The sequence below is a fragment of the Acetobacteraceae bacterium genome (assembly GCA_004843165.1).
Lineage (GTDB): Bacteria > Pseudomonadota > Alphaproteobacteria > Acetobacterales > Acetobacteraceae.
In genome coordinates this window covers 668,187-1,129,559 of the sequence record CP039459.1, presented here as the reverse complement: position 1 = coordinate 1,129,559, position 461,373 = coordinate 668,187, and the positions used below count along the sequence as shown (strand labels likewise).

Annotated in this window: 446 protein-coding genes, 4 tRNA genes, 6 pseudogenes, 2 CRISPR repeat arrays and 2 riboswitches (1 of these 460 cut by a window edge); of the genes and pseudogenes, 186 read left to right on the top strand and 270 right to left on the bottom strand. The window is 43.4% G+C overall.

Annotation, left to right across the window (positions count from 1 at the left end):
* From FAI41_05560 to cydD, 3 genes are all read right to left on the bottom strand, one after another.
* Window positions 1-463 carry the 5' portion of a cytochrome bd-I ubiquinol oxidase subunit CydA gene (locus tag FAI41_05560; GenBank protein ID QCE33102.1) on the bottom strand. The gene continues 1,130 nt to the left of window position 1, outside the view, so only the first 463 of its 1,593 coding nucleotides appear in the window; its start codon is at window positions 461-463; its stop codon lies beyond the left edge, outside the window.
* Between the two features lie 70 nt (window positions 464-533).
* The gene (gene cydC, locus FAI41_05555) at window positions 534-2,261 is read right to left on the bottom strand and encodes a thiol reductant ABC exporter subunit CydC (GenBank protein ID QCE33101.1); all 1,728 of its coding nucleotides are present in this window, start codon (window positions 2,259-2,261) and stop codon (window positions 534-536) included.
* Entirely contained in the window at window positions 2,261-4,048 is a 1,788-nt protein-coding gene (cydD, locus tag FAI41_05550) for a thiol reductant ABC exporter subunit CydD (protein ID QCE33100.1), read from the bottom strand. Before cydD ends, cydC begins: the two co-directional genes overlap by 1 nt.
* A 236-nt stretch (window positions 4,049-4,284) precedes the next feature.
* On the opposite strand from cydD, the gene FAI41_05545 reads away from it, so the two are divergent.
* The 9 genes from FAI41_05545 to nikR all read left to right on the top strand — a co-directional run bounded on the left by FAI41_05545 (window position 4,285) and on the right by nikR (window position 14,716).
* Entirely contained in the window at window positions 4,285-6,231 is a 1,947-nt protein-coding gene (locus FAI41_05545) for a hypothetical protein (GenBank protein ID QCE33099.1), read from the top strand.
* Window positions 6,232-6,526: 295 nt separating this feature from the next.
* The gene (locus FAI41_05540; protein ID QCE33098.1) at window positions 6,527-8,248 is read left to right on the top strand and encodes a phage tail tape measure protein; all 1,722 of its coding nucleotides are present in this window, start codon (window positions 6,527-6,529) and stop codon (window positions 8,246-8,248) included.
* Window positions 8,249-8,422: 174 nt separating this feature from the next.
* The gene (locus FAI41_05535) at window positions 8,423-9,136 is read left to right on the top strand and encodes an HAD family phosphatase (protein QCE33097.1); all 714 of its coding nucleotides are present in this window, start codon (window positions 8,423-8,425) and stop codon (window positions 9,134-9,136) included.
* A 200-nt stretch (window positions 9,137-9,336) separates the two neighbouring features.
* Window positions 9,337-10,908, top strand: a complete 1,572-nt coding sequence (gene nikA, locus FAI41_05530) for a nickel ABC transporter, nickel/metallophore periplasmic binding protein (protein ID QCE33096.1) — start codon at window positions 9,337-9,339, stop codon at window positions 10,906-10,908.
* The gene (nikB, locus tag FAI41_05525) at window positions 10,909-11,853 is read left to right on the top strand and encodes a nickel ABC transporter permease subunit NikB (protein ID QCE33095.1); all 945 of its coding nucleotides are present in this window, start codon (window positions 10,909-10,911) and stop codon (window positions 11,851-11,853) included.
* Complete coding sequence (nikC, locus tag FAI41_05520; GenBank protein ID QCE33094.1) at window positions 11,850-12,701, top strand: nickel ABC transporter permease subunit NikC; 852 nt, start codon at window positions 11,850-11,852, stop codon at window positions 12,699-12,701. The genes nikB and nikC overlap by 4 nt, the downstream gene beginning before the upstream one ends.
* Window positions 12,698-13,489, top strand: a complete 792-nt coding sequence (locus tag FAI41_05515; GenBank protein QCE33093.1) for an ATP-binding cassette domain-containing protein — start codon at window positions 12,698-12,700, stop codon at window positions 13,487-13,489. The genes nikC and FAI41_05515 overlap by 4 nt, the downstream gene beginning before the upstream one ends.
* The gene (gene nikE / locus FAI41_05510) at window positions 13,486-14,268 is read left to right on the top strand and encodes a nickel import ATP-binding protein NikE (GenBank protein QCE33092.1); all 783 of its coding nucleotides are present in this window, start codon (window positions 13,486-13,488) and stop codon (window positions 14,266-14,268) included. Before FAI41_05515 ends, nikE begins: the two co-directional genes overlap by 4 nt.
* Window positions 14,269-14,314: 46 nt before the next feature.
* Window positions 14,315-14,716, top strand: coding sequence for a nickel-responsive transcriptional regulator NikR (nikR, locus tag FAI41_05505; protein ID QCE33091.1), 402 nt, complete (start codon window positions 14,315-14,317; stop codon window positions 14,714-14,716).
* Here the strand turns inward: nikR and FAI41_05500 are convergent.
* The 11 genes and pseudogenes from FAI41_05500 to FAI41_05450 form a co-directional block, all read right to left on the bottom strand.
* Window positions 14,713-15,372, bottom strand: a complete 660-nt coding sequence (locus FAI41_05500; protein ID QCE33090.1) for a TetR/AcrR family transcriptional regulator — start codon at window positions 15,370-15,372, stop codon at window positions 14,713-14,715. The two genes, nikR and FAI41_05500, sit on opposite strands and share 4 nt — an antisense overlap.
* Window positions 15,373-15,433: 61 nt before the next feature.
* The gene (locus tag FAI41_05495) at window positions 15,434-15,916 is read right to left on the bottom strand and encodes a hypothetical protein (protein QCE33089.1); all 483 of its coding nucleotides are present in this window, start codon (window positions 15,914-15,916) and stop codon (window positions 15,434-15,436) included.
* Window positions 15,917-16,080: 164 nt separating this feature from the next.
* Complete coding sequence (locus tag FAI41_05490; GenBank protein QCE33088.1) at window positions 16,081-22,875, bottom strand: hypothetical protein; 6,795 nt, start codon at window positions 22,873-22,875, stop codon at window positions 16,081-16,083.
* 387 nt (window positions 22,876-23,262) lie between these two features.
* A complete protein-coding gene (locus tag FAI41_05485; protein QCE33087.1) occupies window positions 23,263-25,593 on the bottom strand; it encodes a TonB-dependent siderophore receptor in 2,331 nt (776 codons plus the stop codon).
* Window positions 25,594-25,709: 116 nt separating this feature from the next.
* The gene (locus FAI41_05480) at window positions 25,710-27,662 is read right to left on the bottom strand and encodes a carbohydrate porin (protein ID QCE33086.1); all 1,953 of its coding nucleotides are present in this window, start codon (window positions 27,660-27,662) and stop codon (window positions 25,710-25,712) included.
* 163 nt (window positions 27,663-27,825) lie between these two features.
* Window positions 27,826-29,249, bottom strand: a pseudogene (gene radA / locus FAI41_05475) (DNA repair protein RadA).
* 5 nt (window positions 29,250-29,254) lie between these two features.
* On the bottom strand, window positions 29,255-30,112 hold the full coding sequence (locus tag FAI41_05470) for an ATP-binding cassette domain-containing protein (GenBank protein QCE33798.1): 858 nt from the start codon (window positions 30,110-30,112) through the stop codon (window positions 29,255-29,257).
* Window positions 30,113-30,142: 30 nt separating this feature from the next.
* The gene (locus FAI41_05465; protein QCE33797.1) at window positions 30,143-30,877 is read right to left on the bottom strand and encodes an ABC transporter permease; all 735 of its coding nucleotides are present in this window, start codon (window positions 30,875-30,877) and stop codon (window positions 30,143-30,145) included.
* A gap of 81 nt (window positions 30,878-30,958) precedes the next feature.
* Complete coding sequence (locus tag FAI41_05460; protein QCE33085.1) at window positions 30,959-32,173, bottom strand: hypothetical protein; 1,215 nt, start codon at window positions 32,171-32,173, stop codon at window positions 30,959-30,961.
* Window positions 32,173-33,570, bottom strand: coding sequence for a UDP-glucose/GDP-mannose dehydrogenase family protein (locus FAI41_05455; GenBank protein ID QCE33084.1), 1,398 nt, complete (start codon window positions 33,568-33,570; stop codon window positions 32,173-32,175). The genes FAI41_05460 and FAI41_05455 overlap by 1 nt, the downstream gene beginning before the upstream one ends.
* A 189-nt stretch (window positions 33,571-33,759) precedes the next feature.
* Window positions 33,760-35,373 carry a catalase gene (locus FAI41_05450; protein QCE33796.1) on the bottom strand — a complete coding sequence of 538 codons (1,614 nt, stop codon included), beginning with the start codon at window positions 35,371-35,373 and terminating at the stop codon, window positions 33,760-33,762.
* Between the two features lie 473 nt (window positions 35,374-35,846).
* Between FAI41_05450 and FAI41_05445 the strand changes: the two genes are divergently transcribed.
* From FAI41_05445 to FAI41_05430, 4 genes are all read left to right on the top strand, one after another.
* Window positions 35,847-35,923, top strand: a tRNA-Asp gene (locus tag FAI41_05445).
* 59 nt (window positions 35,924-35,982) lie between these two features.
* On the top strand, window positions 35,983-36,633 hold the full coding sequence (gene queE / locus FAI41_05440; GenBank protein ID QCE33083.1) for a 7-carboxy-7-deazaguanine synthase: 651 nt from the start codon (window positions 35,983-35,985) through the stop codon (window positions 36,631-36,633).
* A 36-nt stretch (window positions 36,634-36,669) separates the two neighbouring features.
* On the top strand, window positions 36,670-37,392 hold the full coding sequence (queC, locus tag FAI41_05435; protein ID QCE33082.1) for a 7-cyano-7-deazaguanine synthase QueC: 723 nt from the start codon (window positions 36,670-36,672) through the stop codon (window positions 37,390-37,392).
* Window positions 37,389-37,946 carry a 6-carboxytetrahydropterin synthase gene (locus FAI41_05430; GenBank protein ID QCE33081.1) on the top strand — a complete coding sequence of 186 codons (558 nt, stop codon included), beginning with the start codon at window positions 37,389-37,391 and terminating at the stop codon, window positions 37,944-37,946. The genes queC and FAI41_05430 overlap by 4 nt, the downstream gene beginning before the upstream one ends.
* On the opposite strand, the gene FAI41_05425 is transcribed toward FAI41_05430, so the two are convergent.
* From FAI41_05425 to FAI41_05415, 3 genes are all read right to left on the bottom strand, one after another.
* Window positions 37,943-38,722 (bottom strand): hypothetical protein, encoded by a 780-nt coding sequence (locus FAI41_05425; GenBank protein QCE33080.1) that lies wholly within the window; start codon window positions 38,720-38,722, stop codon window positions 37,943-37,945. The two genes, FAI41_05430 and FAI41_05425, sit on opposite strands and share 4 nt — an antisense overlap.
* The gene (ssb, locus tag FAI41_05420) at window positions 38,610-39,098 is read right to left on the bottom strand and encodes a single-stranded DNA-binding protein (GenBank protein ID QCE33079.1); all 489 of its coding nucleotides are present in this window, start codon (window positions 39,096-39,098) and stop codon (window positions 38,610-38,612) included. Before ssb ends, FAI41_05425 begins: the two co-directional genes overlap by 113 nt.
* 102 nt (window positions 39,099-39,200) lie before the next feature.
* Entirely contained in the window at window positions 39,201-41,450 is a 2,250-nt protein-coding gene (locus FAI41_05415) for a primosomal protein N' (GenBank protein ID QCE33078.1), read from the bottom strand.
* Here FAI41_05415 and FAI41_05410 point away from each other — a divergent pair.
* The gene (locus tag FAI41_05410) at window positions 41,449-42,432 is read left to right on the top strand and encodes a tyrosine recombinase XerC (protein QCE33077.1); all 984 of its coding nucleotides are present in this window, start codon (window positions 41,449-41,451) and stop codon (window positions 42,430-42,432) included. The genes FAI41_05415 and FAI41_05410 overlap by 2 nt on opposite strands.
* Window positions 42,405-43,352 carry an XdhC family protein gene (locus tag FAI41_05405; GenBank protein QCE33076.1) on the top strand — a complete coding sequence of 316 codons (948 nt, stop codon included), beginning with the start codon at window positions 42,405-42,407 and terminating at the stop codon, window positions 43,350-43,352. Before FAI41_05410 ends, FAI41_05405 begins: the two co-directional genes overlap by 28 nt.
* Here the strand turns inward: FAI41_05405 and FAI41_05400 are convergent.
* On the bottom strand, window positions 43,337-44,932 hold the full coding sequence (locus FAI41_05400) for a hypothetical protein (protein QCE33075.1): 1,596 nt from the start codon (window positions 44,930-44,932) through the stop codon (window positions 43,337-43,339). The genes FAI41_05405 and FAI41_05400 overlap by 16 nt on opposite strands.
* Before the next feature lie 107 nt (window positions 44,933-45,039).
* Here FAI41_05400 and FAI41_05395 point away from each other — a divergent pair, with 107 nt between their 5' ends.
* Complete coding sequence (locus tag FAI41_05395) at window positions 45,040-45,618, top strand: hypothetical protein (GenBank protein ID QCE33074.1); 579 nt, start codon at window positions 45,040-45,042, stop codon at window positions 45,616-45,618.
* A gap of 165 nt (window positions 45,619-45,783) precedes the next feature.
* Here the strand turns inward: FAI41_05395 and FAI41_05390 are convergent, their stop codons facing one another.
* Window positions 45,784-46,911 carry a glycerol dehydrogenase gene (locus tag FAI41_05390; GenBank protein QCE33073.1) on the bottom strand — a complete coding sequence of 376 codons (1,128 nt, stop codon included), beginning with the start codon at window positions 46,909-46,911 and terminating at the stop codon, window positions 45,784-45,786.
* Between the two features lie 378 nt (window positions 46,912-47,289).
* On the opposite strand from FAI41_05390, the gene FAI41_05385 reads away from it, so the two are divergent.
* From FAI41_05385 to FAI41_05370, 4 genes are all read left to right on the top strand, one after another.
* Entirely contained in the window at window positions 47,290-47,754 is a 465-nt protein-coding gene (locus tag FAI41_05385) for a (2Fe-2S)-binding protein (protein QCE33072.1), read from the top strand.
* A gap of 11 nt (window positions 47,755-47,765) precedes the next feature.
* Window positions 47,766-49,997 (top strand): xanthine dehydrogenase family protein molybdopterin-binding subunit, encoded by a 2,232-nt coding sequence (locus FAI41_05380; GenBank protein ID QCE33071.1) that lies wholly within the window; start codon window positions 47,766-47,768, stop codon window positions 49,995-49,997.
* 11 nt (window positions 49,998-50,008) lie between these two features.
* Window positions 50,009-51,373, top strand: coding sequence for a c-type cytochrome (locus FAI41_05375; protein QCE33070.1), 1,365 nt, complete (start codon window positions 50,009-50,011; stop codon window positions 51,371-51,373).
* Window positions 51,374-51,473: 100 nt separating this feature from the next.
* Window positions 51,474-51,989, top strand: a complete 516-nt coding sequence (locus FAI41_05370) for a dUTP diphosphatase (protein QCE33069.1) — start codon at window positions 51,474-51,476, stop codon at window positions 51,987-51,989.
* 48 nt (window positions 51,990-52,037) lie between these two features.
* On the opposite strand, the gene FAI41_05365 is transcribed toward FAI41_05370, so the two are convergent.
* Window positions 52,038-52,700 carry an HAD family hydrolase gene (locus FAI41_05365; GenBank protein ID QCE33068.1) on the bottom strand — a complete coding sequence of 221 codons (663 nt, stop codon included), beginning with the start codon at window positions 52,698-52,700 and terminating at the stop codon, window positions 52,038-52,040.
* A 123-nt stretch (window positions 52,701-52,823) separates the two neighbouring features.
* Between FAI41_05365 and FAI41_05360 the strand changes: the two genes are divergently transcribed.
* Both FAI41_05360 and FAI41_05355 read left to right on the top strand, forming a co-directional pair.
* Window positions 52,824-53,483, top strand: coding sequence for a hypothetical protein (locus tag FAI41_05360; protein ID QCE33067.1), 660 nt, complete (start codon window positions 52,824-52,826; stop codon window positions 53,481-53,483).
* Window positions 53,484-53,565: 82 nt separating this feature from the next.
* Complete coding sequence (locus tag FAI41_05355) at window positions 53,566-54,492, top strand: SDR family NAD(P)-dependent oxidoreductase (protein QCE33066.1); 927 nt, start codon at window positions 53,566-53,568, stop codon at window positions 54,490-54,492.
* Window positions 54,493-54,496: 4 nt separating this feature from the next.
* Here FAI41_05355 and FAI41_05350 read toward each other — a convergent pair whose 3' ends face one another.
* Complete coding sequence (locus FAI41_05350) at window positions 54,497-56,848, bottom strand: cytochrome C biogenesis protein (GenBank protein QCE33065.1); 2,352 nt, start codon at window positions 56,846-56,848, stop codon at window positions 54,497-54,499.
* 142 nt (window positions 56,849-56,990) lie between these two features.
* Here FAI41_05350 and FAI41_05345 point away from each other — a divergent pair.
* Window positions 56,991-57,488, top strand: a pseudogene (locus FAI41_05345) (DUF2721 domain-containing protein).
* 10 nt (window positions 57,489-57,498) lie between these two features.
* Here FAI41_05345 and pstS read toward each other — a convergent pair.
* The 5 genes from pstS to FAI41_05320 all read right to left on the bottom strand — a co-directional run bounded on the left by pstS (window position 57,499) and on the right by FAI41_05320 (window position 63,464).
* The gene (gene pstS, locus FAI41_05340; protein ID QCE33064.1) at window positions 57,499-58,578 is read right to left on the bottom strand and encodes a phosphate ABC transporter substrate-binding protein PstS; all 1,080 of its coding nucleotides are present in this window, start codon (window positions 58,576-58,578) and stop codon (window positions 57,499-57,501) included.
* A gap of 33 nt (window positions 58,579-58,611) precedes the next feature.
* Entirely contained in the window at window positions 58,612-60,069 is a 1,458-nt protein-coding gene (locus tag FAI41_05335) for a mannose-1-phosphate guanylyltransferase/mannose-6-phosphate isomerase (GenBank protein QCE33063.1), read from the bottom strand.
* Window positions 60,070-60,233: 164 nt separating this feature from the next.
* A complete protein-coding gene (locus tag FAI41_05330) occupies window positions 60,234-60,647 on the bottom strand; it encodes a hypothetical protein (GenBank protein QCE33062.1) in 414 nt (137 codons plus the stop codon).
* The gene (locus FAI41_05325; GenBank protein QCE33061.1) at window positions 60,592-60,963 is read right to left on the bottom strand and encodes a hypothetical protein; all 372 of its coding nucleotides are present in this window, start codon (window positions 60,961-60,963) and stop codon (window positions 60,592-60,594) included. The genes FAI41_05330 and FAI41_05325 overlap by 56 nt, the downstream gene beginning before the upstream one ends.
* Window positions 60,964-61,154: 191 nt before the next feature.
* On the bottom strand, window positions 61,155-63,464 hold the full coding sequence (locus tag FAI41_05320; protein QCE33060.1) for a TonB-dependent siderophore receptor: 2,310 nt from the start codon (window positions 63,462-63,464) through the stop codon (window positions 61,155-61,157).
* Window positions 63,465-63,934: 470 nt separating this feature from the next.
* On the opposite strand from FAI41_05320, the gene FAI41_05315 reads away from it, so the two are divergent.
* On the top strand, window positions 63,935-64,225 hold the full coding sequence (locus FAI41_05315) for a hypothetical protein (GenBank protein ID QCE33795.1): 291 nt from the start codon (window positions 63,935-63,937) through the stop codon (window positions 64,223-64,225).
* 147 nt (window positions 64,226-64,372) lie between these two features.
* On the opposite strand, the gene bfr is transcribed toward FAI41_05315, so the two are convergent.
* The 9 genes from bfr to dgt all read right to left on the bottom strand — a co-directional run bounded on the left by bfr (window position 64,373) and on the right by dgt (window position 74,233).
* A complete protein-coding gene (gene bfr, locus FAI41_05310; GenBank protein ID QCE33059.1) occupies window positions 64,373-64,855 on the bottom strand; it encodes a bacterioferritin in 483 nt (160 codons plus the stop codon).
* Window positions 64,856-65,154: 299 nt separating this feature from the next.
* Window positions 65,155-67,620: a hypothetical protein gene (locus FAI41_05305; protein QCE33058.1), complete on the bottom strand. Its 2,466-nt coding sequence runs from the start codon at window positions 67,618-67,620 to the stop codon at window positions 65,155-65,157.
* A 359-nt stretch (window positions 67,621-67,979) separates the two neighbouring features.
* Window positions 67,980-68,492 carry a hypothetical protein gene (locus FAI41_05300; protein ID QCE33057.1) on the bottom strand — a complete coding sequence of 171 codons (513 nt, stop codon included), beginning with the start codon at window positions 68,490-68,492 and terminating at the stop codon, window positions 67,980-67,982.
* Window positions 68,493-68,525: 33 nt separating this feature from the next.
* Window positions 68,526-69,098, bottom strand: a complete 573-nt coding sequence (locus FAI41_05295; protein QCE33056.1) for a hypothetical protein — start codon at window positions 69,096-69,098, stop codon at window positions 68,526-68,528.
* A 161-nt stretch (window positions 69,099-69,259) separates the two neighbouring features.
* Window positions 69,260-71,854, bottom strand: coding sequence for a hypothetical protein (locus FAI41_05290; GenBank protein QCE33055.1), 2,595 nt, complete (start codon window positions 71,852-71,854; stop codon window positions 69,260-69,262).
* Between the two features lie 190 nt (window positions 71,855-72,044).
* Window positions 72,045-72,329, bottom strand: a complete 285-nt coding sequence (locus tag FAI41_05285; protein ID QCE33054.1) for a Plug domain-containing protein — start codon at window positions 72,327-72,329, stop codon at window positions 72,045-72,047.
* Complete coding sequence (locus tag FAI41_05280) at window positions 72,329-72,871, bottom strand: hypothetical protein (protein QCE33053.1); 543 nt, start codon at window positions 72,869-72,871, stop codon at window positions 72,329-72,331. The genes FAI41_05285 and FAI41_05280 overlap by 1 nt, the downstream gene beginning before the upstream one ends.
* Window positions 72,807-73,250 carry a hypothetical protein gene (locus FAI41_05275; GenBank protein ID QCE33052.1) on the bottom strand — a complete coding sequence of 148 codons (444 nt, stop codon included), beginning with the start codon at window positions 73,248-73,250 and terminating at the stop codon, window positions 72,807-72,809. The genes FAI41_05280 and FAI41_05275 overlap by 65 nt, the downstream gene beginning before the upstream one ends.
* Window positions 73,151-74,233, bottom strand: coding sequence for a dNTP triphosphohydrolase (dgt, locus tag FAI41_05270; protein ID QCE33051.1), 1,083 nt, complete (start codon window positions 74,231-74,233; stop codon window positions 73,151-73,153). Before dgt ends, FAI41_05275 begins: the two co-directional genes overlap by 100 nt.
* A gap of 374 nt (window positions 74,234-74,607) precedes the next feature.
* Between dgt and FAI41_05265 the strand changes: the two genes are divergently transcribed.
* The 15 genes from FAI41_05265 (at window position 74,608) to FAI41_05195 (ending at window position 90,916) form a co-directional block, all read left to right on the top strand.
* Window positions 74,608-75,039: an NADH-quinone oxidoreductase subunit A gene (locus FAI41_05265; GenBank protein QCE33050.1), complete on the top strand. Its 432-nt coding sequence runs from the start codon at window positions 74,608-74,610 to the stop codon at window positions 75,037-75,039.
* A 1-nt stretch (window position 75,040) separates the two neighbouring features.
* Window positions 75,041-75,715, top strand: a complete 675-nt coding sequence (locus FAI41_05260) for an NADH-quinone oxidoreductase subunit B (protein ID QCE33049.1) — start codon at window positions 75,041-75,043, stop codon at window positions 75,713-75,715.
* 120 nt (window positions 75,716-75,835) lie between these two features.
* A complete protein-coding gene (gene nuoC / locus FAI41_05255; protein ID QCE33048.1) occupies window positions 75,836-77,629 on the top strand; it encodes an NADH-quinone oxidoreductase subunit C/D in 1,794 nt (597 codons plus the stop codon).
* A 2-nt stretch (window positions 77,630-77,631) separates the two neighbouring features.
* The gene (gene nuoE, locus FAI41_05250; GenBank protein ID QCE33047.1) at window positions 77,632-78,132 is read left to right on the top strand and encodes an NADH-quinone oxidoreductase subunit NuoE; all 501 of its coding nucleotides are present in this window, start codon (window positions 77,632-77,634) and stop codon (window positions 78,130-78,132) included.
* Window positions 78,129-79,469, top strand: coding sequence for an NADH-quinone oxidoreductase subunit NuoF (gene nuoF, locus FAI41_05245; GenBank protein ID QCE33046.1), 1,341 nt, complete (start codon window positions 78,129-78,131; stop codon window positions 79,467-79,469). The genes nuoE and nuoF overlap by 4 nt, the downstream gene beginning before the upstream one ends.
* Window positions 79,470-79,500: 31 nt before the next feature.
* Window positions 79,501-82,275, top strand: coding sequence for an NADH-quinone oxidoreductase subunit NuoG (gene nuoG, locus FAI41_05240; protein ID QCE33045.1), 2,775 nt, complete (start codon window positions 79,501-79,503; stop codon window positions 82,273-82,275).
* A complete protein-coding gene (gene nuoH, locus FAI41_05235; GenBank protein ID QCE33044.1) occupies window positions 82,272-83,249 on the top strand; it encodes an NADH-quinone oxidoreductase subunit NuoH in 978 nt (325 codons plus the stop codon). The genes nuoG and nuoH overlap by 4 nt, the downstream gene beginning before the upstream one ends.
* A gap of 15 nt (window positions 83,250-83,264) precedes the next feature.
* Window positions 83,265-83,807 (top strand): NADH-quinone oxidoreductase subunit NuoI, encoded by a 543-nt coding sequence (gene nuoI / locus FAI41_05230; GenBank protein QCE33043.1) that lies wholly within the window; start codon window positions 83,265-83,267, stop codon window positions 83,805-83,807.
* A gap of 10 nt (window positions 83,808-83,817) precedes the next feature.
* Window positions 83,818-84,369 carry an NADH-quinone oxidoreductase subunit J gene (gene nuoJ / locus FAI41_05225; GenBank protein ID QCE33042.1) on the top strand — a complete coding sequence of 184 codons (552 nt, stop codon included), beginning with the start codon at window positions 83,818-83,820 and terminating at the stop codon, window positions 84,367-84,369.
* Entirely contained in the window at window positions 84,366-84,668 is a 303-nt protein-coding gene (nuoK, locus tag FAI41_05220) for an NADH-quinone oxidoreductase subunit NuoK (GenBank protein QCE33041.1), read from the top strand. The genes nuoJ and nuoK overlap by 4 nt, the downstream gene beginning before the upstream one ends.
* Entirely contained in the window at window positions 84,665-86,506 is a 1,842-nt protein-coding gene (nuoL, locus tag FAI41_05215) for an NADH-quinone oxidoreductase subunit L (GenBank protein ID QCE33040.1), read from the top strand. The genes nuoK and nuoL overlap by 4 nt, the downstream gene beginning before the upstream one ends.
* Window positions 86,507-86,546: 40 nt before the next feature.
* Window positions 86,547-88,076: an NADH-quinone oxidoreductase subunit M gene (nuoM, locus tag FAI41_05210; GenBank protein ID QCE33039.1), complete on the top strand. Its 1,530-nt coding sequence runs from the start codon at window positions 86,547-86,549 to the stop codon at window positions 88,074-88,076.
* Between the two features lie 6 nt (window positions 88,077-88,082).
* Window positions 88,083-89,549 (top strand): NADH-quinone oxidoreductase subunit NuoN, encoded by a 1,467-nt coding sequence (gene nuoN, locus FAI41_05205; GenBank protein ID QCE33038.1) that lies wholly within the window; start codon window positions 88,083-88,085, stop codon window positions 89,547-89,549.
* A 59-nt stretch (window positions 89,550-89,608) separates the two neighbouring features.
* Complete coding sequence (locus FAI41_05200; protein QCE33037.1) at window positions 89,609-89,956, top strand: YnfA family protein; 348 nt, start codon at window positions 89,609-89,611, stop codon at window positions 89,954-89,956.
* A gap of 78 nt (window positions 89,957-90,034) precedes the next feature.
* On the top strand, window positions 90,035-90,916 hold the full coding sequence (locus FAI41_05195) for a DUF421 domain-containing protein (protein ID QCE33036.1): 882 nt from the start codon (window positions 90,035-90,037) through the stop codon (window positions 90,914-90,916).
* 26 nt (window positions 90,917-90,942) lie between these two features.
* Here FAI41_05195 and cas6f read toward each other — a convergent pair whose 3' ends face one another.
* The 6 genes from cas6f to cas1f all read right to left on the bottom strand — a co-directional run bounded on the left by cas6f (window position 90,943) and on the right by cas1f (window position 99,921).
* Window positions 90,943-91,551 carry a type I-F CRISPR-associated endoribonuclease Cas6/Csy4 gene (cas6f, locus tag FAI41_05190; protein ID QCE33035.1) on the bottom strand — a complete coding sequence of 203 codons (609 nt, stop codon included), beginning with the start codon at window positions 91,549-91,551 and terminating at the stop codon, window positions 90,943-90,945.
* Window positions 91,552-91,563: 12 nt separating this feature from the next.
* Entirely contained in the window at window positions 91,564-92,622 is a 1,059-nt protein-coding gene (gene csy3, locus FAI41_05185; GenBank protein QCE33034.1) for a type I-F CRISPR-associated protein Csy3, read from the bottom strand.
* Between the two features lie 62 nt (window positions 92,623-92,684).
* The gene (csy2, locus tag FAI41_05180) at window positions 92,685-93,719 is read right to left on the bottom strand and encodes a type I-F CRISPR-associated protein Csy2 (GenBank protein ID QCE33033.1); all 1,035 of its coding nucleotides are present in this window, start codon (window positions 93,717-93,719) and stop codon (window positions 92,685-92,687) included.
* Window positions 93,716-95,134 carry a type I-F CRISPR-associated protein Csy1 gene (gene csy1, locus FAI41_05175; protein QCE33032.1) on the bottom strand — a complete coding sequence of 473 codons (1,419 nt, stop codon included), beginning with the start codon at window positions 95,132-95,134 and terminating at the stop codon, window positions 93,716-93,718. Before csy1 ends, csy2 begins: the two co-directional genes overlap by 4 nt.
* A 255-nt stretch (window positions 95,135-95,389) precedes the next feature.
* Window positions 95,390-98,869, bottom strand: a complete 3,480-nt coding sequence (gene cas3f / locus FAI41_05170; GenBank protein QCE33031.1) for a type I-F CRISPR-associated helicase Cas3 — start codon at window positions 98,867-98,869, stop codon at window positions 95,390-95,392.
* Window positions 98,869-99,921, bottom strand: coding sequence for a type I-F CRISPR-associated endonuclease Cas1 (gene cas1f, locus FAI41_05165; protein ID QCE33030.1), 1,053 nt, complete (start codon window positions 99,919-99,921; stop codon window positions 98,869-98,871). The genes cas3f and cas1f overlap by 1 nt, the downstream gene beginning before the upstream one ends.
* A gap of 249 nt (window positions 99,922-100,170) precedes the next feature.
* A CRISPR array of direct repeats spans window positions 100,171-101,277; the repeat unit is 28 nt; unit sequence GTTCACTGCCGCACAGGCAGCTTAGAAA.
* 123 nt (window positions 101,278-101,400) lie between these two features.
* Here cas1f and FAI41_05160 point away from each other — a divergent pair.
* Entirely contained in the window at window positions 101,401-102,120 is a 720-nt protein-coding gene (locus FAI41_05160; protein ID QCE33029.1) for a DUF421 domain-containing protein, read from the top strand.
* The gene (locus FAI41_05155) at window positions 102,060-102,644 is read left to right on the top strand and encodes a hypothetical protein (GenBank protein ID QCE33028.1); all 585 of its coding nucleotides are present in this window, start codon (window positions 102,060-102,062) and stop codon (window positions 102,642-102,644) included. The genes FAI41_05160 and FAI41_05155 overlap by 61 nt, the downstream gene beginning before the upstream one ends.
* Window positions 102,645-102,663: 19 nt before the next feature.
* Here the strand turns inward: FAI41_05155 and FAI41_05150 are convergent.
* A tRNA-Ala gene (locus FAI41_05150) sits at window positions 102,664-102,739 on the bottom strand.
* Between the two features lie 82 nt (window positions 102,740-102,821).
* A complete protein-coding gene (locus FAI41_05145) occupies window positions 102,822-103,472 on the bottom strand; it encodes a hypothetical protein (protein QCE33027.1) in 651 nt (216 codons plus the stop codon).
* A 465-nt stretch (window positions 103,473-103,937) separates the two neighbouring features.
* On the opposite strand from FAI41_05145, the gene FAI41_05140 reads away from it, so the two are divergent.
* The 3 genes from FAI41_05140 to hemJ are packed head-to-tail and all read left to right on the top strand — an operon-like array spanning window position 103,938 to window position 106,176.
* Entirely contained in the window at window positions 103,938-104,999 is a 1,062-nt protein-coding gene (locus FAI41_05140; GenBank protein QCE33026.1) for a uroporphyrinogen decarboxylase, read from the top strand.
* A 15-nt stretch (window positions 105,000-105,014) separates the two neighbouring features.
* Window positions 105,015-105,734 carry an HAD family phosphatase gene (locus FAI41_05135; protein ID QCE33025.1) on the top strand — a complete coding sequence of 240 codons (720 nt, stop codon included), beginning with the start codon at window positions 105,015-105,017 and terminating at the stop codon, window positions 105,732-105,734.
* A gap of 4 nt (window positions 105,735-105,738) precedes the next feature.
* Complete coding sequence (gene hemJ, locus FAI41_05130) at window positions 105,739-106,176, top strand: protoporphyrinogen oxidase HemJ (GenBank protein QCE33024.1); 438 nt, start codon at window positions 105,739-105,741, stop codon at window positions 106,174-106,176.
* On the opposite strand, the gene FAI41_05125 is transcribed toward hemJ, so the two are convergent.
* Entirely contained in the window at window positions 106,173-106,877 is a 705-nt protein-coding gene (locus FAI41_05125) for a DedA family protein (protein QCE33023.1), read from the bottom strand. The two genes, hemJ and FAI41_05125, sit on opposite strands and share 4 nt — an antisense overlap.
* Window positions 106,878-106,979: 102 nt before the next feature.
* On the opposite strand from FAI41_05125, the gene FAI41_05120 reads away from it, so the two are divergent.
* Window positions 106,980-108,965 (top strand): S9 family peptidase, encoded by a 1,986-nt coding sequence (locus FAI41_05120; GenBank protein QCE33022.1) that lies wholly within the window; start codon window positions 106,980-106,982, stop codon window positions 108,963-108,965.
* On the opposite strand, the gene FAI41_05115 is transcribed toward FAI41_05120, so the two are convergent.
* Window positions 108,922-110,241 carry a multidrug transporter gene (locus tag FAI41_05115; protein QCE33794.1) on the bottom strand — a complete coding sequence of 440 codons (1,320 nt, stop codon included), beginning with the start codon at window positions 110,239-110,241 and terminating at the stop codon, window positions 108,922-108,924. The genes FAI41_05120 and FAI41_05115 overlap by 44 nt on opposite strands.
* A gap of 442 nt (window positions 110,242-110,683) precedes the next feature.
* Here FAI41_05115 and FAI41_05110 point away from each other — a divergent pair, with 442 nt between their 5' ends.
* Window positions 110,684-111,112, top strand: coding sequence for a MerR family transcriptional regulator (locus tag FAI41_05110; protein ID QCE33021.1), 429 nt, complete (start codon window positions 110,684-110,686; stop codon window positions 111,110-111,112).
* 279 nt (window positions 111,113-111,391) lie between these two features.
* Here FAI41_05110 and FAI41_05105 read toward each other — a convergent pair whose 3' ends face one another.
* Window positions 111,392-112,477 (bottom strand): ferritin-like domain-containing protein, encoded by a 1,086-nt coding sequence (locus FAI41_05105; GenBank protein ID QCE33020.1) that lies wholly within the window; start codon window positions 112,475-112,477, stop codon window positions 111,392-111,394.
* A gap of 143 nt (window positions 112,478-112,620) precedes the next feature.
* Window positions 112,621-113,298 carry an ATP-dependent Clp protease proteolytic subunit gene (locus FAI41_05100; protein ID QCE33793.1) on the bottom strand — a complete coding sequence of 226 codons (678 nt, stop codon included), beginning with the start codon at window positions 113,296-113,298 and terminating at the stop codon, window positions 112,621-112,623.
* Between the two features lie 229 nt (window positions 113,299-113,527).
* On the opposite strand from FAI41_05100, the gene FAI41_05095 reads away from it, so the two are divergent.
* Complete coding sequence (locus FAI41_05095) at window positions 113,528-114,535, top strand: hypothetical protein (GenBank protein ID QCE33019.1); 1,008 nt, start codon at window positions 113,528-113,530, stop codon at window positions 114,533-114,535.
* A gap of 1,513 nt (window positions 114,536-116,048) precedes the next feature.
* Here the strand turns inward: FAI41_05095 and FAI41_05090 are convergent.
* The 5 genes and pseudogenes from FAI41_05090 to FAI41_05070 form a co-directional block, all read right to left on the bottom strand.
* Complete coding sequence (locus FAI41_05090) at window positions 116,049-116,519, bottom strand: 6,7-dimethyl-8-ribityllumazine synthase (GenBank protein QCE33018.1); 471 nt, start codon at window positions 116,517-116,519, stop codon at window positions 116,049-116,051.
* A gap of 13 nt (window positions 116,520-116,532) precedes the next feature.
* A complete protein-coding gene (ribB, locus tag FAI41_05085) occupies window positions 116,533-117,876 on the bottom strand; it encodes a 3,4-dihydroxy-2-butanone-4-phosphate synthase (protein ID QCE33792.1) in 1,344 nt (447 codons plus the stop codon).
* Between the two features lie 13 nt (window positions 117,877-117,889).
* Window positions 117,890-118,522, bottom strand: a pseudogene (locus tag FAI41_05080) (riboflavin synthase).
* A 212-nt stretch (window positions 118,523-118,734) separates the two neighbouring features.
* Window positions 118,735-119,049, bottom strand: coding sequence for a hypothetical protein (locus FAI41_05075; GenBank protein ID QCE33017.1), 315 nt, complete (start codon window positions 119,047-119,049; stop codon window positions 118,735-118,737).
* Window positions 119,022-119,705: a hypothetical protein gene (locus FAI41_05070; protein ID QCE33016.1), complete on the bottom strand. Its 684-nt coding sequence runs from the start codon at window positions 119,703-119,705 to the stop codon at window positions 119,022-119,024. The genes FAI41_05075 and FAI41_05070 overlap by 28 nt, the downstream gene beginning before the upstream one ends.
* Before the next feature lie 121 nt (window positions 119,706-119,826).
* Window positions 119,827-119,993: riboswitch (FMN riboswitch) on the bottom strand.
* A gap of 493 nt (window positions 119,994-120,486) precedes the next feature.
* On the opposite strand from FAI41_05070, the gene FAI41_05065 reads away from it, so the two are divergent.
* Both FAI41_05065 and FAI41_05060 read left to right on the top strand, forming a co-directional pair.
* The gene (locus FAI41_05065) at window positions 120,487-121,074 is read left to right on the top strand and encodes a hypothetical protein (GenBank protein QCE33015.1); all 588 of its coding nucleotides are present in this window, start codon (window positions 120,487-120,489) and stop codon (window positions 121,072-121,074) included.
* A 26-nt stretch (window positions 121,075-121,100) separates the two neighbouring features.
* Complete coding sequence (locus FAI41_05060; GenBank protein ID QCE33014.1) at window positions 121,101-122,471, top strand: S9 family peptidase; 1,371 nt, start codon at window positions 121,101-121,103, stop codon at window positions 122,469-122,471.
* Here FAI41_05060 and FAI41_05055 read toward each other — a convergent pair.
* Window positions 122,428-123,747 carry a multidrug transporter gene (locus tag FAI41_05055; protein ID QCE33791.1) on the bottom strand — a complete coding sequence of 440 codons (1,320 nt, stop codon included), beginning with the start codon at window positions 123,745-123,747 and terminating at the stop codon, window positions 122,428-122,430. The two genes, FAI41_05060 and FAI41_05055, sit on opposite strands and share 44 nt — an antisense overlap.
* Before the next feature lie 442 nt (window positions 123,748-124,189).
* Here FAI41_05055 and FAI41_05050 point away from each other — a divergent pair, with 442 nt between their 5' ends.
* Window positions 124,190-124,618 carry a MerR family transcriptional regulator gene (locus FAI41_05050; protein ID QCE33013.1) on the top strand — a complete coding sequence of 143 codons (429 nt, stop codon included), beginning with the start codon at window positions 124,190-124,192 and terminating at the stop codon, window positions 124,616-124,618.
* A 279-nt stretch (window positions 124,619-124,897) separates the two neighbouring features.
* Here the strand turns inward: FAI41_05050 and FAI41_05045 are convergent, their stop codons facing one another.
* Window positions 124,898-125,983: a ferritin-like domain-containing protein gene (locus FAI41_05045; GenBank protein ID QCE33012.1), complete on the bottom strand. Its 1,086-nt coding sequence runs from the start codon at window positions 125,981-125,983 to the stop codon at window positions 124,898-124,900.
* A gap of 143 nt (window positions 125,984-126,126) precedes the next feature.
* A complete protein-coding gene (locus tag FAI41_05040) occupies window positions 126,127-126,804 on the bottom strand; it encodes an ATP-dependent Clp protease proteolytic subunit (protein ID QCE33790.1) in 678 nt (225 codons plus the stop codon).
* A 229-nt stretch (window positions 126,805-127,033) separates the two neighbouring features.
* Here FAI41_05040 and FAI41_05035 point away from each other — a divergent pair, with 229 nt between their 5' ends.
* Complete coding sequence (locus FAI41_05035; GenBank protein ID QCE33011.1) at window positions 127,034-128,041, top strand: hypothetical protein; 1,008 nt, start codon at window positions 127,034-127,036, stop codon at window positions 128,039-128,041.
* Window positions 128,042-129,554: 1,513 nt separating this feature from the next.
* Here the strand turns inward: FAI41_05035 and FAI41_05030 are convergent.
* The 13 genes from FAI41_05030 to FAI41_04970 all read right to left on the bottom strand — a co-directional run bounded on the left by FAI41_05030 (window position 129,555) and on the right by FAI41_04970 (window position 141,704).
* On the bottom strand, window positions 129,555-130,025 hold the full coding sequence (locus FAI41_05030) for a 6,7-dimethyl-8-ribityllumazine synthase (protein QCE33010.1): 471 nt from the start codon (window positions 130,023-130,025) through the stop codon (window positions 129,555-129,557).
* A gap of 13 nt (window positions 130,026-130,038) precedes the next feature.
* Entirely contained in the window at window positions 130,039-131,382 is a 1,344-nt protein-coding gene (ribB, locus tag FAI41_05025) for a 3,4-dihydroxy-2-butanone-4-phosphate synthase (protein QCE33789.1), read from the bottom strand.
* A gap of 13 nt (window positions 131,383-131,395) precedes the next feature.
* Window positions 131,396-132,028 (bottom strand): riboflavin synthase, encoded by a 633-nt coding sequence (locus FAI41_05020; protein QCE33009.1) that lies wholly within the window; start codon window positions 132,026-132,028, stop codon window positions 131,396-131,398.
* 1 nt (window position 132,029) lies between these two features.
* A complete protein-coding gene (gene ribD / locus FAI41_05015) occupies window positions 132,030-133,217 on the bottom strand; it encodes a bifunctional diaminohydroxyphosphoribosylaminopyrimidine deaminase/5-amino-6-(5-phosphoribosylamino)uracil reductase RibD (protein QCE33008.1) in 1,188 nt (395 codons plus the stop codon).
* A gap of 123 nt (window positions 133,218-133,340) precedes the next feature.
* A riboswitch (FMN riboswitch) is annotated at window positions 133,341-133,508 on the bottom strand.
* A gap of 85 nt (window positions 133,509-133,593) precedes the next feature.
* Window positions 133,594-134,787, bottom strand: coding sequence for a glycosyltransferase family 4 protein (locus FAI41_05010; protein QCE33007.1), 1,194 nt, complete (start codon window positions 134,785-134,787; stop codon window positions 133,594-133,596).
* 166 nt (window positions 134,788-134,953) lie between these two features.
* Window positions 134,954-135,029 (bottom strand) — tRNA-Lys (locus FAI41_05005).
* A gap of 369 nt (window positions 135,030-135,398) precedes the next feature.
* Complete coding sequence (locus FAI41_05000) at window positions 135,399-135,995, bottom strand: DUF4186 domain-containing protein (protein QCE33006.1); 597 nt, start codon at window positions 135,993-135,995, stop codon at window positions 135,399-135,401.
* 203 nt (window positions 135,996-136,198) lie between these two features.
* Window positions 136,199-137,140, bottom strand: coding sequence for a ParB/RepB/Spo0J family partition protein (locus tag FAI41_04995; GenBank protein ID QCE33788.1), 942 nt, complete (start codon window positions 137,138-137,140; stop codon window positions 136,199-136,201).
* A 65-nt stretch (window positions 137,141-137,205) separates the two neighbouring features.
* The gene (locus FAI41_04990) at window positions 137,206-138,006 is read right to left on the bottom strand and encodes a ParA family protein (protein ID QCE33005.1); all 801 of its coding nucleotides are present in this window, start codon (window positions 138,004-138,006) and stop codon (window positions 137,206-137,208) included.
* Window positions 138,007-138,077: 71 nt separating this feature from the next.
* Window positions 138,078-138,722: a 16S rRNA (guanine(527)-N(7))-methyltransferase RsmG gene (rsmG, locus tag FAI41_04985; protein QCE33004.1), complete on the bottom strand. Its 645-nt coding sequence runs from the start codon at window positions 138,720-138,722 to the stop codon at window positions 138,078-138,080.
* 9 nt (window positions 138,723-138,731) lie between these two features.
* Window positions 138,732-140,642 (bottom strand): tRNA uridine-5-carboxymethylaminomethyl(34) synthesis enzyme MnmG, encoded by a 1,911-nt coding sequence (gene mnmG, locus FAI41_04980; GenBank protein QCE33003.1) that lies wholly within the window; start codon window positions 140,640-140,642, stop codon window positions 138,732-138,734.
* A gap of 28 nt (window positions 140,643-140,670) precedes the next feature.
* The gene (locus FAI41_04975) at window positions 140,671-141,063 is read right to left on the bottom strand and encodes a hypothetical protein (protein ID QCE33002.1); all 393 of its coding nucleotides are present in this window, start codon (window positions 141,061-141,063) and stop codon (window positions 140,671-140,673) included.
* Window positions 141,064-141,164: 101 nt separating this feature from the next.
* Window positions 141,165-141,704: a thioredoxin family protein gene (locus FAI41_04970; GenBank protein QCE33001.1), complete on the bottom strand. Its 540-nt coding sequence runs from the start codon at window positions 141,702-141,704 to the stop codon at window positions 141,165-141,167.
* 538 nt (window positions 141,705-142,242) lie between these two features.
* Between FAI41_04970 and FAI41_04965 the strand changes: the two genes are divergently transcribed.
* On the top strand, window positions 142,243-142,497 hold the full coding sequence (locus tag FAI41_04965) for a hypothetical protein (GenBank protein ID QCE33000.1): 255 nt from the start codon (window positions 142,243-142,245) through the stop codon (window positions 142,495-142,497).
* Between the two features lie 10 nt (window positions 142,498-142,507).
* Window positions 142,508-143,764, top strand: coding sequence for an MFS transporter (locus tag FAI41_04960; protein ID QCE32999.1), 1,257 nt, complete (start codon window positions 142,508-142,510; stop codon window positions 143,762-143,764).
* A 37-nt stretch (window positions 143,765-143,801) separates the two neighbouring features.
* On the opposite strand, the gene mnmE is transcribed toward FAI41_04960, so the two are convergent.
* Window positions 143,802-145,163 (bottom strand): tRNA uridine-5-carboxymethylaminomethyl(34) synthesis GTPase MnmE, encoded by a 1,362-nt coding sequence (gene mnmE / locus FAI41_04955; GenBank protein QCE32998.1) that lies wholly within the window; start codon window positions 145,161-145,163, stop codon window positions 143,802-143,804.
* 60 nt (window positions 145,164-145,223) lie between these two features.
* Here mnmE and FAI41_04950 point away from each other — a divergent pair, with 60 nt between their 5' ends.
* Window positions 145,224-145,694, top strand: coding sequence for a methylated-DNA--[protein]-cysteine S-methyltransferase (locus FAI41_04950; GenBank protein QCE32997.1), 471 nt, complete (start codon window positions 145,224-145,226; stop codon window positions 145,692-145,694).
* A gap of 265 nt (window positions 145,695-145,959) precedes the next feature.
* On the opposite strand, the gene FAI41_04945 is transcribed toward FAI41_04950, so the two are convergent.
* The 3 genes from FAI41_04945 to FAI41_04935 form a co-directional block, all read right to left on the bottom strand.
* Window positions 145,960-147,168: an NAD-dependent formate dehydrogenase gene (locus tag FAI41_04945; GenBank protein ID QCE32996.1), complete on the bottom strand. Its 1,209-nt coding sequence runs from the start codon at window positions 147,166-147,168 to the stop codon at window positions 145,960-145,962.
* Between the two features lie 152 nt (window positions 147,169-147,320).
* A complete protein-coding gene (rho, locus tag FAI41_04940) occupies window positions 147,321-148,631 on the bottom strand; it encodes a transcription termination factor Rho (GenBank protein QCE32995.1) in 1,311 nt (436 codons plus the stop codon).
* 344 nt (window positions 148,632-148,975) lie between these two features.
* A complete protein-coding gene (locus tag FAI41_04935; protein ID QCE32994.1) occupies window positions 148,976-149,647 on the bottom strand; it encodes a hypothetical protein in 672 nt (223 codons plus the stop codon).
* Between the two features lie 136 nt (window positions 149,648-149,783).
* On the opposite strand from FAI41_04935, the gene FAI41_04930 reads away from it, so the two are divergent.
* The 6 genes from FAI41_04930 (at window position 149,784) to recJ (ending at window position 156,279) form a co-directional block, all read left to right on the top strand.
* Window positions 149,784-150,128, top strand: a complete 345-nt coding sequence (locus FAI41_04930) for a hypothetical protein (protein QCE32993.1) — start codon at window positions 149,784-149,786, stop codon at window positions 150,126-150,128.
* A gap of 72 nt (window positions 150,129-150,200) precedes the next feature.
* Window positions 150,201-151,295 carry a dihydrolipoyllysine succinyltransferase gene (locus FAI41_04925; protein QCE32992.1) on the top strand — a complete coding sequence of 365 codons (1,095 nt, stop codon included), beginning with the start codon at window positions 150,201-150,203 and terminating at the stop codon, window positions 151,293-151,295.
* 20 nt (window positions 151,296-151,315) lie between these two features.
* Complete coding sequence (locus FAI41_04920) at window positions 151,316-151,654, top strand: hypothetical protein (protein ID QCE32991.1); 339 nt, start codon at window positions 151,316-151,318, stop codon at window positions 151,652-151,654.
* A 1-nt stretch (window position 151,655) separates the two neighbouring features.
* Window positions 151,656-153,155, top strand: a complete 1,500-nt coding sequence (locus tag FAI41_04915) for a gamma-glutamyltranspeptidase (GenBank protein ID QCE32990.1) — start codon at window positions 151,656-151,658, stop codon at window positions 153,153-153,155.
* Between the two features lie 127 nt (window positions 153,156-153,282).
* Entirely contained in the window at window positions 153,283-154,419 is a 1,137-nt protein-coding gene (gene recA, locus FAI41_04910) for a recombinase RecA (GenBank protein QCE32989.1), read from the top strand.
* Window positions 154,420-154,440: 21 nt separating this feature from the next.
* Complete coding sequence (gene recJ / locus FAI41_04905) at window positions 154,441-156,279, top strand: single-stranded-DNA-specific exonuclease RecJ (GenBank protein ID QCE33787.1); 1,839 nt, start codon at window positions 154,441-154,443, stop codon at window positions 156,277-156,279.
* Window positions 156,280-156,317: 38 nt separating this feature from the next.
* Here recJ and FAI41_04900 read toward each other — a convergent pair whose 3' ends face one another.
* Both FAI41_04900 and FAI41_04895 read right to left on the bottom strand, forming a co-directional pair.
* Entirely contained in the window at window positions 156,318-156,830 is a 513-nt protein-coding gene (locus FAI41_04900; GenBank protein QCE32988.1) for a hypothetical protein, read from the bottom strand.
* Between the two features lie 194 nt (window positions 156,831-157,024).
* Window positions 157,025-158,359 (bottom strand): voltage-gated chloride channel protein, encoded by a 1,335-nt coding sequence (locus FAI41_04895; protein ID QCE32987.1) that lies wholly within the window; start codon window positions 158,357-158,359, stop codon window positions 157,025-157,027.
* 151 nt (window positions 158,360-158,510) lie between these two features.
* Here FAI41_04895 and FAI41_04890 point away from each other — a divergent pair.
* The 5 genes from FAI41_04890 to FAI41_04870 all read left to right on the top strand — a co-directional run bounded on the left by FAI41_04890 (window position 158,511) and on the right by FAI41_04870 (window position 163,895).
* Window positions 158,511-158,586, top strand: a tRNA-Glu gene (locus tag FAI41_04890).
* Window positions 158,587-158,633: 47 nt separating this feature from the next.
* Window positions 158,634-158,900 carry a hypothetical protein gene (locus FAI41_04885; GenBank protein ID QCE32986.1) on the top strand — a complete coding sequence of 89 codons (267 nt, stop codon included), beginning with the start codon at window positions 158,634-158,636 and terminating at the stop codon, window positions 158,898-158,900.
* A gap of 173 nt (window positions 158,901-159,073) precedes the next feature.
* Complete coding sequence (gene mdtN, locus FAI41_04880; protein QCE33786.1) at window positions 159,074-160,198, top strand: multidrug transporter subunit MdtN; 1,125 nt, start codon at window positions 159,074-159,076, stop codon at window positions 160,196-160,198.
* Complete coding sequence (locus FAI41_04875) at window positions 160,195-162,063, top strand: hypothetical protein (protein QCE32985.1); 1,869 nt, start codon at window positions 160,195-160,197, stop codon at window positions 162,061-162,063. The genes mdtN and FAI41_04875 overlap by 4 nt, the downstream gene beginning before the upstream one ends.
* A complete protein-coding gene (locus FAI41_04870; GenBank protein ID QCE32984.1) occupies window positions 162,060-163,895 on the top strand; it encodes a TolC family protein in 1,836 nt (611 codons plus the stop codon). The genes FAI41_04875 and FAI41_04870 overlap by 4 nt, the downstream gene beginning before the upstream one ends.
* 3 nt (window positions 163,896-163,898) lie before the next feature.
* Here FAI41_04870 and FAI41_04865 read toward each other — a convergent pair whose 3' ends face one another.
* The gene (locus tag FAI41_04865) at window positions 163,899-164,489 is read right to left on the bottom strand and encodes a hypothetical protein (protein QCE32983.1); all 591 of its coding nucleotides are present in this window, start codon (window positions 164,487-164,489) and stop codon (window positions 163,899-163,901) included.
* Window positions 164,490-164,818: 329 nt separating this feature from the next.
* Here FAI41_04865 and FAI41_04860 point away from each other — a divergent pair, with 329 nt between their 5' ends.
* On the top strand, window positions 164,819-165,976 hold the full coding sequence (locus FAI41_04860) for an iron-containing alcohol dehydrogenase (protein ID QCE32982.1): 1,158 nt from the start codon (window positions 164,819-164,821) through the stop codon (window positions 165,974-165,976).
* A 40-nt stretch (window positions 165,977-166,016) separates the two neighbouring features.
* On the opposite strand, the gene FAI41_04855 is transcribed toward FAI41_04860, so the two are convergent.
* Window positions 166,017-166,610: a hypothetical protein gene (locus FAI41_04855; GenBank protein ID QCE32981.1), complete on the bottom strand. Its 594-nt coding sequence runs from the start codon at window positions 166,608-166,610 to the stop codon at window positions 166,017-166,019.
* 326 nt (window positions 166,611-166,936) lie between these two features.
* Here FAI41_04855 and FAI41_04850 point away from each other — a divergent pair, with 326 nt between their 5' ends.
* The 5 genes from FAI41_04850 to FAI41_04830 all read left to right on the top strand — a co-directional run bounded on the left by FAI41_04850 (window position 166,937) and on the right by FAI41_04830 (window position 170,108).
* Entirely contained in the window at window positions 166,937-167,197 is a 261-nt protein-coding gene (locus FAI41_04850; GenBank protein ID QCE32980.1) for a hypothetical protein, read from the top strand.
* Window positions 167,198-167,218: 21 nt separating this feature from the next.
* Window positions 167,219-167,854, top strand: coding sequence for a zeta toxin family protein (locus FAI41_04845; protein QCE32979.1), 636 nt, complete (start codon window positions 167,219-167,221; stop codon window positions 167,852-167,854).
* A gap of 104 nt (window positions 167,855-167,958) precedes the next feature.
* A complete protein-coding gene (locus tag FAI41_04840) occupies window positions 167,959-168,534 on the top strand; it encodes a DUF2076 family protein (protein QCE32978.1) in 576 nt (191 codons plus the stop codon).
* Window positions 168,535-168,602: 68 nt separating this feature from the next.
* Window positions 168,603-168,863 carry a hypothetical protein gene (locus FAI41_04835; GenBank protein ID QCE32977.1) on the top strand — a complete coding sequence of 87 codons (261 nt, stop codon included), beginning with the start codon at window positions 168,603-168,605 and terminating at the stop codon, window positions 168,861-168,863.
* A gap of 207 nt (window positions 168,864-169,070) precedes the next feature.
* The gene (locus tag FAI41_04830) at window positions 169,071-170,108 is read left to right on the top strand and encodes a hypothetical protein (protein ID QCE32976.1); all 1,038 of its coding nucleotides are present in this window, start codon (window positions 169,071-169,073) and stop codon (window positions 170,106-170,108) included.
* A 33-nt stretch (window positions 170,109-170,141) separates the two neighbouring features.
* Here FAI41_04830 and FAI41_04825 read toward each other — a convergent pair whose 3' ends face one another.
* From FAI41_04825 to FAI41_04815, 3 genes are read right to left on the bottom strand one after another with little or no spacing between them, the layout of a single operon-like run.
* A complete protein-coding gene (locus tag FAI41_04825) occupies window positions 170,142-170,783 on the bottom strand; it encodes a hypothetical protein (GenBank protein QCE32975.1) in 642 nt (213 codons plus the stop codon).
* 12 nt (window positions 170,784-170,795) lie between these two features.
* Window positions 170,796-171,530: a hypothetical protein gene (locus tag FAI41_04820; GenBank protein ID QCE32974.1), complete on the bottom strand. Its 735-nt coding sequence runs from the start codon at window positions 171,528-171,530 to the stop codon at window positions 170,796-170,798.
* 47 nt (window positions 171,531-171,577) lie between these two features.
* Window positions 171,578-172,384: a hypothetical protein gene (locus FAI41_04815; GenBank protein QCE32973.1), complete on the bottom strand. Its 807-nt coding sequence runs from the start codon at window positions 172,382-172,384 to the stop codon at window positions 171,578-171,580.
* Window positions 172,385-172,623: 239 nt separating this feature from the next.
* Here FAI41_04815 and FAI41_04810 point away from each other — a divergent pair, with 239 nt between their 5' ends.
* From FAI41_04810 to FAI41_04800, 3 genes are all read left to right on the top strand, one after another.
* A complete protein-coding gene (locus FAI41_04810; protein QCE32972.1) occupies window positions 172,624-173,424 on the top strand; it encodes a hypothetical protein in 801 nt (266 codons plus the stop codon).
* A 139-nt stretch (window positions 173,425-173,563) separates the two neighbouring features.
* Window positions 173,564-173,860 carry a GIY-YIG nuclease family protein gene (locus FAI41_04805; GenBank protein QCE32971.1) on the top strand — a complete coding sequence of 99 codons (297 nt, stop codon included), beginning with the start codon at window positions 173,564-173,566 and terminating at the stop codon, window positions 173,858-173,860.
* A 49-nt stretch (window positions 173,861-173,909) separates the two neighbouring features.
* Complete coding sequence (locus FAI41_04800) at window positions 173,910-174,788, top strand: DNA/RNA non-specific endonuclease (protein ID QCE32970.1); 879 nt, start codon at window positions 173,910-173,912, stop codon at window positions 174,786-174,788.
* Between the two features lie 7 nt (window positions 174,789-174,795).
* On the opposite strand, the gene FAI41_04795 is transcribed toward FAI41_04800, so the two are convergent.
* The 18 genes from FAI41_04795 to FAI41_04710 all read right to left on the bottom strand — a co-directional run bounded on the left by FAI41_04795 (window position 174,796) and on the right by FAI41_04710 (window position 188,741).
* Window positions 174,796-175,029, bottom strand: a complete 234-nt coding sequence (locus tag FAI41_04795) for a hypothetical protein (protein ID QCE32969.1) — start codon at window positions 175,027-175,029, stop codon at window positions 174,796-174,798.
* Window positions 175,029-175,265 (bottom strand): hypothetical protein, encoded by a 237-nt coding sequence (locus FAI41_04790; protein QCE32968.1) that lies wholly within the window; start codon window positions 175,263-175,265, stop codon window positions 175,029-175,031. The genes FAI41_04795 and FAI41_04790 overlap by 1 nt, the downstream gene beginning before the upstream one ends.
* Before the next feature lie 78 nt (window positions 175,266-175,343).
* Complete coding sequence (locus tag FAI41_04785; protein ID QCE32967.1) at window positions 175,344-175,679, bottom strand: hypothetical protein; 336 nt, start codon at window positions 175,677-175,679, stop codon at window positions 175,344-175,346.
* Window positions 175,680-175,792: 113 nt separating this feature from the next.
* Window positions 175,793-176,044, bottom strand: coding sequence for a hypothetical protein (locus tag FAI41_04780; GenBank protein QCE32966.1), 252 nt, complete (start codon window positions 176,042-176,044; stop codon window positions 175,793-175,795).
* Window positions 176,037-176,510: a hypothetical protein gene (locus tag FAI41_04775; GenBank protein QCE32965.1), complete on the bottom strand. Its 474-nt coding sequence runs from the start codon at window positions 176,508-176,510 to the stop codon at window positions 176,037-176,039. The genes FAI41_04780 and FAI41_04775 overlap by 8 nt, the downstream gene beginning before the upstream one ends.
* A 216-nt stretch (window positions 176,511-176,726) precedes the next feature.
* A complete protein-coding gene (locus FAI41_04770; GenBank protein ID QCE32964.1) occupies window positions 176,727-176,972 on the bottom strand; it encodes a hypothetical protein in 246 nt (81 codons plus the stop codon).
* 140 nt (window positions 176,973-177,112) lie between these two features.
* Complete coding sequence (locus FAI41_04765) at window positions 177,113-177,658, bottom strand: hypothetical protein (protein QCE32963.1); 546 nt, start codon at window positions 177,656-177,658, stop codon at window positions 177,113-177,115.
* A gap of 25 nt (window positions 177,659-177,683) precedes the next feature.
* Entirely contained in the window at window positions 177,684-178,397 is a 714-nt protein-coding gene (locus tag FAI41_04760) for a tail fiber protein (GenBank protein QCE32962.1), read from the bottom strand.
* Between the two features lie 18 nt (window positions 178,398-178,415).
* On the bottom strand, window positions 178,416-179,036 hold the full coding sequence (locus FAI41_04755) for a hypothetical protein (GenBank protein QCE32961.1): 621 nt from the start codon (window positions 179,034-179,036) through the stop codon (window positions 178,416-178,418).
* 119 nt (window positions 179,037-179,155) lie between these two features.
* Window positions 179,156-179,755, bottom strand: a complete 600-nt coding sequence (locus FAI41_04750) for a tail fiber protein (protein QCE32960.1) — start codon at window positions 179,753-179,755, stop codon at window positions 179,156-179,158.
* 118 nt (window positions 179,756-179,873) lie between these two features.
* On the bottom strand, window positions 179,874-181,688 hold the full coding sequence (locus tag FAI41_04745) for a hypothetical protein (protein ID QCE32959.1): 1,815 nt from the start codon (window positions 181,686-181,688) through the stop codon (window positions 179,874-179,876).
* A gap of 91 nt (window positions 181,689-181,779) precedes the next feature.
* The gene (locus FAI41_04740) at window positions 181,780-182,895 is read right to left on the bottom strand and encodes a hypothetical protein (protein QCE32958.1); all 1,116 of its coding nucleotides are present in this window, start codon (window positions 182,893-182,895) and stop codon (window positions 181,780-181,782) included.
* Window positions 182,888-183,493, bottom strand: coding sequence for a hypothetical protein (locus FAI41_04735; protein ID QCE32957.1), 606 nt, complete (start codon window positions 183,491-183,493; stop codon window positions 182,888-182,890). The genes FAI41_04740 and FAI41_04735 overlap by 8 nt, the downstream gene beginning before the upstream one ends.
* A 1-nt stretch (window position 183,494) precedes the next feature.
* On the bottom strand, window positions 183,495-184,523 hold the full coding sequence (locus FAI41_04730) for a tail fiber protein (protein ID QCE32956.1): 1,029 nt from the start codon (window positions 184,521-184,523) through the stop codon (window positions 183,495-183,497).
* 278 nt (window positions 184,524-184,801) lie between these two features.
* The gene (locus tag FAI41_04725; GenBank protein QCE32955.1) at window positions 184,802-185,578 is read right to left on the bottom strand and encodes a hypothetical protein; all 777 of its coding nucleotides are present in this window, start codon (window positions 185,576-185,578) and stop codon (window positions 184,802-184,804) included.
* Window positions 185,571-186,812, bottom strand: coding sequence for a hypothetical protein (locus FAI41_04720; GenBank protein ID QCE32954.1), 1,242 nt, complete (start codon window positions 186,810-186,812; stop codon window positions 185,571-185,573). The genes FAI41_04725 and FAI41_04720 overlap by 8 nt, the downstream gene beginning before the upstream one ends.
* 94 nt (window positions 186,813-186,906) lie before the next feature.
* The gene (locus FAI41_04715; GenBank protein QCE32953.1) at window positions 186,907-187,653 is read right to left on the bottom strand and encodes a hypothetical protein; all 747 of its coding nucleotides are present in this window, start codon (window positions 187,651-187,653) and stop codon (window positions 186,907-186,909) included.
* 41 nt (window positions 187,654-187,694) lie between these two features.
* Window positions 187,695-188,741: a hypothetical protein gene (locus FAI41_04710; protein QCE32952.1), complete on the bottom strand. Its 1,047-nt coding sequence runs from the start codon at window positions 188,739-188,741 to the stop codon at window positions 187,695-187,697.
* Between the two features lie 391 nt (window positions 188,742-189,132).
* Between FAI41_04710 and FAI41_04705 the strand changes: the two genes are divergently transcribed.
* On the top strand, window positions 189,133-190,296 hold the full coding sequence (locus FAI41_04705) for a hypothetical protein (GenBank protein QCE32951.1): 1,164 nt from the start codon (window positions 189,133-189,135) through the stop codon (window positions 190,294-190,296).
* Window positions 190,297-190,339: 43 nt separating this feature from the next.
* Here FAI41_04705 and FAI41_04700 read toward each other — a convergent pair whose 3' ends face one another.
* On the bottom strand, window positions 190,340-190,873 hold the full coding sequence (locus FAI41_04700; protein QCE32950.1) for a hypothetical protein: 534 nt from the start codon (window positions 190,871-190,873) through the stop codon (window positions 190,340-190,342).
* Between the two features lie 164 nt (window positions 190,874-191,037).
* Between FAI41_04700 and FAI41_04695 the strand changes: the two genes are divergently transcribed.
* A complete protein-coding gene (locus tag FAI41_04695; GenBank protein ID QCE32949.1) occupies window positions 191,038-192,294 on the top strand; it encodes a hypothetical protein in 1,257 nt (418 codons plus the stop codon).
* Window positions 192,295-192,303: 9 nt separating this feature from the next.
* Here FAI41_04695 and FAI41_04690 read toward each other — a convergent pair whose 3' ends face one another.
* The 8 genes from FAI41_04690 to FAI41_04655 all read right to left on the bottom strand — a co-directional run bounded on the left by FAI41_04690 (window position 192,304) and on the right by FAI41_04655 (window position 198,204).
* Window positions 192,304-193,062: a hypothetical protein gene (locus FAI41_04690; protein ID QCE32948.1), complete on the bottom strand. Its 759-nt coding sequence runs from the start codon at window positions 193,060-193,062 to the stop codon at window positions 192,304-192,306.
* Between the two features lie 61 nt (window positions 193,063-193,123).
* Window positions 193,124-193,489 (bottom strand): hypothetical protein, encoded by a 366-nt coding sequence (locus FAI41_04685; GenBank protein ID QCE32947.1) that lies wholly within the window; start codon window positions 193,487-193,489, stop codon window positions 193,124-193,126.
* Window positions 193,490-193,524: 35 nt separating this feature from the next.
* On the bottom strand, window positions 193,525-193,869 hold the full coding sequence (locus tag FAI41_04680) for a hypothetical protein (protein ID QCE32946.1): 345 nt from the start codon (window positions 193,867-193,869) through the stop codon (window positions 193,525-193,527).
* A gap of 20 nt (window positions 193,870-193,889) precedes the next feature.
* Window positions 193,890-194,813: a hypothetical protein gene (locus FAI41_04675; GenBank protein ID QCE32945.1), complete on the bottom strand. Its 924-nt coding sequence runs from the start codon at window positions 194,811-194,813 to the stop codon at window positions 193,890-193,892.
* A gap of 142 nt (window positions 194,814-194,955) precedes the next feature.
* Window positions 194,956-195,498: a hypothetical protein gene (locus FAI41_04670; GenBank protein QCE32944.1), complete on the bottom strand. Its 543-nt coding sequence runs from the start codon at window positions 195,496-195,498 to the stop codon at window positions 194,956-194,958.
* A 104-nt stretch (window positions 195,499-195,602) separates the two neighbouring features.
* Window positions 195,603-196,061: a hypothetical protein gene (locus tag FAI41_04665; GenBank protein QCE32943.1), complete on the bottom strand. Its 459-nt coding sequence runs from the start codon at window positions 196,059-196,061 to the stop codon at window positions 195,603-195,605.
* A 90-nt stretch (window positions 196,062-196,151) separates the two neighbouring features.
* A complete protein-coding gene (locus FAI41_04660) occupies window positions 196,152-197,624 on the bottom strand; it encodes a hypothetical protein (GenBank protein ID QCE32942.1) in 1,473 nt (490 codons plus the stop codon).
* A gap of 10 nt (window positions 197,625-197,634) precedes the next feature.
* Complete coding sequence (locus FAI41_04655) at window positions 197,635-198,204, bottom strand: hypothetical protein (protein QCE32941.1); 570 nt, start codon at window positions 198,202-198,204, stop codon at window positions 197,635-197,637.
* Window positions 198,205-198,355: 151 nt separating this feature from the next.
* Between FAI41_04655 and FAI41_04650 the strand changes: the two genes are divergently transcribed.
* The 3 genes from FAI41_04650 (at window position 198,356) to FAI41_04640 (ending at window position 199,975) form a co-directional block, all read left to right on the top strand.
* Window positions 198,356-198,811 carry a hypothetical protein gene (locus FAI41_04650; protein ID QCE32940.1) on the top strand — a complete coding sequence of 152 codons (456 nt, stop codon included), beginning with the start codon at window positions 198,356-198,358 and terminating at the stop codon, window positions 198,809-198,811.
* A 124-nt stretch (window positions 198,812-198,935) separates the two neighbouring features.
* Window positions 198,936-199,376, top strand: a complete 441-nt coding sequence (locus tag FAI41_04645) for a hypothetical protein (protein QCE32939.1) — start codon at window positions 198,936-198,938, stop codon at window positions 199,374-199,376.
* Window positions 199,377-199,402: 26 nt separating this feature from the next.
* Window positions 199,403-199,975 (top strand): hypothetical protein, encoded by a 573-nt coding sequence (locus FAI41_04640; GenBank protein ID QCE32938.1) that lies wholly within the window; start codon window positions 199,403-199,405, stop codon window positions 199,973-199,975.
* Between the two features lie 84 nt (window positions 199,976-200,059).
* On the opposite strand, the gene FAI41_04635 is transcribed toward FAI41_04640, so the two are convergent.
* The 4 genes from FAI41_04635 to FAI41_04620 form a co-directional block, all read right to left on the bottom strand.
* Window positions 200,060-200,965 carry a tail fiber protein gene (locus FAI41_04635; GenBank protein QCE32937.1) on the bottom strand — a complete coding sequence of 302 codons (906 nt, stop codon included), beginning with the start codon at window positions 200,963-200,965 and terminating at the stop codon, window positions 200,060-200,062.
* A gap of 104 nt (window positions 200,966-201,069) precedes the next feature.
* The gene (locus FAI41_04630; protein ID QCE32936.1) at window positions 201,070-201,699 is read right to left on the bottom strand and encodes a tail fiber protein; all 630 of its coding nucleotides are present in this window, start codon (window positions 201,697-201,699) and stop codon (window positions 201,070-201,072) included.
* Window positions 201,696-202,481 (bottom strand): DUF2612 domain-containing protein, encoded by a 786-nt coding sequence (locus FAI41_04625; protein ID QCE32935.1) that lies wholly within the window; start codon window positions 202,479-202,481, stop codon window positions 201,696-201,698. The genes FAI41_04630 and FAI41_04625 overlap by 4 nt, the downstream gene beginning before the upstream one ends.
* Before the next feature lie 24 nt (window positions 202,482-202,505).
* Window positions 202,506-203,915, bottom strand: a complete 1,410-nt coding sequence (locus FAI41_04620; GenBank protein ID QCE32934.1) for a hypothetical protein — start codon at window positions 203,913-203,915, stop codon at window positions 202,506-202,508.
* A gap of 31 nt (window positions 203,916-203,946) precedes the next feature.
* Between FAI41_04620 and FAI41_04615 the strand changes: the two genes are divergently transcribed.
* From FAI41_04615 to FAI41_04600, 4 genes are read left to right on the top strand one after another with little or no spacing between them, the layout of a single operon-like run.
* Entirely contained in the window at window positions 203,947-204,699 is a 753-nt protein-coding gene (locus tag FAI41_04615; GenBank protein ID QCE32933.1) for a hypothetical protein, read from the top strand.
* A gap of 2 nt (window positions 204,700-204,701) precedes the next feature.
* A complete protein-coding gene (locus FAI41_04610) occupies window positions 204,702-205,454 on the top strand; it encodes a hypothetical protein (GenBank protein ID QCE32932.1) in 753 nt (250 codons plus the stop codon).
* A 2-nt stretch (window positions 205,455-205,456) separates the two neighbouring features.
* The gene (locus FAI41_04605) at window positions 205,457-205,873 is read left to right on the top strand and encodes a hypothetical protein (GenBank protein QCE32931.1); all 417 of its coding nucleotides are present in this window, start codon (window positions 205,457-205,459) and stop codon (window positions 205,871-205,873) included.
* Window positions 205,821-206,219 carry a hypothetical protein gene (locus FAI41_04600; GenBank protein QCE32930.1) on the top strand — a complete coding sequence of 133 codons (399 nt, stop codon included), beginning with the start codon at window positions 205,821-205,823 and terminating at the stop codon, window positions 206,217-206,219. The genes FAI41_04605 and FAI41_04600 overlap by 53 nt, the downstream gene beginning before the upstream one ends.
* Window positions 206,220-206,422: 203 nt before the next feature.
* Here FAI41_04600 and FAI41_04595 read toward each other — a convergent pair whose 3' ends face one another.
* The 7 genes from FAI41_04595 to FAI41_04565 all read right to left on the bottom strand — a co-directional run bounded on the left by FAI41_04595 (window position 206,423) and on the right by FAI41_04565 (window position 211,316).
* Window positions 206,423-206,884, bottom strand: a complete 462-nt coding sequence (locus FAI41_04595) for a hypothetical protein (GenBank protein QCE32929.1) — start codon at window positions 206,882-206,884, stop codon at window positions 206,423-206,425.
* 166 nt (window positions 206,885-207,050) lie between these two features.
* Window positions 207,051-208,283, bottom strand: coding sequence for a hypothetical protein (locus tag FAI41_04590; protein QCE32928.1), 1,233 nt, complete (start codon window positions 208,281-208,283; stop codon window positions 207,051-207,053).
* A 10-nt stretch (window positions 208,284-208,293) separates the two neighbouring features.
* Window positions 208,294-208,593, bottom strand: coding sequence for a hypothetical protein (locus FAI41_04585; GenBank protein ID QCE32927.1), 300 nt, complete (start codon window positions 208,591-208,593; stop codon window positions 208,294-208,296).
* Window positions 208,590-209,255, bottom strand: a complete 666-nt coding sequence (locus tag FAI41_04580) for a hypothetical protein (GenBank protein QCE32926.1) — start codon at window positions 209,253-209,255, stop codon at window positions 208,590-208,592. Before FAI41_04580 ends, FAI41_04585 begins: the two co-directional genes overlap by 4 nt.
* Window positions 209,256-209,298: 43 nt before the next feature.
* Window positions 209,299-209,652, bottom strand: coding sequence for a hypothetical protein (locus FAI41_04575; GenBank protein ID QCE32925.1), 354 nt, complete (start codon window positions 209,650-209,652; stop codon window positions 209,299-209,301).
* Window positions 209,649-210,350 (bottom strand): hypothetical protein, encoded by a 702-nt coding sequence (locus FAI41_04570; GenBank protein ID QCE32924.1) that lies wholly within the window; start codon window positions 210,348-210,350, stop codon window positions 209,649-209,651. Before FAI41_04570 ends, FAI41_04575 begins: the two co-directional genes overlap by 4 nt.
* A 21-nt stretch (window positions 210,351-210,371) precedes the next feature.
* The gene (locus FAI41_04565; GenBank protein ID QCE32923.1) at window positions 210,372-211,316 is read right to left on the bottom strand and encodes a hypothetical protein; all 945 of its coding nucleotides are present in this window, start codon (window positions 211,314-211,316) and stop codon (window positions 210,372-210,374) included.
* A gap of 84 nt (window positions 211,317-211,400) precedes the next feature.
* Between FAI41_04565 and FAI41_04560 the strand changes: the two genes are divergently transcribed.
* The 4 genes from FAI41_04560 (at window position 211,401) to FAI41_04545 (ending at window position 214,888) form a co-directional block, all read left to right on the top strand.
* Window positions 211,401-212,087 carry a hypothetical protein gene (locus tag FAI41_04560; GenBank protein ID QCE32922.1) on the top strand — a complete coding sequence of 229 codons (687 nt, stop codon included), beginning with the start codon at window positions 211,401-211,403 and terminating at the stop codon, window positions 212,085-212,087.
* 81 nt (window positions 212,088-212,168) lie between these two features.
* Window positions 212,169-212,639: a hypothetical protein gene (locus FAI41_04555; GenBank protein ID QCE32921.1), complete on the top strand. Its 471-nt coding sequence runs from the start codon at window positions 212,169-212,171 to the stop codon at window positions 212,637-212,639.
* Between the two features lie 15 nt (window positions 212,640-212,654).
* Window positions 212,655-213,854: a hypothetical protein gene (locus FAI41_04550; protein QCE32920.1), complete on the top strand. Its 1,200-nt coding sequence runs from the start codon at window positions 212,655-212,657 to the stop codon at window positions 213,852-213,854.
* A 2-nt stretch (window positions 213,855-213,856) separates the two neighbouring features.
* The gene (locus FAI41_04545) at window positions 213,857-214,888 is read left to right on the top strand and encodes a hypothetical protein (GenBank protein QCE32919.1); all 1,032 of its coding nucleotides are present in this window, start codon (window positions 213,857-213,859) and stop codon (window positions 214,886-214,888) included.
* Between the two features lie 13 nt (window positions 214,889-214,901).
* Here FAI41_04545 and FAI41_04540 read toward each other — a convergent pair whose 3' ends face one another.
* The gene (locus FAI41_04540) at window positions 214,902-216,548 is read right to left on the bottom strand and encodes a hypothetical protein (GenBank protein ID QCE32918.1); all 1,647 of its coding nucleotides are present in this window, start codon (window positions 216,546-216,548) and stop codon (window positions 214,902-214,904) included.
* A 704-nt stretch (window positions 216,549-217,252) separates the two neighbouring features.
* Here FAI41_04540 and FAI41_04535 point away from each other — a divergent pair.
* Window positions 217,253-218,680 carry a carbohydrate porin gene (locus FAI41_04535; protein QCE33785.1) on the top strand — a complete coding sequence of 476 codons (1,428 nt, stop codon included), beginning with the start codon at window positions 217,253-217,255 and terminating at the stop codon, window positions 218,678-218,680.
* Here the strand turns inward: FAI41_04535 and FAI41_04530 are convergent.
* From FAI41_04530 to FAI41_04490, 9 genes are all read right to left on the bottom strand, one after another.
* Window positions 218,677-219,174, bottom strand: coding sequence for a hypothetical protein (locus FAI41_04530; protein ID QCE32917.1), 498 nt, complete (start codon window positions 219,172-219,174; stop codon window positions 218,677-218,679). The two genes, FAI41_04535 and FAI41_04530, sit on opposite strands and share 4 nt — an antisense overlap.
* 82 nt (window positions 219,175-219,256) lie before the next feature.
* Window positions 219,257-219,580, bottom strand: coding sequence for a hypothetical protein (locus FAI41_04525; protein QCE32916.1), 324 nt, complete (start codon window positions 219,578-219,580; stop codon window positions 219,257-219,259).
* A gap of 117 nt (window positions 219,581-219,697) precedes the next feature.
* Window positions 219,698-220,021: a hypothetical protein gene (locus tag FAI41_04520; GenBank protein ID QCE32915.1), complete on the bottom strand. Its 324-nt coding sequence runs from the start codon at window positions 220,019-220,021 to the stop codon at window positions 219,698-219,700.
* 117 nt (window positions 220,022-220,138) lie between these two features.
* On the bottom strand, window positions 220,139-220,462 hold the full coding sequence (locus tag FAI41_04515) for a hypothetical protein (protein QCE32914.1): 324 nt from the start codon (window positions 220,460-220,462) through the stop codon (window positions 220,139-220,141).
* Window positions 220,463-220,479: 17 nt separating this feature from the next.
* Window positions 220,480-221,880, bottom strand: a complete 1,401-nt coding sequence (locus FAI41_04510; GenBank protein ID QCE32913.1) for a DUF2213 domain-containing protein — start codon at window positions 221,878-221,880, stop codon at window positions 220,480-220,482.
* A gap of 46 nt (window positions 221,881-221,926) precedes the next feature.
* Window positions 221,927-222,370, bottom strand: coding sequence for a hypothetical protein (locus tag FAI41_04505; GenBank protein QCE32912.1), 444 nt, complete (start codon window positions 222,368-222,370; stop codon window positions 221,927-221,929).
* Between the two features lie 35 nt (window positions 222,371-222,405).
* Window positions 222,406-223,581, bottom strand: a complete 1,176-nt coding sequence (locus FAI41_04500) for a DUF3383 domain-containing protein (GenBank protein ID QCE32911.1) — start codon at window positions 223,579-223,581, stop codon at window positions 222,406-222,408.
* A 56-nt stretch (window positions 223,582-223,637) separates the two neighbouring features.
* The gene (locus tag FAI41_04495) at window positions 223,638-224,168 is read right to left on the bottom strand and encodes a hypothetical protein (GenBank protein ID QCE32910.1); all 531 of its coding nucleotides are present in this window, start codon (window positions 224,166-224,168) and stop codon (window positions 223,638-223,640) included.
* 170 nt (window positions 224,169-224,338) lie between these two features.
* Window positions 224,339-225,580: a hypothetical protein gene (locus FAI41_04490; protein QCE32909.1), complete on the bottom strand. Its 1,242-nt coding sequence runs from the start codon at window positions 225,578-225,580 to the stop codon at window positions 224,339-224,341.
* 40 nt (window positions 225,581-225,620) lie between these two features.
* Here FAI41_04490 and FAI41_04485 point away from each other — a divergent pair, with 40 nt between their 5' ends.
* Complete coding sequence (locus FAI41_04485; protein ID QCE32908.1) at window positions 225,621-226,469, top strand: hypothetical protein; 849 nt, start codon at window positions 225,621-225,623, stop codon at window positions 226,467-226,469.
* Window positions 226,466-227,299: a hypothetical protein gene (locus tag FAI41_04480; GenBank protein QCE32907.1), complete on the top strand. Its 834-nt coding sequence runs from the start codon at window positions 226,466-226,468 to the stop codon at window positions 227,297-227,299. Before FAI41_04485 ends, FAI41_04480 begins: the two co-directional genes overlap by 4 nt.
* A 77-nt stretch (window positions 227,300-227,376) precedes the next feature.
* On the opposite strand, the gene FAI41_04475 is transcribed toward FAI41_04480, so the two are convergent.
* Complete coding sequence (locus tag FAI41_04475; GenBank protein QCE32906.1) at window positions 227,377-227,826, bottom strand: hypothetical protein; 450 nt, start codon at window positions 227,824-227,826, stop codon at window positions 227,377-227,379.
* 175 nt (window positions 227,827-228,001) lie between these two features.
* Complete coding sequence (locus tag FAI41_04470; GenBank protein QCE32905.1) at window positions 228,002-228,466, bottom strand: hypothetical protein; 465 nt, start codon at window positions 228,464-228,466, stop codon at window positions 228,002-228,004.
* A gap of 362 nt (window positions 228,467-228,828) precedes the next feature.
* On the opposite strand from FAI41_04470, the gene FAI41_04465 reads away from it, so the two are divergent.
* The 3 genes from FAI41_04465 to FAI41_04455 are packed head-to-tail and all read left to right on the top strand — an operon-like array spanning window position 228,829 to window position 230,668.
* Window positions 228,829-229,467, top strand: coding sequence for a hypothetical protein (locus tag FAI41_04465; protein ID QCE32904.1), 639 nt, complete (start codon window positions 228,829-228,831; stop codon window positions 229,465-229,467).
* 29 nt (window positions 229,468-229,496) lie between these two features.
* Window positions 229,497-230,222: a hypothetical protein gene (locus FAI41_04460; GenBank protein ID QCE32903.1), complete on the top strand. Its 726-nt coding sequence runs from the start codon at window positions 229,497-229,499 to the stop codon at window positions 230,220-230,222.
* A gap of 14 nt (window positions 230,223-230,236) precedes the next feature.
* On the top strand, window positions 230,237-230,668 hold the full coding sequence (locus tag FAI41_04455; protein ID QCE32902.1) for a hypothetical protein: 432 nt from the start codon (window positions 230,237-230,239) through the stop codon (window positions 230,666-230,668).
* A 6-nt stretch (window positions 230,669-230,674) separates the two neighbouring features.
* Here the strand turns inward: FAI41_04455 and FAI41_04450 are convergent, their stop codons facing one another.
* Both FAI41_04450 and FAI41_04445 read right to left on the bottom strand, forming a co-directional pair.
* A complete protein-coding gene (locus FAI41_04450; GenBank protein ID QCE32901.1) occupies window positions 230,675-231,064 on the bottom strand; it encodes a hypothetical protein in 390 nt (129 codons plus the stop codon).
* Window positions 231,065-231,089: 25 nt separating this feature from the next.
* Complete coding sequence (locus tag FAI41_04445) at window positions 231,090-231,536, bottom strand: DUF4054 domain-containing protein (protein ID QCE32900.1); 447 nt, start codon at window positions 231,534-231,536, stop codon at window positions 231,090-231,092.
* Window positions 231,537-231,644: 108 nt separating this feature from the next.
* Here FAI41_04445 and FAI41_04440 point away from each other — a divergent pair, with 108 nt between their 5' ends.
* On the top strand, window positions 231,645-232,619 hold the full coding sequence (locus tag FAI41_04440; protein ID QCE32899.1) for a DMT family transporter: 975 nt from the start codon (window positions 231,645-231,647) through the stop codon (window positions 232,617-232,619).
* A gap of 94 nt (window positions 232,620-232,713) precedes the next feature.
* On the opposite strand, the gene FAI41_04435 is transcribed toward FAI41_04440, so the two are convergent.
* The 13 genes from FAI41_04435 to FAI41_04375 form a co-directional block, all read right to left on the bottom strand.
* Window positions 232,714-233,079, bottom strand: a complete 366-nt coding sequence (locus FAI41_04435) for a hypothetical protein (GenBank protein QCE32898.1) — start codon at window positions 233,077-233,079, stop codon at window positions 232,714-232,716.
* A 103-nt stretch (window positions 233,080-233,182) separates the two neighbouring features.
* Window positions 233,183-233,656: a hypothetical protein gene (locus FAI41_04430; GenBank protein QCE32897.1), complete on the bottom strand. Its 474-nt coding sequence runs from the start codon at window positions 233,654-233,656 to the stop codon at window positions 233,183-233,185.
* A complete protein-coding gene (locus FAI41_04425; protein ID QCE32896.1) occupies window positions 233,653-234,123 on the bottom strand; it encodes a hypothetical protein in 471 nt (156 codons plus the stop codon). The genes FAI41_04430 and FAI41_04425 overlap by 4 nt, the downstream gene beginning before the upstream one ends.
* Complete coding sequence (locus FAI41_04420; GenBank protein ID QCE32895.1) at window positions 234,120-234,590, bottom strand: hypothetical protein; 471 nt, start codon at window positions 234,588-234,590, stop codon at window positions 234,120-234,122. The genes FAI41_04425 and FAI41_04420 overlap by 4 nt, the downstream gene beginning before the upstream one ends.
* A gap of 43 nt (window positions 234,591-234,633) precedes the next feature.
* Window positions 234,634-235,575, bottom strand: a complete 942-nt coding sequence (locus FAI41_04415) for a hypothetical protein (protein ID QCE32894.1) — start codon at window positions 235,573-235,575, stop codon at window positions 234,634-234,636.
* Between the two features lie 90 nt (window positions 235,576-235,665).
* Window positions 235,666-236,064, bottom strand: coding sequence for a hypothetical protein (locus FAI41_04410; protein ID QCE32893.1), 399 nt, complete (start codon window positions 236,062-236,064; stop codon window positions 235,666-235,668).
* Between the two features lie 3 nt (window positions 236,065-236,067).
* A complete protein-coding gene (locus FAI41_04405) occupies window positions 236,068-237,138 on the bottom strand; it encodes a hypothetical protein (protein ID QCE32892.1) in 1,071 nt (356 codons plus the stop codon).
* A 29-nt stretch (window positions 237,139-237,167) separates the two neighbouring features.
* Window positions 237,168-237,689 (bottom strand): hypothetical protein, encoded by a 522-nt coding sequence (locus FAI41_04400; GenBank protein ID QCE32891.1) that lies wholly within the window; start codon window positions 237,687-237,689, stop codon window positions 237,168-237,170.
* A gap of 45 nt (window positions 237,690-237,734) precedes the next feature.
* On the bottom strand, window positions 237,735-238,331 hold the full coding sequence (locus FAI41_04395) for a hypothetical protein (GenBank protein QCE32890.1): 597 nt from the start codon (window positions 238,329-238,331) through the stop codon (window positions 237,735-237,737).
* 115 nt (window positions 238,332-238,446) lie between these two features.
* A complete protein-coding gene (locus FAI41_04390; GenBank protein QCE32889.1) occupies window positions 238,447-238,833 on the bottom strand; it encodes a hypothetical protein in 387 nt (128 codons plus the stop codon).
* A gap of 22 nt (window positions 238,834-238,855) precedes the next feature.
* A complete protein-coding gene (locus tag FAI41_04385; protein QCE32888.1) occupies window positions 238,856-239,233 on the bottom strand; it encodes a hypothetical protein in 378 nt (125 codons plus the stop codon).
* A 22-nt stretch (window positions 239,234-239,255) separates the two neighbouring features.
* Entirely contained in the window at window positions 239,256-239,633 is a 378-nt protein-coding gene (locus FAI41_04380; GenBank protein ID QCE32887.1) for a hypothetical protein, read from the bottom strand.
* Between the two features lie 25 nt (window positions 239,634-239,658).
* Window positions 239,659-241,278 (bottom strand): DUF2213 domain-containing protein, encoded by a 1,620-nt coding sequence (locus FAI41_04375; GenBank protein ID QCE32886.1) that lies wholly within the window; start codon window positions 241,276-241,278, stop codon window positions 239,659-239,661.
* Between the two features lie 213 nt (window positions 241,279-241,491).
* Here FAI41_04375 and FAI41_04370 point away from each other — a divergent pair, with 213 nt between their 5' ends.
* Together FAI41_04370 and FAI41_04365 are read left to right on the top strand one after the other, a co-directional pair.
* Window positions 241,492-241,830 (top strand): hypothetical protein, encoded by a 339-nt coding sequence (locus FAI41_04370; protein QCE32885.1) that lies wholly within the window; start codon window positions 241,492-241,494, stop codon window positions 241,828-241,830.
* Between the two features lie 141 nt (window positions 241,831-241,971).
* Entirely contained in the window at window positions 241,972-243,642 is a 1,671-nt protein-coding gene (locus tag FAI41_04365; GenBank protein ID QCE32884.1) for a hypothetical protein, read from the top strand.
* Between the two features lie 10 nt (window positions 243,643-243,652).
* On the opposite strand, the gene FAI41_04360 is transcribed toward FAI41_04365, so the two are convergent.
* From FAI41_04360 to FAI41_04325, 8 genes are all read right to left on the bottom strand, one after another.
* On the bottom strand, window positions 243,653-244,351 hold the full coding sequence (locus FAI41_04360; GenBank protein ID QCE32883.1) for an HAD family hydrolase: 699 nt from the start codon (window positions 244,349-244,351) through the stop codon (window positions 243,653-243,655).
* Window positions 244,352-244,428: 77 nt separating this feature from the next.
* Window positions 244,429-245,007: a DUF2335 domain-containing protein gene (locus FAI41_04355; GenBank protein QCE32882.1), complete on the bottom strand. Its 579-nt coding sequence runs from the start codon at window positions 245,005-245,007 to the stop codon at window positions 244,429-244,431.
* 349 nt (window positions 245,008-245,356) lie between these two features.
* Window positions 245,357-246,589: a PBSX family phage terminase large subunit gene (locus FAI41_04350; GenBank protein QCE32881.1), complete on the bottom strand. Its 1,233-nt coding sequence runs from the start codon at window positions 246,587-246,589 to the stop codon at window positions 245,357-245,359.
* Between the two features lie 392 nt (window positions 246,590-246,981).
* The gene (locus FAI41_04345; GenBank protein QCE32880.1) at window positions 246,982-248,604 is read right to left on the bottom strand and encodes a hypothetical protein; all 1,623 of its coding nucleotides are present in this window, start codon (window positions 248,602-248,604) and stop codon (window positions 246,982-246,984) included.
* 118 nt (window positions 248,605-248,722) lie between these two features.
* A complete protein-coding gene (locus FAI41_04340; GenBank protein ID QCE32879.1) occupies window positions 248,723-249,109 on the bottom strand; it encodes a hypothetical protein in 387 nt (128 codons plus the stop codon).
* A gap of 33 nt (window positions 249,110-249,142) precedes the next feature.
* Window positions 249,143-249,373, bottom strand: a complete 231-nt coding sequence (locus tag FAI41_04335) for a hypothetical protein (GenBank protein ID QCE32878.1) — start codon at window positions 249,371-249,373, stop codon at window positions 249,143-249,145.
* On the bottom strand, window positions 249,373-249,582 hold the full coding sequence (locus tag FAI41_04330) for a hypothetical protein (GenBank protein QCE32877.1): 210 nt from the start codon (window positions 249,580-249,582) through the stop codon (window positions 249,373-249,375). The genes FAI41_04335 and FAI41_04330 overlap by 1 nt, the downstream gene beginning before the upstream one ends.
* An 18-nt stretch (window positions 249,583-249,600) precedes the next feature.
* Complete coding sequence (locus tag FAI41_04325; protein QCE32876.1) at window positions 249,601-249,996, bottom strand: hypothetical protein; 396 nt, start codon at window positions 249,994-249,996, stop codon at window positions 249,601-249,603.
* Here FAI41_04325 and FAI41_04320 point away from each other — a divergent pair.
* Complete coding sequence (locus tag FAI41_04320; protein ID QCE32875.1) at window positions 249,978-250,214, top strand: hypothetical protein; 237 nt, start codon at window positions 249,978-249,980, stop codon at window positions 250,212-250,214. The two genes, FAI41_04325 and FAI41_04320, sit on opposite strands and share 19 nt — an antisense overlap.
* Here FAI41_04320 and FAI41_04315 read toward each other — a convergent pair.
* Window positions 250,204-250,572 carry a hypothetical protein gene (locus tag FAI41_04315; GenBank protein QCE32874.1) on the bottom strand — a complete coding sequence of 123 codons (369 nt, stop codon included), beginning with the start codon at window positions 250,570-250,572 and terminating at the stop codon, window positions 250,204-250,206. The genes FAI41_04320 and FAI41_04315 overlap by 11 nt on opposite strands.
* 11 nt (window positions 250,573-250,583) lie before the next feature.
* Complete coding sequence (locus FAI41_04310) at window positions 250,584-251,342, bottom strand: hypothetical protein (protein QCE32873.1); 759 nt, start codon at window positions 251,340-251,342, stop codon at window positions 250,584-250,586.
* Between FAI41_04310 and FAI41_04305 the strand changes: the two genes are divergently transcribed.
* Window positions 251,324-251,521 carry a hypothetical protein gene (locus FAI41_04305; GenBank protein ID QCE32872.1) on the top strand — a complete coding sequence of 66 codons (198 nt, stop codon included), beginning with the start codon at window positions 251,324-251,326 and terminating at the stop codon, window positions 251,519-251,521. The two genes, FAI41_04310 and FAI41_04305, sit on opposite strands and share 19 nt — an antisense overlap.
* A gap of 111 nt (window positions 251,522-251,632) precedes the next feature.
* Here FAI41_04305 and FAI41_04300 read toward each other — a convergent pair whose 3' ends face one another.
* The 3 genes from FAI41_04300 to FAI41_04290 all read right to left on the bottom strand — a co-directional run bounded on the left by FAI41_04300 (window position 251,633) and on the right by FAI41_04290 (window position 256,123).
* Entirely contained in the window at window positions 251,633-252,001 is a 369-nt protein-coding gene (locus tag FAI41_04300; protein ID QCE32871.1) for a hypothetical protein, read from the bottom strand.
* A gap of 74 nt (window positions 252,002-252,075) precedes the next feature.
* Window positions 252,076-252,438 carry a hypothetical protein gene (locus FAI41_04295; GenBank protein QCE32870.1) on the bottom strand — a complete coding sequence of 121 codons (363 nt, stop codon included), beginning with the start codon at window positions 252,436-252,438 and terminating at the stop codon, window positions 252,076-252,078.
* Window positions 252,419-256,123, bottom strand: coding sequence for a DUF1073 domain-containing protein (locus FAI41_04290; GenBank protein ID QCE32869.1), 3,705 nt, complete (start codon window positions 256,121-256,123; stop codon window positions 252,419-252,421). The genes FAI41_04295 and FAI41_04290 overlap by 20 nt, the downstream gene beginning before the upstream one ends.
* 504 nt (window positions 256,124-256,627) lie before the next feature.
* Here FAI41_04290 and FAI41_04285 point away from each other — a divergent pair.
* The 5 genes from FAI41_04285 (at window position 256,628) to FAI41_04265 (ending at window position 260,308) form a co-directional block, all read left to right on the top strand.
* Window positions 256,628-257,440, top strand: coding sequence for a hypothetical protein (locus FAI41_04285; GenBank protein ID QCE32868.1), 813 nt, complete (start codon window positions 256,628-256,630; stop codon window positions 257,438-257,440).
* Between the two features lie 171 nt (window positions 257,441-257,611).
* Window positions 257,612-258,061 carry a hypothetical protein gene (locus FAI41_04280; protein QCE32867.1) on the top strand — a complete coding sequence of 150 codons (450 nt, stop codon included), beginning with the start codon at window positions 257,612-257,614 and terminating at the stop codon, window positions 258,059-258,061.
* 115 nt (window positions 258,062-258,176) lie between these two features.
* Complete coding sequence (locus FAI41_04275; GenBank protein QCE32866.1) at window positions 258,177-258,893, top strand: hypothetical protein; 717 nt, start codon at window positions 258,177-258,179, stop codon at window positions 258,891-258,893.
* Window positions 258,894-258,905: 12 nt separating this feature from the next.
* Entirely contained in the window at window positions 258,906-259,727 is an 822-nt protein-coding gene (locus FAI41_04270; protein QCE32865.1) for a hypothetical protein, read from the top strand.
* Window positions 259,728-259,807: 80 nt separating this feature from the next.
* Complete coding sequence (locus tag FAI41_04265; protein QCE32864.1) at window positions 259,808-260,308, top strand: hypothetical protein; 501 nt, start codon at window positions 259,808-259,810, stop codon at window positions 260,306-260,308.
* A 377-nt stretch (window positions 260,309-260,685) separates the two neighbouring features.
* Here the strand turns inward: FAI41_04265 and FAI41_04260 are convergent, their stop codons facing one another.
* The gene (locus FAI41_04260) at window positions 260,686-260,943 is read right to left on the bottom strand and encodes a hypothetical protein (protein ID QCE32863.1); all 258 of its coding nucleotides are present in this window, start codon (window positions 260,941-260,943) and stop codon (window positions 260,686-260,688) included.
* 69 nt (window positions 260,944-261,012) lie between these two features.
* On the opposite strand from FAI41_04260, the gene FAI41_04255 reads away from it, so the two are divergent.
* Window positions 261,013-262,041, top strand: a complete 1,029-nt coding sequence (locus tag FAI41_04255; GenBank protein QCE32862.1) for an aldo/keto reductase — start codon at window positions 261,013-261,015, stop codon at window positions 262,039-262,041.
* 97 nt (window positions 262,042-262,138) lie between these two features.
* Here FAI41_04255 and FAI41_04250 read toward each other — a convergent pair whose 3' ends face one another.
* The 8 genes from FAI41_04250 to FAI41_04215 form a co-directional block, all read right to left on the bottom strand.
* A complete protein-coding gene (locus tag FAI41_04250) occupies window positions 262,139-262,594 on the bottom strand; it encodes a hypothetical protein (GenBank protein ID QCE32861.1) in 456 nt (151 codons plus the stop codon).
* Window positions 262,595-262,680: 86 nt separating this feature from the next.
* The gene (locus FAI41_04245; GenBank protein ID QCE32860.1) at window positions 262,681-263,181 is read right to left on the bottom strand and encodes a hypothetical protein; all 501 of its coding nucleotides are present in this window, start codon (window positions 263,179-263,181) and stop codon (window positions 262,681-262,683) included.
* Window positions 263,178-263,648, bottom strand: coding sequence for a hypothetical protein (locus tag FAI41_04240; GenBank protein QCE32859.1), 471 nt, complete (start codon window positions 263,646-263,648; stop codon window positions 263,178-263,180). Before FAI41_04240 ends, FAI41_04245 begins: the two co-directional genes overlap by 4 nt.
* On the bottom strand, window positions 263,645-264,499 hold the full coding sequence (locus tag FAI41_04235) for a hypothetical protein (protein ID QCE32858.1): 855 nt from the start codon (window positions 264,497-264,499) through the stop codon (window positions 263,645-263,647). The genes FAI41_04240 and FAI41_04235 overlap by 4 nt, the downstream gene beginning before the upstream one ends.
* A 75-nt stretch (window positions 264,500-264,574) precedes the next feature.
* The gene (locus FAI41_04230) at window positions 264,575-265,048 is read right to left on the bottom strand and encodes a hypothetical protein (GenBank protein ID QCE32857.1); all 474 of its coding nucleotides are present in this window, start codon (window positions 265,046-265,048) and stop codon (window positions 264,575-264,577) included.
* Window positions 265,049-265,053: 5 nt separating this feature from the next.
* Window positions 265,054-265,398 (bottom strand): DUF4325 domain-containing protein, encoded by a 345-nt coding sequence (locus tag FAI41_04225; protein ID QCE32856.1) that lies wholly within the window; start codon window positions 265,396-265,398, stop codon window positions 265,054-265,056.
* A gap of 45 nt (window positions 265,399-265,443) precedes the next feature.
* On the bottom strand, window positions 265,444-266,424 hold the full coding sequence (locus FAI41_04220) for a hypothetical protein (protein ID QCE32855.1): 981 nt from the start codon (window positions 266,422-266,424) through the stop codon (window positions 265,444-265,446).
* Window positions 266,425-266,428: 4 nt separating this feature from the next.
* Entirely contained in the window at window positions 266,429-267,037 is a 609-nt protein-coding gene (locus FAI41_04215) for a hypothetical protein (GenBank protein ID QCE32854.1), read from the bottom strand.
* Window positions 267,038-267,188: 151 nt separating this feature from the next.
* Between FAI41_04215 and FAI41_04210 the strand changes: the two genes are divergently transcribed.
* A complete protein-coding gene (locus tag FAI41_04210) occupies window positions 267,189-267,590 on the top strand; it encodes a hypothetical protein (GenBank protein QCE32853.1) in 402 nt (133 codons plus the stop codon).
* Window positions 267,591-267,593: 3 nt separating this feature from the next.
* Here FAI41_04210 and FAI41_04205 read toward each other — a convergent pair whose 3' ends face one another.
* The 3 genes from FAI41_04205 to FAI41_04195 form a co-directional block, all read right to left on the bottom strand.
* A complete protein-coding gene (locus FAI41_04205; protein ID QCE32852.1) occupies window positions 267,594-268,571 on the bottom strand; it encodes a hypothetical protein in 978 nt (325 codons plus the stop codon).
* A gap of 108 nt (window positions 268,572-268,679) precedes the next feature.
* Window positions 268,680-269,483: a hypothetical protein gene (locus FAI41_04200; GenBank protein ID QCE32851.1), complete on the bottom strand. Its 804-nt coding sequence runs from the start codon at window positions 269,481-269,483 to the stop codon at window positions 268,680-268,682.
* 15 nt (window positions 269,484-269,498) lie between these two features.
* Complete coding sequence (locus tag FAI41_04195; protein ID QCE32850.1) at window positions 269,499-270,254, bottom strand: hypothetical protein; 756 nt, start codon at window positions 270,252-270,254, stop codon at window positions 269,499-269,501.
* Between the two features lie 132 nt (window positions 270,255-270,386).
* Between FAI41_04195 and FAI41_04190 the strand changes: the two genes are divergently transcribed.
* Window positions 270,387-271,376: a hypothetical protein gene (locus FAI41_04190; GenBank protein ID QCE32849.1), complete on the top strand. Its 990-nt coding sequence runs from the start codon at window positions 270,387-270,389 to the stop codon at window positions 271,374-271,376.
* A 2-nt stretch (window positions 271,377-271,378) separates the two neighbouring features.
* Here the strand turns inward: FAI41_04190 and FAI41_04185 are convergent, their stop codons facing one another.
* Window positions 271,379-271,621: a hypothetical protein gene (locus FAI41_04185; protein ID QCE32848.1), complete on the bottom strand. Its 243-nt coding sequence runs from the start codon at window positions 271,619-271,621 to the stop codon at window positions 271,379-271,381.
* A 189-nt stretch (window positions 271,622-271,810) separates the two neighbouring features.
* On the opposite strand from FAI41_04185, the gene FAI41_04180 reads away from it, so the two are divergent.
* The gene (locus FAI41_04180; GenBank protein QCE32847.1) at window positions 271,811-272,884 is read left to right on the top strand and encodes an SDR family oxidoreductase; all 1,074 of its coding nucleotides are present in this window, start codon (window positions 271,811-271,813) and stop codon (window positions 272,882-272,884) included.
* Window positions 272,885-272,951: 67 nt separating this feature from the next.
* A CRISPR array of direct repeats spans window positions 272,952-273,383; the repeat unit is 36 nt; unit sequence GCCGTGGTTTCCCTGCTGATTTCCATCTGCTAAACT.
* A 57-nt stretch (window positions 273,384-273,440) separates the two neighbouring features.
* Here FAI41_04180 and cas2 read toward each other — a convergent pair.
* The 4 genes from cas2 to FAI41_04160 all read right to left on the bottom strand — a co-directional run bounded on the left by cas2 (window position 273,441) and on the right by FAI41_04160 (window position 278,194).
* Window positions 273,441-273,746, bottom strand: coding sequence for a CRISPR-associated endonuclease Cas2 (cas2, locus tag FAI41_04175; GenBank protein ID QCE33784.1), 306 nt, complete (start codon window positions 273,744-273,746; stop codon window positions 273,441-273,443).
* Between the two features lie 17 nt (window positions 273,747-273,763).
* Window positions 273,764-274,726, bottom strand: a complete 963-nt coding sequence (cas1, locus tag FAI41_04170) for a type II CRISPR-associated endonuclease Cas1 (protein QCE32846.1) — start codon at window positions 274,724-274,726, stop codon at window positions 273,764-273,766.
* A gap of 128 nt (window positions 274,727-274,854) precedes the next feature.
* Complete coding sequence (gene cas9, locus FAI41_04165; protein QCE32845.1) at window positions 274,855-277,401, bottom strand: type II CRISPR RNA-guided endonuclease Cas9; 2,547 nt, start codon at window positions 277,399-277,401, stop codon at window positions 274,855-274,857.
* Complete coding sequence (locus FAI41_04160; protein ID QCE32844.1) at window positions 277,361-278,194, bottom strand: hypothetical protein; 834 nt, start codon at window positions 278,192-278,194, stop codon at window positions 277,361-277,363. Before FAI41_04160 ends, cas9 begins: the two co-directional genes overlap by 41 nt.
* 676 nt (window positions 278,195-278,870) lie before the next feature.
* On the opposite strand from FAI41_04160, the gene FAI41_04155 reads away from it, so the two are divergent.
* Together FAI41_04155 and FAI41_04150 are read left to right on the top strand one after the other, a co-directional pair.
* Window positions 278,871-280,940 carry a sel1 repeat family protein gene (locus FAI41_04155; GenBank protein ID QCE32843.1) on the top strand — a complete coding sequence of 690 codons (2,070 nt, stop codon included), beginning with the start codon at window positions 278,871-278,873 and terminating at the stop codon, window positions 280,938-280,940.
* Window positions 280,941-281,172: 232 nt separating this feature from the next.
* On the top strand, window positions 281,173-281,391 hold the full coding sequence (locus FAI41_04150) for a hypothetical protein (protein QCE33783.1): 219 nt from the start codon (window positions 281,173-281,175) through the stop codon (window positions 281,389-281,391).
* On the opposite strand, the gene FAI41_04145 is transcribed toward FAI41_04150, so the two are convergent.
* Together FAI41_04145 and FAI41_04140 are read right to left on the bottom strand one after the other, a co-directional pair.
* A complete protein-coding gene (locus tag FAI41_04145) occupies window positions 281,369-281,947 on the bottom strand; it encodes a hypothetical protein (GenBank protein QCE32842.1) in 579 nt (192 codons plus the stop codon). The two genes, FAI41_04150 and FAI41_04145, sit on opposite strands and share 23 nt — an antisense overlap.
* Window positions 281,948-281,953: 6 nt before the next feature.
* Window positions 281,954-283,279 carry an ATP-binding protein gene (locus FAI41_04140; GenBank protein QCE32841.1) on the bottom strand — a complete coding sequence of 442 codons (1,326 nt, stop codon included), beginning with the start codon at window positions 283,277-283,279 and terminating at the stop codon, window positions 281,954-281,956.
* 168 nt (window positions 283,280-283,447) lie between these two features.
* Between FAI41_04140 and FAI41_04135 the strand changes: the two genes are divergently transcribed.
* A complete protein-coding gene (locus tag FAI41_04135) occupies window positions 283,448-283,642 on the top strand; it encodes a hypothetical protein (protein ID QCE32840.1) in 195 nt (64 codons plus the stop codon).
* Between the two features lie 67 nt (window positions 283,643-283,709).
* Here the strand turns inward: FAI41_04135 and FAI41_04130 are convergent, their stop codons facing one another.
* A complete protein-coding gene (locus FAI41_04130) occupies window positions 283,710-284,369 on the bottom strand; it encodes a hypothetical protein (protein QCE32839.1) in 660 nt (219 codons plus the stop codon).
* A gap of 73 nt (window positions 284,370-284,442) precedes the next feature.
* Complete coding sequence (locus tag FAI41_04125; protein QCE32838.1) at window positions 284,443-285,483, bottom strand: hypothetical protein; 1,041 nt, start codon at window positions 285,481-285,483, stop codon at window positions 284,443-284,445.
* Window positions 285,484-285,692: 209 nt separating this feature from the next.
* Here FAI41_04125 and FAI41_04120 point away from each other — a divergent pair, with 209 nt between their 5' ends.
* Both FAI41_04120 and FAI41_04115 read left to right on the top strand, forming a co-directional pair.
* Window positions 285,693-286,691, top strand: a complete 999-nt coding sequence (locus tag FAI41_04120) for an Abi family protein (GenBank protein ID QCE32837.1) — start codon at window positions 285,693-285,695, stop codon at window positions 286,689-286,691.
* Complete coding sequence (locus FAI41_04115) at window positions 286,688-287,392, top strand: hypothetical protein (GenBank protein ID QCE32836.1); 705 nt, start codon at window positions 286,688-286,690, stop codon at window positions 287,390-287,392. The genes FAI41_04120 and FAI41_04115 overlap by 4 nt, the downstream gene beginning before the upstream one ends.
* A gap of 2 nt (window positions 287,393-287,394) precedes the next feature.
* Here FAI41_04115 and FAI41_04110 read toward each other — a convergent pair whose 3' ends face one another.
* Window positions 287,395-288,129, bottom strand: coding sequence for a hypothetical protein (locus FAI41_04110; protein QCE32835.1), 735 nt, complete (start codon window positions 288,127-288,129; stop codon window positions 287,395-287,397).
* A 168-nt stretch (window positions 288,130-288,297) separates the two neighbouring features.
* Here FAI41_04110 and FAI41_04105 point away from each other — a divergent pair, with 168 nt between their 5' ends.
* The 3 genes from FAI41_04105 to FAI41_04095 all read left to right on the top strand — a co-directional run bounded on the left by FAI41_04105 (window position 288,298) and on the right by FAI41_04095 (window position 290,528).
* On the top strand, window positions 288,298-289,017 hold the full coding sequence (locus FAI41_04105) for a DUF421 domain-containing protein (GenBank protein ID QCE32834.1): 720 nt from the start codon (window positions 288,298-288,300) through the stop codon (window positions 289,015-289,017).
* Window positions 289,018-289,134: 117 nt separating this feature from the next.
* Window positions 289,135-289,890 (top strand): hypothetical protein, encoded by a 756-nt coding sequence (locus FAI41_04100; GenBank protein QCE32833.1) that lies wholly within the window; start codon window positions 289,135-289,137, stop codon window positions 289,888-289,890.
* Window positions 289,887-290,528, top strand: a complete 642-nt coding sequence (locus tag FAI41_04095) for a hypothetical protein (GenBank protein ID QCE32832.1) — start codon at window positions 289,887-289,889, stop codon at window positions 290,526-290,528. Before FAI41_04100 ends, FAI41_04095 begins: the two co-directional genes overlap by 4 nt.
* 244 nt (window positions 290,529-290,772) lie before the next feature.
* Here FAI41_04095 and FAI41_04090 read toward each other — a convergent pair whose 3' ends face one another.
* On the bottom strand, window positions 290,773-291,183 hold the full coding sequence (locus FAI41_04090) for a hypothetical protein (protein ID QCE32831.1): 411 nt from the start codon (window positions 291,181-291,183) through the stop codon (window positions 290,773-290,775).
* 100 nt (window positions 291,184-291,283) lie between these two features.
* Between FAI41_04090 and FAI41_04085 the strand changes: the two genes are divergently transcribed.
* Window positions 291,284-292,072 (top strand): sel1 repeat family protein, encoded by a 789-nt coding sequence (locus FAI41_04085; GenBank protein ID QCE32830.1) that lies wholly within the window; start codon window positions 291,284-291,286, stop codon window positions 292,070-292,072.
* Window positions 292,073-292,110: 38 nt separating this feature from the next.
* Here FAI41_04085 and FAI41_04080 read toward each other — a convergent pair whose 3' ends face one another.
* The 5 genes from FAI41_04080 to FAI41_04060 all read right to left on the bottom strand — a co-directional run bounded on the left by FAI41_04080 (window position 292,111) and on the right by FAI41_04060 (window position 294,942).
* The gene (locus FAI41_04080) at window positions 292,111-292,452 is read right to left on the bottom strand and encodes a hypothetical protein (GenBank protein QCE32829.1); all 342 of its coding nucleotides are present in this window, start codon (window positions 292,450-292,452) and stop codon (window positions 292,111-292,113) included.
* Between the two features lie 71 nt (window positions 292,453-292,523).
* Window positions 292,524-293,108: a hypothetical protein gene (locus FAI41_04075; GenBank protein ID QCE32828.1), complete on the bottom strand. Its 585-nt coding sequence runs from the start codon at window positions 293,106-293,108 to the stop codon at window positions 292,524-292,526.
* Window positions 293,109-293,182: 74 nt separating this feature from the next.
* Window positions 293,183-293,737, bottom strand: a complete 555-nt coding sequence (locus tag FAI41_04070) for a hypothetical protein (GenBank protein QCE32827.1) — start codon at window positions 293,735-293,737, stop codon at window positions 293,183-293,185.
* Between the two features lie 121 nt (window positions 293,738-293,858).
* Entirely contained in the window at window positions 293,859-294,314 is a 456-nt protein-coding gene (locus tag FAI41_04065; protein ID QCE32826.1) for a hypothetical protein, read from the bottom strand.
* Between the two features lie 10 nt (window positions 294,315-294,324).
* On the bottom strand, window positions 294,325-294,942 hold the full coding sequence (locus FAI41_04060) for a hypothetical protein (GenBank protein QCE32825.1): 618 nt from the start codon (window positions 294,940-294,942) through the stop codon (window positions 294,325-294,327).
* Between the two features lie 247 nt (window positions 294,943-295,189).
* On the opposite strand from FAI41_04060, the gene FAI41_04055 reads away from it, so the two are divergent.
* The 5 genes from FAI41_04055 (at window position 295,190) to FAI41_04035 (ending at window position 299,482) form a co-directional block, all read left to right on the top strand.
* Entirely contained in the window at window positions 295,190-296,047 is an 858-nt protein-coding gene (locus tag FAI41_04055; GenBank protein QCE32824.1) for a hypothetical protein, read from the top strand.
* Between the two features lie 23 nt (window positions 296,048-296,070).
* The gene (locus FAI41_04050) at window positions 296,071-296,841 is read left to right on the top strand and encodes a hypothetical protein (protein QCE32823.1); all 771 of its coding nucleotides are present in this window, start codon (window positions 296,071-296,073) and stop codon (window positions 296,839-296,841) included.
* A gap of 89 nt (window positions 296,842-296,930) precedes the next feature.
* Window positions 296,931-297,908, top strand: a complete 978-nt coding sequence (locus FAI41_04045; GenBank protein QCE33782.1) for a hypothetical protein — start codon at window positions 296,931-296,933, stop codon at window positions 297,906-297,908.
* Entirely contained in the window at window positions 297,909-298,166 is a 258-nt protein-coding gene (locus tag FAI41_04040; GenBank protein ID QCE32822.1) for a hypothetical protein, read from the top strand. It begins immediately after the preceding gene.
* 230 nt (window positions 298,167-298,396) lie between these two features.
* Complete coding sequence (locus FAI41_04035; GenBank protein ID QCE32821.1) at window positions 298,397-299,482, top strand: polymer-forming cytoskeletal protein; 1,086 nt, start codon at window positions 298,397-298,399, stop codon at window positions 299,480-299,482.
* A 68-nt stretch (window positions 299,483-299,550) separates the two neighbouring features.
* On the opposite strand, the pseudogene higA reads toward FAI41_04035, so the two are convergent.
* The 5 genes and pseudogenes from higA to FAI41_04010 form a co-directional block, all read right to left on the bottom strand.
* Window positions 299,551-299,855 (bottom strand): annotated as a pseudogene (higA, locus tag FAI41_04030) (addiction module antidote protein, HigA family).
* 26 nt (window positions 299,856-299,881) lie between these two features.
* A pseudogene (locus FAI41_04025) lies at window positions 299,882-299,968 on the bottom strand (plasmid maintenance system killer).
* Between the two features lie 58 nt (window positions 299,969-300,026).
* Window positions 300,027-300,662 (bottom strand): hypothetical protein, encoded by a 636-nt coding sequence (locus FAI41_04020; GenBank protein ID QCE32820.1) that lies wholly within the window; start codon window positions 300,660-300,662, stop codon window positions 300,027-300,029.
* Window positions 300,662-301,270, bottom strand: a complete 609-nt coding sequence (locus FAI41_04015; GenBank protein QCE32819.1) for a helix-turn-helix domain-containing protein — start codon at window positions 301,268-301,270, stop codon at window positions 300,662-300,664. The genes FAI41_04020 and FAI41_04015 overlap by 1 nt, the downstream gene beginning before the upstream one ends.
* Window positions 301,267-301,824: a hypothetical protein gene (locus tag FAI41_04010; protein QCE32818.1), complete on the bottom strand. Its 558-nt coding sequence runs from the start codon at window positions 301,822-301,824 to the stop codon at window positions 301,267-301,269. Before FAI41_04010 ends, FAI41_04015 begins: the two co-directional genes overlap by 4 nt.
* Window positions 301,825-301,990: 166 nt before the next feature.
* Here FAI41_04010 and FAI41_04005 point away from each other — a divergent pair, with 166 nt between their 5' ends.
* From FAI41_04005 to FAI41_03990, 4 genes are read left to right on the top strand one after another with little or no spacing between them, the layout of a single operon-like run.
* Window positions 301,991-302,539, top strand: coding sequence for a hypothetical protein (locus FAI41_04005; GenBank protein ID QCE32817.1), 549 nt, complete (start codon window positions 301,991-301,993; stop codon window positions 302,537-302,539).
* A gap of 12 nt (window positions 302,540-302,551) precedes the next feature.
* Complete coding sequence (locus FAI41_04000) at window positions 302,552-303,079, top strand: hypothetical protein (GenBank protein QCE32816.1); 528 nt, start codon at window positions 302,552-302,554, stop codon at window positions 303,077-303,079.
* 53 nt (window positions 303,080-303,132) lie between these two features.
* A complete protein-coding gene (locus tag FAI41_03995; GenBank protein QCE32815.1) occupies window positions 303,133-303,813 on the top strand; it encodes a GNAT family N-acetyltransferase in 681 nt (226 codons plus the stop codon).
* 59 nt (window positions 303,814-303,872) lie between these two features.
* On the top strand, window positions 303,873-304,544 hold the full coding sequence (locus FAI41_03990; GenBank protein ID QCE32814.1) for an HAD family hydrolase: 672 nt from the start codon (window positions 303,873-303,875) through the stop codon (window positions 304,542-304,544).
* Here FAI41_03990 and FAI41_03985 read toward each other — a convergent pair.
* Both FAI41_03985 and FAI41_03980 read right to left on the bottom strand, forming a co-directional pair.
* Entirely contained in the window at window positions 304,539-305,018 is a 480-nt protein-coding gene (locus FAI41_03985) for a hypothetical protein (GenBank protein ID QCE32813.1), read from the bottom strand. The genes FAI41_03990 and FAI41_03985 overlap by 6 nt on opposite strands.
* A gap of 8 nt (window positions 305,019-305,026) precedes the next feature.
* A complete protein-coding gene (locus tag FAI41_03980; GenBank protein ID QCE32812.1) occupies window positions 305,027-305,485 on the bottom strand; it encodes a hypothetical protein in 459 nt (152 codons plus the stop codon).
* A 379-nt stretch (window positions 305,486-305,864) separates the two neighbouring features.
* On the opposite strand from FAI41_03980, the gene FAI41_03975 reads away from it, so the two are divergent.
* Window positions 305,865-306,071, top strand: a complete 207-nt coding sequence (locus FAI41_03975; GenBank protein QCE32811.1) for a hypothetical protein — start codon at window positions 305,865-305,867, stop codon at window positions 306,069-306,071.
* Between the two features lie 95 nt (window positions 306,072-306,166).
* On the top strand, window positions 306,167-306,613 hold the full coding sequence (locus FAI41_03970) for a hypothetical protein (GenBank protein ID QCE32810.1): 447 nt from the start codon (window positions 306,167-306,169) through the stop codon (window positions 306,611-306,613).
* Window positions 306,614-306,672: 59 nt separating this feature from the next.
* On the opposite strand, the gene FAI41_03965 is transcribed toward FAI41_03970, so the two are convergent.
* The 4 genes from FAI41_03965 to FAI41_03950 all read right to left on the bottom strand — a co-directional run bounded on the left by FAI41_03965 (window position 306,673) and on the right by FAI41_03950 (window position 316,040).
* The gene (locus tag FAI41_03965; protein ID QCE32809.1) at window positions 306,673-308,322 is read right to left on the bottom strand and encodes an FRG domain-containing protein; all 1,650 of its coding nucleotides are present in this window, start codon (window positions 308,320-308,322) and stop codon (window positions 306,673-306,675) included.
* A 105-nt stretch (window positions 308,323-308,427) separates the two neighbouring features.
* Window positions 308,428-312,996, bottom strand: coding sequence for a glutamate synthase large subunit (gene gltB, locus FAI41_03960; GenBank protein ID QCE32808.1), 4,569 nt, complete (start codon window positions 312,994-312,996; stop codon window positions 308,428-308,430).
* Window positions 312,997-313,010: 14 nt separating this feature from the next.
* Window positions 313,011-314,459, bottom strand: coding sequence for an NAD(P)-dependent oxidoreductase (locus tag FAI41_03955; GenBank protein ID QCE32807.1), 1,449 nt, complete (start codon window positions 314,457-314,459; stop codon window positions 313,011-313,013).
* Between the two features lie 192 nt (window positions 314,460-314,651).
* Entirely contained in the window at window positions 314,652-316,040 is a 1,389-nt protein-coding gene (locus tag FAI41_03950) for a voltage-gated chloride channel protein (protein QCE32806.1), read from the bottom strand.
* 154 nt (window positions 316,041-316,194) lie between these two features.
* Here FAI41_03950 and FAI41_03945 point away from each other — a divergent pair, with 154 nt between their 5' ends.
* The 4 genes from FAI41_03945 to FAI41_03930 all read left to right on the top strand — a co-directional run bounded on the left by FAI41_03945 (window position 316,195) and on the right by FAI41_03930 (window position 320,901).
* On the top strand, window positions 316,195-317,193 hold the full coding sequence (locus tag FAI41_03945; protein ID QCE32805.1) for an SMP-30/gluconolactonase/LRE family protein: 999 nt from the start codon (window positions 316,195-316,197) through the stop codon (window positions 317,191-317,193).
* Window positions 317,194-317,208: 15 nt separating this feature from the next.
* Window positions 317,209-317,946 carry a sel1 repeat family protein gene (locus tag FAI41_03940; GenBank protein QCE32804.1) on the top strand — a complete coding sequence of 246 codons (738 nt, stop codon included), beginning with the start codon at window positions 317,209-317,211 and terminating at the stop codon, window positions 317,944-317,946.
* A 256-nt stretch (window positions 317,947-318,202) separates the two neighbouring features.
* Window positions 318,203-320,254 carry a sel1 repeat family protein gene (locus FAI41_03935; protein QCE32803.1) on the top strand — a complete coding sequence of 684 codons (2,052 nt, stop codon included), beginning with the start codon at window positions 318,203-318,205 and terminating at the stop codon, window positions 320,252-320,254.
* Between the two features lie 74 nt (window positions 320,255-320,328).
* Entirely contained in the window at window positions 320,329-320,901 is a 573-nt protein-coding gene (locus FAI41_03930) for a hypothetical protein (GenBank protein ID QCE32802.1), read from the top strand.
* 19 nt (window positions 320,902-320,920) lie between these two features.
* Here FAI41_03930 and FAI41_03925 read toward each other — a convergent pair whose 3' ends face one another.
* On the bottom strand, window positions 320,921-322,123 hold the full coding sequence (locus FAI41_03925) for a Na+/H+ antiporter NhaA (GenBank protein ID QCE32801.1): 1,203 nt from the start codon (window positions 322,121-322,123) through the stop codon (window positions 320,921-320,923).
* Between the two features lie 76 nt (window positions 322,124-322,199).
* Complete coding sequence (locus FAI41_03920; GenBank protein QCE32800.1) at window positions 322,200-322,697, bottom strand: hypothetical protein; 498 nt, start codon at window positions 322,695-322,697, stop codon at window positions 322,200-322,202.
* A gap of 272 nt (window positions 322,698-322,969) precedes the next feature.
* Between FAI41_03920 and FAI41_03915 the strand changes: the two genes are divergently transcribed.
* Complete coding sequence (locus FAI41_03915) at window positions 322,970-325,138, top strand: hypothetical protein (GenBank protein QCE32799.1); 2,169 nt, start codon at window positions 322,970-322,972, stop codon at window positions 325,136-325,138.
* 24 nt (window positions 325,139-325,162) lie between these two features.
* Window positions 325,163-325,666: a hypothetical protein gene (locus tag FAI41_03910; protein ID QCE32798.1), complete on the top strand. Its 504-nt coding sequence runs from the start codon at window positions 325,163-325,165 to the stop codon at window positions 325,664-325,666.
* An 88-nt stretch (window positions 325,667-325,754) separates the two neighbouring features.
* Here the strand turns inward: FAI41_03910 and FAI41_03905 are convergent, their stop codons facing one another.
* A complete protein-coding gene (locus FAI41_03905) occupies window positions 325,755-326,063 on the bottom strand; it encodes a hypothetical protein (GenBank protein ID QCE32797.1) in 309 nt (102 codons plus the stop codon).
* A gap of 156 nt (window positions 326,064-326,219) precedes the next feature.
* On the opposite strand from FAI41_03905, the gene FAI41_03900 reads away from it, so the two are divergent.
* Window positions 326,220-326,939 carry a hypothetical protein gene (locus FAI41_03900; GenBank protein QCE32796.1) on the top strand — a complete coding sequence of 240 codons (720 nt, stop codon included), beginning with the start codon at window positions 326,220-326,222 and terminating at the stop codon, window positions 326,937-326,939.
* Window positions 326,940-326,962: 23 nt separating this feature from the next.
* On the opposite strand, the gene FAI41_03895 is transcribed toward FAI41_03900, so the two are convergent.
* From FAI41_03895 to FAI41_03885, 3 genes are all read right to left on the bottom strand, one after another.
* The gene (locus FAI41_03895; GenBank protein ID QCE32795.1) at window positions 326,963-328,573 is read right to left on the bottom strand and encodes a cell filamentation protein Fic; all 1,611 of its coding nucleotides are present in this window, start codon (window positions 328,571-328,573) and stop codon (window positions 326,963-326,965) included.
* A gap of 213 nt (window positions 328,574-328,786) precedes the next feature.
* Window positions 328,787-331,105: a DEAD/DEAH box helicase gene (locus tag FAI41_03890; protein QCE32794.1), complete on the bottom strand. Its 2,319-nt coding sequence runs from the start codon at window positions 331,103-331,105 to the stop codon at window positions 328,787-328,789.
* Between the two features lie 12 nt (window positions 331,106-331,117).
* Window positions 331,118-332,449, bottom strand: coding sequence for an ATP-binding protein (locus FAI41_03885; protein QCE32793.1), 1,332 nt, complete (start codon window positions 332,447-332,449; stop codon window positions 331,118-331,120).
* 230 nt (window positions 332,450-332,679) lie between these two features.
* Between FAI41_03885 and FAI41_03880 the strand changes: the two genes are divergently transcribed.
* The 5 genes from FAI41_03880 to FAI41_03860 all read left to right on the top strand — a co-directional run bounded on the left by FAI41_03880 (window position 332,680) and on the right by FAI41_03860 (window position 339,127).
* On the top strand, window positions 332,680-333,342 hold the full coding sequence (locus FAI41_03880; protein ID QCE32792.1) for a hypothetical protein: 663 nt from the start codon (window positions 332,680-332,682) through the stop codon (window positions 333,340-333,342).
* A gap of 307 nt (window positions 333,343-333,649) precedes the next feature.
* Window positions 333,650-335,911 (top strand): hypothetical protein, encoded by a 2,262-nt coding sequence (locus tag FAI41_03875; protein ID QCE32791.1) that lies wholly within the window; start codon window positions 333,650-333,652, stop codon window positions 335,909-335,911.
* Between the two features lie 77 nt (window positions 335,912-335,988).
* Window positions 335,989-337,137, top strand: coding sequence for a hypothetical protein (locus FAI41_03870; protein QCE32790.1), 1,149 nt, complete (start codon window positions 335,989-335,991; stop codon window positions 337,135-337,137).
* Window positions 337,134-338,132: a hypothetical protein gene (locus FAI41_03865; GenBank protein QCE32789.1), complete on the top strand. Its 999-nt coding sequence runs from the start codon at window positions 337,134-337,136 to the stop codon at window positions 338,130-338,132. Before FAI41_03870 ends, FAI41_03865 begins: the two co-directional genes overlap by 4 nt.
* 200 nt (window positions 338,133-338,332) lie before the next feature.
* Window positions 338,333-339,127: a hypothetical protein gene (locus tag FAI41_03860; GenBank protein QCE32788.1), complete on the top strand. Its 795-nt coding sequence runs from the start codon at window positions 338,333-338,335 to the stop codon at window positions 339,125-339,127.
* Between the two features lie 15 nt (window positions 339,128-339,142).
* Here FAI41_03860 and FAI41_03855 read toward each other — a convergent pair whose 3' ends face one another.
* From FAI41_03855 to FAI41_03835, 5 genes are all read right to left on the bottom strand, one after another.
* Complete coding sequence (locus FAI41_03855) at window positions 339,143-339,544, bottom strand: hypothetical protein (protein ID QCE32787.1); 402 nt, start codon at window positions 339,542-339,544, stop codon at window positions 339,143-339,145.
* 11 nt (window positions 339,545-339,555) lie between these two features.
* Window positions 339,556-339,957 carry a hypothetical protein gene (locus tag FAI41_03850; GenBank protein ID QCE32786.1) on the bottom strand — a complete coding sequence of 134 codons (402 nt, stop codon included), beginning with the start codon at window positions 339,955-339,957 and terminating at the stop codon, window positions 339,556-339,558.
* Window positions 339,958-339,974: 17 nt separating this feature from the next.
* Window positions 339,975-340,286: a hypothetical protein gene (locus tag FAI41_03845; protein QCE32785.1), complete on the bottom strand. Its 312-nt coding sequence runs from the start codon at window positions 340,284-340,286 to the stop codon at window positions 339,975-339,977.
* Between the two features lie 146 nt (window positions 340,287-340,432).
* The gene (locus FAI41_03840; protein ID QCE32784.1) at window positions 340,433-340,993 is read right to left on the bottom strand and encodes a hypothetical protein; all 561 of its coding nucleotides are present in this window, start codon (window positions 340,991-340,993) and stop codon (window positions 340,433-340,435) included.
* A 131-nt stretch (window positions 340,994-341,124) separates the two neighbouring features.
* Entirely contained in the window at window positions 341,125-341,529 is a 405-nt protein-coding gene (locus FAI41_03835; protein QCE32783.1) for a hypothetical protein, read from the bottom strand.
* Window positions 341,530-341,756: 227 nt separating this feature from the next.
* On the opposite strand from FAI41_03835, the gene FAI41_03830 reads away from it, so the two are divergent.
* Both FAI41_03830 and FAI41_03825 read left to right on the top strand, forming a co-directional pair.
* The gene (locus tag FAI41_03830; protein ID QCE32782.1) at window positions 341,757-342,500 is read left to right on the top strand and encodes a LemA family protein; all 744 of its coding nucleotides are present in this window, start codon (window positions 341,757-341,759) and stop codon (window positions 342,498-342,500) included.
* Window positions 342,497-344,215 carry a hypothetical protein gene (locus FAI41_03825; protein QCE32781.1) on the top strand — a complete coding sequence of 573 codons (1,719 nt, stop codon included), beginning with the start codon at window positions 342,497-342,499 and terminating at the stop codon, window positions 344,213-344,215. The genes FAI41_03830 and FAI41_03825 overlap by 4 nt, the downstream gene beginning before the upstream one ends.
* 55 nt (window positions 344,216-344,270) lie before the next feature.
* Here FAI41_03825 and FAI41_03820 read toward each other — a convergent pair whose 3' ends face one another.
* A complete protein-coding gene (locus tag FAI41_03820; protein ID QCE32780.1) occupies window positions 344,271-346,484 on the bottom strand; it encodes a hypothetical protein in 2,214 nt (737 codons plus the stop codon).
* 269 nt (window positions 346,485-346,753) lie between these two features.
* Here FAI41_03820 and FAI41_03815 point away from each other — a divergent pair, with 269 nt between their 5' ends.
* Complete coding sequence (locus FAI41_03815; GenBank protein ID QCE32779.1) at window positions 346,754-347,395, top strand: hypothetical protein; 642 nt, start codon at window positions 346,754-346,756, stop codon at window positions 347,393-347,395.
* A 17-nt stretch (window positions 347,396-347,412) separates the two neighbouring features.
* Window positions 347,413-347,880 (top strand): dUTP diphosphatase, encoded by a 468-nt coding sequence (locus FAI41_03810; GenBank protein QCE32778.1) that lies wholly within the window; start codon window positions 347,413-347,415, stop codon window positions 347,878-347,880.
* Between the two features lie 232 nt (window positions 347,881-348,112).
* On the opposite strand, the gene FAI41_03805 is transcribed toward FAI41_03810, so the two are convergent.
* The 6 genes from FAI41_03805 to FAI41_03780 form a co-directional block, all read right to left on the bottom strand.
* Window positions 348,113-348,331: a helix-turn-helix transcriptional regulator gene (locus tag FAI41_03805; protein ID QCE32777.1), complete on the bottom strand. Its 219-nt coding sequence runs from the start codon at window positions 348,329-348,331 to the stop codon at window positions 348,113-348,115.
* Between the two features lie 116 nt (window positions 348,332-348,447).
* A complete protein-coding gene (locus FAI41_03800) occupies window positions 348,448-349,539 on the bottom strand; it encodes a low specificity L-threonine aldolase (protein QCE32776.1) in 1,092 nt (363 codons plus the stop codon).
* A 79-nt stretch (window positions 349,540-349,618) separates the two neighbouring features.
* On the bottom strand, window positions 349,619-350,824 hold the full coding sequence (locus FAI41_03795; GenBank protein QCE32775.1) for an NnrS family protein: 1,206 nt from the start codon (window positions 350,822-350,824) through the stop codon (window positions 349,619-349,621).
* Window positions 350,825-351,180: 356 nt separating this feature from the next.
* Window positions 351,181-351,999, bottom strand: coding sequence for a hypothetical protein (locus tag FAI41_03790; GenBank protein ID QCE32774.1), 819 nt, complete (start codon window positions 351,997-351,999; stop codon window positions 351,181-351,183).
* 243 nt (window positions 352,000-352,242) lie between these two features.
* Window positions 352,243-352,725: a hypothetical protein gene (locus FAI41_03785; protein QCE32773.1), complete on the bottom strand. Its 483-nt coding sequence runs from the start codon at window positions 352,723-352,725 to the stop codon at window positions 352,243-352,245.
* Between the two features lie 79 nt (window positions 352,726-352,804).
* Entirely contained in the window at window positions 352,805-355,003 is a 2,199-nt protein-coding gene (locus tag FAI41_03780) for a hypothetical protein (protein QCE32772.1), read from the bottom strand.
* 658 nt (window positions 355,004-355,661) lie between these two features.
* On the opposite strand from FAI41_03780, the gene FAI41_03775 reads away from it, so the two are divergent.
* The 3 genes from FAI41_03775 to FAI41_03765 all read left to right on the top strand — a co-directional run bounded on the left by FAI41_03775 (window position 355,662) and on the right by FAI41_03765 (window position 357,717).
* Window positions 355,662-356,555, top strand: a complete 894-nt coding sequence (locus tag FAI41_03775) for a TetR/AcrR family transcriptional regulator (protein QCE32771.1) — start codon at window positions 355,662-355,664, stop codon at window positions 356,553-356,555.
* Window positions 356,556-356,876: 321 nt separating this feature from the next.
* Window positions 356,877-357,278, top strand: coding sequence for a hypothetical protein (locus FAI41_03770; GenBank protein ID QCE32770.1), 402 nt, complete (start codon window positions 356,877-356,879; stop codon window positions 357,276-357,278).
* Between the two features lie 94 nt (window positions 357,279-357,372).
* Window positions 357,373-357,717, top strand: a complete 345-nt coding sequence (locus tag FAI41_03765) for a hypothetical protein (protein ID QCE32769.1) — start codon at window positions 357,373-357,375, stop codon at window positions 357,715-357,717.
* Window positions 357,718-357,781: 64 nt separating this feature from the next.
* Here FAI41_03765 and FAI41_03760 read toward each other — a convergent pair whose 3' ends face one another.
* Window positions 357,782-358,834 (bottom strand): HoxN/HupN/NixA family nickel/cobalt transporter, encoded by a 1,053-nt coding sequence (locus FAI41_03760; protein QCE32768.1) that lies wholly within the window; start codon window positions 358,832-358,834, stop codon window positions 357,782-357,784.
* Window positions 358,835-359,000: 166 nt separating this feature from the next.
* Between FAI41_03760 and FAI41_03755 the strand changes: the two genes are divergently transcribed.
* Window positions 359,001-359,291, top strand: coding sequence for a hypothetical protein (locus FAI41_03755; GenBank protein ID QCE32767.1), 291 nt, complete (start codon window positions 359,001-359,003; stop codon window positions 359,289-359,291).
* A gap of 1 nt (window position 359,292) precedes the next feature.
* On the opposite strand, the gene FAI41_03750 is transcribed toward FAI41_03755, so the two are convergent.
* The 16 genes from FAI41_03750 to FAI41_03675 all read right to left on the bottom strand — a co-directional run bounded on the left by FAI41_03750 (window position 359,293) and on the right by FAI41_03675 (window position 380,773).
* Entirely contained in the window at window positions 359,293-360,864 is a 1,572-nt protein-coding gene (locus tag FAI41_03750; GenBank protein QCE32766.1) for a hypothetical protein, read from the bottom strand.
* Between the two features lie 65 nt (window positions 360,865-360,929).
* Complete coding sequence (locus tag FAI41_03745) at window positions 360,930-362,354, bottom strand: hypothetical protein (protein ID QCE32765.1); 1,425 nt, start codon at window positions 362,352-362,354, stop codon at window positions 360,930-360,932.
* 79 nt (window positions 362,355-362,433) lie between these two features.
* Window positions 362,434-364,134 (bottom strand): hypothetical protein, encoded by a 1,701-nt coding sequence (locus tag FAI41_03740; GenBank protein ID QCE32764.1) that lies wholly within the window; start codon window positions 364,132-364,134, stop codon window positions 362,434-362,436.
* Window positions 364,131-366,416: a carbamoyltransferase HypF gene (gene hypF / locus FAI41_03735; GenBank protein QCE32763.1), complete on the bottom strand. Its 2,286-nt coding sequence runs from the start codon at window positions 366,414-366,416 to the stop codon at window positions 364,131-364,133. Before hypF ends, FAI41_03740 begins: the two co-directional genes overlap by 4 nt.
* 6 nt (window positions 366,417-366,422) lie before the next feature.
* The gene (locus FAI41_03730; GenBank protein QCE32762.1) at window positions 366,423-368,951 is read right to left on the bottom strand and encodes a S8 family peptidase; all 2,529 of its coding nucleotides are present in this window, start codon (window positions 368,949-368,951) and stop codon (window positions 366,423-366,425) included.
* Complete coding sequence (locus FAI41_03725; protein QCE32761.1) at window positions 368,935-369,945, bottom strand: ATP-binding protein; 1,011 nt, start codon at window positions 369,943-369,945, stop codon at window positions 368,935-368,937. The genes FAI41_03730 and FAI41_03725 overlap by 17 nt, the downstream gene beginning before the upstream one ends.
* A 187-nt stretch (window positions 369,946-370,132) precedes the next feature.
* Complete coding sequence (locus FAI41_03720) at window positions 370,133-372,355, bottom strand: formate dehydrogenase subunit alpha (GenBank protein ID QCE32760.1); 2,223 nt, start codon at window positions 372,353-372,355, stop codon at window positions 370,133-370,135.
* 18 nt (window positions 372,356-372,373) lie between these two features.
* Complete coding sequence (locus FAI41_03715) at window positions 372,374-372,901, bottom strand: 4Fe-4S dicluster domain-containing protein (GenBank protein ID QCE32759.1); 528 nt, start codon at window positions 372,899-372,901, stop codon at window positions 372,374-372,376.
* Window positions 372,902-373,153: 252 nt separating this feature from the next.
* Complete coding sequence (hycI, locus tag FAI41_03710; protein QCE32758.1) at window positions 373,154-373,624, bottom strand: hydrogenase maturation peptidase HycI; 471 nt, start codon at window positions 373,622-373,624, stop codon at window positions 373,154-373,156.
* Window positions 373,617-374,033 carry a formate hydrogenlyase maturation protein HycH gene (gene hycH / locus FAI41_03705; GenBank protein QCE32757.1) on the bottom strand — a complete coding sequence of 139 codons (417 nt, stop codon included), beginning with the start codon at window positions 374,031-374,033 and terminating at the stop codon, window positions 373,617-373,619. Before hycH ends, hycI begins: the two co-directional genes overlap by 8 nt.
* Window positions 374,030-374,854, bottom strand: coding sequence for an NADH-quinone oxidoreductase subunit NuoB (gene nuoB / locus FAI41_03700; protein ID QCE32756.1), 825 nt, complete (start codon window positions 374,852-374,854; stop codon window positions 374,030-374,032). Before nuoB ends, hycH begins: the two co-directional genes overlap by 4 nt.
* Window positions 374,854-375,399 carry a 4Fe-4S dicluster domain-containing protein gene (locus tag FAI41_03695; GenBank protein ID QCE32755.1) on the bottom strand — a complete coding sequence of 182 codons (546 nt, stop codon included), beginning with the start codon at window positions 375,397-375,399 and terminating at the stop codon, window positions 374,854-374,856. The genes nuoB and FAI41_03695 overlap by 1 nt, the downstream gene beginning before the upstream one ends.
* A 12-nt stretch (window positions 375,400-375,411) precedes the next feature.
* Window positions 375,412-377,112 (bottom strand): hydrogenase large subunit, encoded by a 1,701-nt coding sequence (locus tag FAI41_03690; GenBank protein ID QCE33781.1) that lies wholly within the window; start codon window positions 377,110-377,112, stop codon window positions 375,412-375,414.
* Between the two features lie 22 nt (window positions 377,113-377,134).
* Window positions 377,135-378,109 (bottom strand): hydrogenase 3 membrane subunit, encoded by a 975-nt coding sequence (locus tag FAI41_03685; protein ID QCE33780.1) that lies wholly within the window; start codon window positions 378,107-378,109, stop codon window positions 377,135-377,137.
* 178 nt (window positions 378,110-378,287) lie between these two features.
* Entirely contained in the window at window positions 378,288-380,159 is a 1,872-nt protein-coding gene (locus FAI41_03680) for a proton-conducting membrane transporter (protein QCE32754.1), read from the bottom strand.
* Window positions 380,156-380,773: a 4Fe-4S dicluster domain-containing protein gene (locus tag FAI41_03675; GenBank protein QCE32753.1), complete on the bottom strand. Its 618-nt coding sequence runs from the start codon at window positions 380,771-380,773 to the stop codon at window positions 380,156-380,158. Before FAI41_03675 ends, FAI41_03680 begins: the two co-directional genes overlap by 4 nt.
* A gap of 528 nt (window positions 380,774-381,301) precedes the next feature.
* Between FAI41_03675 and hypA the strand changes: the two genes are divergently transcribed.
* The 6 genes from hypA to hypE all read left to right on the top strand — a co-directional run bounded on the left by hypA (window position 381,302) and on the right by hypE (window position 385,319).
* Window positions 381,302-381,646 carry a hydrogenase maturation nickel metallochaperone HypA gene (hypA, locus tag FAI41_03670; protein ID QCE32752.1) on the top strand — a complete coding sequence of 115 codons (345 nt, stop codon included), beginning with the start codon at window positions 381,302-381,304 and terminating at the stop codon, window positions 381,644-381,646.
* Between the two features lie 28 nt (window positions 381,647-381,674).
* Window positions 381,675-381,968 carry a hypothetical protein gene (locus tag FAI41_03665; GenBank protein QCE32751.1) on the top strand — a complete coding sequence of 98 codons (294 nt, stop codon included), beginning with the start codon at window positions 381,675-381,677 and terminating at the stop codon, window positions 381,966-381,968.
* Window positions 381,969-381,983: 15 nt separating this feature from the next.
* Entirely contained in the window at window positions 381,984-382,730 is a 747-nt protein-coding gene (gene hypB / locus FAI41_03660) for a hydrogenase nickel incorporation protein HypB (GenBank protein ID QCE32750.1), read from the top strand.
* Window positions 382,721-382,999 (top strand): HypC/HybG/HupF family hydrogenase formation chaperone, encoded by a 279-nt coding sequence (gene hypC, locus FAI41_03655; protein ID QCE33779.1) that lies wholly within the window; start codon window positions 382,721-382,723, stop codon window positions 382,997-382,999. The genes hypB and hypC overlap by 10 nt, the downstream gene beginning before the upstream one ends.
* A 15-nt stretch (window positions 383,000-383,014) precedes the next feature.
* Complete coding sequence (hypD, locus tag FAI41_03650; protein QCE33778.1) at window positions 383,015-384,142, top strand: hydrogenase formation protein HypD; 1,128 nt, start codon at window positions 383,015-383,017, stop codon at window positions 384,140-384,142.
* 154 nt (window positions 384,143-384,296) lie between these two features.
* Complete coding sequence (gene hypE / locus FAI41_03645) at window positions 384,297-385,319, top strand: hydrogenase expression/formation protein HypE (GenBank protein QCE32749.1); 1,023 nt, start codon at window positions 384,297-384,299, stop codon at window positions 385,317-385,319.
* Window positions 385,320-385,690: 371 nt separating this feature from the next.
* On the opposite strand, the gene FAI41_03640 is transcribed toward hypE, so the two are convergent.
* From FAI41_03640 to FAI41_03625, 4 genes are all read right to left on the bottom strand, one after another.
* Window positions 385,691-386,194 (bottom strand): RloB domain-containing protein, encoded by a 504-nt coding sequence (locus FAI41_03640; protein QCE32748.1) that lies wholly within the window; start codon window positions 386,192-386,194, stop codon window positions 385,691-385,693.
* Window positions 386,195-386,196: 2 nt separating this feature from the next.
* Window positions 386,197-387,342 carry an ATP-binding protein gene (locus FAI41_03635; protein QCE32747.1) on the bottom strand — a complete coding sequence of 382 codons (1,146 nt, stop codon included), beginning with the start codon at window positions 387,340-387,342 and terminating at the stop codon, window positions 386,197-386,199.
* Between the two features lie 97 nt (window positions 387,343-387,439).
* Window positions 387,440-387,742, bottom strand: a complete 303-nt coding sequence (locus FAI41_03630; GenBank protein QCE32746.1) for a hypothetical protein — start codon at window positions 387,740-387,742, stop codon at window positions 387,440-387,442.
* 33 nt (window positions 387,743-387,775) lie between these two features.
* A complete protein-coding gene (locus tag FAI41_03625) occupies window positions 387,776-388,642 on the bottom strand; it encodes a hypothetical protein (protein QCE32745.1) in 867 nt (288 codons plus the stop codon).
* 254 nt (window positions 388,643-388,896) lie between these two features.
* Here FAI41_03625 and FAI41_03620 point away from each other — a divergent pair, with 254 nt between their 5' ends.
* The 4 genes from FAI41_03620 to FAI41_03605 all read left to right on the top strand — a co-directional run bounded on the left by FAI41_03620 (window position 388,897) and on the right by FAI41_03605 (window position 391,436).
* A complete protein-coding gene (locus FAI41_03620; protein ID QCE32744.1) occupies window positions 388,897-389,163 on the top strand; it encodes a hypothetical protein in 267 nt (88 codons plus the stop codon).
* 144 nt (window positions 389,164-389,307) lie between these two features.
* Window positions 389,308-390,072: an EcsC family protein gene (locus tag FAI41_03615; protein ID QCE32743.1), complete on the top strand. Its 765-nt coding sequence runs from the start codon at window positions 389,308-389,310 to the stop codon at window positions 390,070-390,072.
* A 280-nt stretch (window positions 390,073-390,352) separates the two neighbouring features.
* Window positions 390,353-390,544, top strand: a complete 192-nt coding sequence (locus FAI41_03610; protein ID QCE32742.1) for a hypothetical protein — start codon at window positions 390,353-390,355, stop codon at window positions 390,542-390,544.
* Window positions 390,545-390,755: 211 nt separating this feature from the next.
* Window positions 390,756-391,436, top strand: a complete 681-nt coding sequence (locus FAI41_03605; protein ID QCE32741.1) for a class I SAM-dependent methyltransferase — start codon at window positions 390,756-390,758, stop codon at window positions 391,434-391,436.
* Between the two features lie 45 nt (window positions 391,437-391,481).
* Here FAI41_03605 and FAI41_03600 read toward each other — a convergent pair whose 3' ends face one another.
* Entirely contained in the window at window positions 391,482-392,396 is a 915-nt protein-coding gene (locus FAI41_03600; GenBank protein ID QCE32740.1) for a hypothetical protein, read from the bottom strand.
* 245 nt (window positions 392,397-392,641) lie between these two features.
* Between FAI41_03600 and FAI41_03595 the strand changes: the two genes are divergently transcribed.
* The 3 genes from FAI41_03595 to FAI41_03585 all read left to right on the top strand — a co-directional run bounded on the left by FAI41_03595 (window position 392,642) and on the right by FAI41_03585 (window position 395,038).
* Window positions 392,642-392,998: a hypothetical protein gene (locus FAI41_03595; protein QCE32739.1), complete on the top strand. Its 357-nt coding sequence runs from the start codon at window positions 392,642-392,644 to the stop codon at window positions 392,996-392,998.
* Between the two features lie 139 nt (window positions 392,999-393,137).
* Complete coding sequence (locus FAI41_03590) at window positions 393,138-393,734, top strand: hypothetical protein (GenBank protein ID QCE32738.1); 597 nt, start codon at window positions 393,138-393,140, stop codon at window positions 393,732-393,734.
* Between the two features lie 161 nt (window positions 393,735-393,895).
* Window positions 393,896-395,038: a SulP family inorganic anion transporter gene (locus FAI41_03585; protein QCE32737.1), complete on the top strand. Its 1,143-nt coding sequence runs from the start codon at window positions 393,896-393,898 to the stop codon at window positions 395,036-395,038.
* Here the strand turns inward: FAI41_03585 and FAI41_03580 are convergent.
* Together FAI41_03580 and FAI41_03575 are read right to left on the bottom strand one after the other, a co-directional pair.
* Window positions 395,019-396,113: a DMT family transporter gene (locus FAI41_03580; GenBank protein ID QCE32736.1), complete on the bottom strand. Its 1,095-nt coding sequence runs from the start codon at window positions 396,111-396,113 to the stop codon at window positions 395,019-395,021. The two genes, FAI41_03585 and FAI41_03580, sit on opposite strands and share 20 nt — an antisense overlap.
* An 81-nt stretch (window positions 396,114-396,194) precedes the next feature.
* On the bottom strand, window positions 396,195-397,082 hold the full coding sequence (locus tag FAI41_03575) for a hypothetical protein (GenBank protein ID QCE32735.1): 888 nt from the start codon (window positions 397,080-397,082) through the stop codon (window positions 396,195-396,197).
* Between the two features lie 438 nt (window positions 397,083-397,520).
* Here FAI41_03575 and FAI41_03570 point away from each other — a divergent pair, with 438 nt between their 5' ends.
* From FAI41_03570 to FAI41_03555, 4 genes are all read left to right on the top strand, one after another.
* Window positions 397,521-397,877, top strand: coding sequence for a hypothetical protein (locus FAI41_03570; protein ID QCE32734.1), 357 nt, complete (start codon window positions 397,521-397,523; stop codon window positions 397,875-397,877).
* Between the two features lie 145 nt (window positions 397,878-398,022).
* Complete coding sequence (locus FAI41_03565; protein QCE32733.1) at window positions 398,023-399,147, top strand: hypothetical protein; 1,125 nt, start codon at window positions 398,023-398,025, stop codon at window positions 399,145-399,147.
* A 126-nt stretch (window positions 399,148-399,273) separates the two neighbouring features.
* Complete coding sequence (locus FAI41_03560; GenBank protein ID QCE32732.1) at window positions 399,274-401,193, top strand: hypothetical protein; 1,920 nt, start codon at window positions 399,274-399,276, stop codon at window positions 401,191-401,193.
* Between the two features lie 26 nt (window positions 401,194-401,219).
* Window positions 401,220-402,305, top strand: coding sequence for a hypothetical protein (locus FAI41_03555; protein ID QCE32731.1), 1,086 nt, complete (start codon window positions 401,220-401,222; stop codon window positions 402,303-402,305).
* A gap of 162 nt (window positions 402,306-402,467) precedes the next feature.
* Here the strand turns inward: FAI41_03555 and FAI41_03550 are convergent, their stop codons facing one another.
* Window positions 402,468-403,688, bottom strand: coding sequence for a hypothetical protein (locus FAI41_03550; protein QCE32730.1), 1,221 nt, complete (start codon window positions 403,686-403,688; stop codon window positions 402,468-402,470).
* Window positions 403,689-403,933: 245 nt separating this feature from the next.
* Here FAI41_03550 and FAI41_03545 point away from each other — a divergent pair, with 245 nt between their 5' ends.
* From FAI41_03545 to FAI41_03530, 4 genes are all read left to right on the top strand, one after another.
* Window positions 403,934-404,653 carry a hypothetical protein gene (locus FAI41_03545; protein QCE32729.1) on the top strand — a complete coding sequence of 240 codons (720 nt, stop codon included), beginning with the start codon at window positions 403,934-403,936 and terminating at the stop codon, window positions 404,651-404,653.
* Between the two features lie 21 nt (window positions 404,654-404,674).
* Window positions 404,675-405,526: a hypothetical protein gene (locus FAI41_03540; protein QCE32728.1), complete on the top strand. Its 852-nt coding sequence runs from the start codon at window positions 404,675-404,677 to the stop codon at window positions 405,524-405,526.
* Window positions 405,501-406,022 carry a hypothetical protein gene (locus FAI41_03535; protein QCE32727.1) on the top strand — a complete coding sequence of 174 codons (522 nt, stop codon included), beginning with the start codon at window positions 405,501-405,503 and terminating at the stop codon, window positions 406,020-406,022. Before FAI41_03540 ends, FAI41_03535 begins: the two co-directional genes overlap by 26 nt.
* A 258-nt stretch (window positions 406,023-406,280) precedes the next feature.
* Window positions 406,281-406,562: a hypothetical protein gene (locus FAI41_03530; protein QCE32726.1), complete on the top strand. Its 282-nt coding sequence runs from the start codon at window positions 406,281-406,283 to the stop codon at window positions 406,560-406,562.
* Window positions 406,563-406,802: 240 nt separating this feature from the next.
* Here the strand turns inward: FAI41_03530 and gloA are convergent, their stop codons facing one another.
* Together gloA and FAI41_03520 are read right to left on the bottom strand one after the other, a co-directional pair.
* The gene (gene gloA / locus FAI41_03525; protein QCE33777.1) at window positions 406,803-407,177 is read right to left on the bottom strand and encodes a lactoylglutathione lyase; all 375 of its coding nucleotides are present in this window, start codon (window positions 407,175-407,177) and stop codon (window positions 406,803-406,805) included.
* Between the two features lie 265 nt (window positions 407,178-407,442).
* Complete coding sequence (locus FAI41_03520) at window positions 407,443-409,332, bottom strand: hypothetical protein (GenBank protein ID QCE32725.1); 1,890 nt, start codon at window positions 409,330-409,332, stop codon at window positions 407,443-407,445.
* 249 nt (window positions 409,333-409,581) lie between these two features.
* Here FAI41_03520 and FAI41_03515 point away from each other — a divergent pair, with 249 nt between their 5' ends.
* The 3 genes from FAI41_03515 to FAI41_03505 all read left to right on the top strand — a co-directional run bounded on the left by FAI41_03515 (window position 409,582) and on the right by FAI41_03505 (window position 411,882).
* On the top strand, window positions 409,582-410,064 hold the full coding sequence (locus tag FAI41_03515; protein ID QCE32724.1) for a hypothetical protein: 483 nt from the start codon (window positions 409,582-409,584) through the stop codon (window positions 410,062-410,064).
* 9 nt (window positions 410,065-410,073) lie between these two features.
* Window positions 410,074-411,342 (top strand): hypothetical protein, encoded by a 1,269-nt coding sequence (locus tag FAI41_03510; GenBank protein QCE32723.1) that lies wholly within the window; start codon window positions 410,074-410,076, stop codon window positions 411,340-411,342.
* Window positions 411,343-411,531: 189 nt separating this feature from the next.
* Entirely contained in the window at window positions 411,532-411,882 is a 351-nt protein-coding gene (locus FAI41_03505; GenBank protein ID QCE32722.1) for a hypothetical protein, read from the top strand.
* 63 nt (window positions 411,883-411,945) lie between these two features.
* Here FAI41_03505 and FAI41_03500 read toward each other — a convergent pair whose 3' ends face one another.
* Window positions 411,946-412,713, bottom strand: coding sequence for a hypothetical protein (locus FAI41_03500; GenBank protein ID QCE32721.1), 768 nt, complete (start codon window positions 412,711-412,713; stop codon window positions 411,946-411,948).
* A 319-nt stretch (window positions 412,714-413,032) separates the two neighbouring features.
* Window positions 413,033-413,563, bottom strand: coding sequence for a hypothetical protein (locus tag FAI41_03495; protein QCE32720.1), 531 nt, complete (start codon window positions 413,561-413,563; stop codon window positions 413,033-413,035).
* Window positions 413,564-413,743: 180 nt separating this feature from the next.
* On the opposite strand from FAI41_03495, the gene FAI41_03490 reads away from it, so the two are divergent.
* Both FAI41_03490 and FAI41_03485 read left to right on the top strand, forming a co-directional pair.
* The gene (locus FAI41_03490; protein QCE32719.1) at window positions 413,744-414,163 is read left to right on the top strand and encodes a hypothetical protein; all 420 of its coding nucleotides are present in this window, start codon (window positions 413,744-413,746) and stop codon (window positions 414,161-414,163) included.
* Between the two features lie 89 nt (window positions 414,164-414,252).
* Entirely contained in the window at window positions 414,253-414,618 is a 366-nt protein-coding gene (locus FAI41_03485) for a hypothetical protein (protein ID QCE32718.1), read from the top strand.
* On the opposite strand, the gene crcB is transcribed toward FAI41_03485, so the two are convergent.
* Entirely contained in the window at window positions 414,615-415,019 is a 405-nt protein-coding gene (gene crcB, locus FAI41_03480) for a fluoride efflux transporter CrcB (GenBank protein QCE32717.1), read from the bottom strand. The two genes, FAI41_03485 and crcB, sit on opposite strands and share 4 nt — an antisense overlap.
* A 124-nt stretch (window positions 415,020-415,143) precedes the next feature.
* Window positions 415,144-416,535, bottom strand: coding sequence for an NAD-dependent succinate-semialdehyde dehydrogenase (locus tag FAI41_03475; GenBank protein QCE32716.1), 1,392 nt, complete (start codon window positions 416,533-416,535; stop codon window positions 415,144-415,146).
* A gap of 220 nt (window positions 416,536-416,755) precedes the next feature.
* On the opposite strand from FAI41_03475, the gene FAI41_03470 reads away from it, so the two are divergent.
* Both FAI41_03470 and FAI41_03465 read left to right on the top strand, forming a co-directional pair.
* The gene (locus FAI41_03470; protein ID QCE32715.1) at window positions 416,756-418,102 is read left to right on the top strand and encodes a hypothetical protein; all 1,347 of its coding nucleotides are present in this window, start codon (window positions 416,756-416,758) and stop codon (window positions 418,100-418,102) included.
* 191 nt (window positions 418,103-418,293) lie between these two features.
* The gene (locus tag FAI41_03465; protein ID QCE32714.1) at window positions 418,294-419,703 is read left to right on the top strand and encodes a sel1 repeat family protein; all 1,410 of its coding nucleotides are present in this window, start codon (window positions 418,294-418,296) and stop codon (window positions 419,701-419,703) included.
* Window positions 419,704-419,727: 24 nt separating this feature from the next.
* Here FAI41_03465 and FAI41_03460 read toward each other — a convergent pair whose 3' ends face one another.
* The 3 genes from FAI41_03460 to FAI41_03450 all read right to left on the bottom strand — a co-directional run bounded on the left by FAI41_03460 (window position 419,728) and on the right by FAI41_03450 (window position 424,097).
* Window positions 419,728-421,245: a hypothetical protein gene (locus FAI41_03460; GenBank protein ID QCE32713.1), complete on the bottom strand. Its 1,518-nt coding sequence runs from the start codon at window positions 421,243-421,245 to the stop codon at window positions 419,728-419,730.
* Between the two features lie 51 nt (window positions 421,246-421,296).
* Window positions 421,297-422,808 (bottom strand): hypothetical protein, encoded by a 1,512-nt coding sequence (locus FAI41_03455; protein QCE32712.1) that lies wholly within the window; start codon window positions 422,806-422,808, stop codon window positions 421,297-421,299.
* Window positions 422,809-422,918: 110 nt separating this feature from the next.
* Window positions 422,919-424,097 carry a glycosyltransferase family 8 protein gene (locus FAI41_03450; GenBank protein QCE32711.1) on the bottom strand — a complete coding sequence of 393 codons (1,179 nt, stop codon included), beginning with the start codon at window positions 424,095-424,097 and terminating at the stop codon, window positions 422,919-422,921.
* Between the two features lie 123 nt (window positions 424,098-424,220).
* Here FAI41_03450 and FAI41_03445 point away from each other — a divergent pair, with 123 nt between their 5' ends.
* Window positions 424,221-425,579 carry a hypothetical protein gene (locus tag FAI41_03445; GenBank protein ID QCE32710.1) on the top strand — a complete coding sequence of 453 codons (1,359 nt, stop codon included), beginning with the start codon at window positions 424,221-424,223 and terminating at the stop codon, window positions 425,577-425,579.
* 12 nt (window positions 425,580-425,591) lie between these two features.
* Here the strand turns inward: FAI41_03445 and FAI41_03440 are convergent, their stop codons facing one another.
* Window positions 425,592-426,431 carry a glycosyltransferase family 2 protein gene (locus tag FAI41_03440; protein QCE32709.1) on the bottom strand — a complete coding sequence of 280 codons (840 nt, stop codon included), beginning with the start codon at window positions 426,429-426,431 and terminating at the stop codon, window positions 425,592-425,594.
* A gap of 6 nt (window positions 426,432-426,437) precedes the next feature.
* A complete protein-coding gene (locus FAI41_03435; GenBank protein QCE32708.1) occupies window positions 426,438-427,358 on the bottom strand; it encodes a hypothetical protein in 921 nt (306 codons plus the stop codon).
* 173 nt (window positions 427,359-427,531) lie between these two features.
* Here FAI41_03435 and FAI41_03430 point away from each other — a divergent pair, with 173 nt between their 5' ends.
* Window positions 427,532-428,638: a glycosyltransferase family 4 protein gene (locus tag FAI41_03430; protein QCE32707.1), complete on the top strand. Its 1,107-nt coding sequence runs from the start codon at window positions 427,532-427,534 to the stop codon at window positions 428,636-428,638.
* A 69-nt stretch (window positions 428,639-428,707) separates the two neighbouring features.
* Window positions 428,708-430,297, top strand: coding sequence for a hypothetical protein (locus FAI41_03425; GenBank protein ID QCE32706.1), 1,590 nt, complete (start codon window positions 428,708-428,710; stop codon window positions 430,295-430,297).
* An 80-nt stretch (window positions 430,298-430,377) separates the two neighbouring features.
* Here the strand turns inward: FAI41_03425 and FAI41_03420 are convergent, their stop codons facing one another.
* The 4 genes from FAI41_03420 to FAI41_03405 form a co-directional block, all read right to left on the bottom strand.
* Window positions 430,378-431,256 carry a hypothetical protein gene (locus FAI41_03420; protein ID QCE32705.1) on the bottom strand — a complete coding sequence of 293 codons (879 nt, stop codon included), beginning with the start codon at window positions 431,254-431,256 and terminating at the stop codon, window positions 430,378-430,380.
* A gap of 50 nt (window positions 431,257-431,306) precedes the next feature.
* Window positions 431,307-432,440, bottom strand: coding sequence for a hypothetical protein (locus tag FAI41_03415; protein ID QCE32704.1), 1,134 nt, complete (start codon window positions 432,438-432,440; stop codon window positions 431,307-431,309).
* 119 nt (window positions 432,441-432,559) lie between these two features.
* Window positions 432,560-434,323 carry an HAD-IIIC family phosphatase gene (locus tag FAI41_03410; protein ID QCE32703.1) on the bottom strand — a complete coding sequence of 588 codons (1,764 nt, stop codon included), beginning with the start codon at window positions 434,321-434,323 and terminating at the stop codon, window positions 432,560-432,562.
* A gap of 42 nt (window positions 434,324-434,365) precedes the next feature.
* Complete coding sequence (locus FAI41_03405; GenBank protein ID QCE32702.1) at window positions 434,366-435,259, bottom strand: hypothetical protein; 894 nt, start codon at window positions 435,257-435,259, stop codon at window positions 434,366-434,368.
* 182 nt (window positions 435,260-435,441) lie between these two features.
* Between FAI41_03405 and FAI41_03400 the strand changes: the two genes are divergently transcribed.
* Window positions 435,442-436,890 carry a glycosyltransferase family 2 protein gene (locus FAI41_03400; GenBank protein QCE32701.1) on the top strand — a complete coding sequence of 483 codons (1,449 nt, stop codon included), beginning with the start codon at window positions 435,442-435,444 and terminating at the stop codon, window positions 436,888-436,890.
* A 91-nt stretch (window positions 436,891-436,981) separates the two neighbouring features.
* Here FAI41_03400 and FAI41_03395 read toward each other — a convergent pair whose 3' ends face one another.
* The 6 genes from FAI41_03395 to FAI41_03370 form a co-directional block, all read right to left on the bottom strand.
* Entirely contained in the window at window positions 436,982-438,553 is a 1,572-nt protein-coding gene (locus tag FAI41_03395; protein ID QCE32700.1) for a glycosyltransferase family 2 protein, read from the bottom strand.
* Window positions 438,554-438,571: 18 nt separating this feature from the next.
* On the bottom strand, window positions 438,572-439,216 hold the full coding sequence (locus FAI41_03390; GenBank protein QCE32699.1) for a hypothetical protein: 645 nt from the start codon (window positions 439,214-439,216) through the stop codon (window positions 438,572-438,574).
* A 107-nt stretch (window positions 439,217-439,323) separates the two neighbouring features.
* Window positions 439,324-440,166 carry a hypothetical protein gene (locus FAI41_03385; protein QCE32698.1) on the bottom strand — a complete coding sequence of 281 codons (843 nt, stop codon included), beginning with the start codon at window positions 440,164-440,166 and terminating at the stop codon, window positions 439,324-439,326.
* 61 nt (window positions 440,167-440,227) lie between these two features.
* Window positions 440,228-440,881 (bottom strand): hypothetical protein, encoded by a 654-nt coding sequence (locus FAI41_03380; GenBank protein QCE32697.1) that lies wholly within the window; start codon window positions 440,879-440,881, stop codon window positions 440,228-440,230.
* 101 nt (window positions 440,882-440,982) lie between these two features.
* Entirely contained in the window at window positions 440,983-442,488 is a 1,506-nt protein-coding gene (locus tag FAI41_03375) for a glycosyltransferase (GenBank protein QCE32696.1), read from the bottom strand.
* Window positions 442,485-443,432 carry a glycosyltransferase family 2 protein gene (locus tag FAI41_03370; protein ID QCE32695.1) on the bottom strand — a complete coding sequence of 316 codons (948 nt, stop codon included), beginning with the start codon at window positions 443,430-443,432 and terminating at the stop codon, window positions 442,485-442,487. Before FAI41_03370 ends, FAI41_03375 begins: the two co-directional genes overlap by 4 nt.
* 178 nt (window positions 443,433-443,610) lie before the next feature.
* Between FAI41_03370 and FAI41_03365 the strand changes: the two genes are divergently transcribed.
* Both FAI41_03365 and FAI41_03360 read left to right on the top strand, forming a co-directional pair.
* A complete protein-coding gene (locus tag FAI41_03365) occupies window positions 443,611-445,104 on the top strand; it encodes a hypothetical protein (GenBank protein QCE32694.1) in 1,494 nt (497 codons plus the stop codon).
* Window positions 445,105-445,232: 128 nt separating this feature from the next.
* Entirely contained in the window at window positions 445,233-445,583 is a 351-nt protein-coding gene (locus FAI41_03360; protein QCE32693.1) for a hypothetical protein, read from the top strand.
* 136 nt (window positions 445,584-445,719) lie between these two features.
* Here the strand turns inward: FAI41_03360 and FAI41_03355 are convergent, their stop codons facing one another.
* From FAI41_03355 to FAI41_03345, 3 genes are all read right to left on the bottom strand, one after another.
* Window positions 445,720-447,312, bottom strand: coding sequence for a hypothetical protein (locus FAI41_03355; GenBank protein QCE32692.1), 1,593 nt, complete (start codon window positions 447,310-447,312; stop codon window positions 445,720-445,722).
* A 235-nt stretch (window positions 447,313-447,547) separates the two neighbouring features.
* Window positions 447,548-448,714: a glycosyltransferase family 2 protein gene (locus FAI41_03350; GenBank protein QCE33776.1), complete on the bottom strand. Its 1,167-nt coding sequence runs from the start codon at window positions 448,712-448,714 to the stop codon at window positions 447,548-447,550.
* A 36-nt stretch (window positions 448,715-448,750) separates the two neighbouring features.
* Window positions 448,751-450,388 carry a hypothetical protein gene (locus FAI41_03345; GenBank protein ID QCE32691.1) on the bottom strand — a complete coding sequence of 546 codons (1,638 nt, stop codon included), beginning with the start codon at window positions 450,386-450,388 and terminating at the stop codon, window positions 448,751-448,753.
* Between the two features lie 275 nt (window positions 450,389-450,663).
* Between FAI41_03345 and FAI41_03340 the strand changes: the two genes are divergently transcribed.
* Together FAI41_03340 and FAI41_03335 are read left to right on the top strand one after the other, a co-directional pair.
* Window positions 450,664-451,764, top strand: a complete 1,101-nt coding sequence (locus tag FAI41_03340; GenBank protein QCE32690.1) for an SMP-30/gluconolactonase/LRE family protein — start codon at window positions 450,664-450,666, stop codon at window positions 451,762-451,764.
* A 48-nt stretch (window positions 451,765-451,812) separates the two neighbouring features.
* Window positions 451,813-452,196, top strand: a complete 384-nt coding sequence (locus tag FAI41_03335; GenBank protein ID QCE32689.1) for a hypothetical protein — start codon at window positions 451,813-451,815, stop codon at window positions 452,194-452,196.
* A gap of 59 nt (window positions 452,197-452,255) precedes the next feature.
* Here FAI41_03335 and FAI41_03330 read toward each other — a convergent pair whose 3' ends face one another.
* The 3 genes from FAI41_03330 to queF all read right to left on the bottom strand — a co-directional run bounded on the left by FAI41_03330 (window position 452,256) and on the right by queF (window position 455,436).
* Complete coding sequence (locus tag FAI41_03330; protein ID QCE32688.1) at window positions 452,256-453,365, bottom strand: hypothetical protein; 1,110 nt, start codon at window positions 453,363-453,365, stop codon at window positions 452,256-452,258.
* A gap of 93 nt (window positions 453,366-453,458) precedes the next feature.
* Complete coding sequence (locus tag FAI41_03325) at window positions 453,459-454,604, bottom strand: hypothetical protein (protein ID QCE32687.1); 1,146 nt, start codon at window positions 454,602-454,604, stop codon at window positions 453,459-453,461.
* Window positions 454,605-454,971: 367 nt separating this feature from the next.
* Complete coding sequence (queF, locus tag FAI41_03320) at window positions 454,972-455,436, bottom strand: NADPH-dependent 7-cyano-7-deazaguanine reductase QueF (GenBank protein ID QCE32686.1); 465 nt, start codon at window positions 455,434-455,436, stop codon at window positions 454,972-454,974.
* A 252-nt stretch (window positions 455,437-455,688) separates the two neighbouring features.
* Here queF and typA point away from each other — a divergent pair, with 252 nt between their 5' ends.
* Window positions 455,689-457,509 carry a translational GTPase TypA gene (gene typA / locus FAI41_03315; GenBank protein ID QCE32685.1) on the top strand — a complete coding sequence of 607 codons (1,821 nt, stop codon included), beginning with the start codon at window positions 455,689-455,691 and terminating at the stop codon, window positions 457,507-457,509.
* A 605-nt stretch (window positions 457,510-458,114) separates the two neighbouring features.
* Here typA and FAI41_03310 read toward each other — a convergent pair.
* Both FAI41_03310 and FAI41_03305 read right to left on the bottom strand, forming a co-directional pair.
* Window positions 458,115-458,385, bottom strand: a pseudogene (locus FAI41_03310) (type II toxin-antitoxin system RelE/ParE family toxin).
* The gene (locus FAI41_03305) at window positions 458,369-458,497 is read right to left on the bottom strand and encodes a CopG family transcriptional regulator (GenBank protein QCE33775.1); all 129 of its coding nucleotides are present in this window, start codon (window positions 458,495-458,497) and stop codon (window positions 458,369-458,371) included. The pseudogene FAI41_03310 and the gene FAI41_03305 overlap by 17 nt, the downstream one beginning before the upstream one ends.
* A 265-nt stretch (window positions 458,498-458,762) precedes the next feature.
* On the opposite strand from FAI41_03305, the gene FAI41_03300 reads away from it, so the two are divergent.
* Together FAI41_03300 and FAI41_03295 are read left to right on the top strand one after the other, a co-directional pair.
* Window positions 458,763-458,951, top strand: a complete 189-nt coding sequence (locus FAI41_03300) for a hypothetical protein (GenBank protein QCE32684.1) — start codon at window positions 458,763-458,765, stop codon at window positions 458,949-458,951.
* Between the two features lie 181 nt (window positions 458,952-459,132).
* Window positions 459,133-459,372, top strand: a complete 240-nt coding sequence (locus tag FAI41_03295; protein QCE32683.1) for a hypothetical protein — start codon at window positions 459,133-459,135, stop codon at window positions 459,370-459,372.
* 546 nt (window positions 459,373-459,918) lie between these two features.
* On the opposite strand, the gene FAI41_03290 is transcribed toward FAI41_03295, so the two are convergent.
* Together FAI41_03290 and FAI41_03285 are read right to left on the bottom strand one after the other, a co-directional pair.
* The gene (locus tag FAI41_03290) at window positions 459,919-460,302 is read right to left on the bottom strand and encodes a hypothetical protein (GenBank protein ID QCE32682.1); all 384 of its coding nucleotides are present in this window, start codon (window positions 460,300-460,302) and stop codon (window positions 459,919-459,921) included.
* An 18-nt stretch (window positions 460,303-460,320) separates the two neighbouring features.
* Window positions 460,321-461,229, bottom strand: coding sequence for a hypothetical protein (locus FAI41_03285; GenBank protein ID QCE32681.1), 909 nt, complete (start codon window positions 461,227-461,229; stop codon window positions 460,321-460,323).
* Between the last annotated feature and the right edge of the window lie 144 nt (window positions 461,230-461,373).

Genomic DNA, 461,373 nt, shown 5'->3' with positions numbered 1-461,373 from the left:
TGTTTCCGTTGGCAATCAAGATCCACAAAGCTGAAAGGTTGGAGCCAAGGGCAACAATCCATGTCACAGCCAAATGAACGGGACGACTTAGACGGTCCCAGCCAAAGAACATGATCCCAACGAATGTTCCTTCCATAAAGAACGCCACCAAGCCTTCAACGGCGAGAGGCGTTCCAAAGATATCACCGAAGAAATGCGAGTACATGGACCAGTTGGTTCCGAACTCGAATTCCATCGTCATACCGGTAGAAACACCGAGAGCAAAGTTAATGCCAAAGAGGAGTCCCCAGAATCTGGTAATCTCTTTGTAAAGTTCACGACCTGTGATGACATAAGCTGTCTCACATGCCGCTAAAAAGAATGTCAGCCCCAAAGTCAATGGGACAAACATAAAATGGTAAAGAGCGGTCAACGCGAACTGAAATCGCGATAGATCCACTACAACCGGGTTAATTAAATCCACTATAAATCTCCTGAATTCAGGAAAAAGAAAATATGCCTGTTATCGAACGGCTCCCACAAGGAAACCGGGCTTAAGAAACTTCTTCCGGACAAAACCTTCCATCCTGTAACCGCAAGACACGATCCATAAATGCCAGTGGCTCCTGCCGGTGCGTAATGCAAACAACAGCAGCCTCAGGCAAAGCATTAAGAATCGACGATATGAGAGTCGTGCCAACTTCTGAAGGTAAGCTTTCCGTCGGTTCGTCAAGGATGAGCAACTCAGGTTTACGGAGCAGTATCTGAGCCGCAGCAAGCCGACGCCCCTGCCCACCTGAGATACGAATCCCCTGCTCCCCAACTTGCGTATCCAAGCCATTCTCCATCTGCTTGACCTCATCCGCCAGCCCTGCCAAAGCAAGTGCCTCCCACATTTCCTCCTTGCTCGCTCCGGGACAAGCAAGAAGTAGGTTATCACGCACGCTTCCAGCAAAAAGATGAAAATCCTGCGCCATAACCCCAACAGACTGAAAAGCCCCGCCTTCCTCAGCCTCTCCCAAGGGAGAACCTTTTACGGAAATACGTCCCGAACTTGGGAGCATAAGTCCACCTAAAAGACGGACTAAACTGGTCTTTCCAGCCCCCGAAGGGCCTATTATTGCCACGCGCTCTCCCTTACCTAAGGTAAGAGAAAGCCTATCAAGAACAGGAAATTTCTGTCCCGGATAGAATAACGTAACCTCATTGATTACTAGGATATGCGCATTATCACGATTTAGGGCAATGTCTGAACTAATATGTGTTGCAAGTGTGACAGATTTACCATCCTTTAAATAAGCGGTTTCAGACTTCTTTTCTGGAAGACCACACAAAGCCATAACCCGTTCATTTGCCCGTTTAAAACGATGCCAAGCAAGCCGTGCATCGACCAGAGGCGCCACAAACTCAAACGCCGCAAGCGCCCCAAGTGCCAGCATGGCAATCTGCGGCGCTGAAATTTTATTTATGAGATAGTCCCGATCCGCCAAAATAACTGTCAAAACCAAGGTAACGGTTGCAAATACCGGAACCAAATGACGTAAAATATTGACTCGAAAAACTTCTTTTAAAGCCGAATGATTTACCTGAGCTTGAATGTTCTCCACCTGTTTCAGACGCATGTCCGCCGTCCCGCAAAAGAGAATATCAGGCATTCCCTGCATATCCTCCACAAGCTCTCCCTGAAGTTTTTCCATATTTTTGACATTATCTAAAACATGTTCTGCTGCAAAAAAACCGGCAAGCCACGGCAGAAAAAGCCCCACACTCAATAACGCTGAGAAAAGTAATAGCCCACAGGAAAGTGAAAAACATGCCACTAAAATAGCGGCAAGAATCGAGGAAATAAAAGCTGTTCCAACGACCAGCCAAACATCCAAATAGACCTGCCCCATCTTTTCCGTATCTGTTACAAACCGACCTAGGAAATCCCCCCCACGCGTCATTTGTGAAAGACGAACGGAATTTGGAATGAGTTGCTGAAAACACCAAGCGCGCAAGCGTCCTGTCGCCCTTAAAGCGGCATCGTGGTTAAGCAAACGATCCCCATAACGGGCGACAATTCTTGAAATAGCAAAAAATCGAACCCCTGTTGCCGGCAGGGCAATATTAAACATATTACGCACAACCAATCCGCCCATCCCCGCAGCGGCGGCAGCGGCCAGCAGCCAGCCTGAAAGAAACATCAGACAGAAATTTGCCATTGAGGCCAAGCAGGAAAGAAGCAGTCCCCCCAGTAAAAGCCAACGATAGGGCCCCATAATATAGCGCATAATCTTCATTATTTGCGCTCCTCAAGCTTTTTTTCAGAAACCAAACGGCCCTTTTCCAAGCGCAGACTCTGCGCCGCCAAAGCACCAATATCCTCACGGTGTGAAATTGCCACGACAATCCGTCCTTTTGCAGAACGCTCTATCGCCTCGGCCAATAGCTGGGCATTTTCTTGATCCAGATCCGCCGTGGGCTCATCCAGCACCAGCAAACTTGCTCCACTTAACAAAGCCCGTGTTAAGGCAAGACGACGTATCTGCCCCCCGGAAAGTGGCGCACCACGATCACCAAGCTTAAATTCAAAACCCTGTGGCAGTTTTTCAATGAATTCCAAAGCACCCGCCTCTTGCGCAGCGCACCGCATTTGCACCAAATCAGCATCCTGTGCTGAAAGTCTTAAATTTTCAAAAATTGTCCCTGCAAAAAAATAAGGGCTTTGGGGCACCCAGCCTACTTTCAAATGCGAACGGGAAGCATATTTTCCACCGGCCATTTGCAGAAAAACCTCCCCTGATCGGGAAGGAAGCATTCCCAGCAGAAGCCTAAAAATCGTTGTTTTTCCAGCGCCACTAGGACCGGAAATAACCGTCAGCTGGTTTGACTTAAAATGTGCAGAAAAATCTTCGACAACATTTTTGCCTTCATTATATCCGACTGCAACATTTTTCAACACAAGCGCTTCAACCGCACATGGGTCAAAAACATCAACACTTGGTTCAGGGCAATATTGCCCTTGTTTTCTAGCCTCCTCTGCCAACTCAGGCAAAGTCAGCAATTTTGCCAAAGGATCAAAAGCACTCTGGGCATTTTGACGTGCATGGTAAGAGGTAGAGAAAACCCGCAAAGGTAAAAAATATTCAGGAGCAAGTAACAGAATAAAAAAAGCTGTTTCGAAAGAAAAAGTTCCCGCCAGCAAACGCCCTCCGAGAACAACGGCGACAATCGCAATGGAAATAGAAGCAAAAAACTCTAAAACGCCGGAGCTTAAAAAGGCAATCCGCATCACTTTAAAAGTTTCCTTACGGTGTCCCTCTGCCATATCCCCCACCCAAACAGCACCTTTTTTTGCTCTGCCAAATAAGCGCAACGTCGTCATCCCCTGAAGAAAATCAAGAAATGAGCCGCTTAAACGCAAAAGCTCGTTCCACTGCCGATCCATCACCGCCTGTGCCGCATAGCCCACAAGCGCCATAAAGACAGGAATAAGCGGGCCTGTGATGATTAAAACCATAAAGCTGATCTTATCGAGCGAGAAAACAACCCCTAAAAGAATCAAAGGCAAAATGACCATTGCCGAAAGGCGTGGAATATAACGTGCAATATAGGGTGACAAAGCCTCGATGCCGTTTGAAAGCGCCGTTGCCGTCTTCCCTGTGGCTTCGAGATCCAAAGCGACAGGCCCAGCGCGAAAAAGATGTGCCATCACCTCAATTCTTAAAGAAGAAATAGCCTTGATCGCCGCCTTGTCTCCGAACGTATCCGCCTGTGACTGTAAAATGGAACGGACGATCACGGAGAATCCAAGAAGAAGAAGGACATTTTTTTCGTCAAAAATATTTTTTTGATTAAAGGCCAAATCAGTTACCAAACGGGCAATTGCGCCCATTTGAAATACGAGAAAAATACCCGCAATCCCACCGAGAACAACAGCAAAGATCAAATCTTTTTTAACAGGTTTTGTTACATCTTCCAGCGCAGGTAAGGCGGCTTTTTCCTCTACAATGAGAGGAGGCGCCTCTGCTGATTGCATTTCCCTTGCAAGGGATTCAACAAGTTTATCTTGATTTTGTCTATTCATTCTGCCTCTAATCTTAATTCATTCTTATTTTTTAACTTTATTCCCCTTCATGGAGAAAACAGAATTAAGCTGTCAAACTCATAGCAGAGAGCGTGAAGAAAAGGAAAATTCTTGCAAAAAGAAGGTAAGTTATATACTCCCAAAGACAAGAAGTAATATCACTTTAGGATAAGGAATATTCAGTATTACTTTATGTTATACTTGGCTTGCTGTGAAAGATATCGGGTTACGCCACCATGTACCTCCCCTTTCTCGTGCCTGACCGCCTCCCTAAAAAAAGATTTTGGTTAAGATTCTATCTCAACCTAAAGCATAAAGAAGAAAAAACTGAAAAAACTTCTGTTTCTTCTAAACGCCTCTGTGCGTCCCCCCCCCGTTTTATTATCTTAAGTGCGATGATTTATTGTGGATTTTTACACCCACACCGTGTGCGTTCCGCCGAAATTGGTGAAGCTTCCGACCTCAACTCTCTCCAAAAACTTGAAGCGAAAATGTCACGTTTAAAAAGAGACCTGACGCTCCTTCAGGAAAAACAACAGCGGGAAAATGAACAGCTTCGGGTGGAGCTTACCAAAGAAAGAGAAGAAACCGAGAGCGATCCTTATCAAGGGGCTGATATTGATCCGCCTCAAAAAATTACGGAACTTGCCGCGCCCCCGACATTTACACAAATTGAAGAACATCGGGCGCATACAACAAATGCCGCTTGGAAAAGTACAGCCCCTTTAGATGATCTTAAAACAAATCTTCTTGCAAAACCCGATACAGCGCACACTTTCTTTGGAGAGCTCACCGATACGCCGGCGGCACATACAGATTTAAAAAGCCCGCTACGTCGTGGACAACTCCAAATGGGCGGTCTCCGAATCACGCTTGGCGGCTTTGTTGATTTTGATATGTTCTGGCGTTCTCGCAAAATGTCTGCCGATCAAAATTCGGATTGGCGCAATATCCCATGGGGGGATTCCAGTGACCATGATACATCTGAATTTCAGTTAACCGCACGACACTCCCGTATCTCTGCCCTCGTTGAAGGGCAAGTCAGCCAACACACAACCATAGACGGCTATGGCGAAATGGATTTTGAATCCTCTGGCTCCATGTCTAATAGCCGTGGCAGCAATCCCTATACACCCCGCATGCGTGTCGCCTATGCAGAGCTTAAAAACACCCATTCCGGCTGGTTTCTTTTGGGCGGACAAAACTGGTCTCTTATGACAATGAATGCCAAAGGCATGCTGGCACGTGATGAAGCCGTACCTTTAACCGTTGATGCAAATTATGTCCCTGGCTTTACCTATACCAGAGCGCCACAAATCCGTGTTGTGAAAGCCTTTGGCATTCATGGCAACCGGGAGCGCTTTTCCATTGGGGCCTCTTTAGAAGACCCTTCCGCGACAGCGCCTTCAACCACCCCAAATATACCCGGTGTCGGAACCATCACCGATCGCCACACAGGAACAGGCACAAATAATACCCAGACTTATTATGCCGGTGAATATGCCCCTGATTTCATTATGAAGGCAACCGCAGATCCCGCTTGGGGACATTTTGAGGCCGAAGGCGTCATGCGCTATTTCCATGACACAACGACGCAATATGATGCGGCAAATCAGACCGGCTCTAACCGAGGGCATACCGCAATCGGCGGCGGCGGCGGCGGTGGATTCATTTTACCCTTTTTGCATAATAAACTCAGCTTTATGGCCTCAGGCATTGTTGGCGCCGGTATTGGCCGCTACGGCTCTGCCCAAATGCCGGATTATACCTATAACCCCGATGGTTCTATCCGTCCTCTCCCAGAAGCCAATGTTCTTACAGGCGTTGTTTTCAACCCACTCAAATGGGCACAGCTCTACGGCTATTGGGGAATGGAAAAAGTACTCCATCGGGAATCTTTTCAGGCTGGCGGCCAACCTTTTGGCTACGGCAATCCCAATTATAATATGAGTGGCTGTTACCAAGAGGGAAGCGGAAATTGCCCGGCAGAAGGCAATTTAAATTACATTTCCCAAGCAACAGGTGGTATCTGGTTCACCCCGATTCAGGGCGATTACGGCACCATCAAAACAGGTGTTCAATATTCCTACACATGGGAGCAAGCCTATGGCGGTATCGGTGGAAAACCCCGAAATGACGAAAACACGGTCTTTTTTGATATTCGCTATATGCCTTTTGGATAATTCTATGATTTTTTGCTTTTGCAGGTTAAACGGTTTTTGATTTCTTTTTGAGCTTTTATTATTCTCAGTGACTGAGTTTTAGAGAGGATTATTTATTCTGACGTTTCTTTCTTCCTTTGTTTCAAACAGACGCTCTCGCCCCTTAAAAGGATCGGGTGTTAGTGCCTGCGCCAAACAAAAATCAAGAATAATTCGTCTGACATATGCTCTGCCATTTTTCCTAACTCCTTTTTTACCCTATGGCACCGCTTTGGCGAGTGAGACGGCCTCCCAAATTTTGCTGATGGAAAAGCAAATGCAAAAAATGGAAAATGAAATCGGCCTTTTAAAAAAGAAACAAGCAATCGAAACCCAAAAAATAAAGGCAGATCTTGAACGGCAGCGTGCCATGATGGAAAGCGATCCGTATGCTGGTGCCAACACCGAAACCGATCCTTTTAGCGTTAGCAATAGAGCAGGCGGCCCTTCCTTTCTCAAAAATCATCCCCATAAAATTTTGGCCGGCGACCAGACAGATTCCCTTGGCCTTGAAATTGCCGAACTTGCAAAACCACAAGCCCCAAGCACGGCTTTTGCGGAAGTCAGTGCGACACCCAATGCGCACCCTGACCTCTACGGCCCTCTCCGGCGTGGGCAGTTGCAAATTGGCGGTATCCGTTTAACGCTCGGCGGCTTCTTAGCCGAAGAGGGCATTTGGCGCTCCAAAGACACAGGATCTGCCAACGTGACGGCCTTTAGCGCAATCCCTTGGGGCAACTCCCCCTATGCGGATACAAGCAGTTATCAGCAAACCGCAAGAGCCTCTCGTATTGCGGTCTTGGCCGAGGGGATGGTTGCCAAAAACATCGAAGTTGACGGCTATTTGGAAATGGATTTTGGTGGCGCAGGATCTTCTGCAAACTCCCGCCAGAGCAACTCTTACAGTCCACGTGTTCGTAACGTCTATGCTGAATTTAAAGACATGGCGAATGGCTGGTATGTCTTAGCCGGACAAAACTGGTCACTTGCTACGATGTCTGCCAAAGGCATGTGGGCCAGAGATGAGCAAATTCCTTTAGCCATTGATCTGAACTTGGTGCCAGGCTTTACATGGACAAGAAATGCCCAGCTTCGTATTGTCAAAATGTTTGCTAAAAATAAATTCGGGGTTGGTATTTCTGCCGAAAGCCCCTCAGCGGTTGTCCCCGGCAGCTATTGCCAAAACGGCGAAAGCAGCAATGGCAGTTGCACGTCTCAAACCCCTTGGGGAAGCGCAACAGTCAGCCATACAGGAACTGGCACCAATAACCCTGATACCTACTATGCCACAGATATTGCACCCGATGTGATTGCGAAAATCACGGCAGATCCCGGCTGGGGACATTTTGAATTTGACGGCATGATGCGCTTTTTCCACGATCGCACCAGCCAATATGATGCCTCAACCCAAGCAGGACAAGGACAAAACCATACCGCTATCGGCGGCGGTGTCGGCGGAGCATTCCTTCTTCCGCTTATTCCCCGCCGGCTCTTTTTCCAAGCCAATGGCATGTGGGGCTATGGTATTGGACGTTATGGCTCAACCCAGTTACCTGACTACACCTTTAACCGCCAAGGCGGCCCCAATCCGCTGGAAGAAGCCAATCTTATGATTGGTATGTATGGAAACGTTACGCCGAAACTGCGTCTCTATGGGTATGCCGGGATGGACAGCGTCCTCCATAACAGTTCCTTTAACAGTGGCGGTAATTATTATGGCTATGGCAATCCAAATTATAATATGAGCGGTTGCAGTACCCCCGGTGCCCCTGCCTCAACCTGTCAGGCCAGCAGCAATATTCATATGCTGGGCGAAGTCACAGGCGGTTTCTGGTACACCGCTATGAGTGGCGATTACGGCTCTGTTCTGGTCGGTGCACAATACGCCTTTGATTATGTTTCAGCCTTTTCCGGCATGAGTTTGAGCGGCGGTTCCACTACGCCGCATACAACAGAAAACATGGTTTTCTTTACCGTTCGTTACCAGCCGTTTAGCTAACACTACTTTGCTTTATTTCTCTTTTACGCCTAAAATACCCTCTATCACATTTGTTTTTAGAAGCAGAAAGAAGTATGATTATTCTATAGAAATAACATATATTTTCTATCTCCATTCTACGCTAATGTCCCGACTCATTTAGGCGCCTGTACTATTAAGGAAAGAGCACACATTATGTCTTCTACTGAAAATAATCTCTCAAAATTTCTCGCCTTACCAAAACCCAAACTTATTATCTTTGACTGCGATGGCGTTTTAGTGGACGGGGAGGCCCTCGCCATGAAAGCCATTATCAGCTTTGCAAAACAACATGGTTTTGAAATGACCGAAGAAATGGCGCAAGAGCATGTTTTAGGCCATGCGCTTCCACAAGTTGTTAAAAGTCTTGAACGCCTTTCCGGTAAAAAATTCCCAGATGATTCCGTTGCCCAACTGAAACAAATGTTCATCAAGCTTGCGGAAGAGCATGCTGAACCCGTAACCGGTGCCGGTGCCCTTCTTAAAAAACTTAATGAAGCAAATATTCCTTTTAGAATTGGTTCAAACTCCTCCACCAAAGAAATGCAGGTAAAGTTTAAAGCCACAGGCCTAGAAGACCATATTGAAGATGAGAATATCCACTCTGCTGCCGATATCGGCTCGCCTAAACCACAGCCGGATGTTTACCTGCTTGCCGCAGAAGAGGAAGGCGTTCGTCCAGAAGAATGTATCGTGATTGAAGACAGTGATCCCGGAACGCTTGCCGCCGTTCGGGCCGGTATGCGCTGCATTGTGCTCCGTGCCGCTGAGGATAAAGCACCAGCCGCTTTTGAAGATGGAAACTGCCTCATTGCCCATACAATAAAAGAAGTTGGGGAATTCATTTTCGCTGCGATTAAAAAAGACTAATCGATAAATTACAGCTTTCTCTAACAGCACTAAAACCTTGCTATAGCCTTTTATGTTTTCGCTACGAAACGGTTTACATGCCTGTTAGAGAAGGGCTTTAAAAATCCCAAACCTCTCTTCCTTTCATGGGATGATGTTTCTGCTCTCTTATAAAAACGATACAATTTATCTCTTAATATTCTTATAGAAACCTTACCTAAATGCCCGCTTTTCCCCTCAAGCCTCTCCTCGTTGCGGCAGGCCTATTTTTTTTGCCAACCGCCGGGATCAGTCAAGTTTTAAACTTCTCTTGGCCTGTCAATGTCGGCCCTCTAAACCCGCATCTTTACACGCCTAATCAGATGTTTGCGCAGGATATGGTTTATGAACCTTTAGTCCGCTTTGAAAAAGATGGGAAAATTCACCCCTTTCTGGCACAATCTTGGGAGATTTCGGCAGATGGTAAAACCTATCTTTTTAACCTGCGCAAAGATGTTAAATTTTCCAATGGAGAGATTTTTGATGCGAAAGCGGTTAAAGCAAATTTTGATGCCATTTTAGCCAATCGCTCACGCCATAATTGGCTGGAATCCATTAATCAAATCACTGCTGTGAAAGTCATAGCGCCCTACGCAATCCAAATTACCCTCAAAGAAAACTATTATCCTTTTTTAGAAGACCTTTCTTTTCCTCGCCCTTTCAAATTTATTGCCCCTTCCCAATTTAAAAATTCTGGTACCAAAGACGGTATCCTTTCTCCTATTGGGACAGGCCCTTGGAAACTCGCAAAAACAAAATTGGGGGAAGAGGATATTTTTACCCGCAATGAATTTTACTGGGGAGAAAAGCCCGATTTTGAACAAATTAATGTCAAAATCATCCCCGATCCCAATAGTCGGGCTATGGCCTTGGAAACAGGACAGATTGATTTAATCCAAGGGGCTAATGGAGCGATCTCGCTCGATATGTTTGAACAATTTAAAAAATCCAAAAAATATCAAACAGATCTTTCAGCACCTTTGGGAACCTTAATGGTCGTTCTCAATACGCAAAAGGGTCCTTTAAAAGAATTGGCTGTCCGAGAGGCCATTCATCATGCTGTCGATAAAAAAAGCATCCTTTCCAGCGTGCTGTACAATACCCAGCAAAAGGCAGAGACACTTTTTGCTAAAAATATTCCTTATGCCGATATTGATTTAAAAACATATGAATATGACCCAGCCTTATCCGCCAGCCTCTTGGAAAAATCAGGTTGGATTGCCCCTAAAAAAAACGGCATTCGTGAAAAAAATGGTGAAAAACTTACCCTAGCTCTCGCCTTTGTCGGCAGTGACACCATTATGAAATCCATCTCGGAAATTATTCAAGCCAACCTTCGCCAAATTGGTATTGATACCCAACTCATCGGTGAAGAAGAAAGCAGTATCTTTGCTCGCCAAAGAGAGGGGAATTTTGCAATGATCTTTGAAGAGGTCTGGGGCGCACCTTTTGCCCCTGCAGCTCTGCTCAGCTCTATGCGAGCGCCCTCCCATGCTGATTATCAAGCACAGCTTGGCTTGCCGGATAAAAAAGAAATTGATTTAGAAATTCAAAAAGTCCTCACCTCTCACAATGAGCAGACCCGCAAAGCGCTTTATAAAGATATTCTCACCCGCCTTCATCAAGAGGCGGTCTATCTTCCTCTGACTTATGTCACCGCAATCGGCGTTGCAAATGACAAAATCAAAAACATAAATTTTGGGGCAACCATTATGGAAATTCCCTTTCACCAAATGAAAAGGGGCAAAGCATAAATGCTTCGCCTAACCCTACGCCGTCTTTCACTTCTGCCTTTGATGCTGTTCGGTGCCTCTCTTTTTATCTTTTGCCTTATTCATTTGGGCCCCAGTGATCCTGCAATGGATTATCTGCGTCTTTCCAACATTCCGCCAACGGCAGAAGCGCTCGAAAATACCCGTCAAATGCTGGGGCTAAACCGTCCGCTTTATCTGCAATATACACACTGGATCTTGCAAGCGCTTCGGGGCGATTTCGGTACTTCCTTTGCGAGTGGACGACCTGTTCTGCCGGATTTACTTTATTTTTTACCCGCCACACTGGAGCTTGCCGGCACGGCTTTGCTCCTAACACTCCTTCTTTCCATTCCCCTTGGAATCTGGGCGGCACGACATCCCAATAAATGGCAGGATCAGCTTGTCCGTTTCATTGCCTTGCTCGGCGTATCCATGCCAAATTTTTGGCTCGGTATTTTACTCATTTGGCTCTTCTCTCTGACTTTGGGGTGGTTGCCGCCCCTCGGAAAAGAGGGCTTCACCAGCCTTCTCATGCCGGCAATTGCCATCGCCTTTATGTCCCTCGCCATCAATGCAAGATTACTCCGTGGCAGTATGTTGGAAATTTCAGGCCAAAGACACGTCCTTTACGCAAAGCTCAGAGGCCTAAGGAAAACCCAAGTTGAACGTCACCATATTTTCTTAAATGCCTCCCTGCCCCTCATTAACGCTTTAGGCATGTATATTGCAGAACTCATTGCAGGAACGCTTGTTATCGAAAGTATTTTTGCATGGCCGGGGCTAGGACGCTTTGCCGTCTCCGCCATTTTAAACCGTGATTATCCCGTCATCCAATGTTTTACACTCTTTATGGCAATGATCTTTATCCTCTGTAATCTAAGCGTTGATCTTTTTTGCGCTTGGATTGACCCGCGTATTCGGCTTTCTTTGGACAAGAAAAGATGAAAGCCGCCAGCCTTTTTTACATTTGCAAAAGATATTTTCTGCCTTATTTTGCAACTATCACGCTCTTTCTCTTTTTTCTTTCTGCGCTGCTTGGCCCTTGGCTTTCTCCCTATTCACCGACAGAAATTGATCTCCTACACCGCCTCGCACCGCCAAACATACACCATTGGCTAGGAACCGACCTCCTCGGACGGGATATTTTATCCCGCCTTATCGCTGCCGCACGTCTTTCTTTAAGTGCTGTTCTAGCCGCCTTGCTGCTTATTCTTACATTAGGTTTTTTAATCGGTGGTAGCGCAGGCTTTATCGGTGGAAAGATTGATCAAATCTTTATGCGCCTAACCGATATTTGCATGATCTTTCCCACCTTTATTTTAGCCTTATTTTTAATTGGCGCTTTAGGTACAGGACTTAGCAATGTCATCTTAGCGATTGCTCTCTCTCACTGGCCTTGGTACGCACGCATCATAAGAGGATTTGTTCTCTCGACCCGGCATAAGGAATTTCTTCTCTCCGCTAAAATGAGCGGAGCCAGTCCTTATCAGGTTTTTAAAACCCATCTTTTGCCGATGATCTTTTCACAATTAATCGTCCTTGCCTCTCTGGATGTCGGACATATCCTGCTCCATGTGGCCGCACTTTCCTTTCTGGGCTTAGGCGTTCAGCCGCCTACTCCTGAATGGGGCGTGATGATTAGCGAAGCGCTTCCCTATATTCGGACGGCACCGTTCCTTATTTTTTGGCCGGGTCTCGCTCTTTTTCTTAATATTATGGGATTTAATATTCTTGGAGATACCTTGCGCGATCACCTTGATCCCCATCTACCAAAAAGCGGAGAGATTCCTTGAACTTACAAAGACTTTCTCTCAAAAACCTCACCATTACGACCCAATCTAAAGACAAAAAAAGAGAGATTATCTCAAACCTCTCTTTAGAACTGCAACAGGGAAAAATTCTTGCCCTCCTTGGTGCGAGTGGCTCCGGCAAAACAATGGCCTGTGCCGGGATCTTAGACACTCTGCCGACAGGGATCAGGGCAACCTATGATTCTCTTCTTTTGAATGGTACCCGCATCCAACCTGCTCAGCTTCGAGGGGAAAAAATTGCCAGTATTATGCAAAATCCGAGAAGTGCCTTTAATCCGCTTAAAAATATGTATGCACATGCCAAAGAGACCTTAAAAGCTCTTGGAAAGAACACACAAAATGATCGACAAAAAATCCTCAAGGCCATGCAGGATTCCGGACTTGAAAATATAGAGGAACTCCTCTCGCTTTATGCATTTGAAATGAGCGGCGGACAGCTTCAACGCATGATGATTTCTCTTGCCCTTCTCAGTGAAGCCCCCTTCCTGATTGCAGATGAACCCACCAGCGATTTAGACTTAATCGTACAGCATCAAGTTCTCACGCTCATTGAAAAACTCGTAAAAGAACGCAATCTTGGTGTTTTACTGATTACACATGATCTTTCTGTCGTTGCAAAACTTGCCAATGAAGTTGCCGTGATGGATCAAGGCCGCATTATCGAGCAAGCAAGCGTGCAGAATATTTTCAGCAAACCGCAACATCCCGTAACGCAAAATCTACTCCAAGCCCATTTTTCTCTCTATGAAGGGATGGCAGAGCTCCCATGATCCTCCTTCAAGCCTGTGCCCTTTCAAAAGATTATAAAATCAAAACAGGGCTTAAACCTATTTTAAAAGAGATTTCTTTTGCCATTAAAGAAGGAGAATCTCTTGCGCTTCTTGGACGCAGCGGATGTGGCAAAAGTACCCTAATGCGCCTTCTTATGGGACTTGAATCCCCCGATAAAGGAGAGATCTTTTTTAAAGAGAAAAAATTCTCCGAAATGAAAAAGGCGGATAAGAGAGAATTTTATCAAAATGTACAACTCATTTTTCAAGATTCCCTTTCTGCCGTTAATCCCCGCTTTTCTGTTGAAAAGATCATTGCAGAACCGTTGAACTATCTTTCCTCGCTAAACGCAGCAGAAAAAATATCTCGAATCAAAACGCTTCTCCAGATGGTGGATCTGCCGGAAGATTTCCAAACACGCTTGCCCTTTCAACTCAGCGGCGGACAACTCCAACGTGTTTGCATTGCCAGAGCCCTTGCCCTTGAGCCAAAACTGCTTTTACTTGATGAGGCCGTCTCAAATCTGGATATCCATCTACAAGTAGAAACCCTTAACCTGCTCAAAAAACTCCAGAAAGAACAGGGCATTAGCTATCTCTTTGTGACGCATGATTTTCGCTTAGTGAAAAAATTTTCTGATCAAATTCTCGTCATGGATCAAGGAGAAATTGTTGAAAAGATCGATGCGCGCAAGATAGCGTTACACCACCCCGCCTCATTTCAGCTTTGGGAAGCTATCCTGCCCCCTTTTCCTAAAACATATTCAAGGCTATCCTGACAACGTTTAGGCTGACTGAAACTTATTTTAAAAAGAAAGATCTCATATGCAACGCATTACGATTACGATTGACGATGATCTTATGGCAGAACTTGATGAAATGATCCAACGCAGAGGTTACCAAAACCGTTCTGAAGCGTTGCGTGACCTTGCACGTTCAGGCCTCCAGCAAGCCGCTCTGAAGGACGGGGATGTTCTGGAGGAATGTGTCGGCGTTTTGAGCTATACCTATAATCACGAGGCACGGGAAATCTCTAAGAAACTGACCGAGAGCCACCATGAAAATCACGATATTTCCATAGCGTCTCTCCATGTCCATCTCAATCATAATCGTTGTTTAGAAGTCAGTATCTTAAAGGGCAAAACCAAAGAAGTCTGCCATCTGGCAGACCATGTCAAAGCCGAACGTCACGTGACGCACGGCAATTTAACAATTTTACCTAATTAACCCTCAAGCGAACGCTCTTTTGGATTTACAGAAGCATTGGGCAAAAGCCCGGAGACAAAAATCAAAAACCCCATTTCCCGAAGATAACGCCTTGCATATGGCTCAGGCATTCTTAAAATCGTTTCTAAAGTTGTATTCACTGCGGCCATAAAAAGACCGCTTACAAATTTAAAATACCAGGATGGCAAAATATTCTCTTTGTCGGGTTCCTCTTGAAAAAAGAGCGCTTCGGAACGGGAAAAAAGACATAATTGCTCTTCTAAAAAGGCAACAAGAATGTCCTTCCCTTTATCCAAAAACTGAAGCGCCTTAAATTGCAGCGCATGTTCTATCCCCCAATCCAGATAAACATCCCATAAAATTCGCAGCCTCTGCCGTATGGGAATATTAAGCACAATGCAATCCATTCCTTTATCAGTATTATAAAGGCCGCATTTTTTACAATGAAGCTGAAAATCCTCCATAAGATAATGCAAAAGGGCTTTTAACAGCATCTCTTTTGTCTTGAAATAATGAAAAACCGTCGCCTCGGAAATCCCTGCTTGCGCACCGACTTTCTTTGTCGGCAGCATCCCTTTTTCATGCACGATTACTTTCAATGCAGCTTCTAAAATAAGCTGTTTTTTCTCATTAATATCGAGCATATTCTTTACCATGCTACTAAGATTCTTTCAAAAAAAATTACGCTCCAAACGCATCGTTATATCTCTATATCTCTTATTTCTTTGGATACTCATCGGATAAGATGATCCCGAGATGGGTAAGTTTCCACGGCTCTGCGGCATGAACCCGCTCACAGCCGGTCACAAGATCATTGTGCAGGAAACAATAATAACGGCTATTCTCTTGCCATTTATTATCGGGTAATTTTTCATCAATTCGGATAAACACTGTATAGCCGGCCTCTTTGACAGGGCGGCTGAAAAATCTGTCTGAATTGATAATGTAGCGATGCGGCGAGCCAAAATCATATCTGACATCCTGCGGGTAAGGTTTGATTTTCCCGCTTGGCGCTTCCATCTTATCGCCATAGGGCATTGGAAGCTGTTCTAAAAGCGCAGCCTTTACCTTCTCTTGCCAAATCCCGTCTGTCGGTCTATTGCCGCAAACATTTGTATTCACAGGATGCATCTGACAGGCGGCAAGCAGTGCGACGCCGCTGAGCCCCATTACCGCCATAGATTTCTTCATATGTCGCATTTTCTCTCTTCATCTCCTCAATAGATGTTGTTTTTGCAGAATTGGAAAAAATGAGAAATCTGTTTTTATTCGATGCACAAAGTGAGGGCATTCCCCCTTAAAGGGTCATGCGCTAAGCCTCATAATCGAAAAGGACAGATTTCTCTGTTTAACAATCCAAAAAATTAGAAGGCGATTTTCGCTGACAATTGCCCACCCGACATCGTCTGGGAGTGACCGCCGTAAAGCCCGACATAATTTGCCCCAAAAGAAAGATACTCGGTTGGATGCACATCAAAGCCCAATTCTGTGAGCGCCTGATCCTGTACCACCGGTACACCAACAATAGAGAGTCCATCGGTGCCGCCACCGAGGGCTTCAAATCCTGTATGGGTATAAGATTGGTTGGCCCCGAAAGAGCGGCGATAACCGAATTTGCCATGCGGTGTAATGACAACATTACCAATATTAAAGTTGGTTGCGATTTTTGCCCCCATAAAGCCATAGCCTAAATTGGTATTGGTGGCTGCGCCGTGCAGTGCGAGATTGCCGCCTGTTTCATGGTAGGAACCCTGCTCATAGTTCAAATAGGTGATGGAGCCGGTTGGCGCGAGTTCAAGGGGAGTGCCCCAGAGATTAAAGACATGCTTATAAGCGATCTCGGCATTGATATGCGCTGTACCGCCAAGCTCATTGGCATGGAGGCTCTGATTATATTGTGCGGCGGCTCCTTGGAGATCAACAGAACGGTGCCAGCTCATAATATTCCATGTATAGCCAAACTGGCCGTGGAAGGTGAAGAAGTTCTGGTTATCAAAACGAACTTGCTTACCGAAATACATACCGATATTGGCGTTGTTACTTTCACCGGAGGAGGAGACGCCGCTGGCTGATTCCATGACGGATCCATAGCCCATCATCATCCCGACATGCCATCTATCCTCGGCATAGCCTTCAGATCCGATTTCGCCATCGACACCCCAGATGAAGCCGGCTTCGTTATCTCTGGTCTTTGCGGCGTAATCCCAGCCGGAATGGCCGTTTTGTCCGCCAAGTCCGCCATACATATTGCCCCAGACATTGACCTTTTTACCGGTAACGCCGCAGACATTGGAATTTGTGGCTTTGCCGTCGCCGATCTGGCGGAACGTGTCTTCGAGGCAGTCGAGGCGGTTATTAACGGAATCTCTGACCCAGAAATTGTTATTGATATTGCCGGTCCGCATATCGGAGGCGATTTCACCATCCATCTGCGTTAAATTATAAAGGCGCTGTTCGTTGTCAGAGCCGGCGAGGATGCTGGCAATGCCATGAAGCGGACTGTTCGGATTATCAACAGAAGGGGAAAGTCTCTGAGCCGTGCCTGTCTGGTTACGGTCACCACCCCAGCCTAGGCCTTTACTGCTGTCAAAGAGCCATTTGATCTGAACGTCTTTCTCTGTGTAATAAGGCCCCAGCGTATAGAGCGTGCCGTAATCATAAGCCCCGGAACCGCCGATCGTGCCGTTTTGATTATAATTGCTGAACTTGCCGTTCACCCCGCCATCGGCATGGACAATCTCGTAATCTTGATTGACGGCGAGCTCGGAGCCGGGTGCGGCATGGATATCGAGTGTTGTGTTATTGCGCCCGATGGTAAAGATGCCCTTGTCGTAAATTTGACCCGACTGGAGGTTGTTGCCGCTGCCGCCAACATAAGAGGTCAGGGTCGATCCGTCTTGCATTATTGTGTTGCCATTGACCTGCATTTTTCCATATTGGACAGATGGATCAGAAGACATACCAGCTCTTAAAGTCGTCCCGCTTGCCATGTTAAGGTCACCGCCGATCGTCCCAACACCCTGTAAAATCCCTTGCTGGATGTTGGTTGCGCCTGTGTAGCTGTTGTTTTTATTATCAATCTGCAAAATACCGGAACCGGTTTTATCAAACCCGCCGTCACCGGAAAGTTTACTGTCTAAATCAATATTATTGCTGTTGGTATTGATCGTATTCTGACCGCTCAGGCTTGTATCGACATCATCTCTCAAGTCACCTGTGGCGTTTAAAGAAGCATTGGTAAAAGACATGTTCGCTGTGCCGTCACCATGCACAATTTGTCCCGAGGCATTTAGAATCGTACCCTCATACATATTGATTGTCCCCGAGGAACCCGCATTTTGAGCAAGAATAGTATTATTGCCCAGCGTCAAAGAAGAGCTATCAGCAGCACTCATAACAAACGCTTTACCCTCTTTATTCCCACCTAGAGGATTTAAGTTCGTTCCAACATTAATCGTCCCTGTACCGTCCATCCCGACAATTGTTTGACCGGCTATTTTCAAACGGCTGTTATCCGAAAGATTCAATGTGCCGGTGCCGCTATTTGAACCCAAAACAAGATTGCCGGCAGAGAGGGAAGATCCGCCTTTTACATTCATTTTGGCATCATTGCTTTTGCCGGAACCGACAATAGCAGTGCCGCCGGCTGTAATCTTTGAGCCTTTATCCGCTGTCAAAGAGCCATTATTGAGTGCCATTGAATTACTGACATCGAGGGAAGTTCCGGAAAGATTAGCTGTTACCGTGGTGTTTTTGCCGCTTTGCGTGAGGTCACCGCCCATCACGAGATTTTTAGCACTCGAAATTGAGGCATTCTCTGCATTCAAAACAGCATTCCCCAGCGCAATATTTCCCCCGGCTTTGAGGCTTGATCCGTCATTTAAAGTAACAGTGGCATTCTTTCCGCCATTTACGGCAACATCTAAATCACTGCCGATATCAAGGGAAGATCCATTATTGGCTTTGTTCAGCGTTGCGCTATCGCCAGAGCCGACAGTAACATTATCCGCCACTGTTAAGCCTGCGGCCACAAGATGATTGCTTGTCTGTGAGCCATCTTTGAGCGTTGCCGTGTCCGCTAAAGTAATGGATTTCGCCGAGGCGCCGTCCTCAGCCGTTAAAGTGGCACTTTTCTGAACAACATCCCCATCGGCAACACCGCCGGCATCCACCAATACGGCGGAATGAGACATATTGCCGCCGTTGAAATCCAGCGTCCCATTATTAACCTGTGTTTGCCCTGTAAAACCGTCATTATTACCTGTCATAGCGATATTTCCCGTACCGAATTTGTTCAGCACCCCGCCTCCGGAAAGCGTATTTCCTAAAGTGCCGCTCTCATTCCAAACAGATTTTGCGTTATTCTGCGTACCGCCGATATCCAAGCGCCCTTCATCGGTAATGGTCGCCTGATCCGAAAGGGATTGCAGGGCAATATCTGCCTGACCGCCACCATAAATCCGAAGGTTGGAAGTGCCCAAAGACCCTGCGCCGTTGGTATTGAGCAGATCGCCATCCCCGACAAGAGAAATTCCGCCAAACTGATTATCCTTGCCATTCAGATTCATTGTGCCGCCTTCGACATCAATGCCGGTTGTCGCAACATTTCCATCCGAATTGAGATTCAAAGTTCCGGAATCTGTTTTTGTGATCGCATGGGTTAAGAGCTGGTTATCAATATTGGCCGTATATTTAGCGCCATCAGACTGTCCGTCACCAACCCTGATAGTCATGCCATTACCATTATCGGAGAGCGCATCGCCTTTCAGCGTGTAACCGTCAGCACCAAAATCCAAACCTGCCGCTTTCACCTGACTTTTCTGTTCCGTTTGCTGACCGTTATCGTTATTTTGATACGTCGTATCGCTGATCGTGACGGTACCGCCTTGACCTTGAAAAATTGCTGTGTAGCCGTCTGTATTCCCAGCAGGATTGGCGCCTGCCCAAGAATCGTGAAATGTTTTTGAACCGTCTTTTTCAACGCCAGCCCAACTCACAGAGGAAGGCGCGCTCGGAGAACCTAAGAGATCGGAATTGGACCATGTGCCGCTGCCGCCAACGACAGAGGTGCCATCCGCGGATGTTGCGGCGCCGCCGTTCCAGATATTGCCATATCCTTTTGTCGTGGCATCCGTAATCAGCAGATTGACTTCTTTATCCACACCGGTTTCAATGACGGCAACCTGATCCGCCCCAACAGAAACCGTGCCGAGTTTTGCCATATCACTCGTCAATGAGCCGCCATAATTAATCAAACGATAGGCACCGGGGCCTAAATCCGCACTATTTGCCAAGGCCGATTTAACATTAATGACGGCATCGCCATTTTTATCGCCAAGAGCGACATTGCCTGTGACGTTAATTAAATCATTTCCGGCAGTGGCGGAAGCAAGGCCGGCATTGTTAACATCTGTTGCCGTGCTTTCCGCCCACGTTGTTTTTGAACCGCCGGCGAGGAAAAGATTTCCATCAACAGTGAGCGTCCCTGTCTGTTTTGCATCGCCTGAGCCAACAATAAGCTGGCCGTTATTATTGAGATCGCCCTTAATGGTCGCCGTGCCATTTGAACCGAGACCGGAAAGGATCCCGCCTGTCGCAATGTCAAAACCGCCGCCGTAAGAAGTGGCAGAGGAAAGGGTCGCACCCCCCTCATTCACCAATGTCTTCCCTGTATGCTGGCTTTCATCGCCGGAAAGCGAAATTGTTCCGCCTTTAGCATTGATAAGCAGGTCGCCAGCGCCTGAAAGGGTATTTTTAAAGTCACCGTCTTTATTTTGGGCAATTTGAAGCGTTGAGCCGCTTTGTTCTGCAATATTCCCCGTGCTGAAACTGCCTGAGCCGTCTTGATTGACATGGCCTGTCAGTGTTCCTGAATCAATTTCCGTGCCATCGGCATAGCTATTGTCATTTCCAAGGATCAATTCCCCCAGACCTGTTTTTCTCAGCAATCCTTCTGCCCCGGAAACCACACCGGAAAGCAGGGTTGAGGCGCTTTTTTGCGTGACGCCGATAATGGACTGATCCGCCAGAGAAACATCCAGCGCCTCCTTTTGACTGCCGGCGCCCGTGAAATTCATCACGCCATTATCCAACGCAATCGAAGATTTTCCCCCTGAAGCAAGCATGACATTCCCGCCGATATTGAGCGTTGAGTTTCCTTTATCAGCGGCGTTTCCAACATTGATCTTGGAGCTTCCTGCCCCTGCTGTAATATCACCATCCTCTGTCAAAATAGCATTATCTGTCAGATTGACAGTAGCGGAACTGCCGGAATCCTCAGCCAAAATCAGATTTCCCCCTTTGGAGATGGTGGCGGTGCTGTTATCGAGATTAAGGCTGCCATGCGCAACAAAAACATTTGTTGAAAGGATATTTGCCGTAGCCTTATTTGACAGATTCAGACTGCCATCCGAGTCCTTTGAACCTATCGTGACAGACCCAAGCTGGTTATTATTCTCAATGTTTAAGGTTGAATCATCCAGATCCATCGCACTGCCGGCGGAACCTGTATTTGCGGCAATGACCAAAGATTTTGTATTGGTAAAATTCACAATTGCGCCATTTTCGGCGCTCAGCAGACCCTTTGCAGAATTGCCGATATTGCTTTCTGCATCGCCGGAAACGGTTAAAGTCGCCTTGTTAACATCAACTTTACTTCCATCAGAGCCCGCAGCATTCGCAACGGAGAGTCCGCCATTCAGCGTCGTTGCTGAACCATTTTCAATTGTTAAAAGTCCCTGCCCTTGATTTCCGATAACGGTATCACCGGTAACATTCAGCTTTGAATTGTTAATATCGGCAGAACTGCCGCTCGCCGCCTTCGTGTCGGCAATCGTTAACCCGCTACCAAAGGTCGCTGTTGCTTTATTTTCTGCTGTCAGGCTGCCCATCGCACCTTGACCGACAACAGTCCTGCCAGAACCGGAAACCGTCAAAGCGGCATCATCCAGATGAACCGTACTGCCTTCGGAACCTGCATTTGCGGCAATGACCAAAGATTTTGTATTTGTAAAATTCACAATTGCGCCATTTTCGGCGCTTAGCAGACCCTTTGCAGAATTGCCAATCTTGTTTTCTGCATCACCGGAAACGGTTAAAGTCGCCTTGTTAACATCAACTTTACTTCCGTCAGAGCCGGCAGCATTCGCAACGGAGAGTCCGCCATTCAGCGTCGTTGATGAACCATTTTCAATTGTTAAAAGTCCCTGCCCTTGATTTCCGATAACGGTATCACCGGTAACATTCAGCTTTGAATTGTTAATATCGGCAGAACTGCCGCTCGCCGCCTTCGTGTCGGCAATTATCAACCCGCTGTCAAAAATCGCTGTTGCCTTATTGTGTGCTGTCAGGCTGCCCATTCCACCATTGCCAATCGTAGCCCCAGCAGTAACCTTCAAAGCGGCATCATCAATTTTGACAGCGCTCCCCTGAGCGCTCTTATTTTCCGCAACAGTCATGCCATTAAGAATCGCAGAGCCGCCGTTTGTAATATTCAGCGTACCCTTGTCATAATAGCCAATTTTACCTTGGCCGGAGATGTCCAGAAGGGAATCTTTTCCATCCACATTAACAATGCCCTGCCCATTACCCGGATCAGCCGCATTTGCATTTGCACCACCCCAATAGTTAAACCCAAGACCAAGGTACAAATTATCGTTTGCACCGGTTACCTCACCGCCATTTGTGATATTCAACGTCCCGTTTCCCAAAACGCCAACATCAATTCGCGAATTTGCGGACATCGAACTGCCTGGCCCGGTCACATTGATGGTGCCGTTCGACCCCTCACGGGCACCAGCCCAAATCTGACCAGCCTGACCACCATTGAGCACTCCTGTTGCGATGGCGCTTCCGCCATTTTCGATATTCAGCACGCCTGTGCCGTCCACCCCAACGCCGATCGTATATGCCGGACTCGGAGTGTTTATTGGCGATAGCGTCGCTGTGAGAGACGCCCCCTTCCCAGTGATCGTGAGACTCCCTGTCGAGGACGGGCCGGCATCGGCGATACGGACACCGTCAGGGGCTGAATGCGCATCCCCCGGCCCAATGGTCTCATTTGAGTTAATGCTCCATACCTGTTGGGCTCTAGCCCTCTCAAAAGGGAATAGACTGGCAAAAGACATCACAGAGATGGCAAAAATGTGACGACGGCACATTCTTCCTGCTTTCAGTAAATAATAATCTTTCAACGAACAGGAAAACCCAAAGTATTGTCCAAAAAAGCGAAATAAAGAAAAATCGAATACTTATTTCATCTATATTTTTTACAAAAAGCAATAGATTTAAAATGCGCATCTTTAATCTCATTTTAAAATCGGATTTTAAAAACAACCTCCTTTTGCAAAAAAAACCTTCCCCTCTCTGTGCTTTTCAGAAAATTCTTTCAAAGAAACACAGACATAAAAAAAATGCTCCCAAAAGCATTTTTAATGTTTTTAATCAGAGCGAATCGTCAAAAATATTTGTAAATTTTGCGAATAATTGTTAGAATGACTATTCTGTTTTTGTCTCTAAAACGTCTCACCACCACAGGGCGAAAATTTCTAAAAATAAACAGAGGCTGTAATGCGCCATGTTCTCGGTGTGCCCAGAACAGCACTATAGCTTGCACCCTTTGCGGCACCATCCGTTGCATCGGCAAAGGCGGAATCCCAATAGTTTTGCCCCGTTACATTATCAACATTGCCTCGCACGACAAATTTATGCCCTGCGAGCTGTGTTGCATAACGCACACCCAAGTTGAGTGTGACATATTCGGGCGCCGCTGTCGTATTATAGACATTGGCCTGTCGTGTGCCGACATAATGAATATTGGCATTAAAAGCCACACCACGCAGTACCTGCGGATGAAAATCCAAGAGAAAATCCGTACTCCATTCCGGTACGCCTGTTACTTTTTTATTGGACGTTAAAGGGTTGCCTGTATTGGTCAGTCTTGCATGATCCCATGTAAAACCGCCATAAATCGAAATATCTTTCCCCACAGCGCCCGACATTTGATATTCAATCCCGTAATCATTCTGTGCGCCGTAATAACCATAAACCGGCAAACCATCCTCGGTCACATTCGGGTTTGCAAACGCATAAGGGCGGGACATGGAAAATCCATCCAAATTGATCTGCAATCTTTTCCAGGCCGTCCATTTCACGCCGCCTTCATATTGCCATGAACGGACAGGAGCGAGGCTCTGCCCGACATTTGCAACATTTCCCGAAGCAGTCGGCCCCGGCTGAATGGAATTTCCCCAGTTAAAATAGAAATTCAGATTATTGCTTGGATGATAGGTAAAGCCGACAGAAGGCGAAAATACCCCATTGGCCTCACTGTTGCCTGTTTGCGCATAAGGCGCTTTTTTGGCAAAATTTTTCGTGAAAATCCAGCTTTCCGAAAACTGTCCCATCACGGTGAATTGCTTGCCAATATCCATACTGTCCCCAAAAATAAAGGCCTGCTGCTGTGTGACACTCCCCACATGATTGCCGCCATATTGTTTCGGCACATAGCCCAAAGGCACAACCACCGGATTATAGATGCCTGCTGTATCCAAATTCTCTGATTTTTGTGTAAAATTTGGCTGGGTCAGCGTGGAATTATACCCATTTGTTCCCAAATTGATATGATGCGTTATCGGGCCGGTATGGAAATCCCCATTTAAATAAGCGTAATTGCTCCACACGCCGTCATAATTATTTGATCCTGAAGCTGCCAGCGTCTGCGTATAACAAGAGGCGCCAGAAACGCCTGCACTGACACAATCATTACTGCCGGCATTGTAAAGATTATTCGTAATCGTATGAATATGTCTTGTACTACTGTCATAGGCACCCCCAAGCTTCAATTTCCAATGGGTACTGATATCAAAAAATAATTTTTCCATCCCAAAAGTGCTGGAGGCCGTATATCCCCCCTGATTTTGACCATAACCTGCCACAGCAGAATCAGGCGCATCCGGTAAAGAAGTTGTCCCTGAATAAGCAAAAGCTCCCGGCAGCCCATAATAGCCGACATTATATTGTCCAGCATCCAATTCGAGCTTTAAACGTTTCGTAAGCTGAATATCCATGTCACCACTATAGAGATTACGCCAAATATCGGAGGTGCTGACATAAGATTGTCCTGTTTGGTTTAAATAGTTAAACCGCACTTTTACAGGGCCACGTCCTAAAGAACTGTCAAAGGATTCAAGCGGGGCGCCATTTGAATCATATCCAAAATTAAAATTAAAAAAAGGCTTATTTGTCGGACGCTTCAGCGTCATATCAACAACACCGGAAGGGCTTTCCGGCCCATAAAGTGCGCCTGCTGCCCCATTCAATACGGTCATGGATTGAAATTGCTCTGTCGTATAGGGCGAGCCTAAACGCACATTAAATCCATCAATTCTGGAATTGGCAACAATATCCGCCTGATAGCCCCTATTCACCATCTGTGGACTTGGGGTTGCATATTTTTGCAACTGAACAGAGGGCATATACTCAAAAGCCTCATCCATTGTCCGCAGCTGTTCATTTTCAATGACATCATGCCCTGTCTGCATGACAGAAAAAGGCGCTTTTTCCAATTTTACTTTTCCCAAAGGGCCTAAATTAGCCTCTTTATTCAAATAATCCGCCTTAACACCGCTGATTTGATTGGCAACAGGAGTCGGCGTTCCTTTCACACGGACACGCTCCGTCTCTACTGTTTTTGGGCGCTTCTCCTCCCCAGCGGAATCTGCCCTTGCTTCCCCGGCCATATAAACAAGGCTGAAGCCAAGCACGACCCCCCTGAGAATAATCACGGCATCTGGCGCAAAAGAAAGACCGCCTTTATGCGCATGGCGCACATGGCAAGAGCAGGATTTTCCAAACTTCTTTTGATAAGCGGACTTCATGGAAAAATATCTTATAAGAAAAAGGAGACATAAGGCGCATTTATATATGATGTTTTTAAAATAAAATCATACTATAGGCTAGCCCATTAGAAAAATTCTCTTTTAAGCCTCAAGCCCTAAAATTTTATATCCGCATGCAAGCCTAAAATAGCCTCATCACCAACCCTTTGAAGCGTATTATAAGCATAATCCTGTGCTCCCCCACCCGGACGGAAAACATATTGAAAATCCGGCTGAAGGTTAAGCCACGGTGTTATCATAGCCTGATATGTCAGCTCCATATCATTTTCTGTTGTTTGCATAATAGCACCGGATTCCCAGTCAAAATGCCGCTCGCCGGAGCTGACCACCCCAATATCCCACGCCAAACCCAATGTATCATTAGGGCGGTTGTGAAAAGGTGCCTTAAAATTGATCCCGGCATTGGCCGCAAAACTAATCAGATTACGATCCCCCTGCGTCCCCATCCCTTCGAAAAAAACACCGACAGACTGGTTGGCATTTGTACTAGAATGCCAAAGCATCTGATCCGTAATCCCGTAAACAGCCCAATTCCCTTTTTTCCATGCCGGTATATTGGGATTACCCAAATCATTGGGATTGCCTAAAGGCTCTCCTTGCTGATTTTGATAATAACTCGGATAAGCGCCGGTATCGTAATAGCCGCCAAGTTTCCAAACACCGGGCAAGTCATGATGCTTACCAAAACTCATCCCGACTTGAAGCTCTGAAATCAGGAGCGCCCCCGTCCCTAAATTAAATTTTGTACCAGAGGCAGAGCGTCCAGCATCTTGATTTGTCGGATCTGCAGAATCACCCCCATCTTGAATCGCAAAAGAATTATCCTGATTCCCCGGCGGATTGTCATCCGAAGCCGCAAACATAAAATTCACTTTGGAAGAGGGACGATAGCGAAAACGAACCCCCGGAGAAGCCAGCGGCCAAGAAGCTCCACCAGAATAAAGATCCGCAGATGGCAGGAGCGGCCAGCCAAAATTCCCGTTAAGATATAATCCCCCATAACCGCTTAGCCAAAATTCCGTATCTAAATCCATTTGCCCGACACGAATATCCATCCGATTATGAAATAAAGGCTGCTGATACCACATTTCAAAAAGACGGAAAGAACGATCCGCCTCCTGCCCCGAAACAGGATTAAAAACGGCAAGATGATCTTGAGAAAGCTCCTGCCCTCTAATTTGCATACCGCTAATATTAAAAAGTCCTAATTTCGGGCCAAGAATCTTCGTTAAATCTGCCTGTAAATTTAACATCGTTACCCCAATATAAGCCGCAGATTGACTTGAACCGTGACCATTTCCACCCCAGACAGGGGAACCATCTGCCTGCGAAGGGGTGCCCCCTGTTGGGTTTCCCCAAACTTCTTCAATATCCAAAACGCTAAAAGTTACCCCAAAATGCCCCAGTAAATTCCGAATACCGAACAGACTGCCCAGCATTTCATCCCGATGTAAAATATCGCCTGAATCTAAATTTTGGGAATCTCCCATAGATTCACTGGCCACCACGGCCCCGACATTATTCACAGCAGGAAAAGATCCCTGCATCATAGAGTTCTGCCAGAACTCCTCTGAAGTCATCGCATGATTGCCAAAAAGAGGGAGGGAATTCTGTGTCAGAAAATCTGACCCTTTATCACTCTCTTCTTCTTTTTCCTCTCTTTCCAAAGAGGGGGGCGCGTCTTCGAGAACGAAATGCGCATGCAACTTTCTCTCAAACTGATGATTCCGATGGGCTGAACAATAATGTTTCTTTGAGTGAGACGGATGCAACATTCCCATCTCTGTTGTCATCTCCTGTTTGAGTAAGGCTTTAATCTCAATATCCTGAGACTCTGTGCCTAATTTTCTTTCATAAGCAGGGGATGGCGATAAAGTTGTTTGTGCCCTTGCCGTTGCTGCCCGTCCCGAACAAATAAGGCAGGCGCATAAAACAGCGCCTTTTAAAACAACAACGGCATCAGCGGCAAAGGAAACATCCTCTGTATGATGATGATTTGCCGTGCAGGAGCAGGCTTTCCCAAATCTCTTCTTATATTCGGATTTCATCACTAAAATATCTTACAGTATAAATTAAAAATATTATGTAAGATAATATGATTTTTTTATTAAATTGTCATACGATTCGTTTAAGAAAGATCGTTTTTCACAAATCTTATTTATTCTGTGCGCTCAGCTGATTTCATAAAAACAGCGCATCATTCAAAATATCTTACGCCTCTATTTCATTAAATTTTTTCACCAAATCACTCAAATGGCCGAACGGAAAGAGTTTGATATTTTCCTCTGGTTTATCTTTTTTACCTGCCCCATGCTGTTTGGGCATAAAAGCTTGGTGAAAGCCCATTTTTGCGCTTTCCTTCAATCTCAGAGAGGTTTGCGGTGCTTGACGCAATTCCCCTGACAAACCAACCTCTCCGAAAAAGACAGCATCCGGTGGCGCAGGCTGTCCGGTAGCGGCAGAAAGAAGTGCTGCGGCAACGGCCAAATCAGCGCCGGCTTCCTTAACCTGCAATCCCCCTGCCACATTTAAATAAATATCTTTGCCAGCCATTGAAAAACCGCACCGCGCCTCTAAGACAGCTAAAAGCATATTTAAACGGGCACTTTCCCACCCCAGAACCGCACGGCGGGGTGCACCATCTCCGGCTTTTGGGGATAATAATGCCTGTATTTCCAATAAGACAGGACGTGTGCCTTCCAACCCGGCGAAAACGGCTGATCCTGCAATATTTCCCCGACGTTCTGCTAAGAATAAGGCTGACGGGTTAGGTACTTCTATCAGCCCCTGCTCCTCCATAGAGAAGACGCCAATTTCATCCGTTGCGCCAAAACGGTTCTTGGCCGCCCTTAGAATACGAAATTGGTGTCCACGCTCCCCTTCAAAATAAAGGACCGCATCAACCATATGCTCCAAGACCCTTGGCCCGGCTAAAGCCCCTTCCTTGGTCACATGGCCAATCAAAATCAACGCAAAGCCACGTTCTTTGGCCAGACGGATAAGCTCAAAAGCACACTCCCGCACCTGACTGACCGATCCCGGCACACCGCTGGCATTTTCTGACCACATGGTTTGAATGGAATCAATAATTACCGCTTTCGGGGCTTCTTTTTCCTGCGCCTTTTCAATTGCAGTCAAAACCGAGGCCACCTGAATAGAAGAGGCCAAGTCCAAAAGATCCAGAGCTTTCTTTTGCTGATCCAACCCCAAGCGCCTCGCCCTTAAGCGAATTTGATCTGGCGCCTCCTCCCCTGAGACGTAAAGAACTTTTTCGCCTCCAACGGCCAAAGCATGTGCTGCCTGCAGCATCAAAGTTGACTTTCCGATCCCCGGATCCCCCCGACAAGCAAAGCAGAACCGGGGACAAAGCCGCCGCCCAAAACCCGATTAAACTCTGCCATCCCTGAGTTAATCCGAGGCGGCGGATGTGTTGCCCCGTCTAAACGGCAAATTTCCAATTTTGGCGCTGTTCCACGTGAAACATTCGGCAGAATACTTGCAGCCTGATGTTTTTGCTCCTCTAAGCTATTCCATGCGCCGCATTTGTCACATTTCCCATTCCATTTAGAATGTGTCTCGCCGCACTCACGGCAGATAAATTGAGGATTTTTTGAGGATTTAGGCGTTCTGGCCATTGATTTTATAGGCCTTCCTTATGTTCTGAAACAAAATCTGTATTGATCGGGCCATTTAAAAGACCATGCGTAAATTGCTCCACAACAGGATTTCCTGACGAAAGCAAGCGATCAATTTTTCCATTCCAAATAATTTTTCCCTCATAAAGCATCGCGGCCCGATCCCCGACACGGCGGGCAGAAATCATATCATGCGTAATCATGAGGGTTGTCGTTCCCATATGACCGCCAGCTTCATGGATCAAGGCATCAATCACGGCCACCATCACAGGATCAAGCCCGGCTGTCGGCTCATCCAAAAGCAAAATCCCCGGTTTTAAAGCCATCGTTCTCGCAATCCCGATCCTTCTTTGCATTCCACCAGAAGCAGATGAAGGATAAAGATCCCGAACGACATCCATTTTTAAGCCGACACGCTGTAATAAAATAGAGGCCTCTTCACGCAAAGCAGCACGTGAGGGCGCAGGGATAAATTTAGGCTTTTCACCGTCATGCAAGGCATATCTTGCCTTTTGGCGTAAATATTGAATTCTTGGCAAAGCATTCAAAGCAAAAATAATATTCTCGACAATGGAAATAGAATCAAAAAGCGCCGCATTTTGAAAGAGCATTCCCATTTCTGCCCTTAAAGCCTCTGCTAAAGCAGGGCGACAAGAAAGGACATCTACGCCGTCAATTTCAATAGAGCCGGCGTCCGGCTTTTCCAAGCCCAGCAAACAACGCAATAAGACAGATTTTCCTGTCCCCGAACCGCCAATAATAACCGTCGAAGTCCCAGAGGGCACATCCAGATCAACCCCCCTTAAAATTTCTCGATTGCCAAAGGATTTCTTTAAGCCTCGAATACGTAAAGAGGGCGCCATTTTTGAACGATGCACCAAGACCTCCCTGCCCTAAGCGGCGAAAAGAAAATCCGTTAGGAAATAATCTGTTACCAAAATCATAATGGAAGAGGCAACAACCGTTGCTGTCGCTGCACGTGCAACCCCCTCTGCGCCACCCTTGCATTTATAACCATAATAACAGGCAAAAAGGGTTACCATAAACCCAAACACTGCTGCTTTGACTAATCCGATAAAGATATCATTATATTTCAATGCCTCAGCCGTTGCGTGAATATAGGGAACGGCGCTAAAGCCAAGCTTACCAACACAAACAGAAAACCCACCCAAAACACCTAAAATATCTGATAACGCCACCAGAATAGGCAAGCCGACAATACCGGCCAATATTCGTGGCGTTACCTGCATCCGCATCGGATCAATGGCTAACGAGCGCAATGCGCTAATCTGATCCGTCACCTGCATGGCCCCAATATTGGCAGCCAGCGCTGCGCCGACCCGACCTGCAATCATTAAACCCGTAAGAACAGGCCCTAGCTCTCTTGTCACAGCAACCATTACCGTTCCCGGCAAGGCGGCCTCTGCATGATATTGGTGAAAGCCAATCCAGCTTTGCAAGGCAATCACACCGCCGGCAAAAACAGAGGTTAAAGCGATAACCGGCAATGACAAAAAACTAATTTCTAGCAATGTTGAAAAGAATATCCGCCCATAAAAAGGAAGATGTAAAATCCGAATAGCGGCTTGAGAAGCAAAAAAGGTAAGATGCCCCACCCTTTGACACATAGCTAAAAAAGAAGCACCGAGAAAATGAACGGGTTCCAATAAAAGCAAAAATATATTTTTCTTTTGCTCCTCTCTCACAATTTAGGAAACCATGAGACTAGAGGACGTATTTGCCGAGGCTGTCGCCAATTCATTCATTCTTTTTTCATCTTTTTTCGCCGCTTTTAAATCTGCCTTCTCTTTTTTGATTTCCTCTTTTATCGCCTTCTGATCTGTGACCGGCACATTCTCAGAGGCTGACGCAGTGGGAACCGGTGCTGAAATAGGCGCAACCGGCGTTGACGCAATCGGCTGCGTTGCGGTAACAGCGACACCCGGTGCCGGCTGTGTTGCCGCATCGCCCTGAGATAGCGCCGCATCCCCTGTCAGAGCGGGCTGAACAGCGCTCCCTTTGGCATTATCGGATACCGTTTTTGAGAAAGCCGATGGCATTTCTGTTGAATCTAACGCTAAAATATCCGCCGGCGGTGGCGATACGACGACATCCGGTTGAGAAATCACAATACTGCCTGCTGGAACTGTCTCCTTGCGGATAATACTGCCATCTGTAATCTCTGGTGCTTGCGCTACAGCGCCGAGACGAACAAACCCCTTATCTTTTGTACGAACATCTGCATGCCCCACAGAAGCAAAGACTTGCGCCTGCGACTCATCCGCCATTGTAAAATGCGCCGTTGCAATATGGCCTGAATGTAGCAAAACATCCGAATGTGCACTCCCAAAAAGGGAGAAAACAGAAAGATCAGAATCCATAGACGTAAAAGAGGCACCATCTGCAACAATAAGCTGTGCTGCTCTATGGAGTTTCTCAACAGAAACTTTGGAAATGCCCGTCATTTTTAGATCTAAGGAATCCACCTGCCCTAAGGATACCTCTCCACCGTCCGTGACATTCCCCTCAAACGAAGCAACTGCCCCGGAAATTTTCAAAGAAGCCTTGGGGGAATCATGATAGATCACACTAAAATTGGTAGGAATTTGTAAAGATAGCCCAGCACCCGGCACACATTCATTGGCTCGGATCAGAATACGATTTTGCGCCTCATCCTTAGCCACATTAAGGGTCATATTTTTAGGCAAAATACCCTTCTGATTAATCCCCTTTGTTAAGGTTGGATCAACCTCTATATTTATAATACTGCAAGGTGCCTGAAGATCTATCTCTTCTCCTTTGTAGAAAGTCTTTGGGGATGGTGACGCAGCCTTAACCGACCCCCCTAATGAAAAAATTCCTGTAAATCCCGTAAACAGAAAGAGAGAGAGATAAACCCCTGAATTAAACTTTTTCTTGGACATTATCTTTGTTGTTCCCTTAGTAAATTTCCTCGCCCAAGACCTTCAATTTCTAGTCCTGCCCTTTGAAAAGCTAACACGTCTAAAAAATTTCGGTAATCCAATATTTTCTTTCCACGCATTCTTTTGGATAAAGCAACAGGAGAAAGCGATTTAAAATCCTCCCACTCTGTTAAGAGAAGCACGAGATCTGCCCCTTCAGCAACGTCTTCAGCCGTTTTAGTCCATTTTAAGGCCTGCTCTCCCCCTTTAAGTACACCTGTCCGCTCGAAAACAGCCTGTGCATTTTCCATGCCGCAAGGATCATAGACTTGGAGAACAACCCCCGCTTTTAAAAAGTAAGGTAACATGGAGAGCGCCGGTGCATCCCGGACATCATCCGTTCCCGCCTTAAAGGAGACACCTAAAACACCAATTTTTTTCCCTTTAACATCTCCACCAAGACGTTCCAGCACCCGTTTCGCTAACTGAAGCTTACGGCGCTCATTGCTTTCAATCGCCGCCTGAACCAATTCCGTTGTTAAATCATGTAAGCGCGCTGTCGCCGCAAGGGCACGAGAATCTTTTGGAAAGCAAGAACCGCCGACCCCCGGGCCTGGAGATAAAAAACGTGCGCCAATCCGCTCATCCAGCCCCATCGCCTGAGCAACCTCAAGCACATCTGCACCTGTCGCCTCACAAAGATCGGCCATTTCATTGATAAAACCAACTTTCATCGCCAGAAAAGCATTCGAAGCACATTTAGAAAGTTCTGCACTCTCTAAGGAAACAAAGAAAAGTCTTTCTTTATCCTGTATAAGACCAGCGTAAAGTTTTTTGAAAAGCGCTTTAATCCGATCAGATTCTGCCGCTTTATCCGCATAAAGCCCGATGAGAATACGATCAGGATTCATAAAATCGTCCAGCGCCGTTCCTTCTCTTAGAAACTCAGGATTAGAGGCCAATGTAAAATCAACATCTGGGCGTTCTTTTTTTAGAAATTTCACCAGCTCACGCCCTGTCCCCACCGGCACGGTTGATTTGGTTACCACCAGCAGCCTATCAGACTGACAATGTTTTGCAATCGAAGCAGCGGCATCAAACACTTGAGAAAGGTCTGCCTTATCTTCCTTTTGAGAGGAGGAAATATTGGCAATTGTGGGCGTTCCCACTGCGATGAAGACCGCATCCGCCGCTCTCAAAGCCTCTTGATAAGAATCTGTAAAAGATAATCTACCGGCTTGAATTTCCGTGGTTAAAGCTTCGGAAAGGCCCGGCTCATAAATCGGTGACTCCCCTCTTTTTAAAGCAGCTAGGCGTTCTTGATTTTTTTCCAGAACGATGACCTCAGCTTCTAGCTTTGCAAAGCAAACCGCCGAAACTAACCCAACATAGCCCCCACCAATCACAACCAATTTCATATTTATGACGCTTTCCTAGTCCTACTTTCTAAATGGCCTCGATATTTTCCATTTTTTAAGACCATCACAATTTGGGTTAATATACGCTTCAATAACATATAAGAAAACGTGAGTAACAAAAAAAAGGGCGCTAGATAGACATCTAATCGCCCTTTATTTTCACGCAGATTTAAAAATGAAAAGCTTCTTTTAACCTAAATTGGCAGAAAGACTTTTTGCAACGGCTTTAACATCTTTAATCGGAAGCCCCATAGCATCTGCCAAACGCGTTCCGTAATCTGTGTCTGCCTTATAGAAATAAGCACAGTCACGAATCAACGTAATACGTGGATTTTGACGATATGGCGTTCCCTTCATATCTGCGACAAGATTGGAAATCAGGGCCTGTTTTTCCTGCTCGGAGAAGGAGCGGTACAAGATACCTGCCTGCGCAAAATCATCCATCGGTGCAATCGTCCGCTGCTCAGCCTTACCGGAAACAGTATAAACAGCACTTGCATACGGACTATCTTTCGGCGCCGCAGCAGAAATATGACCATTCCCCGGATTTGTCTGATCGACAGTTGCCCATTGGTCTTCCCAGAAGCTCGTTGGCTGGTAATTTGCATGACCCTTTTGCGGTTTCGCACTCATTGTGCCATCCTGCTGATCATTATGCACGGCAACCAACGGCGCATTAACAGGCAGATCCTGATAATTCACACCTAAACGGTAACGCTGTGTATCTGGATAAGAGAAGATACGACCCTGCAACATTTTGTCCGGAGAAGCATAAATACCAGGAATCATGTTGCTTGGGCTATAAGCCGCCTCTTCCGTCCACTGGAAGAAATTATCTGGGATCTTATTCAAGACCATAGACCCTAAACGAATTTCCTTAACACCGATCCAGTCTTTCGTATCGTCAAAGGCATCATAGGGCAAAGCTTTCGCCTGTTCCGGCGTCAAGACCTGAGCATAAAGATCCCATTGTGGGAAATTGCCCTTTTGAATATTGCCATAAAGGTCTTTTGTCGCATAGTTCCAGTCGGTATGTGAAATCTGCTCAGCCGTTAATCCCTCAACGCCCTGCTGGGATTTAAAGTGAAACTTCACGAAGAACTGCTTGCCATCTTTATTGATCGTGCGGAACGCATGTACACCGTACCCATCAAGATGACGATAATCTTTTGGCACGCCATATCTCTGAGAATAAAGCCATGTCAGAGCATGGGTATTTTCTGGAGAGTTTGCAAAGAAATCAAAACGTCCCACAAGATCCTGAACTTCTGTTACAGGATCTGGACGGTTGGAATGGATAAGATCTGGGAACTTGATCGCATCACGAATAAAGAAGACTGGAAAATCAATCCCAACCACATCCCAATTCCCGGTATCGGTTTTGAATTTCACGGCGAAACCACGAGGATCACGAATCCACTCAGGGGAACCTGGTCGGTTCAAAACCGTAGAGAATCGCATCACGATAGGAGTCTTTTTGCCCTTTTGGAAAAGAGAGGCCTGGGAATATTCACTGAAATCAACATCAGAAATAAAAACACCCTGTGCCCCCGTACCACGGGCATGCACAACACGCTCCGGAATACGCTCACGGTCAAAATGTGCCAATTTCTCGAAGAAATGCGCATCCTCTATCAAGCCTGGACCATCTTGACCTGCTGTTTTGATATTCTGATTATCTGCAATAATATGCGCAGAACTATCTGTTATCAATGCAGGTACTTTGTCGGTGCCATCATAGGATTTATCTGCTGTAACGCCAGCACGATCTGTACTGGTGCCTGCAAATGCAGTGCCCGCCATCAAACTGGCCGCTAAACCCAAGCATGTCGCAATTTTTTTTGTCATAGAAACTCTCCGGGAAATTGATAAAATCTTCTGACGCTCTTCATCTTTAGCGCCCGTGAGTGGTTCCCTGCCACCCAGCCTTTAGATAGAAAAAATCCTATCATATGCCTTTTGGTGTGTCATCTCTTTCTTCGCTTTTAAAAAAGTCCCAGAAAACAAGATTTTATAAGAGAAATACTACCGTAGTTTGTCTAATTTTTTTTCCAAAAGTAAAGCCAAAATCGACACGATAAAAATAAAAGAAAAACCATTCTTCAAAAGCAGAAAAATCCGGGATATTTTTAAAAAATTCACAGAAAAATTAAGTTGAAACTCGAAAATATTTAAAAAATCTCATTTTTCGACTTGTCTTTCATTTCCAGCACTGCTAAACCCTGATGCATCACAGCTTGCTTTTCTTTACGAAGATAAATTTCAAGCATGAAGAAGCGGGTGTAGCTCAGCTGGTTAGAGCGCCGGCCTGTCACGCCGGAGGTCGCGGGTTCGAGTCCCGTCACTCGCGCCATTCTAAAATATTTTTAGAATGGTGCGAGAACTCCCATTTTATCTATCAAAGTTTTTTCTGTGACATACTCCATAAAAGAAATTTTTTTGTCCCTTCAAGGTGAAGGCATACAAAGCGGTAAAATCAGTCTCTTCTGTCGTTTTTCAGGATGTAATCTCTGGAACGGCCTCGAAAAAGACAGAGAGAAATCCATTTGTAAATTCTGCGATACAGATTTTATCGGGACGAATGGTGCCTATGGCGGTAAATATGCCTCTCCGGAAAATCTAGCCGAAACCATTGCGGACATCTGGGAAAAAGAGACAAAATCCTCTGCTGAAAAACACGTTATTTTTACAGGTGGTGAGCCCTTACTCCAGCTTGACGCTCCCCTTCTCAGCGCTCTAAAAGATCATGGCTTTAAAATTTCTCTTGAGACAAATGGCTCTCTCATGCCCTCCAAAGACGTTCTTACCTTACTGGATTGGATTTGCGTCAGCCCTAAAGAAGAGAAACTTGCGCTTACAGCAGGAGATGAGCTGAAATTCATCTACCCACAAACGCACTTAACCCCAGAATCTTTCCAGCATTTAAAGTTTAAACATTTCATTCTCCAACCAATGGATAATGAAAATAAAAAAGAAAATACCAAACAAGCCCTAAATTACTGTCTTACCCATCCGAATTGGCGACTTGGCTTACAACTTCATAAAATCCTTGATATTGAATGAAGAATACCCCCTTTCCATTTTATACCTTTAGAAAATATGTCGACATCTCTTTCCTCCTCTCATAAATCTGTCTTGGTTCTTTTCTCTGGCGGCCAAGATTCAGCCATTTGCTTAGCCGATGCCCTCTCTCGTTTTGATCGTGTCGAAACAGTTGGATTTTACTATGGGCAACGCCATGAGATTGAACTGGAGTGCCGCCAAAATATTCGCAAAAAACTTCCCCTCATCAAACCCGAATGGGCAGAGAAACTTGGCGAAGATCACCTTTTAGACCTCTCCGCCTTGGGAGAAATTTCTGAAACTTCCCTAACACGTGAGACAGAAATTAAGCTGAATCAGCAGGGACTTCCAAGCTCCTTTGTCCCCGGACGTAATATTATTTTTCTTACCTTTTCTGCCGCCTTGGCTACGAGACGAAATATTTCCAATATTATTGCCGGTATCTGTCAAACAGATTATTCGGGCTATCCTGACTGCCGTGACGATTTCTTTAAATCTATGCAGGTGACGCTTAATTTAGGTATGGCAGAACAATTTCACCTTCATGCGCCCCTCATGTGGATTGATAAAGCGCAAAGCTGGGAACTCGCAGAGAAAACAGGCGGTAAAGAACTTGTTGATTTTATCAATGAAGAAAGCCATAGCTGTTATCTTGGCGAACGTGGTGAACGCCAAGAATGGGGTTATGGCTGCGGCACCTGCCCAGCCTGTGAACTCCGTGCCCAAGGGTGGCAAGAATATAGAGCAAAAAAATCATGATACATTCTCACTTCACGCTTGAATTTACACGCCGCTTTGCAATGGCTCACCGTCTCATTACGGGGACAAGTGAGGCTTGTGCCATTCCGCATGGCCATAATGAATATGTTACGCTTTTTCTCACAAAAGGCCCCAATCACCAAGGGGAGCGCTTAGATGGAAAAGAAAATATGCTCATGCCTTTTGCACAGGCAAAAAAACGCTGGCATCATTTTATTGATAACCATGTCGATCATGTCTTTCAGCTTTCCGATAAAGATCCCTTACTGGACTTCTTTAAAGAAAAAGAGCCGGAACGCCTCCAACGTATTATGGTCACCCCCGGTGACCCGACAACAGAAATGCTTGCGGCCCTGCTTCTTTCAAAAGCCAACCAATTTTTAAAAGAAGACGGTGGACTGCTTGCAGCCAAAGCCATTTTAATTGAGGAAACGCCGACCAATAGTGTCAGGTTTGAGGGCAATCCCGCAGACATCCTGCCAAACCTTCCTACAAAAGAAAACGGCTATTGGTGGGAACGTGCCGACAACAGCATTTCTAATTTCACATCTTAACCGGCTAAATGGGATAAAAGCGCCTCAAAAATCCAGCGGATAAAGCTGCGATTTTTGAGCTGCGGGCCACAAATCCGATATTGCTCCTGATATTGTTCCGCTCTTTGCTGTACAAGGGAAGCGGCCTTTTGAATATCCGGCCTCAGCTCATAGGTTTTGCGCCGATAACCTGAAATTCCCTCATGGTAAGCAAGATATTGATGATATGCATCCTGTTTCTCTAAAGAGAGTTTCTCCGACGCTTTGGCAATATACCAATCCACAAAATCAAAAGAATCTGAAAAAGATTTTCGTTTACGGGTCTTGTTCTGTGTTTTGAGATATTCTGCCCAACTGGCATTCACAGCCTGTGCATAACCGTAGGCAGAGGTAATATGTGTCGTTGGGATAAAACCGAAAAGCCGATTTCTTCTTGTGCCAACCTGGCCCCGAAAGCCAGATTCTTGATACATAATCGACATCGTCACCGAAACGGGTATCTGCCATTTTTCGGCCTCCTTTACCGCTGTACGGTACCAGGCCCGCCTTTCGGTAAAGATCTCGCAAATATTTTCAGGATGACGTGGGGGCGGTGGCGTACAGCCTGCCAATAAAAGCGCTTCCCCCAACACATAGAGAGAAAGCCGGAATTTTCTTATTCCGACTTTTCCAAAAAAGGGCATCCTAGAACGGAATATCATCATCCAAATGATTGTCCGAAGGGACATCCCAAGAGGATTCCTGTTTGCGAGAAGGTGCCGCCGCTTGACGTGGAGAAGATGCAAAATCACCGCCATAAGAAGAGGAGCGACCTTCACCGCCACCATTACCGCCGACAAGGACAAGCTCTCCTCTAAAAGCATCTAGGACGATTTCCGTCGTGTATTTTTCCTGTCCAGTCTGATCTGTCCAAGAACGGGTACGAAGCTCTCCCTCTACATACACAGAGCGCCCTTTCTGAAGATATTTCTCAGCAATCTCTCCAAGACGTTCATTAAAAATAACAATGCGATGCCATTCCGTACGCTCTTTACGCTCACCGCTGGCACGGTCTGTCCAGCTTTGAGAGGTTGCGATCCGAAGATTTACAACTTTTTTGCCATTCTGCATCATACGAGATTCAGGATCTACGCCTAAATTACCGAGGATGCATGCTTTATTTAATCCTGCCATTGTACCCTTCTCTTTAGTCAAATAAGTGGAAAGGATTTTCAAAGTAAATCCTCCCCAAATATGCTTTACTTACTCTCTTTCTAACATTTCTTTTGTGAATTTCTACAAAAAAGAAACAGGATCAATGTCTATATCCACACGAAGATGCTTTGGCATCTTCTCTCTTGAAAGCCACTCCCGCAAAACTGGCTGCAAGGCAATCCCCCGCTTCACCCGCAATAAAAGACGATAACGATGCTGACCACGCAAAAAACTCAGCGGCGCAGGTGCAGGCCCCAACACAACAACCCCCTCTCCTTGCGGCGCACAAGCCCCAAGTTTCCAAGCATAATCTTCCGCCTGTTTTAAATTTTCAGAAATAATCACAATAGCGGCCAAGCGTCCATAAGGCGGCCAAAATCCCGGACGGCGTGCAGCCTCCTCTAGCTGCATGAAGCTTTCAAAATCACCCTTTTGCAAAGATTGCATGACAGGATGTTCTGGCAGATATGTCTGTAAATAGACTTTTCCGGGCTTTTCAGCACGGCCAGCACGACCTGCCACCTGACTTAAAAGCTGCATGGTACGCTCTCCTGCCCGTAAATCCCCCCCGCCCAAACCAAGATCAGCATCAACCGCCCCAACCAAAGTCAATTTTGGAAAATGCCATCCTTTGGCAACCAGCTGCGTCCCGATTAAAAGATTAATCTCTCCCGACTCAATTTTTCCTACCATTTCCTGCATTTGCATTTGGGAAGTGGTTAAATCCGACGTCATACAGAGCTGATGCGCCTCCGGAAAATGCCGAAACGCCTCTTCTGCAATCCGTTCCACCCCCGGACCGATTGTTGCAAGATCCTCTTCCGAACCGCATTCCGGACAAGAAACAGGCACAGCTGTCACATGATCGCAATGATGGCATTGCATCCGGCGTCGCTGCTGATGCTGCACAAGCCAAGCCGAACAGCAATCACACCGGAACCGAAAACCGCATTTCCGGCAAAGCGTCAACGGGGCATATCCCCGGCGATTAAGAAAAAGTAACGCCTGCTCCCCCCGTCCCAAAGTCGCCTTAACCTCTTCGATAAGTTTCGGAGAAAGAAAATCTCCCTTTTCCGGCGAAGCCTCTTTCAGATCAATCATTTCAATCGAAGGCGGCACCGCCGCCCCATAACGTTCCGTAATTTTTTGCCAATGGTAACGCCCAGCCTGCGCATTCATAAGCGTTTCGAGCGAAGGAGTTGCAGAGGCTAAAATAACAGGGCATTTTTCAAGATTTGCCCGTAAAATTCCCATATCACGCCCATGATAAATCACCCCTTCCTCTTGCTTAAATGTCGCCTCATGCTCCTCATCAATCACAATTAAACCAAGATGGGTAAAAGGCAGAAAAAGAGCCGATCTCGCCCCGACAATCAAACAGGGCCTTTCGGAAAGCGCCTCTTCAAAAACTTTGGAACGTGCCCTTGGTGTGAGTTCTGAATGCCAAACCAAAGGGGCGCTTCCAAAGCGTGCTTTAAAGCGTTTTTTCCATTGGGCTGTGAGCGCAATTTCAGGCAGTAAAACCAAAACCTGCTTTTTCTCTTCTAAAGCTTGCGCAATCGCCTCAAAATAAATCTCCGTCTTTCCTGAGCCTGTAATCCCCTGCAATAAATCGGTTTGAAATTCAGATTTTTTAACCATTTCTCGCAAAAAATGGCCAGCAGCAGCCTGCTCTGGCGAAAGATTCGGCTTTTTAAAAAAGGGGTCAAGCTCGACCTCTCCGAGAGACGGCAAAGCAACTTTTTCTAAGAGAGCGGCGTCCTCCAATTTCTTTAAAACAGAAACACCTACACCTGATTTTGCCAAAAGTGTTTCTGTCGAGAAAATTTCTCCCCCAGCAACAACATCCAAAACGGCCTGACGTTGTTTTGTCACTTTAAAATCTTGCGGTATAATTTTTTGCGTCTGCCGCCAGCCCCTTTTTTCTGCCCCTTTGCCATTGAGAATTAGAAACTCAACCATGCGAATCACAGGGCCAAGCATCATCCCCGGTGGCATCAGATAATAAGCGGATGCCCAATTCACAAAACGCCGTAAAGAGAGCGGAAGAGCTGGAAAGTCCAGCACTGCCGAAATGGGACGAAGTTTTTTCATAGGCCATGATTTCGGCGCAATCGGCGCAAGCTCCTTGGGCACATCTGAACCCTGGTCCCAAACACAGCCGATCACCTCGCTGCGCCCAAGCGGCACACGGACAAAACGCCCCGGCGGTAAAGGAACCACATAGCGATACTCTAACGCTGTTTCAAAAGGGCGTCGGAGCAAAACATGAATACGATGGCCAAGATCATCTTCTTTTTCTTTTAAAGATAGGGCAATATCCTTTTTCATGAATATAAATGCTTCCCCTCTTCCACTACTGACGCCAGATTTACGCCATTTATGGCAAAAATGGGGCGCTTGGCTTGCCCTTGAGAAAAAACTCTCCCCCCTTACTTTAGAAGCTTATCAGCAAGATGTTGAGCGGGCGATGCGTTTTTTTCTTGGAAATCTTCCCGGTACCATAGATGCCAAAAGGCTTTCAACCCTTGAAAAACCCATTCTCAACCGTTGGCTAGCTTGGGAAATGAACCAAACTTTTGCCAAGAATCCACAAAATAGCAAAGAAGGCGTTAAGCGGAGCCAAGCCAGACGACTTTCCTCCCTTCGCTCTTTTTTCAGATGGTTAGAACAGGAGAAAAACCTCGAAAACAGCGCTGTTTTTCGCCTAAGAGGGCCAAGATTAAGTAAAAGCCTGCCACGTCCGCTCAATGTCAAAGAGGCACTGGCCGCACCGGAAGAAATTGCCAGCGGACAAAAAAAACCTGAACTTATTTTGCGTGATATTGCCCTTTTCTCCCTTCTTTATGGCGCTGGATTGCGTATTGGCGAGGCACTGAAGCTTAATATTGGACAGATCCGCAATTTCAAAGGCACTTCTTTAAGAATTATCGGCAAAGGCAATAAGGAAAGGCTTGTTCCCCTCATTCCTGAAGTCATTAAACCGCTCCGCAAATATTTAGAAGTTAGAGATCCGCTTCAAGGACTCGATGCCGATGAGCCCTTTTTTATCGGTGCCAAAGGCGGACGCCTCCAAGCCGGTATCGCACAAAAATCTATGCGGGAATGGCGGCGGCAATCAGGACTACCAGAAAGCGCCACCCCCCATGCGTTGCGCCATTCTTTTGCCACCCATCTCCTCTCAAATGGTGCCGATTTGAGAGTCATCCAAGAATTACTCGGTCATGCAAGTCTTGCCTCAACGCAAATTTATACCCTCGTGGATGAAAAAAGCCTGCTGGAAACATGGAAAAAATGTCACCCCAAAGCCTAAAAAAAATCCATCCCAAGGCTGCGCTTCTAACAGATCGTCCGACAGAGATCTTTACCTTCATTCTTGAGGCGTTTGAGGCGCAGCAAAAATGCACCCTCATTAGCTTAGTCGATATTATTCAAGGCTCCTCAAGAGCACTTGGGGCACATATGGCAGTCCGTGAAGATGGACTTTATTGCGGTTTTGTTTCAGGGGGCTGTGTCGAGAATGCCGTCGCTCAAGAGGCGCTTACAGCAATCTCAGAAAACAAAGACCGTTTCTGCCATTTCGGCAAAGGATCACCCCATTTTGATATTGTCCTCCCCTGTGGCGGAGGTATTAAACTTGCCATTCATCTTTTAAAAGACGCAAAACCGATCACGGAAATTCTTTCCTTCTTGAGACAAAGAAAATCCTGTTTTTTAACCTACCATCCACAAGAGAAAAGCCTTACCGCCACTTACGGCAAGGAAAAAAGCGGCTGGACAGGCAATCATTTTTACATCGCCTACCGCCCTGCAACCCGCTTGTTTCTGTCAGGCGGTGCCTATGAGACAGAAATTTTAGCCGAAATTGCGGACAGCGCAGGATTTGAGGTCAGCCACCCCGCAACAAACACACCAAACGAAATTCTCAGACATTTAGAGGATTGGACAGATGAGAATACGGCCATTGCACTTCTCCATCATGATCCGGAACGAGAACTGCCAATCCTTGAAAAAGCGCTCAAAACAAAAGCCTTTTATATTGGCTGCCTCGGCAGTGTACAGACCCATGAAAGACGTAAAAAACATTTGATGAACAAAGGATTCTCTTCGCAAAAAATAGCTAAAATCCATGCCCCAATCGGCCTCTTCGGCCCAGCACGCAACGCCCGTCCCCTCGCTGTCTCCATCGTGGCGGAAATTATGAAGAGTGCCGATAACTATTCTTTGCCATAATCAGGATTTACCTTGTACTTATCTTCAAGACTTTCAATAGAAAATGTTGGAACCAGCATTCCGTCAGCCTTACTCTCTTTTTTTCTTTCTTCTTCCCACGCCACTGCTTCAACAAGATAATAAATAGCTGACTGCGTCAGTCTTAAAAGATACCGAGTCTTTTCCTGCATCTCAGAGCTTGAAATCGAAAAACAAAATTCATTACTTGGTAAACTTTCTTTTATCATATCAAATGCCCACCCCTCATGGAGCTGAAAATGCTTATGTTCTAAGGCATTCCTAATATCCTCAATTTTTTCTGCTTGTGATGAGGTCGCTGTAGAGAAATCTGGATTTCTAATTTCTTTAGAAAGCCAAAAGAGCGAAAGTAACAATGGATTTTTAGATTCTGAGTAAACTGGGAGGACATTTTCGGGTACCGCTTGTCCACGCTCTTTGTACCAAACATTTCTAAAAGAAGTATTTTTTCTTGATCGAAAAACCCCCCAATACTCATTGATAAAATAGCCAATTTTATCAAGTAACGAATACGCTTTCTGAAAACTTGTCTTCAACATCTCTGTATAAAGTGAGAAGCATGGAAAACTTAGCGTATTCGCTATCTCGACATAACGATCTGAGAAATGTGGCTTATGACCTTTCTGAGCTTCGTAAAGAAACCACCGAGCGGTGATGTATTCTTGCTTTATCTGATTAAAAAGTCCAAAAATTGGAGGAGGAGCCCCATTGATATTTCTAATACCTAAAGGTAGCTCTTCAAGGGAGGAGGTCATAACCGCTGGCAAACGAAGATCATCCAGTGCATCCCCTCCATCCATACCTAAAATGCCATACTGGTTTAAAAACAATCCTTTTTTCAAAGACCATTCACGATAATATAACTCTATTTTTGTTCTAGAAAGTTCCTGAGGTGAAAAATCCCTTACAGAATCGGGTACACTAAGAAAACAACTTTTCAATTTCTCAAAATGCCACTCAAAATAAGGAACAGCATGAGGCTCCAAAGTTTTTTTTCCTTCAGAAGAGAAGGTTTGCTCTAAAATATCAAGTACAGTTGGATAAATAACGCTCGCTAAATATTGAATATCTACACAACTAAAACTCTCTAACTGAAGCAATCTACCAACGATCATACTTCCTTTAGCCCCTAAAGCCATTGCAAATCTGGGATTAACCTTTAAAGCTTCCTCCCAGTTCTGAAAACCTTCTCGATACCTCCCTAACTGCGAAAGAGTATTGCCTCTATTGGTAAAAATATTGCATTTACGGTGTAATGGAAGTTGCTTAAAATCTGGATGAAAAACTGCACGGGAAAGACTTAAAAGTTGGCGCTCTTTGTTTGTATTGCGCACTTTCCATAAAGAAATATCCTGATTTTCAAGATTTGCCAGCGCTCCATAGGCATTAGAGCGAAAATACTCAGAAAGAGGTGTACTACCATATTTGGTATAAAATTCTTGAAGGAATTTTAAAGCATTTAACAGGCCTTCTTTATCCCTTTTCTTACATGACAAATCAATTAAGTTTCCTACATTTAAAAGGAGTTTTTCCTCTTTATAAAAATCTATCTTTTCTGACATCTGGCACTTTAAAATTTAGTTCAAATCACTAACGGCTAAACTAATTCATTAGCCACAATAGAAGAGCTCTGTCACTGCACAAAAAACATATTATCTTCGATCTCTTTATGACAAAATTCAATAACTCAAACATTATCACACTTCACATTGCCCTTGCGGTTTTAGGGGCAGGGTATGGGCGGCGATTTAGTGAAAGCAAAGATAAGCTTGGCGCTTTACTGGACGGGAAGCCTGTTGCCCATCATGTTTTAGATATTGTTAAAGATTTTTCATGGGCACAAAAAATCCTTGTCTGTCGGAGAAGTTCCTTATGGGCAGGACGCTATCAGCAGGAAAATTTTGAGATTTGTTACAACGATAATCCGGTAGGCGGCATGTTAAGCTCTCTGAGAAAAGCCGTCTTATCTGCCCATCCTGAGATAACGCATCTTTTCATCTGTCTTGCTGACATGCCTTTTATTTCTCAAGCGCATCTCAAAAAAATACTAAAGGCTTTTGACGGAAAAAAAACCATTGCCACCCAATCGGAAAATTACAAAGGGCCGCCTGCCATTTTTGCGCTGAAAGACCTTCAAAAACTCCCAGAAACAGGCGAAGGGGGGGCACGTTCTTTGCGGGACAATGCTTTTTTCGTTCAGTGTTCCCCAGAATTAATCCGTGATATTGATCGAAAAGAAGATTTATAAAAACCGCAACATATGACATTTCAGCCTGCTGTCGACACTTCCCGAACGCTACGCAAAATTTTTTCTCATAACCGCATGGCTTTCAAAAAATTCTCCCTTCCCTTTAAAGAAAAGGAAGGGAGAATTCTTAAAAATCAATCTCCTTAACACAACAAAATAAAAACATTACACTGATAAGCGTCTGCCAAGTTTATCCGCCGCTAAAATAGCCGCATAAACTTCTTCGGCGTTCGGTTTTGTTGGCATGTTTTTCATTGTATCGGCATCATCACAGGAAATTTTTGCAACTTCTCTCCAAATTTCCGGATCGAATTTTTTAACACCAAGTGCCTCAAGCGTTAGCGGTAAATGTGCATATTTAGCAATTCTTGCGACCTCCTCAATTTCTTCCTTTGGGGCATTTTCAAGTACAAGCTGCACCAGAAGACCAAAAATCACTTTTTCCCCGTGCTGACAATGATGAAGTTCCGGCACAATGCACATGCCATTATGCACGGCATGCGCCGCCGCAAGCCCTGCTGATTCTGCACCGATACCACTTAAATAAATCGTTGCCTCCACAACCTGCTGAAAAGCAGGGGTTGGAACATGGCATTCCGCACTCTCCATCGCCAATTCAATATTTTCAGATAAAATCTCAAAACAAAGTTTTGCAATGCCCAATGCCGTCCTCGTGCAATGATGATGCAGCAAATTCAATCCATGGGAACGCCAAACGGCACGTGCCTCAAACCAAGTTGAGAGCGCATCCCCAACCCCTGCGGAAAAAAACCTAGCAGGTGCCGCTGCAACGATGTTTGTGTCCACCAAAACAGCATTAGGATTTTGTGGAATATAAAGATAATGGGAGAAACTACCATCCTCACCATACACAACAGCGAGCGCTGTACAGGGCGCATCCGTCGAGGCAATCGTCGGATATAAAATCACTGGATTTTTGGTATAAAAAGCAACCGCTTTGGCTGTATCCAGCGTCTTTCCACCGCCGATACCAACGATCACATTCGCCTTTTTTTCCTTTGCGAGAGAGCAGTTACGCTTAATTTCTGCCTCGCTACATTCACACTGAAATTCCTCTACATGCACCTGAAGCTTGCTTTTCTTCAAATGTGGAAGAGATTCTTTCTCTATTTTGGGTAAAATAAACGCATCTGAAATAATAAAAAGATTATCTCCGAAATCTTTTACTGTATTTTCCAGCCTTGAAAGCAAACCTGCACCGATACAAAACTTACTCGGAGAGGCCAACAGATAAGGAACTGAAGAAGAATATACCGTCTGTTGTTCTGCCATGATTAAAATCCCTCTTTTTTTATCATGGAGCCACAGCGTAGATCCCGATCACCGGTCTTATATCGCCGTAACCCTATCTTAACGCTAGGCCTCTCTCTTAAAAATTTCAATCTGGAAACTCTCCTGCAAAAATCCGCTGATTTTCAAGAGAAAATCCACATTTTTCTGAACGACTCCATCAAAGAATAATGAACAAAAATACAAAAAATAATTGAAAAACACACAGACGAAACCCCTTCCGTCCAAACGATCAAAAAAACCTTTCTGTCTTCGTAAAATCTCTGGAAATTAAAGATTTGGAAAGCATGAATTAAGTTCTTCATTTACAGTGCGCTCTCCGTTAAAGTCACATTCGTAAAATAAATTTAGGAGTATACTATGAAATTGATTGTCAATGGCGTGAAGCATCAGCTTGATGTTACCCCCGATACCCCTTTACTCTGGGTTTTACGTGACAATCTTGCTTTAACAGGCACAAAATACGGCTGTGGTCTTGCGCAATGCGGTGCCTGCACTGTTTTTATCGATGGAAAATCCATGCGATCTTGCGTTACCCCTGTTGGAACCTTAGAAGGCAAAAGCATCACGACAATTGAAACGATCGAAGCAGATGCGTTCGGTAAAAAACTTGTCGAGGCTTGGGTCAAGTATCAAGTGCCACAATGCGGCTATTGCCAATCTGGACAAGTCATGGCTGCCGCTGCTCTTCTCAAAAACAATCCTCGCCCAACAGAAAAAGAAATTGAATCCGCTATGACCAATCTTTGCCGTTGCGGAACTTATAATGCCATCAAGGCTGCCATTCGTGATGTCGCCGGCATTTCAGAAGAAGCAAAGAAATAAGCGTGCGTATTATGAGCAAAACCCCCTCTCTTTCTTCTTCGCAAAATAACGCAAAACTTTTAAATCTCTCACGCCGGGGATTTCTCGGCTCCTCTGTTGGTGCCTTTGTCATGGGGATTTCCTTTCCCAAGGCGAATGCCGCCACAAAAACAAAAGAAGCCGGCACGGATGTGCAGGCCTTTCTTGAAATTCGACCGGACAATACCATCCTTTTCCGCTCTCCTTTTAACGAAGGCGGACAAGGTATTTTTACAAGTATGGCACAACTTGTCGGTGAAGAGCTTGACCTTGCGCCTGAAAAATTTGTTGTTGAAAATGCCCCGCCCGGCGATACATTTCGCGTTATCCCAAAAGAGCTTTGTCCGCCCGGACGCTGGACTGGCGGCAGTATGTCGGTGCGTACCAGCCACCTTACAATGCGCAGGCTTGGCGCTCTCACACGGAAAATGCTCTTAGAAGCGGCGGCTCAAAAGCTCCACGTGCCACTTTCTAACCTGAAAACGGATGATGGAAAAGTCATTTGCGAAAAGCTTGGAAAAAGCTTTTCTTATGGGACGCTCGCACCGCTTGCGCTTAAGCTTCCTGTTCCCAATATTGAAACCATCACGCTCAAAGACGAAAGTCAATTCCGTTGGATTGGCAAGGCGCTCAAGCGCCTTGATGTTAAAGACAAGGCCACCGGCAAGGCAGTGTATTCCATTGATATCACTGTCAATGGGATGATGCATGCAGCCATCCAACATGCGCCAAGACTGGGAATGACCGCTGGACAATTTTACAATGAGGCGCAAGTCAAAGAAATGCGCGGTGTCCATTCTATTCATCGCTTGGAGGGAGCTGTTGCCGTTGTTGCTCCCCATTGGTGGGAAGCCAAATTAGCTGTCGAAGCCCTTCAGGTCGATTGGCAGGAGCCTGCACATGATTCCAATGTCCGCTATATGCCGGCGGATTTCTCCACAGAGAAATTTCGTGAATTTATGGCAAAACAAAAACATAGCGGTGAAACGAGTGAAGAGGCTGGCGATATTAAAACAGCTTTTTCAAAGGCTGCTACCCTTGTCCAAGCAACAGGCTCAAGTCAATATTTACGTCATGCACAGCTAGAACCTCCCTCTGCTTTGGCTCGTTTTAACAAAGATGGCTCTCTTGAACTCTGGATGCCTAATCAGCAGCCAGAAGTTTTTCAAGAAGATGCCGCCAAGCGAGCAGGCCTTCCAATCGAAAAAGTCATTCTCCATAGCCCGCTTTTAGGCGGTTTCTTTGGCCGACATTTTTTAGTGCATACGACAACCGTCTATCCACAGGCAATCGCCCTTGCCAAAGCGACTGGAAAACCAATTAAAGTCATTTGGAGCCGTGAGGAAGAATTCTTAAGAGATTCTGCTCGCCCTATGTCTGTTGTGCATTTTAAAGGTGCGCTAGATTCAAAAGGCATCCCCACTGCCATCGAAGCGATTGCCGTTACCGAGGGACCAACCGAAGGTATTGCCAATAAAAAGGCTTCTCCTCCAGACCCGACGGCAGTCGAGGGACTAACAGAAAAATCCTACGATATTCCGCATCGCCGCATTGCCCAGCTTTATGTTAAAACCCCGGTAATGCTGAGCTATTGGCGATCTGTCGGCCATTCAATGAATGATTTCTTTTATGAAACCTTTCTCGATGAATTGGCTGAAAAAGGACGACAAGATCCCTACCAACTCCGCTTACATCTCCTTGCCAATAATCCACGTTTAACAAATCTGCTCAAAGGCGTCGCAGAACTTTCCGGCGGCTGGAAAAGCGGTGTCTTTACAGCCGCAGACGGATCACGCCGTGCAAGAGGGATTGGCATGGCCTCTTCCTTTGGTTCCGAAGCCGCCGCTATCGCAGAAGTCTCTATTGAAAATGGGGAAGTCCGTGTTCATCATGTTTGGCAGGCTATTGACCCCGGAAAAGTAATTAACCCTGCCATTATTGAGGCGCAGGTCAATAGCGGAACCGCCCTCGCACTCTCACAGGTTCTTATGGAAGAATTGGCGTATCAAGACGGAATGCCTATAGCGAGAAACTATGATCTTTATCCAATCCTCCCTCCCCATCGCATGGCAAAAGTCCATGTTAAAATCATCGAAAGCGGTGAAAAAATCGGCGGGATTGGTGAGCCGCCGCTTCCTCCGGTGCCGCCGGCTGTCGCAAATGCTGTCTCGACCTTAACAGGTAAACGCATTCGCTCTATGCCACTTTCTCAATATAAATTTTAAAGGAGGCGAAAATGAAAAAAATATTTGAAATTCTCTTTTCAAGAAAAGCCCTCCCCTATCTTTTGGCCTTTTTCACCACGGCGTTGACCTGCCTTATCGGTGTTGTCTGGTTTGTTTGTCGCCTGCCAGCCTCACCGCTGGATGAAATCAATGTTTCCTCTTCTGAGAGTAAACTTACCACACGGGGCGAATATCTTGCCCGTCTCGGCGATTGCGGTGCCTGTCACTCTATCGGCGGCAAACAGCCTTATGCCGGCGGTTTAAAAATGGTAACGCCGCTTGGGGCGATCTACAGCACCAATATCACACCAGACCCTGAGCTTGGGATCGGTATGTATAGTTTAGGCGATTTTGACCGTGCCGTGCGTCAAGGCGTGGGACATGACGGACACCGCCTCTATCCTGCGATGCCCTATCCTTCCTACGCCAAAATGAGCGATGAAGATATTAAAGCGCTTTACGCCTTTTTCCGAGATGATGTTAAACCGGCACATGTCACAAATAAAGAAAATGAAATTCCATTTCTCCTCAATATTCGCTGGCCTTTAGCCTTTTGGAATCTGCTTTTTGTACCGCATCATCCTTACACAGAAAAAAAAGAGCATGATGTGCAATGGAATCGTGGCGCCTATTTGATTGAAGGGGCCGGCCATTGCGGTGCCTGCCATACCCCAAGAAGTGCGCTTGCCATGAATGAAAAAGGACTTGATGATTCCCATAAAAGCTTTTTAAGCGGGGCACTCATTGATAACTGGTATGCCCCAAGCCTTCGCAACGAATCTGATACAGGATTGGGAAGATGGTCTGAAAATGATATTTTTCAGTTTCTCAAAGAAGGTCGCAATACCTACGGCGTTGTTTTTGGCTCCATGGCAGAAGTCTATAATAACTCCACGCAATTCATGACCGATGAAGACCTGCATGCAATGGCACATTACCTAAAGTCCCTTCCTGCGAATGAAAAAACAGGAGAGAAAAAATGGGAGTATCAAGCGGAGACCACCTCACCGCATTCCAAAGGAGAAAAGCTCTATGCGCAAAAATGCGGAACATGCCACGGACAAGACGGTAAAGGCCGTACACCTTGGATTGCACCGCTTGCAGGCTCTGCCTCTTCTTTAATCCCGGAGAAGGCTTCTGCCATCAATATTACACTTAACGGCTCTCCCCGTGTGATTACCAATGCCGTACCGGATGCCTACCGAATGCCTTCTTTCCGCAAGCAGCTGACAGATGAGGAAATCGCAAACATTCTCTCTTATATCCGTTCAAGCTGGGGAAATGAGGCCTCAGAAGTTAAAACTTCGGAAGTAGCCAAACTCAGGCAGGAAACACATTCAGCAAGTCCAAGCGTAACAATCCTGCAAATTAAATAAAATTGATCCTTTTCAAAAACCTCTGCTTTCTCATTAAGAAATGCAGGGGTTTTTGTTGCTTTATGAATCATAATTCGCCAAAATTTTAGAGATCCTGAAAATGCGCTTTAACATAAAAGGAAATACATTTATGTCTAAACAAGAAACACATCCAATCCATGCTGGCCCCGTTAAAATCATTTTTATCAAAGCAGAGGGGAAACCTTACTCTGACAAGATTCAATTCCCAACAAAGGCAACCAAATACAGCACAGGCTATGATATTCATTCCGCTGTTGATATTACCATCCCTGCTGGCAAACATGCGATTGTCCCAACAGGTCTAAAATTTGATATCCCTGATAAAGCCCCTATTGATTTTCAAGTTCGGAGCCGTTCAGGTCTCTCTGTTAAAAGACGGGTAGACGTCACGAACTCTCCCGGCACGATTGACCGTGACTATACAGGCGAGCTGGATGTTCCACTTACCAATTACAGCGATGAAGATTTTGAGATCAAAGCCGGCGACCGTATTGCCCAGATTGTTTTCAATCAACTCGCCGATGTTTATCTGCCACAAGCCACCACTTTAGACAAAGAACGTGGCACCAATGATTTTGGAGATTCTGGCGTTTAAATCAGCCTCTCTCAAAGGGAGGGGGATTCCCCCTCCCTTTCAAAAAGTTCAATGCGCCGCTTTAAAAGTCTGAACAATTTTGAGAAGCTCTTGCGGCGTTTTTGCGAGATAAGTTGCACCAGCCTTTTTTAAAACGTCAAAAGATTTTGAACCCCACGTTACCCCCACAGAAGGTAGGCCATCTGCCTTAGCCATTTGTATGTCGGCTGAACTATCGCCAATCACAAGACCTTTTTCAAACGCCTCAACGCCTAATAAGTTTCTTGCCACTTTAAGAGGATCTGGTGCTGGCTTTGGCATTTCAACCATATCAGAACCAACAATGACATTAAAATATTCTGAAAGCCCAATATTTTGGACATCCTGAGCCGCTGCGGTACTGGCCTTATTGGTCACAATCGCCATCCCATCCGAAATGGCAGCGCATTCTTTGACCACACCGCCCATACCTTCAAACAATGAAATATAATGACCTGAAATCTCATGGTAACATTTACGATAAGTTTGAATAAGATTTTCAATCTCTGGCTGAGATAATTTTCTTTCGCTTAAAGAGGCTAAAATTTCAGATAACGGAAATCCCATTCGCCCTTTGACCGCTTCAAGAGATGGCGGAGAAAGATCATACACCTCGAAAGCCAATGCAATCGCTCGTGCAATGCCTTCGGCTGTATCTGCAATGGTGCCATCAAAATCAAAATATAAAATCATTGCTTTCTCCTCTTTCCACTTATAATCACTTTCATCCTACTGTAATTTTGATTAGAAAATACAAAGAACAGAAACATCATGCGCCGCATTTAAAGAAGACAATACAAAGAAAAAGAGGAAAAAATGAAAAAAAAATTTTACGCTCTTATTCTCTCTTTTATCTTCATTTCTTTTCTAAATGCCATCTCTGCCAATGCAGCGCCTCCTGACGAATGGCATCATCAAAAAACAAACTTAACCAGCCTCAAATCCGGCTGGTCCAGCAACCGGCATTATGCTGTGCCGACCAGCACAGATTCCCATACAAAAATAGATGGATGCGGCCTTGTTCAGTTTGAACTTCCCCCCTTTTTCTCCACAGCCTCCTTTGACCGCCGCAAAATTAAAATTGCCCTAAGTCTGACAACCTATCTGCCTGGTGATTCTATCAAGCCTCAAACGGGCCTTGAAATTTCAAGCATCAATCCGCAATGGCATCTTTCCGCCGAAGAAAATACCCAAATGACCGTCCAGAGCGGCAACTATTCTAAAAGTTTTCATATGACAGCAGAGCCACCTAATGTCTGGATTTCGCCTATAGAGGCACCGGAATTAGGAGACATGCTTGCCGCTTTTGCAAAGAATAAAGAGGGGGAAATCCGCTTCTCTTCAGGGGAAAGCATGCCGCTTACATTCGGACATATTAAATCCACCCTTGAGAATTTCCGAACTTGCTTATTAAAAACAAAATTTGCCGACCTTCCCCCATTTGAAGAAGAAAATCAAACGAGCCACTTTTTCTAATTTTTTCCCTTACCTTGTTAGACAAAATCAAGCACCATGCATAAAGAAAACCATAAACAAAGCACCACAAAAGGAAATGAAGATGGCTTATAAAATTCCCGATCAAACCGGAAAAACCTTTGTCATCAGCGGTGCAAATAGCGGCACAGGAAAAGAAGCAACAAAACGACTCTCTCAAGCCAATGCCGAAATTATCATGGCTGTTCGCTCCCTAGAAAAAGGCGAAGCCGCCAAAGAGGAAATTCTACGCACCATCCCTTCTGCGAACCTTACTGTTAAAAAATTAGACGTTGCCGATCTGCATTCTATTGCCAATTTTGCCGATGGCCTAAAATCAGAAGGTAAAAAAATTGATACGCTTCTTAATAATGCCGGCGTGATGGCACCGCCACAGCGAGAGGTGACAAAAGACGGCTTTGAACTTCAAATCGGCACTAATTTTATCGGCGCTTTTGCCTTAACCCATCATTTAATCCCACTCCTTTTAAAAGCGGATGCGCCTCGGGTAACAACGATGGCAAGCTGTGGCGCTTTATTTGCCCCCCCTATCGGCCTGACACGTTTTAAAGATTTACAGGCTGAAAAGAAGTATTTGCCTTTTCCAATTTATGCCCGCTCTAAACTTGCAGATATTGTCTTAGCGCGGGAACTCGCCCGAACGGCCAAAGAGAAAGGTTGGAATCTTCTTTCCAATGGCGCGCATCCGGGAGTTACCCACACAAATTTAACAACTTCAGGGGCCAATATCGGTAAGACAGAAATCAAAGAGCCACTGCTTTTCCGACTCATGTGGCTCTTTGCAATGAATGTCGAAAACGGTACCAAGCCGCTCTTGCAAGCCGCCACAGACCCACGTGCGAAACCAGGCAGTTATTATGGGCCTCTATTTATTACGAATGGCCCTGCAAAAAGAGTGAGTCTTCCCTATTCTGCGATTTGGATTGAAAAAAATGGTGATTCACGCAGACTTTGGGAAGAAACCCAACATCTGACGGGCTTGAAATTTTAGCCCCTTATTTTAATCGGTTTTTCAAAATAGAAGGGGTTAAAAGCTGGGGTAATAAAATCCCCGGCTTATCGCTTGGCCAGTTTTTGGGAAACCAAACATAAAGTGGAACCCCTTCCCGATGATATTGATGCAAAAAGGCACTAATATCAGGATCCTTATTCGTCCAATCCCCTTTCATAAACACCGCACCTGCCGCTTGTAAGGTGTTTTCCCCCTTCTCAGTATTGAGCGTTGTCCGCTCATTCATCAAACACGTAATACACCAGGCAGCGCTCATATCCACAAAAACAGGATGCCCGTCTGCCCTCAACGCTTTTAAAGTGTCTGGATGAAACGAAACAATCTGCAATCCGCTCTTCTGACTTTGTACGAGAGCAGATTTTTTCTCCTGTAGATGGACTTCATTCTTAACATTTGGCCCCAGAACCCAAAGCAGAAGAAAACTTAATACAAGCGCAGAAATCGCAACCCAATATCCAATAGAAAGAAAAAGGAAAGGTTTTTTCTTCGTCTGTTTTCTTTGTGCAATTCCAAAGCTCCAAGCGGCAAAAGCCAAAAGCAATCCACCTGATAGCACAACAACAGCACAATCAATCCCCCCCTGTCGTAGAACAACCCAAATCAACCAAATACAGGCGGCAAATAAAGGAAAGGCAAGAAATTGCTTGAAAATTTCCATCCAAGCTCCGGGCTTTGGCAAAAAGCGCCCCATCGCAGGCCAGCACGCCAGCAAAATATAAGGAAAAGCCAATCCCAGCCCTAAAGCGGTAAAAATACTTAAAGCCAAAAAGCCCGAAGCCGCCAAAGCGCCAGCCAGTGCAACTCCCATAAAGGGCGCCGTACAAGGACTTGCGACAATAACAGCTAAAATACCCGTAATAAAATCGCCAAAATGCCCCGCTGCAGTCTGATGGCGTCCGGCAGAAGCTGGCGGCAATATTTCAAACAGACCAGCCAAATTCAATGCCATGAGGAGTAACAGCCAACAAACCAGAATGACAAAAAACGGCGATTGAAACTGGAAGCCCCAGCCAATTAAATGGCCTGCATGACGTAATATAAGGACAAAAATACCAAGCGAAAGAAAAGTGCCTACGGTACCCAGCGCATAAAAAATTGCAGAGGCCACTGCCTCCGGTCGCTCTTTTGTGCCCAATTTTGCCAACGAAAAAGCCTTCATTGCCAAGACAGGAAACACACAAGGCATTAAATTTAAAAAAATACCGCCAATAAAAGCCAAAAAGAAAAGTTTCAAACCTGAAACAAGTGGATGATTGGCTTCCGAAAGGGGTGCCGCATCAACAACAGAAGATTTTTCCGTTTGCGTTGTTGTTATTTTCGAAGAGGAGACAGCCTCCGATATTTCGCCTAACAGTCTTGGCTGGATCTCAAAATAAACTCTTTGTCCGTTATTACGTAAAAGCTCCACAACACCATTTAGACGTCCCTCCTGAATATATTTTTCTAAATTTCCATTATCAGGCGCTGTTTTATCTGCAACAAGATCCAAAATAAGATCTGAACCGTTCTGCTGTATCATTTGAGGTGCATTACTATTGAGTAAACCGGCATTATAGGGATAGAAATAAGCTTCCTTTGTATTTCCTGCCGCCTGTTTTTTTCCTTGAGCCTGCCCTTTTAGACGAAGATGATTATCTTTTTCCAAAAGAGATTCGAACGGTGCTTTCTCTGGTGCAAGCCCTGTCGCCCGTTCAAAAAGTTCCTTTTGCGCCCCAATCCTTGTTGCTTCAGCAACAGGCACAAACAGAGTAAAATTTGCCTTTTCTGGAATACATATTTTTGCACAAGCAAGCCATTTTGCTTTGAGATTTAATTTTAACTTTCCAGAAAACGGCTCGGAGAAGGAAAGGGGTATTTCGAGCGGAAAAAAAATCTGGTTTTCATACCCAAAAGTTGTCAATCCCGCTTCGCTAAAACGTGTTGGCGTCTCCCATGTTGTTATCTCGTCCGTTTTCCCGATAAGTTGGCTTTGGCCACTTTCAGACAAATGCTCAACCGTCAGCGTAAGCTCTGGAGCCTCTCCTGCATCCCCCGGATTGCGCCAATAGGTATGGAATTGGGGTGCTAAAGAAAGCGAAAGCCCCGCATGTAAAACAGTTTTTCCCTGCCCCTGAATCGGTGCCAAAGAATCTTCAAGTGTCACAAGCGCCGCGGTGCTTTGTGGTGTTATATGCTCCTCGCTCTCCAAAGCAAAAGCGGGAGACACCATCGCCAAAAGAAGCAAAAACAAAAAGAGACTCTGACTCTTTTTGTCAAATCCTGTATTTGTCGTTTTTCTTTCTACTTTGAAACTTTCCAAGATAGGTGAAAAAACTCTCAAAAAAAACGCTTTCATCTCAACCTATCCTTTTAAATCTGCTTGTACTTCTTTACGTTCTCAATCATTAAAGTATCATAATTTGAAAATAGACGTTTTTAAACTTTCTATCAGTTTTTCTTTTCTAAACGGACGATGTTCTATGTCAGGTACAGGTATAATGGGTCTTCTTGCACCAGATACTGTAAGCAGTAATGCGGTTGTCAGCGCCGCACATTTAATTCAACTTGCGCTTACACCTGTTTTCATGCTCTCAGGTATCGGAACGCTCATTAATATTTTCAACACACGTTTACAGAAAGTAGCGGATACGCTTGATGATGTTGATAATAAGGTTTTGGCTGCCGAAAAACAATTAACCACAGAACCACAGACAGATGCGCAGAAATTAGAGCCTCTCGAAACCTCTGATCATCTTTTTTTCCGTCAAACCAGATTACAGCTCCGTGTTCTCGTCCTAGATATCGGCATTATTTTGCTTGCTCTTGGCGGGGCTTTCACCTGCGCCTCTGCTGTTGCCCTATTTTTTGGTTCTATCCATGAAACAAGAACGGCCACATGGCTACTTGCCCTTTTTGGGGCAGCGCTGGCCTTTACGATTTTAGGACTCACTTCCTTTTTGGTCGACACCTTGCTTAGCTGGCATGGATTGAAACGAAAACGGGAAATTATTGAGAAGCTTTGGATTGCCCATAAGGAACGCAAGAGCCTTGCGGCCAATGTTGTAGAATCTCATCGCTTACAGAAGAAGGGGGCAGAAGGTAACCGAGCTTTTGGGCTGAATTTACCCCATCTCTCAAACTCCACGCAAAAAACGCCTGCTCCCGACGCCCCTGATCGCTCGAACGCCCCGAATGATCGCACGCAATCAAAGCAAGATTCGCAGCCGTAATCGGCCACGAGTTTTTTCCCGGCTCATTTAAAACGCTAAGATGGTCATAAGGTGCTTTCCAAAGCGTATGTGCGGCCGCCGATTTAAAACTTTCCATATTTGGCGAGACTTCAAAACCATCTTTATTTTTTAGTTGCGCCATGGAGAGGCCATTCTCTGCGGCATAAGTATATTCAACATACCCAATAGCACCGGGAGTCTGGCGTACAAGAGCCGCAATACCATCATTACCACGTGCGCCAGCCCCTCCTTCCCAAGCAATCAATGCCCCCGCGCCATAATTTTTTTTCCATGTGGGAGAAACTTCAGAAAGATAAGACGTAAAAACAAAACTTGTTCCTGAACCATCCCCACGATGCACGGCACCAATATCAATCTCTGGTAATTTAAATTTGGGGTTTAGAACCTGTATGCGAGGATCATTCCAAAGGGTAATTTTTCCGGCATAAATATCCGCCAGAACCTCTCCTGTCAGGCGTAGCTCCCCGCGAGGCACACCTGGAACATTAACAATAACAACAGCCCCACTCATCATCACAGGAAACTGATAGAGCCCCTCTTTTTCAAGCTCCTCACGAGAGAGAGGAATATCGGTACTCCCAAAATCAACCAAAGCATTTTTTGCCTGGTCAACCCCGGCACTTGATCCAATCGCCTGATAATTAAGCTTCATTCGAAATTTCTTTTTAATTTCCTCGCCCCATGCCATATAAACCGGGGCGGCAAAGCTTGAACCTGCCCCCATCAAATCCCCCTGAAGCAAACGCTCCAAATCGGAAGGGGCGGCATACCCTCTGCCTGCCAGAGCGGATACGGCAAGAAGGGGAAGTACAAAAAAAGAAATTAAATGGCGCATGCTGTTCTCTTTAAAAAGATGGAAGAAAAAAAATTACTTTCTTCGATAATCATCCTCAAGACGAACAATATCACTTTCCTCTAAAGGATCGCCACATTGCGTCTCAATGATTTTCAGAAGTCCCGTTCCCCGATTTTCCAAACGGTGAACCGCCTCTTTCGGAATATAAATGTCCTCATTCTCTTTAAGCTCTTTTACCTCTTCACCGCATGTGACGATGGCCGTACCACTCACAACAACCCAATGTTCACTCCGATGAAAATGTTTCTGCAAAGAGAGACGATGCCCTGGAAGAACCTCAATTTCTTTGACCATATAACCCTTGGATTGAATCAAAATGGTATATTTTCCCCAAGGTCGTCTTGTCGTCAGATTTTCACAAGCCTCTGGGAGGCCTGCCTTTTCAATCTGTGCGACGCAATGTTTAATTTCTTGAGACTTCTCTAAAGAACTCACCAAAACAGCATCTTGCGTCGCAATAATTGCAAGATTTTCAACCTCATGAGCGATAATCAAAGGCCCTTCAGAACGGACATACGTATTTTTTGTCTCATTCAGAAAAACCCTCTCACTCTTTGCATTCCCTGACTGATCTTGTTCAGAATTTTCCCAAAGACTATGCCAAGAGCCAATATCAGACCATGCAAACGATGCCTCAACGACAGCACCGCATTTCGTGTGTTCTGCAATGGCAAAATCAATGGATAAAGAGGGGCTGCTTTTAAAAGCCTCCTTATCCAATACCTCAAATTCTGAGCTAATAATACGTTTCTGAACAGATTTCTGAACCGCCGCAAAAATTTCAGGCTGATAAAGCTGAAACTCTTTGAGCATCAAGGATGTTTTGGAAATAAACATCCCCGAATTCCAAAGAAATTTTCCGGATTTCAAATAGGATTTTGCTTTCTCCAGATCAGGTTTTTCAACAAAATGGGATAGATGATGTGTTTTGGAAAGCCCATCAATCGGTGCACCAACCTCAATATAGCCATATCCCGTTTCGGGATGGGTTGGCTTAATGCCGAACACAGTAAAGTAATTTTCACTTGCGGCTTGGCAAGCTGCCGCAAGTGCCTTTTCCCAAGCCTCGTCCTCTTGGATAAAAGCATCTGAAGGCAAAATAAGAAGAATAGAATCCCCATATTTTTCCTGCGCAACAAAGGATGCTGCTGCAATGCCCGGTGCAGAATCTCGCCGTGCCGGCTCAACAACAATAAAGGCCTGATGGTCTTCCAACTCAGAAAGCTGCTGATTTACAACAAAGGCATGGCGCTGGTTACAAACAAAAATCGGCGCTTCAAAATGAAAGCCCTCTAATTTTGGAGAGTTTTGTGCCCTTTTTAAACGTTCCGCTGTCTGTTGGAGAAGAGATTTTTCCTTATCCATTAAAGGAAGAAACTGCTTTGGGAGTGATTTTCGAGATAATGGCCATAACCTCTTACCTTCTCCACCACAAAGAATAACGGGAACCAGCGCTGGAAAATCAGACATTTAAAAACCTATTGTAACCATAAAATCTCAAAAAAAGATCTATTCATGCCCTAAGAGGCTAAAATTAAACTATTATCTAATGAAAAGCATAAAAGAAAGTAAAGAAGCCAAAAAGAATGGCGGAAGGCTACCCTTTATAGCCTTCCGTCACCCAACGCTGAAAACTAAAAATAAATTGAGGCCGTGATATGCCATGTGCGGGGTGCACCTGCAACGGCAACATTGGAAGCCCCCTGAACGGCACCCGCAGAACTTTTAGAAAATACGGACGACCAATAATTTTCATCCGTAACATTATTAACCCCGCCACGAAAAACGAGCTGATGGTCGCATAATTTTGTACTGTAACGCACTCCCAGATCTAAGGTCACATATTCTGACGCCCATGCTGTATTAAAAACATTCGCTGCCCGTTTGCTGTTATAATGAATATTGGTGTTAAAGGCGACGCCATGGAGATATTTTGGATGCCAATCAAATAGAAAATCTGTTGCCCAAGGCGGCACACCGACGATCTGCTTATTATTCGTTTTTGAATCGCCTGTATTCTGCGCCAGCGGATTCAGCCATGTTACCACCCATAACAGAAAGCTCTCTGCCAAGCGGCCCTAAATCGGCACGCTTATTTAAATAATCAGCCTTTACACCGCTCTGCTCTAAAGGGACATCTTTTTTATTGCGCTCTCCCCTCACATGAACATGCTCCTGAATATTTTCTCCAGCTTCCTCTGTCCAGTTGATGGAAATATGCTGCGCCGCAAAGGCACGACCACGGCAAAGGACAAGACAACAGCAAAAAGCGCAACAGCATTGGCAGAATTTTACATGGCAAAATTTCTTACCACAGCAAAAGGTAGAATTTCCTTCTCGTAAATTATCGCAAAAATGGTCCAATCATCATCTCTCTCTAAAAAATATTAAATTAATCTTATTTTTTAAATCTAGTTGCAAATGACAATCATTTGCAACTAGAAATTATAATTTTTATTAAAAACGTCCAAATATTAGAAAGCGTGTTCAAAACAACACCTAGAAGAATGGCGGAAGGCTACCCTTTACAGCCTTCCGACACCCAACGCTGAAAACTAAAAATAAATTGAGGCCGTGATGTGCCATGTGCGGGGTGCACCTGCGGCTGCTGTGTTTGTATTTTTGCTGTCTGATACGGAAGCCCCCGGAGAGGTTTTGGAAAACACGGACATCCAATAATTCTCATCCGTGACATTATTTACCCCCCCACGCAAAACAATCTGATGATCGCATAATTTTGCACTATAACGCACACCAAGATCTAAAGTGACATACTGATCTGCCCATGCCGTATTATAAATATTTGCAGCTCTTTTACTGTTATAATGAACGTTAGAGTTAAAGGCCCAGCCATGTAAATAATGGGGATGCCAGTCCAAAAGAAAATCTGTTGCCCAGGGCGGCACACCTTCGGCAAACTTATCATCCGTCTGAGCATTACCCGTCCCTTTAATAAGCGGATTTAAATAGGTAACACCACCCAACACAGAAACATCCCTATTAAGCGCACCGGAAACTTGGAATTCAATACCGGAATCATTCTGACGGCCATTAAGCACCGTTGTTACCGTTCCATTCCCATTATCTCTGTCATAGGCGTAAGGACGACTCATCCCAAAACCATCCAAATTAATCTGCATTTTCCGCCATGTGTACTTAATCCCCCCCTCAAATTGCTGAGACGTAATCGCCGGAAGCGTATCCCCTGAATTCGTCACATTGACCCCTGTAGAGGCCTGAGGACCTGCCTGAACGGCCGTCCCCCAGTTAAAATAAGCGTTAAAATGCTCCGTTGGATGAAGATCCAAGGTCACGTTTGGAGAAAATGCGCCATTTGTTTTTTCCGGTGCCGTTTTCTGACCTTTGCCGTTATAGTTTTCAATATCAATCCAGCCGACAGAAAATTGCCCCCCAACAGAGACATAACGGCCAAAATCCATAGTATCGCCAAAGAGAAAAGATTGCTGTTCTGTAAAATTCTTTGGTTTATACCCACCGATTTTCGGTTCCGGACCGGCGACAACCCTCGGATCATTATAGGGCATCACACCAACCCCAACGGAAGTTGCAAGGGTTGGTGACTGGTTAAAGACAGAATATCCTGTTGAACCGAGATCAACATGATGGGTAATCGGCCCTGTCCGAAACTGGCCGTTAAGATAAGCCATATTACTCCAGATAGAGAAAGAACGGCCAGTTCCCGGCGTAGTTATATTTTGATTGTAACAAGGACCGTCAATCCCGGCCTTGGCACAGGCTTTATCACTTAAAAAATTATTTGACGTGCTGTAAACATTCCGCTGGGAACTCTCATAAGTCCCCCCAAGCTTCAACGACCAATTATTGCTTAATTGCTGCAAAAGCTTCATCTGCCCTAAAGAGGTCGAAATATTATCCCCTCCCTGTGCCTGACCGTAACCGGGGACCGAAAGATTTGGCGCACTTGGGAGATTAAAATTATTACTATAGGTAAAATAGCCGGGGAAGCCATATGTGCCAATATTGTACTGCGATCCATCCAGCTGCAATTTCGTATGTTTTGCAAGCTGAATGTCAATGTTACCACTATAAAGATTACGCCATTCATTCGAAGTAGAAACATAAGACTGTCCCGTTTGATTTAAATAATTAAATCGAATCTTTATGGGTCCCTTGCCAAGAGAGGTATCTAAAGACTCAAGGGGAGCACCATTTGAATCATATCCAAAATTAAAATTAAAAAACGGTTTTGCTGTTGGACGTTTTTGAATCATATTCAGCGTACCTGCAGGGCCCTCTGGACCATAAATAGCCCCGGCTGCACCATTAAGCATATCAAGATGGTCAAACTCCTCACTTGTATAAGGCGTCGCCAAATAAACATTCATTCCATCAATACGAGAATTTTGGATCGTGTCACTTTCATAACCACGATTCACAAAACGGGTTAAGGAAGGATCTGAGAGCGCCACAAGCTGAACGGATGGCATATATTCTGTTGCCTCAGACATCGTCCTGAGCTGCTGGTTCTCGATCACATCATGGCTTGTCTGCATCAAAGAATAAGGGGCTTTTGCCAAGTCCACAGTTCCCAAAGGGCCAAGATCCGCCTTTTTATTCAGATAATTCGCCTTTACACCGCTCTGCTCTAAAGGGACATCTTTTTTATTAGGCTGCCCCTTCACATGCACATGCTCTTTAATCTCCGGCTCTGTTTCTGTCCAGTTAATGGGAATATGCGGTGCGGCTAACGCCTTACCGGCACAGGGTGCCGCAAAACATCCAATTATCAAACAGAATTTACGGCAGATTTTTACCCCGCAACAAGACTTGCGATGACAAAAAACAAGATTTTTCTGCTTTAAATTCGACCAAAAATCCCGCACAAAGCAACCTTTTTCAGTTCTCTAAATGATAATCATTTGCAATTACTAACTGAAAATGACAATCATTTGCAACTGGAAAATATGATTTCTTTTAAAAAACCAGAAAATGAACAAAACCGATTTTTCTTTAAAGATGACCTATATGCCAAACGACAAATAAAAAATAAAGACAATCAGATCTTTCGATTGGTTGGGCGCTATATTGGCTTTTCCGCCATGAGACAACACTCGATTCACAAAGGCACAGCAAAATTTACGACATATCTGCGCACCAAAATAGGACTTACACTCACAAGGACCTCTCGCTTTCTATTTTAATTTTGGCAAAAATCCCACACCAAGCAGCCTTTTTTCATTTCCTAAATGATAATCATTTGCAATTAGAAAGTGACAATGATAATCATTTGCAACTAGAGAGTTTTGATTTCTTTCCGCAAAAGGTTTTTAGCAATGCAAATAAGGTGGATCGTATGATTATCTGTTCTTGTAATCTGATTTCAGATAAGGATGTTTTTGCTGCAATTTCTGCAGGGGCTTGTCGTCCATCTCAGATTTATGCCCATAAAAAATGCAAGGCGGATTGCGGCGGATGCACCAAACAAATCTGCCGTCTGCTCAAAGAAAAAAGAAATACAGCATCTTCAGACAATTCATGCCCACGTCAGAATCTCTGTGCCAAACGCCACCAGCCTAAACAATACGTAAAATCCATTGAAAACCTTCCCTTAATGCATGAGGCTCCCCATGTTCTTTCCGCCTAAACCTTTTGAAGAGCAAGATATTATCTTTCATTTTGAAATTTATATGCAAAAGCCCCAAAGGACAAAGTCTACATTATCTTAAAGTAGGCCATAAAAAAGGCAGGGAAATCCCTGCCTTTCTCTGATTCTCACAAAAGAGAAAAATTTTTACTGAACAGGTTCGGAATTGAGCTGAATGTAGTTCTCAAGTCCCATACGTCCAATTAAATCAAGCTGTGTATCAATGAAATCCTCATGCGCCTCTTCTGCTGTGAGAATTTTGGCAAAAAGATCACGGGAAACATAATCTTGAACACTTTCACAGTGAGCAATGGCTTCACGCAAACATTTGATAGCAGAAATTTCCGCTTTCAAATCACATTCCAAAATTTCTTTTACATCTTGGCCAATGAGAAGCGGATTAAGTTTCTGAAGATTTGGTAAACCGCCAAGGAACAAAATACGCTCAATCAGCCAATCGGCATGACGCATCTCCTCAATGGATTCCTCATATTCTTTTTTAGCTAATTTCGTCACACCCCAGTGATTAAGCGTACGGGAATGCAGGAAATACTGATTAATAACCGTCAGCTCATTGGCGAGCTGCGCATTTAGAAACTCAATAACTTTTTTATCTTTAATTTTGGCCATAATTTTTTCCTAAAGAGAACGAATCGAAAAGAGGCAGAGAATCGCTCACTGCTACCTGATTACTAGAATAACCCGTTTTATAGCATAGTTAGGAATTTTTTAAAGAAAAAACCCTTCTCATTAAAATAAAACTTTCTAAATGTAAATGGTTTTCATTTGCAGTTTTTAGAAAAAGTGATTTTTATTTTCAAACTGTCGCAAAATTGCCAATAAGGTGCTCGGCAAAAAGGCGCAGAGCGCCTTATTGGCATTTAAAGAAAGACAATCAAATCCTTCCTCTTCAAAGAGAGGCATAAGACTTAAAAATAGATCGAGGCTGTAATATGCCATGTCTGCGGTGCGCCAACCTCATCCGAATATCCCCCAACAGATCCGCCCGTCTGATCCGAAGCAAAAAGCGTTGCCCAATAATTCTGATTGGTCACGTTATCAATATTGCCACGGAAGACAACCATATGATCCGCTAAATGCGTGATATAGCGCATCCCCAAATCCAACGTGACATAATCATCGGCGTAAGTTGTATTATTGGCATTCGCCGCACGTGCCCCCTGATAATGAATGTTAGAGTTAAAAGAGATCCCATGCAGCCAATTAGGATGCCAATCCAGCAAGAAATCTGACTGCCACGGCGCAACCCCGACAACCTGACTATTTTGCGTAAAATCAACAGCTTTTTTTCCGCCTCCATATTCCAATGCACAGGCGGCATAGTCTGTGCAGTGATAACGGGCATTATCATAAGTGACACCGCCATACATCGACAGTTCTTTGGTAAGGGAACCCGATACCTGAAATTCCATCCCCATATCATTCTGATTCCCAAGAAAGGAAGCGCTATTGCCGATCGTGTAAGGGCGTGACATGGCAAAACCGCCTAACGTCACCAAGAAACGATCCCGCCAAAGATATTTAATCGCCCCCTCATACTGGGTCGAACGTGCCGGATCTGTCAAAGTCTGATTGGTCGTGCCATTCGGCCCGTTCGTTGCGATATATGTCCCCGGTGCCGTGTCCTGACCCCAGTTAAAATAGGCTGAAAATCTTTTTGTTGGGTGAAACGTCAAAGCAACGGTTGGATCAAAGGCACCATTTACATTACCAGATTTTGTGGCAACCTCTTTTTGATTATAGTTTGCCTCCTGAATCCAGCCCCAAGCCAACTGTCCCATGATTGTAAAATAATCGCCGACATCAAAAGAATCCCCAAACATCATGTTCTGAACAACCGTACTGGCGGATTTAAACTGCCCCTTACCATCCGCATTAAGATTGTTCCAATAAACTCCCGGCGCAATCTGTCCACTGCCGAACGCATTGCCGTTACTGTTAATACCGGGTGCATATTGCCCCTGAGAAGGATCATATAACCCCCCTTCCCCCACTTTTATCGGATTGCCTCCCATAAAAGCGGTCCCGGCATTTAAAGGGTTCCAGTTATCTAAAGAGTAGCCTGTTGATCCAACATTAAAATGGTGCCGAATACGTAAAATTGGATCTGTGACATCCCAATTTAAATAGGCAAAATTACTCCATGTCCTAAAATCATCTGCCTTTGTCGAGGGTACAAGACTTTGCTGATAACAGGGCCCGCTTGCCTCTTTACAGGAATTCATGATCGTATTTTGTGCCAGCAAACTGCTCCGGGAAGCATCCTCATATAAACCGCCCAGTTTTAAATGAATCGTTTTGGTAAATTCATGTTTTAAAACCATCGTCCCAACGGAAGTCGAGGCATTCATCCCCGTATCATTGGTGCCATATCCTGGAAGATTCGTATTCGGTGCCCCAGGTAAAGAGTTTGAAACACCCGCTTTCCCCGTCCCATAAACAAAAGTACCGGGAAGACCATAAATCGCATTATTATATTGCGAACCATTCAACTCTAATTTTGTATGTTTCGTCACCTGAAAATCAATCGCTCCAGAGTAAAGATCACGCCATTCATTGGAATTACGCGTATAAAGCTGGCCGGTTTGATTCAAATAGTTAAAACGGACTTTCACAGGGCCTTTGCCAAGTGAAGTATCAAGCGATTCCAATGGCGCACCGTTGGAATCATAGCCAAAATTAAAATTAAAAAAGGGCTTATCCGTTGGGCGTTTCTGCGTCATTAACATCATCCCGGCAGGCGATTGCGGTCCATAAATAGAAGCGGCAGCGCCATTTAGCACCGTCACCGAGTCAAACTGCTCTGTGGCATAAGGGGTGGTGATAATGGCATTCAGACCGTCAATACGACTATTCTGCTCGACATCAGATTCATAGCCACGGTTAATGAGACGGAACACGCCATTCCCACGCCCTTCCAAATTGACCGAAGGCATATATTGCAATGTCTGCCCAATTGTGCGGAGCTGCTGATCCTCAATCACATCATGGGTCGTGGTCATCATAGAGAAAGGCGTTAAAACAGATTTCTGGTTTCCCAATGGGCCCAATTCGACATTTCTTTGGAGATAATCTGCCCGAGAGCCTGAAACAAGCTCTGCCGGCGTTGCCCCTACCCCTTTTACTCGGATCCGCTCTGATGGCACCGTGGGGGCATCTGTCAAAAAAGAGATCGTTTTTTTTCTGCCTAAAGCGGCATTTCTTCGTGTGTCCTCACCTTCTTCAGATGAAGCATCAGCGACATTTGCGGCTTGGGCAATCCCATAACCACTCATAAAAAAAGAAAACACAAAACCAACACGTAGCAATTTAACAACCCGTGAAGATGAGCTTCTTTTCCGCTGATATGATGAACAGCGGATTCCTTTTATCATATTAAGTTTGCACGCACCCCTCTACTTCTTAATCTTGAATAGATTTCTAGGATAAATAATCTTGCTCAGATGACTTTCTTGAGAAAGAATCTTTGCGTTAAAAAATCAAAGGATTTGATAGCGCTTCGTTTAAGGTCTTTATTTGTTTCGACAAATAAAGAACGCTTCTTTTGTAGGACATTGTAAGCTTTTTACCAAGAAAATTCATATCATTTTTTGGCTTATCTTGGAGAATATTTCTCTCTTCTTGCTCAAAAGCCTCTTTTTTCCTCACAATACAAGAATGGCGGAAAACTTCCCTTTACAATTTTCCGCCATCCAACGCTGAAAACTCAAAATAAATAAGGAATTTTACCCCCTTACCGAAGTCTTTGCGGATGGCTCATATCCATTTTCTCCGGTAGGGAAATTTTCTCCGCCCCCTTTGGCAAAGGCACTAAATCCAAAACCCACGGGCCGCCGTGATGACGGTAAAATAAATGCTGTGAGACATGGGAGGCATCCGCCTGCGTTCCCTCAGGTACCCCAAAAAGCAAACCGTCGGGAAAAGAAATCCCGCTGGCAAGCGTGCTGAAAAGAAACCAGCCATTTTCATAAGGCTCCTCGGCATAATCAGCGATTTGATACCCCTCTTTCACACAATTAATTGTCACATTGCTTTGACGCTGAATTGAAAGAAGAGACGGCGTTTTAAAATGACGCCCTGTATATCCTTCCTCATAAATTTTACAGTCAGCGCCACTAGGCACTGTGTCGACTAAAATTTTCTGCTCCGCATGAAAGGACGCACAGCCTGTAAAAAAAGGAAACAGCCCTAAACAGCTTAAAATCTGCCAGAGAGGAAAGGCTTTTTTTAGCATTTTTGACATCATATTTCCCCTTTTACCTTCATGTAAAAATCCCACCTATCGAATTTCCTGAAGATGTCCAATATCCATAACATTCGGTAAAACCGGATCAGGCTCCCCTTTTTCCAGCGGCTTGAAATCTAAAATCCACGGTCCTCGGTGATGGCGATACATCAAATGCTCCCATTTCTCTGTTCTTTGTAAACGCAGCGCATCTGCGCCATTCACCTTTTCAAAATGGTAAGACGCCATTAATGGCGGTGTTGCTGGCAGGAAAGAGCCTTCTGTCCCAAACATTGTCGCCAAACTTGTAAAAGTCGCCACCGGTAAATAAGCACCAGCGCTAAAAGGAAATGTCCAGCTCAGATGAGATTCCGCAATGGCACCTACCGGCTGATAACCCTTTTTAACGCAATTTAAATTGACATAATCCTTGCGATCCACGCGTACCAAAGCCGGGGTTGGAAAAGGACGAGCATTGACCCCATCCTCATAAATTTTACAGCTTGCTCCGCTGGGATTTGTGTCAATCAGGATTTTCTGATCCGTATGAAAGGCAGAACATCCGCATAACGACAAAAAGCCTGACAGAGATAAAACAAATTTATAAGGCGAAAAATATTTCATCATAATGAATGGACAATCATCCTATTAAAAAGCACTTGAGGGCACAGGAAAAAATTTCTGTAAAATATCGGGGAGGGAACCACCTCCCCGAACACTCTTTTTAAAGAATGGCGAAAAAATACCCTTTATAAATTTCCGCCACCCAACTCTGAAAACAATAAAAACTAAAAATAATAAGAGGCTGTGATATGCCATGTCTGGGGGGCGCCAACCTCTGCAGAAAAGCCCCCTTTTGTTGCCCCTGTCTGGTTTTTATCAAACATACTCGCCCAATATTTCTGATTGGTGACATTATCAATATTCCCACGTAAAACGAGCATATGGTCTGCAATATGGGTGACATAACGCATCCCAAGATCCAGCGTCACATAATCGCTGACATAAGATTGCCCCTGCTTACAACTTCCACTTGCATTGCAATCACCACCAAGGTTACTTGCTCGCTGACCTTGGTAATGAATATTGGAGTTAAAAGAGACCCCATGCAGCCAGTTAGGATGCCAATCCAGCAAGAAATCCGACTGCCACGGCGCAACCCCAATAACACGAGCATTCTGATAGAAACCGCTGGGGTTCTTCCCACCACCATAGGCCAAAGCGCATGCCGCAGCATCCGTGCAGTGATAACGGGCATTGTCATAAGTCACACCGCCATACATTGACAACTCTCTGGTAAGCGCACCGGAAACTTGAAACTCCATCCCCATATCATTCTGATTTCCAAGAAATCCACTCTTATTTGCCGCTGCCGAATTTCCGATTACGTAAGGACGAGACATCCCAAATCCGCCCAGAGAAACGAGAAAACGATCTTTCCAAAGATATTTAATGGCTCCCTCATATTGCGTGGATCTTGCAGGCTGCGTCAGTGACTGATCTAGAGAATTTGTGCCACTTGCCAAGAAAGTTCCCGGTGCCGTGTCCTGTCCCCAGTTAAAATAAGCCGAAAAGCGCTTTGTCGGATGAAAGCTAAAGGTAACCGTTGGATCAAATGAACCGTTAGAAGTTCCTGCCTGCTTCACACGTCCTAGTAAATTTCCAGCCTTATCTCTTGTTCCCGGCTTGTTATAGTTTTCCGTATTGATCCATCCCCACGACATCTGCCCCATGATCGTAAAATAATCACCAATATCAAAAGAATCTCCGAACATCACGTTTTGTACCTGAGTTAACGCTGACTGAAATTGCCCTTTCCCCTTGGCATCTAAATTATTCCAGTACAGACCGGGCGCAACCTGTCCGCTACCAAAAGCATTTCCATTACTATCAATAACAGCAGAGTTTTTGCCCGAAGAGGGATCATATAAACCGCCTGTACCAACAGAAATATTGCCAGCTCCACCCATGCCGATACCTGCATCAATCGGATTAAAGTTCTTCAAAGAATAGCCTGTCGTCCCGACATTTAATTTATGACGGATATGAAAAATTGGATCCGTCATATTCCAATTTAGATGGGCGTAGTTACTCCATGTTCTAAAATCATCTGCGGCCGTTGAGGAAACCATATTTTGTTGATAACAGTTACTCGATCCACCACATTGAAACGTGCCATTTGCGTTATAAAGCGTATTTTGAGCCGTCAAAGAGTTTCGAGAAGCATCTTCATATAGACCCCCCAATTCCAAATGCAGTGTTTTTGTAAATTCATGCTTTAAAACCATTGTTCCAACAGAGGTTGAGGCACTCATCCCCGTATCATTGGTGCCGTAACTCGGCAAATTGACATTAGGCGCATCTGGCAAATAGCCCATTGCATCCGGCGTTCCTGGAGCAGGGTTTGGGTTGCCTGCTGCATTTTTACCCTTCGTATAAACAGCACCTGTATTATAGGCGAAAGTTCCCGGCAAACCGTAAACAGCAGAATTATATTGCGAACCATTCAACTCTAATTTTGTATGTTTTGTAACATTAAGGTCGATAGCACCAGAATAAAGATTACGCCATTCATTGGAGTTACTCGTATAAAGCTGACCGGTTTGATTCAAATAGTTAAACCGAACCTTAATCGGGCCTTTTCCAAGTGAAGTATCAAGCGATTCCAACGGTGCACCGTTGGAATCATAGCCAAAATTAAAATTAAAAAAGGGCTTATCCGTTGGGCGTTTCTGCGTCATCATCATCATGCCTGCTGGGGATTCTGGCCCAAACAGCGAAGCCGCTGCACCATTAAGCACTGTAACGGAATCAAATTGCTCTGTGGCATAAGGGGTGGTGATAATCGCATTTAGACCGTCAATACGGCTATTCTGCTCGACATCGGATTCATAGCCACGGTTAATGAGACGGAATACACCGTTCCCACGCCCTTCCAAATTGACCGAAGGCATATATTGCAATGACTGCCCGATGGTGCGGAGCTGCTGATCCTCAATGACATCGTGCGTTGTTGTCATCGTGGAAAAAGGTGCCTGAACAGCAGATTGCTTACCTAACGCCCCTAAATCAACTTCTTTTTGGAGATAATTTGCCTTGGAACCTGAAACGAGATCGGCCGGTGTTGTGCCGACACCCTTCACATGAATACGTTCAGTTGGCTGGGATTGCCCATTTGCGTTATAAGACCGGCCTTTTCGGTCTAAAACAGAGGTGCGTCCCTCTTCATTTTTACCCTCAGAATAAGTTTGAGCATTTGCCTTGCCCGCAACATCCAAAAAAGCAACCGCGAGTAGCGAAAACGCCACACCACATTGCAGTGCAACTGCACGCAGATGCCGCTCACGCCGTCTCAACGACAGGCGACGAATTTTTTTTCTCATAATAGGTTCGCACGCACCTCTCTGCTTCTTCGTTTATTTTGGGGTCTGATTTCGTAAGTCTGGATGACTAAATCTAAAGATAGTCTCATTAGAAGGAACATTATTGTTTCCGGTCAAGAAGCCAATTCTCTCTTTTTGCCCTCTGCCGTATATAAAGCAATGAGCTGTCACTTTTTTACGACACCCAACGCTATGGCGCAGAAATGGAAGGTATATATCTCAACGCTTCCCCTACAGTGCGGATTTGCTGGTCTTCAATCACATCATGATTCACCTGTGCAACATTTCCAGCCATTGCTTCAACCTGTTCTTCGCCCTTAGGGGTTAGCACCTTTTTGACCTGATAATTCGCCTGAACACTGCTAATCTCTTTTACAATTTGTGCATTGTCAGGGGAGGAATCGGTCTCTCCTTCCGCAACACAGCCGCCAACAAGACAAAAAATACAGAAGGCAGATTTTAGAAGATGCCGCATCAATAGGGGGCAACCCCGCCATTGATCACCGTAACCGATTCAAACATTTCTGAAGGTAAATCCAGTGATTGCGGCAAGGCATTTAAACCGTCAATCGAGAAATTTTGAGGCCCCCACGCCTCAAACCCTCTATTAGAAACATGGCCATCTGGAGAAGCCTGAATAGAGGGATCATATTGCAGCCCCTGTCCAATCGTGCGTAATTGCTGATTTTCAATCACATCATGATTGGTCGTCATTGTATTGCCTGCAATTGTCAAAGCAGAGGCCCGATCCTGCCCCCCAACACCCGGAACTGTCTTGTTGGCATAATCCGCCTCTACACCGCTGACTTTCCGAACGGTCTGCGCATTATAAACTTCCTCATTATGGATCAGCCTATTCTCATTTTCTGGCGTATCCCCGTCGAAACACGCTGAAAGAAAACACGAAAGCCCAGACAAAAATAAGAAAGACGCAAAAAGATTTTGCCTCATTTTAAAAAGGCTTAAAGATGCTCTCAGGATTGGGCGAATGAAGACGATTATAAAACTCAATCGCATAACGATCTGTCATGCCGGCAATAAAATCACAAATCACTCGCTTACGCCCAGCTTCTCCCTGTTCTTTTTCAAGCTTTTCCTGAATATCAGGCGGTAAAAGCGGCAGTCCCCGCTGGCTTTCAAGCGCTTTAAAAAGACCTGTCACAATCTGAACGCCTCGATATTCCGCCATTCTCAACGGTGGTGTGTTGATAATCGCCTCAAATCCTAAATGTTTAAAAATTTCAATCTGCCGCAAAGATTTTAAACGCACCCGTATCCGTGAAAGCGCCGGCACCTCTAAATTTGGTATAATTTCAACCGCATTAACAGCCTCACCGACAAGCTGTCCAAAAAATTGTGTCCTCTGATAGCCGTCAACTGCCACTTGCCGCCCCATTCTCGCCGCATCGGCCAACCCTTCACCAAAAAGATCCGGCGTATCAATGGAATTTCCAAAACCGGTATCGGCAAAAACATTACGGATGATGCGGCGAATATCCCCCCCTTAAGCGGCGACTCATTCTTTGCACTCTCATGACGGGATAAGGCTCTATTCACACGTCCGGCAACTTTTTGATAAAGCGCATCTGATTCTGAAAGCATCGTTAAAGGACTCATCAGGCCCAACTTAAAGAAATCCTCCACGTCATAAGTGGAATAGGCAATATCATCGGCAAGCTCGACAATCTGACATTCCAATGTCTTGAAACTATTTTTAGCGAGTTTCTTTTTGTAATCTTTGCCTATCACTTTGGCTTTGATTTTTGTAACGATTGCCTCTTCGGAAGCGTAATAGCCCTTTTTAAAAATTGTTTCGCCGGGCTTTGCCTCCGTGACGGGAATAATCTCGTCATATTTCAAAGCACCTGCCAAAATCCGTGGCGTTAAATTCATGCCATAGGCCTGACCGTCCCCAACCCTTTTTTTCTCCAATTTTGCCAAGATACGAAGAGTTTGCGCATTCCCTTCAAATCCACCGGCACCCTGCATCATTTCATTTAAAGCCGTTTCTCCATTATGGCCAAAAGGCGGATGACCAATATCATGCGCAAAAGCGCAAGCACGGATGACATCTAAATCAATCCGAAATTCTTTTGGCAGTTTTAATCCCTCTAATTGCTCATTCAAAGCGAGCGTAATCCCCTCTGCAATCTGCGCCACTTCAAGAGAATGGGTAAGGCGTGTCCGGACAAAATCGGACTCTCCTAAAGGGAACACCTGCGTTTTGCGCTCTAAACGGCGAAAAGTTGCAGAATGAAGAATACGCCCGACATCCCGGCTGAAAGCAGAACGTCCTTTTTGCATAAAGACCGTTTCCTCAGGCAAAAGACGATCCCAATCTCCCCGCTGATATAAAGAATGTTCTGCTATCGAAGACATAAAGATATTTTCCTATTTTTCTTGCCCCATACAGTGGGACAGAGGCATTTGCTGCGTCAAAACTCTATTTCGTCCAAAGCCTCTTGTCTATCATTATGGGGATAATCACTAAAAAAAGGCGAAATATGGCGCTTTTTTACAGAAAAATATCTTCGCAAATCTCGCACTCTGGATCAATATTATGCACCTTTGAAATACTTGATTGACACCCTCTAAAAGAGAAGGATAGAGTTCAATAGAATTCAAAAATGAGCAGTGAAAAATCTGATCATTTTGAAAACTATTTTATCACTTTTACGTAGACCTGATTCAGGTTTTTTCTTTAAAAGTAAACAGGGTTTTAAAACCCGATTTAAAGTAAGTGGAGTAACGCCATGTTCACCCCCACTGAGATTGCAACCCATCATTGGGCATTTATTGCATTCTGTGTCGCCGCCGTCTCCGTCACGGGCATTATGCTTTTGGGAGGCTGGCTCGTGGGCGGCCGCTCCTTTGACCATCGCAAATCCGTGCCTTTTGAATCTGGAATCGATTCCGTTGGCAGCGCACGCATACGCTTCTCTGCAAAATTTTACCTCGTTGCCATGTTTTTCGTCATTTTCGATGTTGAGGTACTCTATCTTTACGCATGGGCTGTTTCTATTCGTGAAACCGGGATTTCAGGTTTTGTTGAGGCGGTAACTTTCATCCTCCTGCTTTTTGTCGGCTTGATTTATCTCATCCGTATCGGGGCGTTAGATTGGACACCGGTGCGCTCGCAACGCAAACATAGCAATAAAAGTAAAATCAAGCTTTTGAGAGAATAAGATGGATTATACCCTTACCCGTGTTGGTCAAAGTGGCGAAAATGACCGCTATCCCCTGCAAACACAAGAAACCGTCAGCGATCCGATAGAGGCGGCCGTCAATAAAAATGTTTTCATGGGGAAACTCGACGACGTTCTTAACAAAATGGTGAACTGGAGCCGTAAAAACTCTCTCTGGCCTTACAATTTCGGACTTTCCTGCTGTTATGTTGAAATGACAACGGCCTTTACAGCTGCACATGACATTGCACGTTTTGGTTCCGAAGTTTTGCGTGCCTCGCCCCGTCAGGCGGATTTCATGGTTGTTGCCGGGACATGTTTTACAAAAATGGCTCCTGTTATCCAACGCTTATACGATCAAATGCTAGAGCCAAAATGGGTGATTTCGATGGGTGCCTGTGCCAATTCCGGTGGCATGTATGACATTTATTCTGTTGTGCAAGGGGTCGATAAATTTCTCCCTGTGGATGTCTATATTCCCGGTTGCCCCCCTCGTCCTGAAGCCTACATACAGGCATTAATGCTTTTGCAAAAATCTGTTGCACAAGAGCGCCGCCCCCTCTCTTGGGTCGTTGGGGATCAAGGAGTTTACCGTGCCAATATGCCATCTGAACGTGAACGCAAGCGGGAGGAACGTATGAAAGTTACAGACCTTAGAACCCCAGATAAAATTTAATTTTAGCCGTATGACTTTCTTCAGTGGCGCTTTCTTAAAAAATTTTAGAGAGCATCACCCAAAAGAATAAGCGGCAACACATAACAGTAACCACGAAATTTTTGTAATGGTGAATATTATATGACGGACTTAGCGGCAGATGACGCAACGGCTTGGGAAACCAAAGATCACTTGACAGCCCCAGTCATCAGCGAATTACGCAATCATATCGGAGCAAATTCCTTCAGCGTTCAGCCAACCCGTATGGGAATCCCTGTTATTTGGATTGAACGCACAAAACTGCTCTCTGTCATTGATTTTTTAAAGACAGCGCCTCAGCCCTACAGCATGCTCTATGATCTTCACGGCGTTGATGAACGGCTGCGCACCCACCGGAATGGTTTGCCAGAGGCGGATTTTACAGTTTTTTATCATCTTCTCTCCCTTGAGAGAAACAGCGATATTATGATTAAGGTTGCGCTCTCGGAAAATGACCTGAAACTCCCAACCATTACCCATATTTTTCCAAATGCAAACTGGTATGAGCGAGAAACATGGGAAATGTTTGGCATTGTTTTCCAAGGCCATCCAAACCTCACCCGTATTATGATGCCGCCAACATGGGAAGGGCACCCTTTAAGAAAAGATTACCCAGCCCGTGCAACAGAATTTGATCCTTTTGAGCTAACCAAAGCGAAACAAGCTCTTGAAATGGAAGCCCTAACCTTCAAGCCCGAAGACTGGGGAATGAAACGTCATCGTGAGAATGAGGATTTTATGTTCCTCAATCTTGGGCCAAATCACCCTTCTTCTCACGGTGCTTTCCGCATTGTCTTGCAATTAGACGGCGAGGAAATTGTCGATTGCGTCCCCGATATTGGCTATCATCATCGTGGTGCTGAAAAAATGGGCGAACGCCAATCTTGGCACAGCTATATTCCCTACACGGATCGTGTCGAATATCTTGGCGGTTGCGTCAATGAAATGCCTTATATTCTTGCCGTTGAAAAACTGGCAGGCATTGTGGTACCGGAACGTGTTCAGGTGATCCGTGTCATGCTCTCAGAGCTTTTCCGGATCAATAGTCATCTTTTATATATTTCGACCTTTATTCAAGATCTCGGCGGGATGTCACCTGTCTTCTTTGCCTTCACCGATCGTCAAAAAATCTATAATATCGTGGAAGCCATTACAGGATTTCGGATGCATCCGGCTTGGTTCCGCATCGGCGGTGTGGCACATGATTTGCCGCTGGGCTGGGAAAAACTACTTCGTGAATTTCTGGACTGGCTGCCAAAGCGCTTAAAAGAATATGAAAAAGCGGCCTTGCAAAATACCGTCCTCAAAGGGCGCTCTGTCGGTGTTGCCGCCTATAACGCACAGGAAGCCATTGAATGGGGTGTTACGGGTGCCGGTCTACGTGCGACAGGAATTGATTTTGATGTACGCAAGGCGCGCCCTTATTCTGGATATCAGCATTTTGATTTTGACGTTCCGCTTGGCGGCGGCATCAGTGACTCTTACACAAGAGTGATGCTCAAAATGGAAGAAATGCGTCAATCTCTGCGCATCCTTGAGCAATGTTTTAAAAACATGCCTTCAGGGCCGTTTAAAGCGGATCATCCTTTAACAACACCGCCCCCAAGAGAGCGTACTTTACGGGATATTGAAACACTCATTACGCATTTCTTACAGGTCTCCTGGGGGCCTGTCATGCCAGCCAATGAATCTTTCCAAATGATTGAAGCGACCAAAGGTATTAACAGCTATTACCTCACCAGTGATGGCGGCACGATGAGCTATCGTACCCGCATCCGTACGCCGAGCTATCCGCATTTACAGCAGATTCCATCGGTCATCCGAGGCAGTTTCATCTCCGATCTTGTCGTTTATTTAGGAAGTATCGACTTTGTTATGTCAGACGTGGATCGCTAATCATGCAAAATAATCAACAGCCAACATTTGACGTTTTTACATTTAGCCCGACTGAGCGTGAGGCGATTACGCATGAAAAACAACATTATGAACATGCCCGCGCCGCCTCGATCGAAGCCCTAAAAATTGTTCAAAAAGAACGTGGCTGGGTGCCGGATGCTGCCATTTATGCCATTGCAGAAATCTTAGAAATCCCTGCAACAGATGTTGAGGGGGTCGCCACCTTCTATAATCAAATTTTTCGGCAACCTGTTGGGCGGCATATCGTCCGCTATTGTGACTCTGTCGTCTGCCATATCACAGGCTATCAAGGCATTCAGTCTGCCATTGAGGACTACCTAAAAATAAAGCCCGGAGAAACCACCCCTGATGGACGCTTTACCCTCCTCAATACCTGCTGTTTAGGCGATTGCCACAAAGGTCCAAGCATTATGATTGATGAGGATCTCCATAGTCACCTTACACCAGAGGCCATCCCTGATCTTCTGGAGCAATACAGATGAAAAATATCCAACTCACACCGGAGAAACATCCTTTAACATGGCGTTTACGGCCAGATGAACAGCCTATTTTTCTAAAGGAATATCAAAGGAAAAACGGTTATGAAGCGGCCCGAAAAGCGCTGACAAGCAAAGCCCCAGAGGACATCGTCAGCATTGTCAAAGATGCCGGCCTAAAAGGACGTGGCGGTGCAGGCTTCTCCACAGGCACAAAATGGAGCCTCATGCCCCAAGATGAGTCTCTCAATCAGCGCTACCTTTTATGCAATGCCGATGAAATGGAGCCGGGTACGTATAAAGACCGCATGCTCCTTGAACAATTACCGCATTTATTAATTGAGGGGATGCTTATTGGTGCCTTTGCCCTCAAAGCCTATCGAGGCTATATCTTTCTCCGGGGTGAATATGTCACCGCCGAGAAAAATCTTCGCCACGCCCTCGCCGAAGCCAAAGAAAAAGGCCTGATTGGGAAAAATATTTTCGGAACAGGATTTGATTTCGAATTATTTGTACATACAGGCGCTGGCCGCTATATTTGTGGTGAAGAAACCGCTCTTATGAACTCATTGGAGGGGCGCAGAGCCAACCCACGTGCAAAGCCGCCTTTTCCTGCAAAATTCGGTATCTGGGGCAAACCAACCTGCGTCAATAATGTCGAAACCTTATGCAATGTTCCTGCCATTTTAGAACATGGGGTTGAATGGTACCAAAGTCTTTCCAACAGCAGTGATACCGGTACGAAATTAATGGGATTTTCCGGCCGTGTTAAAAATCCCGGCCTTTGGGAGCTTCCTTTTGGCACAACCGCCCGTGAAATCTTAGAAGATTATGCCGGCGGAATGCAAGATGGCCTAACCCTTAAAGCCTGGCAGCCGGGCGGTGCCTCTACCGATTTTCTAACCGATGCACATCTTGACCTGCCAATGGAATATGCCACGATCGGCAAGGCCGGAAGCCGTTTAGGAACGGCGCTTGCGATGGCCGTTGATAACGAAATCAATATGGTTTCCCTCGTGCGTAATTTAGAAGAATTCTTTGCCCGTGAATCTTGCGGCTGGTGCACGCCATGCCGTGAGGGACTACCGTGGAGCGTTCAAATCCTGCGTGCCCTTGAAGAAGGCGAAGGCCGCCCTGGAGATATTGAAACGCTTGAGCATCTTTGCCGTTTTTTAGGCCCAGGGAAAACCTTCTGCTCGCTTGCTCCCGGTGCCGTTGAACCCTTGCAAAGCGCCATAAAATATTTCCGTAGTGAGTTTGAAGCAGGCATCAAGCGCCAGCCCGGTGAAACTTCCTGGACTGTCCGTGGCATTCAGCCAAATATATGCAGCACGTACGGGTAAAGCTCTGATTTTAATTTGAAAGAATGCGAAAATGGCTACAATTTACGTTGATGGCAAAGAATATGAGGTTAACGGTGCAGATAATCTGTTGCAGGCATGTCTCTCACTCGGCCTTAATATCCCCTATTTTTGCTGGCATCCAGCCCTCGGAAGTGTCGGCTCCTGCCGCCAGTGCGCCGTAAAACAATATCAAAATGCAGATGATAAACGTGGTCGCCTTGTCATGTCCTGCATGGCACCGGCCACAGATGGCACTATGATCTCCATCGAAGATGATGAGGCGAAAGAATTCCGTCAAAGTGTCGTTGAGTGGCTGATGACCAACCATCCGCATGATTGCCCTGTCTGTGCGGAGGGTGGAAATTGCCATCTTCAAGATATGACTGTCATGACAGGCCATAATAAACGCCGTTTTCGCTTTTTAAAACGGACGCATCAAAATCAGAATCTTGGTCCTTTTGTCGCCCATGAAATGAATCGCTGCATCGCCTGCTACCGTTGCGTTCGCTACTATAAAGACTATGCAGATGGCACTGATCTTGGCGTTTTTGGGGCACATAACAATGTCTATTTCGGCCGGATTGAAGATGGCACGCTGGAAAGTGAGTTCTCTGGAAATCTTACGGAAGTCTGCCCAACCGGTGTCTTTACCGACAAAACCCATACAGAACGCTATAACCGCAAATGGGACATGCAGTTTGCGCCAAGCATTTGCCAGCAATGTTCTGTCGGGTGCAATATCAGCCCAGGGGAACGCTATGGCGAATTACGCCGCATTGAAAACCGTTATAACGGCACTGTAAATCATTATTTTCTCTGTGACCGCGGACGTTTTGGCTATGGCTATGTCAATCTGGAAAATCGTCCCAAACATCCTATGCGCCGACACGCAGAAGAGAATAAAAAACTCGATGCACAAGAGGCTATTGCAGAGGCTGCAGCATTTTTACGCCAAGCAAAAAAAACCATTGCCATCGGATCACCACGTGCCAGTATCGAAAGCAACACCACCCTCCGCAACTTAGTAGGTGCTGATAATTTCTATACAGGCCTAGCGACAGACGAACTTGAAAGACTAAATTTAGCTTTAAAAATTCTACAGGAAAGCGGTATTTATACCCCCTCCCTGCGAGAAATTGAATCTTATGATACTGTCCTCATCTTAGGCGAAGATATTACACAGACGGGGGCACGCATTGCCTTGGCTGTTCGTCAGGCCTTGAAACAAAAAGCAAAAGAAATGTCCTGCGGTGGGCAATGCCCAACACCGGCGGAAATGGCTAAAATGACAGAGCGTGAAAGAGCCGCTGCCAGCCCGCTTGAAAATTGGCAAGTCGCTGCGCTTCAAAATATTGCACAAGGCTCAAGATTCCCGCTTTTTATCACAAGTACAGATAAAACCCGTCTCGATGATGCCGCCGCCGCAACTTACCATGCCCCTGCCGAAGATCAGGCACGTCTGGCCTTTGCCATTGCCCATAAAATCGATCCTCAAGCCCCTGCGGTTGAGGATCTCCCACCAGATTGTCAGCGCAAAGTGGATGATATTGTCAATGCGTTACGAGAAGCGAGAAAACCTTTAATTATCTCTGGTACACAGGCAGGCGGTACCGCCATCCTTCAATCTGCGGCAAACATTGCCAAAGCGCTCAAAGAACAAGGGAGTGAAGTTGGCTTAACGCTCGTAGCCGATGAGGTTAATTCTATTGGCCTTGCCATGATTGGCGGCGGCTCCTTGGATCAAGCGCTGAGCGCATTGAAAAATGGATCAGCCGATAATGTCATTATTCTTGAAAATGATCTCTACCGCCATGCAAGTGTTAAAGATGTTGATGCCGCTTTAGAAAAGGCCGCTTCGGTCATTGTTCTTGACCATCTGCAAACAAAAATCATGGAGAAAGCCGATCTGGTTCTTTCCGCGGCAAGTTTTGCCGAAGGCGATGGCACAGTTGTCAACCATGAAGGACGTGCCCAGCGTTTCTTCCAAGTTTATGATCCAGCCTTTTATGATAAGAGCGTCACCATTCTCGAATCTTGGCGCTGGCTTTCTGCCATGAAAGCGGGACAAGCTGATTGGGGGCAATTTGATCAGATCATTGATGAGGTCTGTAAAACGCTGCCTGCCCTTGAAAAAATCAAAGACGCCGCACCGGATGCCTCCTTTCGTGTCAGAGGGCAAAAACTCGCCCGTGAGCCGCATCGTTACAGCGGGCGCACCGCAATGCGTGCCAATATCAGCGTACATGAACCCCGCCAGCCGCAAGATAAAGACAGCATGTTTGCCTTTTCCATGGAGGGAAACAACCAGCCGTCCGCACCGCGCTCAGAAATTCCTTTTGCATGGGCACCAGGCTGGAATTCGCCGCAGGCATGGAACAAATTCCAAGCAGAAATCGGTGGGCATTTACGTCATGGCGATCCCGGAATCCGCCTCTTTGAAAAAGGTGAAGATAGCTTAAATTACTTCACCGCTATTCCTAAAGCTTTCAAGGCAAAATCCGAAGAGTGGCAGATTGTTCCATTCTATCATTTATTTGGAAGTGAAGAGACTTCTCAGCGGTCCCCCGTTTTTCAAAAACGTATGCCAAGCCCTTATCTCAAACTCAATCCAGCGGATGCAGCGAAACTCGGTATCACAGCCGGTATGCTCCTCATATTAGAGATAAACGAGCAAATCATTCAGCTACCTGTCGTCCTTTCTGAGAACTTGACAACAGGACAAATTGGGTTGCCAATGGGATTCCCAGATATCGCACCAATATTAGCCCATCAATATATTGATACTCTAAGGGTGGTCGAAGTATGAATTGGTTAACTCCTGAAATGGTTAGCATTCTCTTAGGCGTTCTTAAAGCGATCGTCATTTTACTCGCTGTTGTTATCATTGCAGCCTTTATGAGTTTTGCAGAACGACGCCTTCTTGGCCTTTTCCAAAATCGTTACGGACCTAATCGTGTTGGCTGGGGCGGATCGCTTCAGCTGATTGCTGACATGATAAAAATGTTCTTTAAAGAAGACTGGGTTCCACGATTTACAGACCCACTCATTTTTACATTGGCACCGGCGATTGCTTTTACCGCCCTGCTCCTGCCTTTTGCCATCATTCCCATCACACCAAACTGGCTGATTGCTAACCTCAATATTGGCATTCTTTTCTTTTTTATGATGGCAGGACTTGCTGTTTATGCGGTTTTATTTGCCGGCTATTCCAGCAATAACAAATATTCTCTGCTTGGGGCGATGCGTGCCTCTGTGCAGACACTGAGCTACGAAGTCTTCTTTGGCATGTCCCTGATGGGCGTCGTGGCGCAAGCAGGTTCTTTTAACCTGAGCGATATTGTCCATAGCCAAGCCCATCTATGGAATATTATCCCGCAATTTTTTGGATTTTTAACCTTTGCCATTGCCGCCATTGCCGTCTGCCACCGTCATCCCTTTGACCAGCCGGAAACAGAGCAAGAACTTGCTGATGGGTATCATATCGAATATTCCGGCATGAAATTTGGCATGTTCTTTGTCGGAGAATATGTCGGCATTGTGACCGTCTCGGCCTTAATCGTCACCCTGTTTTTTGGGGGATGGCAAGGCCCTTTCTTACCGCCTTTCCTATGGTTTGCGCTCAAGACCTCCTTTTTTATGATGATGTTTATCTTGGTTCGTGCAGCACTACAGCGCCCACGCTATGATCAGGTGATGTCTTTTGGCTGGAAAGTCTGCCTGCCGCTAACTTTGTTAAACTTCTTAGTCACAGCGACCATTATTTTCTGGAAAGCACAATAAAATGGTGCAAATACGATGACATTAAAAGAATTATTAGTCGGTTTCGGCACACAAATTCGTAGTCTTTGGATTATTGGTATGCATGCTTTCGCCAAGCGTGAAACCCAAATGTATCCCGAAACCCCTGTCCCCGTTCCACCACGTTACCGTGGACGTATCGTGCTCACCCGTGATCCTGATGGCGATGAGCGCTGCGTTGCTTGCAATCTGTGTGCTGTTGCCTGTCCTGTCGGCTGTATCTCTTTGCAAAAAGCGGAAACAGAAGACGGCCGCTGGTATCCAGAATTTTTCCGCATCAATTTTTCCCGCTGTATTTTTTGTGGTCTGTGTGAAGAAGCCTGCCCCACAACAGCCATTCAGCTAACCCCTGATTTTGAATTGGGAGAATATAAGCGGCAGGATCTTGTCTATGAAAAAGAGGACCTCCTGATTTCAGGTCCCGGCAAATATCCTGATTATAATTTTTATAAAATGAGCGGTATTGCCATTAAGGGCAAAAATAAGGGCTTTGCTGAAAACGAAGCAAAACCTATCAACGTCAAAACCCTGCTCCCCTAAGGAGGACAACATGGCATTCTCTTTTTATCTTTGCGCACTTATTGCCATCATTGCCACGTTTAGAGTGATTACCCATACAAATCCTGTGCGTGCCCTTTTATATTTCATTGTTTCTCTCTTAGCCGTTTCTGGGGTTTTCTTCTCTCTTGGGGCCTATTTTGCAGGGGCGCTCGAAGTCATCATCTATGCGGGTGCCATCATGGTACTTTTTGTCTTCGTGATTATGATGCTTAATCTTGGACAAGCTGAAATTGAACAGGAACGTGAATGGCTTAAACCGCAAACTTGGATTGGCCCTGCGTTTCTTTCCGCAGTACTTCTCGCCATGATGCTCTATGCGATTTTTGACCTCAGCCCCCAAATGATCTCAGGCAAAATCATCGGGATCAAAGAGGTGGGTATTTCCCTTTTTGGGCCATATGTCATGGTTGTTGAACTCGCTTCAATGCTTCTGCTCGCTGGGATGATTGTCGCTTTCCATATTGGGCGCAACCATACCGAAGAGGAACTTTCTTTTGATCATCATAAGAACGCCCTTATTAAAACGGAGGAACAAATATGATTCCGCTCTCTCATGGCCTAACCTTTGCAGCGATCTTATTTGCCCTCGGCCTTGCAGGGCTCGTTATTCGCCGTAATCTTCTTTTTATGCTGATTAGTTTAGAGATTATGATTAATGCCGCAGCCTTAGCGCTCGTTGTCGCCGGCTCCGTCTGGGAGCAGACCGATGGGCAAGTCATGTATATTCTTGCCATTACTCTTGCTGCCGCCGAGGCCAGCATCGGTCTCGCCTTACTTTTCCAGCTTCAACGCCGCCGCCAGAATTTGGATACGGATTCAGCAAGTGAGTTACACGGATGAATATTCTTACCTTAACCTTTCTTATTCCGCTCATTGGCTTTCTCCTATTAGCGTTTTTTGGTCGCCGCTGGTCAGAAAATCTTTCTGCCCTCATTGGGGCAGGCAGTATCGGTCTGTCCGCCCTGGCAACGGCTTATATTGATTTTGACTTTTTTTCCGATGGGCAGACAGCTTTCAAAGTACCGCTTTGGACTTGGATGTCTGTCGATCATTTCGACATTGCCTTCCGCTTTGCTGTAGATGGCCTCTCCTTAACAATGCTTTCCATTGTCACAGGGGTTGGTTTTCTCATTCATGTCTATGCCACTTACTATATGCGAGGCGAAGAGGGCTATTCCCGCTTTTTCGCCTATACGAACCTCTTTATCGCCAGCATGATTATTCTGGTTCTCGGCGACAATTTGCTCCTGATGTATCTTGGCTGGGAAGGGGTCGGCCTCTGCTCTTATCTCCTAATCGGCTTTTACTATACCGATCTTCAGAATGATAATGCCGCAGAAAAAGCCTTTATCGTCACCCGTATCGGGGATGTCTTGCTCGCTTTTGGAATGTTCATTCTCTACAGAGACCTCGGTACGCTCGATTTTCAGGAAATGGCACTCTTAGTGCCCCAGCATTTTGCTATCGGAGATACAGCACTCACATGGGCGACCTTGATGCTCCTTGGCGGTGCTGTCGGTAAATCCGCACAAATTCCACTCCAAGTTTGGCTTGCCGATGCGATGGCAGGGCCGACACCTGTCTCTGCCTTGATCCATGCCGCAACAATGGTGACAGCCGGTGTTTATCTCATTGCACGTACACATGCCCTCTTCTTAATGACGCCGGAAATTTTAGAATTGGTTGGCATTATCGGTGCTGTGACATTGGTTCTCGCCGGCTTTGCCGCACTGGTGCAGACTGACATCAAACGTGTGCTTGCTTACTCTACGATGAGTCAGATTGGCTATATGTTCTTAGCCCTCGGAGCGCAAGCTTGGGATGCCGCAATTTTCCATCTGATGACACATGCTTTTTTCAAAGCATTACTCTTCCTTTCTGCCGGCTCTGTCATTTTAGCTTGCCATCACGAGCAGAATATCTTCAAAATGGGCGGTTTACGTAAATCACTTCCCTTTATCTATGCCTGCTTCTTAATCGGTGGCGGTGCCTTATCTGCCGTTCCTCTGCTGACTGCAGGCTTCTTTAGTAAAGATGAAATCCTAGCAGGTGCTTTCGTCAATGGCCACGTCAATTTAATGCTGGCAGGTTTAGCTGGGGCCTTTATGACCTCATTATATACTTTCCGCATGATCTTCATTGCTTTCCACGGGAAAGAACAGATCCACGCCCATGCCGGAAAAGCCATCACAGAATATTTTCCGCTTTCTGTACTGATGATCCTCTCAACCTTTGTCGGGGCATTGATCGTTCTCCCCCTCAAAGATGTGCTTCCAGAAACAGCAATATTAGATCATAATCATACGCTCTTTCTCCAAGGGGCCTCTGCCGTTATTGCCCTTTCCGGTATTGGCATTGCTGCTTGCCTATGGCTGGGAGAGCGTCGTTTCGTCACAGCAATTTCTCAAAGCAAAATCGGTACCTTACTAACAAAATGGTGGCTCGGCGGATGGGGATTTGATGAACTTTATCATTTCCTTTTCGTCAAACCTTACCTCTTTATTGCCACATGGCTCCAAAAAGATCCGCTAAGTCTTCTCATGGATACAGTGGCTTTCTTCTCACGCCTGAGTGGAAGAGGCTTACTTATCAGTGAAAATGGCTGCCTGCGTTGGTATGCCGCCTCTATGGGCATTGGGTCTATCATTATCTTGGCATTATTGATGGTATTGCGTTGATTCTATGCTGAAAATTAAAAGATAAGGGACGTACGTTTTTATGTTATTACCTTGGTTAATCTTAATTCCGTTTCTTGCCGGGTTTCTCTCTTGGCAAACGGAACGCTTAGGCCACAAAATCCCCCTTTGGATCGCATTGGCTGGCATGGTCTCAACCCTTGGATTGTCACTTTATTTATGGGGTATCGGAAACTATTCCCTTGCAATTCCCACAGGGATTCCGCAGTGGCAATCCGAATTCATCCTCCCTTGGATTCCGCGTTTTGGCATTTCGATCCATTTCGCCCTTGATGGTCTTTCCCTCTTACTGATTGTCTTAACGGCATTCCTTGGGACAATGGCACTTCTCTGCTCGTGGAACGAAATTAAGAAACATCCGGGGTTTTTCTGCTTTAACCTCATGTGGATCCTCGCCAGTGTTATCGGTGTCTTTTTAGCCATTGATATGTTTCTCTTCTTTTTCTTCTGGGAAATGATGCTGGTGCCAATGTATTTTCTTATTGCGCTTTGGGGGCACAGCGCCTCCACAGGCAAAACAAGAATTTCGGCAGCAACAAAATTCTTCATCTATACACAAGCCAGCGGACTCGTCATGCTGGTTGCCATTCTCGGACTGGTCTTTATCCATCACAGCGGCAGCGGTGTTTGGACCTTTAATTATGAAGACCTGCTCAACACGAAAATGTCCCATAATGTTGAATATCTTTTGATGCTCGGCTTTTTCCTCGCTTTTGCCGTCAAAATGCCTGTCGTACCTCTGCATGGCTGGTTGCCAGATGCACATGCACAGGCCCCAACAGCCGGATCCGTGGATCTTGCCGGTGTTTTGATTAAAACAGCGGCTTACGGCATGCTGCGCTTTTCCTTGCCACTCTTCCCCCATGCCTCTGCTGAGTTTGCCGTCATTGCCATGTGGCTAGGGCTTCTCGGCATCTTCTACGGTGCATGGATGGCCTTTACGCAATCTGACATTAAACGGTTGGTCGCCTATACCTCTATCTCACATATGGGCTTTGTGCTCATTGCCATCTACACAGGCAGTGAACTCGCTTATCAAGGTGCCGTCATTCAAATGCTGGCCCACGGCCTCTCAGCGGCTGGGATGTTTATCCTTTGCGGTCAGCTCTATGAACGCCTCCATACGAGGGATATGCGGCTAATGGGAGGTCTTTGGGGGAAAATCCGCTATCTTCCTGCACTTTCCATGTTCTTCGCTGTCGCAACCTTGGGCATGCCGGGAACAGGTAATTTTGTCGGCGAGTTTATGATCCTCTTTGGAGCCTTTCCTGTAGCACCTCTCGTGACAATCATTGCCACTTTTGCGCTTGTCTTTGCTTCAATTTATTCCCTTGCGCTCATCCGCAGGGCCTATTATGGGCCGCCCAAAAGCGACATTGTAGCACAGATATTACCCGGCATGTCTGCCCGTGAACTTTCCATTATCTTAACCTTAGCCATTCTATTGGTCGCCTTAGGCCTCTGGCCGCAACCCGTTCTGGATACGTCTCATTATGCGGTGAGCAATATTCAGCAATGGTTTACCCATTCTCTTTCCACTGCAAGATTGTAAACTGTCATGACAATAACTTTGCAACAACTGATCGCACTGCTCCCACTGTTGATTGTCGGGTTGACTGTCGTAGCCGTCATGCTCTCTATCTCCTGGCAACGTCACCACTGCCTCAATGCAGCGCTCTCTTTCATTGGAATGGGAGCCGCCCTCCTCTCCCTTTGCCCAATATATCCGGCAGGAACGATGGCAATCACCTCACTGCTGCGGGTCGATCATTATGCACTCTTTTACACGGCCCTTGTTCTCATCGCAGGACTTGCGACTTGCCTCTTTGCCTACCCTTGGCTCAAAGGCTACCATGACAATAAAGACGAGTTTTACCTCCTTTTGCTCCTAGCTGTTTTGGGCGGTATTCTTCTTGCAGACGCAGATCATCTCGCCATTCTCTTTTTAGGAATTGAGCTGATTTCACTCCCACTTTTTGGCCTTGTCGGCTACGCATTTGAACGGGAAAAATCTCTCGAAGCCAGCATAAAATATACCATTTTATCTGCTGCGGCATCCTCCTTCCTTCTCTTTGGCATGGGACTTCTCTATGCCGATTCCGGAAGCCTCTCCTTTATTAGCTTTGGACAGGCCTTTGCGACAGACCTTTGCCGCTCCCCTTTATTCTTAACAGGTCTTGGGATGATGCTTGTCGGCCTAGGATTCAAACTTTCTCTTGTGCCTTTCCATCTCTGGACACCGGATGTTTATCAGGGTGCTCCCGCACCTGTTTCCGCTTTCTTGGCAACAGCCAGTAAAATTGCAATCTTTTGCGCCTTTATCCGACTTTTATCCTATATCCCGCTGGAAGGACATTCTGAAGCGGTTCGTCTTGTCCTCGAAGTCATCGCTTTTCTCTCTATCCTTTTTGGGAATCTCATGGCTTTAAGCCAGAGCAATATCAAACGGATGCTTGGCTATTCCTCCATCGCCCATCTGGGCTATTTGTTGGTAGCAGCCACGGCTTTAAATCTCTCGAATATGGCCCTTGAAACGATTGGCATCTATTTTGTTGGATATCTTTTCAGTAATCTTGCGGCCTTTGGGGTCATTAGCCTTGTCTCCAGCCCGTGCCGTGAAAGCGATGCTGAATCTTTGTTTGCCTATCGTGGCCTCTTTTGGTATCGCCCTTGGCTTGCAATTATGATGACAGCAACAATGCTTTCCCTGGCTGGGATTCCAATAACACTCGGCTTTCTTGGGAAATTCTATGTGCTTGCGACAGCTGTTGAAGCCCATCAATGGATTTTAACAGGGACAGTCGTTGCTGGCTCCGCAATTGGTCTTTATTACTATTTACGTGTGACAGTCAGCCTTTATTTAAAAGCCCCTAGCCAGCGGGAATATCAAGTTTCCAGCACTTGGCCTCTTAGCCCTGCCGGTCTAGTGATTTTAATTTCAACAATCATGGTTCTGCTTTTTGGTATTTGGCCACAACCGCTTATCACCCTTATTCAGCATAATTTACTAACCCTAGCTTCCTAAGGACCTTGCCTGATATATTCTCTTTTTTTAAAGATGTTTCTATCAGGAAATTATTTCGAATGAACAGCCTCCTTTTTCAGACCCTTCTTGTGTATCTTTTCGCAGGAATTACTGAAATTGGCGGCTGTTTTTCCTTTTTTCTATGGGCGAAAGAAGAAAAATCCCCCTATTGGATCATCGTTGGGACGACATCCCTTATTTTATTTGCATGGATTTTAACCAAAATACCGCTCGAAAATGCTGGACGAACCTATGCCGCTTATGGCGGTATTTACATCCTCTGCAGTCTTTTATGGCTCTGGGGAATAGAACATATCCGACCCGATAAATGGGACATTCTTGGACTCTGCTTTTGCCTTTTAGGGGCGGCAATCATTTTTTATGCGCCCCACCAAAATAGCCTGTAATAGGCGCTCAATATTTTACATCCTCTTAAAAACGCTCTATTCGCCATGCCTGCCGCTTGAAAAAGAAGGAAAAGAATCATGTTTCATCCATTAGAAAATACCTTCAGACATATTCTCACTCATATTGATTTTTACTTTTCGATGCTTCTAAAACTCTTAGCGGGCTTTAGCATTATTCTCGCTTATTTGCGTATTTCTGGAAGAACGCAATTTTCACAAATGAACGCTATTGATCTTATTGGCAATTTTATCTTAGGGGGAGTTATCGGAGGGGCGCTCTATGATCGCAATATGTATCTTGTCACTTATCTCGCCGCTCTGTTGCTAAGTGTAGGTGTTCTTTCCGTTTTTAACTATCTCTACCGTCATTACAGCCATTTTTATGCCGTTGCGATTGGCAATCCTATTCCTATCATTAAAAACGGTAAATTTCTTATGGAGCCTATCCTTGCCCATAATAGCCGGGTAGACCTTTTAAATGTTGCCTCCCAACTTAACCTACAAGGTATTTTTTCCTTCAGTGAGGTCGCCTATGCGCAAATTGAGCCTAATGGTGCCTTAACCGCAACATGCGAAAGCAAACGCATTCCTGCCGCAGCAATTATTTACCAAGGCGAATTTCGTGAAAGCGTCCTTAAAAGCCTCGATAAGACCAAAGAAGATGTCTTAAATGACATGGCAAAATACGGACTTGAAGATGTCGAAGATATTTTTCTTGGAGAATATGGCAACGACGGCTTTGTCTATATCTGTATGAATGGCCGAGTTATTCCTTATCTTAAACCGCTTTCCGAAAGAGAAAAGGAGAAAGATAAGGACGATACGGATAATGAAGAGCAAAAAAAGCGCTATAAAGAGGAAAACCGCCGCAACAAAGCCCTTCTCGATAAAAGAAACAGAAAGAAATCCTTCCGCTGGCCACGAACTGTCAGTCGTGCCCCCGGCACACAACAATCTTAAATTTCCACCTGTTTAATCTCTCGACATTAAAACCAAGGCACAGTCGGACATGGGATATTTTTTTTCTGATCCGCTATGCCTAAACCATAGGCCGAGAATTTTCCAGCCACAGGCTTTTCCATAATTTCTCCATGAGAAATAAAGAGCTTAAAATGCTGATGACTACTCGAACTTTTGATGGATAAATAAGGCAAAAAACTTACCGCCTCACCACCGTCAGGATAGCGTCTCTGCGCCTCCTCTTGGCTGATATTATGACGCTTTATGGCACGTCGACGAAGACGTTCCATTCCGGACTTTACCTGCACCCGCTTTACAGAACGATATTGTGTTCCACGTGGAACAGGTAAAATACCTTTAATATGAACATAATCAGTTAGAGTCTGAAGCTCCGGTCGTTTCAAAAGATTTCGTAAAGCTTCCTCTGAGCCATGCAAACGCAAAAGATTCCCAAGGGACGGGGTCTGCATTTCTGCTAACCCTTCCTTATGATGGGGAAGTGAAATCCCGATCCGTTCCTCTTTTGAAAAAGCCAGTGCCTTGTGAATCATACCAAAACAATCTGCCATAAGCTGAGAAACTCTCATCTCCTCCTCCGGCACAGGAAGAAGATCAATATAATGGGAAAGAATCATCTTTAGTCCCCCTTATTCCTTACCTGCATCCCCGAAAACACCACCCCGAATGAGAATGGACATCACAAATTTCTGATCGTCTTCCGAAGGCGCTTTATCTTTTAAAAGCCAATTATCCAATAAGGTATAAAAATCTCTTTTTTGTTTCGGCTGACGCCACGCTTTTCCCTGAACGGTTACAGAGCCATAAGGTTCTGCTGCAATCGGCCGATTGCCATTCTCTTCAGCATTTGGATACCAACTATCCACTGTCCGCAAGGCATTGCCAATTTTTTGACTGTGCATCCCTGCAACTTTTTCATTCCCTAAGGCAATTTCATACAGGACACGGCTTTTTGTTCCTCTACCGCCGCCGTCCAAAATCAACTCTTGCGAAGGATAAACTTCCTGCCCCTGCCCAGCACGCACAAAAGCCTCCACCTTAAATAGAGAAACTTTCCCACCCCGAAGCGTCTCTTCAATGATTTTTGCAAAATCTTTAAGTTTATCCTTGTCACTTTGTGGTGTTTGTTCAAAACCATTCAAGCTATAGTCTAAAGCCGGGAAAACCCATTTTTGAACTGCTTCTCCGCCTTCAATCTGTACAACCTGAATTTCAATTTGCTGTGCCCCTAAACGGTTACGCCAAAGAAAGCGACCGGAAGCAATATTCCATGCATAACGCCAAGCTAAATCTTCAATGCCATTACCTTGAAAAAAGGCAGAAACCGTTTCCAGAAGCTTTTTTTCATATCCATGATGATTGCAGGCAGAAGGCTTACCAACCCCAGGAAGAACACGGAATGTAAAAACTGCCTTTAGCGCATCATCTTCTGGAAAGAGGGCTGCTACATCTACGGTCTGGAGATTAGGACTATTAATTGAATTATCTAATTTTGCGGGATCTTGATCTTTTGTTTTTAGACGGTTGGAAATTGTACCCCGCACCGCTTTTTCACGTAATTTTATCGGAGAGAATTTTTTCTCTTCTAAACGCTGATCCCAATTTCCTGAGAAAAAGAGACCATCTGAAAGATCCAATTTGCGTTCAAATGCCAAAACTGATGCTGTTTTTAAATCTTTTCCTGCCATAACCTAAATTCCCTTAATCTTTAAAAAATTTTCTAAACTTGAAACCTTAATGCTAGAAATCATCAGCCTGAGAGTTCATCGTCGTCCTCGTCTAATAAGCTCTCTCTTTTTTCAGAGATCTCTTTCCAAGAGCGGCAACGATAAAGGCCTGTCTCCAAATCATTCTCTACCCCCCAAAGCAGTTCTGAAACCTCTTTAATGGTAGGCGGAAATTTCCACTCTCCAATAGACTGCAGAGATTCCACAGCTTGAAAAGACGTTTTATCATCTCTGGAATCTTTTACTGTTCCAGCTTCATGCAAAGGAGAGATTGCAGCATAGCCAACAGGGATTGGAACAACCCAGCCACTTCCTTTTTGACGGTCAGGATACCATTTTACCTCGCCATTCTCCTCTACTTCGTCAGCACGCCAATTGATGGCACATAAAGAAAGCCATGCATCAAGCTTTGTTGGGTTCGGTTCCCCGTCTCTGTGTTCTTCCTGAAGTGTTTTTAAACGTGCTTCAATTAAATCCGCCCGTTCAATCAAAGCAAAACCAGGTAAGAAACGATTACGCTGACGCTTCCACTCTTTTTCAAACTTTTCCCGCCCGATGAGAGAAGGCATTGTCTGATAGGCTGGCAAAGCACTTGGGAAAACATTTGGCAAAATAATTCCACCAGCAATACGCATCGAATGCACAACCGCAAGAACATCTTTTGCCAGCTTTTTTCGACGATCCTCTGAGAGATATGCATCCGCAATATTCACACCAAAAATCAGAGAAATTTCTAAATGCATTCGCCCCTCTTCCTGAATAGGAAGCGGGGTACCATTAGCCCGAACACGATTACGCGTTAAATGAAAAACAGCCGGATTATATCTATCTTCTTTCACAAGTTCTTGAGTTTGATAGGCAATGACACCAACATTCTTAAAGGCAATTTCCAGTCCTTCTTTCTGACATCTACGCTCCAACGCCCACATTAAACCCATAAAGGCTGTAATGGCAGGAAAACCATGTGTAAAAGGTCCCGTAATGGCATTCGCATTTTGAATACGCAAATGTGGCAATATCAGGTAATCCGTCAGCTTTTTAGAAAAAAATGAACTCATGATTGCTTCTCCCGATAGGGGGCTAAATCTGCATCCCTTTGGGATTTTGATTTCCGCTGAAACGGAACAGGCCAAGAGGTATCAATGACCAGAGCACTTATACGTGCCCAATGATAATGTTCTACATCACCGACAGCGAATTTTCCTTTTGCTCTTAAAAAATGATTGATAAAAGCGGCCATTCGATTGGCAATCAAGTCTGGCCAATCCCCCCAGTGATATCTTTCCCGAAAATCCTGGTCCGCTTGAGAATTGAAATTGTCTTCATCTTCCACTCTACCCGTATCAAGCCAAAGACGCTCTTCTTCTGGCAGTTCGCATTCTGGATGATCAGACCATCCAGCAGATTGTGCATTACGAACTTTAGCCGCCTGATGCGTAATTTCTTCGGCAATAAAATTTTCCAATCCCTCACGAGCTTTCTGAATACGGCTAATATCCGTCGCATTTTGATTATTTTTCAATAATTTTATCAACTCACTTAAGGCCCAATAAATATTAGGCTGTTGCATAATCCAACGGACAACAGATTTTTTTGTCTTCAACAAAGGGGCACCTCTTCCACCCCTTAAAGCTGGTGGCGGAGCAGAAGAGAAAAGCGACATCGCACCACCTCGCAAAGAATTAAGCTGGCTGACATTTTGAGGTTTACTTCCGCCCAAACTACGCTTCGCCAGCCCTCTAAATTCCATTAACACGCCATCCCAAGGCTGATTTTTGCGCCGTGCCTCTCGACCTTCTTTTGCCTTTTCACCATAACGGGCTTCTGAAAGAGTAGCATGAATTAGATGCGCTAAAGAGGTTGGATAAAGCGGTTGAAGTAAAATGAAATTTTCATTCTTAGAAGCATCTTCACCCTCTGCTAACCAATAAATCTGCTTTGCATTGCCATCCGAAACACCTTCTTTGGAACGTTTTTCTTCACGCTCTATAAAAGAAAGGAAACGAGAGGCTATATTTTCACTTTTATTCTTAACCTCGCTTAAAGCTGCAAGTGCATCCTCATCCTTATCTCGCAACCAGTCTTTTAAAAAACGCCTTTTTCCATCAACTTCAACAAAAAGGTGAAGAAAATTCCAGCCGTCTAGAACCGCTGCATTTTCAGCCCCATTCCCTGTCGCATCAACAATAAATCCGCTCCCTAAAAGATGCGTGCCAATTTCAGAGCGTTCTGGCAGAGAACTTGCTAAAATTGTGCCGCCCTGCACATCCGAATGCGTCGCTTTGGGCAAATGGGTGCCAATTTGCACTTTTGTTTTCTGTAAAATTTTTGCCGTATTTTCGAGCCAGTCTGACTTATTATATTTAGCTGAAATAGAAGGGTTTTCTTTCCCTCTAAGCTTTTCCTCACGTCGAGCATTCAGAAATTCTGCAATGGCCGTTTCAAAGATACGCTGGCGGGATCTATCGCTCATAATGTCTCTTTCTAAAACTTATTTTTTATCTTTAAGCTGCCTATGCGGCAGTCTACCTGAATACATTCACATTCATATCGTTTTTATCCCTTATTTTCTAATGGATAAAATTATTTCTGAGGGAGAAATTTATACTTTTTTAAAATTTTTAAGAAAAATTATAATCAAAGAACAACTTATAAAGATATGGACCCATTTGATAGCATACGGTCAAAAATTTTTCTTTATGAGATTTAATTTTACAACTCCAATTCTTTATTCCCTTATCGCTTCTACTTTTAACGTCAGGCCAAGCGCCTCATGCCAAGACCACCCTTGGGTGCCATCGCCCTCATATGCCGAAAGTGATGTGACCCGTCGTGCTTCCATTTTTTGAGAATCCTTCTCTTTTCCACCATAGTTTTCCAACCAATCTTTTAATAAAATCTCTAAATTGGCCTGATTCCAAAAAGAAATATGCTTACCTTCTATAAGTGGCACTGAATGGCATAATCTATTCACCTCTACGTATAAATCTCGCCCTCGGCTCTGTGGAACAGCTTGATTCAGGCTTAATCTTTCTCTTTCTTCATCCCAAACAAAAGCCAAATCTGTTTCTTTCAGCGGTTGCTCTCGAAATGGTTGATTTTGAGGGAAAAGCCCCGTCAATGCGGTTTGAGAAAAATCATGCCACCAGCAAAGAGCCGCATCTCGTTGCCCAATATTTTCTCCGTTCCCTATTCTGCTCCATCTTTTAGGTTTCGGTGAAACAACGGCCTTTGTCCGCTCTAATTCCAAATCGCCCAATTTCTGTTTTTTATCTATCTCTTCAGTAGATGTACGAAGCTCTGGCGTTAATAATCTCGGAATAGAAGTAATGATCTCATATTCGCTTTTTCTTAAAAGCGTTTCGAGTTCGTGCGTGTTTAAAGCCCAATTCCCCCCTTCATAGCCGGGGCGCTGATAAGCTGGCGATTGGCCTTTTAGGGCATTTACATTTTTATTGAGCAAAAGAATATTGGGCTTTTGCTTATCCGTTACCTGTTTACGGTGTCTTTGCACCCTTCCAGCGAGCTGAATAATTGAGCGCAAAGAGGAAGGTTCCGCAATCGCCCAATCCGCATCCCAGTCCCGCCCGACTTCGCAAACCGGCGAGGCCAACACGACAAAAAGATGATTTTTAATTTCTTTACTGCTTTGGCACAAAGCCGCCAGAACTTCTTCCTTTTCCCAAAAAGGCTTGCTCGCTTGTTTACGATTAAAAACCCGATCCAATCCAGCTTCAATCGCAGAGCGGCAAATGAGCGGAAAACGGGAATGATAAACACATAAATGCATTTGTGTTTCTGCCGCAGAACATCCCTGCTGAAACATTTCAATCGCAACCTGATAAAGCGGCGCAATGTTCGCCATGCGAATAATGCCGAAACTAACCTTTTTCCCTTGATAGGCCCCTTTTGGAATAACCTCCCCATGCGCCTCATGCAGTTTTAACGCATGATCCCGAAAGAGCTTCGCCAAAACAAGCGGGATTTCTTCCTTAGCTAAATTTTCCTTTAAAACAGCCTGTCCGATAATTTCGCCCCGCCGTAAAGGAAGGCGCTCGGCGTTTTCCAAAAGCTTCTTTGCTCTTTTTTGCGCAAAAATCGCATGGGCTTCCTTAAAATCCGCCTCCCGCCGACAAATAACCGGTTCGGATTTAAATTCATCTACCCATAGACAAGGGATTTCAGGAATGCATTGTGGACGTGCGCCGCTATAACCCCCATGATTTTTAAGATAAATCTCCCGCCCGGCCCGATAGGCCAAAAACATGCCCCGCACCAAAGTTTCCGGCAAAGTCGCCGAAGAGAGCAGAACACGACCTCCCAGCATACCGGAAAACCAAACCAGACGCATCAATGCCGGCATATCTTCGAGAGAATAATCATCCAGCTCATCCAAGATTAAATCCGAAGACATCAAGCGCAACATCGGATTAATCTGATGACCGCCTTTCCAAGCCTCCGTTGCCGGCACCAAATGATCCACGGTGCAGACCAAAATCGGCGCATCTATGAATTTACGCTCTTTTTGATTTTTGCGTCCCCCCTCTTTACCGATACCGTAAACGGCAGAGAGCAAAGGGTGATTTTCCCAATCTTCATTCCGTGATGGATCCGCCTCAAAGAAAATCTCCCCCATTTCATCGGGAAATAAATCTGCCTTAGATTCAGAACCACTTTTCTCTGCTTTTTCTTCTAAAAAATCGGCAATTTCTTTACTGACTGCACCGCCAACAAAAACGCCCAGCTCTTCATCTGTTAAATCCAAATATGCCTTATAAGCGTCTCCTGTTTGACGTGTCAGTACCCTTAGGCCCAGCGCATATGTCATTCTCAGCGGCTTTTTTTCCGGCGTTAGCGATGCAATAATTTTCGCATTCGCAATTGTCTTTCCGCAGCCTGTTGAGGCCATATTAACAATAAAAGCACCTTCTTTAAGAGATTTCTCTTGAATTTCCAAAGCGGCTTCTCTGGCTTTTTTCTGCCAGGCAAAATCTCCTGTCCCAATTGTTTTTCGGAAATTTTTAAGACGCTGTAAGGGAATAAGCGTCAGCGGCAAGGTGAAATTTTCTAGGAAATTGGCAATTGCGCCTGCTTTTTTAGAAATTTCCGTTAAATGCCCATGCAGGGATTGCTTCGGCTGATTATCCTTATCGGTATTGGCCAGCGCCTCTCCGGCCTTATGCTCCAACTTTTCCCTTCCCCAAGAAGAGACATGATGATCCGCCAACATCAAACTAAGACGGGCAAGATGCAAAATATATAAATCACTTTCCCAATGCTGCCAGTTTTGCGTCTTGTCCTGAAATTTCAAAAGCCGCTTTGCCGTATTTTTAAGCATTTTTGAAAAAGAAGATTGCTTTAAAACCCCTTCGAGCGCTGTAAAATCCATATATTTTCTAAGCAGTTTTTTGTTAGAAAATAAATCCTCTGGTACTTTGTCATTCCAATCCGCCGTGACAGAAGACAAGGGATCACGGAGTAAATCTAGCCGAATATCCATTGCCTTAGCACCAAAATATTCACTATTCGGAGAAACCGGCAAACGATGATGCGAAACCATGAGCCAAATAACAGCTCTCGCCAAAGGCGGTAAATCCGCCAGTGGTGTCTTTGCATTTTCCGATTTCCAGCTTTCCTGCTTTTTCCATTCAATTGGTAGCCAATTTTCAGGTGTTTTTCCCTCACCGCTTTCCAAACGTCTCAGCCAGTCTGCATCTTGCTCGCCAGATGCTTTAACAAAATGAGCAAACATACGTGCAGATTGCCATTCATGCCGCCAAAGATTTCTCTCCGTATTTTTGCCGGTTAATTTTTCCTGAAAGGCAGCGCTCGCTTTCCCTAAATCATGTAAAAGCCCGGAAATTCTTGCCAATAACCTGACGGCTTCGGCCGTATCCCAGTCATTTTCATCTTCTTGCCTCAGCATATTTCTCGCTGTGCTTTGCGTTGGCACCCGTCCCCGCATATCAAAGCGGCTAGCATCCCCGACAATCCATAAAAGCTCGCTTCTGCTACCAATGAGATGGCAAGCAACGGAAGTATTTTTACGGGCACTGGCACGTAGCATTTTATGAAGCGTTTTTAAGCCGGCCATCGTGATCGGCGTTTGCCAGCAACGCTCACCCGTTCGGCAAGCAAACTGATCTAAAATACGGCGTGTCTCCTTTAACGCCTTATGATCACATTGAGAGACGAGTAAAATTTCCATTATTCCGACGCACCTAGCCCATAAGCAAAAGCCGTTTCCTCCGCTGTCTTTTTCGTTTGATCAATCATAAAATCAAGCGCTTCGGTTTCAATCAGCTTTTTAATACAGCGCCCCCGAAATTGCTGCTCTTCATCGCCATCTTTGGCAGAAATAAAAGCGAGAGGTAAAATCACGGAATCTTTAATAAGATCCGCAATATCAAAAACCAGCCCGCCCCGCCGTGTCTTTCCATGCAAAATGGCGAAACCGAAAGGCAAACCCAACACCCAAGCTGCCGTTGCACCCAACCCGTAAGCGAGATAATTGCCATGATCTAAAAACCGGTTCGCATCGTCCTTACCGGTTCCTTTTTTCTTACGGGTGAATTCGCCGTATTTTGTCGCTTGAGCCGCCAGTTTAAAGAGGGATTTTGTCAGACGTGCCTCAGCCATTAAAAGCGCCTCTGTCGTCTCCGACTGATCTATCTCTGCCCGTGCAATTTTAAGAGCAGTCTGAAATGCCGGCTCATCCAAAAAAAATCCCGCAATCGCCATCTCACGGGACAGCCACGATTTTTCAACCCGATCCAAACGCATGCTTTGAAACGATTTTGCTGCGGCTAAACGCCCCTCTTCCTTAAACCAAAAGGAAACCCACGCCTGTAAATAATTTGTCGGACGATATTCGCTTTGTGGTGAGAGCCAGGCCAAATCAATTGTTTCCGAAATATCCGTCCGCTCTGTTCCAGCAAATAAAGGTGTTCCACCACCCCCAGAAAAACCGACCATCACACCGGCCTTGGCCAACTCACGCACCGCCGCCTGCGTTATCGAAGTCCCATTTCCAAGCAAAAGCGTTGTTGTATTAGCAATCGGAATATTCCAATAAAGCGATTTACGCCCTTCATCGGTAACATATTCCACCCTGCCGCCATTTACCAAAACACGGCAATATTCCAGATAAAAAATATTCGCCCGCTTGGAATGTAGGATTGTTTTAAGCTCAGAAGGCGCAATATAAGGCGGCTTCTTACGTTTTTTCTTCTTGTGATCCTGTTCTGAAATAATCGCCATATGATTTCATCCTAAAATTAAGAATGGCATTTTTAATTCTAAAAGAAAGGTTTATTTTTACGGTATAAAAGCGATTAAAAACCTGCTTTAAAAGAAAAGCAAGTATCCTAAAAAAATTACCCTTTTTTTTACGCTTTAAGTAAAAGTCCCAATTTCTGCGCTTTTCCAAAAAAGCTTTTAAAAAGGGGTAAAATACGTTATTTCGACCTTAACGCTGAATTTCCAAGCCTTATAGGCTAACAAATCCTCGTTCACTGCCGCACAGGCAGCTTAGAAACCTGACGATAAAGCTCTGAACTATCTTCGGCGGTTCACTGCCGCACAGGCAGCTTAGAAATCTCTTAGCTTCTTGTTTTCAGGTGTCCCTGTGTTCACTGCCGCACAGGCAGCTTAGAAATAAATGGCGCTTTAGGTATTCTAGCCTAACCTGTTCACTGCCGCACAGGCAGCTTAGAAAGACGGCTCAAAAACATTTAAAACAACAGGCGTTCACTGCCGCACAGGCAGCTTAGAAATTGGTCTCAATCATTCGCTACTTCAATTGGTGGGTTCACTGCCGCACAGGCAGCTTAGAAAAACAAGCCCTTGCATGGCATCCTCACCCCATTGTTCACTGCCGCACAGGCAGCTTAGAAAACAGAATCAACACTTTTGAGGGCAAGTATTTTGTTCACTGCCGCACAGGCAGCTTAGAAATTCAAAGACCAAGCAGAACTAACGAAATTCAGGTTCACTGCCGCACAGGCAGCTTAGAAACTTGGCGCATGATGAATGAAAACCAAAAACAAGTTCACTGCCGCACAGGCAGCTTAGAAATACATTGGGTGCGTCTGCGATCCAGTCTCTAAGTTCACTGCCGCACAGGCAGCTTAGAAATGGCTCTAAAAAAAGTTCTAAAGAACGCCCAAGTTCACTGCCGCACAGGCAGCTTAGAAAACCATCTAATAGCAACCAGCCGTCAGGTGGTTGTTCACTGCCGCACAGGCAGCTTAGAAATTATGCGACTTATCGCTTCGTCAGATGCGTATGTTCACTGCCGCACAGGCAGCTTAGAAACTATGACCATTTCCTTATTGCACGCTTCACCCGTTCACTGCCGCACAGGCAGCTTAGAAAAGTGACGGTGCAAATAAAGTTCCTGAACTTTGGTTCACTGCCGCACAGGCAGCTTAGAAATGACAAAACACATGGCCTGAATATGTATAAAGGTTCACTGCCGCACAGGCAGCTTAGAAAAGTAGCTGATTTTCTGTCGATAAAATAAATGCGTTCACTGCCGCACAGGCAGCTTAGAAAAGTATTTCCCATAATATTTCTTATGCCATCTTGTTCACTGCCGCACAGGCAGCTTGGAAATATTTTTAATTCTTTAGATATTTTCATCTCCAGCACTAAAATTTTGTCCTTCTTACTCGTCTTCTTCTTTACAAAATTCTATACTCTTTAAGTATTTTTCTTATTTTAAGTTCTTTAAATCATATGTTTTCTCTTTTTATAAATTATTTTTATTCTTTAAATTTTCTTTATTACTTTCAAATACTCATAAAACTTATTTTTGGATTTTCTATTATTCTCGCTTATTTACGATATACGGGACGAACACAGTTTTCACAGATGAACGCCATTGACCTTATTGGTAATTTTATTATCGGCGGTGTTATTGGTGGTGGGCTTTATTCGCCAGATTGTCTTAGCTTTTTCATTGCACTTTTTCTAAGTGTCACTGTTTTGTTTTGTATAAATTATCTCTACCAAAATACTTATCTTTTTTACCGTGTGACTGTCGGTGATCCCATCCCAATTATTCGTGATGGGCATTTTTTAATGGATGTCATCACCTCTAAAAATAACAATATTGATATTTTAAATATTGCCTCTCAGCTTAACCTTCAGGGAATCTTTTCTTTTAGTGAAGTTGCTTATGCGCAATTAGAACCAAATGGTTCTCTAACCGTAACCTGCGATCAAAAACGTATCCCTGCCATTGTTGTCATTTATCATGGTGCGCTGCGAACTTCTGCCCTTCAAGATATTGGAAAACCAGAAGAGGAGCTTATTGAAGACATGCAACAATACGGACTAACAGATTTTAATGATGTTTTTCTTGGCGAATACGGCTCTGACGGATTTATGTATATTTGCCGAAATGGCCGCGTTTTTCCGCGCCCTCGTCCAAAGATTATCAATTATCCGCAATAGAGTGCTTTATTGATCTGACACTCTCTTGTAAATTACGAATAATAATCTCTAAAAAGCCTTTTTCTTTTCTTGAATGGACTGAAATTATTTTCAGCTTTATACCAAAAAAATTGTATTTTTATACTTTATGTTTTTGCTTTTCAGCCTTAACTACCGGTAAAGCTGAAGCCATTGTTATGGGCGAGGATTTTGCGGCAAATGCTGCACATTCTTCAAGTCACAGCGAAACAGAAGCACCTATGGCTTATTATCAACTTCATGGAAATCCAGCAAAAAAAAGAAATAAAAAAATTCTTGATCGTGCCCTTGGTATTCCTAAACCACGCCGTAATCCCCAAGACGGTATCACAAATCTTCCAGGAGCAGCATTTCCTTCTTACGGTGATGTTCCTCTTTTAGAACCTTATCCCGGTGCGAAAACAGTATCAGAGCCAGGAGCAGCTCTACCACCACCTTACCCAGGCGGACCTTCCGAACCTGGTGTTTATGGTAATCATTCTATTATAGAATCAAATACGCCATAATTTTCTATTTTTGGAAAGATGGTGGAGCCAATCGGAATCGAACCGACGACCTCTTGCATGCCATGCAAGCGCTCTACCAATTGAGCTATGGCCCCATCTGTAGAAGGGATTTACTTCAAATCCGATCTCATTTCTTTGTTCTATATCTGTATTTTATCCTTTAAAGCAAGATTTTTTTTAATCCGGAATAAAATTTCTTTCTCTTAATTGCGTCAAAAGTGGAAAAAGCGGCAAACCTAAAATTGTTTCTTTTGCCCCTTCAACAAATTCAAAAAGCTGTGCGCCAACGCCCTCAATACGACAGGCTCCCACACAAAAAAGAAGCTCCTCCCCTTCAAATGCAAGAAAAGAGCTTAACATCTCTTCAGAAAACATTCTCATTTTCAATTTGGGACTCTCTGTATAATGAAAAATTTCTTTTCCCTCTTGAATAAGGCAAAAAGAAGTATGCAGAAATTGTCTTTTTCCACGCATTGAAAAAAGCTGTTCTCGTGCCTGCGCCATATTTTTAGGTTTATTATAAAGTTTATTTTCACATTCTAAAATTTGATCTGCACCAATAATTAAAGGTGGATTTTCAAAATAATCTGCTTTTTTTTGCAAAATTTTTAACGCTGCTTTTGCTTTTGCTTCCGCTAAAAGAGCTGAAATTTCTTTTAAAGCGTATTTTTTTGCTAAAAAATCTTTTTTAAGCGTTTCTTCCGGACAATCGACAGAAAAAACATGCGGAATAATCCCTGCATCTTTTAAAATTTTTAATCGGGTCTGAGAGCCGCTTGCCAAAATAATTCTGGGATTTTTGATTGGGAAAGAAAACTGAAATCCCATTTTATACCTTCCTTTTCCAACTTTAATTCCAAAACCATCCACAAAATCTGTGGATAAGACTGTGAATGACTCTGGGATAAAAATTTAGTTAATGTGTATTACTTTTCACATTTTATAATTGCCCGTGTATAACTCATCATCTATGCATTGAGTCATTCCGTTGAGGATAACTCATTTTCTTTTTTGTGAAAAAGGGAAAATAATTTCAAAATCCCTTCAATATCCTAATAAATTCATTGAGAATTTTGTGGATATTTTTGTGGATAAATTAAAGGATAGTTAGGTACCCCACTTTTCCTATGTCTTTATTCTTTTTCTTTTTAAAGATTCTTTTAAAGAATAAAAAAAGAAATTTACTCCCCAGAGTTTATTTCTCTTGATCCACAGCCAAAAAAAATCTTTTCTAAGAGAGCAGGATTTTACAGAAATATTGCATCATTTTTAATTTTTAGTCAGAAGCCTTTCATGAATTGCTCCACAAATTCTCCCTTGTTAAAAACACTTTCTGGTCAAGAAGTTTGGCCACCGCCTATTTGGCTCATGCGTCAAGCAGGAAGATATTTACCGGAATTTAGAGAATGGCGAACAAAAGCAGATTTTCTAACTCGCTGTTTAACGCCTGATATTGCTGCGGAATTAACGCTCCAACCTATTGATCGTTATGGTATGGATGGCGCTATTCTTTTTTCAGATATTTTGATTCTTCCTTGGGCATTAGGAAGAAATTTAAAATTTCCTGAAGGAATTGGCCCTGTTATGAATCCCGTCAGAGAGGAAAAAGACCTTTTAGCATGTGAAGAACGTTTAAAAAGCGGCGAAGCATTTTCTTTGATGGAACCTGTTCGAGATGCTTTAAAAATTTTACGTGAAAAACTAAAAGACAAAACAACCGCTCTCCTCGGTTTTGCTGGCAGTCCTTTTACGGTTTCCTGTTATATGATCGATGGAAGCGGTTCAAAAACTTTCTTAGAAACAAGAAAAATGATGATTCATCATCCAGATCGCTATGCACGTTTGATGAATATTCTTATTGAGGGTACGGTTCAAATGCTCCGTGGGCAAATCGATGCGGGAGCGCAGGCGGTTATGCTTTTTGACTCTTGGTCTGGTATTTTACCTGTTCAAGATTTTAGAAAATTTGTTATTGAGCCAACAAGAAAAATTAGAAAAGCACTCAAGGAATCCCATCCGCATATTAAAGTTATTGGCTTTCCACGTTTGGGTGGATCAATGGTACCTGAATATGCTCAGGTAACGGAAATTGATGCGGTCAGTTTGGATGTTTCTGCCGATTTAGAGCAAATTGCCCCTCAAATTTCAGATAAAATTGTTCTGCAAGGAAATTTAGATCCTGCTTTATTATTTTGTGGTGGTGAAGAAATGAAAAAGAGGGCAACGAAAATTTGCCAAACGCTTCAAAATCGTCCGCATATTTTTAATTTAGGTCATGGTGTGCCGCAACATACACCACCGGAAAATGTTAAAGAATTGGTAGAAACAATCCGTTCTTTATCCAAAAAATCTTAAAAGGAGAAATATAAAATGACAGATTTAGAGCAAAAAAATCTTGAAAAATTTCTCTCTTTTCCAAAAGCAGAGCTAATTTTATTCGATTGTGATGGTGTTTTGGTCGATAGTGAACCTGTTGCACAACAAGCAACCGTTGATTTTGCGGCAAAATATGGTGTTCATTTAACAGTCAAAGAGGCTGAAGAACATTTTTTAGGGCATGCAATGCCTAAAATTGTAAATATTTTGTCAGAAATGGCAAAAGAAAAACTTCCAGAAAATGCAGAAGATGAGCTTAGAAATTTCTTTATTTCTTTGATGAAAGAAAAGGCGAAGCCGCTTACCGGGGTTAAATCTTTATTACAAAGGCTGAATAAAGAAAATATTCCCTTTCATATTGGCTCTAATTCTTCTCTCAAAGAAATGGTCGTGAAATTTGAAGCTTCTAAAATCGCAGAGGATATTAAAAAGGATCACATTCATTCTGCCGCAGATATGAAACAGCCCAAACCAGATCCGGCTGTTTATCTGTTAGGCGCTGAAAAAGAAGGAATTTCACCAGAAAAAACCATTGTTGTAGAAGATAGTGATACAGGCGCAAAGGCTGCTTTTAATGCTGGTATGCGGTGTATTCTTTTACGTTCAGAAGGACAGAAAGCACCAGGATTTTTCAAAGAAGGTCAGGTCGCTATAGCCCATAATATAGCAGAAGTTGAAAAAATTATTTTTGCGGCTGTAACAGGAAAAAGCTGATCTTATGGCCTATCTTCCATGGCTTTTAGCCTTTCATATTATGAGTTTTATCGCTTGGATGGCAGGGATTTTTTATCTCCCCCGCCTTTTTGTCTATCACAGTCAAGTGAGTGAAGCAGAAGAACCAAAAGCGTATGAACGTTATTGTGTCATGGAACATAAGCTTTTACGTCAAATTATGGCGCCTGCAATGGTTTTTACTCTCATAACAGGTGCCATAATGAGTACAATGCCGGGGGTTATTGTTTGGGATAGCTGTTGGTGGTGGGTAAAACTCGTCTCTGTTTTGGGATTAATTATTTTTCAAGGCTTTTGTTTTCATTGGCAGAAACAGTTTTTAGGACGAAACAATCGTCAAACAGAGCGTTTTTATCGTGTTATCAATGAAATCCCAACGCTTTTAATGATGATAATTGTGCTTATGATTTGTATCCGACCTTAATTTTTAGAGAAACTATCTTTTAAAATTTGGTATCTAAAGAAAATGCGGGCTTTTCGAAGTAAGGTTTTCTCTTCTCTTTTGAGAAAAAAGAAGCTGATGCCAAAACCGATAATGATGATGGTGACAATCAAAATGATTTCAAAAACGGGCAGTTTTAAAAGATGTTCACCAAAATAATAAGTTCCGAGTGTGTAAGTAAGCCCCCAGAGAACACCGCCGATAATATCGGCAATGAGAAAACGCCGCAAATTCATATGTAATGCCCCGGCGATTAAAGAGGCAACAAGACGTAAAAGGGCAAAATAACGGCTAAAAACGATCGTAATGCCCCCCCAATGATGGCAAAGATAGCGACCAATAAGGAGGCGATCTTCATTCAAGCCGATATATTTACCAAAATTTTTAAGAACAACATGCCCTATTTTTTTGCCGATAAAATAGCCGATAATATTTCCAAAAATAGTGGCTAAAATCGTTAAAAGAGCAATAATAAAAATGTTAAGACTATGGGTTATCGCCGCATAAAGAGAGATGGCAATGACAAGCGTTTCTGCTGGAAGAGGCAAGCCAATGCTTTCTAAAAAAATGATAATCCCAACAACCAAATAACCATAATTTTCAAAATAAGGCTGGAGAAGAGCACTTAAATTAGGCAGATGTAAATGCAGAATATTTCTCCGTAAAACTAATTTTAGTGTCATTTTATGCTGTTAACATTCTCTAAATATCTTTAGAGGAAGTCACAAAATGAAAAAACTGTTATTTTTAAAAAATAAAGAAAAACACGGAAAAGCAGGATTTTTATGTCTCATTCTTGGGTTACATCTGATTTAATAAAGGGCAAAACACGACAATTTTCAGAATTAAAAACGATTGAAAATTGGGTCATTTGGCTTGAACATTCTTCTGAATCTCAGGGAAAACGAAAATTATTTGGGTGCGACCTCTCCAAAGAGGCAAAATCGTTAACAGTATGTATTTTATCTCCGGAAAATGCCGACATTGGGTCTAAGGTAAATGAATATGGCGGTGGCTCCTGGGCAGGATTTTGGCATGTAGAGAAAGAATGTTTTATTTTTATTTATGCAGATGTAAAAAGAGGTGGTGTCTGGCAGTCTTCCTTCTTCCCTGAAAAGAATGAAAAAAATGAAGAAATTCAGCTGAGGAAAAAAGTCTCCGAAAATAAAACCGTTTTTTATGCTGATTTTGCAATTGATTTTGCAAAAAAAGGAGTTTTTTCTCTTAAAGAAAGCCGTTTTTCAAACGGCGTTGAAAAAAATGAAATTGTTTATTTTCCGCTGGCAAAAGCGGGAGAAATAAAAGAAAAAATTCTCATTTCAGGCGAAGGTTTTTTTGCCGCTCCTCGCCCTTCAAAAGACGGTCAATATTTAGCTTTCATTGAATGGCAAACAGATCAAATGCCTTGGACGGCAACAGAATTGAAAATATTGTCTTTGGGAAATTCTAAGACGAAAATCATTTCTGTCGCAGGAGATAGGTTTCAGGAAAGCTTAATGGAACCCCACTGGGATGAAAATCATTTAAAATTATATGCGCTTTCAGATAAGCAGGGAGCTTGGAATCCTGTTTCTTTTGAGTTTTCAAAAACAAAAGAAGATTTAAAAATAAAACGAAAAGACTTCCCCTCTTGCCCGGCGGAAATCGGGATGCCTGCATGGCAGTTGTCTCAAAATTCCCTTCATATTTTAGCAGAAGATGAATTTTTAGGGCGTTCCCTTTCGCAAGGCGTTGGAAAAATATGGCATTTTGAAAAAAGACATGGCTGGCAGGAAATCACATCTATTTTTCCTAGTTTTATTCCTGAACCGCTTAAAAATGGGGATTTTTGCTGTTTAAATGCAGCCGCAGATCTACCAGCCTCAATTTTAACATTTTCCTTTTCTGAAAAGGGAAAAATTGAAAAGAAAAAAACGATCCGAAGTGCTTGGAATTTTCCAAAAAATTTTTCGAGAAAAGAACTTTCAACACCACAAATGATCGAAATACCTCTTTTAGACGCTTTTTCGCCTTTAAGAGTGCTCTATTATCCTGCGGCAAGTAAAACGCTTCTACGGGAAAATAAACCCCCTTTGATTGTAAAAGTTCATGGCGGGCCAACAGGTTCTGCGCAAGGTGCTTTGGATTTAAGAATTCAATATTGGACAAGTCGTGGTTTTGCTGTTTTAGAGGTGGATTATCGTGGTTCTGCCGGATATGGACGGGCTTATCGTGAAGCTTTGAATGGCGAGTGGGGTGTTTTAGACGTTAAAGATTGCTGCTTGGCCACTCAATCTCTTCTCGACCAAAATCTTGCAGATTCACAAAGATGTGTCATTCGAGGAAGCAGTGCCGGTGGTTTAACGGCTTTGGCGGCTTTAAGTCTTGAAAATTCCCCTTTTAAAGCAGCTTGTAGCCTTTATGGTGTTACAGATCTTTCCGCATTGGTTGGTGGTGGTCCACGTTTTGAAGCGCATTATGTTGAGAAACTTGTTGGAAAATATCCAGAAAAGAAGGCAATTTACAAAAAGAGATCCCCTCTTTCATGGCCAGAGCGCTTGCAGGCGCCTGTTTTATTTTTACATGGCGGCCAGGATCGGGTTGTGCCCGTAACGCAAGCACAGCGTTTGGCTGCACAACTTCCTAAGGCGCAATTTCATCTTTATCCAGAGGCAGGTCACGGTTTTAGAGATCCTGAAATCATTATGGATGCGCTTGATCGGGAAAGGCATTTTTATCAAAAAGTCTTTAAGCAAGCGCTTCAGGAAAGCGAAGATGCAGATTGTGAATGACGTTTTTGGCTTTGAAATAAGCGAGTGTGCCAAAAAGCGCCATGCCGGCTGTCATACCGGTTAAAATTCCTTCAGGTCCCCAGTAAAATCCAATTAATACAAAGGGGATCGTTCCTAAAGTGGCGCGTCCCCAATTAAAAAAGGTAGAGTAAAAGGCAAATCCCAAATTATTAAAAGCGGTATTTGAAACAAAAAGCAGACCAAGAAAGGCATAGCCTTCAACGAGATAATCGCAGAAAAAATGTATGATCGGTATACCAATTCCTTGAATATGAAAAAGTTTAATCAAGAGATTTTGGTTAAGGAAAAAAATCAGCCAAATTAGTGCAACGCAGCCTAATGTGAAACGAAGCGCCCAGCGGTAGGTCTCTTTAACCCGTTCAAAAATACGGGCGCCAAAATTTTGTGCAATAATAGGGCCAATAGAGCCTGTGAGGGCAAAAATAAAGGCAAAACAAATAGGAACAGAGCGCTCAATTACCGATAATGCAGAAATGGCATCATTCCCGAAATGGGACATGGTACGGGTGACAAATAAGTTACCGACGGGGGTCGCAAGATTGGTCGCAATGGCAGGGAGTGCAATTGGTGCGATGGCTTTTAAGGCGGGTTTAATTTCTTTTAAACGGGGAAATGCTAAAATATCGTGCTTGCTCAGCTGATACCATCCATTTGCGCAAATGAGAATGCGGGAAAAGATTGTGCCAAGTGCTGCGCCTGTTAAACCAAGATCTAATCCAAAAATAAAAATAGGATCTAAAACGGCCGCACATACTGCGCCACTTAACGTCACACGCATGGCGGCATTGGCCTCACCAAGAGAACGTAAGAGGCCAGAAATAGCCATTACAAGGCAAAGAAGAGGGAAGGCTGGCGCAAGAATACGTAGAAAAAGAACGGCCCCCTCCAAGGCTTCGCCCTTTCCGCCAATGAGAGAGACGAGCTGGCGGGAAAAGATAAAGTTTAAAGCGGCGAGAAGGGTTGCGATACACAACATAACGGCTAGAAAAGTGGCAGCGTAGCGTCTGGCTTTGCCACGTTTTTTTGCGCCGATAAGGCGTGATACGGTAGCAGAGATCCCGATGGAGCTTCCGATTGAAATAGCGGAGAGGATAAATCCTAATGATCCTGCAAAAGCAACGGCGGCCGTATAAGAAGGGTTTTTAAGGGCTGAAATATAAAAGAAATTCAGCAAATCCACCATAAAAATGGCGATAAGCCCGATGCTTCCCGTGCCAGCCATGACAAAGACATGTTTGGCAATATTACCGCTCACAAAGCGCGCAGGGGCTGGGCGAGAGCGTTTAGAAGACGAGGATCGAGCCATAAATCAAATGAAATCAGAAAGAAAGAAAAGAGGTTTATAGTAGCTTTTTTTTTATTTTCTGTAAGTAGAGAAGTCATAAAAAACCTCTGTTTTTCCACTGAAAAGCAGAGGTTTCTTCAAAAAGCATACTAAAAAGCTTTTGCTTTTATTTTTTACGGCAGCCACAGCTGCAATCTGGACCGCAATTACAGTTGGGGCCACATTTACATTCCGCACCACCAGAGCAGTTCGCGCTGCAACCACAATTGCATGATTTTTGTTTTACTTCTGTCATGATCATTTCCTATTCAAAAATTCACTTAAAAATCATTAAAGAGAAAAAGCTTTATTTTTAAGTGTTGAGAAGAATATAATCCTTGTAGTGACTACAGGGTCAATAAGGAATCATTAGATGAAAAAAGAAAATTTTTCAGAAGAAAAAAGTATTTCTATTGGTTGTTTGGCAAAATTGACCGATACAAAAGTTGAAACGATCCGTTATTATGAAAAGATTGCTTTATTGCCTAAGCCGCCACGTTCTGAAGGGAATTACCGTCTTTATGGGAAAGCACATTTTCAACGTTTGAGTTTTATTCGTAGGGCAAGAAAACTTGGCTTTCATATCGAAACGATCAAGGCTTTACTTGGTTTGGAATCAGAAACAGCGGTTTGCCGTACAAAAGTGCGTCAAATTGCTCAAGAACAGCTTAAAGAAGTTGAAAATAAGCTCAAAGAGCTGCAAGCTTTAGAAAAAAATCTAAAAGCGCTTATAAAACAATGCCCAAATGGTAAAATCTCAGGTTGCGGGATTATTGATGCGCTGAATGGCGAAATATTTTAATGAGGTTTTATAATTTTCTACATCTTAGCAGAGACGGCATATTCACGCACTCGAAAGGTGCCGATGATATTTGATCGCTATTTTTTAATTCTGTATCCAGGAATAGTCCTCGAATAGTTTGATAAGAAGCTTGCTTAAGAAATTTCCTAACATTTTCCAGCGTCTTTAAAGATAATCTACTTCTCTAGCGACCTCATCTTTGGGAGGCTTCTTCCTGATTTTTTATAAAGTTTAAAGTGTAAAATGCTCTACTTTATAAAGTAGAGCATTGAAAAGCAGTTAAGCGTTTTTCGCCTTAGGAAAGAGGCTTGTCACTTCCCATTTAAGTTGTTTCCATGTGCTGACGGCTTCGATAGCACGTTTTGCTGCCCAAGGGGCGAGCTTAGGACGCAAAAGACGTTTATCATAGCCTGCAAAACGACGTTCATTTTCAGAGAGGCAGAGCCGCATAAATTTAATAAAATCGAATTTTTTATCGGTAACAGATTCTGCACCACGAACGGTAAAGTTAAAATCCTCTGTATGTTCTTCGCCATCTTCATCCAAAGTTCTTACGAGACTGAGACGTTCATAAAAAAGATAGAATAGGACACCAAGAACTTTGATTTCAAACTTTAAACGAGCAGATAAAGAAAGATGTTTGCGATGATAGGCAATCCAGTTGGCAAAAAGAAGAATGTGACGGGTTTCCTCTTGCATCACAGGTTCAAAAACCTCTGTTAAAGCAAACGGAAAAAGACCAGAATCTTTTGCTGTTTCAAAAAGTCCAAAGGCAAAGAAACTGTCCCAACATTCAGAAAAACCTGTTACCAAATAAGTCCATTCGGCATCTTTGGGCATTTCATAAGGCGGCTCAATACCCAGTTTGATCCCGTAATATGTGACCATATCTGCCAGAACCGTTTTGTGACGATCTTCTTCCCACGCATTTCGGGCAATGGCATCTTGTAAATCAGGATCTTCCAAAAGCTCTGCATAGGCAGCCATACGCAGACGGGCGCGCCCTTCTGTATGAACGGCAATATCCCAGATGGGTAAAGAGGTGACTTTAGCAAGGGATTCTGCATCCAGCTCAGGCCAAGCAATAATGGAGGGTTTATACGGGTTAAAAGTTTCACGAAACATGTCCGCAATGGCTTTTTTATGGGTGTCACTGCCAATTTCAATTTTGCCAGTTTTAGGGCTTTGCCAATGACGGGCACGATAATCTGCCTCTTCAACACTTAGCTTACTGTTTGTTGAAGGCGGGGGATAATTTTTGCAGAGTGCTTCCAAACGTTTTCGGCTAATCTCTTCGTTTGAATGGTTAAATGTGCCGTACTCTTCTTTAGAAAAAATGCCTTTTTCCATTTTTAAATCTGACATCACAATGCTCCCGTTGAGGCAGTTATTTTATTATTTAAGAGAGGGAAATCGTTTAATTTATCGTGCTGTCTTTGATTGTTAAACATTTTAAAGGGGGTATTTAACCCCCTCTTTGGTCCTATTTCCTAATTTTTTTTCGAAGCTTACGCTTCAATTTCTTTAGGGGAACAAATAATCTTTTTTACCAAGCCATAAGCAATGGCTTCTTTTCCAGACATCCAATAATTGCGGTTTGTGTCTTTGGCAATTTTTTCATAATCTTGCCCGGTTGCTTTGGCAAAGATACGGTTGAGACGTTCACGCATTTTAATAATTTCACGTGCTTCAATATCAATATCTGTTGCTTGCCCTTGAACACCGCCCATTGGCTGATGGAGCAGAAAACGTGTATTCGGTAGGCAAACACGGCGTTCCGGTTCCCCAGCCGCATAAATAAGGGCACCAGCGGAGGCGACCCAGCCTGTGCCAATCATATTGATGGGGCAGATTGCACCGACAAAACGGATCATGTCGTGAATGGTATCACCGCTTTCCACATGACCACCAGGCGAATTGACATAGATATCAATCGGTTCACCGGGTTTTTGACTTAGAGCGAGAAGACGTGCTGTGACTTCACGGGCAATTTTATCGTCAATTTGGCCAAAAATCAGAACTTTGCGTTTTTCGAATAAAATCGAAGCGATTTCTGGATTGGCAGGTGTGTTTTTCTTATCTTTTTCAGCGTCCTCTCCTGAACAGCCATCTGGGCAATCAGATGTTGAAAAGGCAGATGTTTCCAAAGAAGCGTCTGAATAAAGAGAAGTTTCGTTTTTTATCATCATCGTCATTTAATATACAGATCCTTAAATTCCTAAGAAAAAGTTAGGTCTTGTTCAGGAAGAGGCAAAAGGCTCAAAAATCAATCAGTTCTTTTATTATATAGGTATTTAGAGATAATTTGCACCTTTTAATCCTCTGGCTGTTTCAGAGATAAATGCTTGTTCTTATTATTATTTAAAGATACCAAGGAAAAGAGCGCTTTCAGTGAAAATTTTTGGGAAAATATCTTTGAAAAAGCAGGCCAGTCAAACGCCAAAAAGAAGTTTATATGCTTATCGGCTTTTTTTAATTTCTTTCCCGCTCGTGATGTCGGGATGTTATCATCGAGGCCCCCTGGATGTGGTAACGGATTTTATCCACAATATGCGAGGTGGAACGGGGTCGGGTCTTTTGCCGCCTGCTCCCGGAACGCACGGTGCTTATCCTTTTGTGGGAGATGTTCCAAAGGAAAATCCAGAATTTCCGACCCGTCAGGCACAATTGGCTATGACCGAAAAATTGGAAGCGGATCGCAACTGGGCACAACGTCACGCAGCGGTCACAGGGGATTTGAAATGGCCAAAACTTGCGCCGCCACCCCCACTTTCCGATTTGGCCGGGAATATGGTGATGGTAGATAATGCTAAAACACAGACGCCTCCTCCCCAAAAAGAACTCGAAGAGCCTTTGCCGGAAGATCTTGCACCTCAGCCGGAGAAGGATGGCAGTGATCTGATTGACCATCATGGCTTACCAAAGGTGATTTATCATCCCAACAGTCACGCCGACATTCCTGTTTCCCGTTTGCCTGTTGTCGAAAAAGTACCAAAAGATCAGCATTATCCGGGATTTGATATTCCAAAAGGCGGAAAGGATATTCAACCGGATATTAACTTTTCAGAGCCTGAGGGAATTTTAATTCATTTTAAACCTTTGACAGATGAAATTGGCAATAAAGAGATAGGGCATCTTCAAGATGCCATGCAAAAGGCTAGAGCGACAAAGTCACGCTATATTATCACAGGTTTTGGGAATGCTTTGGCCGCAGATGCAAGTCTTGATCCAGAAGATCAGGCAAGAGAGGTTGCCTTTGGCCTTTTACGTGCACAGGCGGTTGGTAATCATTTGATACAAATGGGGGTAAATCCAAGAGATATTTCCTTGAAAGGCGAACCGATTGGCGATAGTGCCCGCATTACTTTGGAGCCGAAAAAGCCTGAACGCTATCTTAAACAAGGCGCTGTAAAAGGACATTAGTTTTTTAAATGCTTTAAAATTAAGAGCTTATTTTTTTAACTCTATATTGGGTGATTATTTGCTGCTATCTCGCCTTAAATAATCCGATCGGGGCTTATTCGATTGTTTTTTCGTTAGATAGAAATTATTTACGTCCTACTTTGACTCTCATTGAAAGCATTGTTGGATATTCTGAATCATCAGAGGTTTATAATTTTTTCGATTTAAGAAATTTAAGCCATCTTGCGGATGTTAAAAAGGCGCTGTCCATGTTTTAAATTCTCTTAGGGATCGCCGCCCTGCATACCATAAAAGGCACGTTTCACATTTGGCAGGCAGCGGTTTAAATCTGAAAACATCGCCATGTAAGCATTAAGGTACAAAATTATCGCTAAAATAGAAAACGATAGGGATCGTATTGTTCCTCTTTAGGAGGTGTAAAAACCTGTACTTAAGTACGCGTGTGATTTTTGGGGTTATGAAGAATCTAAGGTTATTTTATTCATCTTAGGAAGGCTTTAGAAAAAGTTAGCCCCATATTTTTAGGAATGGCAAGATAAAGTACCTCTAAATTGTCTAAGTATTTATCATTTTTTAGGGTTGACGTGTTTTTTTTGACGTCGGTTGTGCCCAAGCTCAGAAAATTTGGATAAATTGCCATTCTTCCGAGAAAACTCCCTCTGTTATAGATTCGTCCAAAGATTCGTCCCAGAGTCTTCCACAAAGTTATCCACAGGTTTCTTCTTTCTTTGGGATCAAAGAAAAAGGATAAAGAGAGGCAGAAAAGATTTTCGACATTTTTTAATATAAAAATGCAAAAGAACTTTTGTAAGCCGTCTAAATTTTAAGAAGGAATCCCCATCCCTAATAAAGCCTTTCCGAAGACTTTCAGAAATTAAACATATTGCATGAGAAAATTTTAGCAAGACGTATTTTTCTTTTGCGCATTTTGTATGCTTTTAAAAAAGCTAGTTTTCTGCGGTTTTTTTATTTTGTTGAAATTTTTTTAAAACTGTTACTTTTTTTCAATAAGCCCAGAGATTCAAGGAGTCTAATATGTCACATTTCTGTAAAAGAAAATTTTCTAATTTTTTTTTACTTTTTGTGCCTTGACGCTTTTTCCCATTTTTTACTTGTGCCCAAGCTCAGTGATTTTTAATTATTTTAACTTTTCTAGAGGAATCTCCTCTTTCTAAAGATTTGTCCAAAGATTCGTCCCAGAGTCTTCCACAAAGTTATCCACAGGTTTGCCGGGGACGGAAAAATCGCTGTCGTTTAGGGTTTTCGGGGGTTTTAAGAGAATCGGGAAAAAATATCAGAGATTCCAGAGCAATTTTATCTACATCCCTTTTCTTTTTTGTGCGCATTCTTAAAGTCCGGACTCTCTTAAAAGAGAATGTGGCAGGTAATGCTTAAAATTTACGCCTCAGAAAGATTTTAGGCTGCCAGAGAGAGACTGACAGCCTAAGTTTTAATTTTCTTTATGTGCGTCAAAAAAACATAACATGAGGCTATGTGTTGTTAAAAAGCAAAATTAAATTTTTCTTAATGTTTTAATTGTCTGAAGGCAGGCAAGCATGGCTTCACGTCCTTTATTTGATTCATCCTTTGCGGAACGAACCAAAGCTTCTTTTTGTGAATAGACTGTTAAGATCCCAAAAGAAGCAGGAATACCCGTTTCAAGCTGTACCGCCATCATGCCACGGGCAGCTTCGCCTGAAATATATTCAAAATGTGCTGTGTCTCCTTTAATCACACAGCCAAGGGCGACAACACCTTCATATTTTCCGGATTTGGCGAGAGCTCTGGCAATTAAAGGCAATTCAAATGCACCAGGTGCTTTGAAAAGTTCTGCATTGGGAAGGTTATTCTCTTTTAAAAGGGCTTGAGCTCCTTCCAAAAGGCCATTGGTGACTTCTTCATTAAACTGGCTGACAATGACGGCAATTTTTGGGGCATTTGTAAATTTTGGAACCATATTGGTTGAGACAGGACGTAAACTCATAAAAAATCTTTCATTAAAGGATGTCGAGGGTTGAGGGCGATGCGTTTTTGGGAAGCTCTAGGGCGTGGCCGAGACGCTTTTTCTTTGTTTCTAAGTAAAAGCGATTAAATTCCTGTGTTGGGAGCTCAAGTCTTTCCTGCGATTCAATTTTTAAGCCGGCTTTTTCTAAAGCAGCGATTTTCCGTGGATTGTTGGTCATAAGACGAACAGATTTTGCGCCAAGTGTTTTTAAAATTTCGATACCTTGGGAAAAATCTCGCAGGTCAGCCGGATAGCCCAGCGCCTCATTGGCCGCAACGGTATCTAGTCCCTTATCTTGCAGCGCATAGGCTTTAATTTTTGCCTCTAGACCAATCCCTCTTCCTTCATGATCTCGAAGATAGATGAGGGCACCTGATGGTGCTGCTTTAATCCGGCGTAGGGCTTCTTGCAGTTGTGGGCCGCAGTCACAGCGCAGGGAACCGAGAGCATCCCCTGTTAAGCAAGCAGAATGCAGGCGCACGAGCGGCGTACCTTCACTGAGATCGCCTTTAACAAGGGCAATCTGTTCTATTTCTTTGTTTGGGTTTAAGCTGTTTGGAAAACGGAAAACATGAATTTTGAGATCTGATCCAGCGTAAAGATCCGGCATTTCTGCAGAAGCCGTGCAGATGCAACTGGAAGGGATTTCTTCTTGTTCACTTTCGAAATTTTCCAGTGCTTGTGTGCCGTGTTCGGAAATCCACGTTATTAAGTTTTTAATCGAAATCATGGGGAAATGGTGGCGCTGTGCATATTCTTTGAGTTCTGCGCCTCGCATCATTGTGCCATCCTTTGCCATGATTTCACAGATCACCGCACCTTCACCAAGCCCTGCAAGTTTTACGAGATCAAGCGCCCCTTCGGTATGGCCATTGCGTCCTAAAACGCCTTTGGGATGTGCCCTTAAAGGAAAAATATGTCCAGGACTGACGATTTCTTCAGGCTTTGCATCAGGAGAAGCTGCAACACGGATCGTGTGGGAACGATCAAAGGCGGAAATCCCTGTTGTCACACCGCTTGCTGCTTCAATACTGACAGTAAAAGGCGTTTCATGCTGACTTTTATTTTCTAAAGTCATCGGCGGTAATTTAAGTCGATCAATTTGATTGGGAGAGAGGGAGAGGCAAATAAGACCGCAAGCTTGGCGTGTCATAAAGTTAATGGCTTGTGGTGTTGCAAATTGCGCCGCAATGACAAGATCGCCCTCATTTTCCCGATCTTCATCATCGGTCATGATGACCATTTTTCTAGTTTTAATGGCCTGAACCGCGCGATAAATCTCTTCTTTGAGATTTGAAAGTTTTTTTTTGGATGGGTTTTGTGTTGTGCTGCACATTTTAAAATCTTCTTTATTGGGCATGACGTTCCGGTGGAAAAAGCAGCATTGTTTCCACATAACGGCCGATAATGTCGGTTTCGACATTCATTTCATCAAAAATTTTCAACATATGAAAAGCGGTATGTTCCCATGTATGGGGACAAGCATAATGGAGAGGTAAAATCCCTCTTGGTTTTTATAGGTTTGGCGATCTTCTATCTGGTTAATCGTAAGACTGACGCCATCAAGGCAAACAGAACCTTTTGGCACAAAATAACGGCGAAGATCTTGAGGGATAAAGAGCTTAATCTCATGAGCCTCGTTGATTTTCGACATATGGATAAGCGTTGCTTTGCCATCGACATGGCCTTGAACGATATGACCTGAGAGGCGGGCATTAACAGCCAAAGCCCGTTCAAGATTAACTTTGGGAATCTGTTGTTAAGCGCCCTAAGGAAGAGCGGTCAAGTGTTTCTGAACTGAGAAAGAAAGTCGCCTTTCCTGTTTCGTTTCGGGTTTCCACTGTCAGGCAGACCCCGTTAACAGCAACGCTTTCTCCTTCTTCTAAATCCGTCATACCTGTTTGCAGGGTAAGGCGTAAGGCTGTTGCGTCTTTTTCTACTTTCTCAACGTGACCAATATGGGTGATAATACCTGAGAACATTTTAATTTCTTCTTATAAATTTAGAAAAGATATTTTTAAGGCGGAGGAAGCCTTCCTTTTTTCGTGGCGAAAATGTGCGGATTTAAAAACTTCTGGGCAAATGGTTAAGGATTTTTGCTTGATAAGCGGGTAAATGTTTGGGCCAGTCAGGGCTATATTTCTCCAGAAGCAAGAGGGAGAGGAGCCACTTTGCTTTTCCCATTCCAAATAATCTACTTTTGACCCTTTATGAATTTTAAAGCTTCATCAACAAAACCTAAATCTTTAAAAGCTTGTAAAAGTTGGGGGCCAGCTTCGATAAGCGCCATTTCAACGCCTGCTTTTGCAAGAGCTTCAACAGCTTCTTCAGGAGTTGCCAACATGCAGGAAATGGAAACCTGCTTTTTCACGTTCTTCAACCCATGTAACGGGAATTGGTTGTTGCCCGCAGCGATAATCCAGCGTTCAGGGCTATTTTCAAACTCAGTAACATGGCGAATAGTGAAAAGCGGCTGATCTGCTAAAATCGTCCCCCTACCTGTAATGATTCACCGCAGGAGCGGCGTAGGAGATGCGCAATTTCTAAAGAAGCTTTTGAAGTGAAGGTTTTTGTGCCTTTCGGTGGAATCATGCTGCCTTCTTCATCCAGAGCCTGCTTGAGAATAATCCAAGGTCTTTTTTTGGAGAGGCGTGTGGAAAAGGGCGTAATGAGTGCTTGGCAATCTTCAATGAGGTCTTGAAAATCAGGGTCTTTGCTTTCCCAAAGACGAAAAACTTTTTTTCCTGCCTGTTCGAGATGTTCGGTACCACCGGAGGCTGTTGCATTCGGGTCTGTCGCGCCAATCCAAATTTCAGGAATATCTGTTTTTAAAAGCGCCTCAACACAGGGCGGTGTTTTTCCATGATGATTGCAGGGCTCCAACGTCACGAGAAGAGAGGCCGCTTTTTCTTTTAACCCCCAGCGATTAAGTGTTTCGAGAGCAAGGATTTCGGCATGTGCGTCACCGGCACTACAGTGCGCTGCAAGAGAGAGAATGTTGCCTTCTTTGTCTAAAATCGCACAACCAACAGGGGGATTAGGCCATGTTGCGCCAAATCTTCTCGTTGCCATGCGGATGGCTTGGCGAAAAGCGCGTTTTAATTTTTTCTTTGCGTTTAGATCCTCTAAAGAGGTCGGCGCATTGCCTGAATTTTGCTCTATCAAAATAACGCCTTTCTTTATAACCCTTAAAATAATCTAACTTTTCAAGGGGAAAAAGAAGGGCGAAACAGAAACCCATAACCTTTGCCTGCATAAAGACAGAGATCATGTGCCTAATGTTTCGCGATATTCTCTCTCTTCCGGACTATGACCGTCGGCGCTGGAATCACACCAGCTCTGCTTGACCTGTTTATCGCTAGATGTTGATAAACAGCGCTCGCGGGCTTTGGAAAAGAGGGAGGTCTTTGCCATTACCGCCGGTAGGGAATTTCACCCGCCCCGAGAATGCCGCCTGATTGCATTTCTGCCACATATCTAACAAGAAAATACCCCTTAAATGCAAGTGATTTTTTTAGGGTTTTTTCAGGATGCGCTTCTAATTTTGTTAAATGTTAGGCTAGGCACGGCGCTGGTTAATTTTTGCTGTTTTTCGGCAAGAAGAATCTCTTCCTCGTTAAAAGAGCAATAATAAAAATGTTAAGACTATGGGTTATCGCCGCATAAAGAGAGATGGCAATGACAAGCGTTTCTGCTGGAAGAGGCAAGCCAATGCTTTCTAAAAAAATGATAATCCCAACAACCAAATAACCATAATTTTCCAAAATAAGGCTGGAGAAGAGCACTTAAATTAGGCAGATGTAAATGCAGAATATTTCTCCCGTAAAACTAATTTAGTGTCATTTTATGCTGTTAACATTCTCTAAATATCTTTAGAGGAAGTCACAAAATGAAAAAACTGTTATTTTTAAAAAAATAAAGAAAAACACGGAAAAGCAGGATTTTTATGTCTCATTCTTGGGTTACATCTGATTTAATAAAGGGCAAAACACGACAATTTTCAGAATTAAAAACGATTGAAAATTGGGTCATTTGGCTTGAACATTCTTCTGAATCTCAGGGAAAACGAAAATTATTTGGGTGCGACCTCTCCAAAGAGGCAAAATCGTTAACAGTATGTATTTTATCTCCGGAAAATGCCGACATTGGGTCTAAGGTAAATGAATATGGCGGTGGCTCCTGGGCAGGATTTTGGCATGTAGAGAAAGAATGTTTTATTTTTATTTATGCAGATGTAAAAAGAGGTGGTGTCTGGCAGTCTTCCTTCTTCCCTGAAAAGAATGAAAAAAATGAAGAAATTCAGCTGAGGAAAAAAGTCTCCGAAAATAAAACCGTTTTTTATGCTGATTTTGCAATTGATTTTGCAAAAAAAGGAGTTTTTTCTCTTAAAGAAAGCCGTTTTTCAAACGGCGTTGAAAAAAATGAAATTGTTTATTTTCCGCTGGCAAAAGCGGGAGAAATAAAAGAAAAAATTCTCATTTCAGGCGAAGGTTTTTTGCCGCTCCTCGCCCTTCAAAAGACGGTCAATATTTAGCTTTCATTGAATGGCAAACAGATCAAATGCCTTGGACGGCAACAGAATTGAAAATATTGTCTTTGGGAAATTCTAAGACGAAAATCATTTCTGTCGCAGGAGATAGGTTTCAGGAAAGCTTAATGGAACCCCACTGGGATGAAAATCATTTAAAATTATATGCGCTTTCAGATAAGCAGGGAGCTTGGAATCCTGTTTCTTTTGAGTTTTCAAAAACAAAAGAAGATTTAAAAATAAAACGAAAAGACTTCCCCTCTTGCCCGGCGGAAATCGGGATGCCTGCATGGCAGTTGTCTCAAAATTCCCTTCATATTTTAGCAGAAGATGAATTTTTAGGGCGTTCCCTTTCGCAAGGCGTTGGAAAAATATGGCATTTTGAAAAAAGACATGGCTGGCAGGAAATCACATCTATTTTTCCTAGTTTTATTCCTGAACCGCTTAAAAATGGGGATTTTTGCTGTTTAAATGCAGCCGCAGATCTACCAGCCTCAATTTTAACATTTTCCTTTTCTGAAAAGGGAAAAATTGAAAAGAAAAAAACGATCCGAAGTGCTTGGAATTTTCCAAAAAATTTTTCGAGAAAAGAACTTTCAACACCACAAATGATCGAAATACCTCTTTTAGACGCTTTTTCGCCTTTAAGAGTGCTCTATTATCCTGCGGCAAGTAAAACGCTTCTACGGGAAAATAAACCCCCTTTGATTGTAAAAGTTCATGGCGGGCCAACAGGTTCTGCGCAAGGTGCTTTGGATTTAAGAATTCAATATTGGACAAGTCGTGGTTTTGCTGTTTTAGAGGTGGATTATCGTGGTTCTGCCGGATATGGACGGGCTTATCGTGAAGCTTTGAATGGCGAGTGGGGTGTTTTAGACGTTAAAGATTGCTGCTTGGCCACTCAATCTCTTCTCGACCAAAATCTTGCAGATTCACAAAGATGTGTCATTCGAGGAAGCAGTGCCGGTGGTTTAACGGCTTTGGCGGCTTTAAGTCTTGAAAATTCCCCTTTTAAAGCAGCTTGTAGCCTTTATGGTGTTACAGATCTTTCCGCATTGGTTGGTGGTGGTCCACGTTTTGAAGCGCATTATGTTGAGAAACTTGTTGGAAAATATCCAGAAAAGAAGGCAATTTACAAAAAGAGATCCCCTCTTTCATGGCCAGAGCGCTTGCAGGCGCCTGTTTTATTTTTACATGGCGGCCAGGATCGGGTTGTGCCCGTAACGCAAGCACAGCGTTTGGCTGCACAACTTCCTAAGGCGCAATTTCATCTTTATCCAGAGGCAGGTCACGGTTTTAGAGATCCTGAAATCATTATGGATGCGCTTGATCGGGAAAGGCATTTTTATCAAAAAGTCTTTAAGCAAGCGCTTCAGGAAAGCGAAGATGCAGATTGTGAATGACGTTTTTGGCTTTGAAATAAGCGAGTGTGCCAAAAAGCGCCATGCCGGCTGTCATACCGGTTAAAATTCCTTCAGGTCCCCAGTAAAATCCAATTAATACAAAGGGGATCGTTCCTAAAGTGGCGCGTCCCCAATTAAAAAAGGTAGAGTAAAAGGCAAATCCCAAATTATTAAAAGCGGTATTTGAAACAAAAAGCAGACCAAGAAAGGCATAGCCTTCAACGAGATAATCGCAGAAAAAATGTATGATCGGTATACCAATTCCTTGAATATGAAAAAGTTTAATCAAGAGATTTTGGTTAAGGAAAAAAATCAGCCAAATTAGTGCAACGCAGCCTAATGTGAAACGAAGCGCCCAGCGGTAGGTCTCTTTAACCCGTTCAAAAATACGGGCGCCAAAATTTTGTGCAATAATAGGGCCAATAGAGCCTGTGAGGGCAAAAATAAAGGCAAAACAAATAGGAACAGAGCGCTCAATTACCGATAATGCAGAAATGGCATCATTCCCGAAATGGGACATGGTACGGGTGACAAATAAGTTACCGACGGGGGTCGCAAGATTGGTCGCAATGGCAGGGAGTGCAATTGGTGCGATGGCTTTTAAGGCGGGTTTAATTTCTTTTAAACGGGGAAATGCTAAAATATCGTGCTTGCTCAGCTGATACCATCCATTTGCGCAAATGAGAATGCGGGAAAAGATTGTGCCAAGTGCTGCGCCTGTTAAACCAAGATCTAATCCAAAAATAAAAATAGGATCTAAAACGGCCGCACATACTGCGCCACTTAACGTCACACGCATGGCGGCATTGGCCTCACCAAGAGAACGTAAGAGGCCAGAAATAGCCATTACAAGGCAAAGAAGAGGGAAGGCTGGCGCAAGAATACGTAGAAAAAGAACGGCCCCCTCCAAGGCTTCGCCCTTTCCGCCAATGAGAGAGACGAGCTGGCGGGAAAAGATAAAGTTTAAAGCGGCGAGAAGGGTTGCGATACACAACATAACGGCTAGAAAAGTGGCAGCGTAGCGTCTGGCTTTGCCACGTTTTTTTGCGCCGATAAGGCGTGATACGGTAGCAGAGATCCCGATGGAGCTTCCGATTGAAATAGCGGAGAGGATAAATCCTAATGATCCTGCAAAAGCAACGGCGGCCGTATAAGAAGGGTTTTTAAGGGCTGAAATATAAAAGAAATTCAGCAAATCCACCATAAAAATGGCGATAAGCCCGATGCTTCCCGTGCCAGCCATGACAAAGACATGTTTGGCAATATTACCGCTCACAAAGCGCGCAGGGGCTGGGCGAGAGCGTTTAGAAGACGAGGATCGAGCCATAAATCAAATGAAATCAGAAAGAAAGAAAAGAGGTTTATAGTAGCTTTTTTTTTATTTTCTGTAAGTAGAGAAGTCATAAAAAACCTCTGTTTTTCCACTGAAAAGCAGAGGTTTCTTCAAAAAGCATACTAAAAAGCTTTTGCTTTTATTTTTTACGGCAGCCACAGCTGCAATCTGGACCGCAATTACAGTTGGGGCCACATTTACATTCCGCACCACCAGAGCAGTTCGCGCTGCAACCACAATTGCATGATTTTTGTTTTACTTCTGTCATGATCATTTCCTATTCAAAAATTCACTTAAAAATCATTAAAGAGAAAAAGCTTTATTTTTAAGTGTTGAGAAGAATATAATCCTTGTAGTGACTACAGGGTCAATAAGGAATCATTAGATGAAAAAAGAAAATTTTTCAGAAGAAAAAAGTATTTCTATTGGTTGTTTGGCAAAATTGACCGATACAAAAGTTGAAACGATCCGTTATTATGAAAAGATTGCTTTATTGCCTAAGCCGCCACGTTCTGAAGGGAATTACCGTCTTTATGGGAAAGCACATTTTCAACGTTTGAGTTTTATTCGTAGGGCAAGAAAACTTGGCTTTCATATCGAAACGATCAAGGCTTTACTTGGTTTGGAATCAGAAACAGCGGTTTGCCGTACAAAAGTGCGTCAAATTGCTCAAGAACAGCTTAAAGAAGTTGAAAATAAGCTCAAAGAGCTGCAAGCTTTAGAAAAAAATCTAAAAGCGCTTATAAAACAATGCCCAAATGGTAAAATCTCAGGTTGCGGGATTATTGATGCGCTGAATGGCGAAATATTTTAATGAGGTTTTATAATTTTCTACATCTTAGCAGAGACGGCATATTCACGCACTCGAAAGGTGCCGATGATATTTGATCGCTATTTTTTAATTCTGTATCCAGGAATAGTCCTCGAATAGTTTGATAAGAAGCTTGCTTAAGAAATTTCCTAACATTTTCCAGCGTCTTTAAAGATAATCTACTTCTCTAGCGACCTCATCTTTGGGAGGCTTCTTCCTGATTTTTTATAAAGTTTAAAGTGTAAAATGCTCTACTTTATAAAGTAGAGCATTGAAAAGCAGTTAAGCGTTTTTCGCCTTAGGAAAGAGGCTTGTCACTTCCCATTTAAGTTGTTTCCATGTGCTGACGGCTTCGATAGCACGTTTTGCTGCCCAAGGGGCGAGCTTAGGACGCAAAAGACGTTTATCATAGCCTGCAAAACGACGTTCATTTTCAGAGAGGCAGAGCCGCATAAATTTAATAAAATCGAATTTTTTATCGGTAACAGATTCTGCACCACGAACGGTAAAGTTAAAATCCTCTGTATGTTCTTCGCCATCTTCATCCAAAGTTCTTACGAGACTGAGACGTTCATAAAAAAGATAGAATAGGACACCAAGAACTTTGATTTCAAACTTTAAACGAGCAGATAAAGAAAGATGTTTGCGATGATAGGCAATCCAGTTGGCAAAAAGAAGAATGTGACGGGTTTCCTCTTGCATCACAGGTTCAAAAACCTCTGTTAAAGCAAACGGAAAAAGACCAGAATCTTTTGCTGTTTCAAAAAGTCCAAAGGCAAAGAAACTGTCCCAACATTCAGAAAAACCTGTTACCAAATAAGTCCATTCGGCATCTTTGGGCATTTCATAAGGCGGCTCAATACCCAGTTTGATCCCGTAATATGTGACCATATCTGCCAGAACCGTTTTGTGACGATCTTCTTCCCACGCATTTCGGGCAATGGCATCTTGTAAATCAGGATCTTCCAAAAGCTCTGCATAGGCAGCCATACGCAGACGGGCGCGCCCTTCTGTATGAACGGCAATATCCCAGATGGGTAAAGAGGTGACTTTAGCAAGGGATTCTGCATCCAGCTCAGGCCAAGCAATAATGGAGGGTTTATACGGGTTAAAAGTTTCACGAAACATGTCCGCAATGGCTTTTTTATGGGTGTCACTGCCAATTTCAATTTTGCCAGTTTTAGGGCTTTGCCAATGACGGGCACGATAATCTGCCTCTTCAACACTTAGCTTACTGTTTGTTGAAGGCGGGGGATAATTTTTGCAGAGTGCTTCCAAACGTTTTCGGCTAATCTCTTCGTTTGAATGGTTAAATGTGCCGTACTCTTCTTTAGAAAAAATGCCTTTTTCCATTTTTAAATCTGACATCACAATGCTCCCGTTGAGGCAGTTATTTTATTATTTAAGAGAGGGAAATCGTTTAATTTATCGTGCTGTCTTTGATTGTTAAACATTTTAAAGGGGGTATTTAACCCCCTCTTTGGTCCTATTTCCTAATTTTTTTTCGAAGCTTACGCTTCAATTTCTTTAGGGGAACAAATAATCTTTTTTACCAAGCCATAAGCAATGGCTTCTTTTCCAGACATCCAATAATTGCGGTTTGTGTCTTTGGCAATTTTTTCATAATCTTGCCCGGTTGCTTTGGCAAAGATACGGTTGAGACGTTCACGCATTTTAATAATTTCACGTGCTTCAATATCAATATCTGTTGCTTGCCCTTGAACACCGCCCATTGGCTGATGGAGCAGAAAACGTGTATTCGGTAGGCAAACACGGCGTTCCGGTTCCCCAGCCGCATAAATAAGGGCACCAGCGGAGGCGACCCAGCCTGTGCCAATCATATTGATGGGGCAGATTGCACCGACAAAACGGATCATGTCGTGAATGGTATCACCGCTTTCCACATGACCACCAGGCGAATTGACATAGATATCAATCGGTTCACCGGGTTTTTGACTTAGAGCGAGAAGACGTGCTGTGACTTCACGGGCAATTTTATCGTCAATTTGGCCAAAAATCAGAACTTTGCGTTTTTCGAATAAAATCGAAGCGATTTCTGGATTGGCAGGTGTGTTTTTCTTATCTTTTTCAGCGTCCTCTCCTGAACAGCCATCTGGGCAATCAGATGTTGAAAAGGCAGATGTTTCCAAAGAAGCGTCTGAATAAAGAGAAGTTTCGTTTTTTATCATCATCGTCATTTAATATACAGATCCTTAAATTCCTAAGAAAAAGTTAGGTCTTGTTCAGGAAGAGGCAAAAGGCTCAAAAATCAATCAGTTCTTTTATTATATAGGTATTTAGAGATAATTTGCACCTTTTAATCCTCTGGCTGTTTCAGAGATAAATGCTTGTTCTTATTATTATTTAAAGATACCAAGGAAAAGAGCGCTTTCAGTGAAAATTTTTGGGAAAATATCTTTGAAAAAGCAGGCCAGTCAAACGCCAAAAAGAAGTTTATATGCTTATCGGCTTTTTTTAATTTCTTTCCCGCTCGTGATGTCGGGATGTTATCATCGAGGCCCCCTGGATGTGGTAACGGATTTTATCCACAATATGCGAGGTGGAACGGGGTCGGGTCTTTTGCCGCCTGCTCCCGGAACGCACGGTGCTTATCCTTTTGTGGGAGATGTTCCAAAGGAAAATCCAGAATTTCCGACCCGTCAGGCACAATTGGCTATGACCGAAAAATTGGAAGCGGATCGCAACTGGGCACAACGTCACGCAGCGGTCACAGGGGATTTGAAATGGCCAAAACTTGCGCCGCCACCCCCACTTTCCGATTTGGCCGGGAATATGGTGATGGTAGATAATGCTAAAACACAGACGCCTCCTCCCCAAAAAGAACTCGAAGAGCCTTTGCCGGAAGATCTTGCACCTCAGCCGGAGAAGGATGGCAGTGATCTGATTGACCATCATGGCTTACCAAAGGTGATTTATCATCCCAACAGTCACGCCGACATTCCTGTTTCCCGTTTGCCTGTTGTCGAAAAAGTACCAAAAGATCAGCATTATCCGGGATTTGATATTCCAAAAGGCGGAAAGGATATTCAACCGGATATTAACTTTTCAGAGCCTGAGGGAATTTTAATTCATTTTAAACCTTTGACAGATGAAATTGGCAATAAAGAGATAGGGCATCTTCAAGATGCCATGCAAAAGGCTAGAGCGACAAAGTCACGCTATATTATCACAGGTTTTGGGAATGCTTTGGCCGCAGATGCAAGTCTTGATCCAGAAGATCAGGCAAGAGAGGTTGCCTTTGGCCTTTTACGTGCACAGGCGGTTGGTAATCATTTGATACAAATGGGGGTAAATCCAAGAGATATTTCCTTGAAAGGCGAACCGATTGGCGATAGTGCCCGCATTACTTTGGAGCCGAAAAAGCCTGAACGCTATCTTAAACAAGGCGCTGTAAAAGGACATTAGTTTTTTAAATGCTTTAAAATTAAGAGCTTATTTTTTTAACTCTATATTGGGTGATTATTTGCTGCTATCTCGCCTTAAATAATCCGATCGGGGCTTATTCGATTGTTTTTTCGTTAGATAGAAATTATTTACGTCCTACTTTGACTCTCATTGAAAGCATTGTTGGATATTCTGAATCATCAGAGGTTTATAATTTTTTCGATTTAAGAAATTTAAGCCATCTTGCGGATGTTAAAAAGGCGCTGTCCATGTTTTAAATTCTCTTAGGGATCGCCGCCCTGCATACCATAAAAGGCACGTTTCACATTTGGCAGGCAGCGGTTTAAATCTGAAAACATCGCCATGTAAGCATTAAGGTACAAAATTATCGCTAAAATAGAAAACGATAGGGATCGTATTGTTCCTCTTTAGGAGGTGTAAAAACCTGTACTTAAGTACGCGTGTGATTTTTGGGGTTATGAAGAATCTAAGGTTATTTTATTCATCTTAGGAAGGCTTTAGAAAAAGTTAGCCCCATATTTTTAGGAATGGCAAGATAAAGTACCTCTAAATTGTCTAAGTATTTATCATTTTTTAGGGTTGACGTGTTTTTTTTGACGTCGGTTGTGCCCAAGCTCAGAAAATTTGGATAAATTGCCATTCTTCCGAGAAAACTCCCTCTGTTATAGATTCGTCCAAAGATTCGTCCCAGAGTCTTCCACAAAGTTATCCACAGGTTTCTTCTTTCTTTGGGATCAAAGAAAAAGGATAAAGAGAGGCAGAAAAGATTTTCGACATTTTTTAATATAAAAATGCAAAAGAACTTTTGTAAGCCGTCTAAATTTTAAGAAGGAATCCCCATCCCTAATAAAGCCTTTCCGAAGACTTTCAGAAATTAAACATATTGCATGAGAAAATTTTAGCAAGACGTATTTTTCTTTTGCGCATTTTGTATGCTTTTAAAAAAGCTAGTTTTCTGCGGTTTTTTTATTTTGTTGAAATTTTTTTAAAACTGTTACTTTTTTTCAATAAGCCCAGAGATTCAAGGAGTCTAATATGTCACATTTCTGTAAAAGAAAATTTTCTAATTTTTTTTTACTTTTTGTGCCTTGACGCTTTTTCCCATTTTTTACTTGTGCCCAAGCTCAGTGATTTTTAATTATTTTAACTTTTCTAGAGGAATCTCCTCTTTCTAAAGATTTGTCCAAAGATTCGTCCCAGAGTCTTCCACAAAGTTATCCACAGGTTTGCCGGGGACGGAAAAATCGCTGTCGTTTAGGGTTTTCGGGGGTTTTAAGAGAATCGGGAAAAAATATCAGAGATTCCAGAGCAATTTTATCTACATCCCTTTTCTTTTTTGTGCGCATTCTTAAAGTCCGGACTCTCTTAAAAGAGAATGTGGCAGGTAATGCTTAAAATTTACGCCTCAGAAAGATTTTAGGCTGCCAGAGAGAGACTGACAGCCTAAGTTTTAATTTTCTTTATGTGCGTCAAAAAAACATAACATGAGGCTATGTGTTGTTAAAAAGCAAAATTAAATTTTTCTTAATGTTTTAATTGTCTGAAGGCAGGCAAGCATGGCTTCACGTCCTTTATTTGATTCATCCTTTGCGGAACGAACCAAAGCTTCTTTTTGTGAATAGACTGTTAAGATCCCAAAAGAAGCAGGAATACCCGTTTCAAGCTGTACCGCCATCATGCCACGGGCAGCTTCGCCTGAAATATATTCAAAATGTGCTGTGTCTCCTTTAATCACACAGCCAAGGGCGACAACACCTTCATATTTTCCGGATTTGGCGAGAGCTCTGGCAATTAAAGGCAATTCAAATGCACCAGGTGCTTTGAAAAGTTCTGCATTGGGAAGGTTATTCTCTTTTAAAAGGGCTTGAGCTCCTTCCAAAAGGCCATTGGTGACTTCTTCATTAAACTGGCTGACAATGACGGCAATTTTTGGGGCATTTGTAAATTTTGGAACCATATTGGTTGAGACAGGACGTAAACTCATAAAAAATCTTTCATTAAAGGATGTCGAGGGTTGAGGGCGATGCGTTTTTGGGAAGCTCTAGGGCGTGGCCGAGACGCTTTTTCTTTGTTTCTAAGTAAAAGCGATTAAATTCCTGTGTTGGGAGCTCAAGTCTTTCCTGCGATTCAATTTTTAAGCCGGCTTTTTCTAAAGCAGCGATTTTCCGTGGATTGTTGGTCATAAGACGAACAGATTTTGCGCCAAGTGTTTTTAAAATTTCGATACCTTGGGAAAAATCTCGCAGGTCAGCCGGATAGCCCAGCGCCTCATTGGCCGCAACGGTATCTAGTCCCTTATCTTGCAGCGCATAGGCTTTAATTTTTGCCTCTAGACCAATCCCTCTTCCTTCATGATCTCGAAGATAGATGAGGGCACCTGATGGTGCTGCTTTAATCCGGCGTAGGGCTTCTTGCAGTTGTGGGCCGCAGTCACAGCGCAGGGAACCGAGAGCATCCCCTGTTAAGCAAGCAGAATGCAGGCGCACGAGCGGCGTACCTTCACTGAGATCGCCTTTAACAAGGGCAATCTGTTCTATTTCTTTGTTTGGGTTTAAGCTGTTTGGAAAACGGAAAACATGAATTTTGAGATCTGATCCAGCGTAAAGATCCGGCATTTCTGCAGAAGCCGTGCAGATGCAACTGGAAGGGATTTCTTCTTGTTCACTTTCGAAATTTTCCAGTGCTTGTGTGCCGTGTTCGGAAATCCACGTTATTAAGTTTTTAATCGAAATCATGGGGAAATGGTGGCGCTGTGCATATTCTTTGAGTTCTGCGCCTCGCATCATTGTGCCATCCTTTGCCATGATTTCACAGATCACCGCACCTTCACCAAGCCCTGCAAGTTTTACGAGATCAAGCGCCCCTTCGGTATGGCCATTGCGTCCTAAAACGCCTTTGGGATGTGCCCTTAAAGGAAAAATATGTCCAGGACTGACGATTTCTTCAGGCTTTGCATCAGGAGAAGCTGCAACACGGATCGTGTGGGAACGATCAAAGGCGGAAATCCCTGTTGTCACACCGCTTGCTGCTTCAATACTGACAGTAAAAGGCGTTTCATGCTGACTTTTATTTTCTAAAGTCATCGGCGGTAATTTAAGTCGATCAATTTGATTGGGAGAGAGGGAGAGGCAAATAAGACCGCAAGCTTGGCGTGTCATAAAGTTAATGGCTTGTGGTGTTGCAAATTGCGCCGCAATGACAAGATCGCCCTCATTTTCCCGATCTTCATCATCGGTCATGATGACCATTTTTCTAGTTTTAATGGCCTGAACCGCGCGATAAATCTCTTCTTTGAGATTTGAAAGTTTTTTTTTGGATGGGTTTTGTGTTGTGCTGCACATTTTAAAATCTTCTTTATTGGGCATGACGTTCCGGTGGAAAAAGCAGCATTGTTTCCACATAACGGCCGATAATGTCGGTTTCGACATTCATTTCATCAAAAATTTTCAACATATGAAAAGCGGTATGTTCCCATGTATGGGGGACAAGCATAATGGAGAGGTAAAATCCCTCTTGGTTTTTATAGGTTTGGCGATCTTCTATCTGGTTAATCGTAAGACTGACGCCATCAAGGCAAACAGAACCTTTTGGCACAAAATAACGGCGAAGATCTTGAGGGATAAAGAGCTTAATCTCATGAGCCTCGTTGATTTTCGACATATGGATAAGCGTTGCTTTGCCATCGACATGGCCTTGAACGATATGACCTGAGAGGCGGGCATTAACAGCCAAAGCCCGTTCAAGATTAACTTTGGAATCTGTTGTTAAGCGCCCTAAGGAAGAGCGGTCAAGTGTTTCTGAACTGAGAAAGAAAGTCGCCTTTCCTGTTTCGTTTCGGGTTTCCACTGTCAGGCAGACCCCGTTAACAGCAACGCTTTCTCCTTCTTCTAAATCCGTCATACCTGTTTGCAGGGTAAGGCGTAAGGCTGTTGCGTCTTTTTCTACTTTCTCAACGTGACCAATATGGGTGATAATACCTGAGAACATTTTAATTTCTTCTTATAAATTTAGAAAAGATATTTTTAAGGCGGAGGAAGCCTTCCTTTTTTTCGTGGCGAAAATGTGCGGATTTAAAAACTTCTGGGCAAATGGTTAAGGATTTTTGCTTGATAAGCGGTAAATGTTTGGGCCAGTCAGGGCTATATTTCTCCAGAAGCAAGAGGGGAGAGGGGGAGCCACTTTGCTTTTCCCATTCCAAATAATCTACTTTTGACCCTTTATGAATTTTTAAAGCTTCATCAACAAAACCTAAATCTTTAAAAGCTTGTAAAAGTTGGGGGCCAGCTTCGATAAGCGCCATTTCAACGCCTGCTTTTGCAAGAGCTTCAACAGCTTCTTCAGGAGTTGCAACATGCAGGAAATGGAAACCTGCTTTTTCACGTTCTTCAACCCATGTAACGGGAATTGGTTGTTGCCCGCAGGCGATAATCCAGCGTTCAGGGCTATTTTCAAACTCAGTAACATGGCGAATAGTGAAAAGCGGCTGATCTGCTAAAATCGTCCCCCTACCTGTAATGATTCCACCGCAGGAGCGGCGTAGGAGATGCGCAATTTCTAAAGAAGCTTTTGAAGTGAAGGTTTTTGTGCCTTTCGGTGGAATCATGCTGCCTTCTTCATCCAGAGCCTGCTTGAGAATAATCCAAGGTCTTTTTTTGGAGAGGCGTGTGGAAAAGGGCGTAATGAGTGCTTGGCAATCTTCAATGAGGTCTTGAAAATCAGGGTCTTTGCTTTCCCAAAGACGAAAAACTTTTTTTCCTGCCTGTTCGAGATGTTCGGTACCACCGGAGGCTGTTGCATTCGGGTCTGTCGCGCCAATCCAAATTTCAGGAATATCTGTTTTTAAAAGCGCCTCAACACAGGGCGGTGTTTTTCCATGATGATTGCAGGGCTCCAACGTCACGAGAAGAGAGGCCGCTTTTTCTTTTAACCCCCAGCGATTAAGTGTTTCGAGAGCAAGGATTTCGGCATGTGCGTCACCGGCACTACAGTGCGCTGCAAGAGAGAGAATGTTGCCTTCTTTGTCTAAAATCGCACAACCAACAGGGGGATTAGGCCATGTTGCGCCAAATCTTCTCGTTGCCATGCGGATGGCTTGGCGAAAAGCGCGTTTTAATTTTTTCTTTGCGTTTAGATCCTCTAAAGAGGTCGGCGCATTGCCTGAATTTTGCTCTATCAAAATAACGCCTTTCTTTATAACCCTTAAAATAATCTAACTTTTCAAGGGGGAAAAAGAAGGGCGAAACAGAAAACCCATAACCTTTGCCTGCATAAAGACAGAGATCATGTGCCTAATGTTTCGCGATATTCTCTCTCTTCCGGACTATGACCGTCGGCGCTGGAATCACACCAGCTCTGCTTGACCTGTTTATCGCTAGATGTTGATAAACAGCGCTCGCGGGCTTTGGAAAAGAGGGAGGTCTTTGCCATTACCGCCGGTAGGGAATTTCACCCCGCCCCGAGAATGCCGCCTGATTGCATTTCTGCCACATATCTAACAAGAAAATACCCCTTAAATGCAAGTGATTTTTTTAGGGTTTTTTCAGGATGCGCTTCTAATTTTTGTTAAATGTTAGGCTAGGCACGGCGCTGGTTAATTTTTGCTGTTTTTCGGCAAGAAGAATCTCTTCCATTTTTTGGATAATTTCTTTACCAGTTTCGACAAAATTCTGACGATTATAGGTCATTTTAATCCAAGAATGGGCATTCTGACCTTTTTTACGTATAAGATCAGGTGTTTTTAAATAAAAATGAATGGCTTCAGCTAATAAGGCAGGCGACGTTTTTGAAAGTAGCGTGCCATTTCGTCCACCATTCAAAGCCCGGTTCATTTCTGGAAAGGGTGAGGTAATGACAGGCATGCCGGCAGTCATGGCTTCATAGAGGTGAAGGGGCTCTTCCAATGTGTAAGCGGGTTGCACCAAAATATCCGCATGAAGATAAAAAGTGGTTAAATTTCCCTGAATTTCTTCTATATGGAGATCTCTTAATTTGGCAAGATTTCGGGAGTATCGGCCTGAAAGTCCCGGTTTTTTAAGGGTTCTGCGATAGTTTGATGCGGCGGGATCATAGGCAATTAAAAGAGAAATTTCTTGAGAAAGATTAGGGTGATTTTTTTTGAGTAAAGAGAGCGCTTTAATAAGGCAGGTTTTGCTTTTCTTATTGTGATCCGAAGCTAGAAAGCCCAAGCGCAGCGCTTCTGTACCACGCCAATACTCTCTTTTTTCAGCAGACCAAAGCAAAGTTCTTGGGGGCTGATATGTTGGCCATGTGAAAATATTATCACTTGGAATTTTTATCTTTTTTTGCAGATAGAGGCGTGTTGCCGAAGAGTCAGCAATCCAAAAACGGCTGAAACGCTGTCTGGTTTGAAAGAATTTTTCATCATCGGTACCGTGTTTCCAGCTGACAACAGGAATATTAAGAAAATGCCCTGAGATTTGCCCTGCTATGGTTGCCATTTTCTGAGAGGTTATTAAGAAATCCGGTGGATTACGGCGTAAAATTCCTGTGACAGCATTACAGCAGGCGAATAGATTTTTTTTGGTCTCAAATAAATGTTTGCAATAAATATTTGTCAAACCTTCAAGGAGTGACGTGCGCAATTCATGAGGTAAATAATCAGATGGTGGCGAAAGGATATAAAGAGAGATCTCATGACCAAGTTCATAAAAGATTTTGCAAATGGCTGGCAACGCACGAATAGCCTCGCTATCTTCGAGAGAAGAAATGAGATAGTGAATTTTCATTGCAATAAAGAACCGCCCACAAATATTTTCATCAAGATAAAACTTGGAAAATAATAGATTTTCCAAAATATAATGCTATTTTTCCTAAAATCAGACTTTTATCTTTAGCATGATTGTAGGAAAAAAATGCAATTAAATTTCTGGGAGGAAATATCATTTTTAGTCGTGGTGGGCACACAAGGGTTCGAACCTTGGACCCGCTGATTAAGAGTCAGCTGCTCTACCAACTGAGCTATGTGCCCACGCAGCTTGAGAGCAGATTTTTTGGCGGGGGTGGGGGAAATGCCAAAAAATCTCCCTCAAGCTTCTTTTATTTTAGCAGATATTTTTTAAGTTGCAACTTAATATAAAAATTTTTGATCTGTAAAATACAAATCATTAAAAGTTAAAAACAAAAAGATTACCAGTTACTGCCCTTTTTTGAGTTCTAACGATTTTACTTTTCTTTTTCTAAAATGAGTGGAAACTTTCTTTAAAGACGATTCGCTCTCTTTTAAGGGGGGTGGGGATAAGTCTTTACTTGGCGATATTGTCATCAGATCGTGCAGATTGTACGCAGCAAAGGACTTGACGATGCAGAAGATATCGCACGGCGTTTTATTTAAAAAATATTATCTGAATAGGTCCAGGTTTTCAGGAGAAGATTTGGCCTTATTTTTCGTAGCTTTTATTTGTCGATTGAGAGAGGGGGGAAGATCTTTTTGCATTTCCTGCCTCATCCATTTGAGAAGTAAGGCGATAATCTGTTTCTGTTCTTTTGCAGAAAGCTCTCTATTTTTAGGAATGTGATACCATTTATAGAGACAGCCACGACAACAGCAGGCACAAGCATGCTGGGCAATAAAAACGGGATGACCTTTTAAGGGTGTTTGTTTCCCATCATTGGGAATAAAGGCCGGTGCAAGGCGTTCTTGAATAAAAGCAGCCGCATGCTCTTGGAGGCGGGCAGGACCTTTTTCTTCTGCATATTCTCTTAGAATTCTGCTGAGATGAAAGCTTGCTCTGAATTTTGATTTTTTCAAACGATCCAGAGCTGTTTCAAAAAGCTTCTCACTATCTCTCAAGAGAGGTGTCTTCCCTTTATTTTTTGCGTTGGCCTGTTTTTTCTTTGCTTTGGCAAGGTCTGGCGTTGCACTGGGTTTGTCGGACTTTGTGCTGTTTTTTAGGGCTTTTGAAATAAAGGATTCTGGTTTTTTGCCGGCTGCCATTGTTTTTCTCCAATGTCGAGAAGGGGCGGGCGAGATGCCTTCCGTCTTCTTACACGACATGGGGTGCAGGAATCTGCTTACAAGAGGTCTTGAAAACGAATTTTCTAAGATCGTTTCGAATTTGTTACGTGTAAAGGGCCTGCTACGATCTGGCAGCTTTGCGTGGGCTATATAACATAATAGATTCTAAGGTCTGAAAACCTCTATTTTCCGAGTTGTTTCAGAAGGGCATCGAGCTGTTCTTGATTTTTCCAAGAAAGTTTAAGCGTGCCGCCTTTAGAGCCTTCTTGTTTAAGCTGGACGCTCGCTTTCAGACCAAACCTGTCCAGTCCGAGCCCTTTTTCAAGAGAATTGGCGAGTTTCGCTGCACGCTGTTTCAGATCAGCTTGTCGGATTGAGGTGTTTTCTAGTTTTTTTGTCTCTGAAGGGAAATTGCCTTTTGCGGCAAGCTCTTCTGTTTGGCGTACATTTAAATGTAAGGAAAGCACTTGTTTTAGTGCTGCATCAGGGCGTGTACAGCCGAGAAGGGCGACACCATGCCCTTGGCTAATCGTTCCGTCTCTCAGAGCCTGTTTTACAGCCTCCGGTAATGAAAGAAGGCGTAGATTATTCGCAATGCGGGAGCGCGATTTGCCAACAGCTTGGGCAATTTGAGCTTGGCTCATTTTGCAGGTTTCACGCATCCGCTCTAAACCCTCAGCCTCTTCAATTGGATTAAGATTGGACCTTTGAAGATTTTCAACCAAGGCAGCGGCAAGCGCTTCTTTTTCGCCCATTTGGCGGATATGCGCCGGAATGGTTTTTAGGCCTGCTTTTTGCGAGGCTCTAAAACGCCTTTCTCCGGCAATAAGTTGAAAAAAACCAGCTTTTTCCGGGTGTGGACGGGCAAGAACGGGCTGAAGAACGCCATTTTCTTTAATGGAATCTGAAAGTTTTTGGAGCTCACCTTCTGCCATGATTTTTCGGGGCTGAAAGGGGCCGGGGATGATTTTTTCGAGAGCAATATCTGGGATATGATGTTTGTTTCCGCTGTTATCGCCTAAGAGCATTGAAAGGCCACGTCCTAATCTGGACGGTGGCGCACTGGTAACAGGGCGATTGGCATTTGGAGCATGCGAGAGAGCCGCTGGATTTGCTTTTGTCATTTTACGCAGATGTTTTGCAGGAACGTCATTGAAATCTGTAATATTATTGTTCTTTTTTTTCTTGCTCATGGCAAATCATCCTCTTTTACACGGGCAATGAGTTCTGCTGCAAGACGGCGATAAGCACCGGCGCCGGTGCTTGATGAATCATGAAGCGTGACAGGTGTCCCATGACTTTGTGCCTCTGAAATACGGACATTTCGAGGGACAAGGGTGCGAAATACGAGATTCCCGAAGTTGCTTCTCGTTTCTTCTAAAACTTCTGTTGAGAGGCGGTTTCTTCGATCATACATCGTGAGAAGGATGCCGGCTAAAGCCAATCTAGGATTGATGCTTTGCTGGATGCGATCAATAGAGTGTAGAAGTTGTGCCAAGCCTTCAAGGGCAAAAAATTCACATTGTAAAGGAACAAGCACCCGATCAGAGGCGTTTAACGCATTGACGGTTAAAAGTCCAAGACTTGGGGGGCAATCAATAATAATCGCCCCATAATGTTCCCGGAGAGGCTCCAGCGCATCTTTGAGGCGCGTAAGACGATATTCATCATTGGCCAAGGCCATTTCCGTACCGGCTAAATCATTGCTTGCCGGGAGAATATCGAGATTATAGACAGAGGTAGGCATGGTCAGGTGCTGGGCAGGAATTTCGCCAGCAAGAGCGGCATAAGTCCCTTCATTTCTTGCTTCGTAAGGAATTCCGAGGCCTGTGGAGGCGTTCCCTTGCGGATCAAGATCCACCAAAAGGGTTTTGATATTATTGCCCAAGGCGGCTGCAAGATTGACAGCTGTTGTGGTTTTTCCAACGCCACCTTTTTGGTTGGCGATAGCAATGATGCGGGCATTTTCGGGAAAACCATCTGTAAGCACGTTTCTGTCCTTTTCGTTTTCTAGTTCAGCTTTCCAGCCGATAATCTTTTCTTTGTTGTTGGGCTGTTTTCTCAGCCGTTTTTCCTCTGGAGATGGGTGATTTTAAGAATAACGCCTTCATCCCCTTTTTTTTGAAAGGTTTCAAGCTGAAAATCCCAGTCTTTATAAGAATTTTTAATTTCATCAGCCGCATTTCGTCCCTTGAAGAAAAGACACGTGCCGCCTTCCTCTAAAAAAGGTGCTGCCCACTCTAATAATCGTGGGAGCGGGGCGAGGGCTCTTGCCGTAACAACAGGGGCCGGCGGTGCCTTGACCTCTTCAAGACGGCTAGGAACAATTTTCGTCTTTGCGCCGCAGAGGCGAGAGGCTTCCCGGAGAAAAGCACATTTACGTTGGTCAGATTCAATCATTGTCACCGGATTGTCATTTGCAATGGCAATGATAACACCAGGGAAGCCGCCACCAGAGCCAAGGTCATTCACAGCGACGTTTTTAGGAATAAGCGGAACAATTCGCAAACTATCTTTGATATGACGTTCCCAGAGATGTTCGACATCTTTATGGGAAACAAGATTGATTTTCTTGTTCCATTCCTGCGTAATTTCTTCAAACTGCTTTAAGCGTTGTTTGGTTCCGATAGAAAGTTCAAAATCAGGCAAAGCATGTATTGTTTCACGTGGAACACATGTTTCAGTCAAAGAGGAAGTTTGGGTCATGGGCATCTTTTAGCGTTTTTTTAGAAAAGCGAGAAGGGCTAAAAGTGCTGCAGGGGTAATTCCTTGAATACGGGAGGCCGCAGAAAAGTCACGTGGACGTGCCGCTTCAAGGCGCTCTGTCATTTCATTGCTGAGGCCATTGATTTGCTTATAATCAAAATGTGCGGGAATAAGGATCGAGGATTCCTCTTTTAGACGGGAAATCTCACGTTTTTGACGTTCTAAATAGCCTTCATAAACGGCTTCTGTTTCAAGATGTTGACGTATCCGTGGGGAAAGTTCCGCAAGCCAGGGGCAGAGCGGAATAAGCGTTTCAACCTTTCGGGCACTGGCAATTGTCGCAAATACGGTTCGACCCTGCCCATCGTCTCGAATTTTAAGGGAATGATCTTTTAAATCTTGTGGGGCGATACGTTCTTTTTTTGCACGTTCAAGAGTGGTTTCGATGTCGTGAGAGATGGCCTCAAATGCCGTTTGACGCTCTGATCCAACACAGCCAATTTTAATGCCTTTGGGTGTAAGGCGTAAATCAGCATTATCAGCTCTCAGAGCAAGGCGGTATTCTGCACGTGAGGTGAGCATACGGTAAGGCTCGCTGACTCCTTGCAAGGTGAGATCGTCCAGCATCACACCGATATAAGATTCTTCACGCCCAAAACGGATAGGGGCTTTTCCCTGAGTTTTACTTGCGGCATTCAATCCGGCAACAAGTCCTTGCGCCCCAGCTTCTTCATAACCTGTTGATCCGTTAATTTGACCGGCGCAATAAAGACCTGAAATTTTTTCAACTTCAAGCCAAGGTGTTAATTGGCGAGGGTCGGTGAAATCATATTCCACCGCATAGCCTGGCTGAACAATTTCTGCATTTTCCAGTCCGGGAATGGCAGAAATCATTTCTTCCTGCACATCAAGCGGCAGTGAGGTACTAATCCCATTGGGATAAATTAAATTACCACCTTCATTTTCAGGAAGTGCTTCAGGCTCTAAAAAAATACGGTGTTCATCACGTTCTGCGAAACGAAGGACTTTATCTTCAATCGAGGGGCAGTAGCGAGGGCCTCTACCTTCAATATCGCCACTAAAAAGAGGTGAGCGAGCGAGATTCTGCCGGATAATATCGTGCATTTCCTTTGTCGTCCGAGTCATACGGCAGGAAAGGGTTGGATTGACGGCTTTAGTCGTTAAAAAACTGAAAAATTCAGGTGTTTCATCGCTTGGATCCTCCGGAAGATTTTCCCAGTCAATGGAGCTTTTGGCAAGGCGCGCAGGTGTTCCTGTTTTTAAGCGTCCCAGTTCAAGGCCAATTTCTTGAAGCTGTTGTCCAAGCTTTTGGGCGGGGCGTTCAATGATAGATTCTTTTCCTAATCTTCCAGCCCCTTTTGTTGTCGAGCCGATAAAGATTTTGGCTCGTAAAAAAGTCCCTGTAGCGAGAATAACGGTTTTTGCTTGAATTTCAGTGCCTTCTTCGAGTTGAACACCTTGGATCTGATCCTCTTTTAGAAGAAGAGAACTAACCATTCCTTCCAAAATTTCCAGATTTTTTTGCGCTGAGATCAAGCGTTTCATAGCTTGTTGATAAAGCCCACGATCCATTTGCGCTCTTGGACCTTGTACTGCAGCACCTTTGGAGCGGTTTAAAAGTTTAAAATGGATAGCACCTTCGTCTGCGGCTCGCCCCATCAGTCCGTCCAGCGCATCAATTTCACGGACCAAATGTCCCTTGCCGATGCCACCAATGGCGGGATTGCAGGACATCACGCCGATATCGCTAAGACGTGCCGTAATGAGGAGTGTTTGCGCTCCCATGCGGGCGGAAGCGGCCGCAGCCTCTGTTCCAGCATGACCTGCGCCGATAACAATGACATCCCAATTTTTTAAGAGGTCAGGGGATTTTTGTGTTTTGAAAGGCGAGGAATTCATAGGAAAATCAAACGAGTCACGAGAACGTTTAGGACAGCGCACCGAGAAAAAAGAAGCTTAAAAGGGTGGCAAATGTCAGGAGTGAGAAAAGAAAGAGTGTAATCGTTCCAATAGTGGCAAAAAGCACATTTGTTTTTTGGACATTATCCCATGCGAGAAGCACAAAGGCGATGATACCAAAGAGAATGAGCAAAATGCCGGAAAGAAGATCTTTATGAGGCCAGGTGAGAAAGAGTGCGAGATCAACACCGGTGGCCAGCACAAAAAGGGAGAGCAGAGCAAAAATATAGGATTTAAAGGTTAGGATTTTTGTATAAAATTTTTGGTGGCATCGGTCGTTAAATGAAATCACGACATTATTGATGAGGTAGAGAATAAGACCCGCAAAGAGGGTAATCGCCAGAACGATAAGGGCTGTCATAAGGGTATCTTTTTTACGCTAGGAGATGGGTTTTCTTTATTTATAGGGTTTGTTTAGGGTAAAACAAGCTTTCATTGCGAAATGAAAGCGCAAGATGCGCTTTATACGGGTTTAGATTGTTCTGCCTTGGCACCACGATCGACCCAAACTTGTAACAGGTCAAGAACTTGCTGTGCATTCATTTTGCGGGCATCCCCCAATGCGATGAGGGCATCTGTATTTAGAAGTTTTTTGTCTGGCGTTAAGGCTAAAACGGTTGGAATAGCCTGAATATTTACGCCCAAATCTTGTGCAATCTTCATATTTTCATTGTCGAGATGATCGACATTAGCACTGGCGAAAACAAAATGTTGCTTTATAAATTTTGCGATTTCCGGATTTTCAAAAATGCCTGCCAGAACACGGCAGTCCGGGCACCAGTTTGCCCCAAAATCTAAGAGAACAAGACGCTTGCTTTTTTGCGCTTCTGTAAAAGCCTTTTCAATTTCGTTGGGGGCTTTTGTTGCCTCGCCATAAGGATGCTGGACGGCTGTAAAATCTGTGTTCTTAAGGGGTGGGGCTTTGCTCGCCTGCGCTGATGAAGAGGCAAAAAAACTAAGAGAAACAATAGAAAGAAAAAATGTCGCAGAGAATGAGCGCATAAAATTATCTTAAAAATTAGAGAGTAAAGGGAGGAATATTTTTATAAAAATAGCATGTTTTGAGTAGGAATAAAATTCCAGAGAGTGGCTTTAATCCTTCTTTATTTTTAATGATTTGCTTTAAAGAAGACTTCTTTTGATTTTTTGAGGTCAGGAAGGGTTTAAATTTTTACGAAACAATTTGCTCTGCTCTCATAATATTAAAATAATTGCTGTTTTCCCCTATTCTTCTGATTATTTTTTCACCTATCTGAAAAATTTCTGCCGAGATGCCAACGCAAAATAGGATCAAGATAAAAATTTCTTTTGGAAAGAACAGATAAGGATTCTCTGATTTTCAAGAAGATAAAATGTGTCGAACAAAACACAATTCACGGGGTATTTTTTTAGAAACTTGTGTTGTCGTGTTTAAATGCAGAATGCTGAAAGTTCGTTATTTTCCGAGAAATTAAGGATTATGCAGATTTCTCCATTTCACGAAGTGGAGAAGATAGAAATAGAGAGGTGCGTGCGCATTATCATGAGGAAAGCAAATAAATTGAGGCATCCGTTTTGCGGGGGCTCTGGCTTTGTACGGTCTGCAATAACAATTCAGTCCGGTGATTTAGATTTTTGCATTTATAAAAAAAATTCGAAAATTGTTCAGCGTAATGTTGATAATGTTACGGATGTGAGCGATGGGCATCCGATTTTTTTGAATGCTTCCGTAGGAAGCGGCAACAGCACTGGAAAAGATTCGGGTCAGTTTGGTAGGCCTAGAACATGGCATATTACCGCCTCTTATTATTTTTAGGGGAGCAAAGATGAAAGTTTTAATCGTGCTGATGGCGGTCACGCTGCTGCAATGTTCTCTCATTGGTATGGTGATGCCAGTTTTACCCCTTTTTATTGATAAAAATCTTCATGATAGTGTCGGGCTGGCTGGTGCTGTTAATTCCATCCAGTTTATTGTGATGATGTTTTCCCGTTTTTATGCTGGGCGTATTTCAGATTCGAGTGGTCCGCATCGTGCCATGAGTTTTGGCGCTTTTAGTGCCGCTGCTGCTGGCATTTTTTATATTTTTGCCTGTTTTCTTGTAAAACTACCTTCTCTTTCCATTATTTTTCTTGCATTTGGATGTGCGCTTCAAGGATGGGCGCAAAGTATGCTGGTTACAGGTGCTGTGACTGGCGGCGTTGAAGTTGTCGAAAAGGTAAAAAGCCCTGAGACTCCAAGAGATTTTTCTTTAGAAAAAATGCCAAAAGCCAAACGTCGGCATGGGGCAGGTGCTGCAATTGGCTGGATAGGGCTTTGTGTTTTTGGCGGTTTAATTTTGGGAGCGCCGGCAGGTACATTTTTATATCAGAAACTAAATTTCTTTACGATTGGTGGTATCCTTGCGGTTATTTCATGTGCTTTGGCTTTCTGGTGTTGGAAATCATCCTTTTTAAATCAGCTCTTTTCAGAAACAGAAATTGTGCAAGAACAGGAAAAGATAGCGCAAAGGAAATCCTTGTCGTCAAAAGAAGTTTTGAGAATCGTCTGGTTTCCAGGCTTATGTTTTGGATGCTGCGCCGTGGCACACGGTCTTGTGATGACATATGGTTCTCTTTTATTCACGGAGCATCATTGGACACCTTTATGGCTGCCATTTTCTTTATTCGGCGGTGGATTGATTTTGTCACGGGTTCTGCTAGGGCATCTTCCCGATCTCTGGGGCGGTGAAAAAACAGCTATTTTGTCTGCTCTCTTAGAGGTGGTTGGCTTTTTGCTGATTGGGCTGTTTCCCCATAAAATTTGCGTTTTGACAGGTATTTTTCTTTTGGGATTTGGATTTTCTTTTGCCTTTCCGGCTTTTGCCCTTTTATGTCTGTCGAAAGAACATCCTAAAAGTAAAGGCATTTTGATTGGCGTATGCAATGCTATAGGGGACGGTGTGCGCGGTACCGGGATTTTAGCTTTAGGCGCTTTATCAACGCCTTTCGGATTTAAGGGCGTTTTTCTTGCAGGCTCTTTGGTTGCGGCTCTTGGTGGGATGGGCGCTGTTTTGATAAAGCGGCGCAAGGAAGGAAATTTCTAATAAAGATATATAGCGAAAAGTTTAAAAAAGGAGATGCCTATTTCCCAATACAAAATGCACTAAAGATTTTATCCAAGATTTTTTCAGGATCTAATCTGCCGCCGATCTTCCCCGATAATCTGCCCATCTCTTGCAAAGCAAGGCGCATTTCTTCGGCTCGAAGTTCCATTGGGAGCGCCTCGTCTAAGGCTGCTTCCAAATGGTGAGAAGCTTGGCCCAAGGCATGACGGTGTCGTGGACGGGTAAGCGCGGCCATATTACCGGGTTTTTTACCGCAAAGCTTTAGAATAAGTTCTTCTAGTTTTTCTTTAAGTGGCTTAAGCCCTTCGGGAGATTTGACGCTTAAAGCAATACCATTCTCATTTTTCAGTGCTTTGGAAAGATCGGATTTACTATAGACAGGGATGAGGACAGCTTCTTTTGGAAATTCGGAAAAATCTGGTGCTTTTTCATCAGGGGCAATCAGATAGAGAATAATATCTGCTTGACGGAGCCAGTTTTTCGCACGTTTAACCCCTTCTTGCTCGATTATATCTTCTGTTTCACGTAGACCTGCCGTATCCACAAGGCGTGTTTTAACACCATTTAAAGTCCAATCTAAGGAAATGGCATCACGGGTGGTGCCGGCGATCGGTGCGACAATGGCCGCCTCACGTTCTGCCAAAGCATTTAAAAGACTTGATTTTCCAGCATTGGGCGCACCTGCAAGCACAATGGTAAGGCCTTCTCTGAGAATCTCGCCGGATCGATTTGAAAGATGTGACTGGATTTCGGTAAGAAGCGCCTGAATCTCCTTGATTATTGGATTTTCTCCGATCTCGTTTTCGGTATCTTCAGGAAAATCTGCTTGTGCTTCCAACTGCGCAAGAAGTTGGGTCATCTGGCTTTGCCATTGGTTAGAAAGTCTGCTTAATCCGCCTTCCACTTGCCCAAGTGCTTGGCGGCGTTGTGCTGCACTTTCTGCCTCCACTAAATCACACACAGCCTCTGCCTGTAAAAGATCCATTTTGCCGTTATGGAGGGCTCTTTTTGTAAATTCGCCAGCTTCCGCAGGGCGCGCACCTAATTGGCTTAAGGCTTCTCCCACAGCTTCAATAACGGCAGAAGCGCCATGAAGATGCAATTCAAAACTATCTTCCCCTGTGTAAGAATTTGGGCCGGGCATCCAGAGAATCAAAGCCTGATCTAGCGTTTCCTCTTGGTAGATTAAGGTTCGCAGACTTGCCATACGGGGAGCCGGAAGCTTGCCGGCGATTTTTTCAAGAAGATCGCCGCAATGTTTGCCACTGACTCGCATAACGGCGATTGGTTGGCGTAGGGCACCGCCGCCGCTGGCAAGGGCAAAAATAATTTCTTTGGCGTTTTTTAAAGAGGAGTGGCTATTTATTTCTAAGGACATGAGGCTATTTTAAAGAAAGAGTGAATTTAAAAACAGAGCCTAAGCATAAAGGAAATAAAGATGGGACAGAAATCTTTTCATAGCCCGATTGGGGAAATCACGCTCAGCGCAGATGATTTTGGTGAGGGAATGGGCATTGTTTCCGTTGACGAAGGATGGGGACGAGATCAGGAGACAGGAAATGCTGTTTTAAGCAGGGCAGAAAATGCTTTGCAAGATTATTTTGACGGTAAGTGTAAAGATTTCTCTGACCTTAAGCTTGTGCCTTTTGGAACGGCTTTTCAAAAAAATGTTTGGAAAGAAATTGCCAAGATTCCTTATGGAGAGACAATAACTTACGGTGAGATTGCGGAAAAATTAAAAACATCGCCAAGGGCTGTTGGAAACGCAACGGGGGCTAATCCTTTACCTATTTTAATTCCTTGCCACCGTGTTTTGCCGAAAAATGGTAGGGTTGGGGAATATTCCTTTGGCGGCTCGGAAAATAAAGAATTTCTTTTGAATTTAGAAAAGCATTTCTTGAATCAGTAAAAGTCTCTTTTAAAGGAATAAGAGAAGTGGCATTGGGGCGTATGTCGTATTGTGGAAGTTAAATATTTAACCAGAATATGGCTATCTTTCTTTTTTGCTCATCTTCAAGGAGGGAGATTTTTGTATCGCCCTCGTTGCCACAGAGAAAAGGCTCCTGTTGAAAAGAAGAGAATCTAATGCCTCTTTTCGATTCAAAAATAGCTATTTTAAAGCAAAAAAAACCGGCCTCTAAGAAGCCGGTTTTTGTTTTGAAAAGTTATTTGAATCAGAGCTGATAGGACTTTGCGCCTGTGCCGCTGAGTTCATGTCCTTTAACGATGTAATAATCTTCAGGGATAGGCTTATCCGTGAGAAAATTTTTAAGGATTTCATGCGTGATGGACGTATAACGGGCTTGTGCCGTTAAAGAAGTTCCAGACATGTGCGGTGTCATACCGTTAAAGGGCATTGTCCGCCAAGGATGGTCTGCCGGTGCCGGCTGAGGGAACCAGACATCGCCAGCATAAGCGGCAATTTTGCCTTCTTTTTGCGCTTTTGCTAACGCATCCATATCCACCAATTCACCACGTGAGCAGTTAATCAGGTAAGTGCCACGATTCATCTTGGAGAAGAGTTTCTCGTTAAACAAATGCCGTGTTGCCGGATAAAGCGGTAGGTGCGCACTTATAATATCCACATGCGGTGCCATATCTTCGGGCGTCTTGTGAAAGATCAGGCCATATTCCTTTTCAACGTCTTCTGGCAAGCGGGTTCGTTGGGTGTAATGGAGTTCGCAATCAAAGGCTTTAAGGCGTTTAAGAACAGCGAATCCAATACGTCCGGCACCGACAGCGCCAAAACGCATATTGGCAATATCGTAGCTGCGGGAAACGCAATCGGCGATATTCCAGACCCCATTCACGGCTAAAGCGTGTGATGGCAAGTAGTTCCGAACGAGTGAAAGGGTCATCATGACAATATGTTCGGCCACAGAGATAGAGTTGGAGCCTGTAGCCTCAACGACGGAGACATTTCTTTCCGAAGCGGCTTTGAGATCCACATGGTCAGAACCAATGCCTGCCGTGATCGCAAGTTTAAGATTTTTGGCTTTTTGCAAGCGTTCTTTTGTCAGATAGGCCGGCCAAAAAGGTTGTGAAATGACGATATCCGCTTCTGGCAGATATTTATCGAAATCAGAATTCTTGCCATCTTTATTGGAAATGACGATGAGTTCGTGTCCATTTTCATGGCACCATTTTTCTAGTCCAAGCTTACCGGAAACGCATCCAAGGAGTTGGTTATCCTGCTCTTTCACAAAATGCTTATAGAGTGCTTCTTGATGTTCAAGGAGACTTTCCGTAGGTCGGATTTTCTCTGGCAGATTCAAAAGCTCGTTTGCATAAGGCCCTTTGAGAGAGGGCTGCAGCTCACGGATATATTGCGGTGGATAGCCTGCTTGAGGATCTGGATAGAGAACGCATAATATTTTCGCCATAACTGCATACCTTTTATATTTTGTCGGAAAGTTTTCTTTCCAGTGTCATAGATATTGGTATGCTGGGAATGAAAAAGAAGCGCTTAGATAAAATAAAAGCTTAAGGCATTTTGCCTTAAGCTTTTATTGTGACTTTTTAGGATGAGGAAATACTAATTATTCATCGCTTCGAAAAAATCGGCATTGGATTTGCTGTAGCGTAATTTATCAAGCAGGAAGTCCATGCCTTCTTGTGCTCCCATTGTTGAAAGCAAGCGGCGTAAGACCCACATTTTCGAAAGCTCGGCACGGTCAACGAGAAGTTCTTCCTTACGTGTGCCTGATTTAATAATGTCAATCGCAGGGAAGGTACGTTTATCAGAGAGTTTCCGATCAAGAACAAGTTCGGAGTTGCCCGTTCCTTTAAACTCTTCAAAAATGACCTCATCCATGCGTGAGCCTGTTTCAATTAAAGCGGTGGCAATAATCGTCAATGAGCCGCCGGCTTCGATATTACGTGCTGCACCAAAGAAGCGTTTTGGACGTTGGAGCGCATTGGCATCCACACCCCCTGTTAAAACTTTTCCCGAAGAAGGCACAACCGTATTATAGGCTCTGGCGAGGCGGGTGATGGAATCAAGTAAGATCACAACATCACGGCCATTTTCAACAAGGCGCTTTGCCTTTTCCATGACCATTTCGGCTACTTCAACATGGCGCTTTGCCGGCTCATCAAAGGTGGAGGAAACGACTTCCCCCCGCACGGAGCGTGCCATATCAGTGACTTCTTCAGGACGTTCGTCAATGAGAAGCACGATAAGAGAAACATCGGGATTATTGATCGTGATGGATTGTGCAATAGATTGCAACATCACGGTTTTACCTGTCCGTGGCGGCGCAACAATGAGGGCACGTTGTCCCATACCGATAGGGGCAACAAGGTCAATCACACGGGCTGTATAATCTTTATTGTCTTTTTTACCTTTACCGTTTTTAGAAACGGCGGTGGTTCTTTTTTCTTTTTCTTCAATCAGGGGCACTTCTAATCGAAGCTGCTGGTCAGGATAAAGGGGGGTTAAATTGTCGAAATTAACGCGGTGTCGTGCTTTTTCAGGTTCTGAAAAATTGATGGCTGTAAGTTTTTCAACGCTGAAATAACGTTCGTTTTCTCCAGGGGCTTTAAGTTCACCTTCAATCGTATCACCGGGGCGAAGGCCGAATTTTCTAATCTGCTGAGGAGAGATATAGATATCGTTCGCACCAGGAAGATAGTTGGCTGTGGAGGAGCGTAAAAAACCGAAACCGTCTGGCATGATTTCAAGGGTTCCATCCCCAAAAACGGCCTGCTCATCATCTGCCAAAGCCTTTAAAATAGCGAAGGTAAGATCCTGCTGGCGCAGATTGGAGGCATTTTCAATTTCAAGCTCTTCTGCCATCAAAATGAGTTCAGAGGCTTTCTTTGTCTTCAGTTCAGCAAGATGCATTCGTTTTTCTCAAATTAAAAAATATAGCTCTCATAGAGGATCGGATATGTGACTGTATGGCAGATGATGCGTCATTGGTCAGCAACATAGGCAAAAATATAAGAAAAATTCTGGAAAGATTTAGCAATAAGCAAAGCGAGATTTTTTCGAAAGAATTTGAGCTTTGAAAAATGGCAGTACACTAGGATAGCGCAAGCCAAAGTAACGATCCATCAAGTTTTAGAGCGTGATGTAAAGAAAGAGAGGAAAAAGACTGCCCCCCTCACTGTTTCAAGAGAAATCTCTCTTGTTACAAAAATTGATAAGATATTTTTTGCGGCAGGTCAAATCTTGAAAGAAAGAAATTATAAAATAAATTTTGTCATGAAGGTGGCAAGGGAAGGGTGTGGAAGCGTTTCAAGAACGAAACCAGCACCGAGAATGATAAAAATAATGCCAGCTCCTCGGTCTATGAGGAGTCTTTGACGCCAAAACCATGTTGAGACAATCGGTGCTGCTAAGCAAGCGGCAATCAGTCCCATAATGATAAAGGTTGAGAAGAAAATCATTAAAATCGCACAGAGTCCAAGAAAAGTACTGGCATTAGAAGGAAAGGCGCTGGCAAAGAGCGAAGAGATAAAAACAAGGGTTTTTGGATTTGAAAGATCACATAAAACGCCGGCCCAAAAAACATTACTAAGTCGGAGAACTTCCTTGTTAGAGGTTCCTTGTAATCCTGTATCATGTCCTTGGCCACGCAGAAGCTTGCTTCCAACCCAGATGAGGTAGAGGCCACCGGCCATTTTCATACCAAGAAAAAGATTGGGTTCAAGAACAAAAAGGGCATGAATGCCAAAATAACCAGCAATGCCCCAGACGGTACTTCCAACGGAAACTCCAAGGGAGGCCATAATGCCGGCCATACGTCCCTGCATGGCAGCTGTGCGGGAGACAAAGACAAAGTCTAAGCCTGGGACAAAAACACAGCCAATCCAGAAAATGGTAAAGGGAATAAGAGGGGTTAAAGAGGAAAGCATGACATGGGTGTTCTTAAGTCAGGAAAGAAAAAGAGGTCCTTAACAAAACAGGGAAAAAAGAAAAGCGCAAGGGATAAAAATGTTTTATAATAAGGGGATATTTTATTCTTAAAACTTTAACTTTAAGGTGTGAGAGATGGATCAATTAGTTATCTTAGTAATGGCCTGCGGAATATCCGCACTCGTTGGATGGATTGTTGCCGCAGCAATGTTTGTTCTGTTTTCTCTTGCACCTCAGGGAAAATACCGTCAGCTGCCAATCTTTATTCTATTTGTTTTGCTCGAAGTTGACTGGATTAGTATATGGTTTGCTGCTTTTTGTTTTCTGGGAAGTGCTTCTTCATCAAATATTGCCATTTACATGATTTTTGCGGCATTACTTCTTGGTCTTATTGCCCCGGTTTCTTGGATTGTTTTTGCAAGAGTATCTATTGCACGTGGAAAACTACGCCCTGTTTTGTTCTCCTTGGAGCGGATGTAGCGTTTCTTTTAGGCGCTCCTTATTCTAACATATTAAGGATGATGGCGCACAAGTGAGCGGATGGAATTGAAAATGGCAAAACAGGCAGAGAAAAAATCAAAATTGACACAAAAAATTGATATTATTGTTCCGCCTTTAGGGGAAACAGTTGAAACCGCTCTTCTTGCAAGATGGCTCTTGAAAGAGGGAGAGATCATTGAAGCCGGCGAGCCGATCTTAGAATTGGAAACGGATAAGATCAGTCTTGAGGTTCCAGCACCTGAGCGTGGCATTTTATTCTCCCCCCTCCCCGCAGGCTCCGAAGTGAAATCAGGTCAATCCTTAGGGCAATTAGAAATTTCAAAGGAAAAAAAAGCACCTTCCACATCTCAATTTACGCCTAAACCAACAGAGATTTCTAAAAATGTATCTCAGAAAATCTCTTCGTCCTCAATACCGCCAGAAAGTGAAATCTCTTTACCGAGTGGCGAAGAAAGACGTTTAAAGCTCACGCCGTTACGCCAAGCTGTTGCGCGTAATTTAAAAGAAATTCAAAATCAAGCGGCTGTCTTAACGACATTTACCGAAATTGACATGAGCGAGGTGATTGCGCTCCGTAAGCGTTATCAAAAAGATTTCACAGAAATGCATGGCGGCACCAAACTCGGTTTTATGTCTTTTTTTGCGGGTGCTGTTGCAAGAGCCCTTATCCGTTTTCCTGTGTTAAATGCTTATATTGAGGGCGATGAGGCCGTTTACCGACGCCATGCCAATCTTGGGATTGCCGTGACAACGGATAAAGGGTTAGTCGTGCCGGTTATTCAAGAGGCTGAATCTTTAAGCTTTGCCAATATTGAACAGCAAGTTGCTGATTTTGCAAAAAGAGCCCGTGAGGCACGTTTGCTTCGTGAGGATCTTGCAGGAGCAAGCTTTACGATTACAAATGGCGGGATTTTCGGCTCTCTTTTATCCACCCCCCTGCTAAGTCCAAAACAATCTGGCGTTTTGGGTCTTCATGCGGTCAAAGAACGTCCTGTTGCTGTTGCAGGGCAAGTCGTTATCCGTCCGATGATGTATGCGGCGCTTTCTTATGACCATCGCCTGGTCGATGGAAGGGAGGGGGTAAGTTTTCTGAAAACCGTGAAAGAACTTGTTGAGGACCCGGCCCGTCTTTTGCTCGATGTTTAAGGCATAATGGAGGAAGCGTAGTGTACGCCTTTATTGTTTTGGGGGGATATTTTCTTTTAGCTTTCGTCGGAGGGATGGGATTTGTCATCTTATTGCCTTGGGGAAGGCTGGATACGGTACGTCACTTACCCAATCATAAAATTGGCTCTTTTCGCTTTTATTTTGAGCGTGATATTCGTCAATGGCAGTGGCCGCATGCTATTCCGAGTTTTGTTGCCGGTTCTTTTTTAGGCGGTTTACTTTTTTATATGTTTCGTCATCTCACTTGGTCTTTTTTGCAACCGCAATGGGCCGTGCTGGTTTCACTCCTATTGATTATTCCGATTGAACTTATCGCGTGTAAATTGGCAGATACCTAAGATGAGATTTGCGTTTTCCTCCTCTAAATCTTTTTCGATTTTTTGCATTTTCCTAGCAGGTCTGAGTCTTTCAGGTTGTGAAAAATACGTGACGCCTCAGGTGCGGAATCAGGAAGCGAAAGAGCCCGGCTCGCATGTTCTTCACTCCCTTTTTGGAAAGACAACTTCGACCCTTCCAGTTGAGGGAATTGTGGTTGCGGATGAGCCGCAAGCTTCGATCGCTGGGCGTGATGTCTTGGCCAGAGGGGGAAATGCCGTGGATGCCGCTGTGGCGGCTTCTTTGGCGATGGCTGTTACCTTACCTTCCAGAGCGTCTTTTGGCGGGGGCGGTGCGTGCCTGCTTGCGAAAGATAAAGAATACCACGCTTTCCTTTTTCTGCCACGCAGCGGAGGGGAAGAGAAGCCTACGGTTCCTCCGGAGCGTCCGGCCAGTGTCCCGATGTTGGCACGTGGTCTTTATTTGATGCAGGATCGTTTCGGATCGGTGGTTTTTTCTGATGATGTGATTGCGGCACGTCGTTTTGCACAGCGTGGTATTCGGGTCAGCAGTCAGCTGGCAAAAGATTTAGAAGCTGTTAAAACCCCTTTATTTGCAGACCCTGGTATGCGGGCAGCTTTTGGAAAGGGGGTGAATGAAAAAGGGGAGGTTCAGCCGCTTAAGGTAGGAGACAGCCTTATCCAACGTCAGCTCGGAGGGTTTTTAGAACAGATTGAAAAGCAGGGGATCGGGGATCTGTACGGCGGTTCTTTAGGTGATAGCTATGTTGAGGGGGTTAATAAAGCAGGCGGTGGTCTTATACGAGAGGCGTTGCGGAGCAGTTTGCCAACAGAGGTAAGCCCCATTGAGGTTGATCTTCCAGCAACGACAGGTCATGCGTGGCGGGGGATTTTTTTACCGCCGCCAACAGATGGGGGTATGGCGGCGGCCATTGCTTTGAAAAAAGAGGGAGCAGCCGAGCAGGCTGCGGCTTTGTGGCGTTATTTGGATGAAAATGGTCAGCCGCTCTCGCCAAAGGATTTTATGAATAGTCCGCTTTCGTCAGAGCGTTTTTCATTGCCACCACTGCCCGCATCCAGCTCTGTTTTGGCACGGGATGAAAAAGGGATGCAGGTTGCTTGTGTTTTGAGTGCAGGAAATCTTTTTGGAACCGGGCGTATGGCTGGGCGTAGTGGCGTTGTGATTGGCACTTCTCCAGAAAGCCGACCGGCACCGCTTTATGCGGCAGGGATGATTTTCTCAAAGCAGGGAAATCCGCAGGCGATTGCAACAGCAACAGGGCAAGCTGCAGCCTCGACTTCTTTAGCGGATCATCTCGCTGCTTTTATGGCCCATCCAGCAGAAATGTCGATCAAGGCACCGCCGCAAAAAGAACGTCCCTCTCCAGAAGAGGCAGGCAATGCTATTTTTTGCGGCAGTGCAGAACTGGCAGATTGCCGTGGTGTTGCCGAGAATGTTTCCGGTTTGGCAATTCGTCAACGCAGTCGTGAATTTCAGCATTAGCCTATTATCGGAAACTTATTTTTTTTAGCTCTTGTTTTTTGAGCTGAAGACGGCACATTTAGAAGAGAAGAATTTTGGGTTATTTTTAATTTAGCCCCGTAAAAAAATTGAATTTTTTGGAGAAATTATGGCAAAGGCCCCTGCAAAATCCCGATCAAGTAACGCTTCGGGCGCCTCTGGCGCAGATGACCGGGCTAAGGCCGAGAAAAAACGTGCGCTAGAGAATGCTTTAGGGCAGATTGAGCGCTCTTTCGGCAAAGAGTCTATTATGCGTATGGGCGACCAGCCTAACCGGGAAATTGAAGCTATTTCAACAGGATCGCTAGGGCTGGATATTGCTCTCGGTATTGGCGGGGTTCCTCGGGGCCGCATCATTGAAATTTATGGCCCTGAAAGTTCTGGTAAAACCACTTTAGCACTGCATATTCTTGCAGAAGCGCAAAAACTGGGCGGAACCGCTGCCTTTATTGATGCGGAACATGCCTTGGATCCCGGCTATGCGCGCAAATTAGGGGTGGATGTCGATGATCTTCTCCTAAGCCAGCCTGATACGGGTGAGCAGGCTTTGGAAATTACCGATACGCTCGTGCGTTCTGCTGCTGTTGATTTGATTGTTGTTGATTCTGTGGCCGCCCTTGTGCCAAAGGCGGAGCTTGAAGGGGATATGGGAGATTCCCATGTCGGTTTGCAAGCACGTTTAATGAGTCAGGCGTTACGTAAGCTTACCGGGACAATTAACCGTTCTCATACAACTGTGATTTTTCTTAATCAGATCCGCATGAAAATTGGTGTCATGTTTGGTAATCCAGAAACCACAGCGGGTGGGAATGCTTTAAAATTCTATTCTTCGATTCGTTTAGACATTCGTCGTATTGGCGCCATCAAGGATAAGGATGAGATTTTAGGTAATCAAACCCGTATCAAAGTCGTTAAAAATAAAATGGCACCGCCTTTTAAACAGGTTGAATTTGAAATTATTTACGGCGAAGGTATTAGTAAGCTTGGAGAGCTTCTTGATCTAGGCGTTAAAGCAAATATTGTTGATAAGTCTGGTGCGTGGTTCTCTTATGATTCTGTGCGTATTGGACAGGGAAAAGAAAATTCCAAACGCTATCTGAAAGAGCATCCTGAAATGGCGGCGGAAATCGAGGCTAAGATTAGGGAACAATCCGGCTTGATCGAAGAGATTATCGATAATGAAATGGAAAATTCCGGATCAGCACATGATGATGACTCCGCTGATGTTTTTGATAGCGCTGACTAAGCTGTAAAAATGTCAAAAGCAATACCATCTGAAAATACACCCAATGTTTTGGGTGTATCGGAAAGCGCTTCTGGTCGTGCGTGGCTATGGCGAGAGGCTTCGCTCGTAGAGGGCGCTGGGATTGAGCGTTTGATTGCTGTGATGTCGAGAGAAAGCGGCTTAGGTGATATTGCTTGTCGTGTTTTGCTGGGGCGTCATGTTTTACCGGAGGGGGTGGAGGCTTTTTTAGACGCTTCTCTAAGGCGGCATTTGCCCAACCCCTCGGATCTTAAGGCAATGGATGAGGCCGCAGAAAGGCTTTCAAAAGCCGTCATTTCGGGTGAAATCATTGGTATTTTTGGTGATTATGATGTTGATGGCGCATGCAGTTCTGCGCTTTTAACGCAATATCTCCGTGATCTTGGTTTAACCGTTTTTCCCCATATTCCTGATCGTATGAAAGAAGGGTATGGGCCTAATTCAGAGGCTTTAAATGCACTTGCCGATAAAGGGGCAAGTCTTGTGATTTGTACAGATTGTGGAACGACAGCACATGACATTTTAAATCCTTTTGCGGAACGCTGTGATCTGATCGTTTTGGACCACCATAAGCCGGACGGGCATCTTTTGCCTGCGGCCATTGTCGTGAATCCAAACCGTTTGGACTGCACATCGGGGCAAGGGCATTTATGCGCAACGGGCGTTGCCTTTCTCATGCTTGTTGCTTTGCGGCGGGCGCTTATTCACAAAGATTTTTTTGGTAAAAATGCACAGGGTAAAAAAGAGACAGGCCCTGATTTACTTTCTTATTTAGATATTGTGGCTTTGGCAACGATTTGCGATGTGATGCAGTTAAGAGGGGTTAACCGTGCCTTTGTTGGGCAGGGATTGAAAGTCTTAGAGCAGGGAAAGCGTCCGGGCTTGGCTGCTTTGGGAGAGGTCGCCGGTTTGAAAAAACTGGGCCATTCAATTGCTTGTGGTTTTTCCCTAGGGCCTCGGATCAATGCCGGCGGCCGTATCGGCAAAAGTACGCTCGGAATAGATTTACTTTTGTCAAAAAATTATCCGGATGCTTTGCCGCTTGCCAGAGAATTAGATCAGACAAATGCGAAACGCCAAGAAGTTGAAGGCCATATTCTTCAAGAAGCGATGAAAGCGGCAGAGCAGAAGCTTTTAAATGGCCATAATGTCGTTTTTCTTTACACACAAGATTGGCATCCGGGTGTTGTCGGTATTGTCGCCGGGCGGATTAAAGAGAAGTTTAACCGACCTGTTTTTATTGGAGCAATGGATAAAGAGACAGGGATTATTAAAGGCTCTGCACGTTCTATTCAGGGTTTGGATGTTGGGCAGGCTGTTATTTTAGCGGCTCAAAAGAAAATTCTTCTAGGTGGCGGTGGGCATGCAATGGCGGCGGGTTTTGCACTTCATCCAGAGCAAGGCGATGCTTTTGAAGAGTTTTTAGATGAGGCCCTAAAAGAAGCTAAAAATGCCCCAAAACGTGCAGATCTGGTGATTGATGCTGTTATCAGTGCAGCCGGGGCAAATGTGCATAATGCAGATGAAATTGCAAAATTGGCGCCATTCGGGCCGGGAAATGAAGAGCCTTACTTAGCGATTTCCAATGTACGTGTAAAATATTTTCAACGTATTGGAAAAGATAAGAATACCTTGCGGGTGACTTTAGAAGATGATTTGGGTCAGGGCCAAATCAAAGGCCTTGTTTTTCGGGTAGAAAATACAGAATTTGGCCATCTTCTTGAAAATACTGCCCGTCCTTTGATTCAGGTAGCAGGGCGTTTACGGGCGGAAGAGTGGCAAGGCCGAAAAAATACGACTTTCTTTATTGAAGATTGTGCTGAGGCTAAAAACGTTGCCTGAAATAAAGAGAGTGTCCTAGGACACTCTCTTTTGCCATCTTAATGATTGGCTTTTTTCTCTTTTTTAGAAACTTTTGTTGTTTTTGTAACAGTTTCTTTTTGACCGTTTTTATTTGCTACGACTTCTTTGTCTGTTGTCACAGCTGTTTCTGTTGTGACGTTTTGAGGTGCAGCAGCAGGAATTTCAGAGCTGTTGATTTTAAGGTCTGCGTAGGTGCCTCTGTATGGTGTAGCAGAGTCAACGTTTAGCGCAGAACCAAAAGCTGTATATCTGGAAAAATTCTTTGCAGCATCTTCTGGATTACGATCACAGCTTAGGATCATGCTGTTTTCGTTAGAAAAAGGTGACATGGCATTATGGATAACAAGGTAACCGCCTGGGCATTCTTTTGTTGCGCGGGCTTGGCATTTTGCTGTGACAGGTTTCATCGTGTTTAGGCTAGAGCATTTGATGTGCAGATAATCTTTGCCTTGAGGATCTTGAACGTGTCTGGCATCAACGCAACCGACTAAAACAGCAGCAGATAGAATGCTGAGTGCAATTTTTTTCATAACTTAAAATCCTAATTTATTTTTTCGGAGACAACGATCTTAAGATGAAAATCCAGCAAATCGTTGATTAAAAAGAAATATAAAGCCTTTTATTGAAGAAAATAGTCTATCGCTTTTAGGGGGCGGTAATTTTGTCATAATGTGATGAAAATAGCGCATATTCTCTTGGGAAAGCGATCTCCTGAAAAAGCAAATTAACCTAGCATTTTTTCGAGCCATTTTGGACGGCGATCTACAGGTCCAGAAACCGCAAAGGCAATCACGCAGGCGAAGGCATAATAAGCAAGGTTGGCTGTTCCAAAAACTTCAGCGGCAATGATTGTTGCCGTGATGGGGGTTTTGAGTGCGGCACAGAAGACGCAGACAAAACCAATGCCGGTAAAGAGTGGCGCCGCCGCAGGATCTAACAGAGGCCCTAAAATACAACCGAGAGCAGAACCAATAAAGAACATTGGGGTTACATTTCCGCCTCGAAATCCAGCGCCAATGGCGACAAGGGTAAAAGCAAGTTTCCAAAACCATGAAAGGCCGAAATCGCCGCCAGCAAAAAAATCAATGACAGAAGCGCCAGTTGGCGGGTGGGAGGAGATCACGCCTAAGCCAAGATAGTCTTTTGAGCCGCAAATGAAAACAAGGAGGAGCGTTATGATTCCGCCAATCGCAGGACGGAGATAGGGCGTTTTGCAGATTTTTTCAAAAGTCTGACGGCTAACATCAATGCCGCTCATATAAATGCGGCCAATAATACCGAATATAACGGCTGCAAGAAAAATCTTAAGTAAAAGAATAGGGTTTTGACCATTGAAATGCCAATCGCCAGCAAAAAGAGGCTGTTCAGAAATGGCTTGGTTAAGGCGTTTAATATGAAGAAAATCAGTAATAACACCGCAGGCTGTATCCGAAAGCATTGAGGCGTACATACAAGGAAGTAAAGAGCGGTAGCTTAAAGTTCCAGCAAAGGCTGTGACCTCAACGACAAAGAGCATACCGGCAACAGGTGTCCCAAAAATAGCCCCAAATCCTGCAGAAACACCGGCAAAAACCAGCAATTTCCGTTTGTGCTTTTCCATTTGGAATAAGCGGGCTAAAGCATCTGCAAAATTTGCAGACATTTGCAGGGCAGTTCCCTCACGTCCGACAGAAGCACCAAAAAGATTGCTCATAACCGCTGAGAAAAAAGCCAAGGGAACTTTTATAAGACTGCTAAAAACATTCACCAAAAAGTGAATCTCTCCAGTTCGGTGTTCAAGGTGATTAAAGGCACGGTCAATGCCTGTATTTAGGAGCGCGACAAGCATACCCGCAAGCGGCAGAAAATAAATAATCCATTCATGGTGAAAACGAAAATTGATGGAATGCTCTAGGACTAACATAAAGAGCGCACATGTTACCCCGGCAATAACAGCAATTGGGGTTAGAAGAAAAATCCACAGAACAAGATCAGCGTAGAATTTAGGATCAAGTGGGAGGAGTGATTTGGATTGAATAACGGAATAAAATCTTAATTTTTTATGATTTTGCATGGGCATAGGTTTTTTATAAAGAGGTGGAAGAGCTTAAAACTTGGAAATATCGTATGGTTTTTTAACATAAGAGAAAACCTCCCTCTTCGTCACCTTTTAAAATAGACTTGACCTTTAATCAAAGAACTCTGTAAAAGATAGGGAATTGGCTTTTTGTGTCTCCTTCGTCTAGAGGCCTAGGACACCGCCCTCTCACGGCGGCAACACGGGTTCGAATCCCGTAGGAGACGCCATATCTAAAAATTCATTTCAGTTTTGGAAAAGGTTGTACCTTCGTTAAATGAATTTTAGGCTTTTAAAAAAAATTCCATTATTTATTTTACTGGCAGGTTGCGCTTGTCGGGGTGCGCCGAGTTTCCCAATTGTGGGGGCGTACTTCCCAGGATGGCTGATTTGCCTTTTTATTGGCGGTTTAAGTATTGTTCTTTTTAGAGTTTTATTTCTTAAACTCGGCTGGGATAATCCTTTAACAGACCGCTTTTTTGTTTATCTGTCTTTGGGAACTATCGTTGGGCTAACGTGTTGGCTGCTGTGGTTCGGAGAGTAGACTTGGATCAGCATAAAGAAACAGAACCCAAAGATTCAGCGATTGATAACCATCAAACACAGAAAAAAAGACAAGATGAAAATATTGGATTAGGTCTGGATACGGATGGGTTGGATAAAAAATCTAGTGGTGAAAACGCAGATCAGCATGCAGACAATGATAAGGTCAGTAGCATTTCGACCGCTAAAGGCGGAAAAAAGGATAAGATTTTAAAAATTGCGGTAGGCGCTATTTTTGCAAGTATTGCACTTTCCATGGCATTTTGGGTGAATTGGCGCACTTCACGCTATCCTGCAACAGAAAGTGGATCTATTGATGCAGAAGTCGTCCATGCAGCGACAACGGTTGGCGGACGTTTAGTAGATCTACCGATTGAAGTGAATCAGCATGTGGTTGCTGGACAGCTTCTTTATAAGATTGATCCGACACCTTATGCCATTGGGGTTCAGCAGGCAGAGGCGCATATTGCCTTTTCAAAAGCGGCTTTAGAGCAAAATCAGCGGGATATTAATGTTCAAAATTCAACGGTTTCTCAGACCAGAGCAACAGAAGTCGCCGCTTTGGAGCGTCGCAACCTTGCGCAGAGAACAGTTGACCGTTTACGTCCTTTAGCCGGCAAGAATTATATTTCAACACAGGAATATGATACGGCATTAACAGGTTTAGCACAGGCCGAAGCAGAACTTTCTCGTGCGAGAAGTGCGAGTTTAGGAGCGAAAAGTGCTGTAACGGATCGACATATGGCGGAGGCAAATCTTCAAGCCGCAGAGGCTGCCTTGGCGCAGGCAAAATATCAGCTTTCTCAAACAGAACTTTATGCCTCTGTCTCAGGCTATATTACCTCTTTGGAGGTAAAGCAGGGAGAGGTGCTTGGCCCCGGTATGCCACTTTTTACGTTGGTATCGGATGAAAAATGGTATGCGCAGGCCAATATCCGGGAAATAGAGCTTTCGCATATTAAAGAGGGAGAATGTGCGACAGTTTATTCGATGATTAATCGTCATATTCCAATGAGAGGAACGGTTGTTTCAATCGGACATGGTGTTGCGGTTTCGAGTTCGATAACGCTGCCTTTTTCTGTGCCGCATTTGCAGCAGACGATGGATTGGGTGCATATTGCTCAGCGTTTTCCGGTTCGTATTTTACTTTCTAAAGGGCATCCTGAGCTTTTGAGGATGGGTGCTACGGCAACGATTGAGATCGGACGCGGCAGGGCCTGTAAAGGAGAGCCCGATCCTGCTCATAATATTGAAAATATCAAGCAAGCACAGGAGAGCGCAAAAATGGAGGAAAAATGATTTTCTCACGCTATCCTGGCCGCTATCCCCTTTTTTTTCAGGCAGCGCCTAGTCGTTTTCGTATGACGCTTGAAATGACATTTGTCACGTTGATTGCGGTTTTGATAGGGCAGAGTTTCCATTTACCTTTAGTCGATATCTATCCAGTTGTTCTGATTATTCTTTGGAAAGATAATAGGGTTTTAAATATTGCGATTGGCGGCGGTTTAATCGTTGTTTGCACTCTTTTGGTGTTACTTGTTTTTTTAACGCTGAGCGTAAGTGCTAATAATGACAGTTTAAAATTTATAACAGAGGTTGGCTTTGCCTTCCTTTTTTTCTTTCTGACAATCGGCTCAAAACTTGGATTACTTCTGGGGCCTGTTTGTGGCTTTGCCATGACTTATGCGCTGGTTGAAATTGGACGTATTCCGATTGGGGAAGTGAGTACAGAGGTTTTACTTTACCTTCTATTGGCAATTTATATCTCATGTGGTGGTCTTATTCTGGGGGGAGTCATTTTATCGCCATCCCCGAAAAAGGTTTTGTGCAAAGAAATTGCATGGCGTTTAAGGGTTTCTGCGGATTTACTAACGGGACAGCATAAGGAAGAGGGAAGCTGGGAAGAAAGTGAAACGCTTTTAAATGGTGGCGCAATGCCTTTGCTGAAAAATGTAAAGCTTGCTTCATTTGAAAAATTGTGGGAGCCGCTTCTGCTTAATCGCTTGCGTCAGGCTACATTACATGCGTTTAGCTGTTTGGTTTTGTCCCGTATGGCCGTTTCAGAAATGGGCTGGAAATGTGTTGAAAATGATTCCGAAACGCAAAAACTTGCAAAAATTATGCGGGAAATGTCGGAAATTTTTGAAAAGGGAAATATTGCGCTTGCGCCGCTTGTAACACTTAAAAAAACGGCACATCCTGCGTTACTTGAAATTTCACAGCAATTGGCCTCTTTTTCGGAAATTAATCATCTGGATTTCCCTAAACCGCCAAAATCAGGTTTTTTTGCGCCGGGCGCTCTCCAAAGCGCAGAAAATTACCGTTTTGCAACAAAGGGGGCGTTTACGGTAGGGATTTGTATTTGTCTCTATCAGGCTTTGAATTGGCAGGGGATTCATACTTGCGTTATTACCTGTTTCCTTGTGGGTTTGCCAACAGTTGGGCAAATGCTGACAAAGCAGGTAGCACGTATCTCCGGTACGCTCGTTGGAGCTGTTTTTATCATGCTGGCAATGATTTTTATCTTGCCAACTTTTACGAATATTGCAGAGTTGTTACTTTTGATGGGTATTGGATTAGGGGCGGCAGCTTGGTTTAAAACAGGACCTGAAAAATTTTCATATGCAGGTTTTCAGGTTGCCGTTGTGATTGCACTTTCTGCGCTGGGAAAAAATGGCCCAAGTTTAGATTTGACAACACCCAGAGACAGGATTATCGGTATTTTCGTAGGGTTGATTTTAACCTATATTATTTTTACACGTTTATGGCCAACGAGTTCGGCGACACGGTTGCCGGCTTTATTTCAAAAATGTTTTTCTGCACTTGAAAGACAATATGAGAGTAAAGATCGTGTTATGCGCCTTTTTTGGGCATCTGCGGCACAAGGCGCAATGAGCGAAGCAAAAGATTTCCTGACATCTTCACGCAGAGAGGTGCCGCCTGTAAGATTAGCGGAGCATCGTTTGCAAGCGATTGAAAATGCTTTAAATTCCTCTCATAAACTTATGCAGACGCTTCTTTTGCCGCCAACAGAAGCTAGAATGCAGTCGGCGCAAAAACAAAAGGAAGTGTTAAAGCGTCTTTTGGATGAGTCCGGGATGCTAGAAATGGCAGGAAAAGCGCCAAGAACAAAAGAATTCCAGAACAATCCGGCGCCAATATGAAAAAGACTTGGAAAAAGAGGTCATTTGATCGCTCTTTATATCTTCTTTCTGCAGGAATATTTGTTCCTTGTATTTTGTTGTTTAGCGGCTGTGCAAATTTTGCGGATCGTCTTGCGCCGAAGGATTATAATCGTCCATGGATTCCTAGTAAGGGACAGCTAGGGAAAGAAATGCCAATTTGGAAGGGTGACTCACAAGCCCCTGTTGCAATTAATATGGCCAATGGCAAGCAGGAGAACCAGAGTGGTAAAAAATCTACTGGTGCTTCCAATAAAGGGGATATGCAATATTCTTTTCCAAATGCACAGGGAAAAGATAACAAGGATAAAAAGAAATACTCGAAACATCAGGACGGCAGTGGGGTTTTGCCGTCTCTAAGTGAAGTGCACCATGATGCAGAAAAGACTGGCTCACCGGGTTTTGATGTTGCGCCGGAAAAAAATTATGGGCTGATGGAGTTGATTGATATTGCCCAAAGTTCAAATCCGCAAACAAAACAAGCTTGGAATATTGCAAAGAATGCCGCATTGACAATGGGAATAGCCAAGGCAACTTATTTGCCAACGATTACAGGGTCGGTGCTTGGTGGGTATTGGGAAAATCATTGGGATGCGAAGTATAATACTTCTGTGAATGTTCCCGGAAATATTCCCCTTGTTTCAGGGACACATGGCCTTCCGCAAGCAGAAGGAAAAACACATATCGGCGGTGACATCCAAAGTGAAGTTGCAACGATGACATGGCTCCTGTTTGATTACGGACGAGATGCAACCGTTCGGGCAACACATCATTTGGCTCTGGCAGCGAATGTTGCTTTTACCGGTGTTCATCAGCGTGTGATTTATCACGTTGCGGAGACTTATTATCTTTATAATGCGGCCAAAAAACATTTACTTTTGGCAAAGGCTGCGCTCAAAAATACAAAAGAAGTGAATGAGGCTGTGCAGGCACGCTTAAAATACGGACAGGCAACGGCAGTTGATTCTGCTCAAAGTCAAGCGGCGGTTGCAACAGCAGATCTTGAAGTGGTCAAAGCAGAAGGATCTCTTTCAGATGCTTACCTTGCGCTTGTGAATGCGATGGGAATAAATCCTCAGACACAAGTTGGCATTGAGCCGGCACCAGAAGGTGAATTAAATTTCCATGATCTGCAAATGACAGATGAAATTGTGAATGGTGCTGTGGCACGTCGTCCAGATGTTCTTGCAGCTTTATCTCGTTATAAAGCCAGTAAAGAAGGTGTTCAGGCAGCGATTGGTGATTTTGCGCCTAAAATTTTTGCAAGCGGTTACGCCTCCTATCAAACCTTTGGACTTGGGTTAGGACTCTCCGGACAGCAGGGGGGAGCTGGTGTTAGTTCGCAGACAGGGATTAACGCACAAAATTTTGACGGTGCCATTCTTGGTGGGATTACGATGCCTATCTTTGATGGGGGGATGCGTTTAGCACGTCTGAAAGAAGCCAAAAATAATGCGAAAAATGCTGAGGAAAGTTTAAGAGATATTGAGAATGTAGCTATGCGAGAGATTATTTCCGCCCATAATGGTTTAAAAACGGGGCTCTCAACATGGACGGCCTCAAAGCGAATGGATGAGGCGGCTACGTTGGGCTTTAATGCCGGGTTGGAAGCCTATCGTTCTGGTGAAGGAAGCGTTACCCGTTTGTTAGAGCTTCAAAATCAGCTGTATCGGGCAGAAACTGGAAAGTGGGATGCCTATTATGCTTCCTTGGTTTCTGCGGCAAGCCTCGCCTTTGCAACAGGTTCCTTGGGCAGTGGCAAAGATGTTCAGGAAAATCAGTTTAATCCGATGGGGCACTTCCAAACGCATTGAGAACTATTCCAGATCGGTAAAGCCGTTTACATAGACACAGTCTTTGAGGGAGCGGATGAGCGGATGAATGCCGTATAAAGGGTAATAGGCAGGCTTTTGGTCATTGGGGAATTCAAGCGTCAGGCTTTGTGAGTTGTATAAAAGATCAATGAGGAGTTTGAGCTGTGTATCTTCAAGTTCTGCACTGATAATGCTGGGGTCTTCTTCAGCCGTCATCGGGAGAAGATATTTTGCCTGTCCAAGCCGTAGCCGAACCTTTACCTCATCATCTGATTTTAAGTTTTTAACGCTATTGATACTGCGGACAGAAATGCTGTTTTTATCAACGAGAAATTCGAGTGGTATGGCTTTAAATTCGGTGCCTTTTTTCCCGCCGTACGAGAGTAATGAAAGTCCGCAGGCACCATTCATGCGGTGGCGTGCAATCCAGCCAAGATTATTTGAAATGCTGTAAATGCGGTCATTGGTCCAGCCATCGGTACTATCATCATAGGCATAAGCTGGTAAGATGAGGGAAAAAGTGAACAGAAAAAAGATAGAAATAGGGCGTGTTAAGAGGATTTTATTTTCGATAAAAGCTGAAAAAGAAGTCATCCAATCATTTCTCCCACCAAAAGAATAAGCGCCTCATGCGCAAAAAGACAAACTTAAAAAATTTGTCTTTTTTCTTTTGAGATCAAGATAAAGATATTTTTTACTGAAACCTAGAGTATTTTTAAGGTTTTTCTCTGCTTGGATGCAGAAAAATCACAGTAGGAGAAGTTTTCAATAAGTAAAAATTAAAATTCTTCTTTTTAGAAAAGAAGTCTTAAAAAGCATTACTTCAAATTGAGATTGATAGGGATATAAAATAGCTGGTATAAAGTGGAGGAATATAATTTTTATAAAATAGTCGTATTTTCTAGGCGGAGGCCGCGTAATTTATGCAGAATTTTACATTTCACAATCCTGTAAGAGTTCATTTTGGACGGGATGAGGTTAAGAGACTTGGGGATGAAATTCCAGCTGATGCTCGTTTGTTGCTGGCTTATGGTGGCGGCAGCGTTAAAAAAACAGGTTTGCTAGATCGTGTAAAATCGGCATTAAAAACATCGCATATTACTGAATTTGGTGGCATTGAGCCAAATCCGCACTATGAGACGCTTTGCAAAGCGATTGATATTTGTAAAAAAGAAAAAATTGATTTTATTTTAGCTGTTGGTGGTGGTTCTGTCATTGATGGTGTGAAGCTGGTCGCTGCGGGTGCAATTTACGAAGGTGATCCGTGGGATATTATGACAAGCAATGGCGCTGTTATCACAGGCGCATTGCCGATCGGTACCGTGTTGACATTGGCGGCAACAGGTTCTGAAATGAACGATGGCTCTGTGGTTACAAAAGCCTCAACAAAGGACAAACTCTACTTTAAATCCCCTTATGTCCTGCCGAAATTTTCTATTTTAGATCCAGAAATTACCTATACACTGCCACCGCATCAGAGCGTTAATGGCATCGTGGATGCGTTTGTACATATTTTAGAGCAATATGCGACCTATCCGGCGAATGCGAAGGTTCAAGATCGTATCGCAGAAGGTTTACTAAATACCCTAAAGGAAGAAGCCCCTAAAATCTTAGAGAATCCTAAAGATTATGAGGCACGTGCAAATATTATGTGGAGCGCAACGTTAGCCCTTAATGGATTATTGGATGCAGGTGCGCCGGATGATTGGACAAGCCATATGATCGGGCATGAGTTGACAGGGCTTTATGGACTGGATCATGCACAAACTTTAGCCGTCGTGATTATTGCACTTTGGAAGCATCAGTTTGAGGTCAAAAAAGAGAAATTAGCGCAATATGCACGCCGTGTATGGTGTATCACAACAAAAGATGTTGATGAGGCCGCAAAGGCAGCCATTGAAGAAACTGAAAAATTCTTTAATGGTTTGGGCATTAAAACCCATTTAAAAGATTATGATCTGGGAGAAGAAATTATTCCTCAGGTTCAAGAAAAGCTTAAAGAGCATGGACAAATTGCATTGGGTGAGCATCAGAAAATTACGCCAAAGGAAGTTGGTGAGATTTTGACACTCGCTCTCTAAGGTAAATGTTTTAAACGAAAAAAAAGCCCCCTAGGAATTCCTAGGGGGCTTTTTTATTTATCGTTGTCGGAGAAGATTTCGTTTGTTTGAGTGGCTTTCCTTGCTTTTGTATAGGCTTTTTGGTTGTGGGATGTTTTACATTCTTTTTAGGAGAGGTAGGTAATTTAGAAGCCTTTGGGTGTTGATATTTCTTTTTATAAGGGTTTTTCTTCGTCTGTTCTTTTGCTGCTTCCTGTTTTTCAATGGATTTCTGTGTAAAATAAATGAGGCGCCAAGCTTCTGTAACAGCATCTCCTAAGAGATCTGTCGGATGTATATTGCATTGATCCCGTACACCGACCATCAAACGCCCAAGATCAAGATTCTTACCCGAACATTGATTATTATAGATGGAGCGACAGGCATTTTCATAGCCTGTGCCGGCACCGGAAACCCAGATTAAGAAAGGTTTATATTTTTCTTTCCCTTCCGGTGTTTCAATGGCCGCAATTTTACTAAATTCCTTACAACTTGTTTTTCCGAGTCCAAGATAGACAGAATCGACAGCCCTTGCGGGAGAGGAAAAAAAAGAGATTCCCATAAGGGCGGCGCAAGAGAAAGCCCAAAACGAGCTGGAGAGTTTTTTGTTTTTCATAATAAGAAAGCGTACAAAACCTTGGGAATTGAGAGATAGAGAAGAAATAACATGGAAAAGGATACTATAAATAGGCGTCTTGTAGGAGCAGGATGGATTTTCTTTTCCCTACAATACTAATTTTTACTAAGAGCTTTTGATAGATAAAGCATGTAAAGATCTTCATAATTTGTCTTAAAGGATAGTATATGTTATGTATCGCAAAAAATATTACTTTTAGGTGGGGAGTTTTATTTGTGATACGAGACTAGCAAACTTCCTGTTAGGCATAAAAATTAAAGAAAATTAAAAAGAGCAAACCTGTTTAGAAAGAATGGGATCACCATATGGCAGATGTGATGACAGAGAATGATGTTAAGACATCAGATAATTTATCTATCTTTAGTCTGGATACAGCGCTTAGAGATATGAGCGAGAAATTTAAACACCTTCGTAAAAGGCTTAAATCAGGGACGCCAATTTATTTTGCAAACCGAAAAACAGGTCTTGCAACAAAGGAATATCCAGATGGTCATAAAGAGCTTGGTGTTGTCTGCCCAACACCGGAAAAAGCTCTCGCCCAAGGCGAACTGGTTGTTTATCTTTGACGCTATTTTTCGTAAGGGGAGATGCAGATGAAACGCTGGAATCCCTTTGCAAAGCCTGAGCTTTGGATTTTTGCCGGTCCGAATGGGGCTGGAAAATCAACAGCAATCAATGAAATTCGGGCAGGAAATTGCTACCCGATTATTAACCCTGATATTTACGCCGAGACGTTGCGGGTAGAAAATCCAAATATTGAAGCGGATAAGGTTGCTTATGTTTCTTCAAGAATGGCTCTAACGGCACGTAAGGAACTTCTTAAAAAACGTAAAACTTTTGGCATTGAAACGACATTTTCTTCAAAACATCCTGAAGAACGTCTGATGCGCCAAGCTAAAAAACAGGGTTATAAGGTCACTTTGGTTTTTATCGGTTTAAAAACGGTTGAACATTCAAGAAAAAGAGTGCAGGAACGTGTTAATCAGGGGGGACATGATATTCCTTTAGAGGCGATTTACCGTCGTTTTCCTAAAATTGTTGCGAATTTGCCAAAGGCGATTCATTTAAGTGATGATGCGCAAATTTTTGATAACACGGATGGGCAATATCAAAAAATTTTGATTCGTAAAAAAGGTAAAACTGTTTTTGTAAATGAGATTTTACCGGAATGGCTCTTGCCAGAATGTCTTGAAGAGGGCTCTGAAGCAGAGATTGCTTCTTAAAGTCTCCTCTGGATGAATTGAAAAACACATCTTGCATCCTTAAATAGAGGCTAGGCTTCAGATATCCCCTTAAGCTTTTTAGGGGCAAAAATAATAGGTTTAAAATGATTAAAAAAATGGCTGCGGCAGGGATTGTCGCCAGTGTTTTCAGCTTTGGTTTCTTTGCATCTCCTTCTGCTCAAGCAAGAGGCCACGGCAGTTGGGGGCATCATAGCTCTTATTCAAGCCCCTCTTCCCATTCAAGCTATCAACAGCCACATTCTTATGCGCAGGCACCGCACGCAACAGCACCGATGGCGCCGCCGGTTGCAGCAGCGGCAAAGCCTAGCATTTTAGGAACAATCGCAACAACAGCGGCCGGAACTGCTGGTGGTGTTGTCGCTGGGAATGCAATTTCCTCTGCTTTTGAGGGACATGGTGAGAACAAAGATGCGAAGTCAGATGATAAATCTTCGCAACCATCAGCACATCAGATCAGCGAGGAAGCCTCTGCTGTTCCTGTCGTTGCAGGCAGCGCAGGAAATGGCGCATTACAGGGATTACCACAGCAAGCCGGAGATCCTTGCACAGCAGAAAATGAAGCAAAAAATCCGCGGATTGAAGAGCTTTGTGGACAGCTTCATCAAGAACTGCGTAAAGTAAATGATAGCGCCAAAGAACAGGCGGCAGCGCAGAAATAAGTTGAGGTAAAAAGAGACAAAAGCAGGGAGAGCGCTCAGTCGAAAAAAGATAGAAAAGGGCAAGAGAAATGTCTGTGAATAAAGATAGTGATGAATATTTAGAAAAAAGCGAAGCAATAGAAATTGCACGTCAAGCTTATCTCCATCGGGAGGATATTCAGGTCTATGAGCAGGAAATGCTTGCGCTTAAACGTCTTCAGATTGATGCAATGGAGCGGACAATTTATTGGCAAAGACTGCATATGTGTGCTGTTCTGCTCCTCGCTTTTGTTCTTTTCTTTTGGTTGGGGTTTGTGCTCGTCAAGTTTATTCCAACAGCAAGCTTTTAAAAGAGATCCTGAAGGCGCAAGCATTCAGGTTTTTTTTAACAGTTTCAGGCAATCTGTCATTTCTTTTCTAGTCGGAAAAAGATCGCCTCATCTTTTATTTTTTGAGGGGTAAAAAAGTGGAAAAAGGACTGAATTTGTCCAGTTTTTTTAAAAATATCTTGTAAAAAAGGTCTTTACTCAAAAAAGAAATTAGGTTTAGCTTTTGGCATGACAAAAACATCTGCTCACGAATCGCTTCGCATTTTGCATCACCGTCTTTCATGGCGGGAAAAAGCAACACTTTCTGCATTTTTTTCTCACTCTCAGGCAGGCGCTTCTGCGTTTGATTATCCCGGGCCGCATCTTGCGGAGACGGTTGCCTCGATGTTGGAGGATCAAACGCTCGCACTGCTTAAAAAATTCCAACAAGATAAGCACGCAGGCGTTTTGTTAATTCATAATGGGCCGATGGATTCTTTTTTGCCGCCAACGCCACCTACGGGGCATCTTCCGCCATGGCAGGTTCCTGTTAGTTCTCTTTATATTCTCTCATTGCTTGAGTTGATGAAGATTGAGCCGGTAGTGTACCAGGCAGAAAATAAAGGAAGATTATTCCGTCATATTGTTGCGACAACGGATTCCTCAAGGAATAAAAGCTCTCATGGTGCTTTGGCTTTGGGGCACCATGTGGATTGTCCGGATTTGCCAATGGATGGAGAGGCGGTTTCAGACCTTTCTGCCTGCCCGGATTTTCTCTCCTTATTTTGTATGCGGACAGATCCACAGACACCAACACGTCTCGCTTTTTTACCTGATTTGCTTAATCGTCTTACAGAAAAAGACCTTGAGATTTTACAGCGTCCTAATTTTCGTTTCTCACGTCCTGCTTCTTACGATAAGCCACGGCAGACAAAAGATATGCCTTTCCTTGGAAAAGATGAAGCGGGAGATTATGTTTGCCGCATTGATCTGGATAATGCATATCCCATCACCGAAGAGGGAAAAGAGGTTGAGGCGAAGATTCGTAAAATTCTGGAAAGTGAAGAGATTGACCGGGAGTTTTTACTCCTGCCCGGTGATTTTCTGATTTTCCGAAATCAGCTTATGACACATACAAGGACTAAAAATATTCAAACACGCTGGGACGGGGCGGACCGTTGGCTCGTTCGTGTTTTTGGTTTAAAGGAGGCACATCGTGCCCTGAAGCTTCCAGTTGCCAAAGATGCAAAAGCAGGCGATGGCAATGGATTTGAAGTTAGAGCCTAATCTGTCGAACTTTGCCAAAGGCTATGACTGATTTTAGGTGCCCCACGTTATTTCACGATAGATTGGCATATAGCGTGGGGTTAAGTCTTTCCTACTCTTTGGATCAGCGCAATAAGCCCATGTTTGATAAGGGAACTCTTCAGGCATGCCTTCTGCGGTCACACGGCCGACACAAAGATTGACCGAAGGGTTATCAAGTTGCGGATGTACCCAATGAATACCTGTTTCAGCATTCGGTTGAAGAGAATCATGCTTTTTAAGTGCAGCAACGATTTCTTGATTTGGAATCCATCTGATTTGATAAGGCGCATATTGACCTTGCTCGGTTTCAACCAAAATACCTTCTTCTTGTCCCCCATCAAGGTAGTATAGCTTTACATAGCGGCGGACGACATTGGGTGCGCCGGAAATCTTAATACGAATGAGAGCAAGTCTTTCTGTATTGACTCGTCCGAGACGAGAACTTAGACGGCGAATGGGACGAGAAATACCCTTGGGCTGGCCGATTGTTTGATTAATGGCTTTGACATTTTTGGAAGAGCGAAGAAAATGATCCCACTTACATTCGGGATCATTGATCTTATCAACAATGGTTAACTGGTCGCAGGCACTTAACAAAGAGACACCGCAGAGAGCGAAAAAAGAGATGTTTTTAAAAGCAGAGAGAAAATGCATGAAAATTCTTTCTCAAGAAGCGTCAAGAAAAATATAGATGGGATCATAGAAAATTTTCTTGAGGTCTCCTAAAAATACATTGTGAAATTTATTAAGACTTTTTTTCGTTTTGGGATTGGCGCAATAGGACCATGCTTCAAAAGGAAAGCTTTCCTGAAAGCCTTGAGCCGTCATGCGTCCGACACAAACCTGGATTTTGACATTGTTAAAATCAGGATGTGCCTGTTTTAAACCATATTGTGTCGAAAATTGATGAGAATCTCTTATTTTTAAACTTTGTGCGATTTGTTGTGCTGGAATCCAACGCGTCAGAATGGCCGCACCTCTTTCATTTAGCCGCTCTTCATTAAGGACACCTTCAGCCTTTGTCTTGTCACGAAAGACAAGCGTTACATAACGTGAATTGGCTTGAGGTTCAGGGGCAAGTGTAACGCCTGATTCTTCCAAACGTTCAAAATTGATTGGCCCAATAAGTTGGATTTTTTGAATGGCTTTTGGCACCCCTTCTTTTTCACCAAGAGATTGATTGACTTGCGCAATATTATTTCTTGAGGCGTAAAGTTCGTTTAATCCTTGATAGAGATCATTAGGCATGACGCAAATCGAATGACAGGCGCTGAGAGATAAGGCTGCAAAGCCGATAGCGCTCCATCTTAGAAAAAGAGATTGAAGAAAAGAGAAAAAAGAGAAAAAGCGCATGCCGGCACAGAACAGAAAGGAAAATAAGGAAGGTGAATATATTTTCACCTTCCTTATTTTTAGCTGGAAAAGAGAAAAACAGCAAAAAAGTTTCTTCAATGATATTCTTCTAAAATAATAAAGCCTGCCGCCCCATTACCACCTGGATTTCGGGGGCTATTTTCAGCGGCTGCAGCACCGCCGCCGCCACTGCCGTAGCCAGTAGCATGCTGTGCTGAATTTTGAACAAGAATACCGCCCAGACCGCCGTGACCATAGGCTGTGCTTCCGCCTTTTCCGCCGAGGATCAAAGGTGCAGCAGGATCACCATTAAAAATAATGCCACGCTCACCGATTGCGCCGGGAATTTCAAAAGAAAGTACGTCGCCCTCAGAGGGAAGATTCGGCGCATTAATTCCAGAAAATCCAGTTGTAGCTGTTTTTAAAATAGCCGTTTTTCCAGATTGACCTGGGGCGACCTTTAAAAGAATTTCATCATTTGTCCCTAAGAGCATTGTCCATTCTTCGGGCTTGCCAACGATGAGTTTTTTTAAACGACTTGCATCAAAACGAGCGGAAACAGCGATATTGCCTGAATTACCGCCGGAGGCTACAGCAAGTTCGCCGCTTTCTGTACGGAGGACGGTACCGCCATTGCCACCGGCACCAAAGAGACGGGCAATGATATAGTTTGTATGGGGATGCGGTAGGTATGCAAATTCACCCGTTGTGGAGAAAACCTGGCGGTGCAGCAGAGAGTTTGTTTCCCCCTCTTTATCTTTTAAATCTGCAAGACTAATTTTCCCTGTAATTTTTTGTCCATTGGAGAGGGAAAGGGAAACGGCGATTTTAGGATCTTTTTTACAAATTTTCTTGTCGGAAGCTTCGTTTTCCTGCAAGTCTGAAGCGTCTGGCTGCGGCATTGGTTTGAAATCCTAGTTTTTATGTCGATAAGGGCAAAAGACGGATAATTTAGAAATAATGCTTAAGATAAAGGAAGGCAGCACGGAAGAAAAGGTAAGAAGCAATATGGATTTCACTTGGATTGAAGATTAGATTATCTTTATTTTTAGAAATCGTTCCCCAAAATAGGATAGAAAATTTGCGTTTTATTTTAGGCATATTGCTGTTTATTATATTGGTCTCATTGATTTTTTGGGCCGTGAAATTGACGGCAAACCGGAAAAATAGATCTGTTTCAAAATGGTTGAAAGCTTCTTTTTTTCTACCAATTTTGCCTTTTGTTCTATTTTTCATGCCATCTGCTGAAAAAAGTTTCAGGGCAGAAAAAGACCTGCAAAAAGAGGCAGAAGATTCCTCTAAGCCTCTTCTGAGTATTTTGGAATATAGCGGTATTTTTCTCTTAGCGCTTTTGGAAATTTTTATCATTTGGGCGCTTAATAACTGGATATCTCAACCTTGGGGAAAAGAAGATCCGGATTTTACCTATGATCAAAGATTATTAAACACCTCTTCTGCTGAAACGCTCAATAGCGCTAATGAATTTCTCGAATCCGTGTTCCATCCAGAGATGAATGGCGAGCCGATTGCTATGCCGGCTTTCAAACCTGAAAAAACGAGAGAACATTGTTTAAGCCTTTGTGGCTATTCAGGTATTTGCGATCAGATTAAATTGATACATTGTATTGAGGGGTATCAAATCCATTATGAAGATGTTTCAACTTATTTAAAGCGTCATTACCGTTATCCGTGGATGAAGCCCATGGTTCGGTATTTTGCTCAATTAAACGACCGTGAGGGGATTCTTAATTATGAAAAACTTTCTCAGACACTTAATGAATCTCAGAAATCTTTTGACACATTAAAATCAAAATATGAGGCGCATAAAGTGGCGCCGGTTCTTTTGGCAAATGCATTGGAAATGCCCATAAAAGAAACAGGTGTTCCTGATTTCACAAAGAGTGAAAAAATTTATAAAAAGGAGTTGAAATTCTATCGGTAGCCTTTCTAAAGACTTCATGGCATAATTATATCAGAAGATCTGTTGAGAGGTTATCGGATTATAGTTAAATCACAACCGGATTTAGAAAGAATGCTATGGCCTTCTTTGAAAGTCGTCCGCAAAGGGGATAAATAAACGCATGTCAGAATATGTTTACTTTTTAAAAGATGCTAACGAAGACCTCATGAAAGTTGGGATCAGTGAAAATCCTCTTGCTGAGGCAAAATCGCTTTCACGGCAGATAGATTTAGAGGAAAGCCGTGTGATTGCTTTCCCTGATAAGGAAATGGCACATGCTGTGATTGAGGAATTACACCATTTTCTTAAATCTTTTGCGCAGGGCGAAGGGACGGGTTGGTATACAACAGAGGCCAAAGATGATTTGCTGGAACAGGCAAAACAGCTTGGTCTAAAGGTTGATCCAATTTTAGGTTAATCTCTTGTGTTTCTCTTGTGGGGTGGGGAAAGCAGGTAATTATTAAAAGATGAGTCCATGTTTAAGTCTTAAAATTAATCATTTCTTTGCATGTGCTCGGATTAGAAATTTCTGGCGAGTCTTTTTTTTCTTTTTAGGTGTTTTTGCGCTTCCATTGCAGGGAGAAACAAAAGAGGTTGCATGTCCTGGCTTTTTTTATGGTCATCAGCCACCAGAAAGCAATCTATCCGTTAATATTATCTGTGAGCGTCATTTTGCGCTGGGATATTCAGAAGATCGCACTTCTTCGCTTTGGAGTGCAGAGCATCTTACGAGGACAGGCTTGCTTCATGCTGGGCAATTGCCGCCAGATCGTGCTCGCTTTTATCCGGATGAGCGGGTTCCTGTCACTTCCCGGGCGCAAATCGAAGATTATCGGCAGGTGAACTTAATCCCTGCCCCCCTTGTGCCGCATGAAGATATGCCAGACATCACCTCCAGAATCGAAAGCTATGCGCTGACGAACGCTATCCCTGAGGATCCACGTTTTCATGCGCTTTCGTGGAAAAAGATCGAGGATGATTTTCGGAAAGAAGCCATCCAGAATGAAGAGGCTTATATCATTACTGGTGTTGGCTATATGGCAGCGCTTAATGCCTTAGGCTGGGACCAGATTCACGTGCCAACGCACGTTTGGAAGGCGATTTATCTGCCACGACAGAAAAAAGGCAAAGCTATCGCTTGTCGTAATCAAATTCCGGCGGGATGTCATTGGATTGATTGGGATGAGTTGACAAATGTCACGGGAATTAATCCTTTTCCGGCATTTTCCTCCACCGAAGAGAAGGAACAGGCTGTAAAAGATGAGGAAAGAGATTTACAGGCTGCGGAAGAGGCTAAAGCGCAGGATGCCAAGGAAGCAATGCAACAACTTGTTGCTAAACCGTAAGAGGCCTTTACGCTTTAAGATTGTCTTTTGGCATAGAAAGGCTGCGCAGGGCATCCCGTGTTTGGGCATAGCCTTCTAAAAAAAGTGGCACATATTTAAGATCAGGATGTTGTGATAATTCCGTGAATAGGCCTTTTTGCTGATCAGCGGAATAAGGGATAAGCGCTGGGCAGACGGAGACGACGGCAGGCTGAGAGCAAGCTGCGCAGAATAGAAGTGGGAGGAAGCGAAGATATTTCATTAGAAGCTGTTTCCTTTAAGTCTATTTTGGAGTTCCTCTGCTGTTTTGGGTGCATTGGCTTGTGCAGAGAGCATTTGCTGTGTGAGATGGGTTTCCGCATTGGCGCGATCACGTTCATTTTGGGCTTCTTTTTCCCGTCCTGATTTTCGGCCCGAATTAAAAGAGCTAATAGCTAATGATGAAAGTCCGCCAATCACAATGATGAGAAAGATGGAGGCGGCAATTAAAAGTCCCATAGAGAGTACCTTTCATAAAAAAAAGAAGGTCTCTTTTGGAAGAGACCTTCTAGACGCTGTTGTTGAGAATGATAATTTTCAGGAATGCGTTTCTTGCGGTTTTTTCAGTGCATTAAAAATCTGCTTCACGGCCGCTTCTTCTTGCAAAAAACTGTTATTGAGAGCGAAAATTCCTTCTTTGAGGCTTTCGATATCAATTTTATCGCTGGAAGTTGGAAGTAAAACGCTGAACACTTCGCCTAAAATATTTCCGATTGTATGAAGTTTGGCTTGCTCCTTTGTGTTGAGTTTATTGCCCAAAGCATTAAGAATAATTTGTTCAATTTGTGATTCAATTTGCATGACAGAAGGAGCATTTGGAGTGTCTGCCACGTTCAGATTAGGAACGGTTGAAATTGGATGAGAGTCAGTCATAAGATTTTCCTTTAAGTTATTATTTTGTATGAGAATTGATAGAAATTTTAAATTTATAAACGGAAATTTAAAAAGAGATTGTGTTGATAAAAAAGCCCCTTTAGAGGGGCCGGTTAAAAAGGGAATTTTTTATCTTTTACAGGCGAAGCGGCATTTTGTCGGATTTGATGCACTAAAATTGGCGCAATAAAAAGAAGTAATTTTCGTGCAATAGGCCAGTTTTCCGGAATTAACCCCCCCGCCCCAAAGGTTAGGAGAAGCATGGCATTACTCTCGTCTAAAAAATTTTCATAAACGCCTAACAAAGCGCATGAGATGACAAAAAGGCCGAGCAATGTACTGCGTTGGAAAAGATATTTACGCATTGATTGCCTCTTGAAAAAGAGGAATATTGCGTTTGGCATCTGCCTTGCCATTTTGTGTGTTGTAATGAACTTTATGATAAACCGCCATGCTGATTGCGTCATTTTCAGCTGGAAGCGGATCTTTTGCCCGTAAATAACAAAGACGGCATAGAATGACGGCATAAGTTAGATTTGAGATCATCAAAGAGGCATCACCCTTTTCGATATTGGTAATCATTTGAACTTTTTTAAGAAGTTCAGGATGAAATTTTAGATAATTTTCCCAAATATCATCATGGGTCGCAGATTCCATTTGAAAAAGCCCAAGAGCTGGGCCAGAATCAATTTGCTGAAGATAGGTTAAGCCGCTTTCTGCCAATGCTGTTCCTAAAAGGAGATTGACGGCGTTATCGCCACTGAGCTCAATTTTTTCGAGAGCAGGACGAATGACAAGATTTTTAAATTGTTTTATATCCAGCCCATTCATTTTGTCCCTCCGACCTTAGCGGATTTATCCGATGCTTGCGGCGTGATATAGGCACCGGCGCCTTGATAGATTTTTGAGCCATTATCGGCTGTAAAAGTTTGATGACAGGCAGATAAGGTAATAGATGATAATAAAAATGTAATATATTTCATATTTTTACTTTCTTTTATTTTGTATTTAATTAAGTTTATTATTTAAGGGTAAATATTAAATTTTTTAGGATAATCCATTTAAAATTTGGTTAAGAAAATGGATAATTTTGGGAAAATAGGCGAATAATCCGCCACCAACTGTTCCAGCAAGAGCTCCGGCACCCCAAATGGCTTTTTTTATGCCTGTAAAGACACCTAAGAGTTGTTGAACCTGATTGCCAAGCTCTTTTTGATTTTGGCAAACCCGATCAATGCGCTCTCGTGTCTGTTCGGCAATGACTTCAAGCCGTGTCACACGATCTTCTGTCATATGACCTCACCAACTCAAATCTGAATCTGGAATAAGGGGCGGATTGTTTGGGTCAAACGGCGCTGGCACAGGGGAAGCTGGTGTTGCTGTGTTTGTTGGTACGTTGTTGGATGTTGGTTGTGAATTGCTTGTATCTGTCATTATTTCTCTCCATTTTCTTCTGCTTGTTTAATCCATGCCGCCAAAGATTTTGCTTTTGCTATCACTTGATCGGGCGGTAAATTGTCAATAGGCAAGCCTTCAAAATAAGCTGCTGTATATTTCTGATAGTTTGCTTTTGCTTGGAAAAGGGCAGAAGGCGGATGGATGATCCATTTTTGATTTTCTGGATCAAAACCGTCTAAAGTTTCACCTGCCGAAAGAAGAGGTGGTTTGATTTTAGTATAATCATCTGGCAAAGCGCCAAGCTGTTTCATCTCAAAGGGAGAGCCGTCTTTTTCACTGTAAACGGTCTCACCTCTATGATTTTCTGTTTTCTGCCATTCTTTGCCGTCCCAGCAATAGACAAAGCCTGTTTCAGCAACTTCAGGGGCTGTTAATGTGCAGTCAGCAGGAACGCCGGTGCCAAGGGAAATAAAGGGATTTGTCTCCCCTAGATATTCACCTGTTTCTGGATGATAAGAATAAGTTGTTAAAGTGCCTGCTGTTATCGCAAAGCCTTTATCGTTTAAAATTGCTTGTGTCATATTATTTTACCTTTTTAATAGAGTTTTATTTTGCTTTGATAATGAAATTGGAAACGATCGCATAAGGACGGTTTTCTTCAGCAGTTGGTACAGATTTTGAAGCATCAAAATCTACTATTTCAGCTCCAGCAATCCCCTTTCCCCCAACAGCAGACTGAGCAGAAGTTATACGCAGATCGAAAGGTCCTGTATAAGATTCTGTATTTGCAAAGACATAAAACTGCCCTACTGAACCTGATATATTCCTAATGGCATCGCCTTGAATCTCACCGATTTCAGGCACCGTGATAGCGCTACCTTTTGGACCTCTGGGAAAGCGTCCACGCCAATCTTGAAGCTTATTTGTGCCAAGTAAGGTAGAGAGTTCTGGATATGTTTCTTGATCGAAAGCGCCACCATCTAGATTAAGCCACCCTTCAGGTGGCGTGTAGGCAGGATATGCAATGATGGTGCCAATCGGCACGAGGTCAGATAAATTTGCAAGTTTTTGATATTTATTTTTATCAATGGCGTAATTAAAACCTAAGCGATTATCTGCATCCGCTACGCCCATCCATAAAATGGGTTTATTTGCGCCATCATCTGTTTGCTGATTTGGCACATAAGAAAGCGCTGGAATTTTATCATTTGATGGGAGATTTGTGCCGTCAAGATAAACACTTCCCACTGGAGCAGCACTTAAGTCAGAAGCACTTTCATCCGGCGCACCGCTTCCTAAAATTAAAAGAGATTTAGTCATTCAATGTTTCTTTCATTTTTATGAAAACCAATTAGGATTATTGATTGATATAGGGCCTTCTGGTTTTTGTTGGGCAGGCGTAGCTGTACCTAATTCTGATTTCAGAATTTTTTTATTCGGGTAAGCTATTTTTTCTTGATAGTTCGCCCATGAAATAGCTGCTTTTGTTGGCGGCTTATTTAAGCCAAGAGATTTGGGTATAAAGGCATAATAAGAGGCTAACTCATTCTGAGCTGTTTGTTGATCAGTGGGGGGAATAATGTCCCAAGCATTCCCATTCCATTGAATAGAGGAGCCATAAGCCTGATCTGAAAGAGAGGGTGGAGCAGTTTGCGTATAAGTGTCGGGCAAAGCGCCAAGCTGTTTGATTTCAAAAGGAGAGGCGTCTGTTTTGCTGAAAACTGTTTTTCCTCTGTGATCTTCTGTTTTTTGCCATTCTTTTCCGTCCCAGCAAGAGACAAATCCGGCCTCTGATATAAGAGGAGCCATGAGTGTACAATCCGCAGGAATGCTTCGGTCAAGGGAAATATAGGGATTTGTTTCGCCTAGATACTCGCCTGTTTCTGGGTGATAAGAATAAGTTGTTAAAGTGCCTGCTGCTGTTGCAAAGCCTTTATCGTTTAAAATTGCTTGTGTCATAATTTGTCCATAAAAAAAGCCCCGAAAAAGGGCCAGAAAAGGGAGTATTGGAAGAAAGCGCTGATCAAGTTATGTATAGGCGCTTTGCAATCGTTTGAGATTTTAAGAAAATTTGCGCTTTATGCGGCATTAATAATGAAGTTCACCCCGACAGATTTAACCCGTGTTTCATCTGCCGTTTGAACACTCCCAGAAGCATCAAACTTAAATGGCGGGGTGTCTGTATCTGCTCCGTTATTGCCATAGGGAAGATCGATCCAGCCTGTACCACTTTTTATTTGTGAAAAACACCCAGTCCCAGTATTGTTAAGCTGACAATATATTCCGGTCATAGTGCCAGTAATATTCTGGATAGCATCTTCTTGCACTTCACCAAGCGAGATGAGATTTCCTGCCCCTCTTGCAACCCTGTTTCTAAAATCGGGGAGGGAGCCATTCGGGAATTTTTGAGCAAGAACAGGGTATTTATCTTTTTCAAAAGCACCGCCATCCAGTAAAAACCAACCGTTCGGCGGTGTATCATCATAATAAGATAAAATAGAAAGCGCTGGAATTTTATCATTTGATGGGAGATTTGTGCTGTCAAGATAAACACTTCCTGCTGGAGCAGCACTTAAGTCAGAAGCACTTTCATCCGGCGCACCGTTGCCTAAAATTAAAAGAGGTAAAATCGCCCCTGCAGATGGCTCCGATTGGGAAAGATTGAGAGAGGGGGGCATACGCGTATCCTTTCTGATATTTGTTTAAAAGGTGATGTTTAAAATTGTATTTGTGATGTTAAGTTGTCTTGATTAAAAAATATTTGAAAAGTTAAGAGGATTTTCGGTATGATTTTTCTTAATTTTTTGCGGATTTCTCTAAGACAGCTAAACGTTTTTCCAGCGCATCATATTTTTGCTGTAACGCATCAAGTTGAGAGGCTGTTTCTGTGAGATTAACCTGTGACGTGGAAACGAGATTTTTATCAAGATACGCTTTTACAAAGGTTGGGAATTTCCCAGTAGATGCAATTTTTTGAAACCTGCTCTTTTCTTCGGCAGATACATTTAATTGTTTTGTATCAATGAGTAATTTGCCGCTGGATGTAAAAACCAAACTGTGGGGCGTGAAAGGTGTTGCGCCTGTAGAACTTCGAATAAGAAACTGATGCTCCAGCTCTTTTGAAATATTGGCAGTACTATTGGGCGGTTCAATGCTATAGGAGGCAATGTAATCAACATAAGCGCTACTTCCTCTGCCAAGCTGCACGCCGGTTTTATAGAGCGGGCTTTTTAAATTTGTTTCTGCCTGATTGTCACCGGAATAAAGATAATTTACGCCAACAGGGAGGTTGCTTGAATTCGAAGCGTCCAGCGTTGGCACTTTATAGAAAGAGGTGTCGCTTCCATTTTCTAAATCCCCTGCTTTATTAGAAGCTCTCAGATTTAAGAAATGAAATGGGCCTAATCCTGTGCCGCCGCCTGCCATTGCCATGGCCCAAACTTTCCGACCATTAGGATCGCCCCAATAACCTGCAACAGCAACACGAGAATCCATGACTTGGACATTGCCAGAAGCTGTCGAGGCGACAAACCCAGGGAATCCACCTGCATTACCACTTACAAAATCACGTCCTGCATCTGGCTGTGCTTTCCAACCGATATTGGAGATATTGGTAACGGGCACGCCATTCTGCCCATTAAAAGGTGCAGAAGAAAGCGTTCCTAGGTTAAACCAATTCAATGGATATGAATCTGGATTTCCTGTTAGCGAACGATTCAGACTGATCTGTGCTTGCGTCAAATTGCCATTTTTATCTAAGTTTAAACGGATAAATTCTGGTAGTGCCCAGCCAGCAGTGCCATCTTCAGCACCAGCTTTTGAAGGGAGTTTTGCTTGAGAGCCATCCAGAAATCCTCCGATGCTATTTGTAGGCAGACGCATAGCAATTCCGCCAGGGTACGCTCTGTTTTTAAAGATAGCACTATATCCACGAACATCGGGAGAGGCAGGGATGAGATTACCTTTTTCATCGTAATTATCAATTTCAAATTCTTGAACGGAATAGCTATTCGGTAAATAGCCTAAATTTTGGGAGGTTTCTAAGCCTCTTTTTTGAGCAGCATCATCGCCGCTCATTAAAGAAGGATCGCATTTCCGAATAGAGATTTTTGCCAGCCCTGTTTCTTGACCGTTACCTTGCATACTTTGATTGACGACAAGAATGAAGCAAGCATTTGCACCCGGATTTGAAGGTTGGAAAGAAGGAATGTTCCCAAAATATGCCCCTTGCCATGTATCAGAAGGGGGATAAACAGAACCTAATGGCCAATCAGAAGGCTTAGGCTTTGTATAGTCGGCGATTGTGTTATCGAATATTCCTTGTATTTGTGTTTCCGGCGTTCCATTTTCAGAGATAATAGAAGAAAAAGATACGCCGCCGATAACGGTGCTAATATTGGTGGCATCCCCTCTTAGGGAGGCACCCCACTTGAGTGAAGGACTGTTTTCACTGCCGGATGGGAGATTTGCGCCATCAAGATAAACGCTTCCGACAGGTGCGGATGTTAGACCAGCCATACTTGCATCAGGCGCACCGTTTCCTAAAATCAAAAGAGGCAAAACCGCCTTGTCGGGTGGGTCTGATTGAAAAAGACCTGGAGAGTGGGTCATGATGTGTATCCTTTCTGATACTTTTTTAAATTAGCGGTAAAAATGGCATTTGATTTAGCGCCCTTATTTTTGGATATGGCCTATTAAGCCGTCATGGATCTGACAAAGTGCTTATTTGGGGCAACAGATTTTTTACGCTACCGGAACCAATGATGATTCCGTCAATTTTACCCCAGTTTGTGATAGAGCCGTTATTTGTAAAATTGGTGTTGAAAACGGCAATTGTAATAATGGAATTAATGCCGAATATTGCCTTTACATCACCGTCAAAAACCATCGCGCCGTTAATGTTGATGATGTTATCGTTTAAAAACTTGCCGTCCCCTTCAAAATTTGCAGAGGCGGAAATTTCCAATTCTCCTAAATTATGAAATAATGAGCCGGCGAGACAGGTGAATTTATGTCCACCCCAGATGTTAATAAGTCCGTAATTTTTTAAACTTCCGGCGCATGCAAGATTTCCATTGCATTGGATGCTTCCGGCACTGGAAAGTGTGACATTTGCTGGGGGATCAAACTTTAAGTTGCAGTTATCCGCAATTGAAATCGTGCTTGCAATTTCAGCTTGAGAAGAAAGTTCTATGCTTGATGCATAATTCAAATTTATATTTCCATAGGTAATAAATTTTGAATATGTTTGCCCTTTTATCGCACTTGTGCCGTAGAGATTGATAAAGCCGGTTGAAATCATGAGTCCAACGACTTCAAGATCCCCTTGATCGTTCAGCTCTAAATCGCTCTGATTATAGAAGGTGGCGCCACCGTCAATGAATAAAGCACCTTTTACATTCATGTATCCATTGTTCTTCAGCGTACCGTTTGTTTCCAATAATCCGCCTATAACTGCATTGTTGGAATTTTTTACAGCGCTATCAATGGTGATACGGCCATAATTTATAATAACGGACCCTGTTTGTGATTGAATATTTCCGGCAGAGGTTATTTCTGTTTCGCCAAACATTAATAAAGTGCCTTGAATCAGCACTTTATTGCTGACTTGACCGCCATAATAAATATAAGTTTGATTTTGCGGAATTAAGTTTTTTCCGTCCCATACCGGAAATCTATTCAGGGAAGGAGGATTTGCGCCGCTGCCATTGGAAAGATTTTCATTGTCGATATACACACTTCCAGCAGGCGCAGCGGTTAAGTCAGAGGCGCTTTTATCAGGCGTACCGGTCCCTAAAATTAAGATTGGATTATTCATTTTCTGCATCCTTTCCAACACTTGTTTTAAAGGCAGCGCCGGGCATTGGATTGCCGTTCTGGTCAAATTGCTTAAGAGAAATCGTTGCGCTTTGTCCGGGAACAATTGGCGTTTCCGTAAGGGTGATTTTAGAAAGGCTGGCACCGGCTGCGCCTGTGTCCCCTTTTTCCCCTTTGACACCGGCGGCCAAAATACCTGTGACGGGATTTTGATTATTACCGTCAATTTGCGGTGTCAAAATGATTTTGACTTGTGAACCATCCGGCGGATTGGAGGGCGGATCAAAGGCAATGCCAAGACCTGTAAAACTAGCGCCGTCTTTACCATTTGCGCCATTTGTGCCGTTCACCCCCTGTGCGCCTGGAGGGCCTCCGGCACCCGTTAGGTTAATATTCGTGTCGGCCCATTGCGTTCCATCCCATGTCCAGATTTCGCCTGCGTCATCAATCCAGTTATCGCCTATTATTGGATCTGTTGGGGCGGTGTTTGCGACGGTGGTATCTGTTCCCCGTGAACCGTTTTTTCCAACAAGGCCTGCATTTAAAAGCCAAGTTCCATCTGATTGTTTGACATAATAGTTTAAAATTGTGTTTGTCATATTAAGCTGCCCTAATTAAAAAGCGTTTTGTGATTGCGGAGGGACGGGTTTCGTTCCCGCTGGAAATTGAGACCTTAAATCCGGACAAATTCATGTTGATTTTAGACATTTTTCCAGGATGAGGTTTGTGTGTTCCAAACTTTCCATCCCAGAAGCTGGAAACTTCTTGGAAACACCCATAGGGACTTTGTGGAGTAATTTCAGCGCCACCTGTAAAGGCCCAAAAACCACTATCCGGAATATTGATTGTGACGTTATCTTGTGCATTGACAGCAGAGGTCTGCACGCTATTAAGCGATGTATTATCCGGATTGATTTGCCCGCCTTTATTGTTTGAACAGCGGATAAATCGGCCGCTAGAATTGGGCAGATGATCGGATTTTAAAACATTGTATAGAAGCGGATATTGCGTTGTGTCATATTGACTGCCATCCTCTTCAAGCCAAGTGCCTTGGGTGGGATTATCCACGCCGTTCCAGATGAGGCTTGCGCCAATCGGATAGCTACCACCTTGGATAGATTTGAGAATATGCTGAAAATCCACCTTGAGCCAACTGTCATCTGACCCTGGAGCGGCATTATTCTGGTCTTTCAAATTTTGCCAGAAAAATAGGCCGCTTGAATCGACTAAAAGCGCACCGGCGGCATAACCCGGAATAGCGTTATTGCTGATTGCCCAAGGGCTAAAAACGCCTAAATATCCATATTGCGAGGCGCCTCGGATGCGGGCAGCCGTATCATTTAAACTGGCTGGATCGCCTGTAATAAAAGCTCTGGGGATTGTACCTTCACATCCTCTCTCAACAGTGAGAATATCTTGATCCCGATGGGTGCAGTGGCAGATTTCATAAACGCCGCTGCCGGCAGAAACAAGCGTGAGTGCAAAAAAACCACTTTCACCATTATCGGCAGGACTTCCTTGCGGAATGGGAAATTTAGAACCTGTTCCGCTAGCAAGCTGTATTTGTGTGTCTGTTGGCGTAATATTGGCGGCCAAACTTGCTTTGGCACGATCTGAAACTAAAAACATAAAATTTTCCATGAAATAGGGTAAGAAGAACCCGTAAAAAGAAAAACCCCGCCAATTTAGAAAAAGGCGGGGTGAAATTAAAAAAGGAAGTATAAATGCCGTACCGAAAACAATCGGATAAAAACATTTAGACAATAAAAAACCCCGTTGGGTGAAAACCGAACGAGGCGCATAAGGAACACTTTTAAAAAGTGCATAAATCTATCATATTTTATTTATGGATACAGATTGGCATGTACGCCTGTCAAATATTTATGAAAGAAATTTTAAAAAATATTTTAAATTTCCTTAAAGTTAAAGGTAAACCCGACAGGAACATTGAGCGCACCGGAATAGAGCGCCGCCTGAAGGGATAAAAGCAATGTTGTGTCGCTGGTGACAACAGAAATATTGACGATCTTTTCCGAAACATGAACACTGACCTCATTGGCATCTCCAAAAAGTGGGGCATAACCATTCACCCCAATCATCCAGCGCTTAATGCGCTTTTTGAGCCACGGAATACTGAATTGCGGGCCATCGCCACGGTATAAATTCCATGTCATAATGCGGCGGAACGTATCATCATTGATGAGAAGCTTTTGTCGTGGTGTCGGTACGGAACCGCCTGCGGCCACTTCGTCAATCGCAAGCTCGTCAATCGCCCCCTCTAAATCAATCGAAGATGCATAATCCGAATACCAGCGTCGCTGACCCCATAAAAACCATGCGAGATAAGTCAATTCGCCAGCACTCCAGAAATCATCAATATAAATCGCCGGACAGTGAGAGATAAATGTCTTTAAATAATCCTGCGCGATTTGATTGTAAGATTCAAATAAAGCCATAATATCAGAATCATCGCTATATTGCTGATAAACATAGGCTTTGAGAATGCGCCACGCCATCGAAAGCGTTTGAAGCTTATTCTTGCCGGGTGGAATGCCGATTTTCTGACTTAAGAGAACATTGCCCCGATCATCATAAAAATTGAGATAACGAAAGCGCGTTGCAGCCTGCCCCTGACCGGCAAAACCGGCATTTCCAGCTGGAAGGGTAAAAGAAATCTCAGACATAACCGGCATCCTCAATGGAGATATTGTCGGGACTTGTGACAAAATAAGCCTCGCTGTCGCCGTAAACCAGCTCATCCCCTTGCGGTGTGGGCTGCTCAACACCGTCAATAAAGATTTTTGCCGCATAAACGCTTAACTGTGAAACATCCGAAATTTGCTCAAAAGCACTTAAAAAAGCCTGCTTAACTCCGGCAAGGGAAATCGGCTGACCGGCATAAAGCGAGTTGATATAGTCCGACACAGGCGGGGCGGCAAGCTGGGCCAGCTTGTTCGGATCAACCGCATTGATAAGGGTAATTCCCCAGGTGATATTTACCGTGACCTTCTGCTGGGCAGGACGGACATATTGGATATTATATTGATCCTGACCATCAACGACACTGGCCGTGACATTTGTGCCAAGCTTGCCATTGCCAGCAGAGCCTAAAAGGCGGGAAATATCAAAAATAGAGGCGTAAATCGCCGCCGCAATCTGTGAAGGATCACCGCCATCTACCAAAATACGATAACCGTTCGGATCAACCGCACAGGCAATCGTTCGCTTTACAACGCCTTGAATATTGCCGATCATATTCTTGACACAGGTTGGACTCCCTTGCGGTTGCGCCTGTAAAGCCTGCCAAATCCGCAAACGGTAAGAGGCATCCGTTTCCGCAGAAATTCCGGGCGTTCCGGCTGTCGGGTTGGTGACAGAAGTAATTCCGCCGGTTGGGAGGGACGTGTTCACTTGCGTAATGCTGTTTGCTGCCGGCGGCGTTTCAAAAAATTCAATCGCGGAAACATAGACATTGTTTGAAACACCGCTTTCCGGAATGGCCGTTGGCGCAGTCGTGGCATAAATATTCTGTCCGTCTGAAAATTGAAATCCGGTCGCAATATACGTCCCCGAAGTCCCCTTAATCGTGAGATAGGCAGAGGCATTGCTTTCCGTGCCCCGTGTAATTCCCATCTGCGCCCCGTAAACATTTAAAAACTGGGAATTCATTGTAAGCGGTGAAAAACTGCCAAACATTTCAACTTTGGCCGCATCCATTTGTGCCAGTGCTCCGACAGAAGTACTGGCCATATCTTCGACCAAAGTGCCCGGCAGATCGGTGGCAACACCGGGGGCGAGTTTTTCAGCCAGATTAACAAGATTTTGACGTAAGATTGTCGGGTCGGTAGTATGGATACCGCTATCCGCAATGACGGCGGTAAAAGCAGGCTCAAGAGAAGTAGAAATATTTTGTGCCATAAGAAACTCCAAAGTAAAAAGAAAGATACATAAAAAAACCCGCTAAAAAGCAGGAAGTAAAAGAAAGAAAATAAAAATAGTTATCAAGTAAAGACTATGCGATGACAGGGCCTGTCGGTTTCCCCATATTGCCATCACTGTGCGTATGGGAAAGATAAGGCTGACCATTGATGGAGAGCTGTCCTTTAAGATTGATCTCGCCATCTTTGAGCGTGATTTCCGCAGAGCCGAATTTTAAGGAAAGAGAAGATTTTTCCAATGCAACGCTGGCATTTCCGAAAGAACCTTCTAAACTTTCCTCTTTGAGCGTAACCGAAGCCTTTTTAAAAGAAAGGAAAGCTTGATCTTTTGTTAGGGAAAGACTGGCATCGCCATTCCAAAGATTTTGCACCAAAACCCCGTTTTTCTCTCCCGATAAAATCAGCGTATCAGGATCGCAATCCGGCCAGACCATTTTATCATTGGGATCATTTTGGTTTTTAGACAAACGGCTGAAGGGAAGAAAAATAAAAGCGCTCATATTGGGCGCTTTATCGGAAATGTCTGGGACTTCTCCCTCAGCCCCGATCGCCGATTGCAGAGAATAGTTGCTAGGAACAAGCACTCCCCAGTCGCCTTCCTGCAGTGGCAAGCGCAGATAACGACTGCTCGCAACGCAGACTTTCAGGGGCGGCATAAGCGTGTCTTTATCCCGCTGGAGGCAGACTTTAACCTGAAGAAGATTGTTTTTTAAAACAGACGTAATTTGTGCAGGATAGGCTAGGGGAAGAAGCCCCGTAATGAATGCCGCTTGCTCACGACTATGCTGTGTAAGTAAATATTGTAGAGAATCATTATCCATAAAATACCTATTGGTTTAAGGGAGGAAAAGATTAGGAGAGTTTAAGAAAACCGCTTTAGACCGAAAGTTGTCGTCCATTTTTCGGCCTCTGGCTCTCGGCTCTGTCCGTAATAATGGATCATAACGACTTGCCATTTGCCGGTAAAAAGAGACTGGTTTCCTTCAGGATTGCCACAAGGGCTTAATATGCCGTAGCGATTTCCTTCGTCAGAGGCACTCGGTAAAAGAAGAATATCACCGATCGCAATATCGGAACGAAGCGGCGTTATAACGCTGACCTCCCAGTTTTGCGCATCTTTGTCATCTTTAGGCGGGCCGTTATAGTATGGCTGACCGATAATCTCCTGAAAAGTGAGTTTTTTAACATTCTGCGTGTCGGCAGAAATCTTTTCTGATGTAAAGGAAATTAAGCCATTGCCATTATAATGGGCGCTAATATTTTGTTTTTGCCAATCTTTTCCCCAGTTTTGAACAGAACGTGTAAGCTGCGCAACAAATTCAGGCATCGTATTGGCACGAAAATATTCATATTGCCGACATTTTAAGTCTTTTAAGCCACTGACATCGACATCATAGCCTTTCAGAGAGGTCTTAATACTGTTGGAAAGTAGGTCATTTGCTTCACATTTGAAAAAGCGGGGTGCTGGAGAGAAATCCATGCTTTTAGGTTCACAAAAAAGCTCTAAACAAGAAACGGCCTGCGTCTTTCCATCACGTTGCTCAAGGATAGTCTGTGCAGTAGACTGCGTGATTTTACCGCTAAAAATCTCACCAATGGAAAAATTCTGATTAACGGAAACCCCCACAACGCCGCCGCTCAGTTTGACATATCCATTATTTAAATTATTAGTCTGTGAAAATGTATTTGGATCTTGCCCATAAAGCATAATATGCATTCTTGGAATGATCGCATTATTTGTCAGCGTGTATTCAAAATCCAGGCGTAAATAAGCAGGATTAACAACGCCGGAAAAAGGATTAGCTGTCGGTACGTTGTTAGGCCCTTGATGGGTCGAAAAATGGTAAATGAAATCATTGGAGGAAATATCCTTTCCCGGTTTGAAAATTTCAATATTATAGAAACGCATAATATTAAATCCTTTTTGATATGTATCTAAGTTTGAAAAGAGTTATTTTGTTGATAGTTTTATTTATAAATAAAATAATGAATTTAAATATTGCTAAAATATACAATATTAGAGGAAAAAACAGAGACGCTGGAGTAGTGTTTAGAGAGCTAATCTAGCATCCGCCGATGGCATTAAAACCGCTGGCGGCATCACTGACAGCAACGCCCAGACCATCTGCAATCAAAGTTGCAAGAGGAACAGGAACAGCGTCGCCAATAGCTGAATCTTGCTTTAAAGATTTGTTTATTTTGGATTAAATCGGTGCCATAGTGAAAATGTTCAGGAAAATCTTTCTAGTTTAGAATTTTTTGTTTTTTTGGAATAATTTAAAGAATAGGAAAGTAATAGGATGTATAGAAAGACTGTTTTAGTATCAGTGTTATTTTTTCCATTACTTTTGGTTACTTCTGTAAAAGCAGATTCCCCTTATTATTCATCTGGGCAGCTTATGGATAATAAGGGGGTAACTGGTAGTGTTAGCTCTTCTGGACAGATTTTAGATACTCAAGGTGTTGTTGGAAGCATCAGTCCCTCTGGACAGATTTTAGACACTCAAGGTGTCGTTGGAAGCATCAGTCCTTCTGGACAGATTTTAGATACTCAAGGTGTTGTTGGAAGCATCAGTCCTTCTGGACAGATTTTAGACACTCAAGGTGTAATCGGTAGTATTAGCCCTTCTGGGCAAGTTATGGTGCAAGGTGCTGTTATAGGTTCAGTCCCTCCCGGCAATGGTTTTTTAGCCTTTCAGATGATACAGCGATATAACCGGCAAAAGCAACAACAGGCACGATACAATCAGCAATATTACCAGCAACGCAATGCGGCGATAGCGGCGCAGAATGATGGCGTTTGTCGAGAAGCTTATCAGCTTTGTCAAAAACCCTATGAGGAAGTGGTCTCATGCGAGAATTTTAATAATGCTTGTGCTTCATTTCGAAAACAGATTATTGAGGATTATGCAGAACATGCTAGTGAATTGCATCGCAAAGATTGTGATGCAAAGTTAATGGCATGTAGTAACGCTAATAATGCCCTTTCTTGTCGTCCTTACTGGTCATATTGCGCTGACTATGATCAAGAGAGGCGTAAAGACAGACACTGGCAGGGCGTTAAACTTCCTGCTTTATCAACACAGCTGGAAAATAATACAAATTTAGATGCGCTCTACCAACCATGCACTGTTAAAGGGCATATAGTTCTTCTTCACGGTAGTGAGGTTTTAAGTGGAGGAACTGTTTCTGATAGTGGCGTGCTTCTTTTTGGAGACGATGCTCATAAGGTCGGGACTATTGATGAGGCAGGACATATTACTATAGATAAGCATATTTCTCATAAAGATAAATATTTGATAAAACAAACAACAATGCTCGGACAGGTATTGAAGGATGGAAATTTTTTACGTTGTGGAACTCATCAGCCGCCGAGAAGACTAGGTTTTGTAGATCATGCATCTGGCAAGATGCTACAGGATAATATAGGGTCGAAACCTCCTGGAATGACCCCGCTTCACTAAGGTCTCACTATAGAGAATTTTTTTTGCTATGGTGGATTAGCTTTTAAGAGATGCCGCTTTTCTGGATATTTTTAAGTGTAGGGCTGATACTCTGTTCTGTTGTGCTTTGAGGTTTTTGGACGGGCTGAACGAAATCGAGCTGAAAGAGACTTCCCGGGGTTTTCCCAGGTTCTTCTGTAATGTCAGCAAATTTCTGCAGAACCATATTTGTCCAGATATAGGAAGGCGTTGCGACAACATAGCGTCCGCCCAGACATTTATGCTGTGAGAAAATAGCCCGCATAAGGGGAATGAGGCCGAGCATGGTGGCATAATGTCCAACCGTATGGGGGGCTGTTTTCATTCTGATGCTCATACTAGAAGGTTTGATAAGCTGGTTATCATCTTGCGCCTGCGCATTGGCTTGTGGATCAGATGGCGGTGTCGTGTCGAAGAGAGTGCCTTGATTATTAGGGGAAGATTCCCAATCCAGCATTAAATCATCGAGTGAATCTGTCCCAAGGGCGAAGTTCCCGCCAATGGCATTAAAACCGCTGGCGGCATCACTGACAGCAACGCCCAGACCATCTGCAATCAAAGTTGCAAGAGGAACAGGGAATCTGTCACCGATAGGTGAATCTTGCTTTAAAGATTTGTTTATTTTGGATTAAATCAGTGCCATAGTGAAAATGTTCAGGAAAATCTCTCTGTTTTAGAATTTTGTGTTTTTTGGAATAATTTGAAGAATAGGAAAGTAATAGGATGTATAAAAAAACTGTTTTAGTATCAGTATTATTTTTCCCATTACTTTTGGTTACTTCTGTAAGAGCAGATTCCCCTTATTATGCGCCGGGGCATATACAAGGGGAAGGTGGTTCTGTTGAGGGGGCAATTGATTCAGGAGGTCATGTTTCTGCTGTAGGAGGGAAGATAACAGAAACAATTGACTCGGCTGGTCATATTTCTGCTGCAGGGGGGGAGATAACAGAAACAATTGACCCGGCAGGTCGTGTTTCTGCTGCAGGGAGGGGGATAATAGGATCAATTGACTCGGCAGGTCATGTTTCTACTGCAGGGGGGGGGATAATAGGATCAATTGACTCGGCAGGTCGTGTTTCTGCTGCAGGGGGGGGAGTAATAGGCTCTGTCCCCCCAGGCAATCCTGTTTTAGCCTTTCAGATGATACAGCGATATAACCGGCAAAAGCAACAACAGGCACGATATAATCAGCAATATTACCAACAACGCAATGCGGTGATAGCGGCGCAGAATGCTGCGATTGTGGAGCAGAATTGCCGCACAACATATCGGTTATCCGAGGCGCCCTACGAAGAGGTTATCGCTTCTGTTGTTTTTAAGAGTGATTGCTCTCAATTTCGCAATCAGATTGTTGAAGATTATCTAGAGCATGCAGGCGAATTGCACCGCAAGGATTGTGATATAAAAATGCTGTCTTGCCATGAGGGAGATAGCATTTCCTGCCGTCCTTATTGGACATACTGTTCTGATTACGATCGGGAGCGGCGTCAAGATAAACATTGGAAAGGTGCAAAGCTTCCCTCATTATCGACAAAACCACATCAGGTAGCACAGAGCGGCGATCTATCATGTAATGAAGAAGGAAGACTTTTTCTTTTTGATCAAAATATTAGAGTTTTAGGTGGTGTAAAAGTAACGTCAGGCGGCCTGCTCTGGCGTAGAAAAAAACAAATGTCAAATAGTCCACGGTACGAGATTGGGCAGATTGATAAGGCCGGTCATATTACGCCTAATAAACATATTAAATCCAAGGATTTTTCCATGTTAAAAAAAACGGTAATTGCGGGACGAATTACAGAAGGAGGAGATGTTATACGTTGTGGTGTTTCTTTTCCGCCTGCAAGACTAGGTTTTTACGATGCCTCTGGCACATTGCTCCCTCTTTCTGGTAAATATCCTAAAGATGTTCATTTTCTTCTGCTGGATCAACTTGATGCAACCGCCCCTATCTTTATTGCTGGAGTAGAAGGGGAGTTTTAAGGGGAGAGTCTATGCTTGTACAAGCTCAGGGGTGGGGAGAAAATTTATGTTGCCCTTATGGATATTGCTATATTGCTCCCCTATCTTCATTTCGGCCGTTTGAGGTTTTTGGACGGGCTGAACGAAATCGAGCTGAAAGAGACTTCCCGGGGTTTTCCCAGGTTCTTCTGTAATGTCAGCAAATTTCTGCAGAACCATATTTGTCCAGATATAAGAGGGCGTTGCGACAACATAGCGTCCGCCTAGGCATTTATGCTGTGAGAAAATAGCCCGCATCAGGGGAACGAGGCCGAGCATGGTGGCATAATGTCCAACCGTATGGGGGGCTGTTTTCATTCTGATGCTCATACTAGAAGGTTTGATAAGCTGGTTATCATCTTGCGCCTGCGCATTGGCCTGAGGATCGGAAGGCGGTGTCGTGTCGAAGAGAGTGCCGGAGTTATTGGGTGGACATTCCCAATCCAGCATTAAATCATCGAGTGAATCTGTCCCAAGGGCGAAGTTCCCGCCAATGGCATTAAAGCCGCTGGCGGCATCACTGACAGCAACGCCCAGACTATCTGCAATCAAAGTTGCAAGAGGAACAGGGAATCTGTCACCGATAGGATGTGCTGCAGGCAGGTTGTTTTCAAATTGATTTTGAATCCAGTTTACTGCGCCATTCCCCCAGTCTTTAACAATGCCGCCTGTTAAATAAATCGGGCTTTTTTGAAAGGCGACGGCGAAAATGTCTCGCCAGACGGTCGAAATATCGTTTCTTGCGCTCATAATTGTTCTCCATTTGTAGATATAAAATAATTAAAAGTAATAGGTAAGTATAATTTAGTCATTATCCGGCTTTGGGGGCTTGTGAATATTCAGCGCCAGCTTTTGCTTGTCCGGGATAGGGGATAGCGATAATCTTATAGTTGATTTGATCCTCCGGCGTGTCGGGGACCGTTCGGTTGATATTGATATTTAAAAAATAAGGCTGAAACCGCTCTTTTGTCTTTTGGATGTAAAGATCGGGATAGATGCCTTGGGTGAGGGCACCGATAACGGGCAGACCCCAGTCAACCCAAAAGGGGCTTTCCCCTAATTGCAGTAAGACCGCCTGCTGAAGCCATGTGAGAATGGCCGTATTGTTACTGACGGAGATCCATTGCCGTTTACCGTTCTGATCGGGCTTGCCTGTTCTGGCCCAAATTCTGCTCATATTATTTTCCTTTATTATTTCGTTATTTTCTTTGATTAGAGAATGATTTGAAAAGATTGGGTATCTTCATAAAAATAGATTTTGCTTTGACTTGTTCCGTTAAGAAGGTCAATTTTTCCCTTTGAGGCCATGCTCGGCGTGGCAGTCAGGGGACGACAGATGAGAAAATTCCCATTGGCATTTTTAACTTGCATCCAGTAACGCTGCCCTACCAGATTCCAGAGGATGTTGACCTGTATCTGACCCTCTGCAATTTGACTCATAAAGCTGAAAGGCGGTGCCGTATTCGGGTTGGGCTGAAAAGGAATAATTTGTCCTTCTTCGGCATTTGTCGCACCAACCGAAATGCCAAGCCCGGTAAAGAGATTATTATTAACCATGATGTAAACTTTCTTGAGGATTATCGTGTTGTTTTTCTTAAAGTGGCATAAAAACCATTACGCCCAGCAGGTACGCATTGCTTTATCTGTTGGGGAGAGGGCTGGGCTTTTTTTGTTCCGGAGACTTTATTTTGAATATCTTTTAGGATGGAAAAGAGCGCATCCCGTTCCGGTTTCGGAAAAAGGACAGGAGCCATCACTTGAAGCAAATGTGGGCTTTGCGCTGCCTGTTTCTGTGGTGCCGACAAAGGAAGAAATGTTTTTTCCTTTGAAAAAGAATGTATTTTTTCAAAATGACTTCTTTCCTTTATTTTAAAATCTGTTTTTTTACTTTGTAGATGAAAGTAAATCGGTCTATTGATCTCAATATTTTGATTAAGGCGCTGTAAAATTGGTTTTTCTTCTTTTGTAAGAAAGGCCTGTTTTCCCCCTTGCCTTGAGGCAGAGAAGGAAAAAGCCTCCTTCTTTTCTTCTGTTTTTTGAAAATTTTCGATGCTTTTCTTTTCAGGGTTTTTGCTAGAAACGGCGAGAAAAGAAGCCGCATGGCGTTGATCGGATGACGCACTTTTCTGAATCTTTAAAGCGGGTACATGGTTCAATACCGGCAAAAGCGCAGAGGCAGTTTTTTCAGGTGCTTTCTTTGCTTCGCTTTGCTTTATTTGAGGAAATGTCTGGCGAACAAATTCATGAATCTCCTTGCGCTGGAGAATGGTTTTGGTTGCAATTTTTGGTGCTGTGCGTTCTTCTCTTGAGAGTAGGGCAAAATCTGTTGACGCTTGAGGAGGGATAATCTGAAAAAGCTCCTTTAGCTTTTCCAAAAAAGTTGGAAAAACTGTTTGAGGGATATTGCTGATTTGGAGAGAGGGGAGATTGATTTGGTTGAATTTCAATTTTTGATTGAGATTGATTTGATTTAATCTCTCGATAATATCTTTTTTATTCATTTTTATTTCTTTCTATTGATGTTTATTTACATATTTTTGCCTTTCAGCGTTTCTTGAATATGCAAAAGGGAATGAAAATCGCCTTTCTGGCTTAAAAAACAGGCACGGAAATCATTCCAGAAAATTTCCGCAAAGACCGCATTTATGAGATCGTTTCCTTCCCATTTTCGGCCTTTGGCAATATCGCCTGAGAGGCGCTCCAATCCGTAAAGCCTTGCGAGGTAAGGCCCAAATTCCCGTGCGACATCAGTTTCAGGATTTCGGTTCGCCTCTGTCCCCGTTCGATGGCAGAGGCTGCAATAAAATAAACAAGGGAATTCATCACCTCGTCTTTTTCCTCCTCGCTGATTTTGCTGCTGCCGATCGCTTGATGCAGGAGTATCCGTGAAAATCCGTTTGAACTCGGTGATAAAAGCCAAACCGAGCTGCGGATTTCCGCTTCAATGGCTTCGGCTTCCTGTGAGGAAATGAGTTTTGCCACATTATCCCGTAAAAGATACCAGGCAATGGCTTCGCCTGCCGGTCCGATCAGCCCCTCATTGGAAAGCTGTCCCCAGACCAAGGCAAGAGGGCGATAAAAGCGTCTGAAAATTTCTAAATCCAAAGGTTCTGCAAAAAGCTGTTTGCCTTCGGATAATTGCATCACCAAGTTGCATTGGCGGTTAATTTCTGTAATTTCTGCCATTGAATATTTACCTATTAAACATTTTTATAAAAATTTACTTTTAGTTATTTAAAATTTATAAATAATGCCGCCTCTAAAATTAAAGGCGGCAAATATAAGAATTTTTAATTGGCTAAAATTGCCTGCTCATTAATTGTGATATATCCGCTCAGCTTAACCGTCCAAATATTTTGGCTGCCATTATAGCTTTCTGAGGGAGTATTCAAAATGGTTGTGTTATGGATGGTCACAGGCGTATCAACGGAACTATCGCTCGTAACCGTGGCTTTTCCAAGGACAACCCAGTTTTTAATCTGTTTTTTCCATGCGGCGACCTTGGAGCTGGCACGGTTAAGATTGATCGTTAGCGTGACTTTTTGTTTTAAATTCACACTGGGGGTAAAGCTGGTCATGTTTTCCAGCATCTTCGCCGTATCGCCTTCGATTTCAAGGCTGATTCCTTCGGTGGTTAAAAAATCCGGTGTGACGTTAAGATTTCGGTAATTCTCAAAAATCACCGTTGCCATGCTTTTATTAAGAAAGCCATTGCCGTTACTTAAATTATTGCTTGTATTTGTAGGCATTATTTTATCCTATTGATTAAATTATTTTAAAAAGAATGAAAAACGGCACCGCAAAAGCGATGCCGTTCTTTGTTTAAAAGGTGATTTCGCTTAGCGTTTAACTGCCGCAGAAACCGCACCTGCTTCTGCACTACCGGCAGTAGCGCTTTGACCGGTGAAATCCACTTCAAGAGTCATATTCAAACTGTCAAAACCTCTAATCGGTGTGATCGTTGCCGAAAGCCCATTATAGGTTTCTGTGCCGTAATCCGTTGGATTTTCGGAAATATACTGGCCGAAAGGTACAAAAGAGGCCTGATAGCTTCCTAAAATGCATCCAATGGCAACCGCACTGTCCAGAGAGTTGGTAAGCTTAGCAAAAAGCTCACTGATCCCCATGGGACTGTAGGTAAGCGGCTCACTGCCGGGCTGCTGTCCTTCCACCAGAAGATTAGCCAAGGCTGTTTCTGTGGTAATGGCCGTATAATCCGCCCCGTACCAGCCTGACATTGGATCGCCATTCATAAAACGTCCCCAATAGGTGATCGTCATCTGAACGCCAGCCTGTGTCGCTGTGCCGGGGAAGTTCACATTATCGAGCTTCATCTGCGCCATTTTGGAAAGATTTCCGGCATCCGGCCAAGCAGTAATCCCAACCAGTTGACGGAAATTCATTGGGGCCAATCTGTTGGAAACAGAAGGGACATTCCCAATCCACTGCGCAGCCAAGGCTGCGCCGGCATGTTCAGCCGTGAGGTTTGCGCCTGTGGTGTTTGGCAGTACATCCGTGCCGGTATATTCTACCGCACAGGCAATGGATTTTTGGCCATTGCCATTGGTGATAAGCGGCTGATAGCTTTCCGAAGTCTCGGTAAAAAAGAAATAGCAGCGGGCACTGTCGCCGCCGAAATTTCCGGCCAAAGAAACGACATCTTTATCTGCCGCACTATTGCGGGGCAGAATAATGGCGTAATATGTCAATGGCGCATCCGAAAGAAGCGCAGAAAGGTTTTTTGCAACCTCCGTACCGCTTCCTGCTTCAAAGATAAAAACGCCAGTGGCGCTGTTATTGGCAAACCAGCTCTTCAGCATGGCATTGACTTCTGAAGCTGGCGTTCCGACATTTTCAATGTCGAGGGTAAAAGTTAAGGTCAGACCAGTGCCTGTTCCGCCTGTTCCTGTAACAGGATCATTGGAAATCTGAGCGCCGGAAATCCCGAAATTAACTTTATTCTCAACCTGCGTCACAACACCGGAAGAATCAACAGCAAGAATATTGACAGTGGCAACACCATCGCCGCCGGAAATGCCCGGGGCCGAAAGGGGAATGTTGAATTTAACTTCATCCCCGACTTTATAACCTGTTCCGCCATTGGCAATCGCAGGAATAACATCGACTTTGGTATTGCCGTCAGCATCTTGGCCCAAAAGGCTTTCAGCGCTTTCAAGGTCTGGCAGCCATTTTGGCGCTGACAGCGGTGCGAGATTTGTCCCGCCGGCAGAGACCAAAACAGCACGCCGCTGTAAGAGGTTAGGTTGTGCCGGACGAATGGCACGTTCTGTAATACTGATAATTTGAGGCATTATTTTTCCTTTATTGGTTCGACCATGTCACATTGGCATGGCGGATTTGTTTACCGTCAGGCGTTTCATCGTTGTCCTGCCAGTAGTTAAGATTAAAAGAGATTGTTTTGATGGGGAGATCCAAGGCGACAGGCGCATCAGGCGCTTGCTCATCCTCAGGATCTCTTAAGGCTGATTTAAGTAAATCATCCTTAATGGCTGGGCTGTTGGCGACACCGAAATTTTGTGCCAAAAGCCCATAACGGATCATGCGGCTTCTCAGCGTGATAGCTTGAAGGGCATTAAAACCATGAAGGGTAAGCTCAACAATTTGAGAGACGAAAACACCGGGGCAGTTATTGCCGTTTAATCCGGTATAGGCCTCAATGTTGGCTGCTTGGCAGTCAACTTCCACGTAAGGGAGAGCTTGCCCTTCAGGAACCGTTCCTTTTGCAAAAAATGCCGTCCCTTTTGGGAGGGTCATTTCATTGACATAGGGGTTATTGCTTTCGGCCATATCTTGAATGGCAGGAAAGCAGTTATTAAGATTTTCAGAGGTTGCAAATTCTGAATGATTTAAAAGTTTATAAGAAGAAGACATAATTATTTCCTTATGATTTAAAAGATACCGCCAGTAGGAGCGGCATCATGGAGTTTAATAATTTTTTCAGTGGAGACTTTTGTTTTCTTCTTTTTTTCTGTTAGGATTTTTCCAAAAGAATTTAATTTGATAAAAGAAGTGAATTTAAAAGGTGCAAAAAATTACAAAATATAAGGGCTTTTTTGCCTCAATTCCCCTCTTGTGCCTTTTGCCTCTTTTCACAGCTTGTGAGCATGATGAGGGCATCCAGACACATGTTTTTGTGCCTCGTGTGACATTGGATGAAACAGGGGCGTGCTACAAAACACAGGGAATACGTATGGTGCGCTGGGCGAACCTTATTAAAAGCCATCGGGAGCAAAAACCCGCAATGGAACAGCTTAATTTGAACAAAGCCCAAAAAAATGCGCGGATTTACAGTAATATTCCCAAAGGCTTCTTAGAGGATAAAGATCCCATTTATGAACTCGCTGCCGGTATTCAAAATATTGTGAGTATTCCAATTACCGCCATGATTGCCGCCACCACCCTGCCCAGCCTCAAACATGAGCGGGTAAGATGTCTTCAAAAACAAAAAGAGCTTAATGATTCCATTGAAACGCCATAATCTTAGAGAACACGGGCGCCATAAAATGGGCATAGGAAATCAGAAAGCAAAACAGATTCTGTTCCTTTGGCAGAGTCGTGATAAAAGCGGAAAAGATCATTTATGAAACAAAGGGAAGAAAAGCTTGAGACGTAAATTGTGCCTTGGTGTGTTATCATGCTTGTTCTTAGGAGCCTGTAATAATGGCTTTAGGACATGGATGGTCGTCCCCCGTGTTGATGTTGATCCAAAAACGGATTGTTACCGCCTTCGTGGTCTAAAAATGGTGACGTGGGGAAATCTCTTGCAAAGCCAAAAAGAGACCAAAGATGAGGTAAAGCGTTTTCAGCTTAAGAAAGCGCAGAAAAAAGCGCTCGTTTACAGTAACATTGCTCCAGGCTGGGGAGAGAATAATGAGCCGGTACCGGATTTGACATTGGCCGCACAAAATATTCTCAGTATTCCGATTACGGCAATGATCTCTGCAACAGAAATGCCAAGTCTTAAAAAGGCAACTTCTAACTGCCAAAAACCGCCTGCCGCGGCCGTTCAAAAGATTTTATCTGAAGATGAAAAGCCTTCATAAATAAACGAGTGATTAAAGATATTGATATGAAATGGTTTTATAAGCCCCTCCTATTTTTAACTGTTTTTCCTTTTCTCGGAGGGTGTGAATATGCTGTCCAGACATGGGTTTTCACACCAGATGTGAGACGTGCCTCAGAAAGCCAATGTTACCAGACAAAAGGTATTAAGCTGGTACCGTGGGCCAACAGGCTCGACAGTGAAAAAAAGCTGAAACCCTTATTTAAAACAAAACATTTAACGCCAGCTCAAAAAAAAGAACTCATTTACAGCCGTATCACAACAGAGGAAATGGAAGATCAAGACCCTCTAAATCCTCGCCATTCAGGGCTGATAACGATTGGATTGCAAAATCCGTTCAGTATCCCTGTAACGTCCGTGATTGCGAGCACCGAGCTGCCTTCTTTAAAAAAGGAATATCGTGCCTGCATGTGGAAGCTGACACTTGAAAGTGCCACGCACAATATTGCCCAGCAAGAGACAATCCCTTTGGAAGATCTCCATATTACCGCAATGGAAGGGGAGGAGGAGGTTCTGGCCAAACAACCCAAAGAAAGTGGTATTTTTGTCAGTCAGAATTTTGAGAAAAAAGAGCCGTGATCTTAAAATCTGGCGCTGGCATATGTGTCGGCATTGTTTCAGATGTCGGTTGTGAATTGTTATTATCTATCATGGTTTTTTCTTTTATTTTGCTTTGATAATAAAGTTGGAAACGATTGCATAAGGCCGGTTTTCGATGTCTGTCGGGACGACACGTGAGGCGTCAAAATTATAACTTACAAAAGCATTTCCATCTGTGCCGGAAGTTGCCCCCCAGACATTTTGCCAAGCAAAAAAGGCATCAGAAGCGCTTGCGCTTCCGGCGATTACGCCGTTAATACCTCCACTAATATTTCTTATCGCATCACCTTGCTGTGTTCCGATTTCAGGCACCGCAATAGTGCTGCCTTTTGGGCCTCTTGGAAAACGTCCACGCCAGTCTTGAAGCTTATTTGTTCCTAAATATCCAAAGAGTTCAGGATATGTTTCTTGATCGAAAGTGCTGCCATCGAGATTAAGCCATCCTTCCGGTGGTGCATAGGACGGACACATACCGATAAATCCAATTGGAACACCTGCTGAAAGAGGCGCATAATCTCCTTTTGGCTGGTATGCGTTTAAATCAGAAGAGAGGGCCAAGCCATTTTTGATGCTGACCCAGTTTTTTTGGTTGGGATCATTGGGATTATCTAAATTATTATCGCAAAGAGAGATTAAAATATCCGGTATGTTATTTTGTACGGTCGTGATCTTCGAAGTCAGCGGATAACCGCCGATTTCTTGTGCAAAATCAGCGCACCAAGGTGGAATAACACCGACATCATTATTCTGTGCACAAAGAGAGAGTTGATTAAAAATCCCGTTAAATTGATCGCCACGAGGAGGCTTTCCGCCAGCAGCGACAGGAAGCATGGTTGCTTTGGGAAAACCTTTGCTTAAAGAGGCGCTGCCATCACCGGGATCTTCTTTTGGAATGGACGAAAAGGTGCCGCTTTCCGGTGTGTTTGCCCAAGGAATGGGGAATTGCTGTTGTCTATCTGTTAGTTTCATAATTTATCCATAAAAAAAGCCCTAAGATCAGGGCGTCAAAGGGAGTATGTGGAAAGAGCGCTGAGAGGATTATGGGCGCTTTGCTTGGTTTTGAAATTTGTTATTTATGCCGCTTTAATGACGAAGTTCACACCAATAGCTTTAACCCTTGTTTCATCAGCAGTTCTTGCAACAAGCGAAGCATCAAATGTGATCTTTTGAGGCGCCCCCGTTGCATCAGGAAAACGATGGTATCCATCTCCATAAACTTGTACTTCAGAAAAGCATCCTAGTGCTTGCCACGGATTTCCGACTGTCACTGCATTTATTGACCCACTAATATTTTGAATAGCGTCTTCTTGCACTTCGCCAAGAGCAATGAGATTTCCTGCTCCTCTTGCAACTCTGCTCCTAAAATCAGGAAGGGTTCCACTTGGAAATTTCTGTGCCAAAAGAGGATATGTCGAAGCGTTAAAATTTTGCCCCTGTAAGAATAAATATCCATCTGGAGGGGTGTCATCATAATAGGGAAAAATAGCCAATGGCGGCGCCGTGGCATCTTTCCCGTCTTTCCCACTCTCTCCTTTTGGACCTGTCGGACCTTGTGCGCCTTGAGAAAAAAGAGAATGTGCTAAAAGCTGTTTTAATGTGCCGTTTTCCTCAATACATAAAAGCCGATCATTGGCTTGTGGCGTATCTTGATGGGGAAGGGTTGAAATAATGGTCGTGGAAGGGGATGTTGCTGTTTGTGTCATGGGATTAAGTAATTCTGGTCTTGCGTTAAAAGATAGCCTGTGTCTGGATTCCAAAGCGCATCGGGCGGTAAAGAGGGAGACCGGAGAGGCGGGACAACATATTGCGTGGAAAGACTTACACCGCTGGGGCGAATAAATTTACATGCCTGAGCAATAAGTGTTAGTTCCAAGCTAGAGGGAACCCAGTTATAGCAAATGAGCATATGCATATTTAAAATTCCGCTAAAAGCCGGTGATTGAAAAACATTCTCTCCAAAAACACTGCTGTCTGGTGAGGCTTCTGAAAAGCCAAAGAAAGAACCTCTTTGCGTATTTCCCTCTTCAATCCAGATGTTTTTTTCAGAAGAATCTGAAAATAAACGCATTAAAATTTGATTGAGGGATTGAAGAGTGCCATTGGTGATATTAGCGGCTGCTTTTGCAAAAATGAGTTTGCGAAAGGCCTCGTCTGTGAGCGCATAATTTTGCGTAAGCGCTGAGCCCTCACTGCTGTAAAAACGGGATTGCTGAAAACCTGTAATGCCTGTGGCCCCACCACTTAAAGCTTCTGAAAATCCAAAAAAGGAATCTTCAACAGGGATTTTTAGAACACGGCTGACACCGACAATGCGTCCCCAAACATCCAGCCCCCAACCTGTTGCTGTGAGCGGATCAAGAACTTGCGTTAAAAAGATTTCAATCAGCTCTGCCGGATCGGCGGCTTTATTAAAACGTTTTAAAATCCCGGTAATGCGGGGACTGTTAGCATATTGTGCGAGAAAAGTCTCATGGAGGTTCTGCATATAAAACCCTCCTTTTTATTTTAATTAACGATAAGGGCCGAAACTGACGAGGACTTTCATTAACTCCTCTGAAACGACACTTTTGACGGCCTCTGCAAAAGCAAAAGGATCATCGTCCTCTTGGGTCGTGACATTGATATTGCCGAAACTTAAACTTAGCGGACGATTGCCAAACCCCTGCTTCTCTTTTTGGCGCAGCGTTTGGAAATAAGCGCCTTGCTGCTGTGCATTTGTGATTTTAATTTCCTGCCCTTGATCTGCCTGTGTGGTAAGGGTGGCAATTTCAGGCGCATCCTGAGCTTTTGTTGTGAGTTTTTGATGGTGTTTTTGCCATTCATAAAGCGCAAAAGCACCGCCACCAACAACCGCTCCGCCGATGGCGAGGGGAATGGCAATTCCAGGCAGCAGGGCCAACCCGGCAAGTTCGGCAATACCGGCGCCAAGCCCTTCGAAAGCCCCTAGCCCAAGGCCACCAAGCGCAACGCCTGCTTTAGCAATATTCGGTGCCTGTCTGGCGGCAAAGCCGCCAGCCGCTTTTGCACCTGTTTTAAGCGCTGAGCTGGTGAGTTTTGCTGCCGGAAGCGCTTTAGAGGCGAGCACAGCACCGGTCAGGGCAACATTTGCAGAGCTAAGAAGTAAGATCGCACTATGTATGCTTAACAATCCTTCGGCAACCAGTTCTGGATGTGAACGTGCAATCGCATTGAAGGAATCAGCAACTTTTTCTAAACTGGGCGCCAGTATTTTAATTTCATCCAAATGCGCTTTATCGAAAAAAGCATTCGTAAGCGTGTCTTTCCTTAAAAGAGTGGAATTGGCTTCGAAATTACCAGGCTGAGGTGCGGCCTTAGCTAATAATGCCTCTGTTGAATTTTTGTTTACTTCTTTTTGAGGAAGAGACATTTCCTTTGCAAGAAAGGCCGCCCCTAAACCATTTTCATTTAACCCAAGTTGCTTAAGAAGTTCATGCTGCTCTATAATGCTTTGATTTTGAAAAGCTTCCTGTATTTTTGAGAAAAAATCCTTATCAAGTAAGCCTTTTCTAGTAAAAAGACCGTCAACACCTAGTTTTTGAAGGTCTTTCAATTCTTTGGGGTTTTCAAGATTTATCTCCATTAAATGCTTTGCTAAATCGCCGGCCTCACTTTCACTTCCACCGTGAATGGCAGCGATTTTTCCGGCCGTAAAAAGCGTATTCGTTGGAAGGCCCGTGAAATCCGATAAATTTTGGAGCCTGACAGTTCCTAGGATTCTTGTTTGAGCATCACTGAGAAAATTTCCTAAAAAACTTTGCAAACTGCTTGCCGCATCTTTGAATTTATTCCCAGCCTCGATAAAGTCCTTCATTGGATGGGCTTCTTTCTTTCCTTGTTCAACAAGCTGCTTCAAGAGTTCGCCGATTGTGCTGAGATCTGTTGTATTCTTTTCTGTCATGGAAAAATCCTTTATTTTAAGAGGTTAAAAATTGAAAAATAAAATTCAAAAATGTGGTCTTCTGGCGGGGATTTTGATAATGGGGGCGAATGTCTTTCCTTTGCCCAGCATTGCGGCGGAAAAAGCGATGGAAAATAATGCCGAGTCAATAAAAATCCCGGATTTTCTATCCAAAGATTATAAAATAGCTTCGATACTTCGGGGAAAATGGATAGCGCAGAAGGATGACGATTCAGATGTATGGCCAACGCGTTATTTATCTTTCTCAACGCCCGGAAATTTTGTTACCCGTGATAATATTGATATCCTTGTAGATGCTAAGGATAATGTCACGAGATGGGAGGTGAGGCATCGCTCACCTTTTAAAATGAAGACGAGGGTACAGGTTCAGATGCATGCAAATACAGGATGTAGCTGCATGGGGGGGGAAGTTACCCTCTGGTTTGAGAATGGAGAGTCCCTTGAACTGACTCAGACGAATGATAAATGTGAGTCAAAAGATGATTGGTATCAGGGAAAGTTACCGGATCTTGAGGGAGAATATCGTGAACCTGTAGAGGAATATCGCCTGAGTAAGCTCATATCATCTCATAAGCCGGTTGCCATAACGCAAGGGAAGAAGGTTATTTTGCTAAAAGCGCCGGATGAAAAAGCCTTAAAAGAATATCGGGATATGATAACGCCGGAATATTTAGAGCTCTTGAAGGCCAGTTACGAAAAAGAGTCCAAAGATCCTGAAACCATTGAATGGGCCTCACATCCTCCGGAAAAGAGAGGCAATTAACCATGAAAAATAAAATTCAAAAATGGGGTCTTCTGGCGGGGATTTTGATGATGGGGGCAAGTGTTTTTCCCTTACCGAGCATGGCGGCAGAAAAAGCGCTGGAAAATAATGCTGAAACGGTGAAAATACCGGATTTTTTACCTAAAGATTATAAAATCACATCAATACTTTGGGGCGAGTGGAAAGCGCAAAAAGATGAAGACGATTCAGATACGTGGCCAACGCGCTATTTATCTTTCTCAACGCCCGGAAATGGCTTTACCAGCGACAGGATTGATATTTCGGTAGATGTCATGAATGAGGTAAATAAATGGGAGGTTGTGCATCATGCGCCTTTTAAAATGAAGACGTCTTTACATATTCAACTGCATCCAAATACAGGGTTTAGCTGTATAGGCGGGGACATTACCCTCTGGTTTGACAATGGAGAGTCTTTTGATCTGATACAAAATGGGGAGTGCGATATAAAAGATTTATGGGATGAGTGGAGTTTTCTAAATCCAGAAGTGGGTTATCATGAACCTGTGGAGGAATATCGCCTTAGTAAGCTCATATCATCTCACAAGCCGGTTGCCCTGACACAAGGGAAAAGGGTTATTTTAATGAAAGCGCCGGATGAAAAAGCCTTTAAAGAATATCGGGACATGATAACACCGGAATATCTGCAAACTTTGAAGACCCGTTACGAAAAATCTTCCAAAGATCCTGAAATCATTAAATGGGCTTCACACCCTCCGGAAAAGAGAGGCAATTAACCATGAAAAATAAAATTCAAAAATGGGGTCTTCTGGCGGGGATTTTGGTGATGGGGGCGAATGTCTTTCCTTTGCCCGGCATTGCGGCGGAAAAAACGCTGGAAAATAATGCTGAAACGGTGAAAATCCCGGATTTTTTACCTAAAGATTATAAAATTACGTCAATACTTCGGGGAAAATGGAAAGCGAAAAAAGATGATGATTCAGATGTGCGGCCAACGCGTTATTTATCTTTCTCAACGCCCGGAGATTTTGTCACCGCTGATACGATTGATATCTTCGTAGATACTGTGGATAATGTCACGAGATGGGAGGTGAGGCATCACTCACCTTTTAAAATGAAGACGATGGTACAGATCCAGATGCATGCAAATACAGGATGTAGCTGCATGGGGGGGGGACGTAACGCTTTGGTTTGAAAATGGAGAGTTCCTTGAACTGACTCAGACGAATGATAAATGTGACTCAAAAGATGATTGGTATCAGGGAAAGTTACCGGATCTTGAGGGAGAATATCGTGAACCTGTAGAGGAATATCGCCTTAGTAAGCTCATATCATCTCATAAGCCTGTTGCCCTGACCCAAGGGAAAAGGGTTATTTTGATAAAAGCGCCGGATGAAAAAGCCTTAAAAGAATATCGGGACATGATAACGCCGGAATATTTAGAACTCTTGAAGGCCAGTTACGAAAAAGAGTCCAAAGATCCTGAAACCATTGAATGGGCTTCACATCATCCGCCGGAAGAGAGTGGTAATGCACTTTAAACGAGAGAAATATTCAGGGGAGCCTTAAACTTCTCCCCTGAAATTTTTTTAGGTAAGCGTATTATGTCGCGTAACGAGATAGGCTTCCCACATTCGAAACAAATCTTCACTATCGTAAAAAATTTGTAATTCTTTAAGCGTGGCAAGACCTGCACCGATAACATCTCCCATAGGGCGGGAGAGATTAACATATTCTGCCATCTTTATTTTCTCTCTTCGTTGGAGCCCTCCGTCTGAAACATGGCCGCTGCGAGGTGGAAGACTTGGCAGGCGGCGGCCTTTATAAAATCCATATGAAGCTCAAAAGCTTTTGTCCGAAGCCGATAAAGTGTTTTGGGATCTTCAATATCGACCTCTAAAATTTTTGTAGGCTGAACCAGCGGATTTTTAGGGTCTCGTTTAATCTGACAGCAATTTAAAAGATCCTGATAGGCTTTTTTCCGATCTTCTTTTTCCAAATTGGCAAAAATACCGATGCTTAAATTTTCTAATCCGGCAATACCAAATTGCTCACGGCTGGGATGTAATTTGGTACCGGCCTTTGTAAGCGCTTGAATGACATCTGCCGCCCATTCATCCGCTTCAAAAGCAGACATTCTGGTAATGATAAAAATTTTGCCTTTATCCGGACCGTCTTCAATAAGATATTCAATAGATTTACGCATTATTATACCCTTATAATTTATAGATTTTAGAAATAAAAAAACCGCTACGGCAAAAGCCGAGCGGGAGAAAGAAATGATAGATTTTTAAGATAAGGACGAAATACGCCGATCTTAAGAAAAAGATATACGCAGCGTACGCAGCTGACAAGTGGGGAGGGAAATGCCCCTAGTGCAATGTCAAAGATATAAAATCTTCATCCGTTACAGCAATTTGATTGAGGGGCAGGGTGATTTCATTTTCACACTCATTGGGATTCAATCCAAGACTGAGAGAGAGAAGACGTGCCCACGGACAGGTTATTTTAATGGCGCAGATAAGATCAGTTGCATAAATTGTACTGCCTAATTTCGGGCGTGTTTCTGCCTCCTTGAAATAGCGCATGATTGCTTCAGAAATAAGTGTTTCGACATTTGATGGAACATTTTCTAAATTTGCTAGGACAAGGGTGATATAGAGATTTTGCGGCATTGCGTAGTCAAAATAAAATACATAGCTTGGATGATTCTGTGTATAGAGAGGGTTCTCATCTGTCACTGTGATTTTTTGCCGTCCGAAAGTGGCACATCCGGGAGCCTTTTTAGCTAAAAAGACTTTGCCAATATCTGCTGCGGCACCACCGACCAACACAGCATAAAGCGAATGCGGCGGCAGAGAAACACCTTGAATGATTTGCGTTTCATTTTCGGGATTATCAATGATTTGCGCATCTTCGACACCTTCCAATGCCAACAGCGCTCCTAAAAGAGCGGCATTTTGCCCAACGGCATTATGGGCAACAGAAGCGGCACGGCGTCTTTCAAAATCAATGCGTCCCTCTGCGGCCTTGCCGATAATGCCGGCGCTGGGATTGTGAAGGCTGGCGATCCCGATATTTCCTTGGTAGAGCAGGAGACTATTTGCAGGGCAGGCAATCGCACCTTGTGAGAGAGAGGCTAAATCAATGATGATGGGGGAAGCTGTGCCTTCGGGAAAAGATAAATCCTCTAAGGTGGCATAGAGATTGCCATCTGAAACAGCATCTGTTGCTAAAACCGTTCCAGCTTTTAAAAAAGGGAGAGAACTGCCCGTTAGCGTGATTTGAACTTGCACAATCGTAGGGGTCGCTGGAAGACGTTCAAGAAAATAAATGCGCCCCAGCGCATCTTGCATGCGTCCGCTGGAAAAAGCGGGGTCAATCCCGTTGAAAATTTCCAGCATTGCATCTGAAAAATCGCTTAAAATAGCGGTTTGAGAGAGCGCAAGCTGCCCTTGAGGTGTATTCAGCGCAGGATTAAGATTTCCGCCAAAAGCTTGATTAAGATCTGCCTGAACGCCTGTCAGAATCTCTTGGGGATCAGGCACGCTAAATCCGGCTTCTGAAAGGCTTGGTGTTGGAGTATATGTGTCTATTTTATGCATTTTTGAAAACTTACATGGATTGAAAATATAATTTAAATCTCTCACCCAGAGCACTGTAATCAGGATCTTCCTGACCTTGTGTATCAATAAAAATAAAATCACCCTGAAGTGGACGGGTTGAATCTTGAAGAAGAAAAGTACGATCGAGGCAAAGCCTACCTGCGAGGCGCAAAACATCATTGATCCAAAGATCACAATAAAGCCCGTATTTTCTTTGGCGGAGATGGAGTTGTAATTTTTGATTTTGGATTTCGAGAGTGAATTTTTGATCGGATAAGGCTGAAATGGGGATTAAGAAAGCCTCACTCATAGCGGAGTATCCATTTTTTGAGGTGTGACATTGCCAAGATTTTTTGGGGCTTGCAAAAGGTCATTCATATCGACAGAGGAGGGGTTAATTTCCTGCAACGAGAGCGTTACGCGCATACATTCAATATTTTGGGGATCTCGTGTCATTTTATAGCCTTTGACCGTCACAATATATTCTCCTTCAGGGATACGGAATTTGACATATTTTCGGCTGGCGACCAGTTCTCGTAATTTTTGTAGAAAACGCTGTCGGTTTTCGAGAGCCGGCACACCGCCAATATCGGGGATGAGTTCACTGGGAGAAAAAACAGGCGAACTATGCCCGTCACAAAGAAAATTAGCCTCCCATGTTTGCGGGATTTTGGCTTTGTCTAAGGAAAGATAATTTCCATCTGCTTTAGGGGCGGTGGAGATGGTAAAATCTTCTGAAAGGCTAACAGATTCAAGGCTTGCTTCAGGGAGAATAGGCCTTTCATCAGGTAGAAAACTATTTATAAAAGTTTTTGCCTTACGTCCGAAAATATTGCTAAATTGACGCTGTAGCTGGAGCGTTCCGCCATTAAAAAAAAGCCCCCATCGGTTACGGGCAGCATTTTGGGCCCATCCGCTAAGGGCCCGCCCTGCGGCATCTGAAAAAAAGGCGCTTAAGGGTAAAATAGACATTTTATCCTCCTAAATAATGATAAGTATAATAGATAAATTGTTATTAGAACGAAGCGTAAATAATCTCTTCGTTATTTTTGGTTATTTGGATTTTACCATTTAGAATGCGGGAATCACCTAAAGGATCTAAGGTAATTTTTGCTGATTTTACGCCACTGACATTTTGAGCTGCTCTTTCAAGCTGGAGAATAAACGTCTCTATATCATTTTGGTTTTCAAGAAAGAAATGTGCATAATCAATGCCAAGCAAGGGGTTAAAGGGGATTTCTCCAATCCAAGTGGAAAGGGCTGAACCAACATCTTGCACAATGGCTTCATTCTCTGAGGCAACGGCAATATTCCCCGCCGCATCTAGGTAGAAATCATTTGTTTGAGGGTCTGTTTTGAGACTTATCATTGCGCTATCCCTGTAATGCCTGGGGCTGCGCTTACGGAATGGGTATGGTTTGGAAGGGAGATGTTTTGTGCACCTGCTAAAATATCTTCTTCCGCTGTGATCTTTCCTTTAACCGTGAGGTCCCCTTCAATAGAGACATTACCTTTAATTTTAAGATTGCCTGAGATTGTAATTTCTTTGCCTTCTAAAACAATATTGGCAGTGTCTTTGGCATGGATTGTCCACCCATTTTTGTTTGAAAAAATATATTGTTCGGCTGCCTTACCGAATAAGGCAGGGAGAAAGAAACAATCATTGGGATCAAAAAGACGGAAAGAGGCAGGTTTGTTTGGATCACTTTCTGAGGAAAGACCGCTAACATCTCTACCATTTAAAATAAGCTGGCCAATATCACCTTTTTGGGGATCAATAATCAGAGCAGAATCACCGCCCTGTAAACGGAAATAGGGGACATTATAAAGGACAGATTGTTCAAGGCTTTTACCGTCTTGTGTTTGTAAATTTAGGAGCGGTTTGACATCGACTGTTCCTGCTTCTCCAGTCCCGTTACTGTGGATTTCTTCGACTTTTGCAGGGATTTGATAACCCGTTTTTGAAAGAAAACCTTCTAAAGTTTGTAAAAAAATATGTGAAAGATCATTGTGGTTGAAAATTTTTTGATAGGGAGAAACAGGGAGAGAAGAGGTATTGTCAGGCATAAAATATCCTTGTGGTAGGGGTTAAGGGAGACGATGCGCTTGGAGATGCGTCTCCCAATGCGTGCGGCGCTTTTCGGTGCTTAAAACATGGGAAAAAGCATGAATAATCCATTGTCCATTCCAAGGGGCACTGAGTTGATGAGACGTATTGAGGTAAATATTTCGCCCCTCAATGGGCGATGCCTGAAGGTCAAGATTGGTGCCAAGCTGAAGATTGGCTTGAAAAAGGCAGCGAAGAGACAAAAGCTGATCTGAATAGGCGGAAAGCTGGATCAACTCTTTTTCTGTTAGAAGAAGCGGCGCATTTTGCGTTGAAAAATTATTTTTTGTAACGAGAAGTTTATTTTGAAGCGCATCAAAATGGAAAAAGCCATTTTGCGCATTTACAATTTGTCCCACTTGCCCCAGAAGCGTGCCATTCAAGGAAAAAGGTGGCTGAATGAGATAGTCAAAACCATTATTCTCCAAACTGATTTTTTCACAAGAACAGAGATCTTTTAGAATTTGAGAGGCCCAGACCGGTTTTGTATAAGGCGGTAAAGGCGTCATATGGTCATTATATAAAAGATTTGAATGTGCCGTGATTTCAAAAATGCGGTGGGGGGGCTTAAGCTGTGTATGGCAGCGAGAGATTTTTCCATGAAAAATGAGCGAAAGAGAATTGCTCTCATTACTGGCTTCAATTTTAACTTCAGCACCGGAAAGCGCCAGCATCAAAGGGGCGTCATAAAGCGGTGTATGATTACATTTTAAGAGCTGAAATAAGGGCTCAAAGGCGACCGCATGAAGTTTTATTTTCGCACTGCCGCCTATTTCCTGCCCGGCCTGTGTGATAGAAACTTCTGTTCTGAGCTTTTCAATCGTGATGGGTGCTTGTGCGTTACCCGGTAAAATAAAGGTAATGATAAGGGATCTCTGCGGCAAAGAATCAGAAAGATTAACCGCGGAAAAAGAAGAAAGGGACATAGAAATTTCCAGTGGAAAAGAGCTTGCTTGAAGCATGAAACTCATGCTTATTAGCAAAAAGGATTTGATGACGGAGAAAGACGTGTGAACCGTAAAGAAGCGAGTAAAAAAGCGCTGCTTTTCTGGCCCCTTAAAACGATATTTATCTTGTTTCTAATGGGGGGCTTTGCACTGCCAATGCCGGCTTTAGCACAAATGTCGGCGGATTTTGTGCCGCCTGATACACATATTCTTGCACGCCTCAAGGGCACATGGAGCTTTCATTATGAAACCCCCGAGCAAGATGGTCAGCCTGCCGCACCGACCCTTCGTTTTGAGGAAGGGGATAATCTCATAGAGATTACATTGGTTCATACGATGGATGATTTTTTAAATAATGATGAGCCGATAGCCGCACGAAATTATTTTAAAGTTTCGATAAGTGATTTTTATTTTGACTGTAATGGCGGTGATGTCATTCTCTGGTTTGACAATGGTGATTCAGCAGAAACTTCGCAAGCGAGCTGCACAAATGACCAAGTTCAGGCGACAATGCTCGTTGCAGGCGCCATGCCGGATGATGAAAAGGCTGCGGAGAGGAAATTTGCGCAGGAAATTGCTCATTATCGTCCCATTGCCATTAGCCAAGGCCAATATAGCCTCATGTTGGATGGTGAAGATAATGGAAGCTGGAAACGTTTTACACGTGCAAATAATCCGCAGACCAATCCAGGCTATTTTGAATCGGTTAAAAAATATTTCCTCACCCCGAAATCTGAGGCACCAGTTTAACATGTGCTTCATGATCGTCTTTTGAACTCTTTTCAGAAGGCTGATAAGATGAAGGGAAAGCATGTTGAAAAGGATAGAAAATTGTTACAGAACGCTTTTAAAACGGCAGATGATTTCAAAGGAATGAAGAGAGTTCTTTCTGGGATTTTTTTAATCTGTTTGCCGCTGTTTTTTTTCTGTTTTTCGTCTTCAGCAAAGGCTTATAGTGATCTCAATGCTAAAACCTGTCAGCTAAACTATAAGGTCTGTAAAGACAACGCTCAGCTGGTAGAGGAATGGGACGATCTCCTTTCCATTCGGACGGCATGTGAAATTGCCGCTTCGCATGAAATTGCGGCAAAAACAGGCTCATTGCCACATTGGCACGCTGCCATTAATGGCGGGTCATTCCCTTCTTATTTGATGGGCAATAGCGGTCCGGAAGAGGGCAAGATTACGTTGATGGATTATCATGTTCAGGCCGCCGATGCTTATGGCACAACGGCAGAGCGTCATGTTAAATGTGAAGTGGATTTGCAAAGCCGTAAAATTCTCGATGTCAGTTATAAATAAAGGGGAGAAAAGGGAATGATAAAGCCGTTTTTAAAGGGAGCCTTAGCGGCTTGTTCTCTATTCGCTGTGAGCAACGTCTCTTTTTGTGGTGTTGCAAAAGCGGAATTTTCCCCGGCAGGGATTAAAAATATTGCTGTTCTTAAGGGACAATGGTCTTTTAAAAATGCTTCCGATCTGAGCAATGCACATGCATATCCAAGGGCGCCAGCGGTTAATTTTAGTTCAGGCCCTAATCATTTACTGATTAATTTTGATGGTAAGCTTCCGCCGCATCTCCAAGATTCTCTTAATATTGCCCTCAGCAATACATATTTTGGCTGTAATGGGGAGGATTTTAGATTATGGTTTAATAACGGCGATTATATTCCTCTTGAGGTTGGGCGCTGTGATCACGGGCATATTTATCTACATATTCCTATCGGCGTTAAAGATGAGATTTGGGCATTTTATTATAAACTTGCTGATTTCATTCAGTCTGGCGCACGTCCGATCGAAATCAGTGAAAGCGCAACGGGCCTAAAGCTTTCTTATCCGGATGATAAGCCATTAAAATCTTTTCGTGAGGCAACCAATCCAAAAACCAATCAGCCTTATTTTGATGCAATCAAACAATATTGGGCAAAATTTGAGCAAAAACATTCTATTGATCTTCTCAAGCCCAGCAGTTTTGTTCCCTTAGATACTGAAATCATCGGAAGTCTCAAAGGCGCTTGGCGGATTCATCAGGATGCTAAACTTTTTCCTGACGATCTTCCCCCACCGACACTTCTCTTTACAGCAGGGCCAGTGCAGCTTGCGATAAGTATGACATCTTCCGCAAAGGATTTTCGTAATCCGAAAAGCATTATTGTCCGTGAATTTGTCCACATGAATTTGTGTAGCCTTTATTTTAAGTGCAATGCCGGATCGGTAAAGCTTTGGTTTGATAATGGGGAATATATAGAAACAGCACCGGCAGTCTGTCTAAATGATAGTATTTTCGCCACGAGCAGTAAGGGAGATCTAGCCGAAAAAGAGGACAATACCGAGAAAAAGCTTTCTACTTTGATGCGTACACAGCGCCCTGTTGCTTTGACGCAGGGAAAATATGCTGTTTCTCTTGATTATAGCGATATGACGGCTTTGGAGCAGTTCCGAAAGTTAAGTGATCCAAAATCAAATTCGGCTTATTTTGAAGCGCAGCGTAAATATTACCAGGATAAGGCAGATAAGTAGGGATGAAATCTGTCCGAGGAAAAATAACACTGGCAGGGATGTTTCTTGCCAGTGTTTGCTTATTTTATAGCTCAAAGTCAGAAGCAGCCTATCTCGATGAGGCAAGGGGCCAAGACAACGCCCCAAAATTACATCATCGTCCTCGCCACGAAGCGGAGGAAGAAGGCAATAATAGCAATCTTTTTGATATGATCTTTAACTCGAAACCGATTAAGCGCCTTCTTTTCGGCGAGGACCCGGACGAAAAAGAGGAAAAGATTGATGAGCAAGGAGATATTGAACGTGCCATTTCCGGCGGTGAAAAGAATGTCCCGGCACAACCTTCCGAAGAAGAGATGGAAAAAGAAAAACAGGCAGAGGAGGAGAGACTTTTAGGGGCTCCGATAGGGCCTTATAAACCTAAGCCTAAAATGGAAATCGTTGGCGATATTAGCGGCGAATGGGTATTCCATTATCAACCCGTGGGTCCTTGGGGAGATCCGCCGAACCCTATGATTAAACTGATTGGGGAGTCCACAAAAAACGCTTTAGAAATCATGCTTATTCAGCAAATGTCAGATTTTCGAAGAAAAGTGCCTTATCGGGCACGGGATTATTTTTCAGTTAAGATTTCAAGTAAATATTTTGCCTGTGACAGAACACCAATTAAACTCTGGTTTGATCACGGAAAATGGTTCGATAGCGATGAATATATCGAAACAGGGCAAACCATTTGCCATGAGGAATATGAAGGGGGAGAAACGGAACAAGAGGAAGATCCCGAAAAAGAAGTGATCGGACAATCTTCTCCTAAGGATTTCGAACAATCACGCAAACTTGCGAAATTGATTAATAATTATCACCCGATTGCCATCAGTCAGGGCACAAAGGCGCTTTTGATTAATTATGGCGACAGTTCGCCGCTTTACCGTTTTGCACGTGCCAATGATCCCCTGACAAATCAGGGATATTTTGACAGTAAAAAACTTTATTTCCGAACCAAAGAAAGAGAGGGAAATTATGAGACCTCTCGCCGCAGAGCCAGAGGCGGATAATCTGTCTAAAATATTAGGCTTTTATCGCTTTAGAAGGCTCTGCTTTAACATTACCCGGCGTAATTTTCGGAATAAGTCCCGGCCTTAATTTATAGAGGACATAATCTCCACCCTGCTTGTTATGTTTTCCTTGATAAAGCGGTACATAATCTCTGGTAAGGATTTCCTGAATATCATAGCGTTTTTGCGCCGGAATTGTATCTGTAGACCAAAGCCCATCTTTTACTTCCACTTGAGGCTTAAATCGGGATTTACAGTTAAGGCGCTCATCGCAAGAATCAATCACCACATAAAGCGGGTATTTCTGAAGATCACCTAGAAATTGATCTTCACGATTAATGCCAAGAGCAAATTGTTCTTCGGGGCTTGTCAGCATGCCTGAAAGTAGGAATTTATTAACACGGCACTGTGAAGTGGCAGAGGTTAAATCATAGAAAAGATAGGATCCGCTAAGCTGAAAAAGACAGCCGGGCTGCTGAAGAAGCTGTGTAACAGTCTGTTCAAGCTTTGTTTCCTCTTTATGAGAAAGACAATTTGTCAAAATGGCATGAGGGGTAAAATAGAGCAGAGGTAAAAGTAAAAAGATTTTACCAAAAATTTCTTTAGGCCACAGAAGCGCCCCTAAAATCACAGCAGCAGGCATGCAGGCCATTGTATAATGAACAGCAGCATAGCCGCCTCGAAGCTGAATAGAAGCAATCAGAGAGACCCATCCCCAGGCAAAAATAAAGAACGAAGGTGTAAGGGATGGGACAAGAGGCCGTTCTTTGGAATGGTATTTTGCAAGTCCGATATCTATAAAATGATAGGTGAAATAGAAAACGGGTAATCCCCAGAAAAGACAGGTCTCTCCTGCATGTTTTAAATAGTTAAGATAATAATGATGATAGTCAAAGAAAGTCGTTGAATGACCAATCGCTTTACTTCTTAAATGGTGATTTAAGATATTTGCCCAAGTCCAGTCATAAAGGGCAGAATGCCACACGTAATACCCCATGATAAGTAGCGTTGGCAGGGCAGCAATAAAGCCCCATAAAGCCCCACATCCAAGAAAAAGAAGACTGCGTTTTTGAAAAGAGAGATCAGGCTGACACACGGCAATAAGGAGGAGGGAGATCATTAAAAAAACGGCATCCCAAGCGCAAGAGGTTTTGATTTCAAGAGCAACCCCCATGAGAAACATGACCCCAATGCCGGTTTTAATCAGAACAGAACGCGTGTTTGTGATGCGTGGCCAGGTTTCTATCATCAATAGAACAGCAAAAAGGATAATCGGAATATAAAATTGTTCCGCCTGTCCTCCGGTTTCATCTGGAAAGGCATTGCTTCCGATCAAATAGACAGCACCGGCTAAAAAGCTTGGGAACGCTCTACATGAAAATAAGGTTGCAATGCGGGAAACCGCCAAAGCCCCACACCATAGAAATAAGGCAGCGATAAGTGGTAATGCGTAAAAGCGATAGGGGCCGAAAAGATGAATAGGGGCGAAAAGAAGAAAGAGGCCGACAGGCTTCCGATCCCAAAAATCAACATAAGGCATTTGGTGCTGAAGGATTTGACCGCCACCATAAAGATAATATTGCTGTTCCGAAAAAGGGAAGGGATTTCCAATGGCAGCCGCTTCGCACAGAAGAGAGATAATCCCTAAGGCAAGGAACATCCAGCCTGGGAGAAACTGTTTTTCAGCAGAGTATTTAGAAAGAAAAGCGATAATAAAAACCTATCTCATCTCAACATAATGAATAATAAAACGCAAAATAAGTTTAAATCTGAAAAGTAAAAAAGAGACAAGTCTCTTTTTTATTTTTAGAGGAGGAAATTTGTATTAAAGGCGGGGGTAGGACTGAACGATAGCCCCGAATTGCTTTAAAGTGGCTTTTCTGCTTTAAAATATGCCTGAGAGAGATTGTCAGGATGTACGGAATGGCTCATTCAGCTTATCACCGTAAAGCAAAAGAATGCTGCTGCCGCCTATGTTGTAAAAGAAGTGTTTACAGCCTGTTTTTGCTTGTCCTAATGGGGGGAGGACTCCTTTATGGAAGCAAAGTGCAGGCAGATCTTCTCCCTTTTTCTGAAATACCAGAAACGGTAAAACCAGAACAGGATTTTATGCCTGAGGTAGAGAATTATATTTCTGAACAATCTGTCGAGGATTTTTTGGAAAAGACAATACCCTCTCAAAAAGTACATATTTCACACCCTATTTCACATCCTAAAAAAAAGACTTTGCTTTTGTCATCGCCTGAGGATTCCGATAGTCCGCCGCAATATAGGACACTTTCAGAAATTGCAGGAGAGCGTTTGGATCTTCAAGATTCAGGGCCAAGCGTGAACAATAGTGGTGCCGTGACGGCTGCAAAATCAATGGCGGCACAATCTATTTCCTTACCTTGGGAAACCAATCATGGAAGAGGCGATTCAGGCGATATTTGGCACCGGGATCAAATGTTGGGAAGCCTCTTTGGCGTACGAAATTTTTTAGATCATTTCGGTATCACTTTTGGCGTTATGGATATTGAAGAAGTCTGGGGAAATCCAACAGGCGGCGGCCCATCACAGGCGGAGGGATCGCCAGCATGGGGTGGAAATGGCAAAGGCGGTAGTCAAACCGCCTCTTATGATGCTGTGACGCTTTTGTCCATGCGGGTAGATTTAAACAAAACGATCGGGCCTAAAATGGGGTCTTTTAATATCAGCGCACTGGAAATCAGAGGACGCTCGATTTCGCAGGATCATTTATACGTCTTTAATCCGATTTCGGGACAAGAGGCGGACCGTTCTTTTCGTTTATTTGAACTTTGGTATCAGCAGCCTTTTTTTAATAATTCACTTGATGTCCGTATTGGGGCGATGGATCTTGATACAGAGTTTTTAATCAGCAACTATGGCGGACTTTATTTGAACTCAAATTTTGGTTGGCCGCTGATCCCTTCTACGGACCTTTATTCAGGCGGCCCGTCATGGCCCCTTTCATCTCCCGGTGTGCGTATTCGTTACCGTCCTTCGAGTAAATTTACTTTCATGTTTTCGGCATCGGATGATAATCCCCCAGGCAATCAAAATAATTCTTTTCCTATTCAAGACGGCGGAGATCCTTCAGATCCAACAAATCAAAATGTTGGCGCCTCGGCTTCAGGAACGAAATTTAATTTAAATACAGGAGCGTTGCTTTTGGAGGAAATGCAATATGCGATAAATCTTGGGAAATATCATGGCGGACTTCCAGGGATTTATAAGCTTGGCGGGTATTACGACACAGCAAAATATCCCAGTTTCTATCAAAATCAGCAGGGAGAGCCTTTGGGAAATCCGAATGATTTGGGCAATCCAAATACACCGGCATGGGTGAGAGGCAATTGGGCGGTTTACGGGATTATGGATCAAATGATCTGGCGTCCTAAAAATAATCCTTATCAATCTGTGGGTATTTTCTTTCGGGGAATGGGAACACAGGGTGACCGTAACTTGATTACCTTTGCTGCCGATGCGGGGATTAACTTCAAAGCGCCCTTCCATAATCGTCCCAATGATACGCTGGGCTTGGGCTGGGGGATCGGTGTCGCCAGTTCTGGTGCACAGCATTTTGATATGGAAACAGATGCGATTAGGCAAACGACAGAAAATCATATGGAACTGACTTATCAGGCCATGATAACACCGTGGCTTAACCTTCAGCCGGATTTTCAATATATTTTTCGTCCAAGCGGCGGTGTGCAAGATTATGCGTACGCAACAACACAACGGGTTGGCGATGAGGCAATTCTAGGCCTCCATGCCAATATCGCTTTTTAGTTTTTTACATGGCCTTGGACGCTGGCAACATAGGCGGAAAGAATCTCTTCGGGATTAAAATTTTCTGTATTGCCAGCCTGATCTTTAGCTAAAATAAGATTTTGCGGAGAGCGATAATTTGCCTCTCTCTCTGCAAGAGATTTTAACCCCTGCAAGTTGATATGATCTGTCTTGATTCCGATGTGATTTAAGCCGTAACGGTAAATCTCCTCAGGCGAGGCTTGGTCCATGCCTAAAACATTGCCGGCAAGCGGACGAATGGCTTCTTTAGCCTTTTCACGCTCCTGCATAAAATCCGCTGAGTCCATACCAATTTTTGGGAAGGAAAAGGCTGTTTTTTGACCAGCGGCAACATGGTGAAGATGTGCAATAAAATCATCGGACAAACCTGCTTTTTTAAGATAATTTGTTATAAAATCAAGGATCTCCGGTGCGATAGGAGAGGCAGTTTTTTCCGCCGGTTTTTCCTTATTTTTATCGTTTTTATTTTTCATATTGTCTCCTATGATGTTGAAAGAAAGATTGAGAGAATAAAAAACCCCGCTGGGCAGGGTAATTTTAAGTCTTAGGGAGGATTTATTTTTGATGTTGATTTAAATAATTTTGAAGATAATTTTCGATATAATGGATCCAAGTCAAAGGGGTAAATTTATCATATTGATATAAATAATGATTACCTAAGCGATCCATAAAATTCTCGATTTCCTCTTCGGAAGAGGGATTGCTGTGAAGATAGGAGCGTATTTCATGGATGGTCTGCTGGATTTCTTCATAATCGCAAGCGTCTTGGCAAAAACCTTCTAAAGCTTTGTCATAATGTCCATATTCTTCTGTAAAGTCAGGGTTGAAATAACCTGCCAATAAATGAGAAAATTGTGGGTATTTGTGGCTTAATAACATGATGATGCGCCTTTCTTTTATAAAATTGGGTAGGCAGTGTGAATAATATACCTGCCTTTATTATCTGGGCGCAGTACGACCCGTATTTTATTTGTTTCGTGGGCAGTTTTCCCACCATCATTTTTGATGTTGATTTAAATAATTTTGAAGATAATTTTCGATATAATGGATCCAAGTTAAAGGGGTAAAGCCTTTGTTTTGATATAAATAATGATTACCTAAGCGATCCATAAAATTCTCGATTTCTTCTTCAGATGAGGGATTGCTGTGAAGATAGGAGCGTATTTCATGAATAGTCTGCTGGATTTCTTCATAATCGCAAGCGTCTTGGCAAAAACCTTCTAAAGCTTTGTCATAATGTCCATATTCTTCTGTAAAGTCAGGGTTGAAATAACCTGCCAATAAATGAGAAAATTGTGGGTATTTGTGGCTTAGTAGCATGGTATGATCCTTTAGTTTTATAAAATTGGGTAGGCAGTGTGGATAATATACCTGCCTTTATTATCTGGGCGCAGTATGACCCATATTTTACTTGTTTCGTGGGCAATTTTTCCACCATCATTTTTGATGTTGATTTAAATAATTTTGAAGATAATTTTCGATATAATGGATCCAAGTCAAAGGGGTAAATTTATCATATTGATATAAATAATGATTACCTAAGCGATCCATAAAATTCTCGATTTCCTCTTCGGAAGAGGGATTGCTGTGAAGATAGGAGCGTATTTCATGGATGGTCTGCTGGATTTCTTCATAATCGCAAGCGTCTTGGCAAAAACCTTCTAAAGCTTTGTCATAATGTCCATATTCTTCTGTAAAGTCAGGGTTGAAATAACCTGCCAATAAATGAGAAAATTGTGGGTATTTGTGGCTTAATAACATGATGATGCGCCTTTCTTTTATAAAATTGGGTAGGCAGTGTGAATAATATACCTGCCTTTATTATCTGGGCGCAGTACGACCCATATTTTACTTGTTTCGTGGGCAATTTTCCCACCATCATTTTTGAGAACTTTACCGATAGGATATCCTGCATCAAATTCAAACTCAATTTTTTTACTATTTTTATTCAGGCCGTTCATAATCTTATTTTCATTCATTTGTATGGCCTCCCAAATGGTTTTGGCGGCTGTTTCGCCATCGGGGAACGTACCTGTCGCTTTTAATTTAGGTTCAAATTTAAAGCGTCTTTTCATATAGCCAATGCTTTTACCGACATGTCTCTCCATCGTGTGACTGCCATTGATCCCTTCATGGGATTCTAGCCATGGGACAGATCCTGAAGGATCATGATTATTCCCAACATTAAAGAGTCCATGAAGGTCGGCACCACGGCGAATAGGGTAAATAGGGCTATGGTAAGTCTCTTCTTGTTTTGGATAAAATTCTTCTTCCTTAAAAGGCGCAGGGTTGCTCTGCTGTGGCGAAATGATTTGGATTTGGGAAATGCTGGCATATTCCCCTTGATTTTTAGAGGCAAACTCACCCCCATCTGGCGTTCCTTTAGGGAGATGGTTAAGATTTTCATCCTGCGTGATGTTATTTGCAGCGGGCACTTTCTTTTTTGACCATAAAGAGACGCTTGGTAGGAAATCCTCCTGCTCCGGCACAGAGGTCAGTTCCCCAATGAGACGGGCAACCACATGCCGAATTTCCATGTCTGTCGCATGCGGACAAAAAGAACGAAAAGCCTGAAGCAGAGGAAACAGCGTATCCGCGTCATAAGGCGAAGCATCCGCTACCAATACATCCGACCCGGCACGGCCTTTTCGCACCAGCGCCACATGATTGCCTCGGATCTCGGTCATAATCCCGTCATAAGGCTTGCCTTGATAAAAGCCGGCTTCCATCTTCGGCACATAACGGTAAGCGCAGGAAAGCTCCCGCTGCTCCTCCCGATTGATCTTATCAATCGCCTTCTGATCCCAAATGGAAAGGGAACTTTCCAGATAAGGCGACTGAAAAACGGTATTACTTCCAGTCGCCCCCACAACCAAATCATGGCGGGGATGGGTGGCAGAGACATGCACATGCTCTAAAAGAACAGGCAAAGAGTCAAAAGAGGCAGCGCCTTTTTCTAAAGCTTTAGGACATCTTAAAAGATTGTAGATTTTGTCCGGGTCTAATCCCAAAGCCTTCCAGTCAGGGATTTCTGATCCTTTATAGGGATTGATACAGGCTTTAGAGAGATTGGTCTGTTTGACTTTGAGACGTCCATCCTCGTCAAAAGTTCGGACAGATCCCATCCGGTCATAGGCAAGGGGCAACACCTCAACACCCAGAAGAGGTGAAGAGCGCATAATGTTTTCTTTCTAAGATAAGGTTGTTTTAAAAAAAGGGTTTGGTTTAAGTGGGAATACCGGCAGGAACCATTCGCTCAAATTTGAGATGAATCGTTCGGTTTTCCAAGAGCTGATGACCGGGCGGTAAAGCATCAAACTCGGTGATAAAACCGTTAATATAGGTAAAACGCCGTCCTAAGGATGGCATGCTGAAAACCAGCCCAAGCTGGTAAGAGGTTCTGGCTTGTGCAGAGGCTGCGGTAATAACATCAAAAACTTCTAAAGAGCTGCTATTGGCGGAAAAAGTGAGCGTGAGCGAAACGGGCTGGGCGATATAGCCACGGTTTAATTTGCCGTCAATGCTCATCTTGCCTTCGGCAATTTTCCATCTTTCGCCTTCCCAGCCTTTATCTGAGGCCCAGTTTTCGAGCTTTACAGGCGCACCAAAAAGATTTTCAACCGTTAAAAAGGCGGTTGCATTTGCAGAGGTAATAAGTCCATCTGACATAAAGAATTCCTAATAAATTAAAGATAAAAAAGAGATTATTGAATTTCAATAGAAGGGAGATTGATCGTTTGCACACAGCCGCCGTCACAATAGGCAAAAAGACATGCAGGACTGCTGCGCTTGGCACGGATCTCCGCAGGTGCCGCCGAGGCATTTGGCAAAAAATAATAGCCGTCATTAAAGAGTTCGGTGCTGATGTCGCGCCCAAATTTTGACTTTAAAACACTGGCTTCACTTTGGCTGAGACGAATACCGGGACAAATAATGCCGAAATTTTTACCGGCCTGAACAGGATCTTGAATAGCGGCATTCATCATACCGTCCCCATCCGTATTGTAAGGAATCTGTCCCATTTGCGTCAGTAAAGTAACCAAGGCATTTTGCAAGGCGGCATTAAGCCAAATTTGGCAAATATAACTATCTGCCCAGGCAAACTGTCCGCTCACACTGCCTGAACGCAAAAGATTCCAACGTGCGCTCCGATTGGCAAAGGCGGCATAAACATTATACCCATTACCCATGAGGGCTGTATAATCGCTCAAACTGCCTTCCATAGCGGAAATTACGGGAGAGGTGCGATTGCCGAGACTGGCACGGCCATCTAAAAGATCCCAATCAAGAGCAGCCATCCAGCCAAGACAAAAAGCGGCAACCAAAGGATCTTTGTAAATAACGGAAATCCCATCAAGATTTTGCTCGCTAAGCCAAACGCCGAAACAGGTGTTATTTTCAGAACTTACCAGCGCTTGCGGATCTGTGTCCCAAATAATGGCCCAGTAATTATCTTGCTGTGCCGCTGTCCATTGGGCGAGAGCTTGCTTTTCGGAAAGAGAAAGCTCCCAAGCAGTCGTAAAGCCTGCAAAATTTTGCAGCTGATCCGTAATGCCATTCATCAAACTGGCAGGGTCGGAAGCGATTGTTTGATTTTGCGGATTGCTTTTGGGTGCAGAAGACACGCCGTAAAAATAAAGTGTTGCAGGGATTTGACTGGCACCGACATAAGCGCCGAAATAGGCTTGCGCCATTTGCGCCTCAATAGAAGAAGCGCCAAAAACTTTGGCAACAGATTCAGTATCTTCATATTGCGCATATTGTTCAGCTGCGAGAGCTGTATTTTGCGTGAGAATTAAGCCATTCATAAAGGCATTGCTTGGCGGCGGCGCAAGGGATGAGGGAACAATTCGCACAATTTGCGAGACAGGAATAGACATAAAGGATCCTATTTTTAATAGAAGTAAGTAAAAGAAAATAAATAAAAGTAATTATTTTATATTTTTGTAATTTTTAGATGAATATTATTCATCGTTTCTTGCTGTAGAATTGTCTTCATTAAGACATTGAGATGAAGGGCAAGCGCCCATTTATCCTCATATTGCTTTTCTGCTGTGAGAAGAGGCTCTTGATGCGGTAGATCAGAATCTACAGGGGCACAGCTTGGCAGATATTTTTGAAAAAATTCACAACATGAAAGATCCCGCCAAAGCGTTTTTAAAAGCATGACGGCCTCACCGGAATCTTTTCCGATGCAGGTGACTTCAAGTGTAAAGAGAAAAGAGGCACTCACAAGAACATTTTGATCTGCTTGATACTGTCGGGCATTGGTCGAGAGACGGTTTTTATTGCTGATGACCATGGTGACAAAATTGCCTAATGGCGGTGGCGTGCGGTTTTGCTGCCCTTGAAGAACGGTAAAACCCTCTCCGAGGCAGCTTGAAACCCAATCCCCTACAGCCTGATAAATTTCAGCTTCACGGGGAGAGCTACGCATAAGGGGAGGGGCATTTTCGGAAAAAGACATAAGCTCCCTGTGATATTGATTTTAAACATAAAAAAACCCGTAGGATAAACATCCAACGGGGTACGGAAAGATTTAATATTTTAAAAAAGACATAAAATGCCGAGAATAGAAAAAACATAACCTCGACACGCACGCCTGACAAGAGGGGAAGGAAATGCCCCTATAAAGACTCAGCGATAAGGGCCGAAACTAACGAGAACTTTCATCAATTCCTCGGAAACGACACTTTTCACGGCCTCTGCAAAAGCAAAAGGATCATCGTCCTCTTGGGTGGTGACATTGATATTGCCGAAACTTAAACTTAGCGGACGCGTGCCAAATCCCTGCTGCTGATTTTTAGCTAAAGTGCTAAAATATTGATTTTGATGATAGCGGTTGGTTAAGGCGCTTTTGCGTGCCTGCGCCACTTCTTTTGCAAAATTTTGTAAAGGCGCAGAAGGCGTTAGAGGCTGAGAGCGCATCTGCTGAAAAAACTCCGGCAAGAGAGGAGGAGGTTCTTCCCCATGAGGTGTCTCTTCGTTAGGGGAAATCTCTTTCCCGAGGGGCATAATAGGCACAGGATTGAATGGGTCTGATGAAATCGCCATTCTGATGAGTGCGTCGTTCAATTGACCTGAGATCGTCTTACGAATTTTTGGATCTGCTAATTTTGCTATGGGATCTTGGGTGAATGTTTTCTCTCCTTGATTGATAGCATCAATATGCTGAAAGAGGTAGTCTTCAGTATTTTTAATGGTTGATTTGAATATTGAGAGATTGTCATTTTCTTCTGAAAGATGTGCTTGATTGTGTAAAAGGGCTTTCCCTTTAGAAAAAAGAGAAACGCTTTCACGGGCATTCTCAATTTGCACTTTATTTGGCGCAATGGGTTTAAAGAAATTAGCAGAATCTGTTAATTTTCCCTTTCCTTGACTTAATAAATATTCTAAGCCGCTATCACGATTTATACCAAGAATTTCATAAAGTTCCGTTTTGTCAGTGGGGTTAAGGCCAGGTAGTGTCTCTGATGCGCTGAGTCTTGTTAAAAAATTCGGATCAATAAATCCTGTCTTGTCGATGGGTGTCAAAATCCCCGTATATTTGATGAGCTTATCCAGCCTTTCTTTATTTTTTGGATCATGATCGTTCAATTTCTGAACTGTCTGGTAAAGATTGGCAACTTCATTCCAATCACCGCCGACTTCTTCGATAGCGGCATTGAAACTATAAAGTTCAGTTGTATTCAGATGGAGTGACCGGGCTAGATTATCCAATTTTACGATCTTTTGATCTTCTTGCAGGATTTGCATGAAAGTTTGAGGAGCGTATTGCGCAATTAATTCAAGGGCTTTGCCATTCGGTGATCCTGAAAGAATATCGCTCATGACTTTCGGTGATTTATTGGAGTTTAAAAGCTGGTTATTTTTTGGCATGATATTTCCCTGACGTTAAAAATAATTGGAAGAAATGCGGATGAAAAAAAAATTAACAATTATGACGGCGATTTTTGCAGGCAGTTTTTTAGGGGGAACGGCACAGGCAGAGGAAAAAGACCATTACATTCTCTCTCAAATGGAACCCTTTAGAAATTTGCCGACTAAGCAGGAAATTCCCAAAAATCTGCCTTTACCTGAGAATATTAAAATTGTCGAAAACCTACCCTTTGGCGGGCGGTTTTATATGTATGAGGATGACAGCTCCGCACATCAGCCTCCAGAGCCGACCTTAATACTTTATTCCCCTTATTGGGGCAGCAATACATGGCGCTCTAAAAATGAGTTGCATTTCAGTTTAAAGCAACATGTTGGTAAATATGCTTGCCGGCAAAAACTGCCTTATCGTCTTGCTTTGGATGGAATGGTGATGATTTCTGCTGAAGCCTTTGCGAAACAGACGAAATGTCTCCCTTCCATTGGTCTTTTATGGTTCGATAATGGAGAAACTGTTCCGATTGGAAGTGATAAAAGCAGTTGCGTTTTCATGCCTAAGCAAGACGAAAATGGCGAAGCAATAAAGAATGATGGTAATTATTTCACTGGTAGCTTAGATGCTTTTACAGATTCAGCAGATTGGCATGCATTGGACTATGAAGAAAAATATCAAGAAAGGGCGCTTGCCACTAAAAAGATTGCAGAAAAAACCGCCAGTCTTTTCCAGTATCATTTGCCGATTGCTGTGAGTTATGGCGATGTTGCCGTGAGCTTTACCTATCCCGATCCGACCCCGATCAGAGAATTCCAAAAGAAATTGAATGATCCAAAAGTCTTTCAGGAAACTTTCGAAGCTGATCAGGCTTCAACATTAAATGACGGATGCGGATGAAAAAAAAATTAACAATTATGACGGCGATTTTTACAGGCAGTTTTTTAGGGGGAATATCACAGGCGGATGTTATTTCTAAAATGGAACCCTTTAGAACGCTGCCGGATAAGCTGGAAATTCCTAAAAATCTGCCTTTGCCTGAGAATATTAAAATTGTCGAAAACCTGCCTTTTGGCGGGCGGTTTTATATGTATGAGGATGACAGCTCCGCACATCATCCTTCAGAGCCGACATTAATACTTTATTCTCCTTATTTTGGCAGCAATACATGGGACTCTAAAAATGAGTTGCGGTTCAGTTTGAAGCAGGGGCTTACTAAATATGCTTGCCGGCAAAAACTGCCTTATCGTCTTGCTTTGGATGGAATGGTGATGATTTCTGCTGAAGCCTTTGCGAAACAGACGAAATGTCTCCCTTCCATTGGTCTTTTATGGTTCGATAATGGAGAAACTGTTCCGATTGGAAGTGATAAAAGCAGTTGCGTTTTCATGCCTAAGCAAGACGAAAATGGCGAAGCAATAAAGAATGATGGTAATTATTTCACTGGATTTTTAGACGCTTTTGCAGATTCTTCAGACTGGCACGCATTGGACTATGAAGAAAAATATCAAGAAAGGACGCTTGTCAGTAAAAAGATTGCAGAAAAAACAGCCAGTCTTTTCCAGCATCATTTACCGATTGCTGTGAGTTATGGCGATGTCGCCGTGAGCTTTACCTATCCCGATCCGACCCCGATCAAAGAATTTCAAAAGAAACTGAATGATCCAAAAGTTTTTCAGGAAACTTTCGAATATAGTCAGTCCTCAATATTGAGTTTTGGATGCGGATGAAACGAAAATCAATCATCATGACAGTGCTTTTTGCAGGCAGTTTTTTAGGGGGAACGGCGGAAATTTCCGCCGCTTTTTTAGACCTCGCTCGCGGCCTCAGTGGAAAGTCCGAAAATAATATGTAACGGAATTAGCTGTTCATAGTTAGCCCGTAAATAATCGGCATTAAGCGTAAAGACCTGCGTTCGCAAATGCGTGAGCGTCATTGGGTCTTCAATATCTTCACTGCGAATTTCCCGGTAAAATTCACTATTCGCCTCTTGAATTTGGCAACACTCCAAAAGCGTTTCAAAACTTCTTTCCAGATCACTGAGCTTCATTTTCCCAAAGAGAATAAGCGCAAGGTCATTTGTGTCTCTCAGAGGATATTTAAGAACAGATTCTAAAAGCTTTTCTCCAGCTTCGGCAAGGGCTTTGATAAGATGCCTTGCCCATTTGTCGCCGGTAAAAAGCGGCATTTTTTTAATGAGAAAAATTTTTCCCTGATCGCAGCCATCTTCAACAGAATATTCAATTGTTTTTAACATATATTTTTACTTTATTTTTAAAGATTAGAATGATTATGACGGTAAACGAGAAGAGCCTCCCACATTTCCCAAGCCTCTTCACTGTCATAAATACTTTTCAACTCTTGGAGAGAGGCCAGTCCAGCCCCGATAAGATCGCCAAGGGGTAAAGAAAAATGAGAATACTCAGCCGCTTTTATTTTTTCTCGGCTGAAAGAATGTCTTTCCCCTGCGTTATGGCCGCCACGAGAGGGAAAATTTGGGAAGCGGCGGCCTTTAAAAAATCCACATGAAGCTCAAAAACTTTATTGCGGAGTTTGCTTAACGTCATAGGGTCTTGAATGTCAGCCTCTAAAATTTTTGTCGGCTCAACCAAAGGATTGCAAATATCCCGTTTAATCTGACAGCATTTGAGCAAATCTTCATAAATGTGATCTGCATCTTCTTCCTTAAGATGGGCAATCAGACTGGGGCGGAAACCGGCAAGTGCACCAATTCCCAAATTTATTTCGGAGGGGCTGATATTTTCACCCACCTCTGCGAGCGCTTTGACAAGATGCCGCGCCCATTTATCGGCGCAAAAAGCGGACATGCGTGTCAGGATAAACAGCTTGCCCTTGTCAGGTCCTTCTTCAACGAGATATTCAATTGATTTTCGCATTGGAAATCCTTCTTGTTAGATATTGATTTTAAACATAAAAAAACCCGCAGGATGGACATCCAACGGGGTACGGAAATATTTTGAAAAGAGACCTCCCTCATGTCATGCCAAAGGGAGTTTTTGGAGGAGACGAAACACGCCGATCTTAGGAATAAGGTAGATCCGACACGCACGCCTGACAAGAGGGGAAGGAAATGCCCCTTGGTACTTGTTTCGGATCTTTTCTTAAGGGAAAACAGGCCTTTTGAGAGAAGCGCTCTTGCTGTTTTTAAAAATTTAATGATAACGTAAACTTAACGATGTATAACATTTCAGAGATGCGCTAAAGCCTCAACCTTTCTTATAAGATGGCAGGAGCAGTGATGAAGCGGCAAAAAAATCAATCCATAAGAGGTCTATTGAGATTTACCCTGTTATTTGCCGGTTTGTTAAATTTCTTTCCCTTTCTTGCAAAAGCGGCTTTTGTTCCCTCACAGGATCAAGTGATGGAAACGCTTCACGGCAAATGGAAATTTGAACTTTCCCCAGCCCAGATTCCAACATTAAATTTTTTTGCAGAAAATGGCGAAGTTTCTTTTTTCCCAGAGGAAACACCGATGGAGTGGGAAAATATCAATAAGGTCATTTACCTGCCAAGGACACAGGCCAATCTTGTTTTAAATCGCACAGGGCTAGATTGTTTGGGAAGCCCTTTAAAACTCTGGTTTGAAAGTGGAGATTCCTTTGAGCTTGGTAAAAATTCATGCTCTCAAACACGTCTTTATGCCACCTCAAGAACAGGGGATCGCGTTGAGGATCGTGCCAGGGAAAACCATTTGGCGCAACTCCTCGCAAGTCATACACTTGTTGCCATCAGCCAAGCGGATAAAGCCTTTATTTTAGAAACAAAAAAGGAGGATGACGTGCAGAAATATCAAACAGAAACCAATCCCGAACCAAATTCTTCTTTTTCTAAAATGATGCGTAAAAAATGGGCGGAGTCATTGAAAAGAGGTTATTAAAAGAAATTAAAATATGTGAGGGAAGAAAAATGTTTGTGGAGAGCGTGCAAAAAACAATTTCAAAAATCTTGGCCACCTTGTGCCTGCCAATACTCCTGTGCGGCGCAGGACTTGATCCAATTGATCCGGATGCTGCAGGGGCAGATTTTCTTCCACCCGTTCCGCAAACGCCGCCGGGAACGCAAGTGGTTGCTACGATCGCTGGAAAATGGAACTTAGCGCAAATTAAAGATTCAGCAGGCTTGGAGGTGCCGAGCCTTACACTGAAAACAACGGATTACCTACAGGCCGAGTTAAATTTTACGCCACGTAATTACGTGACGAAATGGGATAAAGAAAACGATACTTCCTTCCACCCGCAAATTCGGGCAACGATCGCTTTTAATCCAAAAATTATGCAATGTGACGGACTGCCGCTGAAATTATGGTTTGAGGATGGTGAAACGATGAATCTGGGGAGCTTTACCTGTCAGAATGGGCGTCTCCTGACCGGCACCGATGATACGGATAAGTCAGCACAGGATGATCGTGAGGAGGATCTTGCGAAATTTCTCCTACATCATCATCCTGTTGCGATTACTCAGGGAAGAGCTTCTTTACTTTTAAACTATTCTTTGCAAAAAAGTTTCGAACAGTTCCAAGAGGAAATTAACCCAAGTTTAAATCCTCAATATTTTAAACAAGCACGTGATAAATGGCGTGAGGCGATTAAAAAAGATGGCGCTTCTGGCCTACAGGTAAGTGTTGAGGATTAAGAAAGGAAAATGGGATGAAGCGCTTTGCAATGACATTATTGGGGGGGCTATGCCTCTTCGCCGCCGATGGGGCTATGGCAGCAGCAAAACAGCAGCCAAAAGCTCCGGATCTTACTTTTTATGGTCCTGTGATTGACACGTGTTCGCATTGGACAGAGAGCAAAGACGATGCTGCCCGTAAAATTTACGGGGCGGCGGTCTTAGGCGAATTGAGCGGATTAGAGAATATGTGCCGTCTTGCAAAGCCCGGCAGCCTTCCTTTTCCTTGCACCGGTAATAAAGTGCAAAATGCCGGACAGTTTGCTGTAAGTGTTGCCAATACGTGCAAGACCAATCCGACCCATACAATTGCCGAGGTCACTTTTGTTGTTTGGAAATGGATTGCGACACATGATATTCCTAAACATGATGCCTCAAAAACAACAAAACCAGAGGCTAAAAAATAAGATCGCTTAGAGGGCGGAAGGTTTTTGACGAGTCATAAGAATCTTGCACCAGTCATCTTTTCCGCCCCATGCTTCAAGAATAGAGGTAATAAGCCATTCTGAACCGTCTTTTAAAATAATCAGATCACCGCCCGTTTGAAGGGGGCGGTTAAGGGCATGAAAAGTCCCTTTGACATAGGCGCTCCGAGTTTCTGCCTGTTGATTGATATTTTGCGCTAGTAAAAGCTCTCCGGAATTTAAACTCTGAAGATCTGCAAAAATCGGATAATCTTTAAATTCAGGCGTTATGGAATAATCTGGATTGCGCAGCTGACCTGTGAAAACCCGTAATGTTACCTCTTCCATGGGATTTAATGCCCCTAAAATGCCAGAGGCGAGCGAGAAAAGCTGACACATGCTGAAACTCCCTTTTCACTGAAAATTAAGGCCAAATTTTTGCGGCATGCGGATGACCGGGAAGAAAACGCATTTGCCGAAGGGGAAGAGTTGCCTGCCAAAAGGCCGCACCATAAGGCGTCTGTGCAAACCACCAGCCGGATCGTGGAATACCGCTTGCATCCGTACTAAGGGAGACAGAACCTCTGCTGGCAGAGGAAATACGCCCAACCATTCCGGAAGTTCCATTTTCCGAGGCGCTGGTGCCGTTTAAAGAAAGTTGTGATAAATGTGCGGTTAAAAGCCATAAAAGCCGCTGACGCTTCCTTAAATTTCGTATAGGAGAGGCAGCGCTGTTATTGAGATAATCGCAGGCGCAATCAAAATTAAATTGTGCCTGCGCATCGGTTAAATCGGCAAAAATAGGAAAGGTTTTTTTCCATTCTGCCGGATCAAAAATAACCTTTCCTGCTGTGAGGGAAGTGTTTGACATAAAAAATTCCTAAAAGTCGTTTGGTTTAAAGAAAGAGAGACTGGACAAGTTAAAATTTTTGGCGGATTTAAGACGCTCTTTTGTGGATAATATTTTGAGAGAAAAAAGATGAAGGCATCGCCGACACTTGGGATTTTACTTGCTTTGGGAGGATGGGGCACTTTTTCCGTCAGTGATGCGTTTTCTAAAATGCTTCATGGGATCTTGCCGGCCTCAGAAGTCGCCTGTTCGGGTGGATTATTCGGCCTTTTGCTAATCCCTTTTTTTCTTAAAAAAGGAAAAACTTCTTTGAGGGATGTTTTTCCAAAGAAGGCGGATTTGCTTAGCTGGATCATTCGGGCATGTGCCTTTTTTGCGGCAACAGCGCTAAGTGTCAAAGCCTTCATGCTTTTACCAATGTCGGAGGCAATGGCATTTATTTTTCTTTGTCCTGTCTTTACAAATCTCTTAGAGGTCTTTTTCCTGAAGCAAAAAGTCCATTTGATGTCATGGGTTTCTGCCTTTGTTGGTTTTATAGGGGTCTTGCTGGTGCTGAGGCCGGGAATAAGACCGCTTGGCATTGGCGATTATAGCGCTTTAGGGGTTGCTTTTGCGCTGGCGGTTGCCATCATTACGCTTAAATATGGAGAGATTAAAATTGAGCGTGCGAAAAGAGCAGGCCATTCAGAAAAAGACCTTCCCAAAGAGGCCGCAAAATTAAGCATTTTCAGCTCAACTTTAGCCGGGCCGATGATTGGAAATGGGATTCTGATGCTTCCCGATTTCCAGAGACCGGAAGGTCTGCGAAATTGGGGCTTTCTTTTGGGTTATGCGCTCTTGATGGCTTTCGGCCAAATTCTTTTGATCTATGCGGCAAAAACCATCTCTTCAGGACGTGTGGCGCTGACACAATATAGCCAGATGCTTTGGGCGCTCGTGCTGGATATGCTCTTGTTTGCCGATAAGCCAGATGCGCTGGCGTGGGCAGGAAGCGCTTTGATTTTATTCTCTGGCTTTATTGAGCTGTTTGGGGAGAAAAAATCAAAAGCAAAACGAGAGGCCAAAGTCCACCTTCTTAAAGTGAGGTCGGCTGATCTTTTATGAGTGCTTTTGCTAAAATCCTTTTTTCAATCCTCTCTGCAAGCGAAATGTTCTGCTGGATTGATATAAGAATCTTTAAAATCTTGATCTAAAATATTTATTGATTTTCTAAATAGGGCGGATAGACATCGCCTTTTTCCAAACCGACATTGTGCTTTTGAAAGATTGCATTCAGATTGTCTCTAAATTCAACAGGAAGGGGGACATCTTCTGGCAGGTTTAAGCCCATTTTAGGCGCTAATTCTTTGATAAAATAGGGTGTCCCGATGATAAGTGTTCCCATCCATGCATCGGCATATCGGTCAAATTGTTCTACATTATCGTTGCCTATAGGTTCTAGTGGCGCTTGTTCTAAGTCTTTTAAACCCTCCATCATGGGAACGAAGGCGAATTCGGCAATGCCTGAGATCAGAAAGCGATATAACGCATTGAGCGCTTTTCTCTTCCCTTCTTGAGTTGTCATAGCATCAGCCGGGAAAAAGAGACTATGTACCTCCAATCCTCTCGGCAGGCAAAACATTCTGCCGCTTCAATATAATAATCTTTAAAATCTTGATCTGAAATATTCATTGCTTTTCTAAATAGGGCGGATAGACATCACCTTTTTCCAAACCGACATTGTGCTTTTGAAATATTGCATTTAGATTATCTCTAAAATCTACGGGAAGTGGGATATCTTCTGGCAGATTTAAGCCCATTTTAGGCGCTACTTCTTTGATAAAATAGGGCGTTCCGATCACGATAGTACCCATCCATGCATCGGCATATCGGTCAAATTGTTCTACATTGTAGCTGTCGCCTATAGGTTCTAAAGGGGCATGTTCTAAATCTTTTAACCCTTCCATCATGGGAACGAAGGCAAATTCGGCAATGCCGGAGACTAGAAAGCGATATAACGCATTGAGCGCTTTTTTCTTTCCTTCCTGACTGACTTCGGCCTCTCTGGGAAAAAGAAAGCACATATCCCAATCCTCTCGGCAGGCAAAATGTTCTGCTGGATTGATATAGTAATCTTTAAAATCTTGATCTGAAATATTCATTGCTTTTCTAAATAGGGCGGATAGACATCACCTTTTTCCAAACCGACATTGTGCTTTTGAAAGATTGCATTCAGATTTTCCCGAAAATCTGCTGGAAGCGGGACATCTTCTGGCAGATTTAAGCCCATTTTAGGCGCTACTTCTTTGATAAAAGAGGGCGTTCCGATTACGATAGTACCCATCCATGCATCTGCAAATTTATTACGTTGCTCAGGATTTGTACCTGTAGGTGGATCTAAAGGAGCATCTTCTAAAGTCTTTAATCCTTTCATCATGGGAACAAAGGCAAATTTTGCAATACCAGAGATCACAAAACGATATAACGCATTGAGCGCTTTTCTTTTGCCTTCCTCACTGGTTTCAGCTTCTTCTGGAAAAAGAAAGCACATATCCCAATCCTCTCGGCAGGCAAAATGTTCTGCTGGATTGATATAGTAATCTTTAAAATCTTGATCTGAAATATTCATTGCTTTTCTAAATAGGGCGGATAGACATCACCTTTTTCCAAACCGACATTATGTTTCTGAAAGATTGCATTCAGATTTTCCCGAAAATCTGCTGGAAGCGGGACATCTTCCGGCATGTTTAAGCCCATTTTAGGCGCTATTTCTTTGATAAAATATGCTGTCCCAATAATGAGTATACCCATCCATGCATCTGTATGTTTGTTACGTTGGGTAGGATTTGTGCCTGTGGGGGGATCTAAAGGTGCTTTTTCCAAATCAGCTAACCCTTCCATCATGGGGACAAAAGCGAATTCGGCAATACCTGCGACCATAAAACGGTAAAGAGCATTGAGTGCTTTTCTCTTCCCTTCTTGGGTTGTTGCAGCCTCTTCTGGAAAAAGAAAGCACATATCCCAATCCTCTCGGCAGGCGAAACATTCTGCCGCTTCAATATAATAATCTTTAAAATCTTGATCTGAAATCTGCATAATAAGTTCCTTTATAAGGATAAATGTAATCAGGCTTTTTATTTTAGGGAAGAAGAAATTCTGGAATTTCAATTTCAGGCATTTTGCTTTCCATTGTTTCGGGCAACATACTTGCGCGGCTCTCTTCTGGGAGTTCTGGTAATTCTGTTTGGGATGATTTTGGCGTAGCAATTTCGTTTGTTTTATTTTCTGAAATATTTTCAAAAAACTTTCTGAATTTGAATTTTAGAACTTTAAATCCATGTCTTTCTTGCACTTCTCGATCATGATGAATATCAACGGTTTTTTCACCATCCGGTGTGAGTGAGCTAGAGGCATGATCGTCTCGATAATTTAGAGTTACTTTATGTCCGTCTTTTTCAAAATCTTCGCTAGGAAAAGATTTTCCTTCTCTTCCTTTTATGACTTCTCCTTTGGAGAGATAGCCGTTCCCTAAGAGATATTGCCGTGCTTGTTCAAAAAATGTTTTGGCAGCTTTTTCTGGATCTTCTGCCGCCATAACACGAATATATTTCCTTTGACTATTATCTGCTGAAGCTCCAATCAATTCACCATTTTCGCTTAGCCAAGGTTTAAGCGTTCGATTTTTTGGGGAGCTTTCAGAAGCAAGATTTTCTTCGGCCTCTGCGGTCCACCTGCCGCCGCCTTCTTGACCTTTTGGAATGCGAGATTCTTCAGGGTCAAAATCCTCAGCCAAAGCATTCTCAATGCCAAAACGCTCTTTGAAATAGGCATTATGATGCTTTTCCGTATAGGCCTGATCAAAAACAAGATTTGGATAAAGGAGCTTTAAAGGAAAAAGCTTTGCGACAATCTCCGCCCCTTCCCATCCATGCACATCAATAATGTTTTGAAATTTCGCCTCATCCTCTTTGAAAAGAAAAGGGGAGTGGTCAAAGGCAGGATGATCTTCTGTATATAAGACGGGTTTTGGCAGCCAAAGACGGCGAAGCCATTCTTTTTCACGCTGGTCAATACGATACATGATGACTTCCTTGTTTAGAAAATGCGCGAAAAAAAAGCGTCATATTTTCTAAAAATATGACGCTTTTGAAGAGCATTTTAAGGTTGGATTTTAGGCTGCAAGTTCATTTTGCTCTCTCGGTTCCAATCCTGTTTTTTCAGTGGCAAATTCTTTGAGTTTTGCCTCCCCTTTGGAGGATTTAGCTTCTGCAAAAATGAGATTTTCACGCACCAAATCAGAATTTTCATTCTGCCTGAGCCATGCTTCCCAAAAATCTTTATCCACCAAAGTGCGTCCGGCTTTACCGAGCATTAAATTCCGCTCGGCAATATAGCCGGAGCTGCTGTCCGTTGCGCCATTGAGGGTGATTTTTCCAATCTCACGCATCGGATTTAAAACAAGATTTTTATTCTTGTTGGAGGATGCTCTGCGCTGCGCCTCTCCCTCTGGAAAGAGAGAGAGAATGATGCCATTGGGCAAACGGCAGAAAACAGTAATTTGATCAGCCATTTTTTAAACTCCTACCATCATGGCGCAGGCCATTGGACGCTTCCAAACAGTGCCCCAGCTCGCCTGTGAATATTTTTGACGGAAATGCGTGGAATAGGCTTCCAAACGATGTGAAATGAGCTTATCCACGAAATAAGTCTGCACCGAGCGAACGCCATCGACCTCTTCGGCGAAGAGCATTGCAAAGCGGGTTTTGTTATAACCGCCCGACATTTCAACACCGGCCTCCGGCAGAAATTTGATCTTCATATTCGGATAGGCTTTGTTAATCATCTCTTCGAGCGTAATACCAAAAGAATTGGTATAGGTTAACACTTGAGAAAGTTCAGAGGGCAGAACAAGCACAAGCTTTGAACTATTATCAATATTGCCCATCATTTGAATATTTAATTGCTTAAATAAGGCAGGAATATCCGTATAAATAGCGGTAGGATCTTCGGTTTGATCCCATGCGGTTACGGTCGTGTTGGCGGCACCGGCCTTTGGTGTCGGCTGAATGGCAGGCGGCAGAGACGGATCATTCAAGGCGCCGTAATTCTGCAAACCGGCAACCCCGTAAAGATTGATAAGATTTCCACGTTTATTGAGGGACATGGTTGCGGAAATGCGCACTTCATTGACAAGCTGAATTTGTCCGGCGGCCATTAAATTACTCTCTAAATCGCCATATTTGACCCATGTTTGATAGGGGAAATACTGACGGTTGATCCAGTTCGCATTTGCGCCTGAATCCCCATTTTGGGAGAAATCGCCATAGGCGGCCGTTGTCCCTGCATTTTCCAGCACAGGAAATAAATAGTTTCTGGTGGTGCGATCGCCACGAATTTCTGTTCCGAAAATATCCTCGGATTTTGTTGGGGCAACCAAAGCATGAATAACTTGCGGATCAATCTCGGTCGTGACAACAGCAGGAACGCCGGCAGAAATACCGGTTTGCGGCTGGAAGGTTGGATCTGCATCCATGCCCAGTGCGCCAGGTTCATTTGAAAAGCGCTTAATGTCATAGAGTTTGATACCGTATTTTTTTTGGAAATAAGGGAAATCCCTTGTAAATTTTGGAGATGGCTTAGCCATTTTAAATCCTTTTATATGATAAGTTAGTTTTAAGATTTTGCTGTTTCTGCAGGGGCGCTGCCTTGTGCCGGCATCGGAGCGCAGGGGGCGGAAATCATAATGATATTTCCAGCAGGCCCGCCTCTTGCGATTGTAAAGCCAGTCGGATTGCCAGATGTGCCTAAGGTGCCGTCAGCAGGATTGGCAAAAATAGCATCGCCTGCGTTGGTATCAACGGTCGAAATGGCCCAGTAATCACCGCCGGTCATTAAATTGGCAGGGAAACCGGAGGGAATAACCATGCTGCTATCTTCATCAAGTCTTTGAAGAATGGCGGTCATATCCCGAATGACAAAGCCCGTTGGGACAGCATTTTTATTGGATTGAGGAGCGTTGTTTAAGATATTGACGCCATCTTCCTGCACCCAGCCAAAACGACCGACGATAAGCCCTTGGGCACCGCAGCGGAAACCTGCCTCCGAAGAAATTGCGGAACGCCGGGGATTGGCAGAGGCAATATCTCCCGGATAACCTGAGGGAAGGGAATAATTGATTTTATTTGGAAAAGTCATATTTTTTATTTTCTATGATTAGGTTTTTATAAATTTTTACTTTGTTTATCTTGATTTAAGATTTTGAACATAAGCGGAAAGAATATCTTCAGGATTGTAATGCTCATCCTGTGCGGCATCCGAAGCGATGGGAGTAGCAGAAGATTTCTTTTTCTGACGATCTTCTGCCTCGTCGTTATCCTCCTCTTCTTCAGGAGATACTTTCTGAAGTGGCGTTTTTTTTACAGAGGATGAGGTTGCTTTCTTCCCAAAAGCGGTCTCGTTAAGATGGTCAATTAAATGATCCGGCAGACCTGCCGCTTGAAGATGTCTTACGACAAGCGGCACGATTTCAGGGCTAAGGGTGGAGAGACCAATTTTAGGGGCTTTATCTTTCAAAGCCGTTTGATTGTCCTGATCTTCCTTTTCGTTATTTTTCATATTTTGATCCTTTGATAAGGGGTTCGAATTTAAGGTGCTTGGCATGTCTTTTTCCGTCTTTTTTTCGACGTCTGGCATATTGCTTTCCAATGATTGCGAGCCATTGAGATACGCAATCGCTTTTCCGACTAAAGATCGGATCTCGGCCTCACTTCGGTGAGGTGCAAATTTTTGAAGTTCTGGAACAAGAGCAGAAAAAGGCTCTTTCGGTTTTTCAGACATTTTGAGGTTTTCCTTTTGGATTTTAGATAATAAAAAACCCCCTTGAGGGGGGGGGATTAAAGCCATATTGATTTTGAATGTTTTTGATAGAGATTTTCTAAGCGGAGATTTTTATTTAATCTTCGAAATCATCTGGATCGAGGGGATCTTTTTTTCGTTTTGGAACATTTTCTTTAAGAATTTTTTCGATAATTTCGAACCATTCCAAAGTGGAAATATGATTATATTCATATAATTTTTCTGACCAGATTTCTTTGAGAAATTGATTGGCATCTATCTTCCCTTTTTTAATCAGCGCAATCAATTCAGAAAGCTGTTCCAAGACTTTTTTAGAATAGGTTCGAAACTGGTTTTGAACCATTAAAATTGTAATTTCTTCGGTGGTTTCGCCTTGGTCTAACTCTTCAAAAATCATATTATTGAGATAACAGCGCAGAAAATGGCAAAGTTCTGGGAAGCGTTTTTCCCATGAGCGAAGTTTAGTGAGAGACATTTTAGACATTTTTTACCGCCTTTAAGATAGGTTAATCTTCGAAATCATCTGGATCGAGGGGATCTTTTTTTCGTTTTGGAACATTTTCTTTAAGAATTTTTTCGATAATTTCGAACCATTCCAAAGTGGAAATATGATCATATTCATATAATTTTTCTGAGCAGATTTCTTTGAGAAATTGATCGGCATCCATCTTCCCTTTTTTAATCAGCGCAATCAATTCAGAAAGCTGTTCCAAGACTTTTTTAGAATAGGTTCGAAACTGGTTTTGAACCATTAAGGTCGTAATTTCTTCGGTGGTTTCGCCTTGGCCTAACTCTTCAAAAATCATATTATTGAGATAGCACTCAAAAAAATGACAAAGTTCAGGAAAGCGTTTTTCCCATGCGTTATGTTTTGTAAAAGACATTTTTTACCGCCTTTAAGATAGATTAATCTTCGAAATCATCTGGATCGAGAGGATCTTTTTTACGTTTTGGAATATTTTCTTTAAGAATTTTTTCGATGATTTCAAACCATTCCAAAGTGGAAATATGATCATATTCATGCATTTTCTCTGACCAGATTTCTTTGAGAAATTGATCGGCATCCATCTTCCCTTTTTTAATCAGCGTAATCACTTCAGAAAGCTGTTCCAAGACTTTTTTAGAATAGGTTCGAAACTGATTTTGAACCATTAAGGTCGTAATTTCTTCGGTGGTTTCGCCTTGGTCTAATTCATCATAAAAGATATTATTGACGTAGCATCCAAGAAAATGACAAAGTTCAGGAAAGCGTTTTTCCCATGCGTGAGCTATACTAATGGACATTTTAGACATTTTTTTCCCTTTGAGTTTATGGGGTCAGCATGACCGTATGAACGTAAAAACCATTTTTTCCTTTTCGGATAAGAAAAGAGGCGCTTTGAGCAGAGCGACATTCCGTACCGCCTCTAAGAACATATTTGCCAATATTGCGTCCCATATCAATTTTAATTTGAACCTGAGCATCGGATCTTTCATTTAAAAGGAGTGTTTTGAGCTTTTTAAGATTTTCAGGATTTTTTAAGGCTTTTTCATAAGTTTCCATTAGATCTTTCATATTTGAAAAGGCAGAGGCGGATGTGATTTTAGCCCTTTCAATTAAGGCGCTGTCTGTCATGCCAGTAGGATTATATCTGGTGGGTTCAATCATATGAAGATTGAGTAAATGTCCCCCTTCTTTCTGATAGCTTTCAAAAAGCGCTGGAGAAGATTTGGGAATTTCCAGTTTTACCGCTTCGAAAGCCTCTCTTTCTCTTTTTGCGGCCTCAGCCGCTTGTTTAGGATCTGCTTTTGAGGGATATTTATTCACCCTTTCACGGCTGGCTGTTTTGCCGCCTTTTTTATGAAAGAGATTGGAAATAAAGCCGTCTTTTTCCAAGGCTTTTGAAAGCTGTTCTGCTTCTTTAATCGTGAGGCGTGTGGCTGCCGCTCCAGTAGAAAATTCTAGTTTGGCTAAAGGAAAAGCATTTGAGAGAGCATCTAAAAAATCAGGAATATCTGAAAATTTTTGAATGTCAAATGCTTTGCAAAAGAGAGAGACCGGATCAAATTCGTAGAAATCAGGAGTATCTTTTTCCGTACTTGTATTTGCTATATTTTCTTTTGTTGTGAACTGCCCCCCATCTGGCGTTCCTTTAGGGAGATGGTTAAGATTTTCATCCTGCGTGATGTTATTTGCAGCGGGCACTTTCTTTTTTGACCATAAAGAGACGCTTGGTAGGAAATCCTCCTGCTCCGGCACAGAGGTCAGTTCCCCAATGAGACGGGCAACCACATGCCGAATTTCCATGTCTGTCGCATGCGGACAAAAAGAACGAAAAGCCTGAAGCAGAGGAAACAGCGTATCCGCGTCATAAGGCGAAGCATCCGCTACCAATACATCCGACCCGGCACGGCCTTTTCGCACCAGCGCCACATGATTGCCTCGGATCTCGGTCATAATCCCGTCATAAGGCTTGCCTTGATAAAAGCCGGCTTCCATCTTCGGCACATAACGGTAAGCGCAGGAAAGCTCCCGCTGCTCCTCCCGATTGATCTTATCAATCGCCTTCTGATCCCAAATGGAAAGAGAATTTTCTAAATAAGGCGACTGAAAAACGGTATTACTTCCAGTCGCCCCCACAACCAAATCATGGCGGGGATGGGTGGCAGAGACATGCACATGCTCTAAAAGAACAGGCAAAGAGTCAAAAGAGGCAGCGCCTTTTTCTAAAGCTTTAGGACATCTTAAAAGATTGTAGATTTTGTCCGGGTCTAATCCCAAAGCCTTCCAGTCAGGGATTTCTGATCCTTTATAGGGATTGATACAGGCTTTAGAGAGATTGGTCTGTTTGACTTTGAGACGTCCATCCTCGTCAAAAGTTCGGACAGATCCCATCCGGTCATAGGCAAGGGGCAACACCTCAACACCCAGAAGAGGTGAAGAGCGCATAATGTTTTCTTTCTATTATAGGGTAATGTAAGGATTCTATTTAAGAATTTAGGATATAAAAAAACCGCTCAAGCAAATAAGCCAAAGCGGTGAAATAAAGATGTAAAGTAAAACAATCACATTTTATCTTTTTAGTATAAGTCAACGTTTGCGTCAGTCAAGGGAATTCTTTAAAAATAGGCAATTCTTTAGATTTTTTCAGAGGAAGCATCCATGATGGGGAATTTCTTGCACCGCATCCCCTTATGGGGACGTTATTTTGTCTGTTTGTGCGCAAGCTTTGTTTTACTGGGATTCGTTTCTGCATTTCTACCGCATTTTAGTGCCTTTGATGATTCTAAGAAAGCACCGCTTCTTTTTGAAAAGCCTGATTTTCAATCACAGCCACATCAGAACCCTGATGCCGTGTCTCCGGCGAATAAAGGCTATCAGATCGAGCATACTTCAAGAGGGGTTATTCGCTTTCAAACAGAGACCGCAGGTTCTCCTGCTTTTGGCACACCTGTCCCTGAAATTCTGCCCTATGATCCACGCTCTAAACTAGAGCGTTAAAAGCACAGATAAGAAAAATATAGGGCGATGATAAAAAAGATTGTCCTAAAAGACTTTGCCTTTATGATAAGAGGGTAAAACAGCGCCTATAAAGACATTGATAAAAGGCACCTTACCCTAGATAAAATTAAAAGAGGAAGCATGATCCCCGAAAATATCTTGATTTTACCTAATTATACGCAGGCCTTTTTTCTGCAGGTGCTTGTTTACCAGCCGGATGAAAATCAGTGGGTGCTGAAATCCTTTCAAGATGTGGTGCCAGCCCTTGGGATGCCGCAGGGAACGATTACCGGGGTTGCCTCTGGGCGTGCTGTGCATTTTCAAAAAGATGGTGCTGTTTTAGGGCGTTTTTACCGGATTAAAGGAGCGGAAGGGTATTTAATTATTTCCGTCCCGGCAGGGAAGGACCCTTCTGGAAAACATGTTTATCTGACAAGGGTTTTACGCATTAATCTCAGTGAGCTTGGAAATGGCAAAGATACGCCTGTCATTCCAGTACTCAATCCTGCGGAATTCGATATTTGGGGCAAAGATGCACAGGAATATCCGCTAACAGCAGAACAAAAAACGCAAATGGAACTGGCTTTTGGTTATTTAAATGGCCTTTCCCGTTTGCCACCGGATCGTAGTTGCGACGCCATTGGCACGATGCTGGGCGATGTTATGCTGCACCATGAATTGCAAATTTTAAGTTCGGTGCCTTCGCCTGCTAGAAATAATATTAAAATCAAAGGCGAGGGACGCAATAACGGACAAACAATTTTAATGGTGGTCTGCGTTGCCATGCTGATGCTCTTCGTGATGGTTATTCTTTGGCATAATCACAGGGTGAAACCTGTCACTGAAAAAGCCACAGGCAATAATACAAATGTCCATGTAACAACAGCCGATACGGGGGATTATGCGGATTCTCCCTTTGATTCTTCTGGCAAAGAAAACGGATCTGTTTTGCCGTCTGCTTCGCCGGACGCTTCTGAGGGGGATGCGACAGATCAAGATCAGGATGATGCCGAAGAGCTTCAAAAAGTCTCCGAAGCAGAAAAGAAAAAATCCGAAGCGAAAACTAAAAAACTTCCTGAAGGGACACAGTCCGAACCTACTGAAGTTGTAGAGGATCAGGAACAAGATCCGGAGGAAGTCGCCCCCGCAGATCCATTGCCTTCTACGAAAGCAGCACAAAAAGCAGGCTTAAGCGAGCAGGAAAAAGAGGATGTTGCCGCTGCAAAAACCATCAAATCAGAGAAAAAAGCAGATTTAGCACAGTCAGAACCACAGGCTCGTAACGTTGATGTTCATTCAGATAACCAGTCAACACATAGTGCGAATGGTGCGCCTGTGATTGAAGATGATTCTAATGATGACGGCGACGAGGATATGATGGCAACGCCAAAAAATACACAGGCTTCAAAATCAGATTCTGAAGAGGTTATTCTTCCTGCCGGCCCACAAGCAGATCCCAGTGTTGCTTCCCAAGCACCGGAACAAACAGCAGACAGCGATAACCAGTCCAAGGTAAATCCGTTCTCAAGAGATTACGAAACAACAGGCACAGCGGGCTCCGTTTTGGTCGATAGTGGAGATGCGCCAACAAATCCGGAAGAGGGGAATGGAACCTCTGAAAATCCTACCGCCCCTGCACCGGTAGAAGCTGATGGTGCCTCTGTTCCGGGGGACGCGGCCCAGCAGGCAGGAACGGCACAGCCAGGACTTGCGGAACAAAAAGCCGCTCATGGCACTTTGGCGCAAAGAGATAAGGCAAAGGCGACTGACTTTGCAAAAGGTGTCGTTGCAGGTGCAGATTCTTTCGAATGAGTTTTTAAAATTAAAACACTTTCTTAAGTGCGTTTAAGAAATGGCCCCAATGCGTGAAAGAAGAAAGCGCCTTGGGGTTTTCTTTGAGCTTTCCCCGTAAGAGAAAATAGGTTCCGGCACGTCGCGCCATCTCTCCGTCCCGATCATCCCGATCGCCGATCATAAGGGTTTCTTCAGGGGTGACCCCTGCTTTTCCCATAATATACTGCAATCCTTTTGGGTGCGGTTTTAGGGTCTGAATTTCTGGATCACCTGCCCAGTGGGCATGGTCAGCCTCTAATCGAAGGACTTTAATCTTTTCTTTAGCAGGATAATCCGAGAGGACAGCAACATGGATATTTTGTGCCTTTAAAAAGGAAAAAACCTCAGAAACTTGCGGAAAACGGATTTTTAAAAGCCAAGGTAGGGGTTTATTAAAAAACCATTCTAAAATTAAGGCATCATATTCGGCACTGGAAAATCCATATTTTTTGCAAAGTGTCTCTTTTATCTCCGCTTCAAAATTTTGGGTTTCTCTCTCACCGTATTTTTCACGTAATCTGCGATAGTCACGGATTAAAAAACCCACTTTAAATGAAAAATGTGTCAGACTATGCCATAAAAGGCGAATAATCATTTTTTGCCGAATGGGAAATTGCGGATACAGCGTTCCATCAATGTCAAAAACAACAAGTTTGATTTTCTCAAAGGGGATAGCATCAAAAGACATTTGTAAATCCGTATTATTTTAATCTAGATTCATATTGAAACTAGGGCTCTTAAAACAGAGCTGCAAGGATAAGCGTTTTATCTTTCTTCTTTTTCTGAAGGCATATTGTTTTTCTCTTCGGAATTTTTTTTGCTAGGGGTGCGGTTTGTCAAAAAGATGGTGGCTATACTACCGCCAAATACAGCTGCCAGACAGGCTGTGATTTCCCATGCGGCATGGCTATAAATTGCAAAACCAATGAGAAAAATAATGGAAAGAGCTACGAGTAATGCCATCCATTGGCCTCTTCTTTCACTCTTTGTGCTATGAAGAAGATCAAATTCTGCTAACTCGAAATTTTTTTCACATATAAAACGTTTATTATCTAATTCTTTACCGAATAGCTCAAGCTTTCCTCTCGAAGTATCTTCATGGAGTTTTAAAATACGTTCAAAGGCACCAGGCAGTATCTGTTCGTATCCTTGTAACTCATCAGGGTGCGGAAGAGGTGCAGAGCGTGTAACCTGTTGTTCCATGCCAAAATGCACAGTGCGAGGCGGTTTATGGTGAGGCGGAGCTTGTTGTAGTAATTTTTCTTGTAGCTCTGGGGGAAGATTTTTAAAATCTATATTAAGAGATTGAGAAGATTCGTTTGAAGCGTGACCTTTTTTTGTCATTTGACGGAATGTCTTTTTGATTTTTTATTAGGATCTCTGTAAATAAGTGTTGCCTTGACTGTTAAGGGCGCTAATTCCGGTTCCTCAAAAAAATTGACAAGATAAAAATCCCGCTTAAAGCTGGCAGAAGATTGTTCTAAAGAGTTAAAGTAGACGTTGGTAGGCATGCGTGGGGAAGTATAGAAATTCCCGCTAAAAACCTTTGTAAAACCACGTAGAAAAGCATTCATAATAGGTACCTCATCTGAAAAATCAGATAACCAACTGAGTTCGTGCTCACTGTGTTGTGAGTTTATTCTCAGATAATGATTATCCGATATATTAAAAAATTGCAAAATAGTTGTCTTTTTTAAAGCGTAAAACGCTGAATCTTTGGCATGGATCGCTTATTTTGAATAATCCCATCCAGCGCATAACGCAGCGCATCAATCCAATGATTGTTTTTATCTTCAATTAGCGGCAGAACATCACCTGTCAGTCGATCTGTTTGATAGGTGTAACGCTGAAATTCTTGAGCGATCTTATAGGCCCTTTTATGAATTTTAATTTCTTTAAAGGCTTTCAAGCGTGAAATGCCATCGGCAACAGAGCCAGGCCATTTTTTCGCAGCGCTGATTTTAAAGCCTCGCCTTGCAAGATAGGATATCGTTTCAGGTCTGGAACAATCTGCTTTAATGGGCCAATTTTGGGTCTCTGGTACGGATTTTAAGAAAGAAGGTAAATGATCTAACTCAATATGAGGGGCGCCTTCAGCATGATCAATATAGAGGCAATGATCGACAATCCAACAGCGTACAAGCGCCGTAGGATCATTGGCAAAACCAAAATCCAACCCAAAATAAAAACGTGCTTTTTCAGGTGGTGTGAATATTTCCTCAAAGGAGAGACGTTTTTGAAAAATTAAAGCTTCCGAATGGGTTAAATACCCGCCCTCCCAAATATGCTGGTACTCGGCAGGATCTAGACGTTGATAGTCTAAAAGACGTTCTTGATTAAGCTCTTCTGAAAACCAGGGATTATCACGCCAATTTGCCTCAATCGTGCAAATATTGGGTGTTTTTTGATCTGCACGGAAAAAATTATCAATCGGATTATTGGGTTTTTCAGGATTCCAGCTCGCCCAGATTTGAGAGCCAGCCTTACGAATGGTTGGACGTAAAAGCCGCCATGAACGGGCACCAACAGATTGTGCCTCCTCAATCCAGGCAAGATCAAATCCCTCCAAAGATTTAATTGAATCCGCATTATGTTCCTGTAATCCTTGGAAGATAATCATGCCCTCGCCAGGGGTGCGAATATATTGCTCTTGAATTTCAAAATGCGCCCCTACCCCAAAATCATGAATTTTATCAATTAATGTTTGACGGGCAGAAAAACGAATAGATTTTTGGATTTCACGAACACAAACAGCTCTATAGCCGGGATTAGCGAGTGCTCTTTTAATTAAGAGGCCTGCAAAAAAATGGGATTTTCCAGAACCACGCCCGCCATAAGCGCCAAGATAGCGGGCTTTGGAGGATAGAAGCGGCTGGAAAACACGTGCAGATTTTGTTGTGAGTGTGGAAGTGTTCAAGGGAGACATAAGCAAGCATTCTCATAAATAAAATTTTTTCTGAGAAAACCGCACATAAAAAAAGCCTCTGCCGGGGTGGGGGAAGGCAGAGGCTTTTATCTAAAAATATATTTTATAATATACAATAGGCAACTGAACGGGAGCCGAAAAACAAATAAGGGCTTGTTCTGTAAGGTGGCCTAAATAATAAGGGGTGGCCTATTAAATAGAAAAACAAGGAAACAGTCTTTCTGCTCCTGTTCAGTTGCAACTCACTTATCCTATGTTTTGACATAATAAGCAAGTCTAAAAAAAGTTAAAACTTTAATTTTTTTAGAATATGGCGGATTTCTAGGGGATTTTGGAGATATTTTTTTTGATTCTTCCAATAGAGAATCGGAAGAATCGGTTTGTTTAACAACTTACAGAGAGATCTTTTGCATCTTTTCCGCATCCTCTATCGCTTGTTGCATTGAGGATTTTTTGAGCGGCAATATATTTGAAAAACGTAAAATGACTTGAAAGAGATGTTCAGAATAGCCAGCTAAATTAAGGACATTGCTGTCATTGGAAACGTGAAATGCAGTGTTGGGGGCTAAATTCCAACAAATTAAACTGGCATTCGGATTATTTTCATGCAGCTTTTGCCAATATTTATACGCTTGTGTTGAACCGCCATGATCCCGCCGGCCTGTTTCAATCCAAGATTCATTATCTGAAATTAAAATAATGACATCCGGCGCAAGATCATGATCAAGCAAATAGCCAAGCGGAGCAGAGCAATCTGTTCCGCCTTTTTTTCGGCTATTGATACGGGTCATATTCGTTAAAACGGAATCTTGAGGATTGAGATCCATTGGGAAAACGTGAGAGGCAAAAGGTAAAATAATCGTATTTTTAGGATTGCCTTTGAGCACCATAGCCGCACTCATAGACGCAATATCGGCACAATGGGCTTTTGATGTCGCTTTGCCGCGATAGCCGCTGACAGGCGCAAACATTGAACTGGAAAGATCAAGACAGACAGCAACCTGATGGCCCTTAAAATCAGGAAGATTCTGCTCTAAGAGCATCTCAAGCGCTTTGTTAAGCGCACTTTTAATATCACGCGGCATGTCAGGCGCTAAATGGGTAAAACTTGCATAAAGCGCTTGAGGATGTAGGTTAGCACTTTTGATACTGTCAGGATTGGTCAGCTTTTTAACAGCAAAATCAATATTTTCCTGACGCTTAAAAACATTTTGGCGCTGAAAAAGATTTAAAGACTGGCGTAACTGATTCCAATTACAATTTTTTAAAATAGCTTCCCATTGTGCCGGATGATAGCCTGACTTGGAAATCAAAAGCGCATGCGGAATTTCAGGAGAAAGATGCGTAATTTCACCTTTTAAAAAGGCCTCCAGCTCTTTAACGAGGGGCGGTAATTTTTCAGGATTATATCCAAGATGTTTGCTGCCAAGCTGACAAATCCAGCCATAGAACGCTTCTCTTTCCGCATTTTCCGGACGAGGATGCACAAGACGTAAAATATCTCTTAGCGTTGGGTTTTTACCCACATAGAGACCGAGAATCTCCGCATCACTCAGCGCATTGATCCAATCACCAATAATGCGAACAAGGGAAGTACCAAAACTGCGTCGACCGATTGCGCCACTGCGAATAATCTGCGTAAAGCAGCGTAACATACGTCCATTGGTAATGATGCGTGGAAAGATTTTTTTGGTAAGTTCAATGTCCCGAAGACTCAATAGCGCAAGCAAATAGGCAGGAACTTCTTTCATGTGTCTTTCTTCATATGTATAAAGCGCCGCTTGGGCGAGATACATATCTGAGACATTTTGACAGAGCTGATGAAGTTTTCGAAGCTGCGAAGAAGCCGAGCGGTAAAATCCTTCGGAAAGAATTCCGCTCATCATATATTGGGCAAGCGCCTGCTCATGTGTCATGCCGTTTTCTGTCATGCCCTTGGCATGAGACGTCAGATTATCTTGCGCCTTGCTTTCTACGTCTTTTTTTGCATTAAATTTAAAAAGTGATTTTAACATATCCCCCCCACAGGATTGCTTAACATTTTTCGTTTTATGATGTGCAAAAAGAGCCGCACAGCATGAAGAAACCGTATCTTATGCTAGGGTGTTAAAAAGTCAAAGAAAAAGAAAGCGCTTATTCAGGAAGAGAGGTTGGATAATGAAAGTGTACTACTTCGGGGTCTTTTTCTAAAAGATAATCATATAAGCCGGCTTCGTTTTGTCGTTGCTCTGTTTCAGTTAATTTAAGAAGACATTTTTTTCCTTCTTCAATCGCTTTATTGATGATTTCCAACGGGATACCAGTCTCGATACAGTCTTTTTGACAGTTGTAATCAAGTTCAAAAATGTTGGGGTCTCTTTCCCGACATAACTCACCGAGAAAATGTTTATTAATCACAATTTCGCATACATAATGATAATAATCATCGGGACGGCAATTATCATCTAATTCAATATCGTAACCGTTAATATTGAGCATTTTACTCATTTTTACTTTTTTTTTATTGCGCTTCTTTGGCAAGATAATTCTTTAAATTATTGTGAAGATTTGTTCTTATGTTTCTTCAAGAAACTCTAACAAATTGACACGGGCATGTTGGATCGCCTGTTCTAAGATGTCTTTAGGAATGGCGACTGCCTCCTCGTAGAGAACCGTTTTGCTTTCTTGATTTTTATTTTCTTTTTCGATGTGACCAATAATTTTTTTATTAATAAGGATTTCTGCGATAAATCTGCTGAAATCTGGGTCTGTTAAAACCACACTTTCAATTTTCCAGTGATACATTATTTTTTCCTAGGTTGTAAAAAGCCAATGATTTTTCCGTCTGTTGAGAATCTTATTCCTCGCCCATTACCATTGTCTTCATAAATATCAATAACTTCTCTTTTCTGTCTTGAATTCCAGCGATAATATATTTTCTTTGTTGGATCATTTAGTATTTTTTTTCCATCAGAAAGACCAATTCTATTAAAATCATTTGAAGAGCCTGTCATATACGGAAAAGATTCGTCTCACTTGGTTGATTGGTTGTTGTGTTTTTGCCGTGCTCTGCCAATTTGTGTTAATTCAGCGTTGTATGGCTCTTCCATTTTTTTATTGTGGAATTCAATATCAAAATGTTTTTTTTCATTCTCTGCCTGTGAACCCCTTTTTGAAGAGATTTCTCCTTCCATTTGTTGGACAGGTTGCTGCACAGAATTTTCAGGTGCGGCATAATGCTGTTCCATTTCCTGCGCTGAATGTCGTGCAGGGATTTTCGGAACTTCCTCCGCCTTTCCAAAACCGGCTTTGACACCGCCATTTTGAATTATTTCATTCTGGCGGTTTTTGAGCGCTTTTGGATCGGCATAGGCGCCGAAAACATGCTCTTGCTCTGCTGGGGTCTGATTTGCAGAAACACCTGCCACCTGCGTGCCGTTTGCTTGTCCCTCTTGCCCTGTTTCCGCATTACGATGACGGGCATCGTTCTGCGCTTCTTTGGCAAGATAATTTTTTAAATTATTGTGAAGATTTGCAAGACCTTCCGCCCCAAAAATCTGTCCGGCCGGACGTCTTTGATAAGGCTGAGGATGCGCAGGATTTATATGGAAAAGGTGTCGTCTTATTTTACAAAGTTAGTCTTTAGCAGTTCCCTCCTCAAGAGAGGTTGGGTAATGAAGTTTTGTTAACTCCGGGTCTTTTTCTAAAAGATCGTCAAATAGTTCCATTTCGTTTTGTTCTTTTTCCCAATCGGCAAGTTCAAGGAGGCATTTTTTTCCTTCTTCGATTGCTTTGTTGATGATTTCCAAGGGGATACCTGCCTCGATGCACTCTTTTTGACAGTTGTAATCAAGCTCAAAAATGTTAGGGTCTCTTTCCCGACATAACTCGCCGAGAAAATGTTTATTAATCACAATTTCGCATACATAATGATAATGATCATCTGGACGATCATTATCATTGAGATAGATTTCATAGCCATCAATATGGATTTTTTTACTCATTTCTATTTCCTTTATTCTGGATTAATAAAATGGATAAATTCGTTTTCTGGGGAAACTCTTATACCATCTATATTTGGGTGTGAGGAGTGGATCATATAGGTTTGTCCATATCTTCCATTTCTCGTTGAATGTTTTTCTATTCTTTTCTCTGGATCGTTTAGGAGGGTGTTGATGTGATTATGTGCAAGTTGATTTATTTGTTCAGGTGAGCCTTTAGGTTTACTAATAGAGGATCCTTTTCGTCCAGCGTGTTTTGTATAGCTTCGTCCTGCAACTGTTCGTTTTTTACCTTTATCGGCGGGATCTATTGCTGTTGCAGATTTCATAATTTTTTCTTCATCAATGACATAATTTTCATTCTCCTTTCCAAGATGATTTTCTTTAGAAAAATGGCTTTCTAAATTATTTGTTGTGCTATTTTCAGAAGCTGGATTATTTCCTTTTGGCGGAAGACTTGGCGCACTCTCACTCAAATAAAGCTTTCGTTGGGTATTTTCTGTCTGTGAAATATTCGCTGAAGGGATTTCTCCTTCCATCTTTTGGCCAGATTGCTGAGCAGAATTTTCAGGTGCGGCATAATGCTGTTCCATTTCCTGCGTTGAATGTCGTGCAGGGATTTTCGGAGCTTCCTCCGCCTTTCCAAAACCGGCTTTGACACCGCCATTTTGAATTATTTCATTCTGGCGGTTTTTGAGCGCTTTTGGATCGGCATAGGCGCCGAAAACATGCTCTTGCTCTGCTGGGGTCTGATTTGCAGAAACACCTGCCACCTGCGTGCCGTTTGCTTGTCCCTCTTGCCCTGTTTCCGCATTACGATGACGGGCATCGTTCTGCGCTTCCTTGGAAAGATAATTTTTTAAATTATTGTGAAGATTTGCAAGACCTTCCGCCCCAAAAATCTGTCCGGCCGGACGTTTTTGATAAGGCTGAGGATGCGCAGGATCTGTGATCGTCGCAGAGGCTGGCGCATCATGGAAAAAGTGCTGAGTGGCAGACAGACAGGCTCTTCTTTGTTCAGGGTCTTTGATTTTATGGACAAGGTTTACTTTGTCTTACGAAGTTAGCTTTTAGCCTTTTCTTCCTCAAGAGAGGTTGGGTAATGAAGTTTGGTTAACTCTGGGTCTTTTTCTAAAAGATCGTCATAGAGATCATCTGCATTCTGTCTTAATTCAGCACCATAGCGCTCTAAAATACATTTTTTCCCCTCTTCAATCGCTTTATTGATGATTTCCAAGGGAATACCTGCATCGATACAGTCTTGTTGACAGTTGTAATCAAGCTCAAAAATGTTAGGGTCTCTTTCCCGACATAGTTCACCAAGAAAATGCTGGTTGATCGAAATTTCACAGACATAATGATAATGATCATCTGGGCGATTATCATTATTAAGAAAGACTTTATAGCCATCAATATTGATTCTTTTACTCATTTTAATAGGGGTTCGTTCTTGTGATTAGCTGCTCGGATATTCTTCTGCATTTCTGAGTTATTACATCCACTGTTTTATGTTTGAAAGAGAGGAATATCTTCAAGTTGTTGAAGAATTTCAGTAGTCAAGCGGCGCATTTCAATCCATTCATCTGCAAGGAGTGCTGCATCTGGGGATTTATAGCTGGTATCTTCTGGAATAACTTCAATTTGACAAAAAAATTTCTTAAAATTCTCCTGAAGTTTTTTGGGAAAAAGGGTAAGATTTTCTCTTACCCATTCTTCCATAAGAAAATCCTCTGGCCAGCAACACATTTCATCTGGAGAGCTTGCAAGCCCCGCTTTCATCAAAAAAGCATTTTTTTGCCAATGAATATCTGAAAATTTTTCAAGTATTTCTTTTATTTGTTTGTTCCAATTAGTCGGTCTTTTTGTCATATTTAAATTCCTTATAAGGTATATGGGCATCTGGAGATCCGCTATGCACTGGATTTCCATTTTTATCTACATATGTTCCTTGTTTACTGTATTTTACATAGGGTTTTTGTCTAAAGGGTAGGGTACAGTTAGGTTCTCCTTCCATAATTCTAACATGATCATGTTCATTTTTGGGATTATAATATCTCATTCCCTTACCTTTTTTTGAAGGTTTTTCTTGCCAGCTGTCAGGAATCCAGTCAGGTCGTTTTGAAACATTAAAATCTTTATTTTGTATTTCATTGTTTTTTAGTGTGATTGAGTTTTTTTTATTTTCCTGAACTGCTTCTGTATTTTCATTTAAATAAAGCGTTCGTTGGGTATTTTCTGTCTGTGAAATATTCGCTGAAGGGATTTCTCCTTCCATCTTTTGGCCAGATTGCTGAGCAGAATTTTCAGGTGCGGCATAATGCTGTTCCATTTCCTGCGTTGAATGTCGTGCAGGGATTTTCGGAGCTTCCTCCGCCTTTCCAAAACCGGCTTTGACACCGCCATTTTGAATTATTTCATTCTGGCGGTTTTTGAGCGCTTTTGGATCGGCATAGGCGCCGAAAACATGCTCTTGCTCTGCTGGGGTTGGACTTACAGAGACACCCATCACCTGCGTGCCGTTTGCTTGTCCCTCTTGCCCTGTTTCCGCATTACGATGACGGGCATCGTTCTGCGCTTCTTTGGCAAGATAATTTTTTAAATTATTGTGAAGATTTGCAAGACCTTCCGCCCCAAAAATCTGTCCGGCCGGACGTTTTTGATAAGGCTGAGGATGCGCTGGATTTGTGATTGTCGCAGAGGCCGGTGCATCATGGAAAAAATGCTGAGCGGCAGAAAGATAAGCCCTTCTTTGCTCAGGGTCTTTGATTTTTTCTAAATCATCGGCAATGTCTTTGACACGGGACATTCTTTCTTCAATTTCAGGACGATCCGCTTCTTTACGTTCAACCTCATTATTATTAACGCCCATCGGAAAGCCGGAGCGTACAAGGAGCTGCTTTCCCTCTCTGGAAGTTTGCAGGATGAGGTTGAGATTTTCCGCTATAGAGGCGCCGTCTTGGGCCGTTTTTCCAAAGGTCGGATTGGCACTGTTCTGTTTGCTGAGGACGAGCATCATATTGCCCTTTTCAGGGTCGTAGAATTTTTTGTCCGCATGTTCAAAAACATATTTGGCGTAATCTTCGGCACTTTTAAAACCAAGGGCCTTAAACTGTTCGCCGTGAGAAGCTTCCATATGCGCAAGACCGAGGCCTTTTTTACGCATTCTGCCATTTTCATTTTCAAAATAGCGCTGAAAACCGGTCGTGGTGAAAACATCCATGCCATTCTCTAATTTTCCGAGAAAGCTGGCTTTGTGCCCATCTTTCATCAGATCAATTGCGGCTTTTTCATCTCCTTTTCCGCCTCTGACAGCGCTGATATTGCCATTAGGATCTTGCGTCATGCGGTTGCGGGGATCAGACCAGATTTCTTTGAGAAAATCTTGCATTTTCTGATGTAAATCAGCCTGTTTTTCTTCAGAGGAAAGATGATCTTTATCCTGAAAATGCGTAAGTTCTTTTGGTGTGAAAAGCGGATCATTGCTTTGAATCCAGCCATTACCCCATTCTCGTAGCCAGTTAGAAATTTTCTCCTTGCCGGGTGCGCCTTTTAAGGTGGCGGCCTTATCTAAGAAATCAGGAAGATCTTTGCCATTTAAACGGGGCTGTTTTTGCAATACGGTCATTAAATGGCTCACCGCTTTTTCATCTGAAAGCGGATCGGCAATTTTGGCACGTTCCTCAGCCAGTTTGTTTTCTAATTCCATCGAACGGCTGGGTCTTGCAGGTGCCGCCTCTGCTGTACCGATCGGATTAAGCGCATGAAGCACTTCTCCAGCGCCAGAGGTGAGATTGCGAAGAATATTCTGCGTAGCATTTGTTGCCGCTCCGATATAACCTTGCCCCTTTTCGGTGAATTCCCCTTTTGGGTTGCGGGGATGCTTTGATTCATCCCATTCCGCATCCTGCGCCGTTTGAGGGGCCGGGGAATTTTGAGGGGCTTCTTTTTCATTTTTATGAGTATCAGGATCAGCAGGTGCCAGAAGTGGCTTGGAAAGATTTATGCTGCCATAAATCGAGCCTTTCTCTCCCTGCTGGCGCTCTCTTGCCTCATTGGGGGTGATAATATTGTTTTTAATATTAAGCGCATCAATATCGGCTTTGCTTTTTTCAAGCGCTGTTTTTTCCTGCGGATCAAGCTGCCAAAGCGGTAAAAATTCAAAGGAAAGCGAAGGGTCGATTTCTCCCCAAAGATTGAGCTGGCACAGCCTGAAAATCTTTTCTAAAATAGGGCGTAAATTGGCCTGCTGGAAACTCTTGATTTCATCATAAAAAACACGGATTTCCCCTTCGGAAGAGGCGTTCAATCCTTTCGGTGTCACCCCAAAGAGTTTGACCAAAGGAATCCCCGGAATAGCGGCTTGCGCTTCTTGGGATTGCGCCTGTAACGCATCCAGTCCACCAAGAGGGGTGGAGATAATTTTAATATCTTCATTCTCTTTATCGGCAATGATAGTGTCTTGTCCTTCAGAGAGAGCCTGCAGTAATTTGGCACGTCCCGTGAGACCGGAGGCATCAATCATGCCGCCGAACATATCCTCATCATTGGCAGACATATTGGCAGACATGTCCGTTTGTAAAACCAGCTTGGAAAAATTAGCGACAATATTGGCAACGGAATTGCGAATGCGCAGGTAATTATGGGCATAGGGCTTTAATTGCTGTGTCAGCGAAAGCCCGCCAAAATTAAAGGCGGGTTTCAATAGATCAGAAACCTCATAAGGCACCATCTGTAATAAGCGGGAATGATGGACTAAAATCCCTTGAACCCACCAATGTTCCGGCCGGTAATAATCAGGACAAAGCGGATTATCCGCACGATAGCTGTTGGGCGTCATCCAAATAGGCTCAATCAAACGCAGTTCTTTTAGACTATCTTTTGCAAGGCCGTTGGCAGTATGCGCTAAGGGAATGGATTGGCCGTCACTGTTAAGCAGGTCGCCTTCAATAGCGATCCAGAGATGTGCGACACCGTAAAGTAAGGATTGCTCTGCCATTTTTTGCAAAAGAGAGCGGACATTGAGGCGGAGAAGTTCTTGCTCCATCTCTTTGACACGGCTTTGTGCATTTCCTCCGGCATCGCTATTCGTTGTTTGAATGGAAATCCATTCCCGAAGCGCTTCTCTTGCAATTACGTGACAAGGCTTGCGAAGCTCAGGACGGTTCGCCATCTCTGCAAGGGTCGGATAGCCCAAGAAAACAAGGCCATCCTCAAAGGCTGATTTGAGAATATTTTGACTGGAAATATTTTCTCCAGCCCAGTCTGCAAAGCCAGGCATTGTGGAAAGTGCACTATCCATGACAATTTTATGACTTGAATGGCTGCTAATTTTTCCACGGACGCCCGGTGGTGCTTTGTAGGGGCTGTAAATTTTAGAAAGATTTTCTTGGGATGATTGCTGCTTTTGGAGTGTGTCTGCTTGCCATTGTGCAAAGCGGACGGAGGGGGCTTCCACTTTTTGAGGATATTTTTCTTTTATCAGAATGTCATGATTATCTTGCGGTTCTGCTTGATATTTTTTAAATATTTTAAAGTAATTTTTTAGAATTTTCATAATAGATTCCAGTTGTTATATATATTGATTAATTTTTAGGATTTATGGTTTAAAAGTATTTGGTAAGTAATATGTATTTTAAAGGTTTTATTTTCAGGTTATTTCCTTTCTTCTGAAAGGTTGGAAAGGTCAAAGCCTCTGATAGATTTCTAAATGGAAGTTTATTTTTATTTAAAAATAATATTTATACTTATATATTTTAAGTATATGATTGAATTTTTACTTAAGATGTAAGTATTTTTATTTTAATATAAATTAATTTTTTATACTTTTGATTAATAATATATATTTTCATTATTTATTATCTTTTATTTATATTTCATTTGTTATTACTTTAAATAATTCAAAGATTTTTTTAAATTTGCAGGATGACTTACTTTCCGTCTATTAAGAAAAGAGCAAATAAATTGAATGGCGATTGCGTATGATTCCCTTGGGAATATACAAGGGAGGCTATAGGGTTTCGGATGCGATAGACGCATCATCTACGTAATTTGGAGGGATATGGACTGGTTATTGGGAGGGGTGGGGCATTTAATGCCGCATATTTTTTCAACAGAATGGATTGACCAGCATACGACATTATTGCTTGCGCATGCGGCAGTCATTCAGATTATTTCTTCGGTTCTTCAGACGGTTTCAGGTTTAGCGACCCTTATTGTTATGGGGGCGATTATGTGGATGCAGGTACGTGCGCAACGGGCTCAAGTATCTCTTTCGGAAAAGACACATTCGGTCACAGAGCAAACTTATCTTGTAGCGCAAATTCAAAAAGATATTGCCCATAGCCAGTATGAGACAGGGATGACACAGATCCGCTGGCGTGTCTGGCGCAATTATGATGATCAGGTTTCACTTGCCTTGAACCAAATTAGGGCACTTTTACAGGGACAGTCACAGGATCGGGATGCCGCACTTGGGATTTATTCACAGTTACATGCTGCAGGTTATCAGCTTGTTTGGACATTTGGTGCGAAAGCTGTCGGTAACGAAGTGAGCGGCATTGATCACTCCTTAGGTCTTTTGGTGCGGGCGATTTGCGCCAAAGGCGTTCCGGAAAATGGGGATCTTTCAACCAATATTTTTCTTTCAGAAGGTTCTCCCGAAACAAAGATTACACAAGATCAAATTGCGTTATGGGAGGAGAATGCCCCGCGTATTACAGTTTTTTTGGATAAGATTGTGCAAAAAATTGGGCCATTTATGCAGATTAAGGACCCTTTTCTGACGCCTGTTGGAAAAGCAGTAGAGCGGGAGGAAAATCTCGTAAAATCTTCTTCTTTTGCTGAAAAACTTTCAAAAAAAGAAGAGGTGTGAAAATGAATTTTAACCTTTTAACGGGGTTTTTCTAATGAGCTGTGGGGCTCTTGGAGGATGCTTATGACTTATTTTTTGAATATTTTTTTGAGAGCTTCAGCGGAGAAGCCCTTTGTTCTTAAAAAAATTAAAATTATAAAAACGCAGAGATCAATGCATTTTTTGTGTGGAATGCTTATTTCTGCTTTTTTCTTTCTCTTTTCACTCGCCTATAAGGAACGTCATGCGTTTTTGCGTTTCTTATCCTATCGGACAGAGCAAGCACGCCGCAAAATAGATCAGGGGGGGAGGCAGGCCACTCTCATTGCGGGGCGTGAATATTGTTGTCAATGTTCATATTTAGAAGCCTTTCTAAAAACCTATCAGCCGGAGATCATGGCAACTTTGATCTATGTCCTTCAAATGTCGGGGATTGCGTTAGAAGATTATTTTGAAGCGCTGGAAATTAAGGAGGATTGGCCAAAATTTCAGCAACTGATGGGAGAGGTCTCCTTGATGGTCATGGAAAAAGCGAGGATTCCAGAGGGAAAGGGGAAAGAACTCGCAATTTTTGAGGTTCAAGAACGCTATATCCCAAAATTAATTACGGCGCTTGAAGCCTTTAAAGCGACTTTTGATTAGGTCGCTTTTTCTTTTGCCGTTTAAGCTTTAGCGAAATTTCGTTTTTCCTAAAAAAAGATGTAAAACTTGATAAAAGGGGTTTTGTTTAAAGATATTTAAGATTTGTTGAGGATGGATGAACGGTTTTTTTACCTTGGAGCAAAGCCTGCCCGTATTGTTCTTGCTGGTATTCGTCGGGATTATCTTGCTTTGGTTGAGCGCACGATCTGTCCGCCTTGTTGCACGGGATATGTATCGTACAGCTCAAATCCATGAGAACATTGCCAGAGAGCAATTTGAAAATGATCTTATTCGCACACGCTGGCAGGTTTGGCGCAATTATACAACGGAAATTATTAGCCTTGCGGCATGGTTTAATGAGGTTCGGGCGGCTTATCTTCGGGATCAAAATCCAGACCTTGTACTGAAATATGACCAAGATGGCGCTGAAATGATCTGGGCTTTTGGTTATGAAGAGATCGGTGTCGAAGTCAGCACGATGAGTGAGATTATTGAAAATCTTGTAACGCAGGTACGCACCCCAATGGGAAGGCTACAAGAGGCGTGGCAGTTGTCAGAGATGGAAAAAGAAGCTTCTATCCGTGAAAGTTGGCAGGAGGTTCAAAAAATTTGGGAAGATACTTCTCCTAGAATTCAGCGAAAATTAAAAGAAATTGAGCTGAAAATTCGTGCGAATATGCCCCTCCATACAGAGCCGCTTCCTCAAAAAGAGCGTGAAAAGCAAAAAAGAAGATGGCAAAAGGCCGAGGAATTTCGTCAAAAACAAGAACGAAGGGGCTGGTTTTCTTTTGGAAAAAAGAAGAAAGAAACACAGCTTATTCGAAAATTGTGAGGAAGGCCAAAAATGTTTAAACCAATGGCTTTGTTAAAACAAGAACGCCTACCGCTTGCCTTGGGCAGTGTTTCATGGCTAAGCCTGACGGGTTTGCTTTTTGAAATGACGCATCTTGCGTGGCTTTTGGCAATAAGCCTGTCCTTTTTTCCAAGTCTTTTCTTGCTTTTTACAGCACGTTTTTTCTTTGTGAAGCCTCGAAAAATAAGGCTTTCCCCAACAGAATTTAAAAGGATTGAAGCGCAGGGAGCCGGAGAGCCTATTGCAGCTTCAAATCCACATTTTGACCGTTTCTTGACAGATTTTGCCCATATCTTGGAGATGCAAAAACAATATTGGGAAACAAAAACAACGGTCTCTCCAGAGCCTGTCTGTGTTAAGGAGCCGAATTATGTTTCTTTTTCAACCGCTCTTAAAGATTATGCCCAACGGGAACGGGCTTTTACCCTTTGGCAAAATTATAAAAAGAGTGTTTTTGACCTTCTCCGGACAAGAGGCCTTACCTCTACGGAAGACGGGCAGGAAAGTTCTGTCGAAAAATTAAATTACACGCTTTCAGAACGGGAGCTGTATCTTTTTTGTCCGAAGGAAACGATCAGAGATGCGATTGAAGAGGTAAAATTCTTTCTTCAAGCACTTAAAAAGCGTGAAAAAGAACTTGAAGAGATTAATGCCTATTTTGATAAGGTGGCGGCAGACGGCATTTGGCTCCCCACGGCTAAAAAAGAAAAAATACAAGAATATCAAAAAAGCCAAGAACTTTGTCAGAAGCAGTTAGAAATAGACAGAGGGGAAATTTTGCGGAATTTAGAGGAGATTTTTACAGCTTTATAAAGGGCGTTTTTTTCTTTATGAGCTGTGTTGGTGGGAGGGAATTTTTCTAAAGACATTCAGGATAAGAGGAGCGGGCGAAGATGGCAATTTTTCGTGCTGGCAAGAAATTAGGTTCAGAAACAGAGCAAAACCCTATGACGGAAATCTTGTTCGCATTGCAACAGCTTTCCGAAAAGCGCCTGATACTTGCAGATAAATCCTATCATCTGGCGCAGAAGGAAGAAAAACGCAATGCCATTCGTTTTGAAAATGATCTGGTAAAGCTTCGTTGGGCTTCATGGAGCAACTATGTCCGCCGTATCTTTTTTATTTTAGAGGCGGTGAATGGATTGGATGAAGAGAAGCTGGAAGAGGCAAATCGCTTGATTGAAACAATCCTTGTCACCGACAAGCTTAAATGGACATTTGAAGATGCAGAGGTGCATAAGGAGGCTGATTTTATCCTCTCGCTCGCTGCAAAATTAAGTTTGGATGAGCATGATCTCGATAATCTGCCGGAAACAACAGCCAATATCCGTAAATCTCTCAATAAAATTGATAAGAAAATTGTTCCTTTGATGCGTATTCAGACGGGTTTTTAAAAGAAAATCTATATAAAAAGCCTCCGCCAATGTGGGGTGATGGCAGAGGCTTCTAAATAATAGCTAAATCTATTTTTTAATTATAATAGGTAGCTGAACAGAAGTTGAAAAACAAATAGAGCTTGTTGGGCGATAAGTTAAAAAGCCTACATTTAAATAAACAAGGAAACAGTCTTTCAACTTCAGTCCAGCTACTCCTCATTTTTTCCACGTCCCAACTCAATAATCAAGAATTAATTAAGTTCAAACATTAAAAAATATTTTAAATCCCTGATTTCTGCCTGAAATTCAGAGGATTTTATGTAGAAGAAAAATCTGGATTTTCAAGGCGAATCGATTCGAATAGAGAGAATTTTGAGTTAAAACTTAATGATTTTTTAATGCAATTTGCGTTTTTCTTTTGGGCATTGGGGATCAACTAAAATTGTTTCAATCCGTTGCAATAGAGGCGGCGGCAGGTTCTTTTCTTTGGTGGCGTTATCGCTTGAAATTCGTCCAGCCAGCCATTTGCGGGCATCAATCCGTAATTTTGCGAGATTTAAAGTTTCTGGTGTCGCTGTGTCGGCAATCTGAATGATTTCGGCATTTAAGGTTTCAAGAGAAAAGGTTGATTTTGGGGGGATATTTTTGGACATATAGATCTCCTTTTAAAAAAGAATCTGATAAAATAGAGAGAGCTGGAAAATGATAAAGGAAGCGTAAAAATGAAATATAGAACACCCGGCAGAAGTGCCTTGGAACTTTCGGAAATTTGCCTCGGCTCAATGATGTTCGGCGGGCCCTGTGAAGAAGAAGTTGCAAAAAAAATTATTGATTCCGCATGGGATAAAGGTGTTAATTTCATAGATACAGCGGATGTTTATCAATCTGGCAAAACAGAAGAAGTTCTCGGTCGCCTTCTGAAAGGAAAACGTAAGGAGTGGGTCATTGCGACCAAATTCGGCTATAGTATGGGACATATGGGCTTTGCGGAGCGGGTACGCAAAAATACGGATGGCCTGTCCCGAAAATGGATTTTAGAAACATTTCATAACAGTCTCAGACGCCTTCAGAGCGATTATGTCGATATTCTTTATTTTCATCGCTCTCTTCCGGGACGATCCTTTGAGGAGGGGTTGCGTACAGTCGGGGATCTCATGGCGCAAGGCAAACTGCTCTATTATGGCATTTCTAATTTTAGAGGCTGGGAAATTGCAGAAATTGTCCGTCTTGCGGATCAGATGGGAATTGCCCGTCCCTTACTTGCACAGCCGCTTTATAATATAACCGACCGCACAGCGGAGATGGAAATTCTGCCGGCCTGCCAAAATTATGGTATCGGCGTCGTGCCTTACAGTCCGCTTGCAAGAGGAATTTTGTCAGGGAAATATAAAATAGGTGAGAAACCTTCTGAAGATTCCAGAGTAGGCCGTGCTGATAAGCGCATGATGGAAACGGAATGGCGTGAGGAATCTGTTGTCTTGGCAGAACGTTTAAAAGAATATGCCAGAGAGAAGGGCTGCTCCTTGATTGCTTTCGCGATTGCTTGGGTTTTAGCTAATCCAAATGTCACTTCCATTATTGCCGGACCTAGAACGCTGGAACAGTGGGAGAGCTATCAAGAGGCACTTCAGGTAAAAATCACCCCAGAGGATGAGGTATTTATTGATCATTTGGTAAAGCCGGGTCTGTCCTCAACAGCGCATTATTTAGATCCTGCATACCCACCTCAAGGGCGTTTTAAAACGTTTTAATCACGTTTTGCCCTTTACGCCTCAAGGACATTCTAAAAATTTTTAATTCTTTTTGGGGTAATCAAAAAAGTGAAAACCTGTTCCACGTGGAACAGGTTTATTTTTCTAAAAAGGGCGGATAGACGTCGTCTTTTTCTAAACCGACATCGTGCTGTTGAAATATTGCATTCAGATTTTCCCGAAAATCTGCTGGAAGTGGGACATCTTCCGGCAGATTTAAGCCCATTTTAGGCGCTATTTCTTTGATAAAAGAGGGCGTTCCGATGATAAGTGTTCCCATCCATGCATCGGCATATCGGTCAAATTGTTCTACATTATAGCTGTCGCCTATAGGTTCTAAAGGAGCATCTTCTAAATCTTTTAATCCTTCCATCACAGGAACAAAGGCAAATTCAGCAATGCCGGAGATCAGAAAGCGATATAACGCATTGAGCGCTTTTTTCTTTCCTTCCTGACTGACTTCGGCCTCTGCGGTCCACCTGCCGCTACCTTCTTGACCTTTTGGAATGCGAGACTCTTCAGGGGCGAAGCCATTCTTTTTCAAGCTGGTCAATATGATACATTATGACCTCCTGTGTTTCTTTGAAAAAAGCAATAAAAAACCCCGCTAGAAGCGGAGCTGAAAATAGTTTTTAAAAACTAGTCTTTTGTGAGGGGCTCACGTCTTTTCCCTTTTCGAGGCCAAGGATATTTACCCTGATTTTCCCAGTTTGGAACGTAAGGGCAAGGCACATCAAATCCTACACCGGCTTGATCAAAAATCTCGCAAATTTCCTTACAAAATTCGGGATTAAAAGCTCCAAATTCCGTGAGCTGGTATTTCTTCTGTAATGTAACAGCCAAAACTGTCGGATAGAGGATTGTCAGCATCCAGTTACTTTCTCTATGGAAAGAAGGCGTCGAGGCATGATTGAGAAAGAAAGGATCATTTTCTTTAATAGGGCCTCTTAAATCAGCAATACTACTTTGAATAAGTCGCCAAGTAGCCTCTAAGGCGTGCTTGTCCCAGATTTCATCATCTGGATATCCATCTGCATTAAATAATCCAAGCATAGACCAATCTTCCCAATTACCCAGTTGGAAAACAGCAGCTTGATAAAAATCAACAAATATTTTCTGTGATGGAATCACGGCTCTCATCTTTTTCCTTTTCGAGGCCAAGGATATTTTCCCTGATTTTCCCAGTTTGGAACATAAGGGCAAGGCACATCAAATCCTACGCCGGCTTGATCGAAAATCTCGCAAATTTCCTTACAAAATTCGGGATTAAAAGCTCCAAATTCTGTAAGCTGATATTTCTTCTGTAATTCAACAGCCAACGCTGTCGGATCAAGGAATGTCAGCATCCAGTTACTTTCTTTGTGGAAAGAAGGTGTGGAGGCTAAATTAAGAAAACCGGGATCATTTTCTGGAATTTTTTTGCCAAGATCAGCGATACCACTATTGGCGAGGCGCCAAGTTGCTTCTAAGGCGTGCTTGTCCCAGATTTCATCATCTGGATATCCATCTGCATTAAATAATCCAAGCATGGACCAATCTTCCCAATTACCCAGTTGGAAAACAGCGGCTTGATAGAAATCAACAAATATTTTTTGTGATGGGATCATTTATTTATTCCTTTAATTGTCTCTGGAAATTTAAATTTTCGTTGATTTTTTCCAAATTGAGGACCTTTTATGCCAACAGTAACTTGATCATCAGGCGTTTGTCTCCCTGAATCTCCCGCTTTACGAATAGAGATATAGGTATCATCGTCAAATTTTATTTTTAGCATTCGGTATCCTTTGTAAGATTCGTCCATAAGTTCTTTAGAAGCAATACCTTGTTTTGCTTTATATTTGCGGACGCTCCTCACGAAATTTAAAGCGGACTGATAAGGGTCTTCTGAAGGTTCCATTATACGAACCGTATTTGAGCTTCCTTTTTTACCCATCCATTTTCCTTCTCTTTCCAGCCAAGGCGCAAGATTGTTCCGGATCGGAAAACGAAGCGAGCTTTTTCCGCTTAGTCGTAATCCTTTTTTCAAAATATGCTCAAGGAGGGAGATGGCAAGCTGAACTGCAATATTTTTAGCCCGCATGCCTTTGGATAAAAGTTTTAAGGGATTTTCTCGGAGAAGATCTTTCAGATCTGCGCTATCTGTCTCTGTAAGATTTTTGCTAAGATCAAAAAAATCTGTTGTGTTTCGTTCAAAATTTTCTTCGATAAAATGTTCACAATGTCTCTCAATCTCAGAAACAAGTGTGTTTTCACCATTTTTTTCAGCAAGGGATCGAAAATCATCCTGAAATTTTTTGACTTTTTCTTCTAAAAAGCCTTCATTCTTTTCAGAGTTCCCCTCGCCTTCTGCGGTCCATCTTCCGCCACCTTCCTGACCTTTTGGAATGCGAGATTCTTCAGGGTCGAAATCTTCAGCCAAAGCATTCTCAATACCAAAACGCTCTTTGAAAAAAGACACTAAAAAACCCCGCTAAAAGCGGGGTTGAAAAATTATAATAGATTATATTAATAGATGTTCGTGGAGATTGTTCATTTACCAGCGTTTTAGAAGTATAATCCTAAGTCTTGTTAGTATTCTGCAACCATTTTCATATATTTCTAGTTTTGGACCATGAGCAATACCACTGGCAAAGAAATTTGGATCTGTAAAAGAACTATTAAGTTTTTCTCTAAGTGTATCGATTTTCTCTTTATCAGTTTTTCTTTGCCAAGGGGCTTCTTCTGTTAAGCAAATATGAATTTTCATAATTGCGGTTCTGACATCCGTTTCCAAATCATCATTTCCCATTTCAGGGATTTCTGAACGCCAATAATTTTTCGCTGCAGTTTCTAATTTTTCACTAAGTTTCTCAAAACTTTGGAGATGTTCTTTTAAAACTTCTCTTCTCGTTGTGTAAGAAGATTTAAGTAGCCACAGAGCATTTCCAATCCATGATACACTCGCAGCGGCAAGAATAGTTTTCCATTCTTTTTCAAAAAGTATGAGTATATCTGTTAACAAGGCCATCAATTTCACGCCTTATGTTGGAGACGTTCTATTGCTTCGTCAAAATATTGTTTGGCTTGTTTAGCATAGGGTTCATTTGCTCGGCAATCTGCTTTAATAATCAGCTTCTGCTGTAATTCGGTAGGCGAAATTCTTTTGAGACGTACCAATCCACCAAAAGCTTCTTCTAAAAAAGAAGAAAAATAGCCATTTTCTCCATCTACATAGACGTAGAGCGGATCATTATTTGTTGCTTTAGCAAGGCGCTCTAAAAGCAATTTTTGAAAAGCTTCACCGCTATATGGGCCAAGCCGGATAAAGCGTGCTCCTGTTCTAGGAGAAAAATCTTTAGCAATGCTGATTGTGTTCATGGTGGTGCCTCGTAGTACTTTCTGTATTATTTACATATTTATGATTTAGGATAAAGGTGAGAGTTTGATATGCCATTTGATGAGTGTTCCGGAATATGGAAATGAGAAGTTATTTCCTTCACCATTTGCTTTACGCTGTAGAGAAAAATTTGCTTCTGCATATCCGCTGATAATTGTTACTGTATTTTCGTTATTTTCTTGAATTGGAGCGATAATTTCTGAAAGTCCTTTTCCCCTGTAAGATTTATTTGTTCCTGATTTATTAGGAGAGCATGCCCAGAATAAGCGATGAATATCATCAATAGAGTCAGCAGGAGGAATATCTCTGTGAAAAAATTCTATGGATTTCGGAATGGTAATACCCAAATCCACGCAGACGAGTTCAATTTCATTTTGACTTTCATCTAGTTGCATACAAACCCACCATCGCTTTTCTTTAAAAATTTTGAATTCTGGAAATTTTTTTGAAGATAAGACCGGATAAGCATGCTCAACTGTGTTGGCAATAGATTCAATTAAAGGAAGATTAAAGGCTCTCGTATTCCAATTTTTTTTGCTTAGATGCAAAAGTTTTGTTTGTAATGTTTCTATAAGGTCGGGAATAGCTTTATCTCCTGATTGAATAGGTAAGAAATGTCGTTCTAGCCAAGGAATTTTTTCAGGATTTAAAGTTATATGTTTAAAAAAGCCGATGGAATGAAGCATGTGTATAGCTTGAGAGTAATGTTTTTCTTTAAGGCTAGGAAGCCTAAATCGCTTTCCTCGTATTTCATTTAGTCTTTGAAATTCTGCAGTTAGTGCTATTGCCGTGGCAAAACCTATTTGTTGCAAAGTTCCAAGCTCAAGAAAAAATTCCATTGGTTCTTGGGCATTAATGGTTTCTCGCAACTGCCAGAAAAAACGTCGGGATATATCTGGCTTTTCTTCCAAACACAGATGAGGAGGAAAAGAAATTACTTTTAGGCCTAAGGGCTCTTGTAAGGCCTTGGCTCTGCGGCGGGTATGGCGATTGGGACGATGTTTCATTTTTCTAATGCTGCTTGATTAAGCTCCAGGCCGTATAGAGATCCGCAGGACTTCCGCCGGGGGGGACAACACCGATCCCTTGACCGTAGAAATTATAAACCTCGCCCTGATCGTCAATAGAGCCAAGCGGTTTGCCATATTGGTCACTGACCTGATAGCCGCCTTGCGTTGTATCTTTTGTGATTGTGCCGAGGATATTGCCGCTCGGATCGCTAATGCGATTTTGACCGGGGGAGCTCTGACTATCCACATAGGCAAGAACTTGGCCATTTTTACCCCGCACAATATCGCCGTTCGGATTATTTGAACTTTGCGTTACCGTTTCTGAATCCCCTGCGCTGTTGCTAATGGTGGCACTGTCGGCCCCTTGCGTGATGCTTCCCTCATTATTGCTGTCTGTGCCGTCGCCGATAGAACCGCTGTCAGCTGTTTGCGGACGTGCAGGTTGTGGGGTTGATTTGCCATGCAGGGGAAAGAGGAACTGATCACCGCTATCTTTTAAGCTGTCCTCGACAGATTCCGCAAACACAGAAGAAGCCTGTATGCCAAAAGTCATAAGGCCGAGCGAAAGAGAGAGACAAAAGATTTTCTTGGGGAAAAGGGATAAAAGCATTTTAATGACTTTCTATTTGAGCGAAGCTCACAAAAGTGCCATCTTCGTTCTTTATAAGATTTGGCACGCACGTTGTATAGAGGGGCAGGAGATTCCCCCTATCTTCTTAAAAATCTTGATTAGACTAGCGGATCATTGGATAAAGGCAAGCATGAAAAAAATTCTCTCTTGTATGATTCTTTCAAGCCTCGCCTGCACTGTAGCGGCAAAAGGAGAGACGATCCTCTCGGCCGAGAATATGGATGATTTTCATCCCGAAATCAGTGCGGGTAAAGTCCCCATGCCAGAGGTGCGTACGACAGAAGAAAAAACGGATAGCTTAGCTGTCATTCCGTTTGAGGAGGGCGATCTACCGACAGAAAATAAGGGGAAAATAGAAGAGATCGAAATCTATCCCACAGGCCAAGGACAGTGGCGAAAAACATCTGAACCGGATAATCCTGTCAATAATGTCCTCAAAACAGAAAAGAAAACCGGAGAGGTTATGCAGGCACCGACCCTCAAAATCGGTCCTCAAAACCAAATACCGGAAAATCTTTTTGGGAAATTGTAAAAATTAAGCCTCGTCATCTTCAGCTAAATTGTCTTGTTCACTATCCCCCTCGTAATTTTTGGCCGCACCGACAATCCCAATCAATTCAAATTCAAGACTATTATCCCTGCCTTGTAAACGTAAACGGCTTTCATTCCGGTTGAGACAATGAAGCGCCTTGCCACTCTGTGAGCTAAGGTCCGGCGACGGATGTAAACACCAATCATAAGAGACATATTCCGCCTTTAAGGGGTTATATTCTGATAGATTGACGGGATTGCCATATTTCTTTACCGCATGATCCAAAACATTTTCTATCAGCCCCGTTTCAGGCTCATAGGAAATATGATCGACCGAAAGCTCCTGATGAAGAGGGAGCCCCGCATTACACGCAAACTGAACATTTATTGCGCCTTTTTCTCCCTCGGCGCTTAACTGCGTATCGGCAGTGCAGGTTTGTGGCTCTGGCATACTGCCGGAAATGGTGATGTTATGCAGATTAATCCCAAGATAATTTGCAATCGCCGAACGGGCTTGGGCGAAAGTCATTCCTAGCTTAACACCCCCTAATTCAAAATGATCCGGACGATTGTCGGAAGGGAATGTTTTGAGGCGTGCCGTCGATACAGCTTTGGGAGAAGGGCGGGGCGTGAAAGACGTTTTCGACATGTGCGAAGACGGATGAGGAGGGGAGGAACGGACTTTGGAAGATGTGAAAGGCGCAGGTTTTTTAGAGGCGACATTTGCCATGCTTGCCGTCACATCCTTTTTCATCTGCGTTAATCTTTGCGCATCCTCATTATTCTGCGTTTTCTGTGAAAAAGAAATGATTTCTTTGGTCGGTTTCGCCTTCGGTGGCACGGTTAAATCTGAAAGCGTATGCGTTTCAATCGGCAAAGTCGTCGTCTCAGCCGCAAAAACAGGTAGAGAAAAAGCAGGGAAGACAAACAGAATACTGAAAGAAAACGGCAAAAAGAAAGAAATCAATGGTTTTTGCGGCATTTGTCCCACCTTTAAGCCCCTGCTGATTTATCCCCGGAAATGATTCTATGTTATGGCATTTTTGAAGAAAAAACACTTCTTAATTTTAGCCGTTGTTCTGAAATCATGTTATTCCGCCTCACTGCCCAAATAACCGGTATTCGCATTTAAATCCTCTTTTGGCTTTTTGGCTTTTTGTTTTTGCACTTCTTTTGGCGGGATGGGGAGAGGGGTGACATAGGTAAAAGGCTGAAAAGGCCTATAAATACCAGCGACTTTGGTTTCTGAATTGATAAAAGGCGTGCAAACGAAGGTAATGCGATCACATTGATACTGCAAATCTCCCTTGCTTTTGAGCCGGAGAAATTTAGGCTGAAAAAAAGGCTGATATAAGGGGCCTAAAGAAGATGTTTTGAGGCGATCTAATAAATCTTTATGCACTTTGCGGGCTTGGAGAACAAAATTGGGAAAGTTGCACCGCCCATCGAAATCACAATCATCGGAGGCCGCTTGCCATTGCGTGATCCAATCATTGCGATGGTTAAAACCTTTGGGAATTAAATAATTCCTTCCCCACGGCGAAGCCCATAATGTGACATCGCCATTGCTGTCGAGATAAAGATCCTGCCATTCCTTGACAGTCTCAGGCTTAAAACAGCCAAGACCGGAATCTAAACACATTAAAACGGTCTCCGGCCCTTTGTGCAAACCGGTATAGGGTAAAGGCGGCTTTTTTGTCTTGGGCACAGGCGGCACCGGTGCCATATAGGTGGGAATATGGGTTGCCTCAATCGGCTCAAAAAGCGGCCTTAAATTATCAATCGGTGCCTCTTTGGGCATACCATAAGCTTGCGCTGTTTCAGAAAACCCTAAGAGGGCAAGAGCGAAAAAAAGACAGCTAGGGAGAGAAGAGAAACGTATGGCTTTAATCATAGAGGGCAGATGGGCTTATGAACGTGCCGTTCCAACTTCGGAAGCGGTTGGAATGGGGGCGGCCTTATCCTTTTTCTCTTGTGCTGTTGGTGCATCCTTGTGGGCATCAGGTTTGGAAACATGCGCTTCCTCTGCTCCCTCGCCGGAAAGCGGTGCCGCACTGGTCAATTCCGTTGGGGCGGTCACATAGGTTAGGGGCTGATGCGGACGGTAAAAACCAACTTGTTTATCGGGAGAGTCGATAAAAGGCGTGCAGATATAACTGAAGAGATTGCACTGATATTGGATCTCGCCCTTGCTTTGCATTTTTTTCATTGTTGGCTGGAAAAAGGGACGAAAGGCTTTAGGAAAATTATATTCGTCAAGCATATGCAACATGTCATGATTGGCTTTGCGCGCCTGCTGCACAAAGGCAGGAAATTCACATTTATCCTTTGTCTCGCAGTTTTTCTCAGCCTCTTTCCATGCGGCAACCCATTCTTCCTTGTGGTTATAACCATAAGGAATCAGATATTTCTTGCCCCAAGGCGCATCCCATGTGCCGACATGATAGCGGCCGCTGGCATTATAAAGCTGTTGCCATTCGGCTTTATTGGCAATCTTATGGCAGCCTAGTCCACTATTGGCGCAAAAAGTAATGGTTGCACCGTCAGCCGCCTGCGTTCTCCCTTTGAACGACATATCAAGTTTTTGACATCCATTCAGCATTAAAAGAGAGGAGGAGGTCAAAAGAATTGCGGAAATCGGAACAATTTTCTTCAAAAGCTTCATAGAGAAATTTCTACGCCATCATGTCAAAAAGAAGGAAAGGAGAAATCAATTCTATACGATTTTTTCTTAAAACTTCAAGGAGCAGATAGAATATGCCTTTCTTTGAAAAAAAATGCGGTCTAGAAATTGAAAATGATGATGATTCCCTCTTGCCTTAAAGCCTCTGTCAAAGCCTTGCTCCTTGCTGGCCTCTGCCTTTTTTTGCCGTTGGCGGCAGGAGATGTTTTTGCCCATAGAGCGCCGGAATCAGATGAGATGATCTTGCCGGCCCCCGTGCCGCTTGCAAAAGCTCCGCCCCCAGCCTTTTCAGCCGTGCCAGCCCGTAAAGCCTCGCCGGCCCCTCGCTACCCGGATGCGAAAATCTATGGCGGCCGTAAAATGGCAGAGGCTGGAAAAATTAAGGGCTATGTTTCGGATACGAGCCATTCTAGGGGAATGGTGGAAAAGGCAATGAATCCGAATGAGGGCAACAAATTTGCGCCAAACCTTTCTGAAAAAGCGATGCAATCTCTTGAAACAATGCCGGCAGAGGCCATGAATGATGCCAGCGATCAGATCGTGCAAGAGGCAATATCGGGCAAAGTCCCTGAAATTGAAGCACCGCCGCCACGCCCTATCAATCGCAGTAATCCCCAGCTGGAGCGGAAATTTCAAATCTGGTTTTCGCTAACAGAGGGACAAAGAGAACTCCGCTCTCTGATTTATCCGCTTGTGCCTGTGGTTTTAAAAGCCTGCCCGACATGGGATGCACAGCTTTCAAGCTGGACAAGCTGTCAAAATGCCATTCCTGATCAAGAAAAATTTGCCAAAAAACTCAAAACCGAAAGCAAGGAAACACAAATCCAACAATGGTTTTTCCTCACAGAAATGGCGGACATCGGGGCAAGTGAAGATGACATCTTGCGGGCACAAACTTTCTTAGCAAGATATTTTTCTCAAATGATCGAAGATCAGCTTCAAAGAGAAGGCTGGTGCTATGGGCCTTCTTGGGTCGCCGCCTCGGAACAGGTCTGGATGAATTGCACCAAAATGCCGCTCCGCAGTGCCCGTACCGATGCCGGCTGGGGACAATATCAAAAACCAGCCAACGCCCCCCGCCCCCGCTGGCCAATGCCTAGGTAATGCTAGCGGATAAAACGCCAGCGCCAGCCTTTTTCGCTTCGGACATAGCCGAAAATAAAAAGCACTGTGAGCAGTAATGAAACCGTAATGATTTTCAAAAGCCCGTGAAAGACAATAAGGCAAAAAAGAAGATATTTCAGAAAGGAAAAGACGACAAAAAACTTTTTCAAACCGGCAGGAATAGCAGGGGGTTTGGCGTAGGCTTTTTTGAAAAAAGACCAAATAGCATTTTTGAAATTTAACATTCTTTGAGACTATTCCTTATCTTTAAGAGAGTCCCACGCTATAAGATTGGATTTTAGAGAGAAAGCCCTCCTCTTTTTCATTAAGTCTATTTAGAGGATGAAAATCCTCTGTAAAAAAGCACTTTTTAGGATTAAAATTATCTTAGAAAATATTTGTTTTTTAACCTTTTTCTAAAGGGTTGAGGTTTTATGCGTCATCAAAATAATGAACAAACAGAGAACGTTGATAATAACCGGCGTTTCTTTATCCGCAGTGGTGCGGGAGCAGCCGCTTTGGGCGTTGCCGCAACATTAGGCACAGCACGTTCCGCAAGTGCTGAAAATAAACAGCACGCCAGAGGCAAAACCGCTTTGACAGACCCTGCCAAAGCCTATCCGGCACCGCCTTACCCTTCTCAAGAGCAGGCTTGGCCGGGGATACAGTCTAAAATGCACCCGGTGCCGGATTGCGGTGAGAAAACATACCAAGGTTCTGGCCGTATGAAGGGCCGTAAAGCCTTAATCGTTGGCGGAGATTCCGGTATTGGCCGTGCTGTGGCGATTGCGTTCGCAAGAGAAGGCGCAGATATTGCGCTCAATTACTTGCCGCAAGAACAGTCAGACGCAGAAGATTGCGCAAAATATATCCGTCAGGCTGGCCGTAAAGCCTTTTTGATTCCAGGGGATTTGCGTCAGGAACAATTCTGTGAGTCTTTGATTCAACAGGCTGCAAAACAGCTTAATGGCTTGGATTGCCTCATTGTCACTGCCGGGCGTCAGAAATTTTGTGATGATATTACAAAAATGACAACAGATGATTTTGACTGGACGTTAAAAACCAATCTTTACGCTCTGTTCTGGCTTATCAGAGCGGCGGCAAAAATCATGCCCGAAGGGAGCACAATCGTGACCACAGCCTCTCGGCAGGCAACAGCACCAAGCCCGACTTTGGTAGATTATGCAATGACAAAGGCAGGTATTGCCAATATGACTTTGTCCTTGGGAACCCAGCTCTTGGTGCAAAAGGGCATTCGCTTAAATTCTGTTGCGCCGGGCCCGGTCTGGACACCGTTACAGATTTCAGGCGCTGTGCCGCAGGAGAAGTTTAAAAATTTCGGTGGAGATTCCATCCCGACTTTTGGTTCAGATACGGCTTTGCACCGTCCGGCACAGCCAGTTGAACTTGCACCGCTTTACGTTACGTTGGCCAGTGCTGAGAGTAGCTATGCAACAGGTGAAATCTGGGGCAGTACAGGCGGCCATTCCGTTCCTCCGAGAATATAAAAGTTAAACAGAGTCTTAGGCGTTCTTCTTTATGAAGAGCGCCTTTTTCTTGAGATGAAATGATTTTCTGATAGTTTCCCTGCTGATTTCCATCTGCTAAACTAAACGCTTGCGTTAAAGCGGCATCCCCAATGCCGTGGTTTCCCTGCTGATTTCCATCTGCTAAACTAGCGGCGGATCAAGAGAGGAGAAGCTTTTAGCCGTGGTTTCCCTGCTGATTTCCATCTGCTAAACTATGAATTATTCTAATCAGATAAATGTCGGTGCCGTGGTTTCCCTGCTGATTTCCATCTGCTAAACTTTGGGCGATTAGAAAATCTGATACTTTGTTGCCGTGGTTTCCCTGCTGATTTCCATCTGCTAAACTTTCTGGCGGCATTCGTAATCGCTAAAAGTGGCCGTGGTTTCCCTGCTGATTTCCATCTGCTAAACTCGCTGGGCGTTGCTTATGTTTCTGGAACTTGCCGTGGTTTCCCTGCTGATTTCCATCTGCTAAACTATTGGCGGCTGCAAGCATTGGTTTTCTGGGTTTTTTCCGCTTTTTTTCGCCGAAAATTCACAGTAAAACCATTTGTTTTGTAGCTTTTTTCTCTATTTTTTTGCCAAGACCTAACATTAGCTCCATACGTCCATATTGCTTGTCTGTTACTTGCAAGGCACGAATGGAGCCAGCTTTGGGCATCGCAAGCCGTGTACGATGCAAATGCTTATCAACAGCCTCCTGCCCACGGCAGACTCTGGCATAGACAGAGAATTGTATCATGATAAAGCCATCATTGAGCAGCGCATTTCGAAAACGTGTGGCGCTGGTGCGCTGAAGCTTGCTTTTAACGGGTAAATCAAAAAATATCATTAGCCACATAAATCGGACATCCTCTTTCATGACTCGCATTCTTCCTCTGATAAATATTCACTTTCTTCAATAAGGGGCAGATATTTCCCCCATGCAGGGAGGTGAAAAGAATCAGGTGTTTTTTCCCGAATAGCAGTGACAAGACTCGCACTCATGATTTCCGTTGCTGTTAGCAACGTGACAATTTCCCCTTTCATTTCAATGGAGAAATTAAGAATATTGGCCATAAAGCGCCGGTCTTCTAAATCGAGTTGCCCCATGCTTTTCGCAGGGTCAATATCTGAACGCATCAGAAAGCGTTTGAGCGCTAACCCATCCACAAAAGGACGGTAGGGCTCAATGAGATCATCGGCCAAATTAAAAGGGTTTAATTTGGAAATATGAAAAAGTCCGAAAGCAGGTAAAAGTCCACTCGCGGCAATAGATCGGGCAATCATCGCCCGCACAATTGCATAACCGTAATTTAAGAGGGAATTTCTAAAATCCGTTCCGTCCGCACGAATGAAATTTTGAAAAAGATTTCGCCAGTAAAAACGGGCGGCAACTGCCTCCATATTCTCGGAATCTCCTGATTTAACGAGATCGGCATAGCCCAGTAATTTTTTGCCACCCTGTAAATTTTGATTTTCCAAAAGCCGCCCCTGATTGCGGATTTTCCGCTTGATAATTTTCTGCCAAAGCCGTTTTTTCAAAGGGGTGCTTAGATTGGCCTGTAAATGCGCTATTTCCGCCTGTGCGTAATGCTGGTGAAAGGAAAGCACCATGCCGGCAGGATGATGCCGTTCATCGGGCACAATCAGCATAATACCGTCTTCGCTAAGCCGGGAAAGCAGGGCAGCGCTTAAATTTATCTGTTTTGTGTCTAAAATAATGCAGGCAATATCTTCGAGCGCAAACGAATTTTCCCCCGCTTCACTTTTGAAATAGAGATTCTTACGTTTTAGACTTAGTGAGCCTGATTGGCTGATATGGAGATTTTGCCACGCCATTCTTCTTCCTTTTAGAGTAAAGAAGAAGAATGGATCATTTTTTCAATAAAGGCAAAAAACAAATCAAAGAATACAAATAAACGCCTCTTTTCTATGGAGTCGTTTATTTAATAAAAAAGATGATTTACTTAACGAGATTCTTTCCCCGCTTTATAAAGTTGGCCAAAACGATCAATGTGATATTTTTCAAAAAGAGGTAAATTCTTTACGCCGATGCTACGATAAAGTTCTTGGGGATTATTAGGGTTTTTTAAAACAATTTGTGCTGTTGCCCGACCAAAGCTGGCATAATATCCCTCTATCATTTCGCCTTTACGGATAATTTTCACATAGCTGCCAGGATATAAGGTAAATTCAAAGGTAAATCCTTTACTTTCGTCCATGAAAATCCAGTCTTTTTCATTTTTTCCTTGTATGCAGGCATGATGTGGTAAAATATTTTGCATAATCTGCCACGAATAAATGGGAACGAGATAAAATTCTTTCTCTCCTTTGTTCTTTCCGCTTGTTTTTTGTTTGCTGAAAACATCTAATCGGGTGATAGAAGCCGCCGCAACGAGGCCTTTGCGGCTTTTCTCTCCACGGCCTGTTTTGAGTGGAATACCAGATTTCTGATCTTCCTTTACCACAATACGGCGGATCTCATCCCCTTTGGGAGAACGGGGGAGCGTGTCAGGCGGACATCCCTGCGAAATCCACGTCTCTAAAGCCGCTTTAATATGCGGATTGCGTTCAGGATCTTTTAAACGCCCTACAAGCTTTTGAACCTCTGCAGTTTTGAGACCTTTCAACGATTTTCGGGAGGAAACGGAGAGTGTTTCTGTTTTCTCGGAAATTTTAAAACGCCGAATGGTTTCCTTATGGCCTTCCCCTCTTGCCCGTCTGTTTTCAGGACGTGCAACAATAATTTTATCCAGCGCCACTTTGACATCTTCAGGAAAACGATCCCAAGGCAAGGGGGATTTCCGCAAATTACGGTCATCATTTGTCCGTTTTTCATTTTCTTGAAAACTTTTCTGAATTTTTAGAATTTCTTTTTCATCCACACAGGCGACACAAATGGCATCCAGCGCATGATGGCGGTCATCTGGAATACGTTCCCTTCTGCCCGTTTTGGGATTTTTCTCTTTTTCTTTTTTGAGATGTTCAACCCCCCAGCCTTGACGCAATGCCGCAGTTAAAGCGCCGGGGCGGGTAAACACACGTTTTTCACCGCCTTTAGAGCGTTGGCGGTCTTTCTTATCATAGAAAAGCTCCGCACATTGCGCCATCAGACGGCTGGCATATCTTGTGTCGTTAAGATGCCTTTCCGTTAAGCCTTCTTGCAGTGTTTTGGTCAGATAATTTTTCTTTTTAATGCCGCATTTGCTGCCTTTTCGGCTGATTTGCTCAACGGATTCTTGAAATCGGTACCATTCTTCCGGGAGCTTCGCTGCATTGAAATATTCATAAGGTGTCAGATTACCCTTCTTGCGATTTTCAGAAAGGCAGGCAAGCGTTTTATTGTTAAAAGAATTATCAAAGGAGCGGCTTTTGGGTAGAATATGATCCACTTCAAATTCAGGTGAATGAAACTGACCGGCAGGAATAGCTTTCCCGGAGTAAAGACAAAATCCTTTTTGCTCTTTCCAGAGACGGTAACGCAGTAAATTTTCACTACTGACTTGATATTCTTCAATGCCAAGAGCATCTGCCGCCTCTTTTCTTTCTAGCTTACGTTCTGCCGTTGTTTGGTCCAAGCTGGTTTTGAGTTTGCCTCGCTCATCGGCCGACTTGCCGACCTCTCGTGCAAGTTCAATGGCAATTTTACCCGGCAGACCAAATTTATTCTGCATCGCCCAAAGCTGTTTTAAGCCTTCTGTAAGGGCCTTGCGGGCGGAGGGATTGGCAATGCGGTCTTGCCCCTCTGTAAAATCCTTAATGAGCTGGACAAAATCTTTGTGCGTTCGAATTTGTGACCAGTGATCCCGAGAGGCCGCCGCATGGTTATAATGAGCCATTTCACAGGCCTCAGAATAGACTTTCCCCTCTAACAAAAAGGGAAGAATTTTACGGCAGGCTTTCGTAGAGAGATTTGCTGCCTTTGTAAAATCATTAAATTTGCCATTTTCAACAGCATCTAAAAGGGGCGTGTAAATCTCCTCCGGAATATGACGTTTTTTAAATTCTTTTGCCATATTCTCAGGCGAGGCGAAGAAAGACAGGATTTCGGCGCAATCATCAAGCGTTCTCAGCTTTTTTGCACTTTGATGCAATGCGGCCCAGATCTCCGTTCCCAAAATCTGGTACAGCGCATAAGAGCCGGAAAAAGAGCCTTCACTCTTATTGCTGCTCAAGGCAATTTCTTTTTTGCCTTCTTCTTTAAAGGGAACGCCGCCAAAGGAAAGATTTTCATCCAGCCTGAGGAACTTCCGTAAATCCTTATAGGTGAATTTTTTCTTAGGCGTTGTAAGCAGCTCGGCAATCCCTAACAGCTCTTCGGGAAAGAGGCGGCGGCTGGAAATCAGGCCGTCCCGATCTACTTGCGGAATTTCAATATGGTTTAATTTTGAAAAGAAGCGGAATTTTTCAAAAGAGGGCGCTTTCATTGCCGCCCTTTTTTCTGATTTTTCAAAAGGACAATTTCCTAAAAGCCTATAGTAATCCTTTTTGGGAAAAGGCAATATGGATAAAATTCTGCTCTAGCGTTGGTGTGGCAATTTTTGAACCGAGATCCCGCTGATTGTCAAAAATTTCTTTGACTTCTTTCAGCAGTAAATCACGGGATGGCGTGCAGTCGTAAATCTCATTGCGGTTGCGTAAACGCCCTTTATGCGCTTGATAGTCGGGATGTTGTGTCAGAACTTCCGCAAAAGTGCGGTAGATTTGGGGATTATCTTCGATAATTTTTGCAACAGCGTTATAGGCCTCCTTGATACTGCTATCTTCCTTGCCACCATTTTTGGCATTGGATTTAAAACCCCGGTGTTTGGCAATATGACCTAAGGCGACGGCGAGTTCAGGGCCTGAAAGTCTGACATCCAGCCCCCGTGTGCGTAAGATCCAAGGGGAGAGATTGTCCCAGCTTTCCTTGCGGAGATAGGCACCGATATGGCCTAAAATTTCCCGGTCTTCAGGATCTATTTTTTTACTGTTGGGAAGTTTTGTCCCTTCAGTGCCCAGTGAAATATCGGGATCAAATTCAAATAAACCGGCTTGATGAAAGAGTTTGCGAATATTTTGCATCCGTTGCCGCCGCCTGCGGATAACACGGCGTAAAAGACGCTTTTCCCGCCGATTTTGATTAAGCGGTTTACGTGTTTTATCTTCTTCGGGCGTATTAAAACACCAACTGCCGGCTGCCAGAATGTCGGGGGCGTTAGGGTCTTTTCTGTCAATAACGGCCCAGCCACAAGAAGCAAGCCCAAGATCAATACCGAAAGTCAGATTTTCTTTAATTTTAAAGGATTTTAGAGTGTTATCAGACATGAAAGGATCCCAAAAATTTTAAATGAAACCTTGTTAAACTAGATCGGTTTCTTTAAAAAGAAAAATGGAAATCAGGTGGGAAACCACGGTAAGATAGAATTTATTCTATTTGCAGGATCATCCCAACAATCTTTGGATTTGGTTAGCGTTCATCGCATGATCGGGAAATTCCTTAAAAAAGGCGTTCTTCTTTATGAGGAGCGCCTTTTTTGCATCTTTTTCGTCACAATCTATAAATTTGCGTTTTTTGAGCGGGAAAGAGATTGCTTCTTTCTTAAAACTATCGTTTTGATACGCCATTAAATCTTTTTATGGCATTTTAAGGTCTAAAAATAATGACGCTTATTTTTTTAATATTATTTCCTATTTTTGGCATTACATATCTTTGTTTGAACAAAAAACATAAGGAAATGGTCAATCATCTGCTTAAAAAAGCTTTCGGCTGGTTTCTCATCCGCCGTAAAAAGAAACAGCTTGAGGATGGCGATACCCGTAAGGATAAGCTCGAACAAACCCAAAAGAAAAAAGAGCAGGAAATAAAACAGGAAGTCAAAAAAGATATTGAAGAAGTCAAAGCGGAATAAAGCCTTTTAGAAATCATCTTTTCCTTAGAAGGGAAAAAAGGTTATAAATAAGAAAGCTTATCTTCTATTTTCATGAAGCGAACTTGCCTTATATGAAACCTTTCTCCCTTCTCCTTCTTGCCGGTATTTCTCTTTCGGCTCTTTCTCTGACGGGCTGTATGCCAAATACAGACTACGCCATGCTCTCGCCAACCTTGCAGGATGAGGCGATCAGAGCGGGTAAGGGGGATGTTGAGGCGCAATTTCGTCTTGGATGGATGTACCAGAATGGGCTGGATGATCCAAAAACCAATCTAAAAATGCCCCGTGATCTTTCAAAATCCGTGTATTGGTATCACAAGGCGGCGCAAAAGGGCTACGATAAGGCACAGGTTAATCTTGCGTGGATGCATTTTAATGGCGCAGGCACACCGCAAAATTTCTCTTATGCGCGCAAATATTATCAAAAGGCCGCTAAACAAGGAAATATCAAGGCTGAATATGCGCTAGGCCTGATGTATGCAACCGATGTCGGTAAAAATCTGAACTTTGGAAAATCTATTTTTTGGCTCTCTAAAGCCGCAGATCATGGTTTCCATGAGGCGGAACTTTGTCTGGCCTATCTCTATGAAACCATTCCGGCAACCCCTTTAACCCTGACGCCGGAGCAGGCAAGGGAGGAAGCCTTTAAATGGTATTCCAAAGCAGCAGAACATGGTTTTGCAAAAGGACAGCTTAAACTTGCCCAGCTTTACGCCGAGGGAATTGGTGTTGCACAAGATAAGCAAAAAGCCTTTGAACTTCTTTCAAAATCTGTTGCACAAGGCAATCAGCAAGCGCAATTCGCACTGACACGCTTTTCAGCAGAGGCCGGTGATGCCAAGGCGCAATTTGAACTTGGCCAAATGTATCAAACGGGACATGGCATACAGGAAAATCTTTCTCTTGCGATTCAATCCTATCAAAAATCGGCATGGCAAAATTATGCGCCGGCGCAATATGCTTTAGGCCGCCTTTATTCACAGGGAAAAGGCGTGCGGGAAAACCGTGCTTGGGCAGGGCATTCCGCTTTAGAGGAATTTTATCCAAGTAACAAAGCCACGAAGGAAGATCAGCAAAAAGCGATTGGATTTTTTAGCAGATCAGCCGCACAGGGCAATGCAAAGGCACAATTTGCGCTTGGTGTTGCTTATGAATATGGTGTTTTTGTTCCTGAAAATGGCCAGCAAGCAATCCATTTTTATCAAAAAGCAGCAGAACAAGGCGAGGCGAGAGCGCAACTGGCGCTTGGAAATGCTTATATGGGGGAAAATGTCCTTCATGGGGGAGAGCTGGCCGGAAAATGGCTGCAAAAAGCCGCTGATCAGAAATTGCCGCAGGCACAGTTTAAATTGGGGCAGCTTTATGAAAAAGGACAGGGGCTCTGGCCACAAAATCGTGAAAAAGCCGTGGAATATTACCGCCTTTCCGCCGATCAGAATTATAAACCTGCCATTTTTTCCTTAGCACGTATGTATGAGGAGGGGTTAGGCGTTAAACTCAACATGCCGCTAGCAGCGCAGATGTACCAAAAACTTGCCGACCAAAATATTGCACAAGCGCAGTTTAAACTTGGCCAAATTTATGAAACAGGCAGCGCCAGTAAAGATGCGCTAGAGGGGATCGGCCTACCGGCAGATTATAAAGCGTCAACAAATTGGTATCGCCGCTCCGCACGTGGGGGATATGACAGAGGCCAGTTTGCACTTGGTATGGCCGAAATTCTAGGCCAAGGAACAGCGAAATTACCGCTAAGAGGACTTTATTGGGTACAAAAAGCGGCAGATCAAGGCAATGCCCAAGCGCAATTTACGCTGGGAAAAGTCTTTATTGATAAAAATCTTGGTCTTTATAATCTTGCCAAAGCGGTCGAATATTTCCAAAAGGCAGCAGCTCAAGAACATGCCGGCGCAGAGTTTGCACTGGCCTTGATTTATGACAATCCAGATCATCATCTATATTTTAATAAGACAACAGCACAGAAATATTTCTGCCAAGCGGAAAGCCAAGGCCTCGTTTCCGTTGAGGAAGTCCCGGAAAAACTTGCCGATACGGTCATGCGTAACCGTAAAATTGATCTGAAAAAAGCGGTTATCGTCCAAAAGAAAGCCATCGCCCAACTTAATGACGGCTCAGTGCGGTGAAAGATTTGTTTTAAAAAGCCAAAATTTTTAACAGGTTGTGATAAACCTGTTAAAAAAATGGAAAAATTTTAACATGTTATGATAGACCTGTTAAAAAAACGGAAAAATTTTAATATGATTTGTTAAAAATAGAAGGTTTGAAATGGTTTATACAGCAACAGCCTCTGAAAATTTTTCTACGAATGAAAAAGCCCTCTAGAAAATTCCTTTTTTAAATCCTTTAGAAGAGGAGATTTATACAAAAATAGATACAAAAGCTGTTCTGAAAAAGTTAGTATCTGCAAAGGCAGCTTTGGCACGTCTCAGTGGAACGGCACGTATTATACCCAATCAAGATATTTTGATTCATACATTGTGTCTTCAAGAGGCAAAGGCTTCATCTGCTGTGGAGAATATTTTCACAACACAGGATGCTTTATATAGAAAATTCATTTTATTTCCAGCTTTCTAAAAAATGGCTTTAAAAAGTCAAAGGTAAGTAATTCTTGTTTTCCAATATGAGTTTTTTGCCAATCATAATTATGCGCTCCTTTTTTACTGACTTTTTGACTAGAGCAACATTCGATATGAAAGCGAGACTTTGCTTTATCAGGTGTATCAAGGGTAGAATAAGATGGATTGACGAGAAGTTTTAAAAGTGTGTCGTCGATGCAAATATTTGATGCCAATTTTATAATTTTAGGATTATGAAAGCGTTTGCACTGTTTTTCGACATTACGAGCACCTAGATCAATGCTGTCATAGACGACAAATAGAAAACTATACTGCTCATCTGAAATGCGTTTTTCTAAGTCTGAGGCTATTTTATCAATTCCTAATCTATCTGGATTTAGTCGTTGTCCGTTTGGTGTAAAAATTATATCAATATTTCTTTTTTGAAGTTCTTCTCTAAAAATTTTTTTGATAAACTGGAAGAAGTACAACTCTCCTTTGCCTTCACAGAGAATAAGACATTTTTTAGATGCAATACGAGGAAGGGATTTTCTTCTTACTTTTAAACCAGCCATAAGAAATTAGCTTCCAAATGGTAAAGCGCCGTAAGCACCGCCCAGATATTTAGCTTCAAAATTTTCATCAGATCGAACACCCTTCATCTGAGATAAGGAGTAGGCTTCGCTTGTTCCTTCGATTTTTTCAGTAAGCCAAATATGGGATTTTCCTATACGACGCATAAAATGAGGGTTGTGAGAAACAAAGATAAGTTGTGCATGTCCAGGATTTGTTTCGTTATCATTAAAAAGCTCAAGAAGGTCTTCAACGATATGGGGATGAAGATCATTATCAATTTCGTCTAAGATAACCTGCCCGCCTTTTTGAAGAAGTGGAATGATGAGACCTAAGAGAGCGTACAGTGCACGTGTTCCGCTACTTTCTTTATTTAAGGGAAGTTTTTGGACTTGATTATTGCCAATATCATGTAAACCGTAGGCTTCTAGTGAAATTGGCCCTTCCTCAAGAATTTTCTTTAGTTCAGGCATTTCTTTAGATTTTTCTTCAATTTGTGCAATTATGGACGGTGGAAGATTTACTTTCTCCTGTTTGATTTCAAGATTGGTTAGTCCTAAATCTATTTTTCGTAGATATTGACATGCTTTTTCGAAGAGATTTGGGTTTTTAAAATAATGTCCTGTAATTCGCTCGGCAAGTTCATCGGTAGATAGATGCCCCGTGGCTGTAACATTGCTGCCTGAAAGGGTCAGTATCTTTAATTGAGAATCGGGTCGATGTTGAAGAAAAGAAGAAATGAAGCTTGTATTTTTACGGAAACTTTTTGCAACTTTTATATATTTTTCGAAGTGAGCCTTACTGGAATCTCCAAAGAAAAGGATATACTCATTTTCTTTCGTATCCCAATTCCGACGAAAAATAGTTGCTCCAGAGCCGCCCTGTCCTTTGGGACGTCGGGTTAAAAATTCTTTATGAACGAAATTTTTTGTTAACTCTAAATGATAGGTGAGAACGGTTCCTTTGTTATCAACCCAAACTACTTCAAATAAAGTAGGGCTTTCTACATTAAACCAACTTTCAACTGGAATTTTTTCAGAGCGTCCAAGTTCTTCGAAGGAATCTTGAAGAAAAAAGCTTAAAAAACTGAAGGCTTTGAGGATAGATGTTTTTCCGCTCGCATTTGCTCCCCATATTCCAAGGACAGTTCCTAAAATTTCTCCTGAGGAGCGTTGAACTGCCCACTCATCACTGAGTTCTCTTTCATTCATTAAAAAAGAAATTTCAGAACGTTCTTTAAAACTTTGGAAGTTTTTAAGGGCAAAAGATTTGAGCATCAAATTTCCTTCTAGTTGAAGGAAATTATCAGCAGAAGAGATTCGTTTTTTATTCATAATCCTATCTTTGGAACGTTTTTTCGTTTGAAACAAGAGAAAAGATGCTCGAGTTCCACTTTGAATAATTTTTTATAACTAGACAAGCTCTCTTTGTACTTTTAGCATCATCTTCGTCTGAGTCTGCTTTAATCTTGCAGACACACATCTCAAAAGAGAAGGTGAATTATGGAAAAGCGTGATCAAGAAATTGAACAAACCATTCTAAATTATTTGAACGATGCGCCCATCGACAAAGTGCGTAAAGTCACAGATATTTTCAATGCCTGCGGCGGCGGTGAAACAATTGATGCGCTTCGTGCCTTGGAACGTGAAGGCAAAGTGACACGGATTAACGAAACAGAATATAAGCTTAATCAATAAGTCTTTTTAAAAGCTCATCGAATTTCGGTGAGCTTTTAATTTTTGTGATGAAGAATTTTTAAAAATCCTAGAAAGGATTATCCGAAAGATTTGCACGTGGATCTAACGGACTGCCTAAAAAGGCAAAATGATGGTGGCTTGTACATTGTTTAAAGTCATTGAGAAGCGGAACGATATGGGCAGTCGGCAGACTTTTAGGCTCCCCTAAAGAAAAATGCATCCATATTTCTTGCCCCTGCGCCAAGCTATCTACGAGTTTTTGCAAATCCTGTGATGCAATATTACTGCCAATTGTCGAGGCCGTCTCCGCAATCATATTAAAACGCTGCTCAAGGACAGTATTTTTAAGCGTCATTTCCCCTTCGGAATGGGTCGGTAAAGTCCATGTCGTGTCAAAGGCACGAACCTTATTGGCTTTTTGATTGCTTAAAAGGGTGAGGGAATTTGTCATGTTCGGCACGCTATCTGTCAGATTTATTTTGATAAAGGAAAGCGTGCAGGCAACAGTCTGGATAGAATCAGGATGGCTATATGTGCTCGAAATCCAAGCTTTGTCAGGCGAAAGCTGAAGAAAAGCGTGAATTTCTTCCCCTTCAGGGAGATTTTTTTGAATAGTCTCTCTTAGATCTGGAGCCTCATCAGCAGAGGCGGAAAAAGGGCTGAAAATCAGCATAGCGCCGAAAGTAAGCGATAATAAACGAGGCGAGAAGAAACGAAACTTTCCCATTGTCATGCCCTTAAATTTTTTAAGATAATTCTAAATTCAAAAAATGATAAAGGAAGTGTAACGGATAAAAGACCTATTGGACAGAATGATCCGAATGCCAGTTATGCTGCATATCCTGATATTCTTCCGCCCATGTCGGTAGTTTTTCCCATGCTAAAATATCGCCGCAATCAAAACCGGTGAAGAAAGCCTCTGGCGTCATTAAAGGGGATTTTATCTTTTCTGCCATCATAAAAGTGGTTAGATAGTCGCCTAGAATAAAGGGCAGCATGGGCTTTCTGCCATGCAGAGCATTTTCAATTTTACGCAATTTCTGTTTGATAAAGCTCCGCTCCATATCCAAAGAGAGCTGTGGATAGGGAACGCCTTTCAAGACCCCTTTAAGCACTTCAGCGCCACTATGGGAAAAGGAAACATCCAAAAGTTTAAGCTGGCGTGCAATCGCTAAAAGCCAAGCGAGCTCAACGGTCAAAGCCAATTTGTTGGGGGAGGCAAATTTCGCAACACGGAAACCGGTATCAATATCACGGCCTAAAAAATCATACTGGTCGGGATGCAGATCGGCATCTTTTTCCATACTTTCCTGATAGATCCAGGAATCTTCGGCAAGAACAGACCGTTCTTCAAGTTCTTTTTGATCGTGCGGACAACGTGCAGAAGAGGGAAGAGAGATGGTGATATTGGGTAAAGGAAAAAGTCCAACCCAGCCGGTTCCCTTTACATCCAGTGGCAGACCAGAGGATTCAAGTTTACTGCCATAATGCTGTACCGTGGTGCAAAAGGCTTTGATGACAAGAGAGAGATGCACAATATCTTTGAGCGTTGTGCAAAAGAGAACTTCATCACCGAGATATTTCCAGAAACGAGGCGGAAACTCGGTATATTTTGCCGTAAGCGTGGAGTGACTGCACTCAATTTCATAATTTTTGAGGAAAATCTCTGGAAAACATTTGTAGAAACGCCGCTGAATCATGACCCAGTTCGGATAGGCTTTTGAAAAGCGGGTCGCATACCCACCTTCTCCCGATTTAAAAGAGGTAGAACCAACCAGATCGGCGGAAAGAAACAAACGTGTTCTCGGCGCAGGATATTCTATATTTTTCTGAGTCATCATATTACATTTCTAAAGTTTCTTTGATGGTAGCAAAGCCTTAAAAATCGGTCAATTTTGATGATTTAGAAAAGAATATCTCCGCAGAACATAAAATATTTTTATTTAAAAGTTGCTTTTTTCTATATGTATTTTATATTGGAGTTGCAAAGGCCGTACAATATCTTACGAGATGGTACGGTCATTTTTTTGTCTTGATATTAAGAATTATTGTGGCACTTACTCCTTATAATAAATCGGCTTTAGGCGTTTCAGCTCAAGTGCAAAGACTTATTGATAAGGGAATGCTTATTGTAAATCAGCAGAAAGCTAAAAAATATCTAGAACGTATAGGATATTATCGTTTAAGTGCTTATTGGCATCCTTTTAAAGATATTCCACAAGAACTTTCATCAAGAAATTTTAAAAATGGCACATACTTCGACGATGTTATTTTATTCTATCAATTTGATACGAAGTTAAGAAATAATCTTCTCTTGGGATTAGGGCGTATTGAAATTGGGCTTCGTGCGGCACTTATAAATTTGTTTGCTTCGATATCTAATGAGGCATACTTAGAATTAAGTAATTATTCCCTACAGCCTCATCTAAAAAAAAAGAAATTGGAACTTCGTTTTCTCAATCCATTTGATGGTATCAAGAGATGCTGGAATAGATCAACGGCGAAAGATTGCGTTAAGAATTATAAAAGCAAATACCAAGACCCACCACCAATTTGGACAATTGCAGAAACGTGGGACTGGGGAACGCTTTCTAATATTTTTCAGTGCCTTGATCAGAGTTTGGCTAATAGATTTTTAGATTCACTCCAAAGACAAGCAGGCTTATCTCGTCAAAATTATTTTTTAGCATATGATATTTTGCTTTCGTGGCTAAAAAGTTTAAATGCTTTGCGTAATTATTGTGCGCATCAAGAGCGTATTTGGAACAGAGACTATACTTTTAGAGCACCTCAGAGGCCACAAGGGAGTAGTTCACTGCTAGCGTTATTTCCAAACTCTGAAAATGTCCGACTTTACCATCTCATTGTGGTTATGTGCGGTTTTCACCGTCTACTCAAAATAGATGATGTATGGTTTGATGAATTTATAAATTTATTGTCGAGTGCGCCAACGCATCCTTTAATTTCCTATTCAAGGGCAGGTTTTGCACCAGATTGGATAAGAACAAAACAACAGCTTGATAAGTTGAAAAATTGGATGAATCAATGAGATTTTTCTTAAAATGCTTGCCGATTTTGGCTTTTCCGCTTGCTGTTGCTTTACCTGCTAAAGCGCAGATGGTGGCGATTTTAGGTCATTTTCCGGGGGTTGAGAATGTCGATTATGTGAGCAATGTCCAAGCATGGGTCAGTGCGAGAAGCGATCAAAAGCAGGGAGCCGCTTCAGATGCCTGTTCGCTGATTTATTTTGAAATTCCAAAATCTATGGCCGATATGGGCGCACCGGTTTCGTTTGTGGGGCGAAAAAATAATCGGTTTGAAATCCGGGCGCTCAATACAGAGTGGCCGATTTTACCAGATCAAACTGGCTGGCTTTCCTTGAAAATCAATGGGCATATTTACCGTTTTAAAATGTCTTCGGATGAGGGCGGTGTTATTTCGGGGGGGCTGAGCGGCACAGAACTTAAAGAAGTCTTCAATGCGCTCAGTCTGGTTGGAGAATCACCCTATAGCCGGATGATTTTAACCTATGCGGAGAATAAATCCGCCCATGATTCTCGTTATGACGGCACTTCGAACGGGGCGATTAATAATATGGACACCGATCCCAGAAGCCGTGCCGAAGCGGCCAAACAAAGACGCCTCAACCGTGAGGCCAATAAACCCATTGTCAGATCCTTTTCTGTTCCGGTAAGAGGGATCGCCAAAACCATCGACAGTTTTAACGCTTGCTTAAAAGAGCTGGATTGAACTTAAAAAGGTTTGTTGGGGGCTGGAGCGGGCTTTGGCGCTTGGTCTTTGCTTCTGAAAAAGCCTTTTTGGGTGGGAACAGGGATAAGCTCTCCGAGATCTGCAATTTGATTTGTCTGTGCGCAGCGTTTGAAATCATTGATTTCAGGGGCAATATTTTTGAGAGGCAGACGAACGCTTTTTCCAGAGGAATAATCCAGCGTGCCCTCGACATTTCGGGAAAGCGTATTCAGAAGGGAACGCATCTCCTCTTCGGGCATTTGTGCGGTGATTTCATTTGTTTTGCTGGCCTTCATATTAAAATGATGAATCCAGTGACCAGCGCTTAAATTGAGCGCTCCCTTTTCGTCTAATTTTAGATGCCATTGGTCGCTTCCGCTCTGAATTAAAATTTTATTTTTCTCTGCGGAAAGAATCAAAGCAAGATTGATTCTTTTTCGAAAATGCGGCCGTTCAATATAGGCTAATAAACATTTGCTCGCCGGCTTTTGTGCATTACGCCCCGAAGGATCTGCCGGCAGGGTGCGCATGGTCATCCAAAAGTGATTTTTGCCCATATTCTGCTTGAGATCCGTGATGGTTGATGAGCCGTTGGTTTGGGCAGAGGCTTTCGAAGGCAGCGCAAAAAGACAGGTAAGGCTTAAAATGGCCGCGATCGGCGTAAAGGGAGAGAAAATTTTTTGCATCATCCGCTTCTCATATCCAGAGATAGAAGCTTTTCCAAGGGCTCTTTTCATTCATGTGACACTTTTGAAAAGCTGTGACTTTTTTAACGCTATTTTTCTTCTTTATGGCGGAAAAGTAAGGAAGGATTGACAGAGAGCATGCTTATTATCTCTTTATAACGGAGCATTTAAATCTGATTGGTAAGGCTATTTCTTTTAAGAAGATATTTAGGATATTCAATGACTCTTGACGCGCTACTCCATCACGATATTCATTTGATTTTAGTTCTTCTCTTTCGTGAACTTAAGCATTATCTTTTTCTCTCTGCTGAGCTGTTTGCTGGATTTGCTGTCGTGATGGCCTATTTACGTTACACAGGCAGAACACAATTTATGCAGATGAATGCGATTGATATGATCGGCAGTTTTATTCTCGGTGGATTGCTGGGCGGTATTTTCAGCAGCTCTATGAGTTTTTATGATTATATTGTTTCTCTTGTGCTGAGTGTGTGGATGCTGGGGACACTAAACTATCTCTATCTTCATTCCGATTTTTTTCATCATGCGACCGTTGGGGACCCCATTCCGGTGATAAAAGATGGCAAATTCCTCATGGAATCCATTTTAGCGAAAAATACCAAAGTCGATATCTTAAATATTACGTCACAGCTTAATCTCAAGGGCATTCTATCTTTCCGGGACGTTGCTTATGCGCAAATTGAGCCTGACGGCTCTTTAACCGTTGTGATGGAACAAGGGGAGTTGCCGGCAATGGTTATCGTTTATGCCGGTGGTATTCGGGACGAGGCGCTAAAAATTATCGGCAAAACGGTGGGGGATTTATTTGCTGATATGAAAATCCACCGAATTGATAGCATTAATGATATTTTCTTAGCGGAATATGTCAGAGGCTCTTTTCGCTATATCTGCAAAACGGGCCATGCCTTTCCGCAATATTAATCGCTTATTTCTAAAAATTTTTCTATTTTAGGCGCTACCTTGACCCCTCAAGGCGGACGGGCAATAAATGAAAAAGATTGGATGAATTTTCCCTGTTTCCTCAAAGGCTGTGCTTAAATGCGCTTTTTTCAAAAACTTCTTTTTTCCTCACCAATATTGCTGGCTTTAGCCGGCTGTGGAGATTGGTTTAACCAGCCTTTCATCAATGGGGTTCAGAATGAGCGCTTTCTCTTTGAACAGCTCAATGAAACGGTGCGTCTTAATCTTCAAAATCCGTGGTTGCCGGTCGACATCGCAGAGGATTTGGTTAAAAAACAGGGTGAGATAGAGGAAAAACTCGTACCACTGGAAAAAATTGTCATTAAATATAATGAATCCGGTATGAATGATGACGATTTCTCCATCAAATATGTTCCGCATCAGGCTATTAAAGATAACCGTCCTGTCCGTGCGATGATTAAAGCCTATCAAAAAGAAGTTCACCGCAGCCTTATGACTTTCGGCAATGTTGGACCGACAGGCTTGCCGTTGGATATGGGGGATCTTTGGGAAAAAGATCAAAAACATCGTAAACATAAAGAAGTCCAGCCGGGATGGGGACGGGTGCTTGTTCAAGACAGTCCTTTGATTCAGGATCTTTTACCACGTCCTTGGAATGAAGGCGTTGGTACGCAGGCAAGATTACAAGAACAGGCAGCCAAACATCAGGAAACAGGTGAGAACTGGGGGAATGCCTTTCCGGAGGCCCTTAATCGTGAGGCGCAAACACCGAAATATGCGGCCGATGCGCCGAATGATAAGCAAGATTTGGCCCAAGCCCACGGGCCGCAAAAAGGCTTGCCGCCAGTGAAAACAGAGATGCAAAAGAAATGATGAAACGCTATTTTTTACTTCCTTGTTTGCTGGTTTTTGCAGGCTGTAATGCGACGGTTAACGGCCCTTTCCTTAACCATGTGAAGGCTGAAAAGCGGCAGGCACAGGATCTGGAATATGTTGCGGATCAGCTTATCCAGTTTCCGGATTTAAAAGATCCGGAGCGTGCAAATCTACGCTGGCAAATGCGTAAAGTGGCGAGCGAAATTGCGGCAGTCTCTAAAATTGCGGAAATCGTGCGTGAGCATGTCGCCAATCCGTGGTGGGGGGATTGGTTTTTCCCTTTTGACGGCTGGGGAGAAACGCCTTTTTATGTCAGTGATGAATCTGTTGCCCTGAACCAGTTGACCCGGACAGATCTTGCGGATCTCAAGCGTATGATTGACCAAACCGAAAACGCTTTTGGAATGCATATTCCACTGCCTTCTCATCCAAAAATGACTTCAAAAGAGAAAAAGGCCGAAAAATTAGCTCAGCTTAGGGCAGAAAAAATCGCAAAAGCCAAAGCACAAGGTAAAATTGACGATCCTTTCACAGAGAAAGAACCGCCAGCACCGCAAAAATCGGTACAAGCCCCTCCAACCCCGGCACCGCCTCAACTCCAACCTGAAATGCAGGAATTTATAGGCGGAAAATAAAAAAATGTAGGAATATTGCAAGGGTCAGGTGTCCTAGAGGAGCGACACCCTGTCAGTGGACGGCGTCCGGCAGTTTGGCATTTCCCAGAGCTTTTATCTCTCATTGACAGGTAAAGACAATGCCTGTTTGCCGTCATGCTTCACAATGTCAAAATTTTTTGTCATCACACTTAATTAATAACGTCAAACTTTTTGCCATGATATTCGTCTAGCGTTAAATAGCGTTCGTTTTTACTTTGCTTCATCAATGAAATAAGTCTGTGATGCTGTGCCAGATATCTTTGCTGGCATTTGCAACCGTACTCCCTATGTCTTTGCCGGTGTCGGCGGTTTTGCTTGCCGCATCTTTCGTTGTGTCGGCTGTTTTGCTCCAGGCATTTTTGGTTGCGCCAGAGGTTTTCTGCCATGTGTCTCTAAAGGCCTCGCCGGTTTGGTGCGCAGCATTTCCGACAGAATGGCCTGTTTCTTTAAAAGCCTTTGAGGTAGCGTGGCCACTTTCTTTCCATGCCTCGCTTGCTTTATGGGCTTCGGATTTTTGTTCTTCTGTTTTGGGGGGTAAAAGATCATCACGTGTAGAGAGATCTGCCCATGCGCTTCCCGTAAGAAGAGCGGAAAAAACGATTAAAATTGGAAAGAAGGAACGGAAAAGACGCATATCAAAGCATAAACTCTCTGGCAGAATGAAATTTAACCTTATGATATTTCTGGATTTTGATTAGAGTGCAAGGATGTTTTTGTTTTGAGGATATATTTTCTTGGTCGCCTTACTTCCCCCGTCACAGCCACCGGCTTTTTCAGTACCAAAAGAAATGAATGAAAATTCGGGACTGGAGAAGTTATTTCAACAGGCCGTATCAGGCAATCCGCAGGCGCAATATGCGCTTGGAAATCTTTATGATTTTGGACAGAATGGCTTGCCGCAAAATGAGGAAAAGGCTGTTTTCTGGTGGGAAAAATCGGCACAGAAAAATGCGGCCTCCGCTTATGCTTTGGCTCTTTGCTACCAGTTTGGGGAGGGGGTTAAAATGGATGCGCGCAAAGCGCAATTTTATCGCAAACTGGCCTCAGATTTGGGAAGCGCAGAGGGGGCTTTAGCCATAGGGTTGGACTATCAGCTGGGAAAGAATGTTGCCAAGAATGGTGCCGAGGCGATGAAATATTATAAATTAGCGGCCAAGCGGGGCAATATTGAGGGGAAAATTCTGCTGGGGAGTGGGTATCTCTCAGGACTGAATGGGAAAAAAAATCCGCAAAAAACGATGCAGGTTTGGAAAGAAGCGGCCGAATGTCATAATATGGAGGCGGAAAGGCTGCTGGGTGCCCTTTATGTCGAGGGGACGGAGAACTTCCCTATCAATATGGAAAAGGGCCGCTATTGGCTGGAAAAAGCCGCAGCGCATGGCAGTGCTAAGGCGCAATATCAGCTTGGGGGGCTTTATGAAAATGCCCAAACGCCAGATCATTGGAAAATCGCTTTGAAATATTATGAGCAGGCCAGCGCTCAGGGTGACCAGCGTGCCAAAGCACGTTTAAAAAGCTCTTGAAAAAGGGGATTAAAAAAGCTTAATCCCCTGCATTTTGATCAATTATTGATTGAAGATTTTTTAGCGAGGTTATAAGCACCGAACCTATCTGCCGGTGCGACAACGCCGAGATTTTTGCCATTGGGATCGGTCACTTGGCCTTCCGCATTGATTTTGCCAATGATGTCGCCGCCTCCATCGACAATATCACCATTCAGATTGATGGTGCCGAGCTGGACGCCCTTGGAATCTTTAACGCTTCCGGCAAAGGCACCCACATTGTCACCCGAAGGGTTGCCAACATTAAGATAGGAGCGGCTTCCGTTATTTTGCGCCATTGCAAAGGAAGTCGAAAGGGGAAGTGCGAATAGGGCAGAAGCCAGTAAAAAAGTCTTTTTCATCGTGATATTTCCTCAGTCGGAAAGAATTTAGGGGTCAAAGCATAGCATATTTTGTAGAAAAGCTAAAAAGATCACGACCCGTTATTTTCTGGCTGTGCCGGTGCGGTCTTGGCCATTTTATAGGCGGCCATTTGATCACCGAGATCAACAGAACCCAGCCCTTGGCCATTATCCGCAAAAACTTGACCATTAGATTGAACACGGCCGATATATTGGCCTGTTCCTGCATCCGTAATGGCGCCTGTCGGATCAATATTTCCGAGAACATTGCCGTTATCATCTTTGACCTGCCCTGCAAAATCACCTGCGGAATTTTCTGCTAAACTGGTTGGGGGTGCCCCTGTTTTTTGGGCATTTTGCGCCAGCGCAAAAGCGGCATTTTTCTCACCGGCCGGAACAGAGCCAAGAAGATGCCCATAGGGGTCAAGAACTTTTCCGTCTGCACTGACACGTCCAATAGGATTACCTGTGGCCGCATCGGTAATATTGCCTTGATTATCAATAGAACCAATAATTTCACCGGTCGCATTTTGAATATCGCCTGTAAAAAGTGTGGTATTATTCACGGGCTGCGGCACATAGGCAGCATTTGCTATCGGTAAAAGATAAAAAGAAAACGCACTGAATAAAGCCGTTACGCAGAGAGATTTTTTCATAAAATTTTCAGTAAATAAAGAAACAGACAAGGCGAAATGTTAAATTTCCCCTTGTCTCTAAAAAACGAAAAAACTTAGCTATTGCCGCCATTATCTGCTGCACGGCGTGCTACTTGGAAAGCGGCAAGACGGTTGCCGGCAGGTGCCGTGCCAAGTGGTTTGTGGTTGAGATCACTCACTTGGCCTTTTGCGTCAATTGTGCCGACAGGTAAAGAGGTGGCGGCATCGGTAATGACGCCGGAGGGCGAAATGGAGCCGATAATATTGCCGCTGCTGTCTTTGATGTCACCGGCATAGGATGCGGCACCGCTGACAGGGGTTTGCGCACCGCCGGGACGTGCATTGAGCGCCATATTATAGGCGGTCAGCTTATTGCCATTAGAGGCAACACCGAGCGGGGTTCCATCCGGTGCGGAAACTTGGCCATTGGCATTCACATAGCCAATTTGCGTGCCGGTGCTGCCATCGGTAATGGCACCTGTTTGGGAAATATTGCCGACAAAAGCCCCTTGAGGTGTTTTTACCTGCCCCGCATAGATGCCGGCATCCTGCGCATGGGCAAGGGGAGCTGTTAAAAATGAAAATGCTAAAAATAGAGGAGAAAGGCCTAAAAACGTTTTTTTTCTCATTCTCTTTATCCTTTAATTTCTATGGCAAAAAATAGATGTTTTCTGAGAAACGATGAGAGTTTTCCCAGAATAAGTCAATTATGCCCCAACATGCGGCGCAATATTTGAGAAAGTGTGTTTTTTAAGTCCCCGCATTTGCCGCCGGGTTGAGATTTTGCGAGCTGACGGAACCCTGATACTGAGCAGGGCCAATATCTTGTTTTTGCATTTGCGGGCCCCTGACGGCTTGCGCTGTCGCCTGCTCTTGCGGTGTTTCCGCCGGAGCTTCTTGAGAAGGGGGGGCAGGATCATTGGGCGGCGGTAAATCCGTTCCGCTGGAGGCTTGGGAAAAATTTGCGCCGACACTCGGTGTCATGGGATTCATCCCGTCTTGATCGCCATCATCTGCACCAGAAGGTGCTTGCGGTGCACCGCCTTGCGCACTGACTTCGTTATTAAAGGCCGCGTTGGCATTATCTGTACCTTGCTGTGCCTGTGCCGCTGGAACTGGCGGCCGAAAAATCTGCGCCGAAGCCGGTGCGGCCGCATAAAGCGCCATAAACGCAAAAAAGAAGGGCAGAGAGAGGGATTTAGACATAAAGCAGTTCTTACGTAGAGGGGCTGTTGGCCGAGGCAGGATTGGCAGAAGGGGCATTTCGGGCGAGATTATAGGCGGCGAATTTATCGCCCGGCCCGACTGTGCCTAAAATCTGATCGTTGAGTGCTGTGACCTGGCCTTGTTCATTCACATAACCAATAAGTTGATGGCTTGTTAAATCAGTGATAGCGCCATTGGGAGCGATCGAAGCAATCGGTTTATTTTCCGATGTTGTCACCGTACCTGCATAGTCACCGGCGGAGGCAGATGTATTTAATTGGGAGTCTGTGGAGAGATCGCCAGAAACCTGCTTCATAATCGGTTGTTTCGCAAGTTTATAAGCGGCGAGGCGGTCGCCTTGAGAAACCGTGCCGAGGACAGTGCCCTCAAAACTCGTGACCTGTCCCATTGGGGTAATTGTGGCAATCGGCACACCGCCTTGCAGATCAATAATTTCGCCTTTTTTGGTGATTTTACCAAGCTTTTCACTATTGGGCGCAATAATATCGCCGGCAAAAGTACCGACATTAATATCCGTTCCGGCATAGGCGGAGGGGATAAAAACAGGCGCAGCGCCGAGAAAGCATGAAAATGCGAAGCAACAGGATAAAGAGAGAATTTTTTTCATAGGAATCTTTTCCAAAAAATCTGAATGCCCCCACTAACCCTTTATAACGAAGGATCAGGAAAGACATAGCTTTTTCTTAAAAAAAATCCTTAAAAAGGCAGAAAATGGCGCCGAGCCTCTGTTAAGTGGCGTAAATATATGATAAAATAATTACTTGTCTAACTAAAATAATTACTTGTCTAACTAAAATAATTACTTGTCTAACTAAAATTAAAATTTCTTCAAAAGAAAATAAGGATTATCACTGATGGTTATGCGTGTATTCGGCAAGCTTGCAAAAACAGTTGGCGCACCGCTAGCGACTTTGGTCGTAGAGAGAATTACCTCTTACGTGGCAGAAAATTGGGAAAACTGGGCAGCGTCTTTGCTCAAAGAAGTTGGTGCTTGGTGGAATGGTAAAAATATTGCTGTTTTAGGCGCAACCGCAAGTGGTAAAGATTCTTTTATCAGCTGCCTTCAGAAAGAGGAGCCGCATAAAGGCCATGTGAATACAACAGGCGTTGAAAAGGTTGAGAGTTTCCGCATTGATTACCCTTTTCCGGACGGGGAAAATATCTGTTTTAATGTCAAAGAGGGGATCAATGTCGGCGGCGAAGACGAGGACAAAGAACGCTATTGGAGCAAAGTCCTTGAGGGGGCGGATCTTATTTTCTATCTCATCGATTTCCCCAAATTTTTCAAAGAGCTTCAGGCTCTTGATTTAGAGGAAATGGCGCAAGATGGTATTAAACTTAAATTGGCGCTGAAAGAACAGCAGGGAGAGGGGTGGCGTATTTTAGAAGATATGCGTTTTCTAGCCTCTCAGATTTCTTATTTTCCTGAAGGCAAACGCCCGCTTGTGAGTGTCCTTTTAAATAAATATGATCAGTTGGAAGGTTTCCCTGCTCGCTATATCGCACATGCAACGCCGGAAGACCGAGAGGAAATTTTAGAAAATATTGCGCCCAGCTTAAATCTTTTTCTGTCGCTGATGCAGCCGTTGATGAAAAAAGAGCTTGGTACGTTCCGTAAACAGCTCAAAACGATTGAGCCGATGAGTTGCGGCAGCTTGGATCTCTTTAAATTCTTTTTCCCAAATATTTTACGCAAAGTTGCCGGAAAATAATTTTCTCATAAAGGGGAAAAATCATGGTTTCTAAAATTACTTTAATTTTGCCAAATTATCGCCAGTCCCATGCGCTTTCCTATCAAGTGAAAGTGGATAATGGACAATGGTCTGAAGGAACGGCATCCGATGTGCCGTCTCTGCCGCAAGGATGCGGCAGGGGCATGTCTTCGCAAATGTTTCGAACCTACGGGGCGCAGACAGTTTTAGGACAGGCTGTTCGCCGGACAGGAGAGAATGTTTTTTTGCTCACAACCCCTGCCGGCGAGGATATTGAGGGGCGAACCGTTTTTCTGACGGCTTTTTTAAAAACAGACGAGCCAATCCAAAATCTTTCTGGTCTTTTAGAGGGGGCAGAAATTGGATTAGAAAATAATCTGCAACTTTTGGAAGCCATTGAACGCCTTAATCAGCTTGGAACGGCACAGGAAAAGCGTGAAATTGCGGAAATGCTGGTAAATTTTCAGAGGCAAAAACAGGGCACATGGTTTGCTAGTAAAGCCTTTCTGGGGGTTCCGGAAGATTTTTCCCCTGATAATGGTCAAAAAGGCGGCGTTGACATCCGCCCTTTGGACAGGAAAATGCTCTGGATTGTCGCCGGCATTACGCTGGTTGTCGTCGGAGGGTTAGCCCTGCACGCCTGCCAGACAAAGAAAAAGAGCATTTCAATGACGGCGCATCCGGTGAAAGACAACAGCTCCAAATTGGATCAGCAGGTTTTCAACAATCCTATAGGAAAAATGGAACAGACCGCCCCGTATTTTCAGGATTTGTCGGAAAGCGATCTGACTTAGAGCTGAGGAAAAAAGCTCGGAAATTTTTGAACGCTTTTGAAAAGAGGGCCAAACTATTTCAGGAATCCTCGAAACAGCGCAACGCCAGTTTGGAAAAAGCGTTGCTTGATCCCCAAACGGCTTTGAAAAATTTCAGAGAATCAGAGGCTAAAAAAAGTTGCCACAAGAGATTCAGGAAGAGAAAAAAGAAGATGACAGATAAGATGCAGGAAGTGTCTGTAATCACTCAGGCAATGGAATGGGCGTATGATAAAGCCATTGATGGCGTTGGCATGCTCGGCACGGCGGAGGAAATGGCAGAGCAGTATCTTGCCAGTCATCGGGGAAATCGCCTTGTCGCCGCAAATTCTTTAATCCGCTGGCAAAATAGTAAGGCTGGTATGAGTGGTTTCGCAACAGGACTCGGCGGAATCGCAACGCTGCCGGTGGCTATCCCGGCGGATATGGCATCCATACTCTATATTCAGCTCAAAATGATTGCGGCGATTGCCCATATGGGGGGACACGATATTCGGCATGATAAAGTCAGAACGCTTGCTTTCGCCTGTTTACTGGGGAAGGCGATGCAGGATACTTTACGGAGTGCAGGCGTTCAATTTACCCAAAAACTCGCTTCCAACTTTATTAATACATATATTAGCGGGGCGATGCTCAAAAAAATCAATCAGGCGATTGGTTTTCGCTTTGTGACGAAAGCCGGCGCAACCGGCCTTGTGAATTTAACAAAGCTGGTGCCTGTTTTGGGCGGCGTTGTCGGTGGCGGAATGAATGCGATTTACAACGATAAGATTGGTGATGCGGCGAGAAATACATTTATTGGTTTAAAAGAGGAGAATATTTTTAAACCAGAAGTGATGCCGAAAAAAGAGAATGTTGTTTCTTCTTTTCTTGATTCCTTTGTTGGAAATATTTCTAAAAAAATGGAAGAGAATGCACAAAATGAATCCCGACAGGATTTGAAGGCATCCCTTCCAGCAGAAATCAAAAAACCCATTGGCATTCGCAATGCGCAAAAACAAATTGAAAATAAACAAGGCGGTACGAAGCAATTACCCTACGGATTTTAAATGGGACCTGGAATAGGGCATGTTTTGGCAGATTTTCTGCCAGAATGGCTAGCGCTGGCCATTCTGGGGCTGATCTTTTTGTTTCTTTTGATCTCAATGCTTTGCAGTATAGGGAAAAAGGTGAAAAAGTCCATGAATCCGCCCTCAAGGCCACAGCCAAAATCCCGAAATGATCGGAAAAATGCAGAGCTGGAGATTGCGCTTTTTTTAGCGGGAAAAGCTTGGGATTACGGTAAAAAACGCTTTTGGGAAAGATAAACTCGCCGATGTAGCATTAAATGCTAGAAATGCTAGAAGATTTGATAATTTTTTAGATAGGGCGAGCTTGGTTAAGAAACGCTAGGAAAACCTTTTATCTTCTGGATAGGTAAAGGGAGCCCCTAATCCCTGATCCGCCATAAGATGCAGGGGATTTTTAGCGTGATCGTGGCATGTCAAAAAAAGTGCAGGCCATGAGAGAGAAGATTTTAAGAGGTTGAAATGCGTTTATGAAGAACGGATGGGTTTTTCTTCCTTTTTATTCCCTTTACGAAGCGCCTCTCGCAACGGGGGGTTTTCTGCTTGCTCTTGCGCTGTGTTTCCTCTTTCCGCCACTTGGGATCGTCCTATTGCTTGCAGCGGCCTTCTTGTTAATTTTGGCTCTTCTTTATGTTCTATGCTGTGGTACTTTTGAGGCGGTTTTGTGGGGTATTTCTTTTTTTAAAGCGCACCCTTTAACCTATCCGCAGACAGGGATAGTTCTCTTTAGCCTGATCTGTTTTGCACTGCTCTTATTTTTAGGCGGAAGATATCTTTATTATTATTTGATAAATCCAGATCTTTTAAAGCGTGGCGAAAAATTTAAAATTATCATTGAAAAACGTGCCAAAAAATTTGTTTCCACTGGCAGCGATGGGGAAGAGGAAGGTTCTGCCGTTCCAGCACAATACCGCCTTAAAGCGTTAAGAGATATTCCCGCCAGAGAGGTTAAAAAAGGCGATTTAGGCGGGGTGGTTTCCAGCTATCAAACGCTCTCGCAGACGGGAGAGTGCTGGATTTCTAAGGATGCAAAGGCACTCAATGAGGTGCGTGTTTTTGAAAATGCCTGGCTGAAAGATCAGGTTGTCGCCAGAGATTATGCGGAAATTTCAGAAGAGGCCTGCCTTTCCGGTTCTGTGAATATCTCCGGATTTGCTCGCTTTTCAGGCTGTGCAAATGCAGAAAATAACGTGACGATATGCGATCAGGCAAAGGTGAGCGGTGAGGTGCATTTATACGGCAATGTAAGCATTTCCGGAGAGGCCTCGCTTTCGGGAAAAGTTGTTTTAAAAGATAATGTCAGTGTAACAGGACAGGCAATACTTGATGGCGAGGCGCTCTTATGTGACAATGTAAAAATTTCCGGTAAAGCCCGTATTTCAGGGCAAGCCTTATTAAAAGATAATGCTGTTATGGGCGGTATGGCCATTATTTGCGGAGAGGCGACCCTTTCTGGGGACGCCTTTATCAAAAAAGGCATTCTTGCCGGCAATGCAAGCATGCATCTGCCGATTGCGAAAGGGATTAAACGCAAATGGCGGGATTTCTGGCGATAATATTTAAAATATTTTTTTCATCACGGGTCTCAAAACGCCCAAATTTTTTGATGTCAGTACCTTTGGCCTTAAGTAACACTCATTTTTTCCCAAGATTTTACATGGATTTTATCTTTTTTTAGACTTGCTTGCCACAGGTCACGGGAAGTCTGCATTTTCATCAAAGTTTCGGCTGAGATTCCAAAGGCTTTTTCTAAACGATAGCCATTTCAGGCGAAAGTTCTGAATGTCCATTGATAAAGCGTGAGAGTGCAGGGCGTGAAACTTGTAGAATTTCCGCTGTTTCTGTGACCTCTAGCCCAATTGCCTCAAGGATTTCTGTTTTGATGAAGTCCCCCACAATAGGGGGCTCCATTCTAATTTTTAAAGCCATTATTTTTCTCCAAAATAAACATTAGGTTAATGATAATCCGCCAAGTTTAAATGGCAGATTTCATCATTTATGACGAAAAAGGTTAAACGCCAATTTCCAGTTACCCATAGACTTATTGCCCTATCTGAAAGGCGGTGCGCTTTCCATTTTAAAATAGGTGTAAAGAGCTCTTTATATCTCCCCAAAACTCCCAAAACTTTTGATGTCGGTGCCTTTGCCTTTTTCTTCCTGCGGGATGTCATCGCCATAATGTTCTGCGAGCTGTTCTAAGACCAGCGCACATTGGATAGAGGCACGGTCTCTGGCTCTGGCTTGAGACAGTTCCGGGTAGAATTTCTCGCCTAAAGACGTAAAAGAAAGCTGATCGACCAGAAGCAATTTAAGCCGGAGATGCCCGCAAAGCCCTAAGGCCGCACGTACTTTCTTAATGCGTGTCCAGGATCTCCCTTTAGCGATTTCAAATGTATGGCGATCTCCTGGGCCGTATTTTTTTGTCAAAGCAAGGCTTTTGGCAGAGGGAGGATCATATTGAAAATCCCCATACCCTTCGGTGCTGAAAATATAATCCGCCAGCCAGCGCTCTGCGGCTTGAAGCTCTGCGCCCGTAATGATCTTACGGCGCTCCATTTCCAAAAGGGTTTTGGCCTTTTCCCGCTTTCCGGAGAGAGATTTTTCATAATCAGGTTTTAAACGCCGCTCTTTGGTCGGGCGAAGAATAGGATCTGTTTTTTTTGTCATAGATTTACGTTTGTTACTTTTTTTTACTTTAGAATAATTTTGAATTAAATAAGATTTATTTGTGTTCATTATGAATCTTCTCCTAAAATCATTGGAACCAGTCTTGGGGTGAGATTTTGCATGAGCGAAATCATCGCTTTTCTGGCTTCCGCAGGATTGGTCTTTCGTATATCGGCAAGCTCCCGAAAGCCATTTTTTTCATGGCGATGCCATGTCTGAAAAAAGTGGCTTTCTTTGAGGCTGAATCCATCAGGCTCGTTTTCTTCGGGTGTGTTTTTTTCAGGGTTTAAGTGAGGGTTATTCTTTGGGTTCTTATAGGAGGGGGAAAAAGATTCCTCTTTGCGTTTGTAAGATTCCCTCTGAAGGACACGAGAGTCCCTCGAGAGATTTTGAGAGAGGGGGCGTGCGCTTCCCTGCGCCTCAGAAAATTTTTCTAAAGGATGGCAAAGGCGATAGCGTCCCGGTGCTAGGGTGACGATTAAGGCTTTTTCTCGTAACTGACGGCGTGCGGTTTTGATCGTACGGGTGCATAGACCTGTTTTGTGGGCTAAAAGCTCCAAGGAGGGCCAGCAAATGCCTTCCTCCTTATTCGCATGATCGGCCATAGCGACTAAAACAAGCTTTTGCGTTGCTGGTAATTCCTGTTGCCATGCCCATTGAATGGCCGCTAGACTCATAAAGATCTCCTGTAATCATGATTTTCCTGTGTTTTCGGAAGTGTTTTTAAGGCAATCCCGATCGAATGGAGGTGAAAGGCTAAATCCTCAATCCCCAGAACGGAAAGAACGATTTTTCCCATGATTTTCAGACGCCGAATTTCATTGAGAACCGGGAGAGGGGCCTGACTGTCAGGCAGACGTACAAAGACAAAAACTTCACTCAAAGGCGCAGGCCGCTGAATGATAAAGCCAATCGCTGTAAATTTATAAGCATTTTTGCTTGCAATCTGTGCCGATAAAAAATTTCTTGGGGCGGCAAAAACATGAAAAAGATAAGATTGCGGCAAAGTTTTTTCGAGATATTGCGCAATCATCTGCTGTTTTTGTGCCAAGAGTTGACGGCGTAAGGTCGCAGGTGAAGCCTTACGAGGAAGGCGAGAAATTTCCTTTTTAAATGAAGTTTTCCGCTTTTGATAAGCAGAGGATTTTTTGGTTGAAGAAAAAGGCGAAGCCCCCTGATCGGCGCGTAATGCTGCAGATGAGACGGCAAGAGCATTTGATGAATGAACCATGTCTAAAATCTATAAGCTTTTATGCTTACAAAACAAGAAAAATATTTTAAAATGCTTACTTATTTTTATTAGGTGAAGCGCATACCCCTTGCCTCTAGACTTTTTGAATATACAGACGCATGATAGATAGGGTGGGGGCAGGTTTTTTTAGATTGCGAGAGAGTTTTTGATACGTTTTTTAAGCTGGTTTGACCGCTTTCTATTGGTTTTAATGCTTTTATTTGCCTCATTGACGCTTGCGGGGATTGTGGCAGGATTTGTGACGCCGAGTGAGGATTTTTCGCCTTTTGTAAAACATACGCAGGAATGGCTTACGGATACGTCAGCAGATTTTGCCAATACCTGGGCCATTATTTTGGTGGCGATGGGGGCAGATCGTTTTGCAGCGATAGAGCTTCAGCGAGCAGAAAAAAAGGAAAAGCTGGAAATTTTAGGAAAGCTTGAATTACTTTTTTATCCACTTCATTTCCCTTTGCTTGATCCAGAAACCAAACAATGGACGACAGGCATTATTCCAAGACGGAATTTTAATAAGCTTGTTGAGCTTCGGCCGATTTTTAAAGCCTCTTTCCCAAAAAATACAGATCTAGATCAGCTCATTGCTTTGATTGGCGAAGAGGATAAATATTCTCGTATTGGCATGGATAATCCTGAAATTTTTTTCCAAACACGGGAAGTTAAAACATTGGTGGAAAAGCTCACACAGCTTTCCTAAAAAAGGTGGAAAATGTCAGGGATTGCAGGAAATCAGGCTTTAAGAGATTATTTGGATTGGAAAAAAAGCCTTTTTTTACCTCTGCCTTCCTATCTTCTTGAAAATTTAAAAACGGTCACAGCGCTTTCTCAAAGCCTGATTGAAGAGATTTCTTTTGAAAAAAATCCAGAATTATTTGGGGCGGAAAAACGTCAGACGCTTTTGAGATTATTGGCCTTGTTTTCAGAGGCGCTGAAACCAAAATCGGGCGGTGAAAATGATATTACAAAACTCAGCGCCCTTGCCGGAGAAATTATGGAAATTTTTCGGGAAATGCAGGAATATCGAAAAAAAGGGAAGCTGGTTTTGGCAGAGAAATGCGTGGCCGGTTTTTGGCAAAGTTTGGAGGCTTGGAACAGCATCTTAAGCCAGTTCCGCTGGATTGAGCGCACAATTTCTGCCTATATTTCTCAGCTTGAAATGGAGGCGGAAACGGCACCGCCCCCCGCAGATGTCAAAGCCAATATGCATAAGATTTTAAAAGCATTACCGCCCTTATAAGGGGGCTATGTTTGATTTTTTAATAAAGAGAAAAAATGTTTCGAAGAAAAAGAATGAACGATCAGGATTTGTCTCACTGGAAAGGTGTTTCTTATCCAAAACATGAAATCCTAGAAGGAAATTATGTTCGTTTAGAGCCTCTGGAGGATTGCCACGCCGAAGCACTTTATAAGGAAGTCGATGGTGCCGATAAAGAGGCACGTTTTCATTATCTTCATGGGACAGAGGCGCCGCTCGATTTTGAAGATATGAAACGCTGGGTTGAAACGTGGAAAACCAGTAGAGAACGTCTTTATTTTGCTGTTGTGAATAAAACAACCCATTTAGCGGAGGGCTATTTTTCCCTGATGCGGATTGATACGGATAATGGTGTGATTGAAATTGGCGCTGTTTTATGGGGGCGTTCTTTGGTTCGCACACATCGTGCGACAGAGGCCGTTTTTCTAGCGGCTTCTTACATCTTTGATCTGGGTTATCGGCGGTTTGAATGGAAATGTGACAATTTGAATTTACCTTCTAAAAAGGCGGCAGAACGTTTTGGATTTTTACAAGAGGGGCTTTTCCGACAGCATATTGTCAGTCGTGGAAATAACCGTGATACCGCTTGGTTCTCAATGCTGGATAAAGAGTGGCCGGAAATAAAAAAAGAATATGAACGTTGGTTAGACCCAAATAATTTCACAGAAGAGGGGAAGCAAAAAACGTCTTTAAACGTGAAAGAAAAGCGCTCTTAAAATGCTTATTATTCTTGCCTTTCCTGTAACAAATTTTCTGGAACAAATGAAACCTCTCCATGCATCTTTATTTTGATTTTGACGGCACACTGGCCGATACAGGCCCTGCTTTGGTTGAGGCCGTACGTTTGAGCTTTATGGCGCGGGATTTACCACCGCCGAAAGTCTCCGAAGTCATGCCGCTCATGGGTTTCCCATTACTGCAAATTCTTGGAATCCTGCTTGATCACCCTTCGGATTCCCAAGAGATTTTGGTCTTTCGTAATTTGGTCGAGGAATATTATGCGGAAATGGTGGTCGATGAGATTTGCCTTTTTCCGGGAATGCGTGAACTTGTCGAAGAGTTTTCACAAAAGGCGCAGCGTTTGGCTATCCTGACCAATAAACCAACCAAATGCGTTTTAAATGAAACCCAGGCGCTGAAAATTCAGCCTTTTTTCAAGGCTATTCTAGGCGCAGATCTGGCCGGTGCGTCAAAGCCGGAAAGGGATATTTTGGACATGGCGCATATTATGATGGCGCTGACGGACGCTGAAATTGAGCATAGCCTTCAAAAATCGGTCATGGTTGGAGACAGTACGCCCGATATTGGCTTAGCCAAACAGGCCGGGATGATTTCCATCGGTGTGACATGGGGGGCACAAGATGCCGTAACCCTCAAAAGGGAGGGGGCGGATTATATTGCTGAAACGGTGAAGGAATTAAGAGAAATTCTCTTGCATTTATTATAGTTCCTTTACGGCCGCCTCAAATTCACCCTGATCGCCTTTTTCATAGAGTAAGTTAAATTTAGTCCGTGTCCGATCATCTGCTTTTAAAAAAGTCAGGATAGAGTTGAAACTCTTGACATCCCGATGCTCAAAAGGGCGTTGCAGAGATGTTTTAAGGATTTCTCTTAAAAGAGCCTCATTGATTTTGTTAAATAGAATTTGAAATTTTTCCGGGAAATATTTGAGCTCAAGGATGGATTTCTGCAAATGCTGTTTGGCTAAGGAAAGACGTGCTTGCACATCCATTCCGGCAAGATTGATGCGGTTTTCAAAATAGAGCTTGGCAAGCTCATAATAGGCGTTCGGATTATCCGCTTTGGCCGCCTGCTCGAAAGCGTACAGGGCATCCTGCGGATTGTTCGCATGAAGCGCCGCAAGACCTTTTTCGACAATTTCCTGAGCAGGAAAGGAGATTTCTTTTGGCGTCTGGGGCATAAAAATCCTTATAATCTCTCTAAGAGCGCTTTAAATTCGACTTCATCTTGAGCATCAAAAGAAGAGAGAAGTTTCTCTTCCAGAACTTTATCCGAAATAAAAAGCAGACAAAGCTGTGAAAATGTTTTCCTATCCTTTGAAAAAGATTCGATAAAGAGTTTTTTAAGGGGGGCTTTATCAAGGGTTTTTAAAGCGATTTTGCGGGCATGCGCAATGGTTTCCTTGAGTTTTTCCGCTTTGGGTGCAAAATCTGCTTCTATCGCCCGAAGGGGAAGCTTTTTCATGCCTGCCTGCGCTAAACGTAAATAGGCTTTGGAAAGGATTTTGTCCGCCTGATCAAGTTGATAGACACGTTCTGCCAAAATTTTGCTTTTGAGCGCTTTTTCATAGGCTTCAAACGCCGTTTGATAGCTTTTTTGAAGCAATAAGCCTATTTTTTCTAAAATTTCCGAAGGATTACTTTCCATGATTGTCTTCTTTGGTCTTTTGAGGATTTAGCTTTTTTCTATCCCTTTTATCTCTGTAAAAGAGAGATAATGATTATTAGATAATTTCCTTTTTGAAAATTGTAGCGGTTTTTTTCTTCTAAGAGGAGAAGTTTCTGTTAAGAATTTTTGGGCGAGTTTAAATCAAAATCTTTTTATCAGGCAGGAAAATTGCCGTTTTAAAGGAAATTTTTGAATGTAACAGCCTGAAATCAGCAGGATTTTTACAGGATTATTTTTATTTTCATCCTGTTTTCTAACCGCCTGCACAAACCCCATTGAAAATCTAAAGCCGACAAGTTTTGCAGCGCATGATTTAGACAGATCTCTACAAAGTCGGATTGTGGAGATTATTGCCCTGATGCCGGCGCATGCCACTGTCGATAATAGCTATAACCATTATTTGAGTGCTGATCTTACAGGATTGGCTGTTGGGAGTGTCTTTAGCTTCGGCAGTGTTGTTTTTGGTTTGAATGGTATGGCTCTTGGCTGGTATCTGGGGGCTTCCTTAGGGCAGGGCATGGGGGGGGAGCAATCGTACCGCCGGCGCTTTATTCAAAATCGCTGATTATTGTTTTTAAAGATCCGCTTGATTCCCAAATCCATCAAACGGTTGAAATCGCCCGTCCCTGTGAATTTAAGCTCGGCCATGCTTATGCCATTTTGACAGCGCATGCCAAAAAATTGGAAACAAAAATTCAGCCAAATAATTTTCAAGCCTGCCTTAAAAAAGCGGGACAGATTAAGGCCAACAAGAAAGCAGGTGTTTCTGAGGATTTTTCACTGGCGGAAACAGAGGATCAGCTTCAATTCAATCCGGATAATTTTTTGCCGTCGCTGGGACAGGCCGTGATTTCTAAACTTTCCAATCCAGCCTATCATTCCCCTTATTTAGAGGCAGAGAAAAATCGGGTTTTAGCGCCGAAACCGACTTTGACACAAAAACAGATCCGCATTTTAAAGCGTCATAAAATATTGCATCGGGAAAGTTTCCCGGCCTTCCTAACATCACCGCCTATGGGCATGGAGAATGTGCCTAAAGCCAAAAAAATAGGGCATAAAAAAAACACGACAGAAAGCGTGAAAATCTCGGCAATCTTGAAAGGATAACCCCTCTTTTAAAAGGGGAATTGTCACAATTGCCAATACTTGCCCATCCGAGATGCTCTTTAAGGATGATTATCTTCTTCGTCTTTTTCCGGATTGGTCTTTGGTTTTTTCTTTTCCTTTTGACTTGGCTTGTCCGCTTTTTCCTGTGCTTCCAATTCATCTAATTTTTTTAAGGCTTCAATGGCTTCTTTCAAACCTTGTTCGGCTGCCATCTGGAAATACTCTCGTCCTTTGGTGAAATTTTGCTCACCGCCATCTCCATTATAGTAGATGAGGCCAAGATTAAATTGCGCTTCTGCATGTCCTTGATCTGCTGATTTTTCGAAATATTCCCGTGCTTTTGTAAAATCTTTTTCCTCGAAATATATAATGCCAAGATTAGATTGTGCTCTTGCATCTCCTTGATCGGCTGATTTTTCAAAATATTCCCGTGCTTTGGAAAAGTCTGGCTCAGTGTCATCTCCATTTTGGTGCATGAGGCCAAGATTAAATTGTGCTTTTGCATCTCCTTGATCGGCTGATTTTTCAAAATATTCCCGTGCTTTTGTGAAATTTTGTTCACCGCCGTCCCCATTTTGGTACATGATTCCAAGATTACATTGGGCGTCTGCATCCCCTTGATCTGCTGCTTTTTGAAAATATTCCCGTGCTTTGGAGACATCTTGCTCACAGCCTTCTCCACGATAGTACATGACGCCAAGATTAAATTGTGCTTCTTTATCACCAGTTTCTGCAAGTTTTAGATATTCTTTAAATCTTTTCTCGTCTTCGCTCTCCACATTTTCTTTTCGAAGCTGGTCAAGGAGAAAATGTGCCGTATCTTCGACCCCAAGTAAAATCGTACTGAGATGAATTTCAAAACGTTTTAACTCTTCTAAAATTTGCTTCTTCTCTTCGGCTTTGATTTTATAAGTAAAAAGCTTTCCGCCTAGTGATTGAACCATCTCTTCAGGAGAAAGTGTTTGATTTAATCCAAAGAGGATAAAGGCACCATGTTGGGCTTTGATCCGTTCATTATTTTGCGGAGGATAAACCGCAACGGGTAGGTGTAAATCTTTGATCTGGATTTCCGGCCGAAAGCCCGGATATTCATTCTGAACAAGAGAGGTTAGATTTTTGAGAGAAATAGGATGTTCTATTTGCGCTTCCAGCTTTTCCGGATAAGGAGGCAAAGAGCGCCGTAATTCTCGCCGGTCACTTTCAGAGAGCAAAGCAAGGTTGGCACGTAGCGTTACACTATGGCTGTTAAAATATTTGATTTTATCTTTCGGCAGTTGAAAGATAAAAATTTCTGCCTCTTTGGTCTCATCCGCAACACCGCCTGTTTTCCAGTTCGCACAGGCAAAATAAAGCGCCACAAGAGGGCTTAAAGTAATATCGAGCAGGCGTGTCGGTAATTCATAATGTTGCGCCCGAATAAGACGCTCAAAAGTCGTTTTATCTTTGAAAAAAATATCTGATTTTCGGGAAAGTAAATCACGTATAATTTCCCGTTCCTTGAGGAGATAATCTTCTTTACGGAAAATAGAGGGATTTAATTTATAAATAGGATTTTCGGGATTATCCGAAGTGTAAATTTGGCTATGCCCACGATAGGAAAACTGCCACGTCTCTTTTTCATTCTCTGGAATGTTTTCATGACACTGATTGACGAATGCGATCCATTTTTGAAGGGGACTTAAAGCCGTTTTGTTATTTTTTTTCGTCATGGCTTATTTCTACCTATAAATTGATTTCTATTTGAATTTATTTTGTAAAGCTTTCTATGCGTGAAAAAGGGTGCTTTGCGCACCCTTTTTACGTTGCAAACAATATTATTGCGCTTCTCTTTGCTGGCGGAGATAGGCTTCATAATCTTTTGGGATAATATGCCAGAATTTCGGCAGGATCATTTCCCAATTTTGCAGCAGGTTTTCGGCATAGGCGCTCCCGGTTTCCGCCAGATGCCGTTCTACAAGCTTCCGTAAACTGGTTTCCTCAGCACTTTCTTTTTCAATTTTATGCCAGTTGAGGCCGTTACGGTTCAGGCGTGATTCAAACAATCCGGATCGGTCGAGAACAAAAGCTTCCCCTCCTGTAAAACCGGCCCCGAAATTATCGCCGGTTTCGCCTAAAATCACGGCAATACCGCCCGTCATATATTCACAGGCATTTGAGCCGCACCCTTCGACAATGCCGGTAGCACCCGAATTGCGTACGGCAAAGCGCTCCCCGACATGGCCGGCGGCAAAAAGAGAGCCGGAGGTCGCCCCATAGAGGAGCGTATTGCCGGCAATGCTGTTTTTTGACTGTGCAGGTTGGCCCTGCCTTGCAGGATAGAGCGCAATGATGGCACCGGAGAGGCCTTTGCCCACATAATCGTTGGCATCGCCCTCTACTTGGATTTTTAACCCCTTCACGCCGAAAGCGCCCAAGGATTGTCCGGCCGTCCCTTTGAGAGAAAGGGTGAGATGGCCATCCTGCAAAGATTTCATGCCAAACTGGCGTACCATTTTAGAGGAAATGGCTGTTCCAACCGCCCGATGGGTGTTCCGCACTTGATAATGAAGGTGGAGCTTTTCCTGACGCTCAAAGAGTGGTGCCGCATCCTGAATGATCTGGGCATCGAGAGAGTCCGGCACCTCATTGCGTCCCTCTAAGGTGCAATAGCGGGCAGTGTTGTCTTCATCCGCCTGTACCAGAAGCGCATTGAGATCGAGGTCTTCCAACTCTTCAGCACCTCTGGAAACTTGGCAAAGCAGGTCGGAACGCCCGATAATCTCTTTAAGGCTCCTGACACCGAGTTTTGCCAAAATATGCCGGACATCTTCGGCAATGAGCGTAAAGAGATTGATAACGTCTTCAGGTTTTCCGGCGAATTTTTTCCGAAGTTCAGGATCTTGCACACAGACCCCGACAGGGCAGGTATTGGAATGACACTGGCGCACCATGAGGCATCCCATTGCAATCAGGGAGGCGGTGCCGATGCCGAACTCTTCCGCTCCGAGCATGGCGGCAATGACAATATCCCGACCGGTTTTGATACCGCCATCCACACGTAAAATCATCCGGTGGCGGAGGCGGTTGAGCATGAGCATTTGATGCGTTTCCGCCAGTCCCATTTCCCACGGCAGACCGGCATGGTGAATAGAGGAAAGCGGACTTGCGCCAGTCCCCCCATTATAGCCGGAGATCAAAATTCCGTCTGCCTTGGCTTTGGCAACGCCGGCGGCAATCGTACCGATCCCCGATCGGGAAACCATTTTGACGGTCACGAGTGCCGTTGGGTTGATTTGTTTTAAATCATAAATGAGCTGGGCAAGATCCTCAATCGAGTAAATATCATGATGCGGCGGTGGTGAAATGAGCGTCACGCCGGGCGTTGCATGGCGCAATTTGGCAATCAGTTCGGTGACTTTATAGCCGGGAAGCTGACCGCCCTCGCCGGGCTTGGCACCTTGGGCAACTTTAATTTCAATTTCACGACAATTATTGAGATATTCTGCGGTAACGCCGAAACGGCCAGAGGCAACCTGCTTGATTTGAGAGCAGGGATTATCGCCATTAGGGCGGGGAATGGCACGTTGCGGATCTTCGCCGCCTTCGCCGGAGTCCGATTTTGCGCCGATGCGATTCATGGCAATGGCGAGGGTTTCATGCGCTTCCGGACTGAGAGCGCCAAGGGAAATACCCGGAGCGATCAGACGTTTACGCAAAGAAGTGATGCCCTCGACCTCATCGACGGAAATGGGGGTGTTTTTAGGTTTGAAATCGAGCAGATCCCGCAAGGCAATTGGCTTTTGAGACTGCACCTCGGCGACATATTCTTGATAGAGGGTAAAGGAATTGGCTTTTACCGCTTTTTGGAGCTTGCGGATGACTTCCCCTGAAAGCGCATGTTCCTCGCCATTCGGACGCTGTCGGAAGCGTCCGCCTGCCGGCAAGGGCGGCGGGACTTCAGACTGCCAGGCTGTCTGATGGGCTTTGAGAATATGGCGGGCAATCCCATGCAGGCCAATGCCGGAAAGGCGGGAGGGCATACCGGGGAAAAATTCCGCACTCAGGGCACGGGAAAGGCCGATTGCCTCAAAATTATAGCCGCCCCGATAGGCAGAAACGAGCGAAATACCCGCTTTGGACATGATTTTTAAAAGCCCTTTATTCGCCGCATTGAGATAATTTTGAACGGCTTGCGCCAGCGTTAGATCGGGGTGAATTTTCTGGCGTACCCGTTCGGCAATGGCATGTTCTGCCATAAAGGGATTGATGGTTGTTGCGCCGACCCCGATACAGACGGCAAGACTATGCGTATCGAGAACGCAGGCCGAACGCACATTGAGCGAGGCGAAAGAGGAGAGCTTTTGGCGCATGAGATGCGTATGCACGGCCGCAATCGCGAGAATAATTGGCAGGGAGACACGTTCTTTTGCGCTATGCTCTGTCGTGAGAAATAGGTGGGCGAACTTGCCTTTTTCCTGCTGCGCCCGAACAATGGCCTCTGCTTTTGTGCGTAAAAGCTGTAAGCCCTTTTTTAAGCCATTTTCCCCCTCTGAAAGCGCAAAGGTCGCATCAAGGGTAAAGGCTTCCTCGCCGCAGATTTCTTTGAGTCTATCATATTGCCCATTGCTTAAAATTGGGGAGGCGAGCTGGAAACGGCTACAATGTTCAGCCCCATCGCTTAAAATATTACATTGCCTGCCGAGCTGGGTCGCCAGACTCATCACTCTCGTTTCCCGCAAAGGATCAATCGGCGGATTTGTAACTTGGCTGAATCTTTGGCGGAAATAGCTCGGTAAGCCCCGATAGCGGTTGGAAAGCACTTGGAGCGGCGTATCATCGCCCATTGAGCCAAGAGCTTCGATCCCTTTAGACATCATCGGATCAAGGATGATTTCCATTTGCTCATAGGTCATATTTGCCGCAATTTTACGGCGATGCAGCTCTTCTTCCGGCATTTCTGCCGTTTCAATAATGTCAGACATCATCGGGGCAAGATGCTGCTTCTTTTTAAGCCATTCTGGGAAAGGATAATGTTGGGAAAGCGTTTCCTGCATTTCTGCCGGGAAATAAAGCTGTGCATTTTCCATATCAAAAGCGAGCGTTTCCCCCGGCCCTAATTGCCGTTGCTGGGCAATCTCCTCTTCTTTGAGGCGGACAATACCGCTTTCCGAGCCAACAATGAGGAGGCCGGTATGGGTGATCGTATAGCGCAACGGCCGTAGACCGGAACGGTCTAACCCTGCGATCATCCAACGCCCATCCGTGCCGCAAATGGCGGCAGGCCCATCCCAAGGCGGCATGACCGCATTGCAATAGAGATAATAGTCCCGAATAGATTGCGCCATAGCAATATCAGGGCCGCAGGCGGCTGGAATGAGAATATTTTTAGCGGCCGGTGCCTCTCTGCCGGCAAAGGTTAAAAGTTCAAAAACATTGTCTAAAACAGCTGTATCTGATCCGGCAGGCTGAATAACAGGCTTTAGATCTTCAATATAAGGATCTAAAACGGGGGATTCAAAGAGAACTTCTTGCGCTTGCATCAGGTTGATATTGCCTGAGAGTGTATTGATTTCCCCATTATGGGCAAGGCGGCGGAAAGGTTGCGCCAGCTTCCATGTTGGGAAAGTATTGGTGGAATAACGCTGATGATAGAGCGCAAAACGGGAGACAAAACGCTCGTCGAGTAGATCCGGGAAAAAATCGACCAGATTTTCCGCTAGGAACATCCCTTTATAAATCACCGAACGGCAGGAAAGCGAACAGAGATAAAGATCAATTTGTGCTTTGGAGGCTGCTTTTTCAATCCGGCGGCGGATGATATAGAGATCACGCTCAAAATCCGCATCTGTTTTGCCGAGGGCATTACGGATCATAATCTGCTCAATTTCGGGGCGGGTGGCATTCGCCTTTTCCCCGATATAGGCGGTATTGATCGGCACTTGCCGCCAGCCGTAAATTTCATAGCCAAAGCGCAGGATTTCCGTCTCAATAATCTGACGGCCATGCTCTTGAGAGTCTAAATCATTGCGGGGGAGAAAGACCATGCCGAGCGCAATTTTGCCCTCAATTTTGGATTTTCCGGCTTTATAAATGGCTTCGGCAAAAAAATCTTGGGGAATTTCGATATGAATGCCTGACCCATCTCCGGTTTTGCCATCGGCATCCACCGCACCCCGGTGCCAGATATTGGAAAGCGCCTCAATCCCCGCAAGGACGACTTTTCGGCTGGGTTTGCCATCTAAGGCCGCAATAAGGCCGACACCGCAGGCATCCTGTGTTTCCGTTTGAATGTGGGCGGCTTCGAGTTTGGCCTTATTGCTTTGCCATGTTTGGATAAAAGCTTTTTCAGATTCCGTTTGCAAACGATTTTGCGATAAGGCGTTTTGAGCGTTTTCTGGATGCATTTTAATTTATCTTCTTAATTTATTTTCGTAACTGTCGGAGACAGGGCTGCCGGCTGAGCCTGTAAATAAGTATGGATTTTATCTGCACTGTCTCTGCCATCTTTAATCGCCCAAACAGCAAGCGAAGCGCCGCGCACAATATCGCCGCCGGCAAAAACCCCTTCGAGGCTGGTTTGATGCGCATGGACTTCAAGACGCTGATCTTTATGCGTTTTGAGGTCTTTTTCCTGCCAAAGTGTCGGTAAATCCTCCGGCTCAAAACCAAGAGCGCAAATCACAAGATCCGCAGGCAGGGAGAAATCTTCCTCCAGTGCGATGAGCTGGCGATGTTTTGACGTTCCAGCGCCTTTTTCGGAAAAGCGCATTTTTTGGAAAATAGCCGCTTTGACAGCCCCGTTCCCATTGCTGACAAAGGATTTAGGCGCTGCCATGAAGCGAAAAATAACGCCTTCCTCTTCGGCATTGGCCACCTCTTGGGCGGAGCCGGGCATATTGTCCCGATCCCGGCGATAAAGGCAGGTCACGGATTTCGCCTTTTGACGAATAGCTGTTCGGGCGCAATCCATCGCCGTATCACCGCCCCCGATAATAAGGACATCTTTCCCCTCTGCCGGATTTTCCCGTGCTTCCTCTGTCTTTTCTTGCGGGGCGTGGGCGGCAATGAGATAGCTTAAGGCAGGCTGAATATTTTGCAGCTCTGCCCCTTCAATGGTGAGCGTGCGGTTTTTATAAACGCCTGTGGCAATGAAAAGCGCCGCATGTTCCTGACGTAAGCTTTTCAGGGGAATTTGCCCTTCAGCGCTGCCAATTTCTGTATTGAAAGAGGTTTTTACGCCTTGTGCCGTTAAGAGATCAAGGCGGCGTTTGACAATGGATTTTTCAAGTTTAAATCCCGGTATGCCATACATGAGAAGACCGCCGCCTTGCGGATGGCGGTCATATAAGGTGACCTGATAGCCATAGGCTCGAAGCTTTTCAGCACAGGCCAATCCTGCGGGGCCGGCGCCCACAATGCCAACGGATTGCGGTTTTTCCGTTGCCGGAAGGCGAGGCTTCACCCAGCCCTTTTCAAAGGCATTTTCCGTGATAAAACGTTCGATAGCGCCGATGGTAACGGCGTTAAAATCTTTTTGGACAACACAGCTCCCCTCACAGAGACGCTCCTGCGGACAGATGCGCCCGCAAATTTCAGGAAAGCTGTTGGTGTGGGAAGCGAGTTGATAAGCTTCCTTTAAGCGGTTGGAGGCCGTTAAAAAGAGCCAGTCCGGAATATCATTGCCCAGAGGACATCCCATCGTGCAAAAAGGCACACCGCATTGCGAGCAGCGAGAGGCCTGAACTTCACCCGTTTTAAGGGAAAATCCCGCATAAATTTCGTTAAAATCCTGCTTGCGTGTTTCCGCAGGGCGCTTTGAGGGCAACTCTCTGGAAATCTCTGTAAAACGTAACATCGAATGGGGCATAAGGGCGGTTACTTTATAATTACTTTTTTAAAAATATGATTTTGTAGCATGGCAAAAAAGGTAAAAAACGGCAAGATGTTAGGCAATAAAGAGGGAGGATTCATCAGCCGGTGCAAATATTTAAACCCCCGGCCGTGCACTTTTGTCAGTCTTGATTTTAAAAGCGCAAGCAGCAGGGGGAAGGTGAAGATTTCAATATTGCTGTTTAACGCCAAGCAGCTCTTTGAGTTTTTCTTCAGGTGGGGTTGTATTGATTTCCCCGGCAATCGCATAGGCGATAATGCAGGCAAGGGCGCAATAGACGAAATTTTCCGTTCCAAAAATCTCTGCACCCATAATCATACAGGTAAAGGGCGTACTGGTGGCTGCCGCAAACATGGCCAGCATGCCTGCCCCGGCTAAGAGTGGCGGCGGTGCCCCTAGAAAGGGGGCCAAACTGCTCCCCAAGGCGGCGCCGATAAAAAACATCGGTGTGACTTTACCGCCCCGAAATCCGGTACTTAAAGCAGCGAGGGTAAAGACAAGCTTCCAAAGCCAAGCCATTCCGTAATAATTATCGGTGAAAAAATTGACGGTAGAGGCATCATTTGGATAATGCGAAACCGTTCCTAATCCGAGATAGACATCTGTACCGCACAGTAAAAAAAGCAAAATGGTGATGACCCCACCGATTGCCGGATGGAGCCAATGCGGCTTACAAATTTTATGGACAAGCTGACGTCCTAAAATGATACCGTGCGTATAGACATAGCCTGCAATGCCAAAGGCGATAGCGGCAAGGGCGACGGATAATAACAGCATCGGATTGGTGGTGTTAAAATGCCATCCTTTGTCCACGAAAAGCGGGAGCGGCCCGATCTCGTCGCCAAGGCTTTTCAGCGAGATCAGACTTTCCGTCACATGGCAGGTCAGTGAAGCGATGATAGAACTATAGGCGCAGGCCAATAAGGTGCCATAGCCTAAACGTGTCCAAAGTCCGGTGGCTTCGAGAACAAAAATGGCCCCGGCAACAGGGGCTCCGAAAATGGCACCAAAACCGCCGGCAATCCCGGAAATGGTTAAAATATGGCGGTGCTTTTCCTCAAGTCTGAAAATATGGCCCAACCCAAGAGAAAGATTGCCAGCCATATGCAGGGCGACCCCTTCACGCCCGACAGAAGCGCCAAAAAGGTTACTGCCCAAAGCCGCAAGGAACGCAATCGGAATGCGGATAAAGGGCGCAATGGCACGGCAGATTTTTCCATATAGGCTGGTTGGTTTTTCCTCTAAATCTAAATGATGCTTTTCGGAATCAAATAGTTGATAGGCGAGCAGACGGTCTACGCCGATATAGGTCAGCGCCATGGCGACACCGGCAAGAGGAAGGGCAAAAATGATCCAGGAATGATCGAAACGGAAATAGGTGATTTTCTCTAGGGTGAGAAAGAAAAAAGCCGTTAAAATACCAATCGTAACGGCAAGGGGGGTGAGAAGAAAAAACCAAAAAAAACCCTGAAAAATTTTTGTCTTAATGGTCGCAAAATCGTGACGGAGAATTTTAGCATGTGATTGATGCGTTGTAGGAATTTTATCGAGGAGCATGAGGCTTGGTCAGTCACAAATTATTTTGAGAAAGCGCCTATTAAAGCCTTATCCTCTTTGCGTCAAAAGAGAGGTTTCTTATTTTTGTTTTTGCCATGTATAAAAACAACAGTTTTGTGCGACACTAACCCCGATGAAAGAAAAAGACGTTTTTATGTTGGGAAAACATCCTTATTTTTCTTTATTTTTAATTTATTTCCTCTTATTGCCGGTGACTTCAAAATCAGAGGAGGTTACGCTTCCGCTTTTACTTGAAACTTCAAGTCCTGAATTTTCTAAACTTATCTCGAAGACGGCAAAATTGAGGCTGATTTACGATCAGGCTGCTTGGGCGGAGGGGCCGGTTCAGCTCAAAGATGGCAGCATTCTTTTTAGCGATATTCCCAATAACCGTCTTTTGCGCTACCAGCCGGGAAAAGGGGTGAGTGTCTTTTTAAAACCGTCTCAATTTCAAAATGGCCATGCGCTGGATAAAAAAGGCCGTATTTTAACGGCCTCTCACGGGCGGCGGGCGATTGAACGTCTAGGGAAAAATGGCACTTGTGAGGTGTTGGTTGATCTTTTCGAAGAGAAAAAACTCAATAGTCCCAATGATCTTGTCGTGGATAAAGAGGGGGAGATTTGGTTCACCGATCCCAGTTTCGGGATTGATTTTCCGCAAGAGGGTTATGGCGGCAATAAAGTCATTGGCGGAGAATATAGCTACCGCTATTCCCCCAAAACAAAAAAGATCGTCCGTCTTGAGACCCCGCTTGTCCATACGCCAAACGGTATCGGCTTTAGTCCTGATGGCAAAATTCTCTATCTTTCCGATTGTGAAAGAGCACATCATGCCCATGATCTGAAATTTCAAAGCGCTCTGATCGCTTATGATATTGCCCCGGATAAATCCCTTAAAAATGGTCGTATTTTAGCACATTTGAAGGAAGGGAATGCCGATGGGCTAAAAATCGACCAAAAAGGGAATATCTGGCTTGCCGCCGGGAAAAAAATTGTCATTTTTACAGCGCAAGGCAAAGAAATCGGTGCGGTTCACTTCCCTGAAACTGTTGGCAATCTGCTTTTAACAAGAAATAAAAAGGGCAAAAATATTCTTTATGTCACAGCTTCAAAATCACTTTATGCTTTAGAATTTGAAATTAACGTGACGTAGCGAGTTTAAAAAACGATGAAATATTTTTTAGAATTGACACAAGGAGAGAAGGCGGAAATTGATTATTGTTTCAAGATTGCCCGTCAAATCCTTGCCGGCGATGGGGCGATCCCCGAAGATTTCTCTTATAGTCAGCAGGGACAGGTCGCTTTTTTTCTAGGGGAGTTTTACAAAAGAGGCCAGTTTACCGAAATCAATGAGCTAAAAGCAGCGGAATTTTATACGAAAGCGGCCGCTTTTAGACATGCGCAAGCGCAAAATCGTCTTGCCGAAGCCTATTATTATGGCGAAGGGCTACCCCAAGATGAAGTTCGTGCCGTTGAATGGTGGTGTAAAGCCTCTTTCCAGCGCTGTCAGGCTGCCGCCATAGCCTTGGATCATCTGGAGGCTCGAACGCAAAGACCGGGAGAGTTGCCAGAAAAAGGCTGGTGGTTGAAAGAAGCTTTTGCCGGTCATCCAGAGGCAAAATTGATTTATGGCCATGCCTGTTTTCATGGCAATTCAGCCTATCAAATTCCTAAAAATGAAGAGATGGCCGTTGCTTGGTGGTTGAAATCTGCAAAAGCCGGCGAGCCAAGGGCCATGTATAAATTAGGCGATGCTTACCTGCGTGGCAGGGGCGTGGAAAAAAGCCTCTTGCACGCCGATGATTGGTATCAGCAGGCGGCTAATCTTGATTATGATTTGGCCAAGGAAAAACAGGACGGCGTAGCGTGGCGGTATGTGGTTAAAAAGCGTGGCGGTGGCGATTAAAAAATTTTCTGAATAGTGAGGTACTTTTCGCACCGTTGATGCCCTCAAGAGGCTGTACTCTTTTCTTAGGGTGAAGGAAGGATTGCGATTTTGGAGGAGTGCATGCGTTCTAACATTCGAAGATTTTTTTTAAATAAATTACGCTGCTAGAGCGTTCGGCGCATGTGGATAAAAGGCATAGATGCTTGTCTTTTTACATTTAAATCTTATAGGGTGATCTTTCCGTTTTCTCATCATTTTGAAATGATAAAAGCCTATGGTTTGCGCTGATTCTAAAAAATTAAATTTTAAAAAATGGCGTTCCCGCCTGATCCTTTCTGCTTTGATTTTATTTGATGGCTTTGGTTTTATTGTCGCAGGGGAGGTGCTGTATTTAGAGGCAGAGAAAACCTTTTTTAGCCATAAAAAATCGGATGAGACACAGACAGAGTCGCAAAAAAGATTAAAGGCTGAAGACGGTTTTTGGGATCAATATCAGGACGTTGACGGCAAGGGTGATTCTGACAGTTGTGACAGATTTCCTGAGATACAGAATGGGGGGACGGTAAAAAAGGCCTTGCCGACCCTGAAAGAATTTGCGCTAAAAGGGGATAAAATTGCCCTCTGTCAGCTTGGTTTGATTTATATGCAAGGGCTGGGCGGTGTTGAAAAAAATAAAAAAGCAGGAATGGCATATTGGCTGAAAGCGGCCGAAGCAGGCGATGCGCAGGCGCAGTTCAGTCTGGGCATGGTCTATGATTATGGCAATCATCTCACCGCCAGAGACCCTAAAAAGGCCTTTTATTGGTATAGCCAATCCGCAGCACAGGGACATTTTAAGGGGGGCTTTAACCTTGCCTGTATTGAGCAAAATAGCGCCTCGCCAAAAGTTCGGGAAAAAGGAAATACGGCTTTAAAGCAATTTTCTGACCAAGGGGAGCCTTGGGCGGGATTCCGTCTTGGAGAATATTATATCGGCAGAGGAGCTGATCTCGAAAGCCCGGCCTCTAAAGAACGTAAAGGGGAGGATTGGCAGCAGGCTGCTTTTTATTATCAAAGGGCTGTGGATGGCGGAAACGAGGCCTCTATGTATATGCTAGGGGCCATGTATGCGTTAGGGCATGGGGTGCCTGTCGATATTTCAAAAAGAAATGATCTTTGGCAGAAAGCCGCAGCCCAAAAAGAAGAGCGGGCGCAGAGAATGCTCGGAAAAAGTTACTTAGAGGGTGATGGTCTGCCCCAAGATAATAAAAAAGGGATAATGTTCTTAAGGCAGGCGGCTGAGAATGGGGATGCAGAAAGCGCTATGTTGCTTGCTAACATGTATCATGAGGGGGTGGTTTTTCCACAAGAAGACGCAAAGGCGCTGGCTTATTGGCAAATTGCGCTTGATAAAGGGGATGAACATGCCCGAAAATTTATTGTGCGCGCCTATCAGGAAGGGACAGGCGTGCCGAAAGACGATCAAAAGGCAGAAGCGCTTTTGACAGAGGGGCTCGAAAAAGGGTCTCCGGATATAGAATATGCTTATGGCAGCTCAATGCTGGAAGCGGCAGAATCTCCAGAGGAAGAGGCCGATGCCGCACAATGGATTAAAAAGGCGGCACAGCAGAATAACTTTTTTGCCGAGCAAAAACTTGCGGATCTTTACGCTCGGGGACAAGGCGTTCCCCAAAATCCTGAGGCGGCGGAAAAATGGCAGCAAAAAGCGGATAAAATCCTGAAAGAAGCGGCAAAGGAAGGTTCTGTCTCGGCTTTGAAGGATTTAGCCTCTGGAAATCTTAAAGAAAATCCTAAAAAGGCGATGAAAGATTATCGTAAAGCGGCAAAACAAGGCGATGCAGAGGCGCAATATATGCTCGGCGTTTTGTATTTTAGAGGGCAAGGCTTGCGGCGTAATCCCCGGATGGCGGCCGTTTGGTGGAAAAAAGCGGCGGATCAGAAAAATCTTCCGGCGTTAAAGGCATTGGGGGGGATCTATCTGTCGGGCGTGTTCACCCCGGATGCGGCGCAGACAGATCCGCAAAAGTCTCGTACCGGTGTGAAGCGTAACCCCAAAACGGCCGCAAAATATTATAAACAGGCCGCAGATCTGGGGGATGCGGAGGCACAAAATGTGCTAGGAGAGCTTTATAGTAGGGGGCAGGGTGTCCGCAAAGATTGGAAAGAGGCCGTTAAATATTGGCAGAAAGCGGCGGCACAGGAGAATGCGGCGGCGCAGTTGAGCCTTAGCATGGCCTATAAAACGGGGAAAGGGGTCAAGGCAGATCTGGAACAGTCGGACTATTGGGCACAAAAAGCGGCTTCTGGGGGAAAAGTTTCCGCCTGAAAGGCCATCCGCCTAAACGGAAAAGCCAGAAAGAAATTTTTCCTTTTTAGGGGGACTTTCGCTATAAGCGTTAAATGAAATTTCCAAAGTCCTTTTTAAAATCCGGTTTTTCTTGCTTCCTCTCCGCTTGTTTGCTGGCAGGATGTGTTGATCCTGTGGAGAATTTAAAACCAACAACTTTTCCAGAGGATTTAAATGCCAAAACCCCCGGTCGGGTTGTGACGATCCTGACCTTAATGCCAGCTAAGGCGCAGGTGGATAATATGTATAATCATAATTTGACGGCAGAAATTGTGGGGGATTGCTTGGGCATTCTTTTGGGTGTGGCAGGGATGGCGGGTTCTTCGCCGGGTATGATTGCAGGCTGGTATATTGGTAAAGCGATCGGCGGCTGGATTGGCGGTGCTATTGAGCCGCCGGAACTTCATCCGCAGGCTATGATTATTGCGTATCAAGACCCCAATGTACCGCACATTCAGCAGGTGATTGAAATTGCTCGCCCTTGCGAGTTTAAAACCGGCATGGCCTATGCGGTGATGTCCGATATTAGGGATAAAGTTCTGCAACAGACCCGGCCGGAAATGCGGATACAGCCTAATAATTTTGCCGCCTGTCGCCAAAAACTCAAAGAGTCCGGAAAAAAATAATAAAGATTTCAGGGATGGCTCAGGCCATTCCGTGCTTTGCCTTTGGCGTATGGCGGGCTTTTTTTTCCTTCATCACTTTTTTATCAGAGCGCTTTAAGAAATATACTGCAATCAGGGTGGCCATGACAGAGGCCAGTCCAATCCCTGCCTGCGCCTGCATTTGCCAGAGCGGATTGTCATAGGCAAGCTGTGTCATCAAAAGAGAAACGGTAAATCCAAGAGCACAGCTCATCACCGCACCGATCAGCCAATGGCGGTATTTCTTTTTCCAAGGGGCTTTTAGACCGGCTTTTTCACAGAGAAAAATGGCGAGAAAAATCCCAATCGGCTTCCCAAGCGCAAAGCCGACTAAGGGGCCTAAAAAAGTGGCTGATTCAAAGAAAACGGGGGAAAAACTCCGCAAATCAATCGCCGTGTTGCAAATCGCAAAGAGGGGTAAAATCAGCCATGCAACAGGATGCGCCAGATTGCGGATCATCGCATGGCCGGGACGGTGCGGTAGCGTTACGCCAAGAATCAATCCAGCCATAGAGGCTGGTGTGCCGGCCTTGCACAGCGTGATCCAAAGGAAAAAAGCGATGGGCAACATAATCTGAAATGCATAAGGCTTATAGCGGAGATTTGTCTTGATAAATTGCCCGATAAGCGCAAGTGCAAGGGATAAAATCCCAGCAAAGGCAAGCCAGAGAAGATGCGGACTATTGCCATAAAAGCAGATCAAAATCGCAACGGCAAAAATATCGTCAAACACCAGCACGGCCCGAACAAAGGTCTTAATGCTGGAGGGTAAATAGGCCGCCAAAGTCAGAAGCGGCATCGTCAGGACAGGCGCACTCGCCGCAGGAATGCCCCACCCCCGAAATCCGGCCTCATTATAGGGGGAGAGGTAAACGACTGAAACCGCCAGTAAAACAGGAATAATGAGCGCCGCAATCGCCGCACTCAAAGGGAAAAGGGCCTTGCGCCAGTCTTTGAGGGGGCCGACCTCAAAATCTGCCCGAAGCTCCACCCCTAAAATCGCAAAAAAGAGCGATAAAAGCCCTTCATTGAGCCAAGATTTCAGCGTTAGCGGAAAGAACGGAAAGGGAATTGTTTGGAGGAGATGTGCAAGAACAGGGCTTAAGGCCGAGGAGGAGAGGAGGATGCCCGTTAGCACTGCAAGGCCGAGAAGCATTTCTTCGGTGATTGCGAGCCATAATTGTTTCAGCGGGTAGAGAAGCAAGGGAAAATTCCTTCAGAACTGTGAAACGGGAGCCTTCCTCTTTAGAAGACGCTGCCCTAAAATTTTAGGTTAATTTTCAGCCTAAGTGATTTTTAAGCATTTTGCCAAGGGTTATTTCTAATTTTTGGCGGAAATTCAGGATTTTCGCCGCTTGGGAAACAGGCAAATGCAGATAATCATTGCGTTCAAAAAAAACTTCCGGCGCATTCGGCATCTGCAGACGGACTTCGCCCCCTTCTTTTTTGAAAAGGAGATGATCCCCTTCGGTGAGACTTTCCTCAAAAATCATTTCATTCGGTAAAAAGAGATGAATAAAATAGAGAAAGTGAGAATTACTTTCCTTTACTTTAATTTTTACTTTAACAAACTCGGATTGCATCTCCTCACAGCAAGAGCATCCTTCCCCCTCTTTTGCATTGAAAAGGGTCGAAATTTCCTTTTCGCCTAACATGATCCGATGCAGGATTTCTAAGGTTTTTTGAGCCGATTGCGGCAGTTCTTTGGAAAAATCTGCCTGAAAATCCTCTAACCCATGCACCCCCTGCACCTCAAGTGAAACAAAATCAAAAGACATATAAATTCCTAAATATTTGAAAATAAAAATTGAAAGGGAAAATAATAAATTTTAATAAAGAAATATATTACAAAAAACGATAATTTCTTTCTAAAAATACCCTGTTGAGGATAAATCTAAAATGACCAATAAACAAGAAAATACCAGCACACTTGATGAGGTGACGGAACGCTTACAAGATTTTCTGAGAAGTAAAAGAGTCTGAAAATATTGTCCTCACCGGCGCATGGGGAACAGGCAAAACCAAAGTTTGGAAAAAAGCGCTTACTGAAGTGAAAAATCCTAAAACAGCGATAGAAAAAGATGGCGCATATTTAGCAAGAGACCGTTATAGCTATGTTTCGGCAGCCGACTGTTCCTCTATTCAAGATTTGAAAGAAAAAATTTTAGCTTCAACTAAACTAGGAAAGACTTCTGATGCTCTAGATCAGGTGAAAGGTCCTTTTAAGCAGTCTGGGGAATTGCTTAAAGCGTTTGGAAGCGATATCGGAGATAGCTTAGAGGGCGCATCGGGAACTTTAGGAACAATACTAGGGCTGGGAGCAACATCTGCTAAATTTTTTACAAAGTTAGCATTGAAAGATGCGACTATCTGTATTGATGATATTGAGCGCGCTAAAAATCTTGATCCGCAGGATATTCTTCATTTAGCGGCAGATTTACGAGATAATGAGAATTGTAAAGTCGTTTTAATTTTAAATGAAAATAATTTTTGTAAATCAGATGGCAGTAATGACACTGAGAAATCGGGCGCTTGGAGAGATTCTTTTGAAAAAGGTTCTGACGCACATTTGGAACTCATATTAGATCCAAAATATGCGGCAAACTTAGCCTTTAGAGATAAAGATGAAAAAGAAATTCAGGATGAAAAAGACCCTCTTGTAAAAGCCTTACGGCCGCAAGTTATAAAATTAGGTATAGAGAATATTCGCATCATTCAACGTATTTGGAGGGATGCAAAGCGTTGGGAGAAGTTTTATTTAGAGAACGAAATAGATGTATACCAAAGTCTTAAAGTGAAAATTATAGAGTTAACAGCTATCGCCGGAAATCTTAAATATTGTCATCCTGAAGAGCTTAATAAAATAGGTGGATTACAATCAAAAAAGCAAAAATTGATAGTAAAAACGTGGGAGAGGATGGATGTCGCCTACAGTTCTTTTAGGTCTCTAGCAGAAATTATTGCTCTAAATGTTTGGAATGGTTTTATTATTCAAGCAGAGGAGGTATCAAAAACGCTTATCTCATTGTCCTTAGAGATGAAAGAAAGAGATGAAAAATTAAAGAATAATAAAGAAATGGGAGAAGCAAACCAAGCTTGTGATGATTTAATCAAGCTTCTTCAAGAAGATATTTTTTCTTCAGAAAGTGAACCAGAAAGTGAATTAGACAATAAAATTAAGCAAAGCGTTCAAAATCTTTTGCCGAAAATGAATAAAATTGAAATGCATATTATTCTTAAAACGGTTTTTGAGCTCGAAAGATTTGGTTTGATAAAAGATGCAAAAGAGATTGCAACAAAATGGGCTGAAGTTCTAAGAGATGATAAAGAAAATCAGCTTATAAAACCACGGCAAAATCATACTTCTATCTCCCAATCTTATTTAGAAGAGCAGAAGACAAAAAGTGAAGTAACACCAATAATTATTCAGGCGTGGATGGATGTTACTGGTCATGAACGTAAAAGTGATGAATCTCTTGAATTTTTAAAGGAAGAGGCAAGAAAATTTATAGAGAGTGGAAACTATCCTTCTACTGAAATACTTAGAGACTTAGGAGAGCAGCAGAATACTTTTTGGAAGGAAATTTTCAAAGAGATTGGTGGAACTGGATGTATATTAAATTTTTGGAATCATAGTTCTTTCGATAGGGAAGAAAATCCATTAGCACCCATTATGCAGAATATCAGGCTTTATTTAGAAGAGCTTTCAACAAAAAGTCCTGTTTATAAAAAGCGTTATGCAGAATATTTATTCACGCCAGAACAGAAAAAATTGAGCGATTTTATTAATTCATTTAGAAATGTGCCTGGCTGCTTTTTAAATGAATATGTAAAAGTAAAAAAGCCTTATGAAGCTTGGAAGTTGTCGGATCTAGAAGCTGTTTTAGAAAAATACAATGGAGCAGAAAAAAAGACTCTGATAGGAAATTATTGGTCGGCTTGTTTTTCGAAAACGGATGGAAGCACATACAATAATATTTTGGAAGCGCTCACCTTAAGAAAAGAAAATCAAGATTGGCAAGATACTCATGATCTTTTAGAAAAATTACGTATTTTTCAACAACTAGGTATTTTACTTCATGAGTATTTAGAGAAATTCAGCATGAATTCCGCCTTAACAGCCTATCCTTGGCAAGAATTGATTGATTTTAAAATTCCAAGTGATGAGGAAGTCAAAAAACAGGTAGAAATTTCTCCTGAAAATACCGATCAATCCTAAAATAAAAAGAAAGATGAGGCCGTTTTGAATAAGCCGTTAGACAACACAGATGAGGCGCAAAATCCGCTGAAAGAACTCATTGAGGGTTTGCGGGATGGGGAGGTGATCCATCTCAGGGATTATCGGAATGTTTATCAAAGCTGGACGATAAAAAAGCTCCGGGAGCTTTTAAAAGCAGAGGCTTTTCAGCCGGATGAAATTCTTAAATTAGCGCAAAATTATTGGCTTTTAGCGTTTGATGGCGGTGCGGCAGGTCATGCGAAAGAAAGCGTGAGGGACATCTTAAAAGCGGATTGGGATATCTATTCTGCTTCTGCGGAAAATTTAGAGCGGCTTCATGTTTTGCAGAAATTGGCACAAATTTTACATCCTATTCTAAAAAAATACTGGGAGCGGAAAAGGATTCTAGATTCTGAATTAGAAGTTATTTTAGAAGATTCAGAACAATATCCTTGGGAAATCCTTATAAAAGCGAAAATTTCTGAATCTAAAGAGACAAAAACAGACAAAGAAAATCCTCATAAGTAATTCTTAAAAATAGAGCTTGAGAGGATGTCCCCCCCAAGCTCTTTTCTAAATTTCTAAATGTCGTTTTAATCTTTTGAGGGGCGAACGGCTACTTTAAGGGATTTGGGTCACAGGCTTTATCCAGCGCCTCTTTGGTCTGTTCAAGGTTAAAATGGGCGGTGACAATTTTCGATAAATCTACCCTGCCATCGGCAACCATGCTTATGGCAGCCGGCCATGTTCTGGCATACCGGAAAACGCCTGTCAGCATGATCTCCCGATCCTGAATAATCGGCAGGGGAAGCGGAACTTCATTCGCCCCCATGCCAACGAGGACAATTGTTCCTGCCGGACGAACGGCTTTAATACCGGCAGTGATTGCCGGCACGGCCCCGGAACATTCGATAAAGGCATCAATGTCTTATAAGCGGGAATTATGTCGGTAAGACGTTTTTTTCAAGAGGCGGCGGAGAGGAAGGAAAAATATAAATCTGTCATTATTTTGCGTCATTTGTCCTCCTTTCGTTTTTGCCCTATCGTTAAAAATCGAATTTAGAAATAAGGTGGGGGCTTTATGTTTTCGTGGCGCCAAAAAGTCGCATTATCAGAGTTTAAGCGCAGTCATGCCTATATGCTTTTTGGGTTGGCCGTGCTTCAAAAATGCGCCATCACATTGGCACAGACCGAAAGCATGATAAACGGCACCGTTCCGCTTTATCTCAAAACAGAAGACGCTGAGATCATGATTAATCTCATGCGGGGTTATCATTTTCTGCTTCAAAAAATTGAGCAAAAAACACTCAGTGCCGATATTGACTGCTTGTGTGAACTTCATGCCTTTGTGGCTGCCGGTGAGGATTTGGAGTGGGGTAATCTTCGGGGGGAGGGGGCGGAAAAAAACTATACGCCGGGAGTGCGTCTTATAAAGGGGCGCTTCATCGGCCCGATTCCAACCGCAGAGCCTGAAAATATCCGGGCTGAAATGCTTATGGCGCTGACCAATTTTCTTAATTCGGAGAAACAAGCGGAGGATGGTGTTCGCCTCTTTTGTGCCCTTTCATTGATTCAGCCTTTTTTCGGTGCGAACAAGCGTACGATTTTCCTTTTCGTGAATGCCGTTCTAGCTGATGAGGGGATCTCGCCGCTTGTGCTGCCTTTGGATAATTTAGCAGGCTTCGCAGAGGCCTTTTCTGAGATTTTTGCCGGTAATCAAACCCCAATGACGGCACTTCTTTTAGAAGAATATAAAAAAGCCTATCTCACCCTCAATGTTGCAAAGGAAAAGCTCGAGTAATTTTGCCCCGTTTTCTGAAAATTTTAGGGTTTAAAAACATCCGTGCGGTTTTCATCTTTGACAGGATTTTCTTGCCAAATTTTGGTAAGCGTTTTTTGAATTTTTTCTGCCCTGTTGCTTTCTGCCAAAGCGGGAATCTCTTTTAAGAGTTTTTTGCTAAATGCTGTATGGGGACGTTCTCGAAAAGCCCTGAGAATGCGGTCTGCCATTCTGTCCGGCATTTCCAAGATTTCTTTGATCGCCTCTCTGCCTTTATAAAGCCTTCGTAAAAAAGCAGTTTCATTATAAAGATATTCTTCGATGGATCTTTTAAGAATGCGGGTTAGAAAGCCAAGATGCGGTTCCATTTTGGGATAACGCCAAGCAGGGCGTGCAATTTTATGTCCTGTAAATTCTAAATCCGATTCAATGCCGTCAGGATATTTTTTGTACTTTGGTGAAAAAGAAATAAAAGGACGTATTTTTTGCATTAAAGGTTTAGAGAGTGTTTCTAAAACCTCATCATAGGATCGGCGCATGAGGCTGTCAGCGTTAATGACCGCAGAAACTGGCAAAATAAAGCCTTTTTCCAAGGCGCGATCCCGACAGAGGATATCTTGAATTAAAAAACGGTGCGCACGTCCGTTGCCATCTGCTAAAGGATGGATATACACAAAACCAAAGGCGGCAATGGCGGCACGCATCACGGTATTTTGTCCTTGCGTACGTTCTAAAAAAACCTCAATGCCTTCCAGCATTTCGGATAAATCCTGACGGGGTGGGGCGATATAATCCACCCTGTCTTCTGGGGCATTATAACCGTCCCGTCCAATAAAAACGGGGGATTGGCGAATGCCAAATTTTTTAAGAACGGTATTTTTGCCAATAATATCTTGATGGAGATTTTGGAGTGTCTCATGGGAGAGAGGTGGTCTGTCATCTGTGCCGGTTTTTTGGGAAAGGACATGGGCAAAGCGCTCTATGCGGCTGACATCTTGCGCTTCATGTTCAATGTCAAAACTCGCACGGCTTTCTTTGATTGTCATCCAGTTTGCCGCACGCATGAGCATCTCTTGCCCGAATTCGGTTTTAATCCCTTCGAGCATTTTGGGAATATCAAGTTTTTCTGCTAATTCCCAAGCTTCGTTTTTGACAAGAGAGGGACAGAAAAAACGATTGCCCGGCATATTGTCCAAGATTTTCCAGCGAGTGTTTTTACTGACCTTATTTAGAGAGGCGCAGAGAATTTTTTTCTCATCTAAGGCATTTTTATAATTGCCAAACACACCAGAATTTGGAAGCTTTAAAACTTCCTCTCCTGTAAAAAATTCATAGAAAAAGGCTGTGCGTCTTGCATAAATGCCAGAAGGCTCTTCATCAATCCAATTTTGAGAAAATTCCTTGCCGATTTTTTCAAAAAAACGACATATAAACTCAAAATGAGGGGTTTCAGACTTCAGGTGAAAACGAAAATGGCCTCTGAAATCGTCTAAATCAGGGGTTTGATGGCGTTGATAAAATTCTTTTCGCAGACCATTATTCTCTTTGGTTTGGCGGGATGCGCCTACAAAACTCTCGCATCTTAAACGCCCAACCATTGGCAGTTCTAAGCATTTGATGAGATATAATGCCCCAATCGGCTGAGAATTTGTCATTATTTAGCGCTTTCCCCCAAAAGAAAGAGTTTAAAAGACATAAAGACATTAAATTTTTCTTATTTTAGAGTGATAATTTTTAAAAGGACATAAAAATGTTTAAAATGTGCACAATGAGCATAAAAACATTAAATTTGACATAAAAATGTTTAAAAATAGCGCTTTGTTCATAAAAACGTTTATTTTTATGCTGAAAAAAGATTTTTCTATTTGTTAAATAATTTTTGCAAAATCATTCAGCCATTTGGAGCCGGCTTCTAAATTGAGATTGGCGCTGGCGTAATTTTCCCAGAGCAATTCTTCCGGCAGCGCCCAATCCCATTTTTCACGCTGTAAATTCTGTGCGTCTTTAAGGAGTTTTTCGAGCGGTATTTTCGGATCTGCCTTGATCTCTTTGATGCGCTCTAAAATTTCTTCGGCGCTTTCCATTTCCTTATCAATCATAATGCCCAGCTCATTATTACGGGCGGAAATCTCATGGGCGTTGAGATAGCACATGATCGCTTCATTCTCATTATCGCCCGCCCATGTCAGAATTTGCAGACGGTCGCCATGATCTATGAGATTTGTGTGGGAAAGGCCAAATTCCCGCCACGCCATACGTGCCTCATGAATAAATTCCTGCGCTTGCGGATCAAGAAAACGCAAAGGGGCGCTACCAGCGCAAATCCGGCGCATCTCTTGGCGGATTTGATGATGGACACGTCCGCCTTCGCCGTGGATTTTGACGGCGGCACGCCGTGTTTCTGTGAGATAGAGGGTTTTTTCCGCCTCAGAGATGCTTTGCACCATCCAGGCTTTTCCGGCAAAGAGGAGGGTGGTTTTAGGCTTTATCACGCCCTTTATAGGCAGCGTGCCGAGCGTCTTTCCATTAGAGACGAGACGGAACTCATCTTGGCTTTTAAAAGAGGCGTAAAATTCAAAATTATTGACAATCCGATCGCCGATTTCCCCATGTAATAAGGTACCGGAATGATCCTGTATGAGCAGGTCAATTTGCCCTAAATGGCTTAGAAAAAGTTTAAATTGCGCCGGGCTGACTTGCCGAAAAGGACTTTCCTCCAAGCCGCAAAGGAGTTTATAGGCGGTTCCCGGCTGGATACCGTTATATTGTGAAATGAGCGATAAAAGCTGCTGTACCAAGGTGGAAAGATGCAAACCTTTTGTTTGCGGCGGTTCGCACCAATTTTTGAGCAGGAGGGAAATGCTGGCCGACATTTGGAGGGAATGCAGGCGGAGGCGATCTTCTAAAGAGGATTTCTCATCTAGGCGTTTTTCAAGAACATAGCCTCTTAAAATCGGATGTTCCCCCCGTCCACGGCCGGAACGTCCCATTCTTTGACGTAAATTTGCGACAGAAGGCGGCGGATTGATCTGGGCAATAGATTTGACGCTATTGATATCAATTCCCAGCTCTAAGGTACTGGTGCAAATACCGATTGCGGGTTGGTCTTTTTGCTTTAATGCCTGCTCGGTTTCCAGACGGAGTTTGGGCGAGAGGCTCCCATGATGTGGCCAGAATTGTTGAGAAATTTTCTTTTGATCGCAAAATCCGTTTAAAAGATGCGTATAATTTTCGACATCTTGGCGGGTATTGGGAAAAATCAAATGATTGCTGCCAAGGAGACGCTTAAATAAATCTTTTGCAATACCATATTCCGCAGAGGCTTTTTCCTTTTTTTCTGCAAGGTCATCCTCGGAAAGCCCAAGCCGTTTTTTCTCTTTTTTAAGTTGCGCTTCGGAAAGATTGAGGCGGGAAAGCTCCTCTAAAATCATCTTTTCATCGTCAGAAAGCGGCTCTTTGGCAAGATAGCCTTTGACGAGGATTTTCATTTTGACATCGCCGCCGCCAATATCGACAATTTCAACGGGGGGGATTTTCTCTGATTTTCCGGCAGAAGGGCGCAAAAATTCTGCGCCAAGCGCCATATTGCCTAAAGTCGCCGAAAGACCGATCCGCCTGATAAAACGTTTCTGATCCATTTCAATGCGATATAAAAGCGATTGCAGTTGTTTCCCTCGCTCGCTCCCGATAAAGGCGTGGAGCTCGTCAATAATGACAAAGAGAGCGCCTTTGAAAATACGCTGAATTTCCGTCCCTCGGCGACAGAGCAACGCCTCAAGGGATTCCGGCGTGATGAGCAGCAATCCTTTTGGATTTTTTAAAAAATGATTTTTCTTGCTGGCCGGCACATCGCCATGCCACGGCGTGACGGGGATTTCCAAACTTTCGCAAAGATGATCGAGACGCTCAAACTGATCGTTAATCAAGGCCTTTAGGGGGCTGAGATAAAGGATGAGCGCATCCTTTTGTTTCTGCGTGTCTCTTGCCTTTAAAAATGCCGTCAGCGTAGGCAGAAAAGCCGCCTCTGTCTTGCCGGCTGCCGTGGGGGCAGCGATGATCGCATCGCCTTCTCCTTGGAGGATGACAGGGATGGCTTGCTCTTGCGCCGGGCGCAACGCATCCCATTGCGCCTGCCATAAAAAACGCTGAATCCGAGAGTCTAAAAGATCAAAAGCGGAGGAGGTCATAGGCGGGTTCTTTTACAGCGTGAAATCGGCAAATTCATCCTCGTCCGCCGTTGGGGTGTTCTCGCCTAAAATATGCGCCTCCTGGTCCGCTTGAATATCTAATCCGCCGACAAGGTCCTGCCATTTCGCATTGGGGTTTTGCTCCAAAACAGCGAGAAGATTAATAAAGGCCGTAATGGTCGTGCGAGGGGTTCTAAAGAAACTATTCCCGATCCGTTCATTGCAATGCTGCATAAAGGCTTTGATCGCTTCATCAGGAATGAGATATTTACTTTCATCACCGCTGGCATGGACATTGCGAATGTTTGAAAGCAGGAGGTAAAAATCCTCCGGTGTCAAACTGGAAAGACGCACAACGGGCCCTGAAAAATCCACCAGCCCATCGGTGGCAAAATTATTTTGCGCTAAACGGCTTTGCAAAGCTTCATAACTGTAAAGACCACGCCTTGGGTCAAGAAGAAATTCAGGCGTACCGCCAAGGATAAAGCCAAGCCCAACCGCTGTTCCCTGCAAAGAATCATTGAGAATACGCAAGAGCTGTTCATAGTTGGAGCGCCGGGCTTGCGCATTGGAAAGCTTAAAGAGATTGACCATTTCATCCAGTGAAATAAGCAGACCGTTATAGCCTGCTAAACGAACGAAGAGCGCCATCAATTTTAATTGATCGTAAAAAGAGCCGTCCTCGACAATGGCACGAACGCTAAGCGCTTTTTTCGCATCGGTTTTGGTGGAAAACTCTCCTCTGAGCCAACGCAGCGCATCGTTTTTCAGCGTTTGGTTATCCTCTTCAAAGCCACGGCAATAGGCTGAGATCACTTCGGCAAAATCATAACCATTCACCAATTCACTCAATTGTTCGAGCTTGCCCTGGAGGATGGTTTCGACTGCTTTGCCCTCTGCTTTGGCTTCATTGCGGCAGGTAGCAATAAATTTCTCAACAATTCCAGCCATCGCATTGCCATCAGGACGTGCCCTGGTGGAGAGATTGCGCATCAGCTCCGCAAAAAGCGAACGGGCTTGCCCCCCTGTCGCATGCAGACGGCGGTCAGGGTTTAAATCGGCACTGGCGACGACGAGCTTATGCTCGAGCGCAATGGTGCGCACTAAATTGAGAAAAAAGGTTTTTCCGGCTCCATATTCCCCCACAATCAGGCGAAAGGCAGACCCGCCATCGCTGAGACGTTCAATATCTTTGATGAGGGTTTCGACTTCGAGTTTACGTCCCACTTGGATAAGATGCTGGCCAATACGGGGAACAACCCCCGCCCTCAACGATTGTAGAAGGGCATCTTTGTCACGGGGGCGGATTTTGATTTTTTTCTCAGGGGAGGGGGAAAGAGACATAGGGTAATTGGCAACTTCTTTGTAGGAAAAAAACGAAAGTCAGAAAATAAAAAACAGGCTATAGAGTTTAGGGCTAAAAATCATGCACTGCAAGCAACGCAACCCGATGAAAAAGCTTTCTTCTTGTTTTTTTCCTTTATCCTGTCATAGTTAAAAAAACGTCTATAAAATGAAAACGAGCCAAATTTTTTTAAAATCTTTGAAGCATTCGGTGCATTTAAGGGATCTCTATGTATAAATTTTTGAATAAAAAAGTTGCAGCCGCCTGCTTGGCTTTAGGGCTTTCTGCATCTTACATGACATCATTGGCCTCTGCTGAAGTCTTCTCTGATCCGCAGATTCTTTCCGATAAACAGCAATGGAAAATTGCGGGCCTTCTCAATTCACCCAAAGCCGTTTCTTGGCTCAATAATGGCCGTAATGAGAATAATGGTGTTCCTTCCGAAGTCAGTGCCGTTGAAATTATCTCTTTTAATTTTAATAAAAACGCCAGAGAAGAGATTAAATCCTTAGCACCCGTTCCCTTTGACAAAATCGGCGTGATTTCCGCCTATGCGGAACTGACCCTTGCCAATGGCGAAAAAGAAGGCGGTATCTTGCTCGTAGATAATCCCGGCGAAAAAGATAAGGTCAAAGCCTTCTGGATTTCAGCCCAAAAAATTTCAGATTTTCTTAAAACGGCGGAAAGCCTCAAAACAGGCGGCCAGCCAGTTCCGGCCTATCGCCATGTCGATTTTGCAGATCCTGAAGTCCAAAACTGCACCGCCCAATCCTTTCTCGTCCGTCCTGTCGGCGTAGAGGATTATCCTTACCAGCGCTGGGTGCGTTGCACCAATCCGGATGAGCAAAAAGAAATCCTTTCCCCAAGAATTTTAATCCCGGCACGCTACTAAGCCAGAACAGATTTTGACACGAAAAAGGCGGGGGAAAACTCGCCTTTTTAGGGAAAATTTTAGAAGATTGAAAAATTTTACTTATTATTTATGGATTTTGTTATTTCTTTAAGATATTAGGGTTGACATAAATTTAAGAAAGAGACACCAAAGATAGTGTTTACTTATTGTTAGAAAAGAGAAGCTTCATCTGTTAGAAAAGAGAAGCTTCATCTGTTAGAAAAGAGAAGCTTCATCTGTTAGAAAAGAGAAGCTTCATCTGTTAGAAAAGAGAAGCTTCATCTGTTAGAAAAGAGAAGCTTCATCTGTGACGAATATTCAAAAAAAAATTACAGCTATTTTACAAGAAAGACGCAATGAGCTGCCGGAAATTGAGCGGCAACTTAACAGGTTGGAAAAATTAAAGGGCAATCTTGCAGATCTGAAACAGGCCGTTACAGTATTTCGCCAGCATGAGGGGGCGGATAATCAAGCACTAGATAATTTTAGCACCCTTCCATTTGACACAGTCAATGGTAACATTTCTCAGGCTATTACCAGTCTTGAGCATCTTAAAGCACGTTTTAGTCGTCCTACTTTAAATGTCGGTGTGAGTGGTCGAGCGCGTGTGGGAAAGAGCACCCTGTTGCAATCTATTTCTGGTTTAAATGATGACCAGATTCCGACGGGCAGTGGTTTGCCCGTGACCGCCGTACGTAGCCGGATTTTCCATTCTGATCATTTACGTCGTGCCATTTTGCATTTGCATACTTATGAGAGTTTTCGTCAAGATGTGCTGCAACCTTATCATGATGCGCTAGGTCTGCCAGAAGCCCCTCAAACTTTGGAGCTTTTTGCGCAGTATCAATATCCAGAATCTGTTTCTGAACGAGAAGCAAGTGCCACGATTATTTTAAAAAAAATTAAAGATATGCAGTCATCTTTACCTTCTTATCGTAGCGCTTTAGTAGGTGGAGAAACAGAGGTTAGCCTTGATGGTTTGCGTCATTATGTTGCCTACCCGACTTCAGAGGCCGAAGAAGAGGGGTACCTTCATGGTCAGGTTGTACCTCGTCCTTATTTGGCGGTTAAGGATGTGCGGATTGAATGCCCTTTCCCTTATGCACAGGTTTCTCAGTTAGGGATTATTGATTTACCGGGACTTGGTGAACTCAATGCCAATGCCGAGGAACATCATCTTGAAGGTCTGTGCAATGATGTGGATTTGGTGATGTTGGTAAAACGCCCCCTAGAGGGGATGGCCTACTGGGGCAAGGAAGACGGTAATGCAACTGATCTGCTGGACAAGGCACGGGGTTTCGTAGAAAGTCGACGTGATTTTGTTTATTTGGTGATGAATATTGGCGGAGCTGATAAGGCAAGCATCATGGCATTACGGGGGGATATCTTGCGAAATGTCAATAATGGTGAGGCTGGTAAGAATTTTCAGCTGCTGGAGGCAAATGCTGCGGATGAAAAAAACGTTTATGAGCATGTTCTTGAACCTGTACTTACCCATCTAGCTGAACGTTTGCCGGTCATGGATCGTCAAATTCGTAAAAAGACGCTTGCCCAGTCAGCAGGTATTGTTTTGCAGGTAAATGAGATTCTTTCGGGAATTGAGGCAAGCTTTACAAAAGGCAAAGCGTCCAACTTGGGTTCTGGTGAGCGAGAGACATTGGATGATGAAATAAAAAAGCTCCTAAGTAGGTTAGCTCTTAAATTACATTTGGAGTTAAAAATTCTAAAGGAACAGGTGTCTCAGGATTCAGGAAAGGAAGCGGAGGCTTTTGAAGAAGCTGTAGATCATGCTTATGAAAATATCTGTCATTGGATTGATAACGGATTGGGAGACGGGGCCGAAAAATGGTCTAAGAAAGCCTTTGAAAATCTGATCGTGGAGAGCGGCTCTGGTGGATTTGTTAATCGTGAGTTTAATAATATTCGGGTTGAAGTTAGTAATGCTTTCTCAGGTATTGATGACTATTTTAATAAAACACTTGAGGAGGTCTGGAAACGTCTAGGCGATGGCATTTTAAAGCCTTCTTTCGGTATCTTGTTGGAGGGAAAAACAGGGCGTGGGGTTCTTGAGAAATTGGCCACATTAGCGGAGGAGGCAGAGGAGCCATGCCCGCAAATTTCTCGTGCGATAAAAGATTTACTTTCATTGCGGCTTGATTACCGGACACAGCTTCATCATAAGGTTCGTTATACGCTTGATATTCTACAAAATGAGAGTGTGAATCCTAAAACAGGTGATGTGGAACCTGAATTTGCCGTAGAAAAAACATCTTCTGGCGTAGAAAAATTGTTGCGCAAGATGACAGAGAAAGCACATTCTGCAGTATATCAGATGCGTAAAGCTCTGATGGAAGAGTATAAAGTGCCAGAAAGGGTGATATATGCAGCCGTCGAGCAGTTTGATGATGCATTAATTCGTTCTGCTGTTTCTGAGAGAGAGTTGAAACGGCTGGCGTATTCCTATCGTGATGAGATCTGGCCAGGTATTTTTGCCGGCGTCAAGGCAGCAACAGCAAGAACTGCCGCTGTTAAAAATGCGATGAAGGCTGTTCGCCAAACCTTAGCGTAAGTCCCCCCTGAAATTTGTAGGTGTGATCCAAAATGTATTGGAAAGGATCATATTTCCCGAGATCCGAGGAATGATAAATGAGTGATACAAATTTAGAATTTAAAATTGCAATGTTGGCACCCAGCCGAATTGGGAAAACCTCTTTGGTGACAGCCCTGCTTCAAGATACCAAAAAACTTTTGGAGGATACACCGCTAAGTCTAGAGCCTAAGAATGCAAAAACCCGGGTGCGGATCAATCAGCATATGAACCAATTACGCGGTTCATTACGTGAAGGGGAATTTGATACCGGGGCGATGAGCGGTACTGAAGCACCGTATTATTTTAATCTATCGCTTGGCAGTGCTATTGATGAAGCGCATAAATTAGATCTGACTTTGTTAGATTTTCCCGGTGGGTGGGTATCCCGTGGTGTATTGTTGAGTGGAGAAACGCAGGAGCAGATACAAAGTGCAGAATTTATAAAGGATGCTTCTGTTCTCTTGTTGGTCGTTGATGCCAGTTTGGTGATGGAGGCAGGCAGAGCAAAAGAAAAGAGCGCTATCGATAGTATCCTTGATCTGTATGCGACTGGTGAAATTCTTGAAGCATGGAGTAAGGCCAAGAAAAAACGGCCGGATCATCCCTCGTTGGTATTAATTTGTCCTGTGAAATGCGAGAGCTATTTTGATGATAATGGTGGAACTCGCGATAAGAGAGAGGAGCTTTTTAACCGGACTCTAAATCTTTATAAGGATGTCATCGAAACCGTTTATAAAGAGGGGCCTGAAAATACAGAGATTTTATATATGCCGGTTGATACGATTGGCTGTGTAGAGTTTTTATCGGCACGATGGGACGTTAATGCAAAGCCACCAGTCTTTAGCCCTTCATTTCGGGTGTGTCGTTCCGGTAGGCAGTCCGTTTTTGGGGCAAGGGATATTTTATTAGCCGTTGCGAAGCAATTTTTTCACTACCACGAGAAAGTGCAATATGAGAAGGCAACGGCTTCGATTACAAAAGCTGAAGAAGCCCAGAAGCAAGCTCAAAATAAAAATATTTTTGAATCAATTTTCAGTTTGTTTGGTCGTGTAACAGAGAACGAAAAAAAGGCAGCGCGAGCAGCACAGACGGCAGATGAGGCGATTAAATCCTCCAATAATGTTGTGGAATTGCTAAATGCTTTATGTCAGAAAGACTATGGCCCACGGGTTAAGATTATTCGTCCAACTGGGATCAGCGGGTGAAGATTTGGCTTCGAACACGTGGGGTAACGCATGATTATGCGTTCCTCGGCGAGGTACCGCAGCAGGAATGGTGGGCAGAGGGAGTCTATAAAAATTTCACATCGTTTGAGCAGCCAACTTTGATTTTGGAATTATTTCCTTCGGGGAAATGGGAGTGTTTTATCAGTGCCATTCCTTCCGAGCGGTGTGATCGGCTTAAGACACAGATACGCTATTCGCTGGTTCTATCTGGTGATGGCACGGATCAAGAGATTTTGTTTAAGCTTCTTGGAGAGGTTTTGCAGGTTTTTAGAAAGCATCCGCCGGAAATAGGATCACTCACGAAATTTCTGGATGAGGCTGTGGGGGAACAGGCGGATAAATGGTTGGAAAAGAAGCCGGAGACTCAAAATCAAGTAGAGCAATGTTTGATTGGCTTAAAGAAAAAATTTTCTCAGTTAACGCCTTTTCCTTTGGAGGAGAAAATACGGAGTATTTTTGAAAAGAACTCTGATTCTAAAAGAATCGTTGCATTGTTGAATTTTATTGCTTCGTCAGAGGATCCCTTGGCGGAAGAGTTAAAGAATGCTTTATGGGGGTTAGAGCAATGTTTGATTGGCTTAAAGAAAAAATTTTCTCAGTTAGTGCCTTTTCCTTTGGAGGAGAAAATACGGAGTATTTTTGAAAAGAACTCTGATTCCGAAAGACTACTCGTCGCATTATTTAATTTTATTGCTTCGTTAGAGGATTCCTTGGCGGAAGACTTAAAGATTGCTTTACGGCGGTCTGTGCGAGATCAGTCTCATTGTTGTGTGCTATTGCCCAGTCCCCTCGCAGGAGGAGATATTACCCTTCCATTTTTTCTGGATTTCTCCAATCTAGAGAATTCTTTTAATAGAGAGATAGAGAAGAGGAAAATGGCTGTCTTAGAAAGCCAAAAGATGGAACCGGAAAACGCTTCTTCCTCTTTACGCTCGTCTATTTTCGAGATTTTTTCCTTCAAAACAAAAAAATGAAAAACAGAAAGGTTTCCGAGAATTTGATGCAGACCAAAGACGTCAAAAACTAAAAAGGAGCGGGGAAGATTTTTCTCTTTCTTCCATGGAGGAGAAACCGAGGGAAGATTCTCGGATTATCCCGCCGGAAGCCGAGGTAAATACGCAAGACTAAAAATGACGTTTAGATAAATGCTATGAAGCAATAATGAGAGAATAAGATGGAACTTTGGCTTCAAACCCGTGGATTAACCTCTGATTATGCGTTTTTAGGTGAGGCACCGCCGGAACGCTGGTGGACAAAGACAGCCTATCAAAGTGCAACATCTTTTGAGTTGCCAACTTTGATTTTAGAGCGGTATTCTGTAGGCAAATGGCGTTGTTTTGTGAGTGCCATTCCTTCAAGACGTCGGGATCGTGTAAATACCCGGATCCGCTATTCTTTGGTTCTTCAGGGAAGTTGTGCAGATCAAGAGATTTTATTCAAACTTCTTGGGCACGTGTTAGAGGTTTTTAGAACAAATCCCGTTGTAGAAAATTCACTTTTAACGGATCTTCTGGATGATCTTATAAGAGATAAGGCGGATGAATGGCTGAGTTGTGCAACGAAAGAAGTAAAACAATGCGTCAATCTCTTAGAGAGGAAAATGGCACAGTTGCAAGATCTTCCGCTGAAGCGTGAATTGAGCGATCAGCTACAGAAATTTTTAACAGGAACCCGTGAGAGTGCCCAGCTGATAGCGATGTTTAATTTTATTGCGTCAGAAGACAGCCCATCAGTAGCGGAATTGCGAACTTTATGGAATTTTTCCCAAGGGAATATCTTGCTATTGGCCAGCCCCGTAGATGGCGGAAATATTGATAATATTTTTCTTGTAAAAGCCCCCCCGATGTCTGTCTCAGTGCCAAATGTTACAGATGATAGAAAAAAAACGACACAACGATATTTCACTTTTTGTTTTTTAGGTTTTGTCATTATTGTTACGATATTGATAGGCTGTCTCGTTGCTAGATAGTTTTAAGACTTAAAGTTAAAATCCTTCACCATATCTCTCTTGTATGGCTTTTTCTAAAAGATTTTGGAGATCTGCGAGCCATTCCAGAGGTGAGAGATTCTGATATTCAGGCACAAGAACAATCCAAACATCCTCTAGGAAATCCGCCATATTCAGTTTTCCCTGTTTAACAGCCCAAGCCATCTCTGCAAGCTCTGCCTGAACTTCTTTAATCGTGTTATAATTATATCCCCTTACAGCAGCGGGCATGGTCTCGGCCGCCGTTTCCCCTTCCCCAATCTCATCCAGAACCGAATAATTTAAATAAGAACGGAAAAAATCAGGCAGTCTTGGAAAAATTCTTTCCCAAAGATGGCCTTCTGCTAAACCATCTGCGTCATGAAGTTCTGTTTTATCAATATAATATTTTTTATTCATTTTAACCTTTGTTAAAATCCTTCACCATATCTTTCCTGAATGGCTTTTTCTAAGAGATTTTGGAGATCTGCGAGCCATTCCAAAGGCGGGAGATTCTGATATTCAGGCACAAGAACAATCCAAACATCTTCTAGGAAATCCTCTATATTCAGTTTTCCCTGTTTAACAGCCCAAGTCATCTCTGCCAGTTCTGCCTGAACTTCTTTAATGGTTTCGTAATCATACCCTCTTACGGCAACTGGTATCGTCTCTGCCGCTGTTTCCCCATCTCCAAGTTCATCCAAAACAGAGTAATTTAAATATGAACGGAAAAAATCAGGTAGTTCAGGAAAAATTCTTTTCCAAAGATGACCTTCTGTTAAACCATCTGCGTCATGAAGTTCTGTTTTATCAATATAATATTTTTTATTCATTTTAACCTCATTCTCCTTTATGGCAGTAGTTCAAGGGTTTCTACATAAAAACCCTCAGGATTATTCTTTGTCCGTTTGATTAAAAATTGTACTTTTTTAGCATCTTTCACAATAGAGCTGCCCTGTTTGACATATCTGCCAATCTTTCTTCCCATATCCAGCTCAAGCCAAACCTTCTCTCTTTTTCCGGCTAAAAGTCTTCTTAACTCTGCCTGATTTTCAGGCTTATTCAAAGCTTTGGCGTAGCTCTCTATTAAAGTTTCCATATTTTGAATTGCTGAAGCGGATTTGCCTGTTTGCGCCCGTTGAATAAGATGAACATCTGTCATGCCCGTTGGATTATGCGCATTGCCTTCTATCAGGTGACGCTCTAAAAGATGCCCCTATTTCTCATAGCTTTCAAAGAGTTCTTTGCTGGGCTTAGGAAGGCGAAGATCGATTTGAGAGAGCGCTTCTCTTTCTAATTTCGCTTTTTCTACCGATGTTTGCGGATTGGCTTTGCTCTTATCCGCATATTTATTGACATGCTCTTTTGGAGAAGAGGCTTTGCTTTTTTTTCAAAGAGATTTGAAAGCGTTTTTTCTTCTTTCAGAACATTCTTGGGGGCACCCGCAAGCGCCTTTTTACCCTCCTCTTCGGCAAGAAATTTAGCGAAAAACGCCAGTGTTTCTTCGGAAAAACCATAAGCAAGCTTTAAGCCTTTTAAAATTTTCAAACCTGCCGCTGATGGGGTCGGTAAAAAATCTGAGAAGTCAGGCGCAGGATAAATCGCATCTTTTAAATAAGATCGATCGCTTTCCGCTTTTTTCGGCATATCGGATTTTGGAGAGCTTTGTTTTTCGGTTACTTTCGCTGAGGGAGGGACAGAGAGGCTGGCATTTTCTTCCGTTGTAAATCGTCCGCCTGTGCTGTCAGGCGATCCGGTGGGGAGATGGTTAGGATTAAAATCCTGTGCCAGTGTCTTTTCTTTTGCGCGCCGCCACATCCAGCCGCACGGCCCCCCTATAGGGTATTCCCATACGTCATCTTCTATCATTTTAATCTCTATTTTATGTCTAAGTTAAATTTAAAAACCCCGTGCCGATAAGGGGGCACGGGGGTTCAAAATAACGCTTAAATAAATTTCTGAAAATTGGGGAAGTAGATTACCCTGCGTTACAAGGGATCTTACGGAAAATTAAATAAGGTATTATCGGGATTGTCACCAGGTGGGGTGCTGTTGGAATCCGGGTCATTCCAAACCTGATCCTCTTCATCATGATTTTGCCCGGCCGGGCCACGGTCAGAGGCAATGATGGATTGCGCCTCTTGCTGTGCCTGATCGGGTTTTTTACCGACAGGGAGACCGGCCGTATTGACGTTGGCTTTTGTGTCTTGCTGATTTTCGGTAATGGGCTGGTTGGGATAGGGGAGGTGCGTGTCAGGAGCCGGCAGTTTCGGCGTATTGGGATCATGGGCAAAAGGCATCGTAAAAGCGCCTCTTGTCGGTTGCTGTGCCTTGGCCGTTCCGAGCAGAGCAATCATACCGCCTGCGGCAATGAAACAGCATATCGCAAAAGAAAATTTAGGCACGTTTTACTCCTGCCTGATGAAGTGAAAGATTTAGCATACTCTGCCTTCAAGTGCCTTTTTTGCCAAGAGTATAATATATTTTTCGTGTCATCTTTGAGGGAAAATTTTTTCTCTTTAGAAAGGATAGTTCGCACTTAAAATCATTCTTTTATTGCTTCATTTGCCTATCAGCCTTTGGCGCAGAGGTTTGAGATTAATATATCATATATCTTAAGGAATATTTACGCATGGCAAATGAACTCGATGAACTGACAGGTCCCATCAATGATGCAGGGCAGGATGTGCATGTCATCAATAAGCAAATTCAGGTGAAAGTTGGTTTTGGGTCTCTTCTGTTTGAAATTGCGCTTTGGACGGTCTTTTTTATTCCCGGCATGATTGCGCTTTCTTTAGGTATTTTGCCTTTGTTGCAGGCGATTGTTCTTTTCGCAGCAGGTATTCTTCCGGGGCTGATTTTCTTATTTATGAAAATCAATGCTTTAGCAACTTTGCGTAAGTTACAGCAGCGGGTTCAAACGGATGCGTCACAGATTGATAATTATCTTGAACAACGTGTTATGATTTTGAACAATGTTGTTGGTCTGCTGAGCAAAGCAGTCGATCTGGACACAAAAGTGATGGAATCTGTTTCTGCTTATCGCAGTGGTGTTTCCCCGGCCTCGGACCGTGAGCGTAATATTGCGTCCTCAAATTTAGAGAATGCTTTTGCACAAGTGCGCCTAACCGTTGAATCTTATCCCGACTTAAAAGCGCATGCTGTGATTGCGGATGCGATGCGTCAGAATAGTTATCTTCAGCAAGAAATTACAGCGGCACGTTCTCTCTATAATGATGCTGTCCTTTTGTGGAATTCAAGTATTTTCGAATGGCCAACGAAGCAAATCGTTGCGGCACGTGCCGGCTATACAACGAGAATTCCCTTTATCGCCTCAGCAGAGACAAAAGCAGCGGCACGGGGTACCTTCTTTTGAGTGAGGATATTTTAGATCCTCTAGATTTCTATGCACATCATTTAAAGGCGGAACATGCAAAAAATGTTTCTGCCTTTTTTGAAAAATTGGTTGAGAAATCAGGGATAGATGCGGTTAAAAATACGGAAACCATTTTGGCGCTTCAAGCCGTAGCGGAAAAACGAAAGGCAAAATTTAAAAGATATCTAGGGCTAAAAATTATTTTGGGCATTCAGATTGTCCTTTCCCTAGGGCTTGCGATTTATTTATGGAATAGTTTAGAGCAGGATTTCTGTTGGCTTGCTGTGGTACCATTGATCATTTTCTTGCCCTTTATTTATTGGGTGTTGCGGCAAATAAATGCTCTAAAACCGGAACTAAACGACTTAAAAGCGCAAGTTGACGCTATGCTTGCAAAAGCATGGGAAGAGCTGTCTTCATTAAATGATCTTTTTACATGGGATATTGCTTTAGAATTGGTAGCACAAAGCTTTCCAGGGATGAGGTTTGACAAATATTTTAACAATGCCCGTATACAGGAGATGCATGAGCAGTTTGGCTTTGATGCCAACCTTGGAAAAGATCACTCCATTTTACATACCCATAGCGGGAGCTTTAATGGCAATCCCTTTATTCTTGCCAAGACTTTAGGACATTGGATGGGGTCTAAAACCTACCAAGGCTCACTCAGCATTCGCTGGACAACACAACGAAGAAATGCCGAGGGAAAACTGGAAACCGTTACCCATCACGAAACTTTGCGGGCCTCTGTTACGGAACCTTTTCCGGAATATGCGACAGAGAGTTTTATTGTCTATGCCAATGAGGCTGCTCCAGAACTGAGCTTTAGTCGGGTACCGTCTAAGCTTTCAAGTTTAGGGGATGGTAAATTGGATCGTTTTCGAAAAAATAGAGCCATACGAAAGCTTGAAAAGAAATCTCTCAAGAGTAATCAGAATTTTACAGTGATGGCTAACCGTGAGTTTGAGAGTCTTTTTGGAGCAGAAGACCGGGATAATGAAGTGCAGTTCCGCTTATTATTTACCCCATTGGCGCAGGTGCAAATGGTCAAGTTGCTCAAAGATAAAGTGATTGGGCACGGTGACGATTTCTCTTTCAACAAAAATGGGATGATAAATATTCTGAGTACAGATGCGTTGAAAAATACAGATATTGACGGCAATCCTGAAAAATTTCGCCACTATGACCTCGCAGAAATACGAAAATTTTTTAATCAATATCATCATGATTTTATGTATGCTTTTTATTTCTCTTTTGCACCTCTCCTGACGGTTCCATTTTACCGCCAACATCGTTCGCATCAAGAAATTTACAAAGATACATATGGAAAACGCCCTTGTTTTTGGGTGCATGAATCAATTGCGAATGATTATGGTGAGAATAAATTTGCACATGCCGAAAGCGTTACACGGAATATTTTAAAAACCACTGTCCAAGAGAATGCCGAAGGTGTGGAAAATGTCAGGGTCACAGCCTATGGTTTTAAGGCCGTTCAGCGGCGAACCTATATCAATGTTCGCGGCGGGGATGGGCGCACACATCAGGTACCTGTTGATTGGGTGGAATATTTGCCCGTTGCAGAGAGTTCTTCGATGCTGGTTGGTCAAGAAAATGAAAATGCAGAGAATGCGCTGCCAAAAGGCTTTGAGACATATGGTTTATCTGAAAAGGCTTTGAGCAGACGCCGTTCTCTTTTTTCTGCACGTATCTCTTAAAATGTGGCAGGGGATTTTCCCTGCCATTTTTATCTTTTACGAAAGAGAGTGTCGTTTAGGCCTGAAATTGTTCCAAAATCTCCGGATTGATTTCAAACGGGTCTTCGCCCTCGATGAAAGGCGCGTCATAAAGATCAAAAGCGGCATCGTTAATGACTTCGAGCGCCCCTTCCGCCATAAGGTCGAATTTTTCGGCTAAAGCTTCAATTTCTGTTCTGTCCCATTCTGTTTTTGCGATCAGCGCTTGTGCCATTTTGCGGTGCGCTGTGTCTAGGTCAGGAAAAATCTGCGATGTATCAGAACTCTCTTCCGCCTGTATTTCAGGGGCGACAGGTATCGAGGCTGGAGAGGGGGGCTCTTTTTCTGCTTCCGGATTGAAAATATGATCTAAAATGCCGCTGATGGCTTCGGTGGCTTGGCGTTTTTCCTCGATTTTTTCTAAATCCAGCTGGAGGGTGTGTGTGGCGGTGCGTGTTTTTGATTTCGGTGCAGGCGCATCTATCCCGCCTCGGCTAACATCACTTGGGAGAGTGCTTATCTCCTGATCGAATAATTTATAGATTTTCTCTAAAAATTTTATCGCCCCAATGGAGACCATCCCCGTTAATTTTGCCTGCATAATCATGCGGTTTAACAACAAAATCTTTTGCGTCTGTGTGAGTTCCAAATTTGGCAGGAGTTTTTTTGTCAGATTAAAAATTTTTGTTGATGAAAGCGTGCTTAAATAAAGTATATGCGCCTTATTTTGCATCAAGCGGAGAGAGCTGTCTGTTGCTGTAGAAAAATCAGCGCTGAGGAGCTGTTTTTCCAAAAATTCCCTTCGGGGCGGATTTACCCCTTCGGCATCAGAGAGGGCTAAAGCGACCCCTAATTGTAAGAAAAGCTGGGTAAAGGCGGGAATATCTTCCTGATTTTCATTCTCCTGAAAAGGATAAGGAAAAAAGGTGTATTTTTCGGAAAGATCGACAGCATTTTTTGTTGGGATAGGCTCTACCCCGATATTTAAGCTTTTGAGACTTTCGACCAAGACTTGAATTTGTTTTAAAGAAAGTCGTTTAGGTAGGGTGAGGTCTTTTTCTGGCTGTGGATTTATGGCTTCAAAGATTTCATGAAAGCAATAAGTTTCTGCCCCTTGTTGGGTGATTTTGTCTGTTAAGTCCTTAATTTTAATCTGCATCCCTTCTGGCCAAAGCATAAAGGGGAGTAGAATTTGCAGATCCATATTTTCCGGATCATTTGGCTCTTTGGAAAGGGCACGGCTGTATAGATCGAGCTGATCACATACATGAATCGCAATATCTTCGAGCTTGCTTAAACCATTTTTGAGACGGCTAATATCTGGAATGTCGGAAAATTCCATTTTAAGTGCTGGGTGAAATTGCAAAGCATGTGAGGCCGGCGAATAGGTTTTTTTGAGTGGCGTGCGGCTTTTTAAGAGGCGCATCCATTGCGGAAAATTTTTGGCAAAATGTGCCATGAAAAGCTGGTCAAATTGTTTAGGACAGCGTGCCGCAGGCGTGCGGAGGTTTGTGTCAGGATGATAATGCAGCCATGCCAGCGCCATCGGCGGCGAAAGCGGTTTGGCATCACGGCTGATTTGTCCGAGTGCTAAGCGCAAACGCCAAGGCAGTTCGGTACGTTTAGCTCTAGGATAGGGATAGGTCTGCTGAATATTTTCCCAAATTTGTTGCCAAGCTTTTGGCAGATCCGCTTCTTCGGTGTCTTCAGGAATCAGAAATCTTTCCAGAGATTTTGGGGTGACGTTCTTATCTGTTGCGGATTGGAAATCCTCCATCCATTCCAGCAATCTGGAAATATAACCGGCCAAAGAGGGAGAGCGTGGCCCATAGGTTTTTAAAAGCGCTTTTAATTCCGTTGCAATATTTTGCCATTCCTCTTGCCGTTCCGCCGTTAAAGGCAGCGGTGAGGTCAGAATGCGCCGCTCTAAACCATAAAAAAAGAGAAAAACCAGTCCAGGGTCGGCCTCTTTATGACGGCGTCCTTCTGAAAGCCAATGGAGATAGGCACGGCGTCCAGAGGGGGCAAGTGCATCATAGCTTGGCCAATAACCTGTCTGGCGCATTGTAAATTGCCCCATTGGCGCAATATCAAGGGCTAAATTGATCAGTTCAGGGCCGTAATCCGTTTGTGCAGAGGCGCTGTTGCGGGGCACTTCACCGATATAGAGCATGCCGTCCTTGATTTTAGCGCCGGAGATTTCAATTTCTTGCCCTGCTTTGATCCAGCGTGGTTTTGAGAGATCAATCATTTTTTTAAGAGAGGGAATGGGAGCCTCTTTTGGCAGAGGTGCTTCTTTGACGAAAAATTCAGGAAGATCCTCGTCTTCATTCAGAGATAGATTACGAATATTAGATTTCCTAAAGATTTTAAGTGAAATTAAGAGGGGGAAATTATAACCGTATCCCCTTTTTTTGCAAAAAATTTCTTTTCAGGCTGAAAGAATGTTATTTAAGATTTTATGGGCGCTTTCATCCGCATCGCAAAGCGCAAAAGAATGAAAGGCTGAGGGTCAGTTAAGTGGCATTACATTTCAAAAAAAAGAGATTTTTCAAACAGATCTTAGCCGTAGGATTATCCCTATTTGCGACTTTTCCGTTTTGGGCACAGGCGGAAGAAAATCCAAACGATTGGGTTGTCCTGCAATCTTCTAAAATAGATGCCGGGCATATTTGGTCAGCCTCGACCCTTTACAGCGATAAGGCAAAACATAAAACGAGTGTTTGCGCCCTTGATTATAAAGTGACTTCGGAAACAGTGCCAAAAGCGCATCCTTTTGTCTTTCTTGTTTCCCGGATGTCACGGGAGTTATGGACAACCGATCATGCCTGGGATTTAAGAGGTTCAGAAAACGGAAAATTTACGCTGAAAATTGATCAGAAAAAACATTTTTTTGAGCTTGATCCTGAAAATGAATATATTTTGATGACTCTGGTGCGTGATAATGAAATTGATGAGATTTTAGGCGAATTGGAAAAAGCGGATCATGCCGAGGTAAAGCTTGCGGCAAGGGGGGCAAATAAAGATCTGCATTTGCGCCTGAAAGGGATCGTCCCCGTTCTAGAGGCTTTCCGCCAATGTCTTTCAGCGCCGGAAATCGCCTATGGCAAAAAAATCAATGTGAAGAACGACACGCAACTTCCTAAAGTCTTTAAAGAATAATAAAGAGTAGCAGAAACATGACAAAAAAATACGAAATTGCCTTTTCCATCCTCAAAGATTTGCCTTATGCCGATCAGGCTGTCTTTCCGACGAAATCCACTCAGCATAGTTCCGGCTATGATTTGCATTCTGCGGTGGATGTCACCATTCCAGCCGGTAAACATGCGATGATTGCCACCGGTTTGAGGGTTCATCTTAAAACCGATACTCCCATTGATATGCAGGTGCGGAGCCGCTCTGGATTGGCGGCAAAGCACGGAATTTTTACGCTAAATTCGCCGGGCACGATTGATCAGGATTATGAGGGCGAATTAAAAGTAATTTTGATGAATCTCGGCGATCAGGATTTTGAAGTGAAGGTCGGCGATCGTATTGCTCAGGCTGTCTTCTGCCTCTTGGCGAATGTGACACTGCCAGAGGCCAAAGTCAGCGATAAAGAGCGCGGCAAAGGCGGCTTTGGCTCAACAGGTGTACGCCAGAAATAAAGGCATTATTCAGAAGTTGTAAATGCAAAAGAAAAGGAAGGCTTAGCCTTCCTTTTTCCGTTTCATCTTTTTAAGGAGGTTTGCCGGCGGAAACTGATAAAATTTTCATGCGGTTTTTCAAGCGCCTGCGGCAAGTATCGCAGGACTCTAAGGTTATTTTCTTCCGCTAAGGTCGCAACTTTTTTGCCGTTGATGAGAATAAAAGCTTCCATCTCGTTTCCCCCTTAAATTTCTAGTCCTGCTTCTCAATAATCTCTGCGCTGAGTTCATTAAGGGCACGAAGGACGAGGTTAAACTCGGCCTTATAATTATGGCCGTTTTCCATCTGGCTGACCCATTGGCGGGAAACGCCAACTTTTTCCGCTAAGACAGCCTGTGTCCAGCCTTTTTTCTTGCGTAAATGGCGGATAAATTCCGCAAATCCAAGTGGCGTATTGGGTTTTAACAGCATTTTTCCGCCCTTAAATGTTAAGTAAGCCTTACATTTAGTAATGTAAGGAATAGCAAACAAATGTCAATAAATCCTTACATTAAGGAAAGTAATGGATTGTTTACATTTTGAAATCTTCAAAAAGCCTTCAGCAAGGCTTCAATATCTTCTTTTTTCGTATAGAAACTAGTGACAAATCGAGCCATTTGGGGGTTTTTGAAATGCGTTATTTCGTCCTTGAAAATCTCTTCAACAGGGAAGCGATAAAAGGCAAAATCTTCTTTTTCCAAATGATCTAAAAGGGCTGTTTCTGTGATAAGAAAGAGTTCATTCGTTTTTGTTTCATAGGGCAGATAAAACTCAAAACTGCTTGTTTTCTGTTTGGCCGTTAGCCCTTCTAAAAGATGGGCAATCATTGCATTGGCATGTCGGGAATTTTTAAGCCAGCGATCCTCCGCTAACATTGCCAAAGCCTGTACCGATAAAAAACGACCTTTAGACCAGGTTTGACCCGCACGCTTCCGAAGATGGGAAAGTGCCTTTAGGGCAGGTTTTGTTCGCTCATTTTCAAAGATAACAAGTGGTTCCGCAGCCATTGCTCCGGCTTTCCCCATTCCAAAAACAAGCGCATCAATGCCGATTTCCGAAGTGATTTCTTTGACGTCGCACTCTAGCGCCGCTACGGCATTGCCCAGACGAGCCCCGTCCAGATGTACCAAAAGTCCAAATTCATGCGCTAAATCAACAAGGGCCTTCAGTTCCGCTTTGCAATAAAAAGTGCCGCATTCCGTTGATTGTGAAAGGGAAAGCGCTTGAATAGGCGGCGCTAAAACGCCTTTATTTTGATTATAGAGTAGCGCTTCTTTTAACTTTTTCGGCAATATTTTGCCATCTTTTGATTGGATGGTCATAATTTTAGCACCGCCGGTATAAAATTCGGGTGCGCCACCTTCGTCATTCTCAATATGGCCGGCTTTATCACAAATGACAGCGCCCCAAGGGGAGACCAAAGCGCTTAAAGCCAGCGCATTTGCACCTGTACCGGTTGCCACTGGAAAAACTTTTAATTTTGCGCCTAATTTTTGAGCGAAAACTGTTTCTAATTCAGCGGAAAACTTATCTTGACCGTAAGGAAGCGTATGATTTTCATTGGCTTGCAGGAGAGCTTCTAAAACGGCTTTATCGATAGGTGCTGTATTGTCGCTCAGAAAATTTTTGCAAGCTGTCATGATTTTATCCCTTTAAAAAGGTGCTTTTGAATTTATAAATGAGGTCATTGGGTAATATACAAACCTCTTGGTAGGCTGACTATCCTTTTTTCCCATCGGCTCGATTGGTGCAAAGGAAGGGGGCATAGCAAAAGAGGAAAGCAGCAAATCCAAGGATAAAACAGCTTGCAGACCCCATGAGGAGGCTGATGAAAAGCGTTTGTTGTGCCATAAAGCTTGGGAAACTGGCAATCAGGCGCAAAAGAGCGGCCAGTGTCATCATTACGAAAAAGAGAAGCTCGATTTTACCCAGAACGATTGGTCGTCCTGTATGGCCTCTGCTCACACGGCAAATCATGGCGGCAATCGCCATTGAAATCGCGCCAAGTCCCATGAAATGAATATTCATACTTCGAAGAATAAGCGCAAAACTTTCCAAAATCATGGCAAAAAAAGAGACAATAACCCAGCCATAGCTAAGATAGAGGGCAAAAATCATACCGTTTTGATGGGCACGCCAAGGCTTCCAGTTTAAAAAACGCCAAAAATGCAGGATAGCAGCTATGCCAAAAATGAGCCGACAGAGGTCAGCCATAAAAGGTGAGAGCGTATAGGCGGAAAACGTCCAGAGGAGCAAGGCAAGCGCTCCAAAAAGTAAAGAAAGCCTATCGAGAAGCGGTTTCGGTTGAATGTGAAGATTTGAAATCGCATTGGATGAAAAAATTGGAATAATCCGGCCGGCAATAAGCAGAATAAAGATAAAAAAGACGCCTAAACTCCCTTCAGTCGCTAAAGCAGGATCGAAAGGAATAGAAGAAATTTCTATCACGTAAAAATAAAGATTGAGAAAAGCGGGAAGCGCAAGGAGGAGGAGAAGCATTAAATTGCGCCAAAGGCGTGCCCTAAGGATAACACGTGCCACGGCAATGAGGACGCCAAAATCAGCGCAAAGATCTGAACAGGCGGCGAGGGAAAGATTGCCTGTATAAAAAAAGATTCTGCCTCCCATCCAGCAAAAGACCAGAAAAGCCAGCGCTAGGCCGCTGGCAGGATTAGTGCCTGTCCAGTTGGCGCTTGCTGTCAGAAGAAAGCCGGCCGTTACGGCAAAGACAAAGCCAAAAACCATCTCATGTCCGTGCCAAAGAAAGGCTGGAATCTCTGATCCGCCAATAAAATGTCCGGAAAGTCCAAAAAGATTGCACATCCAAAGGAGAATACTCAGGAGTGCCCACAGAGAAGCTCCAAGGAAAAAAGGACGAAAGCCAATCCGCAAAAGCGGTGGAAGTTGTTCAGCAGAATTTTTCATGGCTTCTTTTTAGACGATATAATACGTATTTGAAATACGTATTATATAAAACGAGTCTATTGCGTGAATTTTTCTAATTTCTTCAGGTGTTGCCTATTTCTTGGAGAGTGTGAAAGGGATAGGCCAATCATTTTGTACAGATTTAATATCGCAAAAAGAAATATCTTTTACGCCATTCTTTAGGAGGCGCTTTTTGCCTCTGTAAAATGTGATCAATCGAAGCTTTTCTATACGCCTTGTTAAGGTTGATTCTCTACGTGCTAAACCCAAAAATAGCATGATAGAGGCCGCTAAGCTTATTTCCCTTCTAAGGGAAAAATATTTGGCCTTAATCTGCAATAGAGGCTGTGGCTATTTCAATCAAAAACACATTTTGGCGTTGAAATTTGAACCCCGATGACCAGGCCTAAGATGGTGATGTCTGAGGCTCCGGCGTTATCAATCTGCTCTGATCCTTTACTTTCCTCTAGGCTGAAGGCCGCCTCGTTTTTAAGAACAAAGGGACGCTGAAAATGTGGATCTGTACTGCGAGGCCATAGGAGCATTTCACCATTTTCACATTGTTGAAAGGCTTTGACCGTTGCCTCAAAAGCGGCGCTGTAAGGATCTCTGCGTTGGACAATAACGTAATCGCCTGTTTCCGGTCCTCTGGCCAAATCTAAAAAATTGGCCACAATGACAATCGAGCCGTCTGGAAAAATTCGGTTCATCGATTCTCCCTGAACGAGCAGCCCATAATAGGGAATGGTTTTATATTTTTCAGGGACATGGGCAGCAATCTGGTAACGATCCTCATGGGAGAGTTCCATTGCTTCTCGCCAAAGACCAGCCTGAACAGAACCAATGACATTGATTTGATGGGTTGTTAAAAGCTTAGGCGATGGGAATGTCCGAAAATGCTGATTTTTCAGAGGGTTAGGGGTTTCTGCACCATAGATGGAGAGAATTTTCTCTTCGGTTGTTGCCGATAGCACCCCTGTCGTCTGGGTATCATCCATAAAGCGGCTGATTGTACTTTGGGCAAGGCCACAATTTCGCGCGATTTTGGAGTAGCTATCGCCTGTTTCTTGACGAATATTTTCAATCCATTTTTTTTGTAAAACACGACGGCGATTCTTTGTGTCGAGCTTTTTAAAAGGAGAAAATATGTTTTTTTGCTTATTTTCTTCGCACATATCTAGCTGAGATCTTTCTGGATTAGAGGATCAATTCATTTGGATTTAGCGCCTTTGCTAAGGATATAGGAGGCATCTTTGGTTTTTTGGAAAACTTGAGATAAAGTTATACCTACGCAATGTTAGCAAAAAAGCTTATTCTACGCAAGAGGTATTTTTAAATAAGTTCAAACTCATTTAAAAAGCAAAAAAATTCCCACGCTAAAAGAATGGGAATTTTTCTCTTAATGAAAGTATTTTTTCTTAGAAACAGGCGTTGCTATGTTTAAGAATATCTTTTGCCTCAAGCTCTTTTGCAATTTCAAGTAAATCGGCTTCCGAGCCCTTTTTGATTCGTTCAAAATAGGCTTTTTTCTCCTCCATAGAGAGGGCTTCCGTAAGCAAAAGCGCCTCTTTGAGAATGGGCTGTAAGCAGGCCTCTTGAACACGTTGTGTTCCAGCCTCAAGGGTGTGGCTCATATTGCTGTGACTGGCAAGATAGTCAATGCCGCGGCTGGTAATGGCGGGTTGATGCCATATGATTCGGCCATCTTCCTCTTTTTGAACACTGTTTTTGGTGGTAAGTCCCTCTTCCTGTAGGGCGTACAGGATTTCTAAAACAGTAGAATCGTAAGGGTCAAAAGGCGCAGATAAGGCAACATCCTCGAGAGCCAATGGAGAAGGATACACATCCTCAAGCACATCTAGGAGCTGGTGACGAATAGGATCGAAAGAAGATGTTGTCATATTTGAAATATAGCCTTTGTAATGATGTCTAAAATTTATCTTGTTCAAAAGAGAGAAACAAGAGGATTTTTTGTCAAGCCTATCTTTTGATAACTTTCCATTCACTGTTGTTGTCTTCACTGTCATTATCGTCATTTTCGGTAATGATTTTTAATTTCTTTTTCTGTGTTTTCGCCGGGATGGGTTGGCTTGGGGAAGGGGCTTGTGTTTTTTGATAAGGCTGTGGGACGACTTTTTGGCCGTTCACGATCGCCTCACCTTGTGTATGCTCGCCGATTTCCCCTAAATTCTGGTGCTGTGGGGGGCTATTTTCTCCTTGAGGCGGAGCGGTCTCCTGTTTTGGCGCAAAATTCGCATTGCCATAAGGATTGGCACTTTGCCCACCTCCAAAAGCCTCGTCCTGCCAATTTTCTGGGGCAGTATTCGAAGAGGCTACTGTGTTGCGCCGCGTTTCATTTTGAGCATTTGTCTCTTCGGACTGTGGCGAAGATGTTTCGTCACCGGCAAAGGGGCTTGGATTGTGATAATTCGTTTTCTGTGCCGGTGTTGGTAAGCTTTCAGGCATGTTGGACATGTCTGACATATCCACATCATGCGAGCTGCTTGGTGCAATACCGTCTTCATTAGGGTTGTTTGCTGCACTGGCAGGATTGTGTAGATTTTGTTCATCCTGCGGCGTATTGCTTGCGCTGTGAGAGGCAAATTGTGCCCCTTTGCTGTTGGGGTCTTCCATATTGCCGTAATTTCCCTCGCCAATTCCAGGATGGTCGTCGTCTGGATGCGGGTAGGAAAGTAAGTCACGTTCACCGCCGGCATTCGCCTCCTTGCGGTTGGCATCATGCGCATCAATTTCAAAAACGCCTGTGTCGGATTGTTTCAAATCCTCTTTGGAAGGTTGTGCATTTTCTTGCTGCGCATTGTGAATGAAGTTTGATACTTGAGAAAGCGCCTCTTCACCATCGGGGGATTGCGCAACTTCTTTAAGCGTATCTGTATCCGTATGCGCATTAAGGGCATTTTTTGCATGTTGGATCACTTGTGGATCCGCAACGAATTTTTTCGCTTGATCTAAGAGCTGCTGGGTGGTTTCTGGATGTTTTCCAGCTTGTTGAGAAAGATTGTCCGCTATATTTTGAGCGGCTTGTTGTGCCTCTTGCGGCTTCACCCCAAGCATTCCAGCAACTTGCTTGAGACTTTGCTGACGTTCATCAGGGGAGGCGCTCGCTAATTGCTGAATTTGCTGTAAAATGAGCATGCCTTGCGGTGAGGATTTTAAGGCCTGTGCGGTTTGTAAAACTTCTGCAGGACTCATATTTAATGTTTGTGCAGCCTGTTCAAGCGCTTGTTGACGTTCCGCAGGATTGCCGTCCAGAGCTTGGGCGAGGAGAGCTGCGCCATCTTTTGAGCTGGCAATTTGTTCTGCACGCTGTAACAGGACAGAGGGATCAATGGGCGCTTTATGTGCCGGCAAAGCTGGCAGGGAGGCGAGATTATCATCCTCCCCTTTATAGCTTTTGGTTAAATTGCCTGTTGGCTTTGTCGGTTTTGCGGCTTGCTCAATAATTTTGGCAGGGACTTCCATCGGGCCTGCCTCGTCAGGGAGGCTATCGTCAAAAGTCCCCGGCCATGTCGGGCGGGGGTGATTTTTAGGCGGCGTATACAGCGCCCATTGCGGCAAAGTGCGTGTTTCAAAGGGAGGAATCTCTGCACAAGGCATCCAGGCTTTTTGGGAGTGCCCGACCCAAGATGGCCCATAGCACCAGCCATTATCATCATGAAGTTCGTGCAGAATAATTTTGGCAAAATATTTTGACAGAAAGGATTTTACCCGCACCATGTCGTCATTGGGGCGTTCAATGCCGCCGATCGCATCGAGAAAGAACCATTGCTGAATACGGGTGTTAAGAGGCTCTTTGCGCAATTTATTACGGAAATTCACAACATCCGCAACAGGTACAACGGCTTCGCAACGATGCCAATCCCGCATTTCGGAATCCCATGTCGGGCATTGTTTTAAAAGATCAGGAATATAGGCATAGAGGATATTACGCAGGCCTCTTGTATTGGGATTGCTGTTGAATCTTTTATCGATTTCCGCCTCAGCAACAGGATCGCCGCGCTTGATCATTTTTTGATCAATGAGGGGCGAGGGAGAAGAGATCTGCTGATTTTCAGCAAGGGCAGGGCTTAAAAAGCCGGCAAGAAGAAACCCCAAAGACAGGATGGGAAGAGATTTTTCGGATGAAGAAAGAGAAAAGGCAGAAGATAATTTCATCATAAAAATTCAGAATGAAAAATAAACAGGCACAGAGCAGGAAAGAAAAATCTCCATAAAATGATGTGGCTTATTTTTTGATCCTTGTTGGGGTTACTTCTTTTTGTTTGATATCGCACGTCATTTCTTAGTGGCAGAGAGTGATTGAGAAAGCAAGCTTCATCCGCCAATGCTATTTTATTAACGTTATTAAAAAATGACTTTTCCTTCTTTGTTTAAAGGTATGTTTTAAACAAAAGAGTACTAAATTAATCTTATTTCAAATAAAAGGAAGTAATTTGCAATTTACAAAAATATTCATTAATAATTAACAGATTTATTTGAATTATATATAAAGTTCAGACTCAAATATTTAAAAATAATATGTATTCACATTTTTCTTATTTAGATTTACAGGTTTTTGATGTTGTAATTATGTAATACTACATAAATTTTTTAGATTTTTATTATCATTTTAGTTTTGAAACACTTTCCAATAGAGAATTTTAGTTATAGTTTTATAAACTGAAATTTCTCTTAGGGATCTTTGTGATCTTCATATTTTGCCAATGAGATAATGGCTGGGAAATTTAGGGGGGACATTATTTCGTTTTCAAAACCTTAGAGAAATTTCAGCAAAAAAAAATCAGAGTTTAAATATGTTCTATTTGGGGGGATATATATGTGTTCGCGTTTTAGCCGAGCACCTGAGGCAAAAAAACAGGCAATTTTAAAAGCTGCTGTTGATATTGTTGCTGAGCAGGGTTTAACGGCATCCACCCGTCAAATTGCCCAGGAAGCAGGTGTTTCTGAAGGAACCATTTTTAATCATTTTTCACATAAAGATGATTTATTAAATGCGGTTTATTTGTACATTAAAAGCGATTTGGCGACATATGCTGAGAAAGAGCGTCTTCGGATTCTAACGGGTCGTGCGTCTAGATCATTCGATACACGTCAAGATGGCTGGAAGGGTTTGCATGATCGCCTCCGTTTGCTCTGGGATAGTTATGTTGATTGGGGCTTGCAGCATCCCTCCTATGTGAAAACATTGGAGCGACTGGCGCCAACAGGACGTATTACCCTTGAGACGCGGGTGCGTTCTTTAAAACTGTTCCCTGTTTTCGCTGAATTCCTTGCCAATTTATGGACGGTTGGTGATGGCGAGGACATTGTTAAACGCTGGGAGGATCTTTATCTTTACCGCTCTATGATGGCGATTGGTAATCAGACACTTGAGGCGATGTATGAGCGTGCAAATACGCTTGGTGATGAGAGCGCCAAAGCCGATCAGAAAAAGCTCCGAGAGGCGGGTTACATGATGCTGTGGCATTCGGTCGTTGGGATTCTTAAAACGGGTCTTTTACCGAATGAAGATCAACTTACAGGCGGCTCACTTCTTTCCAATCTTAGCCGTAACCGTATTGGAACGGCTGAAATTTCGAATGATTTTGACGGAAGGGCAGGGGAAGTTTCTTTTTTGAAAAGTAAGCAGGAGAATCTTAATTCTTTTGAAGCCCAGAAATCAATGATGCTGGCTGAGCAAGATGTTGAACGTCTGGAAGCATTGATTTAATTTTTTTTAAATTGATTTTGAAAGGGCGGAGGGATAGTTTTCACTTCGCCTTTTTATTTGCCTTTTATTGTCATCTTTTACGTTGAGATGCGCTTTTATTTAAAATTATGCGTTTAAAGCATCTCTTGTACGCTTTTTGATTGGGAAAGTTTTTTAATCATTGAAATTTTCTTCAAAAGAAAATGTCGCTTATACATAAATTTCATCATAATGACTTATGGAAGATAATCTCTATTATTTCTATTTCTCATAGAGATGCGCTATAAAGCAGACATCTTTCTCGGATGTTGTTGACCCTCTGTGATTTAAGAAAGTTAATTTATGAAAAAATCTAGAATCTTTCTTACCCTTTGTTCTCTCACGCTTTTTTCTTATACGGCAAATGCTTTTGCAGATCTTTCTAGTCGGGATGATCTTTTGGAAACGCAAGATCAAGAAAAACTCACGCCCAAAACAGGACAGGGAGAGACGCAAGGCGATAAAAATGCGATTGGCGCAAAAAGAGTGCATGAGGACCCAACAGAACATTCGCTCGCCCATAATACACATCAAGCCACGCGATCCATTTTGCATGATACCCATCAGGGTACCAAAGCGATTGTGCATGGTACGAGTAATGGGATTAAAGAGGGAACAAATTTTGTGACAAGCTCTATTGCAGACGGTGTCTCAAAAGGGAGCAGTGCCGTTGCAAATTTCTTTGGCAAGATTGGCGGAAATTAAAGGCCATTTCAGCATCTGGTTTTTCGCTCTTTCTTTTTCGTATAAAGCCAGCTTTAATGTTTTCTTCATTATGTAAATTTAGGGGTATTTCGGCATGAAAAAATTTTTTCTTTCTTGTGGAGCCGTGTTCTTAGGCGCCAGTTTTGTTGTGGGAAACGCTTTTGCGCAAGACAGTACAGCAGAGGCGCAGTCAGACGTTAAGTCAGAAAATGCTTCTGTTGCGCATGAAACGCATCAGGCAACAAAATCTGCTTTGCATGAGACGCATCAAGCCACAAAATCTGCTTTGCACGAGACACATCAGGGGACAAAAAAAGCCCTGCATGAAACCCATCAAGGTATTAAAAAAGGCACACATGCTGCAAGTAGCGCTGTGTCTAACGGCGTTTCAAAAGCCTCTCATGCGGTAACAGGTCTTTTTGAAAGCCATAAAAAATGAATCGAACAGGCGGCTTTTAAAAGCGGTTCGATCTTGAAAAGAAAAAGGCTAGATCTAAATAGACTTAGCCTTTTTTTATGGCCTGAATTTCCAGATGATCGTAATTTTTAAAACGATAATAAAGGGTTGAGGCCATCCAGAAAAAGATAAAGAGCGCAATGACACTATAGCCGACCATTCCCATATTTTCGCTTAAATTGCCGATAAAATCCCAAATACCTCCTTGGAGATGAAATTGATCTGCCAAAAGACTCAGCGCCTCTAATCCACCGATAAAGAGCGCAACCAGAGCACTCGCCATCGTAATGGTCATATTATAATAGAGCTTGCGAATAGGATGTTTAAAGGCCCATCCATAGGCACCGATCATCACAAAATTATCTAAACTGTCGATGAGGGCCATGCCGCTGGCAAATAAGAGTGGAAAAATCATAATCGACCAAACCGAAAGGCCGGAATGAACCCCTGAGGCTGAAATGCCTAAGAGACCAACTTCGGTTGCTGTATCGAAACCCAGCCCAAAAAGAAAACCAATCAGATACATTTGCCAGCTTTGGGTGACAAATTTAAAGGCAAAACGGTACATCCAGCCCATTATGCCTGTTGGGGTCACATTTTCCAGCGCTCTTAAATCGGACTCTTGGAGAGATTCACCCTTTTTGATTTGTCGAAAACGCTTAAAAACGCCCCTAAAAATCAGGACGTTAAAGAGCGCCATAGTAAGCAGAAAAAGCGCAGAAACCAGCGTCCCGATAATGGAGCCGTAATCATGTAGCCATCCCATTTGTGTTTGAAAAGCCATAGAGGTCGCCGCAATAGCCGCACAGGCTAAAATCACGATGGAGGAATGACCTAAGGAGAAAAAGGCGCCAACGCCGATCGGGACTTGCCCCTGCTGCATTAATTTGCGTGTGACATTATCAATAGCCGCAATATGATCGGCATCCACAGCATGGCGCAATCCAAACCCATAGGCCAGAAAGGCAGAGGCGAACAAAGTTGGATAGTGGCTAAAAAAACGCAGTGCTAAAATCCAAGCGGCAATATTTAAAGTAATGAGGGCAAGGAGGAGGCAAAAAGCCCGCCGATTGGTATGAATAAATTTATAATTTAGCATATTTTTCTTTTAGCTGATTTCCTAAGAGGGCGGAAGAGAGCGGCGTATATTTTTACGTTTAAAAAAAAGAATCTTTTCAGGCCTCTATTCGCCTTTTCCTTTTCAATGCTAGCTTGAGAACGAAAAAGAGGAATAATCCTCAGGATAGACATAAGGAGTTTTAGAAATGTCCTGTTATGAACTTATTGGCGTTAAAGAAGATAAGCTTGGTTTGACGTCTCTTATTTCTGGCGAAGATTTCGCCTGCATTGATATCGATGGTTTGCGTGACGATCCTCGCCGGATTATTTTTCTTTCTGCGAAAACAGCAATGGACAAAGTGAAATCCCTTGGTCTGGAAGAAAAGGCAACGATCAAACGCTTTCCTTATGATCTTCAAATGATTCCAAACCGTAAAGAATATATTGGCGAAGAGATCAGTTTCCAAACTTTGGTCTCTGAAGCAGAATCCCGTTAATTTAAGGGGAAAGCGGCAGGGCGGATGTTTCCTGCCGCATAGAGGCCATGTCAGCGGCTTTAAAGCCGAATTGTGCCTCATAGTGCAGATTACCGCTCCAATCTGACATCACGTTAAAAAGTGCCCCTTGCGGGGTCAGAAAACGTTTGATTTTTTCAGCATTATTCTCTCGATGGCATTTCCATAGCGTGCCATCTGCCGCAATTCGCTCTATTCTTTGAAAATGTTTGAGAAGCGCACGGTGGGTTGGATCTTGTGAAAGCGTAACAAGATGGCCTTTTGCATCGATTTGTGCCGCATCTCTGAGGATTTCTCCTTCGGTATAGAGGGAAAGAGCGCCTTTGTTCGTAATCCGGCCTAAAAGATAATTTTGGACATTATGAGGGGTCTCTAGAATAATATTTCCGGGCACAGAGCAGTCAGGCCATTGTGTGATAGGGTGCGCCATGCGCAAAGCGGTCGGGTCGGGCGCTTCCCAAAACGGCATTCTGTGGGGGAGGCTTTTTTTAATTTTATTCTTTTTCCCGCTTAAACATTCTCCTTCGCTAAAGGCTTGGCAATAAGGCATTTTATTTTGTTTGACTTGGCAGAGCAGATTTAAACTATGACAATCCGTCACGGCCATGTAAGAGCTTTCTTTTTCAGGATCTTGGGTTGGGTCTCTTCCGCAATCCCGGAGCATTTGCAGGCGTTTTAACGGCTCAAGATTATTATTGATTCGATAATTGGCACAGGCTGATTGCTGTCGAAGATTTTTTAAAATTTCGACATAAGGCACATGGCGGCCGCATGTCCGGTTGTAATGGGCAAAACATTCAGCGCTCTCACTGCTGAGCGTGACACATTGATCAATCATTAAGCCGCATTCATTACGATGGGGCATAATTTCTGTGCGAAGCATCTTTTTTTTTTGGGGCGTGATGCGATAGGGATGTGCAGGACTTGTCAGAGGAAAATTTTCCGGCAGCGTATCGTAATCTTGCAAATTCGCTGTGGCCGCCATCATCAGGGCGGAATCAATATCTCCCGGTACGGTATAGCCTAAAATATGGTGGTGAACGCCTTTCACGACGCCTGTTGGTGTGAGATAGCCGACAGGGTGAAATTTCTCCGTTTCCCCTAAAGGGAGATCAATCGGGACGGAGATTTTCATCTCGCCAATGGTTTTTTCCAGTCCTGCGCAATTATCGGTAAATCTTTGGCAGTTTTTGTGCGGTGCATCGGGAAGCTGGCACGCCCATAAGAGACGGCGACAGAAATTTTGGATATTCTCATTTTGTCGTGCAAGAGCCTCTTTTTCTGCCTTATGGGCAGCCGTTGCTTGCTCTTTGAGAGAGGGAGGATTGGGCGGCGTTAATGTCTTTAGCTTCTGATTTTCCGATTTTAGTTCAAGATTTTGTCGCTCAAGCTGGTTAATCCTTTGCTGGTCTTGATAATAGCGAGCTTGTTCCTGTGCTTCCTCATGCACAATGTCAGAATCAGAGGAGGGCATAGAAAAGGAAAGATTAGGATGAATCACATAAAAGACGGAAAAGAGACAAAGCGTGAAGAAAGAAGATTTCTGATAGATCATATCTTTTCCGTCCAGTTGATAAAAATCTCTAATGAAGTGAGATGATGCGATTATCCTGATTAAAATTAATGCAAAAGGTTCATATCTTCTTTCTTTATTTCTCCACAGGGATGCATCTCTTTTTCACCTTCCGTACGGCATTTAAAATGTCCATTCGGTTCAAGGATATAAGCGGCTTTTTGGGAGTGGTTTTTAGCATTATGCGCACCGCAATGCCACAAATTCCCTTTGCCATCAATGCGGGCAATAAAATCAAAACGCTCTAAGAGGGAAATAATCTGCCGATCAATATCCAGGCGGATATTGTCATATTTATCATATTCTTTGGTCAGGTGTCCCTCTGGCGTGACTTTGCCGACATTGGCAAAGATTTTACCATTTTTAAAAAGGGAAATAACGCCATGATGGGAAAGCGATCCTAAGGCAATCGGGCCATTCCATGTCATGAGCATGATATTGCCATTCTCTGCGCAAGAGGGCCAGTCACTCCGCTTTTCTTCTGAAAAACTGGCAGATGAGAGCTTCTCTCGTGGTTGGCTCCTAAAGTTGCCACGACCTGTTAAGATGATGGCAGAGCCTGTATTTTGGCCTCCTACGTTACGGATACGGTTATTTTGGTAATATAATTCATTGATTCGGCGGGTTTCTTCTCTGCCGGATGTGGCAAGCTTAATGCGTTGCCCAGACTGGTTATCCAAATAAAGGCCGCCTGAATTTTCGACAAGCTGTCCTGTTTCAGGGTAATCCCCATCAAAGATCACCGTTGTTTGCCCTGAATTATTATTTTCATTTCCCTCGGAATCAGACGTGCCATAGTTCTGCACTGTGCCAATTTTTTGGCCTGCATCGTTAAAGATGTCCCCATTATTTTCAACGGTAAAAAGGACTTGTCCTGAAGCATTAACAATTTGTCCGTTGGATTGAACAGAGCCCATATCCTGCCCCGAAGGAGAGACAATTTGACCGTTGGACTGAAGCGTGCCGATGTCTTGTCCGTTCGCATTGTCAATCTGGCCATTGGAGGAGATCGTTGCAATGGCCTGACCGGAATCATTATCAATCGTTTCAGGTGTTATATGAGAGACAGGGGTTGGATCTTGTTGAGGTGCTGGCTGGGGATCTTGTTGAGGGGCAGGTTGTTGTGGCTGTGGCTGTGGCGCTATTTGGACAGGCCCCGGACTATTTTGAATGTTTGGCTGCACTGACCCCATATCTTGACCTGCGTTATTATCAGCTTGCCCATTTGCCGGTTGGGGATCTTGTTGCGGCGCTGGTTGAGGATCTTGTTGGGGGGTAGGAGAGGGCTGTGGCTGTGAGGTGATTTGCACAGGCCCTGGACTATTATCAATTTGCCCATTGGGCATGGGCATCGGCTGCCCTGTAGAACCGTCAATGACCTGCTGGGCATGCAAAAAAGTAGGAAATGACGTGCAAGTAAGCAGAAGAGCGGCGGTAAAAAGAGGCTTAGCCGCCTTTATGTTTAAATTCATTTGATCAATTTCAATCTTAGAAATGGCTTTAGAGATACGCTTTTATGGGGAATTATCTGCGCTCTGAAAAGCCTTTCTTTTAGTGATTTTCCTGTCGCATATTTTGCATATCGGCTTGTTCAAAGGCAAAAAGCGCACGATCATAGAGGCCATAGCCGGCCTTTATGATCTCTCCCTGCGGCGTTAAAATGAGGGCAGAATTTATCTCCATTTTATTCTTATGATTATATTTACCACAGTCCCGTAAGATGCCATTCCCTAAAATCGGTTTGATATGCTGAAAATTTTTCTCTAGAAAAGATCTTTCAAAACTGTCCAAAGTGGGTTTTAGCGCTTCCGGTATAGGAGATTTGGAACTATATTTTATCAATTTCCCATCTGGTTTGAATTGCGCAATGTTTCGCAAGATTTTCCCATGAAGATAGAGGGTAAGAAAACCATCCTCCGTAATTTTGCCTAGAAAATAGCCATGCGCCTCAATCACGGCATTTTCACCAATAAGGCAACTTGCATAATCTGTGTGTACTGTGCTTCTGGCACTTTTCGTTGTTTGCCAGAAAAGGGGAACTGGGGGATTAAAAAAATTTGGAATTTCGCTATTTTTAAGGCTTAAACACTGCCCTTGTTTAAAAGTCTTGCAGTAGGGATTTTCTTCTTTGTATTTATTTGCCATTCGTACTTGGCAGAAACGATTGAGTGTATAACAATCACTAATCGTACCTTGAAAACGGTTGGGATTTAGAATCCAGGGATCTCGGCCACATTTTTCTAAGAAATGAAGACGTTCTTCCAATACTGGCAGCTTGCGGCTACGTCGGTAATAGACGCAGCTCAAATCCCTTGCATAGGTATTGATGCTTTGTTCAATATTGATGTGATCTTGATGAGTTTTATTGTACCATTCTAACAATTCTTTGGCTTGATTGACTTTGTCACGATCATTTTGAAAAACAGCTTCATCCAGCTTTCCTTCAAAATCAGAGTCCATCTCACGAAGGATCTGATCAAAGAGATAGTTACTTTTTTCAAGTGGTTCTGTTTTCTCACGCCATGTCTTTATTTCAGAGGCGCTCGCTTTATAGCGGTGTGTCTCTGAAGATTTTGGAAAAGTCTCGGGGAGTTGATCATGCACCCCTATCATAGCCGTCTCTGCCATGATAAGTGCAGATTGAAAATCATCAGGTGTTACATATCCCAAAATCTGATCGTAAAAACCTTTAACAATACCATTTGGCTGTAAGTACCCATCAGGATAAAGATCTTGTTCATTTCCTCCTAAAGCCTTTTCAAGAGGAACAGAGAGGCTAAACTGAGGGAGATCAGAGCATTCATTCGTAAAGCTTTGGCAAACAGATCTCTGATGTGTCGGTAATTGGCACGACCATAACAGGTCATGACAGTGATCCCGATGATCCATTTGCCTCGCATTTTCCTCTCTGATGGCAATATTTCTTTTTTCAGTCTCAATAGCCTCTTGTCTGGCTTTCCTCTCTCTTTGAATTTGTAATTCATATTGCTGTTGCTGGAATATTTGGCGCCTTAAAAGTGCATTTTGTCGCTCAAGAGCTGCCAGTTCATTTTGTCCGGGGGCAAGTTTATAAGACTGTCCGTTATGAGTGTCTAAATAGAGGCCGTTGGGCGTATCTTCAAGCTGTCCGACAGTTGGTGGCCCTCCATTATCAAAACTGACACTGACATCGCCTTGTTGTGCGAGTGCGGAAAGGGGCAGAAAAAGAAAGAGGCTTAATAAGAGAGATTTACAAGAGAATTTCAAAGTCATTTATTATCTTTTTCCAAATTTGCCAAAGCGATTAAAGCCTGTCCCACAGAGATGCCGCCATCGCCGGAAGGAAGCTCAGAATGCGTCAGGATCTTTAGAGGGTGGAGATGTTTTTCCAGACGTTCTTTTAAGAGAAGATTATGTAGACATCCACCGCTGAGCATGACATCCGTGAGATGATGTTTCCGTGCAGAATCTTTTGCCAGATCGGCAAATCCTTTTGCAAGCGCATCATGGAAAGCCCATGCTTTTTCTGCCTTTCCGGCTTTCCAATTTAAAAGACTCTGCCAAAAAATTTCTAAATCGAAAGAGGTTCCTTTGAGGGGGAGTTTTACAGGATGGACACATTCTTCTGCTTGCCAGGCGAGACTTTCTAACAGGCAGGCGGCTTCCCCCTCATAGGTCTGGCGCTGGGGGGCAATCCCAAGAGCAGCTGAAACCGCTTCAAAAAAACGTCCGCAAGAGGAGGCCAGAGGGGCGTTAATCCCGGCTTTCAGGGCATTTAACAGGATAGGATAAGGATGTTTTTTAATCTCTTCCGCTTCCGGAAGCCTCTCCCAGTCTGGAACAAATTGATGAAACTGCGCCAAAAGATTGCGCCAAGGTTCTTTGGCGGCTAAATCTCCGCCGAGTAAAGGAACAGGCGGCAAGCCTCCCAAATGCTGAAAATTTTTGTAATCAGCCAGAAAACATTCTCCGCCCCAGATTTCGCCCTTTTCACCATAACCCAGCCCATCCAATGTCAGCGCAATGATTTTACCGCCTAGAAGGGGCCGGTGATTTTCTCCTAAACAGGTCGCAATATGGGCATGATGATGGTAAATTTCGACAGAGGGTAATGTTTGCTCTTTGCCCCATTGGTGCGAGCGATAGCCGGGATGGGCATCTAGGGCGATAATTTCAGGGCTGGCATGGTAGAGTTTTGGGAATTTCGCTAACATTTTTTCCCATTGCTCAAAGACATTCCCTTGATTTAAGTCCCCAAAATGCGGGCCTGTGAAAATTTTATCATGATGTAAAAGGCAAAAACTATTTTTTAAATCACCGCCGAGAGCGAGGATCGTTTTATCTTTGGGAAAGCCTTCCGGTACCATGAGCGCATCTGGTGCCAAGCCCCTTGCTCGGCGTAAAATCTCTTTTTTGCCTTGTGCATGGAAACGGAGAACGGAATCATCGGCACGTTCTAAAATCTCTCGATCATGGAAAAGAAAGAGATCGGCAATGTCTTTTAATTGCTCTAGCGCTGCTTGATTGCTTAAAGCAGGGGCAAAGCCGGATTTATTTCCTGAAGTCATAACGCAGGGCAGGCCGACTCCTTCAAGTAATAAATGCTGAAGCGGATTAGCCGGCAACATGATTCCAATTTCTTCTAAGTGCGGTGCAATGAGGGAAGAAAGAAGACGTTTTTTGTTTTTTTTCACCAGCACAATCGGAGCCGACGGTGATTTTAAAAGCGCCTCAACTTCAGAGAACAGCATATTCTCTGCACAAATTTTGGAAAGCCAGCCTTGATTTGGCAGCATAACAGCAAAAGGTTTTGAGGGGCGATGTTTACGCTCTCTCAGTCGGGTAATTGGTGCGTCTTCTGTTGCCAAACAAGCAAGGTGAAAGCCGCCTAAGCCTTTGATGGCCAGAATTTTGCCTTCTTTAAGGGCAGAAATGGCTGATTGAAGGGCTTTTTCACCTTTAAAAATAGATAAATCATGAGAAATAAAGAGAGAAATTTCAGGTCCGCATTCGGGACAGGCAACAGGCTGCGCATGAAAGCGGCGATTACTTGGATCGGCATATTCTTCAGCACAGGCTTTGCACAGGGGAAAGCCTGCCATTGAGGTTTGCGGCCGGTCATAGGGCATATCTTTAATAATGGTAAAGCGAGGGCCGCAATTTGTGCAGTTGAGGAAGGGATAGCGATAGCGGCGATCGGTCGGATCGTTCATTTCCCTCAAACAGTCAGAACAGGTCGCAACATCTGCGAGAATATCGCTTGACCCCGTGCCGCCTTGGCTGAATTGAATGCTGAAATCACAAGGTTCGTTCCCGTCCCAAAAAAAAGGTGCTTGAGAAAGCTGATCGATTTTCGCAAGAGGAGGAAGTTCCTCTTTTAATCTTTTTAAGAAAAGCGGAAGATTTTCAGGCTGAAAGAGACGAATGGTAACGCCGGCGGAATCATTGAAAACATGGCCTTTTAAGCCAAGCTCTTGTGCCAGCATAAAGACAAAAGGCCGAAACCCAACCCCTTGCACCTTACCGGTTATTTTAAGTTCAATCGCCTGAGACATTACTGGTTAAAGGAAAATGTCGTTTTGAATCATTGCGGAATGGTCAATCTGGTTTTTAATCTCTGTATAAAGATCAATGTTTTCAGAGGTTTCTAAGGATATGGCTAGAGCATAAGCCACTTTAGCGCCATCATGCTGATCCTTTTGAAGATAAGTCCACCATCCGCCAACCGGATAAATGGCGATTTGTCCGCAAGCTGCTAGCTCTGGGCCGGTTCCTTCCCAAATATCGGAATGAATAGAGCCTTTATTGCGGTTATGTATGCCTAATTTCCACTTTGTAGCTTTAGTTTTTTGAGGGCTTTCTGTTGTCTCTTTCCCATCAGGTGAGTTGATTTTGGCTCTTTCATTCGTGTTAACTCGTTTTTTGAAATTCTCTTGTGTTTCATCAGGGCGTTTGACGTCGAAATGCAATCCGAAAGAACGATAGGCTTGTGCCCGAAATTTTTTAGAGACAGCAGCTACATTTGGGTTCGGTTCAATAAAATAGCTTAACGTCACTCTCATTCTGACATCTTTTCCTTCTAAAGCTTCTAATGTCTCCTTTGGCCAAGGTAAATCATGCAAAATCATTTCATGATAGGTTGATTTTTTCCTCTTATTTTGTGCCCCAGAGGGGAAGGGCTGGATTGCGTTTTCAACCAATAAGGTAGCATCATTTTTAAGACATTTACTTGCCCGCTCTAAAGAGGGAACTCCGTACCCATAACGCCTTAAAAGCGGTAGAAAATCCCCTTTATTCTTCCCTGCATAATGTTGCTCCATTTGAGATGTCCAGCGTGCAGAATGTACAATGAGACAGCGAATAGCTTGCGGGGATAGGTCTGGATACTCTGCCATTAACTCAGCAGCAAGCTTAGAAGCCAAAGCCGTGGCAGCAGAAGTATCTGAATGTAGGGCAAAATAATTTTGCGGATAATGAGGTTTTGGTTCAGGTGCTGTCGTCAGGAGACGCAAATCATCAGAGGCATCGCTAACATCAGGATTATTAGGTTCTATGGCATAATTTCCACCTTCCATCACAATTTCGGGTTTTATTGGCCATTCTTTATTCCAAAGAAGCGAGGTTGAGGAATAAGGGGATAAATCGCCGATAGGTGCTAAGGCTTTGTAGCCCGCAAGGCTTGGGTCGTTGATATTGCATTTTTCTGTATAGGCTCCCACGGTGAGTGCATTCCATGCCTGAGCCGGATTTTGAATTGGAGAAAGATCATTTTTAACCAGATATTTATCGTGGGGATAAGGGGGGTAAATATTTCCCGCTGAAATTATAAAAAGATAGGGATTTCTATCCTTCCCAAAAGCTAAGTGATCCACCCCAGCAGACCAAGAGGAAGGCTCTGGAGTTTTTGCCTCATCTGTTAGCGCCATACAGGCAAGGCGTTTTCTATTTGGGGCGTTGCTTTCAGCTAAAGAAATTGCTTGATTTGTTTTAGAGGCACTTAATTCCGCAGTTGCGGAAGGATCATAAATTTTAAGAGATTCTAAGTTGTATGAGATAGAAAGCGTTGTCGAACCTTTTAAAATAAAACTTAAATCACCATAAAGCGTAGTCCCTGCCATCGCTGTGCCATGACCGTCCAAATCCTGTGTATTTCTTTTATCTGGATGCGTCGTTTGACAATCTTTTTCTTCTAAAAAAGGCTCAATTAAAGGATGTTTTTGAAATACGCCACTGTCTAAAATACAGACGGTAGGTGAGTTTTTGCCAAGATTGACACTTATATGTTGCTTTAAATCATCCATCCGATCTTTTTGATCTATATTTCTCATGTTCAGAAAAAAAGAATTCATTTCTCGATATTTACGGATGCCGGTAACGACAGATGGATACTGAAAAATAGCATTTTGAAGCTGTGTAATGCTGGCACAAATGAGAAAAACGTCAGATTCGACAAAAGAAACGGGATATTGACTTATCTGTACCTGCTGTGCTGCTAAGATATTTTGGAATGTGTCTTTAGCGGTGCTTTCTTTATTTATCCAGAGTTCCCACCAAAATTGCTGATTTAAATCAATAGGAAATTCTGTTTTATCCGAAAAGAGATCTTTGATTTTTGTTTCTGTAATTCTCTCAATCGCATTAAAGCGTTGTTCATCCTTTTTTGAGATTATTTTGGAAGAAGCATATTCTTCAAGCTTGTTTGGAAAGGAGCCTTTTTTACCATTTTCTGTCAGAAGAAATGTTGCAGCAACAGCTGTGCTGTCATCCTCAGAAAACTCGGTATTGACAAGTTTTAAGCCTGAGGTTTCTGGAAAGAAAGGTGTGCTATTGTTCCCTAAAATATCTGCTTTTTCAGATGCAATTTCCATAGTTAAGTAAGTAGTCGTCTTCTCTTTGGAGATTTTTTTTGCTTCTTGTAAGAATGTTTTAAAGTCGCTTGTTAGGGTTTGGGCGTGTTGTCGGCGATTACGCTGTATCAGTGCATCGTTACTAGAGCCACCACCGTTTCTTGAAGGCGAAAAAGGAGACGAAGAGGCCACTGTATTTTTAGGAAAAAGAAGGGGTAAACTTCGTTTAGATGTTTGCGCCATAGGGTAAAGATTCTCCACGGCATTTAAGGGTTTCTTGCCGTTCTTCTAAAATTTTAAGTAATAATTTTTTAGTGATCGTTTTTTTATCCGAAAGAATAGCTTCTTTAGCACAATCTTCCGCTACTTTAACAAGCTCTGCCTGACTTAGTCCTTTTAATTTATGTGCAATACCGTCCCAGTTCATTTTTTTTGGTAAAAAGGAAATAAGCCTTTGTTTTAAAATATCACAAGCAATTTCATTCGTTGGAAAATGATATTCTAAAATGTCATCAAAACGTCGGAAAAGGGCAGTATCCAGTGTTTTAGGGTGATTAGTTGCTGCCATAATGAGAGAGGTTGAGGCGTCATTTTCTAGAAATTGTAAAAACGAATTTAAAACCCGTTTAATTTCTCCAACATCATTGCCAGTATCTCGCCGAGCACCTAAGGCGTCAAATTCATCAAAGAAATAGACCCCTTTTACCTCGGAGATTGCATCAAAAATTTGTCTTAATTTTGATGCAGTCTCTCCCATATAGCGAGTCATCAAAGTTTCATAACGAATGACAAAGAGGGGTAATTTTAACATGCCGGCGATTGCATGCGCTGTCATTGTTTTCCCAGAGCCTGGTGGCCCTGTTAAAAGAAGTTTCCTTCGAGGAAAAAAACCATATTTTTGCAATTTATAGGCTTGGCGCTGTTCTAATAAAACACGTTGAAGTTTTTCCTCTAAATTTTTTGGCAAAATCATAGAAGCAAGGCGTATCTGAGGATAAGAAGCTGAGAAAAGATCTGCCAGTTCACCCCGAGGCTGAATGATAGGTGTGGGTGTAGGTTGCTGTTTAGATTTTTCTAAACGTGCTGTTTCAACGAGTTTTTTTATCTCTTGTGCAATTTTAGAATGACCACGGCGGGCTTCATTAGCAGCGGCTTGGAGGGCAACTGAAAAAAGTTGTTCGTCATTTTTTTCAATATGACTGTAAAGGAGGGAAATTAAATGTTGTCCAGTTGTCATCTCTGCCCTCCTTTCATGATAAAAAGCTTCATAAGGATATATAAATTAAATTGTATGGGATAAGTAGTGGATCTTTAAAAGTATTTGTATCTAGTATGATTCAATAGGTATTTATGGTCAAGACAGTAAAAAAGGATGCCGATTGCTCGGCATCCCTTCTTTTTGATAACAAATCAAAGGCTTAAAATTAAGCGGCTCTGATAGCGTTATCGATATGACCACGGAGACGTGCTTTGAGGTCTTCGTGAGCCTGAATTGCGTGAGCTTCTGCCCATTTTTGATCCGCAATTTTTTCCAATTGAACGGCGCAATATTTTGTTTCAGGTGTTTTGGTAACACGATCCACAGCTTGGTCTGTCACTTCGTTACAAGCGCCAACCCACCAATGGAAGGTCATGTAGCAAGCACCTTTGTTGGTACGGTCGCTGACTTTCGCTCTGGTAATGATTTTACCACGGCGGGAAAGAACATAGACAAGTTCTTGATCTTTAATGCCGTAAGATGCAGCATCTTCGGTATTAAGCTGAACAAATCCTGGTTCAGAAGCCAATGTATCCAACGCAGCACAGTTACCTGTCTGAGAACGGGCACCGTAATGTCCAACTTCACGAACCGTGCAAAGAACCAATGGGTAATCTGCATCTGGTGTTTCTGCTGGAGCATGCCATGGGGTGAAGACAAAGTTTGCTTTACCGTTTTCAGTATGGAATTTGTTGCCTTCAAACAAGAAGTCAGAACCCATGCTTTCTTCGGTTTCGCAAGGCCATTGAATATGTCCAAGCTCACCCATTTTCTCGTAGGAAATACCCGCATAAAGTGGGCATAGGCTACGCATTTCGTCCCAAACAGCCTGATCGTTTTTATAGCTCATTGGGTAGCCCATCTCAGTTGCAAGCAAGCTGATGATCTCCCAGTCACGTTTAACGTTCTTTGGTGGCTCAACAGCTTTCCAGAAACGTTGGAAACCACGGTCAGAAGAGCAGAACACACCGTCATGCTCACCCCATGTTGTGGATGGCAAGATAACGTCTGCGATTTCGCAAGATTTTGTCATGAAGACATCTTGAACGATAAGCAGTTCCAGATCTTTAAAGGCTGAATGTTCTTCAGCACCGCCAGCTTCTGTCTGCACAGGATCTTCACCCATGACATAGTAAGCTTTAATTTCACCGGAATGGATTTTATGTGGCACTTCGGTAATTTTCGTACCGTTGTTTGGATCCATTTTTTCGTAAGGAACGTTCCAAGCTTTTGCAAATTTACGGCGAACCGCTTCGTCTGTAACTTTTTGATAGCCACAGAACATGCTTGGCCAGACACCCATATCACAGGCACCCTGGACGTTGTTCTGTCCACGGACAGGACCAACACCAACGCTTCTACGACCAAGGTTACCTGTCATCAATGCCAATGCGGCAAGACCGGCAACAGTGTCAGAACCCTGCTCAAAGTGGGTAACGCCGAGACCCCAAAGAATGGTTGCGTTTTCAGCTGAGGCGTAGGTACGCATTGCTTGACGCATTTGCTCTGCTGGAACACCGGTGATGTGCTCAATTTTTTCTGGCAGATAGTCTTTGACGCGTTCTTTGAAATCTTCAAAACCTTGTGTGTATTTGGAGATATATTGATGATCAATAAGATCTTCATCAATCAAAATAGCTGCAAAGCAGTTAACGATTGCCATGTTGGAACCGTTTTTGATTGGAACATATTGGTCAGCAGCACGAGCAGAATCAGTGAAACGTGGATCGCAAACGACCAGTTTTGCACCTTTTTGCTTTGCTTTTAGGACACGACGGAAAACGATTGGATGGGATTCCGCACCGTTATAACCGATCATCAAAACGCAATCTGTGTCGTCAATACCGGCAATGGAGTTACTCATTGCGCCACGGCCGACAGTTGCTTCTAGACCTGCCATGGATGGCGCATGGCAAACACGGGCACAGCAGTCAACATTGTTTGTGTTGATAACCGCACGTGCGAAACGCTGCATGACATAGTTACTTTCGCAGCCTGTGCTACGGGAAGAACCGGTCAACATGATGGAATTTGGACCATGTGCAGCTTTGATAGCTTTAAGCTTATCTGCTGTAAACTTAATGGCTTCTTCCCAGCTGACGATCTCAAATGGGGCACCTTTTTGGCGGCGGATCATTGGATCACGCAAACGAGGTGTCAAAATTTTGGTATCGTTTAGGAAGTCCCAGCCGAAATAGCCTTTAAGGCACATTTCGCCTTCGTTGGTAACACCATCAATGGCATCGGCACGGATGACTTTACCATTTTTGGTGACCAAGTTCATTTTACAGCCGGCACCGCAATAGGTGCAGACGGAAACGTGGTGTTCTTCGCCATCAACATGGGAAGAAGCTGGTGTTAGAGGATTAAACCCTTTGGTAATACTCATAGGAACAATAATCTCCTCTTAGAAAGATGGGTTTTCGAGGGCTGTGCGTAGACGCTTCTCAGCGATCATTTTGGCTTGCAGCTCACGATCAACAATGTGAAGGGCGTCTGTTGGGCAGTGCTGGATGCAGGCTGGACCCTCTGGGCGGCCGAGACAGAGGTTGCATTTATGTGCTTTTGCCTTGACGGTTGTGGCACCCATACGATGGATCAATGCATAGTCAACGACTTCCATGGCGCCGAAAGGACAGGCGACAACGCATGTCTGGCAACCAATGCACTGGTCAGGGTTAACAATCATCACGCCCTGCTCACGGCTAATGGCACCATTAGGGCAGGAATTAGCGCAAGGGGAATCGAGGCATTGACGGCAAGTCACTGCGGCTGTGATTTTACCTGCTTCAAGAACGTGAATGCGTGGGGTGAAATCCCCAACATTGACGTCTTCCATATCAGGGTCTTCTCTGTGGGCCACGACGCAGGCAATCTCACAGGTCTTGCAGCCGATACATTTATGGGGATCGACCAGAATAAACCGGTTGCTCATTAATAACTCCTAAAAAGTTATATTTCAGTTCGGATAAATAATGTTGGCATGTCTATTTGCGTGATTTTCACCTGAGATAATCGCAGGCGATAATACAAAGATGACAACCATTTAAGTCTACATGCCAACTATTTAATACCTCTTCTAGATAGAAGGGTAAGCATTGAAAAACAAGAGAATCTACATCTTCTTTCAGAGATGGGGATCTATTGTTGTAAATATACATCTATAGCATAAAGAGGCGGCTGATCCTCACGAAGAAGCAAGAACCAGCTTTTCGTAATGGCCGTTATTCTCCCATTTGGAGAGGCGCTGGTGGAGCACTTCAACGGCCTTTTTAACAGGTTCTGAAACAGGTTCGTAAAAGGCAACAGCAGTAGGTTGAATACCGATAAAGGTAATATCCTGCACCGCCTCTCGAAGCTGTTCGATCAGAAAGGTCAGGGGGAGATTATGAGTCGTCGCCATAAACATTTCTGCGATATCTTTTTCATCAATAATGCGAGTCTCTCCAGGGGGAAGGCCCATCTGAGTTGCATCGACAATGACAAGTTTCTCAGGCTTTAGCTCTTTGACGTAGTAAATTTCATTTTCAGGCGCTGCGCCCCCGTCAATGATTTCCCATCCATCTGGCTTGTTGGCTTCACAAAGTTCTGCCAAAAGCGGGCCTGCGCCGTCATCGCCCATCATGCAATTTCCGACACAGAGTAAAACATTAACCATTTTGTCTCCGAACCATTAGATAAATAGCAGGTTCTGCTTCAATCATTCCTAAAAGCTCAATGAGTTTTTCACTCCAGCCTTTTTCCGCTTCACTCATTTTGTCGAGGGCACGGTCAAGTGCCAGCGCCAAAAGATGTGTATGGGTGCTATCAATCGTAATTTCCCCAAATTTGAGGAGTCCTTCAAACTTCTGGCGGGCTTTTTTGCCTTCCGGTAGTTTTTCAATCCAGCCTTTATAGTCGGAAAGAGGGATTGAAAGTCTTTCATCAAGACAATCGATCACCCCAATGTGGTGACCGATCGCAAGCGTATAATAAATCAACTGTTGTGCTTTAGGACCAGCTTTCTTTTCCTGCACAAATTTGCGGCCCAGGGCGTAAAATACGACCCGAGCCGGTTGGGTTGTCATAAACGGTACTCTCCGTTTTGTGCACGCTCAAAAATGACCATGAGATGGCCCATAATATCGCCGAGGCGTGGATCAGCTTCTTGTTCTAAATAAGCTGCAATACGTTGCTCAAATGATTTTGGACTATTCTCACTCGCAATCTGCATGAATTTATCTGCAATTTGCTTGCCATAACGGTAACCTGCGAGACGGCGTGCTTCACGTTCGAGCAAGACTCGCAAAGCTTGCGGGAATTCAGGATGTTGAAGCTGAGCCCCATTCAGATTTTGGGTCTCATCGTCATGTTTGCCTTTAAGCTTTTGATCAAGCATCCCCAAAGCCAATGCAAAACCATAGATAAAGGCGGCAGGTGTTGGCGGGCATCCAGGAATGTAGAGATCAATCGGAACAATCTTATTCAAACCACCCCAAACGCAGTATAGATCATGGAAAATACCCCCTGAAATGGCGCAAGCGCCATAAGATAGGCAGATTTTTGGATCTGGTGCCGCATTATAAGCACGAAGTGCAGGCACACGTGTTGCACGTGTTAAGGCACCACTAAAGGCCAAAATGTCAGCATGCTGCGGAGAGGCCGCGAGTTTGATACCGAAACGTTCAGCATCAAACATCGGGGTGATGGTTGAGAAAAACTCAATTTCGCACCCGTTACAGCTTCCACAATCCACACGATAAACATAAGCAGAACGGCGAATGCTTTTAAGCAAAACCGATTTTAGCTTTTCCATGCTCTGATCAAGGGTGATCGGTGTAGGCAAGCCGTTTTCATCACGAGGCCCAACAAGATGCTGGGAGCTCGCACTGGTCAATATCTGAGTCATTACTTGCCCTCCAAAGTTGGGATAAAGGCATCAATTTTCACAAGGTGAGCTGGAAGCAGATCATTTTGCTGCTTGCAATCGGTGCAGGTTTCAAACTGATCGCGCCGTTTTTCTCTTTCCTCTCCTTCGAAGCCGAGAATGTCCATTGCATACTCGATTTCTTTTTGAGAGGCGTAAGGGGCACCGCACTGAACGCAACGACAGATTTTGAAATCCGCCTTTTCAACAAGGTCTTCTTTTTTCCAAACAGCCATTTCGAAATTTTCGGAAAGACGGATAGCCCCTGTTGGGCAAACTTCCTCACAGCGTGCGCAGAAAATGCAGCGCCCTGTGTCAAAAGCCCATGTCATGACATCACGTGATTCGTGAATTTCGATTGTCAGCGCATTTGCTGGGCAAGCATTGGTACATGCCGCACAGCAGATGCATTGATTGGATTTATAGTCGGGTTTCCCTCTGAAGTTGGGGACAACTTCAAAAGGTTTTTCCGGATAATGGGTTGTAACAGCCTTTTTCGTAAAGGTGTCTTTAATCAGTTTCAGCATGAGGGACTCCGCTTAGAAAGGCTTATTTTTACGATCAATAGCGTAACGCTCGATCTCTTTATAAGGCACTGTCACTGAACTGTTTTTACGCACATCAACGATGGTCATACGGTCAGTACAGGAGTAGCAAGGATCAAGGCTAGCAACGATCAATGGCGCATCTGCAACGGTGTTTCCACGTAACATATAACGCAAGGTTGGCCAGTTGGAGTAGGTTGCCGCACGGCATCTCCAGCGGAACAATTTTTGATTATCCCCTGTCATTGCCCAGTGAACATTTTCACCACGAGGTGCTTCGGTGTAACCCAATGCAAATTTATGTGGTTTGTAGGTAAAGCCTTCAAGCAGGATATCGCCGTTAGGCATATTATCCAAGCCGAATTCAATCTGGTCAAAGGAGTTCAAAACCTCACGAATACGCACTTTGACACGTGCATAGACGTCACAGCCATCTTCAACCATGATTTCAACAGGGAGCTTTCTGTAGCTGAGAACATCGTGGTTTACACGAACATCTCTTGCCCAGCCACTGCCACGCATCATAGGGCCAACGTTACTGTAGTCACGGGCAACCTGTTTATCCAAGATACCGATGCCTTTTGTACGCTGTTCGATGTTGGAGGTGCTCATAATGATATCTAAAATATCATTAAGCTCCTTACGCATCAGGCGGATGAGGCGGATAGTTTCGAGGCGTTCTTCTTTAAGAATATCACGACGGACACCGCCAATGAGATTCATACAGTAGGTTTTACGGCCACCTGTTAAGATAACAGCCATTTTCATGGCATGCTCACGAATGGTGAAGACCTTCATAAAGCCGACATGGAAACCGACGTTATGGCAGGCTAGTCCCACATTCAATAAGTTGGAATGCAGACGTTCCACCTCAAGGAGAATGGTACGGATCATCTGTGCACGTTCCGGCACAGGAAGCCCCATCGCATTTTCAACAGCCGTACAATAACCGACACTATGGGTCATGCCGCAAATACCGCAAACACGGTCAGCAAGCATGCTCACCTCGTTGTAACCCATGCGGGTTTCAGCAAGTTTTTCCATGCCACGGTGAACGTAGAAGAGACGGTAATCCGCATCAACAATGTTCTCGCCATCAACGAAAAGACGGAAATGTCCAGGTTCGTCAGAAGTGATATGGTAAGGGCCGATTGGCACAATGTTGGATTTTTCGCTTGCCGTGCTACGGAATTCGTAGGTTTCCTGATCGGAAACAGGGGCAGGGCGCTGACGGTAATCCATCGCATCTTTACGTAATGGATAGAGTCCATCTGGCCAATCATCTGGTAGAACCAAACGGCGCTCATCTGGCAGGCCGACAGGGACCAAGCCATACATGTCACGCAATTCACGCTCACCCCAAACAGCGGCAGGAACTTTCATTGTGACGGAAGGGAATTCCAAAGAAACGGGATCCACTTCTGTTCTGACTGTGAGCCAGCATGGATCGTCATCTTCAAAAGAGATGACGTAATAAATGGCATAGTTACCGCAAAGCGTGCGCTCGTCATTCCCAAAAAGAACAGGAAGCCAGCCGCCTTGTTTATAATAGAGAGATTCCACAACATCTGGCAGAGCGTTGACTTTTACATCAACAGTAAGCTGTGTTTCTGTTTGCCATTCAACACCGAGGATGGCAGAGGGAAAATCTTCCCTCAACCGGTCAACATGTGTTTGGCCTTTACGTATATTCATCATTATTGCCTCTGTAATTTAATTAAGACCAAGTGGGGTAGATGACTAACCAAGATACCAGCGCCAGGAAGGCCAAGCTGAAACCGGTGAGTGTAATACGGTTCGCAAAGATAAAGCGGACACGTGCAGCACCATTGGATAGAAGGGCAATCAAAATGGATGCGATCAGAAGTTTACCAAAGGCAGCCACACACGCAATTGCAAGGGCTGGTAAGGTAAGTTCGGTGGCGGCTCCAAAAGGAAGAAACACACCGATAAACATCTGAAGAACAACGATCTGTTTAAGATTCATTCCCCATTTGATAATGCCAAAATCGGCACCTGAATATTCTGTTAAAGGACCTTCTTGAAGTTCCTGCTCCGCCTCTGCCAAGTCGAAAGGCACGGCACCGGATTCAATTGCTGTTGCAAAAGCGCAGGCTAAGCCGCCGATGACCAAAGGAAGCCAGAGATGGTGTTCAAGGTGATGTGGCAGATCAAAAACATTCTGCGCAATGGCACCAAGCTGTGTAGAGCCGGCAACCAAGGCGGCGATCCAAAGACCGAGGAACAGAATAGGCTCAACCAAGACACCGAGGACACCCTCACGGGCGGCACCGATCATGGCAAAGGGGCTACCTGTATCCAGGCCTGAAAGGATAAAGATAAAACGTGCCAATGCAAAAATATAGATCAAAGTAATCATATCCCCAATGGCAGGCATTGGTGAAGCAATCGTAATGACCGGTATAGCGCAAGCGGCAACAAGCATAATCCCAAAGAAGAGATAAGGCATTGCTTTAAAGGCAAAACCCGTTGTCAATGGCGCAAGACGTGGACGTTTTAAGAGTTTAAAGATCTCATGATAAGGGCCAAAAACCCCACTGAGTTCAATAGAGGCTCCCGACATGCGTGTCGTGATAAGCCCGGCAACCCCGACAAAGAAAGGTGCAAGCAAAAGAAGGAACAAAGCTTGCACAATTCCTAAAACCATAGAGGAATGCAGGTGGAGTGTCATCAGGTCAGTCAGATCATTTTGAACGCCATGGGGCAGGCTTTGAAAGCCGTTATGCAACCCGTGATGCACATCATGAGAGACGGTGTGAGAAAGATTATCAGCGACATGCTCGACATGATGCGTTTCATTCAACGCTTCATTTTCTAAGGCCGTAAGTTTTTCAGTCATAAAATTCTCCTTAGGCGAAAGCGATGGCAATGATTAAAAGCGCAGCAAGCCCGACAGCTGCAATCCCACGACAGGCAGCAACAAATGTTTTGCCATGAAAGTGGTTTTTAAGCGGCTGAGGAAAGGCATGACGCACAGCGTAGAAAGGTGCAAACATGACGCGCAATGGCTGAGCGATACTGGTTGCATTGATGTTCATGGCTTTGTCATAATCATAACCGCAAGACCATGCTGTTCCGCTGACACGACGTGGTGGGCGGTGTCCTTGGTACAAAGCGGCCAAAAGAAGCGGCAAAATTGGCAAGGCAAGGAGCAAAATCGTCAAGAGAGGTGCAGAAACAAGTGCTGATCCAATCCCATGCTCTTGAACAGGAAGACCTGCAATTCTGGCAATCGTTGGAATGACCCAAGGAGAGACCAAGCCAAAGACAATACAGAGAAGTGCCGGAATGAAAGCAGACAATGTTTGGAAACATCCTCCAGCAGCAACATGCTCTGCCGCATCGGAACGTGCCGCACCTAAAAAGGCAACACCAAACACTTTACTTGCACACATCACAGCTAAAGCACCGGTCACAGCAAGAACCACAGCAATTAATGGCCCAAACAGATGTGCAACGAAGCTAGGTGCCGCACTGAAGTGGAAAAGACCTTGATAGACCATCCATTCACTGACGAAACCGTTTAGCGGTGGTAGGGCGGACATAGCACCTAAAGCAATCAAAATGGCAATGGCTGTGACAGGCATTTTACGTGCAAGGCCACCCATTTTTTCAATATCTTTAAGACCTGTTCTTTCTTCAACCGTACCCGCACCGAGCAGAAGGGCAGCCCCAAAAAGGGAATGGTTGAAAATTTGGAAGAGAGCACCGATGATCCCGAAAGCCAGCAATAAAGGTAATTGCAAGGAAATACCGGCCATCGCCGCACCAATGCCAAGGAGGATGATGCCGGAGCTTTCTAAGCTGTGATAGCTTAAAAGGCGACGAAGATCATGTTCTTGGAGGGCATAAAGACCACCGAAGAAGGCTGTAACGGCACCGAGGAGAAGAACAAGAACACCCCACCAGAGCGGAGGCACACCCAAAAGATCTAATCCGAAAAGCAAAATCCCAAAGAGACCCGCTTTCATCAAGCTTGATGAAAACAGCATTGCAGAAGCCGGAGAAGCAGAGCTATGGGATTGTGGTGCCCAGCCATGTAATGGGAACATGCCGGAGAAGACACCCAAGCCAAATAAAGCAAGCAAGAAAATTTCCGTACGCACATGCTCAGAGAGGTGAGCGGCACGAATGGCATCAAATTGCAGGCTATGGACATGCGCATTTAAAATCAGAAAGGCAACGCCGAGAAGCGCAATACCGAACTGGGTAAGTAAAAGGATATTTTGTCCTGCTTTTTCAGCTTTGTCACCTTCATTACGAACCGTAAGGAAATAAGCGGAAAGTGCAGAAATTTCCAAGCCAACAAGGAAGGAAAGCGCGTCACTGGAAAGAACGGTCGCACTCAAAGCGGCAAGCAACATATTGCCAAAGAAGGCTTCCCAAGCAGAAACGCCGGTTTCTTTGTTGCCCAAGGCACCAATATTATAGATGGCAGCCCAGATACCGCTCAGCATCACAACTAAGAGGAAGAAAGCGTGCAGGCCGCTGACTTCAATTTGAAAATGCAGATGTGGCAGTGTGGCAAAAAGTTTTGGTGCAAAGAGCATTTCGCTCGCAGAGAGCACGCCGATTGCGGAGAAAAGAAGTGTCCCTAAAGCAACCACAGGGCGCATGGGTTTAAAGGAGGATAAAAGTCCACCAACAATCGCACAGGCGGCAAAGCCGAGCAACACAACCGTCAATAGAGACAAAGGATCAGCGAAGATACCTGTGATCATTTGTGAGTCTCCTTCACAGATTCGGAGGCGTGGTCAAAGGGTGAGAAAGTGCCGAATTCCAGTGCCGTGCTCAGGCGTTTCTCTGCATTGATCTTGAGCAGATCCATTGGGTCAACCAAGCGGATGGCTTTGGTCGGGCAATGACGGATGCAAGAAGGGCCAAGAGGGGTGAAATGGCAAAGATCGCATTTGACGGCGACTTTGCGGACAATAGGATTCCAGTCCAAAAACGGTGCGACAGGTGTCGGATCTTTGGGGGATGGAAGTGCCATATTTGTGTCATGGTGTTTTGGCACATGGTAGGGATGGCTCCCCCCCATATCAATGGCACCGAATGGGCAGGCAATTCCGCACAGTTTGCAACTGACGCAGAGGCTCTCATTGAGAATGATAGAGTCCCCTGTATGCTTAATTGCATTGACGGGACAGACCTCTGCACATGGCGCATCTTCGCAATGATGACACGTGACAGGGGCGGATTGTTTGGTATCACGCTTGACCTTTAGGCGCGGTGTATCGTCTAACCCAACGGCACGATGCTCTTCAGAGCAGCTCGCCATGCAGGTATCGCATCCGATACAGAGCTTAGGATCCGCAATAATAAAATGGTTCATGCACACTCCTTAGTTTGTTATCCGAAAGAGAGACATCCGCTTTTGAAGGGTGTGAGGGTAATTGCTCCTAAAGCACATCATGCCATGCGGCAAAAAGCATTAGTGCTGAGAGCACCTCATTTCCTAAAATGCAAAACGGTGCGTCTTCTATCGAATATACCTTCGGGGTAACCGCTTAAAATGTGAGCTGCTACCTAGCTTTAAAAAATTCTTGAAATTTTTTGTCTTCTTATCCCTACTCTCTCTTTTGAGGGAATTAAACTGTGAGAAGGACTTTTAGACGCTAAAATAGCCTTCCTTTTTCTAAAAAACATCTATTGTGCTTAAAAAACAACAATAGTCTCTTTTGCGTATGATTTTTATATAAAAACGTCATACAAAAGGGCGCTGGGCAGAGATATTGTGTTTTACTCTCTCTCATATTCTAAGGGCATAAAGTCGAAAATGGCTTGAAGTACATATCTATAGGGCGCATATTTAGGCATGATTTATGTTATAACTTATTAAATTAATTGGTTAGGAGCCCGTATGCACGAGCTGACATTATGCGAGTCAACGCTGGAAATTATCCAGAAAAGAGCGCAAGAACATCAGGCAGAACGTATTACGGGCCTATGGTTAGAGATTGGTGCTTTCTCCTGTATTGAATCCGAGGCTTTAAAATTTTGTTTTGACATGGTGTGTCAGGGCACAATGGCTCAGGGCTGTAAATTACATTTAATTGAGGAAAAAGCGGAAACTTGGTGTCGAGATTGCCAAGAGGAAATAGAGCTTTTGATTCCAAAAGTTCTGGTCTGCCCAAAATGCGAGGGACGTAATCTTCGTGTGAAGGCGGAAGATGGTGTACAAATAAAACGATTGGAAATCGAGTAGGATTTCAAACATTTTAGGAGAGTTTATTATGTGTGCGACTTGCGGATGCGGTGAAGGTGAAGTGACAATTGAGGGGCGTGAGCACGCTCATCCCCATACCCATGAACATACGCATGGCCATGAGCATCATGGGGAACATGCCCATCAGCATGAGGGGGAAGAGGCTTCTCATCATCATGTGCATATTCATACCCATGGCGGTTTGCCAGAAGGTGTTCAGATTCATATCCACACGCATGGGGATCATTTCCATGCGCATGGTGAGAATCTTTCTCAAGATGCCAAAAGACATCTTGAAGACGAAGCACACCACCACAGATAAGGGTTTCTGTTAAAAATGTTAGACGGTCAGCAAGGTATCCCTGTCGGGGAGAAAGAGGATTTACATTTTGGTTTGGGGGAGGCCGGGACACATGCGCCCGGTATTACCCAGCGCCGAATGCTTGAGATTGAGACAAAAGTGCTTGCAAAAAATGATGCGATTGCTGAAAAGAATCGTGCCTATTTTAAAGCACAAAATATTCTTGCGTTAAATTTGGTTTCCAGTCCGGGTTCAGGGAAAACAACTTTGCTGACCGAAACACTTCTTAAATTGCGGCATAAGCATCCTTGTGCCGTGGTTGAGGGAGATCAGCAGACCACCAATGATGCGGAGCGTATTCGTGCTACGGGTGTTTCTGCTATACAGGTCAACACCGGTAAGGGATGTCATTTGGATGCCCAAATGGTGTTAGAAGCCTCGGATCGGCTGGATCTTAAAAAGGATTCCCTGCTTTTTATTGAAAATGTCGGTAATCTCGTCTGCCCTGCAAGTTTTGATTTGGGGGAACATTGTAAAATTGCGGTACTTTCCACAACAGAAGGCGAAGATAAGCCCTTAAAATATCCACATATGTTTGCGGCTTCACGGTTGATGATTTTAAACAAAATAGACCTTTTACCTTATTTGGATTTTGATTTAGAGGCCTGCATTGCCAATGCAAGAAAAGTTAATCCTAAGATTGAGGTATTAACCGTTTCCGCCCTTAAAGGTGAGGGCATGGATCAATGGATTTCTTGGCTGGAGAAAGAATTATGTGCATAGGGATTCCTGGACAGATTGTAGAACTTGACCCCAACGATCCCGAAAATGCGTGGGCGGAAGTCTCAGGGGTTCGCCGTGAGGTTAATATTGCGCTTGTCCGTAAGGAAGGTGAGGATGATAAGCAACTCATTGGCATATGGGTGCTGATCCATGTTGGTTTTGCCTTAAGCCGTATGGAAGAGGATGAGGCTAAAGATGTGCTTGCAGGGTTGCAGGAAATGGGTGAAGTTGAAGAGGACGCAGCGCTTTTTCTTGCCGGTAGGATTTAATTCCGCATGTCTTCAATGGCCTTTATTGATGAATTTAGAGATCCCAAGCTCGTAACGAGCCTTTTGGGCAAAATTCGTGCGCAAATGAAAAAACTTCCGGCCTTTACCCAAGAAAAACCTCTGCAGGTCATGGAAGTTTGCGGTGGGCATACGCATGCGATTTTCCGTTTTGGGCTGGATAAGCTCCTCCCTAAAGAAATTGAATTTATTCACGGCCCCGGCTGTCCTGTTTGCGTCCTGCCGATGGGGCGGATTGATGCCTGTTCTGAAATTGCAGCGCATAAAGATGTTATTTTTTGCACTTTTGGCGATGCGGTTCGTGTGCCGGGAAAAAATGGCTCTTTACTTCAGGCCAGAGAGCAGGGGGCTGAAATTCGGGTCGTTTACTCTCCCTTAGATGCGCTGACTTTGGCGCAGCGGAATCCTAAAAAACAAGTTGTTTTTTTTGCACTTGGCTTTGAAACAACGATGCCGGTGACGGCAGTGACTCTTCAGCAGGCAAAGAAACTTGGTCTGAAGAATTTCACGATTTTTTGTCAGCATATCACAATTATTCCGACCCTTAGGGCGCTCTTAGAACAGAAAAATGTCCATATTGATGGTTTTTTAGCACCGGGGCATGTGAGTATGGTCATTGGCTCTGATCCTTACGAATTTATCGCTGAAAAATACCAAAAACCGATGGTGGTCACAGGGTTTGAGCCGGTCGATATTCTCAAAGCTCTTTCGATGTTGTTAGATCAATTTATTGAAAATCGTTGTGTGATTGAAAATGAATATGGCAGAGTCGTGCCAAAAGAAGGCAATAAGCTCGCCCAAAAAGCCATTGAGGAAGTCTTTAAACTCGGCGGTGGCAGTGAGTGGCGGGGACTTGGTGTCATTGAAGATTCCGGTATTTCTCTAACCGAGGAATATCAGGAATTTGATGCCGAGCGTCGTTTTAATCCCAAAGAACAACAGGCCGCCGATGATCCCCGTGCCCGTTGCGGTGAGGTTTTAACAGGGCAGTGCAAACCAAAGGATTGTCCGCTCTTTGCAACGGAATGTAATCCGGAAAATGCGTTTGGGGCGTTGATGGTGTCGTCAGAGGGGGCATGTGCAGCCTTTTATCAATATCGTCGTTCTGAGGGCGTACCTGATTAAGGAGAAACATGCACGATTAAATCTGTGAGGGAAAATTCATGAGCCCATAAGGTCACTAAAATTTTCCTTCTCAATTTAACCGCACCTCTTCCCGCCTTTCTCAGGCACGCTTTAGATGTGTGCTTAAGTGAAATTATTTATTTAGAGTTAAAAAATGATGAAAAAAGAAAAAGTAATTACCATGGCGCATGGCAGTGGCGGAGCCGCAATGGGGCAGCTCCTAGAAGAACTTTTTCTGCCTTCATTCTCAAATCCAAAACTTGACCAGCGAGAGGATCAGGCCCGTCTGCCGATTGCAGAACTCTCTAAATCAGGGGATCGCTTGGCCTTTACGACCGACAGCTATGTGATTGATCCCATTACTTTTCCGGGCGGTGATATTGGCAAATTAGCTGTTTGTGGAACGGCTAATGATCTTTCTGTCGGCGGTGCGGTTCCTCGCTTTCTTTCCTGCGGCTTTATTCTTGAGGAAGGACTGCCTTTTAGCGTCTTAAAACAAATTGTTACCTCGATGGCGGAAACGGCAAAAAAAGCAGGTATTGAGATTGTGACGGGGGATACAAAAGTCGTTCAAAAAGGGGCGGCGGATAAGATTTTTATCAATACGGCTGGTATTGGCGTGATTCCAAACGCTCTCGACTGGTCAGCCGATAAAATTCAAAAAGGCGACTTTCTCATTGTCAGCGGAACACTCGGCGATCATGGCGCAACGATTTTAAATCTCCGTGAAAATCTCGGCATGTCTTTGGCTGTCACCAGCGATTGTGCTGTTTTAGAACCTCTTATCGCTGCTTTGCGTGACATTAAAGGCATTCGTGCGATGCGGGACGCCACACGAGGGGGTGTGAATGCCATTCTGCATGAATTTGCCAAAGCCTCAAAGCAGGGCATTGAGGTCGAAGAAAACCTCCTGCCTGTTAAAGCGCCCGTGCGTGGCATTTGTGAGTTGCTTGGGCTTGATCCCATTAATTTTGCCAATGAGGGGAAGGTCGTGCTGGCGGTTTCTCCAGAAGCCAAAGAGGAAGTTCTCTCGGCGCTCAAAGCCCATCCACTCGGCAAAGATTCCGCCATTATTGGTCAAGTCACGGGCGAGGGGAGTGTCAGGCTCAAAGGCGCTTATGGGGTGACACGGATTCTTGACTTGCCGCATGCGGAACCGCTTCCCCGCATCTGCTGAGCATCCTCTAATAGCCATATCGCACAGGCGCAGCTTACCTCGGTCGGGTCATTATCTCTCTGATAACTCCGCCTCCCTCGGTTACGTTTAACCTGCACTCTATGGCCATTATACTTGCTCAGTTTTGAAGTAGCATTAAAGACAGCTATATGTTTTTTACACTGTGATGCTCAGCTTATTATCCATTAGATAATCGCCTGCGCTTCTCGTTAAAAAACCTCTTTCTGTTTTTTCCTGCTTAAAAGATTTCTAGAGGCAGGAAATATGCACGATTAAATTTGTGAGGGAAAATTCATGAACCATCAGTTCACTAAAATTTTTCTTCTCGATTTAAAAACACCTCTTTCTGCATCTCTGAAGATCAGCTCTTTTCATAGGGGGGCTTTTTCCCAGAAAGATTCTAGGAGAGGGCAGTTTAGAAGCTTTTCTTTTGTAAGATTGCAGGGTAGTAGGTTTCCCCACCAATTTAAATGTTGCGCTTCTGTGCCAAAATGATTTTGAAAAGATTCTTTGGCATCTTCGTGCGCTGAAATTGGATGATTGTCGCAAGCTAAGAGGACATTTTCTAAACGGGGATCACAGGTCATAAGAATGATATTTTCAGCTTGGAAATCTTCTTCCATCCCTTTATAGGCTCGATCTAAATCTAAAAGCGCAAAAATATGACGGTAAGGTGCTTTCTGCTTGCTGCGTTTTTCTTGTTTTGCTCTTTCTAAAATACGTTTGGCAGGGCTTCGCCCTCCGCCAGCTTTAACAATTGTTAGTGCAATATGTTTCGGTAAAAATGCAGAATCAGAAAAATCATTCGCTAAGAAGGTAAAGAAATTTTGCTCTGCGCTTCCCTCAACAACGATAAGCCAGGCTTCTTTTGCCATGATTAATTGGCTTGGTCGGCAGGGCGACCGATGCGGGGGACACCGCCATAGATTTTTTGGAGATAGGCCGCACGGAAACTCTGGCTTTCATCAAGATGCTTATCATCATCTAAGCGCCAAAGGCGGGTGGCCTGATGTCTTTTTTCTGTGAGGAATATATTATATTCCCCGACTTCATCCATAATATCGGGCAGATGGCTGGTGCAAATAAGCTGGGCTTTATGCGGATTTGTTTCCGGATCGTTAAAAAGCTCAAGAAGGCGAAAAACAGCTAGAGGGTGAAGTTTTTCTTCAATTTCATCAGCCAGTAAAATACCGCCTTTATTCAGGATATTCTGAAGCATAAACATAACGCTTAAAAGATGCGCCGTTCCGTCAGATTCTGAATGCCATAAGAGCTTTTTAACTTCTCCTGTTGGAAGTCGATGATGTGCAAAAAGCGCATGTTTTTCTTCTTTTCCAGGGATTTCCTGAAAAGAAATATCACTGATGCCAAGATCTAAATCAGAAATCAGCTTAAAAGCTTGTTTTAGTTTGGGTATGTCCTTTTCTTGGACGGCATTGGGTTTAGAGCCATCAAAATAGCATAAAGCAAAGTTAAATAAGGAATGGATGTCTTCTAAATGGCCATAGGAGGCGGCAAAGGAAAGTAAAGACGCGTTGCGTCGCAAGTTTCGAAAAGGAAGGCTTTCGAGTTGCTCCGAGACGATTTGATTTTTTTCTTCACGTTTAAAAATTTCTTCATTGTTAATTTCTAGTTTTTCAAAAAGAATAGCTTCGTTGGTAAAAGAAATTTCATATTCAACTTTGTGGCCATTTGGTCTTAAAAATTCAACGCTCATTTTGGTTGGTTTATCTTGCCCAAACCAAGAAAAATTAGGAAAATTTTCATCCGCTTTTACTTCTGTCTGGGAGGCGTAAGCGATAAAACTCAAAGATTTAAGAGCTGATAAAATAGTGCTTTTCCCAGCGCCATTTGCGCCGTAAAGGACGGCTAAAGTGGCAATATCTGGATAATGCTGCGAATTCTCTTCTGTGGCTGGTACGGCCCAGCCATGTAAATCCGCCTGTTCTGGATCTACATTTAAATCCAGCACCTGCTTTTCATTGATGGAAGAAAAATTTTCAATCGTGAATTTGCTGAGCATCGGATAATTTCAAAAAAAGAATAAAGAGAGATTAAGATAGTAAGCTGTAAAAAACATTTAGAAAAGTGGGGAGCCATTTTCCTTTATGATGGGAGATTCATTTAGTGCTTTCACATTCTCGCTGCACCGCTTGGACAAAGAAATGTTTATAAAATTCAGAGGCTGCACTTTTGATGGCGGAGCGGGTTTGGATTTGCACGTCACCAACAGGGACATATCCCATCTGGGCAGCAATTTCGACTTTAACCGCTAGCGTATCGAGTTCCGCCGCGCCTATATAATGGCGATCCCACGGAAAAGAGAGGTCTTTATACGTTGTTTCAATGATCTCTTGACTACCCGTATAGCCTTTATTGGTAAGAGATTGGATAAGATCATTTAAGGAAATACTTGCGGTCATTGAGGCTGTTTCTTTCCATCTTTTAAAGGAACTTTAAGAAGGGTGGTGGTGTGGCCCTTTGAGGGGATGCTGTGCCGAGGGATTGAGCATATTGCTGGCATATTGGGTGACAGAGTGGCTAAAGATTGGTTTATAATAAAATATTGCCCCAATCAGCGCCAGGAGGGCAATGAATTTAAAGCGAAACCCGAAAAGGGACTTCTTTTGTTTCCGAGATTTCTTCTTAAAGAAGAAGCCGGATCGGGTTGAACTTGTTTTGGCACGTCGCTTTTGTTCTTTTTGACGTTTTTTTTCTTTCGCTTTTGCGGCTTTGAATTTCTTGCGCTCTTTGTCCCGTTTTTTCTTTTGCTCTTTTTCTTTTTTACGGCGTTCTTTCAGGGCAATTTTTTGCTTTTTAATCTCTTGTTTTTTGAGGGCGGCGGAAATGGTCTCATAGCCCATGAGGTCATTTGGTTTAAGATTGGCACCGCTCTCGGCATATTGATCGATTAAAAAACGGGTTTTTTTAAAGAATTCATCATTTTTATTCCCCGTAATCAGCGTGCCGGATTCTGCATTTCGCTCAAAAGCACTTTTGGTAAAATTCGTACTGCCCTCGATGCAGGCCGCATATTTCCCTTTTTGAAAATAATAGATTTTTGGATGAAAGGTACCTGTTGCCTTTCCGAGTGCCAGATTATGCTTGCCGTAAAAGCCTAAAAAGGCGGGGTCTGTGCCATTAAAATCCATGCCGACAACAAGTTTTTTGATTTTTTTTGCATTGGCACGCAGGGCAAGCTCTACTTCATGGCCGGCTTGTGCCCATGCAACAGCGACCCGAATTTCTTGGGATTCCTGAATGAGTTGTAAAATTTCGGTTTTAATTTCGCCGGGTAAAAGCCGTCTAATTTTGGGGGACATGAGGGGATAAAGTTCAATATTAAATTTAAATGAGACCAAAACGTAAGGATATGATTCTCTACATAAAGAAAAAAGCTTAGAAATATAAGCTTTTTCAAGGAGAGAGAGTGTTTTATTTTCTCCTCAATTCAAAAATTTTGAACCTTGCCCCATTGACGGAATCTTTTAAAAGAGATGAGGTAGGCTCGAAAACAAGAGTCTTTTCAAAACTTAAAGATTTTTGCGTAAATTTAATCCAATTTTAGGAGATTGAAATGTCTAATCCGTCAACAAAAGGTGTCGTGAGAGCTGTTGAACAACAATCAGGTTTGTCCGATCAAGAACGTACGGAAGCCATTGAAAAAATTTATGGTCAGGAAGGTGTTGAACTCGGCGAAGAAGGTGAAAAAACTTTTGCTGAACGCGCACAGTTTGATAAAGAAAACCCAAATGCTTCCATGATTTCCAAAATGGTTGGCGAAGAAAATGCTGAACATGAGTTGGCGCGTTCAACACCAGACACAAAAGCAGACAATATTTAAGTTTTCTGCATCGAAGGTTCGCAGAGGGAGACCCTCTGCGATCTTCAAAATAATCCTGTTGGCAATATCTGATATAGCGCTCTCAATAAGATGCCAAAAGATAATCCAACCTCTCTTAACGGAAATTATCTTTAAGAACATTGAATGTTACCGCATCCCTTTTCTCAGAAATGCTCTCCCCGTACGTCTAAAATTTTTAGAAAAATACAGAAAAAACATCATCAGAATACAGAGACTCTGATCAATCGAATGCTCGAATGGGCTTATGAGAGAGCCGTTAATGGCTTAGGCTTTATGCGGAGCGTCGAGGTGCTCGCCCAGGATCATTTAGCCCGCCACAACCAAGACGAGCAAAAAGCCGCAAATGCTTTGCTCTTCCGTCAAGGTTCAAAGGCAGCTTTGAATGGTTTTTGCATGAATTTTGGTGGGATTGTCGCTTTGCCGGTGACGTTACCTTTAGGGATTTTAATTGGCCTCTATATTCAGTTGCGCATGATTACCGTAATGGCGGTGATCGGCGGCTATGATGTCCATGATCCTAGGGTAAAAACGCTTTGCTACGTTTGTTTAGCTGGAAATAATGCTAAAAAAATCTTTCAAAGTGCCGGTCTGAAAGCCGGCGGAAAATTCACGGCCTCTATGATGTCTCATTATATGACGGGTGATGTGATTAAGATCTTGCATAAGGCGCTGGGTGCACAGGCCATCGCTCATTTTAGTCCCGTTGGTTTAGCCGGTTCAGCAGGGGCTGTTAGTTTTGGACGTTTTCTGCCGGTGGCAGGGGGATTTATCAGTGCCGGATGGACAAGCTTTATGACGCGTCAGATTGGCAAAGTCGCACGGGAAATTTTTGTCGAACTTCCTTTGGAGCACAAGCAGCAGGAAGAGATTTCGATTAGTCAGAACTAAGAATATTAAAAGGAAAATTCATAACAAAATCGAAAACATGCTGGAAAATATAGTGAAACATTCGGTTCCTTTTCATGAAAGACTAGAAATAGATTCACCTGCTCTTGCAATATATTCAAGTCTAAAATGAAAAATCTTTTGAAAAGATGAAAAATGCTTGCACTTTTGTTCATTTTGGAGATTAGATGAGGAGGAACAGGGGACAGGAGAGAATGCGATTGCAAGACATTCTGTACCCTAACTTTTATAAAGATTAAAAGCTTAATGAAGGGAATAAAAAATGACAAAAACATACGCAGAGAGAAAAGAAGTCCCTGTCACAAAAACAACTTTTGATCCTGTCGCTGATCCGCAAAATCACAGCACAGCAACAGATGAAAAAGATTTTGGTGTTCGTGGAATCGAAGATAAACTTGTTGAGAAATCTGAAAATCCAGCAACAGAGATTCCTTCCCGTCCATTGGATCGCTAAATCAGTGCTCTCTTGTTAATGCATAGAAAAGGGGGTCGTTTGGCCTCCTTTTTTATGAGTCTTCAAGGTCACTAAAGAAATATTTCTACGCTTTGGCTTGTTTTCCTTGGGGAAATCAAGCAATTCTGGGCGGTCTCAGAGACATCTTTGGAGCTTTCAAACTTTTCGATCCGTTGGAAAAAGGGAAAGGCTCTGTGAGAAGATAAAAGGCATGTGCGGTGTGACACAAAAAAATGCAAAAACAAATCCTTTGCCTCAGGAGACGAGCAGAGAATTTTGGGAAAGACGTTATCAATCTGCCGGTTTTTCAGCGGAAATGTCCATTCGTCCACCCCGCCCCCGCCTCAAAGAATTCCTGGAAAAACTCCACCTCCCGCAAGGGCTAGCCCTTGATCTTGGCTGCGGCCGTGGGGAGGATGCCATTTGGCTCGCCCAGCAAGGATGGGCCGTTGTCGGTGTTGATGTTTCCCAAGCTGCCTTGCAGCAAGGCCGTCTTTTGGCAGAGCATGCCGGGGAAGAAATCAGTAAACGTATTGAGTTTAGTTGCTGTGACCTCGATCAAACTTTTCCTGCTGGAAAATATGACCTGATTTCAGCGCAGTTTTTTGAATCCCCCGTTCCTTTTGGTCGTAATCGTATTCTCAAAAAAGCCGCAAATTATGTTAATCTCAACGGGATTTTGTTAATCACCTCCCACGTCTCTCGGCCGCCTTGGTCATGGCCAATGCGTTTTGTCCCGCCTGCACCTGAAGCGGCTCTTGCTGCTCTGAACCTCCGGGAAGAAGAATGGAGTAAAATCTGTGTTGCCGATTTAAGTCGTGTGGCGACAGGCCCAGAGGGGCAGAAAGCTATCGTTAAGGATGGCGTTATCTGCCTTAGACGTAGACAGTAAAGGTCACAAGGCGCTTTTTAAGTTCCGAGATTTTAAGATAACGCATTATTTCTTTGCTTCTTGGCAGGGATCTTGCAGTCTTCGGTCGCCTTTGAGGAACATATTGGCAGGGAAGTTGGCAGAGCAATAATTACCGACTTTTTGGTGGATTTCTTCTGTCCAGTACCAGCCATCGCTGTAAGGTGTGAAATCATCCATTTTTTTGCCATCTCTGAGGGCATACATGCTGAAGATTGTTGGGAATAAGCCATAAACATTCGGTGGTGCTTGACGCTCCCAATGGAGAAGATAGGTGGCTTTCCCTTTGGCTCCCTCAACTTGGATGACTCTCGTCGCGCTGAGGGCATTGCGCCGGTCTTGGGGGATATCGCTTAAATCAACAATTTTCTCATGTAGGTCGAAAACGGGAATGATTGTATTGACCTGCTCTTCTTTCCCATTTTTCTTGGTTTTTTCAAGACGGGTAAAACGATATTTAATTGTTGGTACAGTAGGCCAAACAATAAAGGCACCTTCACCGAGAATGACGCTGGGATCTTGGAGGTTGAGCTTGTGTTTTTTAAGTTTTTTAAAATCAATGCCGCCATCAATAGCGATAATTTTTGGTCGGGTGGCACCTGCTAAAAGGAGCAAGGGCTGTTTGCTTACGCCATCATTTCTGAAAATTTGTGGCCAAATGACATTTTCTTGAATACGAGGGCGGTCATTGGCAAAGGCCATCGGATTTTGAGAGGCCGCACGTTCCATTTCTCTCGGCGTCATCATAGGGGGGGGCGGGGCAACTTTTAAACCGCCCTGAGGTGTTTTGCCTGCTGTTGTCTGTGTCGGATTGGGGGAGACAGGAGGCTTGGGGCGAGCTCCGTAGGCTGTGCTTAGAAAGGCTGTCAAGGAGAGCGCTAAAAGTCCGGAGGATTTCAGAATCGTTTTTAAAGAAGCAGAAAGGGGAAAAGCGTCATTCATAAAAATAAATATCTTTCGGGCGGATCTAGCGCAGGTCTTTTTCTTATACCTCATTTTGGCATAAAATAAATCTTTCAGCCGTAAGTCAAGAAAGTGATTTCGTGCTTGCTTGCATTGTTTTTTCACAATACTTAGGCTTAAGAAGGGCTAAACAGTAAATTGTTTCAAGACAATTTTAAAAGCTTTTTTGCTGTCGCAGGTAAGCTCTTTTCAAAATAGACCGATAAAAAGGGGGATGTATAAAAATGGTTCAAGTATATAGAGATGGTGCCGATCGGAAAGTGGAGATTTTTGATGGCGAAATGCTTCTTAAGTTAAATTTTCAGCCAGATCTTGCCCATGCAGAGGATAAGCCGAGCAAGGTTACAGGGACGCTTTTCGAAGGCGGAAAAAATCAGGCGTTGAAAGCACAGCTTCTTGACGAGATGCAGGGACAGGGTGATACCGAGAAAGAAGCGTTGTTGAATCTTGTTGAGAAATTGTTGGCAGCGGCAAAAGAGGAAAAAATTTCCAAAGCACTCGAAAATATTAAAATCAAAATTATTAGCGAAGGGATAGGTTTTGCAGACGCACGTTATATTCCCCCTTCCATGCGCTCATAAGGATAAAGCGTGTTTAGAAGGGAAAGGTCTAAAAGATTTTTACTTCCCTTCTTTAAAATCATGTTATAACCCACCATCTGACAAAGACTTATTCCCAGAGAGACTGGGAGTTATGATTTACGGTTAAGGAGACGTTATTATGCCGGATAATCTTCATGTGGACGAAGAAGACTTCAACCAGAATCAGCGCATTCTAGCCGAAAAAACATATGATTTGGCAGAAAATACGCTTCTTGCCGTTCGTTCTTTACAAGAATTCGCCAGCAAGCAGTTCCAGAATAATTTGGCACAGATTCGCTGGAAAGCATGGAACGATTACCAAGAACATTTGGATTCTGTGACCAATCTTCTCTCTAATTCTCCAGATGGGATTCCAGAGCGGGAACAGCCTCGTCTTGCAAAAGATGTCGTCTCTCTCGGCCGTGCTATTGTTCAGCTTCGACGGGCTTTTGGCCATGAAGCTGTTGAGGAAGAGGTTGGGGAAATCGGTGCGCTTCTTGGCAAAATGTTTGAGATCGCAGATCAAAAGAATCTTTCAAAACATGATCGCCGCAAAGAATTTAAGTTTTTTGCAGAGGAAACAGCACCTGAAATTCGTAATTTGATGGATAAGCTCGAAGAGAAAATCTCGCCGATGATGGAGCTTAAAACGGTTTTGGAAGAATCAGCCGTACCTTTGGTGCAGGGGCAGTATAGTCCTGTCGGACCTTTGAAGCATCTTTTCGGCGATCATTGATTCTTCCCTTCATTGATGGGGGAGAGGCGCTTTTTGTTACTTCAAAAATTTTGATGCGCTTCTCTCCGCATTCCTGAAGCGAAGAGAAGGTACGCCCTCTCAAAATCTGTTATGTAAAAGCTCAACCTGAAAAGGCTGGGCTTTTCTGTTAGGAATTTTTGTTGAAATCTTATTTACATAGCTGGTGTTATGGGCATCCGCTTAAAGAAATTTTTGCAGGCATGGTCAGTACCTTTGCCTTAATTCCCGAAGTCATCGGCTTTTCTTATATTTCAGGCGTTTCGCCCGCATCTGCGCTTTTTGCCACATTTGCCATTGCCTTGGTGCTGGCTTTTGTCGGGGGGAGGCCGGGAATGATTTCCGGTGCGGCAGGGTCTGTTGCTTTGGTTGCTGCCCCGATCGCCCATCGCTATGGGCTGGATTATTTAGCCTTAGCAACGCTTCTTTCAGGGATTTGGCAAATTTTATTTGGGTTTTTGAAACTGGAAAAGCTTATACGCTTTGTTTCACCGGAGGTGGTGACAGGTTTTGCCAATGGGCTGGCGATTTTAATTTTTTCGGCACAAATGCCACATTTTGTGCAGGCTTCGGCCATGGGATGGGGAATGATCGGCGCTGGTTTGGTCATTATTTATCTTTTACCCCGCTTTTTTAAATCGGTTCCGTCCCCTTTGGTTTGCGTCTTTCTTCTCACTTTAGGCGCAAGTTTCTTTGGGCTAAAAATGCCGAGAATCAGCGATTTAGGCAGTTTGCCGACCCATTTTCCCCTCTTTCAGTTTCCTGCGGCTCCCCTTGATTTGAAAAGCTTTTGGATTATTTTACCTGCGAGTCTTGCAATGGCATCTGTTGGGATTTTGGAATCTCTTTTGACACTCGAAATTACTGAGGAAAAGACGGAGATGCCAAGCTATCCTGCGCAAGAATGCCGTGGGCTGGGCATTGCAAATATGATGGCCTCCTGCGTTGGCGGTGTGGGCGGCTGCGGAATGATTGGTCAAACCGTCGGTAATTTACGCTATGGCGGTAAAGGGAGGCTTTCTATTTTTGTTTCCGGTGCCTTTTTACTTTTATTGATGATTAGTCTGCATCATTGGGTTGCCCAAGTCCCTGTTGCGGCTTTGGTTGCGATTATGGTGATGGTTTCCATCAGCACTTTCTCTTGGGAAAGTTTGAAAAAATTTAGACAGCCTCAGCAAAAAGCATTTTGGATTATTTTGGTGACAACGAGTGTCGTTGTTGCCACCAAAAATCTTGCCCTTGGGGTTTTGGCCGGTTTGGTCTTGTCTAAACTTGTTCGGGCGTAAAAAGATCCTTTTTGGGATATGGATTTTTTTTGCCATTTTTGCGTTGATGAAAAGGCCGGTAATTCGGCTTTTTCTTTTTTTTCTTTTTCCGCCGCAAAATTGGAGCGTTACGAACAGGGCGCAAACGTGCCACAAACATGCCTGTCAGGACGACAGAGCCACCGAATAAAATACCAAAAGTCAGTCTGTCCCCCGTGAGGAACATGGAGGAAATAATGGTCAAAGGGGGCTCTGCATAAAGTAAAATACACGCATTTGCCGCGCCCAATCTGCCAACCAAAGCGGCCCAGCAGGCATAGCCTAAAACAGAAGGGAAGATCGCCAGACCTAAGACATTGAGATAGGTTGCCCGTGAGGCATGGAGCAGTCCGCTAATGCCTGATGGCAGCCAGAATACCAGAAATAAAGCACCAAAAAGCACAATCCAAGCCAATGAGCACATTGGCCCGTATCGCTGGATGAGCGGACGTTGCAAAAGGCTGAAAATCGCTGTTAAAAAACAGCTCAGTAAAAGGACCATCGGGCCCTGAAGATTGGCCGCTGAGATTTGTCCTGTGGAGGCGGCGACAATACCGACACCGAAAAGCGCAACGCCAGCCCCAACCCATCCCCATTTATTGAGATGTTCTTTATAGAAAATAATGCCTAAAAAAGCCGCAAAAATGGGTGCTGTACAATTCATCAAGCACGAGGCAGAAGGCGTGAGGCTTGTTTCCCCGATATTGAGGAGAAGATTATAGAGTGAAAATCCTAAAAGACCGCAAATGGCAAAACGCCACCAATCCTGTTTTTGAGGAAGCGTGCCGGCATGGGGAAGTTTTTTGGATTTTAAGAAGAAAAAGGGCAGGAGAAAGACAGCCGCAAGCGTATAGCGAATGCTAGCTAGTCCGCCCGGTTCCATGCCGCCTTTCATGGCCAGTTGAATAAAAGGAAAAGCGAGAGACCAAGAGCCTAAGAGGACAATCGACTGAATAATGGTGGCAAATGTGTCCCCCTTTGCGTCAGGATGGGGACTAAATTCATGATGGGTTGATAGAATTTGCTGGGAGGTTGCAGGCGTGGGATTTTCGGTCAAATTACCGTACCGTTGATGAAAGAGAAGAGAGAAAGCGGAAAGTAGAGGAAAAACCTTCAGAAAGAAATGTTTTTTGCACGCTTAATGTTTTTTTCCCATTTTTGTTACAGCCATACCACTTAAAACAATGGCACCACCAATTAAAGTCATCTTTCCGGGGATTTCCCCCTCCAGTAAAATGGAGAGGATCATGACGATGGGCGGAATTGCATAGAGGATAATACCGGCTTTTGCACCGCCGATTTCCCCGCAAAAAGCAGCCCAGCAACCATAACCGATCAAGGTCGGCAAAAGCACTAATTCGACGAGGCTCAGCCATGTTTTAAGCGGAGAGTGCTGGAGTTCACTCAGACCAGAGGGAAGGAAAGGGAGCAGAAAAAAGGCAGAAAGAATTGTAAAATAGCCAAGCGTACGAAGAGAGCCGTAACGTTTAACAATAGGACGCTGTAAAACCGTATAACCGCCAGTACAAAGCGCGGCAGTAAGAACAATGAGAGGGCCTGAAAAATTATCAGCAGTGATTTCCCCATGGGAAAAACAGACAATAGCAACCCCGCTAAGGGCAATGAAAGAGCCGATCCATGCAAATAAAGTTAATTTCTCATTGAGAAAAAAAGCCCCCAGAAAAGCAGAAAAAACAGGAGAGGCACAGACGATTAAACTTGTTGCAGAGGCAGAGACACTACGTTCGCCATAATTGAGCAAAAAACTGTAACAAGAGATCCCTAGAAAGGTACAAATGAAAATGCGCGGCAGGTCTTTTTTCTCTGGCAGATATTTGCGATTAAAACAGAATGGGAGAAAGAAAAGAGCGGCTAAGTCATAGCGCAGGGCAGAGAGTCCGGAGGCGCTTAATCCCCCTTGCACAGCCATTTGAATAAAAGGGAAAGCACTCGCAAAGGATAAAAGTGTGATGATCCCTTGGAGGGAGAGCTTTAACTTAGAAACAGGCGGGTCAATATGGGACATCAAAAAACATCAAGAAAAAAGGGAGATTTTCCGGAAGCTTAACAGAAGAAGCCGAAGGGGATAAGGTGAAAATCGTAATTTACGTATAAGTAGAGTAAATTAATTATAAGTATATGCCTTAAGACGACTTTTTAGTAGCCGGCTTCTTTTTGCTCCAAGATGGTCATCGTTTTTATTCTCAAAAATTTGAGCGTTGTTGATGACCCTTGGTATTAAAAAGAATGTGGAGATTTTAGAGATGTGTCAGTGAAATTTCCTTAATAAAGATACATTAAAAAAAGATTAAATTTTTGAAAATGATCTGAACTCCTTAGAAGGTAGGGTGTTTTTCTCTCAATAATATCAGGGATTTCTCCTTTTTTAGCGCTTTGAAAAAGCCCTGCATGCACCTATACTCGGGGCAGTTTGTTTTATCTTTAATTTAAGGGGATTTTCAAAATGGTTTCATGTCCTATGTGTGGAAAAGTCTATTCCGAGCATGAATTAGAATTACATGCGCAGGCCGAAAAAGTGGGGGCACATTATTGTTGTCCGCATTGCGGATGGGCTTGGGACCCTGCATTCTCTAATAAGCCAGATCAAGCAGAGGATTCAGAAAGTCAGTCACCTGCCGCAAATAAGGCAAAAAAAACGGTAAAATCTGCGGCTAAAAAAACAGCAAAAACCTCAGAGGACCCCGCCGCTCAAAAACCGGCTAAAGCCTCAAAAGCGAAGACAGAAAAAGCAGCGCCTAAGAAAACAACAAAGGTAGGCAAGCCAAAAACAGAAAAAGCGGCCAAGCCTAAAGCGGAATAAGTCTTTTTAAAAGAGGGATTTTTCGCCTAAAAGTCCCTCTTACATGCCTTAAAAGCCCCCTCTGATTTCCCCTTGCCTCTCGGTTTATTCTGGCCGATAATATTCTTCTAAAGATTAGATTTACCGAAACTGGCAGGGATTTTTGATGAATATTGAAACAGAGATGACCAATGAAATGGCGGCGTTCCAAGCCAAATCTCCAAGCTTTTTAAAATCTTGGCTGTGGGTCAATATTCTCTATCTTTTCCCAGCCTCTTTGACAGCCCCTTTATGGGATATTTTGTTTCCGGATTTGGATGAAAGCCTTTCCGGTTTTCTTCACGATTGGGCCGTGCCTTTTATCGCCGGCAATCTTTTAGCCTTGTTATTTTTGGCCCTGAGAAGAGCGTTTTTAAAATCCCGTCATAAAGAGGTCGGAGAGTTTGTCCCACTCATTCCTGCCAAAGCGGTTATTTCCTATATTTTACCTTTTGCCTTAGCCATGACGGTAGATATTGCCATCGAAGCGTGGTGGACTGTGCCGCCTGCGGATCGTGGTGATTATGCGATGGGCTCTTATGAGACGTTTTTCTTCACCTATGGGATGGAGTTTCTTGTTTTTTGGGGCTTGGCAATCCTTTTGACTATTTTAACAGATAGTACAGCCCGCCTTTTGGCATTGGCCCATAGGACGCTTTATGAGGTGAAGGAAAAGCAGCAGATCAGGCTTGCTGAAAATCCTCTTCCTAAATCTCTCCCCGTTCGTTTTGTTGCTTTTTTGGGCAATGCGCTCTTTTTCTGGCTACGTTCTAATATTTGTTACATCATTCCAGGCGCTTTGATTTGGCCGTTATGGGGCTTTTTTATGGGGAACGGCGAGTTTATCGCCTGCCTTTCCCTATGGGGGCTTGGGGCATTATTTGGCAATGCGGCGGCTTTTTTAATGATTGTTTTTTGGGCTGTTGTGTCCATGATTTTTAAAGGGATTTTGCGTGGCTTTGGCTATCAAGTGATCTCAAAACCGGAAACCTCCTCTCTTCAAATCGAAGTGAGAACATGGTTTGTCCATAATCTTATTTTTCTTTTCCCCTCGGCTTTGTTGATTTTCTTTCAGGGAACAGGCGTTTTTTCTTTAGAATCCACGATTGGGGAATGGGACTGGGGAACGCCTCTGGGGCGGACTTTCTTCATCTGTATTGTCTTTTGGGGTGTTTCTCAGGTGGTGTCCTATTTTGCCGAGCGCTACTGGACAAAATGTTTTACATCCTTAAGAGGCAATATTTCCCATTGATTTTGTCATTTTTCTTTCCTTGTAAAAGCGTCTAGAGCGCAAGAAGAAGCAATATAAGTATCGGGGATACTATATGCCAAGAGGCTTTTACGTATCGAAAGGTTTATCTCATTGACGGAAAGGGATGTGCGGAAATTCTGGTTTCTTAAAGATTGGGGCTGGGTTAATTTTTTCTATTTTATACCGGCTTCTTTGTTGATTCCGATTTGGGGATTTTTACAGCCGCCAACGGGAGCCATTAGCCTTGATGAAATTTGGCTTTCCCTGATTTTTTACAGCAATCTTTACTTTCCCCTTTGCATGGGAATAAGGCAGTGGGCCTTAAAGCGGAAATCGGTGAAAAAGCAGGTTTTTGCGGTTCCATTATCCTTTGGGGCTGGGGCTCTTTTATATCTTTTCCCCTTTGCGGTTTTAGGATCGCTTATTCTTGTGGAAACGCAGGGGGAGCAGCTTTTGAAAATTCCTCAAAATCCCGGTATTTTTGCATCTATCCCTTTTTTAACTTTGTGTTTTTTCTTTGCGCTTCCATTTTTGTGGGGGGCAATGCTCTGCCTTTCCTGGTTAGTTTGCTGGGGCTGGCGTGTGTCCCGTTCTTTGTCGAGGAAATTGGCGCAAGAGCGCCTTCATAATGCTCAAAAACAATCTTTTAAAGACCCGCTTTTAGCCAGTTGGGTTGCGGTAAATATTTTTTACCTTTTGCCAGCCTCTTTGGCTTTGCCCTTTTTAATTTTTACCTATTCCAATGATCCGGATGCCTTTTTCATTCTTTTGATGGCATGGCTTTTACTTTTGGTAATCGGCAACATTGTCGGGGGGGCTGTGGCTTTATGGCGGTGTTTTTTACTTAAAAAACACAATTATGCGGATTTTCAAAAAATTATTTTATCCCCGATCCAAAGCAACTGCCTTTATATCATGCCGTTGGTGATTGCCGGTAGTCTGGAGGCGGCGCTTACCAGCTGGGGTAAAATAATGCTTCAGATGGATTTAGAGACTTTTTTCGCTGAAGTGCCATTATATTTCTCTTTCTTTTGTCTGGATCTTTTGGGGTTTTGGTTTCTTGCCAGTTGTTTTTCATGGCTCGTCCGTGCCCTTGCAACTCTTTTTTGGCAGCCAGATCCTCGCCCTTCTGCTCTTAAAGGCAAGCGTCAACAGATCAGGCGGGAAATGCCTGTTTTCCTCATTCATCTGCCCAAAAGTATGACGGGGAACTTGCTGGAGGAAATGGAAGCGGAGCCACAGAAAACACAGATAGATTTTCAAGCGCTCTCTGCGGAGAATCGCCCTGCCGCGGGGCCTTTATTCCTCTATCATTGGTGTGTGCCGCAGCGTGTAAAGGCGCTTGTTTATGCTTTTTGCCGTGAAATGGGATTTTATATTTTTCCCCTTGCACTGGCATGGGGCATTGGCACCGTTTTTGTTTTAGAGACGGGGGCTTTTCAAGATTTTTTTCAGATGATCCTCTGGGCTGGCACGATCGCTTTTCTTTTGGGGCTTGTCGCACAGGTCTATGTTTTTCTCTGCTCTAAAATGTGGCAAGGGATTTTGTTTACGTTTAAACGGACAGATACCCCTCAAAAGAAATCGTCATTTCTTTCTTTTTTGGGAAATCTTTTTCGTTATATCTTGCCGGCACCTTGTCTTATTGGTTTTTTGGCGACTGTTCCTGAATTTTTTACACCGCAGCCGATCGCTCCTTTTTCAGCATTGATGGGTGCTGTGGCGGTTGTTGGCATGGCGATTTGTCTGTCTCTTTTTTTTCAGGGGTGTTTTTCACTTTTTCGCGTAATTTTTTATCATTTCTTTGGCGGAGCGCTTCGGCGTTATCAGCAAAATCTGGCACAGCGAAAGACCGAAAAGCAGGCCTTAAAACAAAGTGCTTATAAATGGCAGGTCCATAAGTACCGTTTTAAAAAGAAACTTTCAGCCCCTCAGGAAGACAAAAATGTGCAGAAAGTGAAAAAAAGAAAAATATCCAAAATTGTGAGATATGATGGTAGGGTGATAAGAATCAGGCCAAGCTCTAGGCCTTCAAGGAAGCGATAAAAAGCAAAAGAGAGGCGATGTCTCACATGTTAAAATCTATTTCCTACTTCTCGCTTTTTTTGAAATATTTTTGGGTCAATCTTTTCTATATTTTGCCGGCGACTTTTGTTTTCTGTCTTCCCAATTTCTTTACGTCATTGCATCGTTTCGTCATTGATTCCTTTTTGCCCTTTTTTCTTGGCAATTTCTTTTCTCTGATTTGGGAAATTTTAAGATATTACCGACAGGAAAAACGGACAGGAGAGGGGAGTTGGGAGCCGTCCCCCTCTGCTTTTTGGAATAATCTTTATTATATTTTTCCCATTTGTCTGATGAACGCCTCCATTGCTGTTTTTGAAATTTGTCTTTTATCCTCTGAGGAATGGCAGGCAGGACGTGTTCAGGAAAATCTTCTTTATCTTATTTTGCTATTTTTTCTTTTTTTGGCAGTGAATTGGACCTTGGCTACTTTTTTTTCATGGCTGATGCGTTCTTTTGCCAGTGTGATTTGGCGGCTTTGTCATCGAAAGAGGAAAGAGGATTTTTATTTTGAGGAAATGCCTTCCGAAAATTTTATTTTTGGTGGTTTCCCCGCAGCTTCCGTTACAAAAAATCTATACGCGATTTCACATCCAAAAGGATTATTCGGTAAGATTTTTTGGTATTGGCTGCATCTTAATCTTCTTTTCTTTGTGCCTGCCGCGATCGGCATTGGCTTAGGCTGGCTTCCTTTGGCACCGGAACTGGTAAAGTCACGCTATTTTTTACCGCTTGAGATGATTTTGTGGCTTTATATTAATCTCTTAGCGCTTGGCGGGGCTGTCATATGGTTTTTGGTAAAGATTTTACTAGAGGAAAATGCGGGTCAGTCTCTCGCCCGATTTACAAGTAAAAAAACGGGAGATTTTCTCTATTGGCTTTTAAAGGCTAATTTGATTGCGATTATGCCTATTTTATCGCTGGCCATTTTAGGCAAATATCTGCCGGCATCTTTGGCTTTTTTAGATCCTGCACATCAAAGCATCAGAACGTTGCCACCAAGTCTTTGGCAGGATTTTCTTTTCGGAAATATCCTCCTGATCCCATTTGGATTCTATGGAATCTGGCAAAAGCATAAAGCAAAAAAAATCTGAGGAAATAGTGGCCGCTCCTCTGCAAAAAAGGGGGGGAGAGGAGCGACCTATCAAGAGTTGCGCTTTTTTCCCCTTTTTGACAAGGGGGTTTAGGATAAAAAATTAGTTTTGGCTCAACATTGTTGGATGCAAAAAAGCCGCCACTTAAAAGCCATTAAAATCCTAGGATTGTGGTATGTTATGGAGAGGAAGCGGCAGATTTTTGTTTAGCTGAATTTGTGCTTTTAGCGCTTTGCTGTCGGGTTTGACTGTTTCTGCTTTGCGCACGAGGGGAGCAACAGGCTGCTGTGCCGCTTGTTGAAGAAGAGCGTCTTTTTGAGAAGCGGTTTTTTCTTCTGGTGCCGGCGTGTTTGGTGCAGGAGAACTTGGTGCGGATGAAGCCGGTGGCGCAGGGTGCGTTTGAGGATTCATCGGAACAGGTTCAGCCTCCCCTTTGGCCTGTAGAACGGCTTGACGTTTCGCCTCGGCTTTTGCGTGTTTTGCAGCCAGTTTTGCTTGAAGCTGTGCCGTTTTATCCGCCTGTCTTTGTGCCTTTTTCTGGCGTTTTGCTTCTTGTTGCTGGGCTTTTTTCGCCTGCTTGGCTTCATAGGCCGCACGGCGTTCCGGCGGTAGTTGGGCAATTTTTTCCTGTTGGCGTTTGGCCTTTTCAATCTTGTCATCGGCCGTTACTTGCGCCCATGCGCTTTTTTCAAGTTCGACAACGGAATAGCTAGAGGCCTCTTTCTGCCCCGGATCAGCCAGTGCAGGTAAAAGATCCTGATCTTGGGGCATTGCGGCTAATTCTCTGTCATGCGCCAGCTTTAGATTATTTTGAATGCGCAGAATTTGCTCAAGAGCAATGGTAAATTGTTCACTCACAGCATTTTCTGCCAATTTGCGTGCCGCTTTATTGTCCTTCATGCTCAGGGGTGGCGGATTTATTGCGGCCGCTTTGGCTGTGAGGATTGTATAAAGACGATTGGCAATGGCGTTGACTGCTAAGGTTTGCGACGCAAGACTTCGTTGCGCCTCAAGAGCGGATTGGTTGCGTTCAGCCTCCAGTTTCATTTGGCGTAAACGGCGCAGGTAACGCTTGTCTTTGCCATCAACATCGAGCGCTACACGGCTATTATGCCATTTAGGTCCACATCCGGCATAATCAACGGCAAAAACAAGCACGACATAAGGAATGGAGATGATTCCTGTAATTGGGTCACATCCGATATCCCGAAAGAGGGCGTTATCCATACTTTCCAAGCCACATTCTGTGGGCCCCTCATTGGGAACAATGGTGCAGGCGGAAAGAGAGGCTAAACAGGAGAGAGAGAGAATGCTTTGCTTGAAACGTTTTGGAAGCTTTAAAAAGGCATGAAGTTTTTGAGAGGCGGCTTCAAGCTGACGCATAGTGATAAATCCTGCAGGATGGCGCAATTTTAGCGGTATATTTTTATAGTAATACATAACTATGACAGTTTTCGCTTGCTTTCTCAAGCGTAGAAGCTCTTGAGAGGCAAGGTCATTTGTTGCTTTTCTTAAATAGTTGTATAGTCCTTTCCTTAGTTAAAATAATTTTTTATTGAAATAGTCTAAGTTTAGAAAGTAAAACGCTTTGCATTTTTTTAATGCTGGGATTTATTGTTAGGTACGTTATGCAAAACAAAAGAACAGATGAGCCGAATATGGTGAAGAAAGCAGCGGATGCTCTGAAACATTTTTTTCATTATATAAAAGAAGAGCTTAAAGCGGATTTTAAACGTTCCAATATTATCGGGATTCCTTTTTTTCTCACGAGAGGGCTGGAAGTTAATTACTTCTTTATTTTTCCGTCTGTGAGTACTCTCGGTATTTTGATGCTGATTTTTGTGCCCTTGCATCGCTATCCTACGGCATGGGTTTTTCAAATCTCCGTTATCTTGATTCTTTTATCCAATATCGCCTCTTTGCTGGCGATGCTGCTTTGGCGCTGGCTGGTGGAGCGCCATCATAAGGAAATGGTTGAAAAACGCCGTCAAATACATCAGAGAGACAGCCGTATTCTCAATACGGCGGCACGTTTTGCCTCGCCTTTTTTAACACCGGAAGGGAGCCATCCGGCACGCCATGCTCTCGGATTGTGGGTTAAAGATAATCTTCTCTATATTTTCCCCTCTATTCTTTTGGTCGCGCTGTTCCCCTCAGATATTTTGATGCTTGATCCGGTGATGGAAGAGGGGATTTCAAGCATCTTGACTTACACGATTCTTTTTGCCGTAATGGCTAATTTAATTTCATTATGCGCTTTTATCCTCTTTTTTATGATGCGATGGCTCTTTATGCTTATTCGCAGGGTTACAAGAACGCTTTCAGGGGTAAGCTATTTAGACCGCTAGTCAGGCTGAGATGGAAATGAAATGGAAAAATTAGAGCAAAAGAAAAAGGCAGAGCCGATCACCATTTCCGAAGAAAAAGGTCTTTCTCGCTTTTTAGCCTCTTTGCCCGCTGAGGATGCGGAACCGCCTTCCTTTTTTGTAAAAGTCAAAGCAAGAGCGGCAACGCTGCTCTTGGATCTTTGGCGATATTTTCGTTCTCCAGATTTTTTTATTTGGATCAGAAACTGGCTAAAGACGAATTTATTTTATCTTTTCCCAGCTTCTTTGGCGGCCCCTTTGATGGCGTATTGTCTGATGCGCTCGGATATGCCCCGTTTAAAATATTTGGAATATGGTACGCTCGATACGTTATGGCGTGCTAATCTTCTTTCTTTGAGCCTTATTTTGATTATCGGTTGCTGTCAGCGGATTGTCCGTGCGGACAAAGTCGAGGTGCGCAACAATCCACATCCTTTTTTCCGACTCTTTTGGTATTGGGTGGGGGCAAATTTTGTTTATATTTTACCCATCCTGATTTACAGCAGTATCTTAAATGCGTGGTATTTTTTAGAAGGGATGGAGCGGTTTACGCTGATTGCTAATCTGGTCGTAACGCTTTGGGCGATTGCGACTTTCTTTTCGCTTTTAATTATGAGTTTAACCGCCGCAACAGAATGGGTTTTTCAGAGCTTAGGGCGCTCAAAGACATTGGAAGAAGGCGAGGCGGAAGAGAATATACAGCTCAGCGAGACAGAGTTTCAGAAGCTTGAAATCACCGCAAGCGTAGCAGACGCACCGGATAAAGAAGTGACTTTGGTTGAAAAAACACTTGTGGTTGAAGAGGTGAAAATCTTGGATGGAAAAGCAGATGACAGCAAAGAACATAGCACCTAAACCCCCTAAAAAACGTCAAAATACCTCAAATGTTCCAAAGCCAAGAAAAGGGCGTAAAACCAAGCCTACGATTCCGGAAACACTTGAAGAGATTCCCTTTCTTTCCTCTGAAGTTGAACGTAAAAAATCCCGTAAGAAACCCCTTCCTGTAAAAGAAAAGGCTGGGAAAGAGAAAGAGATTGTTCCTGTCCCAAATGTGCCTTTTCAAAAAGACAATTTGCCCGTTTTGTCACAAAAAGTCGCAAAAACGCCTGTTTTAAAAGAATCTTTCCCGTCACAAAATTTTGAATCTTATTGTCTTTCCCATTGGGGACGGATCAATCTGTATTTTTTTCTGCCGGCAAGCATTAGTCCACCTTTATTGGGGCTGTGGTTGACGCCTGCGGGCATGACGGCAGGATTTGCCATTTTGGTCTTTATGGCCGTCTTGGGAATTGCAAATTGTTTGAGCTTTTTGCTGATTTTACTGGTTTGGGCGTTTAAGGGAAATCGTTAGGTCCAATTCTTTCCGAGATAGCATCGCTTGAAAAGCTTGTTGCTGAAAAGCTTCAAGTAAATCTTTTCGATGAAAAAAAACATTTCGCTTCTGTTTTTTTCCTAAAAAAATACTATTTTGAGCAAAGATTTTTATCCTGTGAATAATTTATTTTCTTGGGGTTTTCGCATGTCGTAAGCATAGCTGGAAAACACCATAGGGAGAGATTTCCTATTTTTGTTGCTAAGAGACGATATGATCTAAAAGGAGAGGGGCGCCATGATTGCAGGGGGGAATCAACAATTCGAAAAAAAGCCCAGAAGTTTAGGCAGTGCGGTGCTTTCCAGAGAAGAAATTCATGGGGCTCTTTATAATGCGCTTTGTCGTTTTTTCGACAAAAAGGATTTTTTTCATTGCATTCGTTTCGAACAGATGGCCTGGCTCATGGTTACCTGCTTTTTATGTACGGGGATCTTAGGATTTTCATGGCTTTTCTTTTTTGGCGGTAATCTTGTGGATTCCAGTGCCATGTTGGCTTTAAATTTAGAAAAGCCTTTTTGATTTCTAAACTTTTTGAGAAAAGAGGAAGTCTTTGAGATGCATTATGAGATTGAAATCTATGCTGAACTTGCGCTTTTCGTCCTTTTTAGCTTTTGCCTTCATGCGACATTGAAGGATTTTAGTACGATTTCCGGCATTTATTGTTTTTTACTTTTTTTGCCGCTGATCTTATGGCCGCTCCATTGCTGGGCATCTTGACCTCATTTGAGAGGCCAAGATTTTCTATTCTTCATTTATTTCTTATTTTTCGATGAGCTCGGTTTTATAGCCGTCAGGATCTTCCACAAAAGCAATAATGGTTTTGCCAAACTTCACCGGGCCTGGTTCTCTTGTGACTTTGCCGCCGAATTTTGCACCTTCTTGATGCACTTTTTTTGCAACGGCAGCGACATCGGGAACAGCGATCGCAAAATGTCCAAAACCATCTCCGATTGTATAAGGTTCCGTACGATCCCAATTAAAGGTCAATTCAATTTCTACTTTGCTCGGATCTTCTTTAAATCCCATAAAGACAAGCGTATAGCGGCCGCCTTCAACATCGGAGCGGCGAAGCTCTTCGAGACCAAGTAAATTATAAAAACCAATGGTGCGCTTTAAATCTAAAACACGGACCATCGTGTGCAAATAGCGCAAAGGCGCAAGCAGTTTTTCTGTCATTGTTTATCCCAAATTCAAAGATTTACCGAGGAAGGAAGGGCCAGACAAAATAAAGAATCAAGACCAGACTCCCGCCAATCATAATCCATCCTAAACCTCCCCAATGCCCATTCCAAATTTTCTGCCATAAGGTCAGTTTTTTGGGAGGGGGCGTTTCAGATGGAATGTGCTTTTCTTGTTTATCAGAAGGCATATTTTCCCTTTCGTGAGACCGTTTCCGAGTTTAGGTCTCTTTCTTGATTTTGGGAAGTGTTGTCGGATTTTGATCGGAAAAAGGCAAAATACTCTTTTTTGTTCCAGCACCCTGCTTCGGTACCGATTTAGGAACGGGTTGTTTCGTATTGGGCAAGGGCTTTGCCGCAATTTTTTCACGGAAGGTCGCCGGCTGATGCGCAAAGGGAAGCTTGTTTTTTGCACTGGCTTTTTGCGCCGTCGTGAGAGAGGCGTTATCTTGGAGTGCATTTTGCGCCTGCAAGAAGTTTTGCGCCGCTTGCATTTCGGAAGAGAGCTTTTTCGAAGTTTGGCGGGCTTTTTTATTTTTGACCTTTTGGGCTTGCGTTTCCAAATAGGTTTGCGTCTGTGAGAGACTAATATTGGCGTTCTCAGCCCGTTCGTTTTGCACCTCTTTAGAGCCTTGTGCTACTTCAAGCGCTTCCCGTTCTGCCTGTGTCTGAATTCTATGGCGGGCGCTGGCGATTTGTTTTGCGGCTAAATTGGCAGAGACTTTTTTATGTTGATTTTTTGTCCCTTTGGCGACATCGGCCATAAAGGCCTGCGCCTTTTGCATTTCGGCACTCAAGACAGCAGATTGCGCCTGAATTTGATGGGCTTTGAGCGTATCTTGCGATGGCGGCGCTTTTGGCTCGATGAGGGCTTTTTTCCGTGCGGCTTCACGTTCTTTACGGGCACGTAAATTCGCCGCTTTGAGACTTTCCCGGCGAGCTTGTGCACGTGCAGCGGCACGTTCCTTGCGGGCTTGGCGTGCCTGTTGGGCTGCGGCAATATCTGCAAGCCTTTTTGCCTCACGTTCCGCCGCCCGTTTTTTAGCCTCTTCCTCTTCGGCAATTTCGATCTGTTTCTGGCGGACTTCCTCTTCCAGACGTTCTTTTTCTTGCACGGCTTCGGCCCGTTTTTGATCAATTTCCGCTTGTTCTTCTTCGGTCAATGGCAGTGGTGCCCCCGGAGATTTCGGCTGTTCGCTAAATTCATTCGGCGTTTCTGGAGCATCTGGATCATCTTCCTCATCAATGACAGGCGCTGGCGTTTCTTTTGATTCCGGCCAAGGATTTTCACTCGATTTTGGTGTGAAGGGATTTTTATAAGGGTCTTGGTTTTGTTTTGCTCTGTTGGAAGCGCGTTTCTCGCTTTCATCTTCCCCTTCAAGAATATTTTCGTCTGATTCAGCCGTGGCACGTAAATCGGCAAAGTGATTTTTAAAGGCGCATTCCCTGAAATCACTGATGGCCTCTTGGGTGCCTGAGAGCGGGAGCGGCTCAGGAGATCGTGTTCCAAAACGCAAGGTTGCACTCTCTCCCTGCTCTAAAGCGGCTAAGAGCGGTAAAAGACGCTCAATCGTAATGGAAGCCGCCATCCGCTCTGGGGTTTGAGCCAGCATAAAGAAAGTATCTTGAAAATCAGCCGTTAGACGCCCTCGGAAGGGCATCGGTTTGATCGGTTCCCCGCCATCTTTATTGGGATCAATATGTTCCGTTACCAAGTGGTTTTTGATTTGAAGTGTGACAGCGCCGCCGCTTTTTTCAGGCAGGTTCCAGTTGGCATCTTCACTGGTAATTTCAAGTCCCTCTTTGGAGGCCCAAAGGCCAAATTTTCCATAATTTCCAGAAAGACGGCAGAGAATAGGCTTTTTCTCGTCTTCTTCGTCAAGGCGCAACGCAGAAATCCAATCGCCCCAGATATGGTTTTCATCTTCGGAAACATTACTCACGGATTGTGCAAACACAGGTTTAGGGGTGAGATAAAATGCTGGTACAGAAAAGAAAAAGGGGGCAGCAAAAAAAGAAAATGTCGAAAGACGCAGGCGGCGTGCGGCCGCTTCTGTGAGCATTAAAAAAAGATTTGGCTTTGAGGGGGAGAGGAAGTCTCCATCATTCATAAGATAAACTCGTTTGCGGCACGGCACTTTAATGGACGAAAAAGAAGGTTTTCTCGCTTGTTCATTGTGGATTTCACTCTTTTCTGTTTACCCTTAAATCATGAGAAGAAGATAGAAAAAAATAAAGCACTGGCGAAACAAAGCTCTTCCTTTATTTATTTTAGAGAATTATCTTAAATTTTCTAGGCTTTATGCTTTTTTAGGATGCTGGAGAGATTTGTAAAACGATACAATCGAATAGAGCTGAAAATGGAAAACCACACGCACAGGGTCGCACAGCAAGCTGTCAAGATTTTTTATAAAGCACCTTTAGGGCTTGTTACCGGGGATTTTGTTGAGATCGGCAAAATACGCCTGCCAACACATATGCTTACAGGGGGCAATGTGCGTCGCCGTAGCGGTCTTTATTTCGGTTGGGGGGCTTTTTGGATTTCCCTTTTTTTGATCTATGGGATTCTGTCTTTTCAAGATGTTAGTCTGTGGGATTTCCCTTTTAGGCTTTTAAGCCGGCCTTGGGATTGGTTTATTTTTCTTATAGGCGTTCTGGCGTTTATTTTTGCTTTGTATTTTACACTTTTTCCGCCTTTTGCGCTTTATCTCGAAATTGAGGATGACGGGGATGAAAAAGAGATTTTAGCAAGAACATCCTTAAAGCCACACGAGCTTAGAAAAATGGCCGAAGCAATTGAAAAAGCCATAAATTGGGACTATTCCCCGATGAAAACATTTTAAAGGTTGAACATGCGGTCTTTATATTTTCTGTCTTTTTTAATTGGGGGAGCTTCTCTTTTTGGTGCCGTCAGTGCAAAAAATTCATGGGCAATGGATATTGCAGAAGAGGCGCTTCTGAGAGATTCCGCTGAGAATGATAAAGAGGGGGAAGAGGCCAATTACCAACGTCATTTCCGTCATCAGGAAGAGGCCCGTGTTCTGGAAGAGGAAAGTAAGCGCAAGATCTCAAAATCCGGCCCGCAGCAATCGCCCGATGTCACGGCTTATCTTGCCGCCCATAAAGGGGCAAAAACATCCTTAACGCCACCGCCGACCTTATTAGGGGAAATGGGGGAAAGTGATCCCATGCCGACGCTTTCACCAGAGGAAAGTCAAAAGGCGGGGCAGGCACAGTTGCAGGCGCAATTGCAAAATGCGCAGCATCATCATGCACAGGACACGCAAAATAAAAGTTTTGTTTTGGGGATAGATCCGCATCAAAAAATCAGTAATCGTTATTTTCAACCGCAAGGTACTTCAGCAGGAATACAAAATGCGGCGGCTTCTTATGGCAACAATATGTCTGCTAAATGGAAAAGCCAGTTACCCGGCATGACGATAGATGAGCTTTTAGGCGAAACACGTGGCAGTCTGATTGATGCGTTAGAATTGTGTCCGCCTTCGGCAGAGGAGAATTACCGTCTGGAGAATTGTTTGAAACATCATTCACCGCCGGAATGGTGGACAGCAGATCTAAAACGTTCTGAGCCAAAATTACTGGTGGAAAAATGGAAGGCGTTGAAAACCATTCCGCTTAAAAAAACGGATGATCCTTTAGAAATTTATGCAAATTGGCTTGCTGAAATGATTCCTGAAGAATTTAAGGATCGACATCATCCGGAATTTATCTCTGCCTTGATTAAGCCCCAGCCTGTTAAAATGGTTAAGGCACAAGAAGGTGTGCTTGTGCCGCCGCCTGCACAGGTTTTAGCGCCGCCGCCGCTTAATCTTGCAGAGGCGAAGGCTGCCCTTGAGGGGGGATTACAAAAACCGCAAGCTATTCCCTCTTTGACAGAGGAGAAGGCGATTTCCCATCAAAAACAAGAGCATTTAGCGGAAAAAGCAACGGAATCCTATATTGGCGAGGATAATGCACAATATCTTTATCCCGTGACGGCAGAGGGGAAACCCTCCAGCCATGCCGGTGCTTTACAGGAAACGGCGCAAAAACCTGTCAAGCGAACACATGCGGACTTGCCTCCGATCGCTGGCGTTGAGGCTTATCGGGATGAGGAGTGAGACAAATAAGTGTCACTCTTCTGCGGAAGCGGTGTGTTACGCTTAGCAGTAGCTTGACTTCTCGTTTTTTTCAAAGCACCGTAAAACCCTAAACGTCGCTTTAGCCAGAGACATTACTTTTCTTCACAGAGAATGTTGTGCGCTTATTTGCGATGTGTTTGTGAGAAACATAGGAAAGATCAAAATATTATGGCTGACGCACCTGTTACAGTTCCTGTTAAAATCGTTGAAACAGATGTCACACATCCTGTTGGCATCGCAATTTCTAACATTCATGAAGTGACCAAAGATGTCATCAATGAAGTCATCACCCATACTGATGCCATTATCTCAGAGGTTCAAAAATCTCCGGATTTAAATGAGCATGTCCAGCATTTGCACCATGCACTGCATAACGCCTGTGTTGCTTTGACAGTTGCCGGTGTTTTCTTTGCTATTGTGTTGACCGTTATTGCGGCGAGCCTTGTTGTTGCTGCATTGGCATTGCATAAAATTGCCAAGCAGGGCGAGGTTGAGCTTGAGCTAGAAGAATTGAGCTAAGTTTTTAGTTTTCTCAGGAAACTATTGAGAAAAGGCTGTTCTTTTTAAAAAGAACAGCCTTTTTTAGTGCAAAAAAGTGAGTGGAAAGGGAGCGCACGTTAAAAGGGCAGGGAGTTTTCCTTTAAGATCGCCATCTGCCTGAACAGCACTGTGGCCGAGAAAATGACATTCCGTCTCCGGTTCGATTTTTTTGAGAAAAAGTTCTTTCTTTAAAAAAGGAAAGGGGAGAAAAGCGCCAAGAACAGAGAGGGAAAATGCTATTTTCCCAGAGGCTTGAAACAGAATAAGATGTGTTTCTTTAGAACTCGGATGCTGGTTTTTGGCAATGCAAAAGGGGCCGCCGTAGAGAGAGCCTCTTGAAAAGATTGCACAGCTTGCCTGAAAATTTTCTGAAATATTTTTGTGCTTTAAATGTATGTGAACAAGCGGAAGAGGCGCTTTGAGCAGTTTAAGCAGGGCGATAAGATAGGCGATCCCACCTAAAGATTTTTTAAGGCGGTAGGAAACATTCGCAACGGTTTCAGCATCTAAAACCCGCACTTGCCATTTGAAGAAAAAGCTTTTCCCCCTCTTGGCTTTTGAGAAGTGCCGGACAAAGCGCACATGGTCGGGCTTTTGTGAGAAGATAGTAAGTATTTTTTTAAGGCGACGTGGAATTTTCAGCTCTCGTGCTAAAACATTGGCTATCCCAAGCGGCACAATCCAAAGCGGCAAAGGCATTTTTCCTAATTTTTTACGTTCATAAAGACCGCTGGCAACCCCTGGAATGCTTCCGTCTCCGCCTACAATCGCCAGAAGATCGTAGGCTTCATGACTGGTTTGCAGGGCAATTTGGAAAGCTTCTTTTTCACTTTTTGTTCAGAGGAGTGAGACTGTTGCGTCATGTGCTTTAAGAAATTGGCAATAAAGCTGGATATTGCGGGGTTTTGCACGGTGCGCTACGGGATTGACGAGAAAGAGAATTTTATAAGTCATTGAGAGATTGTCCCGGAATTTTGCCCTAGCAGTAGATATTGCCGCCAACATAAAGAACAAGATCAAGATGAGGCTGGCTTTGAGTCCATTTTCCCTCAGATACTCTCTTCTGATGCGCCTCTACATAAGTTGCTGTTATGCAAAATTGCACAAGCGCATCCGTTAGAAAGATGTCTTAGGCGCCTTGCTGCGCTTTTTTATAATCATCCATGATAAACTCGGCGATTTCTTTCCATTTAAAAGCATTGCTTTTTGTGACCGGGAAAGGTGCAAAAATCTCTGCCATTTTTTGATCCAGTGCTTTTGCCTGATCGAGCGTTTCATAACGTCCGTATTCTTCGTAAGGCAAAGAGGCTTCACGTTCTAAAATGAAATTGATATTATTGTAGCTATTAAAGACTTCGTGAACGATCCGTTTCATATCAAATGCAATCCCTTCACAATGCGCTAAAATTAGCGGAAGTGGGGAATCTACAATCGCATAATCCACCTTGTCACGCAGTCTTTCAAGACGGTGATTTTGCTGGGCCAGGACATAAAGCTGATCTTTGAAAATGCTGAAAGCTTCATCGTAAACAACATCTTTTGCAAATTCACTGACGAGCTCAACACGACCAACCTGTTTTTCTTTTAAATAGGCGAAAATATGGGCTGCCGTGGTGGATTTTCCGGAGCCGGGGCCGCCAATAAGATTAATAACTTTCAATGTTTCATCCTTTTCTTAAGAAATACATTCGTTTTTGTTTAGGCACAAAGATAGTATTGGCCTTTGTCCTGTAATCAAGAATATGTTTTCGATTTACCTTTTCTATATATCTTTTCTTTGTTTAGAGGTCTATATTTTGTAATGGACTATTGCCATAAAATCATGACAGGGGAGGGGGACATGGATTGGAAAGGTCTAAGATATGATTCAAAAGGGAGTTATCTCGGAACGATTGCCAATCAAGGTGAAATTTTTGATGAGAATGGGGTTTATCTCGGAGAGATCACCGATGAGGGAGAGATATTTAATGCCAATGGCGAATATCTTGGTGCAGTGCCGTCAGATGGCAAAATCTTCAATGCAGAGGGAAAATATCTAGGCTCGTTGACACTTCAAGGCGAAGTTCATAACAATGAAGGGCAATGTTTAGGGTATTTTGACGGAGAAGGTAGATTTTTCTCTCATGATACGGGCCTTATTGGGCGCATTGCTGATAAAAGAATGGCGGCTTTTGCGCTTTTAAGGGGAAGTAAATCTTCTTCATCTGATGCGTTTCAAAAAGATCCATCGCATGGAAAAACATTGCAGGAGGTTGCGTGAAAAGAGGCTTTCAAAATCTCTTTTTTATTTTGTTTTTGGTGTCGTGTTGGCTCTTTTCTTTTCCAGCTGTGACGAGGGCTGATGCCCCTTTGGGGGGAAATAAAGGCGGTCAAACTTATGGCCAGAGTGGGGATTACCTTGGAGAGATTCATTCTGACGGACAAATCTACGGAAAGTCAGGCCAGTATCAGGGGAAAGAGACTTCAAGCGGTCAGCTTTACGGAAGTTCAGGTGATTATCAAGGCAAGATTGATCCAAGCGGTGAAATTTATGGCGCTTCCGGTGATTATCAAGGAACAGTTCATGCCGATGGCGGAATGTATGGTAAAAACGGAGAATATCTCGGCAAGATTAATGATGATGGCGCTGTTTATGATGCCTCAGGCGGCTATATTGGAAAAGTTCCGGAGGGGAACGGTGCCGCCGCCTTTAAGCTTGTCGTAAGGACATCCTAAGCTTTTAGCATATTGTTAAGATAGGTTCCGGCTAAAAATCCTAAGAAAACACCTGCCATCGAGAGAGAGGCTGTTAGGAAGATATTTAACAGGGCTTTTTCAGGGGAGCCTTCACGCCAGAGATCCAATGTTTGCAATGAAAAAGAAGAGACGGTGCTGAAACCACCGCAAACGCCCACCATAAAAAACAGACGGAGATTTTCAGAGGCAGGGAAGCGTCCATTCGCCAGTGTCAGCATGCCGAAAAAGGCAATGAGAAAAGAGGCGAGGATATTAATACATAGCGTGCCCCATGGAAAAGCACGGCTGAGGGAAGACATAGCAAGTCCCATCAGATAACGTGCCAGAGTACCAATTGCCCCGCCAAGCATGACAGAGAGACAAGAGATCCATGAAGTCATTTTAATACTCCTGTAAAAACATTTCTTCCTGCGTAAATGTGAGCTTTTAGGTAAAAGCGTCAAGAAAAAACCGCCCCTTTATTTAAAAAGGGGCGGTTTTATGCGCATTAATTAAACGAAATCTTTAGAAAGGGGAGTCGATATCGACAACACCAATCAGTTTAAAGTTAACGAATTCGGTTAGACCGAGGTCAATCAATTCATGGCCATAGCCAGAACCTTTCACGCCGCCAAAGGGAAGGTCAGCCTCAACTTTGGTTGGATGATTGATATAGACCATGCCTGTTTCAATCTGTTTAGCGACTTTTTTTCCACGCTCAATATCTTTGGTAAAGACGGAGCCACCAAGCCCAAATGGGTTGTCATTGGCAATGCGAATAGCATCCGCCTCGTCTTTTGCTTTGAAAATCATGGAGACAGGGCCGAAGAATTCTTTATTACGTACTTCTGCGGTGTCATGAATATTGGTTAAAATGGTTGGCTGGAAAAAGGCACCTTGTGTTGGGACAGGCGCACCTACTTCGGTTACCGTGACCCCTTCTTTGCGAGCCTCTTCCACATGGGCCTTGAGGTCATCAACAGCCTGTTGGGAGGAAAGGGGAGCCAAGGTTGTCTCTTTGCTCATTGGGTTGCCGGCGACAAGTTTCTCAATACCTTGCTTGTATTTCTCAAGAAATTTGTCATAGACGCTTTCCACGACAATCATACGCTTGGAAGAAACGCAAACCTGGCCAGCATTCCAGTGACGCCCAAAAACACCCCATTCAGCGGCTTTATCAATATCGGCATCTTCCAGCACGATAAAGGCATCGGAACCACCCAGTTCAAGGGTCGATTTTTTCATCGCCTTTCCTGCTTGTGCTGCAACGACAGCACCGGCACCGGCGGAACCTGTCAAGGACACGCCTTTAATGCGATCATCGGCAATGATCGTGGCGATTTGGTCACGGGTAAGGTAGAGATTTTGGAAGACTTTTTCCGGCAGACCAGCTTCGAGCATGAGTTTTTCAAAAGCAGCAGCGCATTGCGGTGTGTTCGAAGTATGTTTTAAGATCAGCGCATTACCGGCAGAAAGCTGTGGCGCAAGCACACGGGCGATCTGGTAGTAAGGGAAATTCCAAGGTTGAATGGTCAGGAGAACACCCAACGGCTCATGCACAATATAGGCTTCTTTACAGCCATCGTGGGAAGCCGGCAGCGTTGTTTTTAGCAAAAGTCTTTGTGCATTTTTGGCGTAATATTCTAAAATTTTAGCAGAAAGCTCGACTTCAGCTTCGGATTCCTTCAAAATTTTGCCCATTTCCAAGGTAATGAGCTTTGCATAAGTACGGCTATCACGACGAAGGATTTCAGCCGCCTTATTGAGAATAGCCGCACGTTCTTTAAAGGAAGTTTCTTTCCATTTTAAAAATGCCGCTTGTGCCTCTGTCAGCGCTGTTTGGACTTGAGCATCTGTTGCATCTTCAAAAGCTGCAATTTGTTCACCTGTATAGGGATTGACGGTTTTATATGCCATGGGGATCTCCCGATCTTGTAATACCATTATGAGGGAAAGTCTTCAGGAGAGAAAATTTCTTCTCATAGGGTACTTATTTGGTCTCATTTTTTGGGGAAACAAGAGGCAAAAGAAGGGAATATGAAATATATTGTAAATTTTCTAAAAGCTTTTCTTCCGTCTCAAGAAATGCCATTAGTTTTCCAAGAGGCATGATCGGCAGGGAAAAGGGCATGGCGTATTGGCTTTGGTAAAATCAGACAGCACCGTTTTTGTTGGTGTGATGAAAAATGTGGCAAAGCTTTTTTTAGGCCAAGCTATGGCAGGTGTTTTAGGCCTTGTCTATACGATTTTAGCGGCACGTGCTCTGACACCCGCCGAGTTTGGCGAGGTGACTTTGCTTTATGCTTGGCCACGTCTCATGGCGTTGATGGGGTCGGGCAGAAGCTGGCAAGTCATTCTACATTATGGGGCTGCGCCGCTTGAAAAGGGGGAGAAGCCCCCCGTTCAAAATGCGATTTCCTTTGCGCTGGGCTTGGATCTTTTTACGGCTTTTTTTGCGACTTTGGTTGCGATGCTTGGGGTCTTTTTCTTTCCGACAGCGGTTGGCCTCAATGAATCGCTTTTGGCAATGGGATTGATTGCCGCCCTTTTGACCATTCCTGCAACCTGCCTGAACAGTTCGACAACAGGGATTTTACGTCTTTTCGGACGGATGGGGCTGGTTGCCAAGCAGGAGCCTTATACAGCCATTATTCGTCTGTTACTTGGCGGGATTGTCTGGTTTATGGGCGGCGGCGTTGTCGGGTTCGCTCTGGCTGTGGGGATTGCCACAATGGCCGGGCAAATTTATGTTTTTTATGCGGCCTCCGCTGTTTTAAAGGAGAATGGTTTTCTATTTTCCCCTGCTTTGCGTTTGATGCGGCTTTCCCATGAGATGCCCAAAGGGGTTTGGCGTTTAATGTTCAGTGCCAGCCTTGGCTATTCTTTGAATGCGGCTGTCAATCCTGCGGTTTTTATGATTGTTGGACGTTTTTTTGGGCCGGCGGCCGTGGCTTTTTTTGGATTGGCGGAAACCTTTCTGCGGGCGATTGCTAAGATTGGCCGCTTATTAGAGGAAAGTTATTATCCGGATTTGGCAAGGCTTGATATACGTTCCTCAAAACCGTGGGCACTGGTGGGGCGGATTGAGCTTTTGGCGCTATCGGTATCAGTTCTAACCATTCTTATCACCTGTTTCGGCGGACATTTCATTTTTTCCCTGCTCGGAAAAGATTATTTGGCGGCATTGCCTCTGATGCAGTGGATGTCGCCTTCATTACTTTTCATGATGATGGGATTGCCGCTTGAGGGATTGTTATATTGCGCTGGGAAATCTCTGAGCATTTTATGGGTTCAGATTTTTTCCGCCTTTTCCATGTTTGTGTTTATTGTTGTTTTTATGGCAACGCCTTCATTTCTTACTTTTGGTTTAGGTCTCTCTTACAGTTTGGCAGCAATGGTAAAGTTTTTCTTTTATTTGCTGGGGGTCGGCATGATTTTCTCCGCAAGGGAAAAAATCATTCCTTTGCATGAAAGAAAAATATGACTTTTCATGAAAAAAGCACATATTTGAGTAAAATCATCCAAAGCTCTTATTTTGTTGTTTGGTAACGTGCCAGTTCATTGTATCCAGCGAGAGAGTGCAGGAGAATGCACCAATAGAGAGGGTGGCGATCTCGAATGTGGTTAAGTTAAATCTTAAGGAGATTCCTGCTTTAGAGAAGTAGAAGGTAAAAGATGCGGATAAGACGATTTTTTATTTTGTTGTTTTGTCTTTTCCTTTTAGATGTGAGGCTCGATATCGGATGCGCCCTTGGGATGGATCTTGAGGAACTGCGGGAGAAGTTGCGCCGAGATAAAGAGGTGCAACGCAAAGTAAATCCATATGAAGCGTATGATGAAGGATTACGTTACTATACTGGGAGAGGCACGCCACGGGATCTGCTGAAATCTAAACATGCTTTTGAACAAGCAGAAAAATCTTTTATAGAGACTTTAAAACTTGATAATTCCTTGGATCAAGCGAAAGAAGAAAAAAAATTCCTTGCCCAATGTTATTTGATGCTCGGAATTATTGCCGCCTCTGAAAATAAGGATAAAAAAGCTTTTCATGATTTTGAAAAAGCTGCCAAAGAAAATATTGGCGAAGCCTTTTATAATTTAGGTCTGCTTTATGAACAGGGCAGAGGAACGGCACAAAATTATCAAAAAGCGAGACAGCTTTATGAACAAGCGTCTCAAGCCCATGTCACGGAAGCAAGCTTTTCTTTAGGCCGTCTGTATGAAAATGGCTGGGGTGTTCAGCAAAATTATATAGAAGCGAAAAATCACTATGAAAAGGCTTCTTTTGAAAATCTTCCCCGAGCCCAATTTGCTCTAGGCCATCTCTATGAAAATGCGCTTGGCGTTACACAAGATTATAGTAGAGCTAAAGATTATTATTTTAAAGCCAGTGAACAGGATTTAGGGGAGGCAGAATATAATCTGGGTCTTCTTTATTTTGAAGGTAAGGGCGGATATAAAAATCTTTCTTTAGCCAATGAATATTTTGATAAAGCTGAAAAACATGGCTTTATACGCCCTCAAAAAAAATCAAAAATGCGTATTCTTGAAAAATCTGGAAAAGTGGAACACAAAGAGACTGCTTTATCTCAGAAAGATTTTATGAATTTAAAGACTCAAAATGGTGATGATCTCTTTCAAAAAGGTCTCAACTACCAACATGGGAATGGGGGAGAGCAGAATTATACGAAGGCCTTTCAATATTTTAAAAAAGCCTCTCAAAAAGGCAATCTATGGGCGGATTTAAATTTAGGGGTCATGTATGAAAAGGGTCATGGTGTCGCACAGAATTATCAAAAAGCGAGAGAATATTATGAAAGTGCGGCACAGCAGAGTCTTCCGGAGGCCGAAAATAATTTAGGTTATCTTTATCAGCATGGGCTTGGCATGGATCATAATTATCTGATGGCAAAACAATATTATGAAATGGCAAGTTCTCAAGATAATGCAGAAGCTTTTTACAATCTTGGGATCATGGCATTAAATGGCCAGGGCTGCGCACAATCCAAAGAAAAGGCTTTAGATTATTTTCGAAAAGCCTGCCGTTTAAGCTATGAAAAAGCTTGCAGCTTTATAAAAAAATGAAATTCTTTTCTGTAGAGCGGAGCCTTAGCGCAAGTCGTTTGAGGGGTTCTCTCTCGGTTCGTCATTACGCAGATAAAGCTGGTAGGCCTCGATGTCCTTTCGTTCGTAAAGAAGATGGTATTTTCTCTCAAGTGTTTTTCTTAGGATGGCATTTTCCGTTGCCAAGAAGGGGGAGGTGGCGGATAGAAAAAAATAATCGCCTCCGACAAGGATCATTCTGGGTTCTTGTTGCAAGATCTTTTCCAACTCTTCTCCAGCATCCGTGCCGATAGCGCCTTCTTCATTAGGCGCACTCAAATGTGTTGAAAAATAATATTTTGTGAGATGGCATTTTTTCGCCATTTCAGGGGTGAGATCGAGCATCGTGACAAGACCGCCATATTGGAAGAGACAGCCCGGATGCGCCTCGGCTATTTTCTGAAGGTGGGTATATTCTGTTCTGGAATGTTCTCTCAGCAGGCCGTGCAGGTATCTTATGTCATTACCGGTAGAGATGAGGAACAGTCCGGCCATAGCAAGTCTTCCGCCTATTTTTTGATCCAGTAGTAGAAAAGCAGATAAAAGTGCAAAAGGAAGTAAAAAAGGAAGCGTATAGATCGGATTGTAGGGTGGGACAATAAGAATGGCAAAAATCGCTGTTCCAAGCCAAGCGGTTACAAAAAGAAAATATTCTTTTTCTTTAAGACGTAAAATCCGCCAAAAACTGAAAAACGCGACGAGCCAAACGATGGAGGCTGCAAGGAAAACCCCTATCATTTTGAAAAATTGTGGCGGGTTGAAAATGAATTTTCGGAGAAAGCTTGAAAGAATATTGGCGAAGTACCAATCTTGAAAATGATGGATTTTAACATAAAATCCGATCACAAAGAGGGTTGGTACAAGCGCTGTAAAAACCCACAAAGTAGCGTTTAAAAGGAAATTTCTGAGGTCTTTCTGATTTTGCCAACAGGTAAAGAGCAAAAAACAGCCTAAATAGATGCCTTCAAATCCCACAGTTGGTTTAAGCTCAATCCCTAGTCCCAGCAGAAACATCGCCTGCATTCCAGTGATAGAGAGGGAAAGCGGGTTGATTTTGATCTCTTCAAAGCGGTTAAGGACAAGATAAAAGGCAAAAGCCGTGAAGAAATTATAAAAGACAGGTGCCTGTCCGCCGCATCCCCCAAGACTTGTTAATAAAACAAGATAGAGTGCTGCGGCACAAAAGCCAGCGCTCACCGAAATAAATTTTTTCGTTATCTGAAGGATAAAAAGTGCCGTTCCCCAAGCAAAGATCAGGGCACCAAGCTGATAGGCTAGAAAACGGTATTTCCCGAATAGGTAAAAAGGCGCATAGAGTAAAAAAAGGCCAAAAGGCTTTCGGTCCCAAACGTCAATATAAGGCAGATAGCCATCCAGTAGCTGACCACCAGCGTAGAGATACCAAGTCTCATCAATATAGAGCGCCGGATGGTTAAAGGTCGGGCAGCGTATCAAAATCGCCCAGAATAATAAGCATAATGCAGGCAAGAAGGTGCGGCATTTAGTGTTGCGTGAGAACAGCATGCAAAAGATTTGCCTTATTTTTAAACGATCGAAAATAATGCTTTTAAGAGTTTAGGAAGTTTTATTTATTTCGTAAAGTTCCAGAGGCTCGTCTTTTAAATGTTTATAAGTCAAATGATAATTTTGATTTAACCTCGTCTTGAGAATTTCATTTTTTTCTCTGAAAGAGGAGGCTTTATTAAGAAATTTTTTATATTTGTCTGCCTGCAGGTAATATTGTCCAACAAGAATAAAGGACGGTTTTTGGTCTAAAATATGCTTGAGCTCTGCAATTTCATTCTCGAGACCAAGGGAACCTTCCTCGTCAGGATTACCTAAATGACTTGGAAAAAGATATTTTGTTAAATGGCAATTTTTTACCATTTCCGGCACGGGATCAAGGAGGGTGACGATAGCGCCATATTCAAAAAGACATCCTGAGGGGGCGGCAGAAACTTGCTTTTGGATTTGGTAATATTCCGCTTCGGGATGTATTTGCTTGATTTGAAAAATCAGATATTGGCTGACAAGTGCCGTCCCTGCAAGGCCAAGGATAAGAAGGCTTTGCGCTATTTTATTTTTAGAACTTGCAAGCCCTATAAAAAGCGTCAGGGGCAGGCAGAAAGGCAAAAGATAAAAGGAGTAGAAGGGGCGAATGAGGCCGCTTGCAACCAAAGAGACGATTGTCCAGCAGAGTAAAAAATAAAAATATTTACGTTCTTCGGTTCTGAATTTATGCACTGCCGTATAGCGTAAGAGAATGAGAGCTAGCAAAAAGGCGGCAAAGAGGGCGAGGTAAGGATATAATCTTGCCAGAGGCGTGTAAGCATCTTTATGAAAAATTGAAAGAATATTGGCAAAATACCAAGCGTCAAATTGGCCGATTTTAAGATAAAATCCGATGACCAGCAAAGTCGGGAGGAGGCTTGCTAAAATCCAGAAAATGCCATTGAGGCAGAGGGCTTGTATCTTTTTTTGAGAGTGCCAGAGAAGAAAGAGTAGAAAACATCCTAAAAATATTCCCTCAAAAATAACTGTCGGTTTGATTTCAATGGCAATGCCGATGAGGAGCATAGCCTCACATCCCGTTCTGGTGAGGGATTTTGTCGAAAGTTTCATTTGTTGCAAATGCGTTATAACAAGATAGAACGCAAAGGCCGTAAAGAAATTGTAAAAAATAGCGGCTTGTCCGCCACTACCGCGTAAACATCCGATGAGCGCCACATAAAAAATCGCGGTAAGAGAAGCGGTGCAGGTAGAGGCAAAACGCTGGGTAATTTTGAGAATAAAAAGCGAGGTTCCCCATGCAAAAGCCAGTGCGCCAAGTTGAGAGGCAAGAAAGCGATATTCGCCAAAGAGAGCGAAGGGCGCATAGAGTAGGAATAAGCCAAAAGGTTTTCGATCCCAGACATCCACATAAGGCAGATAACCGTTTAAAAGTTCCCGCCCAACATAGAGATAGAAATCCTCATCAATATAGAAAATCGGATCGTTAAAAACCTGACAGCGCAGCAAAACCGCAGCGGCGAGAAGGAGCAAAGCAGGGAAAATTGTTTGTCTTTTAGAGAGGCGTAAGGCGGGCATAAAAGAAAAATTCACCTTGTTGATGAGAAATTCTGATGATCTCTAAAGCAAAAGAAATCCTGTATTCATAAGGTCCAGCCTAAATAAAAACAGGAAAAATCAGGCAAAAGTCAAACATGATTATTTTCGTTCTTTATATCTTTTTTGTTTTGTACCGGAAAAATACCTTGCCATTTTCCAATATGTGCCTTGTTTTCTGATGAAAGTAATTTCATCCACGGCAAAAGGAAAAAAGCAGTGCGGAGAAAGTTACGGCCATTTTTCTCTAGGTAATAACAGGGGGAAAGGATTTCCGCCAGACGCTCTTTTATCCCTTGAGGGGGGAGACCTGCTTTGCGACGCCAGTACCAGTAAAGCCCTTTAAAACGTGTTCTGACTTTTGTTTTCCAGGGCTTATTCCAAGCGCATGTATAATGAATGATCCCAGGACGCGAGATTGCCTCAAGCAGCATCTCATCTGTAAAATCATTTGCATTGCGGTCACAGTAAAAAATGGGCGCTGCCAGATTCCATTTTAGCGCAAGGCGCTTGATTCTGCCGAGAAAAAGAAGATTTAATAAATCTTGATCCTCAAGCTGAATGACATTGGGATGTTTTTCGATGAAATCTTGGCACGATTGTAAAAGATTGGGGTAATCTTCTCTAATTTTATCTAAATTAAAAAGACTGATTCCCGCATTAATATAGCTTTCAGCCGGTATCTTTTCTGAAAGATGATAAAATTGCGCAAGACGTTTTTTTTCATCTTTCTCCGTAATATCAGGAGAGGCACCAAGTAAAAAACCGTCAAGATTTTCATGGTACAAATGGGCAATATCTTCGCAAACGATTGTATCGCCATCAATCCAAAGAATTTTAGATTGGGCGATCAGATCCGGTAGCAAGAGCCGATAATAGGTAGGCAAAGTGATATGCTCTTGCACAATCGGCAATTTTTTAAAAAGTGCCTCATCAATGAGAAGAAAATGAATTTGCTGAGGTGAGGGGGCAAGATCAAAGAATTTTTGTTTGAGTTCCGGAGAAAATATTTCTGCATGAAGAAGGTAAATTTCTAAATTCTCAGGTGTTTTGCTTGTCCCAAAGATAGAGGCCAGTGTTGTGAGACTATGAACGGCATAAGCGGCATCAAATCCCATGGCGATATTGATGGGCTCTTTTTGCACAAAAGTGGGAGATGAGAAAGGGCGGCTGGTACAATCCAAGGGGATGATGGAGAGGCAGTTTTTAAGCTTCAAGGACGGTGTCAAGAGGCTTAGAGGAGCGTTGCCTTTATGGTTTGTTTGCTGCATGTTCTCTTTTGAATATTCTCTTTGGATTTATCTCTGGCCATGTACTTCTAATCTATAGTAGAGACTTAGCCTAGAGTTTTTTTGTAAATTCTCGCCTATCGAGCAGCAATTCCTGCTTAAAAAATCTTAGGAGTAGGTATAAGCGTGGTCTTCTCAAAAACAGCTTCCGTTTTTTCAAATGTTTTAAAAAATGCTGGAAAGCTGTTGCTTGGTACTGTCTGTGCAGGCATTTTGGGTCTGGTCTATACTTTACTGGCGGCAAGAACGCTCTCACCCGCAGGGCTTGGGGTCGTTGCGCTGATTTTTGCTTGGCCTCGTTTGATTGCAACCATCGGCACCTGCCAAAGCTGGCAGGTGATTTTGCATTATGGCGCAATCCCTTTGGAGCAAGGGGACCGGAAAGCGGTTCAAAGAAGTTTTGCTTTTGCATTCGGTCTTGATCTGATTGCGGGACTTGCGGGTCTTCTGATCGGCATTTTTGGCATTATATTCTTTTCCCATGCTTTAGGGTTTGAAAATTCTTACCTTTTTTATCTCGCTTTTTTCGGTTGCCTGATTATTCCTGGCCGTTGTCTGAATAATTCGATGACAGGTGCTTTGCGCTTGTTTGACCGTATGGGGATGATCGCACGGGAAGAGCCTTATATTGCGCTTTCCCGGCTTTTGATGGCCTTGTTGGCTTGGCAGATGGATTGGGGGGTCACAGGGTTTGTTTTTGCGTATGGGATTTCCATGCTCATTGGGCAGTTTTATCTGATCTATGCCTGTTTAAAAGTCCTTAAGGAAAAGGGCTTTAAATTTGCTCCAAGTTTTCGTTTGCTAAAACTTTCAAAAGAAATGCCAAAAGGCGTTTGGGAGCTGGTCTTATCTTCTAATTTTGCGCAAAGCGTTTATTCCGGCATGATTCCGGCATTATCCCTCGTGCTTGGTGCGTTTTTTGGCCCGGCTGTCGTGGCTTTCTTTACGTTAGCGGATTCTTTTATCAATGCGATCGGACAGCCTGCGGATTTATTAGAGCGAAGTTATTATCCGGAATTAACCCGTTTAGATATTCGCAAGTCTGAGCTGTGGTTTTTGCTTTTAAAAGTAGAGTTTTTGTCTGCCCTTCTTGCTGTCGCCGGGATGGGCTTGGTTTGGATCGGTGGTGAGCCGTTATTTGCCTTTTTCGGCTCGGATTATGTTGCGGCTTTGCCTATCTTGGTCTTTATGGCGCCAACATTACTCTTTTGGCTCAGTACGATGCCACTTGCAGGCGTTTTATATTCTGCAGGCCGTTCAAAATCCGCAGCGGGCATTCAGTTGATCTATGTTATTTCAATGGCGTTCTTTATGTCTATTGCGATTTTCTACCATTCGATTTCCGGTATTGGCATCGCTTACAGCATGGCAAATGCGGTCAATATTCTCGTTTATTTATTGATTGTTGCACATGTTTTCCATCACCGGAAAGGGATTATCCCTTTACATGAACGCATTGGATAAGATGGGGAAATTTTATTTCTTTTCCCAAGGCTGAACCCTCAATTTCTCAATGACGGCATTTCTTTGGGCAAAACGTGGCCCAAGAAATTTATAAAAATACCAGTCTTTGAGAAAGCCGGGTGTCCAGCCATAAAGAATATGTTCAAGCCGTGTTCTTTTGCCCGGATGATGGCCAATAGGACGCCGGTCAGAGGGAAAACAGATGAGGCGGTGATTGTGAAAAATTTTCCCAATTTTCTGCGCCCGATGTGCCATTTCATGGTCTTGGAAAAGATAAGGCCATTTTGGGGTGATAAATCCCCCTATTCTTTTAAGGGTGGAAGTTCGATATGTCTGCGCATAGGCACCCGCATGGCAGCTTTTCCGTAGAGGGTGGAGCAGAACATTAAAACGCCATAGGAGGGTGGTAATACGTGCTTTTAAAGTGTTTGGTGGGCAATATAAGTCGAGAGCAAAGACAGCGTTGGTTGCCTCTCCTTTTAAGGCAAAGCCTTCTTCCGCTAATTGTAAATATTGCGGCGGATAGACCACATCGGCGTCACAGGCCGCAACAAAAGCTGTTGTGATATGTGATAGAGCCGTTTGTTGTGCAAAGACCTGGCCGGGACGTTTTTCTTCTAAAAGCTGAATATCAAGTTCAGGGTGTTTCCGTGCAAATATTTCGGCAAGTTCCGGGCTTCGGTCAGTGGAGGCATTATTGACCAGATAGAGCGTGAAATCTTTTTGGGTTTGCTGCGCTAAAGAATGAAGTGTTTTTTCTAAAAAATCCTCTTCATTGTAATAGGCCAGAATAATGGCCCATTTTTTAGAGGAAGATTTCGACATGAGCATTTCAGAGCTTTTACGTGACATAGAGGGTTAAAAAGCCTTGTGAAAAGGATTGATTTTTGAAAGTAAACGGGTGATGAGAGAGCCGGGGCCGGAAATCAAACGTTTATAATCAATTAAAGTGACGTCGCCAGCACTTGAAAGCGTATGGAATCCGACAGGATAAGGTTGCGTAATCTCTGCTGGGAGTTTGATGTCGGGATGTTCAATAAAGGTCGGCTTTTTAGAAGAAAGATTTTGAACTTCTAAAAAATAGAGACCGGAACCATAAGTGCCCACAGCACGCTGAGCAGGCAGGAAAATACGGCCATCACGAAGGATCGGCCGGCCGCCAGCTCTGCATCCTTTATCATCTTGACGGACAAGGCCTAAATATTCCCATTTCCCTAAAAGATCTTCGGCACAGGAAAGATGGAGATCAAATTCACGGCGGTCTTTAGGGTCTGGGTGCGACCAAAACATCCACCATTTTCCTTCAAAGACAAAAGGCGTGGCATCAATCGCACCAATTTCAGGAAATTGAAATTCAGGGACGGGTTCCCAATCATAGGGGAAATTCTGGGCCCGGTAGAGGGTGAGTTTTCCAGACTTCCAGCCTTCAGGGAGCATATAAAATTCTCCCTTATCTTTAAAAACATAAGGGTAGGAGAGGTGGAAATTTGTGCGAAAGACAGGGCGCACCTCTTCGACAAGATTGAGTTCCCGGTCATAAACAAAGAGATCAATTCGTCCACGGCGGTTACGGTAATCATAGGCCTCCACAAAAACATAAAGGAGGTTATTTTCCCAAATCGCAAAAGGGTCTGCAATAAAACGGTATTTGCCGATTTCAGGGAGACGTATGAATTTATAAGAAGATTGTTTTTTATTTTCAGGCAGCGGAAGAAAGTTTTCTGCGGGGCAGCATAGGATGGCGCATCCCCACTTATCGACTTTAAGATTCAGCGACATATTCATTCCCTTATTATTTTCTTCAGCAAAATTTTGCACCTGAAAAAATTAGTTTGTTTTGTGTAGGCTTTCTGTGAGGATGATAGACTAAAATCGTTTTCTTTTGTAGAAAATTGTAAATCTTTGTTTTGAGATTAAATTATTTTATTTCCGCAGTTTAGGGAAAGTATTTTATGAGGATTTTATATCTAACACGTTCCTTAAACGGCGGCGGTACAGAAAAAGTTATTGCGCCCATTTTTGAAGTTGTCAGAAAACTTGGTCATGAGATCCAGCTTGTTGTCCTTTCGCCTAAAACAGCAGATATTTTGCCTGAATTGACCAGGTATAAGATCAAACCAATTATTTTAAGCCCAAAAGACCGTAATAATTTTTTCCATATTAAAGAATTTAAAAAAATCCTTCGCCAATATCAGCCCGATATTGTCTGGACAGCCTTGGAACAAGCCAGTTTTGTGGCGCAGTTTTCCTGCCTGTTTACGGGGATTAAGGTCGTTAGCTTTAAGCATTTTAATATCACCTATCCAGAGAATAAGCTTTGGGAAAAAGCCTATAAAAATTTAACAAAACTTTGGGTCTGCTGTGATGAAAGCTCGAAAGAGCATATGCAAAAAAATGTTGGGATTTCTCCCGATCGGCTTATGGTTTGGAATATGTTCTGGACAGACCAAAAGCCCAAAAAAAACTGGCCATCTTTTGAAAACCGCCCGCTTCAGCTCGGTTCTTTGGGGCGGATGGATAAAACAAAGAATTATGAAGCTGTCATTAAGGCCATTGGAATCTTAAAGGAAAAATATCCAGATTTAAGTCAGAGAATGCATTTTACCGTTAGAGGAGAGGCAAAGGAGACCGAAAGGCTTAAACAAATGGCAAAGGATTTGTCGCTGGAAAAAATTGTCTCTTTATTGCCCTTTACCCAAGAAACGGAAAAATTCTTTCGATCCTTAGACCTTTATCTCCAGCCGTCTTTGAATGAGGCGATGGGCGTGGCCGCACATGAGGCAATGGCTTTAGGCATTCCGGCGATTGTCTCGGATAAAGGCGCTATGGCGCTTGATATTGTTCATTTAGAGAGCGGTTATATTCTCCAAGCGCCCACAGGGGAGGAAATTGCCAAGGCGATTGATTTCTTTCTTCAAAATCCACAAAAATTGCCTGTATTTGGCGAGAAAATACAAGAATTTGTTTTGAAAAAATATCGTTTGGAAGCTTTCTTTGAGGCCGGAAAAGCAGTCGTTGAGCGTTCAAAAAAACTCCTTAAAATGAACATTAGAAGTTAAGTGTACGTAAAATTGTTCATGCAACGCATTTTGAAAAATGTTGTAATATAATCTTTAATTTAAAGAAGGATGAGGAGAAAATTTTTGACACAGCCACAGGAACAAAGCGATCTTTTCAGTTTTTTGAAAGGGGAAAGCTTTGTTCGTTTTGGTTTGTTTTCTCTCATCATTGGCCTTTTTATTTGGCCAATTATTCATGCGGGTGTTTTTTTTGCGGATGATTATCAGCGTGCTTTGGAGGGAAATGTTTCCATGGCAACGTGTGGGCGTTATCTCGCAGAGCTTTTTTTAATAAGCACCAGTTTTTCGCCTGCACTTTACAGCGTTGCCCCTTTGTTTCAAATGCTTTCTGTGCCGGTACTTGCTTTTGCTTTGATGCAATTTTCCTTTGCACTCGCATGGGATCGGCGATCTTCCTTGCTTGTGTTGCCTTTTATTGTTTGCACACCGTTTTTCTTACAAAATTTAAGCTATTGTTTTGATGCGATCACGATGTCGCTTGCGCTCGCTTGCGCTATTTTCCCTTTTTGCTTTCAGGGAAAGTATAAATATGGTTTTGCGACTTTCTCTCTTTTGGTCTGTCTGAATTTTTATCAGGCAGCACTCAACAGTTTCTTTATTTTACTTGTGCTGCTCAGTTTGATGAAGCTGCTGGAAAAGAAAGAGGAGAAAATTTTATCCGTTATCGTTTTTTTTAGTAAATATCTTCTTTTAGCGTTATTTGCCTTAGTTTTGTATAAAATTGAGAATTTTTTGCTTTTCCCTTTGCTCGCGGGGGATCATGCCAGAGAATATGCTGTGATGTCGCTTTCTCCTGCTTCGCTTTGTCAAGCGGTTGAGATGTTTTGGCATTACTGCTTTGTTGAATGTAACAAGGGGCTGGTCGCTTGGATTTTGAGTTTTGCCGTTATTTGTGGCTTGGGACGTTTTTTTTATCGCCTCGTAACTCTGGAAAATAAAAAAGAGGCGCTATGTGCTAGTTTTCTTGCGCTTTTTTTACTTTTCTTTGCCTTTATTTCGATCGCTGGGCCGATGGCATTGCTTGCCAAACCTCTCATTGTCCCCCGTGTTATGATTGGAATGGGAGCCTTTATTGCTTTAGGCATGACCTTTCTTGTGCACTATCCGTCTTCTTTTAAGGGATTTGAAAAATGTGCTTTTGCGCTGGCAGGGATTTCCATGCTTGGTGTGATGGTGGGGGCTTTTGCTTATGGCAGTGCTTTAGGGATGCAGACGAAATATGAAGAGCAGCTTAGAGACCATTTGGCGGAAGATCTTTACGCTTTGCATGTCACAACAGATCATCTTATTGTAGGGCTTTTGCTCTTTTCAAAGCCGCCTTTAGCACCTTATGTTAAAAATACACTGAGGTCTTTTCCGTGGATTTTAAATGATCTCGGCGACAGGGTGGGGAATCCTGATCCTATTCTATGGCCTTTACCTTATCAGTTGATAGAGGCAGGCTTGCCAGAAGCAATAGAAGTCATTGCCTTTGTCCCTGAGGATTGGGAGAGTGATGCCAAGTCAGGCAGTCTTCTGTGCCGTTACAGCCATAAGATTATGAGACGTTTCTATACGATCTATCAACGTGATAACCATGTTTTGGTAGATTTTAATCAGCGAAAATGTCTGGCTATAGAAGATTTTCAAAAAGGTTAAATTTTCCTATTTCGAAAACAAAAAGCGCCGTCTCCCCTTCATGGGAGACGGCGCTTTAAAAAGAATATTATAAAAAATATTTAGGCGCGAACTGCATCAAAGGCGGCAATTTCCGGATTTTGCTGTTGGCTGTTCGCCTTATGCAAATATTCTTCCCATTGCCGGACGTAATATGAATAACCTTCTGGATTTTGGTGGAACAAATGAGACCAATTATGGAAGAAAATTTGACGGTTATTGTAATTTGGATTTTCTAAAAACTTGTGGGCCAAAAGTGGTTTTGGGCCATAGAAATGGATAATTTGAGCCTGATCATTGATGCCCCAATAAGGTTTCCAGTTGAATTTTGGAGAAAGCGGCATCCAGTTTTTACCGTAAAAAATCCGTAACAGCTCTTGATCATAGCCTGAAATATGGGTGAAATTATCACACATGAATTCGATGAGTGCTGGTAAATCATGCCGAATCCGCTCCACATTAAGGACCATCACCCCAGCATTCATGTCATTATAGTAATCATGCTGCCAGAATTGGCCGCCAGCAGCAAAAATTTCAGGCTTACAGAAAGAGAGATCAAAATCTTTAGCAAAGAGAACATCATAGTCCGTGTAGAGAACATATTGATCTTCTTGCTCTAAAAGCGGCAGTTCAAGACGCATAAAAGCCCCCGCCGCTTTGCTCATGTAATGTTTCCATTCTGGCTTTTGAAGATTTTGTGTCTCTTTGAGACGGTCATACCAGTGTAGGCGATGAAAAATCACCTTAACGCCTGCCATTTCCATCTCTTTGGTGAAGCTACAAGGCTCACCGTCAAAAATCATATGGGGGAGAAGGGAGGTGTTTTCCTTGGCAGATTGTACGGCAACACGGACGCAATCAGCAAAGCCGAAATCAGCAGTAGTGCCTGCGATTGGCTCATTGAAAATCATATCCTGCGTCACTGCGAAGAACCATTTCACCCCTTTGTCTCCTTATCCAAATAGATCCATTTTTGTTTAAGCTGCTCGTTTTAAGCAGTATGCCAATTTCCACCGGATTTATAAGTGACTTCGAACTCTTCGACAATGGAGAACATTTCCCATGCTGTGCCAATCGCTAAAGAGGGTAACGGTGCATCATGATTGAAACTGCTATAAACGGTACGGCTGACAGCACGGCTAAAGACACCAGGACCTGTTTTATAGGGAATATAAAGCCCATGATGTTTGAGCATATTCACATAACAGGTCAGAAGTGCATTGGCCAAAATGGGGTCATTGGCAACGGTTCCAAAAAAATCATTATGAATAAGAAATTTTTCAGTAATGAAAAAACGGCAATTTTTTGGAAGGCGTGAGAGCATCTCCCATTGTTCTAATGATTTTAAACGCAGATCGGCATCTAGCCACCAGCCGCCATTGTTTAAAATCACATGGAGACGTAAAAAATCAGCGGATTCAGCAGGGTGTTTTGTATTTTGGAAGAGGGAGAGTGTCTCGGAGCCAAAATGCTCAAAAAGCCATTCTTCTGCATTTTCTTGGTTGAAAAAGGTAAAATCTTCACCAAGAAGCTCTTGATGATATTTAATATTGTCAGCGATTTCTTTTGGCGGGTTCTTATCCCAATACATGTAAAGGTGACGGGGAATAGGAGAATAAGAAGTGTCCGTGATAGGCGCAGTTAAGGCTGGAAAATATTTTAAAGCAATTTCAAGGTAAAGTGCATCAATTTCTTCACCGGAATGGAAACCTTCAAAGGCGTTTCCAATGAGTGACATTGCCTCTTTGACATCACCGCCACGCCATGCAATCAAAATGCCTCGGATATAATTAGCGTAGGAGGGGGCGTATTTTTCAAGCTCCTTAATTTCTTCTTCAGGCACTGGCTGGCCAGCTTTGAGAAGGCAGAGAAGACTTACTTGTAATAAAGATTGCGGCAAAGGGTATTCTGTCTGGCTTTTACCGTGAAGGTTAAAGGCGTGACGATAGAAAAGAGAGGCTTCGCTAACATTCGCATGTAGATGAAGCAAGTTGGCAATCATAAAGGCATGACCAACGCTCTCTGCACCATTTGTCTTATAATAATTAAGCGCCTCACCGTCTTTACTCAAAAGGGCGGTAATGGCTTCAATATCTTTGCAATCTAAATTACGGTGCTTGTCCAATGGCAAACCTCTATTATGTGTTTTTAGTCGTTAATATATACACTTGAATCTCTCAAAAAAATAGCAACATTTGTCATTTTTCTTATTAGAAAATAATATTTATCATTTGTTTAATCTTTTTAGCTGTTACTTTCACTCTTCATAACTACTTCCTTTAAATATAGGTTACGAAGATAAAAGCCACATCTTTGATAAACAATTCGTGTAAAATGGTCGTAATCAGTAACCTCAGAAGGGTCCTCAATAAATTGATCAAATGAAATACATTCAACATTTGGCCAATCACGAGCAACCTCAACCTGACACATGGAAAGTAAGCGTGCTCTATCTAAGAACCCCCATTCAGGATGGTGGTCTGGGACATGCAACGCAGGGAGCATAAAAAACACTTTATTGCTGGGATCAATATTTTTTAAAATCGTTGTTAGATTATCTTTAAATTCAAGACTTCCAATAGCACCTTTATATTTTAAATTTGCTTTGGCAAATCGAAATTGTTCAATCCATTCCTCTTTGCCGCCGTTTTGATAATAGTTATCCTCAAACATCTCTTGAAAATTACCGTGTCCAACACCGGGTGGGGTATAGGGGGCTGTACTGTCTATCCAGCTTAATTTGTGAATTTTAAAGGAAATGTCAGCCCAGAAAGTTAAAATAATCAGGCCGTTTTTTATATTATCGAAAGAGATCGAAAAATCTTCGTCTTTATAACCCGTCCGAATGAGCTGTCCTTGTGCAGGGTAATATTTTTCAGCAGCGATCCGAACCATGCAAGAATGATCGCGTCGAATGATAAAACCATCACGGGTTGTTCCCGTAAAGATTCTAAAATCATTGGTCACATTACGAATATAATGCTGGATAGATTCTGTTTCGCACCCTCCACTAATGAGTAAAGGTGGACGTTGATTAAAATCAGCACTCATTTCCTCTGTGCTGGTGGAAAGCGCAGGGTCATACCATTTAATCCAATCAACAGGAGCGCTATCTGTTTTGGGATTGTTAGCAACTTCTCCTTTTATGAAAAGTTCAGGCTTTTCAAATTGCTGATAGAGCCATGTCTCAACATGCATACTTAGAATACGGCATGAAAAACAGAAATGCAGAAGTTTATTTTCGGTTGTGTTATGAAATTGCTGGAAAAACCCGACAAGGCCATAATCGCCAAATTTATCTCGGACATGAACGAGACCAGTATGCTCAAAAAGTGCGCCACGGTTCATGTCTCGAACTTGTTCTCTGGCTTTTTCGATATCGTCAGAAAGGCGATTTTTCGTAAAATTAAGCTGATTGGTTCGATTTAAAAGTTCGATAACCCGATCAATATTGCCTTCAATATCGTAATTGATTTCGACAGTGATTTCACTATTGCGGAGGAAATCAAAATTATTGCCATCAATTTTTGAAATTTCTGCTTGTTTACTTTCCATTATTTTATAATGGGCCAAGCGTGTCATTTCGGGATCTGGTTTGCCTTCGAAAAGAGGAGAGGCAAGTAGTTCGGGAATAAATTTTTCGTCATGAACCTGTATATTAGGAACCATTGCAGATACTTCTGCGAGGTTCATAGGGTTGTCATCAAGAAAGAGGATACTTTCAGGCCGTAATTGAACCTTTTTAATAATTTCTACAACACGGTTGCCTTTGGCTGTCCAATCGATAGAAGGGAAAATAAATTGATCCCATATACCAAGTCCTTCTAAAAATGCTTTTGCTGTTTCAAAATCATTTTTGGAGCAAATCGAACTCATAATGCCGCGCTTGTTGAGCTCACGGACGATGTCACCATGATGAGAAGTTTCTGCAACACCGCCTTCAGAAAGGGTGCCTTGCCAGAACGTCTCATCAAGATCCCAGATAACAAGTCTCACGGCTTCAAGCATTTTTTAACATTCCTCGTTTTATAAAAAGTTTGCACAGAGGTCTTAGAGAATAATATTACCGTCATTTTTTCCGTAATGGAGGATTGACCAGTCTTTGAGAAGATTATCTTCCGTCTCGTTTGCAGCCTTCATTTCAATAAGATATTCGCCACTATCAAATTTTTCTTTCCAATGAAGTAAGTAGCAGGGGTTTCCTGTGCGTGCTAGATGAGCAAGACCGCGCTGAACACGTTCCTGATAATATCCTGTATGGCGCATATAATAATGTGAGATACTTGCGATGGAGCGCATTTTCTCTGAAAATGCCATCGAAATTTGATTGTCTGCTAAAATTTCAAAAGGTGAGCCGTCTGCAAAAACACGCGTTAATTTATGCGCATTAAAGGGATTGTCAACGGTGCTGCCTCCACCAATACCGTGATTAAAGGGGCAGAGGTGTTGTTGCATGAATCTGGGGTCAAGTGCAGTAGATCGAATAATGATTTTTACTGTGCTAGACATTTTCTTATGGCGGCGATTATAGGATTGTAAGATACGTCCATGCGCCAAGGATTCATGATTGTTATGACCAAAATTAAACCAGTTTAAATAGATACAATCGACATCCTTGGGAAAAGTGGCAAGATATTCGGGTAGGGTACGGTGTTTCGCAAGGGTGATATATTCGTCAATATCAAGGAAACTGATCCAGCCGCAATCGTCTTTATGTTCAAAGATCCAACGCATGTAAGCTTCGATTTGCAAACCTATTTGAGGGTTATGTCTAAAAATCACAAACCCATCTTCAATCCAAGGAAGAACGGTTTTAAACATGGCAGTTGGGTCATCGTCATTGCAAATAAGGTAGACCTTATCCACGCCAATTTTTCGATGATAGGACAGCCATTCATTTAAATTTTGATTTTCATTGCGGGCATGTCCAACCAAGCAAATCATATTATATCCTGTGGGGTTGCGTTTTATAATCTTTGAAGTGTGAATTTAAAGTAGGCTTTTTTGAAAGTCTAGTATGCGAAAAATGAGAAAATGCCAGATATGCAATCCATAAAATTGACGCTATCTTGGGAAGTAATTTATAATTAAAGAATTAAATGAATTAAGCATTTTGTTAGGAAAATATAGTGCGCTCAGCTCTCGTTCTTTTTGTCAAAGATGAAGTCCAAGATATTGTTGCTTGGATTGCATGGCATCTTTCTTTGGGCGTGGATAAGATTTTTATTTATGATGACCATTCGACAGATGGCACTTATGAGCTTTCTAAACTTTGTGCCAAATTCTATAATGTTGAAGTTTTTAGAACAGATTTAAAAATTCGTCACTTTTATTGGCGTCAGGCAGATTCTTATAAAAGAGCATGTCGTGCCGCCATTGGAAAATTTGACTGGATTTCTTTTTTAGATGGGGATGAATATATCGCCCTTGAGAAAGAACAAGATTTAAATACCTATCTTGAAAAGTTTAATGATTTCAATGGGATCGCCTTGAGCTGGCGTATTTATGGCTCTAATGGCCGGGTTGTAAAATCAAAAGCACCGCCTTATGAAGCCTACACACGCCATTGCACAAAAGAATTAGGCGATTGTGAGATTGGAAAGGTTTTTATTCGGCCAGAGGCTTTTACCTTTGACTATGGTAGTCCTCATCATTTGACTCTCATCAATGAATGTTATGCCAATGCGCTAGGTGAAAAAATAGAATTTACGCATGGTCCTGGTCATAAAATTCTTTGGCAGGGTGCATGTGTTAACCATTATGTGATTAGATCTATGCAGGATTTTGTTGGAAAAATTTCCAAGAGAATTAACGCTGATATGATTGATTCAGATGGTTATTATAATCATTTCAATAAAAATGAGATTGAAACATTACCTTCCTTTGAGCTGGTTCAAAAAGCCAAAGAGATCATTGATTTTATTAAAATAGAGAGCGTCAAATTTTTTCTTAAAGAGGAATATGCCGTCTCTTTATTAGAAAAGCCGCATTCTGATAACAAAGCGGCTGTTTATCATGTCAGAAGTGATCATGATGCGCATCTTCTTTTAAAGAAAAATGCCATTTTAGTCTCTCAAAATTTTCATCAATTTTATGCAGAAGATAATGAAGTTTTATGTGTGTGTTATCCCTCTAACCCACAAAATGCTTATTTTTTCTCTGCTTCTAAAAGGCAAATTGAGACGAGGAGTTTCTATTTCCCAGACGATAATCGTCTTGCTTCAGCTCTTTTGTTCCACATGATGGCGGTGGACGATCGTGTTGTTTTTCAGTCTCCTCACTCTGAACACTATATGTCGTGCCTTCCAGAGAGTGCAGGGGGGCGTGTTGAGATCAATCGAGAGATCCCTAGCGAATGGGAAAAGTTTAAGCTAGAAAAAATTGAGGATGATCATATTTCATTTTTTGCGGATCCAAGTGGGGTTCATGATGAAGAGAGTTTCTCAGATTTTGTACAGAAAAATCATCAGAATCTCTCTTATGGAGATTTCCTTCTTGCTTGGAATAATTTGAATCCGCAGAGCCAAAATAGAATTTCAAGTCATCATCTTGGAAAAATGATCGCTTGGCTCTGAGATTTTGTAAGGTCACTCTCAATAGTTTATTTTCGTTGTTTATGAAACAGCCTCTAATATTAGAGGCTGTTCATCTTTGGGGGGCTTGATTTCAAATGAAGCCCCATAAAAGTCCTGGAACCATACGAGAGATTTCCTCTTTTGTCGCATGTGATCCTTTAGAAAGGATGCGCTCAACTTGATTAGTAGAGGGTATTTTATGCGCAGTCTGTAGGTAGTGAAGCACTTCTAAAGAGGATATGTGTTTATTAGGCATAAAGGGCAAGTCTTGTGATGGGTCTTGCCTATAGAAATCATGCGCTATATTTTTAAACGCAACCGTATTTTTAGAAACTTCTTCTAAATAGAAAAACTCCCATTCATTCAGATTTTCTCGGTTCGCCTGAATATCAGCAACCTCCTCATGGATAGGTTGTGCGCTGAGGTAAGTATTAGATTTCATTGGGCTGGTCAAGCCAATTGCTTGAGGATCTCTTGTCCTGCACATTTGATAAAGAGGCTTTTGTGCCAATCTCTCTTCATTGGATATTTTTAAAAAGGGCAGGTTGCCTTCGGGGAGAAAAAATGTGATTAAATCAGGCGTTGCTTCGTGAATGATCCCATAAATTGGTAATAAGCCAATTCGCGCCGCATCTTCCTCGGTGGCATGAACAGCGCTGCCTTTTTCTGTTGAATAGTAAAGAAACGTTTTGAAATGGGTATAAAGCCTAAAAATGCTTTTGATCCGATCAGAGTGCTTTTCTCCCATCGGCAGATTTTCTCTTGAACCAAAAGGGAGGTTTCTGAGAGTGTGAATAGCCTGTTGAAAGCTGGTTTGATAGATAGGCGCGAGCAGATTTTCTATTTGTGGTAAAAGTTTAAGAGGGCCGACATCTCGCTCATCATTACGGTTTATATATCCCCAACGTGTATGGTTGTGGCGGCCACCGCCATCAATAAATTGATGCCCCCATTTTTTGCCACGTGTAATATAATGTTCCATGCTACGGCAAACATAGTGCATGAGAAAACCGGCAGACCAGTCTATATGATCAATACCAACGCCATACTGAAAATGAGGAATGATTTTCCCACTTGGATGGGCATATTTTCCATCTTCGATATCGAACCAATGGGCCGTTGTTTTTCTGCTGCCGACTTTAGAAGGGCGCACAATACTTTTAACTTGGTGATGTTCCTCAAAATCTTCTGGCGCATGTTGGGTAAAGGCTTGAATGGTTGGAATACGAGGCCTTACAGCCCAATCAGAACTGCCATAGACACGCCAAGAGAATGCAATGGCATCTGCATGGTCAAAGTTTAAGAGAAATTTTGGTAATGAGTCATATTCTCGGAGATAAATATATTCATCCGCATCAACGAAGCCCATCCACTCAAAGCAATCCTGATTTTCTTGTAGGAGGCGCATATAAAGACTGGATTGGACACTCCAAAAGTCACTCTTTGCAGGACGTTCCAACCGAGAAAGTCGAATATCGTAGAAACGTGAAGCGACTTGGAGAATTTCCCAAGTACCATCTTTGGAATAATCATCAAAAATAAAAAATGTATCAACACCTAATGCTTGATGATAAGCAAGCCAACCTGCAATATCTGAGAACTCATCTTTAACAATGAGTGTAAGGGCGACTTTAGGCAAAAGAGGTTTCATATCTGTGCTCATGGGGGTGGGTATAATCTATTACAATGTTAGGGTGTTGAGATGAAAATTTCTTTTTAGTTTTATTTTGAGTGAAAAGGTTTCTTCTTCGCTATGTAAAGGATGAAGTAAAAGTTCATTTTCCTCGTGAGCTTTATAATCTGCAAGCTTAGCGATTTCTTCAAGATTATGAGAAAGTGAAATATAAAGGCTACCAATCTTTGCTTGATTAGGATTTCCTGTAAATACAAGCTGTGAAAGTGACTCGTTATTATTAGAAATCTCTGCCAAATCAGGGTCAGCTAATAGGGATAGTCCAGTCAACATTTGTTTATTGAGCAAAAAGAAATGTTCCCAATCATGAATTTCTTCAGGATGCCAAGAAGTTTGCTGCGTGCCAGAAAGAGATGAGAGGTAACGATTGGTTTCAACATTTTGGATAGCGACGCTATGGGGAGCGATCTGAAGGAAACGGCAGGCTGGGATATAAGATGGGATAGAATGGGTTAGACGTAAAACGGCTCTGTGTGGAAACTTTTCTGGAACAGGGACAAAGGTAAAAAGATTAGGAAAGCCTTGTGGTGTAAAAGGGGTTGTAATGAGTTGCTGAGAGGTTGAATCATATTGGAGGAAGCCGCCAAATGCATCCATTAACCAGCGTCGTTCTAGATGAATGGAGGCAGACATATGATAAATCCTCTGTTTTCGTGTTTAGGTTTTATTTTAGAATATCAAGAGGAAAAGAATATCATTTTAAAAGCGAGATAAGCAAATCATCTCCTTTTGAAAATGCTTTAAATAAGATTCCAGAATAAAACAGATAGGTTGTCCAGCAGTTTTTCTTTAATTCTGTTGGTCAAATATGCTTCTTCTTCTCGCCAGAGATCTGCGTTGGGGCTTTCTGGATACCGCCAAGGTTTTTGGGTGCCGATATAATGAATAACAATATGATTTTTGGAAACCCCAAGGTTAGCAAAGCGATTATATTGGTCAGACAGATGTGCTATTTGAAGATTTTCTTTAATCACAAGCACATTTAAGGCATCTTGATCAGGGTATTGAAACTCAGGTTTGGTATAGAAAAGACATTTTTCAAAAAAATTACTTGGGAGATTTTCGAAGTTAAAGCCGATAACGCCAGAGTTAAAATAAGTCTCATGGGGGATATCTAAGTGCTCAAAATTTGGGTGGGAGCCCCACCACCATGCGATAGATGTGTCTTCTACAGTTGCAGCTAAGGCATCTCCTGATTTCATTTGATCAAAAACAGAAAAAATATTGCCTTGGATAATTAGGTCAGCATCCAAGTAGATTGCTTTTTCATAAAAATCAGAAAAAATCGGAGGAATTAAGTACCGGTAGTACATATGCTTTGTATGATGGGATTGTCCTCCATTTTCTGTTGATGGGAGAGATGTTTTGATGAAGGTTACTTCTGCGCCCAATTTGCGAAAAATGGTTGAAATAATTTTCTCCGAGACGGAAGGAATATCATCAATAAGCACATAAAACTCAATGGGGCGAGGAATGTCAGCAGGCGCATAGCGTAGAAGAGAGCTAATAGTGACACACATTGGCTTTAAATAATTGGCATCTAAACCAAAAATAATGGGGATTGTTTTCTGTTTTGAGAGCATCAATACCTCTATGGTCTCAGAGCAATGTGTGTCAGCTTAAGAAATAGTCTGTCGAATAAAGTTAAGTAGTCGTCAAGCTAGATAAGTGTACAGCTCTCTTAGGGGTGATCGTGAGGGAAATTTTGTTTTGTGAATCGTCCGAAGTGATAAAAGTGAGGGGCATCGCTTCATGCGCTTTAGCATTTGCTATTTTCGCAATTTCAGGCAGATTTTCAGAGATTTTTATGTTGGTGCCAGCAATTTTAGCAAAGCTCTTAAAATAAGAATCTGCTTGGTGAAATGTTAGATGCCCATCGGCAGGTGCATCCGAAATCGTGATTAAATCAGGGTCGCTTAAGAGGGATAGTCCTGCAATCATTTCCGCACTTAAGAGAGAAAATTCTTCCCATAGAGCAATTTTGTCTTCCCATCCGGTGTTTGTTTCATTTTTACGCGAAGAAAGATAATGATTTGTTTCCAAGTTTTGGATGGCAATTTCATTTTCATTGACGCGTATAAAGCGTGCAGGTGGAATGGCAGCAGGGATAGAGTTTGTAAGGCGAAGGACAGCCCTGTGCGGAAAATTCTCAGGCACGGGGATAAAGGTAAAAAGATTGGGAAAGCTTTGTGGTGTGAAAGGGGTTGTAACGAGTTGCTGGGACATAGAATCATATTGGAGGAAACAACCGAATGCATCTATTAACCAGCGTCGTTCTAGATGAATGGGGGCAGACATATGATAAATCCTCTTAGCTCGGTGTCTATCTTTTATTTTAGAATGTTTAAAGAAGGGTTGTATCATTTTTCCAGAAATAGAAGCAAACTCTCTTTTTCCTTTTAAATAAAGTCCCAGAGTAATCCCGAAGCGTAATTGGAAATTTCCTGCCGTACTTTCGGAGAGAGGCAGTAAAATATTTGTAGAAAAGTTTCTGCATCGGGAAGTTCAGAGGCGGTTTTAATCCAATTTAAGAGGGCATGGGCAGAGGTTTTTTCGCTTGGATTAAAAGGAAGCTTTTTTAAAGGAAAATTCAGGTCAAAGGTGGTTTTAAAGAGGGCAATTTTTTCCCAGTCATGGGCTTTTTCACGGTTGGCTTCCACTTTTCCGATGCCGTTCGCTTCTGGCGGTAAAAAGCAAATAAAGCGTTGAGAGATTGGATTGAGAAGTGCATGGCCGCTGTTTTGTTGCGGCACAAGCCGATAAAGTAGCCTACAGGAAGGGCGAAAATCGTATGGAATTTTCAGCAGAGAATTGGTGTCATCGCCGGCAATAAAAAGCGTGATAAGAGATTCTGTTTTTTTATCGACAATACCAAAAATAGGAAGAAATTTTTCTACAGCGGCGATTTCGGGCAGGCAATGCACAGCCTCACCAAGTTGAGGCGCATAGTAGAGCATTGTCTGGCAGTGTGTTAAAATTTTAAAAAATTCAAATTTTGGCTCAGATATTTTTTGAGAATAATATATCGGATCAGGTGTAATCGGCAGGTCTTTGAGTTTTTGAATCGCCATTTTGAGTGCTTCACGCCGAATAGGTGCAAGCTTTTCCTGCATTTTGGGAATGAAGCGTAAGGGATCAGGATCATTTTCTTCATTGCGGTCAAAATAGTGCCAGTAGTCGGTGCTATCGGAGAGATCTGCGTTTAAACGGCGTTTAATGCGCTGGACATAATGTTCCATGCTACGGCAGATAAAATGCATGATGAAGGCATCTGACCATTCCACTTCCTGCTTAGGTCCGGCAATATTAATAAATTTTCGGCTAGGACGGGCGTAATGTTCTTTTGGAATATCAAAATAATGGGGGTCAAACCATTTTAAACCCATTTTTTGGGGACGAACAAAGCTTTTAACATGGAGATTATCCGGAAAATCTTTGTTTGAATGTTGGGTAAAGGCTTCGACAATCGGGATGCGAGGGCGAATAACACGCCCAGAACTGCCATAAATCCGCCAAGAGAAGGCAATCGCATCGGCATGTGGAAAATACAAGAGAAATTCAGGCAATGTGTCAAAATGTTTAAGATAGAGATATTCATCTCCGTCCAAAAAGCCTAGCCATTCAAATTCGCCTTTGGCTTCTTGGACGGTTTGCATATAGGCATCACGTTGGCGATCGCCAAAATGAGGTGTTTTAAGCGGATCTGTTCGCCTTAGGCGAACATCATAACATTTCGCCGCTGCTTGGAGGATTTCCCATGTACCGTCAGTGGAATGGTCATCATAAATAAAAAAGGTTTGCACCCCCAGCGCTGCATGCCAAGCAATCCAGCCGGCAATATCAGAAATTTCATCCTTAACAAAAAGGGCTATCGCAACATTTTGGGGCAGATTTTTTTCCTTTATTCTTTATCTTTAATTAAATATCTCGGCCTATCTTTCACCTCAATATAAATTCGTCCGATATACTCCCCTAAAATGCCAACGGAAATGAGCTGAACGCCCCCAAGGAAAAGCATAATGATGAGGAGGGAAGGATAGCCGTGAACATCATTGCCTAAAATAATGGTGCGGATGAAAAAATAAAGACCGTACAAAAAACTTGCAAAAGCGGTGATGAGACCTAAAAAGGTTGCGAGTTTTAAGGGAAAAGTTGAATAGCCGATAATGCCGCTTAAAGCGAGGCGAATGAGTTTAATTGGGCTTTGGCTGGCCGTCCCATGTAGGCGTGCCGGGCGGTCATATTCGATAACGCTTTCCTTACCGCCGGCAAAGCTTAAAAGCCCTTTCATAAAGAGGTTACGTTCACGCAGATTGGTAATGTTGGGCACGAGCTCTGCGGAGATAAGGCGGAAATCACCGACATTCTGCTGAATATGGATCGAGGAGATCTTGTGATGCAACTTATAGAACATGGCGGCGAAAAGACGTTTAAAAAGACCGTCTCCATCGCGGGAGCGGCGTTTGCCCAACACGACATCTGCACCATTTTCCCATTCTTTGATAAATTCAGGAATAACGGAGATGGGATCTTGTAGGTCAACATCTATCGGGATAACGGCATCCCCTTTGGCTTCTTTTAACCCTGCAAAAAGAGCGGCTTCTTTCCCGAAATTCCGGGTAAAAGAAATAAGACGAATATGTTTGCGGGTCTTTTGAAGTTGGCGAATAATTTCCACTGTTCTGTCGGAACTGCCATCATCAATAAAAAGAATATGAAATTCGTAATCTGTAAGGGAGAGTGTTTCAACCGCATCGCAAAAGGCTTCGATGCTCTCCTCTTCATTAAAAACGGGAACGATAAGGGTAATGATTTTGAGAATACCCGAGTTATGTGTTTTTAAAGTCATTTTTCTGTGTCACTGCCTAAAGAGAGACTTTTATCTATATCAGAAAAATGTCTCTCTTTGAAGAAAAACTAATTCGCCTTTTGGGGTAGTTTATTTTTATACCGATTGTTAGAAGGGAAATCAAAATAAAATGTCTTTTTCTGTAATGGCCCGTTGAATAAATCTTATGTTTTTACGCATGTTTTCTAAAGACAAAATCATTGTTTTTTTCTTTTTAGCTCTGTTTTTGTTTTCTTGCCTTGCAGCTATTTTTTCCTTGGGTATTAAGCTTTTTTTTATTCCGCTTCAGGTTGAGTGGGATATTAACGAAGCATGGAATGCATTTCATTTAACGCGATTATCTCATCATCTTCCGCTCTATCCTCCCCAAGAGGCGATGATCGCAAATAACTATCCGCCGCTTTCTTTTTATTTATATATGTGGCTGCATGAGCTTCCTGGTTTTCATCAGATAGATCTCATCGCATTCGGCAGAAGCGTTGCGGCAATCTCCTGTTTTGTTTGCGGGATTTTGCTTTCTTTTTTAAGTTTTAAAACAGCGCAGTTTTTGGAAAATCCTTCTCCTAGAGTATGTGGGCTGTTTTCTTTCGTTTTATTTATGCTTTTAAATGCTGGGACACTTAACCAGTATTTTGCAATGTATGATCCGCAATGGACAGGCGAAGCACTGATGCTCTGTGGACTCGTATGCCTGATCTCTTTTGAGGGGATAACCGCCTGCTTTCTAAGCGCTTTTTTTCTTATTTTGGCAGGTTTTATTAAGCATAATCTTGCCGCTGCGCCTCTTGCTGTGACGTTATGGCTTCTTCTTCAGAACCGGCGTCTATTTCTTTCTTGGTGTGTGATTTCGGTACTTCTTTTAGGGGCAGGATTGAGTGCATGCTGGGGCATCTTTGGGATAAGTTTTTTTCAAGATGTTTTAGGCTACGAGTTAGGTGGCGCAAGAGAACATAGTGTTATGCGAGCATGTTATCATGCGGCTAAGGTATCTGCGCCAATTCTTTTCTTTATCGGTATTTTATGGGCAAGTTTTGGTCCTCTCAAAGAGACCTTACTTAAAAAGTCGTCCTTTTGGTCTTTTTGGCTCATATTCGCAGGGATAGGTTTCGTGCTGGGATTTTTCGGCGGCGCTTCATCCGGCTGTGATGTTAATGTGTATTTTGATTTTGTCATTGCTGTCTGCATTTTATCAGCTCCTGTTTTTAGTATTGTTTTTTCAAATTTTTGGGGAAAGCCTTCAGGGGAGATGTCGGAAAAGCAGAAGAGCCGAAATCTTATTCAGATACTCCTTGTCGCAGGGATTATTTTGACGTTTCTTTTTGTTTATGGTGCAAAGAGCTTTAAAATTTGGCATCATGCGGCGCTTTCTCAGAAAGAGGAGATGTACACGATTTCAGTCTTAAAGGATTATTTAAAGCAGGATCGGAATGTCGCTTGTTGGAGCCCTGCAGATTGTTTTTGGGCAGGGGGTGACTTTCTCGTGGACCCCAGCTGGAAGAATGCGGTGCTAAATCCTTCTTTATTAGCGCGTTTAAAGCAACACAATATCCATGCGGTGCTTGTAAATTCTGCTGATCCGGTCTCAGCATATTTAGCCTCTTTCGGAGGGGAAGTGCGTCCTGTTAGTGAGAAGAAGCTTTTTATTTTTTCTGAACGATCAGAAAAACAATAAAAACGAGGTGGGTTTCGTGGTGCGTATTAAGGTAAGGCCGAAGAGAAGTGAGCTTGAAAAGAAGCGGGTGCTAGGAAGCGCAGAACATGCTTCTTAATTTTTTCTAACTGGAAGATTTTAGCCATGAATTGTTTTTTAGTAGAGCCAAATATTTTCGTTTCGCTCTCTTTGCGATGCTGTCGCTTTCTCTCTTTTCCTTTTGTTTTACCGTCCCTGACGTAAATGCGGCATTACAGATTGGTAGTCGCCTTTTATATGAGCGTCAAAATAATGGGGAGGTGCCTATTCCCCCTTCAGAAAGAAATCTTTTGACGGCTGTTGTCGCTGATTATTATCGGGTGACAAAAGAAAATCATTTGCTGGCAGAGAGCGTCTTTGATGATAAGGGCAATCTGTTTTTTTTTGTGATTGGACGGCAAAGAAAATTTTGGTTTCAAGCCACCAAAACCAAACAAAAATCGGAAGGTGCCAGTCACTGAGAGGCGCAACACCGATCATTTGAAGATACTGGTTCATCGTATCCCCTTCAATAAGAACGGGATACCAAGAAAGCCTGCGGATAAAATAAGAGAGAATCTCTTTGCTTCTATGAAACAATTTAGGAGATTTACTAAATTATTTAAATTTAATCCAGATAAGTTCTTCATTACCATGAAGGTCATAGTTTTTTGTATGAGCAAGAAGTTTATAGTGTTTTTTGGGAATATAATCTTTTTCATTTGGCAGACGTTCCCAAGGGAGGAGAATTTTCTCGAGTGACCAGATTTCGTTGTTAGCTAAAAAATACAACCCAAAATGGCTGTTCAAAATTGAACTAGCGCCCCATTCAGAGAGTATAGGGTTAAAAGTTGCATCATATTGACTCTCAAGTGCGTTTTTGGCAGGACCATCAGTTGCAAGTTTCGCATTTGGGTAGAGAAGGCTTGCTTTCTCTAAGTCAGGTTGGAGCCTTAATGCTGTTATTAAAGCTATTTTCTGATCTGCTATTAGGGCATGATTCCATTCTGTTGCGCCAATATAGCATGGAAAAAGGAGCAGAGATGAGAGTGCGTAGGTGAGGATACGGTCATGAGAAGATGGGCCGCTTAAAGGGCATCTTTCAGTAATTTTACAAAGAAATAAAGCAGAAAATAAAAACGTGAAATCCGTACCGAAGAAAACTCTGGGGGCTGGAATTGGCTTTTCAAGTGCCAGCATCAGGCCGCCTAATGTTATCAAAGGGAGTGTAAGTAAGCAGAGGGAGGCAAAGAGTTTTGTAAAATATTTGGATTTGGAAAAAAGAATATAAAAAAGTGAAATGAAAAAGCTGGAAAGTAGGAGAAATTTTAAGGAGAAATAGAGTGGTGTGCCCAGCACCCTAAAGAGCATTTTCTGAAACATAATAATATTGTTACAGAGGGTAGCGTAAAGATTTAAAGGTGTTGCAAATACTGTGTGGGAGGAAACCCACTCTCCCTTGATGGGAATAACAGCTTTATAGATCAAAGAGGCAATAATAAAACCGACAGCACTCATGGAGAGATATTTTATGACTGTGATTAGCGGTATCTTTTCAAAAGTAAGACAATAACATCCTGCGAAGAGTGCAAATCCAAGATAGATATTAATTGCTGCCTGATAGGTCATTAAGCAGGCAAGCAAAAAGGGTAAGGCGGCAAGGATTGGAAAGAAATAATTTTTAAAGTTAAAGCTTTGCTGTTTTGTGATGGAAGACCATAGTACGACAGAGGCAAGGCAAGAAAATAAGGCTGCAGAGCCAAAAAAAAGACTATCGAAATGAAAAGAGATATTTTCAAGAAAAAAAGGGGAAAGCAGAGGTAATAAAACAAGTGCTTGCCTGAAACTTGGATAGGTTTCTTTTTTTAGGCAAAAATTGACAAGTAAACCTGCGCTGATAATCATTTGAAATGCAGAAAAGAGAGAGGTTAAAGGCCATAAATCAGGAAAACGTGCATTGTAAGAATGATAAAAAGAATTGTGAGAAAAGGAAAAAAAAGCATAGATCACATTCGCAAGCGGCCGCCCATCTGGAAACCATGAGATTCCTGAGAAAGAAGCCCGGATGACATCATCTTCATGGAGATGATTGCCCCATGTGGCCAATAAAGCATAGAAAGCTGCGAATAAGAATGAAAAACGGTAGATTTTTAAGAAGGAAAGAATCTTTTCTTCTAGAAAATGGAAAGAAAAAGAAGAGATAATTTTCATTTTTTAAACCTACATGAGATTAAGCACCACATAGCCTTGTCCTTTTACATGAAGAGGTCAAACTTTTGTACTTAAGGTTTTTGCTATTCCTACAGTACTATTGTTATAGAGTAAAATTTCAGCACAAGGGATGCAGATAACAAACTCTTTCATGGCAGTAGAAAAGGCAATTTCTTCATTTCTGCGATAGACGATATGGAGGTGCTTACCTTCAAAGAGATAACAGGCAGATGTTTTAATCTAGCTCAGTAATTCCTCGAATAAAGGAAAAGAATATCCATTGGATACCGACACTCAGAAGAGTTACTGCAGGAATAAGAGAGCGAATGGTTTCCGGCTCAGGCATATTGCCTAAATGCTCGGTAATTCCCCAAGTGCTCGTGATCCAGAGACACCATGCAACTCCAGAGAGTGTCATAAGTGAACTAATAATAAAAAGTTTTTCAAAAGAGATCTTTTCCCACAATTTAATGAAAAAGCCTGCAGGCCAAAAGCCTTTTATATCGGCATAAATTTTCGTAAAAATACCAAAAATAAGAATTTGGGAGCCTGTAATCACTGCGGTACTGGAGATTAGCAGAGTATTAATATCTAAGTGAATATGGCCAATTTTTATAGCATGGTTGCTGAGAAGAAGAATGCCAATTAGCCCTAAGATAAAGAAAAAAAGACCTGGAAAGATAAAAATCCAATAAGGGCTAAAAAATAACATGAATTTTAGGTGACGCCAACCATCACGCCAACTGCGTAAATGCGGCGGACGGTCTCTACCATCTTTTTTTAGTGTGGTTGGAATTTCAATAATTTTCAGATGGTTGCGGCTGGATTTTGCAACCATTTCAGTTGCAAATTCCATACCTGTGCATTTTAGGTTCAACGACTGCATAGTTTTTGTATTGAACCCACGGAGGCCGCAATGATAATCTCCAATTGAGCGATGAAATAAAATGCGTCCCAGCGTGCTTAAAACAGGGTTGCCAAGATATTTATGTAAAGGTGGCATCGCATTCTTCTCGATACCGCCTTTAAAGCGATTTCCCATAACTAAATCATATCCTTCTCGTAACTTCTCTACAAAAGGTGCGAGGGCTGAAAAATTATAACTGTCATCGGCATCGCCCATGATGGTAAAGGAACCTTTTGCTTCACGTATGCCGGCGATTAGAGCAGCGCCATAACCTTTTTGTGAAACATTAATGACTCTAGCGCCACAATTTCTTGCAATTTCTTGTGAACCGTCTGTGGAGCCATTATCAGCAATAAGGATTTCTACTTTTATATTGTGTTTATTTGCACAGTTTAGGGCTTTCTCAATACAGGTTTGAAGTGTTAAGGCCTCGTTTAAGCAGGGCATTAGAACAGTAAGTTCGATTTCTTTGTTGCTAAAAGGCGTTTCATTCATGGTCATTCAAGCGTTCCAATATTTAAAAGTGAGAATTTAGATTATACAGCTCCAGAACATCAAGGTTCCCCATATCCAAAAGCCAATTTTGCGCGAAGTTGGAGAACCAATTCTTTCAGCTTTGATATAAATTGCAAGCAGAGCTGAAATAACGAGAATGGCACTCGGCATGATATAGCGCCATTGACAGCCGACACCGATGACAAGATATCCAAAGAAATAACAAAGAGAAGCAAAACTCATCAGATTAACAAAACGATCTAATGCGCTTTTGCATCGTAAGGTTATGATGAAGAGAGAAAGCGCAGAAGCAATCCAGAATACACCATAATTTGACCATAGACCTCTATGTTTTTTCATGAAGATACGGTACTGTTCTTCTGCGATATTTTCATATGGCGCTGTCGCATAAATTTTATCATTCTCTCCTAGTGGATAATAGCCACCATCTGTCCAAGCACCAGGGCTTTCGATAAACTCTCTTTCATCAATATGCCCAAGATAGCCGGTTGAGAAATGAGCAAGACGATGTTTGATGTAAGGAAATGGATGGTTTTTAATGGCCGCAAACCATTCTTTAGTGAGCATTTCAGGAGGTTTTTGGCGAAGTTGATCCCCTAGAGCATAACAAGATTCCTGAGCATGGTTAATTTCTGGTCCCCACTCATCATTCTGTTGAGTAGCACTCCACGTTTGCTTCCATTTATTAAATCCAAGGATAAGAATAGGAAAATTTTCCAGCTCCCAAGCTCCAAAAGTATCCCATTGATTGGGAGAGTAGCAGGCGATAAGTTTTTCGTTTAATGAGGCTGTATCCCAATGTGTAAATGTTTCTTTATGGGTGGTTACATCATTTTCATCGGAGGTGTAATGCGCATGTGTACCGTAAAAGGCAATGCCTGCAAGATCAAGAATTTCAAGAGAAGCTTCTGCATGATCCTCAGAGGCTTTAAAGACATGATGATTGATCCAAGAAGTGGCTGGCAAAGACAAGAGAACAAGGCCTAAACATGCGGCAAGATGTTTAAAATCAAAATGCCAATTCCACCATGTTGTAACGAGGAGCGGAACGGCAATAAAGGCACCATTGACCCGCAAGAGACAGCATAAAATGAGTAAAAAAGTGATAAGGATTTTATCTACCCATCTCCAAGAAGAAGATTGTTTTTCAGGTAATAGGAGTAAAAGGGCAGCGGCAATAAGGAGAAGCCATGAAAGGGGAATATCCTTGTAAATGAAACCGTTCATTCCAAAGAAGACCGGCGACAGGAAGAGCAGGCCGAAGAGAATAAGACTGAACAGGCAAGGACGCAAACGCAGAAAGAGATAGAGTCCGAGCGCACTTAAACTGATCCATGTTGCATTCAGAAGATTAGCCGTGTGAAAGAGGGTAATTTCTAAACGCCAAAACAGCGCCATAAGCGGCGGATGCCAGTCGCTAAGGGGTGCTACAGCAATCGCTTGGAGATATTGGCTCATAGCATCGTCTGAGACAAGACCAGGATACCATATAATCGTACATATTAGCGTACAAAATATGGCAAGAGCACTTAAATAGCTTCGCCACTTTGGAGATGAAGAAATGGGACGGGTTAAATAATCCCATACATCGTCAATCTTGCCTCCCAATACACGCCATTTTCCGTTAGGTTGGTTATGAAATAAATCAGACACTTCCTATGTACCTTAAGTCTTGATGAGAGAGATTCTTATTGAGATGCCTTATTTGAGCGTAGCTTTTAGCATTTTTTTTACTCAAGTTCATGTCCCCGGAAAACGGTTGGCGATAGTAGATTCTAGGACATAAGATACTACTATCTCGTAGGTAACTTAAGAGATTGGAGTACATAAAATTTTCCTTTAAAACAAGGTTAGTTTTAAAAGGCTTGAATATCTATGTCATAGATGAGACATTTTTACTTTATAATATATCGGAATTTCTTTCACGCATGGGCTGTTTCGTTAATCCAAGACAATTTTTCAAACTATTCTTTTTGAAACTGGTTTTTATCAGCTTTTTTTTATTTTTTGCCGCTTTTGTTAAACCCTCTTTCGCCACGTTGCAAATTGGGTCTCGTCTTTTATATGACCGTCAAAATAGTGGGGAGGTCCCTATTCCTCCTTCAGAAAGAAATCTTTTGACGGTTGTTGCCGCTGATTATTATCGGGTGACAAAAGAAAATCATTTGCTGGCAGGGAGCGTCTTTGATGATAAGGGCAATCTGTTTTTTTGTGATTGGACGGCAAAGAAAATTTTGCGTTTGAATGCAGGGCGCTTGCTTTCAAGGCGAAACATTTCTCTGGTCACAGAGTTAAAGGAATATCACCCTTCAGGGTTGGCTTTTGGACCGGATGGTCGGCTTTATATCGCCGCCTATGCTGAGGAGAAGGATGAGGGGGCGATTTACGCTATCATGCCCGATGGCGGCACATTGGAAACCATTATTGCGCCCGAAAAAGGGTTTGTACCTAAAAATCTCTTATTTAACCGAGCAAGAGGCCTTTATTTCACAGATTTTAAAGGAACCCCCAGCCGTTTAGAGGGCGGTGTTTATTATGTTTCCCCGGATTTGAAGAATATTCATTTGATGGTAGATCATCTCGCTCTGCCGAATGGCATTATGCTTAGTCCAGATCAAAAAACTCTTTGGTTGACCGAGACAGGCAGGAACAATCTTCATCAGATTGAATTGGAAACGCCGACACAGCCAAAATCAAGAGGATGGCGCATTCCATACCATTTTACAGGGCCTGCGCCGGAATCTATTAGCGGTGGAAGTGACGGCAATGTCTATGTGCCACTCAAAGGGCAGGGCCGTGTTTTGATTTTAAATGCAAATGGTTTGCCGATTGGACAGATTCTGATCCCCGGACGCTCTAAAGGCCATAATTTACTTTCGTCCAATATTGCGATACAGCCAGATTCTAAAAATCTTTATATTCTAAGCAGTGATAGCGATAAAGGTTGGGGCGCACATATTTTTAAACAAACGTCTTTTGGGCATGGCTTGAATTTCCAAGATTTTGATCCAGATACACCAGATGTTTAAAGATGTGCTTAAGAGAATTTTTTCTTTAGATTTTAGAGGGCCTACAAAATGAATCTTCATTTTATCAATGTGATTTTGCAATATGCAGTGGCAATCTTTAGCTTTTTGGCGGCGATTGCATGGGTTTATGCCTCTCAGGTAAAAGTCCTCTATTCGGATTATCGCACTTTAATGAAAAATTCGATTGAATTTCATGGGGATAAGGTCAGTGTTGGCGAAAAATCCTTTGATAAAGCGACAGATGAGGAGGTCGTTACCCATACGCAGGATGCTTATGTTAATCTGGATGGGCATTTTGCCGGCACTTTTGAGGATCATGGCAAAACCTATGCCTTTTTTGCAACGCTGAGAAAGCAGGGGCGCTATAATTCTCTTGCTGCGATTTTAACGGGAATTGCCTGTACCTGTCAGTTACTTTCCACTTTCTTTTAAAGCTATCGGTGATAAAGAGACTTCATCCTTTGATTTCGTTTGAAGTCTTTTTCCCATTTTTACCATGTGTAGAAAACAGCTAGCTGCGGCGTTAAGGTACGTGAGGTATTATGCCCTGCCGCTGTCACTTGCACGCCGGCGATTAAGCCGAGATTGCCGTTCGGGGCGTATTCCAGTGCCGGTGCAGCGCCCCAAGCGGTGGACCAGCCTGTATCTTGACTAAAAGAACAGCCGCCTGATTGCGTACAGCCATTATTCCCATTGCTGTAAACGCCTTTAATATTGGTGGTTGATCCCCAATCTTCATAAAGATCGAGAGCAAAAAGCCAACGCTGTGTAATGCCAAATTCAAAAGCCAGTCCTTCTTCACCGGTTGATCCTGGATGGGCGCTGCCCTGAAATCCTTCGCTGGTGCCGTAAGAGGTGATGTTTTTGAGACTGGCATCGCCCAGAGGGGTTCTCGCAACCGCCCACCAGCGGACACGCATTGCTTGTTTAAAAAAAGGCTCAACGAATTGGCCGTTAAAGCCGTAGCGTAATTTCCAGACACCGGCGCCGACCCCGTCTGAGGCCCGTTCGAGATTGTTATAATTCCCTGAAGGGGCAGACGCACCAAAAACGACACTGATAGAAGGCGAGTAGGTATCGGTAAAGCGATATTCGAGATCAAAGGGCAAATCGTTAAATTCCACATGGGAATTTTTAGGCGCACTGGGGCCGGATTGTGGTGTCCAAGCGTAGGTAAAGCTAGGGGTAATATCAACGGAAAGATGATCTGTGGGCGCACCTTTGAAAAACCACGAGCTGGTGAGGGAATCAAATTGTGACTGATCGGGGCCATGCTGGTGCAAATTACCTTGCGAATCATAGGTTCCTGTTGGCACCGTCGCCACGAGATAAGGTTCTAAAGACCACATTCCGCCGGGAAAAGAGGGGGATGGGGAAAGCAGAGAGCCTGTCCAAGCATGTGCCGGAACAGGTTTCTTAGGCTCAATCCATTTGAGAGGAATTTTCATCCAATCCGGCTGGTCTTTGATATTGATACGGTAACCTGCAAAACTTTCTTTGGCTTTTGCGATCGGCAAGAGAGAAATAGCGATACAGAAAAGATGTAAGTAAGAAGGTTTTCTAAGGTCTGAAAAAGTGCAAGAGAGGGCAGAACGGATCACAGAAGCCTTTCTTTAGAATAAGGAGAGGTTAAATTTAATTTGTAAAAGAGCAATGTTCGCATGAAACATTTCTCAGCGTTTTAATAGATCGCTTTACCAAGCATAGAAGACAGCCATCTGCGGCGCTAAAGTTCGGCTGGTATTGGTACCGAAAGCATTTAACTGCACCCCGGCAATGAGGCCGAAATTACCGTTAGGCGCATATTCGATGGCAGGTGCTGCACCCCATGCGCTTGAGATATTGCCTTTGCTGTAAATTGTATCTGACCCATACTGGCAGTTTGTACTGTCAGTTGCTGTCGTAGAGCAGCCTTTAATCCCTGTTCGGGCGCCCCAGTCATTATAAAGGTCAAGCGCAAAAAGCCATCTCTTGGTAATACCGAATTCAAAGGCTAAACCTTCTTCTCCAGTAGAACCGGGGTGAGCCTCGCCTCGAAATCCCGTCTCGGTGCCATAAGAGGTAATATCTCTTAGGTCAGCATTCCCTAAGGGCGTTCGGGCAACTGCCCACCAGCGGATACGCACGGCCTGTTTAAAGAAGGGCTCCACAAACTGCCCGTTAAAGCCATAACGTAGTTTCCAGACACCTGCGCCCACACCATCGGAAGCCCGCTCCAGATGGTTATAGTCGCCCGTTGGAGCAGAGGCACCGAAAACCACACTGATAGAAGGCGAGTAGGTATCGGTAAAGCGGTATTCAATATCAAAGGGTAAATCGGCAAATTTCACGTGTGAATTTTGCGGTGCCCCTGGGCCGGATTGCGGTGTCCATGCGTAGGTAAAGGTAGGCGTAATATCAAGGGAGATATGATCGGTTGGGGAGCCTTTTAAAAACCAACCGCTGGAAATGGAATCAAACTGAGACTGGCCGGGGCCATGCTGGTGTAAATTCCCTTTTGAATCATAGGTGCCTGTCGGTACGGTAGCTGTCGTATAAGGCTCCAAGCCATAGACACCGCCCGGAAAGGCGGGGGAAGGAGAGAGCAAAGACCCTGTCCATGCGTGAGAAGGGACGGGTTTTTTAGGTTCAAGCCATTTGAGTGGAATTTTCATCCAGTCCGGCTGATCCTTGATATTAACGTGATAACCGGCGCAACTCTCTTTCGCTTTTAATAAAGGGAAGAAGGCGAGGCCTGCAATGGCAAAACGTAGAAAAGAAGATGTATTAAAGGCCGTTTTTGGGGGGCTGCCCCTCTTTTTTTTCCTGTCGGCGATAGAAAAAGGGAATAAATTTTTCAAAACTATTTTCCAGATCAGTCAACATGCGGATGGGGCGAAACGTATTTCGGTGCAGCATAGAGGCTTTGAAGCATGACACACACGGCAGAAATATAGGAACACATTTGGACTGTTGTGAAAGAGGTTGTCATGGCTAAAAATCCCTTCGATCTTGACTGGAGGAAAATAAAACAAATGGACTTCGTGAAATATTTTGATAAAAGACGCCTCGCAATCACTTTTAGAAAAGAGATTGGTGAAAAATATTTTATTCAAAACGAATCAAATAGAAGTCTAAATTTTAAAAAATAATTATTGAAAAATAATCTAACTGTCTTTTTAAACTGCAAGCAAGCTCTTTGTTTAAAAAGACAGTTTGTAAAAAAGATCAGCGTCCGCGGTAAGGTGGGACATTCTGCTCAGGAACCCAGACATCTTTTGGCGCTTCACCGGTTTGGTAAAAGACGTCAATCGGCATGCCGCCGCGTGGATACCAATAAGCGCCAAGACGCAGCCATGTCGGCTCTAAGAGCTCAACGAGTTTCTCGGCAATCATCACAGAACAATCTTCATGAAAAGCGCCGTGATTGCGAAAACTTGAAAGGTAGAGTTTCAAAGATTTACTCTCCACAATCCAGTCTTTGGGCACGTAATCAAGGACAATATGCGCAAAATCAGGCTGGCCTGTAATGGGACAAAGAGAGGTAAATTCCGGCGCTGTGAAGCGCACAAGATAGTTTTTTCCTTTGTGCGGTGCAGAGACACGTTCCAATTTGGCTTTTTCGGGGCTTTCTGGAAGTTCACTTTTTTGACCAAGCTGTGTCAAAGCGGCAAGTGGATTTGAAGAAGACATGCGGTAAAGCCCTTAAAAAGCTAAAATAATGGAGAACAATCTATCTGTTTTTCTTATAGCAGGAAGAAAGTGAATTGGTAAAATACTTGCAAAAAAGTGTAATTAGGCGCACAAGAATAGACTTATTAATAAGTATTTATAGCAGACCGTCTCGAAGAATCTAGCTTTTTAGCGTGTTGGAGCTCTTTTTACGGCGCTGTTTCCCGCTTTGAATTAAGCATTTTCTTCTTTAGCAGATGTAACGAAAGTTTTATGACCGATATTCGCAATATTGCCATTATCGCCCATGTTGACCATGGCAAAACCACTTTGGTGGATGAGCTTCTGAAACAATCAGGAGCTTTTAGAGAAAATCAGCATGTGGCAGAGCGGGCGATGGACCGCAATGACCTTGAACGTGAACGTGGTATCACCATTTTGGCGAAATGCACGTCCGTTGTTTGGAAAAACACTCGCATTAATATTATTGACACCCCAGGCCATGCCGATTTCGGTGGTGAGGTGGAGCGTATTCTCTCCATGGTCGATGGTGTTGTGATTTTGGTGGATGCTGCCGAAGGGGCTTTGCCGCAGACAAAATTTGTTCTGACCAAAGCACTTGCTCAGGGCATCCGTCCAATCCTCGTGGTTAATAAAGTTGACCGTGGCGATGCGAGACCGGACGAAGTCCATGATGAAGTATTTGATCTTTTCTCTGCGCTTGGTGCCAATGATGAGCAGCTGGATTTCCCAATGCTGTACGCTTCTGGCCGTAACGGGTGGGCAGATGATAAGATTGAAGGTCATAAAGAAGACCTTTCCACCTTGTTTGATTTGATCGTTCGCCATGTGCCGGCGCCAAATCTGCCAAAAGACAAACCTTTTGCAATGGTCGCAACCCTTTTGGAAAGCGATAACTTCCTTGGCCGTATCCTTACAGGACGTGTTGAGCAAGGGCGTGCCAAAGTAAACATGCCTGTGAAGGTTATGAAATTAGATGGTACAGCTGTTGAAACCGGCCGTTTGACGAAATTGCTGGCTTTCCGTGGTCTTGAACGTGTTGCCGTTGATGAAGCCGAAGCAGGTGACATTATTGCCATTGCGGGTCTTTCCGAAGCAACAATCCCAGATACAATCGCTGCACCGGAACAAGAATCGCCATTGCCTTCCAAACCGGTTGATCCACCAACCTTGAGCATGACATTCCGTATTAACGATGGCCCATTGGGTGGACGTGAAGGTAAAAAAGTTACTTCCCGTCAGATTCGTGATCGTTTGTTTCAGGAAATGGAAGGCAATGTTGCCATCCAAGTTACGACCAGCCCGGAAAGCGAAGCTTTCGAAGTGGCAGGACGTGGTGAACTTCAGCTTGGTGTCTTGATTGAAACCATGCGCCGTGAAGGTTTTGAATTGACCATTGGCCGTCCTCGTGTGCTTTTCCGTGAAGATGAAAGCGGTCAGCGGACAGAGCCATTTGAAGAAGTTCTGGTTGATGTTGACGAAGAACATTCCGGTGTTGTCGTTGAAAAAATGTCTCTCCGTAAAGGTGTGATGCAGGATATGCGTCCATCAGGTGGCGGAAAAACCCGTTTGACCTTCCTCATTCCATCCCGTGGTTTGATTGGGTATCATGGCGAATTTCTCACCGATACACGTGGTACAGGCATTATGAACCGTCTTTTCCATGATTATCTGCCATATGCAGGTAAAATTGAGGGACGTCGTAATGGTGCTTTGATCTCTGCTGAAGATGGCAAAACAACACCATATGCTCTTTTTGCATTGCAAGACCGTGGCACAATGTTCCTCGGTGCAGGTGAAGTTGTTTACACAGGTATGATTTTGGGTGAGCATTCCAGAGAGAATGACCTTGAAATTAACGTTATTCGTGAAAAGAAACTTACCAATATGCGTGCGTCTGGTAAGGATGAGGCTCCGGTTCTCGTTCCACCTCGCCAGATGAGCTTGGAACAGGCAATCGCTTATATCGAAGATGATGAATTGGTTGAGGTTACTCCTTCTGCCATTCGTATCCGTAAGCGTTACTTGGATTCAAATGAACGTAAGCGTCTAGGTCGTAAGAAAAACGATTAATCTTTTCGGTTCATGGAGGGAAAATAAGAATGGTTTTATCTGCGAGGCGATTTTCTCATTACCTATAGGGTGAGTCGTCGCTTCTCAGTTCGATCATCCTTTTTTCCTCTCCTTAAACCTATAAAGTGAGTGTTTGTTTTTTAAAGGTCGTGAGAAATCACGGCCTTTTTTTATGGGGAAAGAATGGCAAAGAATATCTTTTCACTTGACTAAAAGACCTCACAATAAAATGAATTCCTACGGGAATAGGGCATTCAAGGCTTGTAATAATTTTTCAAGGCTTGGGGAGAATTTTTTGAGATTGGAGAACCTAATATGGAAGAAGATGAATATACAGGCGGCTGTAACCATTGTGGCTCAAATAGCTGTGAGGGCTGTTAAATGGCAGAACAACACTGGACAGAGACATTAGGAAAAGTTTTAACTGCTAGTGGTGCCATCATTGTCGCGGGAATTAAAATTGTTAAAGAAGTGGGCAAGCATACAAAATGAACTTTTTAGGAAAACTTGCAATGGCAGTGGTGCCACTTATTATTGGGCATATATTGGAAAAAAATAAAAAGTGAAACTGCAAGGCAGGAGGGTAATTCTTCTGCCTTTCTTGTTTATCTATAAATCTCTTTTCTATGGCCGATTTCAAGAACAAGAATACGTAAAATATTGTCTTCAAGTTCCGCCAATCATTCGGTAATCACCGACACGATAACGCCAATACTCGCCAAGCACAGAACCTTTTAACGCTTTACCCAGTTCTCTAGGATTTTCTCTTTGAGGAAGTTTCTCAAAGAGAAAACGCAAAATTTTCCTAGCATTCTGCTTGTCTAATTTTCTGAGATGGCGCTCTGCGGTTTGGGTAAGCTCAATTTTCCAAGTCATATCGCTTCATGATCTCTTCGAGCGGAATGGTTTTTTCTTTGCCTTCATGGACGCAGGAAGAGATTTTTTCAGCAAGGTAGAAATCTTCCATTTCTTCAAGTTTTTCTAAGATCGCCTGTCTTGCATAGAATGTTTTTGGTGATTGCTGTTGGTCGGCGTGATAAGTCTACGGTTTATCTCTCCGCAACAAAAAGAAGAGAGAAACGATAGGCGGAGATTTTTCTCCGCCTTTTTTATGTGCAAAGAATTTGAAAAATAAAATTTCTTATCCAAAATAATGTGTGGCTTCTTGACTTAAAAACTCTAAATTCCTACGGAAAAATAGGGTATTTAAGGCTGGGAGAAATTTTCTAATAGCGTTTTAGAAGGATTGTTATATGGGACTATTTAATGTTTTTAAGCATCCGAAATCAGGCGGTTTTGTAGGAAAAGTCCGTGGGAATCTACGTCCAAGCATAGTCACAAGAACGCAAGGAGAAGCAATTAGCTTCGGAAAAGGAAAAGGACATACAGTAACGCCCAATCGTGTTCGTGATCCTTCTAAGGGTAAATATCGTAAGGCATAAAAAGGGTTAATACTATGATTTTTTCCAACTCATAATTATCCCTGTCAAATGAAGAAACCTTTTAAAAAACACCTGTTTTTGCGGTGGTAGGGCGCTTCATGGCTTGACATTTTATGCCCAGAGAGCGAGTTTTTAGAGGTAGGAAAATAATTTTTTGTTATGATAATTGAGGAAAAATAAAATGAGCATTCAAGATTCATCAAATGATCTAAAAACAGCCCAAGAAGATGTAACGGCTGGTCACGGTGCCGGTAATGGGGAAGGTCTTGGCAACGAGACACAAGCCCAGCAAGATGATTTGTACAAGCAAATTTCTGCGCTTCAAGCACAAGCAGATGTCTTGCCTGAAGGTTCCGATGAAAAAGAAAAAATCGCAAAGCAAATTCAGGCTTTGCAGATTAAAGAAGGTCAAAGCCGCTAAAAAACAAAGGCGGAGATTTTCTCCGCCTTTTTTGATTTTTGGTATTAGCTTTTTTTAGGCTTAATATTTTTTTGATTGGTCCAGAATTTTTTAGCGACCTCTAAACGCTTGTCACGTTCTTTTTGTTTTTCACGCAAAGGTTTTTCTAAAAGATTACGTAAATATTTCAGCCAAGTTAAGGTTGTAAAGCCGTGTTCGTAATAATTAATGGCGCTCCCCACATGTTACTCAAGCCAGATATTACATTCTTTTTCTGTTGGTTGAGTAGTTAAGAAGGCATCCATACTTTCGGCAATCGTTTCAAGCATTTCTGTCGTTTCTATCCGAAAGAACATTTTTAAAATTTCAAAAAAACAGTTTGTTTCAAAATTTTCATAGTCAAACCAATGTTCGAAATAATAATAAAAAAATAGGCTAAAGGGGAAACTTTATCCCTTTTGCGGATGAGGTGGGGTTGAAGTGCCGAGGCGATTTTTTCAACATCTTTTAAGGTTCTAGCTTTCCCCATAATATCTCCTTTAAGCTAAGGAACCGGAAATATAGTCATTATCCTTTTTTCGGCTTGATGTTTTTTTGATTAGCCCAGAATTTTTCTGACTTTCGTTTTAAATCTTCTATGATTGCCGTTCTTTGCTGAAAAGCTTTGAGTATTTTTGATTGGAGATGTTTAATCCATCCTAATGCCGTAAAATTGTAATGGCGAAAAGCACAGTTATTTTCTAGAGAACTCAACCATAAATGACATTCTTTTTCTGTCGGTTTTGTCCTTAGAAAAGAATCTATTTCTTCAAGAGTATTTTTTATCGTTTCTATGTTTTCCGTGGTTGTGAATTTTTGAATGAGATCTTCAGGGGATTTTTCCTCATAGGTAAATTTTAAATTAAAATAATCGTACATGAGGTAAGATAAGTTAGGATATTTTTTTTTCATCTATATTCTCTTATTTTGTTAAGGAATTGGGTACGTTGTTAGGATCTCAATACCGCCATGTTTTGCATTGTTCTGACGTAGTACGATGCGTATTTTGTTTAAGGGTAAAGGTTCTTCTAGCCGTGTATCATTTCTTTTTGTCATGTAGCCAATAATACGTTTACTAGATATATCAATATGAATAGTTGCTTCTTTACTTGCTTTTGTAATCTGAGCTTCTTTTAGTGCTCGTTTAATTTTAGTTTGGTTTTCCCAAACGATTTTAGCGGCAAGCTTGTTCATTGTTTTTGTATTTAAAAAATGGCTTGAATTTTCGATGTTGGGCTGTGTTTTTCGTCTTTTTATTTCATTTTTGGCGTTACCATGTTTTATTTCTGCATGGCCTTTTTCATAACTTCTTATGTGAATTTGATTGCGTTTTTCGAGAGGTTTTGTTCCTTTTAAAGAAAAACTGTGTAATTCTGTAAGAATTTTTTCTTCATTTTCATGAAGTGCCTTTCGGGAAAGCCCTACAAGGGCGGCATTCTCCCCTTTGGTAAATTCAGGGAATTTTTTAATGAGGGTTCGAAAGGCTTCTTCGGTAAACTCTGTTCCGAGCTTTAAAGCAAGAGGGGTTTTAAAAGCGATCCGTAAAAAATTGACCGCATCCAGCCCGGGAAACCATAAGGGATATTCTGTAGGCTTGCCGAGAACAGGTTCTAAAGTCCGTAGAAAATCTGAAATTTTTGGCGGTAAAGCCTGATAAATCGTCTCATTGACGCTATCAATACGTTCATGTAACGCTTTTCGGAAATGTGCTTCCCTGTTCTCAAGGGGAAGGGATTTTTCTAACAAAGGATCAAAAAGAGAATTTGCAGCTTGTGCTTCTGCTTTTTTCTGCCCGATGATTTGCAGATGCTCCTGCCCTTGCGGATCAACATGGTACAAGGCTTTGCTGCGGGAAGGGTGCTGAGGGTCTTCCGGCGTATTTAAATCAAGATGTGCGCCTTGAGCCGTCCAGCGTCCGCCGCCATGTTCGCCGGCAGGAATATTTTCTTCTTCAGGACTGAAATCCTGCGCTAATTTTTCTCT

Bases quoted from the DNA above. Each gene is read 5' to 3' on its own strand.
- cydC (QCE33101.1), bottom strand. From the start codon at position 2,261: ATGAAGATTATGCGCTATATTATGGGGCCCTATCGTTGGCTTTTACTG.
- cydD (QCE33100.1), bottom strand. From the start codon at position 4,048: ATGAATAGACAAAATCAAGATAAACTTGTTGAATCCCTTGCAAGGGAA.
- FAI41_05545 (QCE33099.1), top strand. From the start codon at position 4,285: ATGTACCTCCCCTTTCTCGTGCCTGACCGCCTCCCTAAAAAAAGATTT.
- FAI41_05540 (QCE33098.1), top strand. From the start codon at position 6,527: ATGCAAAAAATGGAAAATGAAATCGGCCTTTTAAAAAAGAAACAAGCA.
- FAI41_05535 (QCE33097.1), top strand. From the start codon at position 8,423: ATGTCTTCTACTGAAAATAATCTCTCAAAATTTCTCGCCTTACCAAAA.
- nikA (QCE33096.1), top strand. From the start codon at position 9,337: ATGCCCGCTTTTCCCCTCAAGCCTCTCCTCGTTGCGGCAGGCCTATTT.
- nikB (QCE33095.1), top strand. From the start codon at position 10,909: ATGCTTCGCCTAACCCTACGCCGTCTTTCACTTCTGCCTTTGATGCTG.
- nikC (QCE33094.1), top strand. From the start codon at position 11,850: ATGAAAGCCGCCAGCCTTTTTTACATTTGCAAAAGATATTTTCTGCCT.
- nikE (QCE33092.1), top strand. From the start codon at position 13,486: ATGATCCTCCTTCAAGCCTGTGCCCTTTCAAAAGATTATAAAATCAAA.
- nikR (QCE33091.1), top strand. From the start codon at position 14,315: ATGCAACGCATTACGATTACGATTGACGATGATCTTATGGCAGAACTT.
- FAI41_05500 (QCE33090.1), bottom strand. From the start codon at position 15,372: ATGGTAAAGAATATGCTCGATATTAATGAGAAAAAACAGCTTATTTTA.
- FAI41_05495 (QCE33089.1), bottom strand. From the start codon at position 15,916: ATGCGACATATGAAGAAATCTATGGCGGTAATGGGGCTCAGCGGCGTC.
- FAI41_05490 (QCE33088.1), bottom strand. From the start codon at position 22,875: ATGTGCCGTCGTCACATTTTTGCCATCTCTGTGATGTCTTTTGCCAGT.
- FAI41_05485 (QCE33087.1), bottom strand. From the start codon at position 25,593: ATGAAGTCCGCTTATCAAAAGAAGTTTGGAAAATCCTGCTCTTGCCAT.
- FAI41_05480 (QCE33086.1), bottom strand. From the start codon at position 27,662: ATGAAATCCGAATATAAGAAGAGATTTGGGAAAGCCTGCTCCTGCACG.
- FAI41_05470 (QCE33798.1), bottom strand. From the start codon at position 30,112: ATGGCGCCCTCTTTACGTATTCGAGGCTTAAAGAAATCCTTTGGCAAT.
- FAI41_05465 (QCE33797.1), bottom strand. From the start codon at position 30,877: ATGTGTCAAAGGGTGGGGCATCTTACCTTTTTTGCTTCTCAAGCCGCT.
- FAI41_05460 (QCE33085.1), bottom strand. From the start codon at position 32,173: ATGTCCAAGAAAAAGTTTAATTCAGGGGTTTATCTCTCTCTCTTTCTG.
- FAI41_05455 (QCE33084.1), bottom strand. From the start codon at position 33,570: ATGAAATTGGTTGTGATTGGTGGGGGCTATGTTGGGTTAGTTTCGGCG.
- FAI41_05450 (QCE33796.1), bottom strand. From the start codon at position 35,373: ATGGCGGGCACTGCATTTGCAGGCACCAGTACAGATCGTGCTGGCGTT.
- queC (QCE33082.1), top strand. From the start codon at position 36,670: ATGTCGACATCTCTTTCCTCCTCTCATAAATCTGTCTTGGTTCTTTTC.
- FAI41_05430 (QCE33081.1), top strand. From the start codon at position 37,389: ATGATACATTCTCACTTCACGCTTGAATTTACACGCCGCTTTGCAATG.
- FAI41_05425 (QCE33080.1), bottom strand. From the start codon at position 38,722: ATGGCGGTGATTTTGCATCTTCTCCACGTCAAGCGGCGGCACCTTCTC.
- ssb (QCE33079.1), bottom strand. From the start codon at position 39,098: ATGGCAGGATTAAATAAAGCATGCATCCTCGGTAATTTAGGCGTAGAT.
- FAI41_05410 (QCE33077.1), top strand. From the start codon at position 41,449: ATGAATATAAATGCTTCCCCTCTTCCACTACTGACGCCAGATTTACGC.
- FAI41_05415 (QCE33078.1), bottom strand. From the start codon at position 41,450: ATGAAAAAGGATATTGCCCTATCTTTAAAAGAAAAAGAAGATGATCTT.
- FAI41_05405 (QCE33076.1), top strand. From the start codon at position 42,405: ATGGAAAAAATGTCACCCCAAAGCCTAAAAAAAATCCATCCCAAGGCT.
- FAI41_05400 (QCE33075.1), bottom strand. From the start codon at position 44,932: ATGTCAGAAAAGATAGATTTTTATAAAGAGGAAAAACTCCTTTTAAAT.
- FAI41_05395 (QCE33074.1), top strand. From the start codon at position 45,040: ATGACAAAATTCAATAACTCAAACATTATCACACTTCACATTGCCCTT.
- FAI41_05390 (QCE33073.1), bottom strand. From the start codon at position 46,911: ATGGCAGAACAACAGACGGTATATTCTTCTTCAGTTCCTTATCTGTTG.
- FAI41_05385 (QCE33072.1), top strand. From the start codon at position 47,290: ATGAAATTGATTGTCAATGGCGTGAAGCATCAGCTTGATGTTACCCCC.
- FAI41_05380 (QCE33071.1), top strand. From the start codon at position 47,766: ATGAGCAAAACCCCCTCTCTTTCTTCTTCGCAAAATAACGCAAAACTT.
- FAI41_05375 (QCE33070.1), top strand. From the start codon at position 50,009: ATGAAAAAAATATTTGAAATTCTCTTTTCAAGAAAAGCCCTCCCCTAT.
- FAI41_05370 (QCE33069.1), top strand. From the start codon at position 51,474: ATGCGCTTTAACATAAAAGGAAATACATTTATGTCTAAACAAGAAACA.
- FAI41_05365 (QCE33068.1), bottom strand. From the start codon at position 52,700: ATGATTTTATATTTTGATTTTGATGGCACCATTGCAGATACAGCCGAA.
- FAI41_05360 (QCE33067.1), top strand. From the start codon at position 52,824: ATGAAAAAAAAATTTTACGCTCTTATTCTCTCTTTTATCTTCATTTCT.
- FAI41_05355 (QCE33066.1), top strand. From the start codon at position 53,566: ATGGCTTATAAAATTCCCGATCAAACCGGAAAAACCTTTGTCATCAGC.
- FAI41_05350 (QCE33065.1), bottom strand. From the start codon at position 56,848: ATGAAAGCGTTTTTTTTGAGAGTTTTTTCACCTATCTTGGAAAGTTTC.
- pstS (QCE33064.1), bottom strand. From the start codon at position 58,578: ATGCGCCATTTAATTTCTTTTTTTGTACTTCCCCTTCTTGCCGTATCC.
- FAI41_05335 (QCE33063.1), bottom strand. From the start codon at position 60,069: ATGTCTGATTTTCCAGCGCTGGTTCCCGTTATTCTTTGTGGTGGAGAA.
- FAI41_05315 (QCE33795.1), top strand. From the start codon at position 63,935: ATGATTATCTGTTCTTGTAATCTGATTTCAGATAAGGATGTTTTTGCT.
- bfr (QCE33059.1), bottom strand. From the start codon at position 64,855: ATGGCCAAAATTAAAGATAAAAAAGTTATTGAGTTTCTAAATGCGCAG.
- FAI41_05305 (QCE33058.1), bottom strand. From the start codon at position 67,620: ATGATAAAAGGAATCCGCTGTTCATCATATCAGCGGAAAAGAAGCTCA.
- FAI41_05300 (QCE33057.1), bottom strand. From the start codon at position 68,492: ATGATGTCAAAAATGCTAAAAAAAGCCTTTCCTCTCTGGCAGATTTTA.
- FAI41_05295 (QCE33056.1), bottom strand. From the start codon at position 69,098: ATGATGAAATATTTTTCGCCTTATAAATTTGTTTTATCTCTGTCAGGC.
- FAI41_05290 (QCE33055.1), bottom strand. From the start codon at position 71,854: ATGAGAAAAAAAATTCGTCGCCTGTCGTTGAGACGGCGTGAGCGGCAT.
- FAI41_05285 (QCE33054.1), bottom strand. From the start codon at position 72,329: ATGCGGCATCTTCTAAAATCTGCCTTCTGTATTTTTTGTCTTGTTGGC.
- FAI41_05280 (QCE33053.1), bottom strand. From the start codon at position 72,871: ATGCGATTGAGTTTTATAATCGTCTTCATTCGCCCAATCCTGAGAGCA.
- FAI41_05275 (QCE33052.1), bottom strand. From the start codon at position 73,250: ATGGGGCGGCAAGTGGCAGTTGACGGCTATCAGAGGACACAATTTTTT.
- dgt (QCE33051.1), bottom strand. From the start codon at position 74,233: ATGTCTTCGATAGCAGAACATTCTTTATATCAGCGGGGAGATTGGGAT.
- FAI41_05265 (QCE33050.1), top strand. From the start codon at position 74,608: ATGTTCACCCCCACTGAGATTGCAACCCATCATTGGGCATTTATTGCA.
- FAI41_05260 (QCE33049.1), top strand. From the start codon at position 75,041: ATGGATTATACCCTTACCCGTGTTGGTCAAAGTGGCGAAAATGACCGC.
- nuoC (QCE33048.1), top strand. From the start codon at position 75,836: ATGACGGACTTAGCGGCAGATGACGCAACGGCTTGGGAAACCAAAGAT.
- nuoE (QCE33047.1), top strand. From the start codon at position 77,632: ATGCAAAATAATCAACAGCCAACATTTGACGTTTTTACATTTAGCCCG.
- nuoF (QCE33046.1), top strand. From the start codon at position 78,129: ATGAAAAATATCCAACTCACACCGGAGAAACATCCTTTAACATGGCGT.
- nuoG (QCE33045.1), top strand. From the start codon at position 79,501: ATGGCTACAATTTACGTTGATGGCAAAGAATATGAGGTTAACGGTGCA.
- nuoH (QCE33044.1), top strand. From the start codon at position 82,272: ATGAATTGGTTAACTCCTGAAATGGTTAGCATTCTCTTAGGCGTTCTT.
- nuoI (QCE33043.1), top strand. From the start codon at position 83,265: ATGACATTAAAAGAATTATTAGTCGGTTTCGGCACACAAATTCGTAGT.
- nuoJ (QCE33042.1), top strand. From the start codon at position 83,818: ATGGCATTCTCTTTTTATCTTTGCGCACTTATTGCCATCATTGCCACG.
- nuoK (QCE33041.1), top strand. From the start codon at position 84,366: ATGATTCCGCTCTCTCATGGCCTAACCTTTGCAGCGATCTTATTTGCC.
- nuoL (QCE33040.1), top strand. From the start codon at position 84,665: ATGAATATTCTTACCTTAACCTTTCTTATTCCGCTCATTGGCTTTCTC.
- nuoM (QCE33039.1), top strand. From the start codon at position 86,547: ATGTTATTACCTTGGTTAATCTTAATTCCGTTTCTTGCCGGGTTTCTC.
- nuoN (QCE33038.1), top strand. From the start codon at position 88,083: ATGACAATAACTTTGCAACAACTGATCGCACTGCTCCCACTGTTGATT.
- FAI41_05200 (QCE33037.1), top strand. From the start codon at position 89,609: ATGAACAGCCTCCTTTTTCAGACCCTTCTTGTGTATCTTTTCGCAGGA.
- FAI41_05195 (QCE33036.1), top strand. From the start codon at position 90,035: ATGTTTCATCCATTAGAAAATACCTTCAGACATATTCTCACTCATATT.
- cas6f (QCE33035.1), bottom strand. From the start codon at position 91,551: ATGATTCTTTCCCATTATATTGATCTTCTTCCTGTGCCGGAGGAGGAG.
- csy3 (QCE33034.1), bottom strand. From the start codon at position 92,622: ATGGCAGGAAAAGATTTAAAAACAGCATCAGTTTTGGCATTTGAACGC.
- csy2 (QCE33033.1), bottom strand. From the start codon at position 93,719: ATGAGTTCATTTTTTTCTAAAAAGCTGACGGATTACCTGATATTGCCA.
- csy1 (QCE33032.1), bottom strand. From the start codon at position 95,134: ATGAGCGATAGATCCCGCCAGCGTATCTTTGAAACGGCCATTGCAGAA.
- cas3f (QCE33031.1), bottom strand. From the start codon at position 98,869: ATGGAAATTTTACTCGTCTCTCAATGTGATCATAAGGCGTTAAAGGAG.
- cas1f (QCE33030.1), bottom strand. From the start codon at position 99,921: ATGGCGATTATTTCAGAACAGGATCACAAGAAGAAAAAACGTAAGAAG.
- FAI41_05160 (QCE33029.1), top strand. From the start codon at position 101,401: ATGTTTTCTCTTTTTATAAATTATTTTTATTCTTTAAATTTTCTTTAT.
- FAI41_05145 (QCE33027.1), bottom strand. From the start codon at position 103,472: ATGGGATTTCAGTTTTCTTTCCCAATCAAAAATCCCAGAATTATTTTG.
- FAI41_05140 (QCE33026.1), top strand. From the start codon at position 103,938: ATGAATTGCTCCACAAATTCTCCCTTGTTAAAAACACTTTCTGGTCAA.
- FAI41_05135 (QCE33025.1), top strand. From the start codon at position 105,015: ATGACAGATTTAGAGCAAAAAAATCTTGAAAAATTTCTCTCTTTTCCA.
- hemJ (QCE33024.1), top strand. From the start codon at position 105,739: ATGGCCTATCTTCCATGGCTTTTAGCCTTTCATATTATGAGTTTTATC.
- FAI41_05125 (QCE33023.1), bottom strand. From the start codon at position 106,877: ATGACACTAAAATTAGTTTTACGGAGAAATATTCTGCATTTACATCTG.
- FAI41_05120 (QCE33022.1), top strand. From the start codon at position 106,980: ATGTCTCATTCTTGGGTTACATCTGATTTAATAAAGGGCAAAACACGA.
- FAI41_05110 (QCE33021.1), top strand. From the start codon at position 110,684: ATGAAAAAAGAAAATTTTTCAGAAGAAAAAAGTATTTCTATTGGTTGT.
- FAI41_05105 (QCE33020.1), bottom strand. From the start codon at position 112,477: ATGTCAGATTTAAAAATGGAAAAAGGCATTTTTTCTAAAGAAGAGTAC.
- FAI41_05100 (QCE33793.1), bottom strand. From the start codon at position 113,298: ATGATAAAAAACGAAACTTCTCTTTATTCAGACGCTTCTTTGGAAACA.
- FAI41_05090 (QCE33018.1), bottom strand. From the start codon at position 116,519: ATGAGTTTACGTCCTGTCTCAACCAATATGGTTCCAAAATTTACAAAT.
- ribB (QCE33792.1), bottom strand. From the start codon at position 117,876: ATGTGCAGCACAACACAAAACCCATCCAAAAAAAAACTTTCAAATCTC.
- FAI41_05065 (QCE33015.1), top strand. From the start codon at position 120,487: ATGTCTCATTCTTGGGTTACATCTGATTTAATAAAGGGCAAAACACGA.
- FAI41_05060 (QCE33014.1), top strand. From the start codon at position 121,101: ATGCCTTGGACGGCAACAGAATTGAAAATATTGTCTTTGGGAAATTCT.
- FAI41_05050 (QCE33013.1), top strand. From the start codon at position 124,190: ATGAAAAAAGAAAATTTTTCAGAAGAAAAAAGTATTTCTATTGGTTGT.
- FAI41_05045 (QCE33012.1), bottom strand. From the start codon at position 125,983: ATGTCAGATTTAAAAATGGAAAAAGGCATTTTTTCTAAAGAAGAGTAC.
- FAI41_05040 (QCE33790.1), bottom strand. From the start codon at position 126,804: ATGATAAAAAACGAAACTTCTCTTTATTCAGACGCTTCTTTGGAAACA.
- FAI41_05030 (QCE33010.1), bottom strand. From the start codon at position 130,025: ATGAGTTTACGTCCTGTCTCAACCAATATGGTTCCAAAATTTACAAAT.
- ribB (QCE33789.1), bottom strand. From the start codon at position 131,382: ATGTGCAGCACAACACAAAACCCATCCAAAAAAAAACTTTCAAATCTC.
- FAI41_05020 (QCE33009.1), bottom strand. From the start codon at position 132,028: ATGTTCTCAGGTATTATCACCCATATTGGTCACGTTGAGAAAGTAGAA.
- FAI41_05010 (QCE33007.1), bottom strand. From the start codon at position 134,787: ATGAAAATTCACTATCTCATTTCTTCTCTCGAAGATAGCGAGGCTATT.
- FAI41_05000 (QCE33006.1), bottom strand. From the start codon at position 135,995: ATGGCAGCCGGCAAAAAACCAGAATCCTTTATTTCAAAAGCCCTAAAA.
- FAI41_04995 (QCE33788.1), bottom strand. From the start codon at position 137,140: ATGACAAAAGCAAATCCAGCGGCTCTCTCGCATGCTCCAAATGCCAAT.
- rsmG (QCE33004.1), bottom strand. From the start codon at position 138,722: ATGACCCAAACTTCCTCTTTGACTGAAACATGTGTTCCACGTGAAACA.
- mnmG (QCE33003.1), bottom strand. From the start codon at position 140,642: ATGAATTCCTCGCCTTTCAAAACACAAAAATCCCCTGACCTCTTAAAA.
- FAI41_04975 (QCE33002.1), bottom strand. From the start codon at position 141,063: ATGACAGCCCTTATCGTTCTGGCGATTACCCTCTTTGCGGGTCTTATT.
- FAI41_04970 (QCE33001.1), bottom strand. From the start codon at position 141,704: ATGCGCTCATTCTCTGCGACATTTTTTCTTTCTATTGTTTCTCTTAGT.
- FAI41_04960 (QCE32999.1), top strand. From the start codon at position 142,508: ATGAAAGTTTTAATCGTGCTGATGGCGGTCACGCTGCTGCAATGTTCT.
- mnmE (QCE32998.1), bottom strand. From the start codon at position 145,163: ATGTCCTTAGAAATAAATAGCCACTCCTCTTTAAAAAACGCCAAAGAA.
- FAI41_04950 (QCE32997.1), top strand. From the start codon at position 145,224: ATGGGACAGAAATCTTTTCATAGCCCGATTGGGGAAATCACGCTCAGC.
- FAI41_04945 (QCE32996.1), bottom strand. From the start codon at position 147,168: ATGGCGAAAATATTATGCGTTCTCTATCCAGATCCTCAAGCAGGCTAT.
- rho (QCE32995.1), bottom strand. From the start codon at position 148,631: ATGCATCTTGCTGAACTGAAGACAAAGAAAGCCTCTGAACTCATTTTG.
- FAI41_04935 (QCE32994.1), bottom strand. From the start codon at position 149,647: ATGCTTTCCTCTTTAACCCCTCTTATTCCCTTTACCATTTTCTGGATT.
- FAI41_04930 (QCE32993.1), top strand. From the start codon at position 149,784: ATGGATCAATTAGTTATCTTAGTAATGGCCTGCGGAATATCCGCACTC.
- FAI41_04925 (QCE32992.1), top strand. From the start codon at position 150,201: ATGGCAAAACAGGCAGAGAAAAAATCAAAATTGACACAAAAAATTGAT.
- FAI41_04915 (QCE32990.1), top strand. From the start codon at position 151,656: ATGAGATTTGCGTTTTCCTCCTCTAAATCTTTTTCGATTTTTTGCATT.
- recA (QCE32989.1), top strand. From the start codon at position 153,283: ATGGCAAAGGCCCCTGCAAAATCCCGATCAAGTAACGCTTCGGGCGCC.
- FAI41_04900 (QCE32988.1), bottom strand. From the start codon at position 156,830: ATGAAAAAAATTGCACTCAGCATTCTATCTGCTGCTGTTTTAGTCGGT.
- FAI41_04895 (QCE32987.1), bottom strand. From the start codon at position 158,359: ATGCCCATGCAAAATCATAAAAAATTAAGATTTTATTCCGTTATTCAA.
- FAI41_04885 (QCE32986.1), top strand. From the start codon at position 158,634: ATGAATTTTAGGCTTTTAAAAAAAATTCCATTATTTATTTTACTGGCA.
- FAI41_04875 (QCE32985.1), top strand. From the start codon at position 160,195: ATGATTTTCTCACGCTATCCTGGCCGCTATCCCCTTTTTTTTCAGGCA.
- FAI41_04870 (QCE32984.1), top strand. From the start codon at position 162,060: ATGAAAAAGACTTGGAAAAAGAGGTCATTTGATCGCTCTTTATATCTT.
- FAI41_04865 (QCE32983.1), bottom strand. From the start codon at position 164,489: ATGACTTCTTTTTCAGCTTTTATCGAAAATAAAATCCTCTTAACACGC.
- FAI41_04860 (QCE32982.1), top strand. From the start codon at position 164,819: ATGCAGAATTTTACATTTCACAATCCTGTAAGAGTTCATTTTGGACGG.
- FAI41_04855 (QCE32981.1), bottom strand. From the start codon at position 166,610: ATGAAAAACAAAAAACTCTCCAGCTCGTTTTGGGCTTTCTCTTGCGCC.
- FAI41_04850 (QCE32980.1), top strand. From the start codon at position 166,937: ATGGCAGATGTGATGACAGAGAATGATGTTAAGACATCAGATAATTTA.
- FAI41_04845 (QCE32979.1), top strand. From the start codon at position 167,219: ATGCAGATGAAACGCTGGAATCCCTTTGCAAAGCCTGAGCTTTGGATT.
- FAI41_04840 (QCE32978.1), top strand. From the start codon at position 167,959: ATGATTAAAAAAATGGCTGCGGCAGGGATTGTCGCCAGTGTTTTCAGC.
- FAI41_04835 (QCE32977.1), top strand. From the start codon at position 168,603: ATGTCTGTGAATAAAGATAGTGATGAATATTTAGAAAAAAGCGAAGCA.
- FAI41_04830 (QCE32976.1), top strand. From the start codon at position 169,071: ATGACAAAAACATCTGCTCACGAATCGCTTCGCATTTTGCATCACCGT.
- FAI41_04825 (QCE32975.1), bottom strand. From the start codon at position 170,783: ATGCATTTTCTCTCTGCTTTTAAAAACATCTCTTTTTTCGCTCTCTGC.
- FAI41_04815 (QCE32973.1), bottom strand. From the start codon at position 172,384: ATGCCGCAGCCAGACGCTTCAGACTTGCAGGAAAACGAAGCTTCCGAC.
- FAI41_04805 (QCE32971.1), top strand. From the start codon at position 173,564: ATGTCAGAATATGTTTACTTTTTAAAAGATGCTAACGAAGACCTCATG.
- FAI41_04800 (QCE32970.1), top strand. From the start codon at position 173,910: ATGAGTCCATGTTTAAGTCTTAAAATTAATCATTTCTTTGCATGTGCT.
- FAI41_04795 (QCE32969.1), bottom strand. From the start codon at position 175,029: ATGAAATATCTTCGCTTCCTCCCACTTCTATTCTGCGCAGCTTGCTCT.
- FAI41_04790 (QCE32968.1), bottom strand. From the start codon at position 175,265: ATGGGACTTTTAATTGCCGCCTCCATCTTTCTCATCATTGTGATTGGC.
- FAI41_04785 (QCE32967.1), bottom strand. From the start codon at position 175,679: ATGACTGACTCTCATCCAATTTCAACCGTTCCTAATCTGAACGTGGCA.
- FAI41_04780 (QCE32966.1), bottom strand. From the start codon at position 176,044: ATGCGTAAATATCTTTTCCAACGCAGTACATTGCTCGGCCTTTTTGTC.
- FAI41_04775 (QCE32965.1), bottom strand. From the start codon at position 176,510: ATGAATGGGCTGGATATAAAACAATTTAAAAATCTTGTCATTCGTCCT.
- FAI41_04770 (QCE32964.1), bottom strand. From the start codon at position 176,972: ATGACAGAAGATCGTGTGACACGGCTTGAAGTCATTGCCGAACAGACA.
- FAI41_04765 (QCE32963.1), bottom strand. From the start codon at position 177,658: ATGACACAAGCAATTTTAAACGATAAAGGCTTTGCGATAACAGCAGGC.
- FAI41_04760 (QCE32962.1), bottom strand. From the start codon at position 178,397: ATGACTAAATCTCTTTTAATTTTAGGAAGCGGTGCGCCGGATGAAAGT.
- FAI41_04755 (QCE32961.1), bottom strand. From the start codon at position 179,036: ATGACACAAGCAATTTTAAACGATAAAGGCTTTGCAACAGCAGCAGGC.
- FAI41_04750 (QCE32960.1), bottom strand. From the start codon at position 179,755: ATGCCCCCCTCTCTCAATCTTTCCCAATCGGAGCCATCTGCAGGGGCG.
- FAI41_04745 (QCE32959.1), bottom strand. From the start codon at position 181,688: ATGACCCACTCTCCAGGTCTTTTTCAATCAGACCCACCCGACAAGGCG.
- FAI41_04740 (QCE32958.1), bottom strand. From the start codon at position 182,895: ATGAATAATCCAATCTTAATTTTAGGGACCGGTACGCCTGATAAAAGC.
- FAI41_04735 (QCE32957.1), bottom strand. From the start codon at position 183,493: ATGACAAACACAATTTTAAACTATTATGTCAAACAATCAGATGGAACT.
- FAI41_04730 (QCE32956.1), bottom strand. From the start codon at position 184,523: ATGTTTTTAGTTTCAGATCGTGCCAAAGCAAGTTTGGCCGCCAATATT.
- FAI41_04725 (QCE32955.1), bottom strand. From the start codon at position 185,578: ATGTCTGAGATTTCTTTTACCCTTCCAGCTGGAAATGCCGGTTTTGCC.
- FAI41_04720 (QCE32954.1), bottom strand. From the start codon at position 186,812: ATGGCACAAAATATTTCTACTTCTCTTGAGCCTGCTTTTACCGCCGTC.
- FAI41_04715 (QCE32953.1), bottom strand. From the start codon at position 187,653: ATGGATAATGATTCTCTACAATATTTACTTACACAGCATAGTCGTGAG.
- FAI41_04710 (QCE32952.1), bottom strand. From the start codon at position 188,741: ATGCGTTTCTATAATATTGAAATTTTCAAACCGGGAAAGGATATTTCC.
- FAI41_04705 (QCE32951.1), top strand. From the start codon at position 189,133: ATGTATAGAAAGACTGTTTTAGTATCAGTGTTATTTTTTCCATTACTT.
- FAI41_04695 (QCE32949.1), top strand. From the start codon at position 191,038: ATGTATAAAAAAACTGTTTTAGTATCAGTATTATTTTTCCCATTACTT.
- FAI41_04690 (QCE32948.1), bottom strand. From the start codon at position 193,062: ATGAGCGCAAGAAACGATATTTCGACCGTCTGGCGAGACATTTTCGCC.
- FAI41_04685 (QCE32947.1), bottom strand. From the start codon at position 193,489: ATGAGCAGAATTTGGGCCAGAACAGGCAAGCCCGATCAGAACGGTAAA.
- FAI41_04680 (QCE32946.1), bottom strand. From the start codon at position 193,869: ATGGTTAATAATAATCTCTTTACCGGGCTTGGCATTTCGGTTGGTGCG.
- FAI41_04675 (QCE32945.1), bottom strand. From the start codon at position 194,813: ATGAATAAAAAAGATATTATCGAGAGATTAAATCAAATCAATCTCAAT.
- FAI41_04670 (QCE32944.1), bottom strand. From the start codon at position 195,498: ATGGCAGAAATTACAGAAATTAACCGCCAATGCAACTTGGTGATGCAA.
- FAI41_04665 (QCE32943.1), bottom strand. From the start codon at position 196,061: ATGCCTACAAATACAAGCAATAATTTAAGTAACGGCAATGGCTTTCTT.
- FAI41_04660 (QCE32942.1), bottom strand. From the start codon at position 197,624: ATGCCTCAAATTATCAGTATTACAGAACGTGCCATTCGTCCGGCACAA.
- FAI41_04655 (QCE32941.1), bottom strand. From the start codon at position 198,204: ATGTCTTCTTCTTATAAACTTTTAAATCATTCAGAATTTGCAACCTCT.
- FAI41_04640 (QCE32938.1), top strand. From the start codon at position 199,403: ATGAAATGGTTTTATAAGCCCCTCCTATTTTTAACTGTTTTTCCTTTT.
- FAI41_04635 (QCE32937.1), bottom strand. From the start codon at position 200,965: ATGAAACTAACAGATAGACAACAGCAATTCCCCATTCCTTGGGCAAAC.
- FAI41_04630 (QCE32936.1), bottom strand. From the start codon at position 201,699: ATGACACAAACAGCAACATCCCCTTCCACGACCATTATTTCAACCCTT.
- FAI41_04625 (QCE32935.1), bottom strand. From the start codon at position 202,481: ATGCAGAACCTCCATGAGACTTTTCTCGCACAATATGCTAACAGTCCC.
- FAI41_04620 (QCE32934.1), bottom strand. From the start codon at position 203,915: ATGACAGAAAAGAATACAACAGATCTCAGCACAATCGGCGAACTCTTG.
- FAI41_04610 (QCE32932.1), top strand. From the start codon at position 204,702: ATGAAAAATAAAATTCAAAAATGGGGTCTTCTGGCGGGGATTTTGATG.
- FAI41_04605 (QCE32931.1), top strand. From the start codon at position 205,457: ATGAAAAATAAAATTCAAAAATGGGGTCTTCTGGCGGGGATTTTGGTG.
- FAI41_04600 (QCE32930.1), top strand. From the start codon at position 205,821: ATGCAAATACAGGATGTAGCTGCATGGGGGGGGGACGTAACGCTTTGG.
- FAI41_04595 (QCE32929.1), bottom strand. From the start codon at position 206,884: ATGCGTAAATCTATTGAATATCTTATTGAAGACGGTCCGGATAAAGGC.
- FAI41_04590 (QCE32928.1), bottom strand. From the start codon at position 208,283: ATGCATAAAATAGACACATATACTCCAACACCAAGCCTTTCAGAAGCC.
- FAI41_04585 (QCE32927.1), bottom strand. From the start codon at position 208,593: ATGAGTGAGGCTTTCTTAATCCCCATTTCAGCCTTATCCGATCAAAAA.
- FAI41_04580 (QCE32926.1), bottom strand. From the start codon at position 209,255: ATGTCTATTTTACCCTTAAGCGCCTTTTTTTCAGATGCCGCAGGGCGG.
- FAI41_04575 (QCE32925.1), bottom strand. From the start codon at position 209,652: ATGATAAGTCTCAAAACAGACCCTCAAACAAATGATTTCTACCTAGAT.
- FAI41_04570 (QCE32924.1), bottom strand. From the start codon at position 210,350: ATGCCTGACAATACCTCTTCTCTCCCTGTTTCTCCCTATCAAAAAATT.
- FAI41_04565 (QCE32923.1), bottom strand. From the start codon at position 211,316: ATGTCCCTTTCTTCTTTTTCCGCGGTTAATCTTTCTGATTCTTTGCCG.
- FAI41_04550 (QCE32920.1), top strand. From the start codon at position 212,655: ATGATAAAGCCGTTTTTAAAGGGAGCCTTAGCGGCTTGTTCTCTATTC.
- FAI41_04545 (QCE32919.1), top strand. From the start codon at position 213,857: ATGAAATCTGTCCGAGGAAAAATAACACTGGCAGGGATGTTTCTTGCC.
- FAI41_04540 (QCE32918.1), bottom strand. From the start codon at position 216,548: ATGTTCCTTGCCTTAGGGATTATCTCTCTTCTGTGCGAAGCGGCTGCC.
- FAI41_04535 (QCE33785.1), top strand. From the start codon at position 217,253: ATGGCGGCACAATCTATTTCCTTACCTTGGGAAACCAATCATGGAAGA.
- FAI41_04530 (QCE32917.1), bottom strand. From the start codon at position 219,174: ATGAAAAATAAAAACGATAAAAATAAGGAAAAACCGGCGGAAAAAACT.
- FAI41_04525 (QCE32916.1), bottom strand. From the start codon at position 219,580: ATGTTATTAAGCCACAAATACCCACAATTTTCTCATTTATTGGCAGGT.
- FAI41_04520 (QCE32915.1), bottom strand. From the start codon at position 220,021: ATGCTACTAAGCCACAAATACCCACAATTTTCTCATTTATTGGCAGGT.
- FAI41_04515 (QCE32914.1), bottom strand. From the start codon at position 220,462: ATGTTATTAAGCCACAAATACCCACAATTTTCTCATTTATTGGCAGGT.
- FAI41_04510 (QCE32913.1), bottom strand. From the start codon at position 221,880: ATGCGCTCTTCACCTCTTCTGGGTGTTGAGGTGTTGCCCCTTGCCTAT.
- FAI41_04505 (QCE32912.1), bottom strand. From the start codon at position 222,370: ATGTCAGATGGACTTATTACCTCTGCAAATGCAACCGCCTTTTTAACG.
- FAI41_04500 (QCE32911.1), bottom strand. From the start codon at position 223,581: ATGTCTATTCCTGTCTCGCAAATTGTGCGAATTGTTCCCTCATCCCTT.
- FAI41_04495 (QCE32910.1), bottom strand. From the start codon at position 224,168: ATGTCTTTTTCCGAAAATGCCCCTCCCCTTATGCGTAGCTCTCCCCGT.
- FAI41_04490 (QCE32909.1), bottom strand. From the start codon at position 225,580: ATGCCAAAAAATAACCAGCTTTTAAACTCCAATAAATCACCGAAAGTC.
- FAI41_04485 (QCE32908.1), top strand. From the start codon at position 225,621: ATGAAAAAAAAATTAACAATTATGACGGCGATTTTTGCAGGCAGTTTT.
- FAI41_04480 (QCE32907.1), top strand. From the start codon at position 226,466: ATGAAAAAAAAATTAACAATTATGACGGCGATTTTTACAGGCAGTTTT.
- FAI41_04475 (QCE32906.1), bottom strand. From the start codon at position 227,826: ATGTTAAAAACAATTGAATATTCTGTTGAAGATGGCTGCGATCAGGGA.
- FAI41_04470 (QCE32905.1), bottom strand. From the start codon at position 228,466: ATGCGAAAATCAATTGAATATCTCGTTGAAGAAGGACCTGACAAGGGC.
- FAI41_04465 (QCE32904.1), top strand. From the start codon at position 228,829: ATGAAGCGGCAAAAAAATCAATCCATAAGAGGTCTATTGAGATTTACC.
- FAI41_04460 (QCE32903.1), top strand. From the start codon at position 229,497: ATGTTTGTGGAGAGCGTGCAAAAAACAATTTCAAAAATCTTGGCCACC.
- FAI41_04455 (QCE32902.1), top strand. From the start codon at position 230,237: ATGAAGCGCTTTGCAATGACATTATTGGGGGGGCTATGCCTCTTCGCC.
- FAI41_04450 (QCE32901.1), bottom strand. From the start codon at position 231,064: ATGTGTCAGCTTTTCTCGCTCGCCTCTGGCATTTTAGGGGCATTAAAT.
- FAI41_04445 (QCE32900.1), bottom strand. From the start codon at position 231,536: ATGTCAAACACTTCCCTCACAGCAGGAAAGGTTATTTTTGATCCGGCA.
- FAI41_04440 (QCE32899.1), top strand. From the start codon at position 231,645: ATGAAGGCATCGCCGACACTTGGGATTTTACTTGCTTTGGGAGGATGG.
- FAI41_04435 (QCE32898.1), bottom strand. From the start codon at position 233,079: ATGACAACTCAAGAAGGGAAGAGAAAAGCGCTCAATGCGTTATATCGC.
- FAI41_04430 (QCE32897.1), bottom strand. From the start codon at position 233,656: ATGAATATTTCAGATCAAGATTTTAAAGATTACTATATCAATCCAGCA.
- FAI41_04425 (QCE32896.1), bottom strand. From the start codon at position 234,123: ATGAATATTTCAGATCAAGATTTTAAAGATTACTATATCAATCCAGCA.
- FAI41_04420 (QCE32895.1), bottom strand. From the start codon at position 234,590: ATGCAGATTTCAGATCAAGATTTTAAAGATTATTATATTGAAGCGGCA.
- FAI41_04415 (QCE32894.1), bottom strand. From the start codon at position 235,575: ATGTATCGTATTGACCAGCGTGAAAAAGAATGGCTTCGCCGTCTTTGG.
- FAI41_04410 (QCE32893.1), bottom strand. From the start codon at position 236,064: ATGGCTGATCAAATTACTGTTTTCTGCCGTTTGCCCAATGGCATCATT.
- FAI41_04405 (QCE32892.1), bottom strand. From the start codon at position 237,138: ATGGCTAAGCCATCTCCAAAATTTACAAGGGATTTCCCTTATTTCCAA.
- FAI41_04400 (QCE32891.1), bottom strand. From the start codon at position 237,689: ATGACTTTTCCAAATAAAATCAATTATTCCCTTCCCTCAGGTTATCCG.
- FAI41_04395 (QCE32890.1), bottom strand. From the start codon at position 238,331: ATGTCTGAAAAACCGAAAGAGCCTTTTTCTGCTCTTGTTCCAGAACTT.
- FAI41_04390 (QCE32889.1), bottom strand. From the start codon at position 238,833: ATGTCTAAAATGTCTCTCACTAAACTTCGCTCATGGGAAAAACGCTTC.
- FAI41_04385 (QCE32888.1), bottom strand. From the start codon at position 239,233: ATGTCTTTTACAAAACATAACGCATGGGAAAAACGCTTTCCTGAACTT.
- FAI41_04380 (QCE32887.1), bottom strand. From the start codon at position 239,633: ATGTCCATTAGTATAGCTCACGCATGGGAAAAACGCTTTCCTGAACTT.
- FAI41_04375 (QCE32886.1), bottom strand. From the start codon at position 241,278: ATGCGCTCTTCACCTCTTCTGGGTGTTGAGGTGTTGCCCCTTGCCTAT.
- FAI41_04370 (QCE32885.1), top strand. From the start codon at position 241,492: ATGATGGGGAATTTCTTGCACCGCATCCCCTTATGGGGACGTTATTTT.
- FAI41_04365 (QCE32884.1), top strand. From the start codon at position 241,972: ATGATCCCCGAAAATATCTTGATTTTACCTAATTATACGCAGGCCTTT.
- FAI41_04360 (QCE32883.1), bottom strand. From the start codon at position 244,351: ATGTCTTTTGATGCTATCCCCTTTGAGAAAATCAAACTTGTTGTTTTT.
- FAI41_04355 (QCE32882.1), bottom strand. From the start codon at position 245,007: ATGACAAAAAAAGGTCACGCTTCAAACGAATCTTCTCAATCTCTTAAT.
- FAI41_04350 (QCE32881.1), bottom strand. From the start codon at position 246,589: ATGTCTCCCTTGAACACTTCCACACTCACAACAAAATCTGCACGTGTT.
- FAI41_04345 (QCE32880.1), bottom strand. From the start codon at position 248,604: ATGTTAAAATCACTTTTTAAATTTAATGCAAAAAAAGACGTAGAAAGC.
- FAI41_04335 (QCE32878.1), bottom strand. From the start codon at position 249,373: ATGTATCACTGGAAAATTGAAAGTGTGGTTTTAACAGACCCAGATTTC.
- FAI41_04330 (QCE32877.1), bottom strand. From the start codon at position 249,582: ATGACAGGCTCTTCAAATGATTTTAATAGAATTGGTCTTTCTGATGGA.
- FAI41_04315 (QCE32874.1), bottom strand. From the start codon at position 250,572: ATGAGTAAAAAAATCCATATTGATGGCTATGAAATCTATCTCAATGAT.
- FAI41_04300 (QCE32871.1), bottom strand. From the start codon at position 252,001: ATGAGTAAAAGAATCAATATTGATGGCTATAAAGTCTTTCTTAATAAT.
- FAI41_04295 (QCE32870.1), bottom strand. From the start codon at position 252,438: ATGACAAAAAGACCGACTAATTGGAACAAACAAATAAAAGAAATACTT.
- FAI41_04290 (QCE32869.1), bottom strand. From the start codon at position 256,123: ATGAAAATTCTAAAAAATTACTTTAAAATATTTAAAAAATATCAAGCA.
- FAI41_04285 (QCE32868.1), top strand. From the start codon at position 256,628: ATGGACTGGTTATTGGGAGGGGTGGGGCATTTAATGCCGCATATTTTT.
- FAI41_04280 (QCE32867.1), top strand. From the start codon at position 257,612: ATGCTTATTTCTGCTTTTTTCTTTCTCTTTTCACTCGCCTATAAGGAA.
- FAI41_04275 (QCE32866.1), top strand. From the start codon at position 258,177: ATGAACGGTTTTTTTACCTTGGAGCAAAGCCTGCCCGTATTGTTCTTG.
- FAI41_04270 (QCE32865.1), top strand. From the start codon at position 258,906: ATGTTTAAACCAATGGCTTTGTTAAAACAAGAACGCCTACCGCTTGCC.
- FAI41_04265 (QCE32864.1), top strand. From the start codon at position 259,808: ATGGCAATTTTTCGTGCTGGCAAGAAATTAGGTTCAGAAACAGAGCAA.
- FAI41_04260 (QCE32863.1), bottom strand. From the start codon at position 260,943: ATGTCCAAAAATATCCCCCCAAAATCAACCTTTTCTCTTGAAACCTTA.
- FAI41_04255 (QCE32862.1), top strand. From the start codon at position 261,013: ATGAAATATAGAACACCCGGCAGAAGTGCCTTGGAACTTTCGGAAATT.
- FAI41_04245 (QCE32860.1), bottom strand. From the start codon at position 263,181: ATGAGAGCCGTGATTCCATCACAGAAAATATTTGTTGATTTTTATCAA.
- FAI41_04240 (QCE32859.1), bottom strand. From the start codon at position 263,648: ATGATCCCATCACAAAAAATATTTGTTGATTTCTATCAAGCCGCTGTT.
- FAI41_04230 (QCE32857.1), bottom strand. From the start codon at position 265,048: ATGGCCTTGTTAACAGATATACTCATACTTTTTGAAAAAGAATGGAAA.
- FAI41_04225 (QCE32856.1), bottom strand. From the start codon at position 265,398: ATGAACACAATCAGCATTGCTAAAGATTTTTCTCCTAGAACAGGAGCA.
- FAI41_04220 (QCE32855.1), bottom strand. From the start codon at position 266,424: ATGAAACATCGTCCCAATCGCCATACCCGCCGCAGAGCCAAGGCCTTA.
- FAI41_04215 (QCE32854.1), bottom strand. From the start codon at position 267,037: ATGCTTTTATCCCTTTTCCCCAAGAAAATCTTTTGTCTCTCTCTTTCG.
- FAI41_04210 (QCE32853.1), top strand. From the start codon at position 267,189: ATGAAAAAAATTCTCTCTTGTATGATTCTTTCAAGCCTCGCCTGCACT.
- FAI41_04205 (QCE32852.1), bottom strand. From the start codon at position 268,571: ATGCCGCAAAAACCATTGATTTCTTTCTTTTTGCCGTTTTCTTTCAGT.
- FAI41_04200 (QCE32851.1), bottom strand. From the start codon at position 269,483: ATGATTAAAGCCATACGTTTCTCTTCTCTCCCTAGCTGTCTTTTTTTC.
- FAI41_04195 (QCE32850.1), bottom strand. From the start codon at position 270,254: ATGAAGCTTTTGAAGAAAATTGTTCCGATTTCCGCAATTCTTTTGACC.
- FAI41_04190 (QCE32849.1), top strand. From the start codon at position 270,387: ATGATGATGATTCCCTCTTGCCTTAAAGCCTCTGTCAAAGCCTTGCTC.
- FAI41_04185 (QCE32848.1), bottom strand. From the start codon at position 271,621: ATGTTAAATTTCAAAAATGCTATTTGGTCTTTTTTCAAAAAAGCCTAC.
- FAI41_04180 (QCE32847.1), top strand. From the start codon at position 271,811: ATGCGTCATCAAAATAATGAACAAACAGAGAACGTTGATAATAACCGG.
- cas2 (QCE33784.1), bottom strand. From the start codon at position 273,746: ATGTGGCTAATGATATTTTTTGATTTACCCGTTAAAAGCAAGCTTCAG.
- cas1 (QCE32846.1), bottom strand. From the start codon at position 274,726: ATGGCGTGGCAAAATCTCCATATCAGCCAATCAGGCTCACTAAGTCTA.
- FAI41_04160 (QCE32844.1), bottom strand. From the start codon at position 278,194: ATGTCTGATAACACTCTAAAATCCTTTAAAATTAAAGAAAATCTGACT.
- FAI41_04155 (QCE32843.1), top strand. From the start codon at position 278,871: ATGAAACCTTTCTCCCTTCTCCTTCTTGCCGGTATTTCTCTTTCGGCT.
- FAI41_04145 (QCE32842.1), bottom strand. From the start codon at position 281,947: ATGGCTGGTTTAAAAGTAAGAAGAAAATCCCTTCCTCGTATTGCATCT.
- FAI41_04140 (QCE32841.1), bottom strand. From the start codon at position 283,279: ATGAATAAAAAACGAATCTCTTCTGCTGATAATTTCCTTCAACTAGAA.
- FAI41_04135 (QCE32840.1), top strand. From the start codon at position 283,448: ATGGAAAAGCGTGATCAAGAAATTGAACAAACCATTCTAAATTATTTG.
- FAI41_04130 (QCE32839.1), bottom strand. From the start codon at position 284,369: ATGGGAAAGTTTCGTTTCTTCTCGCCTCGTTTATTATCGCTTACTTTC.
- FAI41_04125 (QCE32838.1), bottom strand. From the start codon at position 285,483: ATGATGACTCAGAAAAATATAGAATATCCTGCGCCGAGAACACGTTTG.
- FAI41_04115 (QCE32836.1), top strand. From the start codon at position 286,688: ATGAGATTTTTCTTAAAATGCTTGCCGATTTTGGCTTTTCCGCTTGCT.
- FAI41_04110 (QCE32835.1), bottom strand. From the start codon at position 288,129: ATGAAAAGAGCCCTTGGAAAAGCTTCTATCTCTGGATATGAGAAGCGG.
- FAI41_04105 (QCE32834.1), top strand. From the start codon at position 288,298: ATGACTCTTGACGCGCTACTCCATCACGATATTCATTTGATTTTAGTT.
- FAI41_04100 (QCE32833.1), top strand. From the start codon at position 289,135: ATGCGCTTTTTTCAAAAACTTCTTTTTTCCTCACCAATATTGCTGGCT.
- FAI41_04095 (QCE32832.1), top strand. From the start codon at position 289,887: ATGATGAAACGCTATTTTTTACTTCCTTGTTTGCTGGTTTTTGCAGGC.
- FAI41_04090 (QCE32831.1), bottom strand. From the start codon at position 291,183: ATGCGTCTTTTCCGTTCCTTCTTTCCAATTTTAATCGTTTTTTCCGCT.
- FAI41_04080 (QCE32829.1), bottom strand. From the start codon at position 292,452: ATGAAAAAGACTTTTTTACTGGCTTCTGCCCTATTCGCACTTCCCCTT.
- FAI41_04075 (QCE32828.1), bottom strand. From the start codon at position 293,108: ATGAAAAAATCTCTCTGCGTAACGGCTTTATTCAGTGCGTTTTCTTTT.
- FAI41_04070 (QCE32827.1), bottom strand. From the start codon at position 293,737: ATGAGAAAAAAAACGTTTTTAGGCCTTTCTCCTCTATTTTTAGCATTT.
- FAI41_04065 (QCE32826.1), bottom strand. From the start codon at position 294,314: ATGTCTAAATCCCTCTCTCTGCCCTTCTTTTTTGCGTTTATGGCGCTT.
- FAI41_04060 (QCE32825.1), bottom strand. From the start codon at position 294,942: ATGAAAAAAATTCTCTCTTTATCCTGTTGCTTCGCATTTTCATGCTTT.
- FAI41_04055 (QCE32824.1), top strand. From the start codon at position 295,190: ATGGTTATGCGTGTATTCGGCAAGCTTGCAAAAACAGTTGGCGCACCG.
- FAI41_04050 (QCE32823.1), top strand. From the start codon at position 296,071: ATGGTTTCTAAAATTACTTTAATTTTGCCAAATTATCGCCAGTCCCAT.
- FAI41_04040 (QCE32822.1), top strand. From the start codon at position 297,909: ATGGGACCTGGAATAGGGCATGTTTTGGCAGATTTTCTGCCAGAATGG.
- FAI41_04035 (QCE32821.1), top strand. From the start codon at position 298,397: ATGAAGAACGGATGGGTTTTTCTTCCTTTTTATTCCCTTTACGAAGCG.
- FAI41_04020 (QCE32820.1), bottom strand. From the start codon at position 300,662: ATGAACACAAATAAATCTTATTTAATTCAAAATTATTCTAAAGTAAAA.
- FAI41_04015 (QCE32819.1), bottom strand. From the start codon at position 301,270: ATGAGTCTAGCGGCCATTCAATGGGCATGGCAACAGGAATTACCAGCA.
- FAI41_04010 (QCE32818.1), bottom strand. From the start codon at position 301,824: ATGGTTCATTCATCAAATGCTCTTGCCGTCTCATCTGCAGCATTACGC.
- FAI41_04000 (QCE32816.1), top strand. From the start codon at position 302,552: ATGTCAGGGATTGCAGGAAATCAGGCTTTAAGAGATTATTTGGATTGG.
- FAI41_03995 (QCE32815.1), top strand. From the start codon at position 303,133: ATGAACGATCAGGATTTGTCTCACTGGAAAGGTGTTTCTTATCCAAAA.
- FAI41_03990 (QCE32814.1), top strand. From the start codon at position 303,873: ATGCATCTTTATTTTGATTTTGACGGCACACTGGCCGATACAGGCCCT.
- FAI41_03985 (QCE32813.1), bottom strand. From the start codon at position 305,018: ATGCCCCAGACGCCAAAAGAAATCTCCTTTCCTGCTCAGGAAATTGTC.
- FAI41_03980 (QCE32812.1), bottom strand. From the start codon at position 305,485: ATGGAAAGTAATCCTTCGGAAATTTTAGAAAAAATAGGCTTATTGCTT.
- FAI41_03975 (QCE32811.1), top strand. From the start codon at position 305,865: ATGCCGGCGCATGCCACTGTCGATAATAGCTATAACCATTATTTGAGT.
- FAI41_03965 (QCE32809.1), bottom strand. From the start codon at position 308,322: ATGACGAAAAAAAATAACAAAACGGCTTTAAGTCCCCTTCAAAAATGG.
- gltB (QCE32808.1), bottom strand. From the start codon at position 312,996: ATGCATCCAGAAAACGCTCAAAACGCCTTATCGCAAAATCGTTTGCAA.
- FAI41_03955 (QCE32807.1), bottom strand. From the start codon at position 314,459: ATGCCCCATTCGATGTTACGTTTTACAGAGATTTCCAGAGAGTTGCCC.
- FAI41_03950 (QCE32806.1), bottom strand. From the start codon at position 316,040: ATGCTCCTCGATAAAATTCCTACAACGCATCAATCACATGCTAAAATT.
- FAI41_03945 (QCE32805.1), top strand. From the start codon at position 316,195: ATGTTGGGAAAACATCCTTATTTTTCTTTATTTTTAATTTATTTCCTC.
- FAI41_03940 (QCE32804.1), top strand. From the start codon at position 317,209: ATGAAATATTTTTTAGAATTGACACAAGGAGAGAAGGCGGAAATTGAT.
- FAI41_03935 (QCE32803.1), top strand. From the start codon at position 318,203: ATGGTTTGCGCTGATTCTAAAAAATTAAATTTTAAAAAATGGCGTTCC.
- FAI41_03930 (QCE32802.1), top strand. From the start codon at position 320,329: ATGAAATTTCCAAAGTCCTTTTTAAAATCCGGTTTTTCTTGCTTCCTC.
- FAI41_03920 (QCE32800.1), bottom strand. From the start codon at position 322,697: ATGTCTTTTGATTTTGTTTCACTTGAGGTGCAGGGGGTGCATGGGTTA.
- FAI41_03900 (QCE32796.1), top strand. From the start codon at position 326,220: ATGTTTTCGTGGCGCCAAAAAGTCGCATTATCAGAGTTTAAGCGCAGT.
- FAI41_03895 (QCE32795.1), bottom strand. From the start codon at position 328,573: ATGACAAATTCTCAGCCGATTGGGGCATTATATCTCATCAAATGCTTA.
- FAI41_03890 (QCE32794.1), bottom strand. From the start codon at position 331,105: ATGACCTCCTCCGCTTTTGATCTTTTAGACTCTCGGATTCAGCGTTTT.
- FAI41_03885 (QCE32793.1), bottom strand. From the start codon at position 332,449: ATGTCTCTTTCCCCCTCCCCTGAGAAAAAAATCAAAATCCGCCCCCGT.
- FAI41_03880 (QCE32792.1), top strand. From the start codon at position 332,680: ATGTATAAATTTTTGAATAAAAAAGTTGCAGCCGCCTGCTTGGCTTTA.
- FAI41_03870 (QCE32790.1), top strand. From the start codon at position 335,989: ATGAGTGATACAAATTTAGAATTTAAAATTGCAATGTTGGCACCCAGC.
- FAI41_03860 (QCE32788.1), top strand. From the start codon at position 338,333: ATGGAACTTTGGCTTCAAACCCGTGGATTAACCTCTGATTATGCGTTT.
- FAI41_03855 (QCE32787.1), bottom strand. From the start codon at position 339,544: ATGAATAAAAAATATTATATTGATAAAACAGAACTTCATGACGCAGAT.
- FAI41_03850 (QCE32786.1), bottom strand. From the start codon at position 339,957: ATGAATAAAAAATATTATATTGATAAAACAGAACTTCATGACGCAGAT.
- FAI41_03845 (QCE32785.1), bottom strand. From the start codon at position 340,286: ATGACAGATGTTCATCTTATTCAACGGGCGCAAACAGGCAAATCCGCT.
- FAI41_03840 (QCE32784.1), bottom strand. From the start codon at position 340,993: ATGATAGAAGATGACGTATGGGAATACCCTATAGGGGGGCCGTGCGGC.
- FAI41_03830 (QCE32782.1), top strand. From the start codon at position 341,757: ATGGCAAATGAACTCGATGAACTGACAGGTCCCATCAATGATGCAGGG.
- FAI41_03820 (QCE32780.1), bottom strand. From the start codon at position 346,484: ATGATTGATCTCTCAAAACCACGCTGGATCAAAGCAGGGCAAGAAATT.
- FAI41_03810 (QCE32778.1), top strand. From the start codon at position 347,413: ATGACAAAAAAATACGAAATTGCCTTTTCCATCCTCAAAGATTTGCCT.
- FAI41_03805 (QCE32777.1), bottom strand. From the start codon at position 348,331: ATGCTGTTAAAACCCAATACGCCACTTGGATTTGCGGAATTTATCCGC.
- FAI41_03800 (QCE32776.1), bottom strand. From the start codon at position 349,539: ATGACAGCTTGCAAAAATTTTCTGAGCGACAATACAGCACCTATCGAT.
- FAI41_03795 (QCE32775.1), bottom strand. From the start codon at position 350,824: ATGAAAAATTCTGCTGAACAACTTCCACCGCTTTTGCGGATTGGCTTT.
- FAI41_03790 (QCE32774.1), bottom strand. From the start codon at position 351,999: ATGTGCGAAGAAAATAAGCAAAAAAACATATTTTCTCCTTTTAAAAAG.
- FAI41_03785 (QCE32773.1), bottom strand. From the start codon at position 352,725: ATGACAACATCTTCTTTCGATCCTATTCGTCACCAGCTCCTAGATGTG.
- FAI41_03780 (QCE32772.1), bottom strand. From the start codon at position 355,003: ATGATGAAATTATCTTCTGCCTTTTCTCTTTCTTCATCCGAAAAATCT.
- FAI41_03775 (QCE32771.1), top strand. From the start codon at position 355,662: ATGTGTTCGCGTTTTAGCCGAGCACCTGAGGCAAAAAAACAGGCAATT.
- FAI41_03770 (QCE32770.1), top strand. From the start codon at position 356,877: ATGAAAAAATCTAGAATCTTTCTTACCCTTTGTTCTCTCACGCTTTTT.
- FAI41_03765 (QCE32769.1), top strand. From the start codon at position 357,373: ATGAAAAAATTTTTTCTTTCTTGTGGAGCCGTGTTCTTAGGCGCCAGT.
- FAI41_03760 (QCE32768.1), bottom strand. From the start codon at position 358,834: ATGCTAAATTATAAATTTATTCATACCAATCGGCGGGCTTTTTGCCTC.
- FAI41_03755 (QCE32767.1), top strand. From the start codon at position 359,001: ATGTCCTGTTATGAACTTATTGGCGTTAAAGAAGATAAGCTTGGTTTG.
- FAI41_03750 (QCE32766.1), bottom strand. From the start codon at position 360,864: ATGATCTATCAGAAATCTTCTTTCTTCACGCTTTGTCTCTTTTCCGTC.
- FAI41_03745 (QCE32765.1), bottom strand. From the start codon at position 362,354: ATGAATTTAAACATAAAGGCGGCTAAGCCTCTTTTTACCGCCGCTCTT.
- FAI41_03740 (QCE32764.1), bottom strand. From the start codon at position 364,134: ATGACTTTGAAATTCTCTTGTAAATCTCTCTTATTAAGCCTCTTTCTT.
- hypF (QCE32763.1), bottom strand. From the start codon at position 366,416: ATGTCTCAGGCGATTGAACTTAAAATAACCGGTAAGGTGCAAGGGGTT.
- FAI41_03730 (QCE32762.1), bottom strand. From the start codon at position 368,951: ATGGCGCAAACATCTAAACGAAGTTTACCCCTTCTTTTTCCTAAAAAT.
- FAI41_03725 (QCE32761.1), bottom strand. From the start codon at position 369,945: ATGACAACTGGACAACATTTAATTTCCCTCCTTTACAGTCATATTGAA.
- FAI41_03720 (QCE32760.1), bottom strand. From the start codon at position 372,355: ATGAGTATTACCAAAGGGTTTAATCCTCTAACACCAGCTTCTTCCCAT.
- FAI41_03715 (QCE32759.1), bottom strand. From the start codon at position 372,901: ATGAGCAACCGGTTTATTCTGGTCGATCCCCATAAATGTATCGGCTGC.
- hycI (QCE32758.1), bottom strand. From the start codon at position 373,624: ATGGTTAATGTTTTACTCTGTGTCGGAAATTGCATGATGGGCGATGAC.
- hycH (QCE32757.1), bottom strand. From the start codon at position 374,033: ATGACAACCCAACCGGCTCGGGTCGTATTTTACGCCCTGGGCCGCAAA.
- nuoB (QCE32756.1), bottom strand. From the start codon at position 374,854: ATGACTCAGATATTGACCAGTGCGAGCTCCCAGCATCTTGTTGGGCCT.
- FAI41_03695 (QCE32755.1), bottom strand. From the start codon at position 375,399: ATGCTGAAACTGATTAAAGACACCTTTACGAAAAAGGCTGTTACAACC.
- FAI41_03690 (QCE33781.1), bottom strand. From the start codon at position 377,112: ATGAATATACGTAAAGGCCAAACACATGTTGACCGGTTGAGGGAAGAT.
- FAI41_03685 (QCE33780.1), bottom strand. From the start codon at position 378,109: ATGACACTCCACCTGCATTCCTCTATGGTTTTAGGAATTGTGCAAGCT.
- FAI41_03680 (QCE32754.1), bottom strand. From the start codon at position 380,159: ATGATCACAGGTATCTTCGCTGATCCTTTGTCTCTATTGACGGTTGTG.
- FAI41_03675 (QCE32753.1), bottom strand. From the start codon at position 380,773: ATGAACCATTTTATTATTGCGGATCCTAAGCTCTGTATCGGATGCGAT.
- hypA (QCE32752.1), top strand. From the start codon at position 381,302: ATGCACGAGCTGACATTATGCGAGTCAACGCTGGAAATTATCCAGAAA.
- FAI41_03665 (QCE32751.1), top strand. From the start codon at position 381,675: ATGTGTGCGACTTGCGGATGCGGTGAAGGTGAAGTGACAATTGAGGGG.
- hypB (QCE32750.1), top strand. From the start codon at position 381,984: ATGTTAGACGGTCAGCAAGGTATCCCTGTCGGGGAGAAAGAGGATTTA.
- hypC (QCE33779.1), top strand. From the start codon at position 382,721: ATGTGCATAGGGATTCCTGGACAGATTGTAGAACTTGACCCCAACGAT.
- hypD (QCE33778.1), top strand. From the start codon at position 383,015: ATGGCCTTTATTGATGAATTTAGAGATCCCAAGCTCGTAACGAGCCTT.
- hypE (QCE32749.1), top strand. From the start codon at position 384,297: ATGATGAAAAAAGAAAAAGTAATTACCATGGCGCATGGCAGTGGCGGA.
- FAI41_03640 (QCE32748.1), bottom strand. From the start codon at position 386,194: ATGGCAAAAGAAGCCTGGCTTATCGTTGTTGAGGGAAGCGCAGAGCAA.
- FAI41_03635 (QCE32747.1), bottom strand. From the start codon at position 387,342: ATGCTCAGCAAATTCACGATTGAAAATTTTTCTTCCATCAATGAAAAG.
- FAI41_03630 (QCE32746.1), bottom strand. From the start codon at position 387,742: ATGACCGCAAGTATTTCCTTAAATGATCTTATCCAATCTCTTACCAAT.
- FAI41_03625 (QCE32745.1), bottom strand. From the start codon at position 388,642: ATGTCCCCCAAAATTAGACGGCTTTTACCCGGCGAAATTAAAACCGAA.
- FAI41_03620 (QCE32744.1), top strand. From the start codon at position 388,897: ATGTCTAATCCGTCAACAAAAGGTGTCGTGAGAGCTGTTGAACAACAA.
- FAI41_03615 (QCE32743.1), top strand. From the start codon at position 389,308: ATGTTACCGCATCCCTTTTCTCAGAAATGCTCTCCCCGTACGTCTAAA.
- FAI41_03610 (QCE32742.1), top strand. From the start codon at position 390,353: ATGACAAAAACATACGCAGAGAGAAAAGAAGTCCCTGTCACAAAAACA.
- FAI41_03605 (QCE32741.1), top strand. From the start codon at position 390,756: ATGTGCGGTGTGACACAAAAAAATGCAAAAACAAATCCTTTGCCTCAG.
- FAI41_03600 (QCE32740.1), bottom strand. From the start codon at position 392,396: ATGAATGACGCTTTTCCCCTTTCTGCTTCTTTAAAAACGATTCTGAAA.
- FAI41_03595 (QCE32739.1), top strand. From the start codon at position 392,642: ATGGTTCAAGTATATAGAGATGGTGCCGATCGGAAAGTGGAGATTTTT.
- FAI41_03590 (QCE32738.1), top strand. From the start codon at position 393,138: ATGCCGGATAATCTTCATGTGGACGAAGAAGACTTCAACCAGAATCAG.
- FAI41_03575 (QCE32735.1), bottom strand. From the start codon at position 397,082: ATGTCCCATATTGACCCGCCTGTTTCTAAGTTAAAGCTCTCCCTCCAA.
- FAI41_03570 (QCE32734.1), top strand. From the start codon at position 397,521: ATGGTTTCATGTCCTATGTGTGGAAAAGTCTATTCCGAGCATGAATTA.
- FAI41_03565 (QCE32733.1), top strand. From the start codon at position 398,023: ATGAATATTGAAACAGAGATGACCAATGAAATGGCGGCGTTCCAAGCC.
- FAI41_03555 (QCE32731.1), top strand. From the start codon at position 401,220: ATGTTAAAATCTATTTCCTACTTCTCGCTTTTTTTGAAATATTTTTGG.
- FAI41_03550 (QCE32730.1), bottom strand. From the start codon at position 403,688: ATGCGTCAGCTTGAAGCCGCCTCTCAAAAACTTCATGCCTTTTTAAAG.
- FAI41_03545 (QCE32729.1), top strand. From the start codon at position 403,934: ATGCAAAACAAAAGAACAGATGAGCCGAATATGGTGAAGAAAGCAGCG.
- FAI41_03540 (QCE32728.1), top strand. From the start codon at position 404,675: ATGGAAAAATTAGAGCAAAAGAAAAAGGCAGAGCCGATCACCATTTCC.
- FAI41_03535 (QCE32727.1), top strand. From the start codon at position 405,501: ATGACAGCAAAGAACATAGCACCTAAACCCCCTAAAAAACGTCAAAAT.
- FAI41_03530 (QCE32726.1), top strand. From the start codon at position 406,281: ATGATTGCAGGGGGGAATCAACAATTCGAAAAAAAGCCCAGAAGTTTA.
- gloA (QCE33777.1), bottom strand. From the start codon at position 407,177: ATGGTCCGTGTTTTAGATTTAAAGCGCACCATTGGTTTTTATAATTTA.
- FAI41_03520 (QCE32725.1), bottom strand. From the start codon at position 409,332: ATGAATGATGGAGACTTCCTCTCCCCCTCAAAGCCAAATCTTTTTTTA.
- FAI41_03515 (QCE32724.1), top strand. From the start codon at position 409,582: ATGGAAAACCACACGCACAGGGTCGCACAGCAAGCTGTCAAGATTTTT.
- FAI41_03510 (QCE32723.1), top strand. From the start codon at position 410,074: ATGCGGTCTTTATATTTTCTGTCTTTTTTAATTGGGGGAGCTTCTCTT.
- FAI41_03505 (QCE32722.1), top strand. From the start codon at position 411,532: ATGGCTGACGCACCTGTTACAGTTCCTGTTAAAATCGTTGAAACAGAT.
- FAI41_03490 (QCE32719.1), top strand. From the start codon at position 413,744: ATGGATTGGAAAGGTCTAAGATATGATTCAAAAGGGAGTTATCTCGGA.
- crcB (QCE32717.1), bottom strand. From the start codon at position 415,019: ATGACTTCATGGATCTCTTGTCTCTCTGTCATGCTTGGCGGGGCAATT.
- FAI41_03475 (QCE32716.1), bottom strand. From the start codon at position 416,535: ATGGCATATAAAACCGTCAATCCCTATACAGGTGAACAAATTGCAGCT.
- FAI41_03465 (QCE32714.1), top strand. From the start codon at position 418,294: ATGCGGATAAGACGATTTTTTATTTTGTTGTTTTGTCTTTTCCTTTTA.
- FAI41_03460 (QCE32713.1), bottom strand. From the start codon at position 421,245: ATGCTGTTCTCACGCAACACTAAATGCCGCACCTTCTTGCCTGCATTA.
- FAI41_03455 (QCE32712.1), bottom strand. From the start codon at position 422,808: ATGCCCGCCTTACGCCTCTCTAAAAGACAAACAATTTTCCCTGCTTTG.
- FAI41_03450 (QCE32711.1), bottom strand. From the start codon at position 424,097: ATGCAGCAAACAAACCATAAAGGCAACGCTCCTCTAAGCCTCTTGACA.
- FAI41_03440 (QCE32709.1), bottom strand. From the start codon at position 426,431: ATGTCACGTAAAAGCTCTGAAATGCTCATGTCGAAATCTTCCTCTAAA.
- FAI41_03435 (QCE32708.1), bottom strand. From the start codon at position 427,358: ATGTCGCTGAATCTTAAAGTCGATAAGTGGGGATGCGCCATCCTATGC.
- FAI41_03430 (QCE32707.1), top strand. From the start codon at position 427,532: ATGAGGATTTTATATCTAACACGTTCCTTAAACGGCGGCGGTACAGAA.
- FAI41_03425 (QCE32706.1), top strand. From the start codon at position 428,708: ATGAGGAGAAAATTTTTGACACAGCCACAGGAACAAAGCGATCTTTTC.
- FAI41_03410 (QCE32703.1), bottom strand. From the start codon at position 434,323: ATGCTTGAAGCCGTGAGACTTGTTATCTGGGATCTTGATGAGACGTTC.
- FAI41_03405 (QCE32702.1), bottom strand. From the start codon at position 435,259: ATGATTTGCTTGGTTGGACATGCCCGCAATGAAAATCAAAATTTAAAT.
- FAI41_03395 (QCE32700.1), bottom strand. From the start codon at position 438,553: ATGAGCACAGATATGAAACCTCTTTTGCCTAAAGTCGCCCTTACACTC.
- FAI41_03390 (QCE32699.1), bottom strand. From the start codon at position 439,216: ATGTCTGCCTCCATTCATCTAGAACGACGCTGGTTAATGGATGCATTT.
- FAI41_03385 (QCE32698.1), bottom strand. From the start codon at position 440,166: ATGCTCTCAAAACAGAAAACAATCCCCATTATTTTTGGTTTAGATGCC.
- FAI41_03380 (QCE32697.1), bottom strand. From the start codon at position 440,881: ATGTCTGCCCCCATTCATCTAGAACGACGCTGGTTAATAGATGCATTC.
- FAI41_03370 (QCE32695.1), bottom strand. From the start codon at position 443,432: ATGACTTTAAAAACACATAACTCGGGTATTCTCAAAATCATTACCCTT.
- FAI41_03365 (QCE32694.1), top strand. From the start codon at position 443,611: ATGTTTTCTAAAGACAAAATCATTGTTTTTTTCTTTTTAGCTCTGTTT.
- FAI41_03355 (QCE32692.1), bottom strand. From the start codon at position 447,312: ATGAAAATTATCTCTTCTTTTTCTTTCCATTTTCTAGAAGAAAAGATT.
- FAI41_03350 (QCE33776.1), bottom strand. From the start codon at position 448,714: ATGAATGAAACGCCTTTTAGCAACAAAGAAATCGAACTTACTGTTCTA.
- FAI41_03340 (QCE32690.1), top strand. From the start codon at position 450,664: ATGGGCTGTTTCGTTAATCCAAGACAATTTTTCAAACTATTCTTTTTG.
- FAI41_03335 (QCE32689.1), top strand. From the start codon at position 451,813: ATGAATCTTCATTTTATCAATGTGATTTTGCAATATGCAGTGGCAATC.
- queF (QCE32686.1), bottom strand. From the start codon at position 455,436: ATGTCTTCTTCAAATCCACTTGCCGCTTTGACACAGCTTGGTCAAAAA.
- typA (QCE32685.1), top strand. From the start codon at position 455,689: ATGACCGATATTCGCAATATTGCCATTATCGCCCATGTTGACCATGGC.
- FAI41_03300 (QCE32684.1), top strand. From the start codon at position 458,763: ATGGGACTATTTAATGTTTTTAAGCATCCGAAATCAGGCGGTTTTGTA.
- FAI41_03295 (QCE32683.1), top strand. From the start codon at position 459,133: ATGAGCATTCAAGATTCATCAAATGATCTAAAAACAGCCCAAGAAGAT.
- FAI41_03290 (QCE32682.1), bottom strand. From the start codon at position 460,302: ATGAAAAAAAAATATCCTAACTTATCTTACCTCATGTACGATTATTTT.